Origin of the sequence: Nonomuraea sp. NPDC052129 (genome assembly GCF_040680095.1) — a bacterium.
Lineage (GTDB): Bacteria > Actinomycetota > Actinomycetes > Streptosporangiales > Streptosporangiaceae > Nonomuraea.
The window spans coordinates 1-325,501 of the sequence record NZ_JBFAVX010000010.1 but is presented as its reverse complement, the minus strand read 5'-3'; the positions used below and the strand labels follow the sequence as shown (position 1 = coordinate 325,501).

General features: G+C 70.0%; 255 protein-coding genes and 1 pseudogene. 126 read left to right on the top strand and 130 right to left on the bottom strand.

Going from position 1 to position 325,501, the window contains the following annotated elements; genetic code table 11:
• Window positions 1-1,310: nitrate- and nitrite sensing domain-containing protein (locus tag AB0L53_RS24215; protein WP_363997742.1), on the bottom strand; the 1,310-nt coding region annotated here is incomplete at its 3' end.
• 576 nt (window positions 1,311-1,886) lie between these two features.
• Between AB0L53_RS24215 and AB0L53_RS24210 the strand changes: the two genes are divergently transcribed.
• The 4 genes from AB0L53_RS24210 to AB0L53_RS24195 all read left to right on the top strand — a co-directional run bounded on the left by AB0L53_RS24210 (window position 1,887) and on the right by AB0L53_RS24195 (window position 5,463).
• Window positions 1,887-2,873 (top strand): ABC transporter substrate-binding protein, encoded by a 987-nt coding sequence (locus AB0L53_RS24210; protein ID WP_363997739.1) that lies wholly within the window; start codon window positions 1,887-1,889, stop codon window positions 2,871-2,873.
• The gene (locus AB0L53_RS24205; protein ID WP_363997736.1) at window positions 2,870-3,643 is read left to right on the top strand and encodes an ABC transporter permease subunit; all 774 of its coding nucleotides are present in this window, start codon (window positions 2,870-2,872) and stop codon (window positions 3,641-3,643) included. The genes AB0L53_RS24210 and AB0L53_RS24205 overlap by 4 nt, the downstream gene beginning before the upstream one ends.
• The gene (locus AB0L53_RS24200) at window positions 3,640-4,419 is read left to right on the top strand and encodes an ABC transporter permease (RefSeq protein WP_363997733.1); all 780 of its coding nucleotides are present in this window, start codon (window positions 3,640-3,642) and stop codon (window positions 4,417-4,419) included. The genes AB0L53_RS24205 and AB0L53_RS24200 overlap by 4 nt, the downstream gene beginning before the upstream one ends.
• Before the next feature lie 99 nt (window positions 4,420-4,518).
• Entirely contained in the window at window positions 4,519-5,463 is a 945-nt protein-coding gene (locus tag AB0L53_RS24195) for a methyltransferase (protein WP_363997730.1), read from the top strand.
• 151 nt (window positions 5,464-5,614) lie between these two features.
• On the opposite strand, the gene AB0L53_RS24190 is transcribed toward AB0L53_RS24195, so the two are convergent.
• The 4 genes from AB0L53_RS24190 to AB0L53_RS24175 form a co-directional block, all read right to left on the bottom strand.
• Window positions 5,615-8,956: a S8 family serine peptidase gene (locus AB0L53_RS24190; protein WP_363997727.1), complete on the bottom strand. Its 3,342-nt coding sequence runs from the start codon at window positions 8,954-8,956 to the stop codon at window positions 5,615-5,617.
• A gap of 219 nt (window positions 8,957-9,175) precedes the next feature.
• The gene (locus AB0L53_RS24185; protein WP_358425789.1) at window positions 9,176-9,880 is read right to left on the bottom strand and encodes a TIGR03943 family protein; all 705 of its coding nucleotides are present in this window, start codon (window positions 9,878-9,880) and stop codon (window positions 9,176-9,178) included.
• Entirely contained in the window at window positions 9,877-10,902 is a 1,026-nt protein-coding gene (locus AB0L53_RS24180) for a permease (protein WP_358425791.1), read from the bottom strand. The genes AB0L53_RS24185 and AB0L53_RS24180 overlap by 4 nt, the downstream gene beginning before the upstream one ends.
• A 151-nt stretch (window positions 10,903-11,053) precedes the next feature.
• On the bottom strand, window positions 11,054-11,746 hold the full coding sequence (locus AB0L53_RS24175) for a hypothetical protein (protein ID WP_363997722.1): 693 nt from the start codon (window positions 11,744-11,746) through the stop codon (window positions 11,054-11,056).
• Between the two features lie 184 nt (window positions 11,747-11,930).
• On the opposite strand from AB0L53_RS24175, the gene AB0L53_RS24170 reads away from it, so the two are divergent.
• The 6 genes from AB0L53_RS24170 (at window position 11,931) to AB0L53_RS24145 (ending at window position 18,588) form a co-directional block, all read left to right on the top strand.
• Window positions 11,931-13,160, top strand: a complete 1,230-nt coding sequence (locus AB0L53_RS24170) for a histidine kinase (RefSeq protein ID WP_363997719.1) — start codon at window positions 11,931-11,933, stop codon at window positions 13,158-13,160.
• The gene (locus AB0L53_RS24165) at window positions 13,157-13,816 is read left to right on the top strand and encodes a response regulator transcription factor (RefSeq protein ID WP_363997716.1); all 660 of its coding nucleotides are present in this window, start codon (window positions 13,157-13,159) and stop codon (window positions 13,814-13,816) included. Before AB0L53_RS24170 ends, AB0L53_RS24165 begins: the two co-directional genes overlap by 4 nt.
• Before the next feature lie 201 nt (window positions 13,817-14,017).
• Entirely contained in the window at window positions 14,018-15,754 is a 1,737-nt protein-coding gene (locus AB0L53_RS24160; RefSeq protein WP_363997713.1) for a sigma-70 family RNA polymerase sigma factor, read from the top strand.
• A gap of 69 nt (window positions 15,755-15,823) precedes the next feature.
• The gene (locus AB0L53_RS24155) at window positions 15,824-17,437 is read left to right on the top strand and encodes an AbfB domain-containing protein (RefSeq protein ID WP_363997710.1); all 1,614 of its coding nucleotides are present in this window, start codon (window positions 15,824-15,826) and stop codon (window positions 17,435-17,437) included.
• Window positions 17,438-17,658: 221 nt separating this feature from the next.
• Window positions 17,659-17,889 (top strand): hypothetical protein, encoded by a 231-nt coding sequence (locus AB0L53_RS24150; protein WP_363997707.1) that lies wholly within the window; start codon window positions 17,659-17,661, stop codon window positions 17,887-17,889.
• Between the two features lie 3 nt (window positions 17,890-17,892).
• A complete protein-coding gene (locus AB0L53_RS24145) occupies window positions 17,893-18,588 on the top strand; it encodes a tetratricopeptide repeat protein (protein WP_363997705.1) in 696 nt (231 codons plus the stop codon).
• Here the strand turns inward: AB0L53_RS24145 and AB0L53_RS24140 are convergent.
• Window positions 18,577-21,480 (bottom strand): BTAD domain-containing putative transcriptional regulator, encoded by a 2,904-nt coding sequence (locus tag AB0L53_RS24140; protein ID WP_363997703.1) that lies wholly within the window; start codon window positions 21,478-21,480, stop codon window positions 18,577-18,579. The genes AB0L53_RS24145 and AB0L53_RS24140 overlap by 12 nt on opposite strands.
• Before the next feature lie 411 nt (window positions 21,481-21,891).
• Here AB0L53_RS24140 and AB0L53_RS24135 point away from each other — a divergent pair, with 411 nt between their 5' ends.
• Window positions 21,892-22,323, top strand: coding sequence for a hypothetical protein (locus AB0L53_RS24135; protein ID WP_363997700.1), 432 nt, complete (start codon window positions 21,892-21,894; stop codon window positions 22,321-22,323).
• A gap of 966 nt (window positions 22,324-23,289) precedes the next feature.
• Here the strand turns inward: AB0L53_RS24135 and AB0L53_RS24130 are convergent.
• Window positions 23,290-23,628: a histidine kinase dimerization/phosphoacceptor domain-containing protein gene (locus AB0L53_RS24130; RefSeq protein WP_363997697.1), complete on the bottom strand. Its 339-nt coding sequence runs from the start codon at window positions 23,626-23,628 to the stop codon at window positions 23,290-23,292.
• A gap of 590 nt (window positions 23,629-24,218) precedes the next feature.
• Between AB0L53_RS24130 and AB0L53_RS24125 the strand changes: the two genes are divergently transcribed.
• Complete coding sequence (locus AB0L53_RS24125) at window positions 24,219-25,067, top strand: slipin family protein (protein ID WP_363997694.1); 849 nt, start codon at window positions 24,219-24,221, stop codon at window positions 25,065-25,067.
• 456 nt (window positions 25,068-25,523) lie between these two features.
• Here the strand turns inward: AB0L53_RS24125 and AB0L53_RS24120 are convergent, their stop codons facing one another.
• From AB0L53_RS24120 to AB0L53_RS24110, 3 genes are all read right to left on the bottom strand, one after another.
• Window positions 25,524-25,868: a hypothetical protein gene (locus AB0L53_RS24120; protein ID WP_363997691.1), complete on the bottom strand. Its 345-nt coding sequence runs from the start codon at window positions 25,866-25,868 to the stop codon at window positions 25,524-25,526.
• A 471-nt stretch (window positions 25,869-26,339) separates the two neighbouring features.
• Window positions 26,340-26,681, bottom strand: coding sequence for a hypothetical protein (locus AB0L53_RS24115; RefSeq protein ID WP_363997688.1), 342 nt, complete (start codon window positions 26,679-26,681; stop codon window positions 26,340-26,342).
• Between the two features lie 13 nt (window positions 26,682-26,694).
• On the bottom strand, window positions 26,695-28,392 hold the full coding sequence (locus AB0L53_RS24110; protein WP_363997685.1) for a hypothetical protein: 1,698 nt from the start codon (window positions 28,390-28,392) through the stop codon (window positions 26,695-26,697).
• A 248-nt stretch (window positions 28,393-28,640) separates the two neighbouring features.
• On the opposite strand from AB0L53_RS24110, the gene AB0L53_RS24105 reads away from it, so the two are divergent.
• A complete protein-coding gene (locus AB0L53_RS24105; protein ID WP_363997682.1) occupies window positions 28,641-29,435 on the top strand; it encodes a hypothetical protein in 795 nt (264 codons plus the stop codon).
• A gap of 134 nt (window positions 29,436-29,569) precedes the next feature.
• Here the strand turns inward: AB0L53_RS24105 and AB0L53_RS24100 are convergent, their stop codons facing one another.
• Genes AB0L53_RS24100 through AB0L53_RS24080 form a run of 5 tightly spaced genes read right to left on the bottom strand, consistent with a single transcriptional unit; the run spans window position 29,570 to window position 36,601 of the window.
• Window positions 29,570-32,251 (bottom strand): sugar-binding protein, encoded by a 2,682-nt coding sequence (locus AB0L53_RS24100; RefSeq protein WP_363997679.1) that lies wholly within the window; start codon window positions 32,249-32,251, stop codon window positions 29,570-29,572.
• A 16-nt stretch (window positions 32,252-32,267) separates the two neighbouring features.
• Entirely contained in the window at window positions 32,268-33,095 is an 828-nt protein-coding gene (locus tag AB0L53_RS24095; protein ID WP_357941824.1) for a carbohydrate ABC transporter permease, read from the bottom strand.
• Window positions 33,092-33,970: a sugar ABC transporter permease gene (locus tag AB0L53_RS24090; protein WP_363997675.1), complete on the bottom strand. Its 879-nt coding sequence runs from the start codon at window positions 33,968-33,970 to the stop codon at window positions 33,092-33,094. Before AB0L53_RS24090 ends, AB0L53_RS24095 begins: the two co-directional genes overlap by 4 nt.
• Before the next feature lie 2 nt (window positions 33,971-33,972).
• Complete coding sequence (locus tag AB0L53_RS24085; protein WP_363997673.1) at window positions 33,973-35,343, bottom strand: extracellular solute-binding protein; 1,371 nt, start codon at window positions 35,341-35,343, stop codon at window positions 33,973-33,975.
• A 4-nt stretch (window positions 35,344-35,347) separates the two neighbouring features.
• Window positions 35,348-36,601, bottom strand: coding sequence for a PfkB family carbohydrate kinase (locus AB0L53_RS24080; RefSeq protein ID WP_363997670.1), 1,254 nt, complete (start codon window positions 36,599-36,601; stop codon window positions 35,348-35,350).
• Between the two features lie 131 nt (window positions 36,602-36,732).
• On the opposite strand from AB0L53_RS24080, the gene AB0L53_RS24075 reads away from it, so the two are divergent.
• Together AB0L53_RS24075 and AB0L53_RS24070 are read left to right on the top strand one after the other, a co-directional pair.
• Entirely contained in the window at window positions 36,733-37,491 is a 759-nt protein-coding gene (locus tag AB0L53_RS24075) for a DeoR/GlpR family DNA-binding transcription regulator (protein ID WP_363997667.1), read from the top strand.
• 40 nt (window positions 37,492-37,531) lie between these two features.
• A complete protein-coding gene (locus tag AB0L53_RS24070) occupies window positions 37,532-38,872 on the top strand; it encodes a 6-phospho-beta-glucosidase (protein ID WP_363997664.1) in 1,341 nt (446 codons plus the stop codon).
• 60 nt (window positions 38,873-38,932) lie between these two features.
• Here AB0L53_RS24070 and AB0L53_RS24065 read toward each other — a convergent pair whose 3' ends face one another.
• From AB0L53_RS24065 to AB0L53_RS24050, 4 genes are all read right to left on the bottom strand, one after another.
• The gene (locus AB0L53_RS24065) at window positions 38,933-39,874 is read right to left on the bottom strand and encodes a hypothetical protein (RefSeq protein ID WP_363997661.1); all 942 of its coding nucleotides are present in this window, start codon (window positions 39,872-39,874) and stop codon (window positions 38,933-38,935) included.
• Window positions 39,875-39,952: 78 nt separating this feature from the next.
• Window positions 39,953-40,447 carry an anthrone oxygenase family protein gene (locus tag AB0L53_RS24060; RefSeq protein WP_363997658.1) on the bottom strand — a complete coding sequence of 165 codons (495 nt, stop codon included), beginning with the start codon at window positions 40,445-40,447 and terminating at the stop codon, window positions 39,953-39,955.
• Window positions 40,448-40,554: 107 nt separating this feature from the next.
• Complete coding sequence (locus AB0L53_RS24055) at window positions 40,555-41,670, bottom strand: hypothetical protein (RefSeq protein WP_363997655.1); 1,116 nt, start codon at window positions 41,668-41,670, stop codon at window positions 40,555-40,557.
• Window positions 41,667-42,068: a GntR family transcriptional regulator gene (locus AB0L53_RS24050; RefSeq protein WP_363997652.1), complete on the bottom strand. Its 402-nt coding sequence runs from the start codon at window positions 42,066-42,068 to the stop codon at window positions 41,667-41,669. The genes AB0L53_RS24055 and AB0L53_RS24050 overlap by 4 nt, the downstream gene beginning before the upstream one ends.
• Window positions 42,069-42,135: 67 nt before the next feature.
• Here AB0L53_RS24050 and AB0L53_RS24045 point away from each other — a divergent pair, with 67 nt between their 5' ends.
• From AB0L53_RS24045 to AB0L53_RS24015, 7 genes are all read left to right on the top strand, one after another.
• Window positions 42,136-42,492, top strand: coding sequence for a hypothetical protein (locus tag AB0L53_RS24045; RefSeq protein ID WP_363997649.1), 357 nt, complete (start codon window positions 42,136-42,138; stop codon window positions 42,490-42,492).
• Window positions 42,489-43,376 carry an ATP-binding cassette domain-containing protein gene (locus AB0L53_RS24040; RefSeq protein ID WP_363997646.1) on the top strand — a complete coding sequence of 296 codons (888 nt, stop codon included), beginning with the start codon at window positions 42,489-42,491 and terminating at the stop codon, window positions 43,374-43,376. The genes AB0L53_RS24045 and AB0L53_RS24040 overlap by 4 nt, the downstream gene beginning before the upstream one ends.
• A gap of 89 nt (window positions 43,377-43,465) precedes the next feature.
• Window positions 43,466-44,260, top strand: a complete 795-nt coding sequence (locus AB0L53_RS24035) for an ABC transporter permease (protein ID WP_363997643.1) — start codon at window positions 43,466-43,468, stop codon at window positions 44,258-44,260.
• 55 nt (window positions 44,261-44,315) lie between these two features.
• Window positions 44,316-46,475, top strand: a complete 2,160-nt coding sequence (locus AB0L53_RS24030; protein ID WP_363997640.1) for a gluconate 2-dehydrogenase subunit 3 family protein — start codon at window positions 44,316-44,318, stop codon at window positions 46,473-46,475.
• 63 nt (window positions 46,476-46,538) lie between these two features.
• Complete coding sequence (locus AB0L53_RS24025) at window positions 46,539-47,786, top strand: hypothetical protein (protein ID WP_363997637.1); 1,248 nt, start codon at window positions 46,539-46,541, stop codon at window positions 47,784-47,786.
• Window positions 47,787-47,894: 108 nt separating this feature from the next.
• The gene (locus tag AB0L53_RS24020) at window positions 47,895-48,332 is read left to right on the top strand and encodes a peptidase inhibitor family I36 protein (protein ID WP_363997635.1); all 438 of its coding nucleotides are present in this window, start codon (window positions 47,895-47,897) and stop codon (window positions 48,330-48,332) included.
• Between the two features lie 117 nt (window positions 48,333-48,449).
• Window positions 48,450-49,589, top strand: a complete 1,140-nt coding sequence (locus tag AB0L53_RS24015) for a hypothetical protein (protein ID WP_363997632.1) — start codon at window positions 48,450-48,452, stop codon at window positions 49,587-49,589.
• Here AB0L53_RS24015 and AB0L53_RS24010 read toward each other — a convergent pair.
• From AB0L53_RS24010 to AB0L53_RS24000, 3 genes are all read right to left on the bottom strand, one after another.
• On the bottom strand, window positions 49,586-50,002 hold the full coding sequence (locus AB0L53_RS24010; protein WP_358425858.1) for a MerR family transcriptional regulator: 417 nt from the start codon (window positions 50,000-50,002) through the stop codon (window positions 49,586-49,588). The genes AB0L53_RS24015 and AB0L53_RS24010 overlap by 4 nt on opposite strands.
• 9 nt (window positions 50,003-50,011) lie before the next feature.
• Window positions 50,012-50,776 (bottom strand): SDR family oxidoreductase, encoded by a 765-nt coding sequence (locus AB0L53_RS24005; protein WP_363997629.1) that lies wholly within the window; start codon window positions 50,774-50,776, stop codon window positions 50,012-50,014.
• A 255-nt stretch (window positions 50,777-51,031) separates the two neighbouring features.
• Window positions 51,032-51,445 (bottom strand): ATP-binding protein, encoded by a 414-nt coding sequence (locus tag AB0L53_RS24000; RefSeq protein WP_363997626.1) that lies wholly within the window; start codon window positions 51,443-51,445, stop codon window positions 51,032-51,034.
• Between the two features lie 219 nt (window positions 51,446-51,664).
• Between AB0L53_RS24000 and AB0L53_RS23995 the strand changes: the two genes are divergently transcribed.
• Window positions 51,665-52,426: a DUF5753 domain-containing protein gene (locus AB0L53_RS23995; protein ID WP_363997623.1), complete on the top strand. Its 762-nt coding sequence runs from the start codon at window positions 51,665-51,667 to the stop codon at window positions 52,424-52,426.
• A complete protein-coding gene (locus AB0L53_RS23990) occupies window positions 52,416-52,625 on the top strand; it encodes a DUF397 domain-containing protein (protein ID WP_363997620.1) in 210 nt (69 codons plus the stop codon). Before AB0L53_RS23995 ends, AB0L53_RS23990 begins: the two co-directional genes overlap by 11 nt.
• Window positions 52,626-52,684: 59 nt before the next feature.
• On the opposite strand, the gene AB0L53_RS23985 is transcribed toward AB0L53_RS23990, so the two are convergent.
• A complete protein-coding gene (locus AB0L53_RS23985; protein WP_363997617.1) occupies window positions 52,685-53,659 on the bottom strand; it encodes a rhomboid family intramembrane serine protease in 975 nt (324 codons plus the stop codon).
• Window positions 53,660-53,743: 84 nt separating this feature from the next.
• Between AB0L53_RS23985 and AB0L53_RS23980 the strand changes: the two genes are divergently transcribed.
• The gene (locus AB0L53_RS23980) at window positions 53,744-54,238 is read left to right on the top strand and encodes a hypothetical protein (RefSeq protein ID WP_363997760.1); all 495 of its coding nucleotides are present in this window, start codon (window positions 53,744-53,746) and stop codon (window positions 54,236-54,238) included.
• A 190-nt stretch (window positions 54,239-54,428) separates the two neighbouring features.
• Here the strand turns inward: AB0L53_RS23980 and AB0L53_RS23975 are convergent, their stop codons facing one another.
• A complete protein-coding gene (locus tag AB0L53_RS23975) occupies window positions 54,429-55,271 on the bottom strand; it encodes a helix-turn-helix transcriptional regulator (RefSeq protein WP_363997614.1) in 843 nt (280 codons plus the stop codon).
• Window positions 55,272-55,372: 101 nt separating this feature from the next.
• Between AB0L53_RS23975 and AB0L53_RS23970 the strand changes: the two genes are divergently transcribed.
• Both AB0L53_RS23970 and AB0L53_RS23965 read left to right on the top strand, forming a co-directional pair.
• Complete coding sequence (locus tag AB0L53_RS23970; RefSeq protein ID WP_363997611.1) at window positions 55,373-56,068, top strand: SDR family NAD(P)-dependent oxidoreductase; 696 nt, start codon at window positions 55,373-55,375, stop codon at window positions 56,066-56,068.
• A gap of 85 nt (window positions 56,069-56,153) precedes the next feature.
• Entirely contained in the window at window positions 56,154-57,059 is a 906-nt protein-coding gene (locus AB0L53_RS23965) for a hypothetical protein (protein ID WP_363997608.1), read from the top strand.
• On the opposite strand, the gene AB0L53_RS23960 is transcribed toward AB0L53_RS23965, so the two are convergent.
• On the bottom strand, window positions 57,056-57,799 hold the full coding sequence (locus tag AB0L53_RS23960; protein WP_363997605.1) for an NAD(P)H-binding protein: 744 nt from the start codon (window positions 57,797-57,799) through the stop codon (window positions 57,056-57,058). The two genes, AB0L53_RS23965 and AB0L53_RS23960, sit on opposite strands and share 4 nt — an antisense overlap.
• 83 nt (window positions 57,800-57,882) lie before the next feature.
• On the opposite strand from AB0L53_RS23960, the gene AB0L53_RS23955 reads away from it, so the two are divergent.
• The gene (locus AB0L53_RS23955) at window positions 57,883-58,356 is read left to right on the top strand and encodes an Rrf2 family transcriptional regulator (protein ID WP_363997602.1); all 474 of its coding nucleotides are present in this window, start codon (window positions 57,883-57,885) and stop codon (window positions 58,354-58,356) included.
• Between the two features lie 61 nt (window positions 58,357-58,417).
• Here the strand turns inward: AB0L53_RS23955 and AB0L53_RS23950 are convergent, their stop codons facing one another.
• From AB0L53_RS23950 to AB0L53_RS23935, 4 genes are read right to left on the bottom strand one after another with little or no spacing between them, the layout of a single operon-like run.
• Window positions 58,418-58,732, bottom strand: a complete 315-nt coding sequence (locus tag AB0L53_RS23950) for a YbaB/EbfC family nucleoid-associated protein (protein WP_363997599.1) — start codon at window positions 58,730-58,732, stop codon at window positions 58,418-58,420.
• A 3-nt stretch (window positions 58,733-58,735) separates the two neighbouring features.
• On the bottom strand, window positions 58,736-59,134 hold the full coding sequence (locus AB0L53_RS23945; protein WP_363997596.1) for a YbaB/EbfC family nucleoid-associated protein: 399 nt from the start codon (window positions 59,132-59,134) through the stop codon (window positions 58,736-58,738).
• Window positions 59,131-59,982, bottom strand: coding sequence for a hypothetical protein (locus AB0L53_RS23940; protein ID WP_363997593.1), 852 nt, complete (start codon window positions 59,980-59,982; stop codon window positions 59,131-59,133). Before AB0L53_RS23940 ends, AB0L53_RS23945 begins: the two co-directional genes overlap by 4 nt.
• Before the next feature lie 13 nt (window positions 59,983-59,995).
• On the bottom strand, window positions 59,996-60,349 hold the full coding sequence (locus AB0L53_RS23935; RefSeq protein ID WP_363997590.1) for a hypothetical protein: 354 nt from the start codon (window positions 60,347-60,349) through the stop codon (window positions 59,996-59,998).
• Window positions 60,350-60,734: 385 nt separating this feature from the next.
• Between AB0L53_RS23935 and AB0L53_RS23930 the strand changes: the two genes are divergently transcribed.
• Window positions 60,735-61,511: a phosphotransferase gene (locus AB0L53_RS23930; RefSeq protein WP_363997587.1), complete on the top strand. Its 777-nt coding sequence runs from the start codon at window positions 60,735-60,737 to the stop codon at window positions 61,509-61,511.
• Between the two features lie 178 nt (window positions 61,512-61,689).
• The gene (locus tag AB0L53_RS23925) at window positions 61,690-62,481 is read left to right on the top strand and encodes a SigB/SigF/SigG family RNA polymerase sigma factor (protein WP_358536262.1); all 792 of its coding nucleotides are present in this window, start codon (window positions 61,690-61,692) and stop codon (window positions 62,479-62,481) included.
• Window positions 62,482-62,547: 66 nt separating this feature from the next.
• Here the strand turns inward: AB0L53_RS23925 and AB0L53_RS23920 are convergent, their stop codons facing one another.
• The 3 genes from AB0L53_RS23920 to AB0L53_RS23910 form a co-directional block, all read right to left on the bottom strand.
• On the bottom strand, window positions 62,548-64,914 hold the full coding sequence (locus AB0L53_RS23920; RefSeq protein WP_363997584.1) for a SpoIIE family protein phosphatase: 2,367 nt from the start codon (window positions 64,912-64,914) through the stop codon (window positions 62,548-62,550).
• 45 nt (window positions 64,915-64,959) lie between these two features.
• Complete coding sequence (locus tag AB0L53_RS23915) at window positions 64,960-69,222, bottom strand: HAMP domain-containing protein (RefSeq protein WP_363997581.1); 4,263 nt, start codon at window positions 69,220-69,222, stop codon at window positions 64,960-64,962.
• 123 nt (window positions 69,223-69,345) lie between these two features.
• Window positions 69,346-70,158, bottom strand: coding sequence for an SAM-dependent methyltransferase (locus tag AB0L53_RS23910; RefSeq protein ID WP_363997578.1), 813 nt, complete (start codon window positions 70,156-70,158; stop codon window positions 69,346-69,348).
• 187 nt (window positions 70,159-70,345) lie between these two features.
• Between AB0L53_RS23910 and AB0L53_RS23905 the strand changes: the two genes are divergently transcribed.
• On the top strand, window positions 70,346-72,478 hold the full coding sequence (locus AB0L53_RS23905) for an alpha/beta hydrolase-fold protein (RefSeq protein WP_363997575.1): 2,133 nt from the start codon (window positions 70,346-70,348) through the stop codon (window positions 72,476-72,478).
• Between the two features lie 18 nt (window positions 72,479-72,496).
• On the opposite strand, the gene AB0L53_RS23900 is transcribed toward AB0L53_RS23905, so the two are convergent.
• The 4 genes from AB0L53_RS23900 to AB0L53_RS23885 are packed head-to-tail and all read right to left on the bottom strand — an operon-like array spanning window position 72,497 to window position 77,061.
• The gene (locus tag AB0L53_RS23900; RefSeq protein WP_363997572.1) at window positions 72,497-73,318 is read right to left on the bottom strand and encodes a hypothetical protein; all 822 of its coding nucleotides are present in this window, start codon (window positions 73,316-73,318) and stop codon (window positions 72,497-72,499) included.
• 14 nt (window positions 73,319-73,332) lie between these two features.
• On the bottom strand, window positions 73,333-74,127 hold the full coding sequence (locus AB0L53_RS23895) for an SDR family oxidoreductase (RefSeq protein ID WP_363997569.1): 795 nt from the start codon (window positions 74,125-74,127) through the stop codon (window positions 73,333-73,335).
• Window positions 74,128-74,174: 47 nt separating this feature from the next.
• Window positions 74,175-75,656, bottom strand: a complete 1,482-nt coding sequence (locus AB0L53_RS23890) for a long-chain fatty acid--CoA ligase (RefSeq protein WP_363997566.1) — start codon at window positions 75,654-75,656, stop codon at window positions 74,175-74,177.
• On the bottom strand, window positions 75,643-77,061 hold the full coding sequence (locus tag AB0L53_RS23885; protein WP_363997563.1) for a helix-turn-helix domain-containing protein: 1,419 nt from the start codon (window positions 77,059-77,061) through the stop codon (window positions 75,643-75,645). Before AB0L53_RS23885 ends, AB0L53_RS23890 begins: the two co-directional genes overlap by 14 nt.
• Before the next feature lie 183 nt (window positions 77,062-77,244).
• Between AB0L53_RS23885 and AB0L53_RS23880 the strand changes: the two genes are divergently transcribed.
• The 6 genes from AB0L53_RS23880 to AB0L53_RS23855 all read left to right on the top strand — a co-directional run bounded on the left by AB0L53_RS23880 (window position 77,245) and on the right by AB0L53_RS23855 (window position 82,587).
• On the top strand, window positions 77,245-78,003 hold the full coding sequence (locus tag AB0L53_RS23880) for an ABC transporter ATP-binding protein (RefSeq protein WP_363997560.1): 759 nt from the start codon (window positions 77,245-77,247) through the stop codon (window positions 78,001-78,003).
• Window positions 78,004-78,069: 66 nt separating this feature from the next.
• Window positions 78,070-78,786: an ABC transporter ATP-binding protein gene (locus tag AB0L53_RS23875; RefSeq protein WP_363997557.1), complete on the top strand. Its 717-nt coding sequence runs from the start codon at window positions 78,070-78,072 to the stop codon at window positions 78,784-78,786.
• Between the two features lie 2 nt (window positions 78,787-78,788).
• A complete protein-coding gene (locus AB0L53_RS23870) occupies window positions 78,789-79,670 on the top strand; it encodes a branched-chain amino acid ABC transporter permease (RefSeq protein ID WP_363997554.1) in 882 nt (293 codons plus the stop codon).
• Window positions 79,667-80,722: a branched-chain amino acid ABC transporter permease gene (locus tag AB0L53_RS23865; protein WP_363997551.1), complete on the top strand. Its 1,056-nt coding sequence runs from the start codon at window positions 79,667-79,669 to the stop codon at window positions 80,720-80,722. Before AB0L53_RS23870 ends, AB0L53_RS23865 begins: the two co-directional genes overlap by 4 nt.
• A gap of 5 nt (window positions 80,723-80,727) precedes the next feature.
• The gene (locus AB0L53_RS23860; protein ID WP_363997548.1) at window positions 80,728-81,993 is read left to right on the top strand and encodes an ABC transporter substrate-binding protein; all 1,266 of its coding nucleotides are present in this window, start codon (window positions 80,728-80,730) and stop codon (window positions 81,991-81,993) included.
• Window positions 81,994-82,287: 294 nt separating this feature from the next.
• Window positions 82,288-82,587 (top strand): transposase, encoded by a 300-nt coding sequence (locus AB0L53_RS23855; RefSeq protein ID WP_363997545.1) that lies wholly within the window; start codon window positions 82,288-82,290, stop codon window positions 82,585-82,587.
• A gap of 36 nt (window positions 82,588-82,623) precedes the next feature.
• Here the strand turns inward: AB0L53_RS23855 and AB0L53_RS23850 are convergent, their stop codons facing one another.
• The 8 genes from AB0L53_RS23850 to AB0L53_RS23815 all read right to left on the bottom strand — a co-directional run bounded on the left by AB0L53_RS23850 (window position 82,624) and on the right by AB0L53_RS23815 (window position 86,186).
• Complete coding sequence (locus tag AB0L53_RS23850; protein ID WP_225290030.1) at window positions 82,624-83,037, bottom strand: PIN domain nuclease; 414 nt, start codon at window positions 83,035-83,037, stop codon at window positions 82,624-82,626.
• The gene (locus tag AB0L53_RS23845) at window positions 83,034-83,252 is read right to left on the bottom strand and encodes a type II toxin-antitoxin system VapB family antitoxin (RefSeq protein ID WP_225290031.1); all 219 of its coding nucleotides are present in this window, start codon (window positions 83,250-83,252) and stop codon (window positions 83,034-83,036) included. Before AB0L53_RS23845 ends, AB0L53_RS23850 begins: the two co-directional genes overlap by 4 nt.
• A 419-nt stretch (window positions 83,253-83,671) precedes the next feature.
• A complete protein-coding gene (locus AB0L53_RS23840; RefSeq protein ID WP_363997541.1) occupies window positions 83,672-83,911 on the bottom strand; it encodes a hypothetical protein in 240 nt (79 codons plus the stop codon).
• Window positions 83,912-84,057: 146 nt separating this feature from the next.
• Window positions 84,058-84,336, bottom strand: a complete 279-nt coding sequence (locus AB0L53_RS23835) for a hypothetical protein (protein WP_363997538.1) — start codon at window positions 84,334-84,336, stop codon at window positions 84,058-84,060.
• On the bottom strand, window positions 84,333-84,593 hold the full coding sequence (locus tag AB0L53_RS23830; RefSeq protein ID WP_363997535.1) for a hypothetical protein: 261 nt from the start codon (window positions 84,591-84,593) through the stop codon (window positions 84,333-84,335). Before AB0L53_RS23830 ends, AB0L53_RS23835 begins: the two co-directional genes overlap by 4 nt.
• The gene (locus AB0L53_RS23825; protein WP_363997533.1) at window positions 84,590-84,733 is read right to left on the bottom strand and encodes a hypothetical protein; all 144 of its coding nucleotides are present in this window, start codon (window positions 84,731-84,733) and stop codon (window positions 84,590-84,592) included. The genes AB0L53_RS23830 and AB0L53_RS23825 overlap by 4 nt, the downstream gene beginning before the upstream one ends.
• Before the next feature lie 245 nt (window positions 84,734-84,978).
• Window positions 84,979-85,320 carry a hypothetical protein gene (locus AB0L53_RS23820; protein ID WP_363997530.1) on the bottom strand — a complete coding sequence of 114 codons (342 nt, stop codon included), beginning with the start codon at window positions 85,318-85,320 and terminating at the stop codon, window positions 84,979-84,981.
• Window positions 85,321-85,517: 197 nt separating this feature from the next.
• Window positions 85,518-86,186: a helix-turn-helix transcriptional regulator gene (locus AB0L53_RS23815; RefSeq protein WP_363997527.1), complete on the bottom strand. Its 669-nt coding sequence runs from the start codon at window positions 86,184-86,186 to the stop codon at window positions 85,518-85,520.
• 128 nt (window positions 86,187-86,314) lie between these two features.
• Between AB0L53_RS23815 and AB0L53_RS23810 the strand changes: the two are divergent.
• Window positions 86,315-86,866, top strand: a pseudogene (locus AB0L53_RS23810) (haloacid dehalogenase-like hydrolase); the annotation flags it as partial.
• Between the two features lie 134 nt (window positions 86,867-87,000).
• Here the strand turns inward: AB0L53_RS23810 and AB0L53_RS23805 are convergent.
• Entirely contained in the window at window positions 87,001-87,123 is a 123-nt protein-coding gene (locus tag AB0L53_RS23805; RefSeq protein WP_363997757.1) for a hypothetical protein, read from the bottom strand.
• 305 nt (window positions 87,124-87,428) lie between these two features.
• Window positions 87,429-88,442, bottom strand: a complete 1,014-nt coding sequence (locus AB0L53_RS23800) for a pentapeptide repeat-containing protein (protein WP_363997524.1) — start codon at window positions 88,440-88,442, stop codon at window positions 87,429-87,431.
• Window positions 88,443-88,560: 118 nt separating this feature from the next.
• Here AB0L53_RS23800 and AB0L53_RS23795 point away from each other — a divergent pair, with 118 nt between their 5' ends.
• Both AB0L53_RS23795 and AB0L53_RS23790 read left to right on the top strand, forming a co-directional pair.
• A complete protein-coding gene (locus AB0L53_RS23795) occupies window positions 88,561-88,701 on the top strand; it encodes a hypothetical protein (RefSeq protein WP_363997521.1) in 141 nt (46 codons plus the stop codon).
• A gap of 283 nt (window positions 88,702-88,984) precedes the next feature.
• The gene (locus tag AB0L53_RS23790; RefSeq protein ID WP_363997518.1) at window positions 88,985-89,410 is read left to right on the top strand and encodes a hypothetical protein; all 426 of its coding nucleotides are present in this window, start codon (window positions 88,985-88,987) and stop codon (window positions 89,408-89,410) included.
• 162 nt (window positions 89,411-89,572) lie between these two features.
• Here the strand turns inward: AB0L53_RS23790 and AB0L53_RS23785 are convergent, their stop codons facing one another.
• Window positions 89,573-92,764, bottom strand: coding sequence for a S8 family serine peptidase (locus AB0L53_RS23785; protein ID WP_363997515.1), 3,192 nt, complete (start codon window positions 92,762-92,764; stop codon window positions 89,573-89,575).
• A 185-nt stretch (window positions 92,765-92,949) separates the two neighbouring features.
• Between AB0L53_RS23785 and AB0L53_RS23780 the strand changes: the two genes are divergently transcribed.
• Together AB0L53_RS23780 and AB0L53_RS23775 are read left to right on the top strand one after the other, a co-directional pair.
• Window positions 92,950-93,528 (top strand): RNA polymerase sigma factor, encoded by a 579-nt coding sequence (locus tag AB0L53_RS23780; protein WP_363997512.1) that lies wholly within the window; start codon window positions 92,950-92,952, stop codon window positions 93,526-93,528.
• Window positions 93,525-94,400: a hypothetical protein gene (locus AB0L53_RS23775; protein WP_363997509.1), complete on the top strand. Its 876-nt coding sequence runs from the start codon at window positions 93,525-93,527 to the stop codon at window positions 94,398-94,400. The genes AB0L53_RS23780 and AB0L53_RS23775 overlap by 4 nt, the downstream gene beginning before the upstream one ends.
• A 153-nt stretch (window positions 94,401-94,553) precedes the next feature.
• On the opposite strand, the gene AB0L53_RS23770 is transcribed toward AB0L53_RS23775, so the two are convergent.
• The 12 genes from AB0L53_RS23770 to AB0L53_RS23715 form a co-directional block, all read right to left on the bottom strand.
• The gene (locus tag AB0L53_RS23770; RefSeq protein ID WP_358425991.1) at window positions 94,554-94,898 is read right to left on the bottom strand and encodes a hypothetical protein; all 345 of its coding nucleotides are present in this window, start codon (window positions 94,896-94,898) and stop codon (window positions 94,554-94,556) included.
• A 138-nt stretch (window positions 94,899-95,036) separates the two neighbouring features.
• A complete protein-coding gene (locus tag AB0L53_RS23765) occupies window positions 95,037-95,165 on the bottom strand; it encodes a hypothetical protein (RefSeq protein WP_363997505.1) in 129 nt (42 codons plus the stop codon).
• Between the two features lie 5 nt (window positions 95,166-95,170).
• Window positions 95,171-96,355 carry an ImmA/IrrE family metallo-endopeptidase gene (locus AB0L53_RS23760; protein ID WP_363997502.1) on the bottom strand — a complete coding sequence of 395 codons (1,185 nt, stop codon included), beginning with the start codon at window positions 96,353-96,355 and terminating at the stop codon, window positions 95,171-95,173.
• 475 nt (window positions 96,356-96,830) lie between these two features.
• Window positions 96,831-98,054, bottom strand: a complete 1,224-nt coding sequence (locus AB0L53_RS23755) for an acyl-CoA dehydrogenase family protein (protein ID WP_363997499.1) — start codon at window positions 98,052-98,054, stop codon at window positions 96,831-96,833.
• A gap of 53 nt (window positions 98,055-98,107) precedes the next feature.
• On the bottom strand, window positions 98,108-100,222 hold the full coding sequence (locus tag AB0L53_RS23750; RefSeq protein WP_363997496.1) for an ATP-dependent RecD-like DNA helicase: 2,115 nt from the start codon (window positions 100,220-100,222) through the stop codon (window positions 98,108-98,110).
• A 90-nt stretch (window positions 100,223-100,312) separates the two neighbouring features.
• Window positions 100,313-102,076, bottom strand: coding sequence for an ABC transporter substrate-binding protein (locus tag AB0L53_RS23745; RefSeq protein ID WP_363997493.1), 1,764 nt, complete (start codon window positions 102,074-102,076; stop codon window positions 100,313-100,315).
• A 19-nt stretch (window positions 102,077-102,095) separates the two neighbouring features.
• Window positions 102,096-102,368: a DUF2160 family membrane protein gene (locus tag AB0L53_RS23740; protein ID WP_214639318.1), complete on the bottom strand. Its 273-nt coding sequence runs from the start codon at window positions 102,366-102,368 to the stop codon at window positions 102,096-102,098.
• 2 nt (window positions 102,369-102,370) lie between these two features.
• Window positions 102,371-103,123 (bottom strand): carbohydrate ABC transporter permease, encoded by a 753-nt coding sequence (locus AB0L53_RS23735; RefSeq protein WP_357647321.1) that lies wholly within the window; start codon window positions 103,121-103,123, stop codon window positions 102,371-102,373.
• Between the two features lie 95 nt (window positions 103,124-103,218).
• Window positions 103,219-104,178: a sugar ABC transporter permease gene (locus AB0L53_RS23730; RefSeq protein ID WP_363997489.1), complete on the bottom strand. Its 960-nt coding sequence runs from the start codon at window positions 104,176-104,178 to the stop codon at window positions 103,219-103,221.
• Window positions 104,175-105,320: an ABC transporter ATP-binding protein gene (locus AB0L53_RS23725; RefSeq protein ID WP_363997486.1), complete on the bottom strand. Its 1,146-nt coding sequence runs from the start codon at window positions 105,318-105,320 to the stop codon at window positions 104,175-104,177. Before AB0L53_RS23725 ends, AB0L53_RS23730 begins: the two co-directional genes overlap by 4 nt.
• Window positions 105,313-106,404 carry an ABC transporter ATP-binding protein gene (locus AB0L53_RS23720; protein WP_363997483.1) on the bottom strand — a complete coding sequence of 364 codons (1,092 nt, stop codon included), beginning with the start codon at window positions 106,402-106,404 and terminating at the stop codon, window positions 105,313-105,315. Before AB0L53_RS23720 ends, AB0L53_RS23725 begins: the two co-directional genes overlap by 8 nt.
• Before the next feature lie 216 nt (window positions 106,405-106,620).
• Window positions 106,621-108,132, bottom strand: a complete 1,512-nt coding sequence (locus AB0L53_RS23715) for an N-acetylmuramoyl-L-alanine amidase (RefSeq protein ID WP_363997480.1) — start codon at window positions 108,130-108,132, stop codon at window positions 106,621-106,623.
• 235 nt (window positions 108,133-108,367) lie between these two features.
• Here AB0L53_RS23715 and AB0L53_RS23710 point away from each other — a divergent pair, with 235 nt between their 5' ends.
• Window positions 108,368-110,305, top strand: coding sequence for a family 10 glycosylhydrolase (locus tag AB0L53_RS23710; protein WP_363997754.1), 1,938 nt, complete (start codon window positions 108,368-108,370; stop codon window positions 110,303-110,305).
• Here AB0L53_RS23710 and AB0L53_RS23705 read toward each other — a convergent pair.
• The gene (locus AB0L53_RS23705; protein WP_363997477.1) at window positions 110,295-111,176 is read right to left on the bottom strand and encodes an NAD(P)-dependent oxidoreductase; all 882 of its coding nucleotides are present in this window, start codon (window positions 111,174-111,176) and stop codon (window positions 110,295-110,297) included. The genes AB0L53_RS23710 and AB0L53_RS23705 overlap by 11 nt on opposite strands.
• 243 nt (window positions 111,177-111,419) lie before the next feature.
• Here AB0L53_RS23705 and AB0L53_RS23700 point away from each other — a divergent pair, with 243 nt between their 5' ends.
• From AB0L53_RS23700 to AB0L53_RS23680, 5 genes are all read left to right on the top strand, one after another.
• Complete coding sequence (locus AB0L53_RS23700; protein WP_363997474.1) at window positions 111,420-112,727, top strand: extracellular solute-binding protein; 1,308 nt, start codon at window positions 111,420-111,422, stop codon at window positions 112,725-112,727.
• The gene (locus AB0L53_RS23695; protein ID WP_358536375.1) at window positions 112,724-113,674 is read left to right on the top strand and encodes a sugar ABC transporter permease; all 951 of its coding nucleotides are present in this window, start codon (window positions 112,724-112,726) and stop codon (window positions 113,672-113,674) included. Before AB0L53_RS23700 ends, AB0L53_RS23695 begins: the two co-directional genes overlap by 4 nt.
• Window positions 113,671-114,498: a carbohydrate ABC transporter permease gene (locus AB0L53_RS23690; RefSeq protein ID WP_363997471.1), complete on the top strand. Its 828-nt coding sequence runs from the start codon at window positions 113,671-113,673 to the stop codon at window positions 114,496-114,498. The genes AB0L53_RS23695 and AB0L53_RS23690 overlap by 4 nt, the downstream gene beginning before the upstream one ends.
• 16 nt (window positions 114,499-114,514) lie before the next feature.
• Window positions 114,515-117,097, top strand: coding sequence for a glycoside hydrolase family 78 protein (locus tag AB0L53_RS23685; protein WP_363997468.1), 2,583 nt, complete (start codon window positions 114,515-114,517; stop codon window positions 117,095-117,097).
• A gap of 300 nt (window positions 117,098-117,397) precedes the next feature.
• Window positions 117,398-118,963 carry a DUF4434 domain-containing protein gene (locus AB0L53_RS23680; protein WP_363997465.1) on the top strand — a complete coding sequence of 522 codons (1,566 nt, stop codon included), beginning with the start codon at window positions 117,398-117,400 and terminating at the stop codon, window positions 118,961-118,963.
• A 69-nt stretch (window positions 118,964-119,032) separates the two neighbouring features.
• On the opposite strand, the gene AB0L53_RS23675 is transcribed toward AB0L53_RS23680, so the two are convergent.
• Window positions 119,033-120,166 (bottom strand): hypothetical protein, encoded by a 1,134-nt coding sequence (locus AB0L53_RS23675; protein ID WP_363997462.1) that lies wholly within the window; start codon window positions 120,164-120,166, stop codon window positions 119,033-119,035.
• A gap of 270 nt (window positions 120,167-120,436) precedes the next feature.
• Window positions 120,437-121,627: an FAD-binding oxidoreductase gene (locus tag AB0L53_RS23670; RefSeq protein WP_363997459.1), complete on the bottom strand. Its 1,191-nt coding sequence runs from the start codon at window positions 121,625-121,627 to the stop codon at window positions 120,437-120,439.
• A 206-nt stretch (window positions 121,628-121,833) separates the two neighbouring features.
• Here AB0L53_RS23670 and AB0L53_RS23665 point away from each other — a divergent pair, with 206 nt between their 5' ends.
• Together AB0L53_RS23665 and AB0L53_RS23660 are read left to right on the top strand one after the other, a co-directional pair.
• On the top strand, window positions 121,834-123,162 hold the full coding sequence (locus AB0L53_RS23665) for a hypothetical protein (protein ID WP_363997457.1): 1,329 nt from the start codon (window positions 121,834-121,836) through the stop codon (window positions 123,160-123,162).
• Entirely contained in the window at window positions 123,159-123,959 is an 801-nt protein-coding gene (locus tag AB0L53_RS23660; RefSeq protein ID WP_363997455.1) for a transporter substrate-binding domain-containing protein, read from the top strand. The genes AB0L53_RS23665 and AB0L53_RS23660 overlap by 4 nt, the downstream gene beginning before the upstream one ends.
• Here the strand turns inward: AB0L53_RS23660 and AB0L53_RS23655 are convergent.
• The 4 genes from AB0L53_RS23655 to AB0L53_RS23640 form a co-directional block, all read right to left on the bottom strand.
• Window positions 123,956-124,957: an ABC transporter substrate-binding protein gene (locus AB0L53_RS23655; RefSeq protein ID WP_363997453.1), complete on the bottom strand. Its 1,002-nt coding sequence runs from the start codon at window positions 124,955-124,957 to the stop codon at window positions 123,956-123,958. The genes AB0L53_RS23660 and AB0L53_RS23655 overlap by 4 nt on opposite strands.
• 195 nt (window positions 124,958-125,152) lie before the next feature.
• Complete coding sequence (locus tag AB0L53_RS23650) at window positions 125,153-126,256, bottom strand: Gfo/Idh/MocA family oxidoreductase (RefSeq protein WP_363997451.1); 1,104 nt, start codon at window positions 126,254-126,256, stop codon at window positions 125,153-125,155.
• Entirely contained in the window at window positions 126,253-126,996 is a 744-nt protein-coding gene (locus tag AB0L53_RS23645; RefSeq protein ID WP_363997448.1) for a sugar phosphate isomerase/epimerase, read from the bottom strand. The genes AB0L53_RS23650 and AB0L53_RS23645 overlap by 4 nt, the downstream gene beginning before the upstream one ends.
• A gap of 205 nt (window positions 126,997-127,201) precedes the next feature.
• Window positions 127,202-127,960, bottom strand: coding sequence for a GntR family transcriptional regulator (locus AB0L53_RS23640; RefSeq protein ID WP_363997445.1), 759 nt, complete (start codon window positions 127,958-127,960; stop codon window positions 127,202-127,204).
• Window positions 127,961-128,036: 76 nt separating this feature from the next.
• Between AB0L53_RS23640 and fxlM the strand changes: the two genes are divergently transcribed.
• From fxlM to AB0L53_RS23620, 4 genes are all read left to right on the top strand, one after another.
• Window positions 128,037-129,431: a methyltransferase, FxLD system gene (fxlM, locus tag AB0L53_RS23635; protein WP_363997442.1), complete on the top strand. Its 1,395-nt coding sequence runs from the start codon at window positions 128,037-128,039 to the stop codon at window positions 129,429-129,431.
• Window positions 129,432-129,491: 60 nt separating this feature from the next.
• Window positions 129,492-129,719, top strand: a complete 228-nt coding sequence (locus tag AB0L53_RS23630) for a hypothetical protein (protein WP_363997439.1) — start codon at window positions 129,492-129,494, stop codon at window positions 129,717-129,719.
• Between the two features lie 28 nt (window positions 129,720-129,747).
• A complete protein-coding gene (locus AB0L53_RS23625; RefSeq protein WP_363997436.1) occupies window positions 129,748-132,615 on the top strand; it encodes a lantibiotic dehydratase in 2,868 nt (955 codons plus the stop codon).
• Between the two features lie 584 nt (window positions 132,616-133,199).
• The gene (locus AB0L53_RS23620; RefSeq protein WP_363997433.1) at window positions 133,200-133,868 is read left to right on the top strand and encodes a lanthionine synthetase LanC family protein; all 669 of its coding nucleotides are present in this window, start codon (window positions 133,200-133,202) and stop codon (window positions 133,866-133,868) included.
• 130 nt (window positions 133,869-133,998) lie between these two features.
• Here AB0L53_RS23620 and AB0L53_RS23615 read toward each other — a convergent pair whose 3' ends face one another.
• Window positions 133,999-134,898: an arginase family protein gene (locus tag AB0L53_RS23615; protein ID WP_363997430.1), complete on the bottom strand. Its 900-nt coding sequence runs from the start codon at window positions 134,896-134,898 to the stop codon at window positions 133,999-134,001.
• 29 nt (window positions 134,899-134,927) lie between these two features.
• Here AB0L53_RS23615 and AB0L53_RS23610 point away from each other — a divergent pair, with 29 nt between their 5' ends.
• Window positions 134,928-135,485 carry a CGNR zinc finger domain-containing protein gene (locus AB0L53_RS23610; protein ID WP_363997427.1) on the top strand — a complete coding sequence of 186 codons (558 nt, stop codon included), beginning with the start codon at window positions 134,928-134,930 and terminating at the stop codon, window positions 135,483-135,485.
• 84 nt (window positions 135,486-135,569) lie between these two features.
• On the opposite strand, the gene AB0L53_RS23605 is transcribed toward AB0L53_RS23610, so the two are convergent.
• From AB0L53_RS23605 to AB0L53_RS23575, 7 genes are all read right to left on the bottom strand, one after another.
• Entirely contained in the window at window positions 135,570-136,127 is a 558-nt protein-coding gene (locus AB0L53_RS23605) for a hypothetical protein (protein WP_363997424.1), read from the bottom strand.
• Window positions 136,128-136,276: 149 nt separating this feature from the next.
• Window positions 136,277-137,710: a hypothetical protein gene (locus AB0L53_RS23600; protein WP_363997421.1), complete on the bottom strand. Its 1,434-nt coding sequence runs from the start codon at window positions 137,708-137,710 to the stop codon at window positions 136,277-136,279.
• Window positions 137,710-138,264: a LemA family protein gene (locus AB0L53_RS23595; RefSeq protein WP_363997418.1), complete on the bottom strand. Its 555-nt coding sequence runs from the start codon at window positions 138,262-138,264 to the stop codon at window positions 137,710-137,712. Before AB0L53_RS23595 ends, AB0L53_RS23600 begins: the two co-directional genes overlap by 1 nt.
• A 166-nt stretch (window positions 138,265-138,430) precedes the next feature.
• Window positions 138,431-139,684 (bottom strand): iron uptake transporter deferrochelatase/peroxidase subunit, encoded by a 1,254-nt coding sequence (efeB, locus tag AB0L53_RS23590; protein WP_363997415.1) that lies wholly within the window; start codon window positions 139,682-139,684, stop codon window positions 138,431-138,433.
• 13 nt (window positions 139,685-139,697) lie between these two features.
• The gene (gene efeO, locus AB0L53_RS23585) at window positions 139,698-140,837 is read right to left on the bottom strand and encodes an iron uptake system protein EfeO (RefSeq protein ID WP_363997412.1); all 1,140 of its coding nucleotides are present in this window, start codon (window positions 140,835-140,837) and stop codon (window positions 139,698-139,700) included.
• Complete coding sequence (gene efeU, locus AB0L53_RS23580; protein ID WP_363997409.1) at window positions 140,830-141,702, bottom strand: iron uptake transporter permease EfeU; 873 nt, start codon at window positions 141,700-141,702, stop codon at window positions 140,830-140,832. The genes efeO and efeU overlap by 8 nt, the downstream gene beginning before the upstream one ends.
• Before the next feature lie 127 nt (window positions 141,703-141,829).
• On the bottom strand, window positions 141,830-145,051 hold the full coding sequence (locus tag AB0L53_RS23575; protein WP_363997406.1) for a GH92 family glycosyl hydrolase: 3,222 nt from the start codon (window positions 145,049-145,051) through the stop codon (window positions 141,830-141,832).
• Between the two features lie 232 nt (window positions 145,052-145,283).
• Here AB0L53_RS23575 and AB0L53_RS23570 point away from each other — a divergent pair, with 232 nt between their 5' ends.
• The gene (locus tag AB0L53_RS23570; RefSeq protein WP_363997403.1) at window positions 145,284-146,705 is read left to right on the top strand and encodes a carboxyl transferase domain-containing protein; all 1,422 of its coding nucleotides are present in this window, start codon (window positions 145,284-145,286) and stop codon (window positions 146,703-146,705) included.
• Window positions 146,706-146,760: 55 nt separating this feature from the next.
• Here the strand turns inward: AB0L53_RS23570 and AB0L53_RS23565 are convergent, their stop codons facing one another.
• From AB0L53_RS23565 to AB0L53_RS23555, 3 genes are read right to left on the bottom strand one after another with little or no spacing between them, the layout of a single operon-like run.
• Window positions 146,761-149,613 (bottom strand): AAA family ATPase, encoded by a 2,853-nt coding sequence (locus AB0L53_RS23565; protein ID WP_363997400.1) that lies wholly within the window; start codon window positions 149,611-149,613, stop codon window positions 146,761-146,763.
• A gap of 48 nt (window positions 149,614-149,661) precedes the next feature.
• Window positions 149,662-151,485, bottom strand: a complete 1,824-nt coding sequence (locus AB0L53_RS23560) for a 2-isopropylmalate synthase (protein ID WP_363997397.1) — start codon at window positions 151,483-151,485, stop codon at window positions 149,662-149,664.
• Between the two features lie 2 nt (window positions 151,486-151,487).
• Complete coding sequence (locus AB0L53_RS23555; protein ID WP_363997394.1) at window positions 151,488-152,231, bottom strand: AfsR/SARP family transcriptional regulator; 744 nt, start codon at window positions 152,229-152,231, stop codon at window positions 151,488-151,490.
• A gap of 255 nt (window positions 152,232-152,486) precedes the next feature.
• On the opposite strand from AB0L53_RS23555, the gene AB0L53_RS23550 reads away from it, so the two are divergent.
• The 3 genes from AB0L53_RS23550 to AB0L53_RS23540 all read left to right on the top strand — a co-directional run bounded on the left by AB0L53_RS23550 (window position 152,487) and on the right by AB0L53_RS23540 (window position 155,238).
• Window positions 152,487-153,416 (top strand): UbiA family prenyltransferase, encoded by a 930-nt coding sequence (locus tag AB0L53_RS23550; protein ID WP_363997392.1) that lies wholly within the window; start codon window positions 152,487-152,489, stop codon window positions 153,414-153,416.
• A 450-nt stretch (window positions 153,417-153,866) separates the two neighbouring features.
• Window positions 153,867-154,589 carry a sensor histidine kinase gene (locus AB0L53_RS23545; protein WP_363997389.1) on the top strand — a complete coding sequence of 241 codons (723 nt, stop codon included), beginning with the start codon at window positions 153,867-153,869 and terminating at the stop codon, window positions 154,587-154,589.
• Complete coding sequence (locus AB0L53_RS23540) at window positions 154,570-155,238, top strand: response regulator transcription factor (RefSeq protein WP_363997386.1); 669 nt, start codon at window positions 154,570-154,572, stop codon at window positions 155,236-155,238. Before AB0L53_RS23545 ends, AB0L53_RS23540 begins: the two co-directional genes overlap by 20 nt.
• A 12-nt stretch (window positions 155,239-155,250) precedes the next feature.
• On the opposite strand, the gene AB0L53_RS23535 is transcribed toward AB0L53_RS23540, so the two are convergent.
• Window positions 155,251-156,216 carry an aldo/keto reductase gene (locus AB0L53_RS23535; RefSeq protein ID WP_363997383.1) on the bottom strand — a complete coding sequence of 322 codons (966 nt, stop codon included), beginning with the start codon at window positions 156,214-156,216 and terminating at the stop codon, window positions 155,251-155,253.
• A 335-nt stretch (window positions 156,217-156,551) separates the two neighbouring features.
• On the opposite strand from AB0L53_RS23535, the gene AB0L53_RS23530 reads away from it, so the two are divergent.
• The 3 genes from AB0L53_RS23530 to AB0L53_RS23520 all read left to right on the top strand — a co-directional run bounded on the left by AB0L53_RS23530 (window position 156,552) and on the right by AB0L53_RS23520 (window position 159,990).
• A complete protein-coding gene (locus AB0L53_RS23530; protein WP_363997381.1) occupies window positions 156,552-157,400 on the top strand; it encodes a metallophosphoesterase in 849 nt (282 codons plus the stop codon).
• 2 nt (window positions 157,401-157,402) lie between these two features.
• The gene (locus tag AB0L53_RS23525; RefSeq protein WP_363997378.1) at window positions 157,403-158,089 is read left to right on the top strand and encodes a 4'-phosphopantetheinyl transferase superfamily protein; all 687 of its coding nucleotides are present in this window, start codon (window positions 157,403-157,405) and stop codon (window positions 158,087-158,089) included.
• A gap of 389 nt (window positions 158,090-158,478) precedes the next feature.
• Window positions 158,479-159,990, top strand: a complete 1,512-nt coding sequence (locus tag AB0L53_RS23520; RefSeq protein WP_363997375.1) for a BTAD domain-containing putative transcriptional regulator — start codon at window positions 158,479-158,481, stop codon at window positions 159,988-159,990.
• Here AB0L53_RS23520 and AB0L53_RS23515 read toward each other — a convergent pair.
• Window positions 159,906-161,558 carry an FAD-dependent monooxygenase gene (locus AB0L53_RS23515; RefSeq protein WP_363997751.1) on the bottom strand — a complete coding sequence of 551 codons (1,653 nt, stop codon included), beginning with the start codon at window positions 161,556-161,558 and terminating at the stop codon, window positions 159,906-159,908. The two genes, AB0L53_RS23520 and AB0L53_RS23515, sit on opposite strands and share 85 nt — an antisense overlap.
• Between AB0L53_RS23515 and AB0L53_RS23510 the strand changes: the two genes are divergently transcribed.
• The 19 genes from AB0L53_RS23510 (at window position 161,541) to AB0L53_RS23420 (ending at window position 178,755) form a co-directional block, all read left to right on the top strand.
• The gene (locus tag AB0L53_RS23510; protein WP_358537564.1) at window positions 161,541-161,675 is read left to right on the top strand and encodes a hypothetical protein; all 135 of its coding nucleotides are present in this window, start codon (window positions 161,541-161,543) and stop codon (window positions 161,673-161,675) included. The genes AB0L53_RS23515 and AB0L53_RS23510 overlap by 18 nt on opposite strands.
• Window positions 161,676-161,732: 57 nt before the next feature.
• The gene (locus tag AB0L53_RS23505) at window positions 161,733-162,512 is read left to right on the top strand and encodes a 3-oxoacyl-ACP reductase family protein (protein ID WP_357647233.1); all 780 of its coding nucleotides are present in this window, start codon (window positions 161,733-161,735) and stop codon (window positions 162,510-162,512) included.
• Window positions 162,513-162,669: 157 nt separating this feature from the next.
• The gene (locus AB0L53_RS23500; protein WP_225290089.1) at window positions 162,670-162,960 is read left to right on the top strand and encodes a phosphopantetheine-binding protein; all 291 of its coding nucleotides are present in this window, start codon (window positions 162,670-162,672) and stop codon (window positions 162,958-162,960) included.
• Window positions 162,957-163,553 carry a 3-hydroxyacyl-ACP dehydratase FabZ gene (fabZ, locus tag AB0L53_RS23495; protein WP_363997371.1) on the top strand — a complete coding sequence of 199 codons (597 nt, stop codon included), beginning with the start codon at window positions 162,957-162,959 and terminating at the stop codon, window positions 163,551-163,553. Before AB0L53_RS23500 ends, fabZ begins: the two co-directional genes overlap by 4 nt.
• A gap of 3 nt (window positions 163,554-163,556) precedes the next feature.
• Window positions 163,557-164,621, top strand: a complete 1,065-nt coding sequence (locus AB0L53_RS23490) for a glycine cleavage T C-terminal barrel domain-containing protein (RefSeq protein ID WP_363997368.1) — start codon at window positions 163,557-163,559, stop codon at window positions 164,619-164,621.
• Between the two features lie 25 nt (window positions 164,622-164,646).
• Window positions 164,647-166,893 carry a beta-ketoacyl-[acyl-carrier-protein] synthase family protein gene (locus AB0L53_RS23485; RefSeq protein ID WP_363997365.1) on the top strand — a complete coding sequence of 749 codons (2,247 nt, stop codon included), beginning with the start codon at window positions 164,647-164,649 and terminating at the stop codon, window positions 166,891-166,893.
• Entirely contained in the window at window positions 166,890-167,654 is a 765-nt protein-coding gene (locus AB0L53_RS23480; RefSeq protein ID WP_363997362.1) for a nitroreductase family protein, read from the top strand. Before AB0L53_RS23485 ends, AB0L53_RS23480 begins: the two co-directional genes overlap by 4 nt.
• Entirely contained in the window at window positions 167,651-168,892 is a 1,242-nt protein-coding gene (locus AB0L53_RS23475) for an FAD-dependent oxidoreductase (protein ID WP_357942045.1), read from the top strand. Before AB0L53_RS23480 ends, AB0L53_RS23475 begins: the two co-directional genes overlap by 4 nt.
• Entirely contained in the window at window positions 168,889-169,755 is an 867-nt protein-coding gene (locus AB0L53_RS23470; protein ID WP_363997359.1) for an alpha/beta fold hydrolase, read from the top strand. Before AB0L53_RS23475 ends, AB0L53_RS23470 begins: the two co-directional genes overlap by 4 nt.
• Window positions 169,756-169,807: 52 nt before the next feature.
• Window positions 169,808-170,713 carry an ACP S-malonyltransferase gene (locus AB0L53_RS23465; protein WP_363997356.1) on the top strand — a complete coding sequence of 302 codons (906 nt, stop codon included), beginning with the start codon at window positions 169,808-169,810 and terminating at the stop codon, window positions 170,711-170,713.
• A complete protein-coding gene (locus AB0L53_RS23460) occupies window positions 170,710-171,135 on the top strand; it encodes a phosphopantetheinyl transferase (protein WP_358177345.1) in 426 nt (141 codons plus the stop codon). The genes AB0L53_RS23465 and AB0L53_RS23460 overlap by 4 nt, the downstream gene beginning before the upstream one ends.
• 1 nt (window position 171,136) lies before the next feature.
• A complete protein-coding gene (locus tag AB0L53_RS23455; protein WP_363997352.1) occupies window positions 171,137-171,997 on the top strand; it encodes a nuclear transport factor 2 family protein in 861 nt (286 codons plus the stop codon).
• Between the two features lie 11 nt (window positions 171,998-172,008).
• Complete coding sequence (locus AB0L53_RS23450; protein ID WP_363997349.1) at window positions 172,009-172,797, top strand: alpha/beta hydrolase; 789 nt, start codon at window positions 172,009-172,011, stop codon at window positions 172,795-172,797.
• Complete coding sequence (locus tag AB0L53_RS23445; RefSeq protein ID WP_363997346.1) at window positions 172,794-173,363, top strand: hypothetical protein; 570 nt, start codon at window positions 172,794-172,796, stop codon at window positions 173,361-173,363. The genes AB0L53_RS23450 and AB0L53_RS23445 overlap by 4 nt, the downstream gene beginning before the upstream one ends.
• Window positions 173,351-174,346, top strand: coding sequence for a right-handed parallel beta-helix repeat-containing protein (locus AB0L53_RS23440; RefSeq protein ID WP_363997343.1), 996 nt, complete (start codon window positions 173,351-173,353; stop codon window positions 174,344-174,346). The genes AB0L53_RS23445 and AB0L53_RS23440 overlap by 13 nt, the downstream gene beginning before the upstream one ends.
• Entirely contained in the window at window positions 174,343-175,281 is a 939-nt protein-coding gene (locus AB0L53_RS23435; RefSeq protein ID WP_358536498.1) for an ABC transporter ATP-binding protein, read from the top strand. The genes AB0L53_RS23440 and AB0L53_RS23435 overlap by 4 nt, the downstream gene beginning before the upstream one ends.
• A gap of 2 nt (window positions 175,282-175,283) precedes the next feature.
• On the top strand, window positions 175,284-176,462 hold the full coding sequence (locus AB0L53_RS23430; protein ID WP_358536500.1) for an ABC transporter permease: 1,179 nt from the start codon (window positions 175,284-175,286) through the stop codon (window positions 176,460-176,462).
• Between the two features lie 80 nt (window positions 176,463-176,542).
• Window positions 176,543-177,691 carry an ABC transporter permease gene (locus tag AB0L53_RS23425; RefSeq protein ID WP_363997339.1) on the top strand — a complete coding sequence of 383 codons (1,149 nt, stop codon included), beginning with the start codon at window positions 176,543-176,545 and terminating at the stop codon, window positions 177,689-177,691.
• Window positions 177,692-177,759: 68 nt separating this feature from the next.
• The gene (locus AB0L53_RS23420; protein ID WP_363997336.1) at window positions 177,760-178,755 is read left to right on the top strand and encodes a hypothetical protein; all 996 of its coding nucleotides are present in this window, start codon (window positions 177,760-177,762) and stop codon (window positions 178,753-178,755) included.
• Between the two features lie 53 nt (window positions 178,756-178,808).
• On the opposite strand, the gene AB0L53_RS23415 is transcribed toward AB0L53_RS23420, so the two are convergent.
• Genes AB0L53_RS23415 through AB0L53_RS23405 form a run of 3 tightly spaced genes read right to left on the bottom strand, consistent with a single transcriptional unit; the run spans window position 178,809 to window position 182,612 of the window.
• Window positions 178,809-179,963 (bottom strand): cysteine desulfurase family protein, encoded by a 1,155-nt coding sequence (locus AB0L53_RS23415; RefSeq protein ID WP_363997333.1) that lies wholly within the window; start codon window positions 179,961-179,963, stop codon window positions 178,809-178,811.
• A 39-nt stretch (window positions 179,964-180,002) separates the two neighbouring features.
• Window positions 180,003-180,887, bottom strand: coding sequence for an LPD16 domain-containing protein (locus AB0L53_RS23410; RefSeq protein WP_363997330.1), 885 nt, complete (start codon window positions 180,885-180,887; stop codon window positions 180,003-180,005).
• Window positions 180,888-180,908: 21 nt separating this feature from the next.
• Window positions 180,909-182,612 carry a condensation domain-containing protein gene (locus AB0L53_RS23405; RefSeq protein WP_363997328.1) on the bottom strand — a complete coding sequence of 568 codons (1,704 nt, stop codon included), beginning with the start codon at window positions 182,610-182,612 and terminating at the stop codon, window positions 180,909-180,911.
• A gap of 273 nt (window positions 182,613-182,885) precedes the next feature.
• Between AB0L53_RS23405 and AB0L53_RS23400 the strand changes: the two genes are divergently transcribed.
• The 3 genes from AB0L53_RS23400 to AB0L53_RS23390 are packed head-to-tail and all read left to right on the top strand — an operon-like array spanning window position 182,886 to window position 185,924.
• Window positions 182,886-183,116 (top strand): phosphopantetheine-binding protein, encoded by a 231-nt coding sequence (locus AB0L53_RS23400; protein ID WP_363997325.1) that lies wholly within the window; start codon window positions 182,886-182,888, stop codon window positions 183,114-183,116.
• 34 nt (window positions 183,117-183,150) lie between these two features.
• A complete protein-coding gene (locus AB0L53_RS23395) occupies window positions 183,151-184,704 on the top strand; it encodes an acyl-CoA ligase (AMP-forming), exosortase A system-associated (protein ID WP_363997322.1) in 1,554 nt (517 codons plus the stop codon).
• Window positions 184,701-185,924 (top strand): pyridoxal-dependent decarboxylase, exosortase A system-associated, encoded by a 1,224-nt coding sequence (locus AB0L53_RS23390; RefSeq protein ID WP_363997319.1) that lies wholly within the window; start codon window positions 184,701-184,703, stop codon window positions 185,922-185,924. Before AB0L53_RS23395 ends, AB0L53_RS23390 begins: the two co-directional genes overlap by 4 nt.
• Before the next feature lie 118 nt (window positions 185,925-186,042).
• Here AB0L53_RS23390 and AB0L53_RS23385 read toward each other — a convergent pair whose 3' ends face one another.
• On the bottom strand, window positions 186,043-187,416 hold the full coding sequence (locus AB0L53_RS23385) for a condensation domain-containing protein (protein ID WP_363997316.1): 1,374 nt from the start codon (window positions 187,414-187,416) through the stop codon (window positions 186,043-186,045).
• A 348-nt stretch (window positions 187,417-187,764) separates the two neighbouring features.
• On the opposite strand from AB0L53_RS23385, the gene AB0L53_RS23380 reads away from it, so the two are divergent.
• Genes AB0L53_RS23380 through AB0L53_RS23330 form a run of 11 tightly spaced genes read left to right on the top strand, consistent with a single transcriptional unit; the run spans window position 187,765 to window position 227,190 of the window.
• Window positions 187,765-196,434: an SDR family NAD(P)-dependent oxidoreductase gene (locus AB0L53_RS23380; RefSeq protein WP_363997313.1), complete on the top strand. Its 8,670-nt coding sequence runs from the start codon at window positions 187,765-187,767 to the stop codon at window positions 196,432-196,434.
• On the top strand, window positions 196,424-201,988 hold the full coding sequence (locus AB0L53_RS23375; protein WP_363997310.1) for a type I polyketide synthase: 5,565 nt from the start codon (window positions 196,424-196,426) through the stop codon (window positions 201,986-201,988). Before AB0L53_RS23380 ends, AB0L53_RS23375 begins: the two co-directional genes overlap by 11 nt.
• Window positions 201,989-202,015: 27 nt before the next feature.
• Window positions 202,016-207,490, top strand: a complete 5,475-nt coding sequence (locus AB0L53_RS23370; RefSeq protein ID WP_363997307.1) for an SDR family NAD(P)-dependent oxidoreductase — start codon at window positions 202,016-202,018, stop codon at window positions 207,488-207,490.
• A 32-nt stretch (window positions 207,491-207,522) separates the two neighbouring features.
• Window positions 207,523-212,580 (top strand): beta-ketoacyl synthase N-terminal-like domain-containing protein, encoded by a 5,058-nt coding sequence (locus AB0L53_RS23365; RefSeq protein WP_363997304.1) that lies wholly within the window; start codon window positions 207,523-207,525, stop codon window positions 212,578-212,580.
• Window positions 212,581-212,621: 41 nt separating this feature from the next.
• Window positions 212,622-222,269: an SDR family NAD(P)-dependent oxidoreductase gene (locus AB0L53_RS23360; RefSeq protein WP_363997301.1), complete on the top strand. Its 9,648-nt coding sequence runs from the start codon at window positions 212,622-212,624 to the stop codon at window positions 222,267-222,269.
• Window positions 222,270-222,321: 52 nt separating this feature from the next.
• Complete coding sequence (locus tag AB0L53_RS23355; protein WP_357942093.1) at window positions 222,322-223,167, top strand: 3-hydroxyacyl-CoA dehydrogenase NAD-binding domain-containing protein; 846 nt, start codon at window positions 222,322-222,324, stop codon at window positions 223,165-223,167.
• A 27-nt stretch (window positions 223,168-223,194) separates the two neighbouring features.
• Window positions 223,195-223,446: an acyl carrier protein gene (locus AB0L53_RS23350; protein WP_357942095.1), complete on the top strand. Its 252-nt coding sequence runs from the start codon at window positions 223,195-223,197 to the stop codon at window positions 223,444-223,446.
• Window positions 223,443-224,600: an acyl-CoA dehydrogenase family protein gene (locus AB0L53_RS23345; RefSeq protein WP_363997297.1), complete on the top strand. Its 1,158-nt coding sequence runs from the start codon at window positions 223,443-223,445 to the stop codon at window positions 224,598-224,600. Before AB0L53_RS23350 ends, AB0L53_RS23345 begins: the two co-directional genes overlap by 4 nt.
• On the top strand, window positions 224,597-225,655 hold the full coding sequence (locus AB0L53_RS23340) for an HAD-IIIC family phosphatase (protein WP_363997294.1): 1,059 nt from the start codon (window positions 224,597-224,599) through the stop codon (window positions 225,653-225,655). Before AB0L53_RS23345 ends, AB0L53_RS23340 begins: the two co-directional genes overlap by 4 nt.
• Window positions 225,656-225,661: 6 nt before the next feature.
• Window positions 225,662-226,447 (top strand): alpha/beta fold hydrolase, encoded by a 786-nt coding sequence (locus AB0L53_RS23335; RefSeq protein ID WP_363997291.1) that lies wholly within the window; start codon window positions 225,662-225,664, stop codon window positions 226,445-226,447.
• Window positions 226,444-227,190 (top strand): 4'-phosphopantetheinyl transferase superfamily protein, encoded by a 747-nt coding sequence (locus tag AB0L53_RS23330; RefSeq protein ID WP_363997288.1) that lies wholly within the window; start codon window positions 226,444-226,446, stop codon window positions 227,188-227,190. The genes AB0L53_RS23335 and AB0L53_RS23330 overlap by 4 nt, the downstream gene beginning before the upstream one ends.
• Here AB0L53_RS23330 and AB0L53_RS23325 read toward each other — a convergent pair.
• The 5 genes from AB0L53_RS23325 to AB0L53_RS23305 form a co-directional block, all read right to left on the bottom strand.
• The gene (locus AB0L53_RS23325; protein ID WP_363997285.1) at window positions 227,185-228,345 is read right to left on the bottom strand and encodes an acyl-CoA dehydrogenase family protein; all 1,161 of its coding nucleotides are present in this window, start codon (window positions 228,343-228,345) and stop codon (window positions 227,185-227,187) included. The genes AB0L53_RS23330 and AB0L53_RS23325 overlap by 6 nt on opposite strands.
• Entirely contained in the window at window positions 228,342-232,175 is a 3,834-nt protein-coding gene (locus AB0L53_RS23320) for an SDR family NAD(P)-dependent oxidoreductase (protein WP_363997282.1), read from the bottom strand. The genes AB0L53_RS23325 and AB0L53_RS23320 overlap by 4 nt, the downstream gene beginning before the upstream one ends.
• Entirely contained in the window at window positions 232,172-236,884 is a 4,713-nt protein-coding gene (locus AB0L53_RS23315) for an SDR family NAD(P)-dependent oxidoreductase (RefSeq protein WP_363997279.1), read from the bottom strand. The genes AB0L53_RS23320 and AB0L53_RS23315 overlap by 4 nt, the downstream gene beginning before the upstream one ends.
• 84 nt (window positions 236,885-236,968) lie before the next feature.
• The gene (locus AB0L53_RS23310; RefSeq protein WP_357942111.1) at window positions 236,969-237,790 is read right to left on the bottom strand and encodes an ABC transporter permease; all 822 of its coding nucleotides are present in this window, start codon (window positions 237,788-237,790) and stop codon (window positions 236,969-236,971) included.
• Complete coding sequence (locus tag AB0L53_RS23305; protein WP_363997275.1) at window positions 237,780-238,616, bottom strand: ABC transporter ATP-binding protein; 837 nt, start codon at window positions 238,614-238,616, stop codon at window positions 237,780-237,782. Before AB0L53_RS23305 ends, AB0L53_RS23310 begins: the two co-directional genes overlap by 11 nt.
• 295 nt (window positions 238,617-238,911) lie before the next feature.
• Between AB0L53_RS23305 and AB0L53_RS23300 the strand changes: the two genes are divergently transcribed.
• From AB0L53_RS23300 to AB0L53_RS23290, 3 genes are all read left to right on the top strand, one after another.
• Window positions 238,912-239,628, top strand: a complete 717-nt coding sequence (locus AB0L53_RS23300) for a phosphotransferase (protein WP_363997272.1) — start codon at window positions 238,912-238,914, stop codon at window positions 239,626-239,628.
• Complete coding sequence (locus tag AB0L53_RS23295; protein WP_363997269.1) at window positions 239,625-240,104, top strand: DUF1707 domain-containing protein; 480 nt, start codon at window positions 239,625-239,627, stop codon at window positions 240,102-240,104. Before AB0L53_RS23300 ends, AB0L53_RS23295 begins: the two co-directional genes overlap by 4 nt.
• A gap of 82 nt (window positions 240,105-240,186) precedes the next feature.
• On the top strand, window positions 240,187-241,614 hold the full coding sequence (locus AB0L53_RS23290) for a lanthionine synthetase LanC family protein (RefSeq protein WP_363997266.1): 1,428 nt from the start codon (window positions 240,187-240,189) through the stop codon (window positions 241,612-241,614).
• 37 nt (window positions 241,615-241,651) lie between these two features.
• Here the strand turns inward: AB0L53_RS23290 and AB0L53_RS23285 are convergent, their stop codons facing one another.
• From AB0L53_RS23285 to AB0L53_RS23245, 9 genes are read right to left on the bottom strand one after another with little or no spacing between them, the layout of a single operon-like run.
• Window positions 241,652-242,908, bottom strand: coding sequence for a phospholipase D-like domain-containing protein (locus AB0L53_RS23285; RefSeq protein WP_363997263.1), 1,257 nt, complete (start codon window positions 242,906-242,908; stop codon window positions 241,652-241,654).
• 53 nt (window positions 242,909-242,961) lie between these two features.
• On the bottom strand, window positions 242,962-244,005 hold the full coding sequence (locus AB0L53_RS23280) for an oligopeptide/dipeptide ABC transporter ATP-binding protein (RefSeq protein ID WP_363997260.1): 1,044 nt from the start codon (window positions 244,003-244,005) through the stop codon (window positions 242,962-242,964).
• Window positions 243,983-245,023, bottom strand: a complete 1,041-nt coding sequence (locus AB0L53_RS23275) for an ABC transporter ATP-binding protein (RefSeq protein ID WP_363997257.1) — start codon at window positions 245,021-245,023, stop codon at window positions 243,983-243,985. Before AB0L53_RS23275 ends, AB0L53_RS23280 begins: the two co-directional genes overlap by 23 nt.
• Before the next feature lie 2 nt (window positions 245,024-245,025).
• Entirely contained in the window at window positions 245,026-245,916 is an 891-nt protein-coding gene (locus AB0L53_RS23270) for an ABC transporter permease (protein WP_363997254.1), read from the bottom strand.
• Window positions 245,913-246,839, bottom strand: coding sequence for an ABC transporter permease (locus AB0L53_RS23265; protein WP_363997251.1), 927 nt, complete (start codon window positions 246,837-246,839; stop codon window positions 245,913-245,915). Before AB0L53_RS23265 ends, AB0L53_RS23270 begins: the two co-directional genes overlap by 4 nt.
• Window positions 246,836-247,888 (bottom strand): LacI family DNA-binding transcriptional regulator, encoded by a 1,053-nt coding sequence (locus tag AB0L53_RS23260; RefSeq protein WP_363997248.1) that lies wholly within the window; start codon window positions 247,886-247,888, stop codon window positions 246,836-246,838. The genes AB0L53_RS23265 and AB0L53_RS23260 overlap by 4 nt, the downstream gene beginning before the upstream one ends.
• Window positions 247,889-247,921: 33 nt before the next feature.
• Window positions 247,922-249,469 carry an ABC transporter substrate-binding protein gene (locus AB0L53_RS23255; protein ID WP_363997245.1) on the bottom strand — a complete coding sequence of 516 codons (1,548 nt, stop codon included), beginning with the start codon at window positions 249,467-249,469 and terminating at the stop codon, window positions 247,922-247,924.
• A 14-nt stretch (window positions 249,470-249,483) separates the two neighbouring features.
• Entirely contained in the window at window positions 249,484-249,813 is a 330-nt protein-coding gene (locus AB0L53_RS23250; protein WP_363997242.1) for a hypothetical protein, read from the bottom strand.
• 7 nt (window positions 249,814-249,820) lie between these two features.
• Window positions 249,821-250,783, bottom strand: a complete 963-nt coding sequence (locus AB0L53_RS23245) for a DUF6772 family protein (protein WP_363997240.1) — start codon at window positions 250,781-250,783, stop codon at window positions 249,821-249,823.
• 452 nt (window positions 250,784-251,235) lie between these two features.
• On the opposite strand from AB0L53_RS23245, the gene AB0L53_RS23240 reads away from it, so the two are divergent.
• Genes AB0L53_RS23240 through AB0L53_RS23230 form a run of 3 tightly spaced genes read left to right on the top strand, consistent with a single transcriptional unit; the run spans window position 251,236 to window position 253,638 of the window.
• Complete coding sequence (locus AB0L53_RS23240) at window positions 251,236-252,234, top strand: winged helix-turn-helix domain-containing protein (protein WP_363997237.1); 999 nt, start codon at window positions 251,236-251,238, stop codon at window positions 252,232-252,234.
• Between the two features lie 22 nt (window positions 252,235-252,256).
• Entirely contained in the window at window positions 252,257-252,547 is a 291-nt protein-coding gene (locus tag AB0L53_RS23235; protein ID WP_363997234.1) for a hypothetical protein, read from the top strand.
• A complete protein-coding gene (locus AB0L53_RS23230; RefSeq protein WP_363997231.1) occupies window positions 252,544-253,638 on the top strand; it encodes a transglycosylase SLT domain-containing protein in 1,095 nt (364 codons plus the stop codon). Before AB0L53_RS23235 ends, AB0L53_RS23230 begins: the two co-directional genes overlap by 4 nt.
• Here the strand turns inward: AB0L53_RS23230 and eccB are convergent.
• Window positions 253,632-255,029 carry a type VII secretion protein EccB gene (eccB, locus tag AB0L53_RS23225; protein WP_363997228.1) on the bottom strand — a complete coding sequence of 466 codons (1,398 nt, stop codon included), beginning with the start codon at window positions 255,027-255,029 and terminating at the stop codon, window positions 253,632-253,634. The two genes, AB0L53_RS23230 and eccB, sit on opposite strands and share 7 nt — an antisense overlap.
• A gap of 450 nt (window positions 255,030-255,479) precedes the next feature.
• Here eccB and AB0L53_RS23220 point away from each other — a divergent pair, with 450 nt between their 5' ends.
• The gene (locus AB0L53_RS23220; RefSeq protein ID WP_363997225.1) at window positions 255,480-257,411 is read left to right on the top strand and encodes a leucine-rich repeat domain-containing protein; all 1,932 of its coding nucleotides are present in this window, start codon (window positions 255,480-255,482) and stop codon (window positions 257,409-257,411) included.
• A gap of 108 nt (window positions 257,412-257,519) precedes the next feature.
• On the opposite strand, the gene AB0L53_RS23215 is transcribed toward AB0L53_RS23220, so the two are convergent.
• Window positions 257,520-257,930 carry an ATP-binding protein gene (locus AB0L53_RS23215; protein ID WP_363997222.1) on the bottom strand — a complete coding sequence of 137 codons (411 nt, stop codon included), beginning with the start codon at window positions 257,928-257,930 and terminating at the stop codon, window positions 257,520-257,522.
• A gap of 243 nt (window positions 257,931-258,173) precedes the next feature.
• Here AB0L53_RS23215 and AB0L53_RS23210 point away from each other — a divergent pair, with 243 nt between their 5' ends.
• Both AB0L53_RS23210 and AB0L53_RS23205 read left to right on the top strand, forming a co-directional pair.
• Window positions 258,174-259,013 carry a helix-turn-helix transcriptional regulator gene (locus AB0L53_RS23210; RefSeq protein WP_363997219.1) on the top strand — a complete coding sequence of 280 codons (840 nt, stop codon included), beginning with the start codon at window positions 258,174-258,176 and terminating at the stop codon, window positions 259,011-259,013.
• Entirely contained in the window at window positions 258,998-259,213 is a 216-nt protein-coding gene (locus AB0L53_RS23205; RefSeq protein WP_358426264.1) for a DUF397 domain-containing protein, read from the top strand. The genes AB0L53_RS23210 and AB0L53_RS23205 overlap by 16 nt, the downstream gene beginning before the upstream one ends.
• 362 nt (window positions 259,214-259,575) lie before the next feature.
• Here AB0L53_RS23205 and AB0L53_RS23200 read toward each other — a convergent pair whose 3' ends face one another.
• On the bottom strand, window positions 259,576-262,800 hold the full coding sequence (locus AB0L53_RS23200) for a BTAD domain-containing putative transcriptional regulator (protein WP_363997748.1): 3,225 nt from the start codon (window positions 262,798-262,800) through the stop codon (window positions 259,576-259,578).
• A 404-nt stretch (window positions 262,801-263,204) separates the two neighbouring features.
• Between AB0L53_RS23200 and pta the strand changes: the two genes are divergently transcribed.
• Complete coding sequence (gene pta, locus AB0L53_RS23195) at window positions 263,205-265,286, top strand: phosphate acetyltransferase (protein ID WP_363997215.1); 2,082 nt, start codon at window positions 263,205-263,207, stop codon at window positions 265,284-265,286.
• On the opposite strand, the gene AB0L53_RS23190 is transcribed toward pta, so the two are convergent.
• On the bottom strand, window positions 265,248-267,077 hold the full coding sequence (locus AB0L53_RS23190; protein WP_363997212.1) for an ABC transporter ATP-binding protein: 1,830 nt from the start codon (window positions 267,075-267,077) through the stop codon (window positions 265,248-265,250). The two genes, pta and AB0L53_RS23190, sit on opposite strands and share 39 nt — an antisense overlap.
• Before the next feature lie 189 nt (window positions 267,078-267,266).
• Between AB0L53_RS23190 and AB0L53_RS23185 the strand changes: the two genes are divergently transcribed.
• Window positions 267,267-268,226 (top strand): RNA ligase family protein, encoded by a 960-nt coding sequence (locus AB0L53_RS23185; RefSeq protein WP_363997209.1) that lies wholly within the window; start codon window positions 267,267-267,269, stop codon window positions 268,224-268,226.
• 91 nt (window positions 268,227-268,317) lie between these two features.
• Here AB0L53_RS23185 and AB0L53_RS23180 read toward each other — a convergent pair whose 3' ends face one another.
• The 4 genes from AB0L53_RS23180 to eccD all read right to left on the bottom strand — a co-directional run bounded on the left by AB0L53_RS23180 (window position 268,318) and on the right by eccD (window position 273,229).
• Window positions 268,318-268,518 carry a hypothetical protein gene (locus tag AB0L53_RS23180; RefSeq protein WP_363997206.1) on the bottom strand — a complete coding sequence of 67 codons (201 nt, stop codon included), beginning with the start codon at window positions 268,516-268,518 and terminating at the stop codon, window positions 268,318-268,320.
• Window positions 268,519-268,590: 72 nt separating this feature from the next.
• The gene (locus tag AB0L53_RS23175) at window positions 268,591-268,977 is read right to left on the bottom strand and encodes a hypothetical protein (protein ID WP_363997203.1); all 387 of its coding nucleotides are present in this window, start codon (window positions 268,975-268,977) and stop codon (window positions 268,591-268,593) included.
• Between the two features lie 18 nt (window positions 268,978-268,995).
• Entirely contained in the window at window positions 268,996-271,344 is a 2,349-nt protein-coding gene (locus AB0L53_RS23170; protein WP_363997200.1) for a DNRLRE domain-containing protein, read from the bottom strand.
• A gap of 493 nt (window positions 271,345-271,837) precedes the next feature.
• Complete coding sequence (eccD, locus tag AB0L53_RS23165; RefSeq protein WP_363997198.1) at window positions 271,838-273,229, bottom strand: type VII secretion integral membrane protein EccD; 1,392 nt, start codon at window positions 273,227-273,229, stop codon at window positions 271,838-271,840.
• 130 nt (window positions 273,230-273,359) lie between these two features.
• Between eccD and eccCa the strand changes: the two genes are divergently transcribed.
• Window positions 273,360-277,358 carry a type VII secretion protein EccCa gene (gene eccCa / locus AB0L53_RS23160; protein ID WP_363997195.1) on the top strand — a complete coding sequence of 1,333 codons (3,999 nt, stop codon included), beginning with the start codon at window positions 273,360-273,362 and terminating at the stop codon, window positions 277,356-277,358.
• A gap of 14 nt (window positions 277,359-277,372) precedes the next feature.
• Here eccCa and AB0L53_RS23155 read toward each other — a convergent pair whose 3' ends face one another.
• Window positions 277,373-277,786, bottom strand: coding sequence for a zinc-binding dehydrogenase (locus AB0L53_RS23155; protein ID WP_363997745.1), 414 nt, complete (start codon window positions 277,784-277,786; stop codon window positions 277,373-277,375).
• Window positions 277,787-277,821: 35 nt separating this feature from the next.
• Window positions 277,822-278,217, bottom strand: coding sequence for a TetR/AcrR family transcriptional regulator (locus AB0L53_RS23150; RefSeq protein ID WP_363997192.1), 396 nt, complete (start codon window positions 278,215-278,217; stop codon window positions 277,822-277,824).
• Between the two features lie 195 nt (window positions 278,218-278,412).
• Between AB0L53_RS23150 and AB0L53_RS23145 the strand changes: the two genes are divergently transcribed.
• The 5 genes from AB0L53_RS23145 to AB0L53_RS23125 all read left to right on the top strand — a co-directional run bounded on the left by AB0L53_RS23145 (window position 278,413) and on the right by AB0L53_RS23125 (window position 282,352).
• Window positions 278,413-278,982, top strand: coding sequence for a TetR/AcrR family transcriptional regulator (locus AB0L53_RS23145; RefSeq protein WP_363997189.1), 570 nt, complete (start codon window positions 278,413-278,415; stop codon window positions 278,980-278,982).
• Window positions 278,983-279,079: 97 nt separating this feature from the next.
• On the top strand, window positions 279,080-279,895 hold the full coding sequence (locus AB0L53_RS23140; protein ID WP_363997186.1) for an oxidoreductase: 816 nt from the start codon (window positions 279,080-279,082) through the stop codon (window positions 279,893-279,895).
• A gap of 121 nt (window positions 279,896-280,016) precedes the next feature.
• Window positions 280,017-280,802, top strand: coding sequence for an alpha/beta fold hydrolase (locus tag AB0L53_RS23135; RefSeq protein ID WP_363997183.1), 786 nt, complete (start codon window positions 280,017-280,019; stop codon window positions 280,800-280,802).
• Window positions 280,803-280,953: 151 nt separating this feature from the next.
• On the top strand, window positions 280,954-281,223 hold the full coding sequence (locus tag AB0L53_RS23130) for a hypothetical protein (protein ID WP_363997180.1): 270 nt from the start codon (window positions 280,954-280,956) through the stop codon (window positions 281,221-281,223).
• A gap of 34 nt (window positions 281,224-281,257) precedes the next feature.
• Window positions 281,258-282,352, top strand: coding sequence for an NmrA family NAD(P)-binding protein (locus AB0L53_RS23125; protein WP_363997177.1), 1,095 nt, complete (start codon window positions 281,258-281,260; stop codon window positions 282,350-282,352).
• 196 nt (window positions 282,353-282,548) lie between these two features.
• Here AB0L53_RS23125 and AB0L53_RS23120 read toward each other — a convergent pair whose 3' ends face one another.
• A complete protein-coding gene (locus AB0L53_RS23120; RefSeq protein WP_363997174.1) occupies window positions 282,549-282,980 on the bottom strand; it encodes a hypothetical protein in 432 nt (143 codons plus the stop codon).
• Window positions 282,981-283,128: 148 nt separating this feature from the next.
• Here AB0L53_RS23120 and AB0L53_RS23115 point away from each other — a divergent pair, with 148 nt between their 5' ends.
• The 3 genes from AB0L53_RS23115 to AB0L53_RS23105 are packed head-to-tail and all read left to right on the top strand — an operon-like array spanning window position 283,129 to window position 285,442.
• Window positions 283,129-283,356, top strand: coding sequence for a hypothetical protein (locus tag AB0L53_RS23115; RefSeq protein WP_363997171.1), 228 nt, complete (start codon window positions 283,129-283,131; stop codon window positions 283,354-283,356).
• Window positions 283,357-283,386: 30 nt separating this feature from the next.
• Entirely contained in the window at window positions 283,387-284,421 is a 1,035-nt protein-coding gene (locus AB0L53_RS23110; RefSeq protein ID WP_363997168.1) for an alpha/beta hydrolase, read from the top strand.
• On the top strand, window positions 284,381-285,442 hold the full coding sequence (locus tag AB0L53_RS23105; RefSeq protein WP_363997165.1) for an NmrA family NAD(P)-binding protein: 1,062 nt from the start codon (window positions 284,381-284,383) through the stop codon (window positions 285,440-285,442). Before AB0L53_RS23110 ends, AB0L53_RS23105 begins: the two co-directional genes overlap by 41 nt.
• Before the next feature lie 45 nt (window positions 285,443-285,487).
• On the opposite strand, the gene AB0L53_RS23100 is transcribed toward AB0L53_RS23105, so the two are convergent.
• The 9 genes from AB0L53_RS23100 to mycP form a co-directional block, all read right to left on the bottom strand.
• Window positions 285,488-286,759 (bottom strand): aldehyde dehydrogenase family protein, encoded by a 1,272-nt coding sequence (locus AB0L53_RS23100; protein WP_363997162.1) that lies wholly within the window; start codon window positions 286,757-286,759, stop codon window positions 285,488-285,490.
• A gap of 165 nt (window positions 286,760-286,924) precedes the next feature.
• Window positions 286,925-287,356: a hypothetical protein gene (locus tag AB0L53_RS23095; RefSeq protein ID WP_363997159.1), complete on the bottom strand. Its 432-nt coding sequence runs from the start codon at window positions 287,354-287,356 to the stop codon at window positions 286,925-286,927.
• Window positions 287,356-288,138 carry a hypothetical protein gene (locus AB0L53_RS23090; protein ID WP_363997156.1) on the bottom strand — a complete coding sequence of 261 codons (783 nt, stop codon included), beginning with the start codon at window positions 288,136-288,138 and terminating at the stop codon, window positions 287,356-287,358. Before AB0L53_RS23090 ends, AB0L53_RS23095 begins: the two co-directional genes overlap by 1 nt.
• A 12-nt stretch (window positions 288,139-288,150) precedes the next feature.
• Window positions 288,151-288,477, bottom strand: a complete 327-nt coding sequence (locus tag AB0L53_RS23085; RefSeq protein ID WP_363997153.1) for a hypothetical protein — start codon at window positions 288,475-288,477, stop codon at window positions 288,151-288,153.
• A gap of 3 nt (window positions 288,478-288,480) precedes the next feature.
• Window positions 288,481-289,797, bottom strand: coding sequence for a hypothetical protein (locus tag AB0L53_RS23080; protein ID WP_363997150.1), 1,317 nt, complete (start codon window positions 289,795-289,797; stop codon window positions 288,481-288,483).
• 8 nt (window positions 289,798-289,805) lie between these two features.
• Complete coding sequence (locus AB0L53_RS23075) at window positions 289,806-290,177, bottom strand: hypothetical protein (protein WP_363997147.1); 372 nt, start codon at window positions 290,175-290,177, stop codon at window positions 289,806-289,808.
• A gap of 8 nt (window positions 290,178-290,185) precedes the next feature.
• On the bottom strand, window positions 290,186-290,485 hold the full coding sequence (locus AB0L53_RS23070; RefSeq protein WP_357647093.1) for a WXG100 family type VII secretion target: 300 nt from the start codon (window positions 290,483-290,485) through the stop codon (window positions 290,186-290,188).
• A 28-nt stretch (window positions 290,486-290,513) separates the two neighbouring features.
• Window positions 290,514-290,840, bottom strand: coding sequence for a WXG100 family type VII secretion target (locus AB0L53_RS23065; RefSeq protein WP_358426307.1), 327 nt, complete (start codon window positions 290,838-290,840; stop codon window positions 290,514-290,516).
• Between the two features lie 96 nt (window positions 290,841-290,936).
• On the bottom strand, window positions 290,937-292,073 hold the full coding sequence (gene mycP / locus AB0L53_RS23060; RefSeq protein ID WP_363997142.1) for a type VII secretion-associated serine protease mycosin: 1,137 nt from the start codon (window positions 292,071-292,073) through the stop codon (window positions 290,937-290,939).
• Between the two features lie 127 nt (window positions 292,074-292,200).
• Between mycP and AB0L53_RS23055 the strand changes: the two genes are divergently transcribed.
• The 3 genes from AB0L53_RS23055 to AB0L53_RS23045 are packed head-to-tail and all read left to right on the top strand — an operon-like array spanning window position 292,201 to window position 295,845.
• The gene (locus AB0L53_RS23055; RefSeq protein WP_363997139.1) at window positions 292,201-292,824 is read left to right on the top strand and encodes a hypothetical protein; all 624 of its coding nucleotides are present in this window, start codon (window positions 292,201-292,203) and stop codon (window positions 292,822-292,824) included.
• The gene (locus AB0L53_RS23050) at window positions 292,821-294,038 is read left to right on the top strand and encodes a hypothetical protein (protein WP_363997136.1); all 1,218 of its coding nucleotides are present in this window, start codon (window positions 292,821-292,823) and stop codon (window positions 294,036-294,038) included. The genes AB0L53_RS23055 and AB0L53_RS23050 overlap by 4 nt, the downstream gene beginning before the upstream one ends.
• Before the next feature lie 43 nt (window positions 294,039-294,081).
• Window positions 294,082-295,845: a protein kinase gene (locus tag AB0L53_RS23045; RefSeq protein ID WP_363997133.1), complete on the top strand. Its 1,764-nt coding sequence runs from the start codon at window positions 294,082-294,084 to the stop codon at window positions 295,843-295,845.
• Between the two features lie 105 nt (window positions 295,846-295,950).
• On the opposite strand, the gene AB0L53_RS23040 is transcribed toward AB0L53_RS23045, so the two are convergent.
• Entirely contained in the window at window positions 295,951-296,853 is a 903-nt protein-coding gene (locus AB0L53_RS23040) for a hypothetical protein (protein ID WP_363997130.1), read from the bottom strand.
• A 319-nt stretch (window positions 296,854-297,172) separates the two neighbouring features.
• Here AB0L53_RS23040 and AB0L53_RS23035 point away from each other — a divergent pair, with 319 nt between their 5' ends.
• Complete coding sequence (locus AB0L53_RS23035) at window positions 297,173-302,566, top strand: VWD domain-containing protein (protein WP_363997127.1); 5,394 nt, start codon at window positions 297,173-297,175, stop codon at window positions 302,564-302,566.
• A gap of 193 nt (window positions 302,567-302,759) precedes the next feature.
• Here AB0L53_RS23035 and AB0L53_RS23030 read toward each other — a convergent pair whose 3' ends face one another.
• On the bottom strand, window positions 302,760-303,701 hold the full coding sequence (locus AB0L53_RS23030) for a DUF5996 family protein (protein ID WP_363997124.1): 942 nt from the start codon (window positions 303,699-303,701) through the stop codon (window positions 302,760-302,762).
• Window positions 303,702-303,770: 69 nt separating this feature from the next.
• Window positions 303,771-305,021, bottom strand: coding sequence for a threonine ammonia-lyase IlvA (gene ilvA, locus AB0L53_RS23025; protein WP_363997121.1), 1,251 nt, complete (start codon window positions 305,019-305,021; stop codon window positions 303,771-303,773).
• Between the two features lie 437 nt (window positions 305,022-305,458).
• Here ilvA and AB0L53_RS23020 point away from each other — a divergent pair, with 437 nt between their 5' ends.
• Window positions 305,459-306,406 (top strand): hypothetical protein, encoded by a 948-nt coding sequence (locus AB0L53_RS23020; RefSeq protein WP_363997118.1) that lies wholly within the window; start codon window positions 305,459-305,461, stop codon window positions 306,404-306,406.
• Between the two features lie 48 nt (window positions 306,407-306,454).
• Here the strand turns inward: AB0L53_RS23020 and AB0L53_RS23015 are convergent, their stop codons facing one another.
• The 10 genes from AB0L53_RS23015 to AB0L53_RS22970 all read right to left on the bottom strand — a co-directional run bounded on the left by AB0L53_RS23015 (window position 306,455) and on the right by AB0L53_RS22970 (window position 318,170).
• A complete protein-coding gene (locus AB0L53_RS23015) occupies window positions 306,455-308,797 on the bottom strand; it encodes a transglutaminaseTgpA domain-containing protein (RefSeq protein WP_363997115.1) in 2,343 nt (780 codons plus the stop codon).
• Entirely contained in the window at window positions 308,785-309,906 is a 1,122-nt protein-coding gene (locus tag AB0L53_RS23010) for a DUF58 domain-containing protein (protein ID WP_363997112.1), read from the bottom strand. Before AB0L53_RS23010 ends, AB0L53_RS23015 begins: the two co-directional genes overlap by 13 nt.
• On the bottom strand, window positions 309,903-312,032 hold the full coding sequence (locus AB0L53_RS23005) for a hypothetical protein (protein ID WP_363997109.1): 2,130 nt from the start codon (window positions 312,030-312,032) through the stop codon (window positions 309,903-309,905). Before AB0L53_RS23005 ends, AB0L53_RS23010 begins: the two co-directional genes overlap by 4 nt.
• A gap of 137 nt (window positions 312,033-312,169) precedes the next feature.
• Entirely contained in the window at window positions 312,170-312,592 is a 423-nt protein-coding gene (locus AB0L53_RS23000; protein ID WP_363997106.1) for a YbaB/EbfC family nucleoid-associated protein, read from the bottom strand.
• A 67-nt stretch (window positions 312,593-312,659) separates the two neighbouring features.
• Window positions 312,660-313,472, bottom strand: a complete 813-nt coding sequence (locus tag AB0L53_RS22995) for an alpha/beta hydrolase (protein ID WP_363997103.1) — start codon at window positions 313,470-313,472, stop codon at window positions 312,660-312,662.
• Window positions 313,473-313,504: 32 nt separating this feature from the next.
• Window positions 313,505-314,302 (bottom strand): aminotransferase class IV, encoded by a 798-nt coding sequence (locus AB0L53_RS22990; RefSeq protein ID WP_363997100.1) that lies wholly within the window; start codon window positions 314,300-314,302, stop codon window positions 313,505-313,507.
• 12 nt (window positions 314,303-314,314) lie between these two features.
• Window positions 314,315-314,758, bottom strand: a complete 444-nt coding sequence (locus tag AB0L53_RS22985) for a MarR family transcriptional regulator (RefSeq protein ID WP_363997097.1) — start codon at window positions 314,756-314,758, stop codon at window positions 314,315-314,317.
• Between the two features lie 122 nt (window positions 314,759-314,880).
• Window positions 314,881-316,419 (bottom strand): hypothetical protein, encoded by a 1,539-nt coding sequence (locus AB0L53_RS22980; RefSeq protein WP_363997094.1) that lies wholly within the window; start codon window positions 316,417-316,419, stop codon window positions 314,881-314,883.
• A gap of 33 nt (window positions 316,420-316,452) precedes the next feature.
• Complete coding sequence (locus AB0L53_RS22975) at window positions 316,453-317,286, bottom strand: carbohydrate ABC transporter permease (protein WP_363997091.1); 834 nt, start codon at window positions 317,284-317,286, stop codon at window positions 316,453-316,455.
• Window positions 317,283-318,170: a sugar ABC transporter permease gene (locus AB0L53_RS22970; RefSeq protein WP_363997088.1), complete on the bottom strand. Its 888-nt coding sequence runs from the start codon at window positions 318,168-318,170 to the stop codon at window positions 317,283-317,285. Before AB0L53_RS22970 ends, AB0L53_RS22975 begins: the two co-directional genes overlap by 4 nt.
• A 193-nt stretch (window positions 318,171-318,363) precedes the next feature.
• Between AB0L53_RS22970 and AB0L53_RS22965 the strand changes: the two genes are divergently transcribed.
• The 6 genes from AB0L53_RS22965 to AB0L53_RS22940 are packed head-to-tail and all read left to right on the top strand — an operon-like array spanning window position 318,364 to window position 325,106.
• Window positions 318,364-319,653 carry a sugar ABC transporter substrate-binding protein gene (locus tag AB0L53_RS22965; RefSeq protein WP_363997086.1) on the top strand — a complete coding sequence of 430 codons (1,290 nt, stop codon included), beginning with the start codon at window positions 318,364-318,366 and terminating at the stop codon, window positions 319,651-319,653.
• Window positions 319,637-320,635 (top strand): Gfo/Idh/MocA family oxidoreductase, encoded by a 999-nt coding sequence (locus AB0L53_RS22960; protein WP_363997083.1) that lies wholly within the window; start codon window positions 319,637-319,639, stop codon window positions 320,633-320,635. The genes AB0L53_RS22965 and AB0L53_RS22960 overlap by 17 nt, the downstream gene beginning before the upstream one ends.
• A 5-nt stretch (window positions 320,636-320,640) precedes the next feature.
• Window positions 320,641-322,257 (top strand): heparinase II/III family protein, encoded by a 1,617-nt coding sequence (locus AB0L53_RS22955; protein WP_363997080.1) that lies wholly within the window; start codon window positions 320,641-320,643, stop codon window positions 322,255-322,257.
• Entirely contained in the window at window positions 322,241-322,978 is a 738-nt protein-coding gene (locus tag AB0L53_RS22950; RefSeq protein ID WP_363997077.1) for an amidohydrolase family protein, read from the top strand. Before AB0L53_RS22955 ends, AB0L53_RS22950 begins: the two co-directional genes overlap by 17 nt.
• A complete protein-coding gene (locus AB0L53_RS22945; RefSeq protein ID WP_363997074.1) occupies window positions 322,975-323,781 on the top strand; it encodes an amidohydrolase family protein in 807 nt (268 codons plus the stop codon). The genes AB0L53_RS22950 and AB0L53_RS22945 overlap by 4 nt, the downstream gene beginning before the upstream one ends.
• Window positions 323,778-325,106, top strand: a complete 1,329-nt coding sequence (locus AB0L53_RS22940; RefSeq protein ID WP_363997071.1) for a transcriptional regulator — start codon at window positions 323,778-323,780, stop codon at window positions 325,104-325,106. The genes AB0L53_RS22945 and AB0L53_RS22940 overlap by 4 nt, the downstream gene beginning before the upstream one ends.
• The last annotated feature ends 395 nt before the right edge of the window (window positions 325,107-325,501 follow it).

The following is a 325,501-nucleotide window of genomic DNA, read 5'->3' as shown; positions in this document are numbered from 1 at the left end:
AGCTTGAACAGGTTCGCCAACCGGCTCTCGTCCTGCTCGCCCTGCTCCAGCCCGTCGATGAGGGTGATCTGCCGCTCGACCAGCGTCTGGCTTCTACGGGACAGGTTGACGAACATCGCGTTGACGTTGCTTCGGAGTCGGGACTCCTCACCGGCCAGCCGGACGGCTTCCCGGTGTACCTCGTCGAACGCCCGCGCCACCTCCCCGATTTCGTCCGTCGACGAGATGGCGATTGGCGGCACCTGTACATCGTCCGCGCTGACCTCGCTGGTGCGGAGCTGCCGCACGAGCTCAGGCAGTGTTTGGCCGGCGACCTTGAGCGCGTCTCCGCGCAACCGCCTGAGCGGCCGGACGAGTGAGCGGGCCATGACGGCGGTGACGGCGAGGACCAGGATGATCAGGGTGATGACGAGGGCGATGTTGAGCCCGGCCACGTACTGGTCGTTGCCCTGCACGTCGGCGCTGATGGTGGCGACCTGCTGCGACATCGCCTTCTGCACGGTGTGCGCGCTGTCGACGGTGTCGCTGATGGACTCGACCCAGCGGGCGACGTCGTCGGTCGTCGAGGTGTCGAGCCGCCGCAGGGACAGGCCCGTGTTGGTGAGGAACACGGCCCTGTTCATGTAGAACTCGCCCCGCCCGACCTTCACGCTGGCGACCGTGTTGTCGTAGAACTGCCGCTGGGCGAGGGTGGCCACGGTGCGGAAGGAGGTGCGTTCGCTCTCACGCCTGGAGCGGGCGTCGAGGAACGCCTTGTACTCGGGTTCTTCGAACGACCCCCTGACCAGCGCGATCATCAGCAGACCCCGCAGTTTGGAGGTCTCCTCCTCATAGCGGGCGATGGCTCGCAGGGCCGCGGTCGTGGAGATGAGCTGCTCGTCTGTCGAGCCCTGTGTGACCTCGTCGTAGAGCTGCAGCATGTCGGCGATGGCCTCGGAATACTTCTCCATCGTCGGGAGCGGCGGCAGCTGCGTGCCGGCCACAGTGGCGCGTAGCGAGGCGAGCTGGGTCAGCCTGGTGCGTATGGTGGCCAGCTTCTTGCGGCCGAGATCGGACAGCGAGTCCTCGGCCGTCGCGGCGGCCGCGTTCGTGCGCACCACGCTGGCGTTCACGATGCCCTGCTGGGCCGCGAGCTGCTCCTTCTCGGCCGATGCCCTGTTGGAGGCGACGAACTGCGCCGAGAGGTCACGCTCGAGGGCCATCTCGCGGGACAGCTCGCCGAGTTGCGCGACGAGGGAACTCACGTTGCTGATGTGCTGATACTGCTGTGCGCTGCTGATCGAGGTGGCGACGCGTAACCCACCCAGCATAACGGCAACCAGGGTGGGAATGGCAATCAGAGAAATGAGGCGGGTCCGCACCCGCCAATTGCTCAGGGCCATTGCGCTGCCGCGGGCGGGCACCGGCTCGGCTGACATCGAATTCGCTACTGAATGTCCCGGCAGAGCGGGGGCCCCGACGCGACCGTGTTTGGTCGTCGTTGTCCTCACTAGTGGCAACCTCTCGCGTGGCCTGCTGCAGGGAATTGGTCACACTGCCGAGTGATTGCAGGCAAGTTGGCGGCCAATTGGATCACGAACTTCAGCGATTAGCCAACTCCTCGGAAGTTTCAACCGGTCCAACGCGAGGATTTTTTTGTTGATGGTTTAAGTAGGTTTTAAATTACAGTGCATATATCAGGAAATCATGCCAATCTGGTCATACGGCAGTAAACGGTACTCTGGGTACATTGGGCCTCTATCTCCACATATATTGTGTTTCATTGAAAAATTCGGATATACGTGGCATAGCGCTTCAGGTTTGATCTTCCCTCCGCTACGCTTCACGCTCGGCGTTCCCGATGTCGGATCGCCAGACGCTGCTTCCCCTGGTAGGAGACCCCCCCGATGACCCGCACACTGCGCTGTCGCGCCCTTCTTCTCGGCGCCGCAGTCGCTCTCACCCTTACCGCCTGTGGTGGGAACAGCGACTCTCCTGGCGCGTCAGCCAACAGCAAGGGCTTAGAGAAGACCACCATCAAGGTCGGCGCGCTGCCGATTCCCGACGCTGTGTCGCTATACATCGCCAACGACAAGGGCTTCTTCAAGGAGGAGGGCCTGACGGTCCAGCCGGTCACCATTACCGGCGGCGCGGCGGCCATCCCCCAGGTTAAGAGCGGTGCACTGGACATCTCTCAGACCAACTACGCCTCGACGTTCCTGGCCGCCAGCAAGGGTGAGAAGCTCAAACTGGTCGCGGACGCGTACCAGGCCGGCCCGAACACCTTCAACATCATGGTTCCGAAGGATTCACCGATCAAAACGGTCGCTGACCTCAAGGGAAAGACCGTCCTGGTCAACAATCTCCGGAACATCGCCACGCTGGCTGTGACTACGCAACTGAAGGTGGCGGGACTCACCGAGAACGACGTCAAGTTCGCCGAGAAGCCGTTCCCCGACATGGGCAATGCGATTACCAGCGGGCAGGGTGACGCCTGCTGGATCACCGAGCCGTTCATCACCGCCAATCAGAGCAAGCTGGGCTTCCGCAAGCTGGCCGACACCATGACGGGCGAGACCGAGGACCTGCCGATCGCGGGCTGGATGGCCACCGACGGGTGGGCGCAGAATAACCCGAAGACGCTGGCCGCCTTCCAACGGGCGATCGCCAAGGCGCAGGACCTCGCATCGAGTAACCGCAAGGAGATCGAAGCGATGCTGCCCAAGTACACGAAGATCGACGCGAAGACCGCTTCGGTCATCACCTTGGGCACCTATCCGAACGCGTTGAGCGCCACCCGACTGCAAAAGGTGGCCGATCTCATGCTCGACTACAAGTACCTCACCAGTCCTTTCGACGTGAAGTCGATCATCGCGGCACCGTCGAGCGGATGACCCGTGCACGACTGCTCCGCGGCGTCGTGGGCGCCGCGGGCTTTCTTGTTGTCGGAGAGCTGATCATCCGGTTCGGGCTGAGCCCCGACCTGGTCTTCCCGCCGCCCTCGGCCATCCTGTACGAGGCGGTGCTCCTCCTGGCCGACCGAGACTTCCTGATGGGAGCGCTCACGACGCTCACGAACTGGGCGCTCGGCCTGCTGGTCGCGGTGGCGGTGGCCGTCCCGGCGGGCGTCCTGCTCGGCGCGCTGACCCCGATGGAGCGCGCCCTCCGGCCGCTGCTGGAGTTCCTGCGGCCCATCCCCTCTGTCGCGATCATTCCGCTGGCGATCCTGCTGATCCCGGAGGACGAGCTGATGAAGGTCTCCGTCATCGTCTACGCGTCGGTCTGGCCGATACTGATCAACACGTTGTACGGCATGCACGACGTCGACCCGCTGGCCAAGGAGTCCCTGCGCAGCTTCGGATTCGGCAGGCTGTCCGTGCTCGGCAGGGTGAGCCTGCCCAGTGCCGCACCCTTCGTCGCCACCGGCATCCGGATCGCCGCCGGGATCGCGCTGATCATCGCCGTCAGCGCCGAGCTGCTCGCCGGAGGCGTCGCGGGCTTGGGGGTCTTCGTGGTCCAGGCGGGAAGCGGGAACAGGACCGACCTCATCATGGCGGCCACGTTCTGGGCCGGCGCGTTCGGCCTGCTGGCCAACGTGGCGTTGCAGGCGGCGGAGCGCCGCCTGTTCCGCTGGCGCCTGGTGCGGACGGGGGCGGTGTCGTGAAGTCGCTCGCCAGGTCCTGGGTAATCCTCGTCGTCATCGTCTTCTGGGAGCTCGTCGCGCGGCGGCTCGAGGACACGGACTTCCCGCCGCCCACAACGATCGTCTCCCGCATGTACGAGCTGTGGTTCTCCGGCCCGGCCGCACGACTTTTCCTCACAGATGACGCGTTGGCCAACATCCTGCCCAGCCTGGGACGCATGTTCTCCGGGTGGATCCTGGCCTCGCTCATCGGAGTGGTGCTGGGAGTGCTCCTGGGGCGCTCGCGGGTGGCGACCGACTACGTGAGCGTGCTGATCGAGTTCGGCCGCGCCATTCCGCCGCCGTTGCTGCTGCCGTTGTTCATCGTGTTGTTCCAGGCGGGCCTGCGGATACAGCTCGCTGTGATCGTGTCCGGGGTGATCTGGCCGGTGCTGCTCAACTCGATGGACGGGGCCAGGTCGGTGGACCGGACCTACACCGAGACCGCCACCGTCTTCGGGCTGTCGAGGGCGCAGCGCCTGGGCCGGATCGTCATCCCCGCCGCCTCACCCAAGATCTTCGCGGGCCTGCGGCTGAGCCTGTCGCTGGCGCTGATCCTCATGGTGATCTCTGAGGTGTTCGGCAGCACGGACGGCATCGGCTACCAGCTGCTGACAGCACAGCGCAGCTTCGACACACCCGCGGTGTGGGCGACGATCGCGCTGCTGGGGATGCTCGGCTTCATCGTGAACGCGCTTTTCGTGGTGGCGGAGCGCCGGGTGCTGGTCTGGCACAGGCAGGCCACCCAGACGCCATGACCTCTCTTGGAACCTCCTGGAACCTTTTGGAAGGGACAAATGCCACACTCCGACAGCCTCCTCTGGAAATCTGTTTCCGACATTTCGCGATTCGCGGCTTTGCTGACCATGGCGGAGCTGGGCGTAGCCGACCACTTGGCGGATGGGCCGCTCGACAGCGAGGAACTGGCCAAGAGGTGCGGGGCGCACGCCCCCTCGCTCCGCCGGGTCCTGCGTGAGCTGGCGAGCATGGGGGTCGTCCGCACAGCCGGCGCCGACGGCTACGGCCTGACCGACACGGGCACCACGCTCCGCTCCGACGTCCCCGGCTCGATCCGCTCCTCGATCCGCGCGCTGGGCGAGGAAGGCTTCTGGTACGCGATGGGCAAGCTGCCGGACACGGTGCGCCAGGGCAGCTCAGCATTCGTCGCGAAGTACGGGAAGTTGTACGAGCATCTGGCGAAAAATCCTGACGCGGGCCGCATATTCGACGACTACATGGCTACCAGGGCGATCACGTTCACGGATGGCCTGGTCAAGCGGTACGACTTCGCGGGCGTTGAGACCATGGTGGACGTCGCCGGGGGCAGTGGCCACATTATGGCCACGGTCCTGCACGCCAATCCGGGCATGCGCGGCATCCTCTTCGATCTCGACCAGGTGGCGGCCCGGGCCAGGGACCTGCTGGCCACCGAGGGCCTGGCCGATCGGTACGAGGTCGTGGCCGGCGACTTCTTCGCCTCGGTTCCGGCGGGCGCGGACGCCTATCTGCTGGCGAGCATCCTGCACAACTGGGACGACGGCGACGCCCTACGGATTCTGCGCAATGTCCGCCACGCGATGAACCCCGGCGGCCGGGTGCTGGTGCTGGAGGTGGCACTGCCCGACGACGAGGCGCCGCATCTGGGCAAGGATCTCGACCTGCGCATGCTGGCCATCTTCAACGGCGGCCTCGAGCGTAGCCGGGAGGAGTACGCGACGCTGTTCGAGCAGGCCGGCCTGGAGCTGGCGGAGGTCGTCGAGCTGGGCGCGGGAGCGAGCCTCCTTGAGGCCAGACCCGTCTGAGGCAGGCGTCCTGAGCGGATCCGCGGCCGTTCGCCGCCCGATATGACCGATATGATCATCGGACGGTGACTCCGCAGACGGTGACGCGTCGGGCGGTGACGCGTCGGGCGGTGACGCCGCGGGCGGGCGAGCCGCCCGCGGCGCTACCGGATCACTGGACGGTGATCTTGTCCACTTCGACGGTGACCCCCTTGACCTGCGGGGTCGAGGTGGCCGTCGTCACGTTGCCGACGCCCGGGCTGACCCCCTTGATCTTCATCGAGTAGGTCAGGGCACCGCCGGGCGCGCCGGGTGTGCTCGTGACCACGAGGTCCTGGGTGGGCGGCCCGGAGATCTGGTCGCCCGCCGTACCCTCATCGTTCTCCGCGCCCACGGTCAGTCCCGCGCCCGCGGGGGCGTCGCCCGGCAGGTTGGCCGGGTCGTAGGCGTAGCTGATGTCCTCCACGCCGTTGAGCCCGATCCACTGCTGGAACACCTTGAGGCTGCTCGTGCCGAAGGTGTGGACCCGCCATTCCAGCACCAGCCAGCGGCTGACGCCGTCGGTCAGCGTCCCGGCGAAGACGCCGGGGGCGCCGGTGCCGTCGAGGTCGGTCCAGTAGGAGGCGAGCACGGCGTTCGGCCGCGCCGGGTCGGGCAGCGTCTGCGGGAGGAAGGCGATGTCGTCGGCGCCGTTGGTGCCGCCGGCCACGCTGTAGCCGTTGGAGACCACGCCGATCCTGGTGTAGGTCTTACCGGCGAAGGTGAAGGCGGGCACCGTGAAGTTCAGCGCCTGCTCGTCCCCGATCGGCGTCGGTGTGATGCCGAAGGCGTCCAACGGAAGATATCCGGCAGGACCCGCACCCGGCGCGATGGTCGGCTTGTCGGGCTGGCGGCCGGCCAGTGTCGCCTTGGCTGTCGCGATCTGGGTGCCGATCTTGGTGGCCCCGGTCACGCTGTTCAGCCGCAGGCGTGCGTCGAGTGTGCTCAGCGCGGTCACCTCGGTGCTGGACAGGCTGTTGTTCTGCACAGTGACCGTGCAGGTGGACTCACCGGTGTTCCTCGGGATGGTGGCCGGCGCGCAGGTCTGGTCGACCGGCACGATGCCTTCCTGACGGAAGAAGGCCACCGGCAGGTGCAGCGCCCGCGAGCCGCCGACCTGCTTGAGGTTCACCTGGCCGAAGTACTGCCCATCGGGCAAATCCGGCGCGGTGATGACCACCGTCAGCTTCGTGCTCTTGCCCGGTGCGACGGTGAAGCGCGCCGGCAGCACCGTGATGTTGGCGCCGCTGACGGTCGTGGCCGAGGCGGAGAAGGTGAGCGACTTGCTGGTGGTGTTCGTGACCGTGCGCTTGGCGGTGATGAGGCCGGGCATGGTCGGCGCGTTCACCGAGGGCAGGTTGAGGTCGATCCGGTTGAGCGGGTCGGTGGCCGAGGCGATGAAGTTGGCCGCGCTCTCGTCCAGGGTCAGTCCGGGGTCACCTGCCTTGGTCAGGTCGATGCGCCCGCCGCCCATGTCGAACGGGTCCGCGGGGGTGACGCGGTCCTGCTTGGTGACCGCGGTCTTGGCCGTGGTCTCCAGGGCCGACTTCACCTGTCCCGGTGTCCAGGTCGGGTGCAGGGCGAACACGAGCGCGGCCGAGCCGGTCACGTGCGGCGCCGACATGGACGTGCCCTGGATGACCTGGTACAGGTTGCCGGGCGGCCCTTCGAGCGGTGACTCGGGAGTCGGGGTCATGCCCGCCAGGATGTGCAGGCCGGGCCCGGTGACGTCGGGCTTGAGGAAGTCCCCGCCGGGACCGCGCGAGGAGAAGTAGGTCATCACGTCGCCTTGCCAGCTGGCCTTGACTCCCTGGGTGAACGACGCCGTCGCGCCCGGATGCGCGGACAGGAAGCTCATGAGTACGTCGGTCTCGGGCTTGTTGACGTGCACCGACGGGACCCAGTGGGCGTCGGTGAAGACGTCGAACGGGAAGGCGTTGTAGAGGATCATCCCCGCCGCGCCGCCCTGCTTGACGTTGAAGCTCTTCAGCACCCGGTTCGGGCCGCGCTCGCAGGCGACGATCTTCCCGGTGAAGATCCCGGCAGGTGCCGGGGTGTCACACAAGGAGTTGGAGTACGGCGGAGCGGACGCCAGCACCACCGGCAGCGGCGAGGCGAGCCCGGAGGTGACGGACGCGCCCTTGATCGTGGCCGTCGCGCCACCGCCGGACAGCGTGATCGTGGACTGGAACGTTCTGGTCTGCGTGGACGCGGCCACCGTGGTCACCCACGGGCTGCGGTGGTCGGTGGTGTTGGCGTCGGGCCCCGAGTTGCCCGCCGACGCCGAGACCAGCACGCCCGCCGCGTACGCGTCGAGGAAGGCCAGCTCGACCGGGTCGCTGTAGGGGTCGGAGCCACCGGAGATCGAGAAGTTGATGACCCGGACGCCGTCCAGAATGGCGCGTGCCACCGCCTGCGCCGAGTCGGACGGGAAGCAGCCCTCCGCGCCGCACACCTTGTAGACCGAGACTTCGGCGGCGGGCGCGATGCCGTGGATCGGGCCGCGGCTGATCCCCATCGGGTTCGCGTCGGCCACCGGGCCGCCGGCCGACGTGGTGGCGGTGTGGGTGCCGTGCCCGTTGGAGTCACGGGCGCTGTCCGGGTAGACCTCGCCACCGAAGACCGCGTTGTAGGTCTCCAGGAACGGTTGTCCGCCGATCAGCTTGTTGTTGCAGGTGAAGGGATCGTTGGCCGGGGTCAGCGGGTTGTCGCCGAAGTCGCAGACCCGGGGCGTGCCGTCCTTGGTCGGACCCGCCGCGGGCAGGCCGGTCGGGGCGGCGAACTGGGGGTGCTCGGGCCAGGCGCCGGAGTCCAGCACGCCCACGATCACGCCCTTGCCCGAGGAGTTGCTGCCCCCGAGCTGGTTGTAGATGGTGTTGGCGCCGATGAACTCCGGGCTGGAGTCAGTGAGGAGCTGCTGCGGCTTGTCCTCCTGTACGGCGACCGCGCCGGGCAGCTTCAACACCTCGGCCGCCTTGTTGCCCGGGATCCGGAGCGCGATGCCGCCATAGACGGTCCTGACCCGCTGGCCTACCACGGCCCCCGGAACCTTGCCGGCCAGCTGGTCCAGGAACGCCTTCTCCACGCTCTCGATGTGCTGGCCGTACTTCTTGACCTCGGCACTCCTGGTGTCGAGGGCCTTGCCGGTGACGGCGGGACTGGTGCCCGGCAGACCGGGCAGCCCGCCCCGATAGGCGGCGAGCGAGTCGTAGTCCAGCTTGACCATGATGTTGATCGGCGCCGGCGAAGTGGTCCGCAACAGCGCCTGGTCACTCTTGGCGAGCTTGCCCGTCGGGGACTTGGCGCCCTCGACGAGCTGGGCGCCGGTGATGGGGGTGGCCTGCCACTTCCCGTTCGCGGGAGAGGGTGTGGGGGTGGCCCGCGCCGCTGCCGGGCTCATCACCGCCACCATGCTCAGGCCGATGACCACCGACGCGAGCCGCCGCGCACGGGATAAGCGGGGACTGGATAACACAAGATCCTCCTCATCGAGGCTGCATGGACTCACCACGCCGCCAAGGAGGCATCAGGTCACCCCGCGTCGAGGCACACCGGAGAGATCACTGAACCCTCCCCGGTGGGTGACAAGCCGTATGAGCCGCCCGGCGGGGCGGCTCGGTACCGACCGGAGTGTAACCAGCGATCACGCGGCCGAGAACCCCACCGAGTTGCCATAATCCGGCGGGCAATTTGGCTATTCGTACGGCTCCGCCGGTTGATCGATCTTCACTACGTCGGTGGCGGTCATGTCAGGGATCACGTAGCCGTTGGGGATCTTGCCCTTCCACGGGATCCATGAGCCGGTGACCTGTACCCAGGAGTTCTCCCTCGGAGCCGGTACGCCCCGGACCGCCACCTTCAAGGCGAGGGCGTCGGCGGCGCAGCAACTCATCTGCATCCTGGTGACGTACCAGAGATTCTTCTTCTTCGACGGCACCACGAAGCCGGTCAGCTTGACCTGCCGGCCCGCGAGCGACGTGCCGGCGGGGTCGTAGGCGCGCCCGATGAACTCGCCGAGCGCCAGCCGGGGCGCGCCGTCGGAGAGCTCACGAAAGGCCGCGGGGGCGGGCGGGCGCGGCGCGGGCGCGTCGTCCTCGCCGCCTGCCGCGAACGAGCCCAGCGCGGGAGGTGCGATCAGCACGATGGCGAACACCGGCACGGCCAGCAGCCACGCCACCCGTGGCCCGTGGTCGTGACCGTGGTCGTGCCCATCAGCCTGCCCGCGCCACTGCCTGACCAGGGACACCAGGGCGAGGGTCGCCAGCACCACCCCGGCTCCGACGAGTAACGGCCGGAAACCCGGTTTGACGTAGTTGACGTACGTGGTGGAGAAGGCGGAGATGTTCAGCAGCGCCCCGCCGAGGATCAGCAGCATCAGGCTCTGCGTCTGGCGTTTCACAGCAGCACCCATCCGGTGACGAAGCTGACGCCGATCGCCAGCGTCAGCGTGAGGGGCACGAAGCGCCAGGTGAAGGGCCGCCCGAACGTACCCGCCTGCAACGCGATCAGTTTCAGGTCGACCATCGGCCCCACCACCAGGAAGGCGAGCTTGGCCGTGGGCGAGAAGGCGGTCAGGGAGGCGGCCACGAACGCGTCGGCCTCCGAGCAGATCGACAACAGCACCGCCAGCAGCGCCAGCACCAGCACGGACACCACCGGAATCCCGGCCACGGAGGTGAGCCACGAGCGGGGGACCACCACGTTGAGCGTCGCCGCGGTCAGCCCGCCGATGACCAGGAACCCGCCGGTATGCAGCAGGTCGTGGCACATCGCGTCCACGAACGCGCCCCATTTGCCAGGCCCGGGCGCCGTGGTACGGCGGGGCACCGGCAGCCACTCGGTGCGCCCGAACCGCGCCCAGATCCAGCCGGCCAGCACGGCCACGGCCAGCGAGGCGCCGAACCGCGCGACCACCATCGCCGGGTCGCCGGGAAAGGCCACCGCCGTGGCCACCAGCACAACCGGGTTGATCGCCGGCGAGGCGAGCAGGAACGCCAGCGCCGCGGCGGGCGCCACACCACGCGCCATCAGCCCCGAGGCCACCGGCACCGAGGCGCATTCGCACCCGGGCAGCACCGCGCCCGCCACCCCGGCCACCGGCACCGCCGCGTAGGTCTGACGCGGCAGGGCCCTGGTCCAGAACGAGGCGGGCACGAACGCGGTGATGGCCGCCGACAACGCCACCCCGAACACCAGGAACGGCAGCGCCTGCACACACACTGCCACGAAGATGGTGGCCCACGTCTGCAGCGCCGGAGCCGTGAGGTGGGGCGCCAGCAGGAACCGGCCCGCCACCAGCAGCGCGATCAGGCCGACGAACGACCACGGCAGCAACGACTGACGGGCAGGTCCGCGCCCCCACGAGTCCGGTGGGAGACGATCTTCCGCCTCGGGCCAATCCAGCGGGGTTCCCTGTGTCATCGCCCTCCCTGCCCAGCGCTCGGTCCTGATGACACGCGAGCAGCAGATTAGCGGGTTCCGCGATGTCCTTGCCGGAGGCCGAAACCAGGGGTGCCCGGTTGCCACCGTCCCGGGGAGCCCCCCTCGCCCAAGGCGCTCAGGCTTCGGACGTTCAGGTGACAGTGGGGGCCGCCGCGGCCGGTCGTGGTGCGGGCATGGCGGTGACGTCCCAGTCGGTGTCGGACAGCCTGAGGGTGCGTACGCCCAGCCGGCCGAACACCACCGCGATCGCGCCGAGCGCGGCGAGCTCCACCGCGGCCGGCGGGTCATCGGGTAACACGTTGTGTACGATCACGACGGCGGTGATCAGCGCCGGGGCCCACCAGCCGATCAGCCCGGCTCGCCAGGCCGCCCAGGCCAGCAGCGCTATGCCGATGCCGAAGCTGGTCAGCAGGACGAAGAAGATCACGAGCGCCGGGTCGGCGTTGAGCCTGTCCTCGAAGGCCCGCATCTGTGCCGGATCGCCGCCGGCCAGTGACCGCATGACGAGGTACACCGTGGCGAGTCCCATGTGTCCCAGCGCGCCGAGCAGGGTGCACAGTCCTCCCAGGTGGGCGAGCAGTGAGCCGCGGTCGCGAGCCTGGTGGACGATGCCGCCGATCGCGGGCACGGTGAGCACCGCCGATGCCAGCAGCGTCAGCGCCGAGGCGGTCATCAGTCCCGGCCGGCCGACCGCGGCGCCGTAGAAACCGGTTCCGCCGGTCGGGTCGAGTGGGTCTTGGGCTACCAGCAGCGTGCCGAAGCCGATCAGGCTGAGCCCCGCCGCGATGCGGCGGAGACGGCGGGCGTCGGAGAAAGCGGACATGATGTCCCTCCCGTGGTCGCGACCGTCTCGATGGCGGCCGACGCCTCAATGTCCTGCCGGGACGCCACCGCGGTCGTCGGCAGTACGGCTCGATCCGGGTCCGCCCACGGGATGACGGCCGCACCTGAAAACGTCGTCCCCCAGGCTGACTCGCCGCAGCTCCCCGCAGGCTTATCGTCAACCCATGGTCAGGCTTACCGCATCGCCGCACCGGCGCGACGTGCTCCTGGCGCTGGGCATCGCCGGCCTCGCCCAGGCGGAGGTGTGGTCCGGCACCGTCGTGGGCGGCTCCCGGCCGGCGGTGGCCGCCACCGTGCTGGTGACGGGCCTGGCACTGGCATGGCGCAGACGGGCCCCGACGGCGGTGCTGGTGATCGTGTTCGGCGGCCAGATCGTCCAGGCCGCGCTCGGCGTGGACTCCAACAGCGGCTTCTCGACGCTGTTCGCCCTGGTCATCGCGATCTTCTCGGCGGCCTTCCACGCGCGGCACCCCATGGCGGTCCTGCCCGTGTCACTGGGCCTGGTCGCGGTGGCGGTGCTGATCGAGAAGGGACCCTCGCCCGCCGACCTGCTCTACGCGGGTGTGTTCGTGACGGGTGTGTGGCTGGCCGGTCACGCGGTGAGCATCAGACAAATCCGCGCCGAGCTGTCCGAACAGCGGGCCGCGCAGATCAAGCGCGAAGCCGACTGGCGGGCGGCGGCCGCGGTCAACCAGGAGCGCGCCCGGATCGCCCGCGAGCTGCACGACGTGGTGGCCAACAGCATGGCGGCGATGGCGCTGCACGTCGGCGGGATCCGCCGGCTCCTGCGGCCCGAACAGCAGGCCGAGCGGGAGGCGCTCCTGGTGGCCGAGCAGACCGGGCGTCAAGCGCTGACCGAGATGCACCGGCTCCTCGCCCTGCTCCGCGAACCGGACGCACCCGTGTCGCACACCTCCCTGCCACGGCTGGCCGACGTCGGTGACCTGCTCGAACCGCTCCGGGCGGGCGGCCTGAGGGCCGAGCTGCGGGTTGAGGGCACTCCCTTACCGCTGCCGCCCAGCATCGACCTGTCGGCGTACCGGATCTTGCAGGAGGCGATCACCAACGTGGGCAAGCATGCCGACGCCACCCGGATCGACTGCGTGATCCACTACGGCGACAAGACGCTACGCCTGGATGTCCTCGACGATGGCAGGCCACCGCAGGCGGACGGCAGGTCAGCACGGACGGACAGCAGGTCACCACCGGCCGACGGGCCGACGCCTTGGAGCGGCCACGGACTTGTCGGGATGCGCGAACGGGTCGCGCTCTACGACGGGACACTGGAGGCCGGTCCGCAGCCGGGCTGCGGCTACCGTGTCACCGCCGTCCTCCGGCTGACCGGTCAGTCCGGGCAGTCCGGGCAGTCCGGGCAGTTCGGGCAGGGCTCATGACGATCCGCGTGCTTCTGGCCGACGACCAGCAGATGATCCGCGCCGGGCTGCGCCTGATCATCTCGGCGGAGCCCGACATCCAGGTGGTGGGCGAGGCCGGTGACGGGTTCGGCGCGGTGACCGCGGCACGCAGGCTCCGCCCGGACGTGACACTCATGGACATCCGCATGCCCAGGCTGGACGGCATCCAGGCCACCCAACGCCTCTTCGCCGACACCCCGCCGCCGACCCGCGTCATCGTCCTGACCACCTTCGACATCGACTCCTACGTCTACGAGGCGCTTCGGGCGGGGGCGAGTGGCTTCCTGCTCAAGAACGCGCCCCCGGAAGACCTCGTCCACGCCATCCGCGTCGTCGCCTCCGGCGCGGGGTTGCTCGACCCGGCCGTCACCCGGCGGGTGATCGAGGAGTTCGCCCGCACACCCGCGCCACTCCCGCCGCCACCGCAGGTCGCCAGCTTGACCGCACGCGAGCTCGAGGTCCTGCACCTGGTCGCGCGCGGCCTGTCCAACGCGGAGATCGCGGCCCGTCTGTACGTCAGCGAAGCCACCGTCAAGACCCACGTCGCCCGGATGCTCACCAAACTCGCCCTCCGCGACCGCGTCCAGGCCGTCGTGTACGCCTACGAACACGGCCTCATCCGCGCCGGTAACTGACCCACGATGCTCCTGTCCGAGCACGACAGCGCTGCCCGGCGACATCCACACCACCACTCACCTCGTCGCATGTCCACGACCTCATCGTGCGCACCACGCCACCAACAGGCATATAAGCGACAAAATGGTGTTTTGTGTTATCTCAGTGGTGATGTTCCCGTCTCCTGGTCGGAGCATCAGAGCTCCGGATCGGGGTGATGGATGTACGCGCGGCCGACGTACGAGGTCGAAACGGTGCTGGCGGCCGGGGCAGGCGATCACAGAGCGGTCGACGAGCTGGTGAGGAGCCATCTGCAGCTCGTGTACAACATCGCCGGCCGCGCCATGAACGGCCACCCGGACGTGGACGACGTCGTGCAGGAGACCATGGCCAGGGTCGTGACCGGGTTGTCCGGACTGCGCGATCCCAGGAGCTTCCGATCCTGGCTGGTCGCCATCGCCCTGAACCAGGTGCGGGAGTGGCGGCGGGCCACCGCCGCCGCCACCAACACCGCCACCCTCGACGAGGCGCTGGGCATGGCGGACGCCAGTGCCGACTTCGCCGGTCTCACCGTCACCCGGCTCGGCCTGTCCGGGCAGCGCAAGGAGACGGTGGAGGCCAGTCGCTGGCTCGACGACGACGACCGCGAGGTGCTCGCGCTGTGGTGGCTGGAGGCTGCGAACGAGCTCACCCGGACGGAGTTGGCCGCCGGCCTGGACCTGAAGGAGAGACACGCGGCCGTCCGCGTGCAGCGGGTCAAGCGGCGGCTGGAGTCGGCCCGCGCGGTGGTGCGGGCGCTCTCGGCCTATCCTCGCTGCGCCGGGCTGGCGTACGTGGCCGATGGCTGGACGGGCACGCCGTCACCCCTGTGGCGCAAGCGGCTGTCGCGGCACGTACGCGAGTGCCGGACCTGCGCGGATCGTCTGTCAGACCTGGTTCCGGCCGACCGGCTGCTGGCCGGGCTGGGCCTGGTGGCCCTCCCGGCGGGGTTCGCGGTGGGTCTGCTGGAGATGGCGCGGACGGCAGCCGTACCAGCGCTGAAGGGCGGCCTGCTCGCCATGGGCCCGATCAAGGGCAAGGTGGCGGCGGGCGCGGCGGGTTCCTCGCTGGCGGCCAAGCCCGTCGCGATCGCGGCGGTCAGCACCGCGCTGATCGCCGGTGGTGCGGTGATCGTCCAGAACCTCCAGCCTGAGCCGCCGCGCGGGCGGGCCGCGCCGGTGATCGCCACCTCCGTGCCCGCCTCCTCCCCGCGCCCCTTGCGGAAGCCGACGCCGACGCCGACGCGGACGCGGAGCCGTCCGGCGGGCCTGTACGGGCGCACCGTCGACACGGTGGACCAGGCGCCGCCCAAGGCTCGGCGTCCCGCCCCGCTGCCCCGGCGCGCCGCGGGCACGCTGGCCATCGGTGGGAAACACGGCTACTCAAGGTATGGCGGCGCCCCCCAGATGACGCACCGGGGTGACTACATCACCATCACCGGCAAGGGCTACGTTGAGGTCCGCTGGGGCATCCTCTACCGCAGCCGGATCGGCGACTTCCGGGCCGCCACCTGGACCGGGCTGAAGGGCAGACTGTTCCACGTCGCGTCCGGCGGTGGGCGGCGGATGGACGACGAGCAGGCGCCGGGCGTCACCTGGATGGGCGCTCCCGAGATCGGCTTCGTACGGCTGCCCCCGGGTCAGCAGCAGATGTGGCAGAACGAGTTCTACTACCTGGACGGCCAGGTCACCATCCACAACAACGAGAGCGGCACGGACATCGATCTCAACGTGGCGCCCCGGACCTGGAGCGAGGTCTGGAGGGACATCTCCACCGGGCTCGATCCCGCCAGGGGCATCGTCCGCTACGGTCTGACCCGCGACACCGGTGACGACCGCGCCCCCGTCCCGCAGTACGTCACCAGGGCGCGGCCCGCCGACCCCGCGACGGTGCCTCAGCGCAGTCGGGTCTCACCCTGAGATTTCTGTTATCACCGGACAGGCGGTTCCGTCTCCTGTGACAAGAGTGACCCCTGGGAAAGGACTTCCATGACCACGCAGCCCTCCCGCCGGAGCCTGCTGAAGGCGGCCGTGACCGTGGGCGCGGGCGCCGCCGTACTCCCCGCCCTGCCCGCTGGCGCCTCGGCCGCGGCGCTCAAGCACCCCGGCATGCTGCACACGCAGCCGGATTTCGACCGGATGCGGGCCCAGGTGAACGCCGGAGCCCAGCCTTGGAAGGCGGGCTGGGACAAACTGGTGGCCAACAGCCGCTCCAAGAGCACCTGGAAGGCTCGCCCGGTGGAGACGGTCGTCAGAGGTGGCACGGGGGCGAACCACGTGCAGCTCGCCATCGACGTGGCCGCCGCCTACCAGAACGCGCTGCGCTGGAAGATCAGCGGCGACAAGGCCCACGGCGACGCCGCCCGCGACATCCTCAACGCCTGGTCGGCCGCGCTGAAGGCGGTGACGGGCAACGCCGACCGTTTCCTCGCGGCGGGCATCCAGGGCTGGCAACTGGCCAACGTCGGCGAGATCATGCGCGGCTACCCGGGTTTCGACCTCGACCGCTTCAAGAAGATGATGCTCACCGTCTTCTACCCGCTGAACGACCGGTTCCTGCGGGGGCACAACGACGCCTGCATCACCAACTACTGGGCCAACTGGGACCTGTGCGCCATGGCCTCCATCCTGGCCATCGGCATTCTCTGCGACGACCAGGCCAAGGTCGACCAGGCCGTGGAGTACTTCAAACACGGCAAGGGCAACGGCGCCATCATGAACGCGGTGCCGTTCCTCCACCCCGGCGGCCTCGGCCAGTGGCAGGAGAGCGGCCGCGACCAGGGCCATGCCAGCCTGGGCATCGGGCTGATGGGCGTGCTGTGCGAGATGGCCTGGAACCAGGGCATCGACCTGTACGGCTACGCCGACGACCGGTTCATGAAGGGCGCCCAGTACGTTGCCAAGTACAACCTCGGCGAGAGCGTGCCGTTCACCACGTACAAGTGGGGGACCGGACAGAACTGCGCACCCCGTGAGCAGACGGAGGTCTCCGCGGCGGGACGCGGCATGAACGACCCGGTCTGGGCGCTGCTCTACAACCACTACGGGGTGCGCCGCGGGCTGCCGGTGCCCCACATCGAGGCGTACGGCAAGCGGGTTGCCCCCGAAGGGGGAGGCGGGGACTACGGCGGCAGCAAGTACGACCACCTCGGCTTCGGCACGCTGACCTTCACCCGGGCCACGGCCGCGGGCGGGGGCGGACTACTACCGAAGGGCGTCTCGCGGGCCTTCCAGTCGGTAAATCGCCCGAAGGCGTATATCCAGGCCGCGGGTGCCGTGGGCCGCATCGGGGCGACCGCGCTCGCGCTGCGCATCGTGCCCGGCCTGTCCGACGCCAAGGGATACTCCTTCGTCGACTCCGAGGGCCGATACCTGCGGCACAAGGACTTCCTGGTCCGATTCGACACCAACGACGGCACCGCGCTGTTCAAGCGCGACGCGACCTTCCACGCTCGCCAGGGCACGGTGGACGGCTCGGTGCGGCTGGAGTCGGCCAACTACCCCGGTCGGTTCGTCCGCCACCGCGACGACGCCCTCCGCCTGGACAAGGCAGAGGACACGACGCTCTTCCGCGGCGACAGCTCCTTCAAGCCGACCGCCTGACCCGAGTGCCCGGGCGGCGGCGGTGTGAGCGCGCCGCCCGGGCATCTTTCGTCAGATCTCGCAGTTGAGCTCGGTGTCGCCTCTGTCGGAGTCGCACGTGTCGGTGCCACCGTCGGCGCTGATGGTGTCGTTGCCGCCGATCCCGTCGACGGTGTTGATGGCGCGCCCTTCACCAGGCGTTCGACGCGGGGCTTCTCGAGGCGGCGCTGGACTTCTCCCACATGATGAGTTCGGCCGGTCGCGACGAGGACGTGGTGAGCTGGCTGGAACGGGCCCTGGCCAGGGTAGCCGAGAGCGGCGCCCCACCGGAGGAGGTGATCGCCCTCCGAGACCGGGTGGCCTGGTGGATCGGGGCGCGCTTTCACCAGAGCGGAGATCCCGCCCGGGCGCTCGACCTCGCGCGGGCGGCCGCGGAAGAGAGCGAACGCCTCCTGGGCGCGGAGCACGCGTAGACGTTGGCGTGCCGCATGACGCTGGCCCGCCAGGTAGGCGCGATGGGCCGCACGGAGGAGGCGCTGGCGCTGGCGGAGGAGCTGGTCGAGGTCGGTACGCGGGTGCACGGGGCGGACAGCGGCATCGTGTTCGGTGGGCGGTTCGAGATCGCGGTCTGGACCCGGTGGGGTGGGAATCCCCGCCGGGCGGTCGAGCTCTGGCAGGAGCTCGCCGCCGACAAGGTCGCGATCGGTGACGGCGAGATCGCTGACACGCTGGACAACATCGAGGCCGCTCTTGAGGAGATCGGCGACCCGCGGCGCGACGCCGATGCCGTCGCCTGGCTCGACGGGCTGGTTGAGCGTGCGTTCCAGGAGGAGGCGCTGAACGGCTGGGGTGCCATGACGCTGTTCACCAACCTGGCTTGGTGGGTGGGCGGCCGGATGGACGGGGCGGGAGATCACGAGCGGGCCAGAGAGATCGCCGAATGGGCCCTGGAGGTGGGCCGGAGCGTGTTCGGCGCCGGTGACGCGCATGTCCTCGCGGGTGAGGTCATCCTCGCGCACCAGCTCGGCAGGCTCGGCGACCCCGAAGCCGCGGTGCGGCGCTGCGCGCGAGTGGCCGAGGACGCGGCCCGGATCTATGGCGAGACCCATCTCCTCACCGGCTTCGCGCGATCAGTACTGCGCCGGTGGAGCCCTCAGGGCTCAGCGGGATGAGGAGATGACGCGGGATGAGGCGACGATGTCCGAGAGCCAGGCTTTCTCCGGTTCGAGCATGGATTCCGCGGACAAGCCGGTCTCCGCCTCCACCTCGGCGATGTCGGCGCGCACCTGTGCCGCCTCGCTGTCGGCCAGGTGGTCGAAGATGGTCAGGGACCTGCGCCAGGTCTCGACGGCCAGCACCGGGCAGCCGGTCGCCGCCAGGGCCTGACCGAGGATGTGCAGGGTGCGAGCCTCGGTGTTGCAGTCGCCGATCTCACGGCTGCGGTCGAGCGAGCGGAAGCACCAGCGGATCGTCTCCTCGTGATCGCCCAGCGCGGCGTACGTGATGCACATGTCGGTCAGCGCGATGCCCTCGCCCCAGAGATTGTCGATCGCGCGGAAGGCGGCGAGCGCGGACAGATGGTGCTGGAGCGCCGTACGCGGCTGACCGAGAGCGAGCAGCGCCCGGCCGAGCCCGGCCGAGGCGATGGCCTGCCCCCAATGATAGCCGAGGTCGGTGAAGATGGCCAGCGCCTCCCGGTGGCACACGACGGCCGCCTCCGCCGCGTCCAGGTCCCGATGCACCAGGCCGAGCGTGTTCAGCGCGTTGCCCTGGCCCCACCGGTCGCCGAGATCACGCTGGAGCGCCAGCGCGATCTCGGCGTGCGGGAGCGCGTCCTTGAACTGCCTGCGGTCCCAGTGAGCCAGCGCGAGGCTGGTGCGGATCGTGGCTTCGGCGTGCGCGTCGCCCAGCAGCAGCGCGGCCTCCAGGCCGATCTCGTTGCTGGAGATCCAGGAGTCCCAGTGCTTACGCAGGTTGAAGAAGCTCCACAGCGCGCACGGCAGCTGCCATGCCACGCCGTACTGGCCGAGCGTGAAGGCCCGCCGTACGGCGGCCATGAGGTTGGCGTGCTCGGTCTGGAGCCAGCACAGCGCGGCGTCGTAGCCGGAGAAGGTGTACGGCTCGCACGACGGCTCCAGCGGCGGGAGCGGAAGGCCCTGATGCTGGGGGTTGAGCACCTGATCGGCCTGGTCGACGGTGTGGAGGTACCACGACAGCAGGCGCTTGACCGCGGCCAGCCGGTCGGCGTCGGACTCCTCCGCCTCGACCCGTTCGCCGGCGTAGACGCGCATCAGGTCGTGCATGCGATACCGCTCGACGCCGCCCGTCTCCAGCAGGCACCGGTCGGTCAGGATCTCGGCCAGCCGCCGTGCCTCGGCGGGCGGAACCCCGATCAGCGCCGCGGCGGCGCCGACCCCGAACTCCGTCCCGCTGTGCAGCCCGAGCAGCCGGAACGCCCGCGCGGCCCGCGGATCGAGCGCCTGGTACGACCACGAGAACACCGCCCGCAGGCTCATCTGCGGATCGTCGTCCACGTCGAGCAGGTCGAGGCGGGACCGCTCGTCGCGCAACTGGGCGACCAGGTCCGCCAGCCGCGCGCCGGACCGCCGGGTCACGTGCTCGGCGCTGATCGCCAGCGCCAGCGGAAGGTGGGCGCACAGCCGGGCCAGCTCGGCCGCGGCCGCGGCCTCGGCGGACACGCGCCCGGCGCCGAGGATCTTGCCCAGGAGCGTCTGCGACTCCGCCTCAGGCAGCCTGCGCAGGAAGACATGCCGCGCGTCATCGTGTACGGCCAGCCCGGCCAGGCGGGTGCGGCTGGTCACCAGCACCAGGCAGTCCGATCCGGGGAGCAGGGGCCGTACCTGGGCGGTGTTGCGGGCATTGTCCAGCAGCACCAGCACCCGCCGCCCGGCCAGCGTGCTGCGCAGCAGCGCGGAGCGGGCCTCGACCGCCGTGGGGATCTGGTCGGCGGGTACGTTCAGGGACCGCAGCATCATCTCCAGGGCGGTGGCGGGCGCCATCGGCTCGCCGGGGCCGAACCCGCGCAGGTCGATGTGCAGCTGCCCGTCGGGGAAGCGCTCCCGCACCTGGTGAGCCCAGTGCACGGCCAGCGCGGTCTTGCCGACCCCGCCCGCGCCGCCGATCGCCGCGATGACGATGGGCCGGTGCTCCCCCTCTTCCGGAAGTAAGTCGTACAGCTTCGCCAGGTCCGTGTGGCGGCCGGTGAACCGGGTGAGGTCGGACGGCAGCTGGCGCGGCACCGGGGCCGGGGGAGGGGTCTCGGGGGCCCACGTCGTCGTCAGAGGAATGCCGTTCAGCACGGCCTGCTGGAGACGCCGCAGCTCACTGCCGGGATCGATGCCGAGCTCCTCTCGCAGCAGGACGGCGACGTGGCGGTAGACCTCGAGCGCCTCGGCCCGGCGCTCGGCGAGATGGAGGGCCAGAACCAGTTGTTCCCACAGCCGCTCGCGCAGCGGGTGCTCGGCGGTGGCGGCCTTGAGGTCCGCGATGATCTCCTCGTGGCGGCCGGTCCGCAGCCCGAGGTCGAACCAGCGCTCCAGCAGCCGCATCCGCTCCTCTCCCAGCCGGGGCACCTCGTCGCGGTGCAGCGACTCCGACGCCACGTCGACCAGCACCGGGCCCCGCCACAACCCGAGCGCCTCGCGCAGCAGACCGGACTCTCCCGGCTGGTCGCCCGCCCCCGCCGCCCGCGTCGCCTGTTCGGCGAGCTCGCGGAACCGCTCGACGTCGAGGGTGTCGGCGTCGGCCCGCAGGATGTATCCCGCCCCCATGGTCTCGATCAGCGGCCGCCCGTCGGCGCCGTCGTCCAGTGCCCGGCGCAGCCTGGTCATCTGGGTGTGCAGGGCCGCGCGCGCCTGCTTGGGCGCGTCGTCGCCCCACACGTACTCGATGAGTTTGTCGGGCGATACATGGTGGTTGGCGTTCACCAGCAGCGTCGCCAGCGCGATGCGCTGCTTGGCCGCCGAGAGCCGCACCGGCCGGCCGTCCCGTGTTATCTCCAGTGGTCCCAGCACACTGAACCGGATCCCCGTACCCGTTTCCATCCGTGGACCTTTCCGCGATCTCCCGAGGGTGTGCGCGCCATCCCCAATGACACGATCACCTGTTCGCACTCTCCACCATGCAGCAAGGAAGGACGGTTTCCGCGCGTACCGGAATACATCCTGTCCGGAGTTCTACTTCGTAGCCATCCTTAATACGGCCGCCCCGTGCTGCGACGACAGGTTGCCGAAAGGATGACGTCAGCCTTTTGACAGGACCGCTGTTTACCGTGATGACGACAAGGGGTCAGGAATTTCACGTAGACCAGGGGGAGAAACATGCAGAAAAGACATCTAGGGGTGGCTGCGGCGTCGGCCATTCTACTCGCCGGCGGCTTTGTGTCCGCGCCCAGCGCGTCGGCGGCGCCCGTGTCCGCGACGGCACGTCCGGCTGGGGCCGCGTCTGTGTCCGCGATGGCACGTCCGGCGGGGGCCGCAGCGGTGGCAGCGGCGGCGGCGCGTCCGGCGGTGGCCGCGGCCGATCCCATCGACTGCGGCGGATGGTGGCACTTCACGGGCAACGACCCGAAGTCCGCCCGCATGGTCCGCTGGGGCGGCTCCAACGGACGCCCGCAGTTCAACCTCATGTACGGCAAGATCCAGGGCATCCAGCACGGCTGGGCCCAGCTGTCCGGCGCCAAGCAGGGCGACTGGGTCACCCTTGACGTGACCAGCGACGGAGGCCGTACCTGGGGCTACTGCGGTCCGTTCGAGGCCCGTTGGGACGGGGACATCGTGATCACCCCCGCCGCGCGCACCTCGAGCGACCCGAACCTGCAGTTCCGCGCCTGCGGGGCACCGAGGGGCGTGCCCGGCAGCCGGGCCATCTGCACCGCCCCCTGGTGACAGGGACCGCGTCCTGGCCACCGCACCGCACCCATCGGCCAGGACGCGGCTCTCGGCGGCTGAGCCGGTGCGGCCCTCGGTGGCCGCACCGCAGGGGCCCGGCGGCGGCCCTGGATGGGGACACCGCACGCGGTCCTCGGCGAGCAAGACCCGAGTCTGACTGGGGCGGTCAGATTTGGGCTTGCTCGCCGGAAGACCTCGCAAACAAGATCTATTGTCAGGAGATGTCCGCTCCGAAAGGGGAAACTCAAAAGCCCCGATCCTCGGCCGAGGGGGCAATGACACCGCCTGGGTGCAGGGGAAGGCGGCGACCGCTGACCTCGTTCAGGGACAGCCGTACGAACACCGGTTCGGCCATCGCGACCCAGGGCGCTTGCACGCAGCCTCTCATGTGACTCGTCAGCCGCACGTCAGGCTTCGCCGCTGTACGCCTACGCACTCCTTCCGGGCACTTCAGAGGGTTTGCGGGTGGGTGGGCGTCATTTGTGCGATGGGGAAGCGAAGAGACTGCCGCGCATGCGGCCGCGGGCAGATCAAAGGCGGCAGCAACCCGCCCAGGGCCGCATTCGGCTATTGGAAGAGGAGGTGGATATCGCTTTCGGTCGCGCTGTGGGTGACGACGAGAACGGTGTCGCGGCCGCGAGCCGCATCAGGCCGATGGTGTCGGTGGTGCCGGCGGCCTCCTCGATCAGGGACACCAGCGGGGTCGCTGCGGGAAGCGCTACGTCGACACCCCAGCGCCGATCGAAAAGCCACATGTTGTCAGGATTGTTGATGCGGGCGAGGACCCAGCCAACGACCTTGGTTGTCTGTGAGCATGCAGCCGAACGCCAACGTCGGAATGTGCATGGGCCTCGTGCGGTCAAGGTCTTCTTGTCTGGTGGGTCTGCCTCGGGCTCGCCGGTAACGGGAATGAGCCCGGCGATCTGCCAGGCTCACCTCATGTTGGGCAGGCAAGAGTGCTTTCTAGTCGATCGTGGCCACGTCCGGGGTCGGGCCCTCCTTGGTGAGAGAACTGAGTCTGTCAAGGTCGAAGAGGGTGCGTCTGAGGTCGACGACGGCGTGATCCAGCCCGCCGATGGCGCGAGTGATTCGTGTTCTGGCCTGGGCATCGTCGGTCAGGGAGAGGGCGGCGTGCAGGTCCAGGCTGACGATGAAGATCTGATTGACCAGGATGTCGTGCAGGTCGGAGGCGATGCGGTAGCCGTCTGCGACAGGGTTCTGCGGCGCATGAACGGGGGCGTTCACGTGACCGGCAAGGCCGATTTCACGCGGATGGGTCTGACCGAAATCGGTGCCGTGCATGGCGGCGTTCCTCGCTGCGCCAACCGGCTCGCCGTCCCGCCGACCGGAAGGGTTTCCGGGCGGCCGGTCCAGTGGTCGCCGACGCTGGTGGGCGATCGTGAAGCGATGACCATGACCGCGACAGCGCCCGTCGTCCGCCGTGGACTCCACATCCCTGGCCGTCGGGGAAGGCGATGGGATGGCCTGCGCTGCCGTGGACTGGTGGATGCCGCCGGGGGCTGGGGCAACGCCTGGTGCCGGACCCGGCAGAAGGCGGCCCGGCTGGTGTGTCGTGCTCCTCCTGATCTCGACCCTACGCCTCTTGCGGTCCGAAAAGCACGCTCTGGGCGGTGCAACCTGATGACGGCTCACGGGCGAGGAGCGAAGCGCCTGCCTTCTCGCGACAGGGCAGAGGGTCCCACCCCGCGCCGCCGAACGCCCCTCGCGGTCGTGCCGGCTGAGGTCTTTCGCCTCTGGCGGCCAGGCGCGCCCGGCTGGAGGCTTCCGGTAAGGGGATCGCCCACAGGGCGTCCATCAGCCGGGTTGACGAGGATGTCTCGTCGATCCTGCCGGACCCGGCGATCTCCGCTGGCGAGCGAACGGAGCTGACCATGAACGGCTGGACCATCCCTGCGATCATCGTGGCCGTGCTGCTGCTGATGTTGGCGCTGGCGGTGCGGATCGTCAAGCAGTACGAGCAGGGCGTGCTGTTCCGCCTGGGCCGGGTGCTGGGCGTACGCGAACCAGGCCTGCGGTTGATCATTCCGCTCGTCGACGTGCTGCGCCGAGTGTCTATGCGGATCGTCACGATGCCGATCCAGTCCCAGGGCATCATCACCCGCGACAACGTCAGCGTCGACGTGTCCGCGGTCGCCTACTTCAAGGTGGTCGATGCGATCAAGTCGGTCGTGGCGATCGAGAACGTCCGCGCGGCCATCGACCAAATCGCCCAGACCACGCTGCGCAAGGTCGTCGGCCAGCACACCCTGGATGAGACGCTGTCGGAGACCGACCGCATCAACCTGGACATCCGCCAGATCCTCGATGTCGCCACCGTCGCATGGGGGGTGGAGGTGACCTTGGTGGAGCTGAAGGACATCCAGCTCCCCGACAGCATGAAGCGCGCCATGGCCCGCCAGGCAGAGGCAGAGCGTGAGAAGCGCGCCAAGATCATCAACGCGGAGGGTGAGCACCTGGCCGCCGCCGCGCTGGGCGAGGCCTCCGACATCATGATGGCCCACCCCCTGGCGTTGCAGCTGCGCAACCTGCAGAGCCTGGTCGAGATCGGCGTGGACAAGAACAGCACAGTCGTCTTCCCCGCCCCTCTGATGACCACCATCGCCGAACTCGGCGCCTTCCTCGCCCGTGAGCAGAAGGCCGCCGCCCAACCCGTCCCCGCCAAGGACGTCGCCGTCCCGGTCGAGGTTCCTGCGGGCAACGGCACCGTAGAGATCGCCTGAGCAGGGGCGGATGAACGCAGTGCGGCTGTCGACTCCGCGGCATGAGCTCGCACGGCCTGCAGTGCCTCAACACCGCGTCACTGAACGCGCTGGCCGACGACTGGAAGGCCGACGTGCTGCACATCTCCATGTACATCCAGGAGGACGGCTACGAGACCAACCCCCGCCTGTTCACCCGACCGAGTGGGCACTTCTCGCCTCAAGGCGGCCGGCGTCTGGGTCCGCGACCGGGTCCGCACCCCCGACGATTTCTGACCCACGTCGCGCCCGTCCATGGGACGGACGCCACGACGGACGGTTCTCCAACTATCTCGGCTGGACCCGAAAAGGAGAACACGGGACCACGGACAGCCCGTGGTCCCGTGTCTATTGATCAGGGGTTTTTACTCATCGGCAGTGGCCTGGTAGACCGTGCCATCGTCGCGCTCGCCGGGAACCCGGGGAGCAGTTGGATGGTCAGGACAGAGTGTCTTCGACCTTGACCTGGCCGCCCTGGATGACCCACTTCTGGTTGCGGTGGTTCACGCACGTCCACAGGCGCACGGCGGTGCCGTTGGCCCGGTTATCGGTGGCGTCCAGACACATCGGGGTCGGCGCTGCGGACGCGGCCTGCGTGCCGTTCAAGTGCTGGGTGGCGGCCGATACCGGCGCGGCTGCCAGCGTCAGCGAGGCCGCGCTGATCACCGTCGCGGCCAGCAGGCGGACGGGGGCCTGGGATGCATGGGGATTCCTCCTCGGCAGTGGTTGCCGGCCAGGGCGTCGACTCTGGGAAGTCATGTCGGCGCCCGAAACCATCGACAATCACTTAGAGTAGTTAATAAATAACTGAGAGTGATATGGCGTGACGGTGAGATGCCCTGAACCAGGGACATAGATGTGGGGGTGGAGGCGAACCAGCCCTCCGTGCGTCGGTGGCCGAGATCGTGAAGGAATCGGCCGGAGTCCCCGGTCCCCGTCACCTGCCCGGTCGACATCGGCGGGTAGGGAGGTCGCCAGGTCTGTACCCGCTCTTCCGCTCCGAGAGGGTGTCCGTCCATGGGGCCGCCGCCACAACGGAGGGTCTCCGCCTTCTCTCCCCGGAGGGTCTCTCCTTGTGGACCCAAGCCAAGACGGACCTCCTTCCATCTCTCCCCAGAGGGGTCCCTCAATGGGGACCCCAGCCACGTCAGACCGCTTCCCTTTCCCCCCGAAGGGGGTATCTCTCAAAGGACCCCAGCCACCACGGACCGTCACAGGGATCGAGACGATCGTGTGACGAGACAGCCAGGGGTCCTAGGAGAACAGCTCGCGGATCTTGCCGATGACCTCGACGATGACCGACACCTCGGCCGCCCTGAGCGAGAGCCGCTTCAGGGCGTCGAGGATGCGCGACCGGTCCGGCTCGGCCTCGGCCAGCTCCCGCCGGACGTCGGCCGCGTCCCGCCGCGCCTTGCCGGGCTCGTCCACGACCGACTCGTGCTCGCCGAGCAGCCTGTCCAGCTGGTCCAGGAGCTGCTCGGCCGTACCAGGCGCCGGCGAGCCCAGGTTGTTGACGGTGGCGCGGGCGTGCGTGCCCATGGCGATGGGCCCATTGACCTGGCCGCCGGTGATGTGTACGCCGTATTCCGTTCCCATAGGGGCCTCCCTGCTAGTCACGTGCCTGGCCGTAGGTCGCCGACGCGTGCTCGCCGAAGGCGATCGGGCCGTTCACCGTGCCGCCTGGGCCCACCGACATCGAGTACGAGGTCACGCTGGCCGCCTGCAGCCGGTAGGCGCCGGTCTCCACCTTCCGCTCCTCCAGGAAGTCGAGGACCGCCTCGGTGAGCCGCTGCTCGATCATCTTGATGTACTTCGTGACGTCGAGCACCTGGATGTGGGTCTGGAGGCGCTCGCTGGCGCCGAGCTCGCGGACGCTGAAGCGGGCGCCGTACGGATAGACGATGTGGTCGCAGGGGTTCGGTGTCATCGCGCTCTGCCGTACGCTCTGCACGATCGTCCGGACGACCCGGACCGGAGCCGCCAGCACGTCGCGCAGCAGCTGGAGCTTCAGGACCTTGACCGCCTCCCAGGTGATCCGCCCGCTGGTCATGGCGGGCAGGCTGTCGACCACGTGATAGAGGTCGTGGGCCGGCGGAAGTACGGTGACCACGAACTGCGTGTAGAGCATTCGGCCTTCGACGGCGAGGTAGATGAACGCGGATGTCAGCGCCTCCTGGTCCTCGGCCGGCGCGACCAGGTTGCCGTTGAGGTCGCGGATCTCCTGGCCGGCGTTGTTGATCGTTACTCGTTGGTAGTAGCGGACGCCGCCCTGCGGATGGCGGGCGATCGCCGCGATCTCCTCGGGGGTGGCCAGGTAGCGGGGCAGGCCGTTCCGGTCGATCATCGGATGCGGCCCGGCCGCCCGGTCGCGCTGCCCGTCGGCGACGGTGAAGATCCCGCGCGTCACCACGTGATCCCCGATGTCGAGCCGCTGGATGCCCTCGTTGGGCCGGAGTACGCGGTCACGCATGTCGATGAGGCGGCTGCGGACGAAGCCGTGCAGTTCAACCGGGTCGATGTCGACGGGGTCCGCTCGCCGCGACGGCCGGTGGTTCTCGCGTACGCGGTCGAGTTCGACGGCGATGGACCAGTTTCGCTGGATCGCCCCGGCTCCGAGGAAGGCGTCCTCGTTCGCGTACATGGTGATGTTTCCCCACTGCGCGCCGCGGATGTAGTCGAGGCGGCGGGCCAGTTTGGGGTGCGTGGTTCTGATGATGGGTTCCGGTGCGCCCGGCTTGAGGCTCCCGACGAGGGTCAGGTAGATCGCGATCCGGTACACGAGCGCGACGCCGAGCGTGACGGCTGGAACCATGAGCGCTTGCAGCAGGGAGCCGGTGCTGTCGCTCACGATATCCGGAGCAGCAGGCTCAATTCCATATATATCGGGAAATGATGAGCGGCGTGAGGTGGGCAAGCCCGTCGCCGCGGAGAAGAGTGCGCTGAAGATCGCCAGAAAGGCCAGCGAGAAGGCCGAGTAGCCGGCCCAGAGCCAGATCAGCGCCCGCACGTACAGCGGCCCGCGCCGGATTCCGTCCACAGTGAGAAGGGCGAACGGGATAAGGGTCGTCAGCCAGGCGAATGTGCTCAACGGGGCAACAAAGCAACCGATGGCGAAAAATCCGGTGATTAGGGCGTCGCGGACCACGAGCATCGTCCGGGACCGCCGGCAGTGATAGATCACCGGCATCAGGTCGAAACCCCCATAGGAGGGAGGGATCGCCCGATGCTGGTCGAACAGCAGCTCAGCCAGAACTTTGTCGCGGAAGCCGCTATCCAGATAGGCCGCGGCGCAGAGATAACGCGTCACATTACCCATGCGAGACGTTTTCGCATTCGAGGTCCGCGCGTGCAGGGAATCTGTTCCGGAGCTGTCGAGCATCGAGGCCGCCTCCCGCTCATTCGTGCGTGCGGGTGAGCCTATAGTGGGCGAATATCTCAAGAGCGGCTCGTTATCAAATAGTCTTCTTTCGGTAATGCGGGCGGCCGTCGACACGACGAATCACAAATAAAGCATTTGTCCTGGTTTTTCGGGATTAATTAGGGAGAGGTGCATTGGTGGATGAATCGGGCTCCGGCCGCCTTTGTGGGCGATGCGGGGCCGACGCCGGGAACCTCGACCGGTGCCCGAGGTGTGGAGCTGCCCTCGCGGAGCCACCGGCGCGGGCGGACGGTGGGGAATGGGACCCCTGGGATCGGCCGCGCCCCTGGACGTCGCTGGTCTTCCTCGGCCTGATCCTGCCGGCGCTCGCCCTCGGGCTGGTCTGGTGGCTCGCCTCCGGTCTCCCCTGGCCCTCCGGTGAAGGAGACACTCAGGCGCGGCAGGACGAGGTGCCCGTGCTCACCGATGCCACCGGCGCGACCTCAGCACCGGCGACCGACGCCGGATCACCGGCGGCCGACACCGACCAGGCCGCCCGGCAGGCCACCGGTCTGGATGATCTGCTGACCAACAGCCACTCGACCCGCGCCAGCCTGTCGGGGGCCATCGCCCGCGCGAGCAAATGCGAGCGGAGCGGCATGAACGCCATCCAGAGCATCACCGTCAACCGACGCGACCAGCTGACCATGGCCCAAGCGCTCGACCTGACCGCCCTGCCGGAAGGCCCCGCGCTCAAGGAGTCCCTCGTGGCCGCGCTCCACGCCTCCTACTCCGCCGACGCCGCCTTCCTCACCTGGGCCCGGCGCCACCTGGCGAAGGGCTGCACCGGACCCATCGCCCAGGATCCCGACTACCAGCGCGGCCTCGACAAATCGGGCGACGCCCAGACGGCGAAAGCCCGATTCGTCGAGGCGTGGCGCCCCATCGCGGAAACCTACGGCCTGACCCACTGGAAGGCCGACGACATCTAAAGGCCGCATCTAGAGGCCGCATCTAGAGGCCGCATCTAAAGGCGACGTCTAACGGCGGCAGCCCGCAGGATCGGTCAGATGCCCGGCGTCCGCATCGTCGAGACGAGGGTTCGACGATGCGGACGCCGGCGCTGTCAGCGCACGCGGACCTGGGAGGCCAGCGTGCCGCCGCTCGTTGCCTGCCATCCCGCCACCACTGTCGGGTGGCCGCCCGTCGCACGGGTCAGGGGTACGGTCACGGTCGTGGTGCCCTTACCGGAGACGGTGACGACGCGGCTGCCCGCCGTGCCCTGGTCGTCGCGGACGAACAGGTGCGCCTTACCGGCGGCGTTGGCGCGCAGCGTTACCTTCACGGCGTTCCGTCCGCTCGTGGCGGAGACCACCCGGCCGCTCTCCGACTCCTTCGCCGCGGGACCGCCGGCGAGCGGGAGGTGGACGCGGACCGCCTGCTCCAGCGACTGCGGCGAGTCCAGGCTGGACAGGCCGGTGTCGGGGATCACCGGGTCGGGCGGGGTGGTCGGCCGGTCGGCCGGCGGCTGGTAGCCCGGTAGCGTCGCGACGCCCCACCGGTACGGGTCACCCTGGACGCCACCCCAGGTCGACCAGCCGATCCGGGTCTGGCCGGTCTTGTCCTGGGTGTCGGAGTCGTACACCAGGATGTTGAGCCCGAGATGCGCGGGATCGACCGCTCCCGGCAGGGTCCCCATCGGGATGGCCATCTCCACGTCATACGCCCCGGCGGAGACCTTCGAGGCCACCCGCATGCCGGTGGCGGGTCCCTGGTGGTTGTCGGCGTCGCGCAGCGCGCAGGGCGGACCCTCGGCCGTCACCGGCAGCACCGCGGCCTTGAACGTCGTGGAGGTGTTCTCCGACGTGCCGCGCGGGTCGAGGGTCACCTCCACCGAGTCGGTACGCCAGTGCCGCTTGCAGTCGGAGACGGGCAGGCGGGTGCCGACGACGTCGTCCTTCACGTGGACCATCAGGAACAGCGTGTCGTCCCGCCAGGTCACCTTGGCCGTGCCGGAGCAGTCCGCGGCCGACGAGCACGCGGTGCCCTCCCACAGGCGGGAGATGTCGAGGGCGGGGCCGGCGTATTCGCCGTCGCCCTCCACACCGTCGACGGCCGGCGCCGCCGTGGCCTGCTGGATGGCCGCCGCCGGGACCAGTTCGAGCGCGGGCTTGCTCACCGACGAGCCGTCCGCGCTGGTGGTGGTGATGGTGTAGGTGTAGTCGCCGCCCTGGTTCGAGGTCTTGAGCGAGGGGTCGGAGTTGGTGACGGTGAACGGCACCGTCGTCGAGGCCCCGGCCGCCAGGCCGCTGTAGGGCGCTTCGGCGCGGTCGGTGGTGAAGCCCGCGGGCAGGTCCAGCCGTACCGTGCCGGACTGGGTGGTGCCGCTCACGTTGGTGACCACGACGCCCACCTGGCGGGAGCCGCCGGACGGGAGGGTGAGCACGGGCGTGACCAGGCCGCGCAGCTGCGGCACGCCGAGTTCGGCGGTCCACTTCTCGTACTGGGCGACCTGGGGGAGCAGTTGCTGCCCACCTCGTACGGCCGGGCTGACCTCGACCTGCCGGTCGGTGTAGCCGCGTCCGCGCTCGGTGGTCAGCGTGGCCGCGAGGCGAGCCCGGTCACCGGCGCTCGCGCCCTGGGGCGGCGTCACCGTGAACGTCGCGGATCCCGTACGCCCCTGGGCGATGCTGCCGAGGTCACCGGAGCCGCTGACCTGCCAGCCCTGGGGGGCGCGCAGTGCGGCGGACGATCGGCCGAGCGGTTCGCCGGACGGGGCGGTCGCGGTGACCTTGACGGTGAAGGCCGTGCGCGGGCGGACGTCGAACGTACTGGGCCGCAGATCGAGCAGGGTGCCGAGTGGCACGGTGCCGGCCGCGCGGGTCAGCGCGCCGTCGAGGATCGCCGTCGGCGCGGTCGCCGCGGCGCTGCCCGGCTCGGGGAAGGGCACCCGCGAGTCCACCTGGGTGAAGAAGTCGCAGCCCAGCTGGGCCGGGTCGGACGGCACGTCGGGGAAGACGGCCCAGCCCTGGGAGGCGTACGAGCGCTGGGCCTCGCGTTCGATGGTGGCCCAGGTCTTGCCGCCCTGGCTCTGGGAGGGGCGTCCGCTCCACACGCCGTACACGTTCTGGGCCGGGTTGGTGGGGCGGAACGTCGCGGCGCAGGCCGGACCGACCTGGGAGGTGCCGCGCCCGCCGCCGAGGAACAGCCGGGCGGGTGCGAAGGGCCGCAGCCCCTCACGGGTGAGCTGCTCGGGGAACGCCTTCGGGTCGGCCGCCGCGTAGAACGCCTCGACGGCCAGCCGGGCGGCCTGCTGGTGGTTCCCGTGGTTGCCGGGGGAGGGGGCCGGGTCCATGGTCAGCATGACCTCGGGCCGGGTCTGGCGGACGACCCGTACGACCTTCTCCAGGGTGTCGTCCCCCCAGATCTGGTCGGTGAGCGGGGCGCTGACCGTGTAGTAGAAGTCGACGTCGTCGAGGTTGAACACCTCCCGCACACCGGCCTTGCCGACCGCGGTCCGCTCCTCGGCCTCCCGCAGCAGGCCGAGCGCCGGGCCTTCCTCCGGCCCGACGGCGTTGCCGCCGCCCTCACCTCGGGTGACGGTGACGACGCCGGCGCGGACCCGGTGGTCCTCGTTCCACTGGCCGAGCGTGGAAAGACTGAACGCCTCGTCGTCGGGATGGGCGCCGACGAACAGCGCGTCGAGGTCAATCGGGGGAGCGGGAGCATGTTCGGCCAGCGCGGGCGCCGCCGGTACGAAAGCCAGCGCGGCGGCCACCGCTACCAGCGCGTAGAGCGACCTCTTCAAGGGAACCTCCGGGGGGTTATTCGCGGACCGCCCCCTGGAGCAGTCCGCGGACGAAGTGACGCTGGAGGAACAGGTAGAAGATCACGACCGGGGTCGCGACGATGACCGATCCGGCGGCGAGGAGGGTGAAGCCGGAGGTGTACTGGCCCTGGAAGAAGGCCAGCCCCAGGGGCGCGGTCCGCAGCGACTCGCTGGTCACCATGATCAACGGGATGAGGAACTCGTTCCACGTCCACATGAAGACCAGGACGGTCAGCGTGACGACGGCGGGCCGGGCCGGGGGCACCAGCACCTGCCACAGGATGCGCCAGGTCGAGGCGCCGTCGATGCGGGCCGCCTCGACGATCGCTCGGCTGCTGGCACGGAAGTAGGCCCGCATCCAGAACGTGCCGAACGCCACCGACAGCGCTACCTGCGGCAGCGCCACCGACCAGAAGGTGTCGATGAGGCCGAGCGAACGCAGGTCGAAGTAGAGCGGCACCGCGATGGCCTCGCTCGGCATCATGATCCCGAGCATGAACAGGTAGAACAGCACCGACTGGCCGCGAAAGCGCATGGTGCCGAAGGCGTACCCGCTCATGATGGACAGCACGACGCTGACGACCACGACGAACGCCGACACCATCAGGCTGGTACGCAGGTAGGTGCCGAACCGCCCGATCTCCCACGCCGCCGAGAAGTTGCCCACGTGCAGCCCCGCCACGCTGAGCCCCTGCCCGGTGGCGTCGGCGCTGTCGTCGGGGCCGAGCGCGGCGAACAGGATCGACAGGATGGGGAAGAGCGCGAACGCGGCGAACGCCGACAGAATGACGTAGTTGGCCAGCCGCTCCCCGCGCGAGATCACGAGGCCCCCCTGTCCGCGAAGCGGTTGATCATGAACGAGATCGCGAAGATGACGACCGTCAGGGTGACCCCGATCGCCGCCGCCGAGCCGATCTGGCTGAGCCCGAAGGCGCGGTGGTAGACCTCGTACGACGGCACCGACGTCGAGTTGCCGGGACCGCCGCGCGTGGTGATGTAGACCAGGTCGAAGGTCCGCAGCGCGGCGATCACGGTCAGCGTCAGCGCGACCGCGATCTCCCCGCGTACCGAGGGCAGCGTGACCGCGAAGAACTCCTTGACCGCCCCGGCCCCGTCGAGCCGCGCCGCCTCGTACAGCTCCGAAGGGATGCGGCTCATCCCGGCCAGCAGCAGCACGGTCACCAGGCCGGTCTCGAACCACGTGCCGACCACGCCGACCGCCGGCAGCGCGAAGGTGTAGTCGCCGAGCCAGCCCCTGGTGAGTGAGTCGAGCCCGAGCGCGCCGAGCAGGCCGTTGAGTGTGCCGTCCGGGGCGTACACGCGCCGCCAGGCGACGGCCACCACGACCATGGCGACCACCTGCGGCAGGAACACCACCGTCCGGAAGAACCCGAGCCCGCGCACCTTGGCGTGGTTGAGTATCGCGGCCAGCATCAGCCCGATGGCCAGCGGCGCCAGGGCGTAGAACCCGACGAGGACCAGGGCGTGGACGAAGGCGTCGCGCAGCCCTTCGTCCGCGACGATCGCCGCGTAGTTGGACAGCCCCGCCCACGTGCCGACCGACAGCCCGTCCCAGTTGTACAGGGACAGCTGCACCGCCCGGCCGATCGGATAAAGGAGGAACGCCGCGTAGATGACGAATGCCGGAAGTATGTAGAAGTAGGCGACGCGCCTGGGCTCCCCGGGAGGTCGGGCCACGCTCACCCGTTGCTCTCCGCGAAGGTCTTGTAGTCCTTCTCCAGCGTGGCCAGGAACTCCTGCGGCGTCGCCTTCTTGGCCAGCAGGTCCTGCAGCGCCGCGCCCAGCGTGTCGGCGAAGGTCGGCGTCGCGTAGTCGAGGTAGGGCACCAGGCCGTCGTTCTTGGTCGCGGTGCCGAACGCCTTGAAGACGTCCTGCTGCGCGCCGGCCGGCACGGTCTGCTGGTCCGTGTCGGCGACCGGCAGGTTGCCGGTGGTGGTGAGCACCTTCATGGCGTCGGCGTTGGTGATGAAGTCGATGTACGCGGCAGCCGCGTCGGGGTTGGGACTCTTGGCGGTGATGGCGAACGGCAGGCCCGTGCCGCCGGTCGCGACGGGCGGCGCGTCGGGCGTGGCGCCGGGCGGCAGGATGAAGCCGAGGTTCTTGCCCAGGACCTTCTCCATGTCGGCCATCAGCCAGGTGCCGCCGATCAGGAAGACGCCCGTCCCCTTGCTGAACGCCTGCCACGCCGGGTCGTAGCCCTGGCCGTTGAAGCCCTTGTTGAAGTAGCCCTTATCCACCCAGTCGACGAGCTGCTGGGCGGCCTTGGTGTTCTCGGGGGTGTTCCAGGAGGCGCCCTTGCGGCCGAAGGCCAGCGTGCTGATCTGGGCGGCCGGAACGTTACGGCCCTGCACGGTGCCGAACACGTGGATGGCCGGCCACTTGTCGAGGTTGCCCAGCTGCATGGGCACCTCGCCGGCGCCCTTGGCCTTGGCCAGCGCGGCCTGGAACTCGTCCCAGGTCTTGGGCGGCTGCAGGCCCAGGCTGGTCAGCTTGGCGGCGTTGTAGAAGATGCCGACGACCTCGCCGACCTGCGGCAGGCCGTACAGGTTGCCCTCACCGAACACCTTGCCGTCGGCGCTGTAGCTCGAATAGCGCAGGACGGAGTCCGGATAGCGCTTCTTCCAGCCGTACGCCTCGGCGTAGGCGTTCAGCGGACGGAGCTGGCCGGCCTTCACGAACGCGCCCATCGAGGACCGGCCGTTGTTGGCCTCCACCACGTCCGGCGGTTCGTTGCCGCTCAGCGCCAGGCGCAGGGTGGTGTTGAGGTCGTCGAAGGAGCGGGAGACCCGCTTGAGCTTGATGTTGGGGTATTTCGCCTCGAACGCGGCGTTGAGCTGCTTCATCTGGGCCGCCTGCCCCCCGCGTACCTCCTGGTCCCAGATGGTGAGCGTCACGTTCCCGAGGGCCGCGGCGTCGGTGCGCACCGCGCTGGGCGGTGCCGACGAGGCCGCCGGTGGTGGAGCCGAGGAGCCGGGCGCGCACGCGCTCGCGGCGAGAGCCACGGCGGTGGCGGCGAGTACGGCACGCGTGCGAGGCGTCGGGGGGATCATGGCGTTACTCCTTTTGCGCAGGCACGCGGGACGTGCTCGGACCCTCGGGCTCGTCGGGTGGACCGTCGGCCGTGGCGCCCTCAGGCCCGCCGGACGCCTCGGCGGCGGTCCTGGCCGGTGGCTTACCCGGCGTCCGCGGCGCCATTCCCACGTCGGCCTGCCGGGCGATGGTGGCGGCCGCCCGGCGCACGGCGCCCACCGGGTCGGTGGGCACCAGCTTGTCGAGGAAGCCGTAGCGGCGGGCCAGCGAGTCGCCATAGGCGCCGCTGTGGCCGGCCGCCGCCCGTACCTCATGCCACCAGTCGGCGATGTCCCCCCAGCCGGGCGCGGCCAGCGAGCCGCCGAACTGCTGTACGGCCAGCGCCGCGCAGACCCCGGCGAACGCCAGCCGATCGGCCAGCGGCCAGCGGCACAGGGTGCCGAGCACGAGGCCCGCGCCGAAGACGTCTCCCGCGCCTGTCGGGTCCAGCGCGGTCACCCGCGGAGCCGGGACGAACGCCTCCTCGCCCGTCAGGGAGTCGATGGCCATGGCGCCGTTCGCCCCGTCGGTGACCACGGCGAGGGGGACCCGGTCGGCGATCGCGTACAGGGCGTCACGCGGGCTGTCGGTGTGGGTGTAGGCCATGGCCTCGACCGCGTTGGGCATGAACGCGTGACAGACCGAGAGCTGCTCCAGCAGGGCGGCCGGCCAGGCGCCGGACGGATCCCAGCCCACGTCGGCGAAGATGAGGGCGCCGTCGAGCTGCGCCTTCTCGGCCCAGTTGCACTTGCCGGGCATGCCGAGCGGCTCCTCGGCCGACAGCGTCACGATCGCCGCCCTGGAGCGGGGCGGGGCGCCGATCATTTCCGAGGCGGCCAGCGGAGCGGAGTGGCCGTGGGTGACCATGCTGCGGTCGCGGTCGACGGCCATGGAGACCGTCACCGGCGAGTGCCAGTTCTCGAAGCGCCGGGACCTGGACAGGTCGACCGACTCCTGCTCCGCGAGCGTACGCCAGCAGAAGTCGGCGTAGTCGTCGTCCCCGAACGCGGCGGCCAGCGAGGTGCGCAGGCCCAGCCGGCTGGTCGCGATGGCCAGGTTGGCGATGCCGCCCGGACACGAGCCCATGCCGTCGGCCCAGATCTCCGTGCCGGCCGCGGGCATCGCGGGCAGCCCGGTGAACACGATGTCGAGGAAGACCGTGCCCGCTAAGAAGACGTCGAACTGTGGCCCCTCCGGGGTTCGCTGATCGGCTAGAGGGTCATACGCCTGGGCAGACACAGAACAAGTCCTCCTCGGCAGAGCGAGATGTGCGCAATCTTGCATGTTTGCTCGCGCACTTCAAGTGTTTGCCGCGAGCTTTTGGTCAAAGATGCTCGCTCATGCGCGAATATGACTGATACGATTCCCGCGTGCTTCAGCGCCTCAGGCATGCCGAGATCATGCGCCGGGTCCGCCTCTCAGGCGCCACGAGCGTGAGCGATCTGGCCAGCCAGCTCGGCGTGAGCCCGTCGACCATCCGCCGCGACCTTGAGGTGCTCGACCGCGACGGCACGCTGAGGCGCGTGCGCGGCGGCGCTCTCGCCGAGGTCGACGCCGACGCCGACCGGCCCTTCGCCGAGGTGGCGGTGGTCGACGAGCAGGACAAGGAGGCGGTGGCCGGCCGCGCCGCGCAGCTCGTCCGCGACGGCGACGTGGTCCTGCTCGACATCGGGACGACGACCATGCGGCTGGCCCGCCGGCTGCGTGGCCGCCGCGTCACCGTGGTCACCTCCAGCCTCGCCGTCCTCGACGTCCTCCGCGCCGACCCGGCGGTCGAGCTGCTGCTGCTCGGCGGCATGGTCCGCCGGCCGTACCACTCGCTGGTCGGCGTGCTGACCGAGGAGGCGCTGCGCCAGGTGTGCGCCGACCGGGTGTTCCTGGGCGTGAGCGGCGTACGGCCGGACGGCCAACTCGTCGACACCACGCTCGCCGAGGTGCCGCTGAAGCGCGCCATGATCGCGGCGGCGGGGCAGGTGGTGTTACTCGTGGACCGGCACAAGTTCCCCGGCACGGGCGCGCTGCGGGTGTGCGGTCCGGAGGACATCGACGTGCTGGTCACGAACTCGGGCGCCGACGAGACGACGCTGCGCAAGTGCGCGGCCGCGGGTGCCGAAGTGCAGGTCGTGTGACAGCGGTCGCGATTCGAGCGGTGGCGATGAAGGGGTTTCGATGAGACTGACCGTTCTCGGTGGCGGCGGCTTCCGGGTCCCGCTGGTCTACGGCGCGCTGTTGCGCGACACTGCGAAGCCGCGCGTGGAGCAGGTGATGCTGTACGACGTGTCGGCGGATCGGCTGGCGGCCATCCGGCACGTGCTCCAGCAGCTCGCCGCCGGGCACGACGACCCGCCCGAGGTGCTGACCACCACGGACCTGGACACCGCGCTGCGCGATTCCACCTTCGTCTTCTCGGCGATGCGCGTCGGCGGGCTGGCGGGCCGAACCGCGGATGAGCGGGTGGCGCTGGAGCTGGGCCTGCTCGGTCAGGAGACGACCGGGCCCGGTGGCATCGCCTACGGCCTGCGCACGATTCCGGTCGCCGTACGGGTGGCCGAACGGGTGGCCGCCCTCGCGCCCCAGGCGTGGGTGATCAACTTCACCAACCCGGCGGGCATGATCACCGAGGCCATGCGGAGCGTGCTCGGCGACCGCGTGATCGGCATCTGCGACTCGCCCATCGGGCTGGTCCGCCGGGCCGCCGCCGCCCTCGGGCTCGACCCGTCCCGCGTGTCGCCCGACTACGTGGGGCTGAACCACCTCGGCTGGCTGCGCGGGCTCACCTACCAGGGCCGTGACGTGCTGCCAGAGCTGCTCGCCGACGACGCGGCGCTGGGGCGGGTCGAGGAGGCCCGGATCTTCGGCGGCGACTGGGTGCGGACCTTGGGTGCGCTGCCCAACGAGTATCTGTACTACTACTACTTCACCCGCGAGTCCGTCGCGGCCATGTCCGGGCAGACCCGTGGCGAGTCTCTGCTCGGGCAGCAGGATCGGTTCTACGAGGCCGTACGCGCACGTCCTGAGCAGGCCCTCGCCGAGTGGGGCAGGACACGCAAGGAGCGCGACGAGTCGTACATGGCGGATACGCGGGAGATCACCGACGCCGGTGAGCGCGACGCCGTCGACCTGGAAGCGGGCGGCTACGAAGGCATCGCGCTCGCCCTGGTGGGCGCCATCGCGCGTGGCGAGCCCTCCACCATGATCCTCAACGTCCGCAACGGCGGGGCGGTGGCCGGTCTGCCCGAGGAGGCGGTCGTCGAGATCCCCTGCGCGGTCGACGGCTCCGGAGTCCGGCCCCTGGCCACTCGCCCGCTGCCCGGCCGCTTCCTCGGACTCGTACAGCAGGTGAAGGCGGTCGAGCAGACGACCATCGAGGCCGCCCTGTCGGGCTCGTCCAGTCTGGCCGTCGAGGCGTTCTCCCTGCACCCCCTGGTCGACTCGGTCGGTACGGCGCGCAAGCTGCTCGACGGCTACCGGGCCCGCATCCCGGAGCTGGCCGCAGTCCTTCCCACGTAGCACTCGCCCGTACACGTAGCACTCGCCCGCCCCTTCTCCAGACACTCGCCCCTTCTTCGGTCAGTCGTGGCGCTCTTCGGGCGCGTTTCCGAGCGCGCGGAGCGTGGGCAGGAGCGCGGTCAGGACGCGGGCGTAGGCGGCGAGCAGATGGGGCAGCTCATCCGCCTGCTTCCACAGGGAGTCGACGAGGTCGCTCTCTTCTGGCGATTGCGCACCGTCCCATTCATCGGACAGCTCCCAGGCGCGTTCCTTGGCCGCGACGGCGATCTCCACGGCCCCGGAGGCGAAGCGGACGTTGTCCACCATGGGCGGAGCGACACCGGCCGCGGTCAGGGCCTGGACGAGGTCGTCGGTCTCCGGCAGGAGCGGCATCCGGTGCTTGCGCCACATCTCGCCCCACAGGCGCTGCCGTCGCCCCTCCGGAGTCCCGTCCTCGACGAGCATCGGATGTCCCTCGGGGTCACGCTGGAGGATCAGTCCGAGCTCCGCCGCGAACGCCTTGCCGCCGACCGGGATGCCCTCCGGCGTCCAGCACTGATCCATGCTGCCGGCGAGCTCGGCCAGTCGGCGGTCGTCTTCGGGTATGGGGGGCAGGCAGGCGAGTTCGGCCGGGCACATGCACGAGCTCGGATCGCCGGCCGCCGCGCGTCCGCGGGTCAGCGGAACGCCGGTGAGCAGCGCCATCACCGCGCAGACCGCGAGGTCGACCCACCAGGCGATGAACTTCTGGGCGGCCTCCTCGTGCTCGTCGACCATGCTCTCGGCGAGGAGCACCCGTTGGACGATGAGCGACACCAGCGGTTCGAGCCTCGTCCCGCCGACCACCCGGCCGGATGAGGAGTCTTGCTGGCGCACCCGTTCGGCGAGGCTGTAGGAGTCGCGGTAGTGCTTTTCCGCGGTGGCGTGGTCGGTCACGGCATGCTCGGCGATCTCGGCCACGCCCTCGAGAAGCCGATCGATCGACTCGTCGGTCAACGGCTGCCGGGCGGGGGAGGAGTACACGGTGGGGGCCTCCTGGCAACTGGCTGTTGCCGGAAGATTACTCTCGGGCACCGCCGCTCAGGGCGGATTCCGCTTTGATCAGCTCGACTTGCCGTGCACGACGAGCGCCCAGGCCAGCAGGCCGAAGGCGGTCGTGGAGCCGAGGACGCGGACGAGGTTCCAGCCCACCCACCGGGCCTCGTCGAAGCGCGCGCGGACCGCGGCGAGGTCGGCGATGGAGTCAGGGTCGCCGGCCGCCTTGAGCGCGTCGTTGAGCGGCACGTTGATCGCGATCGTGATGACGAACGTGACGATGTAGAGAACGAGCGCGACCGCGACCCACGGCAGCTCGGGCCGCCCGATGTGGGTGGCCGTGGCGAGGATGGTGAAGGTCAGGGCGCCCACGAAGCCGCCGCCCATGAACCACGGGTTGATGATGGCCCGGTCCATGGCCTGGAACGCGCCGATGAAGGTGCGGTCGTCGGTCTTGGCCAGGCCGGGCATGACGGTGTGCGCGTAAAGGCCGAAGACACCGGCCACCAGCCCCATCGTCATCGTGGCGGCCATCAGCGAGACAACCCGCAACACGTCCATGGTGCTACTCCTGGAGAGACGGGGGTTCGTGGCTCGTTGAGGATAACAAGCGGCCTCTGTCGTGACCCTTTCGCGCGGCTGTCGTGGTTCCGCACGACGCGCCCACCCTACGATCGTCTGGGCAGGTCGATGACGCCGAAGGCGGCCAGCAGTCCGGCGACGGCCAGAACGGTGACGAGCGCCCACACAACGGGGTGTCCGAGGTTGAGCGTCCAGGTTTGGCTGAGCCGGGCGTGGAGCACCACGGCGGGGTCGCGGCGATTGACGTAGACCGTGCCGGCCAGGAACCAGTGCTTGTCGTCGTCGCGTTGTGCGACTCCTGAGTCCTCATCGTCTTCTCCCGGCAGGGCGGGCAAGCGGTGTCCGGCCTGGCCGGCGCGTATTTCCCAGATGAGTGAGCCGATGAGGGGGCCGGCGAGGGCGAGGTAGGCGGCCGCGCCCCAGACGATGGTGGGCGCGGCGATCTGCCAGAGCTGTAGAGCGGCGATCAGCAGGGTGAGGTTCACGCAGGCGGCGCCGAGCAGTGACAGGCGGGCTGTGCCGCGCAGGTAGAGGCGGTATCTGCGGGCCGACCCTGCCGGGCGGGCGGCGTCGAGGTCGGGGCGGGCACGGAGCAGTAGCAGCGTCATGGCGGAGAACAGCAGGATGATCGCGACCTGGAGGATCACCGGCTCGAACGCGCTCAGCGGAGTGAGCGGTTCGGGCCGGGTGGGGTCGATGCCGACGCCGCGGAAGCTCGGCAGGGTCGCGGGCAGCGCGTCGTACCGCCACCAGCCCAGGCCCGCGGTCACCAGGGTGATCGCCACAGCGGGGAGAGTCCAGAGGCGTGGCAGGCGTACCGGGTCGGTGCGGAAGGTGGTGTCGACGGTGACACCGTGGCGCTGCTCCCGCTGCCAGCCGCCGGTCAGCTTGGCGGCGCGTACCTTGCGGTGGGATCGGTAGTACAGCAGCAGGTCCGTCATGGCGAGGGCCGTCGTGACGGTGGCGATGACGGCCTCGCGGCTCGCGCCGGCGAGGAACAGGACGGACAGGGCCGCGGCGCCCGCGGCGAGTGTCAGCCTGGCGTAGACGCGCCGCTGGGCGATCACGGCTGGGTCGGCGGTGCGCGGGTGGGGTACGCGCACGCCGAACGGCAGGGTCGGCTTGGCGAGCGCGGGCATGGCCAGCGCCAGGCAGGTCACCAGGACGATGGCGGCCGGGCCGGCGGCAGCGGTCAATGTCATGGGGTTGTCCTTTCTCGCGCGGTGAAGCCCGACAGTATTGCCGCGCATCTGCGTACGGTCTCGTCGCGGTCGATGCCGTGCACGGTGGCTTCGGCGAGCAGCACCCGCATGCGGTTCTCCCAGTCAGGGCTGAATCCCGGCTCCGGCGGCCCTGACGCGGGGTCGCGCCGGATGACCGCGCCGCTCTTGCGGTTGACGCGGATGACGCCCTGCGCCCGGAGCAGGTCGTAGGCCTTGTTCACGGTGTGGAAGTTGATCCCGAAGTCGGCGGCGAGCTGACGCGTGGAGGGCAGGGGGTCGCCTTCCACGGCCTCGCCGCAGGCGATCGCCTCCACGATCCGGTCCCTGATCTGCTGATAGATCGGGACCTCGCTGTCGAGATCCAAGGTCAGGTTCACATCTGCAGCCTATCTGATGTACAACTTATAGAACAGATAGAACTCGACGGCAGTGACGGAGGTCGACGTGATTCACGTGGAAGTCGGGCAGGGGACGCTCAGCGTGTGGCATGCGCCGTGGACGCGGCTGTTCGTGCGGCGCGCGCGGACGCGGGTCCCGCTGGAGGCGATCCAAGACGTCCAGCTCGTGACGGACCCGCTGGCCGCGGCCAGGGGAACGCACTCGGGCCTGCTCGTCACCGGATTCGCCAAAGTCGGCACATGGAGGGAGTTGGGCGGGGTGAAACGGCTGGTCTGCGCCCGGCGTGACCTCCCGGGACTGCGGATCACGCTGGGCAGGCGGATCGAGGGCGTCGACGAGTTGATCCTCAGCGTCCCGGCCGCCGAACAGCTCCGGCAGCGGATCCTGGGCGTCCCGGCATGATCGAGGCGCACGGTCTGAGCAAGACCTTCGGCCCGGTGGCCGCGGTCAGCGAGCTCAGCTTCGAGGTGCCGGCGGGCGCGGTGACCGCCTTCCTCGGCCCGAACGGCGCGGGCAAGACCACCACCATGCGGATGGTGCTCGGCCTGGTCACACCCACCTCGGGCCGCGCCACCATCGGCGGTCTGCGCTACGCGGACCTGCCCCGTCCCTCCTCGGTCGTCGGCGCCGCACTGGACACCTGCGGTTTCCACCCCGGCCATACCGCACATGACCACCTGCGGGTGTACGCCCGCATGGGCGGCCACGGCCACTCCCGGGTGCGTGAGGTCATGGACCTGACCGGGGTGTCGCCGTTCGCCGGGCGCAGGACGCGCGCTCTGTCCACCGGGATGCGCCAGCGTCTGCGCCTGGCGACCGCGTTGCTCGGCGACCCGCACGTGTTGCTGTTGGACGAACCGAGTAACGGCCTGGACCCCGAGGGGATCGCCTGGCTGCGCCGTTTCCTGCACGATCTGGCCGCGGAAGGCCGCGCGATCCTGGTCTCCAGCCATGTTCTCAGTGAGGTGGATCAGATGGCCGAGCGTGTCGTGGTCATCCGCGACGGCCGGCTGGTCACCGCGGGCGCGCTGGCCGACCTGTACGGCGAGCCCGCCGTGCTGGTCCGCTCGCCGCAGGCCGTACTTCTGCGTACCGCGTTGCTCGCCGGCCATGGGGACGCGGTCCAGGTGCGGACCCCACGGCCTGACACGCTGCGGATCCTTGGCCTGACCGCCGTCCAGATCGCCGCGGACGCGGCGGCGCACGGCATCGCGCTGCACGAGATCACCCCCGAAAGGCCCACGCTCGAACAGAGCTTCCTCCACCTCACCGGAGGCACTCGATGACGCGTGACCGGAACACCCGACGCGACATGACCGGAGGCGCTCATGACGCGTGACCGGAACACCCGACGCGACATGACCGGAGGCGCTCGATGACCGGGCTGGTATTCGCGGAATGGCGTCGGCTGGCCGCCGGCCGGCTCTGGCTGTGGGGGCTGCTCGCCGCGATCGGCAGTGGCGGTGTCATCGGCCTGCTCGCCCTGGTCGGCCCGGAGAACTTCGACCCTCCGCTGCCCGGCCTGGAGACGGCGACGGGCACGCGGATGGTGCTCGGGCTGCTCGGCTTCTTCGCGTTCGTGCCCGCCCTGCTCGGCACGACGGCGGTGGCCGCCGAATACCGCCACCAGACGATCACCACCACCATGCTGTTCGCGCCGAGGCGGTGGACCGTCCTGGTCGCCAAACTGGTGGCGTACACGGCCGCGGGGCTCGCCTACGGGCTGGCCAACGCCGTCGTGGCCGGATCCATGCTCTTCGCGGCCGCCGCGGTGAAGGGCATCGCGCTCGGCCTGCCCACGGCCGTGGTGCTGGGGTTGCTGTCCAGGATCGCGGTGACGATGACCGTGTACACGCTGCTGGGCGTGGCGGTCGGGGCGCTGCTGCGCAACCAGGTGGCCGCGCTGGCGGTTCTCGGCGGGTACTTCTACGCCCTCGAGACCGCGCTGCTGGTCATTCCCGGCATCAACCAGCTGTATCCCTACCTGCCCGGCGGGGCCACGGCGGCGCTGACCGGGTTCACCTACATGGCCGACGCCGTGGCCAGTCAGACCGGAACGACCACCGCAACCTTGCTGTCCGCGCCGCTGGGCGCCGCCGTACTCCTGAGCTACGCCCTGCTCGCCGCACTGGCGGCCATCGCGGCACCGCTCCGAAAGGACATCACCTGACGGGGTCCGGGTTGACGCGCTTGCCAAATAAGTTAATCCGAAATAACATAATTTCATGATCAATGAGGATCGCCCCACGGACGAACGGCGGGGGCCATCGCGCCGCAACCTGCTGACCGGCGCCGGGGGACTGGCCGCCGGTGGCGCCATCGGCGTCGGAATCACACTGGCGACGGGCGAGGAGCCCCGGATACGAGAGGTGCCGGTCACTCCGATTCCTCCGCTGCGGGCGTTCACAGACGCCGAGGCGGCCACCGTGACGGCCATGGCGGAACGCGTCTTTCCCGCCGACGAACAGGGGCCCGGCGCGCGTGAGGCCGGTGTGACCCACTACATCGACGGCCGGCTGGCCGGTGGTTGGGGCAACGGCGACCGGCTGTACCTGTGGGGGCCCTTCCACGAGCCGGATCACGGCGGACACGGCTACCAGCTCCCGCTCACGCCGCGTGAGGTGTACAAACGGGCGCTGCCGCGGATCGACACATACTGCCGCGCGAACTTCAAGGGCAAGGCGTTCACCGAACTGCTCGCCGAGCAGCAGGACAAGGTGCTGGCCGCGATGGAGAAGGGCGAGGTCGATCTCGGGCTGGCGAGCGGAGAGCACGGGTTCACCTCCGCGGCGTTCTTCGCCATGTTCCTGAAGAACGTCACCGAGGGTCTGTTCTGCGACCCCGTGCACGGCGGCAACCGCAACATCCTTCCCCCGCAACTGGAGTCCTACGCCGGGTCCCTGTTCCGCAAGGCGGCGGCCGAGCTGGGATACCAGCCCTTCCCCGGGCCCGCGGGTGCGCTGTCCCGGCCGTACACCAACCCGGCGGGCATCTCCCGCCCGTCCTGTACCTACTGCGGCTTCACCGGGCACTTCGGCTGCGAGATCGGCGCCAAGAGCGATCCGACCGTGACCGTCATCCCCGAAGCGCGGAAGACCGGCCGGCTGGAGCTGCGCACGAACGCCACCGTGATCGAGATCCTGCACGACGGCAAGCGAGCCACGGGCGTGCGCTACCACGACGCGACCGGGACCGTGCGCGAGCAGCCCGCCGACATCGTCCTGCTCACCGCGTTCACGCTGAACAACTGCCGGCTGCTGCTGTCCAAGATGGGCACGCCCTACGATCCCGCCACCGGCAAGGGGGTCATCGGCAAGAACTACTGCTACCAGTCCGACGGGGCCGGCGCTCTGGCCCACTTCAAGAACAAGGACTTCAAGCCGTACATGACCGCCTGCGGGAACGCGGTCGCCATCGACGACCTCAACGGCGACAACTTCGACCACGCTGGTCTGGGCTTCATCGGTGGCGGCCTGGTGAAGGTCGGCAGCAACCCGGCGCTCCCCATCACCGGGGTCCTCGCGCCGCCCGGCACGCCGACGTGGGGCCATGAGTGGAAGCGGGCGATCAGCACGGGACGGTCGGCGCGCTCGCCTACCGCGCGGCGGAGGGCATCCGTGAGTATCGCAAGAACCCCGGCCCGCTCGTGTAGCCGGTCAGGAGCGGATCTCGGATCCAGGTGGCTGATTGGTAACGTCGCGTCCATGGCTGAGCAGGGGAAGACGCGTCGCGGAGGGCGTCCGCCGGGACGGACGCCGCGCAGGGAGATGCTCATCGACGCGGCGCTGGACCTGTTTCACAAATTCGGCTACCGGAACACCTCCACGACCGACGTGGGGGCGGCGGCGGGGATCAGCGGCCCGGCGGTGTACCGGCATTTCGCCAACAAGGAGGACCTGCTGACCGCCGTCCTCGACGTCTCCTTCCAGCAGATGGAGCACGACTCCGCCGAAGCCGCCGCTCTGCCTCCAGACTCCGCCCTGGAATATCTGCTCAAGAGCTACGCGGCATTGTGCGTCCTGCGTCCAGGCTTGTCCATGATCTGGCTGGAGGAGCGCCGCAACGTGTCCGACGATGTTCGCGAGCGCGTCGGCGGGGGGCATCAGGATTACATCTGGATGTGGACGGACACGGTCGTGCGGGTGCGCCCCGAGCTCTCCCGCGCCGAGGCTCACGTCCTCGCCCAGCTCGCCATCGGCCTGATGACCTCGGTCACCTTCCTCCACCTCGACCCGCGTCTTCCCGACCAGGTCGTCGCGGACGGCCTTCAACGGCTCCTCATCGGCGCCGGACGCCGGACGATCCTCGACACGCCGGTCGCCGACCTGGCCGCCACGGTGAGCCTCGCGCGCCGCGAAAGGCCGCCCGGCGTCTCCATGACGTGACGGCGGCGGCCTCGTGGTGACCGTGCGGATCCCCGGAGCCGACCCCGCGATACCCTCGAGATCGTGACGATGTTCGGCATCCGTCCAGAGCAGGGCGTACGACTCACCAATATCTTCGCCACACCCTGGCACGTGACGGACGGCGCGGAGGTGGCGTCGGCGGGCGAGCGGCCACGGCTCGGGCGGCCGGAAACCTACTTCACCGGCTCGGCGACCCCTCAGGTCCTGCACAAGCTGGCTCTCGAGCATCACAAGATCGAATTCGAGAGCTGGGACCGGCCGCTCGCGAGTGCCCGGTTGTGGCTGTTCGCGGTGCCGTCCACGCAGATCGTGGCCGTGCTGAGCCTGGACGTCGACGACGAGCTGGCCGACACGGTGGATCTGCTGGAGGACTGCTTCTACGCCGACCTGAAGATCGACGGCCGCTCGCTGGAGGAGGTGGCCGCGGAGTTGGCGGGCGGCACCGGCGGGTTCTTCCCCGAACGCCACCAGCTCGCCTTCAGCTCCCAGCTCCCGCCCGAGACGTCCGACGACCTGGTCAAGCGGGTGATCTACCGTGGCGATCTCCCGGAGCGCGAAGAGTTCAGCACGATCACGTACCCGAGCGAGCTGAACAGGCGCCCGGAGACGACCGCCGCCGTGGGCCCGTACGTCAGCGTGCTCTGCGGTCAGCCGAAGTACGTGGAGGACGGCATCTTCCTCTCCGCCGTGCAGGGCGTGGCGAGCGCGGCGCGGCTGCGCGAGATCCGGTCGGTGGCCTACCAGGCGGTCGAGGCGTTCCGGGGCCGCGACCGGGGCTGGCAGGACACGCGGGAGCGGCGCCGGAGCCTGGAGTCACTGACCGACCAGCTCGGCGACCTGGAGCTGGACCTCAGCTACAGCGTCGAGGCGACGGCGGACCTTGGGATGATGGTGCCGTCGTTGCGGGTGGCGGGCTACCACGACGCCCTGTACGCGACGATGGGGCTGGTGGGCAAGGCGGAGAACGTGGCGCGCATGCTCGAACGGCTCGCCCGGGCGATCAGAGCCGAGCTGACCTCGATCGAGAGCCTGGAGCGGCGGGCGGACGAGGACCGGCGGCTGCGGTGGACGGTGGCGGTCGGGTTCGTGTCGACGGTGGCGATACCGGTGACCTTGGTGCTCACCTTCTTCGGGGTGAACGCCCGTGAGGTGGATGTGCGGGTGTCGATGTTCGCCGGGCGGTATTGGGGGATCTACGGCTTGACGGTGGCCGTGGTGGGGGTTGGAGTGGGGCTGCTGGTCGGCCTCTATCTGCGGCAACGCCACGAAATGCGCCGAGACCGCCGCTGAACTGCGGTTGGGGTCTTCCGCGGCACCCCCGAGGTTTGGGGATGACGTCGTGCCCGCTGCTCGGGTGACTGTGGAGGCAGACAGGGTGGATCACTGCCAGTTCGGCGGATGACCCCCGGGACTGCATTGGAGAGCAAGATGCGCAGATCCACGATGTCGGTGCTCCTGCCCGTCGTCACCATGCTCGGCGGGCTCTGCATCGCTTCGTCCGCTTCGGCGGTCTCCTCGCCTCACCCACAATCCCAGCGGGTACACGCCGGCCCAGTTGCCGCAGAATCAAAGCCGCGTACCGCCGCAGCATGCCCGCAGTCCAGGCTGTGCTTCTACGACGACACCGACTTCAACGGAGCCTTGGACGTTAATCGGTCAGTTCCCCTTCACCTTTGCCTCGGTAGCTCATTCGCCGCCAGATCGGTGATCAACAACACAGTGTTCGCACACAACATTTGGCGAGAAAGCGGATGCGAGGGGGAAAGCATCCACGTCGGTCCAGGTGAAAGGGTTACCGACATCGGATTCGACGCTCACTACACGTCGAGAGCCTGAACGCGAGCTCCAGCGGCGCCCACCTCTGCCGAATGGCATACTCGCAGCCCCGGAACAGGGCAAAGATCGGCCGAATGGCACATGGGCCGGATCGACCCCGGCCAGCAGGCTGGTCGCATGGCAACGACAACCCCACGATCCCTGATCTCGCGCTGGCCCGCGTGGTCGGCCTACGCGGCGGCCCTGTGGTCTCTGGGCTATGGCCTGCTCGGCATGGCCTGGGCACGTGGCGCGCCCGGCTTCCCCTGGGGAGCTTCCGCCCCCGATCTGGACGGAGCGCTGTCCATCCTCGCCGGCGCCACCCCGCGTCCCGGCGGCTGGTGGATCGCCGCGTTCGGCGTGCTCGGCGCGATCCTCGCACTGACGCTGACCCGTACCGGCCAAGGCGGGCGGGGCCTGGTCTCCCTCATACCCCTGCTCCTGGCCTGGCCCTCGGCGGCCGTACTGATCGTCGTGATCCCCGACTCTCGCCTCATGATGGGCGTGGCCTACAGCCCGTTGCTGGCCGTCGCGCCGCTCTTCGACCTGAACGTGGGCGGCACCACCCTGGCCGATGCCTGGCCGTGGCCGGTGGTCAACCAGCTCGTGTGCGTGCTGGGCGGACTGCTGCTGGCCGCCGCGGCGCTCGCCTATCAGCGGCGTCGCCGTGAGGCCTGCCGTACGTGCGGGCGTACCGGCCAGGACGGCTGGACCGCGCCCGAGGCGGCGGCGCGGTGGGGGCGCCGGGCCGTCTATATCGCCGCCACGGTGCCGCTGGTCTATTGCGCGACCCGGTGGTGCTGGGCGCTCGGTGTCCCGCTGGGGGTGAGCAAGGAGTTCCTCGTTGAAGGCGCACGCGATGCTCCCGGCATCTGGCTGGCCGGTGCCTACCTCGCCACCTTCGGGGCGGGCGGCGGTGTGCTCACGCTCGGGCTGACGCAGCGCTGGGGCGAGGTCTTCCCCCGCTGGATCCTCGGCTTGAGGGGCAAGCGGGTGCCGCCGCTGCTCGCCATCATCCCGGCGACGCTGGTCGCGATCATCATCACGGTGGCCGGTATGACGTACATCCGCGGGGCGATCGCGGGCCGGTTCTCCATGGCGGAGTGGGGCGCCTGGCTGCCGGAGACGTTCTGGCCGGTCTGGGGAGGGGCGCTGGCCGCCGCAGCCTTGGCCTACCACCTGCGCCGCCGAGGCCAGTGCCGCCACTGCGGCCAAGGCGCCGGTGATCGGGCCGACCGCCCGTCACCTCAGCTGGCGCGGGAAAGCCCACTCCGCTAATCGTGAGCGGGGCGGGTGTAAGCGGGGTGGCGAGCGATGGTGCCGGGTTCGGGTTGCCGTGGCGTCGCGTTGCCGGTCAGAGCCTGCACGAGCCGATCTCGTACGGCGCTCAGCTCGGCGATCCGCTCCTCCAGGGCCGCGACCTTTCTGCTCACCGCTTCCACACTGGGCGGGCAGGCCGGTCCCAGCGAGACCTCGCCGTCGTCCAGGCAGGGCAGGAAGCCGCGTACGTCCTGGGCGGTGAAGCCGTTCGACAGCAGGAGCTGAATGTTGCGGACCCTGGCCACCGCGCCGCCGTCATAGTGCCGGTACCCGTTGACGGCCCGTTCCGGCTCAAGCAGGCCCTGCTGCTCGTAATAGCGCAGGGCCCGGACGGTGACGCCGCTCGCTCGCGCCAGCTCCCCGATCAGCACTGCCGCAGTTTATGCCTTTTGCCCTGCTGCCACAGAGAGGCCGCCGTCGACGCGAACCACTGTGCCGGTGAGGTACCCGGCCTCGGGCCGCGTCACGTTCACGATCCACCAGGCGATCTCGCCGGGCTGGGCGATGCGACCGAGCGGAATACGTCCGACGAGTCCTTCGCCCGCGGCGGCGATCTGCTCCTGAGTGAATCCGGCGTGCGCCATCACGGGTGTGGCGGTGATGCCGGGCGCCACGGACACGACGCGCACGCCCTTGGGCGCGAGCTCGACCGCCCAGGTGGCCGTCAGGAAGTCGAGCGCCACCTTGGTCGATCCGTAGACGGAGTTGTCCGGCCAGCCGTACGAGGGTGGGTTGGAGGACACATTCACGATCGTCCCCTTCGCGGCGGCCAGGTGCGGCAGGGCGGCCTGGGCCAGGAAGAGGGGAGCGAGGAGATTGGTGGCGATCTGCTCTTCGGCGGTACGGCGATCGATCGTCCCGAGCGCGGCGGGCCGGGTGATGGCGGCATTGTTGACCAGGACATCGATCCCGCCCAGCAGCTCCACCGCCGCTTCGACTATGCGCTCGGGCCCATCGGCTGCCGCCCCGTCGGCGGCGTAGGTCCTGATCGAGGGGTACGCGGCAGCGGTCTCCTCCAGACGCGCGGCGGTACGACCGACGACGAGCACCCGCGCGCCCTCGGCGGCGAATTGGTGAGCCGTGGCACGGCCGATCCCCGTGCCGCCTCCGGTGATGACCACGCCCTTGCCTGCCATGCCGTCCATGAGTGTCCTCTCTGTCCACAGGTGAGTGACCGCGACGCTAAAGGCTGACCTGGGGGTCAAGGTCAAAATGGCGGCTCGTCCCCGGGTTACGACGCGGCGGTCGGGAAAATCTAGTACGACGCGGCGCCTGGGAAAGGCCCCCAGACGGAACGCTGCGGCGGATGCGCGTCTGGGGGCCTTCTCCTCCCTGGGGGGTCAAGGGAGGTCTGCACCCCACGGCAGGTAGAGGCACCGTCGTACCGGCCGTGGGGATGTCTATCGAGGCAGCAGCGCCCACACGACGCGTTCGCCAACCGGGCCGCGGTGGGTATCCCACTGGCCGTTGGTGAGGGCGTCCACGACCAGGAGCCCGCGCCCTCCCGTCTCGTTCGGTCGAGGCCGGCGCGCGCGTGGAGTTTCCCCGGAGTTTCCGGGGTCGGTGATGGTCAACCGCCAAAACCCCGATTCGGAGATCAGGTGCATCCGGATCCATATGGCGTTGGCGTGAATGATGGCGTTGGTGAGTAGTTCTGAGGCTATTTCCTGAAGGTCGGGAAGGGTGGGATGGTCCGGGCCCACCCATTCCACGAGTTCTCGGCGGGCCAGTGAGGGAGTCCGGTGGGATACCGTCTCGCCCGTCGTCCATACCTTGACACCTGCGTACGGGGGGTTAGACACAGCTGCTCGCATGGCCACCTCGGAACGTACAGATCTCTTGTGTTTGTGCGGCTACCTGTCCCAAGCATGGCCATGGTCAATGCGGATGTCTTCCGGAATCCCCCTCCAAAAGCTTCACAACCTGTGGTTGTCTTTGTGCGTACGGGTGTACACGCGGCGGAGAAAGGGTGTGATATGTCGGAAGATGGGAATAAAGCTGCGAGAAGCGCCAGCGAGGAATACCGGGCCCGAATGCTGAAGTATCGAACAGCAAAGGATCTCACTCACGCCCGTCTCGCGCCGCTCCTTCCCTGCAGCGAGAGTTTGATAGGCGCGGTTGAGCGAGGCACCCGGCTGCCCACCGAACCGTTCACCCGGCAGCTCGAAAAGGCGTTGGGGCTGCATGGCGAGCTGCTGGAGCTGCTGCCCCCGATTAGAGGCTTAGGTCCGAAGTGGTTCAGGAAATGGCCGGCAGCCGAGCAAGCGGCGCGATTCATCCGGGTCTACGAACTGGCGTTGATCCCTGGGCTCCTCCAGACCGCCGACTACGCCAGGGCGATCTTTCAGGGCGAACCGGGGGCACTACCCGCCGAGGTAGAAGAGGAGGTCAAGGTTCGGCTCCAACGTCAGGCGATCTTGTCTCGGGTCACTCCGCCTGCCCTCTCCGTCATCCTGGATGAGAGCGTCTTGCGGCGGGAGGTCGGCGGACGTGAGGTGATGAGGGCGCAGCTGGCAAATCTGCTTGCTCTGATGGCCCGTCCATGCATTACGGTTCGGGTGATTCCCCTGGCATCAGGGGCTACGGCTGGATTGGTTAGCGCATTCGCGATAGCCGACACTGACGACGGTACGCAGACTGGCTACATCGACAGCGCCGAGAGCGGCGAGGTCACGCACCAGACAGAAATGCTCCGGAAGCTAGGCGAGCGATGGGAGGTGCTGTCCGCTCTTGCGCAACCCATCTACGAGACCGAGAAGATCATTCAGAGGGTGATGGAAAGTCATGACCGATAGGGAGTTGGTCGCCGCTGTCTGGCGAAAGGCAACGGCCAGCGGCGGTAACGGAGGCAACTGTGTCGAGGTCGCCCTCCTGGGCGGTGGGCGTGTGGGAGTGCGGCACAGTCGGCATCCGGAAGGGCCTGTCCTGGTGTACACGCAGGCCGAGTGGGATGCCTTCCGGGATGGGATGTCCAAGGGAGAGTTCGACTTCTAGTCGGACCGGCGGGGCCTGCCCGGTCGGGTGGGCCCCTTGTGGGCACGGCTTGGGCTTCGTCATTGCCTGGCTACTTCACCTGGAAGCCCCCGCACATACGCTTCCACATCGCCTTGATTCAACGAACTACCGCTGGACCAGAACAAGCCGAGGTCGTAGGTTTTCACCGCCACCAAGACAGCGAGCAAAACGAGCATCGCACCCATCGCGGCAAGGTGGTATTTGCGCGGCAGATAAGCCAGAGCGAGCGCGGTCGCGCCACCCACGATGAGCCCACCGAGATGTCCCTCCCAGGAGGTGAACCCGGCCGAGATCACCAGCCAGATCAGGAAGAACATCATGAGCCGACCGCCCCCGAGCGGGTCGTGACCAAGCCGCCGGCTGAAAACGAAGTACGCAGCCGCCAACCCGAAGATCGCTCCCGACGCACCGACCGCTTCCGTGTCGGGGGAGATAAGGTACTCAAAGACCGAACTGCCCAAGGCCGCCAGCAGGTAGAGCCCGACGAAGCGCAGCCTGCCCAGCATCTCCTCGACCGCCCGGCCCAGGGTCCACAACCAGTACAGGTTGAAGACGATGTGCAGGATGCCGAAACCGCCCTCAGTGGGTTGCAGGTGCAGGAAATTGGCCGTGATGAGCCGGTACCACTCGCCGGCGGCCACACCAATGGGCGTTAGGCCGGTGTCGCTCTCGTAAACGTAGTACTGCCCGTCCGCACCCAGCAGTCCGATGCCCAGGCCGTCCAGCCGGTCCACGAGCGAGGGCATGGCGATCTCCCCGGCGTAGGCCAGGACGATGATGACGATCAGAGCGTAGGTGACCACCGGAACGGCGGACACTTTGCCACCGAAGACGGTCCTGGCCTGGCGTACCGACTTGTTGCCCTCACGTACGCATTCGACGCACTGATGACCCACGGCCGCGTCCCGCATACAGTCAGGGCAAATGTAGCGGTCGCAGCGCGTACAGCGGACATAGGTCTCGCTCTTGGAGTGCCTGTAGCAGGTCGGCACCTCGGAAATCTGCTCTTCCACGTCACTCCACACCTTCGACGGTTCCGGCGGAGAGCGAGGGTATCGAATTACCGGTATATGGGCGTTTTATTGATCAAATCGATTGTGATCCGATTCGGCCCCGAGTTCGGCCGTATATCCTCCTTCCGTGGGCATCGCGCCCACCACGACGTACCCATCGTGGTGAGCGGAGCCGGCTTCGACGGCCCGAACAAGAAGCTCATCGGACTTGCCGACGACATCTGGCCGACGGCTATGGGTTGCTCGGTGGCCTCCTGGTCATGGCCGCAGCAGGAATCGGCCTGGTTGACGGGTGTACGTGGTGCGCAACGCCCCCGTCGCGGCGTCCACGAGCACATGCAGGCCGTGGGCAGACCGTCCGGCCGGGTGCCGGTGACAAGCACGTCCCAGGCCAGCGCGGGCACGCCGGCTGCGGCGGTGTCGCCGATTCCCTCGATCACCAGCCGCGGTGACCCGCTCGGCTGGTACGGGAAGCTCTTGGCCGCGATCGCCGCGGCGGCCTGGCTGGAGACCCGGGGTGTGGTGGACAGGGTGCTCAGCGTCGAGAGGGTACGGCTTTCCGGAGTCCGGTCCCCGTGAGTGATGACGTCCCCGCCGAGCACGGGTAATCCCTGGTAGGTGCGGTCAAGGACCGTAATTCGAGATCTTGCCCGCGACCATGACCACGGGTCAAGATCCTTGAGTAGTCGGTCCCGCCGTCCCGGAGGAGGAGGGTGAGGGGAGTGCGGCGACACGCGATCGGACGTTGACGGCCTCCTGGTCCATCCCACTAACCAGGTGTCATGGTCTGGGTGCCGATGGTGCCGAGCAGGGCGAGTTTGGTCTCCGATTCGCTGCCCGGCTGCGCCGTGTAGATCACGATCCGCAGGTCGCCGTGCTGGCTGGCGAGGATGTCGCAGTCCAGGTCGATTCTGCCCACCTCGGGGTGGTCGACGCTCTTGGTTGCCTGGTGGCGGTCGGAGACCAGGTGGGCGTCCCACAGTGTGCGGAAGGAGTCGCTGAGTTCGCGGAGCTGCTGGACGAACGCGTGCAGCCGCGGGTCGTCGGGGTAGCGGGCGGCGGTCCGCCGGAGGTCGGCGACCATCGAGCGCTCGAAGGCCGTCCACTCGTCGGGTGTCATGATGATCCGGTGCGGTTGGCCGGTGTAGGCGCGCCAGAGCATGTGGCGCTCCTCCTCGTCGAGGGCCGATGGGTCGCCCATCAGCGCCGCCCACGGTCGGTTCCAGAGGATGAGTGCCCACATCGCGTCGTACACGGCGATCGGGTGATCATCGAGCCGGTTCAGCAGCCTGCGTACGCTCGCCGGGATCAACTGGCCGATCCGCCCGCTGCCGACCGCGTGGCCGGCCAGCAGGAAGAGATGGGTCTGTTCGGCGTCGTCCAGTTGCAGCGCCCGCGCCAGCGCGGCGCACACCTGCGCCGACGGCGTCGAGGCGCGGCCCTGTTCCAGGCGCACGATGTAGTCGGCCGACACGCCCGCCAGCATCGCGAGCTCCTCGCGCCGCAAGCCCCGCGTGCGCCGCAGCCCATTGGCGGGCAGGCCCGCCTGTCTGGGGAGCAGTCGCTCGCGCCAGACCCGCAGGATCGTCGCCAGTTCGCCGTTGCCGCTCACCCCCTCATCGTCGCACCACCCACCCGCTCGTGCCTGGTACGGGTGTTCCCAGGAAGACCCTTCGCTGGTACGACCTGCGACGACGGTGTGAGGCTGGAGTCATGACAACGACAGTGATCACCGGGGCGAACAAGGGCCTCGGCTTCGAGACCGCCCGCCAGCTCGTCGCAGCGGGCCACACCGTCTACATCGGCGCACGCAACGCGGACAACGCCCGGCGGGCGGCGAAGGAACTGGGCGCGCTGCCACTGCTCATCGACGTCACCGACGAGGCGTCGGTCCAGGCGGCCGCGGAACTCGTGGACAAGGAGCAGGGCGGCCTGGACGTCCTGGTCAACAACGCGGGGATCGCCGGTGGTGCGCCTCCGGCGAGCGAGTTCACCGGGGCGGACATGGAGACCGTCCTGAACACCAATCTCGTGGGCGTCGTCCGGGTGACCCACGCGTTCCTGCCGCTGCTGCGGCGCCGCGGGCATGGGGTCGTGGTCAACGTCGGCAGCGGTCTTGGTTCGTTCGCCCGGGTCCACGACCCCGACCGCATCGAGTCCCACGTGCCCGCCCTGGCCTACACCGCCTCGAAGGCCGCGCTCGCCATGCTGACCGTCCAGTACGCGAGGCTCTGCCCCGAACTGCGGGTCAACGTGGTCGACCCCGGCTACACCGCCACCGATCTCAACGGCTTCAGCGGGACGCAGACCGTCGAGGAGGGCGCGGCCCCGATCGTACGAGCCGCGCTGCTGGGCGCCGACGGGCCCACCGGGGCGTTCTTCGACCCCGCCGGAGTGGCGCCGTGGTAACGCGGCCGCCGCGACCGCATCAGTGCTCAACTACCTGAACCGGTCGGCGGGCGGGTGACGTCTCACCTTTGTGAATCTCCGTCACGTGGCCGTCGTCGTCACCGCGATCTGCGCGGCCACCGTCCTGACCTCATCCTCGGCGAGCAGCCCGCCAACCGTCCTGACGTCATGCCCGCAACAGTGGGGAGGCCGCCACGCCGGTGGCTGGGTGCCTGCCGCCGGGCAGATCGACGGGGTCGGCGACTACCTCGTGCCCGGCAGGCCGGTCACCGCGATGATCTGCGCGTACCCGGGCGATAACACCCGCATGGGCGGCGAGCGGCTGGCCGGAACGCGGACCCTGACCGGCGACGCCGAGGCCATGGCCCGTGACCTCGGCTACCTTCCGGTCAGCACGGAGGAGCGCGATGTCATGTGCACGCTGATGGGCGGCCCGATGACCAACTACCTCATCCGGTTCGCCTACCCCGATGGCGGGGGGCTCTGGGTGGGCAGCGCCGAGGAGGCCAACGGCTGCGTCCGGACCACGAACGGCACGGTCCAATCCCGCTCGTACGTAGGTCGGAGCCTCACCGCCGCCTACCGGACCGGAACATGGCGGCTCGTGCACCCCGACGACCCCTGCCAGATACCCGGCGAGCGCCGGGGCCAGGACGAGCGGATGGTGCCCGACGAGCCCATCTCCGTCCTGGTGTGCAGGCGTGCGACCAGGGCTGATGAGCGGGATCCGCGGCGTGAGCACGACCGCCGGACGGCAGGATCTCTGGCGGAAACGCTGAACGCCCTGAAGGCCGGGGAGAAGGAGATCCTGAACGAGATCAGCTGCAACCCGACCGACTGGTTCGATCTCCTGTTCGGATACGCGGAAGGGCCACCTGTCCGTGTCTCGATCGTGCTGGGCTGTGATCATGGCGTCGACAACGGGTTTCTCAACGCGGCCCTGGACGATGTCCTCCGCGACCAGATCATCCGTCTTGCCCCGCCGGGCTAGCGCTGTTGCGCGAGCCACTCGTCGAAGGTCGTCGGCGCGATGCGGGCGTCCTCACCGGGCAGCAGCGCGTTGCCGGCCGCCGCCGGGTCGAACACCGCCGACCACGTGGGCACGAGCTTCACCGTACGGCCGCGCGCCTCGTTGGTGCGCCGGGCCATGTCCACCAGGTCCTGTGGGTCGGGCCCGGCGACGTCGACGTAACGTCCCCGCGGCTCGCCCACCGCGATCTCGGCGAGGATGTCGGCCACGTCCGCGGGCGCGATCGGCTGTACGAGCAGCGGCGGGATCGTCGCGACGCCGTCCTGCTCGGTCCAGCTTGTCACCAGCGCGGCGAAGTCGTGGAACTGCGTGGCCGGGACGATCGTCCACGGCACCGCTCCCTCGGACACGAGGCGCTCCTGTTCCCGCTTGCCGGCGTAGTGGGCGTTGCCCTCGATGCCATGGATCCCGACGATCGAGAGCAGCACATGGTGACGGACGCCGGCTCGTTCCTCGGCGGCGAGCAGGTTGCGCGTGGCGGTGCCGAAGTACGCCACCGTCTCGGCCTGGTCGGTCGCCGGTCCGTTGGTGGCGTCGATGACCGCCTCGACGCCGGCCAGCGCGTCGTCGAGCCCGTTACCGGTCAACAGGTCGACGCCCAGCGAGCGGCTGATTCGCACGACCTCGTGCCCGCCGCGTTCGAGGGCGGCGACAGTGAGGGCCCCGATGTTCCCGGTCGCACCGGCGATCGCGATCCGCATGATGATCTCTCCTTCTCTGGCTGACGCGCGAAACGCTATCACGGACTAAACAGGTCCATAATGTCTGCGATAGGCTCGGAGACGTGAAGCTGCCGGTGAGTACTGAATGGGTTCTGCACTGCGCTACGACGCTGGCGCAGCTCGACGCAGGAGCCAGCGCGTCGGCGGCACAGCTCGCGCAGTACTACGACCTCCCGGCGCCCTATCTCACCAAGCAGCTGAAGGCGCTTGTCAGGGCCGGCCTGCTGGGCGCGACCACAGGTCCGCGGGGCGGGTTCCGGCTCGCGCTGCCCCCTTCCGAGATTACGCTCCTGCGGATCGTCGAGGCCGTCGACGGCACGTCCCCGCCGTACGAGTGCCGTGAGATCCGCCGGCGAGGACGGGGCGCGCTGCCCGCCGAGGATTGCCGCCGCACCTGCGTCCTCGCCGAGAAGATGGCCGACGCGCACGAGGCGTGGCGAGGCAGCCTTGCCGGGGTCACCCTCGCCGACATCCTTGCCGAGCTGCCCCCTTCGGCGCCGGCCCGCACCCGGCTGCTCCTGGCGGGGACGGCGTAGGCCGCCCCCGCAGGACGGCGAGCTGGCGCAAGATCAACAATCTCAAAGCGCAGGTGAAGGGCTAGGCGATCGTGCCCGAAGCGGCGTGCAAGCTCCCTAGCAGCGCGTCTCTGGAGGCCGCCGCGGCCTCCTCGGCTGTCGTGATCGCCGCGAGGATGGCGGCGGCCAAGCCCGTCGCGTCCAGTCGCCTCCTGCTCCGCGGGGAGATCTCCAACCGCGTGATGGTGCCGAGCGCGTCGGTGACGGCCACAATCCCACCCTCGTCGGCCACGCCGGCGAACTCGGCGGCACTCCACTCCTCCACCCTCGCCTCCGCCTGCTCAGCGGCGGCGATCAACGCCTCCAGCCGCGCCTGCGCCTCCTCCATGTCCTCCATCGCTCACTCTCCTCGCAGCACGTTGCGGATGTGGCCGTCGAGCGGGTCGGCGGCGCCCTCTGCGCCCGCGGTGTCAGGTGCTTGTCCCGTCAGATCCTGGACGACCTGAGTCAGCCGCTCCCCCATCGCGAGGTGGGCCGCGGCGATCGCCTCACAAACGGCCTGGGCGAGCTGGACGTGGTCCAGGCCGCGCAGGCCGCGTGGGTCGATGGACAACCCGCGCAGGCGGCCGGTGCCTGACACCTCGGCGCGGACGACCTCGGACGGGTCGGCGCCCGCCAGCCGTTCCTCCTCCAACTCGCCCAGCGCCCCGGCCAGGGTGCGCGCCCAGCCGTCCGTCTCGCGCAGCAGTCCGTCGACGTCGTCCTGCCGACCCCCGGCGAACGCCTCGACACGCCTCATGAGGCTTCCTTCGACATGGGAACCCAGTAGTTTTCCAGCTGGGTGGGGTCCGAGATCGCAGGAGTGAGGTGGAGATCGCGTGCCCCCAGCGCCGGGTTGCCGGACCGGTAGAAGGCGCCCCTCAGATCGTTGAGCTTGAGTTCCAGCTTGTTGAGGGCGCCCTCGTAGGAGTTGTACACGTCGGCGAACTGCTTGACCAGATTTCCTGCCGCGCTCATGAACAGGCCGACCTGGGTCATCAGGGCGACCCTCCCCACCGGGTGTGCGCTCATGGCGGCGACGGTGCGCAGTATGGGGGCCGAAGTGGCGTAGAGCCCGAACACCGACAGGTCGTACTCCAGTACCTCTTTGTACTGGCCGTGCATGGCGCCGCTCATCTCGTCAGTGATCTTGCCAAGCTGGCCGTACAAGCCGTTGACGTTAAATCGGACGTACTGCTGGAGCGTATCCCTCGCTTGACCCTTCCAGTTGGGGGAGATGTCATCAAAAAAGGCACGCCACAAGTCGGACCGGCTGCCTTCCAGCAGTCCGGCCATGCTCTTCCACTGCTCACGCCGATCGTAGAACAGGAACGGGTTGCCCAGGTTGAGGGTGGCCGCCACGTCCAGCGCGAGCGCGGCGACGCCGAGCCCCGAAACAGCCATCGCGGCCCTGTTGGACTGGCGCAGCGGATTCAGCTCCGTGATCAGCCGCTTGTAGAAGCCGGGGTCGGTGCGCGGCTTGGGAGCGACTGTGACGGTCCGCTGTACGGTGCCGCCGGCGTTGGAGACATAGAGCTGCTGATTGGCCACAGGGGTGGTGCTGCCCGGCACGATCAGCTTCGGCGGTTCTCCAGACGGAGTCGACATCGCGAATCTCTCCTCACTCGGCGGTGCTGGCCCGCGCGGCGGCGACGTAGTTGTCCGCGGCTTTGTCAATCTTGCCGCTGTCGGTGCGCAGCACTTCGGAGAGGATGCCCGCGCTGTCCCGCCAGGTGTCGGCGATGGTGTTCAACCGGTCGACGAACATCAGCCCGACAATGGGCACTCCGGCCATGGGGACCAGATTCCAGCCCTCGAAGCGAGGAGTCCACTGCTTGACGGTGTCCACGCCGGTGGCCGAGTCGTCCATGGTGCTGGCGAACTTCCGCACGTACCCCGCGTCGGTCTCGTAGCCTTTCGCGGGGCCGTCGGTGTCCTCGAGCAGTGGCGCGGACTTGGCCAGTGAGGCCTGCACCGGTTGCGCGCGTAGACGCGACGGGAGGCACAGGGGCGGCGGGCACGCGGGGATGTGCGGGCACGGGCTTACCAGCGACGGCGAGGGGCCGGGCGTCCGGAACGCCGACGAGCCCGGGGAGGTGGTCGGCGAAAGGTTACCGGGCGGTTGACTGGCCATGGATAAAGGTTTATCGGACGACACGGGACATTTTTACCACGATCATGTTAAATGACCGCGCGAGCCCCCGTTTCCGCAGGGTGGGGGGTTTCTGTCGGTAGTGATCTCTATGGCCCCTGCCATGACGAGCTGGGATGAGATACGCGGACCAGTTGACCAGGCTCGTCCCCGGCCAGGCAGGAAAACCAGGTGCGGCGACCGGCGGGCCGGGGGTAGAAACGGCGTCATGGACGAGCAGCCCCTGCCGGGTGGCAGGCATGTCGGCGGAGTGCGCATCGGCGATACCGTCCATCGGCCCGCCAACCCGTGGACGCGCACCGTCCACACCGTGCTGGCCCATCTGGAGGCGGCCGGGTTCGAGGGGGCGCCGCGGGTCCTCGGGTTCGACGAGCGAGGGCGCGAGGTGCTGACCTACCTCCAGGGCGACACGATCGGAGAGCAGGCTCTCTGGCCCGCCTGGCCCTGGTCGGACAGCGCGCTCAAGCAGGTCGGGGCCTGGATGCGGCGGCTGCACGACGCGACGGCGACGTTCGTGCCCGAGCCGGACGCGGTCTGGTTCACCGGGCGTCCCTGGCGGCCGGGGCTGGTCATCGGGCACCACGACGCCTCTCCTTACAACGCGGTGTGGCAGGAGGACGACCTGGTCGGGTTCGTCGACTGGGACACGGCCGGGCCGTCCTCGCGGGAGCGCGATCTGGCCTACAGCGCGTTGACGTGGGTTCCGCTGCACGCTCGGCGGGTCGTCACGGAGCAGGGGTTCACGGCGTTCGAGGATCGGTCCCGGCGGCTGCACCTGCTGCTCGACGCCTACGGCTATGAGGGCGACCGTACGGCGTTCCGCTCTGAGGTGGTCGACCGGGCGCGGATGAACGCCGAGGTCATCCGCCGGCTCGCCGAGGGTGGTGAGCCGGTCTACCAGGCGCTGTTGCCGTTCGCCGCGAACCTCGAACAGGCCGTGGTCGAGATCGAGGCGCTACCAGAGGCCTTCTGGGAGCGCGGCTGAGGGATCGCCCGCGGGATGCGTGACCTTTTTGTGATCCCGCGGGCGTGACATCTCCGGAAAATAGGAGATAATGAAAGCGAAGTCCAGCAGAGGGCTTCGTCTCGTGTTATCGAGGCGTGTCTCTGTCTGGGCTTTTGTCTTTGGACGGGACCGCCTGCAGTAGATATGAGGAGCAGGAATGACCGTCCAGCAGGCTCACGCTCAGCCTCAGGCACTCGTGCTCAGCGAGATGACCGCCGAACAACTCCTGGTCGAAATGGTCAAGCCGGAGACCTCCGAGCTCGACAAGGTACGGATCCGCGAGCGTCTCGTAGCAATGCACGAGTGGCTGGCCAACGACATCACCCGCCGCTACCGCTACCGCGGCGAACCCATCGAAGACCTGCGCCAGGCCGCCTACGTCGGCCTCATGAAGGCGATCAACGGCTTCGACGCCGAGCTCGGCCACGACTTCAGGGGCTACGCCGTCGTCACCATGACCGGCGAGGTCAAGCGCCACTTCCGGGACCGTACCTGGGCCATCCGGGTGCCGCGCGTCTACCAGGAGCGTCGCTCCGAGCTCAACAAGCTCGTCTCCGACCTCAGCCAGACCCTCGGGCGCGCCCCCACGGTCGCCGAACTGGCCGAGAAGATGAAGATCTCCCAGGAGGACGTGCTGCTCACGATGGACGCCTCGGCGGCCTACAGCACGCTCTCGCTCGACGCCCCGACGGGTGTCGACGACGACTCCGCGTCCCTCGGCGACGTCATCCCCGAACACGACGAATCGCTCGATTCCCTGGTCGACAAGCACGCCGTCAAGCCGCTCATCGACGCGCTGCCCGTACGGGAGAAGAAGATCCTGTTGCTGCGCTTCTACGGCAACATGACGCAGGCCGAGATCGCCGCGGAGTTCGGGATCTCGCAGATGCACGTCTCGCGCATCCTGCGCAAGGTCCTCGACGACCTGCGCAAGGGCCTGTCGGACTGAGGTCCCCGGTCACGCCGCTTCGGCCGACGCTACACCGCGCCGGCCGAAGCGGCGTCACCACAGGCGTCACTGCAACTCGACACCGATCAGGCACGTGTCGTCGTCGGTGTCGGAGTTGCAGTGCGTCAGCAGGTGGTCCAGCCGCAGGTCGAGGGACCGAGCCGGCTGCCCGGCGATGACCAGCAGGTGGTTCTGGGCGTGCTGCAGGGCGCGGTCCCGGCGTTCGATGAGCCCGTCCGTGTACATCATCAGGGTGTCGCCGGCTTCGAGCTGCAGCTGCCCCTCCTCGTACGCCGCCTCCGACACCGCGCCGAGCAGCAGCCCCTGGACCATCGGCAGCTCCGACGCGTTCGTCCCCCGGACCAGGAGCGGCGGCAGATGTCCGGCGCGGGCCCAGCGCAGGACCTTGGTCCGCGGGTCGTACAGGCCGCAGATCGCGGTCGCGGTCACGCTGTCGGTGAGGTGGTGGGCGACGAGGTTGAGCCAGGTCAGCAGCTGGCCGGGCCCCGCGCCGGTGGCGGCCAGGCCGCGCAGGGCGTTGCGCAGCACGACCATGCCCGTGGCCGCCTGGATGCCGTGTCCGGCCACGTCGCCGACGGACAGGAGCACGTGCTTGGACGGCAGTACGACGGCGTCATACCAGTCGCCGCCGACCAGGTGTTCCTCCTGGGCGGGGCGGTAGCGGACGGCGATCCGCAGCCCGAAGGCGTCCGTCGTGTCGTGCGTCGGCGGCATGATGGCCCGCTGCAGCTGCAGGGCCAGGCGGTTGCGCTCGGCTGTCTGCTGCTCGCTGTGGGCGAGCTGGTCGCGGGTCGCGGCGAGCGCCACCTCGGTCCAGTGCTGAGATGAAATGTCCTGATAGGCACCGCGTACGGCCAGCAACCGGTCGTCGGCCCCGAAAACCGGCTCCGCCACCACGCGGATGTGCCGGGCGATTCCGTCGGGCCGCTGGAGCCGGAACGCCGTCGAAGCCGAGCGCCGATGGTGCAGCACGGTGCGCAGGAACCGGCCGATGCCGGTCTCGTCGTCGGGATGGGCGTGCTCGCGCAGCCGTTCGAGGGGGATCGGCTCGTCGCCGGGAGACAGGCCGTACAGGGCGAAGAGCTGGTCGTTCCAGGTGACCCGGCCGGTGAGCGCGTTCTCCTCGAAGCCGCCGATGCGGCCCAGACGCTGGGCGTGCTGCAGGATGCCGGCCAGCCGCGCCCGTTCGTCCTGCGGCCGCCAGATGAGCAGCACGCAGTCGCCGTGGCGCGTGGCGCTGACGCCGGCCTCGGTGCTCAGCCGAACCTGGTCCACCAGGGTGTCGAGGGTCATACGGTCGGTGCGGAACGGCTCGCCGGTCGCGTGTACATGCTCGACCTTGGCGAACAGCCCGCCGTCCGTGGCCGCCAGCGGGTACGCCTCCAGCAGTAGCGCCCCGGTCACCCGGTGGCGCGGGCGCCCGGCCGGGTCGGCGAACCGGCCGTTGGCGTGCACGATGCGGAAATCGGTCAGCCTGCCGTCACTGTCGAGATGCGGACAGAGCACCAGAGCGGGATCGTGCAGTCCGTCGGCCAGATCGACGAGCTCGGAGAAGACCGGATTGGGCGACGCGGGCCCGCCCGGCGCGAACGCGTCGAGAGTATGGGCGCACAGGTCCGCCAGCGCCTCGATCTGCCGCTCGATCTGCGGCGGCTGCGGCTCCAGGTCGTGCGGCCAGCCGATCTCCAGAACGCCCAGGATGCGGCCGCCCGTACCGGCGGGCACCGTCACCCGCCCGCCCTCGGCCGCCTGCCGGTGCCCGATGGTGGGCAGACCGGCCTCGCGCAGGGCCGGGAACCAGACGGTCCGGCGCTCCGTGAGAGCCTGGCGAGCCGGGGTGGCCACGCCCGGAGGGACGTACCGCCACCGCATGGCCTCCTCGGCGCTGAGCCCCGCGTAACCGGCCAGGCTGAGCGAGGCGTCGGGACCGGCGGCCCACACCGCGACCGTCGTCGCGCCGAGCGGCGCCAGCGCGTGCTCCAGGAGCGACTCGGCGACCGCCTGGGTGTCGGTCGCGTCGAGCGCGCCGCTCTCGGCGGCGCGCAGCCGCAGGGAGACGGAGTGGCGCGCACGGTGGTGGTCCGCCGCCGCCAAGCGCAGGAACTCACCGGCCGTCTCACTGATGCGGTCCTGCGCCGCCTGGTCGATGATGACCGAGGCCAGCTCCAGCTGCGACATCCCGGCCTGCTCGGCGAGCGTGGTGAGCTGGCGGGCGGCGTGGGCGGGGCCGCAGCGCAGCCGCTCGACCAGGACGCCCTTGGCCAGCTCGATCAGGGCCCGCCCGTCGGCGGCCAGGTGGGCGTCCTGGATCTCCTTGCGCAGCCGTTCGATCGTGGCGGCCAGCCGCCCGACGTTCGCGTCATCGGCCGAAGCCTCCGCATGGGCGGCGCCAGGCTGCTGTGCTGGTTGCAACGTGGGACTCCTGGGGATGGACACGAGCTTTCCCGGGGGACTGCGCTAGGAGGTCATCCAGCGCTGGATCACCTCGATGAGATGGTCGGAGTCGACCGGTTTGGTGACGTAGTCGCTCGCTCCCGCCGCGAGTGACTTCTCCTGGTCGCCCGGCATGGCCTTGGCCGTCACCGCGATGATGGGCAGGCCGACGTACTGAGGCATGGCCCGGATCGCCTCCGTGGCGGCATAGCCATCCATCTCCGGCATCATCACGTCCATCAGGATGAGGTCGGTCTCCGGATGGGCGATGAGCGTGTCGATGCCCTTGCGGCCGTTCTCCGCGTGCAGCACGTTCATGCCGTGGATCTCCAGCATGCTGGTGAGCGCGAACAGGTTCCTGGCGTCGTCGTCGACCACCAGCACCGTACGCCCGGCCAGCGTGTCGTCGACCTCCCGCCCGGCGGGCACGCCCACGTTGGCCGGCCGGACCAGGGGGAGCACGTCGCTCGGCTGGTCGGCGGTCAGGTGCAGGGCGATGCGCTCGCGCAGCTCGTCGAGGCTGGACAGCAGCTCCAGCGGCCGGTTGCTGGCGCGGGCTTGCAGGGTCGCCTCCTGCTGCGGGTTGGTGCGCCAGTTGTTGTAGGCCAGGACCGGCACCTGCTGGAGCGCGGGGTCGCCGTCCATGGCCTCCAGCAGGCCGTACGCCGCCATATCGGGCATGTCGATGTCGAGGACGATGCAGTGGCACGCCTCGGCGGCGAGCGTGGCAGCGGCCTCCTCCGCACCCGCGGCGGTGACCACCTCGACGCTCCCGTGGAGGTGGGCCAGGTCGCGGGTGTTGGCCAGGTCGGTCACGACGCTCTCGGCGACCAGGGACAGCAGCCCGCGCTGCCGCTCCTCGATGATCAGGAGCCGCCGTTGCTGCGGCACCACGGGCGCGGCGGGCAGGCTCTGCCTGGCGGCGGACGGCAGCGGCTTGGCCTCGGGGGCGGAATAGTCCTCGAAGTCGGGGCGCGCGATCGGCAGGTACAGGGTGAAGACGCTGCCCTGTCCCGGAGTGCTCTGCGCGGTGATGCCGCCGCCGAGCAGGTAGGCGATCTCGCGGCTGATCGACAGGCCCAGCCCGGTGCCTCCGTACTTGCGGCTGGTGGTGCCGTCGGCCTGCTGGAACGCGCCGAAGATCACCTCCAGCTGCTGCTCCGGGATGCCGATGCCGGTGTCGATGACCCGCAGGGCCACCGCCGCGCCGTGCGGGCGCGCGGGAACGGGCAGCTCGGCCGGGCCGGCCGGCTCGATCCGTAGCTCGACGCTGCCCGTCTCGGTGAACTTGACCGCGTTGGAGAGCAGATTGCGCAGCACCTGGCGCAGCCGCGAGTCGTCGGTGAGCAGCTCGGTCGGCACGCCCGGCATGGTGGTGATCAGGAAGTCCAGGCTCTTCTGCGTGGTCATCGGCCGGAAGGTGGCCTCGACGTAGTCGAGCAGCTGGCGCAGCGACACGCGTTCGGGGTTGATGTCCATCTTGCCGGCCTCGACCTTTGACAGATCGAGGATGTCGTTGATCAGCTGCAGCAGGTCGGAGCCGGCCGAATGGATGATGCCCGCGTATTCGACCTGCTTGGCCGTGAGGTTGCGGGTGTGGTTCTGGGAGAGCAGCTGGGCCAGGATGAGCAGGGAGTTGAGCGGGGTGCGCAGCTCGTGGCTCATGTTGGCCAGGAACTCACTCTTGTACTTGGAGGCCAGCGAGAGCTGCTGGGCCCGCTCCTCCAGCTCCTGCCTGGCCTGCTCGATCTCCAGGTTCTTGGTCTCGATGTCGCGGTTCTGGGTGGCCAGCAGCGTCGCCTTCTCCTCCAGCTCGGCGTTGGAGCGCTGGAGCTCCTCCTGCTGGTTCTGCAGCTCCGCCGAGCGGGTCTGCAGCTCGACGGTGAGCCGCTGCGACTCCACCAGCAGCTCGTCGGTGCGGGCGTTGGCGACGATGGTGTTGAGGTTGACGCCGATGGTCTCCATCAGCTGGTCGAGGAAGGCGCGGTGGACCGGGGTGAAGGCGTAGACCGAGGCCAGCTCGATGACGCCGAGCACCTGCTCCTCGGCCACGATCGGCAGCACGATCACCGAGACGGGGGCCGTGCGGCCGAGCCCGGAGGAGACGGTGATGTAGTCGGCCGGGATGTCGGTCATGGCGATGGTCTTGTGGGTGCGCGCCGCCTGGCCGACCAGCGCCTCGCCGATGCGGAACCGGATCGGCCGCTCGGGGTCGGCGGCGAAGCCGTACGCGCTGATGAGCTGCAGCTCGGTCTCCTCGGCCAGGAAGAAGGCCCCGTACTGGGCCGAGACCAGAGGTGCCAGCTCGTCCATCACCAACTCGGCGACCGTGGCCAGGTCGCGATGGCCCTGCATCAGCCCGGACATGCGGGCCAGGTTGGACTTGAGCCAGTCCTGTTCCTCGTTGGCCCGGGTGGTCTCGCGCAGCGACTCCACCATCGAGTTGATGTTGTCCTTGAGGTCGGCGAGCTCTCCTTCCGCGTCCACGGTGATGGAGCGCGTCAGGTCGCCCGAGGTGACCGCGCTGGTCACCGCGGCGATGGCGCGGACCTGGCGGGTGAGGTTGCCGGCCAGCTCGTTGACGTTCTCCGTCAGCCGCTTCCAGGTGCCGGAGACCCCTTCGACCTCGGCCTGGCCGCCCAGCCGCCCTTCGCTGCCGACCTCGCGGGCCACCCTGGTGACCTCCGCGGCGAAGGAGGACAGCTGGTCGACCATCGTGTTGATGGTGGTCTTGAGCTCCAGGATCTCGCCGCGCGCGTCGACGTCGATCTTGCGGGTCAGGTCGCCCCTGGCCACCGCCGTGGTCACCTGGGCGATGCTGCGTACCTGGTTGGTCAGGTTGTCGGCCATCGAGTTGACGTTGTCGGTGAGGTTCTTCCAGGTGCCCGCCACGTTCGGCACCCGGGCCTGGCCGCCGAGCTGGCCTTCGGTGCCGACCTCGCGGGCGACTCGGGTGACCTCGTCGGCGAAGGCGGACAGGGTGTCGACCATCGTGTTGATGGTCTCGGCGAGCGCGGCGACCTCGCCCTTGGCCTCGACGGTGATCTTCTGTGACAGGTCGCCCTTGGCCACGGCGGTGGCGACCTGGGCGATGCTGCGTACCTGGCTGGTCAGGTTGGAGGCCATGACGTTGACGTTGTCGGTCAGGTCCTTCCAGGTGCCCGACACACCACGAACCGTGCCCTGACCGCCCAGATTGCCCTCGGTGCCGACTTCGCGGGCGACCCTGGTGACCTCGTCGGCGAACGCCGAGAGCTGGTCGACCATCGTGTTGATGGTCTCCTTCAGCTCCAGGATCTCGCCTCGGGCGTCCACCCGGATCTTCTGCGACAGGTCGCCCTTGGCCACGGCGGTGGTGACCTCGGCGATGCTGCGTACCTGGGCGGTGAGGTTGTCGGCCATGACGTTGACCGACTCCGTGAGGTCCTTCCAGGTGCCGGAGACGCCCTTGACGTCGGCCTGGCCGCCGAGCCGTCCGTCGGTGCCGACCTCGCGGGCCACCCTGGTGACCTCGTCGGCGAAGGAGGACAGCTGGTCGACCATCGTGTTGAGGGTGTTCTTGAGCTCCAGGATCTCGCCTCGGGCGGCGACGGTGATCTTCTGCGACAGGTCGCCGCGCGCCACGGCGGTGGCCACCTGCGAGATGTTGCGGACCTGGGCGGTCAGGTTGCCGGCCATGAAGTTCACCGAGTCGGTCAGGTCCCGCCAGGTGCCCGCCACGCCCTTGACGTCGGCCTGGCCGCCCAGCTCGCCCTCGGTGCCGACCTCGCGGGCCACCCTGGTGACCTCGTCGGCGAAGGAGGACAGCTGGTCGACCATCGTGTTGACGGTGTTCTTGAGCTCCAGGATCTCGCCTCGGGCGGCCACAGTGATCTTCTGCGACAGGTCGCCCCGGGCCACGGCCGTGGTCACCTGGGCGATGCTGCGTACCTGGTCGGTGAGGTTGCCGGCCATGGCGTTGACGGACTCGGTGAGGTCCTTCCAGGTGCCGGACACGGCCGGCACCTCGGCCTGACCGCCGAGCCGCCCTTCGGTGCCGACCTCGCGGGAGACGCGGGTCACCTCGGAGGTGAACAGCGAGAGCTGGTCGACCATGCCGTTGAAGACGGAGGCGATCTCGCCGAGCAGCCCGTCGGCGTCGTCCGGCAGCCGGGTGCCGAAGTCGCCGTCGCGGACCGCGGTCAGGCCGGCCAGCAGCTGCCGGAGCTCCGGCTCGCCGACCTCGCCGACGTCACGTGTCCGCTTGGGACGTCCGGGCGAACGTGAGGCCCCCGCTGCGTCACTCATGTTCACCCCTGGTTCGATCCTGCAATTGTCAAAGCTTCACCAGGAGAATAGTCAAGCGGGCGAGTGCATCGTGCTCATCGTCGAGTTGCGGTCAAGCAACTGTCTTAATGCCCTGGTAGATGGTCAGGATTTGCGGCCGACAGCGCCATATTGCGACACTTCCTGGCCGCGATATTGGGTGGTGGGCTCGGGGCGCCACTTCGGCAGCGACACCATGCCCGGCTCGACCAGTTCCATCCCCTTGTAGAACTCCATGAGCTGCTCGGTCGTACGGATCGTGATGGGCGTGGCGCCGCTGTCGTTCCAGATGGCCGCGGCGCGGTCCATGGCCGGGCTGCTCACGCTGGAGGCGATGGTCAGGTAGCTGCCCGAGGGGAGCGCCCGCATCAGCTCGGCGACGACCGTGTACGCCTGCTCGTCGTCCGGCACGAACTCCACCACGCCCAGCAGCATCAGCCCGACCGGCTGCGTGAAGTCCAGCGCCTTGGCCGCGTGCTCCAGGATCGTCTCCGGGTCGCGCAGGTCGGCGTCGATGTACGTGGTCAGGCCCTCGTCGGTGCCGCGCAGCAGCGCGCGGGCGTGAGCCAGGACAATCGGGTCGTTGTCGACGTACACGATGCGCGCCTCGGGCGCGGCGGCCTGGGCCACCTCGTGGGTGTTGTCGGCCGACGGGATGCCGGTGCCGATGTCGAGGAACTGGCGCACCCCCTCTTCCACGACCAGGTGCCGCACCACGCGGGCCAGGAACTCCCGCTCGGCGCGGGCGATGACGGCCAGCTCCGGCATGACCTCAAGGATCTGCTCGCCCGTCTCGCGGTCGGCGGCGTAGTGGTCCTTGCCGCCCAGCCAGTAGTCGAAGACGCGCGCCGGATGAGCCACCGAGGTGTCTATGCGGCTGAGCTGTTCCATGACGTCGTCGTTCGCGTCCTCGGTCATCAGGGGTCCCCAGGTCGTCGCGGTAAAGGAGGGCTTATCTCGGCTCAGCCTAGAGGTCATTTCACTGGCAAATCGCAAGAATCACGACATGTGATCATTTGAATACTTGACACGGATCAAAGGGCACCAGGAAACTCTCCTGCACCACTGGACAGATTGTTCGGTAAACGTTTACAGGGAGCGACCGATGCCCTTATCTCGATGGAGCGGTGTCGGTGCGCTCATAGCCCTCGCCCTCGTCGTCCTGCTGGCCGTACCGGGAGAGGCGCGCGTGCGGGCCGGCCGCACCGGGACGATCACCGCGGCCGCCGCGCCCTCGGCGGCGCTGGGGGAGAACATCGCCTACAACCTGTATCTGCCGTACGGCTACGCCAAGGGCGCCGATCGCTACCCGGTGCTGTACCTGCTGCACGGGCGCGGCGACACGATGCAGGCGTGGACCCGGGTCAAGGACACGCTCGACGCGATGATCCGGACCCGGCGGATACCGCCGCTCATCGCCGTCATGCCCGACGCGCCGTGGAGCGAGCGCGGCAGCTGGTACGTGGACTCCCGCTACACCGGCTCCGACCTGCCAGGACGGCCGGTCGAGACCGCGCTGACCCGCGACCTGGTCGCCCACGTGGACGCGACGTACCGCACGGCGCCGATCCGCCAGGCCCGCATGGTCGGCGGCTACTCCATGGGCGGCTCGGGCGCGCTGCGCTTCGCGCTGGCCCACCAGGACCTGTTCGGCAGCGCCATCGTGCTCAGCCCGGCCGTCTACACGCCGCTGCCGCCGGCCGACTCCTCCACGCGTGACTACGGCGCCTACGGCCAGGGCGGCGACAAGTTCGCCGACGCGGTGTACCGGGAGTCGAACTACCCCGCCCTGCTCCCCAAGCTCGACCGGGACCTGCCCGTACGGCTGTTCGTGGCCGTCGGCGACGACGAGTACGCCAACCCCGACCCCGCCGACGCCCAGCACGACCTCGACTTCGAGTCCGCCGCGCTCTACAACGCGGCCCGGCGCTCGCCCGCGGTCTCGGCGCAGCTGCGCGTGCTCGACGGCGGCCACGACTGGACCGTCTGGGCGCCCGCGTTCGAGCAGGCGATGGCCGAGCTCGGCCCGGGGCTGAGCGTCACGCCGCCGGCCGGGCTGCCCGCCCCGCTGTACGGCACGGCCGCCCAGGACTGGGCCGGTGGCGTCGCGGCCCACGCCGACGGATCGCTGACCACCGGGTTCGCGGCGAGCGGGCCCGTCGGCGGCCAGCCGTACGCGGGCCGCCTCGACGCGGTGCTGGTCCGCGGCGGAGCGGCCGGCTGGACCAGGCAGCTCGGCACCGCCGCCGACGAGCGGTTGTACGGCGTCGCGGCGCTGCCCGACGGCGGCGTCCTCGCGGCCGGCTACACCAAGGGCGACCTGGACGGCCACCACGCGGGCAACGCCACGGACGACGCGTTCGTGGTCCGGCTCGACACGAAGGGCGCGGTCCGCTGGCTCACCCAGTTCGGCGCGCCGGGCGTGGCCGACCGCCTCTACGGCCTGGCCGCCGCCCCTGACGGCGGCGCCTACGTGGCCGGCTACACCAAGGGCGCGCTCGACGGGGCCAACAGCGGGGACAAGGACGCGCTGGTCGCCCGCCTGTCCGCCGACGGCGCGGTCTCCTGGGTCCGCCAGTACGGCGGGGTGGGCGAGGACAAGGCGTATGGAGTGGCCTCGGACGGGACGAACCTCTACGTGACGGGCAGCGCGACCTCTGCCCTGCCGGGGACGACCGCGCTCGGCGGGCTCGACGGCTGGCTCGCCGCCTACGACCCGAACGGGGCTCGGAAGTGGGCCACCACGGTGGGCGGCACCGGTGACGACCGGCTGAACGCGGTGACTGTCACCACGGCGGGCCTCGCGGTCGCCACCGGAGGCGCCGGCGGGGACCTGGTCGCGGCGGCATACGCGGGTACGGGCAAGCAGCGCTGGCAGGTCACCGTCGCCACCCCGGCCGCCGACGAGGGCGCCGCCGTGGTGCCGCTGACCGGGGGCGCGGTCGCGCTGGCCGGGTACACGCGGGGCCGGGTGGGCGTGGTGGCGGGCGCGGCCGACGTCCTGACGGTCCGGCTCGACGGCAAGGGGAAGCAGCAGGCCGCCGCCCAGCTCGGCACCGCCCGTGACGACGGCGTCGACCCGTTCTCCGAGGTCAACCTGTACGCCGCCGCCACCCCATCCGGGCAGGTGGCCGTCTCCGGCCTGACCTACGGCACACCGACCGGCGGCCAGGCACCGGGCAACGGCGACGTCTTCACCACCACGATCGACCCGGCCACCGGCCTGCCCAAGGGGTGATCCCAAGGGGTGATGAGGTCAGCCCGGGGTGAGGAGGCCCGCGTCGACGATGGCCCGGCCGAAGGGGCGGGCCAGCTCGGCGAGGCGTTCGCAGCCCTCCTCACCCAGCGCCGAGTAGGCGGGCAGGGCCAGCGCGTCGGTGCGGGCCTCGATGTGCTGGCGCAGTGTCTTGCCCTCGGCGCTGAGCGTGTGGCCGTCGAGGAGACCGCGTTCGCGCAGGCGCTCCCCGGCCGCTGCCCACTCGGGCTCCGGCCAGGCTCGGCTCAGCTTGAGGAAGTCCACCGGAACCTCCCCGCTGGCGGCGTGCAGCACGAGCGCGTCCAGCGGCCCGACACCCTCGGTGACCAGCGTGCTGATGTGCCCATCCCCACGGAACTCGCGCAGCAGCGTCTGCGCGTGCCACAGCTGGAGCAGCGGGTCGTCCGGCCAGGCCAGCGCGGCGTGCGCGGCGAACAGCGGGCGGCCCTGCGGATGCTCGCAGGCGGCCTCGGCGGCGCGGCGGGCCAGCGCGAGGACCGTGTCCAGCTCGGGCTGCTCGTGGATGCCCGCCCGGCGCATGGCCTCGTCGGCCGCCTCGTACCGCGCGGCCAGCACCTGCTCGGGCGTCGCCAGGTCCCAGGCGGCGGGCAGCGCCTTCCGTACGAGGTCGGGGTGGAAGTTGTAGAAGGTCGCGATGACCAGCTCGGCGGAGGCGCGGCCGAGTGCCGCCCCGCGCGAGGCGAAGTAACCGGAGCGGGCGTTCAGCCCCAGCGCGGCGTACCGCTTCCGGCCCTCGGGGACGAAGTAGATCATCCCGTGCACCGGCTCCAGCCGCCGCCAAGCCTGTCGCGCTGCCCTCATGTCAGCTTCCCCCTTCATGACAGTGAGTCCACGAACCGTGCCATCCCGGCCAGCCACCGGTCGGGATCGTCGGCCTTACGGCGGGCGAAGTCGGCCACCTCGGGGTGCGGGAAGATGTGGAACCGCTCCGCCGCCAGCCCCTCGACCACCGTGCCTGCCACGTCGGCCGGGTCGAGGATCGCCCCGGACGCGCCGACCGCGCGGGCCGTCAGGTGGTCCTCCGCGACGCCGCGCTCCAGCATGGCGGTCCGTACGCCCTGCGGGCACAGCACGCTGACCTTGACGCCCTTGGTCGCGTAGTGGATCGAGACCCACTCGGCGAAGGAGATGGCCGCCGCCTTGGTCACCGCGTAGGGGGCGTCGCCGGGGCAGCTGATCAGTCCGGCCGCCGAGCAGGTGTTGAGCAGGTAGCCGCCGCCCCGCTCGACCATGCCGGGCACGACCGCCCGCGCGGCGTACACGTGGGCCCGCAGGTTGACCGACCACAGGCTGTCCCACTCCTGGTCGGTGGCCTCCAGCCCATGCCCGGCGATGACGCCCGCGTTGGAGCAGAACAGATCGGGCGGACCGAAGGGCGTCTCCGCCAGCGCGGCCACCTCGGCCTCCACCGACACGTCAGTCCGCACAGCCACGGCCCGCACGCCCCCGGCTCGGTCGCCGATCTCCTTCGCCACCGCGCCCGCGCCCGCCTCGTCGAGGTCGGCGACCACCACTCCGGCCGCCCCCTCCGCGGCGAACCTGACCGCCATGGCCCGGCCGATCCCGCTCGCCGCCCCCGTGACGACGACGACCTTGTCCCGCACCCGCATGAAGCCACCTTCCTAACCGACCGCCCGGTATCCAGAACGTAGTTCTACTACTGGTGGCGAGTCAACGTCTCGATGGCGCGCTTGAGGATCTTGCCGGTGGGGCTCATGGGCAGCTCGTCGGCGAACGTGACGTGCCGGGGGTACTTGTAGGCCGCCACCCGCTCCCTGACGAAGGCCCGCAGCTCGTCGGCCTCGACCGGCGCGCGCAGCGTCACCACGGCCGCGATCTCCTCCCCGAGCTCCGGGTGGGGGACCCCGATGACCGCCGCCTGCCGTACGGCGGGATGCTCGTACAGGACCTCCTCCACCTCGCGCGGGTAGACGGTGTAGCCGCCCCGGATGATCACGTCGCGGCGGCGGTCGACCAGGAAGAAGAACCCGTCCTCGTCGACCCGGCCGAGGTCGCCGGTGTGGAACCAGCCGTCGCGGATCGCCTCAGCGGTGGCGGCCGGATTCTTCCAGTAGCCCTTCATCACGTTGGGGCCCCGGACGACGATCTCGCCGATGTGGCCGGTGGGCACCTCGCCGCCGTCCTCGTCGACCACCTTCATCTGGACGTCCTTGATCGGGCGGCCGATCGACCCCGGCCGGGTGCCGTTGCGGCCCCGGTTGGACGAGGCGACGGGCGAGGTCTCGCTCAGCCCGTACCCCTCCACGATCGAGCAGCCGAAGCGCGTCTCGTACGCCCGCAGCACGTCGAGCGGGAGCGCCGCCCCGCCGGAGACCAGGATGCGCAGCAGCGACATGTCGGAGGCGCCCGGATGGTCGAGCAGCGCGATGTACATGGTCGGCACGCCCTGGAAGACCGTGACGCCGTCCCGCCGGATGACCTCCAGCGCCCGGCCCGCCTCGAAGCGCGGCAGCAGCGTGAGGCGCGCGCCGGCCTGGACGGTGGCGTTGAGCGAGCAGGTCTGCCCGAAGGAGTGGTAGAGCGGCAGCGCCCCGAGCACGACGTCGTCCACTCCGAGCGCGTGCATGCGGGCGACGGCCGCGGCGTTGCCGCCGAGGTTGCCGTGCGTCAGCTCGACGCCCTTGGCCCGGCCGGTCGTGCCGGAGGTGTAGTGGATGACCGCCGTCTCGCCGTCCGCGCGCGGGGTGACGTCGTGCTCGGCCGCCAGGCCGCGCAGCAGCCGCTGGAACTCACCGGGCACGACGAAGAAGCAGTCGGTCAGGGTGCCGGCGGTGCCCGCCTCGGCGGTCTCCGCGAAGGCGTGCCAGGCGATCAGCAGGCAGGCCCCGCAGTCACCGACGTACGCGGCGATCTCCCGCCTGCGCAGCAGCGGATCCAGCGGGACGACGACCGCCCCGATCCGCAGCACCCCGTAGTAGACGACGGCGAACTCCGGGACGTTCGGCAGCATGATCGCCACTCGGTCGCCCGCGCCGATCCCGCGCAGCCGCAGCAGCGCGGCGACGCGGGCGCTCATCAGGTCGAGCGCGCCGTAGGTGAGCGCCTCGTCGTCGAGCGTGACAACCGTCCTCCCGCCGAGCCGATCGGCGACGGTGTGGAGCCGGTCAGCGAGATTCATGGAACGACCGTACGTCCCCGCTCCCACGTCGCTCATCGGTCACGGTGGCCAGTCTTTGCCCCCCTTGGTTGGTGTTGGGCGGCTGCTCGGGGGTGGGCGGCAGCGAGTCGTGCAGGGCGATCGCCACGAGCAGGTCGAGCAGGTCGTTGATCCGGCGCAGGCTGCGACCGGTGCGCTCCTGGATGCGGCGCAGGCGGTATTGAGCGGTATTGGGGTGGATCTGCAGCCGCTCGGCCGAGGCGCGCAGGTTGAGGTCGGCGGCGGCGAAGGCGCGGATCGTGGCGGTGAGCACGCCGCCGCGTGCCCGGTCCTCGGACAGGAGCGCGGTGATCCGCGGATCCACCAGGTGGCGGGCGGTGTCGTCGGCCCTCAACGCCAGGTACTGGAACGGCGAGAGCCGCGGCAGCGCGGCCACACCGCCGTCCTCCGGCAGGAACTCCAGCACGGTACGGGCCTCGTCATACGCCTGCGGGATCCCGGCCGTCCCGGCGACGACCGTGCTGATGCCCATCGCCAGCAAGATCCCCTCGCCCATGAGGCTCTCGCGTACGGCCTGCAGCCGCTCGCACAGCTCCTCCGGGTCGCCGCCGGGGCCGAGCGCGGGGATGGCGACGATCTCCGACTGCCGTACGACCGACAGCGTCCGGGTGCCGTTCGCCCCGGCCCTGGAGATGGCCGCGCAGGCCGCGTGCCGCGCGTCCACGCCCCGGTCGGGGCCCGTGGTGACCGGGTCCCCGCCGGCCACGAGCGCGCGCGGCCCGAGCAGGACCGCGATCACCACGAGCAGGGGCGTGCGGGTCTCGGACCCCAGACCGTACGCCTGGGCCGCGGCCAGTTGCCCGCCACGCGTGGGCGCGCCGCCGGCCAGCAGGGTCTCCAGCAGGTCCCTGCTCTCGTGTATGACCTCCGCCGCCGCGTAGTGCTGGAACTCCATGTACGCGTTGGCCGCGTGCGTACTGGCGAAGTCGCAGTAACGCATGATCGGGGCCGCCAGAGAAAGCGCGGCCTCGTGGCCGGCGGCCGAGTGGCCCGCCCGCTCCAACACCGACCCCCAGAAGACCCGCTGGCCGATACGGAAGGCGTTGATGTAGTCGGCCAGGGCGAGCCCGGCCCTGGCCCGCCGCATGGCGGCCCGGCGCGCGAAGGCGATGTCGTCGACTGTGGCCGTGCGGTCTTCGAGCATCACGGCCAGCTTGCTGCGGTAGTGACGGACCACTTGGTCGCGTACATCGGCGAGGAAGTTCTCGTCCTGAGCCGCGTAGGCGGGGATCTCGGCCCGCATCGTCTGAACGGCTGTGTCGGCGAGGTCGGCTAGATGATCGAGGAGCTCGGAGAGGATGCGCGTGCGCTGGACGCGGACCATCGCCGAACCGGTGAGCGTTTCCGTGCTGAAACCACCGGACATGCCGGGATGATCCATGCACTTTGCCAGGCGGTCAACAGGTCGTAACCGGTCCGAGACAGACCCTGTGCCCGGCGGACAACAGCCGGGACGCATCTTGGGTGGCCGTGCCCAATGTGGTGTCGGACTGGTGACTTCTACGCTTTCAGCACGTTGTTCGCCGCTCACCGTCAGCGGGAGGCCGGAGTGCTGGAGGTAAGCGAGCTCACGGTCCGATTCGGTGGCATCACGGCGCTCGACGGCGTGGGCTTCTCGGTGCGGCGCGGCGAGATGGTGGGGCTCATCGGGCCGAACGGCGCGGGCAAGACCACGCTGTTCAACTGCCTGACCCGCCGCCACGACGCCGACGCGGGCCGAGTCGAGTACGAGGGGCGGGACCTGCTCGCCGTACCTCCACACGCGATCGCGGCCTTGGGCATCGCCCGGACCTTCCAGAACCTCGGCCTCTTCCCGCGCATGTCGGTCCGCGACAACACGCTGGTCGGCGCGCACCACCGCGGCCGGGCCGGCTTCCTCACCGCGGGCCTGCGCCTGCCCGGCGTACGCCGTGAGGAGGCCGGGCTGCGCGCCGAGGCCGACGCGGTGCTCGACCGGCTGGCGCTGAGCGAGGTCGCCGACCATCCGGCCGCCGGGCTGCCGTTCGGCACGCTCAAGCGGGTGGAGCTGGCCAGGGCGCTGGTCGGCCGCCCCGAGCTGCTGCTGCTCGACGAGCCGGTGAACGGGCTCAGCTCGGCGGAGGTCGAGGAGTTCGCCGGCGTCCTGCGCGCCATCCGCGACGAGTACGACCTGACCATGGTCGTGGTCGAGCACCACATGGGCTTCGTCATGGGGATCTGCGACCGGATCGTCTGCCTGGACTTCGGCCGCAAGATCGCCGAAGGGGCGCCGGCCGAGGTCCAGCGCGATCCCGGGGTCATCGAGGCGTACCTGGGGACCGCCGTATGAGTGAGCGAAGCGAACGAATCATCCAATACAGCGCGTGTCACTTATGCGACCGACGAAGGAGGGCGCATGAGTGAGCTGGTGGTGACGGACCTGGTCGCCGGATACGGCGACGCGAAGGTGCTGCACGGGCTGAGCCTGTCGGTCGGTCCGGGGGAGATCTGCGCGATACTCGGGCCGAACGGCGCCGGCAAGACGACCTTGCTGCGGGCGCTGTCCGGCATGGTCCGCGGGCGCGGCAGCGTCCGGCTCGGCGGCACCGAGCTGACCGGCCGCTCGCCGGACGCCATAGCCCGGCGCGGCGTCGCCCACGTGCCCGAGGGCCGCGGCACGTTCATGCCGCTCACCGTCGAGGAGAACCTGCGCCTGGGCGCCTACGTACGCCGGGGCAGAACCGGCGTGGACGCCGACCTCGACCGCATCTACACCTACTTCCCGGCGCTGAAGCCCAGGCTGCGGCAGACGGCGGGCAGCCTCAGCGGCGGCGAACAGCAGATGCTGGCCATCGGCCGCGCGCTGATGCTGCGGCCCCGGCTGCTCCTGCTGGACGAGCCGTCACTGGGCCTGGCGCCGCTGGTCACCCGGGAGCTGTTCCGCATCGTGCGGGCGATCAACGAACAGGAGCGGACCACCGTGGTCGTCGTCGAGCAGAACGCCCGTCTCGCCCTCGGCATCGCCCAGCAGGCGCATGTCCTGGAGACCGGCCGGATCGTGCTGTCGGGCACGGCGGAGCGGATCAGGGCGGACGAGCAGGTCGCCCAGTCCTACCTCGGATACCGGGTCTAGCCATGGCCGGCTTCCTGCAGCAGGTCGTCGAGGGGCTCGGCGCGGGCGCCATCTACGCCAGTCTGGCCCTGGCGCTGGTGCTGATCTACCAGTTCACCGGCATCGTCAACTTCGCCCAGGGCGAGCTGGCGATGTTCTCCACCTACCTGGCCTGGCAGTTCACCGCCGCCGGCCTGCCGTTCTGGCTGGCGCTGGTCATCACGCTCGTGGTGTCGTTCGCGGGCGGCATGCTCATCGAGCGGGTGATCATCCGCCCGGTCGAAGGCGCTCCCGAGCTGACCGTGGTGATCGTCACCGTGGGGCTGTTCATCTTCGTCAACGCCGCCGCCGGGTGGATCTGGTCCTTCACCATCAAGGACTTCCCCAACCCGTTCCCCGAGGGCGCGCTCACGGCAGGGAGCGTCAGCGTGGGGTACTCGACGCTGGGCATCCTCGGCGTCGTCGCCGTGGTGATGGGCCTGCTGTACCTGCTCTTCCAGCACACCAAGATCGGCCTGGGCATGCGCGCGGTGGCGTCGAGCCCGCAGTCCGCCCGGCTCGTCGGCATCCGGGTGGGCTGGACGCTCGCACTCGGCTGGGGCCTGGCCGCCACGGTCGGCGCGGTGTCCGGCGTGCTGGTGGCGCCGCTGCTCTTCCTGGACCCCAACCTGATGGGCGGGGTGCTCATCTACGCGTTCGCGGCGGCGACGCTCGGCGGGTTCGACAGCCTGCTGGGTGCGGTCGTGGGCGGCCTGATCGTCGGCGTGGCCGAGACCCTGGCTGGGGCCTACGTCGGCTTCATCGGATCGGATCTGAAGATCGGGGTGCCGCTGGTCATCATCCTCGGCGTCCTGCTGCTGCGGCCTCAAGGGCTGTTCGGGCGAGCGGTGGTGGAGCGGGTATGAGCGAGTCGGCGGAGGCGACCGGTGCGCCGGTCGCGAAAGGGCCCGATTCTCCGGTCGCGAAGGAGCCGGGAGGGCGGGTCGCCCGGCGGTGGCGGGTGCCCGCGAACTGGCGCTGGACCATCGTGGCCCTGCTGCTCGCGCTCGCCTGCTACGCGCCCTTCCAACTGGTGCCGTTCCGGGTCTTCCAGTTCACCATGGTGCTGATCTACGCGGTGGCGCTGCTCGGGCTGAACCTGCTCGTCGGGCACGCGGGCCAGATCTCACTCGGGCACGGCGCCTTCTTCGCCGTCGGCGCCTACACCGCGGCCATCCTGCTGCACAGCTGGGACGTGCCCTACCCGGCCACGCTGCCGGCCGCCGCCGTGGTGGCGTTCGCGCTGGGGCTGGCGCTCGGCGTGCCCGCCGTCCGGCTGCGCGGCCTCTACCTGGCCCTGGTGACCCTGGCCATCGCGATCTTCCTGGTGCCGCTGCTCAAACGGTTCGAGTCGGTCACCGGCGGCTCCATGGGGCTGACGCTGGCCAAGCCGGCGCCGCCCGCGTGGACGGGACTGGCCGAGGACCAGTGGCTGTACTTCCTCACACTGGCGGTGGCCGTCGTGGCGTTCCTCGTGACCCGCAGCGTGTTGCGCTCGCGGGTCGGACGGGCGCTGCACGCCATCCGGGACAACGAGGCGGCGGCCGAGGTCATGGGCGTGCGGCTGTCGTTCTACAAGACGCTGTCCTTCGCCTGGAGCGCGATGCTCGCCGGGATCGCGGGCTGCCTCTACACGTGGGTGATCGGGTACGTCTCGCCGGACTCGTTCGTCGTCACGCTCTCGATCACGCTGCTGGCCGGCCTCGTCGTGGGTGGCCTCGGCTCGTACTGGGGGCCGCTGCTGGGCGGGCTGTTCGTCATGTTCGTGCCGAGCATCTCCCAGAGCGTGAACGACGCCGCGCCCGGCGTCGTCTTCGGCCTGCTGATCATCGCGGTGATGTACGTCGCCCCGACCGGCCTGGCCGGGCTGGCGGGCCGCGCGGCGTACTCGATCAAGAAGTCCCTCCGGAAGGAGTAACAGGCATGCGCGTATCCGTTATCGGCTGTACGGCGATGCTCCTGGCCGCGGTGGCGGCCTGCGGGGGGCGGGGCGGGACCGAGCCGGGCACCACGGCGTCGGGGCCGTGCCAGGGCCAGCAGACGACCGGCATCACCGACAAGAGCATCAAACTCGGCGGCATCTACCCGCTGTCGGGACCCGCCTCCGCCTACGGCGACATCCCCAAGGGCATCAAGGCGTACTTCGACTACATCAACGCCGAGAAGAACGGCATCGGCGGGCGCAAGATCGAGTTCGTGGTCCGCGACGACGGCTACCAGCCGCCCAAGGCGGTCGAGGAGGCTCGTCGGCTCGTCGAGCAGGAGCAGGTGTTCGCGCTGTTCCAGACGCTGGGCACCCCCTCGACGACGGCGACCTGGGACTACACCAACCAGCAGAAGGTGCCGCAGATCTTCGTCGCGACCGGCGCCTCCAAGTGGGGCACCGACACCAAGCACCCGTGGACCATCGGCTGGCAGCCCAACTACATCTCCGAGGCGCGCGTCTACGCCCAATATCTCAAGAAGGAAAAACCCAACGCCAAGGTCGCGGTGCTCTACCAGAACGACGACTTCGGCAAGGATCTGCTCGGCGGCTTCAAGCGGGCCATCGAGGGCAGCGGGATCACCGTCGTCGGCGAGCAGAGCTACGAGGTCACCGACCCGAGCGTGGACCCGCAGATGCGCAACCTCGCCGGCTCCAAGGCCGACGTGTTCCTCAACATCACCACGCCCAAGTTCGGCTCACAGGCACTGGCCGCCGACGCCAAGAACACCACCTGGAACCCGCTGCACATCCTCAACAACGTCTCCGCCTCGATCACCGTGCTCAAGCCCGTCGGCTTCGAGAACGTCCAGGGCGTCGTGTCCTCCACCTACTACAAGGACCCCAGGGACGCGACGTGGAACGACGACGCGGAGATGAAGCTCTACAAGGCGAAGATGGCGCAGTACGCCCCGGGCGCCGACCCGAACGTGCCGTTCTTCACCTTCGGCTGGGCGGTGGCCGACTCCTTCAACAAGACGATGTCGGCCGCGAAGTGCCCGACCCGCGAGGGGCTACGCGACGCGATGCGCAGCCTGAGCAACGTGCAGATCAACATGCTGCTCCCCGGGGTGACGATGAACACGGCCGCCGATGACGGCTTCCCGATCGAGTCGATGCAGCTCATGAAGTTCAAGGGCGAGCGGTGGGAGCTGTTCGGCGACGTGATCGACACCCGCAAGGAGTTCGGACCGTTGACGGGCTGAACAAGCATGGGCCTTCGCTTTTGGAGCGCTGTCGCGCACTGGGCTTCGGGCTGCGCCTAGTGGGGGGGCTCAGCGCCCCCCACACCCCACAAAAGCATGGTCCTCGCTAATCGCTCGGGCGCCTCCCAAAACGCAAGCGGCCCTATAACCGGAGCGAGCACACCCAGCTCCAACAGGCAATCGCTCAGCATCAAAGAAGCCGCGCCAAAGCTGACGACAACGGCGCCCGGGTTTGGCACCCAGTAGTGGTTGCGCCCGGGTGGGCCGGTTGGTCGAGCGGCTCGGGCCGAAGGTATGGACCTAGTGGGCGAGAACGGGCTGCTAGGCCAGCTGACCAAGCTGGTGCTGAAGTCCGCGCTGGAAGGCGAGATCACCGACCATCTCGGCTACGACAAGCACGAGCGCTCCGGCAGTGAAAGGGGGAACAGCCGCAATGGCAGCCGGTCCAAGACCGTCAACACCGACCTCGGGCCGGTGGAGATCACCGCGCCGCGTGATCAGGACGGGAGCTTCGAGCCGAAGATCGTCCAGTCGATGCTTCGGCGATCTCGCCGTGGGGGACATGACCTTGTCTGCTTCACCGGTGGAGGGTGATTGTGGCTCGCCCTCACCCGTAGCTTTTCCAAGGCATCAGATATCGGTGACCAGCTTGATGGGCTGCCTCGTCAGGACAGCTATGGTCATGAAGTCGCGGTCGTCGCACAGCACCGTGAGGTTTGCCCGTTCTGCGGTGGCGGCAATGAGCAGGTCGGCCGGACCGGCCGACCTGTGCTGTCCATTCTCGGTGAGTAGCTGCTGCACCTCGGCTGCGCGGTGCCAAGCGTGTTCACTCATCGGTACCCAGCCGAACAGATCATGGAGCAGACGCACTTTCTCCAGGCGGTCCGCAAGCGATCTCGCGGAGAAAAGGAACTCCAATTCGACGACCGGACAGGTCGCGATGACACCGGCGGCGAGCTGATCGGACCACGCCTGGCGTAGTTTGGGCTCCTGCAAGATCCGGAACATGCCGGAGGTGTCGATGAGATATAGGGCGGGTGTCACCGGCGGTAAGCTGCCTTGTTGCCGACGAAGTCATCGAAGTCCCCTCGGTCGGCCATCTCGCCAAGTGCGGCCAGAGCTCGCAGTCGCACCAACCGCTGTCCCACTTCGCGGAGGGCTGCGTTGACCGTGTCCTTCTTTGTCTTAGTGCCGAGAACTTCGGCTGCTGTCGCCAGGGCCTCTTGGTCGATCTCGATCGGGGTCTTCACCATGGCCATGAGATCACCCTCCTTCGCGCGCATAGTGTATCACGGATGTCCGTGCTGGATGTCCAGGATATCTCAGCTTTGGATCGGTAATTCGGTTGCTCAACTGACCCACCATCTCGCTGATCAGCCAAAAGATTTCGGCACCCCGCGCACGTCTTCCGCCTGCGGCATGGTGTTCGAGTACGCGGCAATGAGGTCCACTCGCTGTGTCGCCCGGCGAAAATGGGCCTTCGCTTTTGGGGGCGCTGTCGCGCTGTCGGCTTCGGGCTGCGCCCAGTGGGGGCAGCGCCCCCCACACCCCACCTTCACAAGCGTGGTCCTCGCTGATCGCTCGGCGCCTTCCAAACGCAAGCGGTCTCATAACCGGAGCGAGCCCGAGACGTTCAGGGTCATCCGGTGGGATGTCGGCATCGCATGCCCCAAGCGCATCACGTCGTCATCAGCCCGAACAGGCGATCGCTGATCTCCTGTACCCACGGTTCGTGACACCACGGCGCCAGTTCACGGCCCGCGGTGAACACGATGTTCAGCCCACCCCCGGCCACAGGCGACTTCCAGCACGCGAGGCAGCCAACAATCGGGGCGATCACGATGGCCGACCGTTCGGGGACGGAGAGGGGCAGGCGGGCCGAGGGAACCGGCCTGCCCCAGCGGGCGGACGTGATCACGCGGGACTTCGTTGCTGCGACCATCCGGAGAACCGCAACCGTCAACCGCGCGACCACGTCCGCCCTCGTGGGCGCGTGTCGCGAGACCCCTTTCCCCTGCGCTAGGAGAGGATATGTCGCCACGTGCCCAGCTTCGAGGCCGATCTTCAGCGCACCTGCCCCATCAACAGCGCCGACCACATCGCTTCCGCTTCATGCCGCAGCGGCCATTGGCGGCTTTCCTCGACGACGCCTGCTGTTCGTCTGGTGAACCATTGACCGCCCGAGGCGCATAGTTCGTAGACCGGTGATGTGCAGCCGCAGGTCCACGCGACGTCGCGAACGCGTTCCCGCGCGAGGGGTTCTCCCCATTTCAGTCGCTCGCATTGATCCACTGGCGTGGGGACGTGCGGGCTGAGGCACCGTGGGATGTCGTAAAGACTCATGCGTGTCGTCCGTTTTGGTGCCAGTTCTCAATCATGATCGACTGCATTTCGCGGATCAGTTCCTCGGCGTCGCCCGCGTCGATGATCACGCTCGGCGCAGAGGTCCAACAGCCGAAGGCAGAGAACCTCCGCCGCCAGACGGACCACATCACCACCCATCCAGGACTGCGCGCCTGAATGGTGTGAGCGATCTCCCGGTTGGCCTGGTTGACCCGGGCAATCGTCTCCTCAGGGGCGAGACTCTCGAAGTTGATCAAGCCGCTCGCCCGCCCCGTTCGCCGTCCGCGAGCACGGCCGGCAGCTCCAGAGGTTGGGCGATCAGCACGGCCGTCTCCGGTGACACGCGGCCCAGCTCGACGAACCCCACCCCGAACTCATTCACATCAGCGCGCAACACGGGCAGCACCTCACGGATGCGCTGCCGCGCGGAGACACATGCTTCAGGAGCAAGCGGAAGCAGCAAGACGCGCGATCTCAGATCGGTAGGTGCTGCCGAAGGCTGCGAGTCAGCCACGACCTCGAACGTGCGTCTCATGCGACCTTGCCCCCTTCCCTTCGCCCTTGCGTCAAGTGCGGTCTGACAGTAGGGCGGGACGGGGACGGTTACCCGCGCTCTGAGCGCGGGTCAGCCCTCAGCATGGATCACTCCAGCAGACCAATCCGCCTGGCGACGGACTGCACCTGGGGTTGGAACGTCGGGCGGGCGCGCTTCAGCAGCGATCTCACGAGGTCACGCGCGAGGGTGTTGTAGCGCATGTCCTCGGGGCCGTTCGCCTCGGCGTTCATCAGGTGCAGGATGACCGCCGCGTCCTCTTGCCGCTGGTCATAGCAGCGCGCTACCTCCAGGGCGAACGTCATGCGGCGTTCCAGGGACGGCGACTGGTTCACGTCGAGATGGTCGGCGACATAGAGCGCCTCGGAGACCTCTCCCGCCTGCATCTCGACGCTGACCGTATGGAGCCCGACCTTCAGGGGGCCGAACACGGTCCAGAAGACGTTGCCTTCGCCCGATACCCGTGATGCTTCCGCGGCTGGTCCCTGAACGCGTTCCCTCGCGGTCCAGTGGTCATGTCGGCGGCCTGATGCGATGGGCGCGACCAGCCACAACGCACCCTCAAGAGCTGCCCGATCCGGCGTGCGGTCCGGTAGCCCCTGACGAAGATCCTCGATCGATCTGAGCGCTACGTCTTCCGCTCCGTCGCCTCTCCCTGCGACAACAGGATCTGACCAAGGTTCCACTTCGCGGCGGCGATCCTGAGCGGGTCGTCCGCCGCTTCGGCCGTCATGACCGCCCGGTCGGCGACCATGAGGGACAGGTCCATCCGCCCTACGCGCTTGGTGAAGGTCCGCAGCAAGAAGTACAGGTCGGTGGCGATCTGCTGTGCCTGGCGGCGCGCCTGTACGTCCGTCGAGGTCCGAAGCGCACGTACGGCTCCCTGAACCTCGCGCGTGAGGTCAGGGGCCAGGGCGCTCACTTCGGTGAAGCGGTTGGTAGATCCCTGCCACAGGCCCCAGGCACTATCTACCCGCGCCCTGAGCCCGGATAGGTCGGGCTTCTCCTTGCTGGGCGTCTCGTAGGCGGTCAGGACCCTTTGCAGGGTGGCGGCCACGGGATGCAGCACGCTGTCATCCTTGAAGGAGGGCTCTCCGATCAACACTGCGACTGGAACATTTAGCACGCGGGCAAGCTGGTGCAGCTTGTCGATGGTCGGCGCGCGCAGGCCGCGTTCGATTTGACCCAGGTAGTTCTCGCTCATGCCCGCCAAGCCGGCGACCACCGCCTGAGTCTTCTTCGACGCCGTCCGATAGAAACGGATCCGCTCACCGATGGTGATCTCAGCCGAACCCATGGCATTTGGCCTCTCGCACGTCCGGGACCAGCACGTTCCGAACCACCGCTCCCCACGGTAAGCCGGAACGGCTGCCCACGTGAGAGTCTTGGCGTGCGTAGTCTCCATTAGCGGGAAGGACGGTCCGCGTGGTCACGAGCCGGCTCGTTCTCTGGGACATCGATCACACCTTGATCGAAACGGGTGGGGTAGGACGGGAGGTCTTTGCTTCCGTCTTCGCCCAGGTGACCGGCACGCCTATGAAAGACATGGCTGAGGTCAGCGGGAGAACCGAACTGGTCATCTTCGGCGAGACGCTCGACATGCATGGAATCCCGCGCTCTGACGACTACTTCGAGAGGTTCATCGACCTCCAGGCGCGCGACTATGAGGAGCGTGCGCATGAGATGCGTCTGCGAGGCCGCGTCCTGCCAGGCGCACTCAATGCGCTACAGGCGCTGAGCCGTGTACCTGGCATCACTCAGTCCGTCCTGACGGGGAACACGAAGGCGTCAGCGGAAGCCAAGCTGAGCATCTTCGGGTTGAAACGACTCCTTGATCTGGAGATCGGGGCCTACGGGGAGGATGACCCCGTGCGCGCCTGCCTTGTCCCAGTCGCACAGGATCGCGCCCGCAGCAAGAAGGGGCTGACCTACAGTCCTGACCTCACTGTGCTGATCGGAGACACGCCTCAAGACGTCATTGCGGGGAGGGGACGGCGGAGCGCGCGTGATCGCCATCGCGTCGGGCAAGAGCAGCCCTGCCGACCTCAAGGCGGCGGGCGCGGACGTCGTCCTTCCCGACCTCACCGACAGCGCCGCGCTCATCCGGACCGTCACGGGGTGAGCGTGCCTACCTGCCCATCGATCCACTTGAGGTACTCGGCATCGCCGCCCAGGATGGGCGTCACCACGATGTCGGGAACGCCGAGGGCGTGATTCGAGTAAGCGGTAAGCACCGCAAGCGTGAATGATGCGGCGGCACCCGGTGGGTGTCGCTGTTTTCCTTTCAAAGGACTTCATTGGGCGCTGCGCGCTTGGGGGCCTCAGGCGTTGCTTCCAGTCGTGCCGGGGCCGCGCCCCCTGGACGGCCTCGCTGCCGTTCGGACGCTTCTTGTGAGGTGCGGCCTTTGCGCGCACCTGTCACCCTCGCATCCACGGGAAAGTGATCTCGTGCAACCGGAGAGGTAAGCTCCTAAGCAGGCCGTATTCAGTCTCCGTCATCCGGCGGCATGCCGTAGCGGCGCGACCGGGGTGTTCGTAGTCAGAACCGGGTGGATGCATCGACGCGAGCTCGGCTTCGTATCGCCTGCTCTGTAACCCCTACGATGCCGGTTAGGTCCGCGCCGCGCAGATTCGTGTTGTCCAGGTTCGCGTCGAGCAGGTTCGCGCTGCCCAGGTCCGCGCCGGTCAGGTTCGCGTCTCGGAGGTCGGCCTCGCGAAGGTCGGCGCTGCCCAGGAACGCGCCGCGCAGGTCCGCGTCGGGCAGATTCACTTCGCGTAAGTCCGCGTTGGGAAGCTCCGCATTGCGTAGGTCGGTATTGCCCATGTAGGCGTAGCGCAGCTTTGAGCTGTCCAGATTCGCACTGCGGAGATCTGCGCCGGTCAGGTCCGCGCCGCGAAGGTCTGCATAAGGCAGTTTCGCGCCGCGAAGATTGGCATTGGGCAGGTTCGCACCACGAAGTTGGGTGTCGGCGAGGTTGATTGCACTGCCGCCGAGTGTGGGATTGCGGCGGCCGATGACGGTCAGCGCTGCCTGGATGTCGGTGGCCGGTTCTCTCGGGAGCTTGGCCCCGAGCTGAGGATCGTGTTCGCGAAGGAAAGCGGCCAGTACATCGTAGACGGTGGGGTGGTCGCGGGGAGAGTCGATGGCCAGGCGTTCCAGGGCATAGATGCCGCCGAGGCGGACGTCCAACTTGGCCGAGCCAAGTTGTTCGACAGCTTTGGTGTAGCGGTCGGTGATTTGGCCTTGTTCGGCGGTGTGCTGGGCTTGTCGAGAGGTTTCCAAAGACTCGGCGGTGTACAACAGGCCCTGAGCCGTGAAGACGACGCCACCGATGACGACCAAGCCGGTGGCGGCCTGGATGAGGGTGTGGCGGGCGGCGTTGACCGCCTCGACGCGTTCGGTGGCGGTCATCTGCTTGCGTTCGGCGGCGGTTAGTGGATGTTGCTCGCCAGCCAAGCGCCGTGCACCAGGGCCGAGCAATAGGGCAATGACCATGCTCGCGGTTACGGTCAGGGCGGCGCCGACCAGGGTCCAGCGGGCCCAGCCGAGCACAGGCAGGACCGCCGCAGCCCAGCCGAGGGCGGTGATTAGGGCAGAGGCGGGGAGTAGCCACAGTAATCGCCGCCATCGCCCAGCAACGCCCATCGGGGCGGGTAGCTCTTGGACCGGTGTGGGCAATGTCGGCTGGCGGGTGATCGGCGGCTGGGGCGTGACTTCTGCATTACTGCAGGCAATTGCCGATATGGCTACTACAGATGCGATGACCGCTACTGCTGCGGCGGCGACGATTGCCCTGCCTGATGTGCGCTGAGATCTGTCTTCCATGCCGCCTATTGCACCGCTCCATGCGCTTTCCCGGATCGATATCGGCTTTAGGGCCAATATCCGGTGCGCATAGCTCGTGCAATACCGGTGCAGTTGGCGACGATAGCCCAGGTCAACCCCCGAAAGCATGGGATGCCGGGTGTGCTGGCCATTAGCGCACCATCAGGATGTGTCCTCACGAGGCGTCAGGCCACCCGACCGAGAAAAGACGCCGAGGAGCGCTCAGGTCCGCTCAGCGGATCGATCGAACATCAACGAAGGGATCTCCCATGCGCACCAAGCTTGCCACGGCCGGCCTCGCTCTTGTTCTGGGTGGCGTTGGTCTCGCTCTGGCCCCTGCCGCCGGCGCCGCCGGCGTGTCCTCCGCTTCGCGGACGGCGACCGTCACGGCGCCCGAGTTCTCCGTCAATGGCACGTGGCAGTTCACTCAGAGCGGCGGGATCACAGTGACGATGAACGTGACACAGGACAGCAGCGGGAGGCTCTTCGGGACCGCCTCATGGTCCGGCGGCGTGGGGACGATCGAAGAAGGCGCGGTGGAAGGCCGGAATATCTTCTTCACCATTGGGTGGTCGTTCGGAGCCAGAGGCCGATACACCGGCTCGCTGGGCCCGGACAGGCGCCTGTCCGGGACCACGTTCGACCTGAATAATCCGTCGAGTCAGGCGAACTGGGTCACCACCCGCACCTTCTAAGACGAAGCCGAGGTCGGTGTGGGAGAAGGTGACCCTCTCCGCGCCCAGGCCGCCAGCCTCGGGCAGGACCCGCTCGGTGACGGGGTGGTGCCGGTCGTTCACCGCCGTGCCGCGGCCGGCCGCGCGGGAGACTCGTGCCCGCGCGGCCGGAGTGCGGATCCGTCAGCCGATGGCGTACGCCCGGGTGATGGTCTGTGTCACTCGGTCACCCGCCGCGTCCGTGACCTTGGCGCGCAGTGAGACGAACCCGGGGGCGGCCGGGTTCGCGATCCGGGCCGTCCATCCCGAGCCGGCGTGGGCCAGCCGGACCGGCCGCCAGTTCGCCCCGTCGCCGAAGGACGCCTCAAGCGTGATCGACGTCGCGCGCGGCGCGGAGGCGCCGGGGTTGCGGTGGAGGCTCACCGGGATGACGGTCGTGGACCCGGGCTTGGCGCGGTTGTGGTCGTCCAGGCCCTCGGGGGCGTAGCGGACGGCGGTCAGGGGCAGCGGCCGGGGCTCGGCCGTCCGCTGCGACCGGAACGTCCAGGCCGACTCGACCTTCGTGGACAGCGCCGATGGCCGCCGCGCCGACGCGGTCAGCGTGTAGGTCGCCGGCTCGGCGGGCAGGCGGACGTCCAGCCGGCAACTTTCCGTGAATCCGGGTTCGCAGGTCGCCAGATCGGTCTCGGCCAGTTTCTCCTCGCCGCGGGCCAGTGCGATGCTGCCGGTGATGTCGTAGTCGCCACCCATCAGTCCGGCCCGCCCGTCGGCGAGGATGCCGTCGACGTTGAAGTTCAGCCAGTCGCCGTCGCGGCTGCCCGCGGACGTGCCGAAGGCGGGACCGGTCACGGCGGCGTTCCACAGCTCGGTGACGGGCCGCCGGCCGAGCACCTGGCTCACGCCCGACACCCAGTGGGTGCCCGTCGTGATGCCGGTTTCCCAGGCGAAGCCGGGAGTGCGGTAGTGCGTCATGGTGGCCGGCAGATTCAGGCTCGGGCTCGCGGACAGCCAGGCACCCCCTGCCCAGGACCCGCCGGGGAGTAGCGGCCCCACTATCACCTCGGCCGTGCCGGGCACGCCGGGCGCCCGGTACGTCGCGCTCACCTTCACCAGGTCACGCGTGCGCGCCGTGTACGACAGGTCGTCCGGAATTCCGCCGGTGCGGTAGTCGACCAGGTCGTAGCGGTACGGGCTCGGCGCGGCGTCCTTCTTGTGCCAGGTGCTCCCGGCCAGGTACTTCAGGCCGGGCTGGCGCACCGGCACAGCGTAGACGTCGTCACCGAAGCTGGACCAGCCTTGGCCGAACCAGCCGTTGGCCAGGGTGATCTCCTCACTGCCGTCCTGGACGGCAGTCGGCTCGTCCACCGTGAACGTGATCTCCTTCCCCTGGCGCGCGTCCACCGTCACTTCCTGGTCCGCGCCGTCGATGGTCACGGGCCGATGCGCGGTCGTGGATTGGTCCGAGTTGTAGACGTTGACGTAGAGGTTCCACTCGCCCTTGGGTACCCGTACTCTTGCGACGCCTTGGTCGTCGAACGAGAGCGTCTCCTGGGTATCGGTCTCGAGCTGGTAGAGATAGCCCATGGCGGCGCGGGGTGTCTGGCCGTTCCTCTCAATGGTCTTGACGGTCAGGGTGTAGGTCTCGGGCTCCACGTACGCACCCGCGAGCGTGCGCACGACGGTGTCGCCCGACCTGGCGGTGACGACGCCGGGATAGTCCCCGGGCGCCTTGCCCTCCGCGCGGATCGTCAGCTCGACCGACGCCTCGCCCTTGGCGGGCACCTCCAGCCGCTTGGACCCCAGCTCCAGCGCCTCGCCGTCCGCGGCGAGGTCCAGGGTGAGCGGGGTGTCGCCGGAGTTGGCGTACGTGAGCGTCTTGGTCGCCACGCGCTCGCCGGTGCCGTTCCAGGGGAAGGAGGCCCAGACGTTGCCGGTCGTCGCGGCCACCTGCTGGGAGACCGCGCGGGCCACGTCCACGCGTCCGGCGCCCTCCTCGTAGATTTTGGCGCTCCCATTGGGGGCGGCGCTGCCGATGAGGGCCGCCTTGAGACGCTGTCCGCTCCAGTCGGGATGGCGCTGGGCGAGGATCGCGGCGGCTCCCGCCACGTGGGGCGAGGCCATCGAGGTGCCGCTCTTGGCGGCGTACGGGGCGTCGGCACCGCCATTGGCGTTGGCGGCCTTGATGGCGACGCCGGGGGCGGTGAGGTCGGGCTTGATGGCGTGGTCGTTGAGCCGGGGGCCCTTGCTGGAGAAGTCGGCCACCTTGTCGTCCCGGCCGACGGCGCCGACCGTGAGGGCGGCGTCGGCGCTGCCGGGGCTCAAGACCGTACCAAGTTTGGCGTCGTTGCCCGCGGCCACGACAAAGAGCGCGCCGGTACGCTCCGACAGCGTGTTGACCGCCTGCTCGACCGGGTCCACGTCGATCGTGTCCGGGCCGCCGATGCTCATGTTGATGACCTTGGCCTTGACCTCGGCCGCGGCCCACTCCATGCCGGCGACGATGTCGGACTCCTGCATCACGATGTCGCCGATCTTGCCGATGGCGAGTTTCGCGCCGGGCGCCACACCGCGTTGCTTCTCTCCCGCTCCCGCGACGATCGACGCGACGTGCGTACCGTGCCCGTTCCTGTCGCGGATGTCGTCGCGACCGGTGAAGTCGCGTGCCTGCGTGACAACGTTCTTCAGGTCGGGATGCGTGGGGTCGTAGCCGCTGTCGAGCACGGCGACCGTGACGCCCTCGCCGGTGAAGCCCTGCTTCCACGCCTCGGTGGCGCCGATCTGCTTGACGCTCTGGTCGAGGGTGAAGAAGCGGTGGCCATCCAGCCAGATCTTCGTCCGGCCGGCGGTCAGGGTCTGGACGCCGTCCGTTATGCCCTTCCACGTCTCGGCGGCGCTCTTCTTGGGCACCTCCACGGCGGACATGCTGAGGGAGGACAGCCGCCGGTCCTGGCGGGCGCTCCGGAGCGCGGGCACATCCCCCTTGGCCGACTGCGTGATCAGCGGGATGTCGCTCCGCTTCGCGTCACCGTACCCCCAGGCCAGGAGCTGCGTGACGTCGAACAGCCGCTCGTCCAGAACGCCCTTGGCCACCAGCGGATGGGCGTCGGACGGGTAGACGTACAGATGGCCGTCGCGGTACTGGCTGCTGTAGTGCGCCTGCCTGCCCGCTCCCGGCTCCACCCGATGCCCGGCGGCAGTGACGACGACGCGGTCGCCGGTGATCAGCGTCACCGTGCCGGTCGGCCGGTTCGTCGCGCCTTCTTGCCTCGCGACTCCCGGGGTCGGGGCCGGCGTCGCGGCGGCGGGTGCCGGGGCGGTCGTGACGCCGGCCGTTACTGCCAGGATGGCGGCCAGCAGGCCCTTGCCTAACCTCATGCGTTTCCTCTCCATCGGCTGCATGACCGATCGCCGCCGACGACGCTCAGGTACGTCCAGCGGCAACGCATGAGCAAATGTCCGGATACAGCAGGGTGTTACCGGGTCTCCGGTGAAAACTGAGCCTTTCGAGAAAATAGGCTTTCTTGTGAAACAGAGTCGCTAAGCCGGACATCTGCTGAGATGTGTCCAAACAACGGAGAGAAGGCGACACCGGGCCCCCGGCGCCGGAGCAACGCTTCGAGCAGCTCTACCTGGCGCACTATCCCGCCATCGCCGCCTATGTCGCGCGACGTACCGAGTCCACGGACGACATCGCCGACGTGATCGCCGAGACGTTCACGACCGCCTGGCGCCGGCTGGACGACATTCCCGCGGGGGACGAGGCCCGGCTGTGGCTGTACGCCGTCGCCCGGCGGGTCCTCGCCAACCACTTCCGCGCCGAGGAGCGCCGATCGGCGCTGGCCGCGCGGCTGCGCGAGGAGTTGTCCACCTGGTCCAGGCCGGTGGCCGAGCGGTACGGCGAGGCCACCCGCCAGGTGTTCATGCGCCTGTCGCCCGACGACCGGGAACTGCTCGCCCTGGTCGGCTGGGAAGGGCTGAGCAGCGCCGAGATCGCCAAGGTGCTCTGCTGCTCGCGCGGAGCGGCGCGGCTGCGCCTGCACCGCGCCCGCCAGCGGCTGGCCAAGGAACTGGCGGCCGCCGACCTCGACCTGACCACCTACGGCCTGCGCGCCGTCGCACTCGCGGAGGGAAAATCATGAAGAACAGCGTGGACCGCGTGGTCGCCCACCTGTCCCCCGGCGCCGGGCCCGGCATGACCGAGGCGGCCCACGAGCTCATGCGCGACATCATGGCCGCCGAGCCCGCCACAGCCAGGGCCGTCGCACCGGCAGGGCGGCGCGCGCGCCGGCCGCTGGTCCTGCGCGCCGCGGTGCCGGGCGTGGCCCTGCTGGCCGCCGCGTTCCTCGCTCTGAGCTGGCTCTTGCCCACCGGGCTCGGCCTCGGACCCGGGACGGCCGCGGCGCTCGACATCAAGAAGGAGGACGGCTACTACGTCATCGAGATCAAGGACCTGTACGCCGACGCCGGCACGTATCAGGCGCAGCTCCGTGACGCCGGGCTGAAGGTGACCCTCAGGGTCATCCCCTCGACGCCGTCGTGGGTGGGCTCCATCTTCCCCACCTCGCCCACCGATCACCGGTACCTCGACGAGATCAAGACCATCGATCAGCCGGGGACCTGCGACAAGATGGGCGGCTGCCCCATCGGGGTGAAGATCCCGGAGAACTTCCAGGGACCCGCCGAGATCACGCTCGGGCGCGAGGCCCGGCCCGGCGAGCCGTTCGAGAACGGCACCACGATCGACGGCCTGGGCGAGCCGCTGCACTGCCTGCCCTACATCGGCCGGACCGTGGCCGAGGTGCGCGGCATGCTGCAGGAGCGCGGCGTGACCATCCAGAAATTCGAGGACATGGACCCGATAACCGGCGGAACGAAGCAGTCGGTGCCGGACTCGTGGCTGGTGGAGAACGGCTCCATGACAGAGCCGGGCAAGGCGACCCTGAGCGTGTACGAGGGGTCCGAGCCGCAGGAGCCAGGAGGCAGCCGGGGCGAGAACTGCCCGACCTCCTAGGCCCGCGAGCCGCCGCCCGAACCGGGGGTAAGAGGGCTGCTGCCCGCACGGGCGCCGGGCAGCAGCCCTCTCCCCATCGCCCGAGGCGAGGTGGCGGTTTCGCGCCGGCTGCCCTTGACGGCGGGTCACAGGTACGCACGATCACACCGGCGATCAGGATGTCTGGAGCCATTGCTGATGAGTATCGAGTAGGCCGGTCTTCTCCAGGGGCAGGAGCCCGTCGCCGTACTGGCGGAGTCGCGTGTATGCCTGGCGGAGGTCAGTGAGCGTGGGGAAGTGGCCGAGCTGGATGGCGAGGCTGAGGACGTCTTCGATGCCGAGGACGGGGATGCACCAGCGGGCTGCGAGTCGCTGTCCTTCCTGGTCGTCGATGGCAGCGATGACCTCATGGCCCTGCTCGGCGAGGTGGACGCTGTGGGCGACCACGACGACCTCGCCCAGATCGCGGCGGGCGCGGATGGCCTGTTCGAGTTCGAGCCCGCGGATCTCCTCGATCACCTCGACGACACGAGGTGGCGCGGTTGCCACTTCGAGCTCGGGGAGTACGCGGATGCGATCGCTTGCTTCCAGCCTTGCCCAGCGTTGTCGCAGGCGCGGGTATTTCCGGTCCTTTCCGGCGATCTCACGGCAGACTTCCTAGGGGACCAGGAGGACGAGCCCGGCCCGGGTGAGCACGTCGATCAGGATCGGGTGCAGATTGGCGCCGGTGAAGTGGACGCAGATCACCGCGTCGAGGATGCAGATATCGTCGTCGGGATCGGACACGCGGGTTAAGCTTCCTCGCTGGTGCGGGCACGGGTGAGGAGCCGTCCGAGATCGGCGTGGCGAATATTGGCGGGGCATGGGCTGATGCCGGCGTCGGCGAGGCCGATTTCAAGATCCTCAGGGTCGCGGCCTTCGAGTCTGGCCAGTGCCCGGATGCCGAGCCGGTCTGCACGGTAGGCGATGGTGGCGCGTTCGAGGACCCGGCGGGGTGGACGCCGGGTGCGGGCGGCTTCCTGTTCGCGTTCGTACTGCCAGCCCCATCCGTAGCGGCGCGCGAGCTGCGCCCCGGTCGGTCCTCGCAGCGTGTCCACCTGGGTTGCAGTCAGCAGGCCCAGGTGTTGCAGCTGGATGAGAATCACCATGAGGCTGACGCCAAAGTGGCGGGCGAGCAGAGCGCAGGCCCGTTCGTCGAGCGGGCCGTGGGCGGGACCGAGCCAGGCGCGGATCCCGTCCTGCGGAGCCAGCAGATGCCGGGCGAAGGCATCGCAACGGATTTCGGCGGGGGTACGGCAGGCGCTGACCGCATCACTGTGAGCGCCGTCCCCGAAGAGTAGGTGGCCGAGTTCGTGGGCGAAGGTGAAGCGCTGCCGTTCGGCGACGGCCCGGGAGCCGACGGTGATGAGGACGACGCCGCGGACGGGATCGGTGATGGTGAACCCGTCGATTCCAGCGGGGAAGTCGAGCACTGCGGTGTCGGCGCTGGTCAGCCGTTCTGCCAGCTCCCCCGGGTCGGCCAGCGGGGCACCGCCGAGGTCGAGGAGGGAGCGGACCGTGCGAGCAAGCCCCTGCCCCTGCGCATCGGGTGGAAGGCCGGGATCCGGCAGTCCTGGTGCTGTTGTGACGGGGGCGCGGTGCGGTGCGGCCAACTGGTCCAGCCGGTCGTCGAGGACCAGGATGTCGACGGCCTGCCTTACCGCGGCTGCGGTTGCCTCCGGCTCGGCTTGACCGATGCGTGCGGCGATGCGGATGCGCTCGCGAACCGGGTTGCCGCGCGTGAGATCAGTCAGGGGAATGCCGAGGGCAGTGGCGATGCGGTCAAGCTCGGCGACGGTCAGCTGAGTGCGGGTGCCCAGCTCGATCCGGGCCAGGGTGGGCTGCGACAGCTCGGCCAGCCCGGCCAGGTCCCGCTGGTTGAGTCCGGCCCGCTCCCGTTCGGTGCGGACGCGCTCGCCGATGGCGCGGATGTCCATGGCCGCCTCCCTTCTTGAATCAAGAATACTATCTTGATTCAAGAAGGGAAGAGAGCAGCCAGCCCCGATCAAAGGATCCGACGATCGCTCGTCGAGAGCGGTCACGAGTAGAGCTGATGCGCCAGTAGCGGCGGAAGCCGTGGTGATGCCGCCGCTCTTGCGTTTCCGGCGCTGTTGAGGTGCAGGAGTGGGGCTACTGGTCGGGCTGTTCGTCGGTCGTGCGCCCAGCAGAACGGAGGTCGGGTCGGCCGCCCGCCCCATCCGCGCCGCCTGCTCGGCTGGCCGTCGGCCGGGGCGGGCCCGCTCGTCATCTTGGCCGGCCCGCCTCCTTGGGCGACCCCGCCGTACTTCGGCGGAGGCTTGGCTGGAGAAGGGGGAAGTGCCGTCGCCGACCAGTCGCTGTGCCGCCCACGGTGTCGCCCGGCGGAAGGCGGGCGACCCTCTCGCCCCAAGAGCCTCAGCCCCTGACGGCGGGTCACAGGGGGAGGCCGCCGGTGGCCGCACCGGTGGAGCCCGTGTCGCGGTAGGCGGCGATCGTCCGCTCCGCGATGCGCATCTGGTGGATCTCGTCGGCCCCGTCGGCGAACCTGGCCCAGCGGGCGTGCTGGAACATACTGGCCAGCGGGGTGTCGGTGGAGTAGCCGAGCGCGCCGTGCACCTGGATCGCCCGGTCGATGATGCGGTTGAGGCTGTTGGCCACGAAGTGCTTGGCCATCGACACCTCCGTACGGAAGTCCTCGCCCTTGTCGATCTTGTACGCGGCGTGCAGCACCATCAGCTTGCACTGATAGAGCTCCATGGCCGAGTCGGCGATGAGCCACTGCACCCCCTGCTTGTCGGCGAGCACGGAGCCGTGGCTGTATCTGCTGAGCGCGCGGTCGACCATCATGTCGAGCGCCGTCTCCGCCTGCGAGATCCAGCGCATGCAGTGGGCCAGCCGCGCCGGGCCCAGGCGGTATTGGCCGAGGCGGTGGCCGTTGCCCCGCCCGCCGAGCACCTGGTCGTCGGGCACCCGCAGGTCGGTGATGACGATCTCGCTGTGGCCCGTCGAGCCGTGCATGGTCTCGACCTCGCGGATGTCGTTCCAGCCCGGCGAGGGCAGGTCGACGAGGAAGGCCGTGTTGGCGCCCCGCGCCCCTTCGGGCAGGTCGAGCTCGGTCCTGGCGATGAGGATGGCGAAGCCCGCCCGGCGGGCGTTGGAGATGAACCACTTGTGGCCGTTGATCACCCACTCGTCGCCGTCCTTGACCGCGCTCGTGCGGATGAGCGTGGGGTCGGAGCCGGCGACCTCGGGCTCGGTCATCGCGAAGCACGACATCTTGCTTCCCTCAAGCAGGGGGCGCAGGTATTTCTCCTTCTGCGCGTCGCTCGCCCAGTGCAGCAGCGTGTGCATGTTGCCCTCGTCGGGCGCCATGCAGTTGAGCACCCACGGCCCGAGCCGGGTCTTGGCCGCCTCCGACTGCACCATGGCCAGCTCGACGTGGCCGAGCCCCATGCCGCCCCACTCCTTCGGCATGTGCGGCAGCCACAGCCCTTCGGCCTTGGCCTTCTCGCGCAGCCGGAAGATCGTCCGCAGGTAGGCGTCGCGGTCGCTCTCCGGCACCTCCTCGACGGCCGGGATGACCGTGCCCTGGATGAAGGCCCGGACCCGGTCGCGGATCTTCTCGTGCTCGGGGGCGAGAGTGAAGTCGATGGCCATGGTGCTCCTTCGGGGGGTGTCAGGCCAGCAGATGGGCCGGATGCCGGGTGGTGTCAGGCCAGCAGGTGGGCCAGACGCCGGGTGAGGCCGGTGTTGCGGCGGTCGCCGAGCCGGGCGACCGCCAGCTCCAGAGCCTTGCGCTCGCCGACCAGCACCACCCACGACCGGGCCCGCGTGACCAGGGTGTAGAGGAGCCGGCGGCGCAGCATGATGCCGCCGGACTCGGCGACGAGGGGCGCGACCACGAACGGGTATTCGCTGCCCTGTGAGCGGTGCACGCTGATCGCGTAGGCGTGGGTCAGGTCGTCGAGCTCGTCGAAGCCGTAGGTCACCGTCTCGCCGTCATCGATGGCGATCTCCACGAGCCGCTGCTCCTGGACGATGCCGGTGATCGTGCCCGTCTCGCCGTTGAAGACGCCCTTGTCGTAGTTGTTGCGGATCGGCATGACCCGGTCGCCGACCCGGAAGGCCGAGGCGCCCGACCAGTGCTCGGCCCGTCCTTCCTGGGCGGGGTTGAGCCGCTCCTGGAGCCGGCGGCCGAGCTCGGCGGTGCCCGCCGCGCCCTTGCGCATCGGGCACAGCACCTGCACCTGGCCCGGCTCGACGCCCTGCTTGCGGGGGATCGCGACCGTCGCCAGGTGGACGACCCGCTCGGCGACGGCCTCGGGGTCGTCGAGCTCCTCGAACCAGAAGCCGCCGCCACCCGGGATCCCGGGCAACTGCCCGGCCCGGATGCGGTGGGCGTTGTGGATGATGCCGCTGCCGTCGGCCTGGCGGAAGACATGCGTGAGCCGTACGCGCGGGATCTCCTCGACCCGCAGCAGGTCGGCCAGCACGCTGCCGGGCCCGATGCTGGGCAGCTGGTCGCTGTCGCCGACGAGCAGCAGGTGGCTGCCCGACGGGATGGCCGAGGTGAGCCGGGTGGCCAGGTGCAGGTCCAGCATGGACGCCTCGTCGACCACGATCAGGTCGGCCTGCGCGGGCGTCTGGTCGAACAGCGCGTCGGGGTCGGGCTCGTAGGCCAGCATCCGGTGGACGGTCATGGCCGGCAGCCCGGTGAGCTCCGACAAGCGCTTGGCCGCCTTCCCGGTGGGCGCGGCGAGTGTCACCCGGCCGCCCATCGCCCGCGCGGTGGCCGCGATGACCCGCACCGTGTGGCTCTTGCCGCACCCCGGACCGCCGGTGAGGACCGAGACGGTGCTGGTCAGCGCCATGGTCACGGCCGCCCGCTGGTCGTCGTGCAGCTCCGGGTCCTCACGGAAGTCGCGCATGGGCAGCGTCGAGCGGGCCTGCCAGAGCCTGCCCAGGTGCTCGGCCAGCTTGAGCTCGCGGCTGTGCAGTTCCTTGCCGTAGACCACGATCTGGTCGGCAGTCGCTTCGACGACCACGCGCCGCTCGGCGGTGAGGGCGTCGATCATCGGCCGCACCACGTCCTGATCCTGCTCGACGAGCTCGGCGGTCTGCGTGAGCAGGGCGGTGAGCGACAGGTAACAGTGGCCGCCCCTGGCGGCGGCCGTCTCCAGCCGGTCGAGCAGCGCCGCCTTGATCCGCTGCGGGCTGTGCTCGGGCACCCCCGACTGGAGGGCGATCTTGTCGGCCGTACCGAACGCGATGCCCCGCACCCGGCCGATGAGCTGGTAGGGGTCGGAGGTGATGAGCTCCGCCGAGTCGCGGCCGAAGACCTGGAAGATCTTGGCCGCGAGCAGCGGGCTGACCCCGAAGCCCTGCAGGACCACCATCAGCGCGGCGATCTCCTTCTGCTCCCGCCACGCCTCCAGGATCTGGCCCTGCCGGGCCGGGCCGATGTTGACGACCTCCCTGAGCCGCTCGGGCTCGGTGTCGATGACGGTCAGCGTCGTCTCGCCGAAGTGGCCGACGATGGCCTGGGCGAGCCGCGGGCCGATGCCGCGGATCAGGCCGGAGCCCAGGTAGAGCTGGATGGCCCGGGTGGTGGACGGCACGATCCGCTCGCACGCCGTGACCGTGAAGCGCCTTCCGTGGCGGGGGTGCTCGCCCCACTCGCCGGTGAGCGCGAGCGTCTCGCCCGGCTGTACGCCGGCCAGCGCGCGGCCCGCGGCGACGAAACCGGGCGTGGTCTCGGCGGTCATGCGGGCAACCGTGTATTCGTCCTCACGGACGTACACGAGCTGCTCGACAGAGGCCTCCACGGCACTGATCCAATCATTCGCGCTTACTGGCCGCGTAGGCACACTAAGAGAGGGGACCGACAGATTACCCGCCGGTCCCGCCGCGACTGATCAGCCTCCGGACTTCCACTGGGCGATGAGCTTGTCGTAGTCCAGCGTCGCCGGCTTGCCGCGCTCGTCGGCCAGCTTCGGCGCGGGGGCGCCGGGCTGGTCCAGCCAGTATTGGGCGTCGCGCTCCGGGTTCAGCTTGGGTGCGCAGTTGCCGCCGCGGCGCTCCAGCCGCGACAGGATGTCGTCCTGCTGCTTGGCCAGGTTGTCCATCGACTGCTGGGCGGTGGTCTCACCGGTGACGGCGGTGGCGACGTTCTGCCACCAGAGCTGGGCAAGCTTCGGGTAGTCGGGGACGTTGGTCCCGGTCGGCGTCCACTGCTTGCGGGCGGGGGAGTTGTAGAACTCGATCAGGCCGCCGTACTTCGCGGAGTTGTCCTTGAAGTAGTCGCTCTTGATGTCGGAGTCGCGGATGAAGGTCAGGCCGGTGATCGACTTCTTCAGCGAGACCGTCTTCGAAGTGACGAACTGGGCGTACAGCCAGGCCGCCGCCCTGCGCTCCTTGGGTGTGTTCTTGAGCAGGGTCCAGGAGCCGGCATCCTGGTAGCCCAGCTTGTTGCCGTCCTTCCAATAGACGCCGTGCGGGCTGGGCGCGACGCGCCACTTCGGCGTCCCGTCGGCATTGACCACCGGGAGACCCGGCTTGGTCATGTCGGCGGTGAACGTGGTGTACCAGAAGACCTGCTGGGCGATGTTGCCCTGCGCCGGCACCGGGCCGGCCTCGCTGAAGTTCATGCCCGCCGCCTCCTTCGGCGCGTACTTCTTCAGCCAGTCGACGTACTTGGTCAGCGCGTACACCGAGGCGGGCCCGTTGGTGTCGCCGCCGCGGGTCATCGAGGAGCCGACCGGGCGGCAGTTCTCCACCCTGATGCCCCACTCGTCCACCGGCAGGCCGTTCGGGATGCCCGGGTCGCCATTGCCGGCCATGGACAGCCACGCGTCGGTGAAGCGCCAGCCGAGCGAGGGGTCCTTGCGGCCGTAGTCCATGTGGCCGTAGACCTTCTTGCCGTCGATGGTCCCGTTGCCGTTGACCTTGTTGGTGAAGAAGTCGGCGATGTCCTCGTAGGCCGCCCAGTTGACGGGCACGCCCAGGTCGTAGCCGTAGGCTTCCTTGAATTGCTTCTTGTACGTGGGATTGGTGAACCAGTCGTAGCGGAACCAGTAGAGGTTGGCGAACTGCTGGTCGGGGAGCTGGTACAGCTTCTTGTCCGGCCCGGTGGTGAAGCTGGTGCCGATGAAGTCGTTCAGGTCGAGGGTGGGCGAGGTGACCGCCTTGCCCTCGCCCGCCATGTAGTCGGACAGCGGGAAGACGTAGTTGCCGCGGAAGTGGGTGCCGATGAGGTCGGAGTCGTTGACGTAGGCGTCGTAGATGTTCTGGTTGCCCTGGATCTGCGTCTGCAGCTTCTCGATTACGTCACCTTCCTGGATCAGGTCGTGCTTGACCTTGATCCCGGTGATGTCGGTGAACGCCTTGGCGAGTTTCTGCGACTCGTACTCGTGGGTGGTGATCGTCTCGGAGACGACGTTGATCTCCATGCCGCGGTACGGCGCGGCGGCCTTGGTGAACCAGTCCATCTCCGCGAGCTGCTGATCCTTGGACAGGGTGCTCGGCGTGAACTCGCCGGCCACCCACTTCTGCGCCGCCGCCTTCCCTTGGGCCTCGGTGAAGTCGCTCTTGGGCTTCTGTTCGCCCGCTGAGCACCCGGCCCCCAGTAGGACGAGCACGGCCAGGCCAACGGCCGTGGTCCTGCCTCTAGGACGTCTCATCGCCTCATGCCTCCTTCGGTCAGCCCCAAATCCCGATCACGATGGTCACCAGGAGCGCGCACGCCAGAGCCAGCCACATGGACAGGTCGGTGACGGCGATCCAGCCGGCGAGTACGACGGCCGCGCTGATCAGGCCGATGTACAAGCGGTCGCCACGGTCGGTCTCGATGCGCAGGAAGCCGCGCCGGGCCACCGGGGGCGAGAAGTGGCCCCAGATCGCCATGCCGCACAGCAGCAGCGCCAGGCCGATGAAGACCAGGGCCGTGGGGAGGGTCCACACCATCCACTGCATCGTCAGACCCTTCCAAGAGCGAAGCCCTTAGCCACGTAGTTGCGCACGAACCAGATGACGATGGCGCCGGGGATGATGGTCAGCACGCCCGCCGTGGCCAGGAGGCCCCAGTCCACTCCGGCCGCGCTCACCGTCCGCGTCATCGTGGCGGCGATCGGCTTGGCGTTGACCGAGGTGATGGTCCTGGCGATGAGCAGTTCGACCCAGCTGAACATGAAGCAGAAGAAAGCGGTGACGCCCACCGCGGAGCGGATCATCGGCAGGAAGATGCGCAGGAAGAACCGCGGCAGGGAATAGCCGTCGATCGCCGCCGTCTCGTCTATCTCGCGCGGTATCCCGGACATGAATCCTTCGAGGATCCAGACGGCGAGCGGGACGTTGAACAGCATGTGCGCGATGGCCACGCCCAGGTGCGTATCGAACAACCCCACGCTCTGATAAATCTGGAAAAAGGGCAGCAGGAACACGGCCGGCGGCGCCATGCGATTCGTCAGCAACCAGAAGAACAGGTGCTTGTCCCCGGCGAACCTGAACCGGGAGAAGGCATAGGCGGCCGGCAGCGCCACGATGAGCGACATCACCGCGTTCAGAGACGTGTAGATGATGGAGTTCAGATAGCTCGAATACCAGACCGGGTCGGTGAAGAAAGTCCGGTAATTGTCGAGCGTGGTCCGCTGCGGAATGAGCGAGAAGCTGCCGAGGATGTCCTCATTCGGGCGGATGGACATGCCGAACATCCACAGCAGCGGCAGCATCAGGGTGGCGGCGTACAGCCAGAACACCGCCCGCGCCCAGGGCAGCTGCCGCCCGGCCCGCCGCGCCACGGCGACCTGTCCCTCGGCCATCGCGGTCACCTCCCTGACCTGGTCAGCACGGTGAAGAAGACGTACGAGACGATCTGTACGACGAGGAAGTACAGCAGCGAGAAGGCGCCCGCCGGCCCCAGGTCGAACTGCCCGACGGCGACCTTCGACAGCAGGATGCTCAGGAACGAGGTGGCGTTGCCCGGCCCGCCGCCCGTCACCACGAACGGCTCGGTGTAGATCATGAAGCTGTCCATGAACCGGAGCAGGATCGCGATCGTCAGCACCCCGCGCAGGCGCGGCAGCTGGATGTGGCGGAAGGTCGCCCAGGCCGAGGCGCCGTCGATCTGCGCGGCCTGGAAGTAGGGGTCGGGGATCGACCGCAGCCCGGCGTAGGCCAGCAGCGCCACCAGTGGGGTCCAGTGCCAGACGTCCATGATCAAGACCGTGATCCAGGCGTCGGTGGAGTCCAGTGTGTAGTTGAAGTCGATGCCCAGGACGTTGTTGATCGTCCAGCCGCCCAGCCCGATGTCGGCGCGGGCGAAGATCTGCCAGATGGTGCCCACCACGTTCCACGGGATGAGCAGCGGCAGCGCGACGATGACCAGGGCCACCGACACCCAGACCCCCCGGCGCGGCATCGCCACCGCGAGCGCTACCCCGAGCGGGATCTCCAGCAGCAGCACCTGGGCCGAGAACAGCAGGGTCCGCACGAACGCGGCGCGGATCTCGGGGTCGCGGGCGACGGACCTGAACCACTCCAGCCCCACGAAGATCCGGTCGTCGGGGCTGAAGATGTCCTGGACGGAGAAGTTGACGACCGTCATCAGCGGGATCACGGCGGTGAAGGCCACCGACACGACGACCGGCAGCACGAGGAGCCAGGCGCGGTTGTTCTTCGGCTTGAGGCTCACCCGGGTGTCGGGCGTGCCGTCCTGCGGGGCGGCGCCGGTGACGATCTCGCCGCCCACCGGACTGCCCGCGACGGTGACGCTCTGCTCGGTCACGTTGCGCCCTCTCCGTCGAGTTCGTCGAGCCCGTTGAGCGGTGCGGAGGGCCCGTTGAGTGGTGCGATGGACCCGCACCTGACCGAGTCCCTGAACAGGAACGCGCGATCCGGTGCGAAGTGCAGGAACTCCACGGCGTCCGGGGCGAACCGGGCGTCCGCCTCCGTTTTGGCGATCACCGGGTGGCCACCGGCCTCGACGTGCACGAGGTTGTAGGCGCCCATCCGGTCCACCCCCGTCACCCGTACGGGCAGTCCGGGCGAGGCTCCCTCACCGCCGAGCCGGGCGAACTCCGGCCGCACCCCGATGCGCACCGGCCCAGGTTCCAGCTCGCCCTCCTGGTCGCTGACCGCCTGCCCGACGTCCGTCTCCGCCACTCTGACCACTCCGTCGGCGATCTCGGCGGGCATGACGTTCATGCCGGGCGAGCCGATGAAGTGGCCGACGAATTCGTGGGCGGGCGACAGGAACAGCTCCGTCGGCTCTCCCGCCTGCACGATCGCGCCCTCGTTGAGCACCACCACCTCGTCGGCGAAGGTCAGCGCCTCGGTCTGGTCGTGGGTGACGTAGATGAGGGTGTGCCCGGTGTCGCGGTGGATCTCCTTGAGCTTGCTGCGCAGCGTCCACTTGAGCGCGGGGTCTACGACGGTCAGGGGCTCGTCGAGGAGTACGGCGGCCACCTCGGAGCGGACCAGCCCGCGGCCCAGGCTGACGATCTGCTGCCGGCCCGGATCCAGCCGCCGCGACCTGCGCTTGAGGTGGTCGTCCAGGCCGAGGAGCTGTGAGACCCGGCGTACCCGCTGGTCGATCTCCGCCTTGGGATACTTCCGGTTGCGCAGCGGGAAGGCCAGGTTGTCGTAGACCGACATCTCCTCGTACAGCACCGGGAACTGGAAGACCTGCGCGATGTTGCGGCCCGCCGTCGGCACGGCGGTCACCTCGCGGTCGTCGAAGAAGATCCGTCCCACGGTGGGGGAGAGGAGCCCCGAGATGATGTTCAGCAGCGTCGTCTTGCCGCACCCGCTCGGGCCGAGCAGCGCGTACGCCCGTGAGCTCCGCCAGGTCCACGTCATCGGCCGCAGCGCCCAGGTCCGGCCGCCGTCGTAGCTGTGTCCCACGCCTTCGAGCCGGATGTCAGCCATGCAGGTCGACCTCCGCGGCGGAGGTGGCGAGCAGGCGCCCGCCGGCCTCGTCGAAGACGAAGATGTGCGCCGGGTCCACGTAGGCCATGGCCCGCTCGCCGGGGGTGAAGAGCTGGGGGCCCGGCAACTGGGCGACCAGGTGCCGCCCGTCGACCAGCTGCAGGTGCAGGAAGGTCGAGCTGCCCGTCACCTCCGCGAGCCTGATCTCCGCCGGGAACTCCAGCACGCCGGCTCCACTTCGTTGGATCGTCACCTGGTGGGGGCGTACCGCGAGCACCACGTTCCGCCCCGAGGCGTGCGCGCCGGGGGAGGGGAACGAGCTGCCCAGGCACTCGATCCGGCCCTCGCGTACGACGCCGGGCAGCAGGTTGAGCGGCGGATCGCTGAGCGTCGCGGCGACGGACAGCGTCGGCGGCTGGGCGTACATGTCCGCCACGTCGCCCACGTCCAGTACCCGCCCCTCGCCCAGGACCACCGTCGGCGAGGCGAAGGTCAGCGCCTCGGCCGGGTCGGCCGTCGAATAGAGGACCACGCTCGGCGAGTCGAGGAACATGTTCTTCAGATCGCCCCGCAACTGCTCGCGGAGCTTGAAGTCGAGGTTGGCCAGCGGCTCGTCGAGCAGCAGCACGTCGACCGGCCGGGCCAGCGCGCGGGCGATCGCGGTGCGCTGCTGCTGGCCGCCGGACAGCTCGGCGGGCCGGCGGTCGAGCAGGTCGCCGATGCCCATGATTTCGGCGACCTCGCGCACCCGCCGATCCATGTCTTTCTTGGGAAAGGAGCGCGCCATACGCAGCGGTGAGGCGATGTTCTCGTAGACCGAGAGCGAGGGATAATTGATGAATTGCTGATAGACGAAGGCGACCGAGCGTTTGCGCACGGAAATAGCCGTTACGTCTTTTCCGTTCACCACGACCCGCCCCGCGTCGGGTGGAAGCAGTCCTCCGACGACCCGCATCAGCGTCGTCTTCCCCGCTGCCATCGGCCCGACGAGCGTGGTCATTCCATTGGATAATTCCAGGTGGATGTCGTGCAGCCAGGTTTCCCCGCGCTGCCGTACGCGGACGCCGTCAAGAACCAGCGCCATGTGCACGAGCCTCCTTGCCGGAGTGCGATCGACTGCCGCGCCGCCCCGAAGCGTGGTCGGTCAAGACCCCTCCATCTAACATCCTTTGCCAGGACGTGCAAAGGGGGAAGTTTCCATCGGTCCACTTATTAGCGAATGGGCATATATTTATCGATGTTTATTTGGCCGCGGTGAACAAGTACGGCCCGCGCGATCGGGCACGGGCCGTACCAGATGTCAGACCTTGCTGATGCGGACCGCGTCCGCGATGACGAGGCCGGTGCCGGAGGTCCACCGGCTGACTCCCACGACGTTGGCGGTGCCCGCCGCGAGAGAGAAGGTGCCGAGGCTCTTCCAGCTGCCGCCGCCGGAGCGTTGGTCCACGTACACCGTCTGGTTGCCGCCGGAGGCGGCCACGATGTACGGCGCGGAGCTGTTGTAGCCGGGATCGTCCGGATACCAGACCTCCACGCGGTAGGTGCCCGCGCTGGGGATGGTCGCCTGGTACCAGGCCGGGTCGCTGGCGGCCACGGGGTCGGCGAACCGGTAGTCAGCGCCGTAGCGCTGGGTGGAGTAGGTGGAGGTGCCCCAGTTCGCGCTGGCGGTGAACTGGCCGGAGGTGGTGTTGTCGACCGTGGTGGTCCACGTCGGGGTGCCGCCGCCACCGGTCACGTAGTTCATGTACGTGGTCCAGTTCCAGTACTGCCCCGGGTCGGTGTGGTCGGCGCCGGGCACCTCGGAGTGGCCGATGATGTGGCTGCGGTCCTTCGGGATGCCGTACTTGTCGCAGATGTACTTGGTCAGCGCGGCCGAGGACCGGTACATCGCGTCGGTGAACCACGAGGCCTCACTGACGTAGCCCTCGTGCTCGATGCCGATGGACCTGGTGTTGTACGTCCAGTTGCCGGCGTGCCAGGCGATGTCCTTGTCCCGGACCATCTGGGTGATCGCGCCGTTGGACGACTTGACCACATAGTGGGCCGAGACCTGGGCGCTGGGGTTCTGGAACCAGGAGATCGTCCCGGCGTAGGAGCCCTGCGTCACGTGGATGACCACCCGGTCGATGGCATAGCTCGACTCGCGGCTGGAAGCGGTGTAGTTGCTGGAGCTGGCGGCCGCCCAGGTGGCGTCCGGGTAGTCGGGGCTGGCCGCCTCGGCGGCGCCGAACGAGCGCGTCTCGGCGTACTGACCGCGGTCGGCCGTCACCTCCTGCGGCGCCACGCGTACGTCCTTGGCCTGGATTCCGAGGCCGAGCAGCTCGTAGACGGCGTCGGCGTAGAGGCGGGCGAGCTGGGGCGAGGCGGTGTTGCCGTACTTCGCCACGGCCTCGTACCAGCGGCCGGGGTCCTTCCTGGCGGCCTCGTCGAGGCCGAGCTCGTCGGCGTTGGCGCGCAGCAGCGCGGCGCCGCCGAGGATGTTGGCCGCGGTGTCGGCGCGCAGCTTCTTGACCGGCAGCCCCGTGAGCCCGGACGCCTTCTCCAGCGCCTTCGTGGTGGGGTTGCTGACCAGGTGCATCACGCCGTATCCACCGCTGGCGCTGGGCTCGCCGTTGTGGCCGTCGAGGTGGGTCTCGGCGTAGGCGAGCGCGACGAGCAGGTCGCGCGGGACGTCCTGGGCCGCGGCGGCGCGGGCGAAGGCGTCCGAAAGCGGCGTGTCCTTGGCCGCGACGGCGGGCTGGCCGGCGAAGACCAGGAGAGCGGCGAGGACCGTGGAGACGAGAGCCGTTAATCGCTTGGGGGAGAGTGACATGGGAGCTCCCTCGTTAAGGGTCGACGGCTGCACAGTAAGCCGGTTCCTGACAGATGTCGATAATTGACATTACTGAGGAGTTAGAAGAAACTTTCCGCCCGCGCCCGTTTCGTCCGGAGCGCGAAAGTTGGGCCCCCCGATTGGCTGAAGACTATTGCGCTCGGTTCGGGAGAAGATGAAACTTCTTTTCGTGACCACGCACCCCCTGCGCACCATCCTGGCCACGATCCCCCTTGTGCTCACCGCTCTTGTCGCTCCCGCTCTCGTCGTCCCCTCCACGACCCCCGCCGTCTCGGCGGCGGCGTGCGTGACCGATCCCGCGACGCCCAAGCGGCAGTTACGGGGCATGTGGGTCTCCTCGGTCGCCAACATCGACTGGCCGAGCAGCGCGGGGCTGAGCGTGGCGGCCCAGCAGGCGGAGTTCAGGGCGTGGCTGGACCTGGCCGTGTCCAAGCGGATGAACGCCGTGTTCGTGCAGGTCAGGCCGACGGCTGACGCGTTCTGGCCCTCGTCGTACGAGCCGTGGTCACAGTGGCTCACCGGCACCCAGGGCAAGGATCCCGGCTACGACCCGATGGCCTTCATGGTCGCCGAGGCCCACGCCCGCAACCTGGAGTTTCACGCCTGGTTCAACCCGTACCGGATCGCCAACAACGCCGACCCGAGCAAGCTGGTGGCGACCCACCCGGCCCGGACGCACCCGGCCTGGCGGTTCGCCTACGGCGGCAAGCTCTACTACAACCCCGGCATCCCGGAGGTCCGCGACTTCATCGAGGACGCCATCATGGACGCCGTCACCCGCTACGACCTCGACGGCGTGCACCTCGACGACTACTTCTACCCCTATCCGGTCAGCGGCGAGACCATCCCGGACGCCGCGACGTACGCCCAGTACGGCGGCGGGTTCGGCACCATCGCCGACTGGCGGCGCGACAACGTCAACCAGCTGATGCGCGAGATGGACCAGCGCATCCACGCCGCCAAGTCCTGGGTCTCCTTCGGCGTCAGCCCGTTCGGCATCTGGCGCAACGCGAGCACCGACCCGCTCGGGTCGAGCACCTCGGGCCTGCAGTCCTACGACGCGATCTACGCCGACAGCAGGCTCTGGGTCAAGCAGGGCTGGGTCGACTACCTCGCGCCGCAGATCTACTGGAACATCGGGTACGCCCCGGCGGACTACGCGGTGCTGACCGCCTGGTGGTCGGGCGTGGTGCGGGGCACCGGGGTCCAGCTGGTCGTCGGCCAGGCCGCCTACCGCGCGGGCGCCAGCGGCCAGGACGCGGCCTGGCAGGATCCCGCCGAGCTCAGCGACCACCTCTACGACAACAGGAAGCACCCCGAGGTGGCCGGCGACATCTACTTCAGCGCCAAGGACGTCAAGGCGAACCGGATCGGCGCCATCGCCGCGCTGGTCAACGCCCACTACGCCAAGCCCGCCCTGCTGCCCGCCCGCGGCACCGCCGCCGCACCGGCGGCTCCCACGAGCGCGGCGGCGACCAGGGGCTCGGGCGGCGTGGCGCTCTCGTGGCAGGGCGGCGGCGCCACGGCGTACGCGATCTACCGGGTCGACGGCTCCCAACCGGCGGCCGATCCGTGCGCGTACGCCGACGCCCGCAACCTGCTCGGCACGACCAGGAAGACCACCTTCACCGACGCCACGGCGACGGCCACCGGCGGCTACACCTACTACGTGACCGCGCTGAACCCAACGCATCAGGAGAGCGCGCCGAGCGCGGGCGCGGTGGTGACGGGCACGGCGGCGTTCAGCGTCGTGGCCGACAACTCCGACGCCGGGTTCGCCGCGAGCTCCTCTTGGGGCACCTCGTCGTTCTCGGCGCAGCTCTACGGCGCCGACTACCGCTTCGCCGACCCCGTCGCGGCCAGCGACCCGGCGTGGTTCAAGGCGGCCATCCCGAGCGCCGGGAGCTACCGGGTGGAGGTCTGGTACGCCGCCAACGCGGGCTACAACAGCGCCACGCCGTATCTCGTGGCGGCGTCGGGCGGGAACCAGACCGTGGTCGTGGACCAGCGTTCGGGTGGCGGGCAGTGGCGGACCCTCGGCACCTACACCCTCGGCGCGGGCACCTACAACGTGGTCGGGGTGAGCCGCTGGACCTCCACGACCGGGTACGTCATCGCGGACGCCGTGCGCATCACCAAGGTCACTTCTTGAGCGCCCGGCCGTTCTCGTCCAGGTAGTCGCGCCACGAGCGCTTGGGCGCCCAGCCGAGCAGGCGCACCGCCTTGGCGCAGGAGATGCCGGAGGCGTCCGGACGACTGAGCGGCCGCAGCGCGATGGCGTCGCCGTAGTGCTCCCGCAGGGCCGTCGCGAAGTCGTGGCCACCGACGTTGTCGGGCGAGGCGATGTAGAACACCTCGTGTCCCGGCAGGTCGGACTCGGTGGCCAGCACGATGGCGTCGGCCAGGTCGTAGACGTCGATGTAGCTCCACAGCCCGGCTCCGGGCTGTCCGTCGCGGAGCTGCGGGCCCAGATTGCGCTCGTAGTTGCCCTCGTGCTGCACCCAGCTCGGCCGGATGGAGACGCATCGGATGTCTGACCGGCGCACGGCCGCGTCCATGAGCTGCTCGCCGAAGTGCTTGGCGGTGGCGTAGGGGTCCTGCGGCCGGATCGGGTGCTCTTCGTCCACGGGCGCGTAGTCGGGCAGGAACGGCCGCTCGGGGAAGAAGAAGCCGGGCACGGTCTCGCTGGAGATGTTCACGAAGCGGGTCACGCCGAACCTGATCGCCGCCTCCAGCATGTTGAAGGTGGACATCAGGTTGTTCTGGAAGACCACGTGCGGCGGGTTGGTGCTGGGCTCGGGGATGGCGGCGGCGTGGACGACCGCGTCGGCGCCGCGGACCACCGCGTACGCCGCCCCGGCGTCGGTCAGGTCGGCCTGCTGGTAGCGGGGGGCGCCGGGCTCCGTCCGCTCCCAGACCGGGCGGGTGAGGTCGACGGCCGTCACCTCGTGACCTGCGTCGAGCAGGGCCTGGGTGGCCGCACGTCCGACCTTTCCGTGGGCACCGGTGACGACGACGTGCATGGGAGCTCCTTAGACGGGTCGGGACGTCCAGGATAAGGGGACGGGTCGTCGACGCTGAAGGCTTGAATCGTTTCGCTTCAGGGCGGGTATTCGCAAGTATCTGGCGGAGGGCGCGCCCGGAGCCGCTGATACGTTTCCGTTTCGTTACCGCAGGAGAGCCTTGACGGCCCCGAACGTAAAGCCTATGTTAACGCCCTAACGAGGCCATTGAAACGATTTAAGCTTCGAGCCCCAAGGGGTGTTATGAAGACCACGCTTCACAGACTCGGGGTGGCCTTCTCCGCCGCCCTCCCCCTCCTTTCCCTGGCGGCATGCGGCTCGTCCGGCAGCACGACGGCCGCCGACGGCAGCGTCACGATCTCCTTCCTCTACGACAACAACGAAGCCACGGTCAACGGGGCCAAGGCAGTCGTCCAAGCTTTCGAGGCGGCCAACCCGAAGATCAAGATCGAGTCGGAGACCCGTCCGGCGGGCACCGAGGGCGACAACATCATCAAGACCCGGCTGTCCACGGGCGAGATGAGCGACGTCTTCTGGTACAACTCCGGGTCCCTGCTCCAGGCCCTCAACCCCGGTCAGACCCTCGTCGACCTCACCGGCGACCCGGTCATGAAGAACGTGGAGGAGTCGTACCTGCCCGTTGTCACCCAGGGCGGGAAGGCGTACGGCGTGCCGACCGGAACCGCCACGGGCGGCGGCATCCTCTACAACCGCAAGGTTTACGAGAAGCTCGGACTGCAAGTGCCCAAGAGCTGGGCCGAGTTCACGGCCAACAACGACAAGATCAAGGCCGCCGGGCTGACGCCGGTGATCTCCACGTTCAAGGACACCTGGACCTCGCAGCTGTTCGTGCTCGCGGACTTCTTCAACGTGCAGGCCGCCTCGCCGACCTTCGCGCAGGACTACACGGCCAACAAGGCCAAGTACGCCACCACCCCGGCCGCGCTGGCCGGCTTCAAGCGCCTGGAAGAGGTGCACGCCAAGGGGTACCTCAACAAGGGCTTCGGCTCGGCCAACCTCGACGCGGGCATCAAGCTGCTGGCCGAGGGGCAGGGCGTGCACTATCCCCTGCTCACCGGAGTGGTGCCCGGCTTCATCAAGAAGTTCCCGCAGGTGGGTACCGACGTCGGCTTCTTCGGCCTGCCGGGTGACGACGCCGCCAAGAACGGCGCCACGGTCTGGGAGCCCAGTGCCGCCTACATCCCCAAGACGACCAAGCACCTCGACGCCGCCAAGAAGTTCCTGGCCTTCATAGCTTCCCCGGAGGGTACGGCCGCCCTTGGCAAGGGCACCCCGCCGGCCGGACCGTACCGGATCAAGGGGGCCAAACTGCCGGATGACGCGGTCCAGGTGGCCAAGGACCTGCAGGGCTACCTCGACAAGAAGGCGTCCGCGCCCGCGCTGGAGTTCGTCTCCCCGGTCAAGGGCCCGTCCCTTGAGAACATCACCGTCGCGGTCGGTTCCGGCCTGACCACGGCGGCCGAGGGGGCGGCCCAGTACGACAAGGACGTGGAGAAGCAGGCCAAGCAACTGGGGCTCGCGGGGTGGTGACCTCGTCGAGGCCGAGCACGGCCACGTCGCCCGAGCCGCCCACCGCGGCGGCCGGGCGGCGTGCCCGCGCGCGCAAGGGGAAGGGCGGGCGCGGCGGCAACCCGTACCCCTACCTGTTCTATGTGCCCGCGGGACTCGTCTACACGATCGTCTTCCTGGTTCCGACGATCATGGCCTTCTACTTCTCGATGACCAGGTGGACGCTGTTCGACAGCACCTTCGTGGGGCTGGAGAACTTCACCGACTTCTTCGCCGAGCAGAACCTGCGGATCGGCTTCCAGAACACCCTGATCTACGCGGTGACCACCAGCGGGCTGAAGGTCGTGCTGGGGATGGCGCTCGGCGTGCTGCTCACCTCGCGGATCAAGCTGCGCGGCTTCCTGCGCTCGGTGGTGTTCTTCCCGGTGCTGGTGAGCACGGTCGCGGTCGGCATCACGTTCAGCGTGCTGCTCAAGCCCGACACCGGGCTGGTGAACAAGGCGCTGGCCCTGGTGGGCATCTCGGGCCCCGACTGGCTCGGCGACGCCAACACCGCGCTGCTGTCGGTGGCGCTCGTGGACGTCTGGAAGGGCGTCGGCCTGGCCACCGTCATCTACATCGCCGGCATGATGTCGATCCCGCGTGACTACTACCAGGCGGTCGCGGTCGACGGCGGCGGCGCCTGGCACCGGTTCAGGTTCGTGACGCTGCCGCTGAGCTGGCCCGCCACCAACTCGGTGATCATCCTGTCCTTCATCGGCGGGCTGCGGTCCTTCGACCTCATCTGGACGATGACCCGCGGCGGACCCGGCTTCACCAGCGACGTCATCGCCTCGATCATCTACAAGCAGTATCAGGCGGGGTTCTTCGGCCTGTCGACCGCCGGGAACGTGATCCTGTTCATCGTGGTCACCGCGCTGGTCGTGCCGCTCACTCGCTTCCTGAGCGCCAGGGAGGTCGCCGCATGAGGGCGCTGCGCAGATCCGGGCCCGAACTCGTCGTGGTCCTCCTGGCCGTCGTCATCTTCATCGTGCCGTTCTCGTTCATGGTGCTCACGGCGGTCAAGGACGAGGTCCAGTCGGCGGAGCTGGACTTCGGCTGGCCGACGAGCTGGCCCATCGTCCAGAACTTCGTCGAGGTGATCGAGGCGCGCGACTACGTGCTGCTGCGCGCCTTCCTCAACAGCACGATCCTCACGGTCGTGGCGGTCACGCTGCTGGTCCTCTTCTGCTCCATGGCCGGGTTCGTGCTGCAGCGCAGGGCGGGCCGCATGCGGTCGGTGGTCAACTTCCTGGTGCTGTCCGGGCTGATCATCCCGCCGGCGATCGTGCCGACCATCTGGGTGCTCCAGACTCTCGGCCTGTTCAAGACGCTGCCGGGGCTCATCTTCGTCGAAGTCGCCTTCCACATGTCGTACTCGGTCCTGCTTTATCGCGCTTTTGTGGCGGCGGTGCCTCGCGAGCTGGACGAGGCGGCGATGATCGACGGGTGCACCGGGTTCCGGCTGTTCTTCAAGGTGATCTTCCCGCTGCTCCGGCCGGTGACGATCACGGTCATCCTGACGACGTCGGTCGCCGTCTTCAACGACTTCGTCAACCCGCTCTACTTCCTGCCCGGTGACGAGAACGCCACCGTCCAGCTCACCCTGTACAACTTCCAAAGCCAATACAGCACGCAGTGGAACCTGCTGTTCATGGACATCGTGCTCATCACGATCCCGCCACTGCTCGCTTTCATCTTCTTCAACCGCAAGATCGTGGCGGGGATGACCGCCGGCGCGATCAAGGGCTGACGCTCAGAGGAGCCGCATGACCATCGACCTGCGTTTCGAGCACCACCGAGAGCCGCTCGGCATCGGCGAACCCAGGCCACGGCTGTCCTGGACGGTCCGTAACGACCGTCCCGGCTGGCAACAGCACGGCTACGACGTCGAGATCCGCGACTCGGAGGGCAAGGTCGTCTCCACGACCGGGCGCTCCGACTCCGTGCTGGTCCCGTGGCCGGGTGACGACCTGCGCTCGCGGGAGCGCCGGGCCGTACGCGTGCGGGTCCGCGGTCAGGACGGCGAGGCGAGTGAGTGGAGCGAGTGGACCTGGGTCGAGGCCGGCCTGCTGGAGGCGGAGGAGTGGCGCGCGGAGGCGGCGGCGCCGCCCGCCGAGCTGCTCGGCGCGCCGGACGGGCCCGCGACCATGCTCAGGCGCGGCTTCGCCCTGCGCGGGCCGGTCGAGCGGGCCCGCCTGTACGTGACCGGCCACGGCCTGTACGAGGTGGAGATCAACGGGCAGGTCGTGGGCGATGACGTGCTCGCGCCCGGCTGGTCGAGCTACGACCACCGCCTGCGCTACCGCACGCATGACGTCACCGCGCTGCTGGCGGAGGGCGACAACGCCATCGGCGCGATGCTCGCCGACGGGTGGTACCGCGGCCGCGTCGGTTTCAAGGACGGCCGGGTCGAGACGTACGGCTCGCGCACCGCGCTCATCGCCCAGCTCGAAGTCGTCTACACCGACGGCTCGACCGACGTCGTGACCACCGACGGCTCCTGGCGCTGCGCGCGCGGTCCGGTCCTCGCGGCGAGCCTGTACGACGGCGAGAAGTACGACGCCCGCCTGCTGCCCGCCGGCTGGTCCTCACCCGGCTTCGACGACGGCGCCTGGCTGCCCGCCGACGTCGTGGACCACGACCGCGGCCTGCTCGTCGCCCCCACCGGCCCGCCGGTCCGCCGCTTCGAGACGCTGCGCCCCGTCGAGGTCATCGAAGGCCCGGCCGGCGAGACGATCCTCGACTTCGGCCAGAACATCTCCGGCCGCCTGCGCATCCGCGTCCAGGGACCGGCGGGCCACACCGTCACCCTCCTCCACGCCGAGGTCCTGGAGAACGGCGCCCTGTCGCGCCGCCCGCTGCGCAACGCGGCCGCCCAGGACGAGTACACCCTGGCCGGCAGCGCGGAGGAGGAGTGGGAGCCGCGCTTCACCATGCACGGCTTCCGCTACGCCGAGGTGATCGACTGGCCGGGCGAGCTGCGCCCCGACAGCGTCCAGGCCGTCGTCTGCCACACCGACATGCGCCGTACCGGCTGGTTCACCTGCTCGGACCCGCAGCTCCAGCGCCTGCACGACAACGTGGTGTGGAGCATGCGCGGCAACTTCGTCGACCTGCCGACCGACTGCCCCCAGCGCGACGAGCGCCTCGGCTGGACCGGCGACATCCAGGTCTTCGCCCCCACCGCGGCCTTCCTGTACGACTGCGCGGGCACGCTCGGCTCCTGGCTCGCCGACCTGGCCGCGGAGCAGGACGAGTCGGGCATGGTGCCCTACTACATCCCGTGGGTCAGCCTCGAGTTCCCCGCCATGCCGACGGCGGCGTGGGGAGACGCGGCGGTGATCGTGCCCTGGGTGCTCTACGAGCGCTTCGGCGACCTCGGGGTGCTGGAGGCGCAGTACGACAGCATGAAGGGGTGGGTCGACCACATCGCCGGCATCGCGGGGGACGACCACCTGTGGGACGAGGGCTTCCAGTTCGGCGATTGGCTCGACCCCGCCGCGCCGCCGGACCGGCCCGGCAAGGCCAGGACCGACCCGTACCTCATCGCCACCGCCTACCACGCCTGGACCGCGCAACTCGTGGCCGACACCGCCGAACTGCTGGGCCGGGGCGAGGACGCGAAGAAGTACGGTGAGCTGGCCGCCGACGTCCGGGCGGCCTTCCGCCGCGAGTACCTCTCGCCGTCGGGCCGCCTGGTCAGCGACACCCAGACCGCCTACGCGCTGTCGCTGCACCTCGGCCTGGCGGAGACGCCGGAGCAGCGGGCGCGGGCCGGCAAGCGGCTGGCCGAGCTGGTGGACCAGGACGACTACCGCATCGGCACCGGCTTCGTCGGCACGCCGCTGGTCTGCGCCGCCCTGGCCGCGGCAGGCGAGCACGACACGGCCTACCGGCTGCTGACGCAGCGCGAATGCCCCTCGTGGCTGTACCCGGTGACCATGGGCGCGACCACGATCTGGGAGCGCTGGGACAGCATGCTGCCCGACGGCTCGGTCAACCCCGGTGAGATGACCTCGTTCAACCACTACGCGCTGGGCGCGGTCGCCGACTTCCTGCACGGCACGCTCGCCGGCCTGGCCCCCGCCGCGCCCGGCTACCGCCGCATCCGCGTCGCGCCGCGACCCGGCGCCGGCCTCACCCACGCCTCCGCCGAGCACGAGACGCCGTACGGTCCGGCGGCGGTGGCCTGGTCCCGGACAGGCGGCAACCTCACGGTCACCGTCTCCGTCCCGTCGGGTACGACCGCCGAGGTCGACCTGCCGTCCGGGGAACTGGTGGAGGTCGGGTCGGGGATGCACACCTTCACCACGCCGTACCGCGATCCGGCGGACGACCCGGTGGCCTGAGCGGTCTCGTGCCTCTGGGGCGGCGGGTTCGTCGCGCCGCCCTGGGGGTCCGGCCGGGCCACGATAAGGTGCATCGGGTGATCTAACGGGTACGACCGTTCTGGCCGCGAGCGGACACTCGCGCGAGGAGGTCATGTGGTATCCGGGTGGATCCTGCGCGGGTTCGCGGCTGTGACGGTGCTGGTCGCCACCGTCGTTCCTGGGACGCGGGCCGAGGCCACGGCACTTTCTCCGACGCTTGTTGTGACACCCGCTGCGACGACCTCTGCCACGACAACGCCTGCCACGACAACCTCTGCCGTGACGCCGGTCGACGCGGGGTGTCCGGCTCGGGACACGCGCGTCGACGCGCCGTACGCGATCACTGGTTACTGGTTGGTGCCCCGCTCGGACCCGTGCGTCACGCGGCGGACCGTGGAGGCGATCCACGGGGTCGGCGGCGACACGCTCATCACGTTCGGCCCGCGTCTGGCGCCCAGCCGGGTCGACCGGGCGGGACGGCTGCTGAAGGAGGGCGGGCCCGACCCCGACTTCACCGGCTGCGTCGAGAACGGGAAGACGTGCTACCGGGCCGCTCGGGAGGCGGTTCCGCGCATCCGCCGGGTCTACGGCTACGCGGCGAACGAGCTGTTCGGCGACGGTCTGCTGCGGTGTCCGGGCCTGGACCGGCGGATCGAGAGCGGTGAGCGGGTCTACTACCGGCTGCTGCTGGGCAGATCCTGCTCACGCGGCCCGTACGACCTCGTGCTGATCGCCACCGACGGCGACGGGCTGGGCAACCTGATGGCGGAGGCGGCCGCGTACGGGATGAAGGTGTTCCCCGGGCTGCCCGCCGCGCCGCAGGACGTCAAGCGGCCGTGGCTGCCCGACCTCACGCACCTCGGCGCCGTGACCGCGTTCACCGAGCGGGTGCTGACGGACTACCGGGGCAGGTACGGGGCGTCGGCGGCGTTCGCCGGGGTGTACCAGTCGTTCGAGCTGGCGGTGAAGTCGCGGCCCAGCGCCGATCCGACCATCGACCTGTACCAGGCCCAGCACACCGTGGTGGCCGCAACGCTGCCGGGGAAGAAGATCCTGGTCAGTCCCTACTTCGACGCGCGCAGGGACAAGGGCTTCCCGCCCGAGCGGGTGGGGCCAGGGCTGCTCGCCATCGCCGCCACCGCGCACGGCGCGCCCATGATCGTCGCTGTGCAGGACGGGCGCGGGACGGGCAAGGTGCCCGTGTACGGCCGCGACGAGGTGGACGCCAAGGTCGATCGCCGGCTGGTGCCGATGGTGGGAGACGTCACCAACCGGCAGGCGTACTACGGCTCGACCTACGACTACCTCCAGGCGGCGGCGCGGTCCCGGCCGCCTGGGGTGGAGCTGTGGATGAACGCGGAGGCCTTCGAGCCCGCCCCGGTGGACGGCGAGTGCGGCCGGGCCGACCCACTGCCGCTACGCGGCCGGACGACGAAGAAACGGCTCGACGCCCAGGTCATGGCGGCCGGCGCGGCCGTGACCAAGGTGATCTCCTACGGCTGGGACCCGTTCCTGACCTGCCGGCTCAACTGGATGACCCCGTCGTTGAGCGACGACCTCCACGCCTCGTGGAACGCGCCGCTCGTCGTCGGGGCGACCAGGAACGCGGCCGGGATCGCGATCACCGGCCGCAACCTCGCGGGCGGGACGATCAAGGTCCAGTACGCTCGGGCCGGGGCGGGGATGAAGACGGTGACCGTCGCCCAGGGCCCGGACGAGGCGGGTGCCGCCTGGGTCCCCTTCACCACGCCCACCGACGTCGATCCCCGCCGGCCGTTCCTCTACATCACCGCCGTGAACGGCACCGGCCGGTCCAGCACCAACGCCTACGTCATTCCCTCGTAGCGGACGCGCCCCAGCCCCTGAGGCAGGCAGCCTTGCTTTGAAGACCTGAGCGATATCCGGCGACGGGCCCTATTGCTGCCAGTTCTCGCATACGAGCCCGTCTGTGGTTCGCATGAAGGCATGGGGCAGCCAAGCTGCCGCAGGCGAGGTCTGTGTGTTGGTGATGCCGATGCCCGCGTCGATGGTATGGCCAGTCGGATTCCCGTGATCCTCCCAGACCGGATTGGTGCCGTCCCACCGACAGGCCCAGACGGAGTTGTTGCCGTCGGTCACGAAGACCCGTGCGTATTGGGAGCCGTTGTTCATGTCCAGGACGCTTATCGCACCCAAACCGATATTGGCGTTGTGGTCACTCGGCGGGGCGCCCATGTTGAGCCAGGTGCCGTCCTGACAGGCCCAGAGGTCGCCGGTTGATGCGCTCAGAACGAAGCAGCAGGGCTGCGGGAGCTCCTCCGAGGTGCTCATGATGTTCGCCGCACCGGCCGATCCACTGATCACCGCGGGGTAGCGAGGCCCACCAAGGGCGGTCCATCGCGTGGACACCATGTCCGTGACACCGAGCCACAGCTGCCTGTCGCCGCCCCACACATAGACCTGCAGGCTCTCCTCGCCGGTTCTCTCGTCCGGGACGGCGAGAACTCCTATCGAGGAGGCGATCGCGACGCCGGGCGAACCCATGTTGTACCAGTTCCAGGACGACACGTTCCACCAGTTCACCCACGCATTGCCGTCGCTGCCGGTTACGACGGCGAAGGGGGCGAGATCCAGCGTCCGCTTCAGCGCGACCGTCACCGCGCCGAGGCCATTGAGAACGTCGACGCTCGCCGGCTGCCCCTGATCGGACCAGATCCAAGTTATGCCGTTCCACCAGCGCACCCAGAGATGTCCATCTCGCACGACGAACGCGTATGGTCGATTCCCTTTCGGATCGTCGTCGAGGGCGATGACACCAACGGGTCGGTCGACCTTTCCCCCTTGGTCGACCCATTCCCAGATGTCAGCGGGGTTTTTCCAGAGAATCCACAGATGACTGTCATCCCCTCGCACGAATACGAAAGGACGGGAGGCCGTCGAGACTGTCGTGTCCTGGACCGCCACCGCACCGATCCCGTACGTCACCCCAGGGCCGGGCCTGCCGAGAAGAGCCCACTGCCATGACGTCGGGATGGAGGCGCCGGCCCAGGGCAGCGAGGCCACTGCCATGGCTCCGAGGCTGCTCCCCAGAAAGGTTCTGCGAGAGAGCTCTGGCACGACGACGTCTGCTGGGAATTGTCTGCCGCTGTTGCCGCCGTCGGATAACTCCGGCTGGTCGTCAGGACGTTGCTTGTTTGCTGACATCACTTCTTCCGCTCGCGATCTGAGTGCAAATGTCACGGCAATTTGAACGCCAGTCGCTTGATACGCGATTAGTAGCGAGTTGCAGCACCGAGACCGTCCAGTTTCGCGGTTTCGCGGTTTCGCGGGTGCCCGGGGTCACCCCGTTCGGGAGAAGCGCCCCGGGCGGAAGTCCTCCAGGAGCGGATGCCCGGTGCCGGTGAGCACCTCGTACGCGGTGAGTTCCCCGGCGATGAGCCCCAGCGTCGCACCCGAGTGGGTGAACGCCACATGGCAGCCGGGCACCGACTCCAACTCGCCGAAGACCGGCTCCCCGTCCGCCGGTATGGGTTTGCGGCCGAGCCGCCACGACGCCGCCTGGAGGGTGACATCACCCTGGAACAGGGCGGACGCCTCGGCGACGAGCTCCTTGACGTACTTCTCGTCGATCGAGCAGGAGCCGTCGTCGTGCTCGGTGATGTGCTCCTCGTACCAGCTGTGGTCGATCGCGAACGTCGACCCGGGGTTGGGGCGCATCGCCGCGCGCGGCGTGTTCAGCACGGTCACGACCTCGGTCTCGACCGGCTCGGTGATGACGAGCATGGACAGCGGGGACGCGTCCGGCAGGTCCACGCCGAGCTCCGCGAGCACCGCCGGGGTCTGCGCGCCGCAGGCGGCCACGACGGCGTCGCCACACCACGACGTGCCGTCGGCGCCGCGCACTCCCCGTGCCCGGCCGTCCTCCACGATCACCGAGCAGCGTCCCGCGCCGGTGACGAGCCGGCCCCCGCGACGGACCAGCTCGTCGGCGAGCTCGCGGATCAGGTGGGGGAGGGAGACCCAGCCATCACCCGGATTGTGGATCGCGAGCCGCTCACCCATGCCCACCCGGACCCCACTGACTCGCTGGCCCACGTCCCCGCCCGCCGGGACTCCGCCGCCGGCGTCCGCGCGGCCGATGGGAGGCGACTCGGAGCCGTGCCCGTCGACGAGGTGCGACTCATACCCGTTCGCGACCTCGTGCGCGTGCCGCGCGCGGGTCACCTCCGCTCCGCCGGGGGTGGTCCACCACAGGCCGCCGTCGAAGCGCAGCCAATCCCGGCTCGGATCGGCGGCGAACAGCGTGCGGTAGCGGTCGATGCCGAGGAGGCGCAGGAGATGGTACGAGCTGGACCGCATGCCCGCCGAGTTGAGCCAGGACAACGAACGTCCCGACGCGCCGCCGGCGAGCTCCGATTCGGTGACCAGGACGACCTCGGCGCCGCCGCGTACGAGGTGCACGGCGGTGGACACGCCGAGAATGCCGCCCCCGAGGACGACGACGCGCCGGGCCGCGGTGTGGTCTGTCATGTGACTCCTGACTTCGTAGAGCGGGTATGGGCACGTTAGCTTCCGGCGGCCGAACGGGGGCAAACCTGTCCTCTTCGACGGTGTGGCCGACAGCCCCTCTTGCGGATCTGTCGCTTCCGCGGCCATGCTCGAATTTCCCAGCACGAGTCGATCTCGGGAGGCGCGTTGCATACCGACGATCCCTGCGTCTCCCGCCGGAGCGGCCCATGACAGTGACGGCGACGCCTGCGATCAGGCGCGAGAAGTCGGTCTCCGGGCGGGTGCGTACGCTGGCCGGGCTGTCCCTTCTGACGCTGGCGCTCCTGCTGGCCGCGATCCTGGCCGGCGCGGCGAGCACGGGCTCCGGCTTACGCACCATCGGACATGACGCCGGGCCGCAGGTCCTCGCCACCACGGGCCTGTATCGGCAGATGTCGGAGATGGACGCGCTGGTGGCCGAGACCCTGCTGCTGGGCAGCGAGTACGGCCCCCAGCAGCAGGCCGACCTGACCAACTATGACCAGCGCCGGCTGGAGATCTCCGAGAGCCTGCTCAAGGCGTACCGGCTGGCCCTGGACAATCCCGCCGAGCAACGCACGGTCGAGTCGCTGATCGAGGGCCTGGGCCGCTACGAACGGCTGGCGACCCAGGCCCGGCTGCTGGACGTGCAGTCCAAGCACACCGCGGGACAGCCGCCCGACAATGTGGTCCAGGCCTATCAGAAGGCCACCGACCTCATGCACCGCGAACTGCTTCCCCAGGCCTACAACCTGACCCTGGAAACCGGGACGATCGTCCGGCGCGCGCACGTCGCCGAGCGCTCGGCCACCTCGTTGGCCCGCTTCGCCGTCATCGTCACCGGGCTGCTCGCGCTGGCCTGCCTGCTGGGTCTGCAGACCTACCTGACCCGCAGGTTCCGCCGGGTCTTCGCGCCGGCCCTGGTGGTCGCCACCGTGCTCACCGCGGCCGGTCTGGTGACGGGCACGGTCCTGCTCAACCGGCAGGGCCAGGCGCTGGACGAGGCCAAGCGCGGCGGTTTCGACGCGGTGCTCACCTTGACCAGGGCGCGGGCGATCAGCAACAGCATGCACGGAGACCAGAACCGCTACCTGCTCGACCGCTTCCGCAAGGACACCTACGAACACAACTTCCTGGACAAGTCACAGACGATCGCGGCCGTCGACTCCACCAGCCTGCCTGACTACCAGAGCAAGCTGCGGGCCGACTTCCAGGGCCTGCTCGGCAGCCTGACGGGCCAGGACCGGGAGCGCCTCTTCGCCGTCTACCAGAAGTTCCAGCAGGCGGACGCGCGGATGCGGACCATGACGGCCGAAGCGGCGATCAAATACTGGGACGGCGAGCTCACCCAGACCTACGAAAGCTACGACAAGATGCTGGAGGAGCTGGTCCGGCGGCACGAGTCCGACTTCGAGCGCGCCATCGACAGCGGCGACGGATCCCTGGAGACGCTGTGGCGGTTGATCCCCGCCGGGCTGGCCGCCGGCGCCCTGCTCATCCTGGTCGGGATCTGGCCACGGCTCAGGGAGTACCGGTGAGAAAGCTGTTGATCTGCCTGACGCTGCTGCTCACGGCCTGTGGAGCGGCGCGGCCGGAATCCCTCGTGGACAAGGACGAACTGGTCGTCGCGATCCGTTCCGACGTCCCGCTGATCAGTTTCAAGGGGCAGGACGGCGTGTACTACGGCTTCAACATCGACGTGGCCAAATATCTCATCTCCCGGCTGGGCAAGCAGATCCGCTGGCTGGAGATCACCGCCGGCGACCAGCTCAACGTGCTCACGGAGGGTCGTGCCGACCTGGTCTTCGCCCACATGTCGGTGACCCCGGAGCGGAAGAAGGTGATCGACTTCGCCGGGCCGTACCACGTCGACTTCCAGGACATCGCGGTACGGCCGGCCGACAAGGACGTCATCCGCGACGTCCGCGACCTGGCGGGCCGCAAGATCTGCTGGGTGCGTGGCACGAACATCGCCCAGCGGATCATCGACGAGCGCCGGGTGAAGGCGATCGCCGTCCCCGCGCCCGACTACAACGTCTGCCTGGAGATGATCAAGGACGGCAGGATCGACGCCATCTCCACCAACAGCCAGATCCTGGCGGGGCTGCTCACCAAGCCGGGCGTCGACCTGCACCTGGTCGGCGCGACCTTCAACGAGCAACGCACGTCGATCGGCATTCGCAAGGGTGATGTCGACGGCTGCGAGGAGCTCAACCGGGCCATCACCGAGATGTACCAGGACGGCACGGCGAACATGCTGCTGGACAAGTGGTTCGGCAAGTCGGGCATCGACCTGTCGGTGGTCTCGGTCCCGCAGTTCGAGGGCTGCTCCTAAGTGGGTGGCCGGGCGATCTCCGCGCTGAACCTGTCGACGAGTGCCTGTTTGGCGCGCCCGGCGACCTCCACGTTGTACGAGACCAGCTTGACCGTCGCCGGGTCGGCCGCCTTGGAGTGCGCCGGCACCGTTGTGTTGGTGGGCAGGGCGTAGAAGTTCACCAGCGGCCCCAGCCGCTGAGACTCTCCGCTCAGCGCCCAGTCGACGTACTTGCGTGCGCTGTCGGGGTTGTGGGCACCGGCCAGTACGGCCAGGCCGCCGAGCTCGTAACCCGTGCCCTCCTGCGGGAAGGTCACCTGCAGGTTCGGATAGCCCTGCTCCTGGGCGGCGACGCAGTCGTGGGAGAAGACGACGCCGACCGCCGCCTCCTCCTTGGCGGCCTGCAAGGCGGCCGCGCTGCCGGAAGAGTTGTACCTCAGCACGTTCGGGTGGAGGCTGCGCATGTAGCCGAGTGCCTTGTCCTGGTCTCGGCCGTTGAGCTCCACCTGTGTCCACAGGGCTGTGTAGGCGGTTCCGGAGGTGGCCGGGTGGGCGATGGCGACGCTGCCGCGCAGTCGCTCGTCCAGCAGCTCCCGCCAGGAGCGGATCGGCTGCAGGCCGCGCTTGGCCAGCTCCTTGGTGTTGTTGCAGAAGGCCAGCACACCGGCGTAGATCCCGCTCCAGGCATACTCCGGATCGGCCCACCCGTGCCGGATTTCACTGGCTTTTTCGGATTTGTACGGCGCCAGCAGCCCTTGACCCTTGGCGGCCACGTAGGAGTCGGCCGGACCGCCATGCCAGACGTCGAACTCCTGCCGCGCCCTGGCCGCCTTGATCCGCTCCAGCGCCTCCCCACTCGACAGCCGGACGAATTCGGCCTCCACGCCGGTGGAGTCGGAGAACCTCTTGACCATCATCGCGCACCACCGCTCGCTCGCGCCGCACGCGACCGTGATCTTGTCCCGTCTCGGCGTCGAACAGCCCGTGGCCAGCAGGATCGCGATCAATGCGATGGCCAACGGCCTCATTGCCACTCCCGGGGGTTCGTCGACGTAGCGCCCACGTGCCGATCCCATTCGACACTCCGCCAGGAGGTCACGCAACCGATCTCCACTTGAGGCCGGTCTGCTCACGCGTGAGGCCGGTCTGCTCACGGTCGGCCGCCCAAGCAAGAGCGGGCCAAGCGAGAGCAGGCCGGCCTGGCACGTCTACGTCTACGTCAGCGTGGCGGCGTGCGGGTCCCAGCCGTCGGGGAGCGGTGGTGGGGTGGGTGACGTGGTGTGCAGGCGGCGGGCCTCGCCGTCCTCTCCGGCGTCGCCGATGGCGGTCATGATCTCCAGTACGTGCTGGGCGAGCGCGCCCGAGGCCCGGTGCGGGGTCCCGGTACGCAACGACCTGGCCATGTCCAGGACGCCCAGGCCGCGTCCGGCCGTCGTACCCGTGACGGGCAGTTCCCGCCACTCGGCGTCATGCGGACCGCGGGCCAGCAGTTGCCCGTCGAAGTTGTTGGGGTCGGGCAGCGACAGCGCCCCCTCGGTGCCGATGATCTCGATCGTCTGCCGGCGGATGGGCGAGTCGAAGCTGAACGTCGCGGTCGCGCTGGCGCTGCCCGCGAAGTCGATCAGCGCGTTGACGTGCGTGGGAACCTCCACCGCGAACGCCGTGCCCGCCTTCGGCCCCGAGCCGATCACTCGGTGGTCGCGGGCCCGCCGGGTGCTGGCCGTGACGCGGGCCGCCGGGCCGAGCAGGGCGACGAGGGCGGTCAGGTAGTAGGGGCCAAGGTCGAAGAGGGGACCGGCGCCACGCTGGTAGAGGAACTCGGGATTGGGGTGCCACGACTCGGGGCCGAGGCTCTGAAAGGCGGCCGTGACGCCCACCGGGGTACCGATGAGGCCGGAAGCGAGCGCCTTGGCCGCCGACTGAAGCCCCGCGCCGAGGAAGGTGTCGGGGGCGTTGCCGACGAGCAGGTTGAGGTTCGCCGCCTCCGCGGTGACCTTGGCCGCCTCGTCCATGTCCAGGGCCAGCGGCTTCTCGCTGTACACGTGCTTGCCCGCGCGCAGCGCCGCGAGCGCCACGGCGGCGTGCGCGGCCGGGATCGTCAGGTTGACGACGATCTCCACCTCCGGCACCGCCAGTACGGTCTCGACGGTGCCGGAGACCGGCACCTGGTGCTCGCGCGCGGCGGTAGCGGCCCTGGCCGTGTCGAGGTCGGCGATCCCGAGCACGCGAACGTCGGGGAAGGAGGACAGCTGACGGAGATAAGTGCCGCTGATCACACCGGCGCCGACGATGGCGACGCCTACGGGTCCGGAGCTCATGAAGCGCTCAGCTCGGTGAGGTAGTCGTGGCTGCCCGCGAGCGCCTCGAAGATGTCGCCCGCGCAGCTGTCGAGCTCCACGATCCGCCAGGTGTCCGGGCTGGCCGCGAGGATCTCCGGCACCGGCATGATGCCCTGTCCCACGGCCACGTGCGGCTCCTCCTTGACGCCCGGGCCGTCCTTGACGTGCAGCGCCAGGATCCGGGAGGAAAGACCGCGCAGCAGGGCGGGCACGTCGGCGCCGCCCACGGCGGCCCAGTAGGTGTCGATCTCCAGGAACACCTCCGGAGCCAGCAGGTCGGCGAGGGCCTCCAGGGCGTGGCGGCCGTCGATCCGCGGCTCGATCTCCCACCAGTGGTTGTGGTAGCCGATCCGCATGTCGTACGCGGCCGCCTGCTCGGCCAGGCCGTTCAGCAGGTCGGCGGTCCTGGACAGGCCGTCGCGCGTGGTGAACTCCTCCTCCTTGATGCCGCCTGGGATGATCACCAGGTCGGTGCCCACGGTGGCGATGGCGTCGAAGACCTCGGCCGGCTCCCTGCTGAGCAGCGCGTAGGCGTGCGTGCTCGAAACGGTCAGTCCGAGATCGTCGGCCACCTGCCGGAAGCCCTTGGGATCGCTGGTGGGGTCGAAGGGCTCGACGGCCCCATAACCGATTCCGGCTATCCGGCGCAGCACGTCGTTACGGTCGGCGGCCAGTTGATCCCTCACGGAGTAGAGCTGCACGCTGAGCGGCTTGGTCACTTCGGCTCCCCTGACTGCTTTTAGTCCACAATCTGTACATAATCCTCCGAGGTGGATCAGGCATCGTCAAGGGAGTACGGCCCGTCGTCCCACCAGTCGGGACAGCCTTGGCGGACGGGTCATCGTCGCGGGTCGGGTCGCTCGGGTAGCTGCGCTTTCACCCCTGCGAGAAGGGCGCTATCTGATGCCCTTCCGGGCCAGTAGATCAGACTGGGTCGGCGCGGTAGCGGTAGCGCAGCTTCCACTGGTAGGTCGGCAGGACGTAGAGGTTGACCTTCACCGGCTGGTCGTCACGGGTCAGGCCGATGTGGAAGATCTCGTAGACCCGCTGGTCGGGAGTCATGCGCAGGAAGCGTGCTTCTTCGTCTGTGGGTGGCCGGACGTCTACGTCTTCCTGGATATCGACCTGGGCATGGCCGAGTTCGGACAGGCGGCTGCTGATCCCGCCCACGCCCGGGTCGCGTTCTGCCATCGGGGTGCCCTCCGCGATTGAGCGGGGGATATAGGTGGTGACGATCTGGATGGGCACGCCTTCGGCGTACATGCGCCGGGCGCGGATGATGACGCTGTCGCTGTGGGGATCGACGCCCAGCACCTCGGCGACTTCGGTGGGCGGCCGGCCAGGACCGATGGTGGTCTGGTTGTCCAGGGTGTAGCCGAGCTGTTCGAGTTCGCTGGCCAGCGACCCGCGGGCTCCGCCGCGTTCTCGGTGGGCGCGGCTGTGCCGTACGGCTGCGTTGCGCAAGATCGGGGGCAGCTTATGAACGTAGGTGCCGACGCCCATGTGCACGTAGACGAGCCCTTCGGCCTTGAGGATCTTCAATGCCTTGTTGACCGTGGCCCGGTGAACGCCGAGCTCGTCGGCCAGGGCGTCTTCGTTGGGCAACAGCGAGCCGCGCGGATATGTGCCGTTGTGGATGGATCGGCGGATGGTGTCGGCCACCTGGCGGTATGTGCTCGTCACACTCTCACCCTATCGATAGTACGTACTACTTACTCGTTGACCCTTCAGGCTGAGAGGGCTATGAAGTATGTAGTACATGCTTCATAGGCATCTCAGGCCGTCGGCTCGCATGACCAGGGCCAACGGCGACCCCGCACTCCCAGCTCACGCCCGTGTCCTATCGGAGGCGTGGGGCCGCCAACACCAGCGATTCGCAAGAGGCGAGGAGACCCGCTTGAATACGCTCCACCAGGTGGAAACCAACACCGTAAGCAAGGAAGAAGGCACAGACCGTGCGTTTCGTGACGCCATGGTCGACAAGCTGCGTGACTGGGGAGGCGTAAGCACAGCGCCGGTGGAGGCCGCGATGCGTGCCGTGCCCCGGCACGTGTTCGTGCCATCGGCAACACTGGAGCAGGCCTACGGGCCTGACTCGGTGGTCACTCACCGGGACGAGAACGGAACAGCGATCAGTTCGGCGTCCGGCACTGGGGTGGTCGCGGGGATGCTGGAGCAGTTGGACGTCCAGCCCGGCCAGCGGATCCTGGAGATCGGCGCGGGGACCGGCTATAACGCCGCGCTGCTCGCCGAGCTCGTCGGGCCAGAGGGAAGCGTGACGACCGTCGATATCGGAGCCGACATCGTGGCCGGAGCCCGGCGCGGCCTGGCCGCAGCGGGATACGGCCGGGTGCAGGTCGTCCACGGGGACGGCGCAGCCGGCCACCCTGAGAACGCACCCTACGACCGAATCATCGTCACCGCGGGCGCGTGGGACGTGCCACCCGCGTGGCGCGAGCAGCTCGCACCAGGCGGGCGGCTGGTCGTCCCGCTGCGGATGCTGGGTGTCACCCGGTCGGTGGCGCTGGAACTCGACGGCGCCGTATGGCGAAGCGTGTCGATCGACGAATGCGGGTTCATGCCGATGCGCGGCCCGGAAGCCGTCGCGGAACTCAACCAGGAACTGCCCGTCAACAGCGGGGTGTGGATCCGCGTCGACGACGGACATTCGGTCGATGCGGACGTGCTCGGCGCGGCTCTGACCGGCGCACCGGCCCTGGTCTGGTCGGGGGTGGTGGTGCCGTGGGAACCGCTGGCGCATCTGGATTTCTGGCTGGCTGGCGCGACGGCGCCGATATGCCGGGTCCTCGTATCGGACCGGGCGCGGGAGGCGGGCCTGGTCGACCCGATCTACCCGTGGGGCAGCATGGGCTGCTACACGTCCAACAGTTTCGCGTACCTGGTCCGTCGTCCTGCGCCCAGCGACACCGCCCAGGAGATGATCGAGCTGGGGGCATGCGCCTATGGGCCCACCGGGGAGCAGCTGGCCGGCGAGGTCGCAGACCGAGTTCGAGCATGGGGCGCGGCCCGAGCCTGCGATGAGCTGGCGGGCCTGCGGATCGAGGTCCATCCGGTGGGCGCCGACGATGCCCCCACCGCCATGATCACGGCGGATAAGAAGCACAGCAGGGTGTTCGTCACCGCCGGCAGTTGACGAACACCGCTACCCCCTCGACCGCCCGGCTGAGGGGAAATGTCCACAAGTGGAGGCCGTATGGCACTCAGGACCAGCACATCGACGCTCAAAGCGCCCGAGCGGGACGACCCGTTGGGCCTGACCGAGATCGGGCCGCTCGAGGTTCCCGACCTCTTCAACCTGGACTTCCAGGTTGGGCCGGTCCACGAACTCCCCGGCCCGATGCTTTCCGGGGACTGCACCAACGACACCTGTACGGGCACCTGCCTGAGCTGCGGCTGCAGCAAGGGCTGCGACGACGGCTAGACCGTGACATCAGAGGGAGGAGTCGGGTATGGCGCAAGTCTTCGTCCCGTTCCCCGCCGCCCCGGCGCTGGCGCGGATCCCCCTCCTCCCGTTGACCTGTCCGCCGGACGACAGAGGGGCTGGGGAACCGGTGGACCCGCTGGTCCGCGAGGGGATGTTTCTGGCTTCCCGGCAGGCATCCGCTCTCGCCGCCGCGGCCCCATCGGAGGGCCGCGGCGGCGAGACGGTACGCAGCTACACGCAGCGGGCCCGGACTCGACCCACCCCGCAAGGGGTGTTCGCCGGCGTCGCCGCCGCGTTCTTCTCCGGCTCCGGCGCCCCGGACTTGACCATGGGCGGCATGCATCGGGCCTGCAGCGTCCCCGACCCCAGTTGGCTCGCCGCGCTGTCCGATCGCGTCTTGGCCGACCCGGACGTTCTACCGCGGCTCACCCTGTTCGCCAACAACCTGACCATCCAGCGCGGTGGACGGCTGGAACACGAGCGGCCGGCGGAACCCGGCGGCACCGGGGTGCGGAGAGCCACTGTCCGCGCGACCGACGTCACCTTGCTGATAGTGCAGGTGTGCGCGGGAGGAGCCTTGTGGGGCGAGGTGCTCGACGCCGTCACCCGCGCCTGGCCCGGGGCGCCAGAAGCGTCGGTCCGCGCCATGGTGTCGCAGCTGGTCGGGCATGGGTTCCTGCTGGCCGACCTACTCGGCGAGGGCGGCAGCGACGACCCGCTGGGGCACCTCCTGGCCAAACTCCCCTCCGGCAGTGCGCTCCGGGAAGACCTGGCGTTGCTGCGTCGACACCTCGCCGACGCCGACACCCACCCGCCGGGCGCACCGCAGCGGCTCACCATGCTGGCCGCCGCGCGGGACGTAGCCGACCGGGTCGGCTACCAGGAGCGGCCCGTCCGCGTTGACGTGGCCGTCGACGCCCACCTGATCATGCCTGCTCGCCTCGCGCGGGAGGCTGCCGACGCCGCAGGGGTTCTGTGGCGGATCGGCAGCGACCCCGACCCTCTGGTCGGCTTCCATGACCGGTTCATCCACAGGTACGGGCACAACCAGTTTGTGCCGCTGTTCGAAGCGATCGACCCCGTGATCGGGGTCGGCGCCGACATGGCTGAGTCGCCGTCCGACACACCGCAGGGGTCGACGCGCGTTCTCATCTCGTTGATCGCGTCTGCTGAGCACGGCGTCGAGGTTGAGCTGGACGCAGCGACGGTGGAGGCGCTGGCCACGGTGAACGGAAGCGCGGCCGCGCGGCCGCCGCGGACCGCCGAAATCTATGTGCGGGTCTTCGCCGACACGCCGCAGGACGCGGCGGCCGGGCGGCTGCGCCTGGCGGTGGCTGTTGGTGGCGGCACTCAGGAGGCGGGTTCGTCGTCGGGGCGGTTCGCTTCGCTCCTGCCCGCGTTGAAGGTGGAGGATGCGGACGGGGACGCCGTGGTCGCGGAGCTGGTGGTCCGCGCCCGTACGCCGGCCGGGGCGACGCTCGCGCCGCTGACAGGGTTCGCGGCGCATCGGATCCCGCTCGGTGTCCCGGTACGCCCTGGCGACCTGAAGCTCGATGATCTTCTGCTGGTGTCCGACGGGCGGCGGCTGCTGCTCTGGTCAGCCGGTCTGGGACGGCGCATCATCCCGGTGCTGTTCTCGCGCCTGTCGCCCCACCTGCTCCCGCCAATCGCCCAGTTCCTGCGGCTGCTCGGCCAGCACGGGTGCCGCCCCTGGGGGGCATGGTCGTGGGGGCCGCTGGCCGCTCTGCCGTTCCAACCGCGCGTCCGCTACCGGTCGACGATCCTCATCCCCGCCCGCTGGACCCTCCCTTCCACGGTGATCGGAGCCGCAGAAGCCGATTGGGAGGCCGCCCTGGACTGCTGGCGGGCGTCGACGGTTCCGGCGCCGCCGGACGTGGTGGTCGTCACCGACCATGACCGGGCTCTCCCTTTGGACCTGCGCCGAGCCGACGACAGGGCGCTGCTGCGCCGCTACGTCAAGCGAGGCGCGACTGCGGTGACCGAGCAGCCGGGCGGGCCCGGCGCCGTCCAGGGCGTCGTTGCGGGGCCGGACGGGGCGCACGCTCTGGAGCTCGTGGTATCGCTCGCACGAGAGCAGACGCCCCTACCCCCACCCCCGCTGCCCGCCGTGGCGGTGCGGCGGCCCGGTGAAGGGCTGTACCTGCCCGGCGGGCGCTGGCTTTCGCTGGTGATCCGCACCCCTGCGATCTGCCAGGACGAGGTCCTCGCCCGTTTGGCCGCCGTCTGTGACGGCATCGACGGTCGGTGGTTCTGGTTACGGTACGCCGACTACGCCGGCCCTCATTTGCGGGTCCGGTTCCATGGCGACCCGGAGTACCTGGGCGGCCGTGTCCTGCCCACGATCGGCGATCTCGTCGGCCGGCTTATCCGTGACCGTCTGGCGAGCGGCCTGGCGGTCGAGCCGTACGAGCAGGAGATCGAGCGGTACGGGGGCAGCCCGGAGGCGATAGACGCGGCGGAGGAGGTGTTCGCGGCTGACTCCCGGCTGGTGCTGGCCACGGTGACCGCGATGCCGGACCCCGACCAGCGGACGGTCGTCGCGGCCTTGTCCGCCGCGACGATCGCGCGCGTCCTGGCCGACGGGGATCGCAGGGCCCTCGCCGGTCACCACGTCGATCGGGACGCGCGCCGGAAGATGGCCGAACTGCGGCCCTTGACCCGGACGGCGGCCGCGCTGCCGTCCACCGGCCCAGCGTGGGCGGCGCGGGACAAGGCTTTGGTCACATACCGGGATGTGCTGGACCCGGAGCAATGCGTCTCGTGCGCATCGTCAGTGGTCCACATGCACGTCAACCGGATCCTGGGCGCGGCCGTCCCGGAGCCGCTGGTTCGGGCGCTGGCGGTGGACCTGCTCTTCCTGGGCACTACATGAGCGACACCCAGGCCCAGGCCGCCGGCCAGGCATTCACGATCGCCGAACGTCTCCTGGACCCTGGGATGATCGTGGCCGCCGCTCCCGAACGGCCAAGGGCGTGCCTGCAGAGTCTTGCCGGTACGGCGCTCCTGCACGCCCGCATGGGCCGCGCCGACCCTCGTTTCGAGAGGGCGGCCCACGATCACTGGGCGGCCGCCGCGACCCGCGACCCGCGACCCGCGGCTGCGCGCTGCTGCTCCCGGGGTGTTCGCCGTTCCCGGAGGTATGGCGGCCTCACTGATCCTCGCCGAGGGCTATCTCACCGACCCCGAACCACAACGGCACGCCGTACAGCAAGCCGTCCACTGGCTATCGGACCAAGCCACCGCCAAAGCCGCCACCCACCACGAGCGCCTCGGTCGCGGCCCCGCCACACCGGCTTGGGAGCTATACGACGCCATTACCGGTCTTGCAGGGATCGGCCGGATCTTGCTCGCCGCCCTGGCCAATGGACACGACCACGCCGAACCAGGGCTGAAGGCCGCGCTGACCACCCTCACCACGATCATCAACACCCCTGAAAGCCGAACCCGGCCCGGCTGGTGGCTACCCGCCGACTCCCACCCTCAGGGGTCGCCGAGACCGGGATGGCCCACGGCATCGCCGGACCCCTGGCCCTCCTCTCCATCGCCTTATCCGCCGGATGGGAGGTTGACGGCCAAGCCGCCGCGATCCGCGCCGCCGCACAGTGGCTCCTCACCTGGCAGACCCTCGGTACCACGACCTGGCCTCCCTACATCACCGGGCGCGAACTCGACGACGGACCGCCTGCCCCAGCGCCAACGGCCGGACGACGCGATGCCTGGTGCTATGGCGCCCCTGGCATCGGACGAGCCCTCACCCTCGCCGGCCACGCGCTGCCAGACCCACACCTGGCCAAGGCCGGCGACACTGCCATCGCGTCCCTGGCCAGCCGCCCCGCCCACCTGTGGGACACCGAGGGACCCACCCTGTGCCATGGCAGCTCTGGAGTGCTGCAATGCGCTGCAGCCCGCGAACCGGCCACCGTCGATCCTGCGGCGTTGTCGGTCGCATCGACGTTCAACCCCGAACACCTCTTCGCTGTACAGCACCTCCGGGCAGGGACCGCGTCCGACGATCCCGGGCTTCTGACTGGAGCGGCGGGCATCGCCCTCGCTCTCGCCGACCACGGCAACCTACCGGCCCCCGCGACCGCCACCCGATGGGATGCCGTCTTGCTCCTGTCCTGATCGCCGACCCCGAACTGATGACGCAGCGTTGCGGGCTCGGCTCGACCTGACCGAGCAGCGTCCGCAAGATCTCCTCTTGATTCGAGATTGACACGAGCAACCCCGCAGAGGATTCCGGAGACGGTAAGCCTCACCGGTTGGTGGCGAGCGCCGTCGCTAGGACGTCCACGAGGAGGGCGGCCTGGCTGCCGTCCTGGTCGAGGTCGGGGTCGAAGATGGTGAGCTCCAGTCCGGCGGCTCCCGGGAGGCTGAGCAGGCCACGGAGCAGCCCGGCCAGTCCGTCCGCGTCGGGTCCGCCGGGCGTGGGGGAGTCGACCGCGGGCAGTATCGCGGAGTCGAGCACGTCGGCGTCGACGTGGATCCAGAAACCGTCGAGGTCGTCGCGGACCAGCACCTCCCTGGCGACGTCGAGGGTGCCGGGGCCGAGGTCGGCGGCGGGCACGTACGCGAGACCGGACTCCTTGACGTCCCGCAGGTCCTCCTCGTCGCGGACGCCGAGCACGATCACGTCCTCGTCGGCCACGTACGGCCGCAGACCACCGATGTCCGTCAGGTAGTCGTCGCCACGGCCGGTCACCAGGGCGAGACTCTCTCCGCCCGCCGAGCTCACGTACGGGGAATTGCCCAGGTTGCGGAGGTCGGCATGGGCGTCCAGGTACGCCAGGCCGTAGCGTCCCCTCTCGCGCAGTGCGAGGGCCGGGCCCAGCAGGATCGAGCAGTCGCCGCCGAGGACGATCGGGAAGGCCCCCGACTCGCGTACGGCGGCGACGCGGTCGGCCAGCTTCCTGGCGTACGCGGCGATGGCCGGGCCGTTGCGGACCCCGTCGCCCGGCTGCCAGGTGGCCACGTAGCGCGGCGGAACCACCGCGCCCGCGTCGTCCGCGCCGATCCGCTCCCGCAGCCCGGCGTCACGCAGCGCCCACGGGGCCTTGTAGCAGCCGGGGATCGCGTCCGGGGCGGGTGGGCGCAGGCCGAGGTTCGAGGGAGCATCGAGGATGGCGAATCTTGTGTCAGTGGTTATAGTGGTCATAGTCCTGACGGTAGCAGGAGGAAATTGAGATGCGCCAGTACGTCGATACGGGGTTGGTGGCGTTGGACCTCGCCAACACGTGGGATGAGTATCTGGACGAGCCGGAGCGGCTGCCGGACCCTGCGGCGCTGCGGCAGTTCTGCGCGGAGTTCGGCGAGGAGGAGTTCGGCGAGGAGGAGTTTGGCGGATCGCCTGGTGAAAAGCCTGAGCTGGCCGCTGTGCGGGAGATGCGCGGGCGGTTGCGGGCGGTGCTGGCCTGCGAGCCGCCGGAGCGTACGCGGGCGCTGGCCCGGTTCGCGGCCGGGCTGCCGACACGCGTGGCCGTGGAGGACGTGGACGGGGTGCCGGTGCTGCGGCTCGCGGCGCCCGACGGCGCGGGGACGGCGGACCGGCTGGCGGTGCGCGCGGTGCGCGAACTGCTCGACGTGGCTGCCGCAGGGGATTGGGCACGGCTGCGGTTGTGCGCGGCCTCGCCGTGCCGGGACGCCTTCATCGACCGGAGCCGGCCGGGGCGGCGGCAGTTCTGCTCGACCCGCTGCGCCAACCGCGCCCACGCCGCCGCCTCCCGCGCCCGCCACCACACCTGACCGGCCCTCCCCATCCGGCAATGGGGGACTCCGCACGCCGGGAATCCCCCAGCCGCATCCAGCCAGTGGCCGACAAGATCACGATCAGGGGTGTTTGACGAACATTTCGAAGTCGTTGAAGCCGTCGGCGAATACGTGCACATACTGTTCGTTGAACAGCTCATGCCAGTTGTTGTCGAGGTCCTGCGCGGCGATGACCTCCTTGGTTATCTTCACGTTCTTCTGGCGCCCCGGCGGCGTGTTCGGAGTGGTGACCGTCAGCGTCAGGCTCGTGAGGTCCTTCCAGCGGAAGTGATGGGCCGGCTTCGGACCGGCCAGCAGGTGGACCGTGCTGTGGGTGTTCTGGAAATCACCAAATTTCTGCAGATGCTCCTGGTCGGGGTCGCAGCCGTTGGTGTTCGTCCTGATGAGCCGGGTCCAGGTGTCGCTACCGGACGCATCCCGGTAGCGTGCGGTCACCCACACGGGAATGCATTCGTTGGTGTTGGAGAGTTCGCCAACGTCGAACCACATGCTGAATGCCTTGAAGTCCTCGTCACCGGCGGCTGACGCGGGTGCCGCGTTGAACGGGACGGCGATCAGCGTCGCCCCCAGAAGTACCGTGGCCGCCTTGCGGAATCCTCGAATGGTGCAAATGCCCATGGTGACCCTCGTTCCTCTCTCCTGAGCTGCCCCTCCAGAATTCCGTGCGTAGCGCCGCAGGAAGATCCCCAGATTTGGGGGGTGTCCCCGCTCCGCCGCGATGGATATCCGTAAGCGCGTGCCCGCAACGCTGGGTCGGCGGCACGGTGTCAGGAACGCATGCCGCCGTCCGGCCCTCCCCACCCGGGGCGGACCTCGCCGAGGTTGCGTGGGGCGTCGATCAGGTGGTCCTGGGTGTCGGCGTAGTGGCCCCGGTGGGCGGTGTTCCGTAGCACCTCGATCTCGCCGATCCAGCCGACCCGCCGACCGGCCCTGGCGCGGACCACATCGCCCTCCGACAGGCGGCTCCACTGCTCCTCGGCCACGCCGTTCGCCTTGAGCTCGCGGCCCCGGCCCTCGTCGACGGCGCACCAGTGGACGTACTTAGGCCGGTTCTCGTTGCCTCCCGAACGGCGTCTGCGTAGGCGGACGATCTGGCCTTCGATCCAGGTCTGGCCGGTGAGGTCCAGGAGGGCGCGCACGGCGGGCACGGCGGCGATCGCGAGGCCGACGGCGAAGCCGCCAGGCTGGGCCAGGGCCTGCGGCCACAGCTCGAACGTGGACAGGACGATCAGCACGATCCACGTCCAGAAGCCGGCGAAGAATCCCGCCGCCAGGCCGCGGCCGATGGCGTGCAGTGGCGGCCTGCCCCAGATGAGCCGCGACGGGTAGCGTACGTCCACCGCGTGCCACAGGCCGCCGTAGTCGGACCAGGCGCGGCGGTCGTCGGCGGGCACGCTCACCGGCAGGCTGCGCACCGCGCGCGGCGCGAGCCCGAGAGCGGCCGCGTACGCCAGGGGGCGGCCCCAGATGGTCACGCTCGCCGCGGGCTTGTCGGCGAAGCGGGAGTTCGACAGGCTCTCGCGTACGGCCAGCCAGCGCCCCGCCGCCTGGACGCCCAGGTCGGTGCCGCGTTCGCCGTTCAGCCGGCCCGCCAGGTAGACCAGCGCGGCGTAGGCGAGGACGCCCGCGCCGATGCCGCCGTCGCGGTCGGAGTCGGCAGAGGCGTCGGCCAGGGTGACCGCGACGGCCACCAGCGCGGCGGGCACGAATGCCGCCGCGAACAGCAGCGTCGCGTGCGCCCGGCTCCAGCGCGCCCGCGACAGTCCGCGCCGCCGGGCGTCGGCGATGACCTTCTTGCGGAAGCTCTTCCACCAGCGGCCCAGGTTGCGCGAGCCCTCGGCCAGCGCGCCGGTCGCCACGACGCCGTCGCGCGCGAGTGAGCGTACGTGCTCATAGACAAGCTGCTCGTACGGGTTCAGCCCCTCGGCCTTGCGCAGCCGTACCAGGGACAGCTCCGGGCCGACCTCCTCGATCTGGACGGCGCCCCGCGCGGCGAGGTCGAGCAGGGTGGCCGAGGCGGCCTCGTCGCACAGGCGCCAGCCGCCGGTGATGAGGTCGACCACGGCGGGTGATTCGTCCGTAGGCGCGCCGCCGGGCGGGCCGGGGGTGACGTCCGGGGTGCGGGTCGCGAGCGCGAGGGCCAGCAGGAGCAGCGCCCATAAGGCGGTGGCGACGGCCGCCGCGGCGAACCAGACGGTCATCAGAACCGCACCTGTACGGGCCCGCGCTCCTCGCCGGGCGCCTGGAAGTATTCGCGGGCGGTGAACCCGCCCATGCCCGCGACGATGTTGGCCGGGACGGTCTGGATCGCGTTGCTGTAGGTGAGGACGGCGTCGTTGTAGTACTGGCGGGAGTAGGCGATCCGGTTCTCGGTGGTGGCCAGTTCCTCCTGCAGTTCGGCGAAGTTCTGGCTGGCTTTGAGGTCGGGGTAGGACTCGGTGACCGCGAACAGCGTCTTCAGCGCGCCGGTCAGCGCGTTCTCGGCGCCGGCCTGCTCGGCGAGGCTGTGTGCGCCGAGGGCCTGCGCGCGGGCGGCCGTGACGGCGGTGAGCGTCTGCCGCTCGTGGCCGGCGTAGCCGCGTACGACCTCCACCAGGTTGGGGACCAGATCGTGGCGGCGTTTGAGCTGCACGTCGACCTGTGCCCAGGCGTTCTCGACGGCGTTGCGCTTGCGGACCAGCCCGTTGTAGAGCACGACGATGAGGACGGCGACCAGCAGAAGGAGTAAGGCGAAGGCGCCAACAGCAATGATCACAACGGCCTCCCTGACGTGTCACTGCGCGTGCTTCATATGAACAGGTCAGGGTTGCAAGCGGCTGTACATCAGGCGAAGTAGATCGGCTCTATGTCAAGCGAAGAGCGCGCCCCCAGTCAGGCGAGAAGCGCGCGCCCCCGGTCAGGCAAGGAGCGCGCGTCCCCAGTCACGCGAAGAGCGCGCGTCCCCAGTAGTCACCCGCGTCCCGCATCCCCGGCGGGCAGGCCCACAGCCCGCTGGAGATGTGCTTGATGTACTCGTTGAGTGCGTCGCTCTTGGCCAGCCGCATCTGCACCGGCACGAACTGCTTGCGCGGATCCCGCTGGTAGGCGATGAAGAACAGCCCGGCGTCGAGGCGGCCGAGCCCATCGGAGCCGTCCACGAAGTTGTAGCCCCTGCGCAGCAGGTGGGCGTCGCCGTTGGTGCTGGGGTGGGCCAGCCGGACGTGGGCGTCGTCCTTGATGAGCGCCCCGCCGTCGGCGCCCTTGGCCGCGAAGTCCAGCGGGTCGAACTCCGCCTTCTTGCCCAGCGGCGCGCCGGCGCCCTTGTCCCGGCCGAAGATGGCCTCCTGCTCGGCCAGCGAGGTACGGTCCCAGGTCTCGACCATCATGCGGATCTTCCGGGTGACCATGTAGCTGCCGCCGGTCATCCAGGCGGGGCCGTCCTGGGCGTCCACCCAAAGCTGCCGGCGCAGCAGCTCGGCGTCCTCCAGTTTGAGGTTGTTGGTGCCGTCCTTGAAGCCCATCAGGTTGCGCGGCGTCGCCTGGGCGCGCGAGGTGGAGGACGTACGGCCGAAGCCGAGCTGGGACCAGCGGACCGACACCTTGCCGAAGCCGATCCTGGCCAGGTTGCGGATGGCGTGCACGGCGACCTGGGGGTCGTGCGCGCACGCCTGCACGCAGATGTCTCCGCCGGATATTTCCGGAATGAGTGCCTCGCCAGGAAATTTCGGGAGATCGGCGAGGGCGGCGGGGCGCTTGTCCGCCAGGCCGAACCGCTTGTCGAAGAGCGACGGCCCGAAGCCGATCGTCAGCGTCAAGCCGGAGGCGGGCAGGCCGAGCGCCTCACCCGTGTCGTCGGGCGCCGCCTCGGGAACCCCGCCGAGCGTGCCGAACGTGCCCGCCTCCTTGCCCTGCACCATCCGGGCGGCCGCGGCCGTCCACTCCTGCAGCAGCTCGACCAGCTCGGCCCGCTTGTCGGTGGTCACGTCGAAGGAGACGAAGTGCAGCCGGTCCTGGGCGGGCGTGACGATGCCCGCCTGGTGCTCGCCGTAGAAGGAGACGGGGTCGGAGATCGAGGCCGCGTGCGCGACCGGCGGCTCTTCGAGCAGCGAGCGCGTGGCCACGGCGCCGACGCCGACGGCCGCCGCCCCCGCCGCGCCCATGCCGAACAGCTTCCTGCGGCTCATGCGCTCGCTCATGGTCCTGCCTCTCCTACTTCGTCACGATCGGGGCGATCTTGCTGATCGGCTCGGCCAGCGCGTTGATCGCGTCCGACAGCGCCTTCAGCTCGGCCTTGGACAGCTCGTTGTGCAGCTGCCAGCCGTCGCCCTTCTGGTGCTTACCCAAGGCGGCCTCGGCCGCGGCGAACTTCTCGTCCAGCGTCTTGACCAGGTCGGGCGCGCGCTCGTCCAGTACGGGGCGGAGCGCCTGCACGGCGGCCTTGGAGCCTTGCAGGTTCGCGTCGAAGTCCCACAGGTCGGTGTGCGACCAGGTGTCCTCCTCACCGGTGATCTTGCCGGTGGCGACCTCGTCGAGCAGCTCCTTGGCGCCGTTGGCCAGGTTGAGCGGGGTCAGCTCGGCGGAGTTGGACTTGGCCACGATGGTCTTGACGTCGGCGATCAGCTTGTCGGCCACCGGGCCGTCCTTGCTGATGTCCTTGGTGATCCAGAGATCCTTTTCGATCTTGTGGAAGCCGGTCCACTTCTCGCCGGCCGCCAGGTCGGCCTCGCGAGCGTCGATGGCCGGGTCCAGGTCGCCGAAGATCTCCGCGACCGGCTCGATCCGCTCCCAGTACGTACGCGCGACCGGGAAGAGCTCCTTGCCCTTGGCGATGTCGCCCGCCTTGACCGCGTCGACGAACTCCTGCGTCTTGACCAGCAGCGTGTCGCTCTGCGTTTTGATGTAGCGCTTGTAGCTGGCGGTGGCCTCGGCCAGCTTGGCGTTGTCGGTGAGCGGCTTGTGCTCACCGGTCACCTTGAGCGCGTTGCGCAGGCCCTTGCCCACCATGCCGGGCTTGCAGGCCGTCTCGTACGCCCCGGCGGGCAGCTCGGCGATGACCTCGCGGGTCAGGCCCGGCACGATGTTCTCCACCTCGGCCATGACGCGGTCGCCCGGCGCGTACACGTAGAACTCGGTGACCTTCGTGCCGCCGTTGGTGATCGTGAACGTGCTGGTGCCCGCGGGCACCTCGGCGGTGGCGACCTTGCACTCGGTGTCGGAGGCGGCGACGCTGATCTTCCCCGGCTTGGCGGGTGCGGCGGAGCCGGTCGTGGCCGGCGTCCCTGAGCCGCAGGCGGCCAGGGTGAACGCGCCGACCATCAGGGCGAGGCCGCGGGCGGTGGAGTTAAGCATGACGCTCCTGTTCGGGCGCGGCGGTGGACTTCGCCGGGGCAGAGGTCGACTGGGGGCGGCGCAGGAAGAGGATGAGGGTCGGGACGAGGTAGAGGACCCAGGCCAGGGCCTCCAGCACGCTCGGCTGGGGAGTGATGTTGAGCATTCCGGCGAGCAGCGCGCCGTACCAGGAGTCGGCGGGCAGGATCGCGCTGATGTCGAAGGCGTAGGTGGTCAGACCCGGCAGGATGTTGGCCTCCTGCAGGTCGTGCACGCCGTACTTGAAGATGCCGGCGGCCACCAGGATCAGCAGCAGGCCCGTCCAGGTGAAGAACTTGGTGAGGTTGATCTTCAGGGCGCTGCGGTAGATGCCCCACCCGATCGCCACCGAGGTGAGCAGGCCCAGGCTGATGCCGATGAGCGGATCCGCGGGGTTGTTGACGCCCCCGGCGGAGGCGGTGAAGCTCTGGACGGAGGCGAAGAACAGCAGCGCCGTCTCCAGCCCTTCACGGGCCACGGCCAGGAAGGCCATCACGACCACGGCGAGCGAGCCCATCTCGAGCGCCTCCGTGAGCTTGCCGCGCAGCTCCTTGGAGAGCGCGCGGGCCATGCGGCGCATCCAGAAGATCATCCAGGTGACGAACACCACGGCCAGCAGCGAAGTGATCGCGTCGAAGAGCTCCTGCCCCGTGTGGCCGAGGTTGGCCGCCGTGAAGGTCAGCAGCGCGCCGAAACCGACGGCCAGCGCGAGGGCGGCCACGACGCCGATCCAGACGTGTGGCAGCTTGTCCTTTCGGTCACTTTTGACCAGGAAGGCGATCAGGACGGAGACGACGAGCGTCGCCTCCAGTCCTTCACGCAGTCCTATGAGGTAGCTGGCGAACACCGACACTCCCGCGCGCTGTAGGAAAGGCTTACCTAAATTAGGGCAGGTGGAGCCTACATAATGCAAGCGCGCTATCGCACAAAAGAGCGGCTCCCCCGTGCCAGGCAGGGGGAGCCGCGGCTAAAAATCAGGCAAAAGCCCAGGTGAAGACGTGCATCGCGCCCTCCTGGACCGGCGAGAAGGTGATGCTCTTCACCCTCTTGGCCGGGTCGAGCGCGATCGGCTGCGCCGCGAAGACGTACGAGCCGAGCGGCCGCATCATCCACGAACCGTTGTAGAGCTGATATGGCGTCGAGGCCACGACCTGGTTGCCGTATCGGGGCTGGCCGCCGCCGAAGTCCAGCATCCAGTCACTGAGCCCGAGCTTGCCGGTGCCGGTGGAGCCGTCGGTGTAGGTGATCGTCGCGGTCACCTCCGACCAGCCGTTGGTGGTCGAGCCCAGGAAAGCGATCTTCGTGGCCCCGGCGGGCGCGGCCACCTCGATCGGCTGGGTCCCCACCTTGACGTTGTCCCATTCGCCGGGCTTGCGGTTCGGCCAGGTGAACTCGAAGCCGTTCCATGAGACCTTGCCGCCCGGCTTGAGCCCGGCCGCGGCCAGGGCCTGCCCCGAGTAGCTGAAGGCCGCCGCGTCGAGGTTGGCCAGGCCCGACTCGGCGTCGTCGCCGATGCCCGCGAGGTTGTGCGACCACTCGGGCGTGCCGCGGGTGGCCACGTTCAGCCGCACGCTGGCCGTGAGGTCGCTGACGGTCGTGGCGCCGCCGGAGTAGGTCGGCGCGGTGACGGAGATCGGCACGGTGACGAAGCCGAGCGCGGTGCCCGACGCCACCGAGACCTGGACCGCCTGGGTGGCCTTGCCCAGCGCCGGGACGGTCAGTGTGCCGCTCGCCGGGGTCACGGTGATCCCGGCCGGCGGCTTGGCCTGCCACTTGACGGTGCCCGCGGCGCCCGTGGACTGCACCGCGAGCGTGGCCGCGAAGGTCCCGCCCGGTTCGACGGGCCCGCTACCCGGATTGAACCCGGCGAGGTACGTCTTGGCGCCCTCGTTGAAGCTCGGCGGCGCGTTCGTCGTGCCGGTGCCGAACGTGGTGTTCGGCGACGCCCCGAGCGTGAAGTCGAGCCGGCCGCCCTGCAAGGCGAACGACTCGGGCAGCCACGCCTTGCCGGAGGTCGTCCCGTTGACCTTGAGCGTCTGGATGTAGCGGTTGGTGGAGCCGGGGGAGTAGATGTCGATGTTGCCCTGGGGCCGCTTGATGCTGATCTTGTCGAACAGCGGGGTGTTGACCAGCAGCTCGGCCCGGCCGGGGATCGCCGGGAACAGGCCCATCGCCGACCAGACGTACCAGGACGCCATCGCGCCCAGGTCGTCGTTGCCGACCAGCCCGTCAGGCCCCGGTTTGAACAGCTCCTGCTGCACCCGCCGCACCAGGTCCTGGGTCTTGTACGGCTGCCCGGCCCACGCGTACAGCCACGGCGACGGCAGCGCGGGCTCGTTGCCGAGGTAGGCGTAGGGCTCGTTCGGCCCGGCGTTGAGCGCCTTGAAGTAGGTGTCCAGCCGGGGGATGGCCTTGGCGTTGCCGCCCATCGCGTCGAACAGCCCGCGCGGGTTGTGCTGGACCATCCAGTGATACTGAGCGCCGTTGCCCTCGATGTAGGAGTCGGGGCTCGCGGGGTCGAAGGGCGAGGTGAACGACCCGTCCGCCATCTTGGGCTGGATCCAGGAGTTGGCCGGGTTGTAGGTGTTCTGCCAGGACTGCGAGCGTTTCATGAAGGTGGCGGACACGTCGCGGTAGCCGAGCCGGGAGGCCAACTGGGCGATGCCGAAGTCGGCGATGCCGTACTCCAGCGTCATGGACGGGTCCGAGACGACGTAGCCCTTGTTCATGAAGGCGGCGTTGCCCGGCCGCTCGTCGTACTTGATCTGCGGGTGGCCGATGTCCATCCCGCCGACCCGCTGGGCCGCCGTGACCATCGACTTCATCGCGTCGGCGGCCGGGAAGTCGCGGGCGCCGAAGGCGTACAGGCTGGAGACGATCGAGTGGTACGGGTCGCCGACCATGACGCCGGTGATCTCGTTCTGCAGCGACCAGCGGTCCCAGACGTCGCCGAGCAGGTGCGCGTTCTCGTACATGGTCTGGGCGATGTCGCTGCCCACGGCCGGGTCGAGCAGGGCCAGGAGCTGTACCTCGCTGCGGTAGACGTCCCAGCCGGAGAACGTCGCGTAGTGGTGGCGGCCGGCGGCGACGGTGTGGAGCTTGCCGTCCGAGCCGGTGTAGGTGCCGTCGGCGTCCTCGGCGACGTGCGGCTGCAGCAGCGCGTGGTAGAGGTTGCTGTAGAAGGTGCGCCGCTGGTCGGTGGTGCCGCCGGAGACCAGCACCTGGCTGAGCCGGTCGTTCCAGATGGAGGCCCCGTTCAGGGCGACCGAGTCGTACCCGGTGGTGCCGACCTCCGCGTCGAGGTTCTTCTTCGCGCCGTCCACGCTCACGTACGACAGACCGACCCGCATCTGCACCGGCTTGGTGCCGTCGAACTCCAGGTAGGCGCCCGAGCCAGGCCCGTTCACGATGACGTCGCCCGCCGTCACGGCCTCCGCCTCGGCGACCTTGGCGGCCGAGGCGTTCTTGACGGACAGGGCGCTCGGCTGGACGAGGTCGTCCTTCCAGGTGCCGTAGGACGTGATCGGCTGGTCGAAAGTGGCGTGGAAGTAGACCTTGTAGCGCATCGGCGTGCCGCAGAAGCCGCCGGTCTGCACCCAGCCCTGGACGGTGTTGCCACTGATCTTGGTCTCGCCGTCGTCCACGCCGTTGATCGAGCCGCTGGTGTTGAGCAGCAGCGTGCCCGGCTTGCCGGTGGGGAAGGTGAACCGCCCGACGCCGGCCCGCTGGGTCGCGGCCAGCTCCGCCTTCACCCCGGTGTCGAGGGTGGTGGTGTAGGAGCCCGGCGTGGATTTCTCGTTGTCATGCTTGTACGTCTGGACGTAGTCCATGCCATGCGTAGCAGGCGATTTATCGATTTTTCCGGAGATCGGCATCACGGGGAAGTCCTGTGCCCCGGTGCAGCCAGGGCCGTTGATGTGGGTCATGGAGAAGCCGCGTAAGCGGTTGTCCTCCCACTTGTAGCCACCTCCGGCGTTCGCCACCGTGTCGGGGCTCCACTGCATCATCCCGAACGGCAGGACGGCGCCGGGGAAGTTCATCCCGGCGCCACCGCCGTGACCGAAGTCGGGACCCGCCTCCTGAGTGCCGAGGAAAGTGTTGACCAACGCGACCGGATACGGTTCTGGGGCGGTCCCCGGAGCGGCGGTAACAGCGCCTGCCGGGATCGCCGTCGCGGCCACAAGGGCGGCGACCATCGGTAAAGACCACAGAGACAAGGTCGTCCTCCAGGGTTGAGATCATTTCATGGCAGCGTGAATCGCCCGCGCGCGTCAATGCGCAGAAGTTCCGGCCACAAGTTGCCACCGGCCTGACGACCACCGGCGGAGTTGCTAGGGGTTGGCTGATAACGGCGCCCTTGACAAATTCGGCGTTACTCCTGGTCGATTCACGACTTCTGATCGATTCACGGCAGCAGGGAAATGGCCCATGTCCACTGTTCTGGTCGAGCAATCCGCAGACACCCGATCGCCGTCCGTCCGCCTCGCGCGGCTGGCGGATCCCGGCTCTCTCATACCACTCCACGCCGCCGACGACAGCGGCGTCCAGGCCGTGTCCGGCCTGGTCGGCGGCTCGCCCATCGTCGCCTACTGCACCGACGCCACGCGGATGGGCGGCGCCCTGGGCGCGCCGGGCGCCCGCCACATCGTGGCCGCCATCGAGGCCGCCGTACGGCTCGACTGCCCGGTGATCGGGTTGTGGCATTCGGGCGGGGCCCGGCTCGCGGACGGTGTGGAATCCATGGACGGCGTGGGCCGGATGTTCGCCGCCATGACGAAGGCGTCCGGAGTTATTCCGCAGATCTCCGTTATTCTCGGGCCCGCCGCGGGCGCCGCGGCTTATGGCCCGGCGCTCACCGATATCGTCATCATGGCCGACGCGGGGCGCGTCTTCGTGACCGGTCCCGATATCGTGCGGAGCGTCACCGGCGAGAAAATCGACATGGCCGGACTCGGCGGTCCGGAAGCGCACGGCGGTAAATCCGGGGTCGCCCACATCGTCGTCGGAAACGAGGACGAGGCATATGAGCGGGCCCGCCGCCTCGCCGGATTCTTCGCCCGCCCCGGCAGCTTCGACCTCGACCTGCTGCAGGACGACTGGGAGGACCTGGGCGCGCTGCTGCCCGAATCGCCGCGCCGCGCCTACGACGTGCGGCCCCTGGTGCACGGCGTCATGGACCGAGACGAGCGTGGGCCGGTGTTCGAGGAGCTGCAGCCCCGCTGGGCGCCGAACATGCTGGTCGGCCTCGGCCGTCTCGGCGGCCGGACCGTCGGCCTGCTCGCGAACAACCCCCTGCGCAAGGGCGGCTGCCTCGACTCGCTGTCGGCCGAGAAGAGCTCGCGCTTCGTCCGCATGTGCGACGCGCTGGGCGTCCCGCTCGTCGTCCTGGTGGACGTGCCCGGCTACCTGCCGGGCGTCGGGCAGGAATGGGGCGGGGTCGTCCGGCGGGGCGCCAAGCTGCTGCACGCCTTCGCCGAGTCGGTCGTGCCCAGGGTCACGCTGATCACCCGCAAGTCGTACGGCGGCGCCTACATCGCTATGAACTCCCGCTCCCTCGGCGCCACGACGGTCTTCGCCTGGCCCGACGCCGAAGTGGCGGTGATGGGCGCCGAGGCGGCGGTCGGCGTCCTGCACAGGAAGGCACTCGCCGCGGCCTCCGAGGCCGAGCGGCCCCAGCTGCTGGCCCGGCTGGTCGAGGAGCACCAGCGGATCTCCGGCGGGGTCGAACGGGCGATGGCGCTCGGCGTGGTCGACGAGGTCATCGCGCCCGCGACCACGCGCTTCCGGCTCGCCGAGGCCCTCGCCCGCGCACCGCACACGAGAGGACGGCATTCGAACATCCCCCTGTAAAAGCTCCTTTGAGGCTCCCGAAAGGCACGCGAGGCGCCTTTCGGGAGCCTTCGCGTCAGCTGAACACCTGCGCCCGCATGGACTCCTCGCCCGTGAGGCTGGCCGGCAGCTCGGTGCGCCGGGTGACGTTGAGCTTGCGGTAGATCCGCGTCAGGTGCTGCTCCACCGTGCTCACCGTGATGAACAGCTTGGCGGAGATCTCCCTGTTGGTGTAGCCCTCGGCCGCCAGCGCCGCCACCCGCCGCTCGGCGTCGCTGAGGATCCCCGTCACGCCGGCGGAGTTCGCGGCGGACCGGTCGCCCTTGCCGCCCCGGTTGAGCGCCAGGGTCAGCGGTTCGGCCTGGCATTCCACCGCGAGCAGCCGGGCGCGCCTGCCGAACATGCCCGCCCGCCGGTACTCGCCGTTGGCGTGGTAGGCCGCCGTCAGGTCGAACAGCGTCCTGGCCAGCTCGTACCGGTCGCCGCCCGACTGCAGCAGGTCCGCCGACTTGCGCAGCAGCATCGGGCGGTGCCGCGTCTCGCTCACCGCCGCCAGCAGGCGCATCGCGATGCCCTGGACGCGCCTGGACTGCTGGCCGCACCGGGCGAGCTGCTCGTCGATCAGGCGGCGCGCCTCCTCGTGGTCGCCCAGGCGGATCAGCGCCTCGGCCGCGTCCGTACGCCACGCGATGAACCCCGGCACGTCCAGCTCCCACCTGCGCATGAGCTCGCCGCAGAGCTGGAAGTCGCGCAGCGCCTGGTGCGGCTGGCCCGCCATGAGATTGAAGCGACCCTTGCCGTGCAGGTACTGCAGGCCGAACCTGGTCTCCAGCATCGCCTCGGGCACCGGCTGGTTGAACTGCCGCACGTGGTCGTCCAGCCGGCCCATCGCCGCGCCCGCCTGCAGCAGGCTGCCCAGCGGCCCGCCGACGGCCACACCCCAGCTGGTGGCCGGGATGATCTCCAGGGCCCGCTGCGCGTCGTAGGCCGCCGCGGCCAGGTCGCCCCTGCGCAGGCCGATCTCCGCCCGGATGGCGGACAGCCGGGCCTGCCTGCTCGGGGCGCGCCGTGAGGCCGCCTCGTCGATGAACGCGTCGCACCAGGGCGCCGCCTTGCCCGGCCGGTCCGTGTACGTCAGCGCCAGCAGCGCGGTCTCCACCGTGTCCATCGTCATCTCGTCCAGCCGGGAGCCGCGCAGGATGCGCTCGGCCGTCGCCACGGTCTCCTCCCGGGGACCCTGGGTCAGGACGCTGGCCAGCACGCCGGCCGACTCCATCCGGCGGCCGACGACGACGGACGAGGCGGCGTTGCTCGCCTGCTCGCCGCTGACCTCCGGCAGGTGCGGCAGGAACGAGGGGTACAGGCTGCGGAACCAGGGGCGGGCCGCGGCCAGCTCGGCCACGGTCTCCTGGTCCAGCTCGGCCAGCTCGTTGAGGTGGGCCAGGACGTCCTTCGCGTCCGCCACATGCCCGTGCCACAGCAGGGCCTTGGCCAGCACCACCGTGTCGCCGCCGCCCAGGTAGCCCTTGTGCAGGGCGTCGGTCAGCTCGGCCAGGTGCGTGGCGGGGGCGCTCGGGTTGATCCGCCACTCCGCCCGTACGAGCGTGGTGGTGATCCTGGCCCGCCGCCGCTCGTCCACGCAGGCCCGCCAGGCGAGCTTGAGGTACTCGATGGCCGACTCCACGCCGTCGTCGCGGAGCGCCTGCCGCGCCGCCTCCTCAAGGACCGAGATGGCCCAGGGGTCACCGGCGTGGCTGGCCTGCAGCAGGTGCTCGGCTACGACGGCCGCCGGGGCGCCGCTCTCGTACGTCAGCTCGGCGGCCCGTCGATGCAGGTCGATGCGCTCGGCGGCGTCGAGGTCGGCGAGCACGGCCGCCCTGGCCGCCGGGTGGCGGAAGTGGCCGTGCTCCAGCACGCCGGCGCCGGTCAGCGCCTGGATCGCCTTGGCGACCGCCGCCTCGCCCTCGTCCAGCAGCCGGTCGGCCGCCGTCTCGCCGCCCGGAGACCGGCCGCCCGGCAGGTCGCCGCTGCTCAGCAGCTTGATGACGGCGCTCTCGCCACCGCCGAGCAGCGGGCCGATCGAGGCGGGTTCGCCCAGTACGGCCAGCGCCCTGGCGACGACCGTCATCCGGCGATCGGCGCGGCGCAAGCAGGCCACCGTGCCCTCGCCGTACCTCGCGCCAGGGGCGCCGGTGGCCTGGAAGTCCTCCACGAGCGCGGTCACCAGCAGCCGGTTGCCGCCGCTCAGCGCGTAGCAGTCGGCCGCGAACCCGTCGGCGGCCGCGGCGCCCGCCCGGACGGTCACCCAGTGCGCCACCTCCTCGGCGGACAGGTGGGTGAGCCGGATGGGCCGGCAGTGCGGCTGCCGCAGCACCTCGGTGTGGAAGAGCGTCTGGACGTGCGCGCTGTGGTCGGGCGCGCTGAAGACCAGCATGACCTGGGCGAACTTGACCCGCCGCGCCAGATAGGCCAGGCAGAGCTGCGAGGCCCGGTCGGCCTGGTGGACGTCGTCCACGACGATCACCAGCGGGCAGCGCTCGGACAGTTCGAGCAGGGCCGCACAGAGCGCGTCGACGATCTGCACGTCCATGTGGTCGATGGCCTCGGCCTGCGGGTCGCTCGACAGCTGCGAGCTCATGCCCTCGTGCAGCAGGTCCATGGTCGCGGCCCGCTGCTTCTCCGTCAGGGGCGCGTTGTGCAGCAGCTGGGCCAGTACGCCGAGCGGCAGGCCGCTCTCCGCCAGGGATCCCGTGGCGGTGAGCGGTAACGCGCCGTGCTCGAAGGCCTGTTCCGCGAACGCGTACAGGAGCTCGCTCTTGCCGGTCGCGATGGCGCCGGTCACCATGGCGATCCTGCCCTTGCCGGCCACCGTCTCGCGCAGCAGTTCCTCCAGGGAGGTCAGGCCCTCCCGTCGTTCGTCGATGGCCATGATCGGCCTCCCCTTTTTCGTTCGTCGGCTGTCAGAGTCGGCTGGATGTCAGAGTCGGCTGGGTGTCAGAAGGGCAGCCTGCGGCCGGACGGCGTGCGCAGGTCCAGACGGCCTCGGGTACGGGGGCCGCGCGGGCGCTGCCGGTGGATTCTCTTCAGCATCACGGGTCTCCTTCTCCTCGGTGGGTCGTACGTCGGGGGTGAGGCGGGCGCGGGCGGCGCGGACAGCCGAGTAGGCAGCCGTGGCGATGTCCGCGTCGATGCCGGCGCCCCAGGTGACGGCGCCGCCCATCCGGCACTCGGCGTAGATCACCGTCTCGTCGCTCAAGCGGTCGCCGGACCCGCTCGGCTGCTCGTGGTCGAGCGGGCGGCCGGTGCGGTGCACGACGCGGACCTGGATGCCCCAGGGCGCCAGCACCGAGCCGAGCGCGCGGCAGGCGTCCGCCCGGTCGCCGCCGATGTCGAAGCGCCCGTCGATGTACAGCGCCGCCGTCACCGGCTCCCGCCCCACGGGCAGAGGCTCCGACGGGTCGCCGTGGAAGAGGTACTCGGCGCGGAAGATGGCCCCGATCCGGCTCGGCGACAGCTCGCCGCCCACCGCGTCGGCCTGCGCCTGGACCTTGGCCGACAGGTCGGCCTGCATCCCGCGCGGCAGGTTGAGCCCGTGCCAGGCGCTCATCACGTAGGCGACGCCGCCCTTGCCGGACTGGCTGTTCACCCGCACGACCGCCTCGTACGTACGGCCCACGTCCTTGGGGTCGACGGGCAGGTACGGCATGCGCCACGGCAGCTCGGCGACGTCGGCGCCGCTCTCGTCGGCCGTCCGCTCCAGGTCGTCGAAGCCCTTCTTGATGGCGTCCTGGTGAGAGCCGGAGAAGGCGGTGTAGACGAGGTCGCCGCCGTAGGGATGCCGGGGATGCACGGGCAGCTCGTTGCAGAGCTCGACCGTGCGCCGGATCGCGTTGATGTCGGAGAAGTCGATGCCCGGGTCGATCCCGTGGGCGTACATGTTCATGCCCAGCGTCACCAGGCAGACGTTGCCGGCGCGCTCGCCGTTGCCGAACAGGCAGCCCTCGATCCGCTCGGCGCCCGCCAGCAGGGCCAGTTCGGCGGCGGCCACCCCGGTGCCGCGGTCGTTGTGCGGGTGGATGGACAGGCAGACGTGCTCGCGGCGCGACAGGTTGCGGTCGAGCCACTCGATCTGGTCGGCGAACACGTTGGGCAGCGACCGCTCGACCGTCGTCGGGAAGTTGAGGATGATGCCGCGCCCCTGCTCCGGCTGCCAGACGTCCATGACGGCCTCGCACACCTCAAGGGAGAAGTCGAGCTCGGTCTCGTTGAAGAGCTCGGGGGAGTACTGGTAGCCCAGGTCGCAGTCGCGCAGCGTCCGCTCGGCGTACTTCATCATCAGGCGCGTGCCCTGGACGGCCAGGTCCTTGCACTCGGCGCGGCTCATGTCGAAGACCACCCGCCTGAAGAGCGGCGACGTGGCGTTGTACACGTGGATCATGGCCCGGGGCGCCCCTTCGAGGCACTCCACGGTCCGCTCGATCAGCTCGTCGCGGGCCTGCGTGAGCACGGTGATCCGCACGTCGTCGGGGATCCGGTCCCGCTCGATCAGCAGGCGGACGAAGTCGTAGTCGTTCTGGCTGGCGACGGGAAAGCCGACCTCGATCTCCTTGTAGCCGATTTCCACCAGGAGGTCGAACATCTTGAGCTTGCGCTCAGGCGTCATCGGGTTGGCCAGCGACTGGTTGCCGTCACGTAGATCGGTCGATAACCAGCGGGGCGCCGCCACTATCCGATTGCTCGGCCAAGTGCGGTCGGTCAGGTCTACGGGGGTGAATCCGGCGTAACGCTCAAAGCCTTTCATCGTCAGACGTCCTTTCCTGAATGACTTCCCGTTGGAGCGGTCAAATGGAGGTTTTGGATGTCGAAGGCGGGCTCCACACCCAGCTCGGCTTCCAGCAGCGCGCGCAGCCCTTCATAGGCGCGCCAGGCGTCGGCGCGCCGGCCCGCGCGGCCGAGTGCCGTGATGAGCTGGGTATGGAAGTTCTCGTTCAAGGGATAGGCGGCCACGAGCACGCGGAGTTCGTCGATGAGTTCGCCGTGCAGGCCCAGCCGGATCCTGGTCTCCAGGTGCATCTCCACCGCCCGCAGCCGCTGCTCGTCGAGCGCGGTGGCGCGCGGGCCGAGCACCGCGCCCCTCGGCACGTCGGCCAGCGGGGGGCCGGACCACATGGACAGCGCTTTCCGAAGGACCAGGTCGGCGGCCTCATGGTCGCCCGCGCGGTGGTGCCCGGCGGCCCGCTCGACCAGCCGGGGGAAGACGAGCGCGTCCACCCGCTCCGGGTCGGCGCGCAGCAGGTAACCGGGCGCTCGGGTGACCACCAGCTGGGCCACGGCCGGGCCCATTCTCAGCAGAATTCGGCGGAGGTGATAAATGTGCGTCTGAAGGGTCTTGCCGGCGTCTTTCGGCTCGTTCTCGCTCCACAATTCATGGATAAGGAGATCGACGTCGACGACCTTTCCCGCGTTGAGCGCGAGTAACGCGAGAACCTGCCGGACCTTCGGCCCCACCGGGATATGGGACTGGCCGCGGTCGTCGACCAACTCCATCGGTCCCAGTAACTTGAAATCCGGCATCAGATTCCCTAACGTGAGGATTCTCAGTCCGGTGAGGTGGGAATTGGATTCCGTGTCCCCGCCGACGACCTCAAGCTATAGGGGCGGTCGTGACCGGACAAGGCGGATCCCCAGGAGTTCGGGGTGGCGCGCCGAGAGTAGTACGGGGGGTATCTAAAGTACCAATGCCGACTACAACTTTCGGATACCGCCCTTACCGGATCTCTTACCGAGGGCCACAATCCGGTCATGGTCAGCTTATCGGTGTCCAATCAAGCGCCAGGTGTCACCGCCCTGCGATCCAGTGCGCGGGTGCTCCGGCTGTGCTTCGTCGAGGCCCGTCCTGCCGTACTCGCCGTGTCCACCCTTCGATTCATGACCGGAGCCGTGCTCGCCCTCCCGGTCTCGTCGGTGCCGGAACCGGCGAAAGTGCTGCAGGGGGCCGCGGCCTGGGTTCTGTCGATCTTCGCCATCTACCTGCTCAACGGCGTCACCGACGTCACGGAGGACCGGGTCAACGGGTCGGGCCGGCCGATCGCCCGCGGTGACCTCGCCCCGCGGACCGCGGCCGTGGTCGCCGCCGTCGCGGCCGTTCTCTCGATCGCCGCGACCGCCGGACTGCCCCCGGCGCTGACCTGGATCGTCGGGCTCAACCTGGTGCTCGGCTACCTCTACTCGGCGCCGCCGTTCCACCTCAAGAGCGGCTCGACCGGCACGGTCGTGGTGCTGTGCACGTCGGGGCTGCTGTCGTACTGGGGCGGGCTGACCGCCGTCACCGGCGGCGAGAGCCTGTCCACGCCGAAGGGCCTGATCGTGTTCGCGGTCGCCGCCACCTGCTGGATGGCCTTCGTGGGCGTACCCGCCAAGGATCTGTCCGACATCGAGGGAGACGCCGCGGCGGGCCGGCGGACCATCGCGGTGACCTGCGGAGAGCGGAAGTCACGTCATTGCATGTACGTCGCCGCGCTCACGCTGGCCGCCGCGCTCGGCGTGGCCGTCGTGTTCTTCCGCGTGCCGCTCGCCGGTGTCTGCCTCGCCATGGCGGCGGGCACGGTCGCGGTGATCGCGGCGGGCCAATCAGCCGCCAAGGGCGGAAGTGATCAACAGCGCCGACCTTACAGGGCGTTCATGGTGACGCAGCACCTAGTTCACATTACCGCGCTGATCTCTAATATCTGACCTTATATGTTGCTTTGGTGAGGCACCTGCGAGATAGTTGGGGCACGCGCGTCCCATGGCCAAGGGGGCTCCTTGGATGCGGCATACGATGCTGAGAACGACCCTGCGAGATTCGTTGATGCTTGTCGAGAAGAAATCCTCAGGGAATTCGAGTCGCAGCTCCAGGCCACCGGCAACGCGCTCTCCGCGGATCCGCGCGCCACGCACCAAGCCGTAATGACCGCCGAGTTCGTCCTCGACGATGTGGCGGCCACGCTCCGTGCCGGAAAAGTGCAGGTCAACGAGCTCTATAAGTTCCACGCATGGGAAGTCGGCACTACTCGCGCCTCGAGCGGAGTTCATCCGAAAGCCTCTCTTGAGGCGGGCTCACTTTTTTTCCGGGTTGCTCTGAGTCACCTCGCGCGGCGAATAGCCGTCGAGGCCGGCTCGCCGGCCGAAGCATTCACACTCGTGGCCACCGGAATGGAGGAGAGCCTCTCCCGGCGAATCCGCGAGTCCGCCGAGAGCTATCACCGCTTCCTGCTCAACCAAGTGCAGGAGGCCCAGGGGGAGGAGCGCCGCCGCATCGCCCGTGAGCTGCACGATCGCATCGGCCATGGGATCAGCGTCGCGCACCAGCAGCTCGCTCTGTCGGAGGTGCACCGGGCCAGCGACCCGGCACGGGCGGAGGTCAAGGTCGGGGTCGCTCAGCAGGCCATCCAGGAGACGATGGAGAACCTGCGGCAGATAACCTCCGAGCTGCATCCCCAGGTCCCCGTGAGGAGTCTGGAGAAGGCGCTGCTCAGTTTCCTGGAGGCGGTCGAGGACGATGTCGTGTCCGTCGGCCTCGATGTGAACGGTGACGAGTCATGGGCGGAGCCGAGGGTCCTCGACGAGGCGTTCCTCATCATCCGGGAGGCCGCCCGCAACGCCCTCAGCCACGCCGGGCCCTCGGTGATCCTCATGCGGGTGGACATCGCGCCGCACGAGCTCAGCGCGACCGTCCAGGACAACGGGCAGGGCTTCGACCCGTCGTGCGCCCGCGAGCGTGGCGGCGTGGGCCTGACATCCATGCGGGAGCGCGCCGAGTTACTCGGGGGCAATGTGGCCATCTCCAGCGTCCCGGGCAACGGCTGTCTCGTCGAGCTCCTCATCCCTCTCAAGAGACAGCCCCATGAACCGGACCGACCGTAACACCAAGATCAGCGTCGCCATCGTGGACGACCATGCCCTCTTCCGCGAGGGCCTGCGCGAGATCCTCGAAGCCTCCGGCGACATGAGCATCGTCGGGGAGGCCGGCGACTCCGCGACCGCGCTGGCCGTCGTCCTCGAGACCCGGCCCGACGTGGTCCTGCTCGACGTGGAGATCCCCGGTGACGAGGTGACCGAGACGGTCACCCGGATCCGGTGCCTGTCCCCGGAGACGCAGATCATCATCCTGAGCATGTACGACGGGCCGCAGCTGCTCACCAGGCTGCTGGCCGCGGGCATCCGCGGTTACCTGCTCAAGAGCGTCCACCGGCACGAGCTGATCGCGGCGATCAGGAGCGTGTACGAGGACCCGGCGCGGGTGGTGCTCGCGGTGTCGCGCCACAGCCTCGCGCACGTGGAGGGGCCGGCGCCCGGCGTGCTGTCGCAGAAGGAGCAGGAGGTGCTCCAACTGGCCGCGCAGGCGCTCAGCAACGGGCAGATCGCCCGCCGGCTCGGGCTCGCCGAGGCGACCGTGAAGCGGCACATGCGCAACATCTTCGTCAAGCTCAACGCCGTCTCCAGGATCGACGCCGTCAACAAGGCGCTCGCCGCGTCCCTGATCTCGCCCCAAAGCCGGACCGATCCCGACTGAGCTCTGACCCCGTCAGAGCAGGAGTGAGCCCGACTGGTTCGCGCCGCCGGCCGGCAGGATGCCGGCCAGCCGGTCGCGGGTTTCCGGCGTCAGGCGGACACCGGAGGCGGCCAGATTCATCTCCAGGTGAACCGGGTCGCGGGTGCTCGGCACGGGCACGACGTGATCGCCGTGGGAGAGCAGCCAGGCCAGCGCCAGCCGGCCGGCGCCCAGGTCGAGCTGCGCCGCCGCGGCCTCGATCTGCCGCAGCGGACGCGTGCTCAGCCGCAGGTGCTCCTGCTGGAAGCGCGGGTCCTCGTACCTCCAGTCGTCGATGCCGAGCTGGAGCGGCGACCTGATCCGGCCGGTGAGGAAGCCGCGGCCGAGCGGGCGGGCGGCGACCACGCCGAGGCCGAGCCGCCGTGCCTCGTCGAGGAGCTCCGGCGGGGCGTGCGGGCCCCAGAGCGAGTACTCCAGGGCGAGCGCGGTGACGGGATGCACGGCGTGCGCCCGCCGTACCTGGCCGACCGTGGCGTTGGTCAGCCCGAGATGACGGATCTTGCCCGCCCGCACGAGCTCCGACAGCCGGGACACGGCCTCCTCCACCGGGGTGCGGTCGTCCCGGCAGTGCAGGTAGTACAGGTCGACGCAGTCCACGCCGAGGCGTCGCAGCGACGCCTCGCAGGCCCGCGCCAGATGGTCGGGGCTCGCGTCGAACTCGATCGGCTCGCCGGGGCCGCCGCGGCGCACGCCGCCGCGTGTCGAGACCACCACCTCGTCGCGCCGCCCGGCGATGGCGCGGCCCACGAGGCGTTCCACCTCTCCGGCGGCGTAGAAGTCGGCGGTGTCCAGGAGCGTCACGCCGCCGTCCAAGGCCCGGCGAATCAGCCCGAGCGCCTCATCGCCGTCGATGGGGCCATAGGCGCCGCTGAGGGCCAGCGAGCCGAGTCCGATGTTCGAGATGTCCGGCCCATCTCGTCCCAGCCTCGTGTAACGCAATTGGGCCGCCTTAGTGTGCCAATCGCAGACTGCTGCATTTCTATTGATACCTAGCATCACTCAAAGCGCGGTCAAAGACCGGTCAAAGTCGGATCCAGCGTTACGGATCGGCTTTGCGTTGAGGTGGAAGCTAGGTATTTATCCTCTTATATATACGTTTTGCGGGGCCCCCTGGATGACAGGAGTTCTGCCCGTACCCGCTGACCTGGGAACTCCTTCGGAGACGGCCCTGACCTGCGACGACCCCTAGACGTCCCCCCTACTTCCGAGGACGGCGCCCCATAAAGTAGTTAAGTGTGCTTTCGCAGGGATATGCTGCTGTATAAGCTGTGCAGGTGGTCGTTGGAGGGTCGGGTGGCGGGAGGTTGCTGGCGGTCAGCGACCTCCATGTGGCCTTCTCCGAGAACAGGGCCGTCGTCCAGAACGTCTTTCCGTATTCGGCCGACGACTGGCTGCTGATCGCCGGAGATGTCGCCGAGCGGTTCGCCGACATCGAATGGGCGTTGACCCTTCTCAAGAGCCGTTTCTCCACGGTCGTCTGGACGCCCGGAAACCACGAGTTGTGGACGCCGCGCGACGATCCGATCCAGTTACGGGGCGAGCACCGCTACCTCGCCCTGGTGGAGATGTGCCGGGGCCTCGGCGTGCTGACGCCGGAGGATCCCTATCCGGTCTGGACGGGGCTCGGCGGTCCGGTGACCGTCGCCCCGCTGTTCCTGCTCTACGACTACACCTTCGGCGCGAACGGCGCGGGCAAGCGCCTTGCACTGGAACGCGCGCACGAGGCGGGCGTCGTCTGCACCGACGAATATCTGCTGCATCCGGACCCCTACCCGACCCGCGACGCCTGGTGCCGGGCGCGGCTCGCGGAGACCCGGCGCCGCCTCGGCGAGCGGGATCCGCGCCTGCCCACCGTCCTGGTCAACCACTATCCGCTCGTCCGCGAGCCGACCCGGATCCTGCGGCACCCGGAGTTCGCCCTGTGGTGCGGGACCGAGCGGACCGCCACCTGGCCCCTGCACTATGACGCGGTCGCGGTCGTCTACGGGCATCTGCACATCCCTCGCACGACGTTCCACGACGGGGTGCGCTTCGAAGAGGTCTCTCTGGGCTATCCGCGCGAGTGGGTCCCGCGCGGGCGCACCGGCGGCCCGCTCAGGACCGTACTTCCAGCTCCGGAGTGAAGATGATCGAGCACATCCTGCCCGCGACGGTCAAGGCGTACGACACCTTCGACGACCCGCCCGGGACGATGCTCTTCCCGGAGGAGGAACGGCTGATCCAGCGGGCCGTGGACAAGCGGCGCAAGGAGTTCACGACGGCGCGGCTGTGCGCGCGCAAGGCGATGGAACGGCTCGGCGTGGCGCCGGTGCCCGTGCTGTCGGGGCTGCGCGGCGAGCCGCTGTGGCCGCTGGGCGTCATCGGGAGCATCACCCACTGCGCCGGCTACCGGGCCGCCGCGCTCGCCCAGGCGGCGGGGACGATCGGCATCGACGCCGAGCCCGACAAGCCGCTGGCCGCAGGGGTCGTGGAGGCCATCTCGCTGCCGCAGGAGCGTGACATGCTCCGCGCTCTGGCCGCCGAGCACCCTGGGATGAGCTGGGACCGGCTGCTGTTCTGCGCCAAGGAGTCGGTGTACAAGGCCTGGTTCCCGCTGGCGAAGCGGTGGCTCGACTTCCAGGACGCGGCGATCACGGTGGACCCGGTGCGGCGGACGTTCACCGCACGCCTCCTGGTTCTCGGGCCCCGCTGGCAGGGGCAACGGCTGGGCGGCTTCACCGGCCGGTGGATGACCGGCAACGGCCTGATCGTGACGGCCATCGCCGTCCTGGCCCCGCAGCCGGCCGTCCAGAGCAGCGGCCCGGCCCGGTGAACTTCCCCCGGTGAGCTTCTTGCGCTGAGCACAATGCGGAAGGCCATCACACCGAATGGTGTGATGGCCTTTCGCGTTCCGGGGGTGCAACGGCGGAGAACTGTGCATCGCCTCCCGAGCGGACAAAGTGCCGGTCAATCCGTCTGAGTTGAATCCTAGGACCGCCGGAATAGGTTTCCGACCCCTAGGTGACCCCTGGAGACGGCCATGGGGTGCGGATCCGGCGGCACCCCTATCGAGTGGGTTCGGCCTCCCGTCAGGGGCCGCTTAGGGGTGACTCGGCCCGGGAGCCGTTACTAGCTTTGTGAGTAGTGCATATCCCGAGTTATCGGCGGGAGAGATTCCCACATGGCGCGACAATATCTTTATCAGGCCGGGACGGAACGCTGATGGCACTCGAATTCCATGTCCTCGGCCCGCTTCGGGTGTTCGACGACGGCGAAGAGCTGCAGATCTGCGCGAACAGGGAGCTGGCGATCCTGGCCAGCCTGGTCCTGAACGCCAACCGGGTCGTCAGCGTCGACCGGCTGATCGAGACCGTCTGGGCCGGCTCGGCGCCGCAGAGCGCGGGGCGGCAGATCGCCATCTGCGTGTCGCGGCTGCGCAGGACCCTAGGGGCCGCGGCGATCGAGACCTCCAGCCCCGGCTACCTGCTGCGGGTCTCGGCCGAGGACATCGACTGGCTGCGGTTCGGGGCGCTGGTGGCGCGGGCGCGCGGCCAGGCGGCGGGCGGGGCCCGCGAGGACGCCGTCCTGCTGCTGCGCGAGGCGCTCGCGCTGTGGCGGGGCAACCCGTTCGAGGACATTCGCGGCCTGCGGTACGACGTCGCGCGGATGGAGGAGTCCCGTCTTGAGGCCCTGGAGGCGTGCCTTGAGCTGGAGATCGACCTGGGGCACCACCACCGGGTGATCCCCGAACTGCTGGCCCTCGTAGCGGAATGCCCGTTCCGGGAGCGGGTCCGGGCCCAACTCATGCTGGCGCAGTACCGGGCCGGCCGGCGGGCCGAGGCGTTGCGCACCTACCAGGAGACGCGCCGCTACCTGCTGGAGCAGATCGGCCTCGAACCGGGCCCGGCGCTGCGGCGGCTGCACGACCAGGTGCTCCGCGACGAGTCCGGGCTCATGCGGCCCGCCGCCCACCGAGCGTCCGGCGCGGGGCCGGTCGTACCGTCGCAGCTGCCCCCGCAGGTGCTGCCGTACGTCGGCCGCACGGGCGAGCTCGCCGCGCTGGACGCGGCGCTGCGGCCCGAGCCCGAGGTCGCGATGCCGGGGACGATGGTCCTGAGCGGCCCGCGCGGGGTGGGCAAGTCGGCGCTGGCGCTGCGCTGGGCGCACGCCAGGATCGACTGGTTCCCGGACGGGCAGCTGTACGCCGACATGCGCGGCGTGTCCGCCGGCGCGGTGGTCGATCGGTTCCTGCGGGCGCTCGGCGTGCCCGCCCAGGACATCCCCCTCGACCCCGCCGAGAAGCTGGCGCTCTACCGCAGCTGTACGGCGCGCAGGCGGCTGCTCGTGGTGCTCGACGACGTCAAGGACAGCGCCCAGGTGCTGCCGCTGCTTCCCGGCGGCGCCAACTGCCGGGTGATCGTCACCAGCGCCGACCCGCTCGACGACCTCGTGGCCAGGCAGGGCGCGCACCGCGAGTTCGTCCGCCCGCTCCCGGCCGAGGCGGCGCGGGAGCTCGCCGACATGCTCGTCGGCGCGCCCTACACGCCGACCGTGGCCCAGGCTGTCACCGACCTGGTCGCCACGTCGTCAGGCAACCCCCTGTCCGTACGCCTCGGGGCCGCGCAGATGCGTACGCGGGCCCGCCACCATCACGACCTGGCCAGGATGGCGCCCAACGCGCCGGCCAGCGCGGCCTGCGACGCCGCGCCGCCGGGCGAACGCCAGCCGACATGACCGTCGGGGCGGACCAGCACGGCCCCGGTGTCGCCGACGCCGTACTCCTCCGCCCAGGTCGGGGAGGTGAGCGGCGCGTCGGGCTCGCTCTCGCCCGCGCGGGAGATCTCGACGACGGACAGCGAGACGCCGAGCCGGTGCGCCGCCTCCTTGGCGGGCTGGACCCACCCGCTGCCGGTCGGGGTCATGAGGGTGAAGGCCGGGCCCAGCAGATCGAGCGTCGACACCCTGCCCTCCCGGGAGGTCAGCCAGACGTGGGGGGCGCGGTGGCCGGGGCGGGCCGTCGGGACGTACGTACGGTAGGGATCCGCCGGTGCCGGGTCCGGCGTGCCGTCGGGCACCACCGCGGCCGACTCGTAGCAGAAGCCCAGGATCAGGCCCTCGGAGCTGCGGCGCTCGGCCTGCTGCTCGATCGCCTGGCCCATCGACAGCTGCCCTTGCATCATGCGCAGGGTGATCAAGGCATTGGTCAGGCTCTCGTCCACCGTCCTGACGGATATGGGGCGGCGCTCGGCGTCGTACGTGGCCAGCAGTTCCGCACCGGCCGTCCCGGTGAGGACGGCGGCCAGCTTCCAGGCGAGATTGTGCGCGTCCTGGATGCCGCAGTTCATCCCGAACCCGCCCTGCGGGGTGGTCGCGTGCGCGGCGTCGCCGGCCAGGAAGACCGGGCCGCCGCGGAACCCGGTCGCCACCACCGCCTGCTGCAGCCACGGCATGACCCCGACGACGGTGACGGGCAGGTGGGGAAGGCCGACGGCCGAGCGTACCGCCGCCACGCACGCCTCTTCGGTGAAGTCGGCCGCGCTGCCGCCGGTGCTCGGGTCGTAGCCGGTCTGGATCATCCAGCGCCGCTTGTTGTCGACCGCCTCCACCGCGCACGGCGGGTCGCTGCGCAGGAACGACAGCGCCACCCGGCGGTCGGCGGGCAGCTCACCGAGGTCGGCGTCGAACATGACGCTGACCATGTGTCCCAGCGGTGGCGGCCCCACGACCTCGATCCCGAGCCGCTCCCGGATCCCGCTGCGACTCCCGTCGGCCGCCACGAGATAACGCGCCCGCACGAGCATCGGCCCGTCCCCGTCGCCGTTCCAGCTCCCGGGCTCGGTCACGGGGTCGGGAGCCTGCCCGATCCTGGGTCCCGCCGCTGGTCCGGTCATGGATGCGGTCGTGGGCTCGATGGTCGCCTCCACACCGTCGGCGGTGACGCGGAGGTCTGTCATGGCGGTCGCGAAGCGGACGTCGGACCGTGGGTGGGACTCGGCGACCCTGCGCAGGATCACTTCGAGGATGTCCTGCGAGCAGAGGTAGGTGTACGTGGGGCTCTGCGGCGCGTCCCGGTCGATCGCCGCCGCGGCCCGCACGAAGTCATCGGCGGCCAGCGAGGTGCCGACGCCGACCGCCAGCACGTCCTCGCGGGGCATTCCCGCGCCCTCAACCTCCTCGGCGATTCCCCAGGACCGGAAGATTTCCATGGTTCTGGTGGAAATGAGGCGCGCTTTCGGGAAAATCGCGGTCCCCGGGTGTCTCTCCACGAGAAGGGAGGATATTCCGTGCCGGGAGAGCTCGATGGATGCCGCCAGGCCGACCGGCCCGCCACCGACGATAAGAACCTCAACATCGACCTCGTGCATGTTGTTAGCGTCGTATATCTGCTTATCGCCGTCAATGCATGGATAACCGGATGATACAGGCGTGATATCCGCCTTTAGTAGCTTTATCAGTGCAGGTACCAATTGTTTGGTATGCGCATTGTCAAACCCCTGGAGACGATGATGCTCTTTGCCGAAGGCTCCGTGGCCCTGGTTACGGGCGGGTCGCGCGGCATCGGCCGGGCGGTCGCGCTCGACCTGGCCCGGGAGGGTGCCCACGTCGTGGTCAACTACGCCCGTTCGGAGGCGGACGCCGAGGAGGTCGTCGCCCTGATCGGGAAAGAGGGCGGCAGCGCGACGGCCGTGCGCGCCGATGTAACGGACGAGGCCGAGGTACGGCGGATGTTCCAGGGTGTACGAGCCGATCACGGCCGCCTGGACGTGCTGGTGACGAGCGCCGGCATCACGCTGGACCGCTATCTCGTCGCCATGAGTCTGGAACAGTTCCGCGGGCCCATCGACACCAACGTCACCGGCACCTTCCTGACCTGCCGGGAGGCGCTGCGCATCATGCAGCACCAACGGCGGGGCGCGATCGTGACCGTGTCCTCGACCAGCGGGCTGGACGGCGGCTTCCCCGGCCAGACGAACTACGTGGCCTCCAAGGGCGCGATCATCGCCTTCACCCAGGCGCTGTCGAACGAGGCGGCCCCGCACGGGATCCGGGCCAACGTGGTGGCGCCCGGGTTCGTGACCACCGACATGACGCGCAAGGTGCCCGCCAAGATCAGGAAGGACTACGAGACGCGGATCCGGCTGGGCCGCATGGGCCGGCCGGAGGAGATCGCGACGATCGTGAGCTTCCTCGCCTCTGACAAGGCGTCGTACATGTCCGGCGCGGTGGTGGTCGCCCACGGCGGCGGCCTCGGCTGACCCGCCGCGTCGCGAGTCCACCCGCCGCGAAACCACCCGCTGAGCCCCACTCGCTGAGTCCCCACTTGCCGAGCCCACCCGCTGTGAGCCGATCCCGGCACGAACCGTGAACCAGTCCCCGACCGCAAGCCCCTGTCACGAGGCACATGGAGGATGGATGACCCTCGACCAGCTCCGCGCGAAGGCCGCCGAGCGCCGGCAGACGTGCACCCAGATCAAGAAGATGATCGTGTCCCGGCTCGACCTGGAGATCGAGCCGGACTGGATCACCGACGACCAGCCGCTCTTCGGGCGCGGCCTCGAACTCGACAGCCTCGACGTCCTGGAGTTGTACGTCGCCATCGAGGCCGAATTCGGCGTGGCGCTGTATGACAGCGAGATGGCCGTCTTCGGCTCGGTGTCGCGGCTGGCGGACGAGGTCAACCCCGCTCTGCGGGCGACGCCATGACGATCGGCGCCACCCAGCTCGCCTCGGCCACGGCGGCGGCCACGGCCTCGGCCACAGTCGCGGTCTCGGCAGCGGCTACGGCGACGGGCACGGCCGCGGCGAAAGCCGCCACGAGGGCGCAGGCGGTCAGGTCGGCGGCCACGGCGACCGGGCTGAACCATGACCAGATCAGGCAGGTGCTCCCGCACCGCTGGCCGATGCTCCTGCTCGACCGGGTCAGCAGGGTGGAGCCGGGCGTCAAGGGCATCGCGACCAAGAACGTCGCCGGAACCGAGCTCTGGTTCCAGGGCCACTTCCCGACCGCGGCCGTGCTGCCCGGCATCGTGATCATCGAAGCGCTGGCCCAGCTCGCCGGGGTGGTCTTCGCCCTGGCGGGCGCGAGCGAGATCAGCTACCTGGCCGGGGTCAGGTCGATGCGGTTCCGCCGCCCCGTCGTCCCCGGCGACCAGCTGACCCTGTCGGCCGAGCGGACCGGGGGCGGCGCCGGGTTCGCCGAGTACCGGGTGTCGGCGCGGGTGGACGGCCAGGTCGCCGCCGAAGGAAACCTCACGATCGCCGATCCGGCGGGTCAACGTTCCGTACGAAAGGTGTGAAGCATGGCTACCGTCCTCGCGAACCTGCATCCGGAGGGCACCGTCTACGGCGAGGTGGGTGACAGCTCGGTCCCGCTGCGCTTCTCCGAGTCGGCCGACGAGTACCGGGTGCTCAGGGAGCGCGCCGCCGTCCTCGACCTGGGCGGGAACCGCCTCATCGAGATCACCGGGCCCGCGGCCGTGGACTTCGCGCAGCGGCTGCTCGCCCGCGACGTGGAGTACCTCACCTCGGAGCGCTGCATGATGAGCCTGGTCCTGGACGAGTCCGGGCAGGTCGTCGACCAGGTGCTGGCCTTCGGCAGGGAGAACGGGATCCTGCTGGAGAGCTCCTGCGGCGCCGGTACGCGCCTGCTGGAGCACCTGGAGGAGCACAACGACGAGGGCGTGGTGATCACCGACCGGTCGGCCGACCTCACGGTCCTGGCCCTGGAGGGGCCGTACGCCTGGGGCGTGGTCGGGCGGCTGATCGACGGCGAGCTGGCCTCGCTGCCGTTCGAGTCGGTGGTGGAGACCGAGTGGAACGGCACCGAGATCATCTTCGCCCGCACCGGCTTTACCGGCGAGTACGGCTACCAGATGATCGTGCCCACCGAGTCCGCGGCCGAGCTGTGGTGCCAGGCGCTTGAGCACGCGGGAGCGGCCGGCCAGGAGGCCCTGGAGCTGGCCATGCTGGAGGTACGCCAGCCGATCCCGCGCCATGAGGCGACGGCGGGTGCGAGCGTGATCGAGATCGGCGCCAACTGGCTGGTCGACGTCACCAAGGACGAGTTCGTCGGCAGGCAGGCGGTGCTGGCGGCGTTCGAGTCGGGCCAGGGCCGCCGCACGGTCGGCTTCACCGGCGGCGACGCCATCCCCGAGGCGGGCGCCAGGGTGCTGGCCGGCGGCCAGGACATCGGCGAGGTGGTGCACGCGGTGCGCAGCGCCGGCTTGGGCGCCACGCTCGGGCTGGCCAGGGTCGACGCCGAACTGGCCGCCGCCGGGCTGGAGTTCACCGTTGACGGCGTCGAGGTGACCACGCTGACCAGCCCGTACATCGTGCCCAAGAGCTGGAGCATCCCGATCATCTGATCGGCCTTCTGAGAAGGAGACAAGCATGGCGCTGCGGCCTGTCGTCGTCACCGGCCTGGGCATCATCTGTGCGATCGGCCGCGATCCCGCGGAGTTCTGGCAGCGGCTCGTGTCGGGCACCGGCGGTCTCACGCCGGTCCTGGACGAGAACTTCGCGGTGTTCGAGGCGCGGCACGCGGGCCAGGTACCCGACGAGTGGATCGACGGGGGGCTACCGGAGTCCGACGCCGGCCTGGACCGTACCGCCCGGCTCGCGTTGATCGCCGCCCGCCAGGCGATTGAGCGGGCGGGCCTGACCGGCGCGGACCCCGACCGGTTCGGCATCATCCTCGGCAAGTGCCAGGCGACCCCCGACGCGGCGGGTCGTTATCAGCCCATGCACCGCACCGAGGACGTGGTCGCGGACCGGCTCGGCATGCGCGGCCCGCGCATCCTGGTGTCCACCGCCTGCGCGGCGGGCGGCAACGCCGTCGGCCTCGCCAAGGACAAGATCCTCACCGGCGAGGCCGACGTCGTCCTGGCCGGGGGTGTGGACCCGCTGCTGTTCGGCACGTACGCGGGCTTCGCCGGGCTCAAGGCGCTCAGCACCGGCCCGTGCCGCCCGTACAGCCACTCCGACGGGCTCAACCTCGGCGAGGGAGCGGCGTTCCTGCTGCTGGAGCCGCTGGACCGGGCGCTGGCGAGAGGCGCCACGCCGCTGGCGGAGGTCGCCGGCTACGGCCTGTCGGCCGACGCCTACCACGCCACCGCACCCGACCCCACGGGGCGGGGAGGGGCGAGCGCGGTACGGCGGGCGCTCGCGGACGCGGGCCTGACCACGGACGACGTGGGCTACGTGAGCGGTCACGGCACCGGCACCCCCGCCAACGACGCCATGGAGGCCAAGGTCATGCGGGTGGTGTTCGGCGAGCGGGCCGGGCGGGTGCCCACCAGCAGCATCAAGTCGTTCGTCGGCCATACGCTGGGCGCCGCCGGCGCGGTGGAGGCCGTCGCGAGCGTGCTGGCCCTGCGGCACGGCACCGCGCCGCCCACCATCGGCTTCGCCGACGACGCCGTACCGGGTGACCTGGACTTCGTGCCCAACGTGGCACGGGAGCTGCCGTTCGACACCGTGGTGTCGAACAACTACGCGTTCGGCGGCAACAACGTCTCGCTCGTGCTGACGACGCCACGGGCCGCGCGGGAGTACGACGAGCTGCCGGAGGCGGCGGCCGTGATCACCGGGCTCGGACCCGTCAGCGGGCTGGGCACCGGCATCGGCGAGGTGGCCGAGGCGATCGTCACCGGGCGCCAGGCGGCCGGGCAGGCGCCGTCGCTCGACGGGCGGACGTTCGCGCCGCGCTCGCTGTGGCGGCACATGAACCACCTGTCCAGGATGGCTATCGCCGCCTCCCGGCTGGCCTGGGAGGACGCCGGGCTGCAGCTGCCCAGGAAGGAGCTCGACGACGTCGGGCTGGTGTTCGCCACGGGCGCCGGGTCGGCGGAGAGCACCGGCGGGTTCGACGAGAGCATCGCCGCCAACCCGAACAAGCCGGCCGTGCTGAGCTTCTCCAACGTCGTGCTGAACGCCACCGGCGGCGCGGTCTGCCAGACGCTCGGCCTGCGCGGGCCCACCACCACGATCTGCAACGGCGGCGCCTCGGCCTCGATCGCCCTCGACTGCGCGCTGGAGATGATCAGGGCGGGCAAGGCGGACGTGGTGCTGGTGGTCGCGGCCGACGAGACGGTCGTCACGACTGTCGGCGACGCCGTGGTGTCGCCGTACGACCGGCGGCACTCCGGCACGGTTCCAGGGTCGGCGGCGGTGGCCTTCCTGGTGGAGTCGGCCGAGCACTGCACGAGACGTGGCGGCCGGCCGTACGCGCGGGTCATGGGGACCGGCCACGCGAGCGGCGGGGATCTGGTGGCGCGGGTGCTCGCCCGGCTGCCCGGTGCCCGGCCCGAGCTGGTGGTCGGTGCGGGCACCGGTGTGCCGGACGATGCCGAGGAGTCGGCCGCGGTGCTGGCCGCTCTGCCCGACGCGGTGCTCACCACGTCGGTGGGACTCACCGGCGACTGCCAGGCCGCCACCGGCGCGATGAACATCGTCATGGCCGCCCTGGCGATCCGCGACGGGATCGCGCCCGCCCTCACCGGGCTGGTCGAGCCGCACGCGGGCGAGCCGGCCTCGTACGTGACCAAGCCGGACCTGCCCGACCCGATCGGCCAGGCGCTGGTGCTGACCGCCGCGCCCGGCTCGGTGCGCGGCGCCGTGCTGCTGGGGGCGCCATGACTGTGATTTTGAAGTCGGAGATCCTCGGCCCCGCGCAGGCACCGCCCTTCGACGTGGCCGAGACGGACCGGCTGCTGACCACCACCCGGTCGGTGCGGCGGCGGCTCGACCTGGACCGGCCAGTGCCCCGCGAGGTCGTACAGGAGGCCCTCCAGGTCGCCGTCCAGGCCCCGACCGCCAACAACCACCAGAACTGGCGCTGGCTGGTGATCACCGACCCGGCGGTCAAGGAGCGGATCGCCGAGATGATCTCGACCTCCTGGACGTTCCACCGCAACGACATGTGGACGAACGCGGGCAGACGTCGCAACAACCGGCAGGCCCGCAAGAACTACGACTCGGCCGAGGCGCTGGTCGAGACCATCGGGCGGGTGCCCGTTCTGGTCATGCCCTGCGTCCTGGGCCGCCCGCCGGACATCGAGGCCATCAACACGGCCTGGGACCGGCGGATGGCCGACAAGGTCCCCGAGGACCCGGGACACCTGGTCCAGCACGGCCCGATGCGGGCGAGCATCTTCTACGGCTCCATCTTCCCGGCGATCTGGTCGTTCCAGCTGGCACTGCGCAGCCGGGGCCTCGGCAGCACGATCACCTGCATGCACGTCCCCCACGAGCGTCAGGTGGGCGAGCTGCTCGGCATCCCGACCGGGGTCACCCAGGTGTGCCTGATCCCGGTCGCCTACACGCTCGGCACCGAGTTCCGGCCGGCGGATCGGTACGGGGCCCACGAACGTACGTACTGGGAGAGGTGGGAGGCATGACCGTCGACTACGCCGACGTCGTCATTGCCGGAGGCGGCATCGCGGGCGCCTCGGCGGCCTGCAAGCTGGCCGCCGGCGGGCTGTCCGTCGTGCTGCTGGAGAAGCAGGAGGAGTACCGGGACCTGGTCCGCGGCGAGTGGCTGGCCCCCTGGGGGATCAGGGAGGCGCAGCGGCTGGGCGTCTACGACTGCTTCGGGGCGGGCGGCGGCTGGGAGATCCGGGAATGGATGACCTGGGACGAGGCCGTCACCGAGGACGAGGTCGAAGCGGTGGACATGACCCGCTTCATCCCCGGCATCGGCGGGCCGATGTCGTTCCCGCACCACCAGGTGTGCGAACTGATGGCGGCGCAGGCCGTGGACAGCGGCGCCCGACTGGTGCTTGACGCGGCCCGGGTCACCGTCACGCCGGGTCGCGAGCCGGTGGTGACCTACCAGACCGAAGAGGGCCCGCAGGAGATCCGGGCCAGGATGGTGCTCGGCGCAACGGGCCGGGGCAACACCGTCGGCCGTCAGATCGGCGTCCGGATGCGCAACTCCATGCACCACTGGGGCGGCGGCATGATGGTCGAGGGCATGGACGGCTGGCCCGCCGACGTCCAGGCCATGGGCACCGAGGGCGACGTCATGTTCATGGTGTTCCCCCAGGGCTATGGCCGGGCCCGCCTCTACCTGAACTTCCCCACGGTCAACAAGCTCCGCTACCGCGGTCCCGGCGGCGTCGAGCGCTTCCTGGCCGCTTTCGAGCTCGACTGCCTGCCCGACAGGGGCAAGGCGGTGACCGAGGCCGTACCGGCGGGCCCGCTGTCGGTGTGGCCGTCGGTGTCCAGCGTCCCTGAGGGGCCGCCGCTGACCGAGGGCGTGGTGCTGATCGGCGACGAGGCCGGCAACGCCGACACCGTGCTCGGCACCGGGCTCTCCTGCGCCCTGCGCGACTCCCGTACCGTCTGCGACATCCTGCTCGGCGGCGACGACTGGTCGCCCGCGGCGTTCGCGCCGTACCTGGAGGAGCGGGACTTCCGCCTGGAGCGCCTCGACTTCGGCGCGTCGATCATCAGCAGGCTGCACGTGGAGTTCGGGCCCGCGGCCACGGAACGGCGGCGCCGGGTCCGCAAGCTCATGGCCAAGAACTTCGCCGCGCAGGTGACCGGGCTGCTCAACATGGTCGCCCCTGAGGACGTGCCGGAGTTCGGTTTCAGCGAGTTCTTCGCCGAGCGGTTGTTCAGGGAGACGGCATGAACAAGAAGAGAGTCCAGGTCAACGACGTCGAGCTCGCCTACGTGGACGAGGGCGAAGGCGATCCCGTCATCCTGCTCCACGGCTTCCCCGACTCCTCCTACCTGTGGCGGCACCAGATCCCGGCCCTGGTCGAGGGCGGCTTCCGGGTGATCGCGCCGGACCTGCGCGGGTTCGGCGACTCCGGCAAGCCGCAGGAGATCGAGGCGTACGGGATGCAGACGATCGTCAACGACGTCGTCGCCCTGACCATGAAGCTCGGCATCCGCCGGCCGCACATCGTCGGCCACGACTGGGGCGCGGCCATCGCCTGGATGTACGCCTTCCTGATGCCCCGCAGGCTCGACCACCTCGCGGTGCTGTCGGTCGGGCATCCGGGCGTCTTCGCCACTCCGTCGCTGGAGCAGCGGATGGCCTCCTGGTACATGCTCTTCTACCAGTTCCCCGGCGTGAGCGAGAAGCTGCTGCGGCGCAACGGATGGCGGCTGTTCAAGGAGATCATGGGCCGCGACGGCGACTACGACCGTTACCTGCGCGACCTGGCCCGGCCCGGCGCCCTGACGGCGGGCCTGAACTGGTACCGCGCCAACCGCTCGCCCGAGGCCGAATTGCGGCCGGCCCGCCCCTTCCCGCCCGTGCTGGCGCCCACGCTCGGCATCTGGGGAGCGGGGGACAAGGCGCTGCTGGAGGAGGGCATGTCGGCCTCCGGCAAGTACGTGAAGGGGCCCTGGCGCTACGAGCGCGTCGAGGACGCGGGCCACTGGCTCCCGCTCGACGCCCCCGATGAGGTGAACAAGCTGCTCCTCGGCTTCCTCGGCACCGAGCAGGCCGCGCACGAGGAGAGGCGACCGCGCAGGCGGCTGTAGGCGAAAGGAGAGTTTAGGCGAGAGGGAGTTTGGGCGAAAGGAGTGCTGCGCAATGCTTGGATTTCTCTTCCCAGGACAAGGCACGGTCCGTGTCGGTATGGGTGCGTGGCTGCGTCGCAGACCCGTGGCGCGAGCGCGGCTCGACGAGGTTGACGCGCTGCTCGCACAGCCCATCACCCCGCTGTGCGCTCGCGGGCCGCTGGAGCGGCTGGTGGCGACCGAGCACGCGCAGGTCGCGGTGACCGCGTGCAACCTGGCGGCGCTGGCCGTGCTGCTGGAGGAGGGATTCGAGCCGCTCGTGGTCGCCGGGCACAGCGTCGGCGAGCTGAGCGCGCTGCACGCGGCGGGCGTGCTCACGCTCGCCGACACCGTACGGCTGGTCGAGCTCAGGTCCCGGCTGATGGCCGAGGTCAGTGACATGGGCGGGATGCGCGCGGTGATGGGGCTGCCGGTCGAGGAGGTCGAGGCGCTGGCCGCCGAGGCGGGGTCCGCCGACGAGCCGCTGGTCGTGGGCCTGGAGAACGCGCCGGGCCACGTGGTGGTCTCCGGCGCGCTACCGGCCCTGGACCGGCTGGGCAAGCTCGCCACCCGGGCCAGCAAGATCGTGCCGCTGCGGGTGGGCAACGCCTTCCACTCGCCGCTGATGGCGGCGGCCGTCCCCGCGTGGGCCGAGGCGGTGCGGGCCGCGCCGATGAGCGAGCCCCTCGTACCCGTGGTCCCGAACGTGACCGGCGAGCCCACCACCGACCTCGCCACGCTCAGGGACGCGCTGGTCGCCCAGCTCACCGGGCGAGTGCGGTGGACGGACACGGTGAACGCGGTGGAGGAATTCGCCCCCGGCGTCGAGGTGGGCGACAGCAAGGTACTCGCGGGCCTGTCGCGCCGGGCGGGCGCGCGCTGCCTGAGCCTGGCCGAGCCCGCCACCCTCCGGCGATTGTCCAGGGAGATCGCGGCATGAACCGGTGGGGCAGCGCGATGGTCGGCTTCGCCGGGCTCTCCCGGCCTCAGGAGCTGGTCGGCGACATGCGCCTCGAAGAGGTGTACACGGCGGCCGAGCGCCTCAGGTCCGGGTACGGTCGCACGCTCCAGCACTGGGCCGGGCGTCTGGCGGGCAAGTACGCGGTGCTCCGCCTCCTCGGCGTCTCCGCCACGGCCGAGCACCTCGGCCAGGCGGAGGTGCTGCCCAGGCCCACCGCCAACTGCGCGAAGACCGCCGTCTGCCACACCGGGCACCCGCCGGCCGTCCGGCTCGCCGGGGCGCTGCGCGCGGCAGCCGGGTCCGGCCAGCAGATCCGGCTCTCGCTCAGCCACACCGACGGCAAGGTGCTCGCGGTGGCCGTCGCCTCCGCGCGCCTGCCCGAAGACGAAGACGAGGCATGACATGGACGCCAGGAAGGCCGCCGAGCGGCACCTTGAGGCGTGGCAGGCCGGTGACCCCGAGGCCGTGGCCGCCACCGCCGCCTCCTACAGCGACCCCGACTCCGGCGGTGAGCTGAGCGGGGCCGCGCTGGCCGCCCACGCCGCTGCCACGCTGGCCCGCTTCCAGCGGCCGAAATTCGTCGTGGACGAGGTCGTCGGCGACGGTGAGGCCGTCACGCTCTGGTGGACGCTCCAAGCCGACCACCGCGCCCCCTACCTGGGCATGCCCGCCGTCGGCGGGACCGTCGGCGTCCAGGGAGCCGACCTGGTGACCCTCGGCCCGGACGGTCCGCGCGTACGGCGCCGCTTCGACCGGCTGGCGGTCGCGGAGGCGCTCGGCTACTCGGCGCGGTTCGTGCCGGCGGCCGACGCGGAGACGGGCGGGATCAGGCAGTTCGGCGTCAGCGCGCGCGTCCCCGCCGGGCGTACCGAGCCGCCGGGCGTACTGACCCTGACCTGGCTGGAGGTACGCGACGACGCGGAGGCGGCGGACGTGGACCTGCTCAGCGTGGAGGTCGTCAAGTCGCTGCGGGCCTCCAAGGGCTTTCTCGGCCTGGCGACGTTCGACGTCGGCGACCGCAAGTTCACCGTGACCGCCTTCGACCGCCCCGAGTCCGTCCGCGCGGTGCACGCCCGGCCGCACCAGCGGAGCATGCGCCGCTTCTTCAAGGGCGGCCTGTGCACCCGGGTGCTCACCAGCGTCTGGATCCCCTCCGACATCCGCGAGTACGCCCGCTGCCCCGACTGCGACACCGTCGTCCGGGTCGGACCGGACGCCGCCTGCGGCTGCGGGTGGGTCCCGGGCGACGCCTCCCTACTGTGACTGGAGCCTTCATGTCCGACTTCACCACCGAGCATCGGCTCGGCGACCGCGAGGGCGGGCCCGCCGTGGTCTTCATGTCCGCGCTGTTCGCCGGCGGCTGGATCTGGGAGCACCCCTACCGCTACCTGGCGGAGGCCGGCGTGCCGGTGCTGCGTACGCACGAGGCGATCTGCGCGCTCGACCGCCGGGTGGCCGGCTCGATCGAGCGGCTCGGCGACGCGCTGCTGGCCGCCTGCGACAAGGCCGGCGTCGAGGACCTGGTCCTCTGCGCCAACTCGCTCGGCGGCCTGGTCGCCATCGACCTGGCCGGCCGCCGCCCCGAGCGGATCAAGGGCATCGTGGTCAGCGGCGCCCCCGGGCTGACGCCCGACCCCGACGTCGGGCTGAGCTTCGACCGCCGGGCCAGCGTGCAGCCGTTCGGCGACGACTTCGGCGTCCGCATGGTGTCCGCGCTCTTCCACGGTACGGAGCCGTACTTCACGCGGGCGCAGATGGACGAGGTCGGCACCATGCTCCGGCAGCCGGAGTCCATGGTCAGCATGGCCCGCAGCCTCAAGGCCACCCGCCGCTACCAGGTCAAGCCGGCCCTGGACAAGGTCCGCTGCCCGTCCCTGTACGTCTGGGGCAGGCACGACCGGATGACGCCGGTCGGCCCGTGGCTGGAACTGCTGGCCGACTATCCGGAGAACGACGTGGTGGTGGTCGAGGACAGCGGGCACATCCCGATGATCGAGCGGCCGGACGAGTACAACGCGGTGCTCGAACCGTTCGTGGCCCGCTGCGCCAAGGTCGCGGCATGACGCTGTTCGCCGGGCAACAGCTCATGCGGCCGGCCGCCCCTCCGGTGTTCCCTCCCGTGCTGGTCGGGGTGGACATCGTGGACGCGGATCGGCTCGCCAGGGCGGCCGGGCGTGGCGGTGCCGTGTTCACCGAGCACCTCACCACGCCCGCCGAGCGCGAGCTGGGCGCGGAGGAGGTGGCCTTCTCCGTCAAGGAGAGCTTCATCAAGGCGGTGGGCGGGCGTCCGCCCGGCTTCACCTGGCACGACTTCGAGGCCCGCGCCGGGCGGCCCGCCGCCTGGGCACGGCGGCTGCTCGACGAGGCGGCCGCGGAGCTGACCGCCTCGACCGGGCTCGCGCTGACGGGCGGCTCGTCCTACGCCGTCCGGGGCGCTAGCGAGCAGGCGGCCCTGGTACGGCTGGCGCCCCGCCGGAGCCGGGTGGCCGGGGCGGCCCGGTGGGGGATGGGCGCGGGGCTGCTCGTCTCCCTGGCGATCGTGTACGCCGACGGTTTCGGTGACGGTGATGGCGACATGTACGGCGACGGTTTCGGCCGCAGAGAGGGAGACCCAGGATGTCCCAGGTGAAGCCCGGTGAGTCGATCCAGCGGGCGCTGGACGAGGCGGGCGCCGGAGCGACGATCGAGCTGGCGGCGGGCACGTACGCGGAGAACGTCTGGATCAGGCACGACGGCGTGACGCTGACCGGCGCCGGGGCGGGCCGCACAGTGCTGGTCCCGGGAGACTCCGTCCCGGCGGGGATCCCGAAGCTGCACGACGCGGCGGCGGACGTCGTCAGCGGCATCAGCCTGCACGGCGTCGGCGACGTCACGATAGCCGGGCTGAGCGTGCGCGGCTCGACCGGCGCGGGGATCTACGCCCACACCGTGACGGGCCTGACCGTGCGGAACGTCGAGACGGCGGGCAACGCCGTCTGGGGCGTCTACGTGCGCGAGTCGAGCCGCTGCGAGGTGACCGGCTGCACCACGTCAGGCAGCCAGTACGGCGGCATCGCGCTCAGCTTCTGCCCCGAGGCTGACGGGCTGGTGGCGGACAACGAGAGCTTCGCCAACGCCTTCGGCATCTTCGTCGACAACTCCTCCCGCGTCAGGGTGCTGCGCAACACCTGCCGCGGCAACGCCGCCGGGCTGCTCATGCTCAACCAAACCTACGAAGGCGAGCCCGACGGCGGCGTGCGCGACTGCCTCGTCTCGGGCAACGACCTGTACGGCAACGGCCTGGCCGCGGGCGGCGACGCCCCCGACGCGCTGGGGGCCGCGGGCCCGCCGATCTCCGGCGTGGGCCTGGCGCTGATCGGGACGCACCGGGTCAGCGTCGTGGACAACCGGATCCACGACAACCATCCCAGCGGCGAGTCGGTCATGGGCGCCGCGTTCGTCATGGGCTCGTCCAAGGACTGGGGAGGCGACGACGCCATGGACAACCACATCCTGTGGAACCGGGTGACCGGCAACAGCCCGCTCGACCACCAGCTCGGCGTCGACCTCGAACGCCAGGTCTGCGCGGGCAACACCAGCGACAAGGGCGAGCCGGACGGGTGGGGCCGATGACCGCGACTCTGGCCTGTACCGGCCTGAGCAAGAGGTTCGGCGACGTGCTCGCCGTACAGGATGTGGGGTTCGCCATCGCCCCCGGCGAGGCGTACGGCCTGCTCGGGCCGAACGGCGCGGGCAAGACGACCACGATCTCCATGCTCGTCGGCCTGCTCAAGCCCGGCACCGGGAACGTGACGGTGTGCGGCACGGACCTCGCCGCCGAGCCGCTGGCCGCCAAGGCGAAGATCGGCTACGTACCGCAGGAGATCGCGCTCTACCCGGAGCTGACCGGGCGGGAGAACCTGCGCTTCTTCGGCCGGCTGTTCGGCCTGCCGCGGCGGGAGCTGGCGGCGCGCATCAGCGAGGTGCTCGACCTGGTCGGACTGTCGGACCGGGCCGACGGCAAGCTCGGCACGTACTCGGGCGGTATGAAGCGGCGGATCAACATCGGCGCGGCCCTGCTGCACCGGCCCGAGGTGCTCATCCTGGACGAGCCGACCGTCGGCGTCGACCCGCAGAGCCGCAAGGCCATCCTCGACGGCGTGGAGCGGCTGGTCGCCGACGGCATGGCCCTGCTCTACACCTCGCACTACATGGAGGAGGTCGAGCGGGTCTGCCACCGGGTCGGGATCATCGACCACGGCCGGATCGTCGCCGAGGGCACCCGCCACGAGCTCGTCGCCATGGTCGGCAGCGCCGACAAGATCGAGCTGATGCTCGACGGCGACGTGGACGGCGCGTTCGACAAGCTCCAGGCGCTGGAAGGCGTAGTCGAGGCGGTCAGGACCGGCACCGGCTCGGTGCGGCTGCTCGCGGAAGGCGGCCGCTACGTGCTGCCCGCGATCATCACCGCCGTGGACGGCCGCGCCACCGTGACCGCCGTCGAGGTCATCGAACCCGACCTGGAGGCCACCTTCCTCCACCTCACCGGCAGCAAGCTGCGGGACTGATCATGCTGAGACCCCTGATGTCCGTCGCCGCGCTGGAACTGCGTACCCGGGTACGCGATGGAACGGCCCTGGTGGTCGCCCTGATCGTGCCCATCGCGCTGGCCACCCTGTTCGGCCTCGCCCTGGGCGGGGACGACCCGCCGCTGCGGGCCACGATCGGCTTCGTCGACCTCGACCGCGGCGAGTTCTCCGCCAGCGTGCGGCGGGAGGTCATGTCCAACGAACAGCTCAAGGGCACGCTGACGCTGCGCGACCTGCCCAGCAGGCAAGAGGCGCAGCGCTCGCTCGACGCCGGCGACATCGGGTCGGCCATCGTGTTCCCGCAGGGGTTCACCAAGAGTGTCGGCGCGGGCTCGGGCGGACAGGTCGCGGTGCTCACCTCCGCCGAGTCGCCGCTGGCCGGCGTGGTGGCGAACGCCATCGTCGACCGCATCTCCTCGGTGGTGGACGCCCGCACGCTCGCGGTCCGCGCCTCGCTCGCGTACGGCGTGCCCGGTGACCGGGTGAAGGAGCTGGTGGAGCGCAACGGCGCCGCCGGGCCCGGACTGAGCCTGGCCGACGACCCCATGGAGGGCGGCAAGATCGACCTGTCGGTGTACTACGGCTCCGGCATGGCCGCCCTGTTCGCCTTCTTCGTGGTGGGTGCCTCGTTCAGGAGCCTGCTCACCGAGCGGCGGCAGGGCACGCTCGACCGGATGCGGGCCGGGCCGATCCCGCAGTGGACGCCGATCGCCGGCAAGGCCCTGGTGGGGTTCGGGCTGGGCGTGGTCAGCGTCGTCGCCACCTGGGCGTCCTCCTCGCTCATCTTCGGCACCAGCTGGGGTGACCCGGTGGCGGTGTTCGCGCTGCTGGTCGCGCACGTGCTCGCCGCCGCCGCGATCACCATGCTGGTGGCCAGCCGGGCCAAGACCGATGCCCAGGCCGACGGGGTGACCATGGTCGTCTCGTTCGTGATGGCGTTCTTCGGCGGCAGCCTGGTGCCGCTGTACAACCTGCCCGGCTTCCTGCAGAAGGTGGCGCTGCTCACCCCGAACGGCTGGACGTCGACCGGGCTGATCCGGCTCGCGGGCTCCGGCGGGGGACTGACCACGGTGATCGTCCCGATCGGCGTGCTGTGCGCGATCGCGCTGGTGGCGGGCGGCCTGGCCGCGGCCGGCTTCAGGAAGGGGCTCCTCGGATGAGGCCACAAGAGGCCGCGCGGCCACGTGAGGCGGCTCGGACACGTGAGGCGGCTCGGACACGGCCGCATGAGGCTGCTCGGGTGCGGCCGCATCCCATCCTCGCGCTGGTGGCGGCGAACCTGCGGCGGCTCTCCCGTGACAAGGTCGGCCTGTTCTTCATGGTGATCATGCCGTTCGTCAACATCGTGTTCGTCGGCATGGCGCTCGGCGGGGGTGCCGTGGGGGCCGCCAAGCTGCCCGTCGGCGTCGTGGCCGCCGGCTCGGATCCCGTCTCAGCCGCCGTGCTCAAGGAGCTGCGCGCGCACCCCGACCTCGCCATCACACCCGTGGCGACCAAACAGGACCTCCAGTCGGGCGTACGTGAAGGGTCCCTCGCCGCCGGGCTGGTGATCCCGGCCGGCTCGACCAAGCTCGAACTCGTCATGACCCAGATGAACGGCAGCGGCATGGCGGCCCGCAGCGCCGTCGACGTCGCGGTCGGCCGGGTGGCCGCCGTACTGGAGGCCACCAGGGCCGTCGAGGCCGCGGGCGCCACGCCCGCGCAGGCCGCCGCGCGCGTGCGCGAGGCACAGGCCGACTCGGGCCGCGTCGCGGTCGTCGGTTCCGGTACGCCCGGCGCCGCCCCCAGGGGCTTCGCCTACACGGCCCCGGCCAACCTGCTGCTGTTCACCTTCATCAACTCCATGGCCGTGGCCGCCGCGCTCGCCGAGAGCAGGCGGCTCGGGATGATCCAGCGCGCGCTCACCGCCCCCGTCAGGCGCCGGTCGGTGCTCGCGGGGGAGGCGCTGAGCAGGTTCGTCGTGGCCGTCGCGCAGTCGTTGCTGATCATGGTGGTGAGCTCGCTGGTGTTCGGCGTGTCGTGGGGCGACCCGCTGGGTGTCGCCGCGGTGGTCGGCTCGTTCTCCCTGGTGGCCACCGGTGCCGCGATCCTGGTCGGCAGCCTCGTACGCTCGCCCTCGCAGGCGCCCGCCATCGGCCCGCCGCTGGGCATCGTGCTCGGCATGCTGGGCGGCTGCCTGTGGCCCAGGGAGTCGGCGGGGGACTTCCTCAACTCGCTCGGCTATCTGTTCCCGCACGCCTGGGGCATGGACGCGCTGCTGGCGCTGACCAAGCCCGGCACGGGCATCGGCACGGTGCTCCCCGAGGTCGCCGTGCTCTCCGGGATGGCGGCGGCGCTGCTCGGCCTGTCGCTGTTCCTGTTCAACCGCCGCACCCGAACCTTCACCTGAGCGTTCCGTTTCAACCGCCGCTTCCCAACCTTCACCTGAGAGTTCCGTTGAGTTGATGGGAGATCGTGATGACGACTATTCCGTTCTTTCCGGGGATGGCCCCCGTGGGCGGCGACCACGCCACCGACGTTTACCGTTACGCGGCCCGCAAGGGTGCGATCGAGGCGCTTGAGGTGGCCGCCGCCGATCTCGGCATTGGCCTGCATGAGATGCACGAGGCGGTGGCCCATCTGGTGGAGAACCGCCTGCTCATGATGGAGGACAGGGCGGGCCGCCGGTTCGTCCCCGTGGATCCCGAGGTGGCCGCCGCTTCGCTGGTCTCCTCCGTCGAACGGGAGATCTACCAGCGCCGGGAGTTGATCGACCAGATCCGCGAGCGGATCAACGTGTTCCGTCAGGACTACACCGGCAGGACCTCGGCGCCCAGCGCGATCGAGTATCTGGTGGGGTCGATGGAGGTCCGGGGCTTCCTCAAGACGGCCGGCGACTCGTGCCGGGACGAGGTGCTGGTGCTCCAGTCGAGCTTGACGGACGCGGACGAGCTGTCGCAGGCGTACTCACCGCTGCTCGGGCGGGGGATCACCGTGCGCATCATCTGCCAGCACCGCAACCGGGCCGATCTCGCCACCCGGATGAGGATGAAGAAGCTGACCGACGCGGGGGCCTCGGTGTGCACCGTCAGCCACATCCCACGCTCGGCCGTGGTGTTCGACCGGTCGCTGGTGGTGCTGTTCGGGCTGTCGGACGGGGAGACCAACGTGGCGCGGGTGCACAACCACGGGGTCGCGCAGTTCCTGCTGGACCTGTTCAACCACCTGTGGGAGACGGCCACGCCGCTGGAGGGCGTCGAGGCCGGGTACGCCGACGTGGCCGACGACCTCCAGCAGGCCATCGCGGCGCTGATGGCCAAGGGCTACACCGACGAGGTCGTGGCGCGCAAGCTGGGCATGTCGGTACGCAGCTGCCGCCGGCACATCGCCACGCTGATGCGCGACCTCGACGCGACCAGCCGATTCCAGGCCGGGGTGCAAGCGGCCAGGAAGTTCCTGCCCAACGGCGCATGACAAGTGTTCGGTCGTCTGTGCGGGCCCGCCCCCGGCGGGCCCGTTGCCGTACGTCATGTGGCCTGCATCGCGACCGACACCTCGGCCAGGTCCAGGGCCCGCTCGCAGACCAGCTCGACACCCCGCACCAGCTCGTCGAACGCCATGCGCGGGTCGAGGCACATCCGGATGGAGCTGTTCGCGTCCTCGGCGCTCACCCCGATCGCGGTCAGGACGTGTGACGGCTCCTGGGAGTCGGAGTTGCACGCGGACCCGGTGGACACGGCCACGGTACGCAGGCTGGAGACCAGGCTCTCCCCCCGGACCCCGGGCAGCACCAGGTTGAGCACATGAGGCACTCCGTTGAGCGGATCGCCGTTGATCCGTACACCCGGAAGACGGGTGGTGAGCAGTTCGAGGGCCGCCTCGCGCAGCCGTACGGCCCGCATCCAGTCGTCGTCGAGCCGCCGCAGCGCCAGCTCGCACGCCTTGCCCAGCCCCACCACGAGGTGCGTCGGGATGGTCCCGCTGCGCAGCTCGTACTGGCCGCCGCCGTACGTGATCGGCCGCAGGCGCACGCCGGGCCGCACGTACAGGGCGCCGATGCCCTTCGGGCCGCGCACCTTATGTCCGGAGATCGACAGCGTGTCCACTCCGGCCTCGACCACGTCGATCGGGATCCGGCCGGCCGCCTGGGCGGCGTCCACGTGCAGCAGGCAGCCGACCTCATGGCAGAGCGTGGCCAGCTCCGACATCGGCTGGATGGCGCCGATCTCGCTGTTGACCAGGGCGGCGGTGGCGACGCGGGAGTGGACGTCGAGCTGCTCGGTCAGCCGGGTCAGGTCGATGAGCCCGTCCTGGCGTACCGCCATCGTGCGGGTCTCGATGCCCCGCCCGGCCAGCGCCCGGCCGATGGCCAGCGCGGACTTGTGGTCGGTCGGGCAGAACAGCGCGTTGACGGGCGCGCGCTCCTCATGGGCGAACATGCCCAGCAGCGCGATGTTGTTGCTCTCGGTCGCGCCGGAGGTGAAGACGATGCCGCGCGGGTCGGCGCCCAGGAGCTCGGCCACGGACACGGCGGCGAGGTCCACCGCGCGGCGGGCCCGCTTGCCGAGGACGTGCGGCGACGACGGGTTGCCGAAGTCCTCTCTCAGGTACGGCAGCATCGCGTCGACCACTTCGTCGTCCACGCGGGTGGTGGCGCAGTTGTCCAGATAAATGATCTTCATGGGCGGCCCGTCACTTTCGGTGGTCCGTCTCGCGCCGCGTCAGCTCCTGAACGTGCTGACCGTCACGAGCTTCGAGTAGATCTCGTCCGTGGACATCTCCCCGCTCCCGCCGGGGTCGGCGATGATCACCAGCATGTCCGACAGGCGGTAGAGCTCCAGGGCGATGTCGACGCCCGTCTGGACGGGTGCGAGACACTCGCCAGGCGCGAAGATGACGATCGCCCGGTAGCCGGCGCTGTGCACCTCCGAGATCATCTCGGTGATCTCGCCGGCGCATCCGGTGATGCCGCAGCTGATCAGTGTGCGGTAGTTGCCCTCGTCGTCGAGGAAGGCCACCTCGGTGTCCTTCGTGCCCGACTCGAGGTAGCGCTTCTCCAGCCGCCCCTGCTTGACGAACCGGTCGGCGGCCTTCTGGAAGCGGTACTTGAGCCAGGTCTCGGGGAAGGCCAGCGGGTGCTTGCGGCTCGGCAGCACGCGGTCAGGGCCGAACCCGGCCTCGCCCAGGATCCGCTCGTACTCCGCGGGCAGCCCGGTGAAGCGCTCGAAGAACTCCGCCCGCAGCTCGCTCGCCGGGCGGCCCGACGTGGGCACGTACTGCCAGTCGTTGACCAGCAGGAGCAGCCGCGCGTCGGTGCAGGTCCGCGCGTACGACTTGAGGAGCTCTGCCGACAGTTGCCAGCTGTACTCCGGGAAGATCCCCACCCGGCCGGCGATCCGGCGCCGCATCACCTCGGACTCCTGCGCCCCGATGACGCCGGGGACGAGCTTCCCCTCGTCCTCGAAAAGCATGAAATGGCCGCCCATGACGACCAGGTTCTCTATGCCGGAGGCGGTCAGCTCACGGTCTATCAGCCGGCGCAGCTCCTCTTCGGAGCCGACGAGCTGGTGGCTCTTGGATACTCGGGCGGCGAGCGCGTCTGTCATGGTGGACCACTCCAGGGTGGGTCAGGGCTGGGTGAGTACGTGCCTCGGAGACTCGATGACGGCTTCCGGGGTGATCTCGGGGGGCGCTGCGGTGACCGGGGTCAGCTTGCGGGCCAGCGCCCGCAGCGGCTGGGGGCCGGTCAGGTGGTGGACGGAGGCGCCCGCCCATCCGTGGGCCGCCAGCAGGGCCAGGACCCGGGGGATCCGCAGGGCTCGGCCGCCGGCGAGCGTGTAGCTGTCGGACAGGTCCACCTTGCCGAGCCCGTTCACCTGTCGGACGACGTCGGCGAGCGCCTGCTCGGCCTCGGGGGCGTTCTCGGGTGTTTTGTCGGGGGCGGGTGTGCTGTGGGTCGCCGGTGTGCTGAAGCCGGCGAGGCGCGTGACGTCGCTGATCCGGATGTCGGCCCCGGCGAGCAGGACGGTCTCGTAGCCGCGCAGGAAGCGCTCCATGTCACCGGCTCCCATGATCGAGGACCTGGCGTGGAAGCCGACGACGACCGCGTCACGCCACTCGTCGATCCTGAAGTACGTGTCCATCTCCTCGTACGCCCAGGCCGTCGGCACCGTCTTCCAGGCGAACGTGGTGCGCCGCGCCCGCGCCTCGCTGGAGCGCTGCTTGATGAAGTTGACCTCCGACCCGAGGCGTACCGGCCGGCCACGCCGCGATCCCTCACGCGACACCAGCTCCACGACCTCGTCGTAGGGCGCGGACGAGTGCGTCCGGGCGAGCTCGAAACGCTCGGCCACCCGGCGCAGCAGCTCCGCGAACGTCGGGTCGTCGTGGCAGTCGACGGTCACCAGCATCGGCGCGAACATGCACGTCATCACGCCCGCGTACGGGCCGGGCTCGCGGTTGCCGGAGAACGACAGGTGCGCGACCGTCCCGAGGCCGGTGTAGGCGGCCATCATGGCGGTGTACGCGGTCACGTGGACCAGCGACGGCCACACCTGGTCCGCGGCGGCGATCCGCCGCACGGCGTCGAGCAACGAAGGAGACGTCAACGTCGCACTCCGCGCCACCGGGTCGCGCTCGGGTGTCAGCGGCTCGCGGTCCGGGGTCGTCGGGTCGCCGTCGGGGGCGCGTCGGGCGGCGAACGGGTCGGCCGGGAGACGGGCGATCTCCTCGCCCCAGTACGCCAGGGAGCGGGCCGCCACGGCGGTGGCCTCGGCCGACGACTCGTGCCGGGCCAGGTCCGACGGCTGGTTGCGGACCGGTTCCAATGCGGCCGGCCGTCGGGAGCTGAAGCCGGCGCACTGGACGGTGAGCTCCCGCTTGATCTCCCGAACCGTCCACGCGTCCACGGCCAGATGGTTGAGCACCAGGACGATCTGCTTGGGAGCCCCGCCCGTGGTGATCACGCAGGCGCGGATCGGCCAGTCGGTGTCGAGACGGAAGTCGGTGGTGCCGAGCCGTTCGACGATCTCGGCGGGGGCGGGGGTGCCATCGCGTTCGGTGGTCACCAGAAGGATCGGCAGCGCGGCGGGCGGGTGCACCTGCTGGCGCGGCTCCGGCCCGGGGTCGAGGTGGTATGTGGTTCGCAGCGACTCGTGGCGGCGCGTCAGATAGTTGATCGCCGCGCGGCAGTTCGCCACCGTGACGTCGTGCGGGATGGCGAGCCGCAGCACGATGTGCGTGTCATGCCGTTCGCCCGGCGGCAGCCGGTGGTATTTCAGCCACATGTAACGCTGGCCCCAGCACAGATTCGCGTTCTTCGCGGCGGACAACTCAGCCTCCCCATGTGCGCCGGTAGCCGGTTAATGTGCTTCATAATCTGCGCCGGTCAGGGGTGCGACAACCGGGGGCCGATGACCGGCTCCGGAAGGCGATTACCTGCCAATGGCTCAGGCCGCTTTTCGAGAATGGCGGTCTTGACGCGTCGTCACGCATTCGGCCAAGCTCGGAGCGAACAGCATGGAGCGGCTCGGCTTTCGGCCTGAGGTGGCGCGGTGACTATGTTGGAAATACCACCCGAGTTTCAGAATATTCTGCGCTCGCATTTGCCGTACGCGGACGCGGGCGACTTCTCCGCCTCCGACGAGCTGGCGGGCCTCGGGCTCGACTCGATGGGCGTCGTGCGGTTGCTGGCCGACATCGAGGACCGCTACGACATCGAGCTGCCCGACGACCTCCTCAACGAGGAGACGTTCGACACCGTCGGCTCGCTGTGGCAGGCACTGTCCTTTCTCCTTAACGTCCCCGCTAATCCACCCCCAAGGAACCGTCGGTGACGAGCGAGCGCCGTTACGAGTGTGAGGATCGCCGATGCTGACGCGAGTCGACGACGTGGTGCGGTGCGGCGACCCTGACCGCCCCGCCGTGACGTACCAGGACGAAACGCTCAGCTACGGCGAGCTGGCCCGCCGCGTCGGCCGCGCCGCGAGCGGGCTGCGCCGGCTCGGGCTGCGCCGGGGTGAGCGGGTCGTCGTCTACCTGGAGAAGCGGATCGAGACCGTCGTCGCCATGCTCGCCGTGTCCGCGGCCGGCGGGGTGTTCGTCCCGGTCAATCCGCTGTTCAAGCCGCAGCAGGTGGGCTACGTGGCCGCCGACTGCGGGGCGGTCGCGGTGGTCACCTCGGTCGAGCGGCACCGCCTGGTCGGCGCCCGGCTCCAGGAGGTGGAGTCGCTGCGTCACCTGATCCTCATCGGCGACCGGCCGCGCGTCCCAGAGCCGCTGCCGATCACGACCTGGCCCCAGCTGTGCGCCTCCGACGACGAGACATCGGCTCCTGAAGAGGCGATCGACGCCGACGTGGCGGCGATCCTCTACACCTCCGGCAGCACCGGCAACCCCAAGGGCGTCGTCCTGTCGCACCGCAACCTGCTCGCCGGCGCCCGCAGCGTCGCCCGCTACCTCGGCCACACCCGCGACGACGTGGTGCTCGGCGTGCTCCCGCTGAGCTTCGACACCGGCTTCAGCCAGCTCACCACCTCCTTCATCGCGGGCGCGCACATCGTCCTGATGAACTACCTGGTGCCCGGCGCGGTCGTCCGCCTGTGCGCGCGGCACGGCGTCACCGGGCTGACCTGCGTACCGCCGCTGTGGCTGCAACTCGCCGCGCAGACCTGGCCCGAGGCGGCCACCCGTCGCCTGCGCTACTTCGCCAACACCGGCGGGCGCCTGCCCAAGCCCGCGCTGGACTCGCTGCGGGCGACGTTCCCGCAGGCCAGGCCGTACCTCATGTACGGGCTGACGGAGGCGTTCCGCTCCACCTACCTCGACCCCGAGCAGGTCGACCGCAGGCCCGACTCGATCGGGAAGGCCATTCCCAACGCGGAGATCCTCGTCGTACGCCCGGACGGCGGCGTGTGCGAGCCCGGCGAGAAGGGGGAGATCGTGCACCGTGGCGCGCTCGTGGCGCTCGGCTACTGGAACGACCCCGAACGCACCGCCGAACGGTTCCGCCCCTACCCACCGGGCGGCAGCCCGTGGGGGAGCGAGCTCGCGGTCTGGTCAGGCGACGTCGCCTACCGCGACGACGAGGGATTCATCTACTTCGTGGGACGTACCGACGAGATGATCAAGACTTCCGGATACCGGGTCAGCCCCAGCGAGATCGAGGAGGCGGCCTACGCCACCGGGCTGGTGGGCGAGGCGGTGGCGTTCGGCGTCGCCGACGACACGCTCGGCCAGCAGGTGGTGCTCGTCGTCAGCGGGCCGAGCGGCGCTTCGTGCGACACCGAGACGCTGGTCAAGGCGCTCGAACGCGACCTGCCGCGCTACATGGTCCCGCGCCGGGTGGTGGTGCGCGACCGGCTGCCGAGATCGGGCAACGGCAAGTTCGACCGTACGGAGCTGCGCAGGTCGGTGACCTGGTGACCGCCATCCCGAGCGGCTGGTACGGCAGGCGCGACAGCCAGCTCACCGTGGGCGGCGTCCCTGTCGAGCGGCTGGCCGCCCGCGTGGGGAGCACGCCGTTCTTCGCCTATGACCGGGAGCTGGTCAACCGGCGGGTGGCGTCGGTGCGTGCGGCCCTGCCCGAGGACATCGAGCTCAGCTACGCGGTCAAGGCCAACCCGATGCCGGCCCTGCTCCAGCACATGAGCGGCCTGGTCGACGGCTTCGACGTGGCCTCCGCGCAGGAGATGCGGCACGCCCTCGACACCCCGGTGCCCGCCTCGCGGATCAGCTTCGCCGGGCCCGGCAAGTCCATGGCCGAGCTGACGCAGGCGGTCGCCGCCGGCGTCACCGTCGAGCTGGAGTCCGAGCTGGAGGTGGAGCGGGTCCGGTCGGCGAGTGCCGCCGTGGGCGTGCCCGCGCGGGTCGCGTTGCGCGTCAACCCCGACTTCGCGATCCGCGGGTCCGGCCTGCGGCTGGGTGGGGGGCCGCAGCAGTTCGGCATCGACGCGGAGCGGATCCCCGCGGTCCTGGCCGGGCTGACCGGCGACGACCTCGACTTCCAGGGCTTTCACGTGTTCGCCGGGTCGCAGAACCTGCGGGTCGACAACATCTGCGAGGCGCAGAGCCGTACCGTCGAGCTGATTCTCGGCTTCGCGGACGCGGCGCCCGGGCCCGTGCGCTACGTCAACATCGGCGGCGGCTTCGGCATCCCGTACGCGCTGCGCGACCGGCCGCTCGACCTCGGCCCGATCGGCGACAACCTGGCGCGGCTGGTCGACGAGCTGGTCCGGCCCCGGCTGCCGAAGGCGCGGCTCGTCGTCGAGCTGGGGCGCTATCTGGTCGGCGAGGCGGGTGTGTACGTCACGCGCGTGGTGGATCGCAAGGAGTCGCGCGGCAAGGTGTTCGTCGTCGTGGACGGCGGCCTGCACCACCAGCTCGCCGCCTCGGGCAACTTCGGCCAGGTGATCAGGCGCAACTATCCGATCGCGGTGGGGAACCGGATGGACGACCCGCCCGAGGAGCCCGTGACGGTGGTCGGCTGCCTGTGCACCCCGCTCGACCTGCTGGGGGACGACGTCTCGCTGCCCAAGGTGGGGGTGGGGGATCTGATCGTGCTGTTCCAGGCCGGTGCGTACGGGCTGACGGCGAGCCCCACCGCGTTCCTGAGCCACCCGGCGCCGGTCGAGGTGCTGGTCTGAGCCCGAAATGAAGGCAGGCCCGCAGTGCCTACTGCGGGCCTTTTGGCGGGTGCTTTGTTGCTGCGGGCGGGATCCGTGGGCCGGCGCGGCGGGGGCTGTCGCGCCGGCCCACGGACGTCTAGTGCGGCGGCGCCGGTATCTCAGAGGGGAACAGCGACGGCGGCAGGCCCTCGCTCCTGGCGCTCCACAGGTCCTTCAGGCACGTATCCGGGTCGGTCACCGCGAGCTGTACGCCGAGCGCCATCGCCCGCAGGATGTCGGTCGCGGCCTCGGGCGGGATGATCATCGGATCCGCGAGCAGCATGACACTGGTGAGACCGCCCTGGACCGCCACCCGCACCCGGAACGCCTGGCCGTACTGCTGAGCCAAGGGCGTCCAGACCAGCTCGGCGGGGGTCGGGTCGGCGGGGTTCAGCGGGGCGCGGTCGATCTGCATGTAGTTGAACCAGCTGCGGAACAGGTGGTTGAACCAGCAGTCGTGCCCCGGCTCCTGCCCGCTGTGCGTGGCCGCGTCGGCGGCCAGCGCGGCGACGCGGTCGAAGTCGTAGCAGGAGTAGCGGTACGTACGCGCGCTCGCCCAGTGCCAGCGCTTGACGTGCTCGGCCAGCGTGGCGCCGGGATCGACGGTGGCGCTGACCGGGATGAGCTGGTTCATGGTGCCGACGACGTGCTGGTGCTCCTCGGCGAACCGGTTGGAGGCCATCAGGCTCATCGTGACCCGGTCGGTGTCGGTGTGCCGGGCCAGGCCGGCGGCGATGAAGGCCATCAGCACCGCGGGCGGTGTCACGCCGTGGCGCTTGGCGGCCTCGGCGGCGAGCCCGCTCAGGCGGCGTGAGTGCAGCGTGGCCTCGATCCGGTTCCGCTCGGCGCGGGCGGGGAGCGTGGGCAGCTCGTCCATCAGGCCGTCGGTGAGCACACGGCGCCAGTAGCGTTCGGAGCTCTCCTGCTGGCCGCGCCACGACTCGTCGCGCTGCCGCTGGGCCAGCTCGCGCAGGGTGGGACCCATCTGCGCGTCGGCGTCCGGGTCGACCACCAGGGCGCGGAACTGGTCCTGCAGATGATGGATCGACCACACGTCCACGATCAGGTGGGAGAACGACAGTGCGAGGAAGACCGGTGCGCCGTCGGTCGTGACGAGCACGCCGCGCCAGGGCAGCGCGTCGGTCATCGGGAACGGGACCGTGGCCAGCTGCTCCTTCGTACGCTCAGGGTCGCCGCGGTCGGTGACCGCGCGGTCCACGTGCTCGACCGGCGGCGTCACCGTCCGGTGGACGCGCTGCACGGGTTGTCCGTCTCGTACGTGGTAGGTGGTGCGCAGGCATTCGTGCCGGTCGACGAGCCGTCGCAACGCCGTCGTGACCCGGTCCAGGGGGAGGCCACGCAGGTCCCAGGTCGTGGGCAGGTTGGCGTCCCGCATCCAGTCCTCGGGGTAGCGCTCCACTTCTCGCCAGCTCCATAGCTGGCCGTTGCTCAAGGGGGCGTCGACGGGCATGTGGTCTCCTCGTGAGCTGTTCGGCGGGCGGACCGCTGACAGTGGCCCCGCTGACGGCCCTCCATCGCACCGGGCCCCTGGAACGCGCTCCGTAAAAGCCTTTATCCAATTCGGCTCGGCAGAACTCTCAGGCCAATGTCGCTACCTGTCCCACACAGGATGCGAACCGCCTACACCTATGTCAACGCGCCCGCGCTGACAGCTTCTGCCGGAAACAATGTGCCAGCCCGCGACCGTGGTTCGGAAAGGGCGCTGCGATTAGGGTCACAGCAACTATTCAAAGCGATCGTCTTTATGGAAACCGGCACTGTCTTGTTGGTGATGCCCGAAGCTTGAGGTGGCGCATTGATGGTTGGTGAGTCGATTCAGCCAAACGGCATGACGGCCGGGGACACCGGCCGGTCGCGGACCGGTCGCGTTTCGTCCGCCGTGGAGCCTGTCGCCGTGGTCGGTGTTTCCTGCCGGCTTCCTCAGGCCGCCGATCCCGGACGGTTCTGGCAATTGCTGCGTGATGGCGTGGATGCTGTGACGGCCGTGCCCGAGGGCCGGTGGCCGGACGGGGCGGACGCCGTGTACCGGCGTGGTGGCTTCCTGTCGGACGTGGACCGCTTCGACGCCGCCTTCTTCGGGATCTCGCCGAACGAGGCCGCCGCCATGGACCCCCAGCAGCGCCTCGTGCTGGAGCTGGCCTGGGAGGCGCTGGAGAGCGCGCGCGTGGTGCCGTCCCGGCTGAGCGGGAGCGGTGCCGGGGTGTTCCTGGGGGCGATCTCCAACGACTATGCGGCGCTGCAAGACCGCGTGGGGGCCGATGGCCTCGGACGACACGCCTACACCGGGGCGAACCGCGCGATCATCGCCAACCGCGTCTCCTACTTCCTCGGCCTGCGGGGGCCCAGCCTGACGCTCGACGCGGGGCAGTCCTCGTCGCTGCTGGCCGTACAGATGGCTTGCGAGAGCCTGCGGCGCGGCGAGACCGGGCTGGCGCTCGCGGGCGGCGTGAACCTCAACCTGCTGGCCGAGACCACCGCCGCCATCGGCAACTTCGGCGCGCTGTCCCCGGACGGCCGCTGCTACGTCTTCGACGGCCGGGCCAACGGCTACGTACGCGGAGAGGGCGGGGCGCTCGTCGTACTCAAGCCGCTGTCCGCGGCGCTCGCCGACGGCGACCCCATCCGGTGCGTGATCCTCGGCGGCGCCGTCAACAACGACGGCGGCGGCGACGGGCTCACCGTGCCGAGCCGGCGGGCGCAGGAGGAGGTCATCCGGCTGGCCTGCGAGCGCGCCGGCGTCGAGCCGGGCGACGTCCAGTACGTCGAGCTGCACGGCACCGGCACGAAGGTCGGCGACCCGATCGAGGCCGCCGCCCTCGGCGCCGCCTACGGCCCCGACCATGCGGATGGGGAGTCGCCGCTGCTGGTCGGGTCGGTGAAGACCAACATCGGCCACCTCGAAGGCGCCGCCGGGATCGCGGGACTGGTCAAGGTCGTGCTGAGCCTGGAGCAGCGCGAACTGCCGCCCAGCCTGAACTTCGAGACGGCCAACCCGGACATCCCACTCGACGAGCTGGGGCTGGAGGTCGTACGCGACACCCGTCCGTGGCCGCGCGCCGACCGGCCGCTCGTCGCGGGCGTCAGCTCGTTCGGCATGGGCGGCACGAACTGCCACCTGGTGCTCGGGGAGGCGCCGCGGAGCGAGTACGGGGTTCGGTCGGCGAGCGAGGACACGCCTTGGGTGCTCTCGGCACGCTCAGCCCGAGCCCTCAGCGCCCAGGCCGAGCGGCTGATCGCCCACGTCGGCCCGCACGCGGGCTCGGACGTCGGGCCCCATGCCGGTGCCGAGCCTGGGGCTGTGGCGCTGGCGTTGTTGCGGAGCCGGGCCGTGTTCGAGCACCGGGCGGTGCTTCTGGGCTCCGACCGGCAGGCGGGGTTGGCAGCGCTGGCGGCCGGGCGACTGGACGAGTCCGTGGTCACGGGGTCGGTGATTACCAGGTCCGTGTCTGGTGGTCGCCGGGTATTCGTTTTTCCGGGGCAGGGGTCGCAGTGGCCGGAGATGGCTCGTGATCTGCTCGCCGGTTCGCCGGTGTTCGCGGCGCATGCCGAGGCGTGCGCGGGAGCGCTCGAACCGTTCGTCGACTACGCACTGCTCGACGTGCTGCGTGGGGCGCCGGGCGCGCCCGGTCTCGACCGGGTCGACGTGGTGCAACCCGCGCTGTGGGCCGTCATGGTGTCGCTCGCCGGCCTGTGGCGCTCGTACGGCGTCGCGCCCGAGATGGTGATCGGACACTCGCAGGGCGAGATCGCGGCCGCCACCGTCGTCGGCGCACTGTCCATGCCCGACGCCGCCAGGGTCGTGGCCCTGCGCAGCCGCGCCATCGCCGGGATCGCCGGGCGCGGCGGGATGATGTCGATCGCCGCTCCCTTGGACGTGGTCGAGTCGGCGATCCGCTCGCTGACGGGGGACGTGGCGATCGCCGCCTACAACGGGCCGAGGTCCGTGGTCGTCTCCGGGCGGCTTGAGGCGCTCGACGACCTGGGACGACGGCTAACCGACGACGGGTACCGCACCAGGATCATCCCGGTCGACTACGCCTCGCACTCGGCCGAGGTCGAGGAGATCCGCGACGAGGTGCTGGCGGCGCTGGCCCCCGTACGACCGGTGAGTGCGGGGACGCTGTTCATCTCGACGCTCACCGGCGAGCCGATCGACACGGCCGAACTCGACGCCGGCTACTGGTACCGCAGTCTCCGGCAGCCGGTCAGGTTCGCGCAGGCGACCCGGCGGGCGCTCGACCACCAGGGCGGCTTGTTCGTGGAGTGCAGCCCGCATCCGGTGCTGGGGGCCGGGGTCGAGGAGACGGCCGAGGAGGCGGACCGTGAGGCCGCGGTCATCGGGACGCTGCGGCGGGGTGAGGGCGGGCTGACGCGGTTCCGGCGCTCGCTCGCCGAGGCGTACACGCGAGGGGCCGAGGTCGACTGGACCGGACCCGAACCGGTGGCGGGGGCGGAACTGGTGGAGCTGCCGACGTACGCGTTCCAACGCGAACGTCACTGGCCGTCGCTCCCCGCCGATGCCCGGCGTTCCACGGCACAGACGCTCCCCGGAGACGCTCGGCGATCGACGGCGCAGACGGTCCTCGCGGGTGGCGGAGACGCCGTCGCGGCCGGCGGCGCCAACGGCCACGGCCCCGCTTCGGTGGGTGGCGGGCTTTCGCGGCGTGAGGTGCGTGAGCTGGTGCTGACCCTCCTGGCCGGGCTGCTCGGGTACGAGGACGCGGCCGGTGTGGAGCCGGGCAGGACGTTCAAGGACCTCGGGCTCGAATCGGCCACGGCGGAGGACCTCAGGCACCGGCTGCGGAGCGCGACAGGGCTCCGGCTGCCGACCAGCCTGCTGTTCGACCACCCGACCCCCGATCTGCTGATCGCCCATCTGCGGACGCTCCTCGACGACGGCGGATCCGCAGCGTCGGCCGCCGCCCATCAGAGCGACCCCGCCAATCTCATGCCTGCCGACGACCTCGACGCGATCGCCATCGTGGCCATGGGGTGCCGGTACCCCGGTGGAGCCGACTCGCCCGAGGAGCTGTGGCGGCTCGTCAGCACCGGCACCGACGCGATCACCGGGTTCCCCGTCAACCGAGGCTGGGACCTGGACGCGTTGTTCGCGGCCGGATCCGACCGGTCGGGCACCAGCGACACCAGGTACGGCGGTTTCCTGCACGACGCCGACCGGTTCGACGCCGCGTTCTTCGGCATCAGCCCGCGCGAGGCCACCGCCATGGACCCCCAGCAGCGGCTGCTGATGGAGGTCAGCTGGGAGGCCGTCGAGCGGGCCGGGCTCGACCCGGCGGGGCTGCGCGGCTCGGCCACCGGTGTGTTCGTGGGCGCCATGGCCTCCGACTACGGTCCCCGGCTGCACCAAGCCACGGGGACGGTCGACGGGCATCTGCTGACAGGTACCGCGCTCAGTGTCGCGTCCGGGCGGATCGCTTACGCGCTGGGCCTGCGCGGGCCCGCCATCACCGCCGACACGGCCTGTTCCTCGTCCCTGGTCGCGATCTTCCTGGCGATGCAGGCGCTGCGGCGCGGCGAGTGCTCGCTGGCCTTGGCCGGCGGCGCGACCGTGATGTCCAGCCCGGGGATCTTCGTCGAGTTCAGCCGCCAGTCGGGGCTGGCTCCCGACGGCCGGTGCAAGGCGTTCGCGGCGGGCGCGGACGGTACGGGCTGGGGCGAGGGCGCCGGGATGCTGCTGCTGGAGCGGCTGTCCGACGCGCGCCGCCTGGGGCACCCGGTGCTCGCCGTGATCCGCGGCGGCGCGGTGAACCAGGACGGCGCCAGCAACGGCCTCACCGCACCGAACGGCCAGGCCCAGCAAGAGGTGATCCGGCAGGCGCTGACCGACGCCGGGCTCGCCGCCGCCGAGGTGGACGCGGTGGAGGCCCACGGCACCGGAACCCGGCTCGGCGACCCGATCGAGGCCGAGTCGATCATCGCCGCGTACGGCGCGGACCGTGATCCCGGACGGCCCGTCTGGCTCGGCTCCCTCAAGTCGAACATCGGCCACACGCAGGCCGCGGCCGGAGTCGGCGGCGTCATCAAGATGGTGATGGCGATGCGGCACGGGACACTGCCGCGCACACTGCACGCCGACGAGCCCACGCCGCACGTGGACTGGAGCGGTGGCGCGGTACGACTCCTCACCGAGCCCGTCGAACTGCCCGACGACCGTCCGACCCGGGCCGCGGTCTCCAGCTTCGGCATCAGCGGCACGAACGCCCACCTGATCCTGGAGCAGGCCCCCGCGCCAGCGTATGCAGGACCCGAGACGCCTGAGGCGCCGCTGGTGTGGGCGGTGTCCGCGAAGTCGGCGGCCGCGCTCCAATCGCACGCCGCGCGCCTGCGCGACTACGCCACCGACGCCCCCCAAGACGACCTGGCCGCCGCCGGACACCTGCTGGCCCGCCGGGCGCGGTTCGCGCACCGCGCGCTGGTGGTGGCCGCGGACCGGGACGAACTGGTGGCGGCCCTGGCGGCGTTGGCGTCGGGTGAGTCGCATGCGGCGGTGACCAGCGGCACGGCGCTGCCGGACATCCGGCCGGTGTTCGTCTTCCCCGGACAGGGCTCGCAGTGGACGGGCATGGCGGTCGATCTCCTGGACTCCAGTGAGGTGTTCCGCGAGTGGATGACCCGCTGCGATGCCGCGCTCGCCCCGTACACAGGCTGGTCTGTTGTGGCGGCCCTGCGTGCGGGCGAGCTGGTGGGCTCGGAGGTCATTCAGCCGGTGCTGTTCGCGGTGATGGTGTCGCTGGCGGAGGTGTGGCGGTCGCTGGGTGTGGATCCGGCGGCGGTGGTGGGGCACTCGCAGGGGGAGATCGCGGCGGCCTGTGTCGCCGGGGCGCTGACGCTCGACGACGCGGCGAAGGTGGTCGTGCTCCGCAGCCAGGCGCTCGTCAAGCTGGGCGGCACCGGCGGGATGCTCGCCGTCGCGCTGCCCGCCGATGAGGTCCGGCTGGAGTCGTGGGCGGACCGCCTGTGGGTGGCCGTGCGGAGCGGGCCGGCCAGTACGGTGGTCGCCGGGGACCTGGACGCGCTGGACGAGTTCGCGGCGGCGTGCGGCGAGACGGTTCGCGTGCGGAAGATCGGCATCGACTACGCCTCGCACACCCCGCACGTCGAGGTGCTCCGCGACGAACTGCTCGCCAGCCTGGCCGAGGTCGCGCCGCGGCCGACAGACGTGGCCTTCTGCTCGTCCATGGCCGCCGACTTCGTCGAGCCGACCGGGCTGGACGCCGACTACTGGTTCCGCAGTCTTCGCAATCCCGTACGTTTCGAGCAGGCGATCAGGGCGTTCGCCGGAGACGGTGCCCCGCTGTTCATCGAGGCCAGCCCGCATCCCGTGCTGACCGGCCACATCCAGGACACCCTGGCGGCCACGGGCGCTCCCGGCGGCGCCACCGGGACGCTCCGCCGCGACGACGGCGGCTGGCGGCGCCTGCTGCTGGCGGCGGCCCAGGCGTACGTGGCGGGCGCCGACGTGGACTGGGCGGCCGTCGATCCGGGCCCACGCCATCACGTGGACCTGCCGACCTACCCCTTCGAGCACACCAGGTACTGGATCAACGAGAGCCCACGGGCCGGTGGGCCGCGGCACCCGATGCTCGACGCGGTCGTGCCCGTGGCGGGCGACGACGGGTTCTTGCTCACCGGGCGGTTGTCACGCGGCGCGCTGCCGTGGCTGGCCGACCACGCCGTGGACGGCGGCGTACTGCTGCCTGGCACCGCGTTCGTCGAGCTGGCCCTGGAGGCCGCCGCGACGGCCGGGTGCGACGAGATCGAGGACCTGACGCTGGAGGCGCCGCTGCCGCTGCCCGAGACGGGCGCGGTCCAGGTGCAGCTCGCGGTCGGCGGCGCCGACGCCGAGGGCCGCCGCGACCTCACTGTGTACGGCAGGCCGGCGGATGACGACGAGGCCCGATGGACCCGCCACGCCAGCGGCACCCTGACCGTCGCCCCAATTGTCCCCGCAGCCACAGCCACAGCCACAGCCACGGCCACAGCCGCCGGAGCCACGGCCGCAGACGGAGCCACGGCTGGCGGGCGCCTTGCCGACTGGCCGCCCGTGGACGGTGTCGAGATCGACCTGGACGGCGCGTACGAGCGGCTCGCGGAGCGCGGCTACGAGTACGGTCCCGCCTTCCAGGGGCTGCGCGCGGCCTGGCGCGTGGACGGCGACGCGTACGTCGAGGTGGTGCTGCCGGAGCCGATCCGCACGGACGCGGGCCTGTTCACGCTCCACCCGGCGCTGCTGGACGCGGCGCTTCATCTGCTGGTGCTGGAGTCGGCCGAGGACAGCGGGGTGCTGCTGCTGCCGTTCGCGTGGAGCGGGGTGCGGGTGTCCGCGCTCGGCGCCGAGGTGTTGCGGGTACGGATCGCGGCCGGTGACGGCGACCGGGTCTCGCTCGACATCCATGACAGTGCGGGCGACCGCGTCGCCGGGGTGGACGCGTTGACCCTGCGCCCGGTGCCGAGGCACGGGGCCGTCACGCGCGGCCCGTCCGACGCCGCCTCGTACACGCTCGACTGGATCGACCTGGCGGTGTCCGCGATGGACCCGGCCGAGCAGCGGTGGGCCCTGGTGGGGTACGACGAGTTCGCCGACGAGATCGGCGCGGCCGTGGACGCGCCGCGTTACTACGACCTCGCGTCCCTGACCGAGATGACCGTCGGGGAGATGCCGAGCACCGTTCTGGTGCCGTACCTGCCCGAGGCCGACGCCGACGACGTGCCCTACGGGGTGCGCGACGGTATCTACCAGGCGCTCGACCTGGTGCAGGGCTGGGTGGGGGACGAGCGGTTCGCCGGGTGCCGGATGGTGTTCGTGACCAAGGGCGTGTTCCGGCCCGGGGGAGCGGACGTGGCGGGCGTGGTGACCGGGCCGGTGTGGGGGCTGGTGCGGTCGGCGCAGGCCGAGCATCCCGGGCGGTTCGTGCTGGTGGACGTCGACGCGGCCACCGTCGACTGGGGACTGGTGGCGGCGGCGGTCGCGGCGGGCGAGTCACAGCTGGTCGCACGGGATGGGAAGGTTCTCGTCCCGCGCCTGATCCGTCGTACGGCCGATGCCCCCGAGCTGTTCGACGCCGGTACGGGCACCGTCCTGGTGACGGGTGGCACCGGCAGTCTCGGCGCCCTGGTGGCGCACCGCCTGGTGGAGCGGCATGGCGCCAAGGACCTCCTGCTGGCCTCCCGCCGAGGCCCCGAGGCGAGCGGCGACCTGGTGGCCCGGCTGGAGGCGCTCGGCGCGCGGGTGACCGTGGCGGCGTGCGACGTGTCGGACCGCGACTCGCTGGCCGGGCTCCTGTCCGGTGTTCCGGCCGAGCGGCCGCTGGTGGCTGTGGTGCACGCGGCGGGCGTACTCGACGACGCCACGGTGGAAGGGCTGTCGGCGCAGCGGCTGGACTCGGTGTTCGCCCCGAAGGCCGACGCCGCCTGGTACCTGCACGAGCTGGTCCCGGAGGTTCCGCTGGTGACGTTCTCCTCCGTGGCGGGCGTGATCGGCAACTCCGGCCAGGCCAACTACGCCGCCGCCAACGTGTTCCTCGACATACTCGCGGCGCACCGGCGCGGCCTCGGCCTGCCCTCCGTGTCGGTGGCCTGGGGGCTGTGGGAGACCGCGGACAGCGGTATGACCGGAGCGCTGTCGGCGGCCGACACCGCCAGGCTGGCCCGGTCGGGCATCGCGCCGCTGACCGCCGAGCAGGGGCTGGAGCTCTTCGACAGCGCGATCACCGCCCCGGCCGAGCTGGTCGTCGCCGCCAGGTGGGACACCGCCGGGCTGCGCGCGAGGGCCGAGGCGGGCGAGCTGCCGCCCGTACTGCGCGGTCTGGTCCGTACGGCCCGCCGGACTGCCGCCGCCGCGAACGCAACGAGCGCCCCCACACGGGCGGGAGCGGCCGGCATGGCCGAGCGCCTGGCGAAGATGGCGGAGGCCGAGGCCCGCGTCCACCTGGCGGACATGGTCCGCTCGCACGTCGCGGCCGTCCTGGCGCATGGCAGCGCGGTCAACGTGGACATGGACCGGGCCTTCAACGAGCTCGGCTTCGACTCGCTGACCGCCGTCGAGCTGCGCAACCGGCTGAACAGCGACACCGGGCTCCGGCTGCCCGCGACCCTGGTCTTCGACCACCCCACGGTCACGGCGCTGGCCGAGTACCTGTTCCGTACCCTCGCCCCCGCCGCGCCGTCGCCCGAGGACACGCTGCGCGGTGCGGTCGAGCGGGTCGAGTCGATGCTGACCAGCGCGCACGGCGACGCCGAGGCCATTCGCGGCAAGCTCGTCGCCATCGCGCAGAGCGCCGTCACCAGGTTCGGTGCCGGGCTGATGACCAGGTTCGGCGCCGGGTCCAACGGTGCCGCGGAGAAGATCGATTCCGCCTCGGACGAGGAGATCTTCGCGTTGATCGACGACCAAACAATGACGTCTCCTCTGAGGTCCTCTCTGGAAAGGCCCGACCATGGCGACTGAGGAACAGCTGCGCAATTACCTGAAGAGGGTGACCGTCGAGCTCACGGAGACTCGGCAGCGCCTCACCGGGGTGGAAGACCGTCGCCACGAGCCCATAGCGATCGTCGGGATGGGGTGCCGGTTCCCCGGCGGGGTGGCGGGGCCCGAGGACCTGTGGGAGCTGGTGGCCTCCGGTGTGGACGCGATAGGTGACCTCCCCACGGACCGGGGCTGGGACGAGAACCTCTATGACCCCGACCCGGAGGTTCTCGGCAAGTCGTACACCCGGCAAGGCGGTTTCCTGCCCGACGCCGGCGACTTCGACGCGCCCTTCTTCGGGATGAGCCCGCGTGGCGCGCTGGCCACCGACCCGCAGCACCGGTTGTTCCTGCAGACCTGCTGGGAGGCTTTCGAGCGGGCGGGGATCGACCCGGCCACGCTGCGCGGCAGCCAGACCGGTGTGTACGCGGGCAACATGTACAACGACTACTCCCTGCGCTACACCGGCGGTGCCGTGCCGGAGTCGGTCGAGGGCGTGCTGATGGTCTCCAGCGCCTCCAGCGTGCTGTCCGGCCGGGTCTCGTACACCTTCGGGCTGGAGGGTCCGGCGATCTCGGTCGACACGGCCTGCTCGTCGTCGCTGGTCGCGATGCACCTGGCGGTCCAGGCGCTGCGGCGCGGCGAGTGCGCGCTGGCCCTGGCGGGCGGCGTGACCGTGATGGCCACGGCGGACCCGTTCATCGAGTTCTCGCGGCAGCGCGCGCTGTCGCCGGACGGCCGGTGCAAGTCGTTCTCCTCCTCGGCGGACGGCGCCGCCTGGTCGGAGGGCGCCGGCGTGCTGGTGCTGGAGCGGCTGTCGGACGCGCGGCGCAACGGCCGCCGGATCCTCGCGCTGATCCGCGGCTCGGCCGTCAACCAGGACGGCGCCAGCAACGGCCTCACCGCCCCGAACGGCCCCTCCCAGGAACGAGTCGTCCAGCAGGCACTGGCCGACGCCCGGCTCGACACGCGGGACGTCGACGCCGTCGAGGCGCACGGCACCGGCACCCGGCTCGGCGACCCCATCGAGGCCCAGGCACTGCTGTCCACGTACGGCCGCAACCGCGCGGCCGACCGCCCGCTCTGGCTCGGCTCGGTCAAGTCGAACATCGGCCACACCCAGGCCGCGGCCGGCGTCGCCGGGGTGATCAAGATGGTGATGGCCATGCGGCACGGCGTACTGCCGCCCACCCTGCACGTGGACGAGCCGACCCCGCACGTCGACTGGTCGGCCGGCGGCGTGGAGCTGCTGACCGAGGCCAGGGAGTGGGTACGCGGCGAGCATCCGCGCCGGTTCGGCGTCTCGTCCTTCGGCATCAGCGGTACGAACGCGCACCTCGTCATCGAGGAGGCCGAGGAGAGTCCGCGTACGGACCAGGAGCCGCCCGTCGTCAACGGCCCGCTCGCCTGGGTGATCAGCGCCCGTGGCGGCCGGTCGCTGCGCGCGCAGGCCGCCCGGCTGCACGAGCTCGTCACCTCAGCCGACGCGCCTGAAGTGGCGGATGCCCCTGAAGCGGTCGGCGCCCCCGAAGCGGTGGACGTGGCTCGGTCGCTGGTCACCGGTAGGTCGCTGTTCGAGCACCGCGTCGTCGTGGTCGGCGAGGACCGGGACGCCCTGGCCGCCCGGCTCGGCGACTTCCTGGCCGGTCACCCGGTGGCCGAGGTGGTCGAGGGAGCTGCCAGGGAGAAGCCCAAGCTCGCCTACCTGTTCACCGGCCAGGGCGGGCAGCGGATCGGCATGGGCCGCGAGCTGGCCGCCGCGTCACCGGTCTTCGCCGAAGCGCTCGCCGAGGTGTGGGCGGAGCTCGATGAGCACCTGGACCGGCCGCTGCGCGAGATCGTGTGGGCCGAGCCCGGCACGTCCGAGGCCGACCTGCTCAACGAGACCCGTTACACCCAACCGGCGCTGTTCGCTTTCGAGGTGGCCGCCTTCCGGCTGCTCGCGGCGCTCGGCGTGACGCCCGACCACGTCGCCGGGCACTCGGTGGGCGAATACGCGGCCGCGTATGTGGCCGGGGTCTGGTCGCTGGCCGACGCCGCCCGGCTCATCACCGCGCGCGCCCGCCTGATGCAGGGGCTGGACACGCCGGGCGCGATGGTCGCGATCGAGGCGACCACCGAGGAGGTGGCGCCGACACTGGCCGGACAGGAACATCTGGTGTCCGTCGCCGCCGTCAACGGGCCGGCCAGCGTCGTCGTGTCCGGCGCGGAGGAGCCGTGCCTGGCGGTCGCCGAGCACTGGCGCGAACTTGGTCGGCGAACCAGGCGGCTGGCGGTCAGCCACGCCTTCCACTCGCCGCTGATGGAGCCCATGCTGGCGGACTTCGCCACCGAACTGGCGGGCGTGGAGTTCCACGAGCCGCGCATCCCGTACGCCCCCAACCTCCCCGACGGCTCCTGGGCCGAGCCCGGCTACTGGGTGGAGCAGATCCGCCGGGCCGTCATGTTCCAGGCCACGATCGGCCGGCTCGAAGCGGACGGCGTGGACACGTACCTGGAGGTCGGCCCCGCCGCGGTGCTCTCCGCCATGGCGCACGAGTGCGTCACCGAGGCGAACACCCCGATCCTCGCCCTGAACGGCAAGCGGCTCGCCGAGCCCCACGCGCTGATCGGCTGCCTGGCGCGGGCGTCTGTGGCGGGAGTGGCGGTCGGCTGGTCCGCGCTGTTCGGCGGCGGGGCGCAGGTGGACCTGCCGACGTACGCGTTCGACCAGGAGCGGTATTGGCTCGCCCCGCCCGCGCGCGCCGCCGACGTCTCGTCGGCCGGATTGCGCCAGGTTGGTCACCCGCTGCTGGGGGCGGCGGTTGACGTGGCGGACGACGGGGCGATGGTGCTCACCGGGCGGCTGTCGGTGGCCGACGCGCCCTGGCTGGCCGATCACGTGATGCTCGGCGCGGCCGTGCTGCCTGGCGCCGCGCTCGTGGACCTGGTGCTTGAGGCGGGTGGCCAGCTCGGCTGCGATCTGGTCGAGGAGCTGATGTTCGAGGCGCCGCTGGTGCTGCCTGAGCGGGGCGGCGTGGCGGTACAGGTCGTCGTGGGGCGGCCCGAGGGCAGCTCCGTGGGCGATTCCCAGGGCGGTTTCGGGGGCGGCTCCCGGGGTGGCGGCTCCCGGCCGGTGGGGATCTACTCGCGGCCGGCGGACGAGCCGGAGGCCGCGTGGACCTGCCACGCGTCGGGCGTGCTCGGCGCGGACACGGCCCCCGGCGCGGGCGTGCTCGCCTGGGCGACGGCCTGGCCGCCCGCGGGTGCCTCGCCGGTCGCGGTCGAGGGCGCCTATGAGCGGCTGGCCGACGCGGGCTACGACTACGGGCCCGCCTTCCAGGGCGTACGGGCGGTGTGGCGCCAGGGCGAGGAGCTGTTCGCCGAGGTCGCGCTGGCCGATGACGTGGACGTGGCCGGGTTCGGCCTGCACCCCGCGCTCTTCGACGCGATGTTCCACCCGATGCTGATCGCCGATCCGAGTGACGAGCTGCGGCTGCCGTTCGAGTTCCGCGGCGTGCGGCTGCCCGCCGGCGGGGCCAGGGCGCTCCGGCTCCGCCTGTCGCGGTCCGGTCCGGCCATCGAGGCCGCCGACGCCGCGGGCCGTCCGGTCTTCTCGATGGAGTCGCTGCGGGTGCGTACGGTCCCGGCGGCGGCGCTGTCCAGTACGACCGGCCGCCGCACGGACCCCGTGCCGCACGGCGTCGACTGGACCGAGGTCACGGTCGAGCCGGTCAACGACGGCGCCCGGTGGGTCTCGGCCGGGGAACCGGTGCCGGGGCTGGACGCGTTCGGTGCCGGGGAGGACGGGTTCGGTGGCGGGGAGCCGGTGCCGGACGTCGTGGTCGTCTCCCTCGCGGCGACTCCGGGAGCGCCGGTGCCCGTCGCGGTGCTTGAGCTGACCGGGCGGGTGCTCGGGCTGGTGCGGCAGTGGGTGACCGAGGAGCGGTTCGCCGGCAGCAGGCTGGTGTTCGCGACTCACGGCGTCTTCGACCCCGCCGGTGGCGGGGCCGGGAGTGTGGTGGCCGCGGCGGCTTGGGGGCTGGTGCGGTCGGCGCAGGCCGAGCATCCGGACCGGTTCGTGCTGGCGGACGTGGAGGCGGGCTTCTCCGCCTGGAAGCTGGTGGCCGCCGCCATAGCGGCGGGTGAGTCGCAGCTGTCCGTACGCGAGGGGAAGGTGCTGGTCCCGCGTCTGGCGCGCAGGGAGACCGGCTCCGCCGCCCCGGACATGGGCCTTTCCCAGGGCACTGTGCTGGTCACCGGGGGGACGGGCGGTCTCGGTGCGCTGGTCGCGCGGCGGTTGGTGGAGCGGCACAGCGTGCGGGACCTGCTGCTGGTCTCGCGGCGCGGGCCCGAGGCGCCGGGGGCGGACGAGCTGGTGTCGAGCCTGGTGGGCCTCGGGGCGCGGGTCACAGCGGCCGCCTGTGACGTGTCGGATCGCGACGCTCTGGCCGTACTGCTGGCCTCGATCCCCGAGGACCGCCCCCTGACCGGTGTCGTACACACCGCGGGCGTGCTGGACGACGCGACGGTCGAGGGGCTGTCGGAGCGGAAGCTGGAGACGGTGTTCGCCCCGAAAGCGGACGCGGCGTGGCATCTGCACGAACTGACCAGGGACGTCCCGCTGACCTCGTTCGTGCTGTTCTCGTCGCTGGCGGGCGTGCTGGGCAACGCCGGGCAGGCCAACTACGCGTCGGCGAACGTGTTCCTGGACGCCCTGGCGGCGCACCGGCGCGGGCTCGGACTGCCCGCCGTGTCCGTGGCCTGGGGGCTGTGGGACACCGGCTCGGGCATGGGCGGCACGCTCTCCGCGGCCGACACGGCCAGGCTGGCCCGCTCCGGCATCGCGCCGCTGAGTGTCGAGCAGGGGCTGGAGCTGTTCGACGGGGCGCTCGACGCGTCCGAGCCGCTGGTCGTCGCGACCAGGTGGGAGGCGGCCGGGCTCCGTGCCAGGGCCGAGGCGGGCGACCTGCCGTCCATGCTGCGCGGCCTGGTCCGCGCGCCACGCAGGACGGCCGGCGCCGCATCGGGCGGGACGGGCGGAGCGGGCGGGCTGACGGAGCGGCTGGCCGGGCTGACCGAGGCCAACGCCCGGCGGCAGGTCACCGATCTGGTACGCGGGCACGTGGCCGCCGTCCTGGCGCACGGCAGCGCGGACGCCGTCGACGTGGACCGGGCCTTCAACGAGCTCGGCTTCGACTCGCTGACCGCCGTCGAGCTGCGCAACCGGCTCAACGCCGACACCGGGCTGCGGCTGCCCGCGACCCTGGTGTTCGACCACCCCACAGTCACCTCGCTGGCCGAACACCTCTACAAGACCCTCGCTCCCGCCGCGCCGTCGCCCGAGGACACGCTGCGCGGCGCGCTCGAACGCGTCGAGACCATGCTCACGAGCGCCAACGGCGACGCCGAGGCCATCCGCGGCAAGCTCGTCACCATCCTGCAGAGCGCCCTGACCAGGCTCGGCGCCGGTCCGAACGGCGGGGACGGCGTGGTGGAGAAGATCGACTCCGCCTCCGACGAAGAGATCTTCGCACTGATCGACAACGCACTCTAGATCACCGGTACCTGCGAAAGGCGACAGATGTCGACCGAGGACAAGCTGCGCGACTACCTCAAGCGCGTGACCGTCGAACTTACCCAGACACGCCGCCGCCTCGCCGAGATCGAAGACCGTCGCCACGAGCCCATCGCGATCATCGGGATGGCCTGCCGCTACCCCGGCGGCGTGGCCGGACCCGAGGATCTGTGGGAGGTGGTGTCCTCGGGTGTGGACGCGATCGGTGAGTTCCCCGCCGATCGCGGCTGGGACGTCGACGCCTTGTACGACCCGGCCCCGGACGCGTTCGGCAAGTCGTACACGCGGCACGGCGGCTTCTTGTACGACGCCGGCGACTTCGACGCGCCCTTCTTCGGGATGAGCCCGCGCGGCGCGCTGGCCACGGACCCGCAGCACCGGTTGTTCCTGGAGGTGAGCTGGGAGGCGTTCGAGCGGGCCGGTCTCGACCCGGACACGCTGCGCGGCAGCAGGACCGGGGTCTACGCGGGGACCATGTACGAGTACTACGCCGACCGTTACCTCGGGGCCATCCCCGAGTCCGTCGAGGGTACGCTGCTCACCTCCAGCACGCCGAGCGTCCTGTCGGGCCGGGTGGCGTACACCTTCGGGCTGGAGGGCCCGGCCGTCACCCTGGACACCGCGTGCTCGTCCTCGCTGGTCACCGTACACCTGGCGGTCCAGGCCCTGAGGCGCGGCGAATGCGCGCTGGCGCTGGCCGGTGGCGTGACGGTGATGGCGGCGCCGGATCCGTTCGTGGAGTTCTCGCGGCAGCAGGCCCTGTCGCCCGACGGCCGGTGCAAGGCGTTCTCGGCCGCCGCCGACGGCGCCGCCTGGGCCGAGGGCGCGGGCGTGATCCTGCTGGAACGGCTGTCGGACGCGCAGCGCGACGGCCGCCGGATCCTCGCGGTGATCCGCGGCTCGGCCGTCAACCAAGACGGCGCCAGCAACGGCCTGACGGCGCCGAGCGGTCCGGCGCAGCGGGAGGTGTACCGGCAGGCGCTGGCCGACGCCCGGCTCGAACCCCGCGACGTGGACGCCGTGGAGGCCCACGGCACCGGAACCCGGCTCGGCGATCCGATCGAGGCCGAGTCGATCATCGCCGCCTACGGGCAGGACCGGCCGGCGGACCGCCCGCTGCGGCTCGGCTCGGTGAAGTCGAACATCGGCCACACCCAGGCCGCCGCCGGGGTCGCCGGGGTGATCAAGATGGTGAAGGCGCTGGAACACCGGACCCTGCCGGCCACCCTGCACGTGGACGAGCCGACGCCGCACGCGGACTGGTCGGCCGGGGCCGTGGAACTGTTGACGGAGGCTGTGGCCTGGCCGGTCTCGGACCGGCCGATGCGGGCCGCGGTCTCGGGGTTCGGCATCAGCGGGACCAACGCTCATGTGATCTTGGAGCAGGCGCCGGAGGTGGTGCCCGAACCTGTGACGGTGGCCGGCCCGCTGGTGTGGGTGTTGTCCGCCAAGACGGAAATGTCGCTACATGCGCAGGCGGGTCGTTTGCGGACGTACGCGGCCACCGCGGCAGATGAGGATCTGGCCGTCGCGGGAGCCGTACTCGCTCGGCGGGCGCGGTTCGCGCACCGCGCGGTGGTGGTGGCCGCGGACCGGGACGAGTTGGTGGCGGGCTTGGCGGCGTTGGCGTCGGGTGAGTCGCATGCGGCGGTGAGCAGTGGCGCGGTGCTGGCTGATGTGCGGCCGGTGTTCGTGTTCCCAGGTCAGGGCTCGCAGTGGACGGGCATGGCGGTTGATCTCCTGGAGTCCAGTGAGGTGTTCCGGGAGTGGATGACCCGCTGTGACGCCGCGCTCGCCCCGTACACAGGCTGGTCCGTCGTGGCGGCCCTGCGCGCGGGCGAGCTGGTGGGCTCGGAGGTCATTCAGCCGGCGTTGTTCGCGGTGATGGTGTCGCTGGCGGAGGTGTGGCGGTCGCTGGGTGTGGATCCGGCGGCGGTGGTGGGGCACTCGCAGGGGGAGATCGCGGCGGCCTGTGTCGCCGGGGCGCTGACGCTCGACGACGCGGCCAAGATCGTGGCGCTGCGCAGCCAGGCCGTGGTGCGCGGGCTGGCCGCCACGGGCGGGATGCTCGCCGTGGCGCTGCCCGCCGAAGAGGTCCGGCTGGAGCCGTGGGCGGACCGCCTGTGGATAGCCGTGCACAGCGGGCCCGCGGGCACGGTCGTGGCGGGAGACGTGGACGCGCTCGACGAGTTCGCGGCGGAGTGGGGCGAGACGGTCTGGGTGCGCAGGATCGCCGTCGACTACGCCTCACACACCCCGCACGTGGAAGTGCTGCGCGAGGAGTTGCTCGCCACGCTGGCCGGGATCGCGCCGCAGGCGACGGAGGTGGCCTTCTGCTCGTCCATGGCCGGCACCTTCGTCGAGCCGACCGGGCTGGACTCCGCCTACTGGTACGACAACCTGCGCAACCCCGTCCTCTTCCGCGAGTCGATCGGGGCGTTCGCGTCGTTCGGGACGCCGCTGTTCGTCGAGGTCAGCCCGCATCCCGTGCTGGGCGGCGACATCGAGGACATTTGCCACGAAGCGGGCATGACCGCCGGAGTCTGCGGGTCGCTGCGTCGCGGTGCTGGTGACTGGCGCCGGTTCCTGGCCGCGCTGGCCCAGGCGTGGGTGCTCGGGGCTGAGGTCGACTGGCGGGCGGTGCTGGCCGACGTGCCGTACCGGCAGGTGGACGTGCCGACCTATGCCTTCGACCGGCGTACGTACTGGCTCAAGCCCGCCGAGCGGCGCGCGCAGCAGGCGGGCGGCGCGGGGATCGGCGGCTCGCGGCATCCGCTGCTGACCGCCGTTGTTCCGGTGGCCGACGATGGGTACCTGCTCACCGGCCGGCTGTCGGCGGCCGTGCTGCCGTGGCTCGCCGACCACTCGGTCTCCGGGAGCGTGCTGCTGCCCGGGGCCGCGTTCGTCGAGCTGGCGCTGGAGGGGGCCGCGGTCGCGGGCTGCGACCTGCTGGAGGAGCTCACGCTGGAGGCGCCGCTGGTCCTGCCCGCGACGGGTGAGGTCGGGCTGCAGATCACGGTGAGCCCGTCCGACGCCGCCGGGCGACGTGCGCTGACCGTCTTCTCCGCCTTGCCGGATTCCGAGTGGGTACGTCATGCGTCGGGCACGCTCCTCGAAACGTGCGTTTCCGCTGGAGAGTTCGGCTGGGCCACGGCCTGGCCGCCCGCGGGCGGGTCGCCGGTGAACGTCGACGGCGGGTACGAGCGGCTGGCGGACTCCGGTTACGAGTACGGCCCGGCGTTCCAGGGCGTGCGAGCGGTGTGGCGGCGGGACGAGGAGCTGTTCGCGGAGGTCGTGGCGCCCGACGGGGTGGAGCTCGACGGGTACGGGATGCACCCGGCGATGCTCGACGCGGCGTTCCACCCGTTGCTGCTCGCGGGCTCCGGTTCCGGCTCCGGGGAGCTGCGACTGCCGTTCGTGTTCCGGGGAGTGCGGCTGGGTGTGCCGGGGGCCTCTGTGCTGCGGGTACGGCTGGCTTGGGCGGGTGACGACGCCGTGGTGGAGGCGGCCGACGTTTCCGGCCGGGCGGTGCTGTCGATCGAGTCGCTGCGGGCCAGGGCCGTACCGGTCGAGCCGTCGGCCTCGGCGGGCGCGGTTCCGCAGGGGCTCGACTGGGTGAAGGTGCCCGCGGAACTCGGCGGCCCTTCATCGAAGGACGGTGGCTCGCGCTGGGTCTGGCTGGACGACGAGGGTGCGGCGTTGGAGGCGGACTTCGTAGCGGTGCGCTGCTCGGTTGCCGCCACGAGCGTGACCGCCGGGGCGCGGGAGTTGTTCGGCCGGGTGCTGGATCTGCTGCGGAGCTGGCCGGCCGACGCGCGGGCCCGGCTCGTGTTCGTCACCCAGGGAGTCCTGGCCACGGACCGTGTCGACGCCGCGGCCGTGGCCGCCGGGGTCGTCTGGGGCCTCGTCCGGTCGGCGCAGGCCGAACAGCCAGGGCGGTTCGCGCTGGTGGACGTGGAAGAGGGCGTCACGGACTGGGACCTGGTGGCGGCGGCGATCGACGCCGGTGAGCCGCAACTGGCGATACACGACGGAGTGCCCCTGGCGCCCCGCCTGACCCGCCGCCCGGCCGCATCGTCTGCCCACGGCACGGACACGGCCGCTAGCGCGAGCATGGCCTCTCCTCAGGACGTGAACACGCCCCAGAGCGCGACCACGGCTTCCCCCCAGAGCGCGGGCACAGTGCTGGTGACCGGCGGGACCGGTGGGCTGGGCGCTCTGGTCGCGCGGCGGCTGGTGGAGCGGCACGGGGTCCGGGACCTGCTGCTGGTCTCGCGGCGCGGGCCCGAGGCGCCGGGGGCAGGCGAGCTGGTGTCGAGCTTGGAAGAGCTCGGGGTGCGGGTCACGGTGACCGCCTGCGACGTGTCCGACCGCGACGCTCTGGCCGTACTGCTGGCCTCGATCCCCGAGGACCGGCCACTCACCAGCGTGGTGCACACCGCCGGAGTCCTGGACGACGCCACTCTGGAGGGGCTGTCGGAACGGAAGCTGGAGGCGGTGTTCGCGCCGAAGGCGGACGCGGCCTGGCACCTGCACGAGCTGACCCGTGGCCTGCCGCTGACCTCGTTCGTGGTGTTCTCGTCGCTGGCGGGCGTGCTGGGCAATGCCGGGCAGGGCAACTACGCCGCCGCGAACGCGTTCCTCGACGTGCTGGCCGCGCACCGGCGCGGGCTGGGCCTGCCCGCGGTGTCCGTGGCCTGGGGGCTGTGGGACACCGGCTCGGGCATGACCGGTGCGCTGACGGCGGCCGACACCGCCCGCCTGGCCCGCGCGGGCGTCGCGCCGCTGAGTGTGGCGGAGGGGCTGGAGCTGTTCGACGCGGCGCTCGGCGGTGACGAGGCTCTTGTCGTCGCCTCCGGCTGGGACGCTCCCGGGCTGCGGGCCAGGGCCGCGGCGGGTGACCTGCCGCCCCTGCTGCGCGGACTGGTGCGCGCGCCGCGCCGTACCGGATCCGGGCAGCACGCGGGCAACCCCGGGCTGGCGGCCCGGCTGCCCAGCCTGTCCGAGACCGACGCCCGCAGGCTGATCACCGACGTCATCCGCGCGCACGTCGCCGCCGTACTCGCGCACGACAGCGTGGACGCGGTCGACGTCGGCAGCGCGTTCAACACGCTCGGCTTCGACTCGCTGACCGCCGTCGAGCTGCGCAACCGGCTCAACGCCGACACGGGGCTGCGGCTGCCCGCGACCCTGGTCTTCGACCACCCGACCGTCACCACGCTGGCCGACTACCTGTTCAGGAAGCTCGCCCCGGCGGCCCCCTCAGCGGAGGACACGCTGCGCGGCGCGCTGGAACGCGTCGACTCGATACTCGCCCGCGCCAACGGCGACGCCGAGCGTATCCGCGGCAAGCTCATCCCGATACTGCAGAGTGCCCTGAGCAGGCTCGGAGCCGATCCCGACGGCATGAACGGCGCGGCGGAGAAGATCGACTCCGCGACCGATGAAGAGATCTTCGCGCTCATCGACAACGACTTCTGACCATGACTCTCGTTACCGGAAAGGCTCGTCCGATGGCGACCGAGGACAAACTTCGCGACTATCTCAAGCGCGTCACCGTCGAACTGACCCAGACGCGCCGCCGCCTCGCCGAGGCCGAAGATCGTCAGCACGAGCCCATCGCGATCATCGGGATGGCGTGCCGCTACCCCGGCGGCGGCGACACGGTCGAGGGTTTCTGGAACCTGCTGCGCGACGGCGGCAGCGCGGTCACCGAGGTGCCGTCCACCCGCTGGGACATCGACGACTACTACGACCCCGACCCGCGTACGCCCGGCGGCATGTACACCAGGTACGGCTCCTTCCTGCCGGACATCGCCGGCTGGGACGCCGAGTTCTTCGGCCTTTCGCCGCGCGAGGCCCTGCGGATGGACCCGACGCAGCGCCTCCTGCTCGAACTGGCCTGGGAGGGCCTGGAGAACGCGGGCGCGCCGCCGTCGCGCCTGTCGGGCAGCCGTACCGGCGTGATGGTCGGCTACATGGACAGCCTCCAGTACGGCAGGCTCCAGCTTGAACGGCACGGCGCGGAGGCGCTCGCGGACCCGTACCTGGGCCAGGGCTCGTCCATGAGCGTCGCGGCCGGGCGCATCGCGTACCTGCTCAACCTGTGCGGCCCCACCATGGCCATCGACACGGCGTGCTCGTCATCGCTGATCGCGGTCCACCTCGCGGCGGAGGCACTGCGGCGCGGCGAATGCGACCTCGCGATCGCCGCCGGGGCGTCGATGACGTTCCACCCGAGCACCTTCATCCAGGCGTGCGCGGCGTCGATGCTGTGCGCGGACGGGAAGTGCAAGACGTTCGACGCGAGCGCCGACGGCTACGTCATGGGCGAGGGCGGCGGCGTCGTGGTGCTGGAGCCGCTGTCCAAGGCGATCCAGAACGGCCGGCGCATCCGCGCGGTGATCCGCGGCTCGGCCGTCAACCAGGACGGCCGCAGCAACGGTCTCACCGCCCCCAGCCGTAGGGCCCAGGTCGATGTGATCGGCCGCGCCCTGGCCGCCGCGCGGGTCACCCCCGAGGACATCTCGTACGTGGAGGCGCACGGCTCGGGCACTCACCTGGGCGACGCCATCGAGCTGTCGGCCCTGCACGACGTCTTCGGCCAGCGCCCCGGCACCCGACCGTTACGGGTCGGCGCGGTGAAGACCAACATCGGCCACACCCAGGCGGCGGCCGGGGTGGCCGGACTGATCAAGACGGTCCTGGTGCTGGAGAACGAACTGATCCCACCGAACCTGCACCTGTCGGAACCGGCTGCGGCGATCCCGGAGGACGGGACGGTAGTGCCGATGGCCGGGACACCACAGGCGTTCACGGGGGCGGGGCCGCGGCTGGCGGGGGTGAGCTCGTTCGGCTGGTCGGGCACGAACGCCCACGTCATCCTGGAATCCGCTCCCGAGCCCGTTACGTCCGGTGGCGACGTCGGCGCTCATGCTCTGGTGCTGCCCGTGTCGGCGGCCGGTGACGCCGCTCTGCGGGAGCACGCCGGGCGGCTGGCCGCCGCTCTGGCCGACCGGCCGGGGTCGGTCCTGGCCGACGTGGCCCGTACGCTGCAGGCTGGTCGGGCCGAGCACGATCACCGGCGCGCCCTGGTCTGCGCCGACCTCCCGGACGCCATACGCCTGCTGGGCCGCGTCGCCACCGAGGGCGGCGTGCACCGGGTGAAGGGCCGTCCCCGGGTGGCGTTCCTGCTGCCCGGCGTCGGCGACCAGTACGCGGACCTCGGCAGAGAGCTGTACCGCACCGAGCCCGTCTACGCCGAGGCGGTAGACCGCTGCGTCGAGCTGGCCGCCGATCGGTGCGGCGTGGACCTGCGCCCCCTGTTCGGCCCCGCAGACGATCGGAGCGACGACGAGCAGCCCGCCGTTCACCAGGAGGCCGCCGACCAGGCACGGCCCTCGGACGGGGACCTCGCGGCGCTGCTGGGTCGTGCCGGTTCTGGGCAGGACCGGGCCGACGACCCGCTCAGCCACGCCGAGGTCGCGCACCCGTTCCTTTTCACCGTCGAGTACGCGCTCGCCCGGCTCCTGTCCCACTGGGGCGTCACCCCGGACCTGCTCATCGGCTACAGCCTCGGCGAGTACGTCGCCGCCTGCCTCGGCGGCGTGTTCACCCTCGAGGACGCCCTGTACGTGGTGGCCGAACGAGCCCGCCTGATCGCCGCCGCCCCGGCGGGCCGCATGGTCGCCGTCGCCGCAGGCGAGGACCGCGTACGGGAACTGCTGGCCGCAGGGGAGGACGGCGTGCGGGGCCTGCTCGCAGCAGGGAATGACCGCGTACAGGGACTGCTTGTCGGCGCTGAGGCCGAGGTGGACGTCGCGGCGCTCAACGGGCCCTCGATGACCGTGCTCAGTGGGCGGCCCGAGGACATCGAGGCCGTGACCCGGCGCCTCACCGCCGAGGGTGTCGCCTGTCGGCCGTTGCGGTCCGCGCACGCGTTCCACTCGTCGCTGCTCCAGCCGGCCCGCGAGAAGCTGGCCGCGCTGCTCGACTCCGTGCCGCGCCAGGCCCCATCCTCCACCATCGTGTCCAACCTCACCGGCGTCGCGCTGACGGCCGAGCAGGCCACCAGCTCCCAGTACTGGGCCGATCAGCTGGTCAGCCCGGTCAGGTTCGCCGATGCCGTACGGCACTGCGTCTCGCAGGAAGTGGGCGTCCAGGGAATGGACGTCCAGGGAATAGACGTCCAGGGAATAGACGTCTTCGTCGAGCTCGGCCCTGGTCAGACCCTCGGTGGGCTGGTCCGGCAGAACCTGTCCGACCGGCCGGCCACCGTACTCGGCACCCTGCCTCCGCTGTGGACGGCGGGGGAACGGCGGGACGCGCGGTCCGAGCTGCTGGAGGCGTGCGGGCGGCTGTGGGAGCTGGGCGTCACGCTGAACTGGGCGCCCACCCGCCCCACCGGCGCCCGCCTCGTCGACCTGCCCGCCTACCCGTTCCAGCGCACCCGCTTCTGGCCGGACCAGGGCCGGGACGTCCCCCGAACCGACCGGCCCGCCAAACCGGCTGACTTCGCCTTCGCCCCGATCTGGCAGCAGGACACCACCCGCCCCACCCCGACGCACCTGGCCTCCCGGGACGTCGTGCCGCACATCGCCTCTCGCCCTGGCCTGGAGCACCTCGCCTCCCGCGACGGCCGTCCTGGGGACGTCGCACCTGCCGTACAGCTCAGTGGGCCGTTGGTGGTGTTCGCCGACTCGGCGGAAGTCGGTGCGGCGCTCGCCGAGTCGGTCGCCGCAGCCGGGACCCAGGTGATCGAGGTCGTCGCCGGGAGCGGGCTGCGGCAGGACGGTCGCCGCATCGTCATCGACCCCGCTGTGCCCGAGCACTACGCCCAGGTGTTCGCCGCCGTCACCGAACCGGGGCCGGTGCATGTGGTCCATCTGTGGAGTCGGCTCGCCACGGCCGCAACCCCGGTGTACGCCACCGACGTGGAGCTGCGGGCGGCCATCGGGTACGGGTTCGACAGCCTGCTGCTGGCCGTACAGGCGCTGGGTGAGCTGCCCGCGAGCCAGGGGGTGCGGCTGCTGACGGTCACCCAAGGGGCCGCCGAGATCCTGGGCGGCGACGCCCTCGCGCCGTACCGGGCCGTGACGCACGGGCTCGGGCGGGCGGCGCACCACGAGTACACCGGACTGACCTGGAGTGGGGTCGACCTCGATCCGGAGGACGACCCGCAGGCGGCCGGGCAGCTCGTCCACGAGCTGCTCAGGGAGCCCGACGAGGCGCACGACCGGCTGACCGGCTGGCGGCGCGGCCGTCGCTGGGTGAAGAGCTGGGGCGAGATCCCGGACCAGGGTGAGCCGACCGGGAGTCCGTGGCGGGCCAACGGCGTCTACCTGATCACCGGTGGTGCCCGGGGACTCGGCATGGGCCTGGCCAAGCACCTGGTGCGAGCCGGAGTACGGCGGCTCGCCCTGGTGGGCCGTACCCCACTGAAAGCCGCTCCGCACGTCACCCCACACGGCGGCCCGCCGGAGGCTGGGGCGGGAGCCGGTGCGCCGGACGTGCACGAGCTGGGCGGGAAGGTGGCGCGGAGTCTGGCAGACATTGCCGAGCTTGAGGCGGCCGGAGCCGAGGTGTTGTTGCTGACCGCCGACGCCGGTGTCCCCGACGAGCTGCGGCGGGCGCTGCGCCGGTGCCGGGAGCACTTCGGCACGCTCACCGGTGTGGTCCACGCGGCCGGCGTACCGGCGGGTGGGATGGTGCAGCGGCGGACCGTGGCCGAGGCGGGGGCGGTGCTCGCGCCCAAGGTCCTGGCGATGGGGCCCCTCGCCGAGCTGGTCGGCCCGGACACCCCTGCCGAGGAGCGGCCCGAACTGCTGGTCCTGTACTCCTCCGCCGTGACCGCGTTCGGTGGCATCGGCGAGAGCGACTACTGCGCCGCCAACACCGTGCTCGACGCGTACGGCGAGGCTCTGGCGGCCACCGCGCCGTCCACCAGGGTGGTGTCGGTCGCCTGGGGCCCGTGGCAGCACGACGACTGGCAGGCCGACTCCCTCAAGGGCGCCTCCAGCCTCGCCCAGCGGGTGACCGCCTACCGGGAGAGGTACGGGTTCGCCGAGGAGGCGGGCTGCGCGTTCCTCGACCGGATCGTGACCGGCGGCCACGGCGGCGTCCTGGCCGCGCGCCAGCCGCTGCGGGACGTCCTGCGCGACTGGTCGGCCATGACCGACCTCGACGCCCTGGTCGGCGCGGCGTCGGCGCCGCGCGGGGAGCGGTTCCCGCGGCCGCTGCTGCGGACCGAGTACGTGGCGCCCAGGACCGAGACCGAGACCAAGATCGCCGACGTTTGGGGCGCCTACCTGGGCATCGAGCAGGTCGGCGTGCACGACCCGTTCTTCGATCTCGGAGGCAACTCCCTGGTCGGCATGGCCATGGTGCTGGCCATCGAGAAGGAGCTCGGCGTGGCCATCGCGCCCGCGGTGCTGTTCGAGCACCCGACGGTCGCGGAGTTCGCGACCGCGCTGGAGCGGTCGGACGACGGCTCCGCACGGCAGGCACTCACCACCAGCTCGGCTCGGGGGCAGCGACGGCGCCGGGCCCGTTCCGGGGGCGGACGGAAATGAAGCCCGACTTGAGCTTGAGTCCCGAGATAAGGACCGTTGACGTGACTGATGAGCTGGCCGGCGAGGTTTCCGGCAATGACATTGCGATAGTCGGGATGTCGGGGCGGTTCCCCGGCGCCGCCGATGTGGCCGGATTGTGGGCGAACATCCGTGACGGCCGTTCCGGCATCACCCGGTTCACCGATGACGAGTTGCGGGCCGCCGGAGTGCCCGAGGACCTGTTGGCCGATCCCGGGTACGTGAAGGCCGGGGCGGTGATCGACGGCGTCGAGCTGTTCGACGCGGGTTTCTTCGGGTTCAGCCCGAAGGAGGCGCAGATCCTCGACCCGCAGCACCGGTTGTTCCTGGAGCACAGCTGGGAGGCGCTGGAGGACGCCGGGTGCGACCCCACCCGCTTCGACGGCGCGATCGGCGTCTTCGGCGGGTCCGGCTGGAGCTCGTACCTGCAGCACAACCTGATGCCGAACGACATCGCCGCCACCATGGGCGAGCTGGCCCTCGGCCTGGCCAACGACAAGGACTCGCTGACCCTGCGTGTGGCCCACACGCTGGGCCTGTCGGGGCCGAGCTACGCGGTGCAGAGCTACTGCTCCACGTCGCTCGTCGCGGTCTGCGCGGCCGCCTCCAGCCTGTCCGGGTTCGAGTGCGACCTGGCGCTGGCGGGCGGCGTCGCGGTCAACGTGCCGCACCGGGTCGGCTACCTGTACCAGCAGGGCGGCATCGCGCCGCCCGACGGCGAGTGCCGGGCCTTCGACGCGGGCGGTCTGGGCAGCCCGCTCGGCAGCGGCGTCGGCGTGGTGGCGCTGCGCCGGCTGGAGGACGCGCTGGCCGCCGGTGACCAGATCTACGCCGTCATCCGGGGCTGGGCCGTCAACAACGACGCGGGCAGGAAGGTGGGCTTCACCGCTCCCGGCGTACAGGGTCAGGCCGCCGTCATGGCCGAGGCGCTCGCCAGCGCCGGGCTGATGCCCGCCGACATCGACTACGTCGAGGCGCACGGCACCGGCACCGCGCTCGGCGACGCGGCCGAGCTGGCGGCGCTGCAGCAGGTGTTCCACGACGAGTCGTGCCTGATCGGCTCCGTCAAGACGAACCTCGGCCACCTCGACCGGGCGGCCGGCGTCACCAGCCTCATCAAGACCGCCCTCGCCCTGCGCCACGACGAGATCCCGCCCACCCGCAACCTCACCGAGCCCAACCCACAGCTCAGCGCCGGTGAGGCCGAGCTGGAGGTGGTCACCAGGCTCATCGCGTGGCCGCGCAGGCCCGGCCGGACCCGGCGGGCGGGGGTGAGCGCGTTCGGCATCGGCGGGACCAACGCGCACGTGGTGCTGGAAGAGGCGCCCGCTGTTCCGGTGCCCTCCGTTCCGGTTTCGGCTGCGGCGTCGCGTCCGGAACTGCTGGTGTGGTCCGCGCGGTCCGCCGCCGCGGCCGACGCCATGACCGAACGCCTCGCCGACCACCTCACGTCCGCCGCGGCCGACGCGACGACCGGCCATCTCGCGGGAGCCTCCGACACCCCTCACCTGCCCGACGTCGCCCACACGCTGCAGGCCGGGCGGCAGGTCTTCGGGCATCGCCGGATGCTGGTCGCCGCCACCGTGGACGAGGCCGTCGCCGGGCTGCGCGACGCCGGGGTGCTGGCCCGCGCGGACAGCCGCGCGGACCGGCCCGTCGCGTTCCTCATAGCGGGCACCGGCGAGCAGTACCCGGGCCTGGCCGCCGAACTGTACGAGACCGAGCCGGTCTTCAGGCAGACGCTGGACGAGTGCCGGGCCACGCTCCGCGATCACCTCGGCGGGGTCGACCCCCTCGCCGAGCTGCTGCTTCCCAGACAGCCCGTCCAGGCCGCCGGGCTCGACCGGCTGCTCGGGCGGGAGGCGGCGCCGGTCGACACCATGCCCACGGCGGTGTTGCAGCCCGCGCTGTTCGCGGTCGAGTACGCCCTGGCCCAGCTCGTACGCTCCTGGGGCATCGAACCGGCGCTGCTGGCCGGCTACAGCCTCGGCGAGTACGTGGCCGCCTGCCTGGCGGGCGTCCTCACCCTGGACTCGGCGCTGGCGCTGGTCGCCCACCGGGCGCGGCTGATCGACGCGCTCCCGGCCGGCGCGATGAGCGCCGTGCCGCTGGCCGCCGACGATCTGCGGACCCGGCTGGAGCGGGCGGGCATCGCCGACGTGGACGTGGCCGCGGTCAACGGCCCCGAACTCACCGTGCTCGCCGGCCCGCCCGCCGCGATGGAGGCGGCCAGGGAGTTCCTTGCGGGAGAGTCGGTGCCGTGCCGGCCGCTGGCCACCAGTCACGCGTTCCACTCGCGCATGATGGAGCCGGTACGCGACGAGCTGACCCGCTGGATCGCCACCCACATCACGCTCGAAGAGCCGCGCATCCCGTACGTCTCGAACGTCACCGGCGCCCTCATCACCGCCTCAGAGGCGACCGACCCCGGCTACTGGGCGCGGCACATGTGCGGGCCGGTGCTGTTCGACGCCGTGCTCGGCACGCTGCTCCAGCAGGGGGAGCTCGCGCTGCTGGAGATCGGCCCCGGACAGTCGCTCGGGGCGATGGCGCGTGGCCACCGCGACTGCCCCCGGGAGCGCTGGCCGCTGGTGGTCTCCACGCTCCCCGCCGCCGCCGACCCCCGCCCGGCCGGCACCGTGCTGGCCGAGGGCCTTGGGCGGTTGTGGCTGGCGGGTGTGCCGGTCGACTGGGCCGGGTACCGGCAGGATCGTCCGGTACGCAAGGTGGGGCTGCCCAGCTACCCGTTCCAGCGGGAGCGCTACTGGATCGACCCGCCCCGCCACCAGGCCCAGCCCGCACTGACCGCCATGGCTCCGGCTCCCGCCATCGAGGAGGCGGCTCCGCACGTCCAGCTCATGGTGCCGCGCTGGATCGCGACCGACGTACCTACTGCGACCGGTTCGGGCGCGGCCGGGCGCTGGGTGGTGCTCGCAGACACCGGCGGGGTCGCTGACGCGGTCGTCGAGTCGCTGGGCTCCGACGGCACCGAGATCGTGCTGGTACGGCCGGGCGGCGCGTTCACCGAAGTGACCGGCGGCTACACGATCGACCCCGAGTCGGCGGCCGACCACGCCGCCCTGGCAAGGAGCCTGGCGAGCGAGGCCCCGACGGTCCTGCTCGACCTGCGGCTGCTCGACCACGCCGGCTCCGGTGGCGACGGGCGCCAGGTGGTGCTGCCGCTCTCCCGGATGCTGGACGCCTGGGGCAGCGAGGGCGGTGACAGCACCAGGATCATCGTGGCGACTCGGGGCGGCCAGGCGGTGGTCGACGGCGAGGTGCCGGACCCCGGCCACGCCGCCGCCGCCACGCTGCCGCTGGTCGCCAACCAGGAGTACCTCAACCTCGACTGCCGCTGCGTGGACGTCGAGGTGGGAGCCGACGTCGCCGCGACGGCCCGGGACCTGGTGGCCGAGCTCCGCGATCCGGCGACCGACGCTCTGGTGGCCTACCGCGACGGACGCCGCCACACCCGCGACTACGTCCCCGCCGACCGGGGCGAGGCACAGACCGGTCTGGGGGTGCGGCCCGGTGGGACGTACCTGATGACCGGTGGTCTCGGGGACGTCGGGCTGTTGGTGGCCGAGCACTTGGTGCGGGCCGGAGCCGCCCGGCTGATGCTCACCAGCCGCAGCGGCGTGCCCGCCACGGCCGGTGACCCGCGCCACGAGGGCGTCCAGCGGTTGCGGGCGCTCGGGGCCGAAGTACTGACACCGCAAGCCGACGTGACAGACGCCGACGCGATGCGCGCCCTACTGGCCGCGGTGCTGCGGGAGGGCGGGCGGCTCGACGGGGTGATTCATGCCGCCGCCGAGACAGGCCGGGACACGTTCCTGTCGATGCGCGACCTCGACCAGGAAGCCGTCGCCAGACACTTCGGCGCGAAGGTGACGGGTGCGCTGGTCCTGCGTGAGGTGCTCGCCGAGCTCCCCGCCGAGCGGGCGCCCGGCTTCTGCCTGCTGTTCTCCTCGACGTCGTCGCTGCTGGGCGGCATCACGTTCGGCAGCTACGCGGCGGCGAACGCCGCGCTGACGGCGGTCGCCCACGACACCGCCGCCTCGCCCACCAGGTGGGTGGCCGCGAGCTGGGACACGTGGTCGCGGACGCTCGAAGGCATGGAAGGCGGCATCGGCGCCGCCATGGCCGCGCACGCCATGAGCACCGAGGAGGGGCTGGCGGCGTTCGACCGGCTGGTGGCCGACGACCGGCCGAGCCTCGTGGTGGCGGCGGGTGGTCTCGACGACCGGCTGCCCCGGGCGGTGAGCGGGCCGGAGCCGGGGGCGGGCGGGACCAGGTTCCCCCGTCCCGAGCTGCCCCAGCCGTACAGCCCGCCGCTGACCGCGACCGAGCGGGCGCTGGCCGAGCTGTGGTCCGACGTGCTCGGTATCGAGCCGGTCGGGACCAGGGACAACTTCTTCGACCTCGGCGGCAACTCGCTCGTCGCGCTGCAGATGCTGGCCCTGGTGAAGAAGCGGTTCGGGATCGCGGTTCCGACGGTGATGCTGTTCGAGGCGCCTACGGTGCACACGCTCGCCGGAATCCTCGACGAGAAGGGCGCCGGCGCCGGCCGTACCGGGAAGACGAGTGCCCGCACCACGACGGTGGCCAAGCGGGTCGCCCAGAAGGCCGTGGAAGGCACCGCCGGACCTGCCGACGGCTCCGGCAGCGACATGGACGACGACCGGCGGATCGCCATCGTGGGCATGGCCGGCCACTTCCCGGGCGCAACCGACGTGGGTGCGTTCTGGAACAACCTCCGCGAAGGCGTCGAATCAATCAGCTTCTTCTCCGAGGAAGAGCTGCTGGCCGCCGGAGTGGCCCCCGACCTCATCCACGATCCCTCGTACGTCCCCGCCCGCCCGGTGCTCGACGACGTCAGCGGCTTCGACGCCGCGTTCTTCGGCCTCAGCCCCCGGATGGCGGCGATCACGGACCCGCAGCAGCGGGCGTTCATCGAGGTGTGCTGGGAGGCGCTGGAGCAGGCCGGGTACGCGGTGCCCGAGAGCAGGGGCCGGGTCGGCGTGTTCGGCGGCAGCAACATCAGCACGTACCTGCTCCGCATGGGCGAGCACCTCCTGAACGACGAGGAGGAGGTCAGCCACTACGAGATCATCATGGGCAACGACAAGGACGCGCTCACTACGACGGTCTCCTACCTGTTCGACCTGTACGGGCCGAGTGTCGCGGTGCAGACGTTCTGCTCGACCTCGCTGGTCGCGGCGCACCTGGCGGTGCAGAGCCTGCGCAACGGCGAGTGCGAACTGGCGCTGGCCGGCGGCGTGTCGATCCGGGTGCCCGACCGGGTCGGGCACAAGTTCGGCCCCGGGGGGCAGGAGTCGCCCGACGGGCATGTGCGGACGTTCGACGCGCGGGCGCGGGGCAGCATGTTCGGTGACGGCGCCGCGGTGGTGCTGCTCAAGCGGCTGTCGGACGCGGTACGCGACGGCGACCACATCTGGGCCGTGATCCGCGGCTCGGCGATGAACAACGACGGCGCCCTCAAGGTCGGCTTCACCGCGCCGAGCGTGGTCGGCCAGGCCAGGGTGATCGCCGACGCGATGGCCGACGCCGGGGTGACCGGCGAGGACATCAGCTACATCGAGGCGCACGGCACCGCCACCGAGCTCGGCGACCCGATCGAACTGGCGGCGCTGACGCGGGCGTTCGGCGACACCGAGCAGACGCAGTACTGCCCGATCGGCTCGGTGAAGACCAACATCGGGCACCTGGACCGCGCCGCGGGCGCGAGCGGACTGATCAAGACCTCGCTCGCGCTGCGCGAACGGGTGATCCCGGCCAGCCTGCACTACACCAGCCCCAACCCGGAGATCGACTTCGAGAACAGCCCCTTCTACGTCAACGCCGAGCTCTCCCCATGGCGGACCCGCGACGGGCGGCCGCGCATCGCGGGCATCAACTCGCTCGGCATGGGCGGCACCAACGTGCACATGGTCGTCGAGGAGGCTCCCGTCCGACCCCCGGCGCCGCCCGTTTCGCCCGAGTCCTCCCGCAGGTACCAGGTGCTGCCCGTGTCCGCGCGCAACGCCACCGCGGCCGACCAGGCGGGCGAGCGCCTTGGGCGGCACCTGGCCGCCGCGCCCGGTATCCGATTGGCGGATGTGGCGTTCACCCTCCAAGTGGGGCGCAAGACGTTCGAGCACCGGCGCGTCGCCGTTGTGGACAGCGTTGAGTCGGCCGCCGCCGTACTGGGCGGGGAGTCACTGAACCCCGGCGTGCTGAGTGGGGGGTCGCCGAACCTCGGTGTGCGGTCGGCGAGCCCTGGCGTGCTGAGCCGGGTCGACACGGTTCAGGGGCGTCCGGTGGCGTTCCTGTTCGCGGGGGCGGGGGAGCAGTATCCCGGTCTGGTCACTGAGCTGTACCGGCGCGAGCCGGAGTTCCGCGCGGCGCTCGACGAATGCCTGGAGCTCCTGCGCGGGCCGCTGGGCGAGGTGGACCTCGCGGACCTGCTCGCGGGCGGCCGTGGCAGCGCACCGGACCTGGCCGCCCTGCTGGGCCGCACGGGCTCGGGCGGGACTACCGGCTCGAACGGGTCTGCGGGCTCGGGCGGTTCCGGTGGCTCAGGTGGGGATGAGCGGGTCGGCGTGCTGGAGCGTACGGAGATCGTCCAGCCGGCCCTGTTCGCCGTCGAATACGCCCTGGCCCGCACGCTCATGACCTGGGGCGTACAGCCGCGGATCATGCTGGGCTACAGCCTCGGCGAGTACGTCGCCGCCTGCCTGGCCGGAGTCCTGTCACTGCCGGACGCCATCGCGCTGGTGGCGTACCGGGCGAAGCTGATCGACGGTGTGCCGCCCGGCTCGATGGTCGCCGTGTCGCTGCCCGCGAACGAGCTGCGCCGCCGGTTCAGGCTCGACGAGCGGGGGCTGGACCTGGCCGCCGTCAACGGCCCGCAGGTGACGGTCGTCGCCGGTCCGGTCGAGGCGATGGACGGGCTCCTCGCCGACCTGCGGCGGGCCGAGATCCCGTGCCGCCCGCTGCAGACCACCCACGCCTTCCACTCCAGGATGCTGGCCCGGCTGAGTGACGAGCTGACCGCCTGGGTCGAGGCGAACGTCCAGCTCAACCCGCCCGCCCTGCCGTACATCTCGAACGTGACCGGCGGGATCGCCGACGCGGACCTGGTGTGCGACCCGGGCTACTGGGCCCGGCACATGTGCGGGACCGTACGGTTCGCGGACGGGGTCGACGCGCTGCTCGCCGACCCGGAGCTGGCCGTGGTCGAGATCGGCCCGGGGCAGTCGCTCGGCGCCCTGGTGCGCGCCGCCGGGTGCCCGCCGCAGCGGTGGCCGCTCATCCTCAACGCGCTGCCGGGCGGCAGCGACAGCCGCCCGGACGACGAGGTGCTCGCGGGCTGCCTGGCCCGGCTGTGGCTGCTCGGCGCCGACCTCGACTGGGCCGCCCACCACGGCAGACACCAGAACACCGGGCTCACCGCCGGGTTGCCGGGGCGGATTCCGCTGCCGACGTACCCCTTCCAGCGCCAGCGCTACTGGATCGACCCGCCCGCGACCGGTGCGCGGCGGCAGCCGGTCGGCGCGATGCCGGCGCTCGACCCGGACAACCTGTTCGAGGCGATCACGAACCTGCCCAGGCTGCCAGAAGACCAGTGGATGTACCTGCCCGTATGGCGGCAGACCGCCGCGCCCGCGCCGGGTGAGCAGCCGGGCTCGTGGCTGGTCTACACCCGCGACGGGCTCGCCGACCAGGTCGCCGCCGAGCTGCGGCGGACGGCGGGTGCCACGGTCACGCTGGTACGCCCCGGCGACGCGTACGCCGCCACCCCCGACGGCTACACGGTGCGGCCGGGCAACGTCGGCGACACGCTCTCGCTGCTGCGCGACCTGCGCGCCGCCGGTCGGCCACTGGAGCGGGTGGTCCACCTCTGGACGCTGGACGCCGCCACCGGCGACACCACCATCCGGTACGGCCTGCACACGCTCGTCGCACTGGCCAGGGCGGCGGCCGAGTCCGGCACCGACGACTGGTCCCTGGACGTCGCCGTCACCGGCACGCAGCAGGTACTGGGCGACGACGTGTCCAACCCCGACGGCGCGACGCTGATCGGTCCTTGCCTGGTGATCCCTCTGGAATACCCGAAGGTCGCCACCCGCCTCATCGACCTGGAGACCGGCGCGGGCGCTCTCGCGCTGGCCGGTCGAAGTGGCTCGGGGGCTGTCGGTCCGGGCGCTTCTGCGGCGGGCGGCAGGGGCGGTTCGGTGGTCGGTGGGTTGGTGGCCGAGTTGCGGAGGCCGCAAGCCGACCGGATCGTGGCGCTGCGCAACGGCCGACGCTGGGTGCCCGGTTACGAGACCATGGCGGTCGATCCGGACCTGGAGACGCTCCGCGAAGGCGGTGTCTACCTGGTCACGGGCGGGCTCGGCGGCATCGCACTCGGCCTGGCCGAACGCCTGGCCCGCGACTGCCACGCCAACCTCGTCCTGCTCGCTCGCCGCGGCCTGCCACCCCGCTCGGAGTGGTCCCGCATCCTGGCGAGCGCGGGCACCAACGGCGCGGGACCGCACGGTGCGGGGTCCAACGGTGCGGGGTCCAACGGTGCCGGACTCAACGATGCGGCCGAGGGGGCGACCCGGCGGCGGATCGTCCAAGTGCTCGAGATCGAGAAACTCGGCGGCCGGGTCGAGATCGTCACCGGCGACGTCAGTAAGCCCGAGGACGTCCGCCGGGCCGTGGACACGGCGGTCGAGCGGTTCGGTGCCCTCCACGGTGTCCTCCACGCCGCGGGCGTCCCCGGCATGGGGTTGATGCAGTTCAAGCGGTCCGACGAGCTGGACCAGGTGCTCGCCCCGAAGATCGGCGGCACCCTGGCCATCGCCGAGGCGCTGCGCATCGGCCGGCCCGACGAGGTCGAGCTGGACTTCCTGGTGCTGTTCGCCTCCATCACCTCGGCGACCGGCGGCGGGCCGGGGCAGGTGGACTACTGCGCCGCCAACGCCTTCCTCGACGGGTACGCCCACCAGCTCGCCGACACCGGCAGGCGGGTCCTGGCCATCGACTGGGGCGAGTGGACCTGGAACGCCTGGGAGGAGGGCCTGGCCGGGTACGACGGCGCGTTGCAGCAGTTCTTCCGCGACAACCGGGCCCGTGTCGGCATCGACTTCGAGGACGGCTGGCGGGCGCTGCTGCGCGCCCTGGCCAGCGGTGAGCCCCGGGTCGTGGTGTCCACGCAGGACTTCCCGACGGTGGTGCTCGGCAGTTCGCGCTTCAACCTGGAGGCCGTCACCTCACCCGCAGTGGGTGGCGTGAGCGGTGAGCGGCACCCCCGTCCCGAGTTGGTCACCCCCTACCAGGAGCCGTCGGGGTCGGCCGAGGAGCAGATCGCCGGCATCTGGTGCGATTCGCTCAAGCTCGACCGGGTCGGCGTCCTGGACAACTTCTTCGAGCTCGGCGGCAACTCGCTGCTCGGCGTCAGCATCGTGGCCGCGATGCGCCGGGCGTTCGAGCTGGACGAGTTGCCGCCGCACATCCTCTACGAGGCGCCGACCGTGTCGGCCCTCGGCCAGACCATCGAGGCCATGTCCTCGGGCGCGGGCCACGCGCTCGGGACCGGCGCCGACGGCGGCAGCCACGTACGTGCCCAGCTGCGCCGATCGGGACTCGAAGCCTCCGCCGCCCGCAGACGCGGCCGGTGAGACCCAACAAGGACCAGCACAACGGCCCAAAAACAGCGAATGGAGCAGAGTCATGACAGTGATCGGCGTAGTGGGCGCCGGTGTGATGGGCGTGGGAGTGGCCCAGAACCTGGCCCAGACCGGCCACGACGTGGTCCTGGTCGACAAGGACGAGCAGATCCTCAAGCAGGCGCTCGCGAACATCGAGCGCAACAGCCGGATGAGCCGCCTGATGGGCGGCCCGGCCCTGGACGCGGACGCGATCCTCGCCAGGATCACCACGGCCGTCGGCGCGGACGCCCTGGCCAAGGCGGAGATCGTCATCGAGAACGTGACCGAGAACTGGGACGTCAAGCGGGAGGTCTACGAGGCGCTCGACGCGGCCTGCGGCCCCGACACCGTGTTCGTCGTCAACACCTCGGCCATCCCGATCACCAAGGTCGGCGCCGTGACGGGCCGTCCCGACAAGGTCATCGGCGTACATTTCATGAACCCGGTGCCCGCCAAGCCGGCCGTCGAGCTGATCCCCGGCTTCCACACCACCCCCGACACCATCGAGCGGACCAGGAACCTGCTGGCCGCGATGGGCAAGCGGGCCGTCGACGTCAAGGACTCGTGCGGCTTCATCTCCAACCGGGTGCTCATGCTCACCGTCAACGAGGCCGCCTACCTCGTCCATGAGGGCGTGGCCACGGCCGAGTCCGTCGACGAGGTGTTTCGCAGCTGCTTCGGCCACCCCATGGGGCCGCTGGAGACCGCCGACCTGATCGGCGTCGACACCATCCTCTACAGCGTCGAGGTGCTGTACGAGCACTACGCCGACAGCAAGTACCGGCCGTGCCCTCTGCTCAAGCAGATGACCGACGCCGGCCTGCACGGACGCAAGTCCGGCCGTGGCTTCTTCACCTACGCCAACTAACAAAAACCACTGAAAAGGAGCTCAGCAATGTCGAACACCGCTGAGGCGCAGATCCTCGCCTTCGTCCGCAGCCGCTACCCGCAGGCCGAGATCACCGGGGACCAGGACATCTTCTCCCTGGGCTTCGTCAACTCGCTGTTCGCGATGGAGCTGGTGATGTTCGTGGAGAAGACCTTCGAGGTCACCATCCCGAACGAGGAGCTGCGCATCGACAACTTCCGGACCGCCGGCTCGATGGCCGAGCTGGTGGGCCGGCTGTCGGAGGAGCTGGCCGCGTGACGATCGTCACCCAGGCGCCGCCCGCGCAAGAGACGTCCCCGGTCACCGACCGGGCCAGCGCCCGCGCGTTCGTGGACACCTTCATCGTTCCGTACGCCGAGGCGTACGACCAGGCCGGCTACATCCCCGAGGAACTGCTGGACCGGATGGCCGAGGCCGGTCTGTGGGCCCCCTTCCTGCCCGAGGAGGTGGGCGGCGCCGGAATGGACCTGGTCACCCTCGGCGAGGTCCACGAGGAGGTCGGCCGCGGGTGCTCGTCGGTCCGTAGCCTGCTCACGGTCCACACCATGGTGTCGTGGGCGGTGCAGCGGTGGGGCAGCGCGGCGCAGCGGCAGAAGTGGGCTCCGGCCCTGGCCAAGGGCGCGGTCCTGGGCGCGTTCTGCCTGTCGGAGCCCGGCGCGGGCAGCGACACCTCGGGCATCACCACGACCGCCGTCCAGTCCGGTACGGGCTGGGTGCTCAACGGCGGCAAGAAGTGGATCACCGGCGGCCAGCGGGCGGACCTGTACCTGGTGTTCGCCCGCACCGCGTCGAGCATCGGCGCGTTCCTGGTGCCCAGGGAGAGTCCCGGGGTCGAGGTGCGCCCGATCGACGACATGCTGGGCACCCGCGCGTCGATGCTCGCGGAGGTGACGTTCGACGACGTACGCCTCGACGCCGACGCGCTGCTCGGGCCCAGCGGGTTCACCGCGGGCATGGTGCTCACCGGCACGCTCGACCTGGGCCGCTACAGCGTGGCGGCCGGGTCGGTCGGCATCATCCAGGCGTGCCTGGAGGCGTCGGCGTCCTACACCTCGGCCCGCGAGGTCGGCGGCTCGGTGCTGCGGGACCTGCCGCTGATCCAGGCCAAGCTGTCCGACATGGTCACCGACGCGCGGGCGGCCCGGCTGCTGCTGGCCGAGGCGGGGCGGCTCAAGGACGCCGGTGAGGCGTCCACGATCATGGCGACCTGGGTGGCGAAGTACTTCGCGTCCACCGCGGCCGCCAGGCACGCGTCGGAGGCGGTCCAGATCCATGGCGCCAACGGCTGCAGCCCTGACTATCCCGTGGCCCGCTTCTACCGGGACGCCAAGGTCATGGAGATCATCGAGGGCAGCAACGAGATCCAGCGGATCACGATCGCCGGCCAGGCGGACCGGGAGGTGACGTCGTGAGTGTGGCCGTACTCCACGAGAAGCCCAAGCAGGGCCGCATCAAGTGCGTCGTATGGGACCTCGACAACACGCTGTGGGACGGCGTGCTGCTGGAGGACGAGAACGTCAAGGTACGCCCGGCGGTCGTCGAGCACATCAGGCGGCTGGACCGCATGGGCGTGCTGCACTCGGTGGCCAGCAAGAACGACCACGAGGCGGCGTTCGGCAAGCTGCGCGAGCTCGGCCTCGACGACCTGTTCCTCTACCCGCGGATCAACTGGAACGCCAAGTCCGACTCGATCCGCCAGATCTCCAAGGCGCTCAACCTCGGGCTCGACGCGTTCGCGTTCGTGGACGACCAGGAGTTCGAGCGCGCCGAGGTGGCGCACGAGGTGCCGGAGGTGACCTGCGTCGACGTCGCCGACGTGGACGAGGCGCTGGTACGGCCGGAGTTCACCCCCCGCTTCGTCACCGACGAGTCGGCGCAGCGGCGCGGCATGTACCAGGGGCAGATCGCCAGGGACGAGCTGGAGAGCGAGTTCGTCGGCACCAACGAGGAGTTCCTGGCCGGGCTGAAGATGGCGTTCACCATCGCGCCGGCCCGCCGGGAGGACCTCCAGCGGGCCGAGGAGCTGACGGTACGCACCAACCAGCTCAACTCGACCGGGCGCACCTACTCCTACGAGGAGCTCGACGAGCTGCGCGAGTCGCCGGACCACCTGCTGCTGGTGGCCTCGCTGACCGACCGGTTCGGCAGCTACGGCAAGATCGGGCTCGCGCTGGTGGAGAAGGAGGAGACGGTCTGGCGGCTCTGCATGATGCTGATGTCGTGCCGGGTGATGTCGCGCGGTGTCGGAATGGTCATGCTCAACCACGTCATGCGGCTGGCGAAGGAGGCCGGTGTCTCGGTGCGGGCCGACTTCGTGGAGACGGGACGCAACCGGATGATGCAGGTCACCTACGCGTTCGCGGGTTTCAGGGAGGTGGAGCGGAACGGCGCCCACGTGGTGCTGGAGGCCGATCTGACGAACGTGCAGCCGCCTCCGCCGTACGTGAAGCTAGAGATCCTGGATTGAGGCACGATGACCGTCGATGATGTGACCAGCGAAGATGCGATCCAGCGGTGGCTGCCGTTCCGGGCCCAGACCGGCGCGGCGGACGACGCGCTCGCGCTGTTCTGCCTGCCGCACGCCGGGGGCGGGGCCTCCGCCTACCGGGCGTGGCAGCACCGGTTGCCGGGTGTGGCGGTGCTGCCGGTCCAGCCGGCCGGCCGGGAGAACCGGCTGCGCGAACCTCCGTACGAGCGGATGGCGCCGTTGGTGGCCGACCTGGCCGACGTCATCCTGGCCGAGGTGAGCGGAGGTCGCCGGTACGCCGTCTATGGACACAGCCTGGGCGCGCTGGTCGCCTTCGAACTGCTGAGGGAGATCCGCCGCCGGGGCGGCCCCGAGCCGGTGCACCTGTTCGTCTCCGGCTGCGTCGCCCCGCACCGGTCGTTCGACGACGGGCCGCCGGTGCGCGGCATGAGCAGCTCCGAGCTGGTGGAGCTGCTGCGCAAGCTCGGCGGGACCCCCGACTGGCTGTTGAACGACCCGTCCGTGCTGGAGATGATCCTGCCCGCCATGCAGGCCGACTTCAGCGTCAAGGAGACCTACGCGTACTACCCCGAGCCCCCGCTGAACGTCCCGATCACCGCGCTGCCGAGCACCGACGACCCGCGGGCCGGCCGGGAGCTGGTGGCCGCGTGGCGGGAGCAGACGATCGGGCGGTTCGACCTGCACACCTACGTCGGCGGGCACTTCGCCGTCTTCGAGCAGGCGAAGCTGACGTACAAGCACGTCTCGGAGGCGCTGCGCGCGTGGGTATGACGCAGCCCAGGGTGTGGAAGATCCACCTCGACCGGCCGTTGGCGCCGGGCGGGTGGCGGTCGCTCTCCGACGCCGAGCGCGAGCGGGCCCGACGGCTCGGCTCGGCCCGGGAGCGGCACCGGTTCATGGTCGCGCACGCCGCGCTCCGCGCCATCCTCGGCGACGTCTGCGGCGTGCGCGCCGCGCGTCTGGCCTTCGGCACGGAGGACGGCGGCCGCCCGTACGTGACCCTGCCCCACGGCCGGACCGCGCCCGGCTTCGACCTGCCCGACGACGAGGCCGCGCCCGACTCCAACCTGTCCCACAGCCGGGCCGTAGCCGACTCCAACCTGCTCCGCGGCCGGGGAGCGCCCGATTTCAACCTGTCCCACTCCGAGGAGTGGGCGCTGGTGGCGGTGGCGCCGCCGGGCTCCAGGGTCGGCGTGGACGTCGAGCGGATCCGCGAGGACCTCGACTGTCTGGCGATGGCCGGCAGCATGTACCAGCGGGAGGAGGTCGACCGGCTGCGCGAGGCGGGTCCTTCCGGCCTCCGTACCGGATATTTCCGCCTCTGGACGGCCAAGGAGGCGTACGTCAAAGCCGTCGGGGTGGGCCTGGCCGGGCTCCGCAACGTCCTGGTACGCGAAGAGAGCACGACCCATGGGGCCGTGCTCTCGCCGCCCGGCGCCGCCCTGCCTGTCCGCTGGCTGGACGTCGCGCCGGGTTACGCCGCGGCGGTCGTCACCGCCGCGGCCGCCTCATGACCGCTTTGAGACCGGCACCACGTACCGGCTGAACACGAGGTCGCGCAGTACGTCGTCACCGCCCTCGACGATCGACACGTAGCGCACATCCCGCAGCAGTTTCCCGATGACCGAGTCGTGCGTGTAACCGAGCCCGCCGAACATCTCCGAGGCCGTGGACGCGATCTGCCACCCCGTCTGCCCGCAGAACATCTTCGCGATGAGCGCCGACTTGAGCGTCCCGACACGCAGGAACTCCTCGCCGGCGTCCGGCCGGGCCGCGACCGCGTCGTACGCGCGGGCCGCCGCCAGACACTGGTTCACCATCACGTCGATCTGCATCTCGAACTGGCCCAGCCGGCTGGCGAAGACCGCGTTGTTGGCCAGCGGCGAGCCCTTCACCGACTTGGACTTGCCGTACTCCATGCACACGTCGCGCACCCGGCGGGCGATGCCGAGCGCGGTCGTGGCGATGAGGATGCGGCTGGCGTTCAGCCCGACCTCCAGCAGCCGCAGGCCGTTGCCGCGCAGTACGTTGGCCGCGGGCACCCGGCAGTCGGTGAGCGAGACCTGGTAGGTCGCCGACGAGCGCAGCCCGATGACGTCCCACCGCTTGTCCACGCGGATGCCGGGCGTGTCGCGCGGCACCAGGACCGCGAGGTAGCCCGCCGGGTCGTCCTGGGCCCGCGCGATCACCACGATGAACTGCGCGAAGTCGGTGTTGGTGGAGAACGCCTTCTGGCCGTTGAGCACGATCTCGTCGCCGTCGCGCATCGCCGTGGTGGAGATCCGGGCCAGCTCGCTGCCCGCCGCGTGCTCGCTGCCGAGCGTGGCGCAGAACCCGTTCTCCGCCGCCATACGGCCCAGGTGGCGCTCCCGGAGCTCGGCGGAGCCGTACCACTGGACCATGCTCGTCGTGAGCACCGGGATGAACAGCGTGAACGCCACGCCCGCGTCGGCGTAGGCCAGCTCGGAGACGATGCGGACGCTCTCCTCCAGGCCCAGCCCGAGCCCGCCCGACTCCTTGGGCAGCCACCAGTTCGCCAGGCCGGTGTCGGCGAAGCGCTTGTAGAGCGGCATCGGCGCCTCGGCCAGCGAGTCCAGGTAGGCGTCCTTGTCGAGCAGCTCGCGCCGGGCGAAGCTCTGGATCTTGCGGAGATACTCGGGCTGCTTCACGCGTCCTCCCTTGCGTCCAGCTCCCTAGAGTCCAGCAGGGCGGCCAGCTGGCGGACCGTCGGGCACTCCAGCAGCCCGGTGACGGGCACCGAGGCGTTCAGGGCCTTGCGAATCCGGGTGGTCAACTCGATCGCGAGCAGTGAGTGGCCGCCGAGCTCGAAGAAGTTGTCCGTGGCGCCGATCGGGTCGATGCCCAGCACCCTTGACCAGATGCCGGACAGCGTGGCCTCGGTGCCCTCGTTCGGCTCGACGTACGGGGTGCTCAGGTCCGGGCGCGGGTGGCGCTCGCGGTCGTCGTCGAGATCGTCGTCGCCGGCGTCATGGATGTCACCGGTGACCCACTGTGCGATGCGCGCCTCCAGCGAGCCGGTCGAGATGACCAGGTGCCCGACGCGGTCGGCGGCCGACAGCGCCCGCTCGAACACGTCCACGCCCTCCGCGGGCGTCATCGCGTAGTCGATCACCGCGCCGCTGTGGCCTTCGAGCCGGTCCGGGTCGATGTTCCAGGTGTCCCAGTCGACGGTGACCCACCGGCCGCCGCGCAGCCGGGCCACGCGGATGTAGGCGTCGAGTGCCGCGTTCGCCGACGCGTACGGCGCCAGCGTCATCCCGCCGAGCACCGCCGCGATCGACGACAGCGTGACGCGCCGGTCGCGGGCCTGCTCTCCCAGTACGGCCTCCAGCACGTGGAAGCCCTTGACCTTGGCGGCCAGGTGGGCGTCGCACTGGCCGCGGTCCATGAGGTGGGCGAAGTTGAAGTAGCCGCCGTCCTGGACGCCCGCGCCGTGCACGGCCACGTCGATGCCGCCGAAGCGCTCGACCGCCGCCTCGACGACCGCCCGCATCCCGGCCTCGTCGGCCACGTCGGCCGACAGGGCGAGCACGGTGGCGCCGCGCTCCTCCAGGTCGCGGATGTTGCGGATGTGCCGTGCCGTACGCTCCCCGCCCTGCGGCACCGAGGCCAGGAAGGCGTCCCACTCCTCGCGGGGCGGCAGCGGGGCGCGGGCGGTGAGCACCAGGCGGCAGCCGTACCGGGCGGCCAGGTGGCGGGAGAGCACGAGGCCGACGTCGCCGAGACCGCCGGTGATCAGCACGGTGTCGCCGTCGCGGAACGGCCGCTCCTCCGGGCCGGGCTCCTCGATGGGGTACTGCTCGTACTGCCGCAGCCACGTCTCGCCCGAGCGCACCGCGACCGGCCCCTCGTGCGGGGCGACGGAGGCGGCCAGGATCTGTGTGGCGAGCTGCTCGGGATCGATGTCGGAGCCGACGTCGATGTGCCGGCAGCGCAGGCGCGGGTTCTCCTGCTGCAGGCTCGGCGCCAGCGCGGCGAGCGTCGCGTGCTCGGGGTGGCGCAGGTCCGAGCCGACCACGCCCACCGCTCCCGACGTCAGCAGGACCAGCTCGGCGCGCGGCGCGGAGCCGGTGTTGTCGACGAGCTCGCGGGCCAGCGCGAGGGCGGAGTAGAAGCCGCGGCTCTGCTCGGCGTCGAAGTGGGCGACCGGGTCCGGCCCCGCCTCGGCGGCGGACAGGCTGAAGGCGTGAATGATGGAGCGCGGGTTGACCACGAGCGAGTAGAGCACCTCGGCCATGTCGTCCGCCTTGTCGGGGCGAATCGTGAAATGTCCGGTGTCGTCCTCGTCGAACCGGTCACCTCGGCGCACCGCGGTCACCTCGGCGCCCGCCTCGGTAAGCCGCTCGACCAGGGCCTCGCCCCGGTCGTCGTCGGTGAAGACCAGCCAGGGACCGGCCAGCCTGAGCTGCTCGTCCAGGCCGTTGAGGGTAAGGGGCCGCTGCCGCCACGTCGGCAGGTGCGTCCACTTCGAGCGGTCGAACGTCTTGCCGGTGCTCGGGGGCGCGGCCATCATGCTCGGGTTGGCCTTGACCCAGAACCGGCGCTTCTGCCACGGGTAGGTGGGCAGCTCGACCCGCAGGCCCGCGCCCTGGTGCAGGACCGCCCAGTCGATGGCGCTGCCTGCCTGCCACAGCCCGGCCACGGTGGCCAGCAGCCACTCGGCGGCGCCCTCGTCGCCGGCGGGGGCCACCACGATCTCCTCGACTCCGGAGGTGTCGGAGGTCGCGTCGTGGAGCAGGCGCACGCCGAGCGTGGTGAGCGCCTCGGCGAGCGCCCCGACCGCGTCCACAGGGGAGACTGCGTCACTCACGGTGCCCGGCCGGGTCAGCCGGTCGGCCGCCGCGCGCAGGTCCGCCCACCAGGCGGCCGATACGTCGCCGCCCGGCGTGACCAGCCGGACCTTGGGGTTGCGGCGCTGCGTCTTGGCATCGATCCAGCGCGCCGGATCGCTGAGCGCCGCGACCGCGTCCTCCCGGTCCCGGACCACGATCGCCCGCCGCGTCGCGAAGCCGCCGCGCGACACCTGCAGCGTGTACGCCACATCCGCCAGATCGTCGGCCAGGTTCCCGGAGAGGTGCTCCCGCAGCAGGCCGGTGAGGTCGGACAGCGCCTGCCCGTCGGCGGCCGAGAACGTCAGCAGGTGAGGTCCGGGCCGGGCCGGCCGCGCCGGCCGTACCGGCGCCTGCTCCAGCACCACGTGCGCGTTGGTGCCGCCGAGCCCGAACGAGCTGACCCCGGCCCGGCGCGGGTGCGGACCCGCGGGCCAGGCCTGGTGCTCGGTGAGCACGGTGAACCGGTCCCGCGCCGTCGCCAGCGCCGGGTTGGGCGTCTCGTAGTGCGGGGTGCCCGGCAGCAGCTCGTTCTTGAGGGTGAGCGCGGCGCGCATCAGCCCGGTGACTCCGGAAGCGCGGTCGAGGTGACCGATGCTGGGCTTGAGCGAGCCCAGCACGCACGGCGTCTCGCGGGGCTGGGCGAACACTCGGTTCATCGCGGCCAGCTCGATCGAATCGCCCAGCATGGTGCCGGTCGCGTGGCACTCGACGTAGCCGACGGTGTCGGGCTTGACCCCGGCCACGCCCAGCGCGGACTCGATGACCTCGGCCTGCCCGTCGACACCGGGCGCGGTGTATCCGGCGCGCGTCCGGCCGTCGTTGTTGGCCGCCGAGCCGAGGATGACCGCGTGGATGACGTCGCCGTCCTTGAGCGCGTCGGACATGCGCTTGAGCGCGACCGTGCCGACGCCGCTGCCCATGACCGTGCCGCCCGCCTCGGCGTCGAAGCTGCGGACCCGGCCGTCGGGCGACATGATCCCGCCCTGCTCGTACAGGTAACCCGCGGGCTGGGGGAGCGGTGTGAACGCGCCGCCCGCCAGCGCGATGTCGCACTCGTACGTCAGCAGGCTCTGGCAGGCCAGGTGCACCGACACCAGCGAGGTGGAGCAGAAGGTCTGCACGGTGACGGCCGGGCCGCGCAGCCCGAGCTTGTAGGAGACGGTCGAGGCCAGCGAGTCGCGCTCGTTGCCGGTGGCCATGAGCAGCGCGCCGCCCGGCTGGCCCGCGAGGTGCTGGATGTTCTGGACGATGTAGTCGGGGAAGCCGCAGCCGGCGAAGACGGCGACCTGTCCCGGCGTGTCGGTCGGGCAGTAGCCCGCGCTCTCCAGCGCCTCCCACGAGCATTCGAGGAACAGCTTGTGCTGGGGGTCCATCGTCTCGGCCTCGCGCGGGTTGATCCCGAAGACCGTGGCGTCGAACTGGTCGAGGCCGTCGATCGGGCCGCCGACGCGGACGTAGCGCGGGTCGGCCACCTTGCCCGGCTCGACGCCGGACTCGGCCAGTTCCTCGTCGGTGATCTCGCGCAGCCCCTTGATCCCGGCGAGCACGTTGCGCCACAGCTCGCCGACGCTGCTCGCCCCCGGAAAGCGACCGGACATCCCGATCAGGGCGACCGCCGAGTCGTAGTCCGTCTCAGTGTCCGTCATGAGGCCGCCTTTCCGCGGAGCATGTTGCGTCGCTGTTCGATGCGGGACCGCCGCTGGTCAAGGGCCCCGAGGGTCTGCTGGTCCTGCTCGCCCCCCGAGGTCGCGGCTTCGGCGAGCGAGGCGACCGTGGGCGACTGGTAGAGGATGTGCGGCGGCAGGTAGGACAGTTCGAGGGCCTTGCGGACCTCGGCGATGATCTCCATGCCGAGCAGCGAGTTGCCGCCGAGCTCGAAGAAGTTGTCGTGGATGCCGACCTGCTCCAGGCCGAGCGCCTCGGCCCAGACCGCGGTGATGGCCTCCTCGGCCGGTGACTGCGGCTCGACGTAGGCGGTCGACAGCTCGGGCCGCGGGTGGCGGCCGAAGGCGTCGCGGATCTTCTTCACCGTGGCCTGGTGGCTCTCGATCGACGAGCGGCGGCTCATCGCGACCAGCGGGGCGAAGTCCTGCGTCGAGGTGATCACGTGGGCCTCGCCGCTGGCCAGCACCCGCAGCAGCGTCTCGTAGCCCTGGTCGAAGGTGATGCCGAAGTTCTCCCGATACCAGGTGAAGTAGTGCTTGGAGCCCTCGTCATAGTTCTCCAGGCCGTCGGTCCAGCCGTTCCAGGTCCACTCGCACCAGTCGATCGCCGCCACGGTCACGCCGGGCAGCGGGTCACTCAGCGCGTACGCGTCGAGGAAGGCGTTGGCCGCGCAGTAGTCGACCTGACCGGCGCCGCCGCCGGTCGCCGACGTGGTGGAGGAGAACAAAGCCACGAAATCAACCGGAACGTCCCTCAGCGCCTCGCCGATGGCCAGCGTGCCCGCCACCTTAGGCGCCAGTGTGCGCTGGATGTCGGCGGCCGTCTTGAACTGCATCAGGCCGACGGCCGGCACCCCGGCGCAGTGCAGCACGCCGTTGAGCTCGCCGAACGTCTCGATCGCCGCGCCGACCGCCCGCCGTACGTCATCGGGCTGGGAGACGTCACCGGCGACCGTGATGACCTGGATGCCCGCGGCCTCCAGCCGCCGCAGCCCCTCGATCCGCCGGCGCACCTCGTCGGCGGTGCGCTCCGAGGCCAGGATGGGGCCCCACTGGTCCTTGGGCGGTACGGGGGTGCGGCCCATCAGGACGAGGCGGGCCTGGTAGTGCTCGGCGAGTCGTTCGGCCATGGCCAGGCCGATGCCGCCGAGGCCGCCGGTCACGAGGTACGTGCCGCCCTGGCGTACCCGGGCCTTGGGGGAGTCCTGGTCGATGCACGACGCGTCGAGCACCTCGTACTCCGGGACCCAGCGCCGGCCACTCCGCAGCCCCACGACCTGGTCGGCGGGTTCGGCGCGCAGCTCGGTGAGGAGGTCGCGCGGCGACGACGCCGTGTCGATGTCGATCAGGCGGGTGCGGACCCGCGGGTACTCGACCGGGATCAGGCGGGTCGGGCCGAGCAGGGTGCCGCGTTCCGGGATGACCCGGTCGCCGGGGAGCACCCGCTGGCCGCCGATGGTGACGATGTCGAGCGACCACCGCGTGATCCCCATGTCGCCCGCGGCCCGCGCGAGCGCGACCAGGGTGTGCAGGCCGCGCCGCAGGCACTCGTCGGTCGAGTCGGGGTTCTCCTCGGCGGTCCACAGGTGCACAACGCGCTCGGGCTCGAAGTCCCGCTCGGCCAGGGACCGCAGCGCGCTGACGGCGTCCTCCGGCGAGCCGGGCCGGACCACCAGGCCGTCGGGCCCGGCGGCGAACCGCTCACCGGGACGGACCAGCACCACCTGGTGCCCCGCCGCCTCCAGGTGCGCGCGCAGCGCGGTGGTCAGCGTGTCGGCACGGCCCGCGTCGGTGTAGACCAGCCAGCGGGCCGCCTCCTCCTCGCGTGCCGGGCGCGGCGCGGTCTGCCGCCAGGTCGGCACGTTGATCCAGCGCTCGTCGGGCAGCCGGGGCAGGGCGTTCAGGATGCTGGTGGGGTCGCTGTCGTCGATCGCGGGTGCGCCGGTGCTCGCCGCGGTCTGGTCGATCTCCAGCCAGTAGTCCTGGTGCTCGAAGGGGTAGGTCGGCAGCGGGATCCGGCCGGGCGCCCAGCCGGCGTGCAGCGCCGCCCAGTCGACGGAGACGCCGGCCAGCCAGAGTTTGCCGACGGCCGTGGCGGTGGCGGCGTGGGTGTCGAGGCGGTCGTTCGCGGCGGGCAGCGTGGTGACGATCAGCGGCCACTGGGCGCGGTCGCACTCCGGGTGGCCGCGGGTGAGCGCGCCGAGCGACTGGCCGGGGCCGATCTCCACCAGGGCGAGGTCACCGGAGCCGAGCACGTGCGCGAGCCCGGCGCCGAACTCCACGGTCTCGCACATGTGCCGCGACCAGTAGCCGGGGTCGGTGACGACGTCCGCGGTGGCCAGGCGGCCGGTGACGTTGCTGACGTACGGGATGACCGGGGGGTGCAGGGTGACGTTGTCGCTGATCCAGGCGGTCAGCTCGGCGGCCACCGGTTCCAGCATCCGGGAGTGGAAGGCGTGCGTGGTGTCCAGGCGGCGGCAGCCGATCTTCGCCTCCAGCAGCAGCGCGCCGGCCGCCTCGACCGCCGCGACAGGCCCGGCCAGGACCAGCTGCGAGCCGGTGCGGACCGCCACGTCCAGGTCGCGGGTCAGCAGGTCGCCGAGCACCGCGCGCAGCCGCCGCTCGTCGGCGGCCACCGCGAGCATGGCGCCCTCGGGCTGCGAGGTGATCAGCTTGGCCCGGTAGGCGACCAGCCGCAGCGCGTCAGGGAGCGAGAGGACGCCGGACAGGCAGGCGGCCACGTACTCGCCGAGGCTGTAGCCGACCATGATCTCGGGGGCGATGCCCCAGCGGATGAGCTGGCGGGCCAGCGCGTACTCCGCCACGAAGACGGCGGGCTGGATCAGGTGCGCCTCGACCGTGGAGGGAGTCGCCGCGTCGCCGGTCCGGCCCAGAAGCCGGGCCAGGTCGCCGCCCGTGTCCTGGCGCTCGGCGGCCACGAAGACGTCGGACAGCTGCGCGGCCTCGGTGAGCCCGAGGACGGTCAGGCACTCGTCGACGTCGTCGCGGAAGGCGGGCTCGTCGGCGTAGAGCGCGGCCACCATGCCGGGGTACTGCTCGCCGACCCCGGCGATCAGGAAGCCGACCCGGCGGCCCACGGTCGCGTCGTTACGGCCCAGCCGCCCGGCCGGGTCGGCCAGCAGAGTGGCGGCGCGGCCGGTCGAGTCGGCCACGACGACCCTGCGGTGGTTGAAGACCTTGCGGCCGACCTGCAGCGTGTAGGCGACGTCGCCCAGTTCGAGATCGGAGTCGATCTCCAGCCGGTCGGCGAGCCGGACGCAGGCGTTCTCGGCGGCCGACTCGGAGCGGGCCGACAGCGGCAGCACCTGCCAGCGGCGGGACCGCTCGGGTCGCCGCTCGGGCCGCGGGGCCTCGGTGACGATGGCGTGCGCGTTCGTGCCGCCCATGCCGAGCGAGCTGATGCCCGCGATCCGGGGCCGGTCGTCGTCACGCGGCCACGGCGTGACCTCGGAGGTGACGCGGAACGGGCTGCTGTCGAAGTCGATCTCCCGGTTCGGGGACGTGTAGTGCAGGGTGCCCGGGATGAGTTCGTTGCGCAGGGACTGGACGACCTTGATGAGCCCGGTGACGCCCGAGGCCCGGTCGAGGTGGCCGACGTTCGGCTTGATCGAGCCGAGCAGGCAGTACTGCTTGTCCTTGGTGGGGCCGAAGGCGCTGCTCAGGGCGGCGACCTCCATCGGGTCGCCCACCTCGGTCGCGGTGCCGTGCGCCTCGACGTACGAGATCTCGGACGGGTCGACCCCGGCCCGCTCGATCGCCCTGCTGACGCACCTGCGCTGCCCGTCGATGCTGGGCGCGAGGTAGCTGAACTTGAGCGCGCCGTCGTTGTTGATCGCGGAGGCGCGGATGACGGCGAGCACGGTGTCGCGGTCGGCGATCGCGCGGTCGAGGCGCTTGAGCGCGACCACGGCGGCCCCGTCGCCGAACATGCTGCCCTTGCCCTCGGCGTCGAAGGTGCGCACGTGGCCGTCGGGCGACTCCTGGCCGCCCTCCTCCCACAGGTACCCGACCCGGTCGGGGATGCGTACGGACACGCCGCCGGCCAGCGCGATCTCGCAGTCGCCCCGGCGCAGCGCGTCGCTGGCCAGGTGCACGGCGACGAGGGAGGTCGAGCAGAACGTCTGCACGGCCACACTCGGGCCCGAGAGGTTCAGGCGGAAGGAGACGTTCGTGGTGAGCGCGTCCTTGTCGTTGCCGATCATCAGGGCGGACGGGTCGATGCCCATCTCGAATGCCCTGAGCCGGGTGAGCAGGTAGCCGCTGATGTTGGTGCCCGCGAACACGCCCACGCTGCCCCGCGCGTCGGGTGAGCCGTAACCGGCGGCTTCGAGGACCTCCCAAGCGACCTCCAGGAAGATCCGCTGCTGCGGATCGGCCAAGGTCGCCTCACGCGGGTTGTAACCAAAGAATCCGGCGTCGAATCCCCGGATGTCCTCGAGGATCGGCCGGCTCCTGACATAGTTCGGCTGCTGGAAGGTCGCCGGACTGACCCCCGCGTCGATCAGCTCCTCGTCGGAGAATCGGGTGAACGATTCCACACCGGTGCTGATGTTGCGCCAGAACGTCTCGACGTTGTCCGCCCCGGGGAATCGGCCGGCCATGCCGATGATCGCGATATTCGACTCGTCCGCCGAGTGTTTCGAGTCGCCGGGTGAATGCTGCTGATCCATCAACATGCCTCAATTCCGTACATGTCACTGAATTACCGATAGAAAGGCGAGCGACCCGCGGCCCCCTGACCGCGGGTCGGCACTTCAGAGCAGGTGTCCGCGCCCCCATCCGCGTGTGAGCCTGCGGACGGCGAACGTGCCGGCGACGAGGCCGATCGCCAGCAGCACCCCGGCCGGTGCCAGGGTGCCGGCCGCGTCTCCGCGGACCGCGGCCTGCATCATCGTCAGGGCCCAGTAGCCAGGCGAGATGTGCGCGGCCACCTGGGCCCACTCGGGCATGATGCTCAGCGGCACCAACGCCCCGCCCAGCGAGCTGAGCGTCAGCGCGCCGACATCGGAGATCACACTGAGCTCCCCGTGGCTGCGGACGATCGTGGCCAGTGCCGCGCCGATCGACAGCAGCGCGAAGGCCCAGATCGCGATCGCGAAGACCACGTACTGCGGGGCCCTCGGGATCGGCAGCCCGATGACGAGGCAGCCGTACACCAGCAGGATCGACTGCTGCACGACCATCACCACGAAGATCGGGATGGTCTTGCCGAGCAGCAGTTCGGTCGCCGGGGCGCGGCTCGCGCGCAGCCGGTCCCAGGTGCGCCAGGTGCGCTCGACGAGGATCGCGTTGCCCGCGATCGAGATCGCGAACACCGAGAACATCACCATCAGCCCGGTCGCCACCTGCGTGGCGCCGCCTTCGACGGCCCGGACGTACAGCGGCTTGAGCACCAGCATGAGCACCATCGGCATGGCGACGTAGCTGATCATCTGGCCCGGGTCGCGCAGCCGGATGAGCGTGTTGTGCTTGGCCAGCGCGCCGATGCGGTACGCGGCGCCGCGCAGGTTCTCGACCAGGCCCGCGGGCGGCGGGGGTTCGATCCGCTGCTGGGTGTGGGGGGTGTCAAGGAGCATTGCTGACCGCCAGGGATCTGTAGAGGTCGTCGAGGGAGGGGTTGCGCACGTCGACGGTGCTGATCGGGCGGTCGGCACGGCTGAGCAGGTCGATCAGGGTGTTGGCCGGGTGGGCCGTCGAGACCGTGATCTCCTCTTCGTTGTCGAAAGTGAGCTGCACCTCGCCGGGCAGGCCGTCGACCAGCTCCTCGTGGGTGCCCCTGGCGATGACCCGGCCGTCCCTGACGACCGCGATCGTGGCCTGGAGCTCGGTGAGCTCGGGCAGGTAGTGGGTGGTGTAGACGACGGCGGCGCCCTCGCCCGCGCGCTGCTTGACCACGTCGAGCATCGCCTGCCTGGTCTCCAGGTCGGCGCCGGCCGTCGGCTCGTCGAGCAGCAGCAGCGCCGGCCGGTGGATGAGCGCGGTGGCCGCCTGGGTCCTGCGCTGCTGGCCGCCGGACAGGACCGCCGCGTGCCGGTCGATGAAGTCGGTCAGCCGCAGGGCGACCACGATGTCGTCGATGGCGGTGGTGAGCGCCTGGCCACGCAGCCCGGCCAGCTTGCCGAACAGCTCCAGGTGCTCCCTGACGCTGACGGACGGGTAGAGCGCGATGTGCTGCGGTGCGACTCCGACCTGGCCTTTGACGGCGGACGGTGGCTTACCGTCGATGGTGACGTGGCCGCCGTCCGGTCGGGTCAGGTACGACACGATCTCCACGAAGGTCGTCTTGCCCGCGCCGTTGTGCCCCACGAGCCCGACGATCTCGCCCGCGGCCACGCTCAGGCTGAACTCGTCGAGGGCTCTGACCGGGCCATAACACTTGACAAGATCGATTGCCTCCAGCAATGTGTCACCTCCTCCAGTATTCACACCGAATGCGACGTCTACCCTTTGTCGGAAATTAATCGGTTGAATACGATTAACTGGGTGTTGCTGGCTACGATAGCGGGAGCCGGCCCAGGTGGCCGATGGCAGGAAGTGGCAGGAAAGAGTAGGCCACTGACCATCTGCGGAATTTTTTCGCCATAACTGGTAAGTCCGCACTACAGGCCCGCTGTCATCAAATGACGGTAATTTGCTGCCAGTGCGCCAGTTATCGCACAACTAGAATGACTCACCTTTACCGCATAATCTGACCACCATGCGTGTGGGAACGTTGCTCGCGGCAGGGCAGGACTGCGACGTGTACGAGGCCGGGACCGGCAAGGTGATCCGGCGGGCCCGCGACGGCCGCAGCCTCGAACGCGAGGCGTCGGTCATGCGGCACGCCCGCAGGCAGGGCTTTCCGGCGCCCGAGGTCTTCGACGCCGACGGGGCCGACATCCTCATGGAGCGGGTCGTGGGCGTCAGCGTGTCACGCGTGGCCACCCGGCGGCCATGGCGCGCGCCCGCGTACGGGCGCCTCCTGATGGAGTTGCTCCAGCGGCTGGCCACCGTACGCGCGCCCGGCTGGCTGCCCGCCGCCGAGGGAGCGCCCGGCAACAACCTGCTCCACCTGGACCTGCACCCCGGCAACGTGCTCGTCACCGGCGACGGCCCCCGGGTCATCGACTGGGCGAACGCCGGCCGTGGCGCGCCGGCCGCCGACGTGGCGTGCACCTGGCTGATCATCGCCGCCGCCCCCGTGTCCGGGCCGGTGCGGCGGGCCGGGCGCGTCCTCATGGCGAAGGCGTTCGCGGACGCCGTCGACCGGCCGGCCGTGCTGCCGTACCTGACCGCGATGGCCGAGCGCCGCCGCGACGACGACAACACCCACGACGCAGAGCGGGCCGCCATCGACCGCCTGCTCGCCCGCGAGACCGCGACATCCTCCCCACGGCTCACGCCGAAAGACTCCACGCTCAAGGAGAACCGATGAACGAGCGGCGAAAGATCCGGGCGTCGGACGGCGATCGCGAGGTGGTCGCCGAGCGGCTCAGCTCCGCGCTGGCCGAGGGCCGCCTGAGCATGCAGGAGTACGACGACCGGCTGGGCCGGGCCTTCCAGGCGGTGACGTACGGCGAACTGGCGGATCTCCTGGGCGACCTGCCCCGCGCGAAGGCGAAACCGCAGCCCGCGCCGCGTGGGGCGACGGTCCCGGCCGGGCTGCTGGCGACGCTGCCGAGATGGCTCAGGATCCTCTGGGCGATCTGGGCCGTGAAGGTGTCGATCAACGTGGTGGTCTGGGTCATGCTCAGCGTCTCAGACGCGTCCCTGGTGTACTTCTGGCCCATGTGGATCATCGGGCCGCCGGGCGCCGCGCTGTTCGGGCTGTCGGCCGCGACCACCATGATGCGCCGTGGCCGCGTCCCAGTGGAAGCCGCCGCGACGCCCTCGCCCCTCGACGGCGGCTGACTGCCCGGAAAGTGGCTAAGTGCCCGGAAAGCGGTGACGCCAACCCTTAATTTCCTACCAGATGTGTGGGATAATGGTCGGCATGAGCTTGGATCGGACGCGCTCATCGAGCGAGCGTGCTGAGACACCGCTGACCGCCGCCATCATGGCCGGCCGCTGGATTCGCTCGGCGGCCGTCGACGACGAGCGCGGCCGGCACTGGCGGGCCAACCCCGACCCCCGGGGCAGGTCGGCCCTCGCCGCCGAACCGGCCTCGCTCTACGCGGGGGCGGCGGGCATCGTGCTGTTCTTCCTGGAGCTCGCCGCCGCGACGGGCCATGAGGCGTACCTCGAAGAGGCCCGCGCGGGTGCCCGCTACCTCTCCGCGACCTGGGCGAACCAGACCAGCCTGTCGCTCTACCACGGCCTGTCCGGCACGGTGGTCGCGCTCGCCGAGGCCGGCTGGGTGCTCGGGGACGGGGAGTTCGAGGCGGCCGCTGTGGCCGCCGCCGACCGGATCGTCCGCTCCGCCCGCCCGCTCGACGGAGGTCCCGGCTGGTCGCGCGATCCCGCGCAGAGCGGCGACGGCGGCGTGGTGCTCGGCTTGCTGCACGCGTCCTCGATGCTCGGCATGCCCGCCTACCAGGACCTGGCCGTCGAGGCGGGTGCCCGCATCGCCCGCCTGGCCGTGCCCGGTCACCGATTCGGTGACTCCACCGGCCTGCCCGACGCGCAGACCTGGGCCGGTGACTGCTCTGACCTGCCGGGAAAGCCCGGTGACGCGGCCGGTGGCCGGGCCGATCTGCCGGTGGACGCCGTCACCCCGGGCTTCCTGTCCGGCACGGCGGGCACGGCGTTCCTGCTCGCCCGCCTGTACGGCGTCACCGGTGACCCGATCTTCCTCAACGCGGCCCGCAGAGGCGCCGGCTTCGTCCAGATGGTCAGCGTCGTGGCCGGGAGGTGCGCCGCCGTGCCGCACCACGTCCCGCAGGGCAGGGGGCTGCACTATCTGGGCTTCTGCTCGGGTTCGGCCGGGGTGGCGCGGCTGTTCTACGAGCTGTACCGGGTCACGGGCGAGGCCGACGACCTGGCCTGGTGCGAGCGGCTGGCGCACGGCATCGTCGAGAGCGGCGTACCGCACCGCCGCACCCCGGGCTTCTGGAACGTCTCCTGCCAGTGCTGCGGCACGGCCGGGCTGTTGGAGCTGTTCGTGGGGCTGTGGGCGGCGACGGGGCGCAAGTCGTACCTGGACTTCGCGAGCGTGCTCGCCGAGCACCTGATCGGCCGGGCGGTCGACCACGACGGGCGGGGGCTGCGCTGGTACCAGGCGTATCGGCGGCTGCGCCCCGGTGAGGTGTCGGCGGACACGGGGTACATGATCGGCGCGGCGGGCATCGGCGCCGCGCTCCTGCACCTGGACGCGGCCCTCCAGGGCGACCAGGCCCGCCGGGTGATCCTGCTGCCGGACAACCCGTTCCCCTCGATCCCCGTGCCCGCGCACCGTCTGAGCCGTCCCGGCGCGGACGGCTGACGGTGCGCCGGAGCGGGTCAGGGCGGGGATAGAGCGGTCAGGACGTGGCCGCCAGGGGCGCGACCGCGCGCAGTCGCTCGAAGTTGGCCACGTACTGGCGGTACATGGCCTGGTCGTCGAGCCGCAGCAGGGTCTCGTCGTTGCGGCGCAGCGAGCTCTCGATGTAGTTGTGGCTGCCCGTCAGCACGACGCGGGCGTGGGCGTGGCCCTCGAAGGAGCCCTCGATGAGCAGGTACTTGGAGTGGATCCGGCCGGGCAGCGCGTCGCCGGTGCCCAGCGTGCGCAGCTCGATCCGTGGCTCGGCCAGTAGCAGCTGCTTGACCTCGTCGGCCATGATGCCGTAGACGATCTTGACCGAGCAGCCCTGAGCGGCCAGGTCGCGGAGCTTCTCGGGAATGGCGATGCGGTAGGTGTCCCATTCCGACATGCCGACGCGGATCTGCGTACCGGGAGTGCAGCGGACTTTCGCGAGGTGCTCGGCGACGGTGTCGGTGGTGGCGTCCATCCCGGCGCGGGGGAAGAACCAGGCCTGGCCGGAACGGGTCGTGGTGCTGCGGTAGTAGTCGGGGTTCTTCCGCTCCGCCGCCAGATCCTGGAAGTAGCTGTCATACGCCCGGTACAGCTTCTTGTCCCGGGGGAGTACGACCGCGTTGTTCCAGTACGTCGCGGAGTTCAGATCAGTGAGGTTGGCCGACGACTGCACCACCACGTCGGAGACGCCGCCGGTCCGGGAGAACAGGTAGAACTTGTTGTGCTGGCCCTTGCTGCCGACGCAGGCCGCCGTGCCGCCCGACGGCGGGCCGGTGCAGACGTGCAGGTAGGAGCTCGCGGAGATGTCCGTGCCGAGCGCGGTCGCGAGCTGCGTGGCCACGGTCGCACCGCGCGTGTCGCCGTCCAGGATCACCCGCACCTCGACACCCCGCTGGTGCGCCTTGATCAGCTCGCCGGCGAAGTCGGTGCCTGCCTGGCCGGACATGACGAAGTGGGCGACCTGGATCCGGGCGCCGGCAGGGGTCTGGTGGATCAGTCCGCAGAGGCGCCGGACGATGGCTGTTGGGTCGCCGCCCACCGGGTCGTTGAAGACCGCGCCCTTGGCGACCGGCTCGTCCGGCGCGTCCGCGCAGGTCGTGGCACTCACCGCCGCCGTGGTCTGGCCGTCCCCGACGGGCGTGGCGCTCGCCGTGGCTGTTCCGCCCCCGGCTGATGTGGCGCTCGCTGTGGCCGGGCCGCCCCCAGCCAGCAGGGCCGTCAGTATGACGGCGCCCACCAGGGCGGACAGGACTCTGTTCGACATGCGATCGCTCCTTCACGAGGCGGCCGGATCCGTCCCGTCCGCCGGGGGGCTCGTCAGGACGGGTCGGTCTCGGGGAAATGGCAGGCCACGGGGTGGCCGGTGCCGCGGTCGAGGAGCAGCGGCTCCTCGTCCCGGCATCGATCCTGGGCCCGCCAGCAGCGCGTCCGGAAACGGCAGCCTGACGGCGGGTTCAACGGTGAGGGAACATCGCCGTTCAGCACGATCTCTTCTCGCTTGTCCTCCTGCCGCCCGCCGTCCCGCCAGTCGTCGAGGCTCGGTGCCGCCGACAGCAGGGCCTGTGTGTACGGGTGGGACGGCCGCAGGTAGACACTCTCCTTCGTACCGATCTCGACGATCTTGCCCAGGTACATCACCGCGACCCGGTCACAGATGTGGTGCACGACGCCCAGATCGTGGGAGATGAACAGGTACGCGACCCCCAGGTCGCGCCGCAGCTCTTCGAGCAGGTTGAGTATCTGCGCCCGTACCGACACGTCCAGGGCGGACACGGCCTCGTCACAGACGATCAGCCGCGGCCGCACGGACAGCGCGCGGGCGATGCTGATGCGTTGCCGCTGACCTCCGGAGAACTGATGCGGGTATCTGTCGGCGTGCTCGGGACGCAGGCCGACGCGATCCAGCAGCCCGCGCACTTCCTCGTCCCACTGCTCTCGCGGCACGATCCCCGGATGGATCCGCCACGCCTCCTTGATCAGGGCGGAGACGGTCATCCGCGGGTTGAGCGAGGCGTACGGGTCCTGGAAGACCAGCTGGACGTCCTGGCGGAGCCCGCGCAACTCCCTGGCCGGCAGCGTCGCCAGGTCGCGGCCCTCGAACAGCACCTGCCCGCTGGACGGGCGCACCAGGCCGACGATGGTCCTGGCGATCGTGGACTTGCCGCAGCCGGACTCGCCGACCAGGCCCACGGTCTCCCCGGCCCGTACGTCGAGGCTCACCCCGGCAACGGCGCGCACCTCGGCGCCGGAGCGGCCGAGCCCGCCGCGCAGGCGGTAGGCGGTGACCAGATCGACCAGCTCCAGCAGGGGCGGGCCGTCGTGGTCCCGGGCGCGGGACTCAGCGAGCGCCGGTGTGGACACCCGCCATCACCTCCTCGGCGAAGTGACAGGCGCTGGTCCGGCCCGGCGCCACCTCGCGTGGTTCGGGCTCGACCTCCCGGCACTTGTCACGGGTGAACGGGCAGCGGGGATGGAAGGAGCAGCCGGCGGGCGGCGCGGTCGGATCGGGCGGGTGGCCGTCGATCGCCACCAGCGGTCCGCCGCCGTCGCGCGGCGCGGGCACGGCGCGCATCAGGCCCAGCGTGTACGGGTGCGCGGGCCGCTCGTACACCTCGGCCACGGTGCCCACCTCGGCGATCCGCCCCGCGTACATCACCGCCACCCGGTCGGCCGCCCGCGCGACCACCCCGAGATCGTGGCTGATGAGGATCATCCCCAGCCGTTCGGCCTGCTGGCGCTGCCGCAGCAGCCGCAGGATCTGCGCCTGCACGGTGACGTCGAGCGCGGTGGTGGGCTCGTCCGCGATGAGCAGCCGGGGGTCGAGGGCAAGCGCGATAGCGATCATGACCCGCTGGCGCATGCCACCGGAGAACCGGTGCGGATGGTCGTCCAGGCGCCGCGCGGCGTCCGGGATGCCCACCTGGACCATGAGCTCCGTGGCCAGGCGGCGAGACTCCGCCCGGCCCAGACCCCGGTGCCTGCGGAACATCTCGGCGATCTGGTAGCCCACCGTCAGCGACGGGTTCAGCGCGCTCAGCGGATCCTGGAAGATCATCGCGATGCGCTCGCCACGGAGCCGCTGCCACTCCCGGTCCGGGAGCCCGGTGACGTCGCGGCCCTCGATCGCGACGCGGCCCCCGGTGACGCGGGCCCGCGGCGGTACCAGCCCCAGCAGCGCCTGCGCCGTCACACTCTTGCCGCTGCCGGACTCGCCGACGATCGCCAGCGTCTCGCCCTCGTCCACCTGGAAGGACACCCCGCGGACCGCCCGCAACGGCCCTTTCGCCGTGTCGAACTCCACGGCCAGGTCGTCGACTCGCAGCAACGGCGTCACCGGCTCGGCGTCTCGCAACAGTGGGATCATGGCGTCTGGTGTCATCGTCACAGCTCCGTCATCGGGTCGGAGGCGTCACGGAGCAGGTCACCAAGGATGCCGATGCTGACCACCACCAGTGCCAGAGCGGCGCCGGGCGCCGCCGCGATCCACCACGCCGACGCCAGGTAGTCACGGCCCTGGGCGATCGTCGATCCCCAGGACGCCTGGGAGGGCGGCACCCCGAGGCCGAGGAAACTCAGCGACGCCTCGGCGACCATGGTCAGGCCGATCTGCACGGTCGCCGCCACCAGCAGCGGCGGCAGGCACGACGGCAGGATGTAGTGGACCAGGATCCGCCCGTGCGAGGCGCCCATCACCCGGGCGGAGTCCACGAACTCCCGGTCGCGGACCGCGAGCGCCGAACCCCGTACCACCCTGGCGAAGATCACCCAGCGGGTCACCGCGAGTGCGATGATCACGTTCGTCATGCTCGGGCCCAGCACGCCGGCCAGCATGATGGCCAGCAGCAGGCTGGGGAAGGCGAGCTGGATGTCGCCGAGCCGGGAGATGACCCCGTCGGCCCAGCCGCCGAAGTACCCCGCCAGCAGGCCCATCAGCAGGCCGACCGACCCGGCGACGACCACGGTGACCAGGGCCACGGTCAGCGAGGTACGCATCCCGGCCAGTACCGCGGCCAGGATGTCCTGGCCGACCTGGTTGGTGCCGAGCCAGGCCACGGCGCCGTCCGACAGCCGGGTGCCGGGTGGCAACAGCCGGTCGGGCGGGCTGGTCGCGGCGGCGTCGAAGGGCACCAGCAGCGGCCCCAGCACCCCCGCCACCACGAACAGCAGCACCATCCCGAGGGCGAGGTGGGCGCGCGGCGGCAGTCCGGCCAGCCGCCGGAGAGCCGCCCCGGTCCCGCTGGGCGGTAGGTCGCGGAGCTTCGGCGGCATCATGCGTTCTCCAACTGGATCCTGGGGTCGAGGTAGCCGTAGAGCACGTCGACCAGCAGGTTGAGCGTGATGTAGCAGAGCGTGATCACGGTCAGGACGGCTTCGACCACGGCGTAGTCGCGGAAGGTGATGGAGTCCACGAGCAGCCGGCCGATCCCCGGCCAGGCGAAGACCACCTCGACGATGACGCCGTTGGCGATGAAGTTGCCCATGAGCAGGCCCAGCATGGTCACCACCGGGACCAGGGTGTTGCGCAGGACGTGGATGTAGAAGACGACCCGGTCGCTCAGCCCCTTGGCGCGGGCCGTACGGACGTAGTCCTGGTTCATCTCCTCCAGCACGCCGGTCCGTACGAGCCGGCCCAGCCAGCCCACGAACGGCAGCGCGAGCGTGAAGGCGGGCAGGAGGAGGCTCGCCATGGTGCCGTCGGCCGTACTGGGCAGGATCTGCAGCCCCCGAGCGAAGATCAGCGAGAGCATGATGCCGATCCAGAAGGGCGGCAACGCCTGGCCGACCAGCGACGACACCGAGATCAGGCGGTCGGCCAGGGAGTTGGCGTGCCGGGCCGCGTACGAGCCGGTGAGGAAGCCCAGCACCACGGTGAACACCATGGCCCAGGCGGACAGGACCAGCGTCGGCCCCAGCCGCTCCAGGCAGGCGTCGAGCGCGCCCACGCCCTGCCGCCACGACTGGCCGAAGTCGAGGCTCAGGAGGCCCTGGAGGTGATGCAGATATTGGACCGGCAGCGGATCGTCGAGCCCAAGCTGCGCCCGTAAGGCGGCCAGTTGCTCCGGCGTCGCCTGGCTGCCCAGGATCAGCTCGGCGGGGTCGCCGGGCAGCACCCGGAGGGCGACGAAGACGATGGTGATGGCGCCCCAGATCTGGAGCAGCGCCTGGGCCAGGCGGCGCCCGACGAAGCCGGTCATCTGCCGCCTCCGCTCGACGCCCGCTCGACCAGCCGGGGCGGGAAGAGGATCTTCTCCGGCGGCCCCTCCGCCGGTGGCCGCTTCAGCCGCCGGAGCATGTGGTCCACGGCGGACACGGCGATCTCCGCCGCCGGCAGCTCGACCGTGGTGAGGGAGGGGATGACGTACGGGGCGAACGGGTGGCCGCCGTAGCCGACCACGAGCACGTCCTCCGGGATCCGCAGCCCGGCCTCGTCGGCCACCCGGTAGACGCCGAGCGCGAAGTAGTCGTTGCCCGCGACGAAGGCCATCGGCCGCCGCGCCGTCCGGAGCACGTCCTTGGCCAGCCGGTACGCCTCCCCGGGATCCCAGGGCATGGCGCTCTGCTCCAGCCGCCTGGTCGGCACCTTGATCACGGTGTCCGGCTCCACGGGCAGCCCGGCCTCGGCCATGGCCCGGCGGTAGCCCGCCACGCGGTCGGTGACCGACGAGACGCCCAGGTCCTCCTCCAGGAAGCAGATCTTCCTGGCGCCCCGCGCGATGGCGTGCTGGGCGGCCTCGTAGCCGCCCAGGACGTGGTCGACGCCCACCAGATCGGTGTTCAGCTCGGGGACGTCCCGGCTGATCAGTACGAGCGGGACCCCGGCGGACCGGAAGCGGCGCCAGTGCTCGGCGCCCTCCTGCACCGTCACCACGAGCACCCCGTCGACGCCGCGGCGCAGCAGCTCCTCGGCCGCGCGCCGCTCGTTGTCCAGGCTCTCCTCCGTCGCCATGAGCAGCAGCGAGTAGCCGTGCTTACGGCAGTGCTGCTCCATGCCGCTGATGAGCTGCGCGTAGAACGGGTTGGACGGATTGGTGATCACCATGCCCAGCGTGCTCGCGGAGCCCAGCACCAGCGAGCGGGCCGTGACGTTGGGCACGTAGCCGAGCCGTTCCGCCTCGGCCTTGACGCGGTTCCTGGTCTCCACGCCGACGCTGTCCTTGTCGGACAGCGCCCGCGAAACGGTGTTGACCGACACGCCGAGGCTCTCGGCGATGTCTTTCAGGGTCGTCCGGTGGCCCTCAGGCATGGTGTCCCCAGAGTCGATTCAGGTGCACGTGCGTCACTCCGCGGTCGACACCGTGCGGAACTCGGGCTGGCTGTTGGCCGCCGGGGTGAAGCCCTTGACCGTGGAGCGCAGCCCGTACGTGCTGGACAGTGCCGCGGGGAAGACGCCGACCGCGTCTCGCCAGATGATCTCGCACGCCTTGCCGTAGAGCGACTTGCGCTTCTCCTGGTCGGCGGTCGAGCGGGCCTCGGCGAGGATGGCGTCGAGCTCCTTGTTCGCGTAGCCCATGCGGTTGGCCGTGCTGGTGTAGAGCCGGCCCAGGGTGTAGTCGGCGTCGCCGGTGGTCACCGTGTTGACCTGGAGCTCGATGTCCCAGTCGAGGGCCGTCAGCCGCTTGATCCAGGCCGCCTTCTCGATCTGCTGCTGCTCCACGATGACGCCCACCTTGGCCCAGGCCGAGATGAGCGACTGCGCCAGCTCGGTCGCCAGCGGGCCGGTGTCCTTGAACCACATCAACGAGGTACGGATCCCCGAGGCGTAACCGGCCTCCGCCAGCTCCCGCTTGGCCAGCTCCGGGTCGTAGGGGTAGGCCTGCTGGCTCGCGTGGCCGAAGACGGCGGCCGGGATCGGCGCGTCCATGACCGTCGCCGCCTCGCCGTACAGGTTCGCCACGATGCCCTTGATGTCGAGCGCGTGGTAGAGCGCGCGGCGGACCCGCGGGTCCGAGAACGGTTTGCGGCCGCAGTTGAACCAGGCGAGGAAGTAGTTCACGCCCGGCTTGCTCTCGACGCGCACGCCGTCCACGCCGGCCAGCCGCTTCAGCTCGTCCGGCGGGATGATCCAGGTGACGTCCACCTCGCCGTTCTGCAGCGAGGTCATCCGGGTCGAGGTCTCCGGGATGTACGGCAGGCGCAGGCCGCGCAGCGTGGGGGCGCCGCCCCAGTAGTTCGTGACCGGCTTGAGCAGCAGCTGGGACGACGGGGTGAACGACTCGACGGCGAACGGGCCGCTGCCGATCGGCTTGCGGAAGAAGTCGGCCTTGCCCAGCTGGGCGGCGGGGAGGATGAAGGCGAGCGTGAGGTTCGTCGGCAGGGTGCCGAGCGGATCGGTGGTGGTGATCCTGATGGTGTGCGGGTCGGGCGCTTCCACGGTGTCGATCGCGGTCCACAGCGGCTTCTGCGGGCCGTCGGACTTGGCCAGCCGCTCCAGCGACGCCTTCACGTCGGCCGAGGTGAGCTTCGTGCCGTCGTGGAAGGTGACGTCGTCGCGGAGGGTGAACTCCCAGGTCTTGTCGTCGGGCTGGGTCCAGGACTTGGCCAGCTTGGGGGCCAGCTCCGCCCCGTTCCTGGTGACGAGGGTGTCGTAGATCTGCCGGTTGGCCAGCAGCGACGCCTCGTCCACCGCGCTCGCGCCGTGCGGGTCCAGGTCGTTGATCGGCTGGTTGAACGCGGCGCTGAGCGGGCGGCTCTTGCCCGACGCCGATCCGGCCCCGGCGCCGCCGGGCGCGCATCCCGCGACCAGGCCGGGAAGGGAGACGCCGGCGACCCCGGCCCCGAGGAGGGACAGGAACCGGCGCCTGTCCACCCCGTCCATTGCTGCCATGTCGGTTGCTCCCGTCAGCTCTTCAGTGCCAGGTAGACGAGGATCTTCGCCTGGGGATCGCCCCCGGTGAGGTGGGCCCGCAGCCGCAGCCAGTGACCGAACTCCCGGACCCGCCAGGTCACCTGGCCCGGCTCGGTGACCACCTGCACGGGGGTCTCGTCGTCGTCGCACCAGTGCAGCCCGTCAGGGGAGACCTGGGTGACCAGATGCAGCTCGCCTTCCAGCCCCAGGGTCCGGACGAACCAGCGCGCCTCGGTCGCCCAGCCGGCCTCGTACGGTTCGGTCGTGAAGTCGTCGGTGAACGTGCTGTTCCGCTCCAGAACCGCGGTAAGAGCGTGCTTCATGCCGGTGTCACCAATCCACGGAAATCAGTGCGGAATCGAGGAAGAGAAAGTTGCGGACCGGAGAATGGGTGCGCACACTCACATAGAAGTTGAGCAGGTTCTCCAGGCCCTCGTATTTGTCCGGATACTGCGGCACCGGGATCCGGCGCATGTCCATGACCCGGTCATTGACCTGGAGCTCGATGTTCGTCCGGGTGCGTGTGTCGAACTGCCAGCGCAGATAATGCCAATTCACCTTGGTCGGGACCTCGTTGTAACAGAGGTTCTGGGGATCCTCGTCGAAGGCGTGCCAGTCGTCCGGGTTCGGCGCCGTGAAGTCCTCGGTGGGGGAGAGGTTCTCCTGGTTGTGCAGGTTGTCCCTGGGCGTCGGCTCGGGCACCACCGGGTAGACCCAGCGCCGGGTGAGCTTGTTGTTCAGGTCGGTGTTCTGGTAGCGCGCGACGCAGTGGTAGCGGATGCCCTCGCCGTCGCACAGGTCCGTGGCCACCGTGAACGCGCCGAACTGGGCTTCCGACGGGTGCAGGTTCCCGTCCCAGGCCACGTCGCCGAAGGTGTCGCCGAGCGAGGTCTCCGCGGTCGCCGCCTCGCTCTTGTAGGTGAAGTACGTCTCGAACTGCACCACACCGCGCTGGGCCATGGTCAGCCGGCGGATCGCCACGGCGGTGTGACCCGTCACCGGTCTGGTCGCCACCTTCAGCGCGTAGTTGCCGCTCATCGCGCCGTGGGTGCCGATGTCGAAGAAATCGCACGAGCTGAGCTGCGGCGGCCGGAAGTCGCGCATGTGGACGTCGACCTTGTCGAGATCCCCGTAGCCGTCGTGATTGCCGATGAGTTCGGTCCAGCCGTGCGTTCCGGTGTTGAACTCGTCGAAGGCGAGTATGCGGGGGAGGGGGTTGAACTTCGAAAGTCTGGGGTCCGCCGCGATCAACGCGCGCCGCAGGTCCCCGGCCGGATCATGAGTCGTCTCCACGCCCAAGACGTCCTTCCGTAGACGCTTTCAGCCGCCAGGATGAACGTTCACGTGAACGTTAATCCTGGGTTTCGAGGAAGCTAACTCGTTACATCCGCGATGTCAAGGGATGTTCGTGACGGAACAGGACATCTGGCGCTCGCGGGGCCGAGGGTGATGATCATCTACCTGGGGCCGCTCGTGGGGCTGTAAGTGACTTGTAAGTCAGATGTGAGCGTTGAGGCTTACGTTCCTTATGCACCAAGCACGGGCGGAACTTCCTGAACGGAGCGCATCCAATGCGACTGACGACCAAGAGCGTCCGCATCACCTGAGCATGAGGGTGACCACATAGCCGGTGGGGGCCGGAAGGTGCAGGTCCGGCCCCCACCTCATGCGACCTGCGCAACGGATCTTTCGAGCTTATTTGAAGCATCGATCCAGATATGTCAGCTTTGCCTACAGTACGACCCGTGGGGGCTCCGGTAACCAGAACGAACGTGTGGAGCGAGCTACGAGTGACCTCCGCTCCTCAGCTGTCCGTGTCGATCTCTCCGAACCTGACCGCTCTCGCCATGATCGCCGACGCGCTGGCCGGCCGCCGGCGCGGCCTGCCCGAGCTATGGCGGCGCGCGGTCCAGTCGAGGGTGAGCCCGCTGGGACGCGAGGCGGTCCTTCCGCTCGCCGCTCCCGGCTACTCCGTCGTGCCCGACAGCGTCGCGCCGATCACCCCCATGGACGACATGTCCGTGGCGGCCCAGGTGAGCGCGCTGAGCGACATACCGCCCGAGTCTTTGATCAAGGACCTGGAGCAGGCGTTCGGCGACGGATCGCTGCCGACGCACTGGCGGGCCGCCGCCGAGCGGCCGGGCCGCTGGCTGCGCGGGTACGCCACCGCGCTCAACGACGTCTGGCACACCACCGAGCCGCTCTGGCAGCGGGCGCGGCCACTGCTGGACCGGGAGATCGAGCGCGTCGGCATCACCTCCGTCCGCGGCGGCCCCGAGCTGCTGCTGGGCGCACTGAACGACCGCATACGGTACGGCGAGCGCGGCCTGCTGATCGCCGACATCGAGGCCAGCACGTACGAGCTGGGCAACCGGCGGATCATCCTGGTGCCGATGCTGGCCGGCAAGGACGCCGTGATCGTCAGCTTGGACCATCCCGACGCGGTGTGGATCGCCTACCCCGTCCCCGGCGCCGAGTCGCTGTGGCGCCGGCCCGTCGCGCCCGCCGTGGACGAGCTGTCCGCCCTGGTCGGCCCGGTGCGCGCCGAGCTGCTCTGCCAGCTGGACCAGCCCATGACGATGAGCATGCTGGCCTCCAACGTCAAGATCGCGCCCAGCGGGATCACCTATCACTGCGACCGGCTGCACGCCGCGCGGCTGATCAGCAGGGAGCGGCGGGGACGCGAGGTCTGGATCGCCCGCACCGACCGGGCGGAGGAACTGCTGTCGCTCTTCCGCCGCTGAGCGCCGACCAAGGAGATCTGCTGTGGTCCTGAAATATCACCGTGAAGCGCTCGACGGGTGCGGAACGGCGGCGAAGAACGCGTCCGGCGCCTTCGCCGAGGTCGCCGGGTCGGTGTCCGGCGCGGCGATCGACCAGGCCGCCTTCGGCCGCCTCGACAACTCCGGAGCGCTGGCCGCGGCGGTGAGCGAGCTGAACGCGGCCGCCGGGACCACCTCGCGGACGCTCGGCGGGCATCTTCAGGCGGTGGAGCAGGCGTTGGACGCCGTGGAGCGGACGTTCACGGACGCCGACGGGGCCGCGGTGCGCCGGTGAGCGGAATCGACGACGTGCGGGGCGTCCCCGGCGGGGCCGAGCTGGCCACGCTGGCCGCGACGGTGGTGGGCGACCCCGGCGCTGTGGGCCGTGTCGTCGGTGCGTGGCAGGCGGCGGCCGACACCGGCCGGGGCCAGACCGCCGCGGTCAGGTCGGCCGTCGGTGATCTGGACACCGCCTGGCAGGGGGCGAGCGCCGACGCGTTCGTCACGTACATGGACCGGGCCGGGAAGATCGGCGACACGCTGCAGAGCGTGCTGTCACAGTGCGCCACGCACCTGGCCACCGCCGCCGAGGCCCTGCGGACGGCCGAGTCCACGGCGAACGGGATCTGCCAGAACTACGCCGCCGCCGTACGCGACTTCCAGGCCAGGAACCCGCAGGCCACGCAGGACCAGATCCTGCAAGGCGTGCAGGGGCTGGTCGGCGACGCCCGCAAGCAACTGGAAGAGCAGCGGACGACCGCGAACAACGCTCTGGGCACGGCCGCGGCCGGCATCCGGGGCCTGCTGGGCGGGCTGGGCAGATCCACCGAGAACTGGCCGGAGCCGGACACGGAGCCCTTCGCCCCGGGGCCGGGGAAGCCCTTGGACTGGACCCCGTCGCGGCAACAGAACGGCGCGACGACCCTCGCCGAGGCGAGCGGGCCGAGGGGCCATTCGCCCAGTATGCCTGGTTTTGGCGGATATGGGCCGAGTGGTCCGCCCCCGGCGGGCGGTGGACCGGCTCCGCAGGGACAGGTGGCCGACTGGATCACACAGGCCGTCAACGTCCTCAAGGCGCAGGGCTACCCGGTCGAGAAGATGAACGCCAACGACATCTGGACCATCATCCGGCACGAGTCGGGCGGCAACCCCAACGCGATCAACAACTGGGACTCCAACGCCGCCAAGGGCACGCCCTCCAAGGGGCTCATGCAGACGATCGACCCCACGTTCAACCGGTGGAAGCTGCCGGGCCACGAGAACATCTACAACCCGGTCGACAACATCATCGCCGGGGTCCGCTACGCCATCGAGCGCTACGGCTCGGTCTCCAACGTGCCCGGCGTCGTCGGCACGAAGACCGGCGGCGGCTACCGGGGTTACTGAGCTGGTGAGGCGGTGGCCACCGGCTTGGCGGCCCGCGCCGGATCCAGCACCGGCCCTTCGGGGATGAGCTGCAGCACGTTGGCGGGCACCGGGGTGGCGCGCTTGGCGTCGTACCCCAGCTTGCCCAGCACGTCCGCGTTCGGCACGGCGTAGCGCCGTCCCTCGTCCGTCACCAGGTAGTACGACTGCACCGCGTCGAGCTGGCCGTCACCGGGCAGGACACCGGCGACGATCGCCCGGCCCGGCGGCAGACGTACCAGATCCGTGGCGTCGCCGCGGGGCGCGGGCAGCGTGCCGCCCGACATGAGCCGGGCGCGGGCCGAGCCCTTGTCGGCGTCGGCGTAGACCGCGCAGAGCGGGCTCGCCGGGTCATAGGCCGTCATCTTCGGCATCGACGCGGGCAGGCCGTCGGCCGGGAGCTTGGTGCGGGAGCGCGGGGCGGCGTTGGCCGTCGCCGCGTCGATCTTGACCTCGGCGGTCGTGCCGCCGCTGTACGCCGCCGGGTCGCTCAGCAGGAGCGTCGCCTGCGCACGCGTGACAGGCGCCAAGCCGTCGGCCAGCTGCACGTACCAGCGCGGCTCGCCCCCGGCGACGGCCGTGGCCCGGTAGACCTGCCCCACGGCGGCCTTCTCGCCGCCGGGCCCGGTCACTGGCCGGCCCCGCCCCTCGATCGCGGGCGCGGCCAGATCGGGCCCTTCCGGCAGCGCGTTCAGCCAGGCCACGGGCACGGCCGCCGGGTCGGTGCCGCTCAGGCCACGCGCGATCCCGGCGGGCACGCGCATCCGCGCGCCGCGCCAGATCGCCCAGGTCTGCCCGCCGACGTCCACGAGCATCGCGCTGTCCTCGGCGAGCGGCCGGTCGCCGACCTGCCGCCCGGCGATCAGCGTCACGTACGGCTTGCGCCCCGTGTCACTCTCGCGCTCCTGCACGCAGACCGACCAGGGACCGGAGGCGAGCCGATCAGCGGTCGGCAGCGAGTCGGGCGCCCCCGGGATGCCGACCGGCGTGCCGCGCTCGTACGAGCTCAGCGCCTCCCTGGCGACCACGCGCTCGGTGATCTGCGGCGAGTCGAGCACGAGCCGGGCCGAGGCGTAGTTGGCCACTGGGATCAGCCTGCGCTGGGGCTGGCTGTAGACGTAGCGGGCACCGGTCTCGCGCTCGATGATCAGTGTCCCCGGGTCCCGCAGCGCCTTGGTGCCGCTGGGCCGGAGCAGCCCGACGACCGCGAACCCGACACCCAGCAACACGGCGACCATGGCCCCGGCCAGGAAACCGATGTTCTGGCGGCGCAGCGGCCACTCGGGCTGGTTCGGCTGGGCACGCATCAGCGCCAGGCCGATCCGCTGGACCGTGAGCCGGTACGCCTGGTAGAGGTCGCGCTGGCTGTGCACGCCCACCTCCCCGGAATTCGCCCGGCCCAATTTATCCAGATGAGAACGGGCAGAGCGCGATACTTCAACAGTTCTGTAATGGACACGCGCGCCGCGCACCCTCGGCCGCCACCAGGCGTTTGCACCCGGGACTCCGGCTTGGCACCGATCCTGCCGGTCATGGGCCGGGGAGGTCGTGCGTCGGCGCGAGCCTGAGCTGTGTGTGGTCGTGCGCCCCTGCCTGAGCACCCACTCTGGCGGACACTCCTGACAGCGGCACCCGCACCGGCCCGTGGAACCGGCACCCCCGACATGACCATCGGAGCGCCACCACGCCCGAAACCAAACCGAAGATCAACGGCGGAGGCGGTTTTTACGCGATCGATGGACGATTACGCGGTATTGTCTGTCGATCATCGGCCAACGGCCGCTTTACCGGACGCATGGCACTTGATAATGAGGTGGGCTGAAGTGTCTTCAGAGGTTGACGGGCGGATTGCCGCAGCGCTGGATAGCGGCGCTACTGAATTGGACCTTTCTGACTTCGATTTTGATACCCTGCCTGAGGCGCTGGGCGACCTCACCGGTCTTACCAAGCTCAACCTGAAAGGTAATCGGCTCACTGAATTACCCGGGTGGTTGGGCAATCTCAGTGAGCTCACCGATCTCAAGGTGTCGGGAAATAGGCTCGCCGGATTGCCGGACACCTTGGGCAGCCTCACCAAACTTACGACGCTTGAGCTTTATCCAGGTGGGAATCGGCTCACCGGCTTTCCCAAATGGCTGCGTAGCCTGACCAATCTCACTGTGCTCAAGCTACGCGACAACAGGATCACCCGCGTGCCCGAGTGGCTGAACGAGCTGTCCAACCTCACAGTCCTCGACCTGGCCTTCAACAACATCGCTGCTCTGCCCGACACGTTGGGCGACCTCACCGACCTCGCCGAGCTCAACCTGTGGCGCAACAGGCTCGTCGCCGTGCCGGACACATTCGGCAGGCTCACCAGCCTCACCACGCTCAACCTGGGCGGCAATCCGATCGCGGTGCTGCCGGACACGTTGGGCAACCTGACCAACCTCGGCGAGCTCGACTTAAGCCTCACCCAGTTGACTCAGCTGCCGGATTCGTTGGGCAATCTCACCAACCTCACGACTTTGTACCTGGCCTATAACGACATCACTGTTCTGCCAGACACGTTCGGCAACCTCACCAATCTTACCAAGCTGTACCTGGCCGCCAATCAGATCACCGCACTGCCGGATACGTTGAGCAACCTCACCGAGCTCGACCTGCAAGACAAAGAGCTCACTACCTTGCCGGGCTGGTTGTCCATGCTCACCAATCTCACCAAGCTCAATCTTTCCGGCAACCGGCTCAGTGTCCTGCCCGAATGGCTGGGCAATCTGACCAACCTTACCGAGCTAGGGCTGAACAACAATCAGCTGGAGATGTTGCCTGATTCGTTCGGCGGGCTCATCGACCTCACCGAGCTTGACCTTTCGCACAACAAACTCACTGTCTTGCCGGATACGTTCGGCGGGCTCGCCAGCCTCACCAGGCTTAACCTGTACGGCAACCGGCTTACCACGGTGCCTGGCTCGTTCGGTGACCTTGCCAGCCTCGCCGAGCTTGAGTTGTCGCACAACGAGCTCGCCATCCTGCCGGATACGTTCGGCGGGCTGACCAGCCTCACCACGCTCAAGCTGGACGGCAACCGGCTTACCACGGTGCCTGATTCGTTCGGTGACCTCATCGGCCTCGCCGAGCTTGAGTTGTCCCACAACGAGCTCGCCATCCTGCCGGATACGTTCGGCGGGCTGACCAGCCTCACCACGCTCAAGCTGGACGGCAATCAGCTTGTCACGGTGCCTGATTCGTTCGGCGACCTCGTCAGCCTCACCGGCCTTAAGCTGCCGCACAACAACGTCACCGCGCTACCTGGCACATTAGGCAACCTCGCCAACCTTGTCGCGCTCAACGTGGCGGCCAACGAGCTCGCCGTGGTGCCCGACGCCATCGGCAACCTCACCAAACTCATCACGCTCAACCTGGCGGCCAACGGGCTCACCACGGTGCCCGACAGCATCGGCAACCTCACCAACCTCGCTCGCCTCAGCCTGGGCAGCAATCGGCTCGCCATGGTGCCTGACACGTTGGGCAACCTCACTGCCCTCATCGAGCTCGACCTGAGCGATAACGATCTCACCGAGCTACCTGAACGGCTAAGCGGCCTCACGGCCCTCGACGGACTTGACCTGAGCGACAACCAGATCACTGTCTTGCCCGAGTGGCTGGATCATCTCACCGTCACAGAGCTTCGTTTGGACGGCAACCCGCTCATCGCACGGCCCGACTGGCTGACCGACGATGAGGACTGGGACGACGACGAGGATCAGGACTAGTACAGCCGCACTCAGTCGCGGCGGCCGGGCGGGTGCGGGACCGTGATGCGTGGGGAGGCGTGCTCCCCACGGCAGGCAGAGGCACCGTCTTGCCGGCCGTGGGGATGCCTATCGGCTGGACACCAGAGCCCAGACGACCCGCTCGTTCCGGGTGTTGTAGTAGTGACCCCACGAGCCGTCGGTGATCTCGTGCACTATGCGCAGCCCACGGCCGGACTCGATCGCCGCGTCCTCGTCGTCGGGGCCGGGGTCGTTCACGGGCTGTCGAAGCCGAGGGAAGGTATTGGCGTGCCCAGGATCGACCACGACCAGGCGGAGGAAGCCTGCCTCGGGCTCTAGCCTCATGCGCACCCACCGCGCCGCGGGCATGGTCCCGAGCCCGTACCTGATGGCGTTGGTGACCAACTCTGTGGCGAGCGTCTGAAGGTCATAGGCCCGGGGGTGGTCCGCTCCCACCCACGCGGTGATGGTGTCGCGCGCTCTGGCGGGGATCACACGGGGATCCAGATCCTTATTCATCTCGAAGGTGTGGCATTGGGTGGGGGAGTGGAGCGCCGCATTCATAATTATTCACCGACTTTGTCCGTGTCGTGCTCGCCTCTGGATTTCTTCAGGCTGTGTCACCACGGGTGGAGGGTGTGGTGAACCGCTAGTCAGAATGGCAGTGGAGCGATATTTTTCTCAGTGGTCGGCAAAGTCTGTAGCGACACAGTTTCCGGGCTGCGGAGTTTCGCCGCAGTGGCACGTAAGGAGGGGTGTGGCGTGGGAATCGAGGTAGAACTAGACCCCGAAACAAGCCCAGACGCGCGATATGGTTATGAATTGCGTAAACGGCGCAAAGAGGCGGGATTGACGTTGGCTCAGCTGGGGGCCAGGGTCGCTCTCACGGGTCAGCAGATCGGCAACATCGAGCGGGCCGACCGCCGGATGGATGAGAACAGGGCGCGCCGGTGCGAGGAAGCCATGGGGCTCCCGCCAGGTGATCTCGTGCAGCACCTTCCCCGTAGGTCTCGCAGCAACGTGACCTTTCGCAACTTCCTGCCGTGGCTGGACAGGGAGAAGCGGGCCACGGAACTGTGCGCCTATGAAGGGTTGATCATTCCGGGATTGCTCCAAACTCGGGCGTACGCGGAAGCTGTCTGTCAAGGCAGGCCCGGTACAACCCCCGAGCAGGTGGAAGAGGCCGTAGAGGCGCGGATGCAGCGACAAGCTATTTTGCGCCGGGACAACCCTCCGTTCCTATATGCCGTTCTCGACCAGTGCGCACTGCTACGCCCGGTAGGAAGCGAGGAAATCACCCGGGATCAGCTTCAACATCTCCTCATGATGGGTAGAAGTCCGAACATAGTGATGCAGATCGTCCCCCTGCGCGCTATGTCTACGCGCGGCCTGGTGGCAGGGTTCGTGATCGCTCGGACGGCTGGAGATGGCGACGAAGCCGTCTTCATCGACTCCCCTGGTGGAGGCCGCATGCTGGACCAGCTTGAGCTTGTGGAGAAGCTGAAGGCTCGGTTTCAGACGATCAGAGCGGATGCCCTGTCCCGGGCGGACTCGATGGCGCTGATCGAAGAGAGGTTGAAACAAGAATGGATCTGGCACTGAGCGATGAACTCAGGAACGCGGTGTGGCGGAAGAGCCCTCTCTCGGACGCCGAGGGGAACTGCGTACAGGTGGCTCCGCTGTCGGCCGGACGCGTCGCGGTGAGGGACAGCAAGGACCCCGATGGGCCTGCTCTGGTGTTCACCGATCCAGAGTGGAAGGCGTTCGCCGGTGGGGTGAAAGAGGGAGTGTTCGACTTCTAGCCTGGCCTTTGGTCAGGCTCCTGCCAGGTCTGGAGAAATGCCGAGTCGGCGGATCTGCTTGGCGAGCGATGCGCGCGAATGACTCCTGTCCGATCCTTCGGGACCGGACAGGAGTCATTCGTGGTCGGTCAGTACCAGCGCTGCCAGGCGTTGGGGTTGCTGACGTTGCAGCTCCACAGGCCCACGGCCAGACAGCGTCCGGAGGCGTTGTTCACCAGCTCGGTGTCGTAGAAGCGGTTTGCGAAGACCCGCCGATCGAGGAGACGATCCTGGACACCGCGGCCAGCTTGGCCAGCCTGGGCCTGTCCGCGACACAACGCGAATGGCCGACGCGTAGCCGACCCCATCTCGCCGCATCGCGATCAACATCCTGCCGGATTCTGGTCGAGATCGGCCAGGAAACTCTCGGCGCGGCGGGCGAAGAGGTGGGCCCCGCGTTCGCCGGATCGGGCGCGGGCTTCGTCGGCGGCGGCTCGCACGACGTCGACGGGTTCGCCGCGGGCGTGCAGCAGGCGGGCGCGCAGCAACAGGAGAAGTCCTTCGGCATAGCGTTGGCCGTGGGCCTTGACGGCCTGGTCGGCCCGGTCGAGGGCGGTCGCGGCCTTGTCGGGCATCTCGGCTGCCAGCCACATCTCGGCGATCAGTCCGTACCAGTAGGCGAGGCCCCATCTCGGCGGGTCGAGCAGGGTCGCGGCCAGGAGATGTTCGGCCTTGGCCGCGGTGCCGGCCGGGTCGTCGCCGGTGAGGGCACGGGCCCAGTACCAGTCCAGCCGTATGTAGGCTTCCTGCGCGACGCCGGGACGGTCGGCGCTGGCCGCGACCCACCGCTCGGTCGCGTGCATCGTCCAGGTCGTGTCACCGGCCATCGTGGCGGCCATGGTTTGGTAGCGGGTCCAGCCCGACATCTCAAAGGGGTCTCCCTCGGCCTGGTACACCGTGCCGAGCAGGGACCGCCCCGTCTCGACATCGCCATGCAGCGTGGTGATCACGGCCAGATATCCGACCCACTCATCCTGGATCCGCCAACGTCCGAGGTCGTCGCGGCGTCGAACCGGGACGCCCCCGACTCGGCTGGCAAGGTGGTACATGCTTTCCTGAGCCGGCCCCGGGTGCGGGTCGGCCGAGTTCGCGAGCAGCGAGGCAATGCCGTCCGCAGTAGTACGGCCTACCCAGCTGAAACACTGATACGCCGCGCCGATGTCGCCGATGTCCCATTGGTACAGGCCCCAGGCCTGTCGGCCGTACGCCTGGATGATCGGGTTCGCGGACGCCTGGCCTTGCTCATGCAGCCGGCGAGCCCACACCCCACGGTCTTTCTCGGTGGAGATGTAGGCCCCGGTCATCCGAACGAAGAGAAACTCGGCCTCGGCCGTCTCGCGGCCGAGTCTGCGGGCAAGATATGCACCCCGTTCCAGCAGATCGAACGTCGAGCCGCCCATTCCCGGGGGCTCGACGGCGAGGAGGTTGAGCAGCGACAGGACGCACAGTTCCAGCTCCAGCAGCCCTGCCGTCCGGGCGATCTGGACGGCCGATTCCAGGTTCCGATAGGCGGCCGCGAACGCGAGCTTGGTCGCCGCGCGGCGACCGGCGCGCGCCAGTGCCTCCGTGGTGCGAACCGGGTCGGCCAGGGGGCCGGCGCCCCGCAGGTGGTAGGCGAGGCGTTCGGCGACGGACTCGTCGTCCGCATGGATGTGTTCGAGGGCGTCGGCGACGCGCAGATGCAGCTGGACGGCCTGCCGCCGCGCAATGGTCTCGGTGACCGACTCGCGGACCAGGTCGTGCGCGAAGCGCCACAAGAACGGGTCTTCCGGCTTGGTCTCCAGGAGGCCGAGTGCTTGCAGCGGTTCGAGGCGTTCGAGGCAGTCCGCGACATCGACGCCGATCGCGCGGGCGAGCAGGTCGAGGTCCACGTCGCGGCCGATGACCGCGGCGATGCGCAGCAGGCCGTGAGCGCTGTCGTCGAGACCGGACATCCGATCGCGGACGACGTCTCGCACGGTGGCCGGCACCCCTGCCCGTACTGACGCGCCGCCGTCGCCGAGCGAGCCGCCGTCGCTGAGCAGCCGGGACAGCTCCTGGACGAAGAACGGATTGCCGGCGGTGCGGGCATGGATACCGCGGGCGACTTCGGCACCGGGATCGTGGCCGGTCTCGCGGCGGATGAGCTCGGTCACGTCGGTCAAGCCGAGCGGGCCGAGCCGGATCCTGCGGTGGCCGGGCAGCCGGCTGGCCGCGGCCAGGACCCGCGACAGATCAGAGCCGGGTGTGGGTGCGCGATCGCGTAGCGCACCGATGATCACCGTGCCGGCGGGTAGCCGGGCCGTCAGGTGGCCGAACAGCTGGAGCGAGGCGGCGTCGGCCCATTGGAGGTCATCGACGATCAGCAGCGTGGGCCGTTGCGCCGAGGCCTGCCCAACGGCGGTGACGACCTGCTCGAACAGGCGAAACTGGGCACCGCTTTCGGGAATGGCCGGCGCGGCGGCGTAGTCGTCTCGCGATTCCAGGAGACTGCCGAGCTCACTGGCGAGCCACTTCTCCCGCAGCGGCGCGGGCAGGCTGTCGAGAATCGGGCGGAGCGTCTGTTCCCAGGGCCACATCGACGGTGTTCCGTCGCCTTCCAGGCACGAACCCCAGACGACCAGCGCGCCACGTCCGCTCGCTTCGGTGGCGATCTCTCGTACCAGGCGGGTCTTGCCTACGCCCGGCTCGCCTTCGACGATACGGAGCGCTGGGCGGTCGGTGAACGCCATCTCGACGGATTGCCGCAGTAGGGCGAGTTCCTCGGCCCGGCCGACCAGCCCGGCTGCCGTTCGCGCCGACGCGCCGTCATCCCCACCGTCCATACGCGCCACGAGCGGCGACGCCGAGGGCTGCGACAGCACTCGCAGATGTGCGGCTTGCAGCTCCGGGCCAGGATCGATACCGAGCTCGTCGGCAAGACGGGCGCGGACCTCGCGGAACACCGACAGTGCCTCCGCCTGGCGTCCCGCCGCCCCGAGGATGGAGATGAGGCCGGCCTGTACGGGTTCGTGGAACGGCGCCATCGATGCGGCCAGCTGCAACGCCGGCAGCACCCTCGCCGGTCGGCCCAGCGACACCGCCAGTTCGGCCGCTTCGGTGCACGCGGCGTGAAACTCGTCGTCGAGGGCGGCGAAGGTCGGCAGCGCGGTCGATCGGTGCGTGAACCCGTCGCCCGCACGGCCCCGCCAGAGGCCAAGCGCTTCGACATAGCGATCGAGCGCCGTTTCCAGGCGTTGCCGTGCCAGGGCCGCCTTGGCGGTCTCGACGAGTTCCCGGAAGGTGCGGAGGTCCAGGGTGCCGGGGTCGGCGGTGAACTGGTAGGAGCCGCCGCGGTGGTGCAGGTATGAGCCGGATTTACGGGCGGGGGTCGCGGGTTCGAGCAGTCGCCGCAATGCGCCGACGTATTTCTGGATGACGTTGAGCGCGCTGTTGGGGACCTCGTGGTCCCAGACCAGGTCGATCAGCTCGCTCGTGCTGACCGGCGTGCCCACCCGGGCCAGAAGCAGGGCCAGCAGATAAGCCTGTTGCCGGGGGCCGGCATCCAGTTCGACACCATCGCGCCACACCCGCAATGGGCCCAAGATCTGAAGGCGTAAGAGAGCGCCACCGGCCGGCTGATCGTCGACGCCTGGCCGGACGGGATGAACGGGCAGAGCCACCTCGGCTCCCGGGTGAGTCGGCAGATTGCCAGCTAGCAAACCGTCCAAATAATACCGCAGCAGTGCGAAACCTACCGGAGCCGACGTCCGTCCAACTCCCACAAGACCATCCTGTCCGCACCGCACCGCACCGCACCGGACGCGGGAGCGCATGCGTCGCTCTGAGCCCAGGTCCTCGGATCCGATCAGAGCGAGGTTGGTGGGCCTGTGAGGCGCTGACTGCGGACGCGAAAGTGATCCGCGACGGGAGCGCGGCCGTTGCCGACGGCCCGCTGCCGAGATCGAGAAGCAGCTGACAGACAATGATGCACATGACACGTGCGGTGTACGTCGCGGCGGGCGAGGCGGGAAGCAACAAGGGCGCGGTCGCCCTGGGCATGGTGGAGCTGCTGTCCCGGCAGGTGGGGACCGTGGGCGTGTTCCGTCCGGTGGTGCGGGCAGGCCGTGAGGACAACCTGATCAACACCATCCGGAGCAGGTTCCAGCTCAGCCTGCCCTACGAGACGTACGCCGGCGTCACCTACGACGAGGTGCACGCCGACGCCGAGCGTGCGGCCGGTGACATCGTGGCTCGTTACCGTGCGCTGGCGGGGCGATGCGACGCCGTGGTCGTGGTCGGGACCGATTACACCGATGTGGGCGCGCCGACCGAGTTCGAGTTCAACGCCAGGCTTGCCGCAGACCTGGGAACGCCCGTGCTGAACGTGGTGAGCGGGAGAGGCAGGACGGTCTCGGAGATCAGTGCCGCGGTCGAGCTGTCGTCCCGGCAATTGGCGCAGCACCACGCCCAGGAACTGGCGGTCGTGGTCACCCGGGCGGCTGCCGAGCACATCGCGGTCGATCACCCTACGCCGGTGTTCGTACTGCCCGAGACTCCCTCCCTGCGCGCCCCCACCGTCGCCGACCTGCTGGGTGCCTGCGACGGCAGGTTCTTCCTCGGCGAGCGCGACGGGCTGGGCCGGGAGACGAGCGCGTTGATGGTGGGCGCGATGTCACTGCCCGGCATCCTGGACCGCTACACCGAGGGCGCCGCGGTGATCATCCCGTCCGATCGGGCCGCCGCGCTGCTCCCAGGACTGATCGCGGCACACGCGGCGCCGGGTTTCCCCGCCCTGTCAGCGGTGATCATGACGGGTGGCACGGATCTGCCCGCCCCGGTGGACCGGCTGCTGAGCGGCATGGCCATTCCCCTGCCGGTCATCGCCACCGACTATGACACCTTCGACACCGCGACGCGCCTGTCGGCCGTGGAGGGCCAGTTCACACCAGAAGCCGGCGGGAAGATCGACACAGCGCTGCGGCTGTTCGCCGAGCACGTCGACGGCCGGCTGCTTCTCGATCGGCTGGCCATCGCCAAGACCGACGTCGTCACGCCGCTGATGTTCGAGTACGAGCTGCTGGATCGGGCACGTACCCGGCGGCGGCACATCGTGCTGCCAGAGGGCGAGGAGCCGCGCATCCTGCGCGCGGCCGATGTCCTGCTGCGCCGTGGCGTGGCCGAGCTCACTCTGCTCGGTGACGAGGAGCGGATCAGGGTACAGGCCGCCCAGCTCGGCCTGGATCTGGACGAGGCCAGCGTGCTCAGCCCGTTCGACGCGCAGCTGCGCGAGCGGTTCGCCCGCGAGTACGCGAGAGTCCGGGCGCACCGGGGAATGACCACCGAGCTGGCCCGCGACACCGTCACCGACGTGTCCTACTTCGGCACGCTGATGGTCCACACCGGCATGGCCGACGGCATGGTCTCGGGCGCGGCGCACACCACCGCGCACACCATCAGGCCGGCGTTCGAGATCCTGCGCCTGGGGCTGGTCTCCAGCGTGTTCTTCATGTGCCTGGCCGATCGGGTGCTGGTCTACGGCGACTGCGCGGTCAACCCCGATCCGAGTGCCGAGCAGCTTGCCGACATCGCGATCTCCTCGGCTCGCACCGCCGCCCTGTTCGGCGTCGACCCTAAGATCGCCATGCTGTCGTACTCGACGGGTGCCTCGGGTGCCGGCGCCGATGTCGACAAGGTCCGCACCGCCACCGAGCTGGTCCGCGAGCGCCGTCCCGACGTGATGGTGGAGGGGCCGATCCAGTACGACGCCGCGGTCGACCCCTCGGTGGCGCGGACCAAGATGCCCGGCAGCCAGGTGGCCGGCCACGCCACCGTCTTCGTGGTGCCCGACCTCAACACCGGCAACAACCTTTACAAGGCCGTCCAGCGCAGCGCCGGCGCCGTCGCGGTGGGACCGGTGCTGCAAGGACTGCGCAAGCCCGTCAACGACCTGTCTCGCGGTGCCACCGTCGCCGACATCGTCACCACCGTGGCCATCACCGCCGCCCAGGTGCGAGACGACGATGCGGACGCCCCTTCATCGGTGGAGCGCGTCCGGGGTGTCGTCCTCCACTAGGAAGCCGCCGGACTGGTGGCGCCAGAGCCGGGCGTAGGAGCCGTCGGACTCAAGCAGCTCGCCGTGGGTGCCCTGCTCCACGATCTCGCCCTGGTTCAGCACGACGAGCCGGTCCATGCGGACGACGGTGCTCAGGCGGTGCGCGACCACGAGCGCGGTGCGATCCTGTATCAGCTCCCACAACGCTTCCTGGACGAGGATCTCGCTTTCCGAGTCGAGGGCACTGGTCGCCTCGTCCAGCAGCAGGATCGGGGCGTCGCGCAGAATGGCTCGGGCGAGGGCGACCCGTTGCCGCTGGCCGCCGGACAGCTTGACGCCACGCTCGCCGACCAGGGTGTCGAATCCCTTCGGCAGCGACTCGACGAACTCCGTGACGTGCGCCGCCCGCGCGGCCCGCATGATCTCCGCGTCGGTGGCGCCCGGCCGGGCGAAGGCGATGTTGTCGCGCACCGACCGGTGGAACATGGCCGGCTCCTGGGGCACGTACGCGATGAGGCTGCGCAGATCGGCCTGCCGCAGGCGGGCGATGTCCTGGCCACCGATCAGTATCCGGCCACCGTCGACGTCCATGAGGCGCAGCAACAGCCGGGTGAGCGTGGTCTTGCCGCCGCCGGACTGGCCGACCAGTCCGATCTTGGTGCCACTGGGGATGTCCAGGTCCAGACGCTCGAACAGGGACGAACCGCCGGCGTGCGCGAACGTCACCCGGTCGAAGCGGACGCTCGCGTCCGCCCGGCGCAGCGGCTGCGGGTCGGCCGGATCGACCACACTCGACGGTACGAGCAGCAGCTCGGTGAACTGGGCGGCTTCGGTGAGCACGCTCTCGATGCGCCGGTATACCTGGTTGAACTCGAACATGACGCTGATCGTGTTGGAGTAATAGGTGAACGTCACCACGACGGCCTCCACGCCCAGACCGCCCCGGAGCGCGACGGCGAGCAGCAGGCCGAGGGCGCTGGTGAGGATCGAGATGGGGGCGACCACGGTGTCCACGCGCAGGTTGCCGTAGTCCCAGGAACGCAGCGACAGTTTCCGCAGCTCGGCGACCCTGACGCGATGCTCGGCGGCCTCGCGGTCCTCGGCGGCGAACGCGCGTACGGTGTCCATGTTCGACAGGACGTCGGCGACGTGGCCCGAGACCCGCACCTTGGCGGCCTCACGCTCGTCGACCAGCGCCTGGCGGCGGCGGATGAGCGGCGCGACGAGGCAGCCCGTGACGACGATGAGGCCCAGCAGAACGAAGACCAGCAGCGGATGATAGGTCCACAGCACCACCGAGGCGAAGGCGATCGGCACCACCTTGGCCATGATGGAGAAGGTCAGCGTGTCGACGAAGTCCTCGAATCTGGAGGAGAACCCCAGCACCCGTTTGGTCAGCGACCCGGCGAAGTTGTTGTGGAAGAACGCGGTGTCCTTGGTCAGCAACTCGTCCATGCCCACCACGCCGAGGTGCTCGATGCCGCGGGCGTCCGTACGGTTCAGGAAATGCAGCCCGATCCGCCACAGCACCTCACCGGCCAGCAGCAACCCGGCGAAGCCGAGCACGTACGGCAGGAGCGCGCCGACGGATCCGTCGCCGCCCGCGGACAGCCGCCCCACAATGCCGGCCACCGCCAGCGGCGCCAGGTAGAACAGGCAGATGTTCCCGAACGCGGGCGCCGTCAGCGCGGGCACCGCGACGCGCCACTGGCGCACCAGCTCACCGCAGTAGTGACGCAGCGCGAGCAGGACCGCCGACTTTCGTACGGATGAAACGCCTTCGGAGCCCTGTAGCGATCCGAGCACAGCCATCCGCCCCTCCCGAACCCCGACAACCGCCCGTGACCATGCTGCCGCAGGGGGTACCCGGGGTCGACTGATTTTCCGGCCATCTGGATCGGTCTCATCCCTCGCATCCGGCCCGACCCCGCTGGCCGTCAGGCCGCGCCCGCCGAATCCAGGCGGGCTGTCCGGGGCGAAAAGCGGTTTCGGGAACGTCGTGTGGACACTGAGACTTCTGCCATGCGTCATGTGCCTTTCCCCAAGATCCCCGTTGCGTCGAGCGCCGCCGTCGCCGCCAACGGCATCTGGATCGCGACTGAGAAGATCCACGGGGCGCAGCTGGTCATCGCCTACGACGGCCGGGAATTCCGCATCGGCAAGCGCAAGGCATGGCTGCGCGGAGAGGAGGTTTTCTTCGGCTGGCAACTGTTGCGCGGCGAACTGGAGCGAGCGGCCAGGGCGGCATTGACGTTGGGCGGCACGGTCGTGCGCATCTATGGAGAGTTGTACGGCGGCCACTATCCACACGCCGACGTTGAGCCGGTGCCCGGGGTGAGCGCGGTGCAAACCGGGGTTTGGTACAGCCCGGGCCTGCGTTTCGCGCTCTTCGACGTGCTCCGGCACGACCATCCAGACGACGCCGGCCTCTTGCTGCCCTATGCCGACGTGGCAGCGGTGGCGGCGGCCGCCGGACTCGACGTCGTGCCCCTGCTAGGCAAGGGTCCCAGACACGAGCTCGACGCCCTGCCGCTGCGGTTCCCCACTCGGGTGCCACACCTGTACGGCCTGCCGGACATTCCGGGTAACTTCGCGGAAGGGATCGTCATGCGTCCTGACATCCCTGCGACGGCGGAACAGCGCCCGATCATCAAGAAGAAGATCGAAGAGTTCGACGAGCAACGCTTCGACGAGAGCCGCCCCTGGAACCAGCGCGCGCGGCTTGCTCCGGGCGACTTACGCCGACTCGCCCAGAGCATGGTGAACAGACCACGGCTGGACAGCGCGCGGTCCAAAACAGGGACCGGGTCCTTCCGCGAGTTCATGGACGAGGTCGTGCTCGACGTCATGGTCGATCTCACCGACGCCTTTCCCGCCGCTATGGCCGCCCTCGGCGATGGCGAAGAAGACGAACTGCACACGTACCTGCGAGAGGCCGTCCAAGAGTTGCGCCACGAGTAAGAACAGACGCACCGGGCAGCGGCAAGCCCACAGGCGCTTGGTCTCGACGGTGACGAGGCGGGAATCCGGGCCTGTGAATAGGCCTTGCGCTTCAGCTGACCAGCCCGCGGATCGTCTCGTACACATCCAGTACGGCCAGCGCCAGCGGCAGCAGGGCGATCATCAGCACGATGTCGAGGATGTCGGCCAGCCATTCCCAGAACGGGGTGTGGGGCGCGTCGGCGGTCGTCGGCAGGGCGGGCAGTGGCAGTCCGGCCAGCCGGAACGAGACCGACGGCACCACCGTCGTCATGCTCCCTGGACGTAAACGTGATGAATGTGCCGTGCGGGCGCTCGACGTGTCGCCCGCACAGCACCTTTGGTTCTACAGAATGGGAATTTCCTGCTGGGTTGCCGAGTCCACCAAATGGCGCCCTGCAAGTGGCCCCTTGAGGTGGAACTGGTACTTGCGCGCAAAGCCAAAGTTCGTTGATGTACCACCGTCTTCCCACGGGAAGATTGGCTCACAATCGTTGCGAACCTTGATTCCCAGGCCAACCTGCTCCGAGGTTTCTGACACCTCGGTATCGGTGACCTGCACGCAGAACCTTCCATCGGCGCCCGGCCTGCCGGTTAGGATCACAGCGGTTATCGTGCGACCGTCAGGGTCGGCAGTGGCGGACTCGATGGGATACCAATGTGCTTGCCGGGCGCAACCGGCAGTTAGCAGCACGCTGATAGCCGCTAACGCCATTCCCAGGCGATTCGCCATGATCCACTCCGGATTCAATCAGTTGATCTTGCGTTTTTTAATGTCGCCGCCGAACGCCTTGGCCGCCAGCCTGATATCCGTGAAGTACTGGGTGCAGATTCCGGACTCTGCGTCGCTCCCACCGCTGATGATGCCCTTGGCCGTGATGTACCCCTGGGCGGGTCCGCTGCCGATGATGGTGTACACGGGTCCACCTGAGTCGCCGGGCCAGGTACACGTTCCTATCCGGCCACCGGACACCACGGGGACCACCTGCTCGACGACGCCTGGGGCTGGCTCGTAGTCCGCTGTCGTCGTAGGGTCATTGACCACCCATCCGCACTCCTGCCCTGTTCTGTAGCCACCGGTACAGTACTCGTCGTTCTCCCTGGGGCTGCGGCTCCACTTTCCGGCTACCGGAGATTTTTCGCTGTCCGACTTGTTGTCGCTGGTGAAAATGGAAGCCGTCTGCGTGCGCGCGGTGAGCTTGATCCGGGCCAGGTCTCCGTGGAAGCCCCCTTGCGGTGCTGGACGGATAACGGATCCCTTGCCGTCGGTATACGTGGTGCCCGCCTGATCGCCAAGAATGCGGTCGCCTGCGACGAAGCCATAGTCAGTCAGCCTGGCCGCCTGGGTCGCCGGCAGGTTCGTGGGGAGGCAGTGTCCAGCCGTGAGAAAGAAGTTGTCGGTCTTCGTACCCCAGGCGAAGCCGGTGCTGCATGATGCTCCAGTCGGAGTTCTGAAGCGGCTGCCGCCGTTGATGTAGAAGTCGAAACCGAGACTCCATCGAGAATTGTTGACGATTCCATCCTTCAAGCGGCAGTCGAGCTCCTTGCCCTTGCTGTCGTTGGCACACTTGAAAGTGCGGACGTCCGGGTCGGGGTCGTTCGGTCCCGCGATCAGGCGGGTGGGGTGTTCCAGACCTGGGCGCAGCCAGATGGATACCGTTGTCGCTCCGTAGCGCTGCGCGAGACCTAGCCGGAGTGCCGGGGTCACCTCGCTGGCTTGCACCATGACCTGGTTGCGTGCCGCCCAGATGGAGCTTTCGATGAGCTTGTCGGCACCAGGGATCTGGCCGTCCAGGGTGAGGATTTCGCTGGCGATGGTCTTGAGCCGGGCAGAGCTGTTACTCACCATCGGAACGCGGGAGTTCAAGGTAAAGGGTTCGGTAACCCCCGGTACACCGTCGCCGTCTTCATCTGTTTCGTCGGCGCCGTCGTAGCCGCTGTCATAGCTCCACTCCGCGCCGCCGTTGCTCAGGTACGCCGTGCCAACCAGCGGATGGGACGCGGCGTCTCGGCCTTCGGTGGTGACCGCCGGTGTCACCACCTCGCCTGTGACCATGTCGACCAGGGGCGGCGCGAGCGCGTCCGAGGCCGCCTCGATACGTGTGTCGGCGACGTCCAAGGCGTGAGCCTGGGCCTCCGCGATCGGCATGCCGCGACGCCACAGGTCGGGGGCGGTGAACACCTCGACACCGTCAGCTCCCGCCGGGTAGACGATTGTTGGCTCGCCGAAGCTCTCGAACGTGGCCGTCAGCTTCGGCGTCGTATCCGGTCCGCCGTACTCCGCCGAAGCCAGTGAGCGCCAGTTGTCGTCCAGACCCGTCTCGTTGGCGGCGCGGAGTTCGAGGCCGAAGTTCCCGCCGAGAGTCCAGCTCTGCATGATGTCGGTGACAGGCCATTCGAGCTGGTCGGGCCCGCAGTCTGACGTATACGCCTTGGTGACTGTTTGTGCACCTTCATCAGCCGAGGACGGCTTATTCGCCCAGGTGAGATTGCTGGGGTCCCACCTGCTGGTCACCCGGCGCACCTGGATGCCGTCGCCAACTGGATCGCCGCAAGCCGGCGCATCGGTATTGAGCAGGGACAGTTTCGCATCCACTACCTTCTTGCCGATCAGACCCTTGGTGTCGAAACTCAAGTAGACCCTGTTGGGGATGCCAAAGATCGTGCCAGCGGTCAGGATCGGGCGCGTCGGATCAGCTGCGGCACCGTCGTCCGCCACGTCGGCATCGCCATTACTCGTCGTGACGGTGGCCGCGATGGTGAGCGGGTAGATGATCGCCGGGTCCTGGAGCAGGGAGTTGTCAACCCCGACAACCAGCGACCGGCCATCGTCGGCGGTCTTCAGCGTGGGATTGGCTCGTCCCGGCTTGCTTTTGGTGGCGAGGGCTCGTCGGCCGTCCGCCGACCCTGTGAAGAGGCTTGCGCTGAAGGGGCGCGCGACCTGACGGCCGGAGGTGTCGGCGAGTTCAACGCGGCCGTCTTTGCGCGTCTGGAACTTCAGGCCCTTCGCCTTTACCGGGAGATTGATCTCCATCGGCTTGGCGGGCTTCGCGCGAAGAATGATTTCTTGCCGATAACCCATAGGCAGGGCGGTGAGCACCAGATCGGCTCCTGGCCCTGCGGCGTTGGCATACCTTGCCTTATTGCCCACGATGGTAGGGCGCGGCAGAGGGGTGGGCCAGCTAAGGCTCACGGACTGCTTGGTATTCGGGCTGAAGGTGACAAGCGGGTGGTTCGAACCTCCAGCGGAGAATTCCGAAGCCGCCTTCGCGACCTTGGGACTGAGGAGCCCGTTTTGCTCGGTCAGAGTGGTGTCAATCCATGCCCACGCTCCTGCGGACTGTTTGACACGTACAGGTTGGGACCAGGTTTCCATTGTGATGCGTCCATCTGGATGACGTATGGCGCGCATCGTCTCGGTCGCTGCTCCGAGTAATTCCACAGGCCAGGTAAAACGTCGACCGTCTCATAGGAAAATTGGAGTGCCACGAGGGCGAGCGAGGGGCCTGTTTGAGCCCGTTGAGCCGTCGAACACCCCGGCCCGGTGATCGGAGTCGAGGCAGGAATCCCTGCCTTCGGATAAGGCCTGGGCCTCAGCTGACCAGCCCGCGGATCGTCTCGTACACATCCAGTACGGCCAGCGCCAGCGGCAGCAGGGCGATCATCAGCACGATGTCGAGGATGTCGGCCAGCCGCCCCCAGAACGGAGTGGGCCGCGACGCCGAGAGCCAGAGCGCCACCCCGGCCACCAGCAGCGCGAGCACCACCAGCCCAGGCACCACCCCGAACAGCATCACCTCACGCGACGACCCCACCGCCACGGCCAGGATCGGCAGGCCCGAACCGAGCAGGGCCGAGGTCAGCAGCCACATCCGCTGGGCCCGGCCTTCGAAGACGCGGGCGCGTAGCAGCAGCGCGGCCGAGAGCGAGAGGCTCATCGCGAGCGCCGGCCAGGTGCCCGCCACCGCCAGGAGGATCTGGGCGCCGAGCGTGAGGAGAGACACCCCGCCGAGCAGGCCCGTGCAGAAGGCGTCCGCGACGACCGTCCGGTCGATCACCATCCGGCCGTCCAGGTCGCCGCCCTCGCGGCGCAGCTCGTCGGCGGTCGTCGGCAGGGCGGGCAACGGCAGTCCGGCCAGCCGGAACGAGACCGACGGCACCACCGTCGTCATACCCACGGCCAGTGTGGCCAGCAGCGCGGCCACCCCGGCCGCCGGTACGGCGAGGACCATGACCGCCAGCGCGCCGAGCAGGCCGCAGAACGCGGCGAACGCCACCCCGAGGAACGTCGGCAGCCCCTGGGCGACCGCGAACCCGATGGCCGTGGCCAGCATCAACGTGACCCCGAACGCCGCCAGCAGGTGCGGCGCGCCCAGCCCGGTCAGCCCGGTCGGGGAATCGGGTCCGAGCAGCCCGGCGACGAACCCGTACGGCAGGGCCGCGTACCCGATCGCCGCTCCCGCGCCCGCGTCGCCCAGGGCCCGCGACAGCGCCGTCGAGGCCAGCACCAGCACCAGCGCGATCCCCGCCGCGACCATGGCGGCGGGCGTCCACGGCGGGCCGGTCAGCAGCAGGGCGGCGGCGCCCGCGCCCAGCGCCACCGCGGCGGTCCGCAGCCCGTACGACCTGGTGACGGCGGGCTGCCACCGGCTGGTGCGTTCGAGTACGCCGGTCGCGACGGCGTCGGCCACGTCGTCGAAGACGGTCTCGGGCAGCTCGTGCCCCCGTGGCCGCAGGTGCAGCAGCTCCCCGTCGTGCACGGCCAGGTCCGACAGCGTCACGTTCACGTCGAACGGCTGGCCGCCCACGCGCTGCAGCACCCAGCCGCCGTGGGCCAGCCCGGCCTCCGCCAGCCCTTCGCCCGCGATGCGCAGCAGCGTCGGCAACATGCTCGCCAGCGGCATGTCCGAGGGCAGGCCGAGATCGAGAGACCCCCGAGGGGTGACGATCGTGACCCGGCACAGGTCGGTTCCGGTGGCGCTCACTTGGAGGAGTGTATGGACTGGCTTGCCGCCGCGCCGCCGTAAATATGTCGAGAAAATTTGAAATGTCGCTGAATACGTGGTCTGGCGGGCTTTTATGAGGGTTGTTTGGTGGCCGGTTCGGTGAGGTGTGGTGAGCGGCAACACATGGGTGGTGCGTCGGCCCGACCGGCGCAGGCCGCCGGAGCAGCCGAGCGGTGAGGTACTTCTGGAGCCGCCACCCGAGATCCCCGAGACGGTCACGGGCGGTGGCCTGACTCAGATCCTGACGTACCTGCCGATGATCGCCGGGGCGGGCGCGATGGCGCTCATGTTCACCGGCGGCGGCACGGGCAACCCGATCATGATGGTCTCCAGCGGCCTGTTCGCCGTCTCGATGGTGGGCATGACGATGGGCCAGATGCTCAGGAACACCGGCGAGCGCAAGAACCGCATCAACGGCCAGCGCCGCGACTACTACCGCTACCTGGAGCAGGTGCGCAAGCGCGTACGCAAGGCCGCCGAGCAGCAGCGCAAGGCCATGACCTGGAACCATCCCGACCCCGTCACGCTGTGGTCGCTGGTCATGACCTCGCGGCTGTGGGAGCGGCGCCCCCGCGACGACGACTTCGGCCAACTGCGGATCGCCACCTCCGCGCAGCGCCTCGCGCTGCCGCTCATCCCGCCCGAGAGCCGGCCGATCGAGGACCTCGACCCGATGTCCGCCGGGGCGCTGCGCCGCTTCGTCCGTACCCACGCCACGGTCCCCGGCCTCCCGGTCGCGCTGGCGCTGCACTCCTTCGCCCGGATCACGCTCGCGGGCGAGCCCGAGGCCGTCCGCGGCCTGGTCCGCGCCGCGCTGGCCCAGGCGGTGGCCCTGCACTCGCCCGAGGACCTGCGGGTCTCGGTGTGCACCGGGCCCGAGCACGCGGCCGAGTGGGAATGGGTCAAGTGGCTGCCGCACGCCTTCCATCCCGAGGAGGAGGACGGGGCGGGCCCGGTCCGGCTGGTCACCAGGGACCTCGGGGAGCTCGACGACCTGCTCGGGTTCGAGCTGAAGGATCGGCCGAGGTTCAGCAGGGGCCTGTCGCAGGACGTACTGCCGTACCACGTGGTGATCCTGGATGGCGGCCGGGTGCCCGCGGGCAGTCAGCTCGGCACCGATGCCATCGAGGGCGTGACCGTGATCGACCTCAGCGGGTCGGCGGGACAGGCGCCCGCGCAGCTCTCGCTGAATCTCGACGTCACGGCCGACGAGGTGGTCCGGGTCGTCGAGGACGACATGGGCAAGCAGGTCAGGACCGCGCTCGGCCGGCCCGACGTGCTGGGCCTGCCCGCGTTCGCCGCGCTGGCCAGGCAGCTCGCCCCCATGCGGGCCGGCGCGGCCGGCGGGGCCGAGGAGGCGGGCGACGCGTTCGCCACCAACACCACACTCACCGACCTGCTCCGCATCGGCGACGCCCGCCGGATCTCGGCCGCCGTCACCTGGCAGGCCCGGCCGGTCAGGAACCGGCTGCGGGTGCCGCTCGGCCTGGGCGCCGACGGCCGGCCCGTCGAGCTGGACATCAAGGAGGCCGCGCAGGGCGGCATGGGCCCACACGGGCTCGTTGTCGGCGCCACCGGCTCCGGCAAGAGCGAGCTGCTGCGTACGCTGGTGCTCGCACTGGCGATCACCCACTCCTCCGAGGTGCTGAACTTCGTTCTGGTCGACTTCAAGGGCGGCGCCACCTTCCTGGGCCTGGACACGCTGCCGCACGTCTCGGCCGTCATCACCAACCTGGAGGACGAGCTCCCGCTGGTCGACCGCATGCACGACGCGCTCCACGGCGAGCTGGTACGCCGCCAGGAACTGCTGCGCTCGGCCGGCAACTACGCCTCGGTACGCGACTACGAGCAGGCCCGCGAGCAGGGCGCCCGGCTGAGCCCGCTGCCGACGCTGTTCATCGTGCTGGACGAGTTCAGCGAGCTGCTGTCGGCCAAGCCGGAGTTCATCGAGCTGTTCGTGATGATCGGGCGGCTCGGCCGCTCGCTCGGTGTGCACCTGCTGCTGGCCTCCCAGCGGCTGGAGTCGGGGCGGCTGCGCGGGCTGGACACGCACCTGTCGTACCGGATCGGGCTGCGGACGTTCTCGGCGGCCGAGAGCCGGGCGGTGCTGGGCGTCGCCGACGCGTACTCGCTGCCGCCCGAGCCGGGCAACGCCTACCTGATGTTCGAGACGACCGGGATGACCAGGTTCAAGGCCGCCTACGTGTCCGGCCCCTACCAGGTGGCGCAGCGGGAGAACCGCGCGGTCGCCGCCCGTCCCGGCCACCAGGGCAAGATCGTCTGGTACGGCACCGAGCGAGTGCCGCTACCGCCGCCGCCCGCGGTGGAGCCTGAGCCCGTCGCCGAGGACCGGGAGCAGCAGGACAGCCTGCTCAATATCGTGGTCGACCGCCTGAACGGGCAGGGACCTGCCGCCCACCGGATCTGGCTGCCCCCGCTCAAGGAGCCGGCCCCGCTCGACCGGCTGCTGCCGCCGCTCCAGGCGACCGCGTCGCACGGGCTCACCGCCGCCGGCACCGGCCAGAACCGCCCCGGCCGGCTGCACGCCGTGGTGGGCATCGTGGACAGCCCGTTCGACCAGCGGCGCGACCCGTACTGGCTGGACCTGTCGGGCGCGGCGGGCAACGCCGCGATCATCGGATCGCCGCAGACGGGCAAGAGCACCCTGCTGCGTACGCTGATCGCCGCGCTCGCGATCACCCACACGCCCAAGGAGGCGCAGTTCTACTGCCTCGACTTCGGCGGCGGCACGCTGTCGGCGCTGGCCGGACTGCCGCACGTCGGCGGCGTGGCGACCAGGCTGGACACCAACCGGGTCCGGCGTACGGTGGCGGAGATGACGGCCCTGCTGGCGCGCAGGGAACGGCTGTTCGTGGAGCGGGGCATCGACTCGATCGCCACCTACCGCCGGCTCGTGGCAGCGGGGGAGTACGAGGGCGACGGCTGGGGCGACGTCTTCCTCGTCGTGGACGGCTGGGCCACGATGCGCCAGGAGTTCGAGTCGCTGGAGGCGCCGCTGAGCGAGCTGGTCTCCCGGGGGCTCGGCTTCGGCATCCACGTCGTCGGCACGGCCAACAAGTGGTCGGAGTTCCGGTCCAACGTACGCGACATGTTCTCCACCAGGCTGGAGCTCAGGCTGGGCGACTCCTTCGAGTCGGAGATCGACCGGAAGGCCGCCGCCAACGTACCCGAGGGCGCACCGGGCCGCGGCCTGACCCGCGAGGCGCTGCACTTCCTCGCCGCGCTGCCCCGCGTGGACGGCAAGGCCACCGTGGACGACCTGGCCGAAGGGGTCGCCGCGCTGGTGGCGGACGCGGCGAACGCCTGGCACGAGCCACCGGCGCCACCCGTACGGCTGCTGCCCGACCTGTTCCCCGTGCACACGCTGCCCGGACCGGACGAGAGCGGCCCGCGCATCCCGATCGGCATCGACGAGGCCGCCCTGGCGCCCGTGTCGCTCGACTTCGACGCCGACGCGCACTTCGTCGTCTTCGGCGACACCGAAAGCGGCAAGACCAACCTGCTGCGCGTCATCGCCGAGGGCATCGTCGACAGGTTCACGCCGCTGGAGGCGCGGATCGTCATCATCGACTACCGGCGCTCACTGCTCGACACGGCCGACAACGAGCACCGGATCGGGTACGCCGCCTCCAGCACCGCCGCGGCCACCGTGCTCAAGGGCATCCACGAGGTCATGCAGACCCGGCTGCCGCCGCCCGACCTCACCTCTGAGCAGCTGCGGACCAGAAGCTGGTGGACCGGCCAGGACCTGTACGTGATCGTGGACGACTACGACCTGGTGGCCACGTCCGCCAATCCGCTGGCCGTACTCGGGGACCTGCTGCCGCAGGCCCGCGACATCGGGCTGCACCTGATCCTGGGGCGGGCCATGGGTGGGGCGGGGCGCAGCCTGCTCGACCCGGTCGTGCGGCGGTTGAAGGAGATGAACACCCCGGCTGTGCTGCTGTCGGGGCCTCGCGACGAGGGGGCGCTGTTCGGCAATGTGCGGCCGCAGCAGCTTCCGCCTGGGCGGGGGTTCTATGTGGACCGGCGCTCGGGGGCGCGGCTCATCCAGACGGCGTATCTGACGCCCCCGGAAGCGGGCTAGAAGATCGTGGCTGCTCAGTGGCTGATGACGACCTTGCCGAAGTGGGCACCGCCGGCCAGGTAGGACGCGGCGTCGAGCGCCTCTTCGAAGGGGAAGACGCGGTCGATCACCGGCCGCAGCTTGTGCGCCGTGATGACCCTGTTCATGTCCTCCAGGTCGCTCCTGCTGCCGCCGCCGATCGCGCGCAGCGTCGCCCCGCTGTAGGTGAAGTCCAGGAGGTTCATGCCCGTCGTGTCGTACGCGACGTGGCCGACCAGCGAGATGACGCCGCGGTAGGCAACGGCCGCGACCGACTGCGCGATCGTCCCGGCGCCACCGACCTCCACGACCACATCGGCGCCCCGGTCGTCGGTGAGCTCGCGCATCTGCCGGCCCCAGTCCGGCGTGGAGACGTAGTTGATCACATCGCTCGCGCCGAGTTCGAGCAGTCACACGGCCTTCTTCTCGCTGGAGGTCGTGGCGATCACGCGGGCTCCCGCGGCGCGGGCCAGCTGCAGGGCGAACAGCGAGACACCGCCCGATCCCTGGATGAGCACCGTGTCCCCGGGACCGGCCCCCGCTCCTGTGCCCTGGCCGCGGCCATGAGTGGCTCCGGCAGCCCGCTGAAGGCGCTGAAGTAGTCCTCCATAGCCCGCAGCCACTGCCGCAACGCCACGGAGGCATCGCCGAGTTGCGCGATGTCCGCCTGGCGGGCCACCAGTTCCTCCGAGCGCGTCTGCAGCACGGCCGCCAGCAGCGCCTCCCGGGTGGGGAAGTGCCGGTACAGCGTGCCGGGCCCGACGCCGGCCTCCTTGGCCACCGCCTCCAAAGAGGTGCCGACCCCATAGTCAAGAAAGTGACGCTGCGCTGCAGGCAGCATCCGGTCAAATTGGGGCGGCGCACCCGGCATACCGGCGCCGAGACAAGCCTGAGGAGAGCGCCGTCCCGGCATGGCGGAGCGCGACTCACCCAGGATCGGGGGCCACGGTGCGGAGTGGTCCCGGTGTGTCGCCTCATGGAACACGCTGGAAACCGATCGGTTTTCATTTCGTCGGAATCGAGTTAACCTCGCAGTATGACCACCGAAGTGAGGCTAAGTCCCCGAGAGCGGCTGCTGGAGGCGGCGGCCACGCTCACCTACCGAAACGGTGTCGGCATCGGCATCGAGGCGCTGTGCAAGGCGGCGGGGGTGTCGAAGCGCTCCATGTACCAGTTGTTCGAGAGCAAGGACGAACTGCTGGCAGCGAGCCTGGAGGAGCGCTCATCTGCCTTCGTGGCGACGCTGCTGCCCGCGGCGGGTGATGGCCGTTCGCCCCGTGAGCGGATCCTGCACGTCTTCGAGCAGGTGGAGTTGCAGGCGGGTGCGCCCGAGTTCCGGGGGTGTCAGTACCTGGCGGTGCAGATTGAGCTCAAGGATCAGAGTCACCCTGCGAGCCGGGTGGCGCACCGGGTCAAGGGGAACCTGATGGCCTTTTTCCGTGCCGAGGCCGAGCAGGGTGGGGCGAGCGATCCGGATCTGCTGGCCCGGCAGCTCAGTGTGGTCTTCGACGGCGCCAGTGCTCGTGCGGGGATCGGCGCCGACAACCTGGCAGGGCTCATCGCGCCCACCGTGGTCACCCTGCTCGATGCGGCAGGCGTGCGCTGACGCGTCGCCTGTTTCCTGCCTGAGCTTGCGCGCGGAAACCGATCGGTTTACAGTAAGGGAAACCGATCGGTTTTCTTGCTGAGCTAGGGAGTCCAGAATGACGACAAATCGGCCGGTGGCACTCGTGACGGGTGCGTCATCCGGCATCGGAAAAGCGGCTGCCCGCGCGCTGGTCGAAGCGGGTTTCCACGTGGTCGGCACAAGCCGCGACACCTCACGCGTCGCCTCGCTCGACGGTGTGACCTTCCTCGACCTCGACGTGGCCAGCGACAAATCGGCCACCGTCGCGGTCCAGCAGGTGATCGAGCGGTTCGGGCGGATTGACGTCCTGGTCAACAACGCCGGCATGGGCGCCATCGGTGCCGTTGAGGAAAGCTCCGTCGCGCAGGTCCAGGACCTGTTCAACGTCAACGTCTTCGGCGTGATGCGCATGACCAAGGCTGTCCTGCCCCATATGCGCGCTCAAGGACGCGGGCGCATCATCAACCTCTCCTCCGTGGTCGGCTTCCTCCCCTCGCCTTACATGGCCGCCTACGCCGCCTCCAAGCACGCGATCGAGGGCTACTCCGAGTCCCTGGACCACGAGGTCCGCGAGTACGGCGTCCGGGCGCTTCTGGTCGAACCCGCCTACACCAGCACCGGATTCGAGGCCAACAGCCCGCGGCCCGACACGCCCCTGCAGGTCTACGCGGACCAGCGGCGCGCCTTCGACCGCATGATGGAGACAGCGATCAAGGACGGCGACGACCCCGCCATCGTCGCCAAGGTGATCCTCGAGGCAGCGACCGACCCGAAGCCGAAGCTGCGCTACACCGCCGGTTCCCTGGCTGGACGCGCCAGCACACTGCGCCGCATCGCTCCTGCCCGAGTCTTCGACAAGCAGATCCGCAAGCTCAACCAGCTGGCCGGCTGACGCCTGCCCGCCAGAAGCTCCTGCAGGCAGGCAGGCAGGCAGGCAGACAGGCAGCCGGCCCGGCTAGCCGACCGTTGCCCGGGCCCCCGGCGGTCGGACCGGGAAGCCGCTAAGAAGCTGTGTGGAGGCGCGCGAGGACGGCTATCTCTACCGCAAGATGATTCCCGGCTTGGTGGCAGCCGGCCGACGTGTCCTGGTTCCCGACCTGATCGGATTCGGCCGCTCCGACAAGCCGGTCGACCGGGCCGCGTACACCTACGAGTCTCACGTCGCCTGGACCGGTGCCTGGCTGGACCACCTCGGCCTCACGGACATCACCCTGTTCGGCCAGGACTGGGGCGGGTTCATCTTCCTCGTGCACGCCGGGCTCACGCCCGACCGGTTCGCGGCCGTGGTCGCCGCCAACACCGGCCTGGCCGCCCCGGAGGTCATGGCAGCGTTCACCCCCGAGCGGTTCGCGCCCGCAGCCAGTGCATTCCTGCACTGGCGTGAGCAGTCCGAGTCGCCCCACCTGACCGCCTCGTGGGCCGTCGGTAGCCCCGACAGTGCCCTCAACCAGACCGCCCACGTCCTCGCCGAGGAGGAGGCGGCTGCCTACGACGCCCCCTTCCCGTCCGAGCGGCACTTTGCCGGAGCACGGCAGTTCCCGTGGCTCGTACCGCTCGACGGCACAGACCCGCCCGCCTCGATGCTGAGCCGCGCCTGGGCCGGGCTGGAAGCCTTCGACAAGCCGTTCCTCACCGCCTTCGCCGACCACGAAGACATCACGCTCGCATTCGAGCAGGTCTTCCAGGCCCGCGTCCCCGGTGCGCAGGGGCGCGACCATGTGACGGTCCGCGACGCCGGTCACTTCCTGCAGGAGCAGCAGCCAGACCTGCTGGTCGATGCCATCCTCAGCCTCGGCTGACAGGCCGATCCGCGCGGTGGCTCACCACACCTGCCCATGGCCGGGCCGCGTCCCCGGTCTGGCGGTCGTCGATTCGCCCTTCCTCGCCCGACTGACTTCCTTGGCTCAGTTATGAGACTCACCTGCCGATGGTTTGGCTCAGTGGAGTCGCATGCAGAAACCGATCGGTGTACACTTTTTGGAAACCGAACGGTTTCCGGGCTGGCCCATGACAAGCATTAAAGACACAGTCGCCGTCGCGACAGGGGGCAGTTGTGATATTCGGAAGGCGGTGATGGAGGCCCTCTATGAGGGTGGAGCCGCCAAGCTCTGTGCGCCCGCCCGCGACCCGCGAGCCATCGGCGCAGTATTGGTCGGTGCCGTTGATCGCCAAGCTGATGCAGAGATCCGTCTCGAACACGCCGCGCTCATCGCGTACTGATCGTGTGCGTACTTAACCTCTGGAGTCAAAAGCCATGTCTTCTCACACCACCTCTACCATCTTCATCATCGGCGGCACAGGGGCTCAAGGGATGCCCATCGTCCGCGCTCTTGTCGCCGACAAGAAGTACTCCGTTCGAGTCCTCACCCGCGATTCCACCTCCCCCCGAGCCCAGGCCCTCCTGGCGCTCGGCAACGTCTCCTTCCTTGACGGGTCATTCGCCGACGAAGACGTGCTGCGGGAAGGATTTCGCGGCTGTGACGGGGCATTCATCAACATCGACGGGTTCAACACCGGTGAGAAAACCGAGACCTACTGGGCCATCCGCAGTTACGAGATAGCGATTGAAGAAGGAATCAAGTTCTTCGTCTACGGAAACCTCGACTACGTCCTTAAGAAGTCCGGCTACGACTCCAGGTTCCGCACCGGCCACTATGATGGCAAAGGCCGCATGGCTGAATGGGTGCTGTTTCAAAACGAAAAGAACAGGGACAGGATGGGAGCGGCGGTCTTCACGTCAGGTCCCTACATGGACATGGTGATCTCACCGCTCACGCCCATGACACCCTCCGTCGAGGACGGTGTCGTCACATGGCGAGTCCCTCTCGGCAGGGGAGCCGTTCCCCACGTGGATCTCGAAGATTGCGGATTCTACGTTCGCTGGCTCTTCGACCATCCAGAGCGGGCGAATGGCATGGACCTCGAAGTCGCCGTCGAACATATGACCTATGCCGATATGGCTGCGGCATTCGAGAAGGTCACCGGGCATCCAGCACAGTACATCGACACTGATCTGGACACATATTGGAGCGGACCGCTGAAGGCGGTTGCCGATCTCCCTGCCGGATACAACGCCGATCCCAACGACAAGGCCACCATGAGCTTCAGGGACAATTTCACGGGCTTCTGGAATGTATGGAAGCACGGAATCGTCACCAGGGATTATGCGCTGCTCGACGAAATTCATCCCAACAGGATCCGAAGTGCTGAGGAGTGGTTCAGGCGAGAAGACCAGGTGGGACAAGACCTCGGCAAGGGAAGTCTCTGGGAGAGGGTCCAACCGGAGAACTGGCGCAGCGACTCTCCTGTCCTTAAGAGCAGTGCGGATTTGAGGACGGGCAAGTTGTAAACGGTAAGCGGCAATACGAACCCGATCTCGCCCGAACTCGTCGCACGGCCCGCCTTCGGCTTCCGCAATGCGGGCAGCCAACGCGTTCGGCTCGGCCTTCGCCACCCCCCGCGACCCGCCGCCTTGCGGGACCGGCACCTGCTCCATGTCCTGAGCCTGCGGTTGCACCTGCACGACGCCTCGTCGGGCAAATGCGTTAACCCACTGGACAAGCGCCACGACGCCGCGCCCGCTCAGTCGCCCCGGCCGCCAGGTCGGCGCGGATGCGGATGAGCGCGGCCGTGATATCGCGAGGACAGCACAGGTAGACCACGACCCATCGTGCATCCGGCACCGAGTTGGCCACGGCTTTGACCGCCTTCGGCCGGCCGACATGCCGCGCCGGCACGAATCTCGCGCGCAGCTGGCCTCGTTGCCAGAGCTTGTTGCTCGCGCGTGCTGTGGTAACTGCGACGCCCTCGGCTTCACCCGAATGGAGTCCCACCGGGTCCGCCGGAATTATGAATGATCGGTTGCCGCGGTGCGCGTCCTCGCTCATGCACTTGGTGAGCGCCTCCTTGCTCGGCTGACCTCCTTGGTTCAGTTTTGAAACGCGCGTGGTGATGGTTTGGCGCAGCCGGTTTGCCATGGGGAAACCGATCGGTTTACAGTGGATGAAACCGATCGGTTTCTCGAGTGGAGGCAGTCGTGACAGCAATCAAGGGCACCAGCGTCTTCGTCACCGGAGGCGGCCGCGGTATCGGCAAGGCACTGGTCGAGGAGCTCTACGCCTGGAGTTGCAGCCGCGCGGCATCGCGGTGACCGGTCTGCACGTGGCCTACGTGGACACCGCTATGGCGGCGGGCGTCGACGCGCCCAAGGCCGACCCTCGCGACGTCCCTGTGGCCGCGCTCGACGGCATCGAGACGGGAGCGCATGAGGTGCTGGCCGACGACATCACCCTCTGGGTCAAGTCGCAGCTGTCGGCTGACTTGGCAGCCCTGTACGCGCAGCTGAAGAAGTAGTACGCGCTCACCGATTTCAAGGAGGTCCTTGTGGAAAGTTCGCTCACCCACCGCTTCGTCGACGTGAACGGTGTCAGGCTGCACATCGCCGAGCAGGGGCAGGGGCCGCTGGTCCTGCTGCTGCACGGCTGGCCGGAGAGCTGGTACTCCTGGCGTCACCAGTTCGGGGCGCTGGCGGCGGCCGGATACCGGGTCGTCGCCCCCGACCAGCGCGGCTATGCCCGCAGTGAGCAGCCGCCGGACGTCTGCTCCTACACCCTGCTCCACCTCGTCGGCGACGTGATCGCCCTGATCGAGGAACTCGGCGAGGAGCAGGCGGTCGTCGTGGGTCACGACTGGGGCGCACCCGTCGCCTGGACCGCCGCGATGCTGCGCTCCGACAAGGTCCGCGCGGTGGCCGGGCTCAGTATTCCGCCGATCCTGCCCGGCGGGATGGTCCCGCCCTCGATCACCCGCACCCAGTACGGCGAGGGCTTCTACCAGATCTACTTCCAGCAGCCGAGAGTCGCCGATGCGGAGTTCGCCAAGGACATCCCGGACTCTTTCCGCCGCCTCCTGGTCGGCGCCTCAGGCGACAACCCGCTCGGCAGGGAGCCCCGCCCGCTGGTCGTACCCGAGGGTCTGGGCCTGCTGGACACCATGCCGGAGTCGCCCACTCTGCCGGCCTGGCTGACGGAAGAGGACATCCAGGCGTACGCCGAGGACTTCGCCCTGCACGGCGAGCAGGCCTTCACCGGAGCCTTCAACTGGTACCGGAACATCGAACGCAACAACGAACTGCTCGCGCCTTTCCACGGGCGTGGGATCGACGTTCCCGCGCTGTACGTGGTGGGAGACCGCGACATGGTCACCTCACTGCGCGGCCCGGACGGGAGCAGCTCGCTGAGCGATCTTCTGCGTGGCCAGGGCGGGCCGGGCAACCCGCTCAGCGCCCTCGCGCCCCAACTGCACGGCCCGGTGGTGCTGCCGGGATGTGGCCACTGGACGCAGCAGGAGCGTCCCGCGGAGGTCAACGCCGCACTCCTTGACTTCCTCGCCCGCATCGACGGCTCGCCGCCCCGATGACACCGCTGAACTGCTGACCCAACCCAACCCGACAAAGGACACACCGATGCCAGAACGCAATCCCATCCTGATCACCGGTGCCGCCGGTCATATCGGTGGTGTGAGCCGAACGATGGTCGAGATGCTGCTTGACCAAGGGCACCCGGTGCGCGCGTTCGTTCGACAGGACGACGAACGCGCGCACGCGCTGCGCCAGGCCGGGGCCGAGATCTTCGTCGGAGACCTGCTCAACATCGCCGACGTGACCGCCGCGCTGAAAGGCTGCCGACGCATCTACTTCAGCATGAGCCTGTCGCCGTACTACACCGACGCCGTCACCTTGATGGCCGCGGCGGCGCGGGCCCAGGGCGACATCGAGGTCTTCGTCAACATTTCCGAGTTCGAGCAGTCGTTCATGACGTTCGACAAAATGACCGCACCGGAGGAAGAGCGGCGGGCCTGGCTCGGCGGACTCGTCGCGGACTGGTCGCCGCAGCAACGGGCCCACTGGATCGCCGAGCGGGTGCTGGAGTGGTCCGGCCTGCCGACTGTCAACATCCGGGGGGCCATGTTCGTCGAGAACCCCCTGATGACCTGGCTGGCGCTGGAGCCGCTGAGCAAGGGCGAACTGCGCCTGCCCTTCGGCCACCACCGGCTCGCGCCCGTCGCGGGTTACGACGTGGCGGAGGTATGCGCGAAGATCTTGGCCGACCCGGCACCGCACATCTCCAAGTCCTACGAGCTCAACGGTCCGGAACTGAAGGACATGCATGGGTTCGCAGAGGACTTCGCGGCCGTGCTGGGACGCCCGGTCACCTACATTCCCGAAGATATCGAAGCCTGGAACGAGACCTACGTGGACACCGCCCTGGCCGGGTATCCGCACACCGCGGAGCACATGAAGACCTTGACCCGGCTGATCGGCGGTGGAGGATACCGCGGCGTCACCGACCAGTTGGAGACCCTGCTCGGGCGCCCGCCGAAGACTGTGCGGTGGGCGCTGGAGATCCATCCGCGCATCCGGGAAATGGCGACTGCCTGAGCCGCTGAGCGCCCCGGAGAAGATTGGCAGGGACGGACGGTCCGGTCAGGACGTGAGCCGGCCGCTCGGCACGATCATGTACTGCCGTAGGTACAGGTCGCGGAAGCTCACCGGGCCGCGTGGGCCGGGCACCCGGTCGATGTTGATTCCGGTCTCTGGCAGCCGCAGCAGTTTGAAGCCGTCGAGGAGCCGCGTGGTGGAGTTCCAGAAGACGCCGGAGCCGGTGTAGGCGTCGATGAACTGCGCGGCGGCGGCCGGGTCCTCGGTCGCGATGGCGGCGGCCAGTCCGGATGTCTCTTCGTTGGCGATTCGAGCCGCGTGCAGAGGGCCGTCGACGGCGTCGACTGTCACGGTGGCCGCACGGTTGGAGTCGAGCGACCACTCATACCCACGCGGGTGGGTGTGCGGAGGCAGCGAGGCGGTCACGCCCAGGCGGTCCAGGGCCTCAAGAATGCCGGGTAGCCGCTCGTCGTACACGCATTGGTCGATGAGCAGCAGATTGAGCCGGTTGCACACGCCCAGCCGGTCCAGGCTGTCGGTGATCAGCTGGTGCACGACCTTGTCGTCGGCGGCCGGATGCACGTACAGGACCCCGCCGCCGTCGGCGTGGGCGAGGGTACGGACGCCGTGGCGGGCCGCGTGGCGGCCGAGGTCGCGGGTGCTGTCGCCGCTGCCGCGCAGGATGACCAGTGGAATGAGCTGGGGCAGGGACACCAGCGCGTACGCCGCCGAGCGGTCTTCGCTGGGTATCAGCTGGATGGCGTCCGGATCGAGGCCGGCCTCGCCGAGGGCCGGTGCGATCACCTGGTCCACGAGGGCCCGGGACGAGCGCAGCGCGGCCGAACCAGTGCGCAACACGCCTGCGTTGCGTGACTTGAGGAACTGGGAGGCGATGTCGACGGTGACGTTCGGACGTGCCTCGAAGTTCGCGCCGATGACGCCGACCGGCCGGCGACGTTCCAGCAGGGTAAGGCCATCCGCGCGCTCTTCGAGGACCTGGTCGCGAGGCTCGTGCGCCACATCCGCCAGCGTGCGCAGTTCGGCGGCCATGCTCTCCAACCGTGGGCCGGTCAACCGCAGCCGGTCCTGCAGGGCCGACGACATCCCAGCGGAGACGGCTGCCGCGAGGTCTTCTTCGTTGGCGGTCGTGAGGATGTCCCGCGCCGCCCGCAACCGTTCCGCCATGGCACGCAGCGCGGTGTCGATGGCCGCTTCCGTCGCCTTGTGGAGGGACGCGCAGCTCTGCTTGGCCCGGATCGCGCAGGCACGCACCTCATCTTCGACAGAGCGGATCTGACGGTGCTCGTTGCTGGTCAAGGGCGTCCTTCCGTCGACCGAGCGCATGGCAAGATATAAGGGGATTGTAGCATCGTTCAACAATCCCCATGAAAATGGTCTCATTCGCTGTGCAGCCAGCCGCTCCAGCTCTCCTGAGGAATCCAGCCTCCTGCCACCTCACGGGCCACGGTCTTTAGTGATCTTCTAGGAACCGTCCACGCGTCGGTGGATGCGGGCCAGCTCGGCCATCGCGTTCTCCATGACCCTGTCGTACGTCTCCTGCGCGTTCTGCAGGCGCAGCGCGGCCGGGTTGCCCTCCTCGGTGAGGTCCGGCGGGGCCGCGCCCCACCGTTCGGCCATGAGCGCGTTCGACTTCTCCTGCAGGTCGGCCAGCGATGCGCCGATCAGCTCCAGGATCGTGGTGGCGAGCCTGTCCGAGCCCCAGCGGAGCGCGCGCGGGTTGATGTCCAGCGCGGTGACGCCCTGGGTGGAGCACTCCACCGTCACCAGCTTCTCCGCGTCCTGGGCGAACCCCTGTACGGCCAGGACCTGCTCGTACAGCTCCGCGAACCCGTCCAAGGGGCGCTGGGTGTCGGCGATCATGCGATCGATGGCCGCTTCGTCGAAAGCCGGCATCACACTTCCTTCGTCGGGTTCGGCTGGTTGCCCTGCGTCGGGTTCGGCTGGTTGCCCTGCGTCGGGTTCGGGAGGTTGCGCTGCGTCGGGTTCGGCTGGTTGCCTCGAGGGAGGGCCGTCTCGCTGAGGTCGTCGGCCGCGGCCGAATTGGCGAGCATCCCGCCGCCTATCGCCGTCGCGCCGCCGAGGAGCAGCTTCTTGACGGGCGACACCTTGGTGAACCGGCCGGCGATCTTGCCGGCCAGGCTCTCCGAGCCCCTGAGGAACGTCTGCAGCTTCAAGGCGCCCTGCCCGGCCTGCTGGTCGGCCCGGCGGCCGAACATCGTCGCCGCCACCTCCGCGGCGGGCCGGACATACGGGTTGATCCGCCCGAGCTGGTAGATCGTCCCCGCCAGGAGGATGGCGGCGCCCACGTCGAACATCAGGTTCCCGGCGAAGTCGAGAACGTCGGCCGAGGTGCGCATGGAGTCCGCCGTGGCCTGCGGCAGGTCCGCCTTGTCGGCGACCTCGTCGCTGTGCGTGTCGACCGTCTGCTGGAACAGCTCGGCGCTCGTCGCCATCCAGTGCACGTCCTTGACGGACTCCTGGACCAGCTGGGGGTGCTCGCGTAGTCCCGCCGACAGCTCCTCCCACTGTTGCGCGGCTCGTCGCAGCTCGGGGGTGTCGGCGGCGGTGAGGGCGATGATCAGTCCGGCGTACTTCGCTCGGCCGCCGCCGAGCAGCGCCGAGCCCAGCTGGGCCATGCCCGCGCCGGCGATGACGGACTGCGGTTGTGTCGGCATGTGTCCTCGCTCTCAGACGACCGTGACGCGGGTGGCCGCGCCGTCGCCCTGGACGGCGGTGTTGGCCGTGTCGAACGCCTTCGACTCCATCTCGGCCAGTTCGTGCCTGGTCGCCGACACGTACTGATGGGCAGCCAGCTTGACCTGGTCGAGCGCGTCCGCCAGCGACGAGCCGAAGAAGCCGAACAGGCCGTACGCGCCGGAGTGCACGTTGAGCCCCGCGACGACGCGGGTCATGTCGTTGAGGCGCTGCATGGGTTTGCCGGCGATGTTGCGCCCGACCTCACGGACGGAGTCGGCGTTCATCTCCATGCGCCTGAGGTCGCTGTCGGATGTCATGGGTCAGTCCACCACCGGTTGGCCGGGATCGTACGCGGGACGGAACAGGCCCGGCTCATCAAGGGGCGGCGGGGCCGTCCGGTGCGCGACCGGTGCACCCTCGTACCCGGCCGGGCCGCCGCCCATCGGCATGAACGGCATGCCACCGGTACCGGCGGCCGCCCCTGTGGGGCCGCCGGACGATGTGGGTTGCGTGGCGGGCCACGTTCCGTCCACGACCGGCACGACGCCGGGGCGTACGGACGGGCCGGTCTCGCGCGGGAGGCCACCGAGCGGGCTGCGGGCCTGGTCGGCGATGGGGCTTTCGTGGCTCTGGTCAAGGACGGAGCGCATGGGGCTGGACCGGTACGGGTCGCCGGTCCGCGCGCTGTCGGTCCGCTCCGAGTCGGTCCGCGGGTTGTCGGTTCGCGTGGGGTCGGTCCGGGCGGCGTCGGTTCGGGTGCCGGTCAGGGAGCGTGTCGGCTCGGTCGTGGTCGGCTGGGTCCCGGTCGTCGGCGGATACCCGGTGAGCTGGGCCACGGAGGGCGTTCCGCCCGTTGACGTGATCAGCCCGGGGACCTGGCCCGGCGTCGTCCCGAGGGTCGGGGGAGTGGCGGTTCCAGGGACCGCCGAGGCGAGCGGCGCCCCCAGAGCGGTCTGCGGCGTAGCGGGCGACCCCGGCGCGATCGGTGACGCCGCCGGATCCACACTGGCCAGCCGGGCGGCCGGGCGCGTGGACTCCAAGTTGATACCGCCACCGGTCGGCGTGCTGTCGCGCACGACCGGCGTAGGCAGGTACGGCGCGCTGGAGGCCAGGTCGGCGTCCCACGGCAGCCGCTCGGGCAGGATCCCGTGCGCGTCCCTCAACCGTCCGTTCAGATCCGCGAGGAAACGCCGGGCTTCGGCGTCGGGGTCGTTGCTCAGTTCCCGGGAGATGTACGACCCGGTGTCCACCGTGGCGTACTGCTCCTGGGTGGCCGACTCGAACTGCTCCTTCGCCGTGGCCAGCTCACGACTGGCCTGCTGGACGGATGACGGGATGTCGCCGATCTGGCTCCGCAGCGTGCCGAGATACGACTGCACCCGCGCCATCCGCCCGAGCATGGCCCGCGCCGACTCGCCGCCCCAGTTTCCATCGGCGACGAGACGTGAGGCGTATTGGGACAACTCCTTGATCGTCTGGTCAAGGAGCGTGCCGGCCGATTGGTAGGCGTCCGCGACACCGCCGAACTCCTCCGGCCGCGTGCTCATGATCAACCGCCGGATCGAGTCGCGCCCGCCATAGCTCTCGGGCGCGTCGGCCGGCAGCGCGCCCTCCTTGATCGGCTTCGGTTCTCCCACGCGCGCCTCTATCCGGCAGATCCGGTACGGCGAGCGGTCTCGCCGGCCCGCTGGTCGGCGTCCCTGACGGCGTTCGCGGTGGCGACCAGGTCCTCGACGACCCTGCTGACCAGCTCGGTCACGAACCCCATCGTGTCCACCGTGGCCACGCGCGCCCGTTGCATGGTCTCGGCGTACCCCCGTGCCACATCCCAGTCGCCGACGGCCGTGAACGACAGGTCGGGCACCCGGTGCCCGGCCGACTCGAGCCGGGGCAGCAGATCCCTCGACATGGCCCCCGCGACGTCCAGTAGCGCGTCCGGCCGGCACATCGCCTGATCACCGGCCGCCGCCGGGTCGATGACCAGCTCGGCGGGTATCCCGTGGTCGCCTTCAGCCATCGTTCGGCTCAGGTGCCCCAGCGCCGGACGTTCGCCTGCTCGGCGTCGCGCATGATCTCGGTCGCGTCGTGCAGGGCCGGGCCGAAGCGCTGCATGGTGTCACCCATCGTCACCACGGCCTCGTTCCACTGGCGCTTGGCCTCCAGGTAGACGCCCTTCGCGGAGCCGTCCCAGGTCTCCAGGATCTTCAGGTCGTTCTCGAGGTCGGTCAGCTCGCCGACGAGGTTGGCGTAGGCCCGGCCGAGTTCGGCCGCGATCTCTTCCATCTCGTCGAAATCGGCGAGGATGATGTCTCCGCCACCTGTCATTGGGATCCTTCCCTGACGTCGATCCCGCTCATTGGACGGCACCGCCGTTGAGCGCGGCCATGAGGTTCTTCGTGACGGCCTGGGTGGAGGTGCTGGCCTCCTCGTACTCGATCCCCGAGCCCTTGAGGTTCTCGGCGATCTGGTGGAGGGCGTCGATGACCTTCTTGAACTGCGGGTTCCACTCGTTGAGAACCTGCGTGTAGACGGTCGCCGACTCGCCCTTCCACGAGCCGCCGAGCTGCTCGGGGATCTGGAGCAGTCTGTTGTGGATCTGCGTGATGTGCTCGTGCGCGGTCAGCGCGCGAGCGGCCGCGTCGTGCTGACTGCCCTGCTGATAAGTGGTCGGCTGCGCCACGGTTCACCTCCCGGTATCGAACATGGGACAACGCGAGCACCATAAGCCGGTGCGCCGGAGGGCCGACCTGACTTCAACATTCCTGGAAATGTTGGATCACCCGGCGCGCCAGCCCCGCCGCCTGGCCCTGGGCAGCATGATCGCGACGAAGACCACCAGCCCGGTCACCGCGACCGTGCCTCCCGCGATGCCCACGGCCAGCCCGCGCGTACGCGGGTCTGGGGCGGTGGCCTTGGCCACGACGATCGGCGCCCCGCCGCCCGCCTTCTCCTCCGCGTCGGGCAGTACGGCGGTGACCGCGAGCAGCGGGTTGACCAGGCCCGCGCCGGTCCCGGTGGCGCCGCCGCCCTCGGCTGTCAGCTCCACCCGGCGCTTGACCTGCCACAGGTCGAGCTCCGGATGCCTGGCCCTGACCAGCGCCACGACCCCCGACACGTACGGCGCGGCGAAGCTGGTGCCGTCGAGGTCCGTACGGTAGCCGCCGCCCGTCCACGTGCTGGTGATCCCGGAGCCGGGGGCGGTGACGGAGACCCTGGTGGTGCCGTTGGAGAACGCCGACTTCGTGCCGTCGGGAGAGGCCGCGCCCACCGCGATCACGCCGGGGTAGTCGGCCGGGTAGGAGGGCGTCACCTCGCCGTCCTCACGCTTGACGTTGCCGGCCGCTGCGACGATCACCACGTCCCTGCTCTGCGCGTACGCGACGGCCGACTTGAGCTCCGGCTGGTCGTGCGCCTCCACGGACACGTTGATGACCTTCGCGCCGAGCTCGGCGGCCCTCCTGATGCCCCGGGCCAGCAGGGACACCTCGCCGTCCGGCGTCTCGGTCTGCTTGATCGACAGGATCCGCGCGCCCGGCGCGACACCGAGGAACGGTACGCCACGCGAGGTGAGGTCGCGGCCGGCGATGATGCCCGCCACGGCCGTACCGTGGCCCACGCAGTCTCGCTGGTCCGTGCCCGTCAGGTCCTCGGAGGTCGTGACCGCCCCGGCGAGCTGCGGGTGCCGCGCGTCCACGCCGCTGTCGACCACGGCGACGGTGACGCCTTCGCCCCGGGTCAGCCGCCACACCCGCTGGAAGCGCAGCCGTTCCTGCGGCCAGGGCTTGCCGCTGACGTCCTGGACCCCGGCCTCGGGGTTGCAGGAGGGAGCGGTCCCGTCCGCCTGCGCGGAGGTAATGGGCGTGATGGCGAGCAGCAGGGCGAGGGCGGTGGTGCCGGCCCAGGAAATGGCCATGTAAGGGGATTTTGCCGGTCTTGAGCGGCAAACCGGATTCCGTTCCAAATTCTTTGAAGTGAAACGCCGGCGCGCCCGGTACGGGATACAGAGGGGAGGGGCGCAGACCGATATCCGGGAGAGATTCATGCCGACACCTGACGACGGCGGCGAGCGGGACGACACCAGGGACGGCCTCGGCCTCCCGAGAGACCAGCGCACTGGCGTCGAGTCGGGCGAGGACGGGCGCGTCTACGACGTACAGCTGGACCCGCGCAACACCAAGGAAGAGTACACCGACTACCTGCAGACTTACGGGCACGGAGGGTACCCGCCGACCGCCCGGCCACGGGTCTCCGAGACGACGCGCGATGACTTGCTGACCAAGTACCACGTCGATCCGGGCGGGGCGAAGAAGGAGATGTTCATCAAGATCGCCGACTTCGTGGACCCGGAGACCGGCAAGCCGCGTCCCGACTCGCCCGTCGAGAAGCTCCGCGCCGACCTCGACCGGCTCAGGGGGCTGGGCGGTACGCCGAGCCTGGAGGTTCTCGTCACCCGCTCCACGCTGACCGAGCGCGACCTGGGTACCTGGCAGGCGGCCACCGACCTGAGGCTCACCACCGACAAGGCGCAGACCAGTCTGAAGAGCGCTGTCACCCAGCTCTGCTCGGTCTACGAGGCCATTCTGGAGACGCTCGACCAGACCGTGAAGGCGGCCATGGACGCCGACCAAGCCGTGGCCCAAGGCCTGCGCGGGACGGCGACATGACCGGTTACACCCTGTACCAGCTCAAGGACGGTGCCCGTCCGCTGCCCGATGACATCGCCACGAGCAAGGGTGACAGCGAGAACAGCCAGGGCATCGTCGACCTCATCCGTAACCACACCGACCCGCGGAAGATCGAGGACGCCGGCCACAACTACGCGACCCTGGCCGCGAGCTGCGAGGAGTCGATGCGGAACCTCCAGGCGGAGGCGCAGCGCATCGCCGCCTCCCTCGGCGGGGAGCCACTGGAGGGCGTCTTCAAGAAGATCGGCGAGCTCCAGAAGGATCTCGCCGCGGTGAACTACAGCGCTCAGACTGTCGCCAACCCGCTCATCTGGTACGGCCGTGATGTGCTGCCCTTCTTCCGGGACAACGTCCCCCAGGTCGGCAGCGCGGGCTGGGACGACGATCTGCGTGACAGCGTGTTCGGCACCGACGGCAACGCTCACGCCCTGGCCCGCCACCACCTGCGACAGCTCAACAGGTTCATGGGAGTGGTCTACGACCGGATCGCCCCCGAACTGGAGCAGCGCGCGGCTCCGCCCCCCGGCGCGGGTGTCACTCCCGTGGAACTGCCGAAGATGGACGGCCTGGGCGGCAACGGCCGACTCGGTGGTGGCGGTGTCTCCGATCCGTACACGGGCCTCGGCAGCCCGTACTCCAGCCTGTCCGGCCTGACCGACCCCACGTCGTCCGGTGTCGGGGACCCGTCCGGCCTGACCGACCCGAACCAGCGCCCGACCGATCCCAGCACGAACCTCCCGGACCCCAACGGCGCCCAGAACCCGAACCTCCCCGGCCTCGACCAGGCTGGTGTGAAGACCCCCGACCTGCAGAGTCCCCAGACCCCGGACCTGAAGAATCCCGGCGACCTCAAGACCCCGAGCCTGCCCGACACCAAGGCGAACCTGGCCGGCTTCCCGGACACCATGTCGCCCGACCTGGCCCACAGGGTGAACACGGGCGTACCCTCCACCGGCCCGCTCACCCCCTCGGGGACCGGCACCGCCACGACGGCCGCGCAGGGTGCGGGCGGCCTGACGGCCGGCGGGGCCGCGCGGGGTGGGACCGGCGGTATGCCGATGGGCATGTACCCGCCGGGCATGGGAGGTGGCGGCCAAGGCCAGGAGCAGGACCGCGAGCGGACCCGGTTCCCGATGATCGAGGACGAGGCGTTCGAGACCGACGACCTGGGCGGTCCCGCAGTGATCGCATGACGGCGACGGTGAGGGCTGGCTGCCCGTTTCTGGGAGTGAACGCGTGACGGTGACGGAGAAGGTCCGTGGTTACCGGCTTCAGGAGCGGGCCGGGCAGGACGGGCCGTGGAGCGCGTACCTCGCGACGGCCGACCGCGACGGCGCCTCGGTGCTGCTGCGGTCGCTGGCCTGCCGCCGGGTGGACAAGCGCCGGCTCAAGCCGCTGCTGCGCGGCTTCCGCTTCCCCGACGCACTCGCTGCCCATCCGAACGTGATCCCGGTGCTCGACATCGGCACCACCGCCGACGGCCGCCCGTACCTGGTGACCGAGTTGCACGGAGGCTACACGCTGACCGAGCGGCCCGGCCGGACCCGGCCGGCGCCGCCGGGCGAGGCGCTGCGCGTCGCGCGAGCGGTGGCCGCCGCGCTCGTGGCTACCCACGCGGCGGGCGGGGTGCACGGCGACGTACGGCCGGAGAACGTGGTCCTGTCCGAGCACGGCGAGCCCAGACTGACGGGGTTCGGCATGAGCGGGCTGATGTCACTGGCCGAACTGCCCGACGGGACGTCCGTGTCCGTCCACACCCCGCCCGAGCTGCTCGAAGGCCGCTCGGCCAGTCCGGCGTCGGACGTGTACTCGCTCGGGTCGATGCTGTACGAACTGCTCGCCGGGCGGCCCGCGTTCGCCCTGGACGGCCCGGACACCTCGGCCCGGTTCGTCTTCGGCGTGCTGAGCGAGGAGCCGCCTCCCCTGGCGCTCCCCGGCCTGCCGCCCGACCTCGTGTCCGCCGTCAATCAGGCGATGGCCAAGTCCCCCGACTCCCGCCCTACGGCCGCCGACCTCGCCACCCGCTTCGCCCACACCGTCCCACCGGCCCTCGACCAGTCGGCTCCACCCACCGCCCACCAAGCGGCCCCACCCACGTACAAACTGGTCGCTCCGAGCTCCCGCCTGACGCCATCGCAGACCGGACCCGGCTCGCCGTCGATGCCGTCGTTCCCCTCGGTGCCACCAGTGGCGGCGGTGCCGTCGTCGGCGGTGGCCGCTGAGACGTCGGTGCCGCGCGCTCTCGTCTGGACCGTCGACCCCGACCGCTCGGCGTCACTTCCCCGACCGCCTCGCCCGCTCTACCCGTCCTCCCACCAGCCGGGTACGGCGAAGCCGCAGGCCCCGGCGGAGCCGAGACGCAGGGGCAAGAAGGTCCCCCTGTTCATCGCCGGTACCTCCGGCCTGGCCGTACTGATCGGCGCGGCCAGCGTCGCCGCCGCCATGAACGGCCGCCCGTCGACCCCACCGCGGATCACCCTGGAGCCCCAGTCCGCCACAACCGGAGGCACCGACTCAGGGGCCGTAGGCGCCAAGCCCACGATGGCCGCCAAGCCACCCGACTCGACCGCCGCGACCCCACCACCCAGTGCCCTGCCGTCTACCGCGCCTTCCATCGCCCGCCCCGCCAAGACCCTGGACGCGGCGGCGATGAGCGCGCAGCGGCCCAAGGACCTGAGGCTGGTGACCGACAACGGCACGACCGTGACGCTGACCTGGAAACAGCAGCGCAAGAGCGACTTTCCCATGGTGCTCCAGCAGTCTCCCGGCGATCGCGTGCTGTCGATGGGGAGCGGCAGCAGCACGTTCACGGTTGGCGGCCTGGACGCGGCCACGGGCTACTGCTTCAAGGTCGGCACGGTGGTCAGACTCGGCCAGCCGTCCTCCGTCGCGTGGTCCCCGTCCCTGTGCATCCGCGGCGCGGTGGAAACCGACCCAGGCGGCCGGGACGAGCAGGTCCAGCCGCCCATCGTCCTCCCACTGGCCACCCCACCCACCTGAAAGTGGCGGCCTGGAGCGCGTCGAGCTGGGTGTCCAGGCACTGGCGGATGGTGGAGGCGCGGGCGTACCCGATGCGTTCTGGAGCCGAAGTGGCGGTAAGCCGGGTCACCTGACGGCGGACGGGACGATGTCGATGGCCTCGATCGACACGGCGGGGCGGAAGGTCAGGAAGGGACGTTCGTCGCTGTCGTTCAAGTCGGTCGTGACGACCCGCTCGGGCGAAGATCCCGGACGCACGACCCGGCCACCGGTGATGGCGAGGTAGCCGCTGAAGTTCCGCCTGGTGAAGCGGCGCTCGCTTCCGGTCTGGACGTCGATCGCGATGAGGGGGCTCTCGTCGTCGGGCTCCGGGTAGACGATGAGTTCCCGGTCGGACGTCCAGACGGAGTGCGCCCCGGGTAGGGCGACCCGATCTTCGTGGACGCCGATCACCTTGCCGGAAAGGTCGAGGACGATGGTGGTGATGACGTCGTCCAGCGTCAGATAGGTGGCGGCGAGGAGTCGCCCGTCCGGGGACCAGCTGATGGCGTCTTCCTGCCAGTAGCCCTCGGCCGACCAGAGCGGCTGCCGGGCGCCGGTGGCGGTCTCGATCAGCACGATGCCGGCGATCTCGTCGCCCACGCCGGGGATTCCGGGTCCGTTCGACAGGTCGGCCAGGACGGCGATCCGGCTGCCGTCCGGTGAGAGCGCCGCCCGTACGAAACCGTCCGAGACGAACTCCTGTCGCGCTCCGGTGGCGAGCGCGTGCAGCACCACCCGCATGGGTTCGGCGCCGTCGTCCTGCCGCGCCAGGAACACCAGCCGGGTCCCGTCGGACGACAGCGACACCGTATTGCGGGAGAGGTGGGCCGGGAGCCCCGGGACGGTCACGAACTCGTCGCTGTCGGCGTCCAGCACGAGCACGACGTCCCGATCGAGGCCATGAGCCGCGACGACCATCCGAGCCGCCCGCACCGGCCGTGCAGCCGACGTGTCGAATGCGATCTCCCACGACCGGTGGACGACCACGGTACCTCCCAAGAGCGAATCCGAGCCGCAGCATAGTCAACGATCACGGAACGTGGTGATTCCAGATCTGCCGCAAGCCGATCTTCATGGTGTACGTTCCCGCTGCGATCTTTATGTCCCATTTATCCGAGGTGAATGCGTGCGGCGTCTCTGCGTAATCATGGTGGGCGTGCTCGTGGCGTCACTGTTAGGACCCGTCCACGAGATATTAACGGCCAGAATGGCGGCAGCGGCAGCGGCGGCGGTGACCGCAGCCGCCGCCCCCTGCCCCCCGAACAGTGACGACTGGTCGAACGCCGGCAGAGGTGACAAACGCTGCGTGTTCAACAGCATGTACGCCACCCGCCGCCGCATCAACAGCTCCTGCCTGACCGCTCGTCCCGCGCTCGGCACCTACATCTACCAGCAGCCCAACGAGTGCAGCGCCGGCGGCGGCATCGAGGCCATTGGGCAGGCGCGCGCCATCAAGTACCTGAACGACCACCTCGGCGTCCCGCCGCCCGCACAGCCCGGCGCGGTCATCAACCCGAACGTCCAGTGGGAGACGTACCTCAACAACGGCCGCGATCGGCCCGACATCGTCTACTACGACCGGGTCGGCACCAGCTTCGCCGAGGTGGTCGAGGCCAAGGTCAAGGGCAACCCGGACTATGAGGGCTGGGGACGCCAGGTCGGCCGGTACGTCGCGGCGATCGCCGCCAACGGCGTCAACGGCGTCCGCGCCGGGTCGGTCCTCGACCGCTGGGGCGGGTACGAGGACTGGTTCCAGGTCTACGGCAAGGGAAAGACGTGCCCGCTCGCCGGCGGCGGCCAGGGATACCAGCTGTCCACCTACAGGGCCACCTCGCCGGCCTCCGGCCTCCTGGACATCCGGGAGGTGAAGAAGGAGCGCAAGTGCGAGAGGCAGAAGGACCCGGCGGATCCCAACAGTCCGCCCGCCAAGATCCCGGTCGTGGACGAGGACGACGACGACTTCAAGTGGGAGCCCCCGGACTACCTTCTGCCGCTGATCAGGGGCATCCGGACCGTCGGTCCGACCACGCTCGCCGAGGACATCGGCGCCTATGGCAGCGTCGAACTCGCCGCGGCCGAGCTGACCGCTGAGATAGAGCTGTTCCTCGCCAGCCAGGCGGGCAGGGCGTTCCTGCTCGAGGCCGGCTTCGCCACGATCGAGATGGCGCTGGCGATCGGCGCAGTGGCGCTGGTCGGCCTCATCCTGTGGTGGTATTTCACCCACCACGGCAGTCTGGTGAAGGGCGAACCGCACTTCACCACCCCGGACAACCTGGGCTACGACCTGCAGTCCGTCGGCGAGTTCATCCTCGCCCAGTCCGACAAGTGGAACCTGGAGATCCAGGGCCGGCTCAGCCCCGCCAGCGGCGGCAGGGACGTTTCGGTGATGTTCGACGCCGCGATGGAGGCCGGCGACCACCTGGTCGAGTTCCACGAGGACGACCTGTACATCGACAACCAGAAGCGCACGCTCGACACCGGCAAGCTCCTCCACCTGGGCAAGAACGCGTTCATCCTGCGCAAGGACGACAAATGGGCCGTCATGTTCGACGGCGTGGCCGGCCCTGCCCTGTCCTGGAGGAGGGGCGCCGCCAGCCTCTACATGCCGCCGACCCCCGACAGTGACCTCGTGGGCCTGCTCGGCAACGCCGACGGCAACCCGAAGAACGACCTGCGTCTGCGGGACGGCACCCAGCTGCCCGCCAACGCCTCGCCGACCGTGCTGCACAGCAGCTTCGCCGACTCCTGGCGGATCGACGACAACGAGTCGCTGTTCACCTACGGTCCGGGCCAGAGCACCGCGACCTTCACGAACAAGCAATTCCCGGCCAAGATCGTCTCGATCGCCGACCTGACACCCGAGCAGGTCCAGCTGGCGACCACTCAGTGCGAGGCGAACGGCGTCCCGGCGGGCCTCCAGTTCAACGACTGCATCCTGGACATCGCACTCACGGCGGACACTTCGTTCGCGAAGGCCGCCGCCGAGCAGACGAAAGCCATCCTCGACCCGACGGCGCAGGCCGTCAACGAGGACGGGGACCTGGCGATCGACTTCCAGGGGGCGCTCAGCTCGAACGTGCGGCCGTCGCGGGTGTCGACCGATCCGGCGGTGAGCACGTTCGCCGGGCCGTTCAGCGGGACGGATTCGTACCGGTTCTACGCGCAGTCGCTACCGTCTCACAAGAGCGGGACGCTGAGCTTCGACCTGCTGGCCGTCGGCGACTGGGCGTCCGACTCCGACACCGAGACGGTCCAGGTCGAGACCGACCGCGGCACCCCGTACACGATCACGCCGAGTACGCTGACGCCCGTCGCGACCGGGAAACTGGCGACCGGCCTGCCGTGGGCCAGGTACCGGATCACGATGCCGGTCACCCACAACAAGAGCCAGATCGAGTTCAAGACCACGGCCACCGGGGTGGCGGGCATCTCGAACCAGGCGTTCGGAATCGACAACGTCAACCTCGACCTGGACGTCACGCCGCCACAGACGTTCACGGTGTCGCTGCCGTTCACGGCCTCAGACGGCGTCCCGGCCGCAGGAGCGGGCAACCTGGAGACCGAGGTCGCGCGCGACGAGTACCAGTTCACTCTGGGCCAGCCGGGTTCGATCTTCGTTGACGCGCAGGAGTGCCCGGGGCTCTGGTTCAACTGGGAGCTGTTCAACGCCGCGGGCGCGAGCGTCGCCGCCAACTCGCTGTGCGGTGACAAGCGCCTCGACAGCCTCGCGGCGGGCGCGTACCGGCTACGCGTTTCACCGCACGAGGACGAGTTCGGCGCTTACAAGCTCAGCGTGAGCACGATCGCGCCCGACGTCGTCAAGACCGCGGCGATCGGCGGGCCGAAGGTATCGCTGGCGACCACCCAGCCGGGCCAGTACGGCACCTGGACGTTCGCCGGAACAGCCGGCCAGAAGGTCTCCTTCGAGTTCACCGACGGCACCCTGAGTTCGAGCACCGACGCCACCGTGCGGGTGAAGCGACCCGACGGGGCCGTCCTGGCGTCGCAGAGCTGCGGCAAGACCTGCTTCATCGACACCGAGACCCTGCCTGTCACCGGCACCTACTCGGTGGTGTGGGATCCGAAGGACGCCAAGACCGGCTCGCTCGCGCTGCAACTGTTCGAGGTGACCGACCTCACCGGGACGGTCGCGCTCGGAGCGCCCTCCACACTGACGACCACGGTTCCCGGACAGGACGCGTACTGGTCGTTCGCCGGTAAGGCCGGGCAGCGGATCGCGTTCGGGGTCAGCGGGCTGACCAGCTCCGCCTACGCCTCGGTTCGCAAACCGGATGGAACGCCGCTGTACGGCTCCACCTACTGCTCGACCGCCTGCGCCTTCAACACCGTCACGCTTCCCGCGGACGGCACCTACACGATCGTCGTCGATCCGACCGTCGCGCGGCCGGGGCCGATGACGGCAGGGGTGATCGCGGGCGATGTCACCGGCTCCCTGACCGTCGGCGGGGCACCGGTCAAGCTGACCACCGCCGGGCCGGGGCAGAACGCCACCTGGTCGTTCGCCGGGACGGCCGGTCAGCGCATCGCGTTCGTCCTGACGGGCGGGACGTGGGACAACAACGGGTACGCGCGCGCCTCGGTGCGCAACCCGGATGGCACGGACCTGTTCAAGCCGGCCTACTGCCAGCCGTCGTGCACGTTCGACACGGTCACGCTGCCGGTGACCGGGACCTACACGGTGGTCGCCGACCCGTACGGGGCGGCCGTGGGCTCGATCTCCGCGCAGGTCGTCGCGGGCGACGTCACCGGCTCCCTGACCGCCGGCGGGGCACCGGTCAAGCTGACCACCACCGGGCCGGGGCAGAAAGCCACCTGGTCGTTCGCCGGGACGGCCGGTCAGCGCATCGCGTTCGTCCTGACGGGCGGGGCGTGGGACAACAACGGGTACGCGCGCGCGTCCGTGCGCAATCCCGACGGATCGGACCTGTTCAAGCCGGCCTACTGCCAGCCGTCGTGCGCGTTCGACACCTCCACGCTGCCGGAGACCGGAACGTACACGGTGGTCGCCGACCCGTATGGAACGGCCGTGGGCTCGATCTCCGCGCAGGTCGTCGCGGGCGACGTCACCGGGACGCTCACGCCGGGTGGTGCCGCGGTCAAGCTGACCACCACCGAGCCGGGGCAGAACCCGACCTGGTCGTTGGCAGGAAAGTCCGGGCAGCGGATCTCGATCACGATCTCGGGCGGAACGTTCACCAGCGCGCAGGCGTCAGTGCTCGGACCGGACGGCTCGGTCTTCCTGCCGAAGAAGTCCTGCTCCACCTCCTGTTTCTTCGATGCGACCGTACTGCCGGCGGACGGCACCTACCAGGTGGTGGTCGACCCGGCCGGCATCTACACCGGCTCGGCCTCCGCCCAGGTGAACCTCGTGGCGCAGGACGTTGCGGCGCAGGTCACCGTCGGCGGGCCGGCGTCCACGCTGACGACCACGATCGCCGGACAGCACGGTGTGTGGACGTTCGCCGGGACCGAGGGCCAGCAGGTGTCGTTCAACTTCACCGGTTCGACGTTCACCTCCAGCTCGGACATCAAGGTCAAGGTCAAGAAGCCGGATGGAACCGACCTGGTCGCCGACACCCGCTGCGGCGTCAACTGCCTGCTCGAGCCGACCGTGCTGCCGGTGACCGGTACTTACACGGTCGAGCTCAACCCGCAGAACGCCAAGACGGGTTCGCTGGCCCTGCAGCTCTACACGGTGACTCACCTGAGCGGCAGCGTCATCGTCGGAGGCGCCGCGTCCAGCATCACGACGACGACGCCGGGCCAGAACGGAACCTGGTCCTTCTCCGGCACCGCGGGCAAGTCCGTCTCGTTCAACTTCACAGAAGCGAGTTTCGCCAGTGCGACCGGTGCTCGGGTGTCGGTGAAGAAGCCTGACGGCTCCGTGCTGGTTTCGGCCACTTACTGCGGTCGGAACTGCTTCCTGGAACCGATTGCTCTTCCGGTGGCGGGTACCTACACGGTGGAATTCGACCCGCAGGATGGGAATGTTGGAAAGCTGACCGCTCAGCTCTACACGGTGACTGACCTGACCGGCAGCGTCACGGTCGGAGGCGCCGCGTCCAGCCTCACGACGACGGCGCCGGGCCAGAACGGAACCTGGTCCCTCTCCGGAACCTCGGGCCAGCTCGTCTCGTTCAACTTCACCGATGCCAACTTCGCCAACACCACCGGCGCCCAGGTGACGGTGAAGAAGCCTGACGGCTCCGTGCTGGTGGCGGCCACCTACTGCGGCCGCAACTGTTTCCTCGACCCGGTGGCCCTGCCGGCCACAGGCACCTACACCGTCGAATACAACCCCCGAGACGAACAGGTCGGCAAGCTGACGCTGAGGACCTACTCGGTCGCCGACCTCTCTCCGGTGAACATCACCATCGGTGGTGCCACCTCGACCCTGACCACCATGACCCCAGGCCAGAACGGAACCTGGACCTTCAACGGCACCGCCAACCAGAAGGTGACCTTCACCTTCACCAACTCCAGTTTCGGCAGCTCCGTCGACGCGCAGGTATCGGTGAAGAAGCCCGACGGCACCGCATTGGGCTCCACCGCCTATTGCGGCCGCAACTGCACCATCTCCGCGACGACACTGCCCGCCACGGGCACCTACACCATCCTCTTCGACCCCAAGGCCGAAAAGACCGGCGCCCTGACCGTCAAACTCGCGCTGGCGAGCTAGATCAGAGCTAGATCGGCACGACGAACCGGCGGCGTGGGCTCGGTGGTGAAAGCCACCGAACCCACGCCGCCGTGGCGTTTACAGATGTTGGGATATGTTCGGGTCGAGCCGAGATACGGGTAAAAACCGGCAGCTGGGAGGCATCAGTCCCCCTGAATACTCCGCACCCGCTGCCCGCCCGGTGCGCGGTCCATCACGTTCCAGCGCTCAGCACCGGATCGGTGACTCCGCCGGGGCAGGCGAGCCGGGCGATGTCCCAGCCGGCGCGCCGGGCTCCGGCCTGGTAAGCGCTGTCGTAGAAGGCGAGGACGGCGGCGCGCGGATCGGCCTCGGTCAGGGCGTCGGCGTGGCGCAGCACGGCCAGATGGCTGCCTCGCTGCTCGATCCACCGCGCGACCGCAGGTTTCAAGGGTTCGTTGTCCAGGCCCTTGGGCTCGGGAGCGGTGTAGGAGTAGAAGGCCGGGTCCGGGAAGGCGTCGTCGCCGAACCAGAAGCCAGAGCTGATCACCTCCCGCGAGTACGCTTCCCGCGTCACCGGGTCGGCTCCGGGCGGCTGGTCGATCGTGCGGTCGGAGAAGCGGCTGCAGGCGATGTCGAAGGTGTGCCAGAAGTGGTGCACCGGACTGATCTTGCCCGAGAAGCCCGCGGCGAACTCCTCCAGCAGGAGGTTCACCTGGCTGAGGACCTGCCAGTAGCGGGTGACCTCGGCCGGGTCGTAGTGCGCGTGCTCGGTGTCGTCGGCGAACGGCCGGTCGGAGTCGGGCAGGTCGAACGGCCGAGGCACGGCAATGTCCACCCGCACGTCCAGGGCCGTCAGTGCCCGCATGGTGTGCTGGTAGAAGGACGCCACCGACTGGCCGGGGAGCGCGAACGACACCGCCCGGCCGTCCACCGTGGTGAGGTGCAGTTGGTGGCCGACGAAGTCGAAGTCGATCGTGAAGATCGTGTTGCCGTCGGCCTGCCCCATCGGACGGGTGGTGATCCCTCGCCCGGTGACATGGAACGGCGCGTTCCACCAGTGGTTGCGCCGGACCGCCGAGCCGAGCCGGATCTTGCCCACTACCTGGCAGAACCGGTGCAGCGTCGCCTTGGTGTCCCGCCACTCGGCCGACGGTAGGGCGGTGTACAACTCCATGACGCCATCGTTCCCACACGGTGGCGGCGCTACCCACCCGCCTGACCGCCGACACGCCACGGCGGGGGGTTAGAGAAGGAAGGTGAACAGCGGCGAGCCGGGTGGGACGCGCTCCACCGTGAGCGGGCTGGCCTTCATGCGGAACAGGAGACTGTCAAGATCGCTGGCCCGCTCGAGCTCGATGCCGACGAGCGCCGGGCCGGTTTCGCGGTTGTTCTTCTTGACGTACTCGAAGGCGATGATGTCCTCGCCCTCGCCCAGCACCTCGTCCAGGAAGTGCCGCAGGGCGCCAGGGCGCTGCGGGAAGGTCACCAGGAAGTAGTGCCGCAGCCCGATGTGTACGAGAGAGCGCTCCAGCACCTCGCCGTATCGGCTGACGTCGTTGTTGCCGCCCGACACCACGCACACCAGCGGCCCTCCGGAGGAGTACGGCAGTAGCTCACGGGCCGCCGCTCCCGCTAGGGCTCCGGCGGGCTCGGCGATGATGCCGTCGGTCTGGTACAGATCCAGCATCTCGGTGCACACCGCACCCTCATCGACCGCGACGACCTCATCCACCAAGTCCTTGACCAGGGGGAACGTGGCCTCTCCCACTCTTCCAACGGCCGCGCCGTCCACGAAGGTGTCCAGCTCGGGCAGGGCGAGGGGCCCGCCGTGGTCGAGGGCGGCGCGCATGCTGGCCGCTCCGGCGGGTTCGGCGCCGATGATGCGGGTGGCGGGTGAGTGCTCGCGGAGCCAGACGGCGATGCCGCTGATCAGACCGCCGCCACCGACCGGTACGACCACGGTGTGGGGCGTCTCCCCGGACTGCGCCAGGATCTCCAGGCCCACCGTGCCCTGCCCGGCCATCGTCCTGACGTCGTCGAACGGATGCACGTACATCGCGCCGGTGCGCTCGCTGTCGGCGTGCGCGGCAGTGCTCGCCTCGTCGTACGTGCCGCCGCCGACCACGACCTCCACCCGCTCGCCGCCGAGCGCCGCGATGCGCTCACGCTTCTGCCGTGGCGTGGCGGACGGTACGTACACACGTCCCCCAATCCCAAGACGCGCGCAGGCGAACGCCACTCCCTGCCCGTGGTTGCCCGCGCTCGCGCAGACCACACCACGCCGCCGCTCCTCATCCGTGAGCGAGGCGATCAGGTTGAACGCTCCGCGCACCTTGTACGAGCGGCAGACCTGCGCGTCCTCGCGCTTGAGCAGCACCTGGCCGCCGAGCAGGTCGGACAGCCGCTGGTTCGGCTCCAGCGCGGTGCGACGTACCACCGGCCGCAACCGTTCGGCCGCCTGGCTGATCATCGCGGTGGTGAGACGGTCGGTCATGCACACTCCAGGCACAGCGGTTGATCAAGGGATGTTAGCAAGGCGTCGCGTGGTGAGTGACGACGACAGCCGAACAGCGGATCGCTGAACGGTGCCCGTCGCGAGGCGAGCACACTGGTCACAACGATCCCACCAGGCCGTGAGATTCCCGCCCTGCGGTTCTTGCGTTCCAGCCCGGATCCACGACCAAGGGCCAAACATGCGCTTGGTGCGACAAGCTGGCAACGCCCCAGTCGCGCGCACTTCATCCACGATTCATCGATTGGCCTCGGTGAGTTCTTGTCGCGTTGGCTAGCCTCGTAGATCGCAAACCAGCACGAATGAACAACATCTCAAGAGAGCGATGTCGCGTGCCTTGGAGTGCCGATTTCCAGATGTCTGGAACGGGCGGTAGCAGCGTACCCAGGTCCCGCAATGATTGGCCTGGACTTGGCGATTTGGCCAGAGACGGCGTCACATTCAGCCGCAGCGCGTTAAGGGAAACGGCTGAGCGTATCGTAGTCGACCTCAACGACGTCGACATTCCTGAATGGTGGCATGAGCCGAGCTTCAACGCCGGTGACTGGGGCAGAGCCGATGTCACCTCGAAAATCTTCCGAAGTTTCTCGAATGACCTGCTCTGCATCACCAGTGATTGCGCGGTCGAGTGCATCGCGGCCGCCTGCGGCATCGCCACCGCCGGCGAGAATTATGACATCGCCGAAGAGAACAGCTGGTTGAAGAGGCAGTCCTTCTGGAACAGGTACGATGCCTCCACCGACACGGTGAGCCCCCATTCGGATACGCCGAGAAGCAGCTGGAGCAGCAGCCAGAAGGGTTATGCCGTCAGCACCTGTTACCCGGTCGGCAACATCGTCGTCGACTGGAACGGCATCGAGCTGAGCCAGGATTACAGCGGCCTCGACAAGGAACAGATCAGAGCGCTGTTGATGACCGGCGACGAGCAGTCGCTGCGCAACTTCTCCAAGGTCATGAACGGCATCGCCGACAACCTGGACACGCTGGCCGGCAAGCTCCGCTCTCATGCCGACGACATCAGCTACCACTGGGCCGGCGCCGCCGCCGAGCACGCGCAGCAGTCGCTGAAGCAGATTCACGACACGGTCCTCCCCTTGGTCGAGGTCTACACAACAATCAGCACCCTCGCCCGCACGAGCGCCGATGACATCGTGGCGCCCGCCAAAGCCCGCTTCGACCACGCGGTGGCTGACGAGAACTGGTTCACGGACATCTTCCAGAACGACGACGACACCTCCGCCCGCAACTACCTGAAGCAGATCGACCGGCAGTTCACCGAGGAAGTCATCAAGCGATTCCCGCAGTCGGCCCAGATCAGCCTCCCAGGTCTGATCCGCCCGGAGGACCGGCTGCCCTATCACCTCTAGCGGGAGCCCGTCAGCAAGTTCTTGCGACGCTTGATCTGGCTGACCCGCTCAGCGGAGCAGCGAGCCGGGTGCCAGGCGGTGGGCGAGGCGGCGCGGTAGCGCGATCTTCTGTCTGACCAGCAGGTCGATGTTCGCGTAGTGCCGCCACGCCGCGTCCGCGGCTGCCTGGTCCACTGGGGCGTCACCGAATCGGGTGAGGTTCGCCAGGTCTGCCAGTCCCGTCAGCGGTTCGTACGCGTGGGTGCCCAAAGCCGTCACTCCCAGAGTGGCCACCTCCCGAGCCGTCAGTACGCGCGACGAGGCCGGGACTCCGGCGGCGCGCAGTCGTACCACCGTCTGCCGCCACGCGCCCGCCACCCGCGCTCGCGGATCGCCCGTCCATCGGCGTCGGCGGCGAAGGGGCGGCAGTACGGTCACCGCCAGCAGGTACCCGCCCAGCAGCCCCCCGGTCACCGCGCCAGCGATCGGCAGCCAGGTGGTTCCGGCTCCGTGGCCGGCTTGGCGGGGTGATGGCTGTGGCGTGGGCCGGTGGGGCGGGGGCGTGGCGGCGGGGTCGGCGTGCTCGCCGCTGATCTCCTGCTCGACCTCCTGGCGCTGCTTGGACACGCCTTCAGCGACGTCGCCGCTCTCGCCCGCGTGGGTGCGCGCCGGGGTCGGGTAGAAGGGCACCCAGCCGATCCCCTTGAACTCCACCTCCGCCCAAGCGAGTACGTCACCCGCCAGCACCTGCCGTACGCCGCCGCCCTCCGCCTTGCCCGGACCGAAGCCGACGACCACCCGGCTGGGCAGGCCGAGTGAGCGGGCGAGCAGGGCGTACGACGCCGCGAACTGCTCGGTCGTGCCCTTCTTCGCCTCCGTGAGGAAGAACTGGATGCTGCGATAGCTGTGCCCCGGCGGGGAGTTGACGTCGTAGTCGGCGTGTTTGCGCAGGTAGGCGGCCAGCCGTACGGCCTGCTGCATCGGGCTGGTGGCACCGGCCGTCGCCTTGCGCGCGATGGTGGCGAGGCGGGCCCGTTGTGGGGGAGTACGGCCGTCGAGGCCGTTGGGCAGTGCCAGGGCGGCCTGGTCGGCGGCGGGGACCGCCTCGCGCAGTTCTGCGGCGGAGTAGCGGCGGATGCCGGAGATGACCCGGTAGGTGATGCCCTCGCGAGCGGTGGTGGTGGCGGCACTCGCCAGCATCCCGGTCGCCGGATCTGCCATCAGGCTGGCCGCGGAGTCGGGCGTCGGTCCGGTGAAGCTCACCTGCTGCGGGCGGTCCGCCGCGGGAAGCCAGGGCCCGGGCAGCTTCTGCAGCATGAACTGCTGCTCGACGACGTCGTGGGCGCCCACAACGTCGTCGCCGGGGACCCGGCCGCCCGTCGGCAGGTATCCGGCGCCGGAGGTCCACGTGACGCCGTCGAAGCGGTCCAGTACGGCCAGCCGCCAGTTCGCCTCGGTCGTGGACCTGACGGTGAAGAGCTGGCGGTAGGGGTTCTGGAGCCAGGCCGACACTTGGTCGAGCGGGCTCACCCCGGCGAGCGGGCGCGATGGCGGCTGGGCCACCAACTGGCGCACGTCGTACGGCTTGCTCGCGAACGGCAGCACCGGTCCGGCCGCGACGGCGACCAGCACGAGGCCGGCCAGCAGCGGCACGCCCGCCACGAACGTCCTGGCCGCTCGGGCCGCCCGGACCAGGGCGAGGGCCAGGGCCAGCCCGACGAGGACCGCCGGCGCCGGCAGCCGCGAGCCGGGACCGGACACGCCCAGCACGACGGCGGCGGCCAGCACCGGTACGGCCGGGGCCGCGGGCAGCACCACCGCCCTGGTCCGCAGGGCCAGCTCTGCCCCGGCCACCGCCGCCGCCCAGACCAGGAAGTGCGCCAGCACGATCGTCCTGCCGTCCCCCTCGGCCGGCAGAATGGTCGTGAGCAGCGCCTTTCCCGAGTCGCGCACGCCGAGCAGCGCGGCCCGCGCACTGGCCGGACTCGGCAGGAACCCGGCCAGGGCCTGCGCCCTGAACAGGGTCGCCGACACCGCCACCAGCCAGGCCAGCAGGTTCACAGCCAGCGATGCCCACAGCGGCAAGATCCTGACCAGCGCGTACGACACCACCCCCGGCACGACCGCCGCCACGGCCACCAAGGGGATCAGCGCGCCCAGCGTGAACACCCCGTCGAACGCCAGCCCGGCCGTACCCGCCAAAAGGATCACGATGACGATCGACGCCACCCGCCGCCACTCGGGCACAGGCGGCAGTGGCGCAGCCTCGGACGTCCCCGGTCGCACGCCCGGCGTGGGCGGGGCGACCGGTGTGGGCGGGGCGACCGGCATGGCCCGCACGTCCGGCGTAGGCGGCACGTCCGGCGGGGGTGGGGCGACCGGCCTGCCCGGCGGGGTCGTCAGCGCGGCCATGCCGCCGCCAGTTCGGCCAGTTCGCCGATCTCGATGACCGTCACACCGGGCACCATCGGCGGCCGGTCGCCGGAGGAGGCCCCGACCCAGACACAGACCACCTGGTCGAAGCGGCGCCGCACCGACGCGACGCTCGACAGCGCGGTCCGCGCCCCGGTGACCAGGATCAAGGCCCCACCCGAGCCCGCGCGGCGTACCGCGTCCACCGGCGTCTCCGCGTCGGCCGTTCGCTCGACCAGGGCCAGCCGGTCGAGCACCTCCTCCGCCTCCTCGGCGCCGCCCTTGGCGGACAGCAGCTCGCCGGAGCCGGTCAGCAGCCGCACCGGGAAGCGGCGGCGGCTCGCCGACCAGGCGACCGACGCCGCCGCGTCCACCGCCAGCTCGAACTCGTCGTCGTCACCGTAGGAGTCGGCGCGCGTGTCGAGGATCGTGGTCGTGTACGGCAGGCTGACGTCCTCGAGCTCCTTGACCATGAGGGTCCCGGTACGCGCCGTGGACCGCCAGTGGATGTGCCGCAGGTCGTCGCCGATCACGTAGTCGCGGACGCCGTTGAAGGTGATCGTGCCGCTCGGCGAGCGGGAGGCGGAGCCGTCGAGGTGGCGCTGCCGGCCGGAGTTCAGCGGCTCCAGCGGGACCGTACGCGGCCGGACCAGCAGCAGGTCCGCTTGGCCGTACGAGGTCGTGCGCCGGGCCAGGCCGAACGGGTCGGCCCGGTCGAGCCGCAGCGGGCCCACCGGGGTCTCGCCGCGCCTGCGGGTGGGCAGCCGGTACGACACGGTTCCGGTGGAGTTCCTGGCCAGGGGCGGTACGCCGACCACGATCGCGGTGTCCCGGCAGGTGTCGTGGGCTTCGAGGGCGTCGCGCCGCCAGCGGCCTCTGTTCGTGACGCGCAGCATCGCGATGGCGGCCTCGCCCCTGGCGACCTTGACGGGCGTGACCTCGCGGCGTACCTCCAGGCGTGGCCGGCGCAGCGTCCACAGCAGACCGGCGCCGACGGCGGCGATCCCGCCGGCCGCCAGCGCGCCCGCCTGCTGGTAGCCGAGCGGCGCCGCCACCGCGTACAGCAGCACGGAGGCGGCCAGGGTGCCCCAGCCCGCTCTGGTGATCATTCGCACTCCCAGAGGGGGGCGGCGGGGAATCCCCCCTTCGGGGTGTCCATCAGTACGTCGTTCAGCCAGCCGCTGCCCCGGCTGGACTCCACCTTGTTCCAGACGTCGCTGCTCATGCCCGTGTCGGTGTCGGTGAAGCCCGCGCCCTTGGTCTGGCAGATCACGGTCATGGTGATGTACTCGCCCTGGGGGATGCGGCCGGACTCCGCTCCCGACGAGGGGCCGGACCGGATCAGGGTGTCCCTGTTGTCGTTGTGCGCGTTGCGGAACTGCGCCGACGGCGGCTGCAGCCCGGCCTTGGCCTCGGCGCGCTCCTGGCCCTCGCCGGCGCCGTTCTTGGCGCGCAGGGTCCAGGTGTAGTCCTGACCGTTCTTCAGGCCGGTCACCTCCGCGCTGGTCCCGTCGAGTGTGCCGGGGTGCTGGCCGGGGCCTTCGAGTACGTAGCTGACGCCGCCGTCCTTGGCGTTGTCGGGGGCCGACCAGGTGAGGTCGGCGCCGTGGTTCTTGCCCTTGGCCTCGAAGCTCGCCGGTCTGCCCGGGGCGACGCAGGGGCGTACCGGGATGGTGGGGTCGGAGACGGCCTCGCCGCCGTCGTACTGGGCCGCGACGCGGAAGGTGTACTCCTGGTCGCACCGGCCTCCGGTGACCCGGAACTGGAAGGGGCCGTCGGAGCGTACGCGGTCCGGGGTCACGTTCGCGCTGTCCGGGGCGCCCTTGAGCGTGTAGCCGGTGGCCTTGCCCTGGCTCGACGGGGTGAACACGATCTCCATCCAGCCGGGGCCCGAGTTCGCCGTCACAGTGCCCGGCGGCCCGGGGGTCTGCGTCGGTGTGGGGGTGGGTGTCGGGGTTGGGGTAGGCGTCGGGGTGCTGGTCGGGGGCGGACTGGGGGTCTCCGAGCGCTTCGTCGTGGTGGGTTTCGGGGTACGCGTGACCGTCACCGTCGGCCGTGCCGTGGGCTGGGTGGTCTGCCGGGTCGGGACGGTGGTCGGGAGCGCCATGGTGGGCGTACTGGTGGGTACGGGCAGCGGAGTCGGGGTGTCCTTCTGACCGAGCGCCTCGTCGTACTTGCCGACCCGGTGCGCCCTGCCGTCCTGCTCGACGACCAGCGCGGTCTCGCTGAGCTGGTCGTTGACCCAGAGCAGGCCGTCCTTGACGAACACCTCCAGCGGCCCCGCCTTGCCGGTGATCACCTTCTCGGCGTCGAACCTCTTGGCCACCGTGTCGTACACGATGAGCCGCCCGGTGCTCTCATCGGCGATGTAGACGCGGCGGCCGAGAGCCTGCGGCGCCCCGAGCTTGCCGCCCTTCACCGACACGGTGCTGAGCGCGCCGCTCGCGGTGTCCACGAGCACCAGCGCGCCCTGCTTGGGCGCGAGCATCGGGACGATCGTGGCCTCGGCGACGGCGGGCATCAGCATGCCGCCGCGCCCGGCCTCGGTCACCGTACTGGGCAGGCTCACCGTGAGCCGCGTACCGGTCGAGCCGATGACCATCGCCGCCGCGGCGGCGGAGTTGGTGACCAGCGGTACGCCGTCCGCCATGGTCAGCGTGAGCGGGTCGCCGGGCTCGCCCACGGTCACGGCCTTGCCCTGCTGGGCGCCGTTGATCTGGGCCAGCGTGCCCTCTTCCGGAACCGGCACCCAGAGGGTTCCGTTCTTGTCGATGCCCGCCTGGCCGAGCGGGCCCTTGAGCGTGATCGCGGCGCCGATCGTGTCCACGGTCAGGGGGTTCACCTGCTGGACGGTGCCCGCACGCGGGTCGATCGCGTACGCCTTGCCCGCACCCATGACCAGCTGCATCCCGCCGGCGCCCAGGCTCTTGGTCTGGGCGACTTCGAGCTGGGTCGGGTCGATGCGGCTGACCTGGCCGGTCGACTCGTCGACGACGAGCACGCTGTTGCCGTCCTGGACCACCTTGAGCTCGTCGCCCTTCGCGGCGGCCAGGTCCACGCGGCCGTCGAGCTGGCCGGACAGGCCGTTGGCGTGGACGACCTCACCGTTGAGCGCGCTGGCGAGCCACGCGCCGATGTCGGCGAGCTTGGGCCGGGCGCTGGACACACCCGTACCCAGGAAGAACCCGATGCCCGTGAGCGCGGCGACGACCGCGAGCGCGACGAGGCCCGCCATTCTCCGCCGTGCCGCCTTCTGCCACCGAATGGCCACCAAATTCACATCCCGCGACATTTGCGCACATGCATACCCGCCGACACCCTAGAGCGGCGGGGTCGGCTGGGGGCACTCTTCAAACAACCTCGAAGTGTCGGTCAGATCGTGCCCCGGCGCCGCTCGTCGATGGCCCGCATGCGCTCGTCCATCGACGATTCGAAGGACTCGAGGACCTGGCTGAACCGGTCGTCGAGCTCCCGCTGGGTCGGCATCGACTCGCCGAGCGTGTCGGCCATGACCTCCCTGGCCTTCCTGTCGGCTTCCTCCTGCGCCTGCTGGGCGGCCCGTAGCAGCTCCTCGGCGAGCTTCTGGCTGTCCAGGCGCATCGCGCGCGGGGCGATGACCAGCTCGACGAGCCACCCGTTGGCGCCGGCGGCCACCCGCACCTGCCCGTCCGCGCCGGTGCCCCGGCCGACGACCATGTCGACCTCCTTGCGGACCTCTTCGACGCGGAGCAGCATCTGCTCTGCCTGGGCGGTGATCCGTTCGAGGTCTTCGGGGCGGAATTCCGCAGCGTCCATGCCGGGATGATCGCCGACACTTCACCTGCGGCGGCGATATTTCGGGAAAAGTGGAAGCGACGGCAGGTTATGGCTGCGCGAGGAGTTCGCGGAGTGAGGCCGCGTACGCCCTGGGGTGTGAGGTGTTGCCGTTGTGCCCGCCCGGGAAGTGCACGAGGTCGGTGCCGAGCAGCCGCGCCAACTCCTCCGCGCATCGATAGTCGAAGACCGTGTGCGGCGTGGCGCGACCGGCGACGGGCACGATCGGGGCGCTCTTCAGCGTGGCGGGGTCCAGCCGGTCGGCGATGATCGCCGTCCAGTCGTGCTCCACGAAGTAGCCGAAGTTGGCGATCCGCTGCTCGGTCATCGGTTGCGGGGTCAGGTCCGGCTCGATGTCCTTGGCGGCGAGGTCGATGCCGAGTGTCCTGCTGATCTCCTTGAGCAGGGCGGGCAGGCCGTCGCGCCGGTAGATCTCCTGCCCCTCGGCCAGTTCCCGCCGGTGGCCGAGGCACTCGTCAGGGGGGAGCAGCCACGGCGCCACGGGCTCGTGCGCGATCAGCCTGCTCAGCCGGCCGCTCGCCACCAGGTGCAGCCCGATGGTGGCGCCGAAGCTCATGCCCAGCATCGTCACCGGCTCGCCGGTCAGGTGGTCGAGCAGGCGCAGGACGTCGTCGGCGTGCTCCTCGACGGTCGCGCCCCGGGCCGGGTCGTCCAGGGTGCTGCGCGAGAGACCGCGCCGGTCGTACGTGATCACCGTGTGGTCGGAGACGAGCCGGTCCACGAGGTCGACGCTGCGTCCGGCGTCACCTTCGCCGCTCTGCGAGATCAGCAGGACGGGGCCGGTGCCCCGTACCTCGAAGTAGAGGTGCGCGCCGGCCACCCGCAACATGCCAGTTTTCATGGCACTCACACTAATGCATCAAGAATGATGTATCAAGAATGATGGATTTCCTCCCAGGGCATGCCCTCGAAGTAGCCGATCAGCCGGCCCATCGCCGCCTCGTCCACCTTCAGCGTCAGATCGTCGACCTGCCCCACGGCCACGACGCCGTGCGAGTTCGTCAGGAACACCGTCTCGAAGTCCGGCAGATCCGCCACCCGCAACACCCGGCTCTCGTACGGCACACCCGCCTGAGTCAGCCCCGCCTCCATGAGCTGCATCGTGATGCCGTGCAGCATGGGCGCGTCCGGCCAGATCACCCGGGTGCCGTCGAAACAGCCCAGATTGGTGATCGAACCCTCGGAGATCACCCCGTCGTCCGCGGTGAGCAGGGCCTCGTCGAAGCCCTCGGCCTGCACCTTCCGCCCCAGATAGCCCTGAGGGAAGCCGCCCAGATGTTTGACGTGCGGGAGAAAGCGCTGGTAGCGGACCGATTTGAGGCTGCGCGGGGTGGTGGCGACCTCGACGGGAGGCTTGGCGGTCACCAGTACGTGCAGGCGGGCGACCTCGCACACGTAGACCCGTACGGAAGCGTCGGGCGCGACCGCCGGCCGCCGGTCCAGGCCCAGGGCCGACCTGATGGAGTCGACCACCAGCCCACGGTCGAGCGGGCGGCCGAACAGCTCCTCGGTGGCCCGGTCGAGCCGGTCGAGGTGGCGGTCGAGGCCGCGTACCCGGCCCTGTCTGACCTGCATCGCAGTGAAGTGCCCGTATCTCGCCGAGACGGCCAGCGTCACCTCTGGCGCCTCGGCGAGCCTGCCGTCGATCACGGTGCGTTCGATGTCGATCAACTCCTCGTACGGCTAACGATTGAGCGTCCTGGGGATGAGGCGCCGGGCCAGCTCCTCCAGCATCTCGACCGTCTCGGCGATATCGTGCCGGTCGTCGGTGTCGAGGGCCGCGGCCACGGCGTCATCCACCGGCGCGGCACGTACCTCCGACAGCCGCGCCGAAACCTGCGGCGACTCCCTGATCAGGGAGCGCCGCCGATCGCGGGGGTCGGTCATGGTCTCCAGGGCGCCCACGGTCTTAAGCCGCGCGACGGCGGCGGAGACGGCGCTCTGCGGCAGGCCGGTGCGGGCCGCCACCTCGCCCACGGAGGTGTCGGGGTGCTCCCGGATGTCGCTCACCACGATGAGGACGGTCCGGACGCTGGTGGAGTGCTCGCCGATGCCCTCGGTGGGCATGGCCTCCTCGCCGATCTTCATCAGCGTCCGCCCGAGCAGGAACAACTCGACCCCGTTCACCTCAGGCACGATACCGCGATGATCCCCGGGGTGGTTCGTCAACGGTCCGTCGTGGCTGGTCTCCCTTGGGAGGGACCCCCGTTCGGGGAGAGGAGGAACGGGGGTCCAGCGGGTGTTCGTGGTCAGCGGCATCCTCGGGCGTACCAGTTGAGGTAGGCGACGCAGAGCAGCGTAGAGCCCATGGGGGCCTCGACGGCGTGGTCCACGTACACCGCCTGCGCGTGCGGGAACAGGGCGCTGTCCCCCCGGGCCACCGGCATGAAGCGCGGCGCCTGGAGGTACTGGCCGGCCGGGGCCAGGCCGCCGCCACCGTCCACCGAGACGAAGGTGGTGGCGACGCCGTTGTCGGTGGTCGCCATGTTCTTGGTGTACGTGCGGGCGAAGCGGGCCAGGTCCCGGTCGTGGAAGCCGAGGCCCCAGCGGTGGGCGACGGCGGCGAACTCGACGTCGATCCCGCCGTGGCTCAGGTCCTCCATCTGCTGCGCGCCCTTGGGCGGCGTGCCGTACGACGGGGTCCACTCGGAGACGTTCTCGGCCTTGGTGTAGCCGTTGTAGAGCTTGCCGAAGGTCGGCCAGTACGGCCAGACGTAGGCGTCGTCGGCGTCGGTACGCAGGTCGCCGGCGAAGCCGCGGGCGAGGCGGCGGGTGCGGTCGCGGAAGGTGGGATCCCCGGTGGCGGCGGCGAGTTCGGCGTAGGTCTGGCCCAGGCCGAGGCTCTGGTTGTGGGGCTGCTCGACGCCGTCGTACGGGACGGGCATGCCCTTGAGCCAGATGAAGTAGCCGAGCCCTGCGTCGGTCCGTACCCACTCGGGGTCGTGCACCGCCGCTGCGGCCTTGACCGCGGTGAGGTATTCGGCGGCCTTGCTGCGGTAGCGGGCGTTGGCGCGCAGGCGGGGGTTCTGGTGGACGAGCCGGACGAACGAGGCGAGCGGGTAGGTGATCATGCCGGTGTGCACGGTGAAGATCGCCGGTGCGGCGGCCAGCTTGGCCGCGCCCAGGGCGGGCATCGCGTTCCCCGACGGGGAGGGGCGCAGGTCCTTGGCCGTGACCATGTTCGGCGACGGGTAGGCGTCGAAGATCCGCCGCACCGCGTAGTCGGGGCTGGTCGGGTCCATCGACAGCTCGGCGAAGGTGGACACCCGGTTCTTCTTGGGGTTGGCCACCTCTAGGGTGAACCGGCCCTCGACGCTGCCCGCCCGTACGGTGGCCACCGCGTCGTTCACGTTGGTCAGGGCCGTGCGCACCTCGAGCAGCGGCTGCCCAGCCGCGTCCAGGAGGCTCACGCCGCCCGCCGTGTAGCTGAGGTTGCGCCAGGCGGGCAGCGACAGACCTCGGTAGTCGGTCACGCCGCGCTCGGAGTCGCGCTGGGCGAGCACCAGGTCGGCGTTGTGGATGAGCCGGTCCAGGTAGTAGGGGTCGCGGTAGGCCTCGTACATCCTGATGTAGGCGGCGAGCACGTACGACGCGCCCCAGCCCAGGCCGCCGACCTCGTTGGTGTCGGTCGGCTGGCCGACGGCGCCGCTCTCGTGGAAGGTCTTGTCGAACAGGTCGAACGTCTCGCGGGAGGTGTAGTCGTGGCCTGCCGCGCGTGCCGTGCCCGGCATCGCGCTCAGGGCTCCTACGGCCAGCGCGCCCAGCGTCAACTGCCTGCGTGTCAACATCGGTGGAAAACCTCCGGGGGGTGGTGCGCGGTGTCAGCCCTTTACCGCACCGCTCATGCCTTCGAGTACGTGACGTTGCATGATCATGAAGAAGACGACGACCGGCACGATCGAGATCACGGTGCCGGCCGCGAGGCTGCGGACGTCGGTGCCGGTGATGCCGGCGAGGTAGGCGATCCCCAGCGCGATGGGGTAGAGCGCGGAGTCCTTCAGCACGACCATCGGCCAGATGAAGCTGTTCCAGACCGAGATGAAGCCGAAGACGCCGAGGATGGCCAGGGTGGGACGGGCGGCGGGGAGCATGACGTGCCAGAAGATGCGCAGCTCGTGGCAGCCGTCCGTCCTGGCGGCGTCCACCACCTCGCGGGGCACCCCGGCGAACGTCTGGCGCAACAGGAAGATCCCGAAGGCCGAGAGCAGCCCCGGCAGGATCACCCCCAGGTAGCTGTTGGCCATTCCGATCTGGGAGACCACCAGGAACCTGGGCAGCAGCATGACCTCGCCGGGCATGAACATGGTGGCCAGGATCGCGAAGAAGATCACGTTCCGGCCGCGGAAGTTCATCAGCGCCAGCGGGTAGGCGCACAGCGCCGACACGAGGATGTAGGCCGGCACCATCACGACGACCAGGAGTGTCGAGTTGAGCAGGTAGCGCGGGAACGGGATGGCCGTCCACGCCTCCTTGGCCCAGGTGAGCACCGGCGGGCGGGGGATGATGTCGGGCGGGAATGAGAAGACGGCCTGGCCGGACGGCTTCAGCGCCGCCGACAGCAGGATCAGGAAGGGGCCGACGAACACCAGGGCGATCGCGCTGAGCAGGACGTACATGCCTGCCCGGCGCATCCACCAGCCGAGTCTGGGGGTCAATGCCCGACCTGCTTTCCCCTGGTGAGCCGGTAGTTGAGGAGGGCCATGACGATCAGCAGGGCCCACAGGACGAGCCCGACGGCGCTGGCGTAGCCCATGTCGTACTTCTCGAACGCCTCGGACCAGATGTAGTAGCCGAGCATGAGCGTGGCGTCCTGCGGCCCGCCCTTGGTCATGACGAAGACGGTGGTGAAGGCCTGCATCGCGTCCAGCATGGTCATCGTGATGGTGACCGCGATGTAGGGCATCATCAGCGGCACGGTGATGCTCCGCATTCGGCGCCAGGCGCTCGCGCCGTCCACCCTGGCGGCCTCGTACAGATTCGCCGGGATCGTCTGGAGGCCCGCGAGGTAGATCATCATGTAGACGCCCATGCTCTTCCAGCCCTCCACGAGGATCAGCGCTGGTAGCGCCCAGGCGGGGTCGAGCAGGTACTGGATCGGCTCGTCGAGGATGCCGAACCCGGTGAGCAGCCAGTTGAGCACGCCCTGCTGGTGGAAGACGTAGTTCCAGGCCACCGCCACCGCGACCATCGAGGTCACGACCGGCAGGTAATAGAGCATCCGGAACGTTCTGATGCCGGGCAGCTTCTGGTTGACCAGTACGGCCAGTGGCAGCGGGAGCACGACGAGCAGCGGGAACAGCCCGACAAGGAACACCAGCGAGTTACGCAGGGCCGTCCAGAACCGGGCGTCGCCGATGATCTTGACGAAGTTGTCCACCCCGGTGAAGACGGGCGGGGTCACCCCGTCGTAGTCGGTGAACGAGAGCTGCAGCGCGGTGATCGCCGGCCACGCGAAGAAGACGCCGAACAGCACCAGGGCCGGGATCGGGAAGAGGTACGGCGTGTACCAGCGCTGCCCTGGGATCCGGCTGGTGGTCATCGGCGTCACATCCCTTGGATTGCCAATAGTGCCGACCTAAGAATCGATAAGGGCTGGCCAGAATTTGGCCGCAGCTTATAGACGGTCCATCGAGAGCGTCAAGATGCACGGTCTTGACGGTCTGTGCCCCGGGCTGGCATGGTGCCGAAAGAACGTATTAAGGACGGCCATATTCTGGCGGAGGTACGCGGTGATGAAGAGAAGTGCCTTAGCGGCAGGCGCGCTCGCGCTGGCCCTCGTGACGTCCGGCTGCGTCGCGGGCACGTCCGGCGGCTCCGCCGCGGTGGCCGACGACCAGCCCTTCGAGGGAGAGGTCGAGTTCTGGACGATCAACCTCAAGAAGAACTACAGCGCCTACATCGAAGGGCTGATCGCCCAGTACCAGAAGGACCACCCCAAGGTCCGGATCAACTGGGTCGACGTGCCGGGCCAGGACATCGCGACCAAGATGCTCGCGGCGGTCGCCAGCGGTGACGTCCCGGACGCGGTCAACCTCGCCTCCACCGACATCGGCAGGTTCGTCCCGTCGCTGAGCCCGCTCGACGACGCGTTCAAGCCCGCCGACCTCGCCGACTTCCAGCCCAACCTGGTCGAGCCGCTGCGCGTGTCGGGCAAGCTGTACGCCGTGCCCTGGTACAACGGCGGCACGCCGGTGGGCATCTATCGCAAGTCCGTCGTCGCCAAGGCCGGCTTCGACGGGACGACCCCGCCGAAGACGTACGACGAGGCGCTCGCCCTGGCCGACAAGGTCTACGAGAAGACCAAGGTCTACGGCACCAACGACATCCCCGGCATCAACACCGCCAGCGTGCTCCGTTACTACGGCGTCGAGCTGCTGTCGGCCGACAAGAAGAAGGCCGCGTTCAACACCCCGGAGGTCGCCGCCCTCCTCGGCCGGTTCAAGCAGAGCTACGACAAGCATGGCATCGCGCCCGGGGCCGTCTCCAAGGACGTACGCAACTTCCCGCAGAGTCTGGACAACGGGCAGCTCGCCCTGTCCGCGAGCACGTTCGCGGCGACGCTGCTCAACATCCAGAAGAACGCCCCGGACGTCTACAAGGACCTGCTCATCACCGAGCCCGTCCAGACGAAGACCGGCGGTTACCTGCTCCTGGCCCAGCAGACCTTCGCCATCCCGAAGGCGTCCAAGCACCAGCGGGCCGCGGCCGAGTTCATCAAGTTCTTCACCAACGGGGCCAACCAGCTCGCCTTCTGCAAGCTCGTGCCCATCTATCCCTCGACGATCTCTTCGACGAAGGACGCCTTCTTCGCCGGCGGTGGCGGTGACGACCCCATGGACCTGGCCCGCCAGGTGATCGTCAAGGGGCTGCCGAAGCTCGAGTACACCCCGCTCGGCACGCCCAAGGACACCGAGCTGGGGGAGTCGCTGGCCGAAGAGGTCAGGGCCTTCCTCCAGGGCTCCAAGAGCGCCAAGGAGGCGCTCGACGCCGCCGAGAAGGAATGGAATGACGCGCTTGCCTAAGCTCAGAATCGGGATCGTCGGAGCCGGAATCATGGGCCGGGGCCATGCCGAGGTCCTGTCCGCCCATCCCGAGGTCGAGATCACGGCGGTCGCCCGGCGCGCCCTGGAACACGCCCAGGACGCGACCGTCTACCCCGGCTACCGGGAGCTGCTCGTCTCGGGCACGGTGGACGCCGTGTCGATCACCACGCCCGACCACCTGCACGCGGACGTCATGGTGGCCGCCGCGGAGGCGGGTGTGCACATCCTGGTGGAGAAGCCGTTCACGACGACCGTCGAGGACGCCGACCGCTCCGTCGCCGCGATCCGGCGGGCGGGCGTGACCGCGATGTGCCTGTTCAATCACCGCTGGGTGCCCGCGTACGCGCAGGCCAAGCAGCAGATGGAGCTGATCGGCGAGCCGGTCGTGGGCTACGCCCGCAAGGACGACACGATCCACGTGCCCACCGAGATGATCGGCTGGGCGGACGAGACGACCTGCGCCTGGTTCCTGTCCAGTCACGACATCGACCTGCTCACCTGGCTGTACGACGACCAGGTGGCCGAGGTCTACGCCACCGCCCGCCATGGCAGGTTGCGCGGCCTGGGCATCGACACCCCCGACGCGATGCAGATCCAGGCCCGCTTCTCCCGTGGCGCGGTCGCCACCTTCGAGTCGGCCTGGATCTACCCCAACACCTTCCCGACCATGGTGGACAGCTACGTCACCGTGGTCGGCGAGTCGGGCGTCATCCAGCTCGACCGTCAGAAGGAGAACATCCAGCTCGCCACCGAGAAGTCCTACACCTACCCGCGGAACATGCTCCAGCGGGTGGTCCACGGCGTCCCCGCCGGTGCCTACCGCGACGCGATCCACCACTTCGTCGACTGCGCCCGCACCGGCGCGGAGCCGCTGATCAGCGTGGAGAGCTCGCGGCACGTGACCGCCGTACTCGCCGCCGCGCACGAGTCCGCCCGCACGGGATCGCCGGTGAAACTCTGATGCCGGTGGAGAAGGCGCCTGGGGAGAAGGGGCCCGTCGAGAAGGCGCCGCACGTCGATCCCGTGCGGATGCTGCACATCACCGACGAGGCGCTACTCGAAGCGCTCGGGGCGCCGAGCGTCGCCGCGGCCAGGCCCTGGCGCCGGCCGCGGCCGGTACCGGCGGCCCTCGGCTCGGCGGGCGCGGACGATCTGCACGGGATCGAGGTCGACTTCCTGGACAAGGGTCACGGCCGTTCCCAGCTGTACGGCTTCCACTACCTGAGGTGGATGACCCCGCTGATCACGGCCTACGCCGAGACCGGCGACCCGCGCCACGCCGCCGAGTGGGACCGGTTGTTCCGCCAGTGGTACGCCGCCCGCGACCTCGTCCAGGGCGACTGGCCGGGCCTCGACGTGGTCTGGTACTCCCTCGGCGTCCGCGCCCGCGCCATGTACGTCACCGAGGCGCTGGCCGTCTTCGCCGACGAGCCCGCGCTGAGCGACGACTGCTGGCTGGAGATGATGAAGACGGTGCTCGGCGGCGCCCGGTGGTCCGCCGAGGAACACGACGCGTTCCGGCACGGCAACTGGCAGTTCGTCACCGCCTGCGAGCTGCTCCACACCTCCAGGGTGTTCGCCGACCTGCCCGAGGCTGCGCTGTGGGCCGAGGTCGCCATGGCGCGGGTCCTGGAGCACCTGGAGCAGGACGTACGCGCCGACGGCGGGCATCACGAGCGATCTCCCGGCTACCACGACATGTGCCTGGGGAGCGTCGACAGGGCCGCGGCGGTCGAGCCGGAGCTGTCCCGGCATCCCCGCTACCTGGCCATGCGGCACTGGCTGGAGGTCCTGGCGACGCCGGGCGGCTGGGTGCCGCACCTGCAGGACAGCGGTGTGGTCTGGCCCGAGCTCGGCCGGCCGGTCGAGGGGTCGTACAACCTGGAAGCCAGCGGGTACGCGACCTTCCGCGCGGGCGGCTTCCACACCGTGGTCAACTACGGCCCGTACGTGGGGCACGAACTGGAGCCGCACAGCCACCACGCGGCGCTCGACTTCGTGCTGTCCGGCTGGGGTGTGCCGCTGGCCTGGGAGGCCGGCGGGCCACCGTCCTACGATGACCCTCTTTACTACGACTGGTACCAGGCGACCAGGGCGCACAACACGCTGCTGGTCCCCGGCGAGGAGTACACCGAGGACCGCCGGGCGGCCTGCGACGTCTTCTCGGTCTCGCCCGAGGCGGACGTCTTCGCCGGGCACCACCACGGCTACGGCAAGCGGCACGACCGCCGGATCGTCTTCGTCAAGGGCGAGTCGCCGTACTGGGTGGTGACCGACCGGATCGACACGGAGGCGATCTGGCAGCTGCACGGCCTGTCGCCGTGGGTGGAGCACGGCGGCGGGTACGCCGGCACACGCGGGCCGGGCATCCTCGTCGTGCCGCTGGAACTACCGGACGAGGTCCTGCACGGCAGCGGCCCCGCCCGGATCCCGGACCCCGCCACCAGGACCGCGGCCTACGGCGAGATCCACTCGCTCGGCCTGCGCCGCCATGACGGCCGATTCACCGTCGGGATCTTCCCCTACCGCGAGGAACTCCCCAAAGTCCCCGAGGATTGGATGGTTCATGCTGATCGACGCTGACGCGATGCTCGGCCGCTACCCGCGCAGGGATGTCGGCACGGGCTCGATCACGGAGGCGCTGGCCAGGATGGACCGGTTCGGCATCGCCGAGGCCATGGTCAGCCACACCCTGTCGTGGCTGCACGATCCGGCGACGGGCAACAGGGAGCTGCTCGACCTGGTCGCGGACGAGCCCCGGCTGCATCCGTGCTGGGTGATGCTCCCCGACACCTGCGGGGAGACGGGCACGGCCGCCGAGTTCGTGGCCGCCGCGCTGGACGGCGGCGTACGCGCCGTCCGCGCCTATCCCGCCGATCACGGCTACGACCTGGCGGGCCGGGACGCCGCCGCGATGCTCGGCGCGATCGCCGAGGCCGGGCTGCCGCTGCTCGTGGACGCGCCGCAACTCGGCTGGCCCGCCCTGGAGTCGGTCGCCGCCAGGCACCCCGGCCTGCCCGTCGTCATCGGCGGGCTCGGCTACCGCCTGCTCAGGCAGGCCGCCGGGGTGCTCGCCCGTACGGACAACGTCTACATCGGGCTGGCCAACCTCTCCTCGCACTGCGGGCTCGAATGGCTGGTCGAGCGGTACGGGGCGGACCGCGTGGTCTTCGGCACCGGGGCGCCGCTCAGGGATCCGGCGGAGGCGGTCACCCGGCTGATGTGGGCCGAACTGGACGACGACGCCGTGGCCACCATCGGCTCCGGCACCTTGCTCGGCCTGCTGCCCCTGGCCGCCCGGTGAACGCGCTTACGTCGGCTCTGTGGGAGCGGCGCCCGCAGACCAGCGTGCGGATCGTCGACGCGCACGCCCACGTCGGCCCGTACAGCCTCTTCTTCATCCCCGACGCTGGATCCGACGGCATGGTCAGGGTGATGGACAGGTGCGGGGTGTCGCACGCGGTCATCTCCAGCCACCTGGCCATCCAGCTGGACGCCGCGGCGGGGAACGCGGCGACGGCCGAGGTGGTCGGCCGCGCGCCAGACCGCTTCACCGGTTACCTCACCGTGAACCCCTGGCAGGACCCCGCCGGAGAGCTCGAGATGTGGGGCTCCGACCACCGGTTCGGCGGCATCAAGCTCCACCCCGACCTGCACGACTATCCGCTCACCGGCGGCCGCTACGCTCCGGTGTGGGAGTTCGCGCAGCGCACGGGCTGCCCGGTGCTCACGCACACCTATGACGGCTCGCCGTACAACGACCTGCCCATGGTGGACGAGGTCGCGGCCCGTTACCCCGACGTGGTGATACTCGCCGGGCACGCCGGCGCCACGCCGAATGGGTTCGACGCGGCGATCGAGGTGGCGCGGCGACGTCCCGGCGTGGTGCTCGAGGTGTGCGGGTCCTTCAACAGCGGCTCCGATATCGCCAGAATGGTGAGAGAGGTGGGAGCGGACCGGGTGGTCTACGGGTCCGACTTCCCGTTCATTGATCTACGGATGTCGCTGGGACGGGTAATCTTCAGTGGCCTCACTGAGGAGGACCGAGCCGCCGTGCTCGGCGGCACGATGACCCGCCTGCTTCAGTGGAGATCCGGACGGGAGTGATCAAGATCATGGATCGGCTGCGTTCCGAGACGCGGTCCAGGGTGGCGATCGGGATCGTGGGGCCGAACGATCTCGTCCAGCAGATCATGATGATCGGGGCCGAGCTGCCCGCGGCCGCCGACTGGCGGCTGGTCGGCGCGTCGCACGCGGAGGAGCACGAGACCTACGAGAAATTCTCGAAGATCGCCGACAGCATCGACGTGGTGCTGTTCACCGGGCCGCTCCAGCACGACCTGGCCAGGCAGACGGGCGAGCTGCCCGTTCCGGCGACGTTCGTACCGATGAGCGGGGCCAGCCTGTACGCGAGCCTGCTGCGCGGCGTGCTCACCCATGGCCTCGACCCGGCTCGGGTCAGCATCGACTCGCTGCTCGCGGCCGACGTCGAAGAGGCCTACGGGGAGATCGGGGTCAGTACGGCGGAGGTCCATCTGTCGGAGTACGACCAGCCGGAGTCGGCCCGCGGCTTCATCGAGTTCCACGAACGGCTCTACCGGCAGGGCGCCACCACCGCGGCGCTGACCACGATCAGGAGCGTGGCCACCAAGCTGACCGCCGCCGGGGTGCCGGTGCTGCGCATGCTGCCCACGTCCCACACACTGCGCGTCGCGCTCAACACCGCCGCCCTGCTCGGCACGGGCAGCCGGCTGGAGGACGCGCAGATCGCCATCGTGGTGGTCGAGCTGGCCGCGTCGGCCCGGCCCAGCTATTCGGGTCCGGGCAACTACTGGCAGCAGGAGCTCAAGCTGTCGTTGCACCAGTCGCTGCTGGCCGACGCCCGGCTGATGGGCGCGACCGTGGTGCCGCGCGACGAGAACAGCTACGTGGTGACCACCACGCTGGGCGCGCTGCGCCAGGCGACCGAAGGGTTCAGGGTGGCGCCGTTCATGGACCGGATCCTCGCGGACATCGGCGTCGCGGCCGAGGTCGGCATCGGCCTCGGCGGCACCGCCCGCGACGCCGACGCCAACGCGCTGGTCGCGGTGGAGAAGGCACGCAACGCCGGCGCCGCGGCGGCGTACCTGGTCAGCGGGGACGGCACCGCGCTCTCACTACCGGTACGCCGGCGCCGCCAGCCCGAGACCGGGCCGGTGGCCACCACCAAGGCGGCCAAGCTGCTGGACCGGCTGGTCGAAGGGCTCGGCGACGGTCCCGACGCGATGGTGGTCGACGCCGAGATCGTGGCCGACGTGCTGGCCATCGCGCCGCGCAGCGCCCGCCGGGTGCTGCAGAGTTTGGCGGAGGAGGGGCTGGCCTGGCCGATGCCACCCGTCAAGGGCACCCAGGCCGGGCGGCCCCGCCAGCCGTACCGGCTCGTCAAGGCTTAGGCGTACGCGGGCCTGTCGTCGCTCGGCGTACGCGGGCCTGTTGTTGTTCAGGCGTCGCCCGAGGACGCACGCGGGAGCCATGCCTGTGATGTGTCGCGGTTTCTGCCGCACACCATGCAACCTTGACCTGCGGAAACCCGCCTACTAAGCGCATCCGAAATACCCGGGTGGTGGCGGCGGATGCGCATATGAGCGGTAGTGATCAGTGCGTGCCGCGCTGGTGACCGCCGTCCCAGGCCGATCCTGCCTTGCGCCCGCGACTACACGTGTGTGTAATATGCTTCTTGTTCGTGAAGTATTCTGTACGCATGGATAGGAGCTAGGGGCAGTGACGACGTCCGGTCCCGACCCTGAGGGCCTCACCGCCCGCCCTCGGATCAGAGATGCGGCGTTGC

What these genes read in the sequence shown, in the direction of transcription:
- AB0L53_RS24210 (WP_363997739.1), top strand. Translation starts at nt 1,887, where the DNA reads ATGACCCGCACACTGCGCTGTCGCGCCCTTCTTCTCGGCGCCGCAGTC.
- AB0L53_RS24205 (WP_363997736.1), top strand. Translation starts at nt 2,870, where the DNA reads ATGACCCGTGCACGACTGCTCCGCGGCGTCGTGGGCGCCGCGGGCTTT.
- AB0L53_RS24180 (WP_358425791.1), bottom strand. Translation starts at nt 10,902, where the DNA reads ATGACACAGGGAACCCCGCTGGATTGGCCCGAGGCGGAAGATCGTCTC.
- AB0L53_RS24175 (WP_363997722.1), bottom strand. Translation starts at nt 11,746, where the DNA reads ATGTCCGCTTTCTCCGACGCCCGCCGTCTCCGCCGCATCGCGGCGGGG.
- AB0L53_RS24170 (WP_363997719.1), top strand. Translation starts at nt 11,931, where the DNA reads ATGGTCAGGCTTACCGCATCGCCGCACCGGCGCGACGTGCTCCTGGCG.
- AB0L53_RS24165 (WP_363997716.1), top strand. Translation starts at nt 13,157, where the DNA reads ATGACGATCCGCGTGCTTCTGGCCGACGACCAGCAGATGATCCGCGCC.
- AB0L53_RS24160 (WP_363997713.1), top strand. Translation starts at nt 14,018, where the DNA reads ATGTACGCGCGGCCGACGTACGAGGTCGAAACGGTGCTGGCGGCCGGG.
- AB0L53_RS24155 (WP_363997710.1), top strand. Translation starts at nt 15,824, where the DNA reads ATGACCACGCAGCCCTCCCGCCGGAGCCTGCTGAAGGCGGCCGTGACC.
- AB0L53_RS24150 (WP_363997707.1), top strand. Translation starts at nt 17,659, where the DNA reads ATGATGAGTTCGGCCGGTCGCGACGAGGACGTGGTGAGCTGGCTGGAA.
- AB0L53_RS24140 (WP_363997703.1), bottom strand. Translation starts at nt 21,480, where the DNA reads ATGGAAACGGGTACGGGGATCCGGTTCAGTGTGCTGGGACCACTGGAG.
- AB0L53_RS24135 (WP_363997700.1), top strand. Translation starts at nt 21,892, where the DNA reads ATGGCACGTCCGGCGGGGGCCGCAGCGGTGGCAGCGGCGGCGGCGCGT.
- AB0L53_RS24130 (WP_363997697.1), bottom strand. Translation starts at nt 23,628, where the DNA reads ATGCACGGCACCGATTTCGGTCAGACCCATCCGCGTGAAATCGGCCTT.
- AB0L53_RS24125 (WP_363997694.1), top strand. Translation starts at nt 24,219, where the DNA reads ATGAACGGCTGGACCATCCCTGCGATCATCGTGGCCGTGCTGCTGCTG.
- AB0L53_RS24115 (WP_363997688.1), bottom strand. Translation starts at nt 26,681, where the DNA reads ATGGGAACGGAATACGGCGTACACATCACCGGCGGCCAGGTCAATGGG.
- AB0L53_RS24085 (WP_363997673.1), bottom strand. Translation starts at nt 35,343, where the DNA reads ATGATCCCCCCGACGCCTCGCACGCGTGCCGTACTCGCCGCCACCGCC.
- AB0L53_RS24070 (WP_363997664.1), top strand. Translation starts at nt 37,532, where the DNA reads ATGAGACTGACCGTTCTCGGTGGCGGCGGCTTCCGGGTCCCGCTGGTC.
- AB0L53_RS24060 (WP_363997658.1), bottom strand. Translation starts at nt 40,447, where the DNA reads ATGGACGTGTTGCGGGTTGTCTCGCTGATGGCCGCCACGATGACGATG.
- AB0L53_RS24055 (WP_363997655.1), bottom strand. Translation starts at nt 41,670, where the DNA reads ATGACATTGACCGCTGCCGCCGGCCCGGCCGCCATCGTCCTGGTGACC.
- AB0L53_RS24040 (WP_363997646.1), top strand. Translation starts at nt 42,489, where the DNA reads ATGATCGAGGCGCACGGTCTGAGCAAGACCTTCGGCCCGGTGGCCGCG.
- AB0L53_RS24035 (WP_363997643.1), top strand. Translation starts at nt 43,466, where the DNA reads ATGACCGGGCTGGTATTCGCGGAATGGCGTCGGCTGGCCGCCGGCCGG.
- AB0L53_RS24030 (WP_363997640.1), top strand. Translation starts at nt 44,316, where the DNA reads ATGATCAATGAGGATCGCCCCACGGACGAACGGCGGGGGCCATCGCGC.
- AB0L53_RS24020 (WP_363997635.1), top strand. Translation starts at nt 47,895, where the DNA reads ATGACCCCCGGGACTGCATTGGAGAGCAAGATGCGCAGATCCACGATG.
- AB0L53_RS24015 (WP_363997632.1), top strand. Translation starts at nt 48,450, where the DNA reads ATGGCAACGACAACCCCACGATCCCTGATCTCGCGCTGGCCCGCGTGG.
- AB0L53_RS24005 (WP_363997629.1), bottom strand. Translation starts at nt 50,776, where the DNA reads ATGGACGGCATGGCAGGCAAGGGCGTGGTCATCACCGGAGGCGGCACG.
- AB0L53_RS24000 (WP_363997626.1), bottom strand. Translation starts at nt 51,445, where the DNA reads ATGCGAGCAGCTGTGTCTAACCCCCCGTACGCAGGTGTCAAGGTATGG.
- AB0L53_RS23995 (WP_363997623.1), top strand. Translation starts at nt 51,665, where the DNA reads ATGCTGAAGTATCGAACAGCAAAGGATCTCACTCACGCCCGTCTCGCG.
- AB0L53_RS23990 (WP_363997620.1), top strand. Translation starts at nt 52,416, where the DNA reads ATGACCGATAGGGAGTTGGTCGCCGCTGTCTGGCGAAAGGCAACGGCC.
- AB0L53_RS23970 (WP_363997611.1), top strand. Translation starts at nt 55,373, where the DNA reads ATGACAACGACAGTGATCACCGGGGCGAACAAGGGCCTCGGCTTCGAG.
- AB0L53_RS23960 (WP_363997605.1), bottom strand. Translation starts at nt 57,799, where the DNA reads ATGCGGATCGCGATCGCCGGTGCGACCGGGAACATCGGGGCCCTCACT.
- AB0L53_RS23950 (WP_363997599.1), bottom strand. Translation starts at nt 58,732, where the DNA reads ATGGAGGACATGGAGGAGGCGCAGGCGCGGCTGGAGGCGTTGATCGCC.
- AB0L53_RS23945 (WP_363997596.1), bottom strand. Translation starts at nt 59,134, where the DNA reads ATGAGGCGTGTCGAGGCGTTCGCCGGGGGTCGGCAGGACGACGTCGAC.
- AB0L53_RS23940 (WP_363997593.1), bottom strand. Translation starts at nt 59,982, where the DNA reads ATGTCGACTCCGTCTGGAGAACCGCCGAAGCTGATCGTGCCGGGCAGC.
- AB0L53_RS23930 (WP_363997587.1), top strand. Translation starts at nt 60,735, where the DNA reads ATGGACGAGCAGCCCCTGCCGGGTGGCAGGCATGTCGGCGGAGTGCGC.
- AB0L53_RS23925 (WP_358536262.1), top strand. Translation starts at nt 61,690, where the DNA reads ATGACCGTCCAGCAGGCTCACGCTCAGCCTCAGGCACTCGTGCTCAGC.
- AB0L53_RS23915 (WP_363997581.1), bottom strand. Translation starts at nt 69,222, where the DNA reads ATGAGTGACGCAGCGGGGGCCTCACGTTCGCCCGGACGTCCCAAGCGG.
- AB0L53_RS23910 (WP_363997578.1), bottom strand. Translation starts at nt 70,158, where the DNA reads ATGACCGAGGACGCGAACGACGACGTCATGGAACAGCTCAGCCGCATA.
- AB0L53_RS23905 (WP_363997575.1), top strand. Translation starts at nt 70,346, where the DNA reads ATGCCCTTATCTCGATGGAGCGGTGTCGGTGCGCTCATAGCCCTCGCC.
- AB0L53_RS23900 (WP_363997572.1), bottom strand. Translation starts at nt 73,318, where the DNA reads ATGAGGGCAGCGCGACAGGCTTGGCGGCGGCTGGAGCCGGTGCACGGG.
- AB0L53_RS23895 (WP_363997569.1), bottom strand. Translation starts at nt 74,127, where the DNA reads ATGCGGGTGCGGGACAAGGTCGTCGTCGTCACGGGGGCGGCGAGCGGG.
- AB0L53_RS23890 (WP_363997566.1), bottom strand. Translation starts at nt 75,656, where the DNA reads ATGAATCTCGCTGACCGGCTCCACACCGTCGCCGATCGGCTCGGCGGG.
- AB0L53_RS23885 (WP_363997563.1), bottom strand. Translation starts at nt 77,061, where the DNA reads ATGTCCGGTGGTTTCAGCACGGAAACGCTCACCGGTTCGGCGATGGTC.
- AB0L53_RS23875 (WP_363997557.1), top strand. Translation starts at nt 78,070, where the DNA reads ATGAGTGAGCTGGTGGTGACGGACCTGGTCGCCGGATACGGCGACGCG.
- AB0L53_RS23870 (WP_363997554.1), top strand. Translation starts at nt 78,789, where the DNA reads ATGGCCGGCTTCCTGCAGCAGGTCGTCGAGGGGCTCGGCGCGGGCGCC.
- AB0L53_RS23865 (WP_363997551.1), top strand. Translation starts at nt 79,667, where the DNA reads ATGAGCGAGTCGGCGGAGGCGACCGGTGCGCCGGTCGCGAAAGGGCCC.
- AB0L53_RS23860 (WP_363997548.1), top strand. Translation starts at nt 80,728, where the DNA reads ATGCGCGTATCCGTTATCGGCTGTACGGCGATGCTCCTGGCCGCGGTG.
- AB0L53_RS23855 (WP_363997545.1), top strand. Translation starts at nt 82,288, where the DNA reads ATGGACCTAGTGGGCGAGAACGGGCTGCTAGGCCAGCTGACCAAGCTG.
- AB0L53_RS23845 (WP_225290031.1), bottom strand. Translation starts at nt 83,252, where the DNA reads ATGGCCATGGTGAAGACCCCGATCGAGATCGACCAAGAGGCCCTGGCG.
- AB0L53_RS23835 (WP_363997538.1), bottom strand. Translation starts at nt 84,336, where the DNA reads ATGAGTCTTTACGACATCCCACGGTGCCTCAGCCCGCACGTCCCCACG.
- AB0L53_RS23815 (WP_363997527.1), bottom strand. Translation starts at nt 86,186, where the DNA reads ATGGGTTCGGCTGAGATCACCATCGGTGAGCGGATCCGTTTCTATCGG.
- AB0L53_RS23790 (WP_363997518.1), top strand. Translation starts at nt 88,985, where the DNA reads ATGCGCACCAAGCTTGCCACGGCCGGCCTCGCTCTTGTTCTGGGTGGC.
- AB0L53_RS23785 (WP_363997515.1), bottom strand. Translation starts at nt 92,764, where the DNA reads ATGAGGTTAGGCAAGGGCCTGCTGGCCGCCATCCTGGCAGTAACGGCC.
- AB0L53_RS23775 (WP_363997509.1), top strand. Translation starts at nt 93,525, where the DNA reads ATGAAGAACAGCGTGGACCGCGTGGTCGCCCACCTGTCCCCCGGCGCC.
- AB0L53_RS23760 (WP_363997502.1), bottom strand. Translation starts at nt 96,355, where the DNA reads ATGGACATCCGCGCCATCGGCGAGCGCGTCCGCACCGAACGGGAGCGG.
- AB0L53_RS23755 (WP_363997499.1), bottom strand. Translation starts at nt 98,054, where the DNA reads ATGGCCATCGACTTCACTCTCGCCCCCGAGCACGAGAAGATCCGCGAC.
- AB0L53_RS23745 (WP_363997493.1), bottom strand. Translation starts at nt 102,076, where the DNA reads ATGAGACGTCCTAGAGGCAGGACCACGGCCGTTGGCCTGGCCGTGCTC.
- AB0L53_RS23740 (WP_214639318.1), bottom strand. Translation starts at nt 102,368, where the DNA reads ATGCAGTGGATGGTGTGGACCCTCCCCACGGCCCTGGTCTTCATCGGC.
- AB0L53_RS23735 (WP_357647321.1), bottom strand. Translation starts at nt 103,123, where the DNA reads ATGCTGCCGCTGCTGTGGATGTTCGGCATGTCCATCCGCCCGAATGAG.
- AB0L53_RS23725 (WP_363997486.1), bottom strand. Translation starts at nt 105,320, where the DNA reads ATGGCTGACATCCGGCTCGAAGGCGTGGGACACAGCTACGACGGCGGC.
- AB0L53_RS23720 (WP_363997483.1), bottom strand. Translation starts at nt 106,404, where the DNA reads ATGGCGCTGGTTCTTGACGGCGTCCGCGTACGGCAGCGCGGGGAAACC.
- AB0L53_RS23715 (WP_363997480.1), bottom strand. Translation starts at nt 108,132, where the DNA reads ATGTCACTCTCCCCCAAGCGATTAACGGCTCTCGTCTCCACGGTCCTC.
- AB0L53_RS23705 (WP_363997477.1), bottom strand. Translation starts at nt 111,176, where the DNA reads ATGCACGTCGTCGTCACCGGTGCCCACGGAAAGGTCGGACGTGCGGCC.
- AB0L53_RS23700 (WP_363997474.1), top strand. Translation starts at nt 111,420, where the DNA reads ATGAAGACCACGCTTCACAGACTCGGGGTGGCCTTCTCCGCCGCCCTC.
- AB0L53_RS23690 (WP_363997471.1), top strand. Translation starts at nt 113,671, where the DNA reads ATGAGGGCGCTGCGCAGATCCGGGCCCGAACTCGTCGTGGTCCTCCTG.
- AB0L53_RS23685 (WP_363997468.1), top strand. Translation starts at nt 114,515, where the DNA reads ATGACCATCGACCTGCGTTTCGAGCACCACCGAGAGCCGCTCGGCATC.
- AB0L53_RS23675 (WP_363997462.1), bottom strand. Translation starts at nt 120,166, where the DNA reads ATGGCAGTGGCCTCGCTGCCCTGGGCCGGCGCCTCCATCCCGACGTCA.
- AB0L53_RS23670 (WP_363997459.1), bottom strand. Translation starts at nt 121,627, where the DNA reads ATGACAGACCACACCGCGGCCCGGCGCGTCGTCGTCCTCGGGGGCGGC.
- AB0L53_RS23665 (WP_363997457.1), top strand. Translation starts at nt 121,834, where the DNA reads ATGACAGTGACGGCGACGCCTGCGATCAGGCGCGAGAAGTCGGTCTCC.
- AB0L53_RS23650 (WP_363997451.1), bottom strand. Translation starts at nt 126,256, where the DNA reads ATGAGCTCCGGACCCGTAGGCGTCGCCATCGTCGGCGCCGGTGTGATC.
- fxlM (WP_363997442.1), top strand. Translation starts at nt 128,037, where the DNA reads ATGCTTCATAGGCATCTCAGGCCGTCGGCTCGCATGACCAGGGCCAAC.
- AB0L53_RS23630 (WP_363997439.1), top strand. Translation starts at nt 129,492, where the DNA reads ATGGCACTCAGGACCAGCACATCGACGCTCAAAGCGCCCGAGCGGGAC.
- AB0L53_RS23625 (WP_363997436.1), top strand. Translation starts at nt 129,748, where the DNA reads ATGGCGCAAGTCTTCGTCCCGTTCCCCGCCGCCCCGGCGCTGGCGCGG.
- AB0L53_RS23615 (WP_363997430.1), bottom strand. Translation starts at nt 134,898, where the DNA reads ATGACCACTATAACCACTGACACAAGATTCGCCATCCTCGATGCTCCC.
- AB0L53_RS23610 (WP_363997427.1), top strand. Translation starts at nt 134,928, where the DNA reads ATGCGCCAGTACGTCGATACGGGGTTGGTGGCGTTGGACCTCGCCAAC.
- AB0L53_RS23605 (WP_363997424.1), bottom strand. Translation starts at nt 136,127, where the DNA reads ATGGGCATTTGCACCATTCGAGGATTCCGCAAGGCGGCCACGGTACTT.
- AB0L53_RS23600 (WP_363997421.1), bottom strand. Translation starts at nt 137,710, where the DNA reads ATGACCGTCTGGTTCGCCGCGGCGGCCGTCGCCACCGCCTTATGGGCG.
- efeB (WP_363997415.1), bottom strand. Translation starts at nt 139,684, where the DNA reads ATGAGCGAGCGCATGAGCCGCAGGAAGCTGTTCGGCATGGGCGCGGCG.
- efeO (WP_363997412.1), bottom strand. Translation starts at nt 140,837, where the DNA reads ATGCTTAACTCCACCGCCCGCGGCCTCGCCCTGATGGTCGGCGCGTTC.
- AB0L53_RS23575 (WP_363997406.1), bottom strand. Translation starts at nt 145,051, where the DNA reads ATGGTCGCCGCCCTTGTGGCCGCGACGGCGATCCCGGCAGGCGCTGTT.
- AB0L53_RS23570 (WP_363997403.1), top strand. Translation starts at nt 145,284, where the DNA reads ATGTCCACTGTTCTGGTCGAGCAATCCGCAGACACCCGATCGCCGTCC.
- AB0L53_RS23565 (WP_363997400.1), bottom strand. Translation starts at nt 149,613, where the DNA reads ATGGCCATCGACGAACGACGGGAGGGCCTGACCTCCCTGGAGGAACTG.
- AB0L53_RS23560 (WP_363997397.1), bottom strand. Translation starts at nt 151,485, where the DNA reads ATGAAAGGCTTTGAGCGTTACGCCGGATTCACCCCCGTAGACCTGACC.
- AB0L53_RS23555 (WP_363997394.1), bottom strand. Translation starts at nt 152,231, where the DNA reads ATGGAGTTGGTCGACGACCGCGGCCAGTCCCATATCCCGGTGGGGCCG.
- AB0L53_RS23550 (WP_363997392.1), top strand. Translation starts at nt 152,487, where the DNA reads ATGGTCAGCTTATCGGTGTCCAATCAAGCGCCAGGTGTCACCGCCCTG.
- AB0L53_RS23540 (WP_363997386.1), top strand. Translation starts at nt 154,570, where the DNA reads ATGAACCGGACCGACCGTAACACCAAGATCAGCGTCGCCATCGTGGAC.
- AB0L53_RS23525 (WP_363997378.1), top strand. Translation starts at nt 157,403, where the DNA reads ATGATCGAGCACATCCTGCCCGCGACGGTCAAGGCGTACGACACCTTC.
- AB0L53_RS23520 (WP_363997375.1), top strand. Translation starts at nt 158,479, where the DNA reads ATGGCACTCGAATTCCATGTCCTCGGCCCGCTTCGGGTGTTCGACGAC.
- AB0L53_RS23505 (WP_357647233.1), top strand. Translation starts at nt 161,733, where the DNA reads ATGCGCATTGTCAAACCCCTGGAGACGATGATGCTCTTTGCCGAAGGC.
- AB0L53_RS23500 (WP_225290089.1), top strand. Translation starts at nt 162,670, where the DNA reads ATGACCCTCGACCAGCTCCGCGCGAAGGCCGCCGAGCGCCGGCAGACG.
- fabZ (WP_363997371.1), top strand. Translation starts at nt 162,957, where the DNA reads ATGACGATCGGCGCCACCCAGCTCGCCTCGGCCACGGCGGCGGCCACG.
- AB0L53_RS23490 (WP_363997368.1), top strand. Translation starts at nt 163,557, where the DNA reads ATGGCTACCGTCCTCGCGAACCTGCATCCGGAGGGCACCGTCTACGGC.
- AB0L53_RS23485 (WP_363997365.1), top strand. Translation starts at nt 164,647, where the DNA reads ATGGCGCTGCGGCCTGTCGTCGTCACCGGCCTGGGCATCATCTGTGCG.
- AB0L53_RS23480 (WP_363997362.1), top strand. Translation starts at nt 166,890, where the DNA reads ATGACTGTGATTTTGAAGTCGGAGATCCTCGGCCCCGCGCAGGCACCG.
- AB0L53_RS23475 (WP_357942045.1), top strand. Translation starts at nt 167,651, where the DNA reads ATGACCGTCGACTACGCCGACGTCGTCATTGCCGGAGGCGGCATCGCG.
- AB0L53_RS23470 (WP_363997359.1), top strand. Translation starts at nt 168,889, where the DNA reads ATGAACAAGAAGAGAGTCCAGGTCAACGACGTCGAGCTCGCCTACGTG.
- AB0L53_RS23465 (WP_363997356.1), top strand. Translation starts at nt 169,808, where the DNA reads ATGCTTGGATTTCTCTTCCCAGGACAAGGCACGGTCCGTGTCGGTATG.
- AB0L53_RS23460 (WP_358177345.1), top strand. Translation starts at nt 170,710, where the DNA reads ATGAACCGGTGGGGCAGCGCGATGGTCGGCTTCGCCGGGCTCTCCCGG.
- AB0L53_RS23455 (WP_363997352.1), top strand. Translation starts at nt 171,137, where the DNA reads ATGGACGCCAGGAAGGCCGCCGAGCGGCACCTTGAGGCGTGGCAGGCC.
- AB0L53_RS23450 (WP_363997349.1), top strand. Translation starts at nt 172,009, where the DNA reads ATGTCCGACTTCACCACCGAGCATCGGCTCGGCGACCGCGAGGGCGGG.
- AB0L53_RS23445 (WP_363997346.1), top strand. Translation starts at nt 172,794, where the DNA reads ATGACGCTGTTCGCCGGGCAACAGCTCATGCGGCCGGCCGCCCCTCCG.
- AB0L53_RS23440 (WP_363997343.1), top strand. Translation starts at nt 173,351, where the DNA reads ATGTCCCAGGTGAAGCCCGGTGAGTCGATCCAGCGGGCGCTGGACGAG.
- AB0L53_RS23435 (WP_358536498.1), top strand. Translation starts at nt 174,343, where the DNA reads ATGACCGCGACTCTGGCCTGTACCGGCCTGAGCAAGAGGTTCGGCGAC.
- AB0L53_RS23430 (WP_358536500.1), top strand. Translation starts at nt 175,284, where the DNA reads ATGCTGAGACCCCTGATGTCCGTCGCCGCGCTGGAACTGCGTACCCGG.
- AB0L53_RS23420 (WP_363997336.1), top strand. Translation starts at nt 177,760, where the DNA reads ATGACGACTATTCCGTTCTTTCCGGGGATGGCCCCCGTGGGCGGCGAC.
- AB0L53_RS23415 (WP_363997333.1), bottom strand. Translation starts at nt 179,963, where the DNA reads ATGAAGATCATTTATCTGGACAACTGCGCCACCACCCGCGTGGACGAC.
- AB0L53_RS23410 (WP_363997330.1), bottom strand. Translation starts at nt 180,887, where the DNA reads ATGACAGACGCGCTCGCCGCCCGAGTATCCAAGAGCCACCAGCTCGTC.
- AB0L53_RS23395 (WP_363997322.1), top strand. Translation starts at nt 183,151, where the DNA reads ATGCTGACGCGAGTCGACGACGTGGTGCGGTGCGGCGACCCTGACCGC.
- AB0L53_RS23385 (WP_363997316.1), bottom strand. Translation starts at nt 187,416, where the DNA reads ATGCCCGTCGACGCCCCCTTGAGCAACGGCCAGCTATGGAGCTGGCGA.
- AB0L53_RS23380 (WP_363997313.1), top strand. Translation starts at nt 187,765, where the DNA reads ATGGTTGGTGAGTCGATTCAGCCAAACGGCATGACGGCCGGGGACACC.
- AB0L53_RS23375 (WP_363997310.1), top strand. Translation starts at nt 196,424, where the DNA reads ATGGCGACTGAGGAACAGCTGCGCAATTACCTGAAGAGGGTGACCGTC.
- AB0L53_RS23370 (WP_363997307.1), top strand. Translation starts at nt 202,016, where the DNA reads ATGTCGACCGAGGACAAGCTGCGCGACTACCTCAAGCGCGTGACCGTC.
- AB0L53_RS23365 (WP_363997304.1), top strand. Translation starts at nt 207,523, where the DNA reads ATGGCGACCGAGGACAAACTTCGCGACTATCTCAAGCGCGTCACCGTC.
- AB0L53_RS23355 (WP_357942093.1), top strand. Translation starts at nt 222,322, where the DNA reads ATGACAGTGATCGGCGTAGTGGGCGCCGGTGTGATGGGCGTGGGAGTG.
- AB0L53_RS23350 (WP_357942095.1), top strand. Translation starts at nt 223,195, where the DNA reads ATGTCGAACACCGCTGAGGCGCAGATCCTCGCCTTCGTCCGCAGCCGC.
- AB0L53_RS23335 (WP_363997291.1), top strand. Translation starts at nt 225,662, where the DNA reads ATGACCGTCGATGATGTGACCAGCGAAGATGCGATCCAGCGGTGGCTG.
- AB0L53_RS23330 (WP_363997288.1), top strand. Translation starts at nt 226,444, where the DNA reads ATGACGCAGCCCAGGGTGTGGAAGATCCACCTCGACCGGCCGTTGGCG.
- AB0L53_RS23320 (WP_363997282.1), bottom strand. Translation starts at nt 232,175, where the DNA reads ATGACGGACACTGAGACGGACTACGACTCGGCGGTCGCCCTGATCGGG.
- AB0L53_RS23315 (WP_363997279.1), bottom strand. Translation starts at nt 236,884, where the DNA reads ATGGATCAGCAGCATTCACCCGGCGACTCGAAACACTCGGCGGACGAG.
- AB0L53_RS23310 (WP_357942111.1), bottom strand. Translation starts at nt 237,790, where the DNA reads ATGCTCCTTGACACCCCCCACACCCAGCAGCGGATCGAACCCCCGCCG.
- AB0L53_RS23300 (WP_363997272.1), top strand. Translation starts at nt 238,912, where the DNA reads ATGCGTGTGGGAACGTTGCTCGCGGCAGGGCAGGACTGCGACGTGTAC.
- AB0L53_RS23295 (WP_363997269.1), top strand. Translation starts at nt 239,625, where the DNA reads ATGAACGAGCGGCGAAAGATCCGGGCGTCGGACGGCGATCGCGAGGTG.
- AB0L53_RS23290 (WP_363997266.1), top strand. Translation starts at nt 240,187, where the DNA reads ATGAGCTTGGATCGGACGCGCTCATCGAGCGAGCGTGCTGAGACACCG.
- AB0L53_RS23285 (WP_363997263.1), bottom strand. Translation starts at nt 242,908, where the DNA reads ATGTCGAACAGAGTCCTGTCCGCCCTGGTGGGCGCCGTCATACTGACG.
- AB0L53_RS23275 (WP_363997257.1), bottom strand. Translation starts at nt 245,023, where the DNA reads ATGACACCAGACGCCATGATCCCACTGTTGCGAGACGCCGAGCCGGTG.
- AB0L53_RS23270 (WP_363997254.1), bottom strand. Translation starts at nt 245,916, where the DNA reads ATGATGCCGCCGAAGCTCCGCGACCTACCGCCCAGCGGGACCGGGGCG.
- AB0L53_RS23265 (WP_363997251.1), bottom strand. Translation starts at nt 246,839, where the DNA reads ATGACCGGCTTCGTCGGGCGCCGCCTGGCCCAGGCGCTGCTCCAGATC.
- AB0L53_RS23260 (WP_363997248.1), bottom strand. Translation starts at nt 247,888, where the DNA reads ATGCCTGAGGGCCACCGGACGACCCTGAAAGACATCGCCGAGAGCCTC.
- AB0L53_RS23255 (WP_363997245.1), bottom strand. Translation starts at nt 249,469, where the DNA reads ATGGCAGCAATGGACGGGGTGGACAGGCGCCGGTTCCTGTCCCTCCTC.
- AB0L53_RS23250 (WP_363997242.1), bottom strand. Translation starts at nt 249,813, where the DNA reads ATGAAGCACGCTCTTACCGCGGTTCTGGAGCGGAACAGCACGTTCACC.
- AB0L53_RS23215 (WP_363997222.1), bottom strand. Translation starts at nt 257,930, where the DNA reads ATGAATAAGGATCTGGATCCCCGTGTGATCCCCGCCAGAGCGCGCGAC.
- AB0L53_RS23205 (WP_358426264.1), top strand. Translation starts at nt 258,998, where the DNA reads ATGGATCTGGCACTGAGCGATGAACTCAGGAACGCGGTGTGGCGGAAG.
- pta (WP_363997215.1), top strand. Translation starts at nt 263,205, where the DNA reads ATGACACGTGCGGTGTACGTCGCGGCGGGCGAGGCGGGAAGCAACAAG.
- AB0L53_RS23190 (WP_363997212.1), bottom strand. Translation starts at nt 267,077, where the DNA reads ATGGCTGTGCTCGGATCGCTACAGGGCTCCGAAGGCGTTTCATCCGTA.
- AB0L53_RS23180 (WP_363997206.1), bottom strand. Translation starts at nt 268,518, where the DNA reads ATGACGACGGTGGTGCCGTCGGTCTCGTTCCGGCTGGCCGGACTGCCA.
- AB0L53_RS23175 (WP_363997203.1), bottom strand. Translation starts at nt 268,977, where the DNA reads ATGGCGAATCGCCTGGGAATGGCGTTAGCGGCTATCAGCGTGCTGCTA.
- AB0L53_RS23150 (WP_363997192.1), bottom strand. Translation starts at nt 278,217, where the DNA reads ATGCTGCCTGCAGCGCAGCGTCACTTTCTTGACTATGGGGTCGGCACC.
- AB0L53_RS23145 (WP_363997189.1), top strand. Translation starts at nt 278,413, where the DNA reads ATGACCACCGAAGTGAGGCTAAGTCCCCGAGAGCGGCTGCTGGAGGCG.
- AB0L53_RS23140 (WP_363997186.1), top strand. Translation starts at nt 279,080, where the DNA reads ATGACGACAAATCGGCCGGTGGCACTCGTGACGGGTGCGTCATCCGGC.
- AB0L53_RS23130 (WP_363997180.1), top strand. Translation starts at nt 280,954, where the DNA reads ATGCAGAAACCGATCGGTGTACACTTTTTGGAAACCGAACGGTTTCCG.
- AB0L53_RS23125 (WP_363997177.1), top strand. Translation starts at nt 281,258, where the DNA reads ATGTCTTCTCACACCACCTCTACCATCTTCATCATCGGCGGCACAGGG.
- AB0L53_RS23120 (WP_363997174.1), bottom strand. Translation starts at nt 282,980, where the DNA reads ATGGCAAACCGGCTGCGCCAAACCATCACCACGCGCGTTTCAAAACTG.
- AB0L53_RS23095 (WP_363997159.1), bottom strand. Translation starts at nt 287,356, where the DNA reads ATGCCGGCTTTCGACGAAGCGGCCATCGATCGCATGATCGCCGACACC.
- AB0L53_RS23090 (WP_363997156.1), bottom strand. Translation starts at nt 288,138, where the DNA reads ATGCCGACACAACCGCAGTCCGTCATCGCCGGCGCGGGCATGGCCCAG.
- AB0L53_RS23085 (WP_363997153.1), bottom strand. Translation starts at nt 288,477, where the DNA reads ATGACATCCGACAGCGACCTCAGGCGCATGGAGATGAACGCCGACTCC.
- AB0L53_RS23075 (WP_363997147.1), bottom strand. Translation starts at nt 290,177, where the DNA reads ATGGCTGAAGGCGACCACGGGATACCCGCCGAGCTGGTCATCGACCCG.
- AB0L53_RS23070 (WP_357647093.1), bottom strand. Translation starts at nt 290,485, where the DNA reads ATGACAGGTGGCGGAGACATCATCCTCGCCGATTTCGACGAGATGGAA.
- mycP (WP_363997142.1), bottom strand. Translation starts at nt 292,073, where the DNA reads ATGGCCATTTCCTGGGCCGGCACCACCGCCCTCGCCCTGCTGCTCGCC.
- AB0L53_RS23055 (WP_363997139.1), top strand. Translation starts at nt 292,201, where the DNA reads ATGCCGACACCTGACGACGGCGGCGAGCGGGACGACACCAGGGACGGC.
- AB0L53_RS23050 (WP_363997136.1), top strand. Translation starts at nt 292,821, where the DNA reads ATGACCGGTTACACCCTGTACCAGCTCAAGGACGGTGCCCGTCCGCTG.
- AB0L53_RS23030 (WP_363997124.1), bottom strand. Translation starts at nt 303,701, where the DNA reads ATGGAGTTGTACACCGCCCTACCGTCGGCCGAGTGGCGGGACACCAAG.
- ilvA (WP_363997121.1), bottom strand. Translation starts at nt 305,021, where the DNA reads ATGACCGACCGTCTCACCACCGCGATGATCAGCCAGGCGGCCGAACGG.
- AB0L53_RS23015 (WP_363997115.1), bottom strand. Translation starts at nt 308,797, where the DNA reads ATGGCCGCGCTGACGACCCCGCCGGGCAGGCCGGTCGCCCCACCCCCG.
- AB0L53_RS23010 (WP_363997112.1), bottom strand. Translation starts at nt 309,906, where the DNA reads ATGATCACCAGAGCGGGCTGGGGCACCCTGGCCGCCTCCGTGCTGCTG.
- AB0L53_RS23005 (WP_363997109.1), bottom strand. Translation starts at nt 312,032, where the DNA reads ATGGCGGGCCTCGTCGCGCTCGCGGTCGTCGCCGCGCTCACGGGCATC.
- AB0L53_RS23000 (WP_363997106.1), bottom strand. Translation starts at nt 312,592, where the DNA reads ATGGACGCTGCGGAATTCCGCCCCGAAGACCTCGAACGGATCACCGCC.
- AB0L53_RS22995 (WP_363997103.1), bottom strand. Translation starts at nt 313,472, where the DNA reads ATGAAAACTGGCATGTTGCGGGTGGCCGGCGCGCACCTCTACTTCGAG.
- AB0L53_RS22980 (WP_363997094.1), bottom strand. Translation starts at nt 316,419, where the DNA reads ATGTTGACACGCAGGCAGTTGACGCTGGGCGCGCTGGCCGTAGGAGCC.
- AB0L53_RS22970 (WP_363997088.1), bottom strand. Translation starts at nt 318,170, where the DNA reads ATGACCACCAGCCGGATCCCAGGGCAGCGCTGGTACACGCCGTACCTC.
- AB0L53_RS22965 (WP_363997086.1), top strand. Translation starts at nt 318,364, where the DNA reads ATGAAGAGAAGTGCCTTAGCGGCAGGCGCGCTCGCGCTGGCCCTCGTG.
- AB0L53_RS22960 (WP_363997083.1), top strand. Translation starts at nt 319,637, where the DNA reads ATGACGCGCTTGCCTAAGCTCAGAATCGGGATCGTCGGAGCCGGAATC.
- AB0L53_RS22950 (WP_363997077.1), top strand. Translation starts at nt 322,241, where the DNA reads ATGCTGATCGACGCTGACGCGATGCTCGGCCGCTACCCGCGCAGGGAT.